This window comes from Streptomyces cinnamoneus, assembly GCF_014650495.1.
GTDB lineage: Bacteria > Actinomycetota > Actinomycetes > Streptomycetales > Streptomycetaceae > Streptomyces > Streptomyces cinnamoneus.
Genome location: NZ_BMVB01000008.1, coordinates 1 through 353222, shown reverse-complemented (window position 1 = coordinate 353222; position 353222 = coordinate 1). Strand labels below are relative to the sequence as shown.

At 72.3% G+C, this 353222-nt stretch carries 328 protein-coding genes, 9 tRNA genes and 5 pseudogenes; 166 read left to right on the top strand and 176 right to left on the bottom strand.

Going from position 1 to position 353222, the window contains the following annotated elements; translation table 11 throughout:
• Positions 1-273: 273 nt before the first annotated feature.
• Together IE182_RS15340 and IE182_RS15335 are read right to left on the bottom strand one after the other, a co-directional pair.
• Positions 274-936: a response regulator gene (locus IE182_RS15340; protein ID WP_190110343.1), complete on the bottom strand. Its 663-nt coding sequence runs from the start codon at positions 934-936 to the stop codon at positions 274-276.
• Entirely contained in the window at positions 933-2087 is a 1155-nt protein-coding gene (locus tag IE182_RS15335; RefSeq protein ID WP_190110342.1) for a sensor histidine kinase, read from the bottom strand. The genes IE182_RS15340 and IE182_RS15335 overlap by 4 nt, the downstream gene beginning before the upstream one ends.
• Before the next feature lie 258 nt (positions 2088-2345).
• On the opposite strand from IE182_RS15335, the gene IE182_RS15330 reads away from it, so the two are divergent.
• On the top strand, positions 2346-3848 hold the full coding sequence (locus tag IE182_RS15330) for an alpha/beta hydrolase family protein (RefSeq protein WP_190110341.1): 1503 nt from the start codon (positions 2346-2348) through the stop codon (positions 3846-3848).
• A 212-nt stretch (positions 3849-4060) separates the two neighbouring features.
• Positions 4061-4207 (top strand): annotated as a pseudogene (locus tag IE182_RS15325) (IS5/IS1182 family transposase); the annotation flags it as partial.
• A 13-nt stretch (positions 4208-4220) separates the two neighbouring features.
• On the opposite strand, the gene IE182_RS15320 reads toward IE182_RS15325, so the two are convergent.
• Positions 4221-6368, bottom strand: a complete 2148-nt coding sequence (locus tag IE182_RS15320) for an MFS transporter (protein ID WP_190110340.1) — start codon at positions 6366-6368, stop codon at positions 4221-4223.
• 258 nt (positions 6369-6626) lie between these two features.
• Here IE182_RS15320 and IE182_RS15315 point away from each other — a divergent pair, with 258 nt between their 5' ends.
• Positions 6627-7292, top strand: coding sequence for an HAD-IA family hydrolase (locus IE182_RS15315; protein ID WP_190110339.1), 666 nt, complete (start codon positions 6627-6629; stop codon positions 7290-7292).
• Between the two features lie 540 nt (positions 7293-7832).
• Here the strand turns inward: IE182_RS15315 and IE182_RS15310 are convergent.
• The gene (locus IE182_RS15310; RefSeq protein WP_190110338.1) at positions 7833-8198 is read right to left on the bottom strand and encodes a cupin domain-containing protein; all 366 of its coding nucleotides are present in this window, start codon (positions 8196-8198) and stop codon (positions 7833-7835) included.
• A 132-nt stretch (positions 8199-8330) separates the two neighbouring features.
• Between IE182_RS15310 and IE182_RS15305 the strand changes: the two genes are divergently transcribed.
• Positions 8331-8963, top strand: coding sequence for an AAA family ATPase (locus IE182_RS15305; protein ID WP_190110337.1), 633 nt, complete (start codon positions 8331-8333; stop codon positions 8961-8963).
• Positions 8964-8976: 13 nt separating this feature from the next.
• On the opposite strand, the gene IE182_RS15300 is transcribed toward IE182_RS15305, so the two are convergent.
• The 3 genes from IE182_RS15300 to IE182_RS15290 all read right to left on the bottom strand — a co-directional run bounded on the left by IE182_RS15300 (position 8977) and on the right by IE182_RS15290 (position 11337).
• On the bottom strand, positions 8977-9948 hold the full coding sequence (locus tag IE182_RS15300; RefSeq protein ID WP_190110336.1) for an RNA polymerase sigma-70 factor: 972 nt from the start codon (positions 9946-9948) through the stop codon (positions 8977-8979).
• Between the two features lie 52 nt (positions 9949-10000).
• On the bottom strand, positions 10001-10474 hold the full coding sequence (locus IE182_RS15295; protein ID WP_190110335.1) for a carboxymuconolactone decarboxylase family protein: 474 nt from the start codon (positions 10472-10474) through the stop codon (positions 10001-10003).
• A gap of 104 nt (positions 10475-10578) precedes the next feature.
• Positions 10579-11337, bottom strand: coding sequence for a GntR family transcriptional regulator (locus IE182_RS15290; protein WP_190110334.1), 759 nt, complete (start codon positions 11335-11337; stop codon positions 10579-10581).
• A gap of 368 nt (positions 11338-11705) precedes the next feature.
• Between IE182_RS15290 and IE182_RS32775 the strand changes: the two genes are divergently transcribed.
• From IE182_RS32775 to IE182_RS15280, 4 genes are all read left to right on the top strand, one after another.
• Complete coding sequence (locus tag IE182_RS32775) at positions 11706-11969, top strand: DUF6255 family natural product biosynthesis protein (RefSeq protein WP_373303560.1); 264 nt, start codon at positions 11706-11708, stop codon at positions 11967-11969.
• A 79-nt stretch (positions 11970-12048) separates the two neighbouring features.
• Entirely contained in the window at positions 12049-12183 is a 135-nt protein-coding gene (locus IE182_RS32445) for a hypothetical protein (RefSeq protein ID WP_268249616.1), read from the top strand.
• Between the two features lie 4 nt (positions 12184-12187).
• Positions 12188-12376, top strand: a complete 189-nt coding sequence (locus IE182_RS15285; RefSeq protein ID WP_190110333.1) for a hypothetical protein — start codon at positions 12188-12190, stop codon at positions 12374-12376.
• 222 nt (positions 12377-12598) lie between these two features.
• Positions 12599-13276 carry a hypothetical protein gene (locus tag IE182_RS15280; protein ID WP_190110332.1) on the top strand — a complete coding sequence of 226 codons (678 nt, stop codon included), beginning with the start codon at positions 12599-12601 and terminating at the stop codon, positions 13274-13276.
• Here IE182_RS15280 and IE182_RS15275 read toward each other — a convergent pair.
• On the bottom strand, positions 13248-13829 hold the full coding sequence (locus tag IE182_RS15275; RefSeq protein ID WP_190110331.1) for a TMEM165/GDT1 family protein: 582 nt from the start codon (positions 13827-13829) through the stop codon (positions 13248-13250). The genes IE182_RS15280 and IE182_RS15275 overlap by 29 nt on opposite strands.
• A 686-nt stretch (positions 13830-14515) precedes the next feature.
• On the opposite strand from IE182_RS15275, the gene IE182_RS15270 reads away from it, so the two are divergent.
• The 3 genes from IE182_RS15270 to IE182_RS15260 all read left to right on the top strand — a co-directional run bounded on the left by IE182_RS15270 (position 14516) and on the right by IE182_RS15260 (position 16828).
• Positions 14516-15157, top strand: coding sequence for an HNH endonuclease family protein (locus IE182_RS15270; RefSeq protein WP_373303562.1), 642 nt, complete (start codon positions 14516-14518; stop codon positions 15155-15157).
• Positions 15158-15375: 218 nt separating this feature from the next.
• A complete protein-coding gene (locus tag IE182_RS15265) occupies positions 15376-15864 on the top strand; it encodes a DoxX family protein (protein WP_190110329.1) in 489 nt (162 codons plus the stop codon).
• Positions 15865-16189: 325 nt separating this feature from the next.
• Complete coding sequence (locus tag IE182_RS15260) at positions 16190-16828, top strand: DedA family protein (RefSeq protein ID WP_190110328.1); 639 nt, start codon at positions 16190-16192, stop codon at positions 16826-16828.
• Here IE182_RS15260 and IE182_RS15255 read toward each other — a convergent pair.
• Both IE182_RS15255 and snpA read right to left on the bottom strand, forming a co-directional pair.
• The gene (locus tag IE182_RS15255; RefSeq protein WP_190110327.1) at positions 16825-17367 is read right to left on the bottom strand and encodes a DUF1990 domain-containing protein; all 543 of its coding nucleotides are present in this window, start codon (positions 17365-17367) and stop codon (positions 16825-16827) included. The genes IE182_RS15260 and IE182_RS15255 overlap by 4 nt on opposite strands.
• 77 nt (positions 17368-17444) lie before the next feature.
• A complete protein-coding gene (gene snpA, locus IE182_RS15250; protein WP_190110326.1) occupies positions 17445-18125 on the bottom strand; it encodes a snapalysin in 681 nt (226 codons plus the stop codon).
• Positions 18126-18315: 190 nt separating this feature from the next.
• Here snpA and IE182_RS15245 point away from each other — a divergent pair, with 190 nt between their 5' ends.
• Entirely contained in the window at positions 18316-19329 is a 1014-nt protein-coding gene (locus tag IE182_RS15245) for a LysR family transcriptional regulator (RefSeq protein ID WP_190110325.1), read from the top strand.
• Positions 19330-20072: 743 nt separating this feature from the next.
• On the opposite strand, the gene IE182_RS15240 is transcribed toward IE182_RS15245, so the two are convergent.
• A complete protein-coding gene (locus tag IE182_RS15240; RefSeq protein ID WP_190110324.1) occupies positions 20073-20408 on the bottom strand; it encodes a hypothetical protein in 336 nt (111 codons plus the stop codon).
• Between the two features lie 475 nt (positions 20409-20883).
• Between IE182_RS15240 and IE182_RS15235 the strand changes: the two genes are divergently transcribed.
• A complete protein-coding gene (locus tag IE182_RS15235) occupies positions 20884-21732 on the top strand; it encodes a nuclease-related domain-containing protein (RefSeq protein ID WP_229844819.1) in 849 nt (282 codons plus the stop codon).
• A gap of 11 nt (positions 21733-21743) precedes the next feature.
• Here the strand turns inward: IE182_RS15235 and IE182_RS15230 are convergent, their stop codons facing one another.
• Positions 21744-22202, bottom strand: a complete 459-nt coding sequence (locus tag IE182_RS15230; RefSeq protein WP_190110323.1) for an NUDIX hydrolase — start codon at positions 22200-22202, stop codon at positions 21744-21746.
• A gap of 18 nt (positions 22203-22220) precedes the next feature.
• Here IE182_RS15230 and IE182_RS15225 point away from each other — a divergent pair, with 18 nt between their 5' ends.
• The 18 genes from IE182_RS15225 to IE182_RS15140 all read left to right on the top strand — a co-directional run bounded on the left by IE182_RS15225 (position 22221) and on the right by IE182_RS15140 (position 32332).
• Positions 22221-23000 (top strand): GntR family transcriptional regulator, encoded by a 780-nt coding sequence (locus IE182_RS15225; RefSeq protein WP_190110322.1) that lies wholly within the window; start codon positions 22221-22223, stop codon positions 22998-23000.
• Positions 23001-23137: 137 nt separating this feature from the next.
• On the top strand, positions 23138-23482 hold the full coding sequence (locus tag IE182_RS15220) for an SCO3933 family regulatory protein (protein WP_190110321.1): 345 nt from the start codon (positions 23138-23140) through the stop codon (positions 23480-23482).
• A gap of 20 nt (positions 23483-23502) precedes the next feature.
• Entirely contained in the window at positions 23503-24843 is a 1341-nt protein-coding gene (locus tag IE182_RS15215) for an FtsK/SpoIIIE domain-containing protein (RefSeq protein ID WP_373303559.1), read from the top strand.
• 87 nt (positions 24844-24930) lie between these two features.
• Positions 24931-25122 (top strand): hypothetical protein, encoded by a 192-nt coding sequence (locus IE182_RS15210; protein WP_190110320.1) that lies wholly within the window; start codon positions 24931-24933, stop codon positions 25120-25122.
• A complete protein-coding gene (locus tag IE182_RS15205; RefSeq protein ID WP_190110319.1) occupies positions 25119-25331 on the top strand; it encodes a hypothetical protein in 213 nt (70 codons plus the stop codon). Before IE182_RS15210 ends, IE182_RS15205 begins: the two co-directional genes overlap by 4 nt.
• 5 nt (positions 25332-25336) lie before the next feature.
• Positions 25337-25516 carry a hypothetical protein gene (locus tag IE182_RS15200; protein WP_190110318.1) on the top strand — a complete coding sequence of 60 codons (180 nt, stop codon included), beginning with the start codon at positions 25337-25339 and terminating at the stop codon, positions 25514-25516.
• Positions 25517-25596: 80 nt separating this feature from the next.
• Positions 25597-26286 carry a DUF2637 domain-containing protein gene (locus IE182_RS15195; protein ID WP_190110317.1) on the top strand — a complete coding sequence of 230 codons (690 nt, stop codon included), beginning with the start codon at positions 25597-25599 and terminating at the stop codon, positions 26284-26286.
• A gap of 20 nt (positions 26287-26306) precedes the next feature.
• Positions 26307-26495 carry a mobile element transfer protein gene (locus IE182_RS15190; protein ID WP_190110316.1) on the top strand — a complete coding sequence of 63 codons (189 nt, stop codon included), beginning with the start codon at positions 26307-26309 and terminating at the stop codon, positions 26493-26495.
• A gap of 22 nt (positions 26496-26517) precedes the next feature.
• Positions 26518-26703, top strand: a complete 186-nt coding sequence (locus IE182_RS15185) for a hypothetical protein (RefSeq protein WP_190110315.1) — start codon at positions 26518-26520, stop codon at positions 26701-26703.
• Positions 26704-26841: 138 nt separating this feature from the next.
• The gene (locus IE182_RS32605; RefSeq protein ID WP_308432109.1) at positions 26842-27036 is read left to right on the top strand and encodes a hypothetical protein; all 195 of its coding nucleotides are present in this window, start codon (positions 26842-26844) and stop codon (positions 27034-27036) included.
• Positions 27037-27133: 97 nt separating this feature from the next.
• On the top strand, positions 27134-27322 hold the full coding sequence (locus IE182_RS15175) for a hypothetical protein (protein WP_190110313.1): 189 nt from the start codon (positions 27134-27136) through the stop codon (positions 27320-27322).
• Complete coding sequence (locus tag IE182_RS15170) at positions 27316-28803, top strand: DNA cytosine methyltransferase (protein ID WP_190110312.1); 1488 nt, start codon at positions 27316-27318, stop codon at positions 28801-28803. The genes IE182_RS15175 and IE182_RS15170 overlap by 7 nt, the downstream gene beginning before the upstream one ends.
• The gene (locus IE182_RS15165) at positions 28800-29021 is read left to right on the top strand and encodes a hypothetical protein (protein WP_190110311.1); all 222 of its coding nucleotides are present in this window, start codon (positions 28800-28802) and stop codon (positions 29019-29021) included. Before IE182_RS15170 ends, IE182_RS15165 begins: the two co-directional genes overlap by 4 nt.
• 4 nt (positions 29022-29025) lie before the next feature.
• Positions 29026-29202, top strand: coding sequence for a hypothetical protein (locus IE182_RS15160; RefSeq protein WP_190110310.1), 177 nt, complete (start codon positions 29026-29028; stop codon positions 29200-29202).
• A complete protein-coding gene (locus tag IE182_RS15155; protein ID WP_190110309.1) occupies positions 29199-29621 on the top strand; it encodes an ASCH domain-containing protein in 423 nt (140 codons plus the stop codon). The genes IE182_RS15160 and IE182_RS15155 overlap by 4 nt, the downstream gene beginning before the upstream one ends.
• Positions 29614-31002, top strand: a complete 1389-nt coding sequence (repSA, locus tag IE182_RS15150) for a replication initiator protein RepSA (protein ID WP_190110308.1) — start codon at positions 29614-29616, stop codon at positions 31000-31002. The genes IE182_RS15155 and repSA overlap by 8 nt, the downstream gene beginning before the upstream one ends.
• Positions 30999-31187 (top strand): helix-turn-helix domain-containing protein, encoded by a 189-nt coding sequence (locus IE182_RS15145; protein WP_190110307.1) that lies wholly within the window; start codon positions 30999-31001, stop codon positions 31185-31187. Before repSA ends, IE182_RS15145 begins: the two co-directional genes overlap by 4 nt.
• Entirely contained in the window at positions 31187-32332 is a 1146-nt protein-coding gene (locus tag IE182_RS15140) for a site-specific integrase (protein ID WP_190110306.1), read from the top strand. Before IE182_RS15145 ends, IE182_RS15140 begins: the two co-directional genes overlap by 1 nt.
• Positions 32333-32387: 55 nt before the next feature.
• Here IE182_RS15140 and IE182_RS15135 read toward each other — a convergent pair.
• A tRNA-Val gene (locus IE182_RS15135) sits at positions 32388-32462 on the bottom strand.
• Positions 32463-32706: 244 nt separating this feature from the next.
• Here IE182_RS15135 and IE182_RS15130 point away from each other — a divergent pair.
• From IE182_RS15130 to IE182_RS15120, 3 genes are all read left to right on the top strand, one after another.
• Entirely contained in the window at positions 32707-33486 is a 780-nt protein-coding gene (locus IE182_RS15130) for a DUF4097 family beta strand repeat-containing protein (RefSeq protein WP_190110305.1), read from the top strand.
• A 74-nt stretch (positions 33487-33560) separates the two neighbouring features.
• The gene (locus IE182_RS15125; RefSeq protein WP_190110304.1) at positions 33561-34925 is read left to right on the top strand and encodes a hypothetical protein; all 1365 of its coding nucleotides are present in this window, start codon (positions 33561-33563) and stop codon (positions 34923-34925) included.
• Positions 34926-34973: 48 nt separating this feature from the next.
• Positions 34974-35186 (top strand): FmdB family zinc ribbon protein, encoded by a 213-nt coding sequence (locus IE182_RS15120; protein WP_190110303.1) that lies wholly within the window; start codon positions 34974-34976, stop codon positions 35184-35186.
• 26 nt (positions 35187-35212) lie between these two features.
• Here the strand turns inward: IE182_RS15120 and IE182_RS15115 are convergent, their stop codons facing one another.
• The 4 genes from IE182_RS15115 to IE182_RS15100 all read right to left on the bottom strand — a co-directional run bounded on the left by IE182_RS15115 (position 35213) and on the right by IE182_RS15100 (position 40574).
• On the bottom strand, positions 35213-35878 hold the full coding sequence (locus tag IE182_RS15115; protein WP_190110367.1) for an O-methyltransferase: 666 nt from the start codon (positions 35876-35878) through the stop codon (positions 35213-35215).
• 78 nt (positions 35879-35956) lie between these two features.
• Entirely contained in the window at positions 35957-36763 is an 807-nt protein-coding gene (locus IE182_RS15110; protein ID WP_190110302.1) for an HAD family hydrolase, read from the bottom strand.
• Positions 36760-39342, bottom strand: a complete 2583-nt coding sequence (locus IE182_RS15105) for a phosphoribosyltransferase (RefSeq protein WP_190110301.1) — start codon at positions 39340-39342, stop codon at positions 36760-36762. Before IE182_RS15105 ends, IE182_RS15110 begins: the two co-directional genes overlap by 4 nt.
• A gap of 44 nt (positions 39343-39386) precedes the next feature.
• Positions 39387-40574 (bottom strand): HpcH/HpaI aldolase/citrate lyase family protein, encoded by a 1188-nt coding sequence (locus IE182_RS15100; protein ID WP_190110300.1) that lies wholly within the window; start codon positions 40572-40574, stop codon positions 39387-39389.
• 222 nt (positions 40575-40796) lie between these two features.
• Between IE182_RS15100 and IE182_RS15095 the strand changes: the two genes are divergently transcribed.
• Positions 40797-41804 carry a TerD family protein gene (locus tag IE182_RS15095; RefSeq protein WP_190110299.1) on the top strand — a complete coding sequence of 336 codons (1008 nt, stop codon included), beginning with the start codon at positions 40797-40799 and terminating at the stop codon, positions 41802-41804.
• A 35-nt stretch (positions 41805-41839) separates the two neighbouring features.
• Here IE182_RS15095 and IE182_RS15090 read toward each other — a convergent pair whose 3' ends face one another.
• From IE182_RS15090 to IE182_RS15065, 6 genes are all read right to left on the bottom strand, one after another.
• Complete coding sequence (locus IE182_RS15090; protein WP_190110298.1) at positions 41840-42583, bottom strand: TerD family protein; 744 nt, start codon at positions 42581-42583, stop codon at positions 41840-41842.
• Positions 42584-42683: 100 nt separating this feature from the next.
• Positions 42684-43829, bottom strand: a complete 1146-nt coding sequence (locus tag IE182_RS15085) for a DUF475 domain-containing protein (RefSeq protein ID WP_190110297.1) — start codon at positions 43827-43829, stop codon at positions 42684-42686.
• Positions 43830-43876: 47 nt separating this feature from the next.
• On the bottom strand, positions 43877-44452 hold the full coding sequence (locus tag IE182_RS15080; RefSeq protein WP_190110296.1) for a TerD family protein: 576 nt from the start codon (positions 44450-44452) through the stop codon (positions 43877-43879).
• Positions 44453-44559: 107 nt separating this feature from the next.
• Positions 44560-45135: a TerD family protein gene (locus IE182_RS15075; RefSeq protein ID WP_190110295.1), complete on the bottom strand. Its 576-nt coding sequence runs from the start codon at positions 45133-45135 to the stop codon at positions 44560-44562.
• Positions 45136-45303: 168 nt separating this feature from the next.
• On the bottom strand, positions 45304-45762 hold the full coding sequence (locus IE182_RS15070) for a peroxiredoxin (protein WP_190110294.1): 459 nt from the start codon (positions 45760-45762) through the stop codon (positions 45304-45306).
• A 190-nt stretch (positions 45763-45952) separates the two neighbouring features.
• Positions 45953-46375: a DUF3052 domain-containing protein gene (locus tag IE182_RS15065; protein ID WP_116211480.1), complete on the bottom strand. Its 423-nt coding sequence runs from the start codon at positions 46373-46375 to the stop codon at positions 45953-45955.
• Between the two features lie 460 nt (positions 46376-46835).
• On the opposite strand from IE182_RS15065, the gene aceE reads away from it, so the two are divergent.
• A complete protein-coding gene (aceE, locus tag IE182_RS15060) occupies positions 46836-49568 on the top strand; it encodes a pyruvate dehydrogenase (acetyl-transferring), homodimeric type (protein WP_190110293.1) in 2733 nt (910 codons plus the stop codon).
• Between the two features lie 140 nt (positions 49569-49708).
• Here the strand turns inward: aceE and IE182_RS15055 are convergent, their stop codons facing one another.
• Entirely contained in the window at positions 49709-50095 is a 387-nt protein-coding gene (locus IE182_RS15055) for a peptidase inhibitor family I36 protein (protein WP_190110292.1), read from the bottom strand.
• Positions 50096-50244: 149 nt separating this feature from the next.
• Entirely contained in the window at positions 50245-51834 is a 1590-nt protein-coding gene (locus tag IE182_RS15050; RefSeq protein ID WP_190110291.1) for an MFS transporter, read from the bottom strand.
• 113 nt (positions 51835-51947) lie between these two features.
• Here IE182_RS15050 and IE182_RS15045 point away from each other — a divergent pair, with 113 nt between their 5' ends.
• From IE182_RS15045 to IE182_RS15025, 5 genes are all read left to right on the top strand, one after another.
• Entirely contained in the window at positions 51948-52586 is a 639-nt protein-coding gene (locus IE182_RS15045) for a TetR/AcrR family transcriptional regulator (protein WP_190110290.1), read from the top strand.
• A gap of 99 nt (positions 52587-52685) precedes the next feature.
• Positions 52686-53930 carry an alpha/beta hydrolase gene (locus IE182_RS15040; protein WP_229844818.1) on the top strand — a complete coding sequence of 415 codons (1245 nt, stop codon included), beginning with the start codon at positions 52686-52688 and terminating at the stop codon, positions 53928-53930.
• 56 nt (positions 53931-53986) lie between these two features.
• A complete protein-coding gene (locus IE182_RS15035) occupies positions 53987-54859 on the top strand; it encodes a DUF4429 domain-containing protein (RefSeq protein ID WP_190110289.1) in 873 nt (290 codons plus the stop codon).
• A 91-nt stretch (positions 54860-54950) separates the two neighbouring features.
• A complete protein-coding gene (locus IE182_RS15030; RefSeq protein ID WP_190110288.1) occupies positions 54951-56237 on the top strand; it encodes a sensor histidine kinase in 1287 nt (428 codons plus the stop codon).
• On the top strand, positions 56234-56905 hold the full coding sequence (locus IE182_RS15025) for a response regulator (protein WP_190110287.1): 672 nt from the start codon (positions 56234-56236) through the stop codon (positions 56903-56905). The genes IE182_RS15030 and IE182_RS15025 overlap by 4 nt, the downstream gene beginning before the upstream one ends.
• Before the next feature lie 25 nt (positions 56906-56930).
• Here IE182_RS15025 and IE182_RS15020 read toward each other — a convergent pair whose 3' ends face one another.
• Both IE182_RS15020 and IE182_RS15015 read right to left on the bottom strand, forming a co-directional pair.
• Positions 56931-57947, bottom strand: a complete 1017-nt coding sequence (locus IE182_RS15020) for an aldo/keto reductase (protein ID WP_190110286.1) — start codon at positions 57945-57947, stop codon at positions 56931-56933.
• Positions 57948-57952: 5 nt separating this feature from the next.
• Positions 57953-58411: a MerR family transcriptional regulator gene (locus IE182_RS15015; RefSeq protein WP_190110285.1), complete on the bottom strand. Its 459-nt coding sequence runs from the start codon at positions 58409-58411 to the stop codon at positions 57953-57955.
• Positions 58412-58521: 110 nt separating this feature from the next.
• Between IE182_RS15015 and IE182_RS15010 the strand changes: the two genes are divergently transcribed.
• Positions 58522-59334: a serine hydrolase domain-containing protein gene (locus tag IE182_RS15010; RefSeq protein WP_190110284.1), complete on the top strand. Its 813-nt coding sequence runs from the start codon at positions 58522-58524 to the stop codon at positions 59332-59334.
• A gap of 50 nt (positions 59335-59384) precedes the next feature.
• Here the strand turns inward: IE182_RS15010 and IE182_RS15005 are convergent, their stop codons facing one another.
• The gene (locus IE182_RS15005) at positions 59385-60056 is read right to left on the bottom strand and encodes a pirin family protein (protein ID WP_190110283.1); all 672 of its coding nucleotides are present in this window, start codon (positions 60054-60056) and stop codon (positions 59385-59387) included.
• An 80-nt stretch (positions 60057-60136) separates the two neighbouring features.
• Between IE182_RS15005 and IE182_RS15000 the strand changes: the two genes are divergently transcribed.
• From IE182_RS15000 to fabF, 5 genes are all read left to right on the top strand, one after another.
• A complete protein-coding gene (locus tag IE182_RS15000) occupies positions 60137-61312 on the top strand; it encodes a PucR family transcriptional regulator (RefSeq protein ID WP_190110282.1) in 1176 nt (391 codons plus the stop codon).
• A gap of 98 nt (positions 61313-61410) precedes the next feature.
• A complete protein-coding gene (locus IE182_RS14995; protein ID WP_190110281.1) occupies positions 61411-62364 on the top strand; it encodes an ACP S-malonyltransferase in 954 nt (317 codons plus the stop codon).
• Positions 62365-62377: 13 nt separating this feature from the next.
• Positions 62378-63382, top strand: coding sequence for a ketoacyl-ACP synthase III (locus IE182_RS14990; protein ID WP_190110280.1), 1005 nt, complete (start codon positions 62378-62380; stop codon positions 63380-63382).
• A gap of 104 nt (positions 63383-63486) precedes the next feature.
• The gene (locus IE182_RS14985; RefSeq protein ID WP_190110279.1) at positions 63487-63735 is read left to right on the top strand and encodes an acyl carrier protein; all 249 of its coding nucleotides are present in this window, start codon (positions 63487-63489) and stop codon (positions 63733-63735) included.
• Between the two features lie 68 nt (positions 63736-63803).
• Positions 63804-65066 carry a beta-ketoacyl-ACP synthase II gene (fabF, locus tag IE182_RS14980; RefSeq protein WP_190110278.1) on the top strand — a complete coding sequence of 421 codons (1263 nt, stop codon included), beginning with the start codon at positions 63804-63806 and terminating at the stop codon, positions 65064-65066.
• Positions 65067-65181: 115 nt separating this feature from the next.
• Here fabF and IE182_RS14975 read toward each other — a convergent pair whose 3' ends face one another.
• Together IE182_RS14975 and IE182_RS14970 are read right to left on the bottom strand one after the other, a co-directional pair.
• On the bottom strand, positions 65182-66069 hold the full coding sequence (locus tag IE182_RS14975; protein ID WP_190110277.1) for an NAD(P)-dependent oxidoreductase: 888 nt from the start codon (positions 66067-66069) through the stop codon (positions 65182-65184).
• Between the two features lie 103 nt (positions 66070-66172).
• Positions 66173-66667: a DUF3145 domain-containing protein gene (locus IE182_RS14970; RefSeq protein WP_190110276.1), complete on the bottom strand. Its 495-nt coding sequence runs from the start codon at positions 66665-66667 to the stop codon at positions 66173-66175.
• Between the two features lie 316 nt (positions 66668-66983).
• Between IE182_RS14970 and IE182_RS14965 the strand changes: the two genes are divergently transcribed.
• Complete coding sequence (locus IE182_RS14965) at positions 66984-67865, top strand: SGNH/GDSL hydrolase family protein (RefSeq protein WP_190110275.1); 882 nt, start codon at positions 66984-66986, stop codon at positions 67863-67865.
• Between the two features lie 331 nt (positions 67866-68196).
• On the opposite strand, the gene IE182_RS14960 is transcribed toward IE182_RS14965, so the two are convergent.
• Positions 68197-69003, bottom strand: a complete 807-nt coding sequence (locus IE182_RS14960; protein WP_190110274.1) for an MgtC/SapB family protein — start codon at positions 69001-69003, stop codon at positions 68197-68199.
• Between the two features lie 89 nt (positions 69004-69092).
• Here IE182_RS14960 and IE182_RS14955 point away from each other — a divergent pair, with 89 nt between their 5' ends.
• Together IE182_RS14955 and IE182_RS14950 are read left to right on the top strand one after the other, a co-directional pair.
• Positions 69093-70421, top strand: coding sequence for a PA0049 family protein (locus tag IE182_RS14955; protein ID WP_229844816.1), 1329 nt, complete (start codon positions 69093-69095; stop codon positions 70419-70421).
• A gap of 7 nt (positions 70422-70428) precedes the next feature.
• Complete coding sequence (locus IE182_RS14950; RefSeq protein ID WP_190110273.1) at positions 70429-71163, top strand: carbon-nitrogen hydrolase family protein; 735 nt, start codon at positions 70429-70431, stop codon at positions 71161-71163.
• A gap of 49 nt (positions 71164-71212) precedes the next feature.
• On the opposite strand, the gene IE182_RS14945 is transcribed toward IE182_RS14950, so the two are convergent.
• From IE182_RS14945 to IE182_RS14935, 3 genes are all read right to left on the bottom strand, one after another.
• Positions 71213-72016: an EI24 domain-containing protein gene (locus tag IE182_RS14945; protein WP_190110272.1), complete on the bottom strand. Its 804-nt coding sequence runs from the start codon at positions 72014-72016 to the stop codon at positions 71213-71215.
• Between the two features lie 75 nt (positions 72017-72091).
• Positions 72092-72520: an organic hydroperoxide resistance protein gene (locus IE182_RS14940; RefSeq protein ID WP_190110271.1), complete on the bottom strand. Its 429-nt coding sequence runs from the start codon at positions 72518-72520 to the stop codon at positions 72092-72094.
• A 62-nt stretch (positions 72521-72582) separates the two neighbouring features.
• Positions 72583-73602: an NADP-dependent oxidoreductase gene (locus IE182_RS14935; protein WP_190110270.1), complete on the bottom strand. Its 1020-nt coding sequence runs from the start codon at positions 73600-73602 to the stop codon at positions 72583-72585.
• Between the two features lie 90 nt (positions 73603-73692).
• Here IE182_RS14935 and IE182_RS14930 point away from each other — a divergent pair, with 90 nt between their 5' ends.
• Positions 73693-74130 (top strand): MarR family winged helix-turn-helix transcriptional regulator, encoded by a 438-nt coding sequence (locus IE182_RS14930; RefSeq protein WP_190110269.1) that lies wholly within the window; start codon positions 73693-73695, stop codon positions 74128-74130.
• 37 nt (positions 74131-74167) lie between these two features.
• Here the strand turns inward: IE182_RS14930 and IE182_RS14925 are convergent, their stop codons facing one another.
• Positions 74168-74683 (bottom strand): isochorismatase family protein, encoded by a 516-nt coding sequence (locus IE182_RS14925; RefSeq protein ID WP_190110268.1) that lies wholly within the window; start codon positions 74681-74683, stop codon positions 74168-74170.
• Positions 74684-74794: 111 nt separating this feature from the next.
• Here IE182_RS14925 and IE182_RS14920 point away from each other — a divergent pair, with 111 nt between their 5' ends.
• Positions 74795-75400, top strand: coding sequence for a hypothetical protein (locus IE182_RS14920; RefSeq protein ID WP_190110267.1), 606 nt, complete (start codon positions 74795-74797; stop codon positions 75398-75400).
• A gap of 95 nt (positions 75401-75495) precedes the next feature.
• Positions 75496-76065 (top strand): class F sortase, encoded by a 570-nt coding sequence (locus IE182_RS14915; protein ID WP_190110266.1) that lies wholly within the window; start codon positions 75496-75498, stop codon positions 76063-76065.
• A 54-nt stretch (positions 76066-76119) separates the two neighbouring features.
• Here the strand turns inward: IE182_RS14915 and IE182_RS14910 are convergent, their stop codons facing one another.
• From IE182_RS14910 to IE182_RS14870, 9 genes are all read right to left on the bottom strand, one after another.
• Complete coding sequence (locus IE182_RS14910; protein ID WP_190110265.1) at positions 76120-76545, bottom strand: OsmC family protein; 426 nt, start codon at positions 76543-76545, stop codon at positions 76120-76122.
• Between the two features lie 55 nt (positions 76546-76600).
• Complete coding sequence (locus IE182_RS14905; RefSeq protein WP_190110264.1) at positions 76601-77227, bottom strand: histidine phosphatase family protein; 627 nt, start codon at positions 77225-77227, stop codon at positions 76601-76603.
• Positions 77220-77621 (bottom strand): thioredoxin, encoded by a 402-nt coding sequence (gene trxA / locus IE182_RS14900; protein WP_190110263.1) that lies wholly within the window; start codon positions 77619-77621, stop codon positions 77220-77222. The genes IE182_RS14905 and trxA overlap by 8 nt, the downstream gene beginning before the upstream one ends.
• 122 nt (positions 77622-77743) lie before the next feature.
• A complete protein-coding gene (locus IE182_RS14895; RefSeq protein WP_190110262.1) occupies positions 77744-78196 on the bottom strand; it encodes a hypothetical protein in 453 nt (150 codons plus the stop codon).
• A 96-nt stretch (positions 78197-78292) separates the two neighbouring features.
• Positions 78293-78637: a hypothetical protein gene (locus IE182_RS14890; protein WP_190110261.1), complete on the bottom strand. Its 345-nt coding sequence runs from the start codon at positions 78635-78637 to the stop codon at positions 78293-78295.
• Between the two features lie 44 nt (positions 78638-78681).
• Positions 78682-80565, bottom strand: a complete 1884-nt coding sequence (locus IE182_RS14885) for an FHA domain-containing protein (RefSeq protein WP_190110260.1) — start codon at positions 80563-80565, stop codon at positions 78682-78684.
• A gap of 345 nt (positions 80566-80910) precedes the next feature.
• A tRNA-Ile gene (locus tag IE182_RS14880) sits at positions 80911-80984 on the bottom strand.
• 178 nt (positions 80985-81162) lie between these two features.
• A tRNA-Asn gene (locus IE182_RS14875) sits at positions 81163-81235 on the bottom strand.
• 5 nt (positions 81236-81240) lie between these two features.
• Positions 81241-81313, bottom strand: a tRNA-Asn gene (locus IE182_RS14870).
• Between the two features lie 184 nt (positions 81314-81497).
• Between IE182_RS14870 and IE182_RS14865 the strand changes: the two genes are divergently transcribed.
• A complete protein-coding gene (locus IE182_RS14865; RefSeq protein ID WP_190110259.1) occupies positions 81498-81785 on the top strand; it encodes a YtxH domain-containing protein in 288 nt (95 codons plus the stop codon).
• Positions 81786-81827: 42 nt separating this feature from the next.
• Positions 81828-83270 carry an FGGY family carbohydrate kinase gene (locus tag IE182_RS14860; RefSeq protein ID WP_190110258.1) on the top strand — a complete coding sequence of 481 codons (1443 nt, stop codon included), beginning with the start codon at positions 81828-81830 and terminating at the stop codon, positions 83268-83270.
• Between the two features lie 13 nt (positions 83271-83283).
• Here IE182_RS14860 and IE182_RS14855 read toward each other — a convergent pair whose 3' ends face one another.
• The 5 genes from IE182_RS14855 to IE182_RS14835 form a co-directional block, all read right to left on the bottom strand.
• The gene (locus IE182_RS14855; RefSeq protein WP_372458247.1) at positions 83284-84459 is read right to left on the bottom strand and encodes an RNA polymerase sigma factor; all 1176 of its coding nucleotides are present in this window, start codon (positions 84457-84459) and stop codon (positions 83284-83286) included.
• A 280-nt stretch (positions 84460-84739) separates the two neighbouring features.
• Positions 84740-86641, bottom strand: coding sequence for a DNA primase (gene dnaG, locus IE182_RS14850; RefSeq protein WP_190110257.1), 1902 nt, complete (start codon positions 86639-86641; stop codon positions 84740-84742).
• Between the two features lie 9 nt (positions 86642-86650).
• A complete protein-coding gene (locus IE182_RS14845; protein WP_190110256.1) occupies positions 86651-87145 on the bottom strand; it encodes a GNAT family N-acetyltransferase in 495 nt (164 codons plus the stop codon).
• Between the two features lie 11 nt (positions 87146-87156).
• Positions 87157-88422, bottom strand: coding sequence for an NAD(P)/FAD-dependent oxidoreductase (locus tag IE182_RS14840; protein WP_190110255.1), 1266 nt, complete (start codon positions 88420-88422; stop codon positions 87157-87159).
• Positions 88423-88579: 157 nt separating this feature from the next.
• Complete coding sequence (locus tag IE182_RS14835; RefSeq protein ID WP_190110254.1) at positions 88580-89932, bottom strand: deoxyguanosinetriphosphate triphosphohydrolase; 1353 nt, start codon at positions 89930-89932, stop codon at positions 88580-88582.
• A gap of 157 nt (positions 89933-90089) precedes the next feature.
• Between IE182_RS14835 and IE182_RS14830 the strand changes: the two genes are divergently transcribed.
• Positions 90090-90803 (top strand): SanA/YdcF family protein, encoded by a 714-nt coding sequence (locus tag IE182_RS14830; protein ID WP_229844815.1) that lies wholly within the window; start codon positions 90090-90092, stop codon positions 90801-90803.
• Between the two features lie 19 nt (positions 90804-90822).
• Here the strand turns inward: IE182_RS14830 and IE182_RS14825 are convergent, their stop codons facing one another.
• From IE182_RS14825 to IE182_RS14815, 3 genes are all read right to left on the bottom strand, one after another.
• Positions 90823-91923, bottom strand: a complete 1101-nt coding sequence (locus IE182_RS14825; RefSeq protein ID WP_190110253.1) for a hypothetical protein — start codon at positions 91921-91923, stop codon at positions 90823-90825.
• A 101-nt stretch (positions 91924-92024) separates the two neighbouring features.
• Positions 92025-92960, bottom strand: coding sequence for a trypsin-like serine peptidase (locus IE182_RS14820; protein ID WP_229844814.1), 936 nt, complete (start codon positions 92958-92960; stop codon positions 92025-92027).
• Between the two features lie 184 nt (positions 92961-93144).
• Positions 93145-93930 carry a TSUP family transporter gene (locus IE182_RS14815; RefSeq protein ID WP_190110252.1) on the bottom strand — a complete coding sequence of 262 codons (786 nt, stop codon included), beginning with the start codon at positions 93928-93930 and terminating at the stop codon, positions 93145-93147.
• A 201-nt stretch (positions 93931-94131) separates the two neighbouring features.
• Here IE182_RS14815 and IE182_RS14810 point away from each other — a divergent pair, with 201 nt between their 5' ends.
• Together IE182_RS14810 and IE182_RS14805 are read left to right on the top strand one after the other, a co-directional pair.
• Positions 94132-94461 (top strand): cytochrome P450 family protein, encoded by a 330-nt coding sequence (locus tag IE182_RS14810; protein ID WP_190110251.1) that lies wholly within the window; start codon positions 94132-94134, stop codon positions 94459-94461.
• Positions 94462-94519: 58 nt separating this feature from the next.
• Complete coding sequence (locus IE182_RS14805; RefSeq protein WP_190110250.1) at positions 94520-95437, top strand: oxidoreductase; 918 nt, start codon at positions 94520-94522, stop codon at positions 95435-95437.
• A gap of 131 nt (positions 95438-95568) precedes the next feature.
• Here IE182_RS14805 and IE182_RS14800 read toward each other — a convergent pair whose 3' ends face one another.
• A complete protein-coding gene (locus IE182_RS14800; protein ID WP_229844812.1) occupies positions 95569-96132 on the bottom strand; it encodes a hypothetical protein in 564 nt (187 codons plus the stop codon).
• 259 nt (positions 96133-96391) lie between these two features.
• On the opposite strand from IE182_RS14800, the gene IE182_RS14795 reads away from it, so the two are divergent.
• The 4 genes from IE182_RS14795 to IE182_RS14780 all read left to right on the top strand — a co-directional run bounded on the left by IE182_RS14795 (position 96392) and on the right by IE182_RS14780 (position 101426).
• The gene (locus tag IE182_RS14795; RefSeq protein ID WP_190110249.1) at positions 96392-98323 is read left to right on the top strand and encodes an APC family permease; all 1932 of its coding nucleotides are present in this window, start codon (positions 96392-96394) and stop codon (positions 98321-98323) included.
• 73 nt (positions 98324-98396) lie between these two features.
• Positions 98397-99662, top strand: a complete 1266-nt coding sequence (locus tag IE182_RS14790; RefSeq protein WP_190110248.1) for an ABC transporter substrate-binding protein — start codon at positions 98397-98399, stop codon at positions 99660-99662.
• Positions 99659-100585 carry a carbohydrate ABC transporter permease gene (locus tag IE182_RS14785; RefSeq protein WP_190110247.1) on the top strand — a complete coding sequence of 309 codons (927 nt, stop codon included), beginning with the start codon at positions 99659-99661 and terminating at the stop codon, positions 100583-100585. Before IE182_RS14790 ends, IE182_RS14785 begins: the two co-directional genes overlap by 4 nt.
• 4 nt (positions 100586-100589) lie before the next feature.
• Positions 100590-101426: a carbohydrate ABC transporter permease gene (locus IE182_RS14780; RefSeq protein ID WP_190110246.1), complete on the top strand. Its 837-nt coding sequence runs from the start codon at positions 100590-100592 to the stop codon at positions 101424-101426.
• Positions 101427-101442: 16 nt separating this feature from the next.
• Here the strand turns inward: IE182_RS14780 and IE182_RS14775 are convergent, their stop codons facing one another.
• The 4 genes from IE182_RS14775 to IE182_RS14760 all read right to left on the bottom strand — a co-directional run bounded on the left by IE182_RS14775 (position 101443) and on the right by IE182_RS14760 (position 108275).
• Complete coding sequence (locus tag IE182_RS14775; RefSeq protein WP_190110360.1) at positions 101443-102492, bottom strand: ArsR/SmtB family transcription factor; 1050 nt, start codon at positions 102490-102492, stop codon at positions 101443-101445.
• A gap of 562 nt (positions 102493-103054) precedes the next feature.
• Complete coding sequence (gene ppdK, locus IE182_RS14770; RefSeq protein ID WP_190110245.1) at positions 103055-105778, bottom strand: pyruvate, phosphate dikinase; 2724 nt, start codon at positions 105776-105778, stop codon at positions 103055-103057.
• Positions 105779-106151: 373 nt separating this feature from the next.
• Positions 106152-107282, bottom strand: coding sequence for a tRNA dihydrouridine synthase DusB (dusB, locus tag IE182_RS14765; protein WP_190110244.1), 1131 nt, complete (start codon positions 107280-107282; stop codon positions 106152-106154).
• Positions 107283-107369: 87 nt separating this feature from the next.
• Positions 107370-108275, bottom strand: coding sequence for a helix-turn-helix transcriptional regulator (locus tag IE182_RS14760; protein WP_190110243.1), 906 nt, complete (start codon positions 108273-108275; stop codon positions 107370-107372).
• A 101-nt stretch (positions 108276-108376) separates the two neighbouring features.
• Here IE182_RS14760 and IE182_RS14755 point away from each other — a divergent pair, with 101 nt between their 5' ends.
• From IE182_RS14755 to IE182_RS14745, 3 genes are all read left to right on the top strand, one after another.
• Complete coding sequence (locus IE182_RS14755) at positions 108377-109864, top strand: MFS transporter (RefSeq protein WP_229844811.1); 1488 nt, start codon at positions 108377-108379, stop codon at positions 109862-109864.
• 99 nt (positions 109865-109963) lie between these two features.
• Positions 109964-110968, top strand: a complete 1005-nt coding sequence (locus IE182_RS14750) for an aldo/keto reductase (RefSeq protein ID WP_190110242.1) — start codon at positions 109964-109966, stop codon at positions 110966-110968.
• 103 nt (positions 110969-111071) lie between these two features.
• Entirely contained in the window at positions 111072-111653 is a 582-nt protein-coding gene (locus tag IE182_RS14745) for a TetR/AcrR family transcriptional regulator (protein WP_190110241.1), read from the top strand.
• A 40-nt stretch (positions 111654-111693) separates the two neighbouring features.
• On the opposite strand, the gene IE182_RS14740 is transcribed toward IE182_RS14745, so the two are convergent.
• The 3 genes from IE182_RS14740 to IE182_RS14730 all read right to left on the bottom strand — a co-directional run bounded on the left by IE182_RS14740 (position 111694) and on the right by IE182_RS14730 (position 115169).
• The gene (locus tag IE182_RS14740) at positions 111694-112338 is read right to left on the bottom strand and encodes a response regulator (RefSeq protein ID WP_190110240.1); all 645 of its coding nucleotides are present in this window, start codon (positions 112336-112338) and stop codon (positions 111694-111696) included.
• Positions 112326-113534: a sensor histidine kinase gene (locus IE182_RS14735; protein WP_190110239.1), complete on the bottom strand. Its 1209-nt coding sequence runs from the start codon at positions 113532-113534 to the stop codon at positions 112326-112328. Before IE182_RS14735 ends, IE182_RS14740 begins: the two co-directional genes overlap by 13 nt.
• A 252-nt stretch (positions 113535-113786) precedes the next feature.
• Positions 113787-115169, bottom strand: a complete 1383-nt coding sequence (locus tag IE182_RS14730; protein ID WP_190110238.1) for a glycine--tRNA ligase — start codon at positions 115167-115169, stop codon at positions 113787-113789.
• Between the two features lie 153 nt (positions 115170-115322).
• Here IE182_RS14730 and IE182_RS14725 point away from each other — a divergent pair, with 153 nt between their 5' ends.
• The 4 genes from IE182_RS14725 (at position 115323) to IE182_RS14710 (ending at position 118508) form a co-directional block, all read left to right on the top strand.
• The gene (locus tag IE182_RS14725; protein WP_373303557.1) at positions 115323-116327 is read left to right on the top strand and encodes a metal ABC transporter substrate-binding protein; all 1005 of its coding nucleotides are present in this window, start codon (positions 115323-115325) and stop codon (positions 116325-116327) included.
• 20 nt (positions 116328-116347) lie between these two features.
• Positions 116348-117115: a metal ABC transporter ATP-binding protein gene (locus tag IE182_RS14720; protein WP_190110236.1), complete on the top strand. Its 768-nt coding sequence runs from the start codon at positions 116348-116350 to the stop codon at positions 117113-117115.
• Positions 117115-118005 carry a metal ABC transporter permease gene (locus tag IE182_RS14715; protein WP_190110235.1) on the top strand — a complete coding sequence of 297 codons (891 nt, stop codon included), beginning with the start codon at positions 117115-117117 and terminating at the stop codon, positions 118003-118005. The genes IE182_RS14720 and IE182_RS14715 overlap by 1 nt, the downstream gene beginning before the upstream one ends.
• Before the next feature lie 92 nt (positions 118006-118097).
• On the top strand, positions 118098-118508 hold the full coding sequence (locus IE182_RS14710; protein ID WP_190110234.1) for a Fur family transcriptional regulator: 411 nt from the start codon (positions 118098-118100) through the stop codon (positions 118506-118508).
• A gap of 75 nt (positions 118509-118583) precedes the next feature.
• On the opposite strand, the gene IE182_RS14705 is transcribed toward IE182_RS14710, so the two are convergent.
• From IE182_RS14705 to recO, 3 genes are read right to left on the bottom strand one after another with little or no spacing between them, the layout of a single operon-like run.
• On the bottom strand, positions 118584-119135 hold the full coding sequence (locus IE182_RS14705; protein WP_190110233.1) for a YcxB family protein: 552 nt from the start codon (positions 119133-119135) through the stop codon (positions 118584-118586).
• Positions 119132-119962 (bottom strand): isoprenyl transferase, encoded by an 831-nt coding sequence (locus IE182_RS14700; RefSeq protein ID WP_190110232.1) that lies wholly within the window; start codon positions 119960-119962, stop codon positions 119132-119134. Before IE182_RS14700 ends, IE182_RS14705 begins: the two co-directional genes overlap by 4 nt.
• 30 nt (positions 119963-119992) lie before the next feature.
• Entirely contained in the window at positions 119993-120739 is a 747-nt protein-coding gene (recO, locus tag IE182_RS14695; RefSeq protein ID WP_190110231.1) for a DNA repair protein RecO, read from the bottom strand.
• Between the two features lie 131 nt (positions 120740-120870).
• Here recO and IE182_RS14690 point away from each other — a divergent pair, with 131 nt between their 5' ends.
• A complete protein-coding gene (locus IE182_RS14690) occupies positions 120871-122040 on the top strand; it encodes a hypothetical protein (RefSeq protein WP_190110230.1) in 1170 nt (389 codons plus the stop codon).
• Positions 122041-122152: 112 nt separating this feature from the next.
• On the opposite strand, the gene IE182_RS14685 is transcribed toward IE182_RS14690, so the two are convergent.
• Positions 122153-122881 carry a TerB family tellurite resistance protein gene (locus IE182_RS14685; protein WP_229844810.1) on the bottom strand — a complete coding sequence of 243 codons (729 nt, stop codon included), beginning with the start codon at positions 122879-122881 and terminating at the stop codon, positions 122153-122155.
• Positions 122882-123078: 197 nt separating this feature from the next.
• Positions 123079-124848, bottom strand: a complete 1770-nt coding sequence (leuA, locus tag IE182_RS14680) for a 2-isopropylmalate synthase (RefSeq protein WP_190110229.1) — start codon at positions 124846-124848, stop codon at positions 123079-123081.
• A 334-nt stretch (positions 124849-125182) separates the two neighbouring features.
• Between leuA and IE182_RS14675 the strand changes: the two genes are divergently transcribed.
• A complete protein-coding gene (locus IE182_RS14675) occupies positions 125183-126259 on the top strand; it encodes a M4 family metallopeptidase (RefSeq protein ID WP_190110228.1) in 1077 nt (358 codons plus the stop codon).
• A gap of 39 nt (positions 126260-126298) precedes the next feature.
• Positions 126299-126565, top strand: a complete 267-nt coding sequence (locus IE182_RS14670; protein ID WP_190110227.1) for a protealysin inhibitor emfourin — start codon at positions 126299-126301, stop codon at positions 126563-126565.
• Positions 126566-126765: 200 nt separating this feature from the next.
• Here IE182_RS14670 and IE182_RS14665 read toward each other — a convergent pair.
• The 5 genes and pseudogenes from IE182_RS14665 to IE182_RS14645 all read right to left on the bottom strand — a co-directional run.
• A pseudogene (locus IE182_RS14665) lies at positions 126766-126972 on the bottom strand (KH domain-containing protein); the annotation flags it as partial.
• A 166-nt stretch (positions 126973-127138) separates the two neighbouring features.
• Positions 127139-128080: a GTPase Era gene (gene era / locus IE182_RS14660; RefSeq protein ID WP_071966590.1), complete on the bottom strand. Its 942-nt coding sequence runs from the start codon at positions 128078-128080 to the stop codon at positions 127139-127141.
• A 70-nt stretch (positions 128081-128150) separates the two neighbouring features.
• The gene (locus tag IE182_RS14655) at positions 128151-128540 is read right to left on the bottom strand and encodes a hypothetical protein (protein WP_190110226.1); all 390 of its coding nucleotides are present in this window, start codon (positions 128538-128540) and stop codon (positions 128151-128153) included.
• Between the two features lie 13 nt (positions 128541-128553).
• Positions 128554-128901: a cytidine deaminase-like protein gene (locus tag IE182_RS14650; RefSeq protein ID WP_190110225.1), complete on the bottom strand. Its 348-nt coding sequence runs from the start codon at positions 128899-128901 to the stop codon at positions 128554-128556.
• A gap of 160 nt (positions 128902-129061) precedes the next feature.
• Positions 129062-129901 (bottom strand): helix-turn-helix transcriptional regulator, encoded by an 840-nt coding sequence (locus tag IE182_RS14645; RefSeq protein ID WP_190110357.1) that lies wholly within the window; start codon positions 129899-129901, stop codon positions 129062-129064.
• A gap of 149 nt (positions 129902-130050) precedes the next feature.
• Here IE182_RS14645 and IE182_RS14640 point away from each other — a divergent pair, with 149 nt between their 5' ends.
• Entirely contained in the window at positions 130051-131523 is a 1473-nt protein-coding gene (locus tag IE182_RS14640; protein ID WP_190110224.1) for an MFS transporter, read from the top strand.
• Between the two features lie 297 nt (positions 131524-131820).
• On the opposite strand, the gene IE182_RS14635 is transcribed toward IE182_RS14640, so the two are convergent.
• Positions 131821-133143 (bottom strand): family 4 glycosyl hydrolase, encoded by a 1323-nt coding sequence (locus IE182_RS14635; RefSeq protein ID WP_190110223.1) that lies wholly within the window; start codon positions 133141-133143, stop codon positions 131821-131823.
• Positions 133144-133221: 78 nt separating this feature from the next.
• Between IE182_RS14635 and IE182_RS14630 the strand changes: the two genes are divergently transcribed.
• The 10 genes from IE182_RS14630 to IE182_RS14585 all read left to right on the top strand — a co-directional run bounded on the left by IE182_RS14630 (position 133222) and on the right by IE182_RS14585 (position 141968).
• Positions 133222-134394, top strand: a complete 1173-nt coding sequence (locus IE182_RS14630) for a carbohydrate kinase family protein (RefSeq protein ID WP_190110222.1) — start codon at positions 133222-133224, stop codon at positions 134392-134394.
• 103 nt (positions 134395-134497) lie between these two features.
• Entirely contained in the window at positions 134498-136570 is a 2073-nt protein-coding gene (locus tag IE182_RS14625; RefSeq protein WP_190110221.1) for a PhoH family protein, read from the top strand.
• A gap of 12 nt (positions 136571-136582) precedes the next feature.
• Positions 136583-137080 carry an rRNA maturation RNase YbeY gene (gene ybeY / locus IE182_RS14620; RefSeq protein ID WP_190110220.1) on the top strand — a complete coding sequence of 166 codons (498 nt, stop codon included), beginning with the start codon at positions 136583-136585 and terminating at the stop codon, positions 137078-137080.
• Positions 137077-138396, top strand: coding sequence for a hemolysin family protein (locus IE182_RS14615; protein WP_190110219.1), 1320 nt, complete (start codon positions 137077-137079; stop codon positions 138394-138396). The genes ybeY and IE182_RS14615 overlap by 4 nt, the downstream gene beginning before the upstream one ends.
• A gap of 51 nt (positions 138397-138447) precedes the next feature.
• A complete protein-coding gene (locus tag IE182_RS14610) occupies positions 138448-138888 on the top strand; it encodes a DoxX family membrane protein (RefSeq protein WP_229844809.1) in 441 nt (146 codons plus the stop codon).
• A 152-nt stretch (positions 138889-139040) separates the two neighbouring features.
• Positions 139041-139283: a hypothetical protein gene (locus IE182_RS14605; RefSeq protein WP_190110217.1), complete on the top strand. Its 243-nt coding sequence runs from the start codon at positions 139041-139043 to the stop codon at positions 139281-139283.
• Positions 139255-139776 carry a DUF6879 family protein gene (locus tag IE182_RS14600; protein ID WP_190110216.1) on the top strand — a complete coding sequence of 174 codons (522 nt, stop codon included), beginning with the start codon at positions 139255-139257 and terminating at the stop codon, positions 139774-139776. The genes IE182_RS14605 and IE182_RS14600 overlap by 29 nt, the downstream gene beginning before the upstream one ends.
• A 15-nt stretch (positions 139777-139791) precedes the next feature.
• The gene (locus IE182_RS14595) at positions 139792-140640 is read left to right on the top strand and encodes a helix-turn-helix domain-containing protein (RefSeq protein WP_190110215.1); all 849 of its coding nucleotides are present in this window, start codon (positions 139792-139794) and stop codon (positions 140638-140640) included.
• 102 nt (positions 140641-140742) lie between these two features.
• Positions 140743-141219 carry a glycine-rich domain-containing protein gene (locus IE182_RS14590; RefSeq protein ID WP_190110214.1) on the top strand — a complete coding sequence of 159 codons (477 nt, stop codon included), beginning with the start codon at positions 140743-140745 and terminating at the stop codon, positions 141217-141219.
• A 74-nt stretch (positions 141220-141293) separates the two neighbouring features.
• Complete coding sequence (locus IE182_RS14585) at positions 141294-141968, top strand: class I SAM-dependent methyltransferase (protein WP_190110213.1); 675 nt, start codon at positions 141294-141296, stop codon at positions 141966-141968.
• A 90-nt stretch (positions 141969-142058) separates the two neighbouring features.
• Here the strand turns inward: IE182_RS14585 and IE182_RS14580 are convergent, their stop codons facing one another.
• The gene (locus tag IE182_RS14580) at positions 142059-143144 is read right to left on the bottom strand and encodes an S-(hydroxymethyl)mycothiol dehydrogenase (protein WP_190110212.1); all 1086 of its coding nucleotides are present in this window, start codon (positions 143142-143144) and stop codon (positions 142059-142061) included.
• A gap of 168 nt (positions 143145-143312) precedes the next feature.
• Between IE182_RS14580 and IE182_RS14575 the strand changes: the two genes are divergently transcribed.
• Positions 143313-144116: an HAD family acid phosphatase gene (locus tag IE182_RS14575; protein ID WP_229844808.1), complete on the top strand. Its 804-nt coding sequence runs from the start codon at positions 143313-143315 to the stop codon at positions 144114-144116.
• 1 nt (position 144117) lies between these two features.
• Here the strand turns inward: IE182_RS14575 and IE182_RS14570 are convergent, their stop codons facing one another.
• The 3 genes from IE182_RS14570 to IE182_RS14560 form a co-directional block, all read right to left on the bottom strand.
• Positions 144118-145026, bottom strand: a complete 909-nt coding sequence (locus tag IE182_RS14570) for a ribonuclease Z (protein ID WP_190110211.1) — start codon at positions 145024-145026, stop codon at positions 144118-144120.
• A 45-nt stretch (positions 145027-145071) separates the two neighbouring features.
• Positions 145072-145428: a histidine triad nucleotide-binding protein gene (locus IE182_RS14565; RefSeq protein WP_190110210.1), complete on the bottom strand. Its 357-nt coding sequence runs from the start codon at positions 145426-145428 to the stop codon at positions 145072-145074.
• A gap of 89 nt (positions 145429-145517) precedes the next feature.
• Positions 145518-146072: a hypothetical protein gene (locus IE182_RS14560; RefSeq protein WP_190110209.1), complete on the bottom strand. Its 555-nt coding sequence runs from the start codon at positions 146070-146072 to the stop codon at positions 145518-145520.
• Between the two features lie 337 nt (positions 146073-146409).
• Here IE182_RS14560 and IE182_RS14555 point away from each other — a divergent pair, with 337 nt between their 5' ends.
• Genes IE182_RS14555 through IE182_RS14535 form a run of 4 tightly spaced genes read left to right on the top strand, consistent with a single transcriptional unit; the run spans position 146410 to position 153167 of the window.
• Entirely contained in the window at positions 146410-147666 is a 1257-nt protein-coding gene (locus IE182_RS14555; RefSeq protein WP_229844807.1) for a glycosyltransferase, read from the top strand.
• Positions 147663-149282 carry an ArnT family glycosyltransferase gene (locus IE182_RS14550; RefSeq protein ID WP_190110208.1) on the top strand — a complete coding sequence of 540 codons (1620 nt, stop codon included), beginning with the start codon at positions 147663-147665 and terminating at the stop codon, positions 149280-149282. The genes IE182_RS14555 and IE182_RS14550 overlap by 4 nt, the downstream gene beginning before the upstream one ends.
• The gene (locus IE182_RS32055) at positions 149279-150727 is read left to right on the top strand and encodes a glycosyltransferase (protein ID WP_229844806.1); all 1449 of its coding nucleotides are present in this window, start codon (positions 149279-149281) and stop codon (positions 150725-150727) included. Before IE182_RS14550 ends, IE182_RS32055 begins: the two co-directional genes overlap by 4 nt.
• A 4-nt stretch (positions 150728-150731) precedes the next feature.
• Positions 150732-153167, top strand: a complete 2436-nt coding sequence (locus IE182_RS14535; RefSeq protein WP_190110207.1) for a galactose oxidase early set domain-containing protein — start codon at positions 150732-150734, stop codon at positions 153165-153167.
• An 87-nt stretch (positions 153168-153254) separates the two neighbouring features.
• On the opposite strand, the gene IE182_RS14530 is transcribed toward IE182_RS14535, so the two are convergent.
• Positions 153255-153806, bottom strand: coding sequence for an EF-hand domain-containing protein (locus tag IE182_RS14530; protein ID WP_229844805.1), 552 nt, complete (start codon positions 153804-153806; stop codon positions 153255-153257).
• A 251-nt stretch (positions 153807-154057) separates the two neighbouring features.
• On the opposite strand from IE182_RS14530, the gene IE182_RS14525 reads away from it, so the two are divergent.
• Entirely contained in the window at positions 154058-154567 is a 510-nt protein-coding gene (locus tag IE182_RS14525; protein ID WP_190110206.1) for a hypothetical protein, read from the top strand.
• Positions 154568-154625: 58 nt separating this feature from the next.
• Here IE182_RS14525 and IE182_RS14520 read toward each other — a convergent pair whose 3' ends face one another.
• Positions 154626-155246, bottom strand: a complete 621-nt coding sequence (locus IE182_RS14520) for a hypothetical protein (RefSeq protein WP_190110205.1) — start codon at positions 155244-155246, stop codon at positions 154626-154628.
• A gap of 55 nt (positions 155247-155301) precedes the next feature.
• Positions 155302-155682, bottom strand: a complete 381-nt coding sequence (locus IE182_RS14515; RefSeq protein ID WP_190110204.1) for a deoxyxylulose-5-phosphate synthase — start codon at positions 155680-155682, stop codon at positions 155302-155304.
• Positions 155683-155817: 135 nt separating this feature from the next.
• On the opposite strand from IE182_RS14515, the gene IE182_RS14510 reads away from it, so the two are divergent.
• Positions 155818-156378 (top strand): hypothetical protein, encoded by a 561-nt coding sequence (locus tag IE182_RS14510; protein WP_190110203.1) that lies wholly within the window; start codon positions 155818-155820, stop codon positions 156376-156378.
• On the opposite strand, the gene IE182_RS32770 is transcribed toward IE182_RS14510, so the two are convergent.
• Entirely contained in the window at positions 156315-156629 is a 315-nt protein-coding gene (locus IE182_RS32770; RefSeq protein WP_373303556.1) for a DUF6255 family natural product biosynthesis protein, read from the bottom strand. The two genes, IE182_RS14510 and IE182_RS32770, sit on opposite strands and share 64 nt — an antisense overlap.
• Positions 156626-157237 carry an ATP-binding protein gene (locus IE182_RS14505; protein ID WP_190110202.1) on the bottom strand — a complete coding sequence of 204 codons (612 nt, stop codon included), beginning with the start codon at positions 157235-157237 and terminating at the stop codon, positions 156626-156628. Before IE182_RS14505 ends, IE182_RS32770 begins: the two co-directional genes overlap by 4 nt.
• A gap of 151 nt (positions 157238-157388) precedes the next feature.
• On the opposite strand from IE182_RS14505, the gene IE182_RS14500 reads away from it, so the two are divergent.
• The 3 genes from IE182_RS14500 to IE182_RS14490 are packed head-to-tail and all read left to right on the top strand — an operon-like array spanning position 157389 to position 158830.
• Positions 157389-158243, top strand: coding sequence for a helix-turn-helix domain-containing protein (locus tag IE182_RS14500; protein ID WP_190110201.1), 855 nt, complete (start codon positions 157389-157391; stop codon positions 158241-158243).
• The gene (locus tag IE182_RS14495) at positions 158209-158451 is read left to right on the top strand and encodes a DUF397 domain-containing protein (RefSeq protein ID WP_308432108.1); all 243 of its coding nucleotides are present in this window, start codon (positions 158209-158211) and stop codon (positions 158449-158451) included. The genes IE182_RS14500 and IE182_RS14495 overlap by 35 nt, the downstream gene beginning before the upstream one ends.
• Positions 158444-158830, top strand: a complete 387-nt coding sequence (locus IE182_RS14490; RefSeq protein ID WP_190110199.1) for a hypothetical protein — start codon at positions 158444-158446, stop codon at positions 158828-158830. The genes IE182_RS14495 and IE182_RS14490 overlap by 8 nt, the downstream gene beginning before the upstream one ends.
• Here IE182_RS14490 and IE182_RS14485 read toward each other — a convergent pair.
• On the bottom strand, positions 158799-159257 hold the full coding sequence (locus IE182_RS14485) for a MarR family winged helix-turn-helix transcriptional regulator (protein ID WP_190110198.1): 459 nt from the start codon (positions 159255-159257) through the stop codon (positions 158799-158801). The genes IE182_RS14490 and IE182_RS14485 overlap by 32 nt on opposite strands.
• A 14-nt stretch (positions 159258-159271) precedes the next feature.
• On the bottom strand, positions 159272-160135 hold the full coding sequence (locus IE182_RS14480) for an NmrA/HSCARG family protein (protein ID WP_190110197.1): 864 nt from the start codon (positions 160133-160135) through the stop codon (positions 159272-159274).
• Between the two features lie 99 nt (positions 160136-160234).
• Here IE182_RS14480 and IE182_RS14475 point away from each other — a divergent pair, with 99 nt between their 5' ends.
• On the top strand, positions 160235-160723 hold the full coding sequence (locus tag IE182_RS14475; protein WP_190110196.1) for a MarR family winged helix-turn-helix transcriptional regulator: 489 nt from the start codon (positions 160235-160237) through the stop codon (positions 160721-160723).
• A 25-nt stretch (positions 160724-160748) separates the two neighbouring features.
• Here the strand turns inward: IE182_RS14475 and IE182_RS14470 are convergent, their stop codons facing one another.
• A complete protein-coding gene (locus IE182_RS14470) occupies positions 160749-161705 on the bottom strand; it encodes a GlxA family transcriptional regulator (RefSeq protein ID WP_190110195.1) in 957 nt (318 codons plus the stop codon).
• Between the two features lie 80 nt (positions 161706-161785).
• On the opposite strand from IE182_RS14470, the gene IE182_RS14465 reads away from it, so the two are divergent.
• Positions 161786-162718 (top strand): NADP-dependent oxidoreductase, encoded by a 933-nt coding sequence (locus IE182_RS14465; RefSeq protein WP_190110353.1) that lies wholly within the window; start codon positions 161786-161788, stop codon positions 162716-162718.
• A 70-nt stretch (positions 162719-162788) separates the two neighbouring features.
• Here the strand turns inward: IE182_RS14465 and IE182_RS14460 are convergent, their stop codons facing one another.
• Complete coding sequence (locus tag IE182_RS14460) at positions 162789-162998, bottom strand: hypothetical protein (protein WP_190110194.1); 210 nt, start codon at positions 162996-162998, stop codon at positions 162789-162791.
• Positions 162999-163274: 276 nt separating this feature from the next.
• Between IE182_RS14460 and IE182_RS14455 the strand changes: the two genes are divergently transcribed.
• A complete protein-coding gene (locus IE182_RS14455) occupies positions 163275-163769 on the top strand; it encodes a cupin domain-containing protein (RefSeq protein WP_190110193.1) in 495 nt (164 codons plus the stop codon).
• A 146-nt stretch (positions 163770-163915) separates the two neighbouring features.
• The gene (locus tag IE182_RS14450) at positions 163916-164776 is read left to right on the top strand and encodes a hypothetical protein (RefSeq protein ID WP_190110192.1); all 861 of its coding nucleotides are present in this window, start codon (positions 163916-163918) and stop codon (positions 164774-164776) included.
• A 21-nt stretch (positions 164777-164797) separates the two neighbouring features.
• Here IE182_RS14450 and IE182_RS14445 read toward each other — a convergent pair whose 3' ends face one another.
• The 6 genes from IE182_RS14445 to IE182_RS14420 all read right to left on the bottom strand — a co-directional run bounded on the left by IE182_RS14445 (position 164798) and on the right by IE182_RS14420 (position 168692).
• Entirely contained in the window at positions 164798-165232 is a 435-nt protein-coding gene (locus tag IE182_RS14445) for a hypothetical protein (protein ID WP_190110191.1), read from the bottom strand.
• Positions 165233-165272: 40 nt separating this feature from the next.
• Positions 165273-165854 (bottom strand): nucleoside deaminase, encoded by a 582-nt coding sequence (locus IE182_RS14440; protein WP_190110190.1) that lies wholly within the window; start codon positions 165852-165854, stop codon positions 165273-165275.
• A 9-nt stretch (positions 165855-165863) separates the two neighbouring features.
• Entirely contained in the window at positions 165864-166340 is a 477-nt protein-coding gene (locus IE182_RS14435) for a GNAT family N-acetyltransferase (RefSeq protein WP_190110189.1), read from the bottom strand.
• Positions 166341-166419: 79 nt separating this feature from the next.
• Positions 166420-166974, bottom strand: coding sequence for a DinB family protein (locus IE182_RS14430; protein ID WP_190110188.1), 555 nt, complete (start codon positions 166972-166974; stop codon positions 166420-166422).
• Between the two features lie 113 nt (positions 166975-167087).
• Positions 167088-167771: a response regulator transcription factor gene (locus IE182_RS14425; protein ID WP_229844803.1), complete on the bottom strand. Its 684-nt coding sequence runs from the start codon at positions 167769-167771 to the stop codon at positions 167088-167090.
• A gap of 111 nt (positions 167772-167882) precedes the next feature.
• Positions 167883-168692 carry a response regulator transcription factor gene (locus IE182_RS14420; RefSeq protein WP_190110187.1) on the bottom strand — a complete coding sequence of 270 codons (810 nt, stop codon included), beginning with the start codon at positions 168690-168692 and terminating at the stop codon, positions 167883-167885.
• A gap of 222 nt (positions 168693-168914) precedes the next feature.
• On the opposite strand from IE182_RS14420, the gene IE182_RS14415 reads away from it, so the two are divergent.
• The 19 genes from IE182_RS14415 to rfbC all read left to right on the top strand — a co-directional run bounded on the left by IE182_RS14415 (position 168915) and on the right by rfbC (position 186115).
• Positions 168915-169874, top strand: a complete 960-nt coding sequence (locus tag IE182_RS14415) for an LLM class flavin-dependent oxidoreductase (protein ID WP_190110186.1) — start codon at positions 168915-168917, stop codon at positions 169872-169874.
• A 122-nt stretch (positions 169875-169996) separates the two neighbouring features.
• The gene (gene mpaB, locus IE182_RS14410; protein WP_190110185.1) at positions 169997-171073 is read left to right on the top strand and encodes a daptide biosynthesis RiPP recognition protein; all 1077 of its coding nucleotides are present in this window, start codon (positions 169997-169999) and stop codon (positions 171071-171073) included.
• A gap of 7 nt (positions 171074-171080) precedes the next feature.
• The gene (mpaM, locus tag IE182_RS14405; protein ID WP_190110184.1) at positions 171081-171893 is read left to right on the top strand and encodes a daptide-type RiPP biosynthesis methyltransferase; all 813 of its coding nucleotides are present in this window, start codon (positions 171081-171083) and stop codon (positions 171891-171893) included.
• Positions 171890-173218 carry a daptide-type RiPP biosynthesis aminotransferase gene (gene mpaD, locus IE182_RS14400; RefSeq protein WP_229844801.1) on the top strand — a complete coding sequence of 443 codons (1329 nt, stop codon included), beginning with the start codon at positions 171890-171892 and terminating at the stop codon, positions 173216-173218. The genes mpaM and mpaD overlap by 4 nt, the downstream gene beginning before the upstream one ends.
• Positions 173218-174459, top strand: a complete 1242-nt coding sequence (gene mpaC / locus IE182_RS14395) for a daptide-type RiPP biosynthesis dehydogenase (protein ID WP_190110183.1) — start codon at positions 173218-173220, stop codon at positions 174457-174459. The genes mpaD and mpaC overlap by 1 nt, the downstream gene beginning before the upstream one ends.
• Positions 174460-174506: 47 nt before the next feature.
• Entirely contained in the window at positions 174507-174686 is a 180-nt protein-coding gene (locus IE182_RS14390; protein WP_190110182.1) for a daptide-type RiPP, read from the top strand.
• A gap of 89 nt (positions 174687-174775) precedes the next feature.
• On the top strand, positions 174776-174937 hold the full coding sequence (locus IE182_RS14385; RefSeq protein WP_190110181.1) for a daptide-type RiPP: 162 nt from the start codon (positions 174776-174778) through the stop codon (positions 174935-174937).
• A 46-nt stretch (positions 174938-174983) separates the two neighbouring features.
• On the top strand, positions 174984-175142 hold the full coding sequence (locus tag IE182_RS14380; RefSeq protein WP_190110180.1) for a daptide-type RiPP: 159 nt from the start codon (positions 174984-174986) through the stop codon (positions 175140-175142).
• Between the two features lie 59 nt (positions 175143-175201).
• Positions 175202-175357 (top strand): daptide-type RiPP, encoded by a 156-nt coding sequence (locus tag IE182_RS14375; protein ID WP_190110179.1) that lies wholly within the window; start codon positions 175202-175204, stop codon positions 175355-175357.
• A gap of 140 nt (positions 175358-175497) precedes the next feature.
• The gene (locus tag IE182_RS14370) at positions 175498-175692 is read left to right on the top strand and encodes a hypothetical protein (RefSeq protein ID WP_190110178.1); all 195 of its coding nucleotides are present in this window, start codon (positions 175498-175500) and stop codon (positions 175690-175692) included.
• Positions 175689-176444 (top strand): ABC transporter ATP-binding protein, encoded by a 756-nt coding sequence (locus IE182_RS14365; protein WP_190110177.1) that lies wholly within the window; start codon positions 175689-175691, stop codon positions 176442-176444. The genes IE182_RS14370 and IE182_RS14365 overlap by 4 nt, the downstream gene beginning before the upstream one ends.
• Entirely contained in the window at positions 176437-177180 is a 744-nt protein-coding gene (locus IE182_RS14360; protein WP_190110176.1) for an ABC transporter permease, read from the top strand. Before IE182_RS14365 ends, IE182_RS14360 begins: the two co-directional genes overlap by 8 nt.
• A gap of 15 nt (positions 177181-177195) precedes the next feature.
• Positions 177196-178857 carry a daptide biosynthesis intramembrane metalloprotease gene (mpaP, locus tag IE182_RS14355; protein WP_190110175.1) on the top strand — a complete coding sequence of 554 codons (1662 nt, stop codon included), beginning with the start codon at positions 177196-177198 and terminating at the stop codon, positions 178855-178857.
• Between the two features lie 56 nt (positions 178858-178913).
• On the top strand, positions 178914-181481 hold the full coding sequence (gene lanKC, locus IE182_RS14350; RefSeq protein WP_190110174.1) for a class III lanthionine synthetase LanKC: 2568 nt from the start codon (positions 178914-178916) through the stop codon (positions 181479-181481).
• A gap of 1 nt (position 181482) precedes the next feature.
• Positions 181483-182568 (top strand): glycosyltransferase family 2 protein, encoded by a 1086-nt coding sequence (locus tag IE182_RS14345; RefSeq protein WP_190110173.1) that lies wholly within the window; start codon positions 181483-181485, stop codon positions 182566-182568.
• A complete protein-coding gene (locus tag IE182_RS14340; RefSeq protein WP_190110172.1) occupies positions 182565-183632 on the top strand; it encodes a glucose-1-phosphate thymidylyltransferase in 1068 nt (355 codons plus the stop codon). The genes IE182_RS14345 and IE182_RS14340 overlap by 4 nt, the downstream gene beginning before the upstream one ends.
• A gap of 49 nt (positions 183633-183681) precedes the next feature.
• On the top strand, positions 183682-184647 hold the full coding sequence (gene rfbB / locus IE182_RS14335; RefSeq protein ID WP_190110171.1) for a dTDP-glucose 4,6-dehydratase: 966 nt from the start codon (positions 183682-183684) through the stop codon (positions 184645-184647).
• Positions 184644-185534 (top strand): dTDP-4-dehydrorhamnose reductase, encoded by an 891-nt coding sequence (gene rfbD, locus IE182_RS14330; protein ID WP_190110170.1) that lies wholly within the window; start codon positions 184644-184646, stop codon positions 185532-185534. Before rfbB ends, rfbD begins: the two co-directional genes overlap by 4 nt.
• Entirely contained in the window at positions 185522-186115 is a 594-nt protein-coding gene (gene rfbC / locus IE182_RS14325; protein ID WP_190110169.1) for a dTDP-4-dehydrorhamnose 3,5-epimerase, read from the top strand. The genes rfbD and rfbC overlap by 13 nt, the downstream gene beginning before the upstream one ends.
• Positions 186116-186180: 65 nt before the next feature.
• On the opposite strand, the gene IE182_RS14320 is transcribed toward rfbC, so the two are convergent.
• The 4 genes from IE182_RS14320 to hrcA all read right to left on the bottom strand — a co-directional run bounded on the left by IE182_RS14320 (position 186181) and on the right by hrcA (position 190288).
• Positions 186181-186930, bottom strand: a complete 750-nt coding sequence (locus tag IE182_RS14320; RefSeq protein WP_190110168.1) for a 16S rRNA (uracil(1498)-N(3))-methyltransferase — start codon at positions 186928-186930, stop codon at positions 186181-186183.
• 67 nt (positions 186931-186997) lie between these two features.
• On the bottom strand, positions 186998-188062 hold the full coding sequence (locus IE182_RS14315) for a nitronate monooxygenase (protein ID WP_190110167.1): 1065 nt from the start codon (positions 188060-188062) through the stop codon (positions 186998-187000).
• A gap of 69 nt (positions 188063-188131) precedes the next feature.
• The gene (gene dnaJ, locus IE182_RS14310) at positions 188132-189271 is read right to left on the bottom strand and encodes a molecular chaperone DnaJ (RefSeq protein ID WP_190110166.1); all 1140 of its coding nucleotides are present in this window, start codon (positions 189269-189271) and stop codon (positions 188132-188134) included.
• Positions 189272-190288, bottom strand: a complete 1017-nt coding sequence (hrcA, locus tag IE182_RS14305; protein ID WP_190110165.1) for a heat-inducible transcriptional repressor HrcA — start codon at positions 190286-190288, stop codon at positions 189272-189274. It lies immediately after the preceding gene.
• A gap of 222 nt (positions 190289-190510) precedes the next feature.
• Here hrcA and IE182_RS14300 point away from each other — a divergent pair, with 222 nt between their 5' ends.
• The gene (locus tag IE182_RS14300; RefSeq protein ID WP_190110164.1) at positions 190511-191254 is read left to right on the top strand and encodes an MBL fold metallo-hydrolase; all 744 of its coding nucleotides are present in this window, start codon (positions 190511-190513) and stop codon (positions 191252-191254) included.
• A gap of 28 nt (positions 191255-191282) precedes the next feature.
• Positions 191283-192122, top strand: coding sequence for a DUF3097 domain-containing protein (locus tag IE182_RS14295; RefSeq protein ID WP_190110163.1), 840 nt, complete (start codon positions 191283-191285; stop codon positions 192120-192122).
• Positions 192123-192178: 56 nt separating this feature from the next.
• Here the strand turns inward: IE182_RS14295 and hemW are convergent, their stop codons facing one another.
• From hemW to lepA, 4 genes are all read right to left on the bottom strand, one after another.
• On the bottom strand, positions 192179-193411 hold the full coding sequence (gene hemW, locus IE182_RS14290) for a radical SAM family heme chaperone HemW (RefSeq protein ID WP_190110162.1): 1233 nt from the start codon (positions 193409-193411) through the stop codon (positions 192179-192181).
• Positions 193412-193442: 31 nt separating this feature from the next.
• Complete coding sequence (locus IE182_RS14285) at positions 193443-195311, bottom strand: SpoIIE family protein phosphatase (RefSeq protein ID WP_190110161.1); 1869 nt, start codon at positions 195309-195311, stop codon at positions 193443-193445.
• A 135-nt stretch (positions 195312-195446) separates the two neighbouring features.
• Positions 195447-197336 carry an AMP-dependent synthetase/ligase gene (locus IE182_RS14280; protein ID WP_190110160.1) on the bottom strand — a complete coding sequence of 630 codons (1890 nt, stop codon included), beginning with the start codon at positions 197334-197336 and terminating at the stop codon, positions 195447-195449.
• 221 nt (positions 197337-197557) lie between these two features.
• Positions 197558-199420 carry a translation elongation factor 4 gene (lepA, locus tag IE182_RS14275; RefSeq protein ID WP_190110159.1) on the bottom strand — a complete coding sequence of 621 codons (1863 nt, stop codon included), beginning with the start codon at positions 199418-199420 and terminating at the stop codon, positions 197558-197560.
• Positions 199421-199630: 210 nt separating this feature from the next.
• On the opposite strand from lepA, the gene rpsT reads away from it, so the two are divergent.
• Positions 199631-199897, top strand: coding sequence for a 30S ribosomal protein S20 (gene rpsT / locus IE182_RS14270; RefSeq protein WP_190065185.1), 267 nt, complete (start codon positions 199631-199633; stop codon positions 199895-199897).
• Positions 199898-200205: 308 nt separating this feature from the next.
• Here rpsT and holA read toward each other — a convergent pair whose 3' ends face one another.
• Positions 200206-201192: a DNA polymerase III subunit delta gene (gene holA, locus IE182_RS14265; RefSeq protein ID WP_190110158.1), complete on the bottom strand. Its 987-nt coding sequence runs from the start codon at positions 201190-201192 to the stop codon at positions 200206-200208.
• A 54-nt stretch (positions 201193-201246) separates the two neighbouring features.
• On the opposite strand from holA, the gene IE182_RS32050 reads away from it, so the two are divergent.
• Entirely contained in the window at positions 201247-201540 is a 294-nt protein-coding gene (locus IE182_RS32050; RefSeq protein ID WP_229844825.1) for a hypothetical protein, read from the top strand.
• A 257-nt stretch (positions 201541-201797) separates the two neighbouring features.
• Here the strand turns inward: IE182_RS32050 and IE182_RS14260 are convergent.
• The 5 genes and pseudogenes from IE182_RS14260 to leuS form a co-directional block, all read right to left on the bottom strand.
• A pseudogene (locus IE182_RS14260) lies at positions 201798-204221 on the bottom strand (ComEC/Rec2 family competence protein); the annotation flags it as partial.
• Positions 204218-205177 (bottom strand): ComEA family DNA-binding protein, encoded by a 960-nt coding sequence (locus tag IE182_RS14255; protein WP_190110157.1) that lies wholly within the window; start codon positions 205175-205177, stop codon positions 204218-204220. The pseudogene IE182_RS14260 and the gene IE182_RS14255, both read right to left, overlap by 4 nt.
• Positions 205178-205303: 126 nt before the next feature.
• Positions 205304-206149: a DegV family protein gene (locus IE182_RS14250; RefSeq protein WP_190110156.1), complete on the bottom strand. Its 846-nt coding sequence runs from the start codon at positions 206147-206149 to the stop codon at positions 205304-205306.
• A gap of 69 nt (positions 206150-206218) precedes the next feature.
• Positions 206219-206989 (bottom strand): hypothetical protein, encoded by a 771-nt coding sequence (locus tag IE182_RS14245; protein WP_190110155.1) that lies wholly within the window; start codon positions 206987-206989, stop codon positions 206219-206221.
• 175 nt (positions 206990-207164) lie between these two features.
• Positions 207165-210014, bottom strand: a complete 2850-nt coding sequence (gene leuS, locus IE182_RS14240; protein ID WP_190110154.1) for a leucine--tRNA ligase — start codon at positions 210012-210014, stop codon at positions 207165-207167.
• A gap of 290 nt (positions 210015-210304) precedes the next feature.
• Between leuS and IE182_RS14235 the strand changes: the two genes are divergently transcribed.
• Complete coding sequence (locus IE182_RS14235) at positions 210305-211048, top strand: ferric reductase-like transmembrane domain-containing protein (protein ID WP_190110153.1); 744 nt, start codon at positions 210305-210307, stop codon at positions 211046-211048.
• Complete coding sequence (locus IE182_RS14230; protein WP_190110152.1) at positions 211045-212574, top strand: NADH-quinone oxidoreductase subunit NuoF family protein; 1530 nt, start codon at positions 211045-211047, stop codon at positions 212572-212574. The genes IE182_RS14235 and IE182_RS14230 overlap by 4 nt, the downstream gene beginning before the upstream one ends.
• Before the next feature lie 84 nt (positions 212575-212658).
• Here IE182_RS14230 and IE182_RS14225 read toward each other — a convergent pair.
• From IE182_RS14225 to IE182_RS14185, 9 genes are all read right to left on the bottom strand, one after another.
• Positions 212659-212731, bottom strand: a tRNA-Ala gene (locus IE182_RS14225).
• A 151-nt stretch (positions 212732-212882) separates the two neighbouring features.
• Positions 212883-213116, bottom strand: coding sequence for a hypothetical protein (locus IE182_RS14220; protein ID WP_071963321.1), 234 nt, complete (start codon positions 213114-213116; stop codon positions 212883-212885).
• A 125-nt stretch (positions 213117-213241) separates the two neighbouring features.
• A tRNA-Ala gene (locus IE182_RS14215) sits at positions 213242-213314 on the bottom strand.
• 124 nt (positions 213315-213438) lie between these two features.
• Entirely contained in the window at positions 213439-214092 is a 654-nt protein-coding gene (locus tag IE182_RS14210; protein WP_190110351.1) for a histidine phosphatase family protein, read from the bottom strand.
• On the bottom strand, positions 214089-214529 hold the full coding sequence (gene rsfS / locus IE182_RS14205; protein ID WP_190110151.1) for a ribosome silencing factor: 441 nt from the start codon (positions 214527-214529) through the stop codon (positions 214089-214091). The genes IE182_RS14210 and rsfS overlap by 4 nt, the downstream gene beginning before the upstream one ends.
• Positions 214530-214636: 107 nt before the next feature.
• The gene (locus IE182_RS14200) at positions 214637-216289 is read right to left on the bottom strand and encodes an LCP family protein (RefSeq protein WP_190110150.1); all 1653 of its coding nucleotides are present in this window, start codon (positions 216287-216289) and stop codon (positions 214637-214639) included.
• A gap of 50 nt (positions 216290-216339) precedes the next feature.
• The gene (gene nadD / locus IE182_RS14195) at positions 216340-216951 is read right to left on the bottom strand and encodes a nicotinate-nucleotide adenylyltransferase (RefSeq protein ID WP_190110149.1); all 612 of its coding nucleotides are present in this window, start codon (positions 216949-216951) and stop codon (positions 216340-216342) included.
• A gap of 53 nt (positions 216952-217004) precedes the next feature.
• A complete protein-coding gene (locus IE182_RS14190) occupies positions 217005-217169 on the bottom strand; it encodes a hypothetical protein (RefSeq protein ID WP_190110148.1) in 165 nt (54 codons plus the stop codon).
• A gap of 133 nt (positions 217170-217302) precedes the next feature.
• Positions 217303-217473: a hypothetical protein gene (locus tag IE182_RS14185; protein WP_190110147.1), complete on the bottom strand. Its 171-nt coding sequence runs from the start codon at positions 217471-217473 to the stop codon at positions 217303-217305.
• A 96-nt stretch (positions 217474-217569) separates the two neighbouring features.
• Between IE182_RS14185 and IE182_RS14180 the strand changes: the two genes are divergently transcribed.
• Positions 217570-218625 (top strand): M48 family metallopeptidase, encoded by a 1056-nt coding sequence (locus IE182_RS14180; RefSeq protein WP_190110146.1) that lies wholly within the window; start codon positions 217570-217572, stop codon positions 218623-218625.
• A 6-nt stretch (positions 218626-218631) separates the two neighbouring features.
• Here IE182_RS14180 and IE182_RS14175 read toward each other — a convergent pair whose 3' ends face one another.
• The 5 genes from IE182_RS14175 to proB form a co-directional block, all read right to left on the bottom strand.
• The gene (locus IE182_RS14175; protein WP_190110145.1) at positions 218632-219708 is read right to left on the bottom strand and encodes an SCO2583 family membrane protein; all 1077 of its coding nucleotides are present in this window, start codon (positions 219706-219708) and stop codon (positions 218632-218634) included.
• Positions 219709-219869: 161 nt separating this feature from the next.
• Positions 219870-220499, bottom strand: coding sequence for an SCO2584 family spore wall biosynthesis protein (locus IE182_RS14170; RefSeq protein ID WP_190110144.1), 630 nt, complete (start codon positions 220497-220499; stop codon positions 219870-219872).
• Between the two features lie 55 nt (positions 220500-220554).
• Complete coding sequence (locus IE182_RS14165; RefSeq protein WP_190110143.1) at positions 220555-221865, bottom strand: glutamate-5-semialdehyde dehydrogenase; 1311 nt, start codon at positions 221863-221865, stop codon at positions 220555-220557.
• A gap of 88 nt (positions 221866-221953) precedes the next feature.
• Positions 221954-222406 (bottom strand): DUF8830 family protein, encoded by a 453-nt coding sequence (locus IE182_RS14160; RefSeq protein ID WP_190110142.1) that lies wholly within the window; start codon positions 222404-222406, stop codon positions 221954-221956.
• A gap of 210 nt (positions 222407-222616) precedes the next feature.
• Positions 222617-223756, bottom strand: coding sequence for a glutamate 5-kinase (gene proB / locus IE182_RS14155; RefSeq protein ID WP_190110350.1), 1140 nt, complete (start codon positions 223754-223756; stop codon positions 222617-222619).
• A gap of 259 nt (positions 223757-224015) precedes the next feature.
• On the opposite strand from proB, the gene IE182_RS14150 reads away from it, so the two are divergent.
• Positions 224016-226139: a CDP-glycerol glycerophosphotransferase family protein gene (locus IE182_RS14150; protein ID WP_229844799.1), complete on the top strand. Its 2124-nt coding sequence runs from the start codon at positions 224016-224018 to the stop codon at positions 226137-226139.
• A gap of 263 nt (positions 226140-226402) precedes the next feature.
• Here the strand turns inward: IE182_RS14150 and obgE are convergent, their stop codons facing one another.
• The 15 genes from obgE to folC form a co-directional block, all read right to left on the bottom strand.
• Entirely contained in the window at positions 226403-227842 is a 1440-nt protein-coding gene (gene obgE, locus IE182_RS14145) for a GTPase ObgE (protein WP_190110141.1), read from the bottom strand.
• Between the two features lie 148 nt (positions 227843-227990).
• Positions 227991-228245 (bottom strand): 50S ribosomal protein L27, encoded by a 255-nt coding sequence (rpmA, locus tag IE182_RS14140; protein WP_071963337.1) that lies wholly within the window; start codon positions 228243-228245, stop codon positions 227991-227993.
• Positions 228246-228259: 14 nt separating this feature from the next.
• Positions 228260-228580, bottom strand: coding sequence for a 50S ribosomal protein L21 (gene rplU / locus IE182_RS14135; RefSeq protein ID WP_099200555.1), 321 nt, complete (start codon positions 228578-228580; stop codon positions 228260-228262).
• A 248-nt stretch (positions 228581-228828) separates the two neighbouring features.
• Positions 228829-233067 carry an Rne/Rng family ribonuclease gene (locus IE182_RS14130; RefSeq protein ID WP_190110140.1) on the bottom strand — a complete coding sequence of 1413 codons (4239 nt, stop codon included), beginning with the start codon at positions 233065-233067 and terminating at the stop codon, positions 228829-228831.
• 223 nt (positions 233068-233290) lie between these two features.
• Entirely contained in the window at positions 233291-234067 is a 777-nt protein-coding gene (locus IE182_RS14125; RefSeq protein ID WP_190110139.1) for a TIGR03936 family radical SAM-associated protein, read from the bottom strand.
• Positions 234068-234223: 156 nt separating this feature from the next.
• Positions 234224-236158 carry a TIGR03960 family B12-binding radical SAM protein gene (locus IE182_RS14120; RefSeq protein ID WP_190110138.1) on the bottom strand — a complete coding sequence of 645 codons (1935 nt, stop codon included), beginning with the start codon at positions 236156-236158 and terminating at the stop codon, positions 234224-234226.
• 71 nt (positions 236159-236229) lie between these two features.
• A complete protein-coding gene (locus tag IE182_RS14115; protein ID WP_190110137.1) occupies positions 236230-237768 on the bottom strand; it encodes a CYTH and CHAD domain-containing protein in 1539 nt (512 codons plus the stop codon).
• A gap of 51 nt (positions 237769-237819) precedes the next feature.
• Entirely contained in the window at positions 237820-239019 is a 1200-nt protein-coding gene (gene rodA, locus IE182_RS14110) for a rod shape-determining protein RodA (RefSeq protein WP_190110136.1), read from the bottom strand.
• The gene (gene mrdA / locus IE182_RS14105) at positions 239016-241244 is read right to left on the bottom strand and encodes a penicillin-binding protein 2 (RefSeq protein ID WP_190110135.1); all 2229 of its coding nucleotides are present in this window, start codon (positions 241242-241244) and stop codon (positions 239016-239018) included. Before mrdA ends, rodA begins: the two co-directional genes overlap by 4 nt.
• A 61-nt stretch (positions 241245-241305) precedes the next feature.
• Positions 241306-242007, bottom strand: coding sequence for a rod shape-determining protein MreD (mreD, locus tag IE182_RS14100; protein ID WP_190110134.1), 702 nt, complete (start codon positions 242005-242007; stop codon positions 241306-241308).
• Positions 242008-242010: 3 nt separating this feature from the next.
• A complete protein-coding gene (gene mreC, locus IE182_RS14095) occupies positions 242011-242943 on the bottom strand; it encodes a rod shape-determining protein MreC (protein ID WP_190110133.1) in 933 nt (310 codons plus the stop codon).
• 144 nt (positions 242944-243087) lie between these two features.
• Entirely contained in the window at positions 243088-244107 is a 1020-nt protein-coding gene (locus tag IE182_RS14090) for a rod shape-determining protein (protein ID WP_004950903.1), read from the bottom strand.
• 284 nt (positions 244108-244391) lie between these two features.
• A complete protein-coding gene (gene ndk / locus IE182_RS14085) occupies positions 244392-244805 on the bottom strand; it encodes a nucleoside-diphosphate kinase (RefSeq protein WP_190110132.1) in 414 nt (137 codons plus the stop codon).
• Positions 244806-244900: 95 nt separating this feature from the next.
• The gene (locus tag IE182_RS14080; RefSeq protein WP_190110131.1) at positions 244901-245251 is read right to left on the bottom strand and encodes a DUF4233 domain-containing protein; all 351 of its coding nucleotides are present in this window, start codon (positions 245249-245251) and stop codon (positions 244901-244903) included.
• 1 nt (position 245252) lies between these two features.
• Positions 245253-246791 carry a bifunctional tetrahydrofolate synthase/dihydrofolate synthase gene (gene folC, locus IE182_RS14075; protein WP_373303555.1) on the bottom strand — a complete coding sequence of 513 codons (1539 nt, stop codon included), beginning with the start codon at positions 246789-246791 and terminating at the stop codon, positions 245253-245255.
• A gap of 154 nt (positions 246792-246945) precedes the next feature.
• On the opposite strand from folC, the gene IE182_RS14070 reads away from it, so the two are divergent.
• From IE182_RS14070 to IE182_RS14050, 5 genes are all read left to right on the top strand, one after another.
• A complete protein-coding gene (locus IE182_RS14070; protein ID WP_190110129.1) occupies positions 246946-248160 on the top strand; it encodes a sensor histidine kinase in 1215 nt (404 codons plus the stop codon).
• Entirely contained in the window at positions 248157-248984 is an 828-nt protein-coding gene (locus IE182_RS14065) for a response regulator transcription factor (protein ID WP_190110128.1), read from the top strand. Before IE182_RS14070 ends, IE182_RS14065 begins: the two co-directional genes overlap by 4 nt.
• 127 nt (positions 248985-249111) lie before the next feature.
• Positions 249112-250242 (top strand): non-hydrolyzing UDP-N-acetylglucosamine 2-epimerase, encoded by a 1131-nt coding sequence (gene wecB, locus IE182_RS14060; protein ID WP_190110127.1) that lies wholly within the window; start codon positions 249112-249114, stop codon positions 250240-250242.
• Positions 250243-250520: 278 nt separating this feature from the next.
• Positions 250521-251888, top strand: coding sequence for an XrtP-associated glycosyltransferase (locus IE182_RS14055; RefSeq protein WP_190110126.1), 1368 nt, complete (start codon positions 250521-250523; stop codon positions 251886-251888).
• A gap of 158 nt (positions 251889-252046) precedes the next feature.
• Complete coding sequence (locus tag IE182_RS14050) at positions 252047-253267, top strand: hypothetical protein (protein WP_373303554.1); 1221 nt, start codon at positions 252047-252049, stop codon at positions 253265-253267.
• Here the strand turns inward: IE182_RS14050 and IE182_RS14045 are convergent.
• Complete coding sequence (locus tag IE182_RS14045; RefSeq protein ID WP_190110125.1) at positions 253240-255873, bottom strand: valine--tRNA ligase; 2634 nt, start codon at positions 255871-255873, stop codon at positions 253240-253242. The genes IE182_RS14050 and IE182_RS14045 overlap by 28 nt on opposite strands.
• A 198-nt stretch (positions 255874-256071) precedes the next feature.
• Here IE182_RS14045 and IE182_RS14040 point away from each other — a divergent pair, with 198 nt between their 5' ends.
• From IE182_RS14040 to IE182_RS14025, 4 genes are all read left to right on the top strand, one after another.
• The gene (locus IE182_RS14040) at positions 256072-257028 is read left to right on the top strand and encodes a hypothetical protein (RefSeq protein ID WP_190110124.1); all 957 of its coding nucleotides are present in this window, start codon (positions 256072-256074) and stop codon (positions 257026-257028) included.
• 2 nt (positions 257029-257030) lie between these two features.
• On the top strand, positions 257031-257906 hold the full coding sequence (locus IE182_RS14035) for a hypothetical protein (RefSeq protein ID WP_190110123.1): 876 nt from the start codon (positions 257031-257033) through the stop codon (positions 257904-257906).
• A 92-nt stretch (positions 257907-257998) separates the two neighbouring features.
• The gene (locus IE182_RS14030; RefSeq protein WP_190110122.1) at positions 257999-258913 is read left to right on the top strand and encodes a hypothetical protein; all 915 of its coding nucleotides are present in this window, start codon (positions 257999-258001) and stop codon (positions 258911-258913) included.
• 204 nt (positions 258914-259117) lie between these two features.
• On the top strand, positions 259118-260008 hold the full coding sequence (locus tag IE182_RS14025; RefSeq protein ID WP_190110121.1) for a hypothetical protein: 891 nt from the start codon (positions 259118-259120) through the stop codon (positions 260006-260008).
• Between the two features lie 75 nt (positions 260009-260083).
• Here the strand turns inward: IE182_RS14025 and clpX are convergent, their stop codons facing one another.
• The 5 genes from clpX to IE182_RS14000 form a co-directional block, all read right to left on the bottom strand.
• A complete protein-coding gene (clpX, locus tag IE182_RS14020; protein ID WP_086566545.1) occupies positions 260084-261370 on the bottom strand; it encodes an ATP-dependent Clp protease ATP-binding subunit ClpX in 1287 nt (428 codons plus the stop codon).
• Between the two features lie 219 nt (positions 261371-261589).
• Positions 261590-262258 (bottom strand): ATP-dependent Clp protease proteolytic subunit, encoded by a 669-nt coding sequence (locus IE182_RS14015; RefSeq protein WP_177337882.1) that lies wholly within the window; start codon positions 262256-262258, stop codon positions 261590-261592.
• Between the two features lie 53 nt (positions 262259-262311).
• A complete protein-coding gene (locus tag IE182_RS14010) occupies positions 262312-262917 on the bottom strand; it encodes an ATP-dependent Clp protease proteolytic subunit (RefSeq protein WP_190110348.1) in 606 nt (201 codons plus the stop codon).
• Positions 262918-263250: 333 nt separating this feature from the next.
• Complete coding sequence (gene tig, locus IE182_RS14005) at positions 263251-264609, bottom strand: trigger factor (protein ID WP_190110120.1); 1359 nt, start codon at positions 264607-264609, stop codon at positions 263251-263253.
• Positions 264610-264753: 144 nt separating this feature from the next.
• Positions 264754-264830: transfer RNA gene (locus IE182_RS14000), tRNA-Pro, on the bottom strand.
• A 177-nt stretch (positions 264831-265007) separates the two neighbouring features.
• Between IE182_RS14000 and IE182_RS13995 the strand changes: the two genes are divergently transcribed.
• Positions 265008-265078: transfer RNA gene (locus IE182_RS13995), tRNA-Gly, on the top strand.
• A 95-nt stretch (positions 265079-265173) separates the two neighbouring features.
• Here IE182_RS13995 and IE182_RS13990 read toward each other — a convergent pair.
• The gene (locus IE182_RS13990; RefSeq protein WP_190110119.1) at positions 265174-265368 is read right to left on the bottom strand and encodes a hypothetical protein; all 195 of its coding nucleotides are present in this window, start codon (positions 265366-265368) and stop codon (positions 265174-265176) included.
• A 257-nt stretch (positions 265369-265625) separates the two neighbouring features.
• On the opposite strand from IE182_RS13990, the gene IE182_RS13985 reads away from it, so the two are divergent.
• Positions 265626-266711: an acyltransferase family protein gene (locus IE182_RS13985; RefSeq protein ID WP_190110118.1), complete on the top strand. Its 1086-nt coding sequence runs from the start codon at positions 265626-265628 to the stop codon at positions 266709-266711.
• A gap of 75 nt (positions 266712-266786) precedes the next feature.
• Here IE182_RS13985 and IE182_RS13980 read toward each other — a convergent pair whose 3' ends face one another.
• The 13 genes and pseudogenes from IE182_RS13980 to IE182_RS13920 form a co-directional block, all read right to left on the bottom strand.
• A complete protein-coding gene (locus IE182_RS13980) occupies positions 266787-268226 on the bottom strand; it encodes a DUF6177 family protein (RefSeq protein WP_190110117.1) in 1440 nt (479 codons plus the stop codon).
• Positions 268223-272215: a type VII secretion protein EccCa gene (gene eccCa, locus IE182_RS13975; RefSeq protein ID WP_190110116.1), complete on the bottom strand. Its 3993-nt coding sequence runs from the start codon at positions 272213-272215 to the stop codon at positions 268223-268225. Before eccCa ends, IE182_RS13980 begins: the two co-directional genes overlap by 4 nt.
• Positions 272212-273381, bottom strand: a complete 1170-nt coding sequence (locus IE182_RS13970; protein WP_190110115.1) for a MinD/ParA family ATP-binding protein — start codon at positions 273379-273381, stop codon at positions 272212-272214. Before IE182_RS13970 ends, eccCa begins: the two co-directional genes overlap by 4 nt.
• Positions 273382-273407: 26 nt before the next feature.
• Entirely contained in the window at positions 273408-274829 is a 1422-nt protein-coding gene (gene eccD / locus IE182_RS13965; protein WP_190110114.1) for a type VII secretion integral membrane protein EccD, read from the bottom strand.
• 198 nt (positions 274830-275027) lie between these two features.
• Positions 275028-275262 (bottom strand): annotated as a pseudogene (locus tag IE182_RS13960) (hypothetical protein); the annotation flags it as partial.
• A 39-nt stretch (positions 275263-275301) separates the two neighbouring features.
• Positions 275302-275862 carry a hypothetical protein gene (locus IE182_RS13955; RefSeq protein WP_190110113.1) on the bottom strand — a complete coding sequence of 187 codons (561 nt, stop codon included), beginning with the start codon at positions 275860-275862 and terminating at the stop codon, positions 275302-275304.
• Positions 275863-275932: 70 nt separating this feature from the next.
• Positions 275933-277081 carry a hypothetical protein gene (locus IE182_RS13950; protein WP_190110112.1) on the bottom strand — a complete coding sequence of 383 codons (1149 nt, stop codon included), beginning with the start codon at positions 277079-277081 and terminating at the stop codon, positions 275933-275935.
• A complete protein-coding gene (locus IE182_RS13945; protein ID WP_190110111.1) occupies positions 277078-277497 on the bottom strand; it encodes a hypothetical protein in 420 nt (139 codons plus the stop codon). The genes IE182_RS13950 and IE182_RS13945 overlap by 4 nt, the downstream gene beginning before the upstream one ends.
• Before the next feature lie 14 nt (positions 277498-277511).
• Positions 277512-279902, bottom strand: a complete 2391-nt coding sequence (locus IE182_RS13940; RefSeq protein ID WP_190110110.1) for an EndoU domain-containing protein — start codon at positions 279900-279902, stop codon at positions 277512-277514.
• Positions 279899-280282, bottom strand: coding sequence for a DUF6507 family protein (locus tag IE182_RS13935; RefSeq protein WP_190110109.1), 384 nt, complete (start codon positions 280280-280282; stop codon positions 279899-279901). Before IE182_RS13935 ends, IE182_RS13940 begins: the two co-directional genes overlap by 4 nt.
• Before the next feature lie 47 nt (positions 280283-280329).
• A complete protein-coding gene (locus IE182_RS13930; RefSeq protein ID WP_190110108.1) occupies positions 280330-280644 on the bottom strand; it encodes a pore-forming ESAT-6 family protein in 315 nt (104 codons plus the stop codon).
• Positions 280645-280664: 20 nt separating this feature from the next.
• Positions 280665-280997 carry a hypothetical protein gene (locus IE182_RS13925; RefSeq protein WP_190110347.1) on the bottom strand — a complete coding sequence of 111 codons (333 nt, stop codon included), beginning with the start codon at positions 280995-280997 and terminating at the stop codon, positions 280665-280667.
• A gap of 191 nt (positions 280998-281188) precedes the next feature.
• Positions 281189-282328: a PP2C family protein-serine/threonine phosphatase gene (locus IE182_RS13920; RefSeq protein ID WP_190110107.1), complete on the bottom strand. Its 1140-nt coding sequence runs from the start codon at positions 282326-282328 to the stop codon at positions 281189-281191.
• Positions 282329-282476: 148 nt separating this feature from the next.
• Here IE182_RS13920 and IE182_RS13915 point away from each other — a divergent pair, with 148 nt between their 5' ends.
• Positions 282477-283733 (top strand): GNAT family N-acetyltransferase, encoded by a 1257-nt coding sequence (locus IE182_RS13915; protein WP_190110106.1) that lies wholly within the window; start codon positions 282477-282479, stop codon positions 283731-283733.
• Positions 283734-283803: 70 nt separating this feature from the next.
• Here IE182_RS13915 and IE182_RS13910 read toward each other — a convergent pair whose 3' ends face one another.
• The gene (locus IE182_RS13910; protein WP_190110105.1) at positions 283804-284616 is read right to left on the bottom strand and encodes an Fpg/Nei family DNA glycosylase; all 813 of its coding nucleotides are present in this window, start codon (positions 284614-284616) and stop codon (positions 283804-283806) included.
• A 125-nt stretch (positions 284617-284741) separates the two neighbouring features.
• Positions 284742-285230, bottom strand: a complete 489-nt coding sequence (locus IE182_RS13905; protein ID WP_190110104.1) for a ribose-5-phosphate isomerase — start codon at positions 285228-285230, stop codon at positions 284742-284744.
• Positions 285231-285418: 188 nt separating this feature from the next.
• Here IE182_RS13905 and IE182_RS13900 point away from each other — a divergent pair, with 188 nt between their 5' ends.
• Positions 285419-286846: an amino acid permease gene (locus tag IE182_RS13900; RefSeq protein ID WP_229844823.1), complete on the top strand. Its 1428-nt coding sequence runs from the start codon at positions 285419-285421 to the stop codon at positions 286844-286846.
• A 97-nt stretch (positions 286847-286943) separates the two neighbouring features.
• Here IE182_RS13900 and IE182_RS13895 read toward each other — a convergent pair whose 3' ends face one another.
• A complete protein-coding gene (locus tag IE182_RS13895) occupies positions 286944-287546 on the bottom strand; it encodes a biotin transporter BioY (RefSeq protein WP_190110102.1) in 603 nt (200 codons plus the stop codon).
• Between the two features lie 282 nt (positions 287547-287828).
• On the opposite strand from IE182_RS13895, the gene IE182_RS13890 reads away from it, so the two are divergent.
• On the top strand, positions 287829-289226 hold the full coding sequence (locus IE182_RS13890; protein ID WP_190110101.1) for an amino acid permease: 1398 nt from the start codon (positions 287829-287831) through the stop codon (positions 289224-289226).
• Positions 289227-289401: 175 nt separating this feature from the next.
• Positions 289402-290835, top strand: coding sequence for an amino acid permease (locus IE182_RS13885; protein ID WP_190110100.1), 1434 nt, complete (start codon positions 289402-289404; stop codon positions 290833-290835).
• 81 nt (positions 290836-290916) lie between these two features.
• Here IE182_RS13885 and IE182_RS13880 read toward each other — a convergent pair whose 3' ends face one another.
• Positions 290917-291945: an aspartate-semialdehyde dehydrogenase gene (locus tag IE182_RS13880; RefSeq protein ID WP_190110099.1), complete on the bottom strand. Its 1029-nt coding sequence runs from the start codon at positions 291943-291945 to the stop codon at positions 290917-290919.
• A 202-nt stretch (positions 291946-292147) separates the two neighbouring features.
• The gene (locus IE182_RS13875) at positions 292148-295462 is read right to left on the bottom strand and encodes a S8 family serine peptidase (RefSeq protein WP_190110098.1); all 3315 of its coding nucleotides are present in this window, start codon (positions 295460-295462) and stop codon (positions 292148-292150) included.
• A gap of 500 nt (positions 295463-295962) precedes the next feature.
• Between IE182_RS13875 and IE182_RS13870 the strand changes: the two genes are divergently transcribed.
• Positions 295963-297705: a TIGR03767 family metallophosphoesterase gene (locus tag IE182_RS13870; RefSeq protein ID WP_190110097.1), complete on the top strand. Its 1743-nt coding sequence runs from the start codon at positions 295963-295965 to the stop codon at positions 297703-297705.
• A gap of 40 nt (positions 297706-297745) precedes the next feature.
• Here the strand turns inward: IE182_RS13870 and IE182_RS13865 are convergent, their stop codons facing one another.
• On the bottom strand, positions 297746-298792 hold the full coding sequence (locus tag IE182_RS13865; RefSeq protein ID WP_190110096.1) for a hypothetical protein: 1047 nt from the start codon (positions 298790-298792) through the stop codon (positions 297746-297748).
• Positions 298793-298919: 127 nt separating this feature from the next.
• On the bottom strand, positions 298920-301532 hold the full coding sequence (gene pepN, locus IE182_RS13860; protein WP_190110095.1) for an aminopeptidase N: 2613 nt from the start codon (positions 301530-301532) through the stop codon (positions 298920-298922).
• 146 nt (positions 301533-301678) lie between these two features.
• Here pepN (IE182_RS13860) and IE182_RS13855 point away from each other — a divergent pair, with 146 nt between their 5' ends.
• Together IE182_RS13855 and IE182_RS13850 are read left to right on the top strand one after the other, a co-directional pair.
• The gene (locus tag IE182_RS13855) at positions 301679-302314 is read left to right on the top strand and encodes a DsbA family protein (RefSeq protein ID WP_190110094.1); all 636 of its coding nucleotides are present in this window, start codon (positions 301679-301681) and stop codon (positions 302312-302314) included.
• A 67-nt stretch (positions 302315-302381) separates the two neighbouring features.
• Positions 302382-303017, top strand: a complete 636-nt coding sequence (locus IE182_RS13850) for a hypothetical protein (RefSeq protein WP_190110093.1) — start codon at positions 302382-302384, stop codon at positions 303015-303017.
• Positions 303018-303126: 109 nt separating this feature from the next.
• Here IE182_RS13850 and IE182_RS13845 read toward each other — a convergent pair whose 3' ends face one another.
• On the bottom strand, positions 303127-303768 hold the full coding sequence (locus IE182_RS13845) for a superoxide dismutase (protein WP_190110092.1): 642 nt from the start codon (positions 303766-303768) through the stop codon (positions 303127-303129).
• Between the two features lie 245 nt (positions 303769-304013).
• On the opposite strand from IE182_RS13845, the gene pepN (IE182_RS13840) reads away from it, so the two are divergent.
• Complete coding sequence (gene pepN, locus IE182_RS13840; protein WP_190110091.1) at positions 304014-306584, top strand: aminopeptidase N; 2571 nt, start codon at positions 304014-304016, stop codon at positions 306582-306584.
• A gap of 51 nt (positions 306585-306635) precedes the next feature.
• On the opposite strand, the gene IE182_RS13835 is transcribed toward pepN (IE182_RS13840), so the two are convergent.
• From IE182_RS13835 to malQ, 3 genes are all read right to left on the bottom strand, one after another.
• A complete protein-coding gene (locus IE182_RS13835; RefSeq protein ID WP_190110090.1) occupies positions 306636-307607 on the bottom strand; it encodes an acyl-ACP desaturase in 972 nt (323 codons plus the stop codon).
• A 193-nt stretch (positions 307608-307800) separates the two neighbouring features.
• A complete protein-coding gene (locus tag IE182_RS13830) occupies positions 307801-308073 on the bottom strand; it encodes a hypothetical protein (protein ID WP_190110089.1) in 273 nt (90 codons plus the stop codon).
• 56 nt (positions 308074-308129) lie between these two features.
• Positions 308130-310301 (bottom strand): 4-alpha-glucanotransferase, encoded by a 2172-nt coding sequence (gene malQ / locus IE182_RS13825; protein ID WP_190110088.1) that lies wholly within the window; start codon positions 310299-310301, stop codon positions 308130-308132.
• Between the two features lie 235 nt (positions 310302-310536).
• Between malQ and IE182_RS13820 the strand changes: the two genes are divergently transcribed.
• A complete protein-coding gene (locus IE182_RS13820; RefSeq protein ID WP_229844797.1) occupies positions 310537-313566 on the top strand; it encodes a beta-N-acetylglucosaminidase domain-containing protein in 3030 nt (1009 codons plus the stop codon).
• Between the two features lie 71 nt (positions 313567-313637).
• Here IE182_RS13820 and IE182_RS13815 read toward each other — a convergent pair whose 3' ends face one another.
• Positions 313638-314174 carry an HNH endonuclease gene (locus tag IE182_RS13815; protein ID WP_190110087.1) on the bottom strand — a complete coding sequence of 179 codons (537 nt, stop codon included), beginning with the start codon at positions 314172-314174 and terminating at the stop codon, positions 313638-313640.
• A 281-nt stretch (positions 314175-314455) separates the two neighbouring features.
• Between IE182_RS13815 and IE182_RS13810 the strand changes: the two genes are divergently transcribed.
• Positions 314456-315556, top strand: coding sequence for a mechanosensitive ion channel family protein (locus IE182_RS13810; protein WP_190110086.1), 1101 nt, complete (start codon positions 314456-314458; stop codon positions 315554-315556).
• A 75-nt stretch (positions 315557-315631) separates the two neighbouring features.
• On the opposite strand, the gene IE182_RS13805 is transcribed toward IE182_RS13810, so the two are convergent.
• On the bottom strand, positions 315632-316135 hold the full coding sequence (locus IE182_RS13805; RefSeq protein ID WP_190110085.1) for an FBP domain-containing protein: 504 nt from the start codon (positions 316133-316135) through the stop codon (positions 315632-315634).
• Between the two features lie 187 nt (positions 316136-316322).
• Between IE182_RS13805 and IE182_RS13800 the strand changes: the two genes are divergently transcribed.
• From IE182_RS13800 to IE182_RS13735, 14 genes are all read left to right on the top strand, one after another.
• Positions 316323-317522: an ROK family transcriptional regulator gene (locus IE182_RS13800; RefSeq protein ID WP_229844796.1), complete on the top strand. Its 1200-nt coding sequence runs from the start codon at positions 316323-316325 to the stop codon at positions 317520-317522.
• A gap of 75 nt (positions 317523-317597) precedes the next feature.
• Positions 317598-318947, top strand: a complete 1350-nt coding sequence (locus tag IE182_RS13795; RefSeq protein WP_190110084.1) for an ABC transporter substrate-binding protein — start codon at positions 317598-317600, stop codon at positions 318945-318947.
• Positions 318948-318959: 12 nt separating this feature from the next.
• Positions 318960-319913 (top strand): carbohydrate ABC transporter permease, encoded by a 954-nt coding sequence (locus IE182_RS13790; protein ID WP_190110083.1) that lies wholly within the window; start codon positions 318960-318962, stop codon positions 319911-319913.
• A 6-nt stretch (positions 319914-319919) separates the two neighbouring features.
• Positions 319920-320750 carry a carbohydrate ABC transporter permease gene (locus tag IE182_RS13785; protein WP_190110082.1) on the top strand — a complete coding sequence of 277 codons (831 nt, stop codon included), beginning with the start codon at positions 319920-319922 and terminating at the stop codon, positions 320748-320750.
• A gap of 19 nt (positions 320751-320769) precedes the next feature.
• A complete protein-coding gene (locus IE182_RS13780; RefSeq protein WP_190110081.1) occupies positions 320770-322023 on the top strand; it encodes a 6-phospho-beta-glucosidase in 1254 nt (417 codons plus the stop codon).
• The gene (locus IE182_RS13775; protein WP_190110080.1) at positions 322014-323015 is read left to right on the top strand and encodes an N-acetylglucosamine kinase; all 1002 of its coding nucleotides are present in this window, start codon (positions 322014-322016) and stop codon (positions 323013-323015) included. The genes IE182_RS13780 and IE182_RS13775 overlap by 10 nt, the downstream gene beginning before the upstream one ends.
• Positions 323016-323206: 191 nt before the next feature.
• Positions 323207-324586, top strand: a complete 1380-nt coding sequence (locus IE182_RS13770; protein ID WP_190110079.1) for a GlnX family signal transduction membrane protein — start codon at positions 323207-323209, stop codon at positions 324584-324586.
• 14 nt (positions 324587-324600) lie between these two features.
• A complete protein-coding gene (locus IE182_RS13765) occupies positions 324601-325581 on the top strand; it encodes a glutamate ABC transporter substrate-binding protein (RefSeq protein WP_190110078.1) in 981 nt (326 codons plus the stop codon).
• Positions 325582-325701: 120 nt separating this feature from the next.
• Positions 325702-327018 (top strand): coiled-coil domain-containing protein, encoded by a 1317-nt coding sequence (locus IE182_RS13760; protein ID WP_190110077.1) that lies wholly within the window; start codon positions 325702-325704, stop codon positions 327016-327018.
• Positions 327015-329660: a serine/threonine-protein kinase gene (locus IE182_RS13755; protein WP_190110076.1), complete on the top strand. Its 2646-nt coding sequence runs from the start codon at positions 327015-327017 to the stop codon at positions 329658-329660. Before IE182_RS13760 ends, IE182_RS13755 begins: the two co-directional genes overlap by 4 nt.
• A gap of 3 nt (positions 329661-329663) precedes the next feature.
• Positions 329664-330827, top strand: coding sequence for a protein phosphatase 2C domain-containing protein (locus IE182_RS13750; RefSeq protein ID WP_190110075.1), 1164 nt, complete (start codon positions 329664-329666; stop codon positions 330825-330827).
• Between the two features lie 117 nt (positions 330828-330944).
• A complete protein-coding gene (locus IE182_RS13745) occupies positions 330945-332306 on the top strand; it encodes a vWA domain-containing protein (protein WP_190110074.1) in 1362 nt (453 codons plus the stop codon).
• 22 nt (positions 332307-332328) lie between these two features.
• Positions 332329-333360 (top strand): FHA domain-containing protein, encoded by a 1032-nt coding sequence (locus IE182_RS13740; protein WP_190110073.1) that lies wholly within the window; start codon positions 332329-332331, stop codon positions 333358-333360.
• Between the two features lie 64 nt (positions 333361-333424).
• Entirely contained in the window at positions 333425-333829 is a 405-nt protein-coding gene (locus tag IE182_RS13735) for a globin (protein ID WP_190110072.1), read from the top strand.
• Positions 333830-333854: 25 nt separating this feature from the next.
• On the opposite strand, the gene IE182_RS13730 is transcribed toward IE182_RS13735, so the two are convergent.
• The 7 genes from IE182_RS13730 to IE182_RS13700 all read right to left on the bottom strand — a co-directional run bounded on the left by IE182_RS13730 (position 333855) and on the right by IE182_RS13700 (position 342675).
• Entirely contained in the window at positions 333855-334553 is a 699-nt protein-coding gene (locus IE182_RS13730; RefSeq protein WP_190110071.1) for a DUF8010 domain-containing protein, read from the bottom strand.
• The gene (locus IE182_RS13725) at positions 334550-334996 is read right to left on the bottom strand and encodes an acyl-CoA thioesterase (protein ID WP_190110070.1); all 447 of its coding nucleotides are present in this window, start codon (positions 334994-334996) and stop codon (positions 334550-334552) included. The genes IE182_RS13730 and IE182_RS13725 overlap by 4 nt, the downstream gene beginning before the upstream one ends.
• 2 nt (positions 334997-334998) lie before the next feature.
• On the bottom strand, positions 334999-336663 hold the full coding sequence (gene ettA / locus IE182_RS13720) for an energy-dependent translational throttle protein EttA (protein WP_190110069.1): 1665 nt from the start codon (positions 336661-336663) through the stop codon (positions 334999-335001).
• Between the two features lie 171 nt (positions 336664-336834).
• Positions 336835-338259: a Cys-Gln thioester bond-forming surface protein gene (locus tag IE182_RS13715; RefSeq protein ID WP_190110068.1), complete on the bottom strand. Its 1425-nt coding sequence runs from the start codon at positions 338257-338259 to the stop codon at positions 336835-336837.
• Between the two features lie 236 nt (positions 338260-338495).
• On the bottom strand, positions 338496-338948 hold the full coding sequence (locus tag IE182_RS13710) for a single-stranded DNA-binding protein (protein WP_190110067.1): 453 nt from the start codon (positions 338946-338948) through the stop codon (positions 338496-338498).
• A 170-nt stretch (positions 338949-339118) separates the two neighbouring features.
• The gene (locus IE182_RS13705; RefSeq protein ID WP_190110066.1) at positions 339119-341047 is read right to left on the bottom strand and encodes a GTPase; all 1929 of its coding nucleotides are present in this window, start codon (positions 341045-341047) and stop codon (positions 339119-339121) included.
• On the bottom strand, positions 341044-342675 hold the full coding sequence (locus tag IE182_RS13700) for a dynamin family protein (protein WP_190110344.1): 1632 nt from the start codon (positions 342673-342675) through the stop codon (positions 341044-341046). The genes IE182_RS13705 and IE182_RS13700 overlap by 4 nt, the downstream gene beginning before the upstream one ends.
• Positions 342676-342980: 305 nt before the next feature.
• Between IE182_RS13700 and IE182_RS13695 the strand changes: the two genes are divergently transcribed.
• Together IE182_RS13695 and IE182_RS13690 are read left to right on the top strand one after the other, a co-directional pair.
• Positions 342981-343053, top strand: a tRNA-Arg gene (locus IE182_RS13695).
• 13 nt (positions 343054-343066) lie between these two features.
• A complete protein-coding gene (locus IE182_RS13690; protein ID WP_373303561.1) occupies positions 343067-343507 on the top strand; it encodes a YjbQ family protein in 441 nt (146 codons plus the stop codon).
• A 24-nt stretch (positions 343508-343531) separates the two neighbouring features.
• Here the strand turns inward: IE182_RS13690 and IE182_RS13685 are convergent.
• Positions 343532-343997 (bottom strand): annotated as a pseudogene (locus IE182_RS13685) (DUF5994 family protein).
• Between the two features lie 265 nt (positions 343998-344262).
• Here IE182_RS13685 and IE182_RS13680 point away from each other — a divergent pair.
• Genes IE182_RS13680 through IE182_RS13665 form a run of 4 tightly spaced genes read left to right on the top strand, consistent with a single transcriptional unit; the run spans position 344263 to position 345690 of the window.
• Positions 344263-344835 carry a DUF5994 family protein gene (locus IE182_RS13680; protein WP_190110064.1) on the top strand — a complete coding sequence of 191 codons (573 nt, stop codon included), beginning with the start codon at positions 344263-344265 and terminating at the stop codon, positions 344833-344835.
• Positions 344832-345101, top strand: coding sequence for a hypothetical protein (locus tag IE182_RS13675; RefSeq protein ID WP_190110063.1), 270 nt, complete (start codon positions 344832-344834; stop codon positions 345099-345101). Before IE182_RS13680 ends, IE182_RS13675 begins: the two co-directional genes overlap by 4 nt.
• A 47-nt stretch (positions 345102-345148) precedes the next feature.
• Positions 345149-345445, top strand: a complete 297-nt coding sequence (locus IE182_RS13670) for a hypothetical protein (RefSeq protein ID WP_373303553.1) — start codon at positions 345149-345151, stop codon at positions 345443-345445.
• The gene (locus IE182_RS13665; RefSeq protein ID WP_190110061.1) at positions 345442-345690 is read left to right on the top strand and encodes a hypothetical protein; all 249 of its coding nucleotides are present in this window, start codon (positions 345442-345444) and stop codon (positions 345688-345690) included. The genes IE182_RS13670 and IE182_RS13665 overlap by 4 nt, the downstream gene beginning before the upstream one ends.
• Before the next feature lie 192 nt (positions 345691-345882).
• Here the strand turns inward: IE182_RS13665 and IE182_RS13660 are convergent, their stop codons facing one another.
• Both IE182_RS13660 and IE182_RS13655 read right to left on the bottom strand, forming a co-directional pair.
• Positions 345883-346344 (bottom strand): hypothetical protein, encoded by a 462-nt coding sequence (locus tag IE182_RS13660; RefSeq protein WP_229844794.1) that lies wholly within the window; start codon positions 346342-346344, stop codon positions 345883-345885.
• A 107-nt stretch (positions 346345-346451) separates the two neighbouring features.
• Positions 346452-347285, bottom strand: a complete 834-nt coding sequence (locus IE182_RS13655) for an alpha/beta fold hydrolase (RefSeq protein WP_190110059.1) — start codon at positions 347283-347285, stop codon at positions 346452-346454.
• Positions 347286-347616: 331 nt separating this feature from the next.
• Between IE182_RS13655 and IE182_RS13650 the strand changes: the two genes are divergently transcribed.
• Positions 347617-353222: non-ribosomal peptide synthetase (locus IE182_RS13650; protein WP_190110058.1), on the top strand; the 5606-nt coding region annotated here is incomplete at its 3' end.

Here is a 353222-nt window from a genome sequence, read left to right as displayed (position 1 = left end):
TGGACCGGAACCTGCCCCACCTGCCGACAGACCGTCCCATGGCAGCCCTACGACACCACCTAACAAAGCACTACTAGGAGCTGTCCGGCCGATCATGTAACCGTCGTCTGATCTGCTCGTTCTTCCCGGTCGAGGGCGACCACCGCGGCGACTCCGCGGACTCCCGCCACCACCGCAACAGCCCCACCGGCGGCGCCGTCCCCGTCGGCGACGTGGTCGGCCCGGACCGGGCCGTGGTCCGGCCGCTGTTCTGAGCCCAGCCCTCGGCCGGCGTCAGGCCGGGGGGACCAGGCGGTTCTCGTGGGCGAAGACCACGGCCTGGATCCGGTCGCGGAGCTCCAGCTTGAGCAGGATCCGCCCCAGATGGGACTTCACGGTCGCCTCCGCGAGGTACAGGGCGGCCGCGATCTCGGCGTTGGACAGGCCGCGACCGACCTCGACGAGCACCTCGCGCTCCCGGGCGCTGAGCCGGTCCAGCCGCTCGTCGCGGACGGCGGTGCCCCCGTCGGCCAGGTGCGGACGGAAGTCCTCCAGCAGGCGCCGGGTGATCCGCGGGGAGAGCACCGCGTCGCCCGACGCGACGTTGCGGATCGCGGTGAGCAGCTCCTCGGGCCGGGTGTTCTTCAGCAGGAAGCCCGAGGCCCCGGCGCCGAGCGCGGCGAAGGCGTACGCGTCCAGGTCGAAGGTGGTCAGGATCAGCACCCTGCTCCCCGGGGAGACCTCGACGACCTGCCGGGTCGCCTCGATCCCGTCCGTCCCGGGCATCCGGACGTCCATCAGGACGACCTCGGGCCGCAGCTCCCGGGCGAGGCGGACGGCCTGGGCGCCGTCCGCGGCCTCGCCGACCGGCACCATGTCGGGCTGGGCCTCCAGGACCGTGCCGAAGGCCATCCGGAGCAGCGCCTCGTCGTCGGCGATCACGATGCGGATCGTCATGCGGCGCCCGTCCCGCCGCTGCCCAGCAGGAGCCGGGTCCGCACACCCCAGCCGCCGCCCGGAAGCGGTCCGGCCCGCAGCGTCCCCCCGTAGGCGGCCGCGCGCTCGCGCATGCCGGGGATGCCGTGGCCGGACGGTGCGGCGGCGGGAAGCGCCGGCCGGGAGCCGCTGTCGGTGACCTCCACGCCGACGCTCCCGGCCGAGCACTCGACCAGGACCGTCGCGCGGGTGCCGGCGGGGGTGTGCTTGAGGGTGTTGGTCAACGCTTCCTGCACCAGGCGGTAGACGGTGAGTTGTGCGGTGGCCGGCACATGGGCGTGGCCGCCGCGGACCTGAAGGCCGGTCGGCAGCCCGGCGGCGGCCATCTGGCCGGCGAGCGCCTCCAGCTGGGCGATGCCGGGCAGCGGGTGGCGCTCGGCGTCCGGCTCGTCGGCCCGCAGGACGCCCAACGAGCGCCGCATGTCGGTGAGGGCCTGCCGGCCCGTCTCGGAGATCTGCAGCATCGCGGCGGTGGCCCGCTCTGGGGACCTGTGCTGCGCGTAGACGGCGGCGTCGGTGAGCGCGACCATGACGGACAGGTTGTGGGTGACGATGTCGTGCATCTCGCGGGTGATCCGGGCCCGCTCCTCGGCGACGGCCAGCAGCGCCTGCTGCTCCTGGTGCAGCGCCAGCCGTTCGGCCCGCTCCTGCACGGCGGCGAGGTAGGCCCGGCCGGTCCGCACGTTCACCCCGAGGACGGCGGCGGCGACCACCATTGCGGAGAGCGCGACGAACGGGGTCAGGAACGCGCCGTCCGGTGCCCAGCGCAGGCAGGCCAGCACGGCCCCGCCCTCCACGACGGCGGCGGCGAGCAGCGTGCCGCGCCGGCCCGTGTGCGCGGCCGCCGTGTACAGGGCCACCAGCAGGGCGATGTCCGCGGGCAGTTGGACGTCCGCCAGCCACTGGACGAACGCCGCGGCCACCACGGCGGCGAACACCGCGAGCGGGACCCGGCGCCGCCACACCAGGGGCAGCACCAGGGCGGCGGTGAGCGCCGCCGCCACCGGCAGCTCCCGTGCCGGGTACGTGGTCACGACGTTGAGCAGGAGCAGCGCCGGCAACACCGAGTCCCACACCAGGGGCGGTACCCGGTCCCGGTGGCGCACCGTCACACCTCTCCGCCGATCGGTCGTCGTGGCGGCCCGGCCGGGGCCGCCACCGTGTACAGCCGCAGCCTAGGCCGCGGGTCCGCGCCGCACATGAGCCCGGCGTCGGAGCGCACCAGGCAGGGGTACGACCACAGGAGGAGACGTGCCACCTCCTGCGGTCGCAGGCCGGCCGCCGGTCCGGGGTGCCCGGTTGCCACTCCGGTCGCACCGCGGCCCGCCCCGGTTGCCACCCCGGTCGCCGTCGGCGGCGACCCGGGGCCGATGCGGCGGCGCGGGCCCGGCGCCGAGCATGGCCGGGTGACCGAAACCATCCCGGGGCTGTTCCTGTCCCTTCCGGAAGTCCTCGTCCTGCTGGGCGCCGTCGCGCTGCTGGTGGCGCGCTGGCTCCCCCCGGCCGCCCGCCGGCCCGGCACCGTCGCGGCCGGGGCGGTCCTCGTACCGTCGGCGATCGTGCTGGGCATGGCGGGGATCCGCTGGCAGATGCTGCCGGTCCTGGCCGGCGCCGCCGTCGCCTCGGCGTTCGCCCTCCCGCCCCTGCTGCGGCGCCGTACCGGCCGACCGGCGCGGCGGGCCCGCTGGTGGCTGGCCCTGCCGGGATCGCTGGCCTGCGCCGGCCTGATCGCCACCGGCCCGGTGGCCGCCTGGGCCTCCCCCGTGCCCGTCTTCCCCGAGCCGACGGGCGACTTCGCGGTCGGCACCCGGGTGGCGCAGTGGACCGACCCGCTCCGCCCCGAGAGCTTCACCGCCGACCCGGACGACCGGCGCACGGTCGTGGTCCAGCTCTGGTACCCGGCGCAGAAGATCCCAGCGGGCGCCCCTCGGGCCCAGTACCTGGGACGCACGGAGGGCGAGGCGCGGACCGTCTCCGAGGCCCTCGCCGGCGGGGTCGGCCTGCCCGGTTTCCTGGTCGACGGCGTCCCGAGGGCCCGCAGCCGCGCGGTCGCCGATGCCCCGGTGGCCGGCGGGGGAGAGCGGTTCCCCGTCGTCCTGTTCTCTCCGGGGTCGGGCGGGGTGCGGTCCCAGAACACTGCCTGGGCGGAGGAGCTGGCCAGCCACGGCTACCTGGTCGCCGCTCTCGACCACCCGTACGACTCCGCCGTCGTCGTCCTCGCCGACGGCCGCACGATCCGCGCAACCACCGCCTCCTCCGGGGACCGCGACAGGGACGAGGAGCTGGCCTCCGGCTGGACCGCCGTCCGGGCCGCCGACCTCGGCTTCGTCCTCACCCGGCTGGAGCGACTGGACCGCGGTGAGACCGCCGACCCGCTGACCGGACGCCTGGACACCGGCCGCGCCGCGGTGGCCGGCCACTCCCTGGGCGGAGCCGCCGCCCTGCAGGCGGCCCGGCAGGACCGCCGGTTCGACGCCGTCGTCGACCTGGACGGCTACCCCCACGGCCCCACCGCGCCCGCCCTCCAGCAGCCGGCGCTCGCGCTCACCCAGGAGATCACCGCCGGCACCGACCCGCGCTACCTGCCCCGGCTCACCGAGGCCCTCGGGCACAGCACCGCGACGAGCTACCGGCTCACCATCCCCGGCGCCGGGCACCTCACCTTCATGGACGGCCCGCTCTACCTGCCGCCGGTGCCCTCGATCGTCGGCACCCTGGGCCGCACCGAGAGCCCGCGCGTCGTCGCCGCGGCCACCCTCGCCTTTCTGGACGCCACCCTGCGAGGCCGCCCCGGCGACCCGGCCGAAACCCTCCGGGCCTACGGCACGGTCTCATCATCAGGGGATCGGGGAACTGCGACGCCGACCCCGTGATCGGCCTTGCGCGCGTGTTCGGCCGTCCACGGGGTCGGCCTCGCAGTTCCCCGATCCCCGGAGCCGTCCGGCCGATCATGCAACCGTCGTTTGATCTGCAGCTGTCCCTGATCGTCACGCCGGGGCAGCGGGCCGACTGCACCCAGTTCGCGCCGGTGCCGAGAAGATCCGGGTCCCCAGACTTGGGCTGGGCAGGCCCCGCAAGAAGCCTGACAGTGTCGCTGAAACGCAACACCGTCGAGAGGGCCATCAACAAGCTGAAGAACCCCCGCGCCGTCGCGACCCGTTACGACAAGCGCGGATATGTCTTCCTCGGCACTGTGACCGCGGCTGCCCTGGTCATCTGGCTACGGGCTTGAGGCCCTCTCCTGGTCAGTGGCCGGGGCCCCGGCCCTGGCCGTGGTCCAGGTGGCGGTCCAGGCGGTGGTCGTCGTGGGGGTGGCCGGTGCGGGCCTCGCCGTCGTGGGGCTGCTCGGCGTCCGAGCCGCACAGCTCGGCGTTCAGGTGGCGGACGAGCTGCTTCAGGTCGTGGGGGCGGTCCTCGGCCGTCCACCAGTCGCCCAGCATTTCGGCGAGCATCTGCTCGCGCACGTCGAACAGCCGGTCCGCGTCCCGCCGGCCCTCGTCCGTGAGCACCAGTTGCAGGCCCTCGCGGGTCGCCAGCCCGCGTGACTCCAGTTGCCGGACCGCCTCGGTGACCACCCGCAGCGGTACGTCCACGCGCTCGGCGAGCAGGGACGGTTCGGTGTGTCCGTCGCGTTTGATGCGCAGCAGCATCCAGCTGGCCGCGGGGTGGAGGTCGAGCCCGGCCCGGGCGGTGATCTTCTCGTAGACGCGGCGGCGGCCCTCGCGGCTGCCGAGCAGGGACAGGGCGCGGGCGACCTCCTCGTGGGAGGAGCGCTCGACGGGGTTGCTGGAGATGACCTCGCTGTTGTCGGGGGCGGTGACGCTGGCGCGCAGCGGTTCCTCCCGGAGCAGCCAGGCGAGGGCGAAGGCCACGAGCGCGGGCGGCACGGCGTAGAGGAACACGTCGGTGATCGACTGCGAGTAGGCGGCGAGCACGCCGGTGCGCTGGGCCGGCGGGAGCCGGTCCACGGCCCGCGGGTCCGCCTGGAGGGAGCCGGGGGTGACGCCGGGCGGCAGGGGGGCGCCGGCGAGGGCGTCGGCGATGCGCGGGCCGAGCTTGTTGGCGAAGATCGTGCCGAAGATGGACACGCCGAACGAGGCGCCGATGGAGCGGAAGAAGGTGGCGCCGGAGGTGGCGACGCCGAGGTTCTCGTAGCCGACCGAGTTCTGCACGATGAGCACGAGCACCTGCATGACGAGGCCGAGCCCGAAGCCGAAGACGAAGAAGTACGCGCTCATCTCGGTGGTGCTGATCGACGGGCTGAGCTGGTGGAGCAGCAGCAGGCCGATGGCCATGACACCCGTGCCGGCGATGGGGAAGACCTTGTAGCGGCCGGTGCGGCTGACGATCTGTCCGGAGGCCGTCGAGGCGATGAGGATGCCGGCCACCATCGGCAGCATGTGCACGCCGGACATGGTGGGCGAGACGCCCTGGACGACCTGCAGGAAGGTCGGCAGGTACGTCATGGACCCGAACATCGCGAAGCCGACGACGAAGCCGATCACCGAGCAGAGCGTGAAGGTGTGGACGTGGAAGAGCCCCAGCGGCAGGACGGGTTCGGCGGCGCGCCGCTCGACGAGCACGAAGGGGGCGAGCAGCAGCACGCCGAGCACGCCCAGGCCGATGATCTGCCAGGACGTCCACGGGTAGGTGGTGCCGCCGAGCGAGGTCATCAGCACCAGGCAGGTGGCGACGGCGGCGATGAGGAAGGTGCCCAGGTAGTCGATGCGGTGCGGGGTGCGGTCGGCGGGGATGTGCAGCACGGCGGCGATCACCAGCAGGGCGACGATGCCGATGGGCAGGTTGACGTAGAACACCCAGCGCCAGCTGAGGTGGTCGACGAACAGCCCGCCGAGCAGCGGCCCCAGCACGCTCGTACCGCCGAAGACGGCGCCGAACAGGCCCTGGTAGCGGCCGCGGTCGCGGGGCGGCACGATGTCGCCGACGATCGCCATCGACAGCACCATCAGCCCGCCGCCGCCCAGGCCCTGCAGGGCCCGGAAGCCGATCAGCTCGGGCATGTTGGCGGCCAGGCCGCACAGCGCGGAGCCGACGAGGAAGATGACGATCGCGGTCTGGAACAGCTTCTTCCGTCCGTACTGGTCGCCCAGCTTGCCCCACAGGGGGGTGGCGGCGGTGGAGGCGAGCATGTACGCGGTGACCACCCAGGACAGGTGCTCCAGCCCGCCGAGGTCGCTGACGATCGTCGGCAGGGCGGTCGAGACGATGGTCTGGTCGAGGGCGGCCAGCAGCATGCCGAGCAGCAGCGCGCCGATCGCCACGCGCACTCCGCCGCGGGCCTGCCCCGCTCCGGGCACGGGCGCGGACGCGGACGCCGACGCGGGGCCTGCGGGCGCCGCGCGGCCCGGGGTGCCCGGGGTGTCCTGGGCCATGGGGAGCTCCTCGGGGGCGGGGGTGTCGGTTCCGCTGCCTCCATCGTGGGCCGCACGGGCGTTCCCGGCCTGCTGGGGTAGGCCATTGGCTGGCGGATGCGGGGCCGGGGCGGGGGCTCGGAAACGGCTTCGACCAGGGCCGTTGGCGTTCAAGGGGGTCCGTTTTGTATCTTTGAGAAACAAAGTGGCTCCGCCCGCACTCCCTGACCGGCGGGCGGAGCCGCTTGTCTTCTTCCGCGCGCGCTCTGGAGCCCACCGATGACCACCCTCACGGCACGTGCCCTGCTCCTGGACATGGACGGGACGATCGTCAACTCCGACGCGGTCGTCGAGCGCTGCTGGCGCCGCTGGGCCGAGGAGCACGGCCTGGACGCCGACGAGGCCATGAAGATCGTCCACGGCCGCCAGGGCTACGCCACGATGGCGGCCCTGCTGCCGGACCGCCCCATGGAACTCAACCACGAGGACAACCGCCGCATGCTGGCCGCGGAGACGGCCGACATGGACGGCGTCGTACCGGTCCCCGGCGCCCCCGCCTTCATGGCGGCCCTGGCCTCCCTCCCCCACGCCCTGGTCACCTCGGCGGACGGCCCCCTCTCCCGGGCCCGCATGACCGCGGCCGGCCTGCCGATGCCTGCGGTGCGCATCACGGCGGAGTGCGTCAGCGCCAGCAAGCCGGACCCGGAGGGCTTCCTCAAGGGCGCGGCGGAGCTGGGCTTCGCCCCGGAGGAGTGCATCGTCTTCGAGGACTCGGAAGCCGGCATCGCGGCCGGCCGCGCGGCGGGCATGCGCGTCGTGGGCGTGGGCCCCCGGGCGGCGGCGCACGGCCCGGACGTGGCGGTGACGGACCTGACGCAGGTGACGGTCGAGGCGGGCGAGGACGGCGGGATCGTCCTGCGGATCGCAACGACGACGGCGGCCTGAGGCTGCGCGGGCGCGGCGGGCAGCGGGCGCGGCGGGCAGCGGGCGCGGCGGGCAGCGGGCGCGGCGGGCAGCGGGCGCGGCGGAGTGCTTCTGCGCCGCTGCGCGGCTTGGGGCACTGCTGCTGCCGCGTAGGAGCGGCGGAGTGCTTCTGCGCCGCTGCTCTGCGGCTTGGGGCGAGAAGGGGAGGCAAGGGGCTGCGCCCCATGAGCCACCACCCGCTGCGCGGCCGAGAGCGAGCCGCCCTCGTCCAGGCCACCGCCTCAGGGGCGGCGCCGCCGCCACTCACCGGTCGGCACACCCGGCCACGCAGCGGACGGACCCGCCGGGGCACAGCCCCAGGCGCCCTCTCTCTCCCCCCCGCCACAGAAACGGCGCCGTCCTTTCCCGGCCGACTCACCCGGCCGCGTCAGCGGACCGGCTCTCCGGGACGCAGCCCAGGCCCCTCCGCGCCCAAGCCGCGCAGCGGCGCAGAAACGCTGCGGCAGCGCGCGCAGCGAAACGGAGCGCCCCGGTCAGGGGGCCGCCCCGCGTGCCGCCGCCTCACCCCATCTGCGTCTTGACGTGTCCCATCACCTTGTCCAGCTCCCCCGTCGGCGAGAAGTCCACGAACTCCGTGTCCTCCACCATCTCGGGAGCGTGCCCAGGGGCCCAGTAGAAGGCTTGCCCGGCCTCGTACATCTTCTCGCCGTCCTTCGTCCTGATCCTGACCCGTCCCTTGGTCAGCAACCCCCAGTGCGGGCACTGGCACAGGTCGTCGGGCAGGCCCTTGAGCAACGGCCCCAGGTCCGTCCCTTTGCCGGCGCGCATGAACATCACGGCCATGCCGCCGCCGATGTCCTGCGTACGCACCTCGACTCCTTCGCCCTGGACGGTGACGGGCGTCTCCTCCCGGCTCATCGACGTCATGGCTCCTCCTCTGCGTCGACTCCTGCTCATCGAGGACGCCACTACCCCCACTTCTCACGATAGGCAGCGCGCAAACGGACCGCGACCGCACCGTTTACGCAGGCCAGAGGCCGTCGTCCCTAGACTCCGCACATGCTTGTGTGGATCAACGGCCCCTTCGGCGGCGGCAAGACCCAGACCGCCCACGAACTCCACCGCCGCCTGCCCGGCAGCGTCATCTGCGACCCCGAGCACGCCGGCTTCGGCCTGCACCGGATGCTGCCGCCGGCCCTGCGCGGCGACTTCCAGGACCTCCCGGCCTGGCGCCAGGGCGTCTACGAGGTGCTGGACCTCGCCCTCACCCGGCACCACGGTCCGGTCATCGTCCCCATGACGGTCGTCGAACCGAAGTACTTCGACGAGACCGTCGGCCGGCTGCGGGAACGCGGTCACGACGTCCGCCACTTCTCGTTGCTGGCCCGCCGGGAGACGGTGCTGCGTCGCCTGCGCGAGCGCGGCTTCGGCCACGTCGTCCAGCTGGTGGCGGGCAAGGACGCGCCTTTGCGGCGCGAGAGCTTCGCCGTCACGAAGCTCGACGTGTGCCTGGAGCGGTTGCGCGGAGCCGAATTCGGCGAGCACGTATGGACGGACGACGTCACCGTCGCGCAGGTGGCCGACCACGTGGCCGCCTCGGCGGGACTCACCCTGACCCCGAACACGGACAGCCCCCTCCGGGGCCGCCTGCGACGGGCCTGGACGGGGGCGAGGCACATCCGCTTCGACTGAGACAGCGGGGGGGCTACTGTCGACGGGCCTGCTTCACCTCGCGGTCGACGGCCCAGGCGTCGGCGACCGGCCCGAGGTGGCCGAGCTTGTCGGGGTTGATCACCGAGCGGATGGCCTGGATCTTCCCGTCGAGCATCTCCAGGGCCAGGGTGTGCAGGACCTTGCCGTCCCGGTCGCGGAAGACCGCGCCGGGCTGGCCGTTGATCTCGCGCGGCTCGAACGTGACGTCGATCCGGGCCATCCAGGGGAAGACTGAGGCGAGCAGCCGGGCCACGTTCTCGGCCCCGACGATGGCCCTGGCCAGCTGCGGGGCCTTGCCGCCGCCGTCCCCGGCCATGTGGACGTCGGCGGCCAGCAGCTTCTGCAGCGCGCCCATGTCGCCGTCCTTCAGCGCGTCGAAGAACCGCGCCGCCAGCTCCTGCCGCTCCCGACGGTCCGCTGCGAACCGTGGCCGCCCGGCCTGCATGTGGCGCCGCGCCCGTACCAGCAGCTGCCGGCACGCCCACTCCGAACGCTCCACCGCCGCGGCGACCTCGTCGAACCCGAAGCCGAACACCTCCCGCAGCACGAACACCGACCGCTCCAGCGGGCTCAGCCGCTCCAGCAGCAGAAGCGCCGCCATCGACACGGAGTCGGCCAGCTCCGCCGCACGCGCCGGATCCTGATACGGATCGCTCAGCAACGGTTCCGGGAACCAGGGGCCCACGTACTCCTCCCGTCGCACGCGCGCGGAGCGCAGCACGTCGATCGAGACGCGCGTCACCGCGGTGGACAGAAAAGCCTTGGCCGACGTGGGGAGGGTCGTCGTGCCGTCGAAGCGCAGCCACGTCTCCTGCACCGCATCCTCGGCCTCGCTCACGCTGCCCAGAATCCGGTAGGCGATCGAGAACAGCAGCGGACGCAGCTCCTCGAACTCCTCGGCCTTGTCGACCTTGTCGACCTTGTCGACCTTGTCGACCTTGTCGACCTTGTCGACCTTGTTCACGCCGGATCCCCTCCCCTTGACGCCACGTCAGGTTAACGTCCTCCCGCCACGCTCAGTGGAACTGCCCGGGCTCGTAGTCGCCGGCCGGCTGCTGGGTGATGATGTTCAGCCGGTTCGCAGCGTTCATGAAGGAGACCAGGAAGACCAGGGCCATGAGCTGTTCCTCGTCGTAGTGCTTGGCAGCGGAGGCCCACACCTCGTCGCTCACGCCCGTGGCCGCGTCCGCGACCCGGGTCCCCTCCTCGGCCAGCTCCAGCGCGGCACGCTCGGCCTCGGTGAAGACCGTGGCCTCACGCCACGCCGCGACCAGGTTCAGCCGCACCGGGTTCTCGCCGGCAGCGGCGGCCTCCTTGGTGTGCATGTCGATGCAGGCGGCGCACCCGTTGATCTGGCTCACGCGCAGCGCCACCAGCTCCTGCGTCGCAGCCGGCAGCGGCGAGTCCTTGAGCGCCTTGCCCGCGGCCATGAAGTGCTTGAGGGCCTTGCCGGCGGTGGGGCTGGCGAAGTAGTTCAGTCGCGCGTTCACGGTGTGCTCCTCAGCGGTGGTCGGTGCCTGCACCCCTGAGACGAGACAGCCCGCCGCCCTGTGACATGGACGAATGTGACCTGCGCCTCGCCGCTTGCGGGGCATCAGGCGTCGAACTCGTACTCCAGCACGTACGACGCGGAATCCAACGTCATCTCGCTGACCGCGACGGCGTTGCCGCCCTCGGCGAATGCCGTGCGGCAGATGTGCACGACGGGCGTACCCGGCGAGAGGGCGAGTTGCTCGGCTTCGTCCGCGGAGGGCATCCGGGTGCGGATCTCCTCGCGGAAGCGCACCGGTTTGTGACCCAGTTCCGCGAGACGCGCGTACGTGCCTCCCGGCCCGGTGTCCTCCCGCGTGATCGCGGATCCGGCCACGAGGCCGGCGGGCAGATACGAGGCGGACAGCTGAACCGGCTTCCCGTCGAGAACGAAGCGCCGACTCCTGACGCACACTGTCGCGCCGGACTCCAGGCCCAGCACTTCGGCCACTCGCTGCGGCGCGGCACGCTCGACGACGTCGACCCGGTCGACGATCAGCGCCCGATCCCCGACGTCCGCCGACCAGATGGACAGCCCGGCACCCCATGTCGACTCGGCCAGACGCCGGATCCCCCGCCGTCGCAAGGGGCGGAAGGAGCGCACGAACACCCCGGCACCCTTGCGGGCCTCGGCAATGCCTTCGTTCTGCAGGACACCCAGTGCCTGGCGGGCTGTCATGCGTGCCACGTTGTGCGCAGCCATCAGCTCGTTCTCGCCGGGTAGCCGGTCACCCGGGCCGTACTCACCTGCCTGAATCGCATCGCGCAGCTCGGCAGCGATCCGCTGGTACTTGGGCCGGCGGCCGGTGCCCTGGCTGGCCATCGGGTGATCACCTCTCTTCCCTTGACAGCGTACGGGGCGGTGAACCGCCGTCAGAGACTCGGGGCACCAACAGCCCTCCGGCCTTGCCACTCAAGGGCGTTGACATCTCTAGAGATGTCGCCTCGGCGTCAGACATCCCTTCGTGCAATGCCCCGTCCCTTCACCGGATGAGGGGTCCAGGTGTACGACGAACACCGCACGACCGCCCCTACGACGGGCTCTTTCCAGCCCGCTGAGTCGCCATCAGCACCCTGCCTCGGCTGCAGAGAGATCAAAGAGCGCCGCTACGAAGCCGTTCGCCGGGGCGATAAGACCGTGGCCGCAGCCATGGCCGATGTCATGGGTCTCCATCTGCGGGCGGTGCACCGATGAGGAGCGGCGGGGCGGCGCAAGCAACCGGCCGGTTCGCCGGTGGGACGGGGAGCGGCCGGACCTGTCCGCACCCCGCCGCCGCATGGACCACCGCCGGCGGTCTCCGGACCTGCGCCCGCTGCGGCACCCGGCGCGTCACCGACTACCGGGCTCTGGGCCTGGCCCTACAGCTGCCGGACAGGGGTGAACTCGACGGGCCCACCGTCGCCGTCAGAGGCACCGGCACCCTCACCGGCCCCGGCAGCAGACGTTCACCCTGACGGGCGGGGCACCACCGCACGACAGCACAGGGAACGCCCTCGTACCGACGCAGCACCGGTCAGGAAGGAGCCCGTGACGATGGGTAAGAAGAACGAGGACGAGTGGGACCCCCAGGACAACCAGGGCACTGCTACCGACCCCGACACCCGGGTGTCGCAGAACGGCGACGTCTGGTCCTCCACTGCGGACGACGAGGACCGCGAAGGGAAGTGACCCCGTGATCCACGGCGAACACCTGGCGAAGGACCTGCGGCGTGATCACGGGTTCGTCCACGTCGGACGCACCAAGGACGGCCAGGCCGTGATCATGCGCAAGGGGGACCGCTGGACCGTCGTCCCCCTGCGGTTGCTCACCCAGGAAGCCGTGGACACGATCAAGGCTCAGGCGGGGATCGGCCCCGTCTGAGCCGGCCCACCACCCCTGTCCCTACGTTCCCGCCGGGCACCGGCCCCGGGAAGCGAACCGTCGCAGCGCCAGGGCGAAGCCGTACGCCCCAGTACGCCCCCGCGCGCGCCCGCGCGTGCGACCCGGTGCTTCCGCCGCGCGCGCCCCAGCCATTGGCAAGCGCACCGCCCCGCAGTGGAATCGCTCGCGGAAGCGCTCCGCCCCGCGAGAGGAGTCAGAGACGTGATCCACATGACCGAGACCCTCGCCCTCCACACCGTCGAGGGGTTCCTCGAACCCGACGAGACGGCCCACGTCGTCAAGGTGCTGGACGACCACCTCGAAGCCACCCGCTGGGCCCCCGCGCGGCCCAGTGACGGGCTGGTCGCGCCCGCCGCCGTCCAGGAGATCCTCGCTGCCGCCGTCCGGCGCGCGCTGCCCTCGATCCGGCGGGTGTTCCCGTCCGTCGCCGCCGCCACGCCGTGGGACTACCACGACCTCCGGCCCGGCGACCGCATCGAGCCGCACGTGCACGGCATCAGCGACCCGGAACACCGGCCGCAGCGAGTGGCCCGGGTGGCGTTCCATCTGCAGGAGGCGGAGCAGGGCGGGGAGTTCTACGTCGACACGTGTGCGTCCGACGCGCTGTGGACGGACCGGACCGCCGGGCCCGGCAGCGCCTTCGTTCCCGGTACCCGGTTCGTGCAGGAGATCTCCCACCACGCCGGGCCGCAGACCGTCGCCGCGCTCGCCGGGATACCCCGCACCCGGTGGACCAGCGCGCCGCCCGCCGGGACCGCCGTCGTCTACGGCGCACAGCTCGTGCACGGCGTGGCGACGGTCCGCGAGGGGCGGCTGCGGAAGCTGATCACCAACCTCCTCGACGAGGACCTCAGCCCACGGCCGCCTCGTACAGGCTGAACCCCGCCAGCGCCAGCATCACCAGCGCCGCCACCTTGGTGATCAGCTTCAGCGGCACGTAGCGCATCAGCGTCCTGCCGCCCAGGATGCCGAGGCCGGCCACCGCCCACAGGCCGAGGACCGCGCCCACGCCGACCGAGAGCGGGTCGTCGTAGCGGGCGGCGAGGTTGGCGGTCATGATCTGGGTGAGGTCGCCGAACTCCGCGACCAGGATGAGCATGAAGCCCGCCCCGGACACCTTCCAGAAGGACTGGTCGGCGGGCTTCGCGATCTCCTCGTCCCCGTCGTCCTTCTTCAGCAGCAGCATCGCCGCGCCGGCCAGGAACAGGACGCCGACCACCGCCTGCACCAGGCGGTGCGGGAGCAGCGTCAGGACGCTGCCCGCCGCGATGGCCAGGGCGACGTGGACGAGGAAGGCCGCCGCGACCCCGGCGAAGACGTACGAGGCGCGGTAGCGGGCGCCGAGCATCAGGCCGGCGAGGGCGGTCTTGTCCGGCAGCTCGGCCAGGAAGATCACGCCGAAGACGAGGGCGGCGACGGTGAAGCTGAACACAGGGGTGGTTTCCTCTGTCGGTGGGCGGTGACGCCGCCGCGCCGAAACAGTGACCTGCAGGAGAATCAGGGGTCGCTTCGGCACGGCAGCGTCGTGGACACTGCGGCCGAAGGTCTCGCTGGCCCTCCTGACGGACGGGCCTCCGGGCGCCGGCCGGGCGCGAGGCCCAGCAGTATGTCGACGGTCCGGCGAAGAGCTACTCCCCTTCTGCTCCCCCCAGGGTACGGGATCGGTTCAGCAGCCCGCTCGCCACGCGTTCCTGGACGCCGGCAGTGTGACGGGGCCCACCGTGCGGGTCCGGTCCAGGCCCGCCAGCAGAGCAGCAGAGCGGCGGGGCAGCGGGGGGGCACCGAGGCGGCGGCCGGCAGGACCGCGAGGAGCCCGCCGAGGGCACCCCCCTGCCACCCTCCGGGCCGCGATCCGGCCGCGAACCAACGGCGACCCGCAGTCGCCCCTGGCGGCACGTCAGCCCCAGCGGCGGAGGCCCAAATTCCGGTAACTCCCCACGAAACAACCGCACATCTCACGCCCACAAACACTTGTTTTGGCATGACCGCGTCGCCATCCTGTCATCTGGCGACCACCCCCCTGACATCCGGCGCCGCGATCCTGGCCGCGCTTCGGCGGCCCGTACCCCCTCCACCCTCAAGGGAGTTCCCATGCCCGGACTGCGTGTCCCCTCCACCCTGCGCAGCGTCTACGCGCGTCGTACGGCGGTGTCCCTCGGGCTCACCGCCCTGGTCGGCACGCTCGTGCTCAACGGGCCCGCGGCCCAGGCCGCGCCGCCCACGCCGCCGGACGCCGCCACGGTCCGCACGCAGCTCAGCCAGCTGACGGTCAAGCCCGAGGGGTCGATGGACGGCTACAGCCGGTCCAAGTTCCCGCACTGGGCCACCCAGTACGGCCAGTGCAACACCCGCGAGGTCGTGCTGAAGCGGGACGGCCAGGACGTGGAGCAGGACGCCAAGTGCGCGGCCGTCTCGGGCACCTGGTTCTCCCCCTACGACGGGGCCACCTGGCACGACGCCCAGGACATCGACATCGACCACATCGTGCCGCTGGCGCAGGCGTGGCGCTCGGGCGCCAGCACCTGGACGACCGAGCAGCGCAAGGCGTTCGCCAACGACCTCACCCGCTCCCAGCTGATCGCGGTCACCGACCGCGTCAACCAGGAGAAGGGCGACAAGGACCCGGCGCAGTGGATGCCGCCCCTGAAGTCGTACGCGTGTACGTACGCACGGATGTGGGTCTCGGTGAAGTACGACTACAAGCTGACCGTGGACTCCGCCGAGAAGACCGCCCTGACCGGCATCCTCAACGGCTGCTGACCGGGTCGCCGGACGGCGCGAAGGGCCTCCCCCGCCTCGGCGGGAGGCCCGTCGTGCCCACTCCGCGCCACTTCGCGCCCACCGGAGGGGCGCGAGGGGCCTTGTTAAAAGGATGTTGCCGGGCAGAAATCAAGAAACTTGAACTTGCAAGTACCTCTTAGGCGCGCCTAACCTTTAGCCCTCGTCGTTCTCCGTCCCCGATACGAGGAGCCCCACCCATGCCCAGCACGCCCACGGCGGCCACGTCCCCGGCTTCCGGGCAGTCCGCCCCCACGTCGCCCGTCGCCGCCCTCACCGAGCGCGTCGACGCGGCCCGGCCGTACGTGCTGTCCCTGTTCCGCATCGTCATCGGCCTGTTCTTCGCCTGCCACGGCGCCGCCTCCCTCTTCGGCGTGCTCGGCGGAGCCGCGGGCAGCAACGGCGGCACCATCGCGGCGGGCACCTGGCCCGGCTGGTACGCGGCCGTCATCCAGCTCGTGGGCGGCATCCTCGTGATGGTGGGCCTCGGCTCGCGCTCCGCGGCCTTCATCTCCTCCGGCTCCATGGCGTACGCGTACTTCGACGTGCACCAGAGCGAGGCGCTGTGGCCGATACAGAACCACGGCGAGGCGTCCGCGATGTTCTGCTGGGCCTTCCTGCTGCTGGTCTTCACCGGCCCCGGCCCGCTGTCGCTGGACCGCCTCTTCGGCCGCGCCAAGCAGGGCTGACCGCCCAGCAGGGCTGACCGCACGTCACCCCGCGCCACGTACAGCAGGGGCCCGGCCGACGCCGGGCCCCTGTCCGCTCTCCCCTCTCCCCTCTCCCCTCTCCCCTCTCCCCTCTCCCCTCTCCCCTGTGCGCATACGGTCCACCAGGCCACCCCGCGGCGTGACCTGACTCACTCCCGGGCCCGTCCGGCACGTGATGCGAACAACATCACGCGCCCCACGCCCATCCCCCAGCCACTCCAGGCGTACGCTGTACGGTTGTGAAGGCCGCCCCTGCCGCTCCCCTGCGACGTCGCGGCGGGGGACCGTACCGGGAGATCAGGACGTGCTGGAGCAGTTGGGGGCGTTGGCCGACACCCCATGGATATACGTGATCGTCGGCCTGTCCGTACTCCTGGACGTTTTCCTGCCGGTGCTGCCGAGCGGGGTCCTGGTGATCACCGCGGCCACCGCGGCCGCGGGCTCCGCCGCCGGTGCGGTGGGTGAGGCCGCCCCGGGTCACGCCGGCTTCGCCGACATGTTCGCACTCGTGATGTGCGCCGCCACCGCCTCCGTCCTCGGCGACATGGTCGCCTACCGCCTCGCCTGGCGCGGCGGTGACCGCTTCGACCGCGCCATCGCCCGCTCCCGCCGCCTGACCGCCGCACAGGCCAAGCTCGGCACGGCCCTGCTGCGCGGCGGCGGTCCGCTCGTCGTCCTCGCGCGCTTCGCGCCCGCCGGCCGCTCCGTGGTCAGCCTCGGCGCGGGCGCGATGCACCGCCGGGTGGCCGAATTCCTCCCCTGGTCCGCGCTGGCCGGCCTGACCTGGGCGGCCTACAGCGTCAGCCTGGGCTACTTCGGCGGCCAGTGGCTGGGCGCCAGTTGGCTCAGCACGGCCGTCTCGGTGCTGGCGCTCTTCCTGGCCGGATCGGGCGCGGTCTTCCTCATGCGCCGCCCGGAGGAGCCGGAGACCCCGGCCCCTTAGCGGTCCACCGGCCGGCCGCGGCCCCGTCCCGCCCGTACCAGCGTGCGCAGGGCGCGCCCGCAGCTGCGCGCGTAGTACCGCTGGAAGAGCGGTACGGCAGGCCCGGCGAGGCGTGTGAACCACCGGGCGGGCCTGCTGAAGGCGAGCACGGTCAGCCGTACGCCGCCCGCCGCGTCCATCGTCACGACGAACGCCTCCTCCCCGCACTCCGGATGCCCGGGCAGCGTCCCGTACCCGAAGCCGGCCCGCCGCTCCTCCCGGACCGCCCACACCACCGCGCACGGGCCCGACACGCTCAGCGGGCCGAAGCCGATGGCGGGCGTGACGCGGACGCCGGGCGCAGGGTCCGCCGTGCCGCCGGGAATGCGCACGCCCGTCATGGCGCGGTGCATCCGCCAGGACAGGACGGCGTCGGCGGCGGCCCGGAAGTCGGCGCCGCCGTGGCCGACGCGGGTGGTCACGCGCAGGTGGTGGTAGCCGCCGGGCAGCCGGCCGACGGCGGTGGCACCGGCCTCGGGATAGGTGAGCCTGTCCGTCACCGCGCCAGTATGCGCGACGGCCCGGTCCCTCAGGGGGACCGGGCCTGCCTCATGCCCCGCGGAGCGGGACCGAACGGTCAGTGCGCCGTGGTGACGGGTGCCTTGTCGAACGCCTTCAGGCCGTTCGCCCAGAGCTGGTTGACCCGGCTCTTCTCGGCGGAGTTCGGGTAGGGGTTGGTGCAGGACGGGCCGGGGCCGCCACCGGACATCAGCTCGCTGCAGGGGCCGGAGTAGTGGTCCGGGAGACCGAGGACGTGACCGGTCTCGTGCGCGGTGACGCGGGTGGAGTCGTACTGCTCGTTCTGCCGATAGTCGAGGAGAATGTAGCCCCGGCCGTGGCCGTCGGTGCTGGCGTACGAGCCGCGGGAGTCGTTGCCCTCGTAGTAGCGGAAGTCGGCGTTGGAGCCGGAGCGCAGCTGGATGTTGCGCACCGAGCTGTTCCAGATCTGCGCGCTGCGGGCTATCTCGTTCGCGAAGCTCGGCGCCCGGCTGGCGTCGTAGGTGACGGTGACGGTCGCGGCGGCGAGGCCCGGCTTGGCGGCGGCCTGCTTGGCTCTGGCCGACTTCATGACGGCCTCGAAGAACGCCTTGTTGTTGGCCTCCTCGGCCGCCGAGCCGACGTACGAGGAGGTCGCCACGGTCCCGGCCTGGGCCGGAGCGCTGTGGTCGAGGGCCACTGCCGATGCGGGGACCGCGGTCATCGTGGCCGCGAGGCCCAGGCCGAGGGCGGCCGAGAGCATCATCGTGGAGCGTTTCATGTGGGGGACTCCATTCGTTCCGGAGCCACTTCGGCCGCCGCGCGGTGGGTCGCGGCGGCCGGGGCTCACGGGTGAACTCCAGTTCCCCTTGAGTCTCTGACGAGTTATCAATGGTGCGGATGATGCCAGTTGGCCATAGCGCCATTCAATCGCCTATCCTGCGCCACCTCCTCGTTCCCATGCGTCCGGCATGTGCCTGGTGTGGCGTACGAGGCGCGGTTATGCTCCCTCCGTGGAGCTTGAGGTCAGGCACCTCCGCGCACTTTGCGCCATCGCGGACACCGGCAGCGTGCGGAAGGCGGCAGTGCAACTGGGCATGACTCAGCCCTCCTTGACCACCCAGCTCCGTCGCATCGAGGCCACCGTCGGCGGCCTGCTGTTCACCCGCGGGCAGACCGGAAGCCACCCCACACCGCTGGGGCACTCCGTCCTCTCCCGCGCGCGCCCGATCATCGCCGAGATGGCCGCCCTCGTAACGGCCGCCCGCGACGCGGCAGTCGGCGCCGGCGGCCTGCGCCTGCGCATCGGCAGCATCGGCAGCCGCGCGGTGACGGGCTGGCTGCGCCGGATCCACCAGCGGCTGCCCGACACGGACACCACGATCCACATAGAGGTGTCCTCCAACACGCTCCTGCAACTGCTGGCGACCAATCAGCTGGACGTGGCCTTCGTCCACGAGACCGCCGGCTTCCCCCTGCACGTCCCCGAGGGTGTGGAGCGGCGCGTCCTCATCGCCTGCGAGCCCCGCTTCGTCGCGCTCTCCGCCGGCCACCCCGCGGCCGCCCGTCCGGTGCTCCGGCTCGCCGAACTGGCGGGCGACGCCTGGATCGTGGACCCCACCGCCGACGACGAGGCCACCGCCCTGCGCCGGGTCTTCACGGCCGCGGGCCTCGACCCCCGCCTCGTCCACGTGCGCGACAACACCACCGCCGCCGAGCTCGTCGCCTCCGGCGAGGCCGTACGCACCGCCCAGCCCACCGCCGAGGCCCCGCCGGGCACCGTCATCCGCCCCCTGGCCGGCGACCCCCTCTCGGCCCAGCTGTCCCTGGCCTCCCGGCACGGCTCCCTGCCGCTGCGGGAACTGGATGCCCTCTATACGGACCTGATGGCCGCCTACGTGGACGTAGCGGGGCGAAACCCCACATACCGCACCTGGCTGGACCACAACGGCAGCCCGCTGCTGCCGTCGGTGGGCAGCCATTGAGACGACACAAGCCGAAGGCCCCTCGGCGCTGCTGCGCCAAGGGGCCTTCGGCCTGCTGCTTCGTGTGGGCACAGACGGATTTGAACCGCCGACATCCGCTTTGTAAGTTCGACACACGGTCCGTCCGACGCCTGCCCATCGGCTACTGCCTGCAGTTGCCGTGGCCGTGCCTAGTCGCCGTTGTTTGCCGAGATCCATTCTTGTTGATGTCAGGTGTGGATGTCAGCCCGAGCCTGCCTGCGCTGGGTCTGACTTCCTTTGGCGAGCGGATTTCCTCAGCGTCGCGACCACCGGTGCCACTGGCCTGTGAGTAGACGGTTACACCCCATAAGTAGAGCGAAGCACGCTGACAACAGAGCCAAGCATTCGAAGAGATCAACACTCACGCCACGATGAGCTACGGCGAGCAATCCACAGGCCAGGCCAAGGACACAGACAGCTAGCACAAGAACGTAGGCGAAGAAGAGGACGAGTGGACGCAGTGCTCGCATGTTGACCTCTCTGCTCGGCTCAACGGGCGATCATAACAGCCGACTTGCTCTCCTCCTCAGCCCACCACTCTCCCGAAGCAACTCGGGCGGGCGGTCGACCTGGGGCTGGTGTGTCTCTCATCTGCTGCGATGGTCCGCAGGCGCCCTTGCTTGTCCGCCGCTGTGCGTCGGCGTTGTCACGCAGTTAGACACTCGCCTGCCCTGCCCTTCGTCGCTGTGTGCCCAGGCTTCATCTATCAGTCGCTACGGACGTTAGGTGCGAACGCTCCAGCCCTCGGGAACCTGGCTCGGCTCATGCTCGGGCGGCAGGATCTCATGGACGTGATGACGTCCCTTGTCGCTCCCTGAACCCCAGTCGTCGAGGGTCTGGCTGAGAAGGCTGACGAACGGGTCATTGAGGTTGTTCCACAGGACCAAGGGGTCCAGGTCGCCATCTCCCATGTGCGCATAGGGGGCATCGCTGGTGAGACAGGCCCAACCCACGATGGGAGCGATGATCAGCTCCTTGTCCCTGGTGTCTGCTATGGCTACACGCCAGCCGTTCGGGGCGCTTGAGAAGCTTGCGATGTTCCTCTGCGTCTCTGGCATGGAGTGAGACTGCCAGTGCGCGCTGGTTAGCGACAGAGGGCGGCTCCGGGGCTTTGGCCGGTGTCCTGCCCGGGTTGGGGTCGAGCATGGTCAGGGGGCCGTACGCTGGTTGGCAACTCGGGCAGGCTTCACCCCTGCCCGCAATGTGCACGAGTGGCCCCCTGGCCTTGCTCGACGCGGGACCCGAGCCGGGGAGGTGGGTAAAGCCCCGGAGCCGCCCGGCCCCCCACCGGCCGGCGCTTCTCTCTTCCGGTCCTGGCTGTGTCGTCCAAGGGCGCGCAGAGGCGCAGGCGCGCGGAGCGGGCCGGAGGCAGGAGCGGCAGCGCGACCGGAGCCGCAGCGCGCCCGGCGGAGCGGTAGCGGAGCCGGGGGCCTTGATGGAGTAGAGAAACTTTGACCGCGCGGGCCGTCTTGTGGTCATGCGCCGAGGCTGCTGCCATATGAGTGGGGATGACGCAGATGCCGGGGGGCTGGCTTGAGCGATCTCAAGGTCGTGGAGCGGGACGGTTCCGGGCGAGATCGGTTGTACGTGGAGACCTTCGACGGCATGGTCGTGGCCTGGCTGGACCGCTCGACCGGTGAACTGAGGGTCCTGCGTGAGGAGTACCGGCCAGCTGTGCTGGAGATCCTTGCTCCCTATCTGGGATCACCGAACGGGCAAGCTGCAGCGCAACCGCGTCCAAAGGTTCGAGTGCTGGCGCCCCTTACGCCAGCTGATGACCTCGCTCGAAATCGTCCGGGTAAGGCGTTGAAGGACAAGTTGGACGCCGAGGGTCCCGGCCCCGTCGAGCGTCTCATTACATGGATGTTGCGCCGTGACTCCGAATGGACCTCTTGGCGACTGGGGCTCATCGGCGAACGCCGGGTGGGAGCTGAGCTTGATCGCTTATCCGGTCATGGATGGCACGTGCTGCACTCAATCTTGTTGTCGAACTCGGTCGACATAGATCACCTGCTGATAGGCCCGGGTGGCATCTTCAACATCAACACCAAGCATTGCCCCAACAAGGATGTCTGGGTGGGCAACGACTCGGTGAAGGTCAACCACGGTCCGCCCCACCCCTATACGCGGAAGGTCCGGGCGGAAGCGCGACGCGTCCGGCGGGTTCTGGAGCGGTACAGCGGAAAGACTGTCCAGGTTCAGCCAGCCCTGGTGTTCGTCGGAGTGTCTAGGCTGGAGCGCGCCTCCACGCTCAGCGACGTGCGCGTCTGGAAGCAACAGGAGGTCGCACAACTCGGCACGACGGCCGGCGGACTCACGCCCGGAGAGATCGAGACCTTGTACGCGATTGCCCGCCACCGGCTTGCGTGGACCGAAGCCTGATAGCTCGCCCCTCAGGCCAGCTTGCGCCCGTCGTGGCTCCGAACGTGCGGCCCCATGCCGTCCAGGGCATCCAACAGGCGGACGGCGAACACGGGGGACATCCGCTCCGCGATCTCATCGGGCGTGAGCCACTCCACCGCGGTCGACTCATCCGAGGTGCGCTCGGAGCCGCCCGACGGCTTGCAGCGGAAGACGAGTGCGACTATCCCCCGGCTGGTGTTCTTGTAGACCCCGGTGAGCTCGTCCACCTCGACGTGCACGCCGGTCTCTTCGTAGACCTCCCGAGTGACACCTTCTTCCGGCGACTCCGCCAGTTCCAGCACTCCGCCGGGAAGCTCCCAGGTCCCGTTGTCGGCCCTGCGGATGGCGAGCAGCCGACCGTCCTCGCGCACGACGGCTCCGGCCACTGACACAGAGTGCAACGGCGTTGACTGGGCTTCTCGGACGCTGTTACTCATGTGCAGGAGCATAGGAGGATGGAAAGGACTATGGGAACTGCTGTAGGGGATGGCAGGGCCGTGCCGCGGTACGTCCAGATCGCTGATGAGATCGTGCAGCAGATCCGTGCGGGGGTCCTCAAGGCCGGCGACATGGTGCCGAGCGAATCAGAGCTGGTCAAGCGCTACGGCGTCTCCGGCGGGACCATCCGTAAGGCGATGGTGGAGGTCAGAGCAAGCGGCCTGGTGGAGACTCGTCACGGCAAGGGCTCGCTTGTGAAAGCAAGGCCGCCCGTACGTCACCGCTCGTCCGATCGCTTCCGGCGCTCGCTTCGAAGGGGTGGGAAGGCCGCCTACCTCGCGGAGTCGGAACAAGCGGGAGCCACGGCAGCTGTGAGCGTTCTCTACATCGGTCCGATGGGCGCCCCGGAGGAAATCGCCGAGCGACTCGACGTGGCGCCTGGCGCCCAGGTGCTCGCCCGTCGCCGCCTCTACTTCCGCAACGGCGTCCCGGTGGAGACGGCCACCTCGTACCTCCCGTGGGACGTGGTCAAGGACATACCGGAGCTCTTCGCCGAGAACCCTGGTGGCGGCGGTATCTACGCGCGCCTTGAGGATCACGGGCATGTCTTCGCTGAGTTCATTGAGACCCTCCAGGCGCGGCCGGCTGCCAAGGCGGAAGCCTCGGAACTGAAGCTGAGCGCGGGCGCTCCTGTGGTTCATCTGGTCCGGAATGCCGTGACCGAAGAAGGTCGCGTGGTGGAGGTCTGCGACACCCTGATGGCGGCTGACCAGTTCGTATTCAGCTACCGCATCCCCGCAGCCGACTGACACACCCTCAACTCCCCACAACCCGCTGCGATTTCCTGACGCAGCGGGTTGACTCATATGTAGGAGTGAGGCACTCTTCTAAGAGTCACTCATATACATGAGTGAAGGAGTCAAGCCTCTATAGAGGAGTGATCGCCATGCGACAGATCCCCGTGGACACGACCCAGATGATCGTGATGTTGATCCAGGCTCCGGAACCGAAGGTCAAGAACCGGGAGACCGGTGAGCTCGCTCACGACCGAACGACGGGCAAGACGCTCTACAACGTGAACGTCGCAGTCATCGTGGAGGGCAAGCCCGACGCAGTGACGATCGTGGTCGCAGAAGACGGGATCTCGCCGGACCTGGTGCCGGGGATGCCGGTCACGTTCCCTGGGCTCGTCGCCCGCCCGTGGGAGACCAGCAACGGCCACGGCATCAGCTACCGGGCTACCGCTGTCATGGCAGCCCTGCCGGTGGCGGCGTCCAACGGTAAGGGTTGATCCCAGTGACCGTCGGAGATGTGGCCTTACTGGTGGGCTTAGCCTCGGCCGTGACTGGATTGCTGGTTCTGCGGCGGGTTCGCCCGACGTGGTACTGGCTGAGTGTCGGCGCCGTTGTGGCCCTGGGGCGGGTGCTGATCACCTACCGGTCCGTGATGGAGGCGTGCGGACTGACGGAACGGCCGACCCGGTTGCGACTCTGGGTGGCCAAGGTGGCCCGTCGTGAGCCGAGCAGGATGGTTCCGCGGCTGCGGCGGGTGCGGATCACCCGGACTGGTTTGATCCTTCGGATCAGGATGCAGCCGGGGCAGGAAGTGCATGACTTCGCGGTCGCCACGGAACGGCTCAGGCACGCGTGGTTTGCGCACGGGGTGCATGTCAGGGCCCATAAGCCCGGGTGGCTTGAGGTCCGGCTGATCGCCTACGACGTGCTGCATCACGTGGCCATGCCCCGAGAGGCTACGGGCAGTCTCCTGCGGGTGCCGGTAGCGCTGCGCTCGGACGGAAGGCCACACATGCGGGACTTCCGTAAGACCCCGCATGAGCTGGTGGTCGGTGCGACGGAATCAGGTAAATCCGTCTACCTCCGTGGTCTGATCAAAGAGCTGGCACCTCAGCCGGTCGCCCTGGTCGGCATCGACTGCAAGTGGGGGGTGGAACTGTCTCCGTTCGCTCCACGCATGTCAGCCCTGGCGTGCACCCCTGAGGAAGCGGCTCTCCTCCTAGACGCGCTGGTAGAGGAGATGACCGACCGGTACGAGCTGATCCGCGCCGCTCAGCGCCTCGGGTCCGACACGCCTCTCGAAGAGATCACCTCGGACATCTGGGGCCTGCCCGAAGCGCTACGTCCGATCCCGCTGGTGCTGATCGTCGACGAAGTGGCCGAACTATTCCTCGTCGCAACAGCAGCCGACGAGAAGCGCCGGGATCACATGGTCACCCAAGTGATCCGCCTCGCTCAGCTCTGCCGCGCGGTAGGGATGTACCTCGAAATCTGCGGACAGCGCTTCGGTTCCGAACTAGGCAAGGGCGCGACGACGCTACGAGCTCAGCTCTCCGGCCGTGTCTCGCACCGCGTCAACGACGAAGGCTCCGCCAAGATGGCCCTCGCCGACGTCAGTGCTGCCGCTGTCCTCGCTGCCACCTCGATCCCAGAGGATCGCCCCGGTGAAGCAGTGGCCGGCGACTCCTCCGGCGGGTGGGCATTGATCCGCAGCCCGTTCACCACCTTGCACGAAGCCGCGGCCACCTGCGCCGAGTACGCCGACATGACGCCGGACATCCCCGCCCTGGCCCCCTTCCGCCCGGGCAAGGCCAAGGTGCCCCTCGAAACTCCGGCCCCGGCCCTCGAAACGGCCTGACCCTCCGGCTCCATCGGTCGGCGCGACCGCATCGCGCCAGGTCCCTACCCGATCCATGCCCGAAACCGGACGCAAAGGAGATCAGCAATGTCCCGCCGTACAGACGACTACGACCGCAGTGCCCGTATCACCCGGGACGTCTGCGACTACGCCGAGCAAGACGGGGCGGATGTCGAGTTCGCCAGTGTGATCGTCAATTCGATGCTTGAGCAGGGCCGTCGGGAGCGGCAGGGCGATTACCCGCCCCAGGGGCACGACTACCCGAGCCGGGACCGGTGATCGCCGTGATCCCTGACCCTGACGCCCTGATGGCCGATGACCGTCGTCAGCATCACCTCGCCTGCCAGGTCGATAACTACCTCTGCAACCCCGAGCACGACCCTTCCTTCGCCGCGGTTCTCTACTCCGCCACGGTCGCCGAATTCGAAGCCAAGGAGTGGACCGAGTATCCGCCCGAGGGGCATGGCTACCCCCGAGAAGATCAGTGATCGCCGTGGCGACGCGGAAAACCACCCGCCGGAAGCCCTCGACGAAGCCCTGCCCGGACTGCACCGCGGGCCAGGTCTCCGAATCCTTCAAGGTCGGCGGCCGCAAGAAACAGGAGAGCCCCGACCGGCAGGAGGCCCTGTGCCTGACCTGTCTCGGTAGCGGCGAAGTCGCCGACACCCGCTGAACCCGCTCGGGACCGGGCGGCAGAAACCACCCCGCCCGGTCTCCGGCTCCCTCTCTGACGCCCGGAAGGAGGAACCCGCGATGAAGCGACTCTCCCACCGTGATCCGGTGCTGGTGCAAGCAGTGATCGCCGGTGCCCTGTCCTTCGCCCACCTCCACGACATCGCTCAGGCCGCCGGGCAAGACGGCTGGAAGGGCTGGGCCTACCCCATCTCCGTCGATCTGCTGCTGGTCGCAGCCTGGCGCCGCCTCCGGTCCGGTCACGGGGCCCGCCTGGGCTGGGTCTGGTTCCTCATCGCCCTGGTCGCCTCGCTCGGTGCGAACGTCGCGACCGCCGGGTTCCTGGACCTGGCCCACCCTCCGGCCTGGCTGCGGATGCTCGTGGCCGGCTGGCCCGCGGCCGCGTTCCTCGGCGGCACCCTCCTTGCCCACACCCCTGGCCCCTCGGCAACCGAACCCGCCCCGGAACCCGCCCCGGCCTTGCTCGAACCGCTTGCTCCGGAGCCTGAGCCAGCCCCGGTCGACCCGGAGCCCCAGCAGGCAATCGATCCACCCGAGTCAGGCCAACGGGACCGCCAGGAGTCGGACAGTGCTCCGCAGCCCGTTCAGGCAGCGCCTGCGGCCGCCCCAGCCGCTCTGATCGCGCACGCCCGGAAGGTCGCCGACGTCTACAAGGCCACCACCGGACAGCCCATCGACACCGACACCCTTCGCGCCCGCCTCGGTGTCCCCGCCCCCATGGCCGAAGCCATCGCCACCCAACTGACCTGACCACCTGGAAAGGACCACTCATGCGACGCAAACGCTTCTGGAACCGCGACCGCGTCGGACAAGTCGAGATCGCCACCCACACCGACCAGCTCGGCCGGCTGGCCCACACCGCCGCCTGCACCGCCCCCGGTTGCGACTGGTCCGCCGACTACCTCAACCGCGCCGCCGCCGAACTCGCTGCGCAGATCCACCGCTGCGACCCCCGCTGACAACGGACAAGGAGACACGGCTGTGAACGTCCCGCTCTGGTTCGCCATTGCAGTCATCGGCTACCTCGGCATCAAGCTCACCCGCGTACCCGCCTGGATGGTAGCCGTCCTCCTGATCGCGGGCTTCCTCCTCGCCGGGAGCTTCTTCGGCGGTGCGATCGAAGCCGGAATCAACGGCGGAGCCTCCGTCATCGGCGGCTCCAAGTAACCAGTCCAGAAAGGACCGATCATGCTCCGTCCTCAAGTCCCGACGAACCCGCTCCCTACCATCACGACACCCGCCACGACCGCGGAACTCCAGCCGCAACCGGCTCAAGCCCTCTGTCAGCACCACACACCCGCTCCCGTGACTCCGGCTCGTGGGGCAGTGCACCTGACCGCGGGGGCCACGGTCGCTGCCATCGGCGCGGGCACGGTCGCCGTGCTCGTCATCGGCGCGGTCCTGGTCGGCATGTTCTTGGCCATCTCCATCACGGCCGGCTCGCTCGCCGTCGTCGCCGTGGTCGCGCGCTCGATGCTCAACAGCCAGAACAAGCGCTGAACGGCCCCCGGGGCGGCCTCTACCGCCAAGTATCCGCCGCCCCGAGGACCTGAACCCCTTCACGGATCACCAAGACCAGCAAAGGGAGACCTCCATCATGCCCGAGCACAACCATGCCCTGGCGCGCCGCTGCCCGCACTGCGACGGCTTTCCCGCCGTAGCCGTCACCACGGGCCAGCGCACCCCCGCCGGGTACCGCGAGACCATCACCGCCACCTGCCCGGCCTGCCACGGCACCGGCAGCCTGCCACTGGCCAAGCGGGTCAAGGCAGGTGCGACGTGCTGACCTACATCGACTTCTTCTGCGGCGCGGGCGGCTCCTCCTCCGGCGCGGCCGCCGTCCCCGGGGTCCGGCCGGTACTCGCCGCGAACCACTGGGACCGCGCGATCACCTCGCACGCCGCGAACTTCCCCGACGCCGAGCACTTCACCGGCGACCTCCACGACGCAGACGTCGCCCGCTTCCCGGCCGCCGACTTGTTCTGGGCCTCACCCGAGTGCCCCCAGTGGTCCAACGCCCGAGGGAAGCGCCGCGACTTCGACAAGCAGCCCGACCTTTTCGGCGAGACCTTGCCCGACGCGGCCGCCGACCGCTCCCGTGCCCTGATGTGGGACGTTCCCCGCTACCTCGACAGCACCCACCGACGCGGCCGCCCGGTCCTGGCCGGGGTGATCGAGAACGTCATCGACGTACGGGCCTGGGACCTGTGGCAGACCTGGCGCAACGACATCCGCGCCCTCGGCTACGACACCCGCCTGATCGCCCTGAACTCCATGCACGCCCGCCCGGTCGCCACTACGTGGGCGCCGCAATCTCGGGACCGCCTCTACCTCGCCTACTGGCACCGCTCCCCGGGCCGGGCCCCGGACTGGGACAAGTGGTTACGGCCCCGCGCCTGGTGCTCGGTGTGCGAAGAGACCGTGACCGCGGTGCAGGCGTTCAAGAACCCGCGCCGGGACATGGGTCGCTACCGGCAGCAGTACGTCTACCGCTGCCCCCGCGTCTCCTGCCGCAGCAACGTCCTGGAACCCGAGGCCCGGCCGGCCGCGACCGCCATCGACTGGACCCTGCCTGCAGAGCGCATCGGGGACCGCACCAAGCCTCTGGCCGCTGCCACGTTGAACCGCATCCGCGCAGGGCTGGCCAAGTACGGGTCAGCACTCGCCGCCTCGAACCGCGGCACCCGACGAACGGAGGCCGCACCGGCGCTCCTGGTCCCCGTCGAAGGCCGGGACGGCAAACACGCGGCCCCCGCCACCTCGCCGCTGCGCACCCAGACTGCCCGCAACGAAACCGGTCTCGCTTGGCTGCCCTACCTCATCCCCCTCCGGGGCGGCGGCGACAAGGAACGCGCTCGCCCAGTCACCGACGCCCTCACCACCGTCACTGCGTCCGGCAACCATCACGGACTCGTCACCGCCCCCGGCTTTGCGCCCGAGGACGCTGCCCTGCTCGTCCCGTACTACGGCAAGGGCGTGGCCCGCCCGGCCGACGCGCCCATTGGAGCGCTCACCACCCGCGACCGCTACGCCCTGGCTACCGGTACCACGATCGCACTGGACGACGTGCGCTTCCGGATGCTGGAGCCCGGCGAGATCGGCCGCGCCATGGCCTTCGCCGACAACTATCGCGTGCTCGGCAACAAGCGCGAAAAGGTCCGCCAGTACGGCAACGCCGTCACCCCGCCCGTTGCCGAGATTCTTGTCTCCGCCCTCGTCGAAGCCGTCACAGGTGCCCCTCTCGACCGCCAGGTGGTGACCCGGTGAAGGACCCGACTCCGGACCAGCCCGGCATCCGCATCTCGGCACCTCCCGCCTACCGGGACCACGACGACCCGGCCCGTTGGTCCACCCGCACGGCTGAGGCTCCGATGGCCTCCTACGCCTGCTCCTGCGGACAGACCGGCCACGCCACCGGTACCAGCAAGGTTCAGGCCCTGGTCAGTGAATACGGCGAGCACACCGCCACCTGCGAAGGGCGGTGACCTGGTGTCTCTCCTCGACTGGCACGACCCCAAGCACTTCGACCACAGCGGCGACAAGCCGTGCGTGTGCTGCGGCAAGCCGACCCCCTTGCGCTCCGACCGCAACAAGCCCGTCCACAAGATCTGCGCCGAGGCATGGCATGACGCCCACCCCCGCGACGAGAAAGGCAGTCAGCAGTGAACACGTCAGTTGTCCGTGCACTCACGGTCTCGCAGCCTTGGGCCAGCGCCATCGCCTACGGCACCCAGCGCGTCATCAACCACCCCGAGCCGACCGACTACCGCGGCCCGCTCCTGGTGCACGCCGGACACCGCACCGACTTCCACGCCTGGCGCACACCCCTGACCCGTCCCTTCCTGCGCCGCCCCCAGCCCACCGGCGCCGTCCTGGCCGTCGCCTGGCTTGAGGACTGCCACCCTGGCGACGGCTACTGCACGCTGTGGTCCCTCCGCGACATGTGGCACTGGCGCCTGAGCACCGTGACCTGCCTCGCCAGCCCCGTGCCCTGGCACAACGACTCGCCCGGCCCGTGGGCTCCGCCGGCGCTCCTGAGGGCCAACCCCCGCATCGTAGAAGCGCTGGAGGCGGCCCGTGCCTGACCTGCTCGATCCGACCACCCTGGGCGACCTGCTCAGGGTGGCCTCGGCCCCCGACTTCGACCGCTGGAAAGAACAGATCCGCCGTACCGGAGGCTGCACGGACCCCATCCACCTGCGCGGCTGGACGGTCACCCAAGACCGCAGTACCGGCAAGGTCCTCCACGCCTACACCACGACCAACGAACCCGGAGGACGGTTACGCATCGCCTGCGGCAACCGCCGGGCCTCCCGCTGCCCCTCCTGCGCCTGGCTCTACGCCGGGGATACCTACCACCTCATCCGCGCCGGACTCGTCGGCGACGACGCCAAGGACATCCCGGCCACCGTCCGCGACCACCCCCGCGTTTTCGTCACCCTCACCGCCCCGTCCTTCGGCCCCGTCCACAATCAGCCCGCCGCCGGCCGCTGCCGCTGCGGCACCCGCCACCGCGACGACGACCCGACCCTCGGCACCCCGCTCGACCCGGACACCTACGACTACGCGGCAGCCGTGATGTTCAACAACCACGCCGGGGAACTGTGGGCCCGCTTCACCCGCCGCCTCCGCCGCGAGATCGCCCTGCGCCTCGGGTTGACCCAGCGCGAGTTCCCCGCTTTCCTGCGGCTCTCCTTCGGCAAGGTCGCCGAGTTCCAGAAGCGCGGCGCCGTCCACTTCCACGCCGTCATCCGCCTCGACGGCCCCCTCGGACCCCTCACCAGCCCGCCCCGCTGGGCAACCCTCGGCCTGCTCACCGACGCGGTCCGCGCCGCCGTCGCTCACCCGTACACCACCGTCAAGGTCCCCCCGGCCGATGATTCCGGCTGCCCCGATGGCTGGGCACTGCGCTGGGGCACCCAGCTCGACATCCGGCCCATCCAAGCCTTCGACACCGGCCACGACATCACCGAACAGGCCGTAGCCTCCTACGTCGCCAAGTACGCGACCAAAGCTGCCGAGACCACCGGCATCCTCGACCGCCGCATCGGCGAGCTCGCCGAACTCGACCACCACCCCGCCCTGCCCGATCACACCCGCCGATTGATCCGTGCCTGTTGGGACCTCGACGAGGCATACCCGGACCGCCGACTAAGGGCCTGGGCTCACATGCTCGGCTTCCGGGGCCACTTCTCCACCAAATCCCGGCAGTACTCCACCACCCTCGGCGCGCTCCGCCAGATCCGCGCCGACTACCGCGCCGCCCAGCAACGTCACGCCCTCGGCCTGCCCGACGACGACCCGGACACGACCCTCGTCCTCGCCGACTGGCAATACGCCGGACACGGCCACACCCCCGGCGAATCCGCCCTCGCTGCCGGAATCGCCGAAGCCATCCGCCTCAATCGAGAAACCGCCCGCGAAGCCTCGTACGACCCACGCACGCCGGAAGGAGCCGCCACATGACCACCGTCCTCCCCGAGCTGCTGACCGTGCCCGAAGTCATGGCCCTACTCCGGCTCGGACGCTCGAAGGTCTACGACCTGATCCGATCCCGCCGCCTGGCCTCGATCAAGGTCGACGGCGCTCGTCGTATCCCCACCGACGCGGTACGGGCCTTCATCCTCAACCAGATTGAGGAAGGAGCCTGATGGCCTCTCAGCGCAAGCGGAACCCAAACGGTGCGGGAACGATCACCAAACGCAAAGACGGCAGATATCAAGCGGCCGTCTACGTGCTCCAGCCGGACGGAACCCGTGCTCGAAAGTTCGCCTACGGCAAGACCTGGGCAGACTGCGATGCCAAGCGTCGTGAGCTGCTCGACAAGGTGGACAACGGCGTGCCGGTGCCCACGCGGTCGGCGAAGTTGTGCGAGTGGCTGCCGTACTGGCTGGACAACATCATCAAGCCCCGCCGGAAGCCGACGACCTACGCGAAGTACGAGATGCATGTGCGCCTGTACCTGGTCCCTCGGCTGGGAAAGAAGACCCTGGAGAAGCTCAGCGCGCGAGATGTCAGAAGGGCTCTCAAAGAGATCACCGGAGCCGCGACCGCTGCGACCGCGCGAGAGTCGCACCGCGTGCTTCGCTCGGCTCTATCGTCAGCGTGCCGCGAGGAACTGATCACACGGAATGTGGTCAAGCTGGTCGAAGCGCCGACGGTAAGTCCCTACGAAGGACGGGTCTGGACGCTGGAGCAGACGGCGGATTTCATCCTGACCGCCCGCCGGGATCCGCTCTACGCAGCGTTCATGCTGGCCATCGGCCTGGGGCTACGGCGCGGGGAGCTTGTCGGCCTTCGGTGGCAGGACGTCGACTTCGAGAACCGGACGCTGCAAGTGGTGAAGCAACGTCAGCGAGTCATGGGCGAGAACTACGAGGACGACACCAAGAACCGGCGCAAACGCACACTCCCGCTCCCAGTGCTGTGCGTCGCTCCTCTGCGGTGGCAGCGCCTACGGCAAGAGGCCATGCGGGCCAAAGCTGGGGCAGCCTGGCATGAGACGGATCTAGTGTTCACCACTCGCACCGGTCGACCGATTGAGGGCAGCAACGTCCTGCGATCGTTCTACCGGCTCACCGACGAGGCCGGCCTTCCCCGCATCCGCGTTCATGACGCCCGACACGGCGCCGCCACCCTGCTCGCCATCGGCAACGTGCACCCGCGAGTAGCGATGGAGATCCTCGGACACAGCAAGATCAGCGTGACTATGGACATCTACACCCACGTGCCGGATGAGCTGAAGCGCGACGCCATCGCACACATGGACCGGATGCTCGGGCGTCGCCCTCGTTGATGTCATCTGTAGATGTCAAAAGCCCCCAGCAGTAATCGGCTGGGGGCCTTCGCGCTGGTGGGCACAGACGGATTTGAACCGCCGACATCCGCTTTGTAAGAGCGGCGCTCTACCGCTGAGCTATGCGCCCTGGAAGGAAAGGACAGCGTACCTTGCCCCACCCTGGTCCTCGCAAACCCGGGGCGGGAGGCCGGGCGGAGGCCGGGGCGGGAGGCCGGGCGCGGACCGGGGGACGTCCGGGGGTGGGGTTAACCCCACCCCCGAACCGGTAGCAGGTGGGATACCGCCGTGATCACGGCGACCCTAGGCTCGGGGAGCGGCTTCCCGCACCGCGCTCGTCGGGCGCGCTTCCACCCCCCGAAACGGAGATCCCCATGGTCGCCCGCGCCTCCCGCGTCGTCCGCATCCCGGCCCTCGTCGCCGGGACCCTGATCGCCGGGGCCACGCTGACCGGGTGCGGCACGGCCGACGTGGACGACGCGACGCCCGAGAGCAAGTCGTTCACGATCGGCGGGCGCGAGCTCGTCGTGGACTCGGACAACTCCCGCATCGAGCTCGTGCCCGCGGCCGGCGAGGGCAAGGAGATCAAGGTCACCCGGTGGTTCGACGGGTGGACGATCGGCGGCTCGGCGGGGACGACCTGGGAGATGAAGGAGGACGGGAAGACGCTCAGGCTGCGGATGAAGTGCGACGGCATCAGCGCCGACTGCGAGGCCAAGCACCGCATCGAGGTGCCGCGCGGCGTCACCGTCACCGTCGACGACACCAACGGCTCCGTCTCGGCACGCGGCTTCGAGACGGGCATGAAGGTCACCTCGACCAACGGGGCGATCGACGTCCGGGGCTCCAAGGGACCGCTGGAGCTGCGCTCGACGAACGGCGGGATCGACGTGCGGGACGTCGCCTCGCGCTCGGTCTCCGCCACCAGCACGAACGGTGCCGTGCGCCTCGGCCTGACCTCCGTGCCCGAGACCGTCACCACCCGCACCACCAACGGCGCCATCCGCATCGACCTGCCCCGCGCCCCCTACAAGGTCGACGCCGACTCCCAGAACGGCAAGGTCAGCGTGGACGTCCCCCGCGACAGCGCCGCCCGTCCCGCCGTGGCCGCGCGCAGCAACAACGGCGCCATCGACGTGCGGAGCACCGGCTGACCGCCCTGTGTGTTCGCCCGCGCCGGGTGGGAGAATGACACCCGGGCCTGGGGCGATCCATCGGGAGAGGGCAAGTGACGGGGACCTTCGCACGTACGGTGACGGCTGCGGCCCGCGAGACCCTCGCGCTCGTCCTGCTGCCCCTTCCCCTCCTCGCCGCCGCCGCGGCCGCCGCGCCCGCCGCCTTCACCGGGGGTGGCACCCGCCGCTGGGGCTGGGGGCGCGGGGAGAGCCAGCGGGCCGGGGCCCAGGCCGCGAAGGACGCCGCCGCCGCGGCCTTCTACGAGCTGGACACCGCCCAGCGCGAGCTGCGGATCTCCATCGAGACGATCACCGCCGTCGACTCCTCCCCCGCCGCCCGCAAGGCGGCCGCCGACTTCGAGACCTTCGGGCGCCGCATAGACGAGGTCTCCGCCGCCTACATCACGGCCGTCGACGCCCACGACCTCGACCGCGACGACCTGGAGTCCTCCGCCGCCCAGCGGGCCCGCACCGACCTGGCGAAGGCCAAGGACGAGCTCGTCCGCGCCAAGGCCGACCTCGACCGCTTCGGGCAGGGCCTCGCCCCCCTGCTGACCCGGGCCGAGAACCAGCTGACCCAGGTCGCCCCGGCCGTCGAGCGGGCCCGCCAGGGCCTGCTCGCCGCCAGCGACGCCCTGGACGCCGCCCGGGCGACCGGGCTCGGGGCCGACGACCTGGCCGCGCGGCTCGCCGCGCTCGCCCCCGAGCTGACCAAGCTCAACCAGGGCGCGGGGCAGCACGGCGTCCAGGAGACCGTGCTGCGCGCCGAGCGGGTACAGCGGGAGGCCGAGGCGATCCGGCACGACGCCGAGCAGCTGCCCCAGCGGGCGGCGGAGATCGACAAGCGGCTCGTCTCGCTGCGCACCCGCGCCCAGGCGCTGACCACCCGCGCGGCGGGCGTCGCCCCCGTCCTCAGCGAGCTGCGCCGCCGCTACAGCGCCGCCTGCTGGCAGGACCTCCAGCAGATCCCGGAGGAGACCGGGCACGCGGTCGCCCAGGCCGAGCAGCGGCTGGCCGAGGCCCGGGCGGCGCGGGACGCACAGCGCTGGGCCGACGCCACGTCGCTGCTGAGCACCGTGCGGGCGCTGCTGAACACCGCCGACGAGGGCGTCACCGCCGCCGGGGACCGGCTGCGGCGGCTGGACGAGGTGGCCTTCGACCACCAGAAGGAGGTCGAGCGGACCCGCTTCGCCCTCCGCGACGCCCAGCGGCTGGCGATGGCCGGGCGCAGCACGCCCGACCCGCGGCACGCCGGGCCGCTCGACGAGGCGGTGGCCCGTCTGGAGCGGGCGGTCGGGGGGCTGGAGGGACGCCACCCCGACTGGTGGCACTTCCTGACCGAGACCGAGGCCGTGCGGCAGTCGGCGGCCCGGGTGGTGCAGGAGATCCGTACGGAGCGCGGTGCGGGCCAGGGCTGACGCGTGCAGCCCGGGGCCGGCGCGCGGGCGGATTTGTATGCTGCGCGTATGCCTCGTTACGAATACCGCTGCAAGACCTGCGGCGACACCTTCGAGCTGAACCGGCCCATGGCCGAGTCCTCGGCCCCGGCCGTCTGCCCCGAGGGCCACGGCGACACCGTGAAGCTGCTGTCGACCGTCGCCGTGACCGGTGCCGCCGCCGCGGCCCCGCGGCCGGCCGCCGGCGGCGGCGGATGCTGCGGGGGCGGCTGCTGCGGCTGAGGCCGCGGCCGCACCTGCACCGGGGGTCAGTCCACCCGGCGCGCCAGGGTGATGCCGTCCGCGACCGTCAGCATGACCGACTCCATGCGCCGGTCCGCGGCCACGTGCTCGTTGAACGCCCGGATGTGCACGGCCAGGCCCTCGGTGACGGCCGGGTCGGAGACCTGGCCGCCGAACAGGACGTTGTCGGCCACCAGCAGCCCGCCCGGGCGCAGCCGGGGCACGATCTCCTCCCAGTAGTCGATGTAGCCGTCCTTGTTGGCGTCGACGAAGGCCAGGTCGATGTGCGGCTCGGCGGGCAGGGCGCGCAGCGTCTCGATCGCCGGGGCGATCCGCAGGTCGATCCTGTCGGCGACGCCCGCCTTGGCCCACGCCTCGCGGGCGTGGGCCGTCCACTCCTCGGAGACGTCCAGCGTGAGCAGCCTGCCGCCGTCGGCCAGCGCCTGGGCCATGGCCAGGGCGGACAGCCCCGTGAACGTCCCGACCTCCACCACCTGCCGCGCGCCGGTGAGCCGGACGAGGAAGGCCAGCAGCGAAGCCTGCTCCCGGGCCACCTGCTTGATCGCGTCGTCGGGGAAACGGGCGTGGGTGGACTCGACGAGCGCCTGCTGCACGGGGTCGAGCGCGGGGTTGTGGGCCAGTACGTACGCGTACAGCTCGGGCGTGAGCGGGAGGTTCTTCGTCTCGGGCACGGTCTGGGGCACGGTCTCGGGCACGTGATCTCCTCGTTGAGGGCAACGGAGTTGAACCGGTGACGCAGCCCTTCGAGACTAGCCCTCCGAGAACGCCCGCACGATCTCCTCGCCGGCCGCCACGCCCCGCACCGCCAGCGCGGTCACGTGCGGTGCCGTCCAGCCGGCGTCGGCCAGCTCCCCGTGGCCCGGCCGCCAGGCGCGGTCGGCGGCCAGCAGCAGGTCGGCGTCGAGCAGCGAGTCGCCGGCGGCGAGCACCCGGGGCGCACCCGTGCGGCGCGCGACCTCCGCCACGGCCGCGCTCTTGGTGAGCGGCCGCGGCACGGCGTAGACCTTGCGGCCCTGCAGCGACACCGTCCAGCCGCGGTCCCCGGCCCAGACCGCCAGCTCCTTGACCCACTCGGCGGGCAGCAGGTCCCGGTCGACGACGAGGTAGGCGAAGAGGTCCGCCGCCGTACGGGCCTTGAGCAGCCAGGCCGGGTCGGCGGTGCGCAGCAGGCGCTCGTGGACCTCCTCCAGCGTGGCGCACTCGGCGGCCAGCGTGCGGTGCACCTGCGCCCGCCAGCCGGGGTCGGGTTCGCCGCGCACGAGCAGCTCCCCGCCGTTGGCGCAGATCGCGAACTCGGGGGCGGGGCCGGGCAGATGGATGCGTTCGTACTGCTCGCGGGTGCGGGTCGTCGTGGGGACGAACGTGACGGTGCGGGCCAGCTCGCCGAGGAGCGCGGCGGCGGTCTCCGTCATGTACGAGAGCGGCTTCTGCTCGTACGTCTCCACGCAGAGCAGGCGCGGCGCCCGCTCGTCCGGCATGGACAGGGACAGCGCGGCCGTGGAGTAGATGAGGGTGCGGTCGAGGTCGCTGGCGACGAGGGTGCGTGCGGTGGTCACTGTGCGGCCACCGCCGTGCCGTCGGCGCCGGTGGCGCCGCGGGTGTAGCGGGGGTGGATCAGGCCCACACAGCTGTACGGCAGGCCCTCCACCTCCTCCACCGGAACGCCGCGCTGTGCGGCCAGCAGCCGCACGTGGTCGAGGTCGGCCCCGGCGCCCCGCTTGGCGAGGATCTTCCAGGGGACGCGGCGCAGCAGGACGCGCGTGGTCTCGCCGACGCCCGGCTTGACGAGGTTGACGTCGTGGATGCCGTACTCCTCGCTGATGCGCTCGACCGCGGCCCAGCCGGCCCAGGTGGGGGTGCGGTCCGAGGCGGCCATCTCCTTGGCGTCGAGGGCCGCGTCCTCCCGGACCTCGGCGAAGCGGGCCGTGACGGCGTCGAGGAAGGAGCGCGAGACGTCGGCACCGGCCAGCTCGCGGTAGAACTTCGCGCCGTGGAAGTCGTGCGGACCGACGAGGTCGGCCCGCAGGACCGTGCGGGAGACGAGGCCGGAGACGGTGGAGTTGAGGCAGGCGGACGGGATGAGGAAGTCGTCGCGGGTGCCGTAGGTCTCCACGCAGTGGCCGGGGTCGGCGAGCACCGCGAGGCGCGGGTCGAAGCCGGGGCCCCCGTGCTCGTCCTCGTGGGCCCGCAGGGCGTCGGCGAGTTCGCGGGTGATGGCGCCCTTGCCCGTCCAGCCGTCGACGAAGACGACGTCGGCGGGGTCGTGGTGGGCGGCCAGCCAGCGCAGGGCGTTGGGGTCGATGCCACGGCCGCGCACGATGGAGACGGCGTAGTGCGGCAGGTCCAGGCCGTGGACGTGGCGCGCCCAGCGGCGCATCAGCACGCCGACCGGGGTGCCGGCGCGGGCCAGCGACACCAGGACCGGGCGGGGCGTCCGTTCGGCCAGCACGGCCTCGGTGACGGCGCCGACGGCCCGGGCGACGCGGGCCGCGGAGGCGTCGAGGGCGGAGTGGAAGAGCGCCTGGTAGTCGTCGCTGGGCTGGTACTCGACCGGCAGCGACTCCGCGTAGTGCGCACCGCCGCTCTGGATGGCCTCCTCGCGCTCCTCGGTGGGGGCTTCGAGCTCCACTCCGGAGAGGTCCTGCAGCAGCCAGCCGACCTCCTCCGGCTCGTACGAGGAGAACGCGGGGCCGCGGAGCGGTTCGGGCATGGAGACTGCCGCCTGTCGGTCGGGGGTGCGGTGGCCGGGGACGTAGGAGGGGATGACGGCGAGCAGCACGTGCCCGGTGTGCTCGGCCAGCCGGTCGAGCAGGCCGCCGGGGGCGTGCAGGGCGGGGGTGTCGCCGGCGGAGTCGACGACGGCGACGATCGCGTCGAAGCCGGGGCCGCCGTCGGCGGCGGCGACGTTGTAGGCGTAGCGCTCGCCGGGGCCGTCGGAGGGGGCGTCGTGCGCCGGGAAGGCGATCCGGGAGCGGATCGCGTAGCCGGGGTCGTCGACGGGCAGGACGGGGGAACGGGTGGTGGTGGAGAACCGGACGTCGACGCCCGCGCCCAGCCGGTCCTCCAGCGCCTGTGCGAGGCGCAGGGGCGCGTACATCAGCTCTTCGTTGCCGAGGACGAGGATGCGCGAGGCGCCCTGGGGGAGGGCTTCGCGGACGCGGGCCGCCATGGCGGGCAGGGCCGCCTCCAGGCGGGCCCGGTGAGCGGGCGTGAAGCCGTGCCGGCCGCCGTCGGGAAGGCGGCCGGGCCAGCGGAGGTTCACACGGTCCGGCACCGCCGGGCCGCACGCGTGTGGCGGAACGCCGTCGCGGCGGGAGACAGGCCCCTGACCCGCCCCTTCCCGCAACCGGGGCTCCCCCCCGCCGCAGCGGCAACCAGCCCCTGCCGGGGCGACCGGCGGTGCCGAGACGGCCTCCGCCTCGTACTGCGCGACCAGCTCGCGCCCCCGCTCCAGCACGCCCTCCGGCAGCGCCACCGTCCCCGTGGCCAGCGCCACGAGGTCCACGCGCGCGCCGAGCTCCGCCGCGAACTCGTCCAGCCGCGCGCGGTCCCGCGCGCTGCGCATGTCGACCAGCGCCACGACCACGTACCGCTCGCGCGGGAAACGGGCGTGGAGGGCGGCGACGGTGTTCAGGACCGTACGGCCCGTGGAGAACTCGTCGTCGACGAGGACGAGCGGGCCGTCGCCGGCCAGGAGGTCCGGGTCCTCCGGCAGCAGCAGGTGCGACGTGGCGTGGCTGTGCTCCTCCTCGAAGCCGCCCACCGGCGCGACGCCCGGCACCTCGCGGCGCGTGGAGTGCAGGTACGGCGCGAGGCCGAGGCCGTCCGCCACCGCGTGGCCCAGGCCCGTGGCCGTTTCGGCGTAGCCGAGGACCACCGCACGCGCGGCGGCCGCGTCCCCGAGCAGGGCCCGCACGCGGCGGCCGAGGCCCGCGCCGGCCTCGTACACGACCGAGGGCCGCTGCGGCACGTGCTTGCCCAGCACGTTGGACACCAGCAGATGGGCCCGCTTCGGATTGCGCCGCAGCGCCAGGCCCAGCAGCTCCGGCAGCCGGGGGTCGCCCTCCAGCCCGGCGCCGAGCCGTTCCGCGACCCACTGCCCCGACCACACCACGTCAGTTGTTCCCTTGCTCATACATCCGCTCGTACGTCCGCTCATGCGCCCGCTCCTGCGCCCGCTCACACGTCCTGCAGTCCCGCGGACAGCAGCTCCACGAAGCTCACGTCCTCGCGCGCGACGCCGAACACCTCGGCGCGCAGCATGGTCCGCTCGGCCCAGGCACGGTGCGGCTTCACTTCGTTCATCTTGTTCGTATAGGCGGAGCGCAACACTCCACCACCGTCGCGTTCCGGCCGCAGGATGTCCTCGGCGTCGCTGAACTCCTCGTGGCTGACCACGGACAGCGCGTGCACGGGCGCGACGTGCGAGGGGTGGATGCAGGTCTTGCCCTGCAGGCCGTTGGCCCGGTCGAGCTGGATCTCGCGCAGGAGGCCGTCCATGTCGTGCTCGATGAGCGCGGTGCGCAGGGCCTCGGCGGGACCGGCGAAGGGGCTGCGGCGCAGCTGGGGCTTGAACATCCGCTCGGGCTGCGGGAAGTACTCCCAGACCGGCCCGGTGACGGTGAAGCCGCTGCCGTCGGCACGGCCGAGGACGTTGACGACGTCGGCGATGACGGAGGCGACGATCTTGACGTCGTAGGCGGTCATGTCGGGTGCCCGGCGCAGCCCGTAGGCGGAGCAGAAATCGGTCACTCCGAGTCGTAGGGCCAGCACGCGGTCGCGGTACTTGTCGACGGCCCGGGCGATGCCGGCGAGGGTCTCGGTGCGGGTCTCCAGGTGGAGCAATTGGGGTGATTCAAGGACAGGCATGGCGAACAGCCGCCGTCCGCAGGCGATTTCCGCCTCGGCGAGGGCTTCGAGGAACGGCAGCCCGCGCTCCTCCGTGAACTTCGGCAGGACGAACCCGGACAGCAGCCGCCCGGCGGGGCCGAGCCGCCGCACGAGGTCGGTGATCTGCGCGGGCTCGCGGACCCGGATGAACAGCAGGGGCAGCCCGCCACCGCCTTCCGCGGCCGCGGCCGCCTCGCCGGCGGCCAGCTCGGCGAACTGCCGCACCAGGTTCTCCTCGGCGGCCACGACGTCGGCGTCGCCGATGGAGTCCTCCAGGCACAGCACCATGGAGACCACGCCGCGCCGGGCCTGCTTGCGGACGTCCTGGGCGAGGGTGGCCCGGGTGCCGGGGCTGTAGAGGGTGGCGCCGAGGGCGACGGCGAGCGTGCGGGCCGGGGAGCCGGCGTCGAACTCGCCCGGCTCCTTGTGGAACAGCCCACTCCGCACCGCAGGCGCAAGGTGTCCGAAATGCCTCATTGCTCTCCCCGAATGCCACGGCCTGGGCGCCTCGCCTCCGGCCGGGCCGGCACGGAAGTGTGGCCGATTATCGTACGTCCGGGGGTGGGTCAAGAGTTCCCCAAGTCCGTTAAAAGCCCATGACCTGCATGGATCCATCCGGTAAGCGCCGGCGTACCGCCCGGGTACCTCCCCACCCCCCTGCGTTGTCCGCGGGCGGCACGGGAAGGCAGGATTGCGGGCATGACGCACGCGATGCTGAAGGGGTCGAACATCCCGCTGGACACCCCGACCGTGCGGGCCGTACTGCGCTGGACTCCCGGCCCGGGCGTCCCGGACGTGGACGCCTCCGCCCTCCTGCTGGGCGAGGACGGCCGCGTGCGCTCGGACGAGGACTTCGTCTTCTACAACCAGCCCCGGCACCCCTCCGGCCTGGTCCGGCACCTGCCTAAGAAGCGCCTGGTCGAGGGGGCGACGGACTCGGTCGAGGCCGACCTGTCGGCGCTGGACGCCTCCGTGTCCCGCGTCGTGCTCGCCGCCTCCGCCGACGGCGGCCCCTTCGGGCTCGTCCGGGACCTGTGCGTGCTGCTGTACGACACGGCGCACGGCGGTGCCGGGACGACGACCGACGTCGCCCCCGTCGCGCGCTTCGACGTGCGGGCGGAGACGGGCGACGAGACGGCCATGCTCTGCGGCGAGCTCTACCGGCGTGGGGACGGCTGGAAGTTCCGCGCGCTCGGGCAGGGCTACGCCTCCGGCCTGCTGGGGCTGGCCACGGAGTTCGGCATCTCGGTCGACGAGTCCGAGGAGGCGGCCGGTGCCGCCGGACCGCAGGCGGCCGACGCCGCCGAGCCGACGACCGCCCCGGAGGCGGCGCCCGAGGCCGTGACGACGGCGACGCCCGCACCGGCTCCGGGCCGCTCGCCCGCACCGGCTCCCGCGCCGCAGCCCGCGTCCGGCTACGGCTACCCGCCGCCGCCCACCACGCCGCCCGTCGTCCCGCCGCCCTCGCAGTCCGTTCCCCTGCCCGGCCCCACGCCGCAGACGCCCCCGCCGTCCTACGGCTATCCGCCGCAGTACCCGCCGGCACCGGCCGCCCAGCCGTCCTACGGCTACCCGCAGCAGCACCAGACGCCGCAGTCGCCGCAGCCCTCCTACGGCTACCCGCCGCAGCAGCCCGTGCCCGACCCGGCCTTCCGGCTGCCGCCCCAGGGCCCGCAGTTCCAGCCGCAGTTCCAGCCGGGCCGCTGACGCCGGGGCCGCCCCCGCACCGGGCGGCCCCGCGCTCACACCTTGCTCTTGTACCCCCGCCCCCACTGCAACCCCCAGCCGTAGAGCCGGTCCAGCTCGGACTGGAAGCCGTAGACGTACTTCATCTCGCGGCGCACGATGATCTCGCCCTTGACGTTCTCGATGAGCACCACCGCACACGAGCGGGCCTCCGGCGCCCGCTCGTGGAGCGCGACCTCCAGGCGCGGCCCGTTGCCCGGGTAGAGGGTCACCAGCGCGTGCGTACGGTCGAACGCGGGGGTGCCGTCGTAGATGTAGACGAAGACCAGCAGCCGCTTGAACTCGTCCCGGTGGTCCATGTTGATGTAGATCGTCTCGCCCGACCCCGACCCGAAGCGGTCGTCGCCGCTGAGCTGAACATACGGCGGGGCGTTGACGCTGCCCAGTATGTTCCCGAGCGGCTGCACTACGCCCTTGGAACCGTCCTGCAGCTCGTACATACAGGCGAGGTCGAGGTCGACGTTGACCATGGCGGGTCCCTGCGCCTGCACGACCTGCGGGGTGAACTTGCGCAGCGGATGGCGCAGCCCGGCGCCGAACGAGGGGCGCTCGTTGAAGTCCGAGGTCCGCATGCGCCAGGACAGGTTGACGCGCAGGTTGCCGGTGACCGCACCCTGTTTGGTCAGCGAAAACGTGGGACGGCGCTTGGTCAGTTCGACCGCGCCGTTGGTGCCGCTGCCGTCGAATTGGCGCGCGGCGGCGCTCCCCCAATTCCCGAAGAGCTTCTCCCATATCGCCATTGCCGTAACCCCCACCCGTGCGAGCACACATGCCACGGGGCGGCCGCGAGGATGATCCTCGTGACCGCCCCGGTGAGAGCGTTCCTCAAATGTGCGGGGGTCACACCCCGGAGGAGACCTCGGCCTTCGCGTCGGGGCCGTCGCCGGAGGCGGCCGCCCTGCGGTTGCGGACGACGGAGGACCAGAACGACAGACCGATCAGCACGACGCCGATCAGGCCGGTGACGACCTCGCTGATCTCGTGCTTGATGGTGATCAGCAGGATGACGGCCAGCGCGCCGATGGCGTAGTGCGCGCCGTGCTCCAGGTACACGTAGTCGTCCAGGGTGCCCTTGCGGACGAGGAAGACCGTCAGCGAACGGATGTACATCGCGCCGATGCCGAGACCCAGCGCCATGACGAAGATGTCGTTGGTGATGGCGAAGGCACCGATGACACCGTCGAAGGAGAACGAGGCGTCGATGACTTCGAGGTAGAGGAACAGGAAGAACGCGGCCTTGCCGGCCAGTCCGACGACCGTGCCGTTGCCGCCCTTGGCGGGCGCCTTCTGGGCGGCCTCCTCCTCGGCCTCTTCCTCCTCCTGCTCCAGGCGGTCCTCGAAGAAGCCGGAGATGCCGCCGACGATCAGGTAGGTCACCAGACCGCCGATGCCGGCCAGCAGCACCGTGGTGGCCTTGTCGACCGTGCCGACGCCGTCGTGGACCGGGACGGCCGTGGCGAGGGTGGTGGCGGTGACGAGCAGGACGACCAGGGCGACGACCGTGGAGAGCGTCTCCAGCTTGCCCAGCCGGGCCAGCGGCTTCTCCAGCCACGCCAGCCACTTGATGTCCCGGTCCTCGAAGATGAAGTCCAGGAAGATCATCAGCAGGAACATGCCACCGAAGGCCGCGATGGCCGGGTGGGCGGCGGTGACCAGTTCCTCGTAGCGGTCCTTGTCGTTGATCGCGAGATCGACGGCCTCGATCGGGCCGAGCTTCGCGGTGATCGCGACGATCACGATGGGGAAGACCAGCCGCATGCCGAAGACGGCGATGAGGATGCCGACCGTCAGGAAGATCTTCTGCCAGAAGGCGTTCATCTTCCGGAGGACTCCGGCGTTGATCACCGCATTGTCGAACGAGAGCGAGATCTCCAGGACGGAGAGGATCGCGACGATCGCCAGCCCCTGCCACCCCCAGAGAACGCCGGCCAAGGCCAGGCCGGCCGCCGTGATGGCGAACGACCAACCAAAGGTTTTCAGGAGCACTGGCTACCCAATCCTTCGCTGTTCGGGATGACCGCGCGGACGCGGCTTTACGAAACGTTGACCCCGAAGTCTAGGGCGATGCCGCGCAGACCCGACGCGTACCCCTGTCCGACCGCACGGAACTTCCATTCGCCGCCGTAGCGATAGACCTCTCCGAAGATCATCGCGGTTTCGCTGGAAGCGTCCTCGCTGAGGTCGTAGCGGGCGAGTTCGGTGCCGTCGGCCTGGTTGACCACCCGGATGTAGGCATTGCTGACCTGGCCGAAGCTCTGACCGCGCACATCGGCCTCATGAATGGAGACCGGAAAGACGATCTTGTCGCAGGCCGCCGGGACCTTGGTGAGGTCCACCAGGATGGACTCGTCGTCGCCGTCACCCTCACCGGTGAGGTTGTCGCCCGTGTGTTCCACGGAGCCCTCGGGGCTGGTGAGGTTGTTGTAGAAGACGAAGTACTCGTCGCCCAGCACACGGCCCGCTGCACAGAGCAGGGCGCTGGCGTCGAGGTCGAAGGGGGCTCCCGTGGTGGAGCGCGCGTCCCAGCCGAGGCCGACGGTGACGTTGGTGAGGTTCGGCGCGGCCTTGGAGAGGGAGACATTGCCCCCCTTGGCGAGCGTGACACCCATGATCTTGCATCCTCCCCGAGTCGATGTGGATCGCCGTGCGCGTCCGGCGCCGCACCCCGGGAAGGGGTGCGGCGCCGGACGCGGTGGTCGGCAGCCTGTGCCGGCCGTCAGACGTTGACGCCGAAGTCCTGCGCGATGCCGCGCAGGCCGGAGGCGTAGCCCTGGCCGATGGCCCGGAACTTCCACTCGGCGCCGTTGCGGTAGAGCTCGCCGAAGACCATGGCGGTCTCGGTCGAGGCGTCCTCGCTGAGGTCGTAGCGGGCGAGCTCGGCGCCGTCGGCCTGGTTCAGCACGCGGATGTAGGCGTTGCGGACCTGACCGAAGCTCTGCTGGCGGGTCTCGGCCTCGTAGATGGAGACCGGGAAGACGATCTTGTGGACGTCCGCCGGGACACCGGCCAGGTTGACCTTGATGACCTCGTCGTCGCCCTCGCCCTCACCGGTGAGGTTGTCGCCCTGGTGCTCGACGGAGCCGTCGGGGCTCTTGAGGTTGTTGAAGAAGACGAAGTTCTGGTCGTTGGCGACCTTCCCCTGGTCGTTCGTCAGCAGGGCGCTGGCGTCCAGGTCGAAGTCCGTACCGGTGGTGGTACGGGCGTCCCAGCCGAGACCGACGACGACCGCGGTCAGGTTCGGGGCCGCCTTGGTCAGCGAGACGTTGCCGCCCTTGCTGAGACTGACTCCCACGAGTCCTCCATTGGTTCGAGGGGCCAGGCGTATCCCGCGCCCCCGGTTGTGCGATGGCATCCGATCAACGTTTTGATCCTAGTGACCGGTTCCCACCGATTACAGGCTCTTGCGCCAAGGACGCACAGGTCGCTCGCCAGGGTTGCCCCGGGCGCCCCGGCAGTGCACTCAGAGCGCGGCGAGCGCCTTGGTGTACTCGTTCAGGTCACGCGCGTCGGGCAGACCGTTGACGACCGTCCAGCGGACGATGCCCTCCTTGTCGATGATGAACGTGCCGCGCACCGCGCAGCCCTTCTCCTCGTCGAAGACACCGTACGCGCGGCTGACCTCGCCGTGCGGCCAGAAGTCGGAGAGCAGCGGGTACTCCAGGCCCTCCTGCTCGGCGAAGACGCGCAGGGAGAAGGGCGCGTCGTTGGAGACGGCCAGCAGCTGCACGTCGTCGTTGGCGAACTGCGGCAGCTCGTCGCGCAGGGCGCACAGCTCGCCGGTGCACACACCGGTGAAGGCGAAGGGGTAGAAGAGCAGGACGACGTTCTTCTCGCCCCGGAAGTCGGAGAGCCGGACGGTCTCGCCGTGCTGGGTCTTCAGCGCGAAGTCAGGGGCCTTGGTGCCGACGTCGATCGTCATGTTCGCATCCCTCTCTCGACGGCGCCGGCGCGAGGGGGTGCGCCGTGCGCCCCCCGACACCGGCGCGGGTAGGCGGCCAGTGTGTCACTGCGCGCCGGGCGCGACGCACCGCGCCCCCCGGCAGCAGTGCTGCAGGGGGGCACGATGACGGCGGGTCGTCCGGCCGCGGCCGGACGACACCACGAGGGTTTCAGCGCTTCGGAGCGACCATGCGGGTGCCGGTCCAGTCCTTGGCCACGCTGATGCTCTTGGTCTGGCTCAGCCCCGCGGTCTGCGACGCCTCGTTGATGTCGCTCGGCTCGATGTAGCCGTCACGGCCGGTCTTCGGGGTCATCAGCCAGATGTCCCCGCCGTCCTCCAGCATGCCGATGGCGTCCACGAGCGCGTCCGTCAGGTCGCCGTCCTCGTCACGGAACCACAGGACGACGGCGTCGGCCACGTCGTCGTAGTCCTCGTCGACGAGGTCCTGGCCGGTGATCTCCTCAATGGCCTCGCGGAGCTCCTGATCGACATCGTCGTCGTAGCCGATCTCCTGGACCACCTGTCCGGGCTGGAAACCCAGCCTCGCGGCAGGGTTGGTCCGCTCCTCCGCGTGGTCCGCGGTCGCGCTCACGGATTGCCTCCTGTCATCTTTCGAGAAATGCTCTTGTGCTCCTCGCGTACGCGAGGCATTGGGCGTAGTCCACACGTGCCGGACGGATCGCGCAAGTACCCGGCCATCCGGACCGCCGAAACGTTGACGGACGCGGACGTCTCATGGCAACTCCAACCATGAGGCAACAGGCCCGAGTGATTCACACCACAGCATTCTGCCGGGTTTGTGAAGTTACTCCGTGCGATTACGGGATTCGAGCCCGAACGGCCGTACGCGGAGGACCCTCAATGGGGGCGTAAGGTTGCGATTTGGCCGCCCCGGGCGACCAACCTTCGACGCTTCGTCTCATGAGTGGTGGTTACTGCTCAGTAGAGATGACGTTTCCGCCGCCGCGGTCCACGATGGGAGCCGGCGCGACATAAAGCAAGAGCAGTATTTGACCGCGTGCTGAGCACGTCCCGAACAGCGAAGGAACAGCGTGGCTTCCGGATCCGATCGCAACCCGATCATCATTGGCGGCCTTCCCAGCCAGGTCCCGGACTTCGATCCCGAAGAGACCCAGGAATGGCTCGACTCGCTCGACGCAGCCGTCGATGAGCGAGGCCGGGAACGTGCCCGCTACCTCATGCTTCGCCTGATCGAGCGGGCGCGCGAGAAGCGCGTCGCCGTGCCCGAGATGCGCAGCACGGACTACGTCAACACCATCGCGACCAAGGACGAGCCGTTCTTCCCCGGCAACGAGGAGATCGAGCGCAAGGTCCTGAACGCGACCCGCTGGAACGCCGCGGTGATGGTCTCGCGCGCCCAGCGCCCGGGCATCGGCGTCGGCGGCCACATCGCCACCTTCGCCTCCTCGGCCTCGCTGTACGACGTGGGCTTCAACCACTTCTTCCGTGGCAAGGACGAGGGCGACGGCGGCGACCAGATCTTCTTCCAGGGCCACGCCTCGCCCGGTGTGTACGCCCGTGCGTTCCTGCTGGACCGACTGTCCGAGCAGCAGCTGGACGCCTTCCGCCAGGAGAAGTCGAAGGCCCCCTACGGCCTGTCGTCGTACCCGCACCCGCGCCTGATGCCGGACTTCTGGGAGTTCCCGACCGTCTCGATGGGCCTCGGCCCCCTCGGCGCGATCTACCAGGCCCGCATGAACCGCTACATGGAGGCGCGCGGCATCGCCGACACCTCCAAGTCCCACGTTTGGGCGTTCCTGGGCGACGGCGAGATGGACGAGCCCGAGTCGCTCGGCCAGCTGTCCCTGGCCGCTCGCGAGGGCCTGGACAACCTGACCTTCGTCGTCAACTGCAACCTGCAGCGCCTCGACGGCCCGGTCCGCGGCAACGGCAAGATCATGCAGGAGCTGGAGTCGCAGTTCCGCGGCGCCGGCTGGAACGTGATCAAGCTGGTGTGGGACCGCTCCTGGGACCCGCTGCTGGCCCAGGACCGCGACGGCATCCTGGTCAACAAGCTCAACAGCACCCCCGACGGCCAGTTCCAGACGTACGCCACCGAGACCGGTGCGTACATCCGTGAGCACTTCTTCGGCGACGACCACCGTCTCCGCAAGATGGTCGAGGGCATGACCGACGACCAGATCCTGCACCTGGGCCGTGGCGGTCACGACCACAAGAAGATCTTCGCGGCCTACGCGGCGGCCAAGGCCCACAAGGGCCAGCCGACCGTGATCCTGGCCCAGACGGTCAAGGGCTGGACGCTCGGCCCGAACTTCGAGGGCCGCAACGCGACCCACCAGATGAAGAAGCTCACGGTCGAGGACCTCAAGCGCTTCCGTGACCGTCTCCACATCCCGATCGCCGACAAGGAGCTGGAGTCCGGCCTGCCGCCGTACTACCACCCGGGTCGCGACTCGGAGGAGATCCAGTACATGCACGACCGGCGCAAGTCGCTGGGCGGCTACGTACCCTCCCGTGTGGACCGCTCCAAGCCGCTCGTCCTGCCGGGCGACAAGGCGTACGCGCCCACCAAGAAGGGCTCCGGCCAGCAGTCGATCGCCACCACCATGGCCTTCGTCCGCCTGCTGAAGGACCTCATGCGGGACAAGGAGATCGGCAAGCGCTTCGTGCCGATCGCCCCCGACGAGTACCGCACCTTCGGCATGGACTCGCTGTTCCCGTCGGCGAAGATCTACAACCCGCTGGGCCAGCAGTACGAGGCCGTGGACCGCGAGCTGCTGCTGGCGTACAAGGAGTCCCCGACCGGTCAGATGCTGCACGACGGCATCTCCGAGGCGGGTTGCACCGCCTCGCTGATCGCCGCCGGTTCCGCCTACGCCACGCACGGCGAGCCGCTGATCCCGATCTACGTCTTCTACTCGATGTTCGGGTTCCAGCGCACGGGTGACCAGTTCTGGCAGATGGCCGACCAGCTGGCCCGCGGCTTCGTCCTCGGTGCCACCGCCGGTCGCACCACGCTGACCGGTGAGGGCCTGCAGCACGCCGACGGCCACTCGCACCTGCTGGCCTCGACCAACCCGGGCGTCGTCGCGTACGACCCGGCGTTCGGCTTCGAGATCGCGCACATCGTCCAGGACGGTCTGCGCCGCATGTACGGCGAGAACGCGGAAGACATCTTCTACTACCTCACCGTCTACAACGAGCCGATCCAGCACCCGGCCGAGCCGGAGAACGTGGACGCCGAGGGCATCCTCAAGGGTCTGTACCGCTTCAAGCAGGGCGAGGCGGGCGCCGTCCCGGCGCAGATCCTGGCCTCCGGTGTGGCCGTGCCGTGGGCGATCGAGGCGCAGAAGATCCTCGCCGAGGAGTGGAACGTCAAGGCGGACGTCTGGTCGGCGACCTCCTGGAACGAGCTGCGCCGCGACGCCATCGAGGTGGAGGAGCACAACCTCCTGCACCCGGAGGAGGAGCAGCGCGTCCCGTACGTGACGAGCAAGCTCGCCGGTGCCGAGGGCCCGAAGGTGGCCGTGTCCGACTGGATGCGTGCCGTTCCGGACCAGATCTCGCGCTGGGTGCCCGGCACGTACACCTCGCTGGGTGCGGACGGCTTCGGCTTCGCGGACACGCGTGGCGCGGCCCGTCGCTTCTTCCACATCGACGTGCAGTCGATCGTCCTGGGCGTGCTCACCGAGCTCGCCAAGGAGGGCAAGATCGACCGCTCGGCCCTGAAGCAGGCCATCGACCGCTACCAGCTCCTGGACGTGGCCGCGGCCGACCCGGGCGCCGCGGGCGGCGACGCGTAAGCGCTCGCGCTGACGGTCAGCAGTAGCAACACCTGAGCCCCCGGCCGCTTGAAGCGGCCGGGGGCTCGGCCGTTGCCGGGGTGCGGGGCCCCGGCCCGCGGACGTCAACGGCGAGCTGGCCCGCGGACGTCAACGGCGAGCTACCGTTCCCACACCTTGTACGCCCGTACGACGTACGGGGACTCCGGCACCCACGAGCCCGACGGATACGTATCGAACTCACCGGTCTCACCACACGTCGCGCTCTGGTACGTGGTGACGGGCCGGCCCGTCCGGTTGGCCAGCGACGCCGCCGTCACCCCCGCCGGCAGCGCCATGCAGCTCTCGATGTCGATCCCCGCCAGCTCGGCCACCTGCTGCTGCCCACGGAATCCGGTCTTGGGCCACAGGCACAGCTGCCCGGCCGCGCAGGGCCCCGGCCGCCGCACGGCGTCCTGTGCGCTCGCCGCCGGCGCCCCCGCGCCCTCGGCCAGGGCCAGGGCGAAGGCCACGGCACCGGCGAGGGCGACGGCGCGATTCGTACGCATATGGGTTCCTCCCCCACTCGAATGGAGGGCCGAGTCTGGTGGCCGGTGATCACCGCTGCCAAGAGGGCCCGCTCAGCCATGCCCTGATAGGGGAAGACGGACGGCGGCGGGCAAGGTACCGAGGTACCCCTCCCGCCGCCGTCCGTGCTTCAGATGTGGGCCGCACCCGCTCCGGCCTGGGCGTTCGCCCCGCGTTTGGTGAAGACGGCCACACCCGCCGCCACCAGCGCGACGCAGCCGGCGACGGTGAATCCGGTGGTGACCGCGGACACGAACGTGTCATGCGCCACGCCGGAGATCTTCGCCGCGAGCTCCGGCGGGGTGTTCGGCGCGACGGGCGCGACGCCGACCTCGACGGCGTCGGCGACCTGGTCCGCCTGGTCGGGTGCGAGGAGGGGCAGCCCTTCGGCGGCCCACTTGTCCGGCAGCAGGTCGCTCACCCGGGCGGCGACGACCGCGCCGAGCACGGCGGTGCCGAGCGAGCCGCCGACCTGCATGGCCGCCTGCTGGAGGCCGCCGGCGACACCGGCGTGCTCCAGCGGGGCGTTGCCGACGATGACCTCGGTGGCGCCGACCATGACGGGCGCGAACCCCAGGCCGAGCAGCGCGAACCACAGCGACAGCAGGCCCGTACCGGTGCCGGGTTCGAGGTAGGCGAGACCGAAGCAGCCCGCCGCGGCGAAGAGCATCCCGGCGACGAGGGGGACGCGTGGCCCGATCCGGCTGATGAGGGCGCCGGCCAGGGGCGAGGAGACGATCATCATGCCGGTGAGCGGCAGCAGGTGCAGGCCGCTGTTGACGGGTGACATCCCGTGCACGTTCTGCAGGTAGAAGGTGACGAAGAACAGGCCGCCCATGAAGGCGAAGGCCATCAGCACCATCAGGACCGTGCCCGCCGTCAGGGGCAGGGACCGGAAGAGGCCCAGGGGCAGCAGCGGCTCGCGGCAGCGGTTCTGCCAGAGGGTGAAGAGGACGAAGCAGAGCAGCGAGGCGCCGAGGAAGAGCAGGGTCCGGGCGTCGCCCCAGCTCCAGTCGGTGGCCTTGATCAGGGCCCAGATGAGGCAGAACATCGCGGCGGACAGCAGCGCGATGCCCAGGACGTCGAAGGACTTGGGGGCCTCGGAGGGACGGTGGTCCCTGAGGATGAGCACGCCGAGGACCACCGCCGCCGCGCCCACGGGCACGTTGATGAAGAACACGGACTGCCAGTTGACGTGCTCGACGAGCAGACCGCCGACGATGGGGCCGCCGGCCGTGGACGCGCCGATGACCATGCCCCACATGCCGATCGCCATGTTGAGCTTCTCGGCCGGGAACGTGGCGCGCAGCAGGCCGAGCGCGGCCGGCATCAGCAGGGCGCCGCACAGGCCCTGCAGCACCCGGAGCCCGACGACCGCCGACACGCTGCCCGACAGGGCGATGAGTCCGGAGGAGAGGGCGAAGCCGGTGGTACCGATGAGGAAGATCAGGCGGTGGCCGAAGCGGTCGCCGAGCTTGCCCGCGGTGATCAGCGCGACGGCGAGGGCGAGGAGGTAGGCGTTGGTGGTCCATTGCACATCGGCGAGCGAGGCGCCGAGGTCCTTCTGGATGGCGGGGTTGGCTATGGCGACGATCGTGCCGTCGAGCGCGACCATCATCACGCCTATCGCGACGGTGATCAGCGTCGGCCAGGGGCGGCCCCGCAGTCCTTTCCCGGGTCCGAGGTCCGGCGTCGCGTCGGCGACGGTGGTCTGAGTCATGGTTCCGAGATTATGGCAGCGTCTGCCAATTGACAACGCGATTCAACCGTCGTTGGCTGACACTTCGGTCATGACTATTCTGAGCAGCGCAAAACAGCGAAAGAGGCGGGGCGATGCAGGCGAGCGAAGGTGCCACGGGGCTGCGGGAGCGCAAGAAGCGCCGGACCCGGGACGCCCTGATCAGGTCCGCCCTGGAGCTGTTCGCCGACCACGGGTACGAGGGCACGACCGTCGACGAGATCGCCGCCGCGGCGGACGTCTCGCAGCGCACGTTCTTCCGCTACTTCGCCAACAAGGAGGAGGTCGCGCTCTCCGTCCAGGAGATGGTGGAGTCGCACTTCTTCGCCGCCGTGTGCGAGCGGCCGGCCGCCGAGTCGCCGCTCACCGCCCTGCGCGCCGCGGTGCTGTCCTCGTGGGACACCATCGAGGAGGCCATCCAGTCGGTCGTCCCGCTGGAGCTGCACGTGCGCACCTTCCGGATGATCCAGTCGACACCGCAGCTGCTGGCCGCCCACCTGCGCCGCAGCATGGAGCTGGAGGACCGGCTGACCCGGGAGATCACCCGCCGGGAGGGGCTGGCGGAGCAGGATCCGCGGCCGCGGATCCTGGTGGCGGCGTTCAGCGGCGTGATGCGGGCGAACGGCAAGCTGTGGGCCGAGGTCGCGGACGGCGACATGAGCCGGCTCAAGCAGGCGACGGCCGGCTATCTGGACCAGATCGGACCGGCGCTGGCGGAAAACTGGCGATCTTGAACGGAAGTCACGCAAGTACGCCCCATTACCGTTGACCCAAACGTGAGTTAGCTCACCGACTTCCCGGATGCAAGCGAGTTTCTCCTAGGGTGGTCGGCGGTGACTTCCTTCCCGGAGCTCGGCTCCCCCTCCATCCCCTGGACGAACGCGGCCACGGTCTGGCGCGCGCTGCTCGCGCTGGCCGTGGTGTTCGTCATGCTGGCCACGACCGGATGGACGGCCGTGAGAGGCAACCAGGCGGCGACCGATCCCCGCGCCGCCGCCCTGAAGGCGTGGCTGCACGGGTCGATAGGCGGCGTGCCGCTGCCCTCCCCGCGCGAGGACGCCTCCGGGGTGGCGCGCTTCTTCGCCTCGCTCCCGGGTGCCCAGCGCGACCGGCTGGCCGATCGCTACCCGCTCGTCGTCGGCAACCTCGGCGGCGCCCCGGCCGAGCTGCGCTACCGCGCCAACCGCGCCGCCCTCGCCCAGGCCCGTACGGCCGAGGAGCGCCGCACCCACGACAGCGCGCTCACCCCCGCCGGCCGCTACGAGGCGACCCGGCGCATGCACCGCTTCGAATCGCTGCTCGGCGAGGGCCGGCAGATCCTCGCCTTCGACCCCACCGGACCCGGCCGGGTGGCCGAGGTCTTCGGCGACCTCGACCGCGCCTCCCGGGTCTCCGTCGTGGTTCCGGGCGTCGACACCAACGTGCTGACCTTCGAGAAGAGCCAGCGCGCCTACAGCGCCCCCGTGGGCATGGCCCGTTCCCTCTACGCCGCCGAGCGGAAGGCGAGCCCCGCCACCGGGACGGCCGTCATCGCCTGGGCCGACTACACCTCGCCCGTCGGGGTCGGCATGGACGCCGCCACCGGCAAGCTCGCCGCCGAGGGAGCCCTGCGGCTGCGCAAGACGGTGCGGGATCTGCCCGGTGCGTCCAAGGTCTCGCTGTTCTGCCACAGCTACGGCTCGGTGGTGTGCGGCGTCGCCGCCCGCGACCTCTCCCCGCGCGTGACGGACGTGGCCGTGGCCGGCAGCCCGGGCATGCGCGCCGAACACGCCTCCGACCTGCACACCAGTGCCCGGATATGGGCCATGCGCGATGCGGACGACTGGATTCAGGGCGTGCCGCACATGGAGGTCGGCGGCCTCGGCCACGGTGCCGACCCCGTCTCCCCGGCCTTCGGGGCGCGGCTGCTGTCGGCGGCCGACGCCCGCGGCCACGCCGGCTACTTCGCCCCCGGCACCACCAGCCTCGCCAACTTCGCGGGAATCGGAGTCGGCGCCCCCGCCTCCGTTCGTTGCGCCAGGGACGGCAGTGACTGCACGGAGGATCTGGGTCCGGCGGACGGGGCCGCCGCGGCTTGACGCGCGTAGCGTCACGAGGGGGGACGGGCGGACGGCCGCCGCATACGATGAGCGGCATGGGTGATGTGCTGGCCGGTTTCCACGCCGTCTGGGAGTTCGACACCGACTCCGTGCTCATCCGCTTCGAACGGGGGATCCGCACACCGAAGCTGCTTCAGGCGCTCGGCGAGCGGCGCATCCCCTACGAGGCGCTCGCGGCAGTCGAACAGGCTCCGGGGAAGCACGGGACGGTGGTGCTGCGTGCCGTGCCCAGACCGGGCGCCGATCCACTGACCGATGCCGCCGACGGCCAGCTCAAGGAGGGCTGCGACCCGTACCGGCTGGTGCTGCCGGCCGAGCGCGAGCTGCTCGCCGAGTACTACGCCGAGCGGATACGCGCCGAGCTCGGCCCCGCCGCGGGCGAACCGGCCGAGCGTCACCTGGTGGCGGCGCCGGTGCCGCCGCTGTCCTTCAAGGCGTACGACGGCAAGGCGTCCTTCGACGGCCGGTCCGTCTCCTTCCGCTGGTTCTGGACCGGCGCCTCCTCCGCCAAGTGGAAGGCCGGCGACCAGCGCTTCGGCGTCGACGAGCTGACGGGCGTGGACTGGCGCTCCCCCGACGCCCTCGGCGGCCACCTGCGGCTCGTGCGCCGCGGCGCGCCGGCCCGGCCGGGCGCCGCCGACCAGGACCCGGCGGCCGTGGTCTTCGGGATGGGCTACGGCCTCGTCCACGAGTCGCTGCCCTTCGCCGCGGCGGTGCTGGCGGCCGTGCGGGCGAAGGCTCCCGCCCTGGCCCTGGACCCGGCCCGCGCCCACGCCGTGCCCGCCGCCCGCCCCGACCCCGGTGCCGTCGCCGACCGCATCCGTCACCTGGGGGAGCTGCACGACGCGGGGCTGCTGACGGACGAGGAGTTCACCGCGAAGAAGGCCCAGCTGCTGGCCGAGCTGTGAAGGCCGCCGGGGTGATACCGGGGTATGACCCCCGGACCGGCACCTGGGGGTGACGCCGTGCCCCCACCGGCCCGCCTACGCTGACGGGGCCATGTCCCAGCACCCGCCCGGCGCCCTCGCGGCGCTCCGTGAACTCTGCACGCCCGCCGGACCGCCGACGCCGCTGTTCGCGCACGCCCGCCGCCCGTTCCTCCGGCGGCTTCCGTACCTCCTCGCCTGGCTGTTCCTGATCATCCTGTTGCCGACCAGCACAATGGTGCTCGGCAAGGACTACGGCATGCACCCGGACGTCGCCCTCGTGGTCGCGCTCGGGCAGACCGTGCCGCTGCTGGTGGCCGTCCGCCGGCCGTTGCTGGCGTGGGCCGTGGCCTTCGTCGCCGACGTCGTGGGCGCGGTGGTGCTGCTGGCCGGGCCGCTGCCGATGGACCGGCCCTGGCCCTGGCCGCCGATGGAGATCATCGGCATGCTGGTGCTGCTGCTCGCCCTCGCGCTGCGCGAGCGCCGCCGCACGCTGGTGGCGGCCTGGCTGCTGACGGCGGTGGCCGGCGCGGTGTTCCAGAGCATCGCCCCGGAGCGTGCCCGCGGCACGTGGATCGTGCTGGTGGTGATCGGCGGGCTGTTCCTGCTCGTCGGCGCCGCCCTGCGCGAACGCGGCGACGCCCGGCGGGCGCTGGCCGAGCAGGAGACCATCAGCGAGGCCGAACGGGCGCACCGCACGCTGCTGGAGGAGCGCGCCCGCATCGCCCGCGAGCTCCACGACGTCGTCGCCCACCACATGTCCGTCATCACCGTGCAGGCCGACAGCGCCCCCTACCGCATCGACGGGCTGCCGGACGCGGCGCGCGAGGAGTTCGGCGCGATCGCCGCGGCGGCCCGGGAGTCGCTCACCGAGATGCGGCGGCTGCTGGGGGTGCTGCGCAGTGCGGAGACCGACGGCGAACGCGCCCCCCAGCCGGAACTCGGGCGGCTGCCGCAGCTGGTGGAGGCCACCGTGCGGGCCGGGGTGCCGGTCGAGCTGACGATGACGATGCCCGCCACGGATGCGGCGCTGCCGCCGGCGGTGGACCTCTCGGCCTACCGCATCGTGCAGGAGGCGCTGGCCAACGTCGTGCGGCACGCGCCGGGCGCGGCCACCCGGGTCTCGGTGTCCGCCGATCCGGACGGCGCGGGCCTGATGGTGCTGGTGGTCAACGCCGCCCCCCTGCAGGCGGACGTCCCGCCCCTGGAGACCGGCGGCACGGGCCACGGCCTGGTCGGCATGCGGGAGCGGGTCCGCCTGCTGGGCGGCACACTCGACACCGGCCCGCTGCCCGACGGCGGCTTCCGCGTCGCGGCCCGGCTCCCGTTCACCACAGAAGAGGAACCCTCCAGCGCATGACCATCCGCGTGATCATCGTCGACGACCAGGCCATGGTGCGGGCCGGCTTCGCCGCGCTCCTGGCCGCCCAGCCCGACATCGACGTCGTCGGCGACGCCGCGGACGGGCGGCAGGGCGTGGAGCTGAGCCGGCGCGCCCACCCGGACGTGGTGCTGATGGACGTCCGCATGCCGGAGATGGACGGTCTGGAGGCCGCGCGGCGGCTCCTGGACCCTCCGCCGGGGGTGGTGCACCGCCCGAAGGTGCTGATGCTGACGACGTTCGACGTCGACGACTACGTCTACGAGGCGCTGCGCGCGGGCGCGTCCGGCTTCCTGCTCAAGGACGCCCCGCCCGCCGACCTGATCGCGGCGGTACGAGTGGTGGCCGCCGGAGAGGCGCTGCTCGCCCCGTCGGTGACACGCCGTCTGATCGCCGACTTCGCCGCCCGGCCGGCGCCCCGGCGGAACCGTTCGGTGCGACTGAACGGCCTGACGCCGCGTGAGACGGAGGTGCTGGAGCTGATCGCGCGGGGCCTGTCGAACCAGGAGATCGCGGCACGGCTCGTCCTCGCCGAGCAGACGGTGAAGACGCACATCGGCCGCGTCCTGGCCAAGCTGAGCCTGCGCGACCGCGCACAGGCGGTCATCTTCGCCTACGAGTCGGGGCTGGTGACCCCGGGCGAGTGACCGCCGGTGCGGCGGGCGTGTCGTCCTAGTCGCGGTCCGCCGACGTGAAGGACATGTCCGGGTAGCGGGGCCCGGCCACCTTGGAGGCGACCGGCTCCAGCGCCGCCAGCTCGTCCGCCGTCAGCTCGATGCGGGTGGCGCCCACGTTCTCCTCCAGGCGGCTGCGCTTGCGGGTGCCCGGGATCGGAACGACCGTCAGGCCGTGCACCTGGGCCCGCTGCTGGACCCAGGCCAGCGCGATCTGGGCGAGCGTGGCGCCGCGGGCGGTGGCGATGGCCCGCACCGGCTCCAGCAGGGCCGCGTTCGCCTCGGCGTTCTCGCCCGTCATGCGCGGCAGGGTGCGGCGCCAGTCGTCGCCGGTCAGCTCCTTGTCGGCGTCGGTGAAGGCCCCCGTGAGGAAGCCGCGCCCGAGCGGCGAGTAGGGCACGAGGGCGACGCCGAGTTCCCGGACCGCGGGCACGACGTTGTCCTCGATGTCCCGGCTGAAGAGCGACCACTCCGACTGCACGGCGGCGATCGGGTGGACGGCGTGTGCCTGGCGCAGTTCGCTGCCGGTCACCTCGCTCAGCCCCAGGTGCTTGACCTTGCCCTGGGCCACCAGCTCCGCCATCGCGCCGACGGACTCCTCCAGCGGGACGTCGGGGTTGCGGCGGTGCATGTAGTAGAGGTCGATCTGCTCGACGCCCAGCCGCCGCAGGCTGGCCTCGACGGCCTTGCGGATGTAGGGCGGGTCGTTGCGGACGACCCGGTCCGCGGGGTTCTCGGGGTTGGCGTCGATCGCGAACTTGGTGGCCAGGACGACCTCGTCGCGGTGGGCCCGGATGAAGGGCGCGATGAACTTCTCGTTCTCCCCGTTGCCGTACATGTCGGCGGTGTCGTAGAGCGTGACGCCCAGTTCCAGCGCCCGCTCCAGCGTCGCCCGGGCCTCGGTCTGGTCCGTGGGCCCGTAGGCGAAGCTCATGCCCATGCAGCCGAGTCCCTGGACTCCGGCCTCGGGGCCGCCGTCGCCGAGGGTGACGCGTGCGATCGTCTCGTTGCTCATGTCCCTCATGCCCTTTCGGACGCCCGGCGGGCGTCGGAGTAGATCTCGATCTTGTAGTCCAGTACGTCCAGGGTGCTGCGCAACTCGGCGATGCGCCTGCGGACGTCGTCACGGTGCGCGCTCAGCAGCCGCTCGCGTTCGGCGAAGGTCTCCTCGCCCTGGCGGACCAGCTCGGCGTAGCGCACCATGTCGGCCACCGGCATACCGGTCAGCCGCAACCGGCCCACGAGGTCCAGCCAGTCCAGGTCGCGGGAGGTGTAACGGCGCTGACCGGTGTGCGAGCGGTCGACGTGCGGCATCAGTCCGATGCGCTCGTACCAGCGCAGGGTGTGCGCGGAGAGCCCGGTGTACGCCGCGACCTCGCTGATGGTGAAGCGGTCCCTGCCCTCGGGCCGGCGGCCGCGCTGCCGGCCGGGCTCCAGGCACACCGATGGCTCCGTCGGCGGGCTGTCCATCACTGTCATCTGCCGTTCCCCCTCGCGAACTCCTGCGGTGGCCCCCACGCTAGAGAGTTGGAGTGCACTCCAAGCAAGCGGAATCCGGCTCGGGCGCCGGGCGCGTTAGGCTCCTGGCCATGGAGAGCCTGCGGATGATCGAGAACTGGCCCGTGGAGACCGCTGCGGCGGCCGTCGTGCGGGCGGACGGCACGCGTGCGGGATCGCACGGGCCGGCCGGGCACCGATTCCCCCTCGCCTCCGTGACCAAACCGCTGACCGCCTACGCCGCGCTCATCGCCGTCGAGGAGGGCGCAATCGAGCTGGACGAGCCCGCCGGCCCCGCGGGCGCCACGATCCGGCACCTGCTCGCCCACACCTCCGGCCTGGCCTTCGACGAGCACCGCACGATGGCCGAACCCGGCACGCGGCGGCTCTACTCCAACGCCGGCTTCGAGGTCCTCGGCGACCACATCGCCAAGGCGACGGACATCCCCTTCGCCGAGTACCTGCGGCAGGCGGTGCTGGAGCCGCTGGGCATGGCCTCGACGGACCTTCCCGGCTCGCCGGCCAAGGACGGCGTCTCGACGGTGGACGACCTGGCCCGCTTCGCGGCGGAGCTGCAGGCGCCGCGCCTGCTGTCGGCGCAGACCCTGGCCGAGGCCACCACGGTGGCCTACCCCGGCGTGACCGGCGTGCTGCCCGGCTACGGACACCAGCGCCCCAACGACTGGGGCCTCGGCTTCGAGATCCGCGACGCGAAGTCCCCGCACTGGACGGGGGCGTCGTCCTCGCCGCGGACGTACGGCCACTTCGGGCAGGCGGGAACGTTCCTGTGGGTGGACCCGGAGGCGGGCGCGGCCTGCGTGGCGCTGGCGGACCGGGCGTTCGGCCCGTGGGCCGTCGAGGCGTGGCCCCTGCTGACGGACGCCGTACTGGCCGAGCTGGCCTGAGGTCTCCCCGCCCCGCCTCTTTCCCGTAGGGCCTTTTTCAGGCCCCGACGTCAGCCGAAGTGCGGCTCGGCGTGCATCTCCCACGCCAGCAGCTCGGCGGAGCCGATCGCCTCGGCCTCCAGTCCGGCCGCGTCCAGCACCCGCGCCGCGTCGCCCCCGTGCAGCACCTCGCCGCCCAGGCGCACCGTCCCGCGCACGACGTGCACGTACAGCCACGGTGCGTCCGGCAGGGCCGTGCGCTCGGCGCCCCGCAGCCGGCGCACGTGGAGCACGGCCTCCGCCCGCGCCAGGGCGTAGGGGGTGCCGTCCGCGATGCCCCGCACCACCTCGTACGACGGCTCGCCGCCGAATTCGGACGGCGTCAGCCACATCTGGACGAAGCGCAAGGGGGCGGTCCCCGCGTTGCGCTCGGCGTGGCGGACGCCGGAGCCGGCGCTCAGGCGCTGGACGTCGCCGGGGCGGACGGTGGCGACGTGACCGGTGGAGTCCTCGTGGGTGAGCTCGCCCTCCACCACCCAGGTGACGATTTCCACATCCCGGTGCGGATGCTCGGCGAAGCCGGCGCCGCCCGCCAGCCGCTCCTCGTTGCAGGCCGCGAGCGGACCGAACCGCACGTTGTCGGGGTCGTAGAAGCCGGAGAAGGAGAAGGCGTGCCAGGTCTCGATCCCGGCCGCCGCGTCGCCGCCCCGGTGGCGTTCGGCGGCCCGTTGCACGTGCATCATCGGCCCACCGTAGCCCCGTAAAGCGCCCCACAGGGGCCCGGCGGCCCCGGAGCGCACCCGAATAAGGCAGGCTTGTCCCCGTGCCTGAACCAGCCGCAACACCCTCCCACCCGCACAGCGCCACCCTGCGCAACCTGGAACAGTCCTCCGGGACGCTGGCCGCCGCGGCCATCGCCCGGATGGACGCCCAGCTGCCGTGGTACCGGGCGATGCCCCCGGAGAACCGGTCCTGGATCGGCCTGGTCGCCCAGGCCGGCATCGCGGCCTTCACCGAGTGGTTCCGGCATCCGGAGACCCCGCAGGCCATCAGCACGGACGTCTTCGGCACGGCTCCCCGGGAGCTGACGCGGGCGATCACGCTGCGCCAGACCGTGGAGATGGTGCGGACGACCATCGAGGTGATGGAGTCGGCCATCGACGAGGTGGCCGCGCCGGGCGACGAGTCGGCGCTGCGCGAGGCGCTGCTGGTGTACGCCCGGGAGATCGCCTTCGCCACGGCGCAGGTGTACGCGCAGGCCGCCGAGGCGCGCGGTGCGTGGGACGCCCGGCTGGAGTCGCTGGTGGTCAACGCGGTGCTGTCGGGCGAGGCCGACGAGGGCGCGCTGTCCCGGGCGGCGGCGCTGGGCTGGAACTCGCCGGCGCACGTCGCCGTGGTGCTGGGCACGGCGCCGAACGGGGACAGCGAGCTGACGGTGGAGGCGATCCGGCGGGCCGCCCGCCACGCGAAGCTGCAGGTCCTGACGGGGGTGCTGGGCGAGCGGCTGGTGGTGATCGCGGGCGGGTCGGACGATCCGCTGCAGGCGGCCAAGGCGCTGATCGGGCCGTTCGCGGCCGGCCCGGTGGTGGCCGGTCCCGTGGTGGGCGACCTGCTGGCGGCGACCCGGTCCGCGCAGGCCGCTGCGGCGGGCCTGAAGGCGTGCACGGCCTGGCCCGACGCCCCCCGGCCCGTCCTGGCCGACGACCTGCTGCCCGAGCGGGCCATGGCGGGCGACCCGGCGGCGCGGGAACAGCTGGTGGAGGAGATCTACAGACCGCTCGAAGAGGCGGGCTCGGCACTGCTGGAGACGCTGAGCGTCTACCTGGAACAGGCCAGCAGCCTGGAGGGCGCGGCGCGGATGCTGTTCGTCCACCCCAACACCGTGCGATACCGCCTCCGACGTGTGACGGACGTCACCGGGTGGTCACCGTCCGACGTCCGCTCCGCGTTCACCCTGCGAATTGCCCTGATCCTCGGGCGTCTCGCCGACAACGAGTGACACACTTAGTCTTTTGTCGAACGTCCACAATTCCCCTGACGGTTCTTCGTCCCTGTCCTCACGGGTGGGCGACGCCGTCCACGAGAGAGAGTGTGAGGGTGCTCGTACTCGTCGCTCCCGGCCAGGGCGCTCAGACGCCCGGCTTCCTGACCCCCTGGCTCGACCTCCCCGGTGTTTCCGGCCGTCTGGCCGAGTGGTCCGCCGCCATCGACCTGGACCTCGTTCACTACGGCACGAACGCCGACGCCGACGAGATCCGTGACACCGCCGTGGCCCAGCCGCTGCTGGTGGCGTCCGCGCTGATCTCGGCGGGACAGCTGTTCCCCACCGGCGAGGACTTCGCACGGCAGGTCGGCGCCGCCGCCGGCCACAGCGTGGGCGAGCTCGCCGCCGCCGCGCTGACCGGCGTGCTCTCCGAGCGCACCGCGCTGGAGCTCGTCCGCAAGCGCGGCCTGGCCATGGCCGAGGCCGCGGCCGTCACCGAGACCGGCATGGCCGCGCTGCTCGGCGGCGAGCCGGACGTCATCCTGCCGCACCTGGAGAAGCTCGGCCTGACCCCGGCGAACGTCAACGGCGCCGGCCAGATCGTGGCCGCCGGCACCGCCGAGCAGCTCGCGGCGCTGGAGGCGGACAAGCCCGAGGGCACCCGCCGCGTCGTCGCCCTGAAGGTGGCCGGCGCCTTCCACACCCACCACATGGCACCGGCCGTCTCGGCCCTGGAGGCCGCGGTGGCGCAGGTGGAAGCCCGGGCCCCGCACACGCGTTATGTCTCCAACAAGGACGGCCAGGTCGTCACGGACGGCCGCGAGGTCGTGCAGCGACTGGTGGGCCAGGTCGCCAACCCGGTCCGCTGGGACCTGTGCATGGAGACCTTCAAGGAGCTGGGCGTCACGGCGCTGATCGAGGCGGCCCCCGGCGGCACCCTCGTGGGCCTGGCCAAGCGCGCCCTGCCGGGCGTGAAGACGCTCGCGCTCAAGACCCCGGACGACCTCGACGCCGCGCGCGAGCTGATCGCCGAGCACGCTGCCGACGCCGCCGGCCCGGCCGAATAAGGAGTCCGAGAGCATGACCTCGAAGATCAGGCCCGCGAAGGGCGCCCCGTACGCCCGCATCATGGGCGTGGGCGGCTACCGCCCGGTCCGGGTGGTGCCGAACGAGGAGATCCTCAAGCACATCGACTCCTCCGACGAGTGGATCCGCTCCCGGTCGGGCATCGCCACCCGGCACTGGGCCGGCCCGGAGGAGACCGTGGCCGCCATGTCCGTCGAGGCGGCCGGCAAGGCCATCGCCGACGCGGGCATCACGCCCGAGCAGGTCGGCGCGGTGCTCGTCGCGACGGTCTCGCACTTCAAGCAGACCCCTGCCATCGCCACCGAGATCGCCCACAAGGTGGGGGCCGGCAAGCCCCCGGCCTTCGACATCTCGGCCGGCTGCGCGGGCTTCGGCTACGGCCTCACCCTCGCCAAGAGCATGGTCACCGACGGCTCGGCCGAGTACGTCCTGGTCGTCGGCGTCGAGCGGCTGTCCGACCTGACCGACCTGGAGGACCGCGCCACGGCCTTCCTCTTCGGTGACGGCGCGGGCGCCGTGGTCATCGGCCCCTCGACCGAGCCGGCCATGGGCCCGACCGTGTGGGGCTCGGAGGGCGACAAGGCCGAGACGATCAAGCAGACCGTCGCGTGGGACGTCTACCGCGAGGAGACGGACGTCCGCTTCCCGGCGATCACCCAGGAGGGTCAGGCGGTCTTCCGCTGGGCCGTCTTCGAAATGGCGAAGATCGCCCAGCAGGCGCTGGACGAGGCCGGGGTGAGCGCGGAGGACCTGGACGTCTTCATCCCGCACCAGGCCAACATGCGGATCATCGATTCGATGGTCAAGACCCTCAAGCTGCCGGAGAGCGTCACGGTCGCCCGTGACGTGGAGACCACGGGCAACACCTCCGCGGCCTCCATCCCGCTGGCCATGGAGCGCCTCCTGGCGACCGGAGCGGCGAAGAGCGGCGACACCGCGCTCGTCATCGGCTTCGGGGCGGGTCTCGTGTACGCCGCCACGGTCGTTACCCTCCCCTAGGCGAGATCCGCGGGACCGGGCCCCCCGTCCGGTCGCGGCAGTCTCACCGCCTCAGCAGTTTCCTTACCGCAGTTCCACAGCACTATTGATAGAAGGAGCGCCACATGGCCGCCACCGAGCAGGAAATCATCACGGGCCTCGCCGAGATCGTCAACGAGATCGCCGGCATCCCCGTCGAGGACGTCGCCCGTGAGAAGTCCTTCACCGACGACCTGGACGTCGACTCGCTGTCCATGGTCGAGGTCGTCGTCGCCGCCGAGGAGCGCTTCGACGTGAAGATCCCCGACGAGGACGTCAAGGGTCTGAAGACCGTCGGCGACGCTGCCGACTACATCCTCAAGCACCAGGCCTGACCCGAAGCGTTCGTCGCCACCCCTGCGGTGGCGGTTCCAGCACCTCTACACGTGGAGACAGAATCCCTGTGAATCCGACCAATCGCACCGTGGTCGTCACCGGTATCGGCGCAACCACACCGCTGGGTGGCGACAGCGCATCGACCTGGGAAGGGCTGCTCGCCGGGCGTTCCGGCGTCAAGCCCCTGGAGGGTGAGCGCTTCGCCGACCTCCCGGTCCGCATCGCCGCCCCCGCCGCCGTGGACCCGGAGGACGTGCTGCCGCGTCCGCTCGCCCGCAAGCTGGACCGGTCGGCGCAGTTCGCGCTGATCGCCGCGCGCGAGGCGTGGGCCGACGCGGGCTTCACCGCCAAGGCCGGCGAGGACTCCTCCATCGTCCCCGAGCGCCTGGGTACGGTCATCGCCTCCGGCATCGGTGGCGTGACGACCCTGCTCGACCAGTACGACGTGCTCAAGGAGAAGGGCGTCCGCCGCGTCTCCCCGCACACCGTGCCCATGCTGATGCCCAACGGCCCGTCCGCCAACGTCGGCCTGGAGGTGAACGCCCAGGCGGGCGTGCACACCCCGGTCAGCGCCTGCGCGTCCGGCGCCGAGGCCATCGGCTACGCCGTCGAGATGATCCGCACCGGCCGCGCCGACGTCGTGGTCGCGGGCGGCACCGAGGCGGCCATCCACCCGCTTCCCATCGCGGCCTTCGCCAACATGATGGCGATGTCCAAGAACAACGACGAGCCGACCACGGCCTCCCGTCCGTACGACAAGGCCCGTGACGGCTTCGTCCTCGGCGAGGGCGCCGGTGTCGTCGTCCTGGAGTCGGCCGAGCACGCCGCCCGGCGTGGCGCCCGCGTCTACTGCGAGGTGCTGGGCCAGGGCCTGTCCGCGGACAGCCACCACATCGCCCAGCCCGAGCCCTCCGGTCGTGGCATCGCCGCGGCCCTGCAGAACCTGCTCGACACCACGGACCTGAAGCCCTCGGAGGTCGTGCACCTCAACGCGCACGCCACCTCCACGCCGCAGGGCGACGCGGCCGAGATCAAGGCGCTGCGCAAGGTCCTCGGCGACGAGCTCGACCACGTCGCGGTGTCGGCGACCAAGTCGATGACGGGTCACCTGCTCGGCGGCGCCGGCGGCATCGAGACGGTCATGACCGTCCTCGCGCTGCACCACCGCACCGCTCCTCCGACGATCAACATCACGGACCTGGACGAGGACATCGAGGCGGACATCGTCCGCGACGAGCCCCGTTCGCTCCCGGAGGGCACCATCGCGGCCATCAACAACTCGTTCGGCTTCGGCGGCCACAACGTGGTCCTCGCCCTGCGGACGATCTGACGGTCGCACCCCCTGCACGGGTGAAGGGCCCGCTTCTGCCACCGGTGGCAGGAGCGGGCCCTTCGCGTTGCGCGGCACGGCGGGGGCGCGGGTGCGGGTGCGGGTGCGGGGCGGGCTACTTCTCGAAGCTGGCGTAGTACGAGGCGGCCATGTCCTCGTCCCCGTGGCCCTGTTCGGCGGCCCGGCGGAAGCGCTCGGCGCCCGCGGCCGCCACGTCCAGGCGGACGCCGGCCGCCCGGCCGGCCTCGACGATCAGCCGGGCGTCCTTCTCGGCCGTGGTGGTCGCGAAGCTCGGCGGGATGAGGCCGCCGTCCAGCAGGAGGCCGGCCTTGGCCCGCAGGTAGCCCATGTCCAGCGGCCCGCCGGCCACGGCGTCCAGGAAGAGCCGGGCGTCGACGCCGAGGCCCTCGGCCAGGGCCAGGGCCTCCGCGGTGCCGTGGGTGACGGTCAGCACCCAGCTGTTGATCACGAGCTTGAGCCGGGTGGCGGCGGCGCCCGCCGCGTCGTCGGCGACCCAGACCGTCCGGCTGCCGATGGCGTCGAGGACGGGGTCCAGGGCCGGGCGCGCCTCGTCGGGCCCGGCGGCGAGGACGGTGAGCTTGCCCTCCTCGGCGGGCTGCCTGGTGCCCAGGACGGGGCAGTCGACGAGGACGAGGCCCCCTTCGCGGGCGTGGGCGGCGAGGTGGGCGAAGCCGTCGAGCCCGGCGGTGGTGGACTGGGCCCAGACGGTGCCGGGGCGCAGCCCGGGCGCGGCGGCCCGCATGGTGTCGAGGGCGGCCGGGCCGTCGTACAGCATGGTGATGACGACGTCCGCGCCGCGCACGGCCTCCGCGGGGGTGCCGCAGACGGTGATGCCGTGGGCGGCGAGGGGCTCGGCCTTGGCGCGGGTGCGGTTCCAGGCGCGTACGGACAGGCCGGCGCGGGCCAGGCTGCGGGCCATGGCGGCGCCCATGATGCCGGTGCCGAGGACGCTGACGGTGGGGGCGGGGACGGTGTCGGTCATGCCCTGGACGCTAGGCGCTGGAGTGGGCTCCAGCGCAAGGGCGCGGCCGGGGCGGGGGGCGCTCACCCGCCCCGTCGCGTACCGGGTCGGGCCGCCCGGGGCGTCACACCACTTGGTGCAGCCACCGTACGGGGGCGCCCTCGCCGGCGTAGCGGAAGGGTTCCAGCTCGTCGTCCCAGGGCTTGCCGAGCAGCTTGGCGACCTCGGCCTGCAGGTCGCTCTCGCCGTCGGCGGCGCGGGTGAGCGCGGCGCGCAGCCGGTCCTCGGGGACGAGGATGTCGCCGTGGATGCCGGTGACGGCGTGGAAGATGCCCAGGTCGGGGGTGGAGCTGTAGCGCTCGCCCTCGGCGGTGGCGTTGGGCTCGGCGGTCACCTCGAAGCGGAGCAGGTGCCAGCCGCGCAGCGCGGAGGCGAGCTTGGAGGCGGTGCCGGCCTGGCCCTGCCAGGAGAACTCGGAGCGCCAGGTGCCGGGGGCGGCGGGCTGCCGGATCCAGTCGAGGGTGACGCGCACGCCGAGGACGCCCGCCACGGCCCATTCGACGTGCGGGCACAGCGCGCGGGGCGCGGAGTGGACGTACAGAACTCCACGTGTCGTCACCGGGACCTCCAGTGCGGTTCGAGGTTCGCCTTCCCCAGCGGCCTCGCGTCCGTACCGGTCCCGCTGGGGGCAGCGATGGGCATTACGCCCCAAAGGCCACACCCGCACCAGCTCGCGAGGTTACCAACAGTAAACACCATTGGGAGCGATTCTCCTGAAAAGGGACAGGAAGTGACGTGTTGTGATTTCGTGGCGCCGTGATTGCAAAGATCCCGGACCGACTTGATCATCAAGGAAAAACTACCGTGCGGGAAGACCTCCGGCGTGACGTACCGTCGGTCCCGGACAGATATCACCCGGCCGGAGGGGGAACGAGATGGGCACGACGAGGGGGCCACGGCGCTCCGCGGGCGCACGGGCGGCCGCGGTGGCGCTCGGCACGGTCCTGCTGGCCACCGGCTGCGAGGGCGACGCCGAGAACAAGACCGCGCCCGCCACGCCGAGCCCCGCCCGCCCGGCCTGGAAGACCCGCCCCGAGTCGCTCGCCTCCCTCGGCGACTCCATCACCCGCGGCTTCGACGCCTGCTCGGTGCTGGAGGACTGCCCCGAGGTCTCCTGGGCCACCGGCACCGAGGTCGACAGCCTCGCCCGCCGACTGCTGCTCTCGCCGCAGACCAGCAGCTGGAACTACGCCAGGACGGGTGCCCGGATGGCCGACCTGCCGGGCCAGATGCGCGCGGCCGTCGCCCACAAGCCGCAGCTGGTGACGGTCCTGCTGGGCGCCAACGACGCCTGCCGCGCCGATGTGGCGCAGATGACACCGGTGGACAGCTTCCGCGCGGACCTGCAAAGCGCCCTCGGCACCCTGCGCAGCAGCCTGCCCACGTCCCAGGTGTACGTCGCCGGCATTCCGGACCTCAAGCGGCTGTGGTCGGAGGGCCGCAAGAACGTGCTCGGCAAGCAGATCTGGAAGATGGCGTCGATCTGCCCCTCGATGCTGCGCGACGCCGACGCGGTGGACGAGGCGGCCGAGGAGCGGCGGGCACAGGTCGACAAGAGGGTCGGCGAGTACAACGCCGTACTGAAGGACGTCTGCTCCAAGGACGCACTGTGCCGCTACGACGGCGCCGTGAACGGCTACAACTTCACCCAGCAGGAACTGAGCAAGTGGGACTGGTTCCATCCCAGCAAGAAGGGCCAGGGCGAGCTGGCCGGACTGGCCTACCGCGCGATCACCGCCGACAGGCCCGTCGCCTAGGAAGGGCCGTACCGGGGGGGCTCGTGGGCCGGGAGGGAAGGGGCAGGGCCTGTCAGGTGGCCCCGCCCCCGCCCCTGGGGTGGCCGGAGAGCCGGCCCGTCGCACGGCCTGGTCCGCCACCGGTGACGCGGGCGCGGTCCGTGGCTCCGGCGCCCGTACCCTCGCCCCGGGCAGCCGGCGCCCCGCGCACCCGCCCGGCGGAGGCCAGGCCGTGGCCGAGGGTCCGGACGCGGTGTGCGCGCCCGCCCTCGCCCCGCACGCTATCGGATGAAGGCCCCGATCTCCCAAGCGAGTTCACCCTCGGCGGGGAACGGCGCCGGACGCCCGCGGATCACTCCGTGCTCTCGCGGTGCGCGCGGAGTCCGACGCCGAGGATGCCGTCCCAGTCCGTCAGCTCCTCGACCAGCGGATGCGCGGAGCCCTTGCCCTCCAGGCTGAGGACGACACCCGCCTCCTTGCCCTTGCTCTTGCCCTTGTCGGACCCTTCGCCGCCGCCCGGGTCGGTGGCGTCGACCTGAACGTCCGTCACCTGGAAGCCGCTCTTGGTGCACAGCTCCAGGACCCGCCCCAGCAGGCCCCGGCGCGTCCGGTAGGACAGCCGCAGCTCGACCCGCTCGGTGACCGGCGCCACCGTCAGCCGGCGGGTGACCATGGGGAAGCCGCGCACCACCAGGAAGTGCACCAGGGTCGCGGCGGCGCCGAGCAGCGGCAGCCCGCCGCCGCAGGCCATGCCGATCGCGCAGGTCAGCCAGATGGTGGCGGCCGTGGTCAGGCCGCGCACCGCGTCACGGCGGACGAAGATGAGACCGCCGCCGATGAAGCCGATGCCGGAGACGATCTGCGCGGCGACCCGCGAGCCGTCCAGGCGGGCGCCGTCCAGCGCGGGCAGCGCGGAGAAGCCGTGGATCGAGATTTCCATGAACAGTGCGCTGCCCACCCCGACCAGGGTGTGGGTGCGCAGCCCCGCGCTCTTCTGCTGCAGCTCGCGCTCCAGGCCGATGAGCGAGGAGAGGAGCAGGGCGAGGGCCAACTCGGTGAACTGGCGGGTGCCTTGACCGGCACCCGGGTCGAACAGTGCGTCAGCGAAGAGTCTTCCGGCGGATATGAGCGGATCGGCGAGAAGCGGCACTGCGTTCATCCCGCCATTGTGTCCGGAACTCATCGGGCTCCACAGGGTGTTGGTTGCCCTCTACCGTCAAAGCGGCCACGGTGGTTTCCTTCCGCCTCATGAGACCTCATGAGAATGCTTCCCGGAACGCACTCGCCTCCCAAACCGGCGTCTCCCGCCGGTGCCGGCTCGGTGCCCTCGGCGCCGCCCTGCTCGTCTGCGCCCCGCTCGCCCTGTCCGTCCCCGCCGCGGCCGCCGGCCCCTCCCCCGCGCCGCTCACCGTCGAGGAGCAGCGGCTGACCGGCCCCGTACCGCAGGAGATCCTGCGCCGCAGCGGATTCGACGGCCTCACGGCCGGCTTCACCCGCGGCCTGGGCCGGACCCGTTCCTGCGCGGAGGCCGAAAAGCTGGTGACGGCCGAAGGGCGGAACCTGTGGCGGCGGGCCGTGGACCGGGCCCAGGGCCGCGGTCCGGACGGCGGCGACCTGAGCCGGGACGACGACCGGCCGCTGTACTGGGCGCGGCTGGCCCTGACGCGGGCGCTGCGCGAGTGGCGGCCGGCGTTCGCCCTGGACGAGCGGCGGCGTGCGGACCTGGTGGCCGCGGTGGAGCGCACCTCGCGCGGGCAGGACTCGATCGAGCTGCCGCCGGGCGACGGGGTGAAGCGCGTGGTGATCACCGGCTTCGACCCGTTCCAGCTCGACTCCGACGTCCGGCGCTCCAACCCCTCGGGGGCGGCGGCGCTCGCCCTCGACGGCACCACCGTCGAGACGCCCGCGGGCCCGGCGCGCATCGAGGCGGCCGTCTTCCCCGTGCGCTGGGCGGATTTCGCGGACGGCACCGTCGAGCGGACGCTGCTGCCGCACCTGCGGCCGGGGCCGGGCCGGGTGGACCTGTTCACCACCATCAGCCAGGGCCGCGTCGGCCGCTTCGACGTCGAGCGCACCAACGGGGCCTGGCGCGGCGGCTACCCGGACAACCTGAACGTCTCCCGCACCGGGACCGTGCCCGTGCCGTCCGGCATCCCGACCGTCACCCCGCAGCCGCAGTGGACGACCACCACCCTGCCGTACGCCGCGATCACGGCCGCGCGGACGGGCCCGTTCCCGGTGTACGACAACACCGCCGTCACCGAGATACCGGCGGGCGGCACCGAGGAGGAGCACCGGGCGGACGGCCCGACGCCGGGCTCGACGGCCCGCGCGGGCGGCGGTGGCGACTACCTCTCCAACGAGATCGCCTACCGCGCCACGCTGCTGCGCGACGCCGTACGGGCACGGGTGCCCGGCGGGCATCTGCACACGCCGGTGCTGCAGTTCGGCCAGGGCAACACCGATCCCGCGCACGGGCAGGTCACCGACCCCGCGTTCGTGAACAACCGGCTCGCGATCACCGCTCAGATCCGGTCGGTGCTGGCGGTGGCCGTGGGGAGCGCCGGGCGGTCATGATGGGGTCATGATCATTGCAACAGCGCAGTTCACGGCCCGTCCGCTCGACGTCGGGGCGAACGTGGCCCGCATGGCCGGCTTCGTCGCCGAGGCCGGCGGGCGCGGCGCTGCGCTCGTCGTCTTCGGGGAACTGGCGGTCACCGGCTACGAGCTCGACGCCGTTGCCGCCGACCCCGGCCGGCTGGCCCTGGCCCCCGGCGACCCGCGGCTCGCCCCGGTCCGCGACGCCTGCCGGGCGGCAGGCGTCGCGGCGGTGGTCAACTGCGCAGGGCGGACGGCGCAGGGGCCGACGATCAGCTCGTTCGTGTACGGGCCGGACGGCGCGCTGCTCACCCGCTACGACAAGGTGCACGTGACGGACGGCGAGCGCGCCGCCGGGTTCGTGGCCGGCACGCAGGACGGCCGCTTCACGCTGGACGGCACGGCGTTCGGCCTCGCCATCTGCTTCGACGCCCACTTCCCCGACCTCGCGGAGCGCGCCGTGGCGGACGGCTGCCGGGTGCTGGTGGCGAGTTCGCTGTACGGCCGGGGGCCGGGGCAGGCCGAGCGGCGGGAGATCTTCCCCGCCCTGGCGAAGGACAACGGCCTGCACGTCCTGCTGGCCAACCACGTCGGGGCGGCGGGGCCGTACGACGCGTGCGGCCTGAGCGCGGTGTGGGGGCCGGACGGGGCGGAACTGGCGGTGGCCGGGGAGACGGAGGCCGGGCTGGTGGTGGCCGCGGTGGCGGACGTTCTCGTGTGAGACGTCCGGCGGCCCCGGGGCCCGGCGCCGGTCCGGGCCGGCCCGCGGCCTACAGGGCGGGGAGGCTCTCGGACGGGCTCCCGGCCTCGGTCACCCTCTCGCCGTCCTGCTCCGCCTGTTCCCCCGTCAGGTCCCTCACCAGCAGCGTCGCCCCCGCCACGGCGCCCGGCATCACGAACACCGCCACGAGCGGGATCAGGAACAGCAGCGCCAGCGGCACCCCGAAGCCCAGCGTCAGCAGCTTGCGCGAGCGCAGCATCGCCAGCCGTTCCTTCAGTGGCACGCCCCGCCGCTGGAGGGCGACCGCCGTGAGCTCTTCCGCGAGGAAGAAGCCCGAGACGCAGAAGCCGATCGCAGGGATGACGGTCTGTCCGATGACGGGCACGAAGCCCAGCGCGAAGAGCAGCACTCCCCACAGGGCCACCCGCACCAGCACGGCGAGGCTCTCACGGGCCGAGATCCACAGCTCCCGCCACAGCGGCAGTCCGGACTCGGGGACGGCGCCGCCCTCGGCCCGGTCGACCCGCTCGGAGAGCGCCTCGTAGAAGGGCTGGCCGACGAGCAGCGTCACGGCGGTGAAGGAGATCAGCGCGAGCAGCAGGCAGCCGCCGAAGAACAGCGCGGTCATGGCCCCGCGGAAGAGGCCGAGCCAGGGCGAGCCCCAGTCGTCGGCGAAGGGCGTGGCCCAGACGACCGCGTCGTCCGCACCGGCGACGAGCGCGACGATCGCCGCCGCGTATCCGACCAGCGTGATCAGCCCGGGCAGCAGCCCGAACCCCCACTGCCGGCGGTTGCGCCCCACCCAGCGCTGGCCCCTGGCCAGGTACGTCATGCCCGCTACAAGGTCTCGCATGGCGGGAAAGCGTAGCCGCTCGGTGGGACGCGGCCGTCGCGCTCGCGTCCCGGTACCGTCCCGGAGACGTCCCGGTCAGGCGACGTCGAGGGTGACCTCGATGTTGCCGCGCGTGGCGTTGGAGTACGGGCACACCTGGTGCGCCTTCTCCACGAGCTCACGGGCGGTGGCCTCGTCGACGTTCGGGATGCGGGCGGAGAGCGCGACCTTGATGCCGAAGCCGCCGTCCGGGGTCTTGCCTATGCCGACCTCGGCGGTGACGGTCGAGCCGGAGATGTCGGCCTTCGCCTGGCGGGCGACGACGCCCAGCGCACCCTGGAAGCAGGCGCTGTAGCCGGCGGCGAAGAGCTGCTCGGGGTTGGTGCCGGCGCCGCTGCCGCCGAGCTCCTTCGGGGGGTTGACGACGACGTCGAGCTGGCCGTCGTCACTGGCGACGCGGCCGTCACGGCCGTTCTCGGCGGTGGCGACGGCGGTGTAGACGACGTCGACGGGCTGGATCGGCATAACGATTTTCCTTAAAGAGAGAAGAGAGGAAGAGAGGGAGGGGAGAAGAGCGTCCGGGGCCGTCAGTCGCCGAGGGTGACGATCATCTTGCCGGTGTTCTCACCACGCAGCAGGCCGAGGAAGGCGTCCCCGACGTGCTCGATGCCGTGCACGACCGTCTCGCGGTAGGTGAGCTCGCCGGAGCGGATCCAGCCGCCGACCTCCTGGACGAACTGCGGGCGCAGCGCCTCGTGGTCGGAGACGATCATGCCCTGGACGCGCAGGCGCTTGGCCAGGATGTTGACCATGTTGCGCGGGCCGGGCGTCGGCTCGGTCGCGTTGTACTGGGCGATCATGCCGCAGATGGTGACGCGGCCCTTGAGGTTGAGGGAGCCGAGCGCCGCTTCGAGGTGCTCGCCGCCGACGTTGTCGAAGTAGACGTCGATGCCGTCGGGGGCGGCCTCCTTCAGCTGCTCGGCGACCGGGCCCTTCTTGTAGTTGAAGGCGGCGTCGAAGCCGTACTCGTCGAGGAGGACCTTGACCTTCTCGTCCGAGCCCGCGCTGCCGATGACGCGCGCGGCGCCCTTGAGCCCCGCGATCTGGCCGACCAGGCTGCCGACGGCACCGGCGGCGCCGGAGACGAAGACGACGTCGCCCTCCTTGAAGGAGGCGACCTCCAGCAGGCCCGCGTAGGCGGTCATGCCCGGCATGCCGAGCACGCCGAGGTAGGCGGAGAGCGGGGCGACGCCGGGATCGACCTTGGCGGCGCGCGCGGCGTCGACCACCGCGTACTCCCGCCAGCCGAGGCCGTGCAGGACGTGGTCACCGGGGGCGAAGCCCTCGGCGCGGGAGGCGATGACCTCGCCGACCGCCCCGCCGTCCATCGGCTGGTCGAGCTGGAAGGGCGGGATGTAGGACTTCACGTCGTTCATCCGGCCCCGCATGTACGGGTCCACGGACAGGTGGATGTTGCGGACCAGGATCTGCCCCTCGGCGGGTTCGGCGACCGGGGCCTCGCGCAGGGCGAAGTCCTCGGGCTTCGGCCAGCCCTGGGGACGGGCGACGAGGTGCCATTCGCGACTGGTGGCAGGCGTGGCGGACATGGGGACCAACCCTTCTGAATACTTCAGGAGCTGAAACAATCATGTGCCTCGATATTTCATGTTGTCAAGTAACCGGGTAACCTGTGTCCCATGACTTCTCCGACACCGCCGGCCGACGCCCTCACCTACGAGGTGTGCGAGCTCATCGGGACCGTCGTCGCGCGCTACCACGAGGAGTACGAGGAGGCGGCGGCCCAGTACTCCCTCACCGGCGCACAGGCCCGCGTCCTGGCGCTGCTCGCCCGCGAGCCCATGCCGATGCGGCGGATCGCCCTGAAGCTGAAGTGCGAGCCGTCGAACGTGACGGGGATCGTGGACCGCCTGGCGACCCGCGGCCTGGTCGAGCGCCGCACGGACCCGGAGGACCGCCGCGTGAAGCTGGCCGCCGCGACCGAGGAGGGCACGGCGACGGCGGCCCGCCTGCGCGAGTCACTGAACTTCGCCCGCGAGCCCCTGGCCGGCCTGTCGACGGAGGAGCGCACGGCACTGCGCGACCTGCTGAGGCGGATGCTGGGGGAAGCCCACTGACCGCGACGGGGCAGGCGGGGCGCCGTCCGGCGTGTCGCTAGCCGGCCAGCGTCAGGGCCGTGGACGTGACGACCGTGCCCAGGCGGGGCATGTCCAACGTCACCGACGCCCGGTGCTCCTCGGCGGTCAGGGCGCTCATCGCGTCCTCGACGAAGACCAGGTCGTAGCCGTGGTCCGCGGCCGCGCGGGCGGTCGACTCCACACCCAGGTTCGTGGCGATGCCGGCCAGGACGAGCGTCCGCACGCCGCGCTCGCGCAGCCGGGCGTCGAGCTCGGTGCCGTGGAACGCCCCCACCGTCCGCTTGACGATCTCGATGTCGCCGGGCTCGGCGATCCCGGCCAGCAGCCCGCTGCCGGGCGGCTGTTCCGCGACGCCGGGCCGCTCCACCCGTACGACCACCACCGGGGCCCCCGCCTTGCGGAAGGCGCCGGCCAACTCCGCCGCCGTCCCGGCCACTTCGTCGCCGGGCCGCGGGGCGAGGGGCAGCGCGACGACGCGCTCCATGAGGTCGACGAGAACGAGTGCGCTGCGCTGGGGGTCGATTTCCGTCATGCCCCAAGACCGTACCGGCCACGACCACGGCGTGGGCGGCCTCCGGAACAGCACACGGCGGCCGGTGGGTAAAGCTTGCGCGAAAGTCGGGCCTTCCCGACCATGGCCCCCATGACACCGGCTCCCGACCCCGCCCACGATCCCGCACCCGCCACCGGCCCGGGACCGGGACCGCTGGACTTCCAGCTCGTCCTGCTCCGCCGGATGGCCGACCACCAGTCCGGCCCGGTCGAGGACGCGCTGCGCGAACTGGGCGTGAGCCGTGCCGACATGCGCGAGGCCAACCGCCGCTGGCAGGCCATGACGCACTCCCGTCGCCGCGGCGCCGGCCCCCGCTACCGGTCCGTGCTGGGCCCGCCCGCCACCACCGGCGAGCGCCGCGTCGGCGACCTGGTCTTCGAGGCCCAGTCCTGGCCGGTGCCGCTCTGGCCCGACCTGCACTTCGAGGTGCTGTCCGCGCCCGGCGGGGCGGTCTGGAACGCATGGCTGGTCCGCGCCCCCGGCGCCCGGGGCCCCGCGCTGCGCACGATCGAGGACCTGCGCCCCTGGTCGTGCACGGTGGACGAGGTGGCCCGGGCCTTCGCCCCCGCCCGCCCGATGGAGGGCACGGCCCCCACGCGCTGGCAGCTGGCCTTCACCGCCCCGGATGCGGAGGGGAAGCGCAGCGCGTACGTGGCGGAGTTCACCTGGGGCCTGTTCCAGCGGCTGGTGCCCTGACGGCCGCACCCGAGCGGGCGTCGCCCCGCGGGAGGACGGCGAACTGGCCGATCGGCCGAGGCAGGGGCACCGGTGCGCCTCATACGGTGGACGCCATGTCCCGTCGTCGAAGCCTCGTCGTCCTCGCCCTGCTGCTGGCCCTGCCCGCGCTGGGGGCGGCCGCCGCCTGTGCACCGGGCGGCGGGACCGACAAGGTCATCGGCGGGCCGGCCCATGCCGAGGAGCCGACGCGCGTCGTCATCCCCTCCATCGGCGTGGCCAGCCCGCTGTTCCGCCTGGAACGGACCGGGGACGACCCCGTTCCGGCCCCGCCGCCGGACAAGGGCATGACCGCCGGCTGGTACACGGACAGCGCCGCGCCCGGCGCACGGGGTGCCGCCGTGATCATCGGCCACGACGACACCCACGGCGGCAAGGCCGTCTTCCGCGACCTGGACAAGGTCACCGAGGGCACCGCGATCGTCGTCGAACGCGGCGACGGCACGGTGCTGCACTTCTCCGTGACCGGCACCGAGAGGGCCGCCACGAGCGACTTCCCCGTCCACCGGGTCTTCGGGGAGACGCCGGAGAAGGCGCTGCGCCTGGTGACGTGCACGGGCGGACACCGCACGCACGACGGCCGTCCGGCGGAGAACCTCATCGTCTACGCGATACTGCGCGGCTGACCGGCCGGGCGGGGCCGTGGCCCCGACGCACTCGGACCCGTCCCGGCGGTCCGGTCAGGCGATCTCGGCGGAGAGCGTGATCGTCGTCCCGGTGAGCGCCTGGCTGACCGGGCAGTTCTTCTTGGCGTCCTCGGCCGCCGAGACGAATCCCTCCTCGTCCAGGCCGGGCACCTCGCCCCGCACGGTCAGGTGGATGCCCGTGATGCCCTCACCCGGCTGGAACGTCACCTCGGCCCTGGTCTCCAGGCGCGTGGGCGGCGTACCGGCACCGGTCAGGGCGTGCGAGAGGGCCATGGAGAAGCAGCTGGAGTGAGCGGCCGCGATGAGCTCCTCCGGGCTGGTCTTGCCGTTGGCCTCCTCCGCGCGGGAGGCCCAGGTGACGGGGTACGTCCCGATGCCGGACGACTCGAGGGCGACTTCGCCGCTGCCCTTGATCAGCTCGCCGTTCCAGACAGTGGTCGCGATGCGGTTGGTGGCCACGGTGGTGTTCCTCCCGGGAAGAAGAGCGACAGGCGCCGTACGTACGGTCCGATCATCATGCCCCCGCCCGTTCGGCCCCCGCTCCGACACGCCCGTTCCAGGCGACCAGCGCCGGGCGTCCGTGCTCGGTGCCGATCCGGCTGACGGTGCCGGTGTCCAGGCGGAACAGGGCTCCGGCTGACGGCGGCAGTCCGAGCCTACGAGCCGTCAGCACGCGCAGGAAGTGCGCATGGGCGACGAGGACGACGTCGCCGTCGCCCCCGCCCTCCTCCAGCCGGGGTGCGATGCGTGCCAGGACGCGGTCGGCGCGCACGCCCACCTGCCCGGGGGTCTCCCCCGGGTGTCCCTCGGGGCCGGGCACGACCCCGTCGTCGAAGAGGAACCAGCCGGGCCGGGTGCGCCGGATCTCGGCGGTGGTGCTGCCCTCGTAGCCGCCGTAGTCCCATTCCCGCAGGTCGGGATCGGTGTGCGCGCCCTTGAGGCCGGCCAGCTCGGCGGTGCGCGCGGCCCGTGCCATGGGGCTCACCAGCACCAGGCCGATGGTCCGCCCCTCCAGCAACGGCCGCAGCCGCTCGGCCTCGCGCTCACCGCGTTCGGTCAGCGGCTTGTCCGTCCAGCTCGTGTGCCGTCCGTCGCGGCTCCAGGCGGTCTCCCCGTGCCGGATCAGCAGCAGCTCACTCATCGCCGGCCTGCGGTCCTCCCTGGGCCTTCGCCTGCTGCTCGGCCACGGAGGCCCGCACCTCGTCCATGTCCAGCGACCGCGCCTGCCGGATGACGTCCTCCAGGGCGGGCTCCGGCAGGGCCCCGGGCTGCGCGAACACCGCGATGTTGTCCCGCACGATCATCAGCGTCGGGATCGACCGGATCTCGAAGGCGGCCGCGAGCTCGGGCTGCGCCTCGGTGTCGACCTTGGCGAAGACCAGGTCGTCATGGCGCTGGGCCGCCCGCTCGAACACCGGCGCGAAGCTCCGGCAGGGCCCGCACCACTCGGCCCAGAAGTCGATGAGGACGAACCCCGCACCGGACACGATCTCGTCGAAGTTGTCCTTGGTGAGCTCAACGGTGCTGCTGCTCATGCCCGCCTACCCGCTTCCGCTTCCGGTGATGACGTCCGTGGGGCCGGTCGGTCCCACGGGCGCCAACCGGCCCGGCCGACGAGGTATTCCGCACGCCGCCGGCGGGACTTTGCGGCCACGGCCTAGCCCCGGACCTGCACACAGGCCCGCCCGCGGGGCTGGAGCCTGTCCGGTCCGCGCTTCTTCCCCAGGGGCTGGAGCTTGTCGTCCACGATGTGCTCCCAGCCCTCGGCACAGAAGACGGTGCGGTCGGGCACGGTGCGGCCCAGCGCCACGGTGTAGGGCTGGCCGTAGCGCCAGTGCCGGAGCGCGCTCTCGCCCTTCAGTCCTCCTCCGTACATCCGGAAGTGCCCGAAGAACTCGCCGCCGGGCGTCGCCGAAGCCGACACCCGGTACACCAGCCGTCCCTCGCCCGCCACGGAAATGCAGGTCTGCACGGCACACGAGGCCGTCCCCACCCCCGCTCCCGCCCCGGCCTCCGCCGAGGGGGCCGTGACCGCGACCAGGGCCACGATTCCCACCGCACTCGCACCGCTCCGCAGCCGCCGGCGCAGCTTCGCCACAACACGTCTCATGCCCCCACCCTGGCCCGCCACCGCCACCACCCCCGGCAGCCGCGCACCGCACTCCCCCGAAGGAGGCACGTTCCGGGGACGCCGGTCAACCGGGGTTCACGAGAAGAGCGCGGCAGCCGCCTGCCCGAGCCGTGCGACGACATCGCCGACGACCGCGACGTGGCCCACGCGGGAGGCGATGGTGTGGAGCAGACTGCCCGAGACCACCGGATCCGGCTGCGGTGCCGCCACCTCCTGCCGCAGCCGCCGGGCCACCTCCTGGACCTGCGCGGCGTCCGGGACCGCGGAGGCGTGCGTCCCGAGGAGGCGTACGAGCTCGTCGATGCGGTCGATGACCTCCCGGGTGCGGGGGTTGTCGCCGGCGTCGCTGCCGAAGGTGTGGCCGACGTGGTTGCCGTTGCCGCTGATGTTCCTGAACCTGATGCTGTTGTCCGCTTCCATGACAGGTCTCCTCGTGTTCCGGCTCGTCTTCCGGCTCGTCGACGTCATCCCGGGGGCTGTCTGGAGGGCAGGGCGCCGCCGGCCCCTCCCCGCACCTCGTGTCCGACGCGGTTTCCGCTCCCGCTGATGTTCCCGAAGCGGATCCGGTTGTCGTTGTTGTGGTTGACCGTGCTGTTGTTGATGGTCGTCTGGTGCGACGCGAACTCGGCCAGATCGACGTCGTGCGCGGCGAGGAAGTCCGCGACGCTCTTGAGAACCCGCTCCTGCACCACCTTGACGACCATGACTTCGTCGAGCTCCAGGAAGTAACGGACCCGGTCCTCGCCGGCCGCCTCTTCGCGAATGCTGGGCAGGGCGCCGTAGTCGAAGAGGTGGTCGTGCCGGATGTAGCGCTCCTGGCCCCGGCGGCGGCGGTACGCCCGGTACCTGCGGCGTACGTGCCGGGCCGTCGCCACCGGCGAGGACAGCAGGTCGGGCAGGGCCCTCGCGGACGCCGTGACGACGGCGTCGGCGAGGGCGCCCGCCCCCGACCGCAGCCGCAGGGTGTCCACCGCCTGGTACCGGCCGAGCAGGGGCGGGAGCGTGAAGGCGATCGACTCCAGGAAGAGCGATCCGTGCGTGCGGACGGCGCGGACGAAGAGGGTGACGACCAGCTGGCCGCCCCAGGCCGGCACTTCGACGCACACATAGGCCCTGCTCGGCGCTCCGGGCCCGGTCGGCCGGCTGCGGATCACCTCGGGTCCGATGCTGGTGACCGGCGGTGCGAGCCGGTCCGGCAGCAGCCGCGCGTCGCCCCGGACGTCGTAGCCGCTGACGAAGAGGCGTTCGTCGACGCGCAGGTCCGGCACGCCGAGCTCCCGCAGCGCCTGGATGAGGGCGGTGTGGAGGTCGGCCGCCTCGAAGGGCTTCGGCTTCTTGCGGACGCCGTCGCCGCCCGTCGCGCCCTGCTGGATGTCGATCGCGAAGGACCACTCGTCCACCAGCAGGCCGCTGCCCGCGAAGGGATAGTAGGTGGCGAAGACCATCAGGTTGCCGTGCGGGCGGGCGGCCACGGCGGCCAGCCGGCGGCGGACGCGGCGGGTGTGGGGCTCGGGGGCGTCCGCCGCCTTGAAGCGGCCGCGGGTCATGCGGCGTTCCAGGACGAAGTAGTCGGTGACCCAGCGGTCGGTGGCACACGCGAGCAGGGCCGCCACGAGTGCCGTGCAGAGCACCGGCCACCGGCCGGCCACCTGCTCCAGGATTCCCCGGGCGTCCCCCGCCTCGGCCAGCGACGTCAGGTCCTGCCCGTGCAGTCCGATCAGCAGGGCCGCCACGCTCCACAGCAGCACGACGAGCAGCACCGCGTCGCGGGCGGCCCTGCGCCGGAGCATGGCGACGGCCCAGCGCGTGACCGCGGCGAGGTCCACCCCGTAGGCGGGACTCAGGGCCCGGAAGGGCTGGTCGACGATCCGGTCGACGACCAGCGCGGCGAAGCGCGCGTCGAGCTGGGTGGCCGCGGAGAGGTAACGGGTCGTCTGGCTCCGGGAGTCGCTCTCCCGCACCGGGCCGCCGGCTCCCGGGCCGGCCCCCGGGTCCAGGTACGTCAGGCGCACCGAGCCGAGGGCGAGGGTGTCGCCGTGGCCGAGCCGCGTCCGGGCCCCCGGCGTCAGCGGCGCACCGTTCAGCAGCACGCCGTTGGTGGAGTCCAGGTCGCTGATCCACACCCCGTCGGTGCACCGCTCCACCGCGGCATGACGGCCACTCACATCGCGGACGGGCAGGGCGATGTCCCCGGCCCGGCCGATGACGAGGGACCGCCCGTCGAGCTCCCACCGCATCCCGGAGAGCGCGGCAGGGGCGGTCGCGACGAGGAGCGGCGGTGCGTGGGGGCGGGGCGCGCCCGCCGGCATGGGCGGCGCCCCGGGCGGGGGTACGAAGTGATCCACCATCGATGGCCGCCTCTCCCCCGTGCCACCCGCGCCGTCGGTACGGCCTCGTCCGCCTTCGCCGCGGCCCGAGAGGGGGTGTGCGCGGGCGGCTTCGCCATAGTGGGGACCGGCCGTGCCGATGGCAATACGCCACGGGTGGCCGAAAAGAATTTCGTACGCCCGGCTCCCGGCACCGGGCGCACTCCCGCGCCGGACCGGCTCACGAGACGTACGTCACAGCGTGCGACCGCCCCTCGCCGGAGGGAGGCGCCTGCCGGGCCCGGACAGCACGACGCCCCGCCCGGAAGAAACCGGTCGGGGCATCGAAAGCCCAGGTGGCATCGTTTCTGCACCTGTGCCGCGCAGTGGGGCGGGTGGGACTCGAACCCACGGCCGACGGATTATGAGTCCGCTGCTCTAACCGGCTGAGCTACCGCCCCGTTCACGGCGCGTCGCGCACATCTGTGCGCGCCGTCTGCCGCAGCATAGCCGTTCATACGATCTGCTGCCCCGGAGGGGCCGTATCGTGTGATCGGTCTGACCATGAGGACTTCGATCACGGCCGGTACGGTTCCCACCGGAATGAAAAAAGGACCCCGGAGGGGTCCTCTCTCACTGCTCCCCCGACTGGACTCGAACCAGTAACCTGCCGATTAACAGTCGGCTGCTCTGCCAATTGAGCTACAGGGGACCGCGCTCCCCCGACTGGACTCGAACCAGTAACCTGCCGATTAACAGTCGGCTGCTCTGCCAATTGAGCTACAGGGGATTGTCGCGTTTGCCTCGAATGCACCCTTGACCGGTCTCCCGGGCGGCGTGCGCTCGCTGCGAGACATAGATTAGCGCAAGCAGGGGGGTGCTCCGCCAATCGGTATCCCCACGGCCCCGGGAGTGACCTTCGGTCCGGCCGGGTAGGCGGCTGCACAGCGGATCCAACGGAAGGATGGGGCGCGATGCGCTACCGGCTGACGTTCATCACCGGCGCGGCTGTCGGGTACGTGCTCGGGGCTCGCGCCGGGCGCGAGCGGTACGAGGAGCTGCGCAAAGGAGCGCAGCGGGTTGCGCAGAACCCGGCGGTGCGCAACACCGCCGAGACCGCCGCGGTGAACGGCCGGGCGATGGCCGGCAGGGCGCTCGGCAAGGTGGGCGACCGGCTGCCGGGGTCCGTGACGAGCCGGATCCGTTCCCTGCGCGAACAGCGGGCGGGCGACGAGGACGACTGGGGCACCAGCAACACCTGACCGGATGCGGGGCGGACGCCCAGGGTTTGGCATCATCTCGGCATGGGCATAGTCGCCGGGTTGGACAGTTCCTCAGAGAGCACGCGCATCGTTGTCTGCGACGCGGACACGGGTGCCGTGCTCCGGCAGGGGTACGCACCCCATCCACCGTCATCGCCCGAGGGCGATCCGCAGGCATGGCTGATCTCGCTGGGCGAGGCGGCCACCGGGGGCCTGCTGGAGGGCGTGCAGGCCATCGGCGTCTCCGCGCAGCAGCACGGGCTCCTCACGCTGGACGCGGGCGGCGTGCTCGTCCGTCCGGCCCTGCTGGGCAACGACAAGCGGGTGCAGGCCGCGGCGGCCGACCTCACCGACGCGCTGGGCGGCCGGGCCGCCTGGGCCGAGGCCGTCGGGGCGGTGCCGCAGGCGGCGCAGCCGCTGGCGAAGCTGCGCTGGATGGCCCGCAACGAGCCCGAGTCCGCCGCCCGGGTGGCCGCGGTGCTGCAGCCGCACGACTGGCTGGTCTGGCAGTTGCTGGGCCGCCCCGCACGCTGCACGACCGACCGCGGCGACGCCTCCGGCACGGGCTTCTGGTCCGCGGCCACCGGCAGCTGGCGGCCGGACCTGATGGAGCTGGCGCTGGGCCGCCAGGCGGCGCTGCCCGAGGTGCTCGGCCCCGCCGATCCGGCCGGGCACACCCCCGAGGGCCTGCTGATCTCCGCCGGCACGGGCGAGACCATGGCCGCGGCCTTCGGGCTGGGCGTGGGCCTCGGGGACGCGGTGATCTCGATGGGCGCCTCCGGCTCCGTCTTCGCCGTGCACCACTCGGCGCTCGCCGACTCCACCGGCACCATCACCTCCTTCGCCGACGCGACGGGCATGCACCTGCCGGTCGTGCACACCCTCAACGCCGTGCGCGTCCTGCGCGGCACCGCCGAAATGCTCGGCACGGACCTGGCGGGCCTCTCCGAGCTGGCCCTGCAGTCCTCGCCGGGCTCCTACGGCCTGGTGCTGCTGCCGTACCTGGAGGGCGAGCGCACCCCGCACCTGCCCCACGCGGCGGGCACGCTGGCCGGTCTGCGGCGCGAGAGCATGAAGCCCGAGCACCTGGCCCGGGCGGCCTTCGAGGGCATGCTGTGCGGCCTCACGGACGCCCTGGACGTGCTGCGCGGGCGCGGCGTCGAGGTCCACCGGGTCTTCCTGCTGGGCGCGGCGGCGGAGCTGCCGGCCGTACAGGCGATCGCCCCGTCGCTGTTCGGCGCCCAGGTCGTCGTGCCGCAGCCCGCGGACTACGCGGCCATCGGAGCGGCCCGGCAGGCCGCGTGGTCGCTGGGCGTGCAGCAGGGCGTACTGTCCCCCCAGCAGCCCCCGCTGTGGCCCGCAGCGGCCAGCCAGACGTTCGAGCCGGGCGCCGAGGACCTGGGGGTCGGGCAGGCGGTGCGCCAGCAGTACGCGACCGTGCGGGAGCAGACCCACCCCGGAGCGTTCGCCCCTCCCTCCGCCTGAGCCGCCGCCCGGCTCAGTCCAGGTAGCCGCGCAGCTGGTCGGCGAAGGCGTGGTCGCGCAGTTTGTTGAGGGTCTTGGACTCGATCTGGCGGATCCGCTCCCGCGTGACGCCGAAGATCCGGCCGATCTCCTCCAGCGTGCGCGGCCGGCCGTCGACCAGCCCGTACCGCAGCTGCACGACCTTGCGCTCGCGCTCGCCCAGCGTGGAGAGCACGGCCTCCAGGTGCTCGCGCAGCAGCAGGAACGCCGCCGATTCCACGGGGGAGGTGGCGTCGCCGTCCTCGATGAGGTCGCCGAGCGCGACGTCGTCCTCCTCGCCGACGGGCGCGTGCAGGGACACCGGCTCCTGGGCGAGGCGCAGCACCTCGCTGACCCGCTCCTCGGAGAGTTCGAGGTGGGTGGCGACCTCCTCGGCCGTGGGTTCGTAGCCGCGCTCCTGCAGCATGCGGCGCTGCACCCGCACCACACGGTTGATCAACTCCACGACGTGGACCGGAACCCTTATCGTCCGGGCCTGGTCGGCGAGCGCCCGCGACATGGCCTGCCGGATCCACCAGGTCGCGTACGTCGAGAACTTGTAGCCGCGGGCGTAGTCGAACTTCTCGACCGCCCTGATCAGACCGAGGTTTCCCTCCTGGACGAGGTCGAGCATCGTCAGTCCGCGCCCGATGTAGCGCTTGGCCACGGAGACGACCAGGCGCAGGTTGGCCTCGATGAGGCGGCGCTTGGCCATGCGGCCGAGGACGACCAGGCGGTCGAGGTCGAGGGCGAGCTGGGTGTCGAGGTCGGGGGTGTTGCCCAGCTTCTCCTCGGCGAACAGGCCCGCCTCGACCCGGCGGGCCAGCTCCACCTCCTCCGCCGCCGACAGCAGCGGGATGCGGCCGATCTCCCGCAAGTACTGGCGGAAGAGATCGGAGGAGGGGCCGCTGGTGTCGGCCCGGACGGCCGGTTCGGGAGCCGCCTCCTCGGGGAGGGTCAGGGTCTCGGACGCGGGCGGCTCGGCCTGCTGCGGCACGGTCGGTGCCGGATCGGTCAGGGCCTGAGGCAGGGTCGGGGTCCGGGTCTGCACGGGGGCGACCTCCAGGGTGATCGCTGCTGAGGCGGCAGAGCATGCGGCAGAGCATTCGTGGCGCGGCGGCGGCCGGGCCGCCGCCCGTGCCGGGGAGCTGGAGCGGCTTCGCGGGGGGATCCGGGTCCGGCAGGCCGGGCCTGCCGCGCTCCGAGGACCTCAGGCACCGCCCACCAGTGTGGGGCACGACGCGGGCCCGCCACGAGGGGCGTGCGCTCACTTTCTGAGCCCGGACCGTGACCGGGCGCTTACGGCGCTCCTCACGGCGGGGGACGGCCGGGAGGCGGCCTGCGGGGCGGGTTCGCCGGGGCGCGGGACGTCTCGTGGGGCCGTCCGCCGGGGTCGTCCGGCCGCGGCCGCGGCCCGGGCCGGGAGCCGGTCCGGGCCCGTCGACGGGCCGCTACAGGGCGGCGGCGCCGCGGTCCTTCAGGGAGCGGCCGTACTGCTCCAGGACCCACAGTTCGTTCTGCACGGCGGTCAGGTGGGCCGGGTCGGCCTGGTTGCCCAGGCGGACCAGGCCGGCCTGGACGTCCTGGATGCGGCGCTCCACGGCCCGCAGGCGGACCTGGACGAGCTGCATGCCGGCGTAGGTCTCGTCGACGTTCTTGCTGCGGATGGCCTCGACGGCGAGCTCGGTGACCAGGGCGCGCACGGTGTCGTCCGGGGCGGCGGCCCGGACCGCGGTGAGGTAGTCGCCGGGGGCGTCGGTGACGCCGCCGGCCTGCTCGATGGCGCGGCGGACCGCGACGTAGGGCTGTGCGGTGAACTCGTCCTCGCCGTAGGCGTCGAAGGCGGGGGCGACCAGCTCGGGCCGCTGGAGGGCGAGCTTGAGCAGCTCGCGCTCGGTGAGGGCCGCGGGGCTGCGGAGGTTGAGCGCGGGGCCGCGGGGGGCCGTCGCCTGCGGCTGCGGGGCGGCGGCCGGGGGTGCGGCGCGGTGCGGCGTGCGGGCGTCGGGGCGCTGGCCGCGCTCGCGGGCCCAGCGGGCCAGCTGGCCCACGCGGCGGACGACGAACTGGGTGTCCAGGATGCCGAGCATGCCGGCGAGCTGGACGGCGTACTCGTGCTGGATGGCGCCGTTCTTGATGTTCGCCACGATCGGTGCGGCGGCCTCCAGGGCGGCGGCGCGGCCCTCGGCGGTGTCCAGGTTGTGCCGGGCGACGACCTGGCGGATGGCGAAGGCGAACAGCGGGGTGCGGGAGTCCACGAGGCCCGCCACCGCCGCGTCGCCCTGGGCCAGACGCAGCTCGCAGGGGTCCATGCCGCCGGGAGTGATGGCGATGGAGGTCTCGGCGGCGAACTTCTGGTCGTCCTCGAAGGCGCGCAGGGCGGCCTTCTGGCCGGCGGCGTCGCCGTCGAAGGTGAAGACGACCTCGGAGGCGGAGTTGTCCATCAGCAGCCGCCGAAGGATCTTGATGTGGTCGCCCGCGAAGGCGGTGCCGCAGGTGGCGATGGCGGTGGTGACGCCGGCCAGGTGGCAGGCCATGACGTCGGTGTAGCCCTCGACGACGACGGCGCGGTTGGTCTTGGCGATGTCCTTCTTGGCGAGGTCGATGCCGTACAGGACGTGCGACTTCTTGTAGATCGCCGTTTCGGGGGTGTTGAGGTACTTGGGGCCGTTGTCGTCGTCGCGCAGCTTGCGGGCGCCGAAGCCGATGACCTCGCCGGTGATGTCGCGGATGGGCCACATCAGGCGGCCGCGGAAGCGGTCGATGGGCTTGCCGCTGCGGCTGTCCTGGGCGAGGCCGGAGAGCAGCAGCTCCTTGTCGCTGAAGCCCTTGCCGCGCAGGAAGCGGGTGAGGTGGTCCCAGCCCGCCGGGCTGTAGCCGACGCCGAAGTGCTCTGCCGCGGCCTGGTCGAAGCCGCGGCCGGCCAGGAACTTCCGGCCGATCTCCGCCTCGGCGCTGCCGAGCTGCTCGGCGTAGAACTGGGCGGCGATCTTGTGGGCCTCGACGAGGCGGATGCGCTCGCCCTGCTGACGGCCGGGGGTGTAGCCGCCCTCCTCGTAGCGCAACGTGATGCCGGCCTGGGAGGCGAGGCGCTCGATGGTCTCGGAGAAGGAGAGGTGGTCGATCTTCATGATGAAGTCGACCGTGTCCCCGCCCTCCTGGCAGCCGAAGCAGTAGAAGAGCCCCTTGGCGGGGCTGACCTGGAAGGACGGGGACTTCTCGTCGTGGAAGGGGCACAGACCCTTGAGGTTGCCGCCGCCCGCGTTGCGCAGCTGGAGGTACTCGGACACGACGGCGTCGATCGGGACCGCGTCCCGGACCGCCCTCACGTCGTCATCGTTGATCCTGCCTGCCACGCGTGAATTCTACGGTGGCCCGCCGACACCGCCGTCCGCCCCGCTCCCCGCGGCGCTCCCGGCGAGCTTGATCGTGAAGACGAAGTGCGGTCCGACGCCCTCGACCGTGAACTCCTCGCCGCGCACCTCGAAGCCGTGGTGCTCGTAGAAGCCGCGGGCCGAGGTGCGGCCGTTGCACCACACCAGGGCGGCGCCGCGGGCCGCGGCCTCGGCGAGGCCCGCCCGCAGGACGGCGATGCCGTGGCCGTGGCCGCGCACGGCCGGGTCGCTGGCCATGCCGCGGAAGCGGTACGCGTCCTCGTCCGTGCCGGGCAGCGGCTCGGGGAGGAACGTGACGCAGGCCCGTACCGTCCCCGCCTCGTCGTAGGCGGCGACGTGGAAGGTGCCGGGCGCGGCGTCCTCGGGGAAGACGGCCTCCGCGGCGGGCAGGCCGGGCCGCAGCACGGCGTGGCGCAGGGCGAAGATCTCCGCGACGGGGACGAGCGCGGTGCGTGCGGGACGCATGACCGGCGCCGTCACGACGCACCCAGCGAGTCGAGGGCGACGCCCGGGTCGGCCAGGGCGTCGGCGTCGAGACGGGCGCCGGAGCGGATGAGGCGCTGGATGCTCTCGGTGACGTCCCACACGTTGACGTTCATCCCGGCGAGCAGCCGGCCCTCGCGCAGCCAGAAGGCGATGAACTCGCGCTTCCCGACGTCGCCGCGGCAGACCACCTGGTCGTAGGAGCCGGGGGGCGCGTAGCCGGAGTACTCCATGCCCACGTCGTACTGGTCGGAGAAGAAGTAGGGCACCCGGTCGTAGGAGACCTCCTGGCCGAGCATGGCGCGGGCGGCGGCCGGGCCTTCGTGGAGGGCGTTGGCCCAGTGCTCGATGCGCAGCCGGGTGCCGAGCCAGGGGTGCTCGGCGGCGGCGACGTCCCCGGCGGCGTAGACGTCGGGGTCGGAGGTGCGCAGCGAGGCGTCGACGGCGACGCCTCCGCCGTCGGCCCGGTCGACGAGGGCCAGGCCGGCGGCCTCGGCGAGGGCGGTGCGCGGGGCGGCGCCGATGGCGGCCAGGACGTCGTGGGCGGGGTGCTCCTCGCCGTCGTCGGTGCGGGCGGCCAGGACCATGCCGTCGTGGCCGGCGATCTCGGTGAGGCGGGCGCCGAAGTGGAAGCGGACGCCGTGCTCGCTGTGCAGGTCGGTGAAGAGCTGGCCCAGCTCGGGGCCGAGGACGGTGTGCAGCGGCGTCGGCTCGGGCTCGACGACGGTCACCTCGGCACCGTAGCCCCGGGCGGCGGCGGCCACCTCCAGGCCGATCCAGCCGGCGCCGGCGATGACGAGGTGGCCGTTGTCGCGGCCGAGGGAGGACAGCACGCCGCGCAGCCGCTCGGCGTGGGCGAGGCGGCGCAGGTGGTGGACGCCGGCCAGGCCCGTGCCGGGGATGTCCAGGCGGCGGGGCTCGGCGCCGGTGGCCAGCAGCAGCTTGTCGTAGTGGACGAGGGTGCCGTCGCCCAGGCGCACCGACTTGGCCGCGCGGTCGAGGTGGACGGCGGGCTGGCCGAGGTGGAGCTCGACGTCGGCCTTGGCATACCAGTCGGGTTTGTGGACGAAGACGCTGTCGCGCGCGTCGCGGCCCGTGAGGTAGCCCTTGGAGAGCGGCGGGCGCTCGTAGGGGTGCTCGCGCTCGTCGCAGATGAGGATCACCCGGCCGGTGAAGCCCTCGTTGCGGAGGGTCTCGGCCGCCTTGGCGCCGGCCAGGCCCCCTCCGACGATGACGAACGTCTGGTGTGCGTCCACCACTTGCTGCCTCCTCGCTGCCACGCAGTACGTCCCGGTCGGGACGTCCGCGGTTGTCGCCCCCGGACGAAAAGCGCCACTGCCGAGCGTCCCGCACCCGGACTGCCGCCGGTAGAGGGAGTACCCCGGACCGGCCGCCACCCGCAAGGGCCTGCCGGGGTCATCCCCGGGGACCGTCCGGCGGTGCGGGCCGCCCGCGGCGGCCGGGCCCGGCGAGCCGGGCGTGCAGGGAACGCGCGGTGGCGTCGGTGAGGGCCGCGATCTGGTCGACGACCGCCCGCAGCCGCCCGGCGTCGTCGGCGGCCTCGGCGTACAGGGTGCGGAACTGCGGGTCGAGGCCGTCGGGGGCGCGGGCGACGAGCGCCTCGCCGAGCTCGGCGATGACCACGCGCTGCTCGGCGCGGAGCTTCTCCTGGTCCTCGCGCTGCATGACGTACCGGTCGGCGACGGCCTTGAGCACCGCGCACTCCAGCCGCGTCCCGCGCGGTACGACCAGCTCGGCGCGGTAGCGGGTGAGCCGGCCGGGCCCCCACGCGGCCCGGGTGGCCCCTTCGGCGGCGAGGCAGAAGCGGCCGATGAGCTGGCTGGTGGCGTCCTTCAGACGGGCCTGGGAGACGGCGGAGCCGTCGTAGCCGTGCGGCCACCACTCCTGCTCCAGGAGGCGGTCGAGGGCTTCGGCGAGCTCCTCGTGGGACGCGCCGGGCGCGTAACGGCCGGCGGCGACGGCGAAGACGTCGCGGCGCTCGGCCTCGGCGAGCAGGACGTTCGGGTCGAGGTGGCCGGCGTGCAGGCCGTCCTCGACGTCGTGCACGGAGTAGGCGACGTCGTCGGCCCAGTCCATGACCTGGGCCTCGAAGCTCTGGCGGTGGGCGGGGGCGCCCTGGCGCAGCCAGGTGTAGACGGGGACGTCGTCGGCGTAGACGCCGAACTTGCGTGACGCCGGGTCGGTGGGGTGGCCGCCGCGCGGCCAGGGGTACTTGGTGGCGGCGTCGAGGGCGGCGCGGGTCAGGTTGAGGCCGACGCTGACGAGCTCGCCGGTGGCCGGGTCGGGCACGAAGCGCTTGGGCTCCAGCCGCGTCAGCAGGCGCAGCGACTGGGCGTTGCCCTCGAAGCCGCCGCAGGGGGCGGCGACTTCGTCGAGCGCCTGCTCGCCGTTGTGCCCGAAGGGCGGGTGGCCGAGGTCGTGCGCCAGGCAGGCGACCTCGACGAGGTCCGGGTCGCAGCCGAGGGCCGCGCCCAGCTCGCGGCCGACCTGGGCGCACTCCAGGGAGTGGGTGAGGCGGGTGCGGGGGCTGGCGTCCCAGCCCCGGTCGCTGGCGCCCGGCGTGACGACCTGCGTCTTGCCGGCGAGGCGGCGCAGCGCCGCGGAGTGCAGCACCCGGGCCCGGTCGCGCTGGAACGCCGTGCGGCCGGGGCGCTTGTCGGGCTCGGGGGCCCAGCGCTCCACGTCGGACGGCTCGTATCCGGCGATGCCGGGCTTTTCTGTCGCGGTCCCTGCTGTGCTGCCGTTCATACTCCCGACGGTAGCCGCAGGGTGTGACAGCAGCGATGCACGTGCGGCGGGGGGAGGGCGCCGGGGCGCCCGGACACCCTGCGGTGGACGTCCGGCCGGAGGTCCGGGAACCACGGGGAGCGCTGCGGCGTTGATCTCTCCCGAACGGGGAGGTCTCATGAATGCGGCGGGTCCGGTGCGCATGGCGTGCCGTCGTCTACGGCTGCTGCTGCGGTTGCGGCTGCCGGCGACCAGGGGCGGCAGGCGGCGCGCGCTGTGGGTGGTGATGGCGTCCAGCGTGCTGGCGCTGCTGCCCGCCACCTGGGTGTACGCGGCCGGTACGCCCAGGATCCGGGCCATCGACGAGGTGCCGCAGGCACCGGTGGCGATGGTCTTCGGCGCGGGCCTGTGGCAGGGCAAGCCGTCCCCGTACCTCGCCCACCGGCTGGACGCCGCGGTGGAGCTCTACCGCAAGGGCACGATCCGCGTGGTGCTCGTGACGGGGGACAACAGCCGCGTGGACTACGACGAACCGGACGCCATGCGCGCGTATCTGACGAAGCGCGGGGTGCCCAACGACCGCATCGTCAGCGACTACGCCGGCTTCGACACCTGGGACTCGTGCACCCGTGCCCAGCGCGTCTTCGGCGTGCAGCGGGCGGTGCTGATCACCCAGGACTTCCACATACGCCGCGCGCTGGCGCTGTGCAAGGCGGCCGGCATCGACTCCTACGGCGTCGGGGTGACCGCGAAGCACGACATCACCTGGTACGCGGGCGGGGCGCGCGAGGTCTTCGCGGCGGGCAAGGCCGCGCTGGACGCGTTCGTGCGGCCCCGGCCCGCGTTCCTCGGCCCGCACGAGCCCGGGGTGGAACGGGCGCTGGCGGGCTGACGGGGGCCCGCCGGTCCCTTCAGTCGAGCTGGACGACCAGGGTCTGCCAGCGCGGACCGGATGCCTCACGGACCAGCACCAGCATCTGGTTGCGGTCGTTGACCGCCTCGATGCCGTCCAGCACGGTGCCCTGAGGCAGGCTCAGCATCCCGTCCAGCCGGTGCACGTTGCCGCGCGGGTCCCACACCGCCGGAACGCTGTCGAGCACTTCGGTGCCGGTCCGGACGCTGCCGGTGATCCAGCCGCGGTCGTTGATCAGCCGGGCCTCGCCGCCGAATCCCAGGTCGGCCAGCTCCTGCGGGGTGTCGGGGGCGGTCCAGCGCGTCGCCGTGAACCTGCGGCCCGGCCGCTCCTGTCCGCCGACCGCCACCTCGCTGTTGTTGACCGCGTTGAGCCAGGTCCGGGAGACCTCGGCGGACGATCCGGTGTACGTGTCGGTCCCGCCGTCGGGGCGCCAGGCGGTGCCGTGGGTGGGTCCCAGGCCGACGATCAGTCCTTCGTCGTTCAGGGCGCGGGGGTATCCGTCGTCGGGTCCGGCGATGCGCTGGAAGCCCGTTCGGGCCTGCCAGCGGTAGCGGGCGGTCAGGGGGCGCGGGTGCCCGCCCATCGGCGGCAGGACCATGTGGGACGCCGACAGCAGGACCGTGCCGTCCTCCCCCAGCGACGCCACGCCGACCCGCTCCTCGCCCGGGGGGATGCCGAGGGAGGTCATGGCCCCGTCGGGGGCCCACATCGCCAGCTCCGTCCCCGACACCCCCACGACCCGGCCGTCGTCGGTGATGTCCATGGGCACACCCTGCCCCTGGAGGGCCCGGCGGTGTCCCGTCACCGGGTTCCAGACGCCGGCCCCGCCCGACGCCTCGCGCAGGACGACGTCGCCGTGCCGGTTGAGGGCGCGGGCGGCATCGGTGCCCTCCAGCGTGGCGAGCACCCGGGCGCGCAGCCGGTGCCGGGCCGGGTCGTCGTCGCCGCGGGTGGCGCCCGCCCGGCCGGCCGGCGCCGGCCCGGTGTTCCCCGCGGCGGCCGTTCCGGCCGGAACCAGCAGGGCCAGGGCCAACGCCGCGGTGACGACGGCTCCCTTACGCTTCCACGCTCTGCGCTGCTTTCCCGCTCCCTGCACGGCCGGCCCCCTCCTGTGGGTGAGAAGGACACCGTGCCGGGCACCACCGCGCCGCGCCCCCGGAACGCCGCCACTGGCGGGTTCCCGTCACGGGTGCGCGGTCAGGCCCGCCGGGGCTCGCGGTCGTTGATGGCGTCCAGGTACAACTTGAAGATCTCGTCGCCGTTCAGGGGGCTGTACGAGATCCGGTCGCTGTCCTCGCCGTCGGGGCCGCCGCCGTTGAGGCCGCCGAGGACGCCGATCAGGTCGCCCGTTCTCGTCCGCTCGTCGAAGTGGGTCAGCCAGGGGCTGCCCGAGGTGCCGGAGAAGAAGCCCTCGCAGCGCATGGTGAGCTGCTGGTGGCCCGGGAGCCGGCTCGTCATGGTCGTGCAGCGGACGGCCTGGTCGGCGGGGTCGCTGTCGGCGCTGGGATAGCCGATCACGGTGACGCGGTTGACGTCGCCGGGGGTGCGGACCAGACGGTTGGCGCCCGTGACGCGCTCGATCGTGCGGCCGCGGCCGTCGGGTCTGACGGTGGCGAAGGCGAAGTCCAGGTCGGAGCCGTCGCCGTAGTCGTCCCGGCGCGGGTCCACGAAGGCGCGGTCGACGGCCCACACCCCGTAGGGCTGCTTGCGCTCGCCCCGGCGGTAGTCCGGGACGAAGGCCGCGTCCTCGCCGAGGCCGCAGTGGCCGGCGGTGATGATGAGGTTGCCCTTGGGGCTGTGGACCACGCTGGCGGTGCAGTGGTGGTCCCGCATGTCCTCGCCGACGTAGAACAGCACCCCGACGGTGGGCACGCCGTCGAAGTGGCGGGCGCTGCCGGTGATGCGCTGGGCCGGCTCGTCGGCGTCCCGGCCGTCGTCGCCGTCCGCGGCGGACATCCTCGTCGGGCCCCAGAACCGCCGGGCCTCCTCGCTCGACCAGCTGCCGTCGCGCCCGTGTCCGCCGGCGCCCCGGGGGACGGCGGCCGCAAGGGCGACCACGTACAGCCCCGCGAGGACGGCCCGGACCCATCGGGCCCGGCTCCACCGGGAGAAAGGCACAGTCACCCCCAGCACGTCGGGAAGGTAGTCGACAGGCTAACCGCACGGCACCGGATCGCCGTGCACCGGACTGCTTTCCGCACTGTCGGTCGTACGAATGCACGACAAATCCGTCAACCCTGCCCCGGCCGCCCCTGCCCGTCCCGCCGGAACCGCCCCTCCCGCCGGAATCGTCCGGCTCGTCCGCCCTCAGGCACCCTCAGCCGCCCCACTGGTCGTACGCCAGCTTGCACACCAGCGACACGACCACCACGACCAGCACGCCCCGCACGAAGCCGCTCCCCCGCTTCAGCGCCATGCGCGCGCCCACCGCGCCGCCCGCGAGGTTGAAGACGGCCATCGGCGCCGCCACCTGCCACAGGACGGCGCCCTGGGCCGTGAAGGTCACCAGTGCGCCCACGTTGGTGCAGACGTTCACGACCTTGGCGGTGCCGGAGGCGGCGACGAGGTCCATGTGCAGGATCCCGGCCAGCGCGAGCACGAGGAAGGTGCCGGTTCCGGGGCCGATGAGCCCGTCGTAGAAGCCGATGCCGAGCCCGGCCACCAGGACGGCCGCCAGCACGCGGCGCCGTGTCACCGGGGCGGCCGGCGCCACGGCCGTGCCGAAGGCGGGCCGCAGCAGGACGAAGGCGAGGACCGCCAGCAGCACGGCCATGATCAGGGGGCGCAGGACGGCGCTGTTGATGCCGGAGGCGAAGAACGCCCCGGCCAGCGAGCCGCCGAGCGCGGCGAGGCCGATGCGCACGGCGGTGCGCAGGTCCAGGGGGGCTTTGCGGGCGTAGGCGACGGCGGCGGCGGTCGTGCCGCAGATGGCGACGGCCTTGTTGGTGCCGAGGATGTGCGCGGGCGCCGTGTGCGGCAGTCCCACGAGCAGCGCGGGGAGTTGGAGCAGGCCGCCCCCGCCCACCACGGCGTCGATCCATCCGGCCGCGGCCGCGGCCAGACAGAGCACGATCAGCGTTGTCAGGGATATGTCCGGGGTCACCGGCGGATCGTACGGGCACCGCGTGGAGGGCCGTGCCCCCGGGCGCCGGGACCGGACGCGCGGAGGCGCGCCCGCATCGCTCCGGTGACCGAATGTCGAGTCGTCTTGCCAAACTCCCGGCGTTTTGGGGGAGTCGGACGGCTTTGGCGGGGCAGCATGGCCTGCATGACCTCACCCGCCGCCTCAGCCCCGGGAGTCAGCATGCTGCAGAGCACCGTCACGTCCCACCGCACCGATGCCCAAGGGGCAGTCGCCGCCTGCGACCTCCTGGGCGTCGACCCGGGTTTACGGGAGAACCTGCACCGGATGACCGGCATGCTGGCCGGTGCGGCGTCGACGGCCGAAACGACGGCCATCGAGCGCGACATGGCCCACGTCCTCGGCCGCGTCGTCGCCCGCCGCCGCGCCGAGCCCGGTGACGACCTCACCAGCGCGCTGCTGGCGGGACGCCAGGGGTACTGGGCGGGGGTCGACGACCGTGAACTGGTCGGCATGCTGGTGCGCCTGGCCATCGCCGGGCACCGGTCGTAGCACGGTCCCCCCGTGGTGCCGGGCCGGCGCCCCTCGTGAGACAGGAGTACAGCGGACGATGAACGGCTGGAGCACGAGCGACATCCCCGACCAGAGCGGCCGCACCGCCGTGGTGACCGGCGCCAACAGCGGCATCGGCTACGTCACCGCCCGGGAGCTCGCCCGGCGCGGTGCGCGGGTGGTGCTGGCCTGCCGGGACGCGACGCGCGGCAAGGCGGCCGAGGAGCTGATGCGGGCCCAGGCGCCCGGCGCCGACGTGCGGCTCGCACAGCTGGACCTCGCCGACCTGGGCTCCGTACGGGCCTTCGCGGAGGACCTCGCGGAGGACCGGGTGGACCTGCTGGTCAACAACGCCGGGGTGATGGCGCTGCCGCACCGCCGGACGGTGGACGGCTTCGAGATGCAGTTCGGGACCAACCACCTCGGCCACTTCGCCCTGACCGGGCTGCTCCTCCCCCGGCTGCGCGCGGCCGCTCCGGGGGCGCGGGTGGTCACCGTCTCCAGCGGGCTGCACTTCCTGGGCACGGTCGATCCGCGGGACCTGCAGATGGAGCACCGCTACCGGCGCTGGATCGCCTACGGCCGTTCCAAGAGCGCGAACCTGCTCTTCGTGCACGAGCTGGCCCGGCGGCTGACGGCGGAGGGCTCGGACGTGGTGGCGGCCGCGGCGCACCCCGGCTACGCGGCGACCAACCTGCAGACGGCCGGGGCCCGGATGGAGGAGCGCGCCTGGCGGGAGAAGGGCGCCGAGCTGCTCAACCGCGCCGTCGCGCAGAGCCCGGAGGAGGGCGCGCTGCCGTCGCTGTACGCCGCCACCGCACCGGACGTGCGGCAGGACGACTTCTTCGGGCCGCGCGTGCAGCTGTGGCGCGGCGCGCCCGTGCGCTCGGTGCGGGCGCGGTGGACGCTGGACGACCGGGCGAGCGCGGGGCTCTGGGCGGCGTCGGAGCGGCTGACGGGGGTCGTCTACGGGTGACGGGGCACCGTCCGCCCCGCCGGACGGACCAGGCCCGTCGGCTCAAGGCCGTACGAGCCGGGGCCTGTCCCGCTCCAGGCGTGCGGGCCGGAGCCCGTCCCGCTCCAGGCCGGGCGGCCCAGGACCTGCCTCTACTCCAGCCCCGCGGACTTCAGCAGCCTCCGCGCGCCCTCCCCGTCGATGCGGGCCGCCAGCGCGGCCAGCGGCACCGCGCCCTCGCGCAGCAGGCCGCGCTCGCGGGAGCGACGGGCGCCGGCGTCGAGGCGGTGCCACAGCAGCGGGTTGGCGGCGAGCACCGCCGGGTCCAGCTCGACGCGGTTGCCGCCGACGTCGCGCAGGACCAGCCGGGGTGCGACGCCGTCGGCGCGCCGCACCTGGGTGAGCAGGTCGGTGCGCACGCGGTGCTCGCGCAGCAGGCCGCGCGCCGCCAGCCAGTCCTCTCCGGCGGTGATCCGCGGCGGCCGCAGCACGGCGACGAGCGCCGCGCCGATGGCCGTCCAGGAACAGCCGCGCTGCCAGTCGAGGCCGCCGCGGGCGAGGTCGGCGAGGAGCAGCACCCCGCCGAGCGACAGCCCGCACCACCAGGCGGTGCGCGCCTCGCGCCGCCAGTTGCGGTCCCAGGCCCGGACGCTGCCGGGCGCGTCGCCCGCGGACGGGCGTGCCTTGGGGTGGTGCCGGCCGTAAGCCTCGCGCACGCGCGCACGCGCCCGTAATGTCTGTCGCCGTCCCATGGTGGTGACGCTAGAGGCGCCGGGCGGGCACCCCGGCGAATGTTGACGCCGCGCTGACGCGGTCTTGGCCAATCCTTGCGGCATGCTGACGCCCTGACCTCGCACGGCGTCAAGAACGCGTACGGATCGCGCCGAATTGCGCCAAGAGGCCGCCAAGGCCGGGAGCGGCCCCGGCAGCACCGGCGCAGTCTGAGCCTCCGACACATCGGAGGTACGACAAAAGATGTCCATACTGGCCCACTCGGAGCACACCTCGGGTACGGGTGAGGAACCGCCGGATACCGGCGCCGCGCGGACCGCCGCGGAGGACCGGTACCGGCTGACCGCCACCCAGGGCCTCGCGGCCCTGTCGCTGGATGCGATGGCGTCGGTGGCGTACGGGCCGGAGGCGATCGTTCTCGTGCTGGCGGCGGCCGGGGCGCACGGCCTCGGGTTCACACTGCCGGTCACGCTCGCCATCGCGGCCCTGCTGGCCGTGCTCGTCGCCTCCTACCGGCAGGTCATCGCGGCGTTCCCCGACGGCGGCGGGTCGTACGCCGTCGCCAAGCGGCACCTGGGCCGGCGGACGAGCCTGTTCACCGCGGCGTCCCTCGTCCTGGACTACGTGCTGAACGTGGCCGTCTCGGTGACCGCCGGCGTCGCCGCCCTCACCTCCGCCTTCCCTTCCCTGTACGGCGACCGGCTGGGGATCTGCCTGGGCGTGCTGGCCCTGGTGACGGGCGTGAACCTGCGCGGCATCGTGGACTCGGCGAGGGCGTTCATCGTGCCGACCGCCGTCTTCGTGGGCTCGATCCTGGTCCTGATCGTCGTGGGCCTCTTCCGTGACGCGCCCGTGAGCACCGAGGCCGCCGCCGGCCATGCGTCCGCCCTGGCCGGCGACGCCACGACCGTCGGCGCCCTGCTCCTGCTGAAGGCGTTCGCCGCCGGCTGCTCCGCGCTCACCGGCGTGGAGGCGGTCGCCAACGCCGTGCCGTCCTTCCGGGCCCCGGCCACCCGCCGCGCCCAGCGCACGGAGGTCGCGCTGGGTGCGCTGCTGGGCGTCATGCTGATCGGGCTGTCCGTCCTCATCGGCCGCTTCCACCTCCAGCCGGTGGAGGGCGTCACCGTCCTCGCGCAGCTCGCGGACGCCTCGCTGGGGCACAACGGGGCCTTCTACGTGGTGCAGTTCGCGACCGTGGTGCTGCTGGCACTGGCCGCGAACACCTCCTTCGGCGGGCTGCCGGTGCTCATGGGCCTGCTGGCCCGCGACAATTACTTGCCGCACGTCTTCGGGCTGAAGGCCGACCGCCAGGTCCACCGGCACGGCGTGCTGGCTCTGGCGGCCGTCTCGGCGCTGCTGCTGGTCTTCTCCGGCGGGGACGTCAACACGCTGGTGCCGCTGTTCGCGATCGGGGTGTTCGTCGGCTTCACCCTCTGCCAGGTGGGCATGGTCCGCCACTGGCGGCAGGAACGTTCCGCCGGGTGGCGCGGCAAGGCGCTGGTCAATGGCTTCGGGGCCGTGCTGACCGGTGTGTCGGCCGTGGTGGTCACGGCCACGAAGTTCGCCGAGGGCGCCTGGCTGATCGTCGTGGCGCTCCCCGTGCTGGTGCTGGCCTTCGAGGCGGTCCACCGGGCGTACGCGCGCATCGGCGAGCGCCTGGAGCTGGGCCGGGTGCCGGAGGCCCCGCGGCGCTGCCACTCGGTGGTCGTCGTGCCCGTCTCCTCGCTGTCCCGGCTGACCAGCAAGGCTCTGACCGCCGCGGTGTCGCTCGGGGACGAGGTGGTGGCCGTGACCGTCACCCAGCCCGACGCGGAGGGGCGGCGGGCGGCGGAGTCGCTGCGCCGCGACTGGGAGCTGTGGAGCCCCGGCGTCGACCTCGTGGAACTGCCCGCCCCCGGCCGCGCCCTGGGCCGCCCGATCGTCGCGTACGTCCACGAGCTGGCCGGGCGGCACCCCGACAACCGGGTCACGGTGCTCATCCCCGAGGTGGAGCCCGCGCACCTGTGGCAGCGGCTGCTGCAGAACCAGCGCGGTGCCGTCGTCGCCCACGCGGTCCGCCGGGACACCGATGCGGTGATCTGCCGGCTGCGTTTCCGGATCGACACCCGGCGGATCGACACCCGGCAGCCGGGCCCGGGGCGGGCCGCGCCCGGGAAGGCCGGCACGCGGCGGTAACGGCCCTGTCGCCATCGCCCTCCATCGTTGATCGTTGATCCGTACGGTCCCGCACGCCGAGGGAGAGCCGACCATGCCGATCAACCGCAGAACGCTCATGGCCGGTGCCGCCGGCCTCGCACTGACGGGCGGCCTCGCCACCGCCTGCGGCACGAACACCGGTCGTGGCGGCGGTGGTTCGGGCCGGCCTCGTCTGTCGCAGTGGTACCACCAGTACGGGGAGGCGGGCACCCGGCAGGCCGTCGGCCGGTACGCCGCCGCGTACAAGGATGCCGACGTCCGGGTGGAGTGGCGGCCGGGCAACTACGAACAGCAGTCCTCGGCCGCCCTGTTGACCGACTCGGGCCCCGACGTCCTGGAGGTGAGCGGCCCGACGCTCGACCAGATCCACAGCGGGCAGATCGTCGATCTGACCGACGTGATCGCCGATGTCAAGGGCGACTTCGGCCAGGCCGTCCTCGCGCCCAAGACCTACGACGGCCGCGTCTGGGGCGTTCCGCAGCTCGTCGACACGCAGGTGCTCTACTACCGCAAGAGCCTGCTGCAGGCCGCCGGGGTGCGGCCGCCGCGCACCCTGGACGAGCTGGTCGACGCGGCGGGAAGGCTCACGACCGCCAAGGTCAAGGGTCTCTTCCTCGGCAACGACGGGGGCGCCGGCGTCCTCGGCGGCACTCCCCTGCACGCCGCCGGGCTCTCGCTCGTGACCGACGAGGGCGCGGTGGGCTTCGACGACCCCGCCGCCGCCCGCACCCTCGGCACGTTGCACCGGCTCTACGCCGACAAGTCGCTGCTGCTGGGCGCGCCCACCGACTGGGCCGACCCGTCGGCCTTCGTGCAGGGACTCACAGCGATGCAGTGGTCCGGGCTGTGGGCCCTGCCGCAGATCAAGAGGGCCCACGGCGAGGACTTCGGGGTGCTGCCCTTCCCACCGGACGGGCCGGCCGGGCGGCCCGCCGTGCCGGTGGGGGCGTGGTCGGCGGCCGTGAGCGCCCGCAGCGGGCACCGGGACGCGGCCAGGGCCTTCGTGAAGTGGCTGTGGGTCGAGCGCACCGACCTCCAGGAGGACTTCGCCCTCTCCTACGGCTTCCACATCCCCGCCCGCACCTCCCTGGCCGCGCGGGCGGACCGGCTCAGGAACGGGCCGGCGGCCGAGATCGTCCGTTTCACCACGGACCACGGCTTCCCGGCGCAGCCCCTTTTATGGACGCCGCCGAGCCAAACCACCTATCAGGACGCCCTCAACCGCATCATCAAGGGCGGTGCCGACCCCGCCACCGAGCTCAAGTCGGCCGTCCGCAAGGCCGAGGCCGAGCTGCGCCGCATGCGGAAGGGGTCATGAGCGCGCCGGGCGGCGAGCGCCGACGGCAGCGGAACCGTACCTTCTGGTTCTGGACGTTCGTCGGCCCGTTCGTAGCGGGGCTCGCCCTCTTCACGTACGTACCGCTCGCCTGGAGCGTGTACCTCAGCTTCTTCGACGCCCACAACACCGTCTCCCCCACGGACTTCGTGGGCTTCGGCAACTACACGGCGATGCTGGGCGACCCGGCCTTCCGCTCCTCGCTGCTGACCTTCACGGTGTTCACCGCCTTCATCGTGCCGGCCACCTACGCGCTCTCCCTCGGCCTGGCCCTGGCGGTGAACCGGCTGCGGTTCGCCCAGGCGTTCTTCCGGTCCGTCTTCTTCCTGCCGGCCGCCTGCTCGTACGTCGTGGCCGCGATGGTGTGGAAGATGTCGGTCTTCAACGGCGTGCGCTTCGGACTGGCCAACACCGTCCTCGGCTGGTTCGGCGCGGAGCCGGTCGCCTGGCTGGCGGCCACCGACCCGCCCTGGTACTGGCTCGTGATCATCACCGTGCGGCTCTGGCTGCAGGCCGGCTTCTACATGCTGCTGTTCCTGGCGGGGCTGCAGCGCATCCCGGTGCGGCTGTACGAGGCCGCGGCGCTGGACGGCGCCCGGCCGGGGTGGCAGACGTTCCGGCACATCACCTTCCCGGCCCTGCGCACCACCTCGGTGGCCGTGGTGCTGCTGCTGGTCGTGGGCGCCTTCCAGGCGTTCGACGAGTTCTACAACCTGCTCTCCGGCGCCCGCGGTTACCCGCCCTACGCCCGCCCGCCGCTCGTCCACCTGTACTACACCGCGCTCGGCCAGGGTCAGGACCTGGGCCTGGGCAGCGCGGGCGCGGTGATCCTGGCCCTGATCATCCTGGTGGTGACCGTCGTGCAGGCCCGCTGGTCGGGGCTCGGTCGCAGAGAGGAGTACTGACACCGTGGACGACGCCCTCGTGCGCGCCGGGCGCGCGCTGCGGCTGGCGCTGCTGATCGCGCTGGCCGCGCTCTTCCTGATCCCCTTCTACCTGCTCGTCCGCAACGGGCTGGCCTCCGAGGCGGAGATCACCGCACCGGACTGGACGCTCTTCCCGCGCGACCCGCACTGGTCGAACGTCCGCGAGCTGTTCGCCGACCCGGACGTGCCCATGGCGCACGCCCTGCTGAACTCCTCGCTGATCGCCGTGGCGACCACCGCCGGCACGCTGCTGCTCGCCTCCCTCGCCGGCTACGGCCTGGCCCGCATCCCCTACCGGCACGCGAACGCCGTCTTCTACGCGATCGTGGGCACCCTGATGGTCCCGGCGGCGGTCACGTTCGTGCCGTCGTTCGTGCTGGTCTCCTCGCTCGGCTGGGTCTCCTCGCTGCGCGGGCTGATCGTGCCGACGCTCTTCAGCGCGTTCGCCTGCTTCGTCTTCCGCCAGTACTTCCTGGGCTTCCCCCGCGAGCTGGAGGACGCCGCCCAGGTGGACGGGCTCGGCTACTGGCGCACCTTCTGGCGGGTGGTCGTGCCCAACTCGCGGCCGGTCTTCGCGGCGGTCGGCACGATCGTCTTCATCGGCGCCTGGAACGCCTTCCTGTGGCCGCTGGTCATCGGGCAGGGCCGCGATTCCTGGACGGTGCAGGTGGCGCTGTCGACGTTCACCACCGCCCAGACCGTCAACCTCCACGAGCTGTTCCTGGCCGCCGCCGTGTCGATCCTGCCGCTGCTCGTGGTCTTCCTGTTCCTGCAGCGGTACATCGTGGCGGGGGTGGAACGCTCGGGCATCGACGACTGAGGGACGTCCCCGGGGGTCACCCCCCGGGGAACTGCAGCATCGTGGCGGAGGTGGAACGTTCCGGCATCGACGACTGAACCCTGGCGCGGCCCTGTGGCCCGCGGTGCCCACCGCGCAGCAGGGCCGCCCCCAGCGGGGTGAGGGTGTGCATGACCGCGCTGCCGTTGCGCAGCGTCAGCACCAGCCCGGCCTCGCGCAGCACGCCCGCGTGCTGGCTGGCCGAGGCCGCCGACACGCCCACCCGGCGGGCCAGTTCGCTGGTCGTGCAGCCGCCGCCTATCGAGCCCAGCACGGCCGAGCGCGTGTGCCCGACGAGCTTGCCGAGCGAGCGCGGGGCGGCCGGGACGACGGGCGCGGTCTCCGACGTGGCCCGGGCGGGGTAGACCAGCACGGGCGTCAGCTCCGCGTTCTGCAGCGTCACCGGGGTGCGCCGGCAGAAGAACGACGGCAGGAGCAGCAGCCCGCGGCCCTCCAGGTGCACGTCGCGGTCGACGGGGTAGTCGACCTCCAGCACCGGTGCCTGCCAGCGCATGGTGGGCGGCAGCGAGGACAGCAGGGCGTCCGCGCCGCCGTCCAGCAGGGCCCGGCCGCGCACGGCGCGGTCGGCCTCGATCTGCGCCTGGATGTGGGCCCAGTAGGGCGCGATGGCCGCCTGATGGTAGGAATGCAGGGCGCTGATGAGCTTGCCGAAGGCGCGGGCGTCGCCCTCGGCCAGCGATCGTATCCAAGCCGGCAGCGTGCGGACGGTGGACAGGCGGCCCAGTTCGTCGTGCACCCGCTCGGCGGGCGTGGCCCGCAGCGCCTGTATGCCGGACTCGAGTCCGAGTAACCCTTCGGGCGGCGTCAGGAAGTCCGGGAAATATCCGCGAGGCGGAACCAGTGGCGCCAGAAGACGCGTTTCACCATTCAACCGAGGACGGGTTTCCGACCGCCAATCACCGAAGATCGACTCGCCTTGTTTGTCCCGGAGCCGGTGCAGGCTCAATACGGTTTCCCAGAGCACGTCCGGGTCGCCGGCCAGGCGCAACCGGGCCAGATCGAGTCCAGTGAAATGGACACGCAGCACCAAACCCCCACATGAGACATCCGCAACCACCCCCCGCCCACTGAGTATGCACACCGATACGCGGTGTTACCACGCCCTTTTGGCCACAGTTGAAAGGACTCGCGGCGAACATCGCAGAAGCGAAATGCTATTCACGCACTCAGGGCCGCACCCGCTCGTTCCCGTGGGGGGTGGCGAGCGAAAAAGCGGCCGCTGAGTACGTGAGTTGCCGCCCGAGCCGATGCGGGCGGCAACAACTCCCGGTGGGGGAGTTAAAGAGGGGCGGCGCTCCCGCACGGGCGCCGCCCCTCCACCGCCCGGCCCGGCCGCCGGGCCGGGCCCGGACCCGGCCGCCGCCCCGGCAGATGATCTTCGCGTATACGTCGCGTTACGAACGGGTTAACCGCCCCCGTGCGCCCCACGACACCTCTCCCGGGCCGCCGTCAAGGTCCGGACCAGCGCCGTTGCCCGTGAATGGCCGGAAGGGGCGGCCCCCGCGCGGGGCCGCCCCTCCTTCTACCGGAGCCGCCACGGTCCGAGGGTCGAGGTCATCCCATCGGCGGCTCCGGAGCTCATCCGGCGCTCAGCGGCTGTCGCTGCCGCCGCCCGTGCCGTTCAGCGCCGCCGCGCGCCCGGCCTCCAGGCGGGCGACCGGGATGCGGAACGGGGAGCAGGAGACGTAGTCCAGGCCCACCTCGTGGAAGAAGTGCACCGACTCCGGGTCGCCGCCGTGCTCGCCGCAGACGCCGAGCTTGAGGTCGGGCCGGGTGGCCCGGCCGGCCTTGGCGGCCGCGCGGACGAGCGAGCCCACGCCGTCCTTGTCGATGGTCTCGAAGGGGCTGACGCCGAAGATGCCCTTCTCCAGGTAGGCGGTGAAGAAGCTCGCCTCGACGTCGTCGCGGGAGAAGCCCCACACGGTCTGGGTGAGGTCGTTGGTGCCGAAGGAGAAGAACTCGGCGGCCTCGGCGATCTGGTCGGCCGTCAGCGCGGCGCGCGGCAGCTCGATCATGGTGCCGAGCGGCAGCTTGAGGTTCACGCCGCTCGCGGCCTCGACGTCGGCGATGACGCGCTCGGCCTCCTCGCGGACGATCTCCAGCTCCTGGACGGTGCCCACGAGCGGGATCATGATCTCCGCGCGGGGGTCGCCCTTGGCGTTGATCCGCTCGGCCGCGGCCTCGGCGATCGCCCGCACCTGCATGGCGAACAGGCCGGGGATGACCAGGCCCAGGCGGACGCCGCGCAGACCCAGCATCGGGTTCTGCTCGTGCAGCTTGTGCACGGCCTGCAGCAGGCGCAGGTCGTTCTCGTTGGCGTCCTCACGGGCCTCGGCGAGCGCGACGCGCACCGACAGCTCGGTGATGTCGGGCAGGAACTCGTGCAGCGGCGGGTCCAGCAGGCGGACCGTGACCGGCAGGCCGTCCATGGCCTCGAAGAGCTCGACGAAGTCGGCCTTCTGCAGCGGCAGCAGGGCGCCCAGCGCCTCCTCCCGCTCGGTGTCGGTGTCGGCCAGGATGAGCCGCTCGACCATCTCGCGCCGCTCGCCGAGGAACATGTGCTCGGTGCGGCACAGGCCGATGCCCTGGGCGCCGAAGCGGCGGGCCCGGGAGGCGTCCTCGGCGTTGTCGGCGTTGGCCCGCACGCGCAGCCGGCGCATGCGGTCGGCGTAGGCCATCATCCGGTGCACGGCCTGGACCAGCTCGTCGGCGTCGTCGGCGCCGGCGTGCATGCGGCCCTCGAAGTACTCGACGACCGGGGACGGCACGACCGGGACCTCGCCCAGGTACACCTTGCCGGTGGAGCCGTCGATGGAGACGACGTCGCCCTCCTGGACGACCACGCCGCCGGGGGCGGTCATCCGGCGCTGCTTGGTGTCGACCTCCAGCTCCTCGGCGCCGCAGACACAGGTCTTGCCCATGCCGCGGGCGACGACGGCGGCGTGCGAGGTCTTGCCGCCGCGCGAGGTCAGGATGCCCTCGGAGGCGATCATGCCGTCGAGGTCGTCGGGGTTGGTCTCGCGGCGGATCAGGATGACCTTCTCGCCCGAACGCGACCACTTCACGGCGGTGTACGAGTCGAAGACGGCCCGGCCGACCGCGGCGCCCGGCGAGGCGGCGATGCCCCGGCCCAGCAGGTCGGCGGTGGCCTTCTCGTCGAAGCGGGGGAACATCAGCTGCGCCAGCTGGGCGCCGGTGACGCGCTGCAGCGCCTCGGCCTCGTCGATCAGGCCCTGGTCCACCAGCTGCGTGGCGATGCGGAAGGCGGCACCGGCGGTGCGCTTGCCGACGCGGGTCTGCAGCATCCACAGCTTGCCGCGCTCGATGGTGAACTCGATGTCGCACAGGTCGCGGTAGTGCGTCTCCAGCGTCTCCATGATCTGCATCAGCTGGTCGTAGGACGCCTTGTCGAGCTGCTCCAGCTCGGCGAGCTGCATGGTGTTGCGGATGCCGGCGACGACGTCCTCGCCCTGGGCGTTCTGCAGGTAGTCGCCGTAGACGCCCTGGTGGCCGCTGGCGGGGTCGCGGGTGAAGGCGACACCGGTGCCGGAGTCGGGGCCGAGGTTGCCGAAGACCATCGAGCAGATGTTGACGGCCGTGCCGAGGTCGCCGGGGATGCGCTCCTGGCGGCGGTAGAGCTTGGCCCGGTCGCCGTTCCAGGAGTCGAAGACCGCCCTTATGGCGAGGTCCATCTGCTCGCGCGGGTCCTGCGGGAAGTCGCGGCCGGTCTCCTTGGAGACGATGGCCTTGAACTCCTCGACGAGGCGCTTGAGGTCCTCCGCCGCCAGCTCGACGTCCGTGGTGGCGCCCTTGGCCCGCTTGGTCTCCTCCAGCGCCTCCTCGAAGAGGTCGCCGTCCACCCCGAGCACGGTCTTGCCGAACATCTGGATGAGGCGGCGGTAGGAGTCCCACGCGAACCGCTCGTCGCCGGCCTGGGACGCGAGGCCGGTCACGGACTCGTCGGAGAGGCCGATGTTCAGGACGGTGTCCATCATGCCGGGCATGGAGAACTTGGCGCCGGAGCGGACCGAGACCAGCAGCGGGTCGTCGGCCTGGCCGAGCTTCTTGCCCATCCGTGCCTCAAGGGCTTCGAGGTGGGCGGTGACCTCGTCGCGCATCTGCGGCGGCTCCTGGCCGCCGTCCAGGTAGACCTTGCACGCCTCGGTGGTGATGGTGAAGCCGGGAGGGACGGGCAGACCGAGGTTGGTCATCTCGGCGAGGTTGGCGCCCTTCCCGCCGAGCAGGTCCTTGAGGTCCTTGTTGCCCTCGGTGAAGTCGTAGACGAACTTCTGGCGATCTTCGGTTACCGGCACGGGAATCGACTCCTCACTGGGGCCTCCCGGGACGCAGAGGGGGGAGGGCTGACCTGACGGCGGGGAGCGTACCCAGATCGAAGGCATCTGAGGAGGTCTACTCCGCCAACTTGGGGGCGCAACTACCCCTCCGCCAGCAGATCGAAAGTTGACCGCTCATTTGAGGCGCCATCCCACCTCCTTCAACTTCTGAACACAATATGACCGAACGTATGCGCTCGAACGCGGAACGTCGAGAAATCCCGCAGCTTGCCGTCGGGAAGTGAAGCCAAAAGGGGTGGCACGCAGTGCCACCCCTTGGAAAGATGCACCCCTGATTTTTGCGCTCATCTGAGCGCAGGCCCTATCAGAGGTGGCGAGAATCACGCCTTGTTCACCCGCCAGAAGTATCCAGTTCGGCGTCCGCACCCACGACTGCGCAGTCGTACGGGTCGTCCAGCCATCCGTCCGGAAGGACCACCTTGTTGCGCCCCGAGGTCCGCCCGCGCGGTCCGTCCGCACCGGCCGGCCAGGGCTGGTCCAGGTCGAGCTCGCTCAAAAGAGCGCCCAGTTCGTCCAGAGATGAGGCGATTGCCAGTTTCTTTCGGGCCTCCGAGCCGATCGAGAAGCCCTTCGTGTACCAGGCGACGTGCTTGCGGAAGTCGATGACTCCGCGCTCCTCGTTCTCCAGCCACTCGCCCAGCAGCTGCGCGTGGCGCAGCATGACCCGGGCCACCTCGCGCAGGGAGGGCTGGGCGTACGTGGCGTCGCCGCCGTCCTCGAAGGCGGCCACCAGGTCGCCGAAGAGCCAGGGGCGGCCCAGGCAGCCGCGTCCGACCACGACGCCGTCGCAGCCGGTCTCGCGCATCATGCGCACGGCGTCGTCGGCGCTCCAGATGTCGCCGTTGCCGAGCACGGGGATCTCCGGCACGGCCTCCTTCAGGCGTGCGATGGCCTCCCAGTCGGCGGTGCCGCCGTAGTGCTGGGCGGCGGTGCGGCCGTGCAGGGCGATGGCGGTGACGCCCTCCTCGACGGCGATGCGGCCGGCGTCGAGGAAGGTGATGTGCTCGTCGTCGATGCCCTTGCGCATCTTCATGGTCACCGGGAGGGAGCCGGCGTTGCCGACCGCCTCGCGCAGGATGGAGCGCAGCAGGTTGCGCTTGTACGGCAGGGCCGAGCCGCCGCCCTTGCGGGTGACCTTGGGGACGGGGCAGCCGAAGTTCAGGTCGATGTGGTCGGCCAGGTCCTCGTCCACGATCATGCGGACGGCCTTGCCGACGGTCACCGGGTCGACGCCGTAGAGCTGGATGGAGCGGGGCTTCTCGGTGCCGTCGAAGTGGATCAGCCGCATGGTCTTGGCGTCCCGCTCGACCAGCGCCCGGGTGGTGATCATCTCGCTGACGAAGAGCCCCTTGCCGCCGGAGAACTCACGGCACAGCGTGCGGAAGGGCGCGTTGGTGATCCCCGCCATGGGGGCCAGGACCACCGGCGGCTGCACCGAGTGCGGACCGATCTGGAGCGTCATGGAGCGGGCTTCCTCGAAGTCGTGCGGGAACGGGCGGACCGTCCATTGTCCCTCATTCGGGCGAGCCGGCGGGCGGGACCGAGGTCCTCAGCCCGCGGTGCGCGCGAGCGACTCCTCGGCCCGGACGAGGGCGAGCAGCCGCTGCAGCCGGTCGTGGGACTCCTCGTCGGCCGGGGTGAAGGTCAGCAGCCGGGCGCCGGGCTGGGGGCCGGTGAACAGGCTGGTGTAGTCCAGGCGCAGCATGCCCACGCGCGGCTGGAGCAGGTGCCGGGTCCGCTGGACGGAGGGGTGGATCACCTCGTGCCTCGCCCACAGCTGCCGGAACTCCGGCGAGGCGTCCTGCAACCGCTTGAGCAGGCACTTCCAGGCGGGTTCGGTGAGGTGCTCGGCCATGGCGGCCCGGAATTTGGCGGTGATGGCGCGGGTGGCCTCGTCCCGGTCGGCGGTCCCGGCGCGCCAGTCGGGGTGGGTGAAGTAGAGCCACAGGCAATTGCGGTCCTGCGGCGGTACGGCGTCGAGGTCGCACAGCAGGTGCCGGTAGGTGCGGTTGTAGGCGAGGATGTCGTACCGCGCGTTCTGGATGCAGGCCGGGAACGGCTCCAGCTGCTCCAGCAGGGCGCGCAGTGCGGGGGTGATGCCCGGGCAGTCGGTCTCGGGGAGCGGGTCGGCGGAGTTGGCCAGGGCGAAGAGGTGGCCGCGCTCGCCCCGGTCGAGCATCAGGGCGCGGGCGATGGAGTCCAGCACCTGTGCCGACACCTGGATGTCCCGTGCCTGTTCGAGCCACGTGTACCAGGTGACGCCCACGGCGGCGAGCTGGGCGACCTCCTCGCGGCGCAGGCCGGGGGTGCGGCGGCGGGGGCCGCGCGGCAGGCCCGCCTGCTCGGGGCTGATGCGCTCGCGGCGGGACCGCAGGAAGGCGGCGAGCTCACTGCGCCGTACGTCGTCGACCGTACCGGCGGCTACGGCAAGCGGATCGAGCGTCATCGTCGTCATGGCTCCAGGGTGCGGGAGCTCCCAGCCACTTGCCAGGTACTCCTTGTACCAGGATAAGGACACTCTGGTACCCGGCTGGGCGCGCCGCCATCGTCGTATCCGTGAGCGAACCGCGAATAGTCAGTCCTGCCTCTGCCCCGACGACTCCGGCATCCGTCCCGACCCCGTCCCCGTCCTCCCCGTCCCCCTCCCCCGACCCTGCCGCCACCCCCGGCCTGGGCCGCCTCGGCCTGGCGACCGTGCTGCTCGGGGCGGCGCTGCCGTTCCTGGACTTCTTCATCGTCAACGTGGCCCTGCCGACGATCGACCACGACCTCGACGCCGGTCCGGCGGTGCTGGAGATGGTGGTCGGCGGCTACGGCGTCGCCTACGCGGTGCTGCTCGTGCTCGGCGGCCGGCTGGGCGACATGGTGGGCCGCCGCCGGCTGTTCCTGTGGGGCACGGCCGCCTTCGGGGTGACGTCCGTGGCCTGCGGCCTGGCGCCGGACGCATGGACGCTCGTGGTGGCGCGGATCGCGCAGGGCGCCTCGGCGGCGCTGATGCTCCCGCAGGTGCTGGCGACGATCCAGGCCACGACCCACGGCGCCGCGCGGACCCGGGCGCTGAGCCTGTACAGCGGCACGGCCGGGGTGGTGAGCGCGGTCGGGCAGGTGCTCGGTGGCGTGCTGGTCTCGGTCGACGCCCTGGGCTGGCGGTCGATCTTCCTGATCAACGCGCCGATCGTGGCGGTGGCGCTGCTGCTCGCGGTCCGTTCGGTGCCGGAGACCCGGTCCGACCGTCCGACCGGGGTGGACGGGTGGGGCACGGTCCTGCTGTCGCTGTCGCTGGTGTCGCTCCTGGTGCCGCTGACGGAGGGCCGCGCGACCGGCTGGCCGCTGTGGTCCTGGCTGCTGCTGGCGGTGTTCCCGTGCGCGGCGGTGGCGTTCGTCCTGGTGGAGCGGCGCGAGGAGCGGGCGGGGCGGACGCCTCTGGTGCCGCCGTCGCTGCTGCGGGTGCAGGCGGTGCGCAGCGGGCTGATGCTGGTCGTGCCGTTCTGCATCGGCTGGGGCGGCTTCATGTTCGTCCTCGCCGTGGCGCTGCAGGAAGGGCTGCGGCTCGGCCCGCTGGCGGCCGGGCTGGCGCTGGTGCCGATGTGCGTGACGTTCCTCATCGGTTCGCTGGGCGGCGTCCGGCTGGCGGCGCGCTTCGGGGCGCGACGGCTGGTGACGGCGGGGGCGCTGGTGCAGGCGGCCGGGCTGATCACGGTGGCCGCGACCTTCTGGCTCGACTGGGACGGGCTGGGTGCGCTGGGCCTGGCCCCGGGGCTGGCCGTGCAGGGGCTGGGGCAGGGGCTGTTGATGCCGCTGACGATGCGGCTGGTGCTGGGTGAGGTGCCGGTGGCGCAGGCGGGCGTGGGCAGCGGGGTGCTGGTGACCACGCAGCAGGCGTGCATGGCGCTGGGCGTGGCGACGCTCGGCTCGCTGTTCCTGTCGCTGGCGCCGGGCTCGGGGATGCGGGACGCCCTGGCGATCACGTTCGGGGTGCAGCTGGTGACCGTGGTGGCGACGGTGTTGCTGAGCCTGCGGCTGCCGCGGGGGTCGGCGGCCTGACCCCCGGTGCCGACACACATGGACTGACAGATATTGAAATCTGTCAGTCCATGTGTCACTGTTGCTGTGTACCCACCGCTCCCCACCCCAGGAGTCCCCGTGCTGCACCGCACCCTCGGCACCACCGGTCCCCAGGTCTCCGCCCTCGGCCTCGGCTGCATGGGCATGTCCGCCCTCTACGGCGACGCCGACCGCACCGAATCGATCGCCACGATCCACGCCGCCCTCGACGCGGGCGTCACCCTGCTGGACACCGGCGACTTCTACGCCATGGGCCACAACGAAATGCTCATCGGCGAGGCTCTGCGCTCCGCTCCCGCCGGAGCCCGCGAGCAGGCGCTGACCAGCGTGAAGTTCGGCGCCCTGCGCGACCCCGACGGCGGTTGGTCCGGCTACGACGGCCGCCCCGCGGCCGTGAAGAACTTCGCCGCGTACTCCCTGCAGCGCCTGGGCCTCGACCACATCGACGTCTACCGCATCGCCCGCGTCGACCCCGACGTCCCGATCGAGGAGACCGTCGGCGCCATCGCCGAGCTGGTCGAGGCCGGCCACGTCCGCCACATCGGCCTGTCCGAGGCGGGCGCCGACACCATCCGCCGGGCCGCCGCCGTCGCCCCCATCGCCGACCTGCAGATCGAGTACTCCCTGATCTCGCGCGGCATCGAGGAGCAGATCCTGCCCGCCTGCCGCGAGCTGGGCATCGGCATCACGGCCTACGGCGTGCTCTCGCGCGGCCTGATCAGCGGCCACTTCACCCGCGACCGGCAGCTGGCGGCCAACGACTTCCGCGGCATGAGCCCGCGCTTCCAGGGCGAGAACCTCCAGCGCAACCTCGACCTCGTCGACGCGCTGCGCAAGGTCGCCGAGGACCGCGGCGCCAGCGTCGCCCAGACCGCCATCGCCTGGGTGCTCTCCCGGGGCGAGGACATCGTGCCGCTGGTCGGCGCCCGTCGCCGCGACCGCCTCACCGAGGCCCTCGGCGCCCTGGACGTCCGCCTCGGCGCCGACGACCTGGCCGCCATCGAGGAAGCGGTCCCCGCCGGCGCCGCAGCCGGCGACCGCTACCCGGCCGAGCAGATGGCCCACCTGGACAGCGAGCACTGAGGGAGGTTGTGGGCGGGCTCGGCCGTTGCCCCCCAAGCCGCGCCGGGTACGGTCGTACGAGCGCCCGCACTGCACCGCTCCCCGAAGGGACCCGCACCGACCCATGCCCCCCGAACCGCTGACACAAGACCGCATCCTCGAAGCCACCGAGGACGTACTGCGCCGCTTCGGTCCCGCCAAGGCCACCGTGGTCGACGTGGCGCGCGCGCTCGGCGTCAGCCATGGCAGCGTCTACCGCCACTTCGGCAGCAAGGCCGCCCTGCGGGAGGCCGTCACCGAGCGGTGGCTCGACCAGTCGCACGCCGAGCTGTCGGCGCTGGCCGACGCCGGGGGCCCGGCCGAGGGGCGGCTGCGGGACTGGCTGGCGGCGCTCTTCGCCGCCAAGCGCCGCAAGGCGGGCGACGACCCGGAGCTGTTCGCCACCTACATGGTGCTGGTCGGCGAGAACAGCACCACCGTCGAGCGGCACATAGAAACGATGATCGAGCAGCTCGCCCGGATCATCGAGAGCGGCGTCGGCGAAGGCGAGTTCCGGCCCGTCGAGCCCCCGATGGCCGCCCGGGCCGTCTGGGACGCGAGCAACCGCTTCCACGACCCGGCCTACGCGGCCGAGTGGTCGCAGCCCGGCATCGAGACGGCCTTCGAAGCGGTGTGCGACCTGGTCCTGCGCGGCCTGCACGCCTGACGCGGGGCGTCCGGGGCGGCGGGGCGTCCGGGGCGGGGCGTCAGCCCACGCCGAGGAAGCGCAGGACGGCCAGCACGCGACGGTGGTCGGCGTCCGCCTTGGGCAGGTCCAGCTTGGCCAGGATGTTGTTGATGTGCTTGGCGACGGCGCTCTCGCTGACCACCAGCTGCGCGGCGATGCCGGCGTTGGAGCGGCCGGAGGCCATCAGCTCCAGCACGTCCCGCTCCCGCGGGGTGAGCCGGTCCAGCGGGTCGCTGTGGCGGCGCAGCAGCAGCTGCGAGACGACCTGCGGGTCGAGGGCCGTGCCCCCGCCCGCGACCCGGCGCAGGGCGTCGATGAACTCCTCGACGTCGGCGACGCGTTCCTTGAGCAGGTAGCCGACGCCGCGGGTGTCGCCGGTGAGCAGGTCGGCGGCGTAGCGCTCCTCCACGTACTGGGAGAGCAGCAGCACCGCCGTCGTGGGCCACTGGCTGCGGATGACGAGGGCGGCGCGCACGCCCTCGTCGCTGAAGCCGGGGGGCATGCGCACGTCGCAGACGACGAGGTCCGGCCGGTGGAGCTCGGCCGCCGCCAGCAGGGCCTCGGCGTCACCCACCTCCGCGACCACCTCGAATCCGGCCGTCTCCAGGACCTTCACCAGGCCCACCCGGAGCAGGACGGAATCCTCGGCGATCACAGCACGCACGGCAGCTCCACGGTCACGACGGTCGGGCCCCCGCGGGGGCTGCTGAAGGAGAACGTGCCGTCCACCGACGCGACGCGGCGGGCGAGCCCCGCCAGCCCGGTGCCGCCCGAGGGGTCGGCACCGCCCACGCCGTCGTCGCGGACGACGACACGCAGTATGCCCCCACGGCCTTCGACCTCGACGTCCGCCCTCGACGCACGGGCGTGCTTGACCACGTTGGCGAGCGTCTCGGAGACGACGAAGTAGGCGACGGCCTCGACCCGGGCCGCCGGGCGCGCGGGGAGGTCCACCGTCACCCCCACCGGCAGCGGCGCCCGGTCGGCCAGGCCCGAGAGCGCGGCGTCCAGCCCCCGGTCCTCCAGCACGGCCGGGTGCAGGCCCCGCACGAGGTCGTTGAGTTCGGCGATGGCCTCCTTGGCCTCGCGGTGCGCCTCGTCGATGACCTTCCGTGCGTCCTCGGGCAGCCCGGGCATCGTGACCTTGGCCAGCCCCAGGTTGACGGCGAGCGACACCAGCCGCTGCTGGGCCCCGTCGTGCAGGTCCCGCTCGATGCGCCGGCGCTCGGCGTCGGCCGCGTCCACGACGCCGGCGCGGCTCTCGGTGACCTCCTCCACCCGGCGCTCCAGCCGTTCGGCGCGGCTGGGACCGAGCCGCTCCAGCGCGGCGCGGGTGTCGAGCCGGACGAGGGCCCCGGAGAGCCAGGCCGCCGCGTACAGCCCGGCGAGCCCGGCGGCGGTGAGGTAGCCGGCCTGCACCGTGTAGCCGGCCTGCGCCAGCCGGGTCTCCGGCGGCAGGGCCCAGATCCACACGTAGACGGTGGCCGCCACCGCGGAGGCCGCCCACAGGGTCAGCACGCAGGCGCCGCCCGATGCGATCAGCGGTCCCGCGACCAGGTGGTACCGCACCTGCCGCCAGGACCAGCGCCGGCCGGCCGCCGGTATCTCCGTCCCGAGCCGGGAGCGGAACCGTGCCACCTGCATCCGGGTCAGCACCGGCGACGCCGCCCCGAGCACGGCGAGAGCCGCGAGCACCGCCACCAGGCAGCTCAGCGCCTTGGTCGGGCCGCCGTTCAACCACGGCACGGCGAGCACGACGAGCGCGGCGGTCTGGATCAGCACGCCGGTGGCGAGGAAGGCGGTGGCGCGGCCCGCGCCCTCGAAGGGGCGCAGGAGCGGGACGGGGTGGGGCTTTCGCATGCGTCACACGGTAGGCGCGCAGGTCAGGGGGGTCGATGGCGGTGATGACCGGAACGGGGGTGAAGCCAGTGCCACCCCCGCTCCCCCGTGCCGTCTCCCGGACCCGGCGCCGAAGACCCGGCGCCGAAGGCCCAGAGCCGAGGACCCGGAGCCGAGGACCCAGGCCCGAAGGCCCGGAGCGAACGCCGGAGGCCCGGCGCCCCCGAAGGGGTGCCGGGCCTCCGTGGAGTGCCGGGGCGGCAGCCTGCCGCGTCAGCAGCCGAGCAGACGCGCGGCCAGGTAGCCCTCGATCTGGTCGAGGGAGACGCGCTCCTGCTTCATGGTGTCGCGCTCGCGCACGGTCACCGCGTTGTCCTCAAGGGTGTCGAAGTCGACGGTGACGCAGAACGGCGTGCCGATCTCGTCCTGGCGACGGTAGCGGCGGCCGATGGCGCCGGCGTCGTCGAAGTCGATGTTCCAGTTCTTGCGCAGGTCCGCCGCGAGGCCCTTGGCCTTCGGGGACAGCTCCGGGTTGCGCGAGAGCGGGAGGACGGCGACCTTCACCGGGGCCAGGCGCGGGTCGAGGCGCAGCACCGTGCGCTTCTCCAGCTTGCCCTTGGCGTTGGGGGCCTCGTCCTCGACGTAGGCGTCGAGGAGGAAGGCGAGCATGGCGCGGCCGACACCGGCGGCGGGCTCGATGACGTAGGGGGTCCAGCGCTCGCCGGCCTCCTGGTCGAAGAACGACAGGTCCTGGCCGGACGCCTTGGCGTGGGCGCCGAGGTCGTAGTCGGTGCGGTTGGCGACACCCTCAAGCTCGCCCCACTCGTTGCCGCCGAACTGGAAGCGGTACTCGATGTCGGCGGTGCGCTTGGAGTAGTGGGAGAGCTTCTCCTTCGGGTGCTCGTACCACCGCATGTTCTCCTCGCGCAGGCCGAGACCGGTGTACCAGTTCCAGCGCTGCTCCATCCAGTACTCCTGCCACTTCTCATCCTCGCCCGGCTTGACGAAGAACTCCATCTCCATCTGCTCGAACTCACGGGTGCGGAAGATGAAGTTGCCGGGGGTGATCTCGTTGCGGAAGGACTTGCCCATCTGGGCGATGCCGAACGGGGGCTTCTTCCGGGAGGTCTGCTGGACCTGGGCGAAGTTGGTGAAGATGCCCTGGGCCGTCTCGGGGCGCAGGTAGGCGACCGAGCCGGAGTCCTGGGTGGGGCCGAGGTGCGTGGAGAGCAGGCCGGAGAACTGCTTGGGCTCGGTGAACTGACCCTTGTTGCCGCAGTTGGGGCAGTTGATGTCGGCCAGGCCGTTCTCGGGGAGGCGGCCGTGCTTGGCCTCGTACGCCTCCTCCAGGTGGTCCGCGCGGTAACGCTTGTGGCAGGAGGTGCACTCGGTCAGCGGGTCGCTGAAGGTCGCGACGTGGCCGGAGGCCACCCACACCTCGGAGGCCAGGATCACCGACGAGTCGATGCCGACGACATCCTCACGCGAGGTGACCATGTAGCGCCACCACTGACGCTTGAGGTTCTCCTTGAGCTCCACGCCGAGCGGACCGTAGTCCCAGGCGGCACGCTGGCCGCCATAGATCTCACTGCACGGAAAAACAAAGCCACGGCGCTTGCTCAGGCTGACGATGGTGTCGATCTTGTCGGCGGCCACGGTGCTCTCTTCATTGCGACGACGAACAGCGAATGACTCAGGTTACCGGCGCCGTACCCCCTCTCATCAAATCGGCTCTGGCCTTGGCTTGACCCGACCCCGCCCCGGCTCTCCAGTTGACAATCGTTTCCACTTTTGTTGAAAATGAGTGTCATGAACGTACGCTCGATCCGCCCGGTCCGGCCCGGCCGCCGAATACCCGTCGCCGCCGTCGCCATGGCCGCCGCGCTCGGCCTCCTGACCCTCTCCGCCTGCTCCGCGGTCGGGGGCGACGGGCGGACGAAGGATGGAAAGCTGCAGGTCGTCGCGTCGTTCTACCCGCTGGAGTATCTGGCGCAGCAGGTCGGCGGCGAGCACGTCAAGGTCACCGGCCTCACCAAGCCGGGCGTCGAGCCGCACGATCTGGAGCTCACGCCCCGGCAGACCGGCTCCCTCGCGGACGCCGGCGCGATCGTCTACCTCAAGGGCCTGCAGCCCGCCGTGGACGCGGCGGTCAAGCAGTCCGGAAACAAGCACATCGCCGACGCGGCCTCCCTCACCGCCCTGGAGAAGCACGGCACCGAGGTCGAGGGCCACGAGCACGAGGGCCACGACGAGAGCGGCGAGGGCCACGAGGGCCACCACCACGACGAGGGCGGCACGGACCCCCACGTCTGGCTGGACCCGGTGAAGTACGCCGAGGTCGCCAAGGGCGTCGCCAAGACCCTCGCGGACGCCGACCCCGAGCACCGGGCCGACTTCTACGACAACGCCAAGGCACTGGCCCGCAAGCTCGACGCACTGGACACGACGTTCCGGGACGGGCTGAAGAACCGCGCCTCGGACACCTTCGTCACCACCCACGCGGCCTTCGGCTACCTCGCCGAGCGCTACGGGCTGGTCGAGGAGTCCATCGGCGGCCTCGACCCCGAGTCCGAGCCCAGCGCCGCCCGCATGAAGGCGCTGCACGACCTCGTCGGCGACCACCACGTCGGCACGGTCTTCTTCGAGACCCTGGCCAGCCCCGACACGGCGAAGACGCTGGCCAAGGACCTCCACCTGAAGACGGACGTGCTCGACCCGCTGGAAGGCATCACGGACGAGTCCCGCGGCCGCGACTACTTCGAGGTCATGGCCGCCAACCTCACCGCCCTGCAGAAGGCCCTCGGTACCAAGTGAGCGCGCCTGAGGAGGCAGTCATGGAACAGCCCGTCATAGCCCTGCGCGGCGCCACCGCCTCGCTGGGCTCCCGCCCGGTGCTGCGCGGCGTCGACCTGACCGTGCGGCGCGGCGAGGTCGTCGCCCTGCTCGGCGCCAACGGCTCCGGCAAGTCCACCGCCGTCCGCTCCATCGTCGGCCAGGTCCCGCTGACCGGGGGCGAGCTGGAGCTGTTCGGCACCCCGCGCCGCCGCTTCCGCGACTGGGCGCGGGTGGGCTACGTCCCGCAGCGCACCACCGCCGCCAGCGGCGTGCCCGCGACCGTCCGCGAGGTCGTCTCGGCCGGGCGGCTGGCCCGCACGAAGCTGGGGCCCGCCCGCAGGGCCGACAAGGAGGCCGTGGTCAAGGCCCTGGAGCTGGTGGGCATGGCCGACCGGCTGAAGGACCCGGTCGACGCGCTCTCCGGCGGCCAGCACCAGCGGGTCCTCATCGCCCGCGCCCTGGCCGGCGAACCCGAACTTCTGATCATGGACGAGCCGATGGCCGGCGTGGACCTCGCCAGCCAGGAGGTGCTCGCCAGCGCCCTGCGCGAGGAGGTCGCCCGCGGTGCCACGGTCCTGCTCGTCCTGCACGAGCTGGGCCCGCTGGAGCCGCTCATCGACCGCGCCGTGGTGCTGCGCGACGGCTGCGTCGTCCACGACGGACCCCCGCCCGAGGCCGTGGGCCAGCACGCGCTCCCCGGCCACGACCACGTACACCCGCATGCCGACCCGGCCGCGGAACCCCTCCGGACAGGGCTGCTGAGCTGATGGACATCCTCGAACTCGCCTTCATGCAGCGGGCGCTGCTCGCCGCGCTCCTGGTCGGCGTCACCGCCCCCGCCATCGGCATCTACCTCGTCCAGCGGCGCCAGGCCCTGATGGGCGACGGCATCGGCCACGTCGCCCTCACCGGCGTCGGCCTCGGCTTCCTGCTCAACACCAGCCCGGTGTGGGTGGCCACGGCCGTCTGCGTCGTGGGCGCGGTGGTGATGGAGCTGATCCGCTCCTACGGCAGGGCGCGCGGCGACATCGCGCTCGCCATGCTCTTCTACGGCGGCATGGCCGGCGGCGTGATGCTGATGAGCCTCTCCCCCGGCGGCTCCAACGCCAACCTCACCACCTACCTGTTCGGCTCGATCGCCACGGTCTCGCAGGAGGACATCGTCGCGATCTGCCTGCTCGCCGCGTTCGTGATCGTGACCACGATCGGGCTGCGCAAGCAGCTGTTCGCGATCTGCCAGGACGAGGAGTTCGCCCGCGTCACCGGCCTGCCGGTGCGGCTGCTGAACCTGCTGGTGGCCGTCACCGCCGCCGTGACCGTCACGGTCGCCATGCGCGTGGTGGGCCTGTTGCTCGTCAGCGCCCTGATGGTGATCCCGGTGGCCGCCTCGCAGCAGATCGCCCGCTCGTTCGCGACGACGTTCGCCATGGCGGTGGCCGTGGGCGTGCTGGTGACCCTTTCGGGCACCGTCACCTCGTACTACGTCGACGTGCCCTCCGGCGCGACGATCGTGCTGATGGCGATCGGCGTCTTCGTCGTACTGACCTTGCTGGCCACGCCCCTGGCGAGGAAACGCGCCGACCGGACGGCGGCGGAGGAACGCTGCACGCTCGACGGCGCGGAGGCGGGCGCGCCCGCCGACGACGTCAGGGTCTGAGCGGCGGCCGGGCGGGGCCCGGCCGCCGGGCCTGGCACAATTGGCGTGGCAACACGTGCGATGGGTGTACAGGCGAGCTTGAGGAGGCAACTGTGGCGACCGCCGGTCCCCCGGTACGCGGCCGGGCCACCAAGCAGCGGGCCGCAGTGGCGGCAGCGCTCGACGAGGTGGACGAGTTCCGCAGCGCGCAGGAGCTCCACGACATGCTCAGGCACCGCGGTGCCTCGGTCGGCCTGACCACCGTCTACCGCACCCTGCAGTCCCTCGCCGACGCCGGCGAGGTCGACGTCCTGCGCACCAGCGAGGGCGAGGCGGTCTACCGCCGCTGCTCCAGCGGTCACCACCACCACCTCGTCTGCCGCCTGTGCGGCAAGGCCGTGGAGGTCGAGGGCCCGGCCGTCGAGAAGTGGGCCGACTCCATCGCCGAGGACCACGGCTTCGTGGACGTCGCCCACACCATCGAGATCTTCGGCACCTGCGGCGAGTGCGCCGCCAAGCGCTGACCCGCTCGTCCCTTCACGCCAGTGCCCCCGGCAGCGATGCTGCCGGGGGCACTGGCGTGAACGGGGGCCGCGCGGCTACGCCCGCGGCAGCCGGGAGTCCAGGAGGGCGCGCAGGCGGTCCGTGTCGCCGGGCCTGGTGAAGGCGCGCTTGGGCAGGACGGCCAGCGAGCCGCCGGCCCTGTCGGCGCTCATCAGGACGAAGACGTCCCTGGTCTCGGCGTAGCGGCCGAAGAGCGCCCACTCCATCGTCTGCGTCGACTGCGCCGACGCACTCGACATGCCCACCTCGTCCAGCCGCGTGCGCGTCCGCCCGTGCAACTGCACGACCTGGTGCAGGGCGCGCGCCTGCAGGGACGGGGTGCCCCACACGACGAACACGCCCCAGCCGCAGAGGGCGGCCAGGACGAGCCACATCGGCGCGTCCACGGCGCCCGGGCCGCGCAGGCCGGCCGTGAGCGCCGTCGCCAGGACGAAGGCCGCGACGGCGACCGCCATCGCGATCCTCAGCCGTCGCGCACGGGGAACCGCGCGGACCCGCGCACCGACCCCGGACCGCAGGTCGGCGAGGGTCAGTTCGTACTCGACGGTCACGCTGCCGAGGGCCCCCGGTATGGCGGTGTCTCTCACGCGGTGCCCTGCTCCCCGTCCGCCACCGCGTTGGGGATCGCACCGCCGAAGCGGCGGTCGCGCCGGGCGTACTCCAGGCAGGCCCGCCACAGGTCGCGGCGGTCGAAGTCCGGCCACAGGACGTCCTGGAAGACCATCTCGGCGTAGGCGCTCTGCCAGATCAGGTAGTTGGACGTGCGCTGCTCGCCGGAGGGCCGCAGGAACAGGTCCACGTCCGGCATGTCCGGGTAGTACATGTACTTGGCGAAGGTCTTCTCCGAGACCTTCGACGGGTCGAGCCGGCCCGCCTTCACGTCGGCGGCCATCGCCTGCGCCGCGTCCGCGATCTCCGCCCGGCCGCCGTAGTTCATGCAGAAGTACAGCGTGAGCTTGTCGTTGCCCTTGGTCTGCTCCTGGGCGATCTGGAGCTCCTTGGCCACCGACTTCCACAGCTTGGGCATCCGGCCGACCCAGCGCACCCGGATGCCGAGCGCGTCGAGCTGGTCGCGGGTCTTGCGGATGAAGTCGCGGTTGAAGTTCATCAGGAAGCGCACCTCGTCGGGCGAGCGCCTCCAGTTCTCGGTGGAGAAGGCGTACAGGGAGATGCTGCCGACGCCCATCTCGATCGCGCCCTGGAGGACGTCCAGCACGCGCTCGGCACCGACCTTGTGGCCCTCGGTGCGCGGCAGGCCGCGCTCCTTGGCCCAGCGGCCGTTGCCGTCCATGACGATCGCCACGTGCTCGGGCACCAGCTCGCCGGGGATCTTCGGGGGGCGGGCACCCGACGGGTGCGGGTCGGGGGTGCGGTACTCGCGTCGGGAACGGCCCAGAATCCCGCGTACAGCCATGGGTGCCACTACTCCTTGATCCCTGTGTGCTTACTTCTCGACGTACCGGAGCGAGCGAAGCCCCCGCTCCAGATGCCAGTGCAGATACGCCGCGACGAGCGCGCTGCCCTCCCGGACGTACCGCGCCTCGCAGGCGTCCGCGGTCGCCCAGTCCCCGGTCAGCAGGGCGCTGAGGAGCTCGATCGACTCCGAGGAGGGTACGACGCTTCCGGGCACCCGGCACTCACCGCACACCACACCGCCCGCCGCGGTGGAGAAGAACCGGTTCGGGCCGGGCATTCCGCACTTCGCACAGGCGTCGAAGCTGGGCGCGTAGCCGTTGACGGCGAGCGAGCGCAGCAGGAACGCGTCCAGGATGAGGTGCGGGGCGTGCTCGCCCGCGGCGAGCGTGCGCAGCCCCCCGACCAGCAGCAAGTACTGCTGCACGGCCGGCTCGCCCTCGTGGTCGGTGAACCGCTCGGCGGTCTCCAGCATGGCGGTGCCGGCGGTGTAGCGGGCGTAGTCGGTGACGATGCCGCCACCGTACGGAGCGATGGTCTCGCTCTGGGTGCACAGCGGCAGCCCGCGCCCGACCAGTTCGCCGCCGCGCGCGAAGAACTGCACGTCCACGTGCGAGAACGGCTCCAGCCGCGCACCGAACTTCGACTTGGTGCGCCGGACCCCCCGCGCCACGGCCCGCACCCGCCCGTGGCCCCGGGTGAGGAGGGTGATGATGCGGTCCGCTTCGCCCAGCTTCTGGGTCCTCAGGACGATGCCGTCGTCGCGGAACAGACTCATGCATGCATTGTCCCGTACGCGCCGGGTGCCCCGGACCGCGCGGGGCGGCCGGGAGCGGGTGAGGAGGAGCTGCTTCCGGACGCGTGCAGAATGGCCCCCATGTCGATCACGTTTTCGCCCGGGGGTGCCCGGTGACCATCCGCCGCCGCCGTCCGCGCCGGAGACTGTGGCCGGTCCTCGCCACCGCGGCGACCGGCCTCATCCTGGTCCTCGCCGCGGCCTTCCTGATGTTCGTCACCGTGCCCGCCAAGCGCGCCGACGCGCGCGCCTTCGCGACGGCCTCCGCCTGCCTGGCGGACGAGCCCGCCCGGGAGTGCCGCAAGGCGATGGACGCCACGGTCGTGAAGACCGAGGTCCGCCGCGAGGGCAAGACGACGCACCACTGGCTCGTGCTCACCGTCAAGGAGCAGGGCGGGGACCGGCGCCGCGTGGACATGAACGGGCCCTCACCGGTCTTCGGCGCCCTGTCGCCCGGCTACGAGGTGTCGGTCACGTACTGGCGGAACGCGATCCGCTTCGTCGACTTCCGGGGTGCGCGCCAGTTCACGGCCGACGAGCCGAAGGAGGGCTACCGCACGCCGCTCGCCCTGGCGCTGGCGATGCTCCCGCTGGGCGCCGCGTGCGTCTGGGCCGCCTACTGGGGGGCCTTCCGCACCAACCGCAACCCCGCGCGCCTGCCGTGGCAGGTCACCGTCGTGCTGGCCGCCGGGGTGTGGCTGTCGCTCATCGGCGCCGGGGCCCCGTTCCTGACGGAGACGGTCGCCACGGCCCTGCTGGTGTTCGCCGCGGGTGCGACGGCCGTCCTGCTGGGCGCCCTGTGGCGGGCCCGGGTGCGCCGGCAGCAGCCGACGGACACCGTCGAGGTCGTACCGGTGGTGCCCGCCGGCGAGGAGGTCTTCCCCGCGACGATCAAGGGCGACGTGCCGTACGCGGACGGCGGCGGCTACCTGGTGGCCGGGCCGGGCCGGCTCACGTCCACCTCCGACCCGGACGGCTGCGCCGACCGCACGGCGCTCCCGGACACGCTCGTCGCGGTGCGTGCCCGCGTGCCGTACTGGGACGACCCGAAGTGGGAGACCGCGGAGGCCGCGCCGAAGAGCCCGCTGGGAACGGTCGTGGTGGAGTGCCGCGACAGCGGGCGGCAGGTGCTCATCGCCGTGGACGGCCGGCACGCCGCCTGGGTGCTGGGCGCCCTCGCCGTCAGCCGTCCGTCCGGCACGGCCACGCCCGCCGCCTCCCCGGGGAACAGGGCCAGAGCCGGGGCCGGTCCTGAGCGGCAACAGGGCCTGAGCCGGGGCTGAGCCGGGGCCGGGGCTGAGCGGGAACGGAGCCCGGGCCGGGAACGGAGCCCAGGCCGGGAACGGAGCCCGGGGCGGGAACGGAGCCCGGGGCGGGCCGCACCGCCCCGGCCCGTCAGGACGGCATCCGCGCCGCGGCCAGCAGCCGGTCGGTGTCCTCGGGGCGCAGCAGCAGCGCCCGCCCCACCGTGGCCAGCACCTCGCGCTCGGCGGGGCGGTACGGCCCGTCCGCCAGTGCGATGCGGGCGCCCTGCAGCAGGATCGACTCGCGGCCGGCGGGGGCCAGGTGCGGGGCCAGCGGTTCGAGGGCCTCGTGCAGCTCGATGGCGAGGGCCGTGCCGCACGGGTCGAAGCCGTCGCGGGCCAGGCCGCCGGCCGGGGTCGCGTACCGCCCGGGCAGCCGGCCCGTGTCGGCCGCGAGGGCCTCGATGAGGGTGACCAGCTGCTCCTCGCTGCAGTCGGCGAAGCCCGCCGCGCGGACCGCGCCCACGGCGGCCCGGCGCACCGTCCGGGCCTCGGTGCCGCCCGCGGCCAGCACCGCCAGGGCGACGGTGTGCACGGCGTCGCGGAGCATCGCCGAGAAGCGGGTGGTGGTGGGGTGGTCGAGGACGTCCATGGCGAAACGGCCGCGGCAGGCCGTGCATTCGACGATCGGTCCGACCGGCCCGCGCGGCAGCAGTGGCACCCCGAAGGCGACAAGGCGACGGCGTCCCGTGCGGCGGTGGTAGTTGCGGTCGCCGCCGCAACCGGGGCAGAAGAACTCGCCGTCTCCGACCGTGCGCCATACGGTGCGTACGCCCACCACGCACCGGTCCGGGCTGTGTCGGCCTTGCGCGTGCTTCACGGCGCACCTCCATAACGCCACGGCCGGGTCGCCGCGTTGACGTGATGTTAGCCACATCGGTGATGCGGCGTCAGTACCTCGCCGCGTACATCGCGGCAGCTCTTGGCCGAAAGCGCCACCGAGCCCACCGGATGCGGTGTTTTCGGTGGCGCCGGATTGACGGTACGGCCGTGGGGCGGCCGCCGGGACGCCGTCAGTCAGCTTCGGTACGCGCGGTTCACCGCCGACACGACCGCCTTGATCGAGGCGCGCGTGGTGTTGGCGTCGATGCCGATGCCCCACAGCACCGTGCCGTCGATCACGCACTCGATGTACGAGGCCGCCTGTGCGCTCGCGCCCTCGCTCATCGTGTGCTCGGTGTAGTCCAGCAGACGGGCGTCGACCCCGGCGCCGGCGAGCGCGTCGAAGAAGGCCGAGATCGGACCGTTGCCGGTACCGGTCAGGACCGTCTCCGCGCCGTCCACGACGGCTTCGACCGTCAGGGCGTCGGTGCCCTCGCTGGTGGTGGAGGTCTGGGTGGAGCGCAGCGTGATGCGGCCCCAGGGGTTGTCGGGGGTGGGCAGGTACTCGTCCCGGAAGACGGACCAGATCTCCTGCGGGGTGACCTCGCCGCCCTCGGCGTCGGTCTTCGCCTGGATGATCTTCGAGAACTCGATCTGCATCCGGCGCGGCAGGTCCAGCTTGTGGTCGTTCTTCAGGACGTAGGCGATGCCGCCCTTGCCGGACTGCGAGTTGACGCGGATGACGGCCTCGTAGGAGCGGCCGACGTCCTTGGGGTCGATGGGCAGGTAGGGAACGGCCCACTCGATGTCGTCCACGCCCTTCCCGGCGGCGGCCGCGTCGGCCTCCATCGCCTCGAAGCCCTTCTTGATGGCGTCCTGGTGGGAGCCGGAGAAGGCGGTGTAGACCAGGTCGCCCGCGTAGGGGTGGCGCGGGTGGACCTCCATCTGGCTGCAGTACTCGGCGGTCCGGCGGACCTCGTCGATCTGCGAGAAGTCGATCTGCGGGTCGACGCCCTGGGAGAAGAGGTTCATGCCCAGGGTGACCAGGTCGACGTTGCCGGTGCGCTCGCCCTGGCCGAACAGGCAGCCCTCGATGCGGTCGGCGCCCGCCATGATCGCCAGCTCGGCGGCGGCGACGGCGGTGCCGCGGTCGTTGTGCGGGTGGACCGACAGGCAGATGTGCTCGCGGCGCGAGAGGTGGCGCGACATCCACTCGAAGCGGTCCGCGTGGGTGGAGGGCGTGGACCGCTCGACGGTGGCCGGCAGGTTCAGGATGATCTCGCGGCCGGCCTCGGGCTGCCAGACGTCCATGACGCCCTCGCAGACCTCCAGCGCGAAGTCCAGCTCGGTGTCGGTGAAGATCTCGGGGCTGTACTGGTAGCCGAAGACCGTCTCGTCACCGAGGATCTTGTCGGCGTACTCCATCACCAGCCGGGTGCCGTCCACCGCGATCTGCTTGACCTGCTCCCGCGAGCCGCGGAAGACCACGCGGCGGAAGACGGGGGCGGTGGCGTTGTAGAGGTGGACCGTGGCGCGGTGGGCGCCGCGCAGCGACTCGACCGTGCGCTCGATCAGCTCCTCGCGCGCCTGCGTCAGGACGGAGATCGTCACGTCCTCGGGGATCGCGCCCTCCTCGATGATCGAGCGCACGAAGTCGAAGTCGGTGGCGCCCGAGGAGGGGAAGCCGACCTCGATCTCCTTGTAGCCCATGCGCACCAGCAGGTCGAACATCTCGCGCTTGCGGGCGGGCGACATGGGGTCGATCAGTGCCTGGTTGCCGTCGCGCAGGTCGGTGGACAGCCAGCGGGGAGCGGTGGTGATGCGCCGGTCGGGCCAGGTGCGGTCGGGGATGTCCACGGCGTCGTAGGGACGGTAGCGGTGGACGGGCATCCCGGAGGGCCGCTGGGTGACCGTCGCCGCGGTCAGGGGCGTGGGGCGGCCTACGGAAGGGAAGATCTCGGGCATCTGCGGAGGGCTCCTCGGTTTGTCCGCGATGGGGGTCCGCCCTGCTCGTTCAGAGCCAGGGGGAGGCCGACGGGGCGGATCACCAGGGGGTAACCGGCAGCACCGAACTCCGCGGGGAGGGGGTCGGCCTGCGCTACAGACCCTCGCCGCGGCAGCTAAGAAGAAGCAGCACGTCACGCATGGTGCACAGCACACTAGCCGAGGCCCGAGAGGCACGGCAGGGGCGTTCCAGCATGCGGGACACCCGGGGCGGCGCGCGGAACCGGCCCACTCTTTTGTGTTAATCGCTGCATCGGGCCCTGACAAGGGCGGGGGCCGGTGTCAGATTGCCGCCATGGACGACGCAAAGAAGTCAGAGAAGACGGTTTTCTGCACGATCGTGCCGCCGCACGTCCTGGACCGGCTCGCCCAGTCCGAGGACGCCCGTTTCCACGAGCCCGCCCGCCGCACGCTCGAACACGACGGCGCCCTGCGCACCCGCCGCCGCATCACCGCGATCCGTTCGGTCTACGCCGACTCCTCGGCGGCCGGCACGCCCTCGGACGGCCCGCAGCGCACCATCTACGACGCCGGGCACCGCGAGGTCCTGCCGGGCAAGAAGGTGCACGCGGAGGGCGACGCGCCGGCCGAGGACGCGACGGTCAACCGCGCGCACGCCGGACTGGGGGCCACCTTCGACCTGTACTCCAAGGTCTACGGCCGGCACTCCATCGACGACGCGGGGCTGCCGCTGGACGCCACCGTCCACTACGGGCGGGACTACTGCAACGCCTTCTGGGACGGCGAGCGGATGGTCTTCGGCGACGGCGACAACGACACCTTCGTCGACTTCACCGTCTCCGTGGACGTCATCGGCCACGAGCTGACCCACGGCGTCGTCCAGCACACCGCGAACCTGGAGTACTACGGCCAGTCGGGCGCGCTGAACGAGTCCTGCGCGGACGTCTTCGGCTCGCTGATCAAGCAGTACGCCCTCGGGCAGAGCGCCGACCAGGCCGACTGGCTGATCGGGGCGGGCCTGCTGGGCCCGGGCGTGGACAAGGGCACGGCCCTGCGCTCCATGAAGGCCCCGGGCACCGCCTACGACGACGACGTCCTCGGCAAGGACCCGCAGCCCGCCACCATGGAGGACTACGTCCGCACCAACCGCGACAACGGCGGGGTGCACATCAACTCCGGCATCCCCAACCACGCCTTCTACCGCCTGGCCACGGCCCTGGGCGGCAATGCCTGGGAGCGCGCCGGGAAGATCTGGTACGCCACGCTGACCGGCGGCGAGCTGTCCTCCGACGCCGACTTCGCGGAGTTCGCACGGCTGACGGTCGCCTCGGCCCGGTCGCTGTACGGCGACGGGGACGCGGTGCAGGCGGTCCTCAAGGCATGGGGCCAGGTGGGCGTCGCCACGACGTGAGGACCCGTAGACCCGAGCCGACAGGGTAGGGATGACGTCATGCGTATCGTCATCACCCGAACGGGCGGTTTCGCCGGCATCGAGCGCCGGGCCGAGCTGGACACCTGCGGCCGGCCCGACGCCACGCACCTGGAGGCCCTGGCCCACCGCGCCCTGGCGCCGGGCCGGGAGGGCCCCCCGAGGGGGGTGCCGGACGCCTTCCACTACGAGATCAACGTGGACGGCCGCTCGGTCCACCTGGCAGACCCGCACCTCACCGACGAACAGCGCGAACTGATCCGCACGGTGCTGAAGGAAGGCGCCTAGGCGGGGGCGGGGGGGCGGGGCGGGGTACGGCCGTCGGCTTCGGCTCGGCTCAGCTCGGCTCGGCTCGGCTCGGCTAGAAGCCCAGCTTCCGCAGCTGCTTCGGGACCTCTCCCCACTGCCGCCCTCGCACCGCTCGGCCCCCGGGGGCCTCACAGGCTTCGGACGGCTGCGCCGGCCTCCGGCCGTCGGCTTCGGCCCGGCTAGAAGCCCAGCTTCCGCAGCTGCTTCGGGTCGCGCTGCCAATCCTTGGCGACCTTGACGTGCAGGTCCAGGTAGACCGGCGTGCCCAGCAACGCCTCGATGTGCTTGCGCGACTTCATGCCGACCTCCTTCAGGCGAGCGCCCTTGGGGCCGATACCCCTCTTTCCCGGCCGCCCTCGCGGGCGCTTCGCTGGCTTCGGGCGGCGCCGCCGACCTCCCGCCGACGCCGACGCACCCCGAACGTTCTAGAAGCCCAGCTTCCGCAGCTGCTTCGGGACCTCTCCCCACTGCCGCCCTCGCACCGCTCGGCCCCCGGGGGCCTCACAGGCTTCGGACGGCTGCGCCGGCCTCCGGCCGTCGGCTTCGGCCCGGCTAGAAGCCCAGCTTCCGCAGCTGCTTCGGGTCGCGCTGCCAATCCTTGGCGACCTTGACGTGCAGGTCCAGGTAGACCGGCGTGCCCAGCAACGCCTCGATGTGCTTGCGCGACTTCATGCCGACCTCCTTCAGGCGAGCGCCCTTGGGGCCGATGATGATGCCCTTCTGGCTGGGGCGCTCGATGTAGACGTTGGCGTGGATGTCCAGCAGCGGCTTGTCCTTGGGACGATCCTCGCGCGGCAGCATCTCCTCGACCACCACCGCGATCGAGTGCGGCAGCTCGTCGCGGACGCCCTCCAGCGCCGCCTCGCGGATGAGCTCGGCGACCATGACCTGCTCGGGCTCGTCGGTGAGGTCGCCCTCGGGGTAGAGCGGCGGGCTCTCCGGCAGCAGCGGGGCGATCAGGTCGGCCAGCAGGGAGACCTGCTTGTCGCCGACGGCCGAGACCGGCACGATCTGCGCCCACTGGATGCCGAGCTCCTCGCCCAGCTGCTGGATGGCGATCAGCTGCTCGGCGAGCTGCTTGGAGTCGACCAGGTCCGTCTTGGTGACGATCGCGATCTTCGGGGTCTTCTTGATCCCCGCGAGTTCCTTGGCGATGAACTTGTCGCCCGGGCCGAGCTTCTGGTCGGCCGGCAGGCAGAAGCCGATCACGTCGACCTCGGCCCACGTGGTGCGCACGACGTCGTTGAGCCGCTCGCCGAGCAGCGTGCGCGGCTTGTGCAGACCGGGGGTGTCGACCAGGACGAGCTGGGCGTCCGGGCGGTGCACGATGCCGCGCACGGTGTGGCGGGTGGTCTGCGGACGGTTGGAGGTGATCGCGACCTTCGTCCCCACCAGTGCGTTGGTCAGGGTCGACTTGCCCGCGTTGGGGCGGCCGACGAAGCACGCGAAGCCCGCGCGGTGGGGGGCCTGGGAGGGGGAGGAGGCGTTGTCCATGCCTCACATTCTCCCCGATCGTCCGGCCGCCGCCGACCAGCGCGGTCCGGCCCGCGGGGGCGGCGCCCGCTCAGGCCCGCCGGGCGCGGCGCCCGGCCAGTGAGGCGGCGAGCTTCAGGATCCCGGCGGCGGGCAGCAGCATGGCACCCGCGAAGAGCCACCAGTTCGTGCCCTCGCCACGCGACCAGCCGAGGACGAGGCCGGTCCACAGGACGGCGGTCGCCGCGAACGGGATCCACTGCCCGGCGGCGTCGATGCGGGCGGCGGCGCGCCGGCGCCCACGCTGACGCAACAGGCCGGTCAGCGCCTCCGGCCACAGGATGCACAGCAGGGCGGCCGTCCCCCACTCGAAGTCCTCGCCGAAGACCCAGTGGTCGACGACGAGAGTGCCCGTGAGGCCGGCCGCGATGACCAGCATGAACCGGGTGAAGCCGGGCCCGGTCCCGTTCCGTGGTGCCAAGGAAGGGCCCCGCTCAGCCCGCGGCGACCGTGCCGCGCACGGTCCCGTCCGGCCCGGCGAGCAGCACCGGGGTGTCCGGGCCGCCCAGGTCCCGTACGGCCGCGCGGTCCTCGGCCTGGGCGGCGGCCGCCTCCGAGACCAGCGCCGCCGCCTCCAGGGACTTCGCGCCACTGGCCACGGCCATCGCCACGGCCGTCTGCAGCGCGCTCAGCCGCAGCGAGTCGAGTGCGACGGTCCCGGCGACGTACGTACGGCCCGTCTCGTCCCGGACGGCGGCGCCCTCCGGGACGGCGTTGCGGGCACGGGCGGCACGGGCAAGCGTGATGAGCTTGCGGTCCTCGGGGTCCAGGGTCTCCGTCATACCCCGGAGCTTAGGCGCCGCCCTCCGCCGCACGGCAGGCACCCGGGTGGCCTTCATGCGGCCGTCACGCAGCCGTCATGCTCCCCTGCCCAGCAGGCCCCTGCGCCTGGCGGGCCCCTCCCCCGCGGCCCCTGCCCCGGCGGCCGGCCCCCCGCGGCGCTCAGCCCGAGGCTCGCTCCAGCAGGCCGCCGAGGGAGTACATGCTGCCCCGACGCCCCTCGGGCGAGCCGAGCCACCGCACCTTCGCGGCCGTGCCCGTGTCCGCCACGGGGTTGTGCAGCACGATCGTCAGGTCCGGGCGGGCCGGCACGCGCAGCTGGGTGCTCTCCAGGTAGAGGGTGCCGACGAGCGGGTGCTGGAACTCCTTGACCATCAGGCCGCCGGGCTCGACGTCCCCGCGCGCCCACAGCTCCACGAACTCCGGGCTCACCGCGGAGACCTCCGCCACGACCTCCTTGAAGCCCTCGTCGTCCGGGCGCTCCGAGCAGGCGGCGCGGTAGGTGGCGACCACGTGCCGGGCGTTCTGCTCCCAGTTCGCCGCGCGCGAGCGGTAGACGGGATCGGCGAAGAAGTCGATGAGGCAGTTCTGCCGGGTCTCCGGGCGGAAGCCCAGGACGTGGCCGGCCGCCTCGTTGTAGGCGACCAGGTTCCAGTACGGGTCCATGATGTGCGCCGGGGAGGGCAGCCAGCCGTCGATGAGCCGCTGCATCGCGTCGCACAGGTACGCGGGGTCGTGCGAGGACTCCGGCAGCGGGGGGTTGAGGCCGGCCAGGACGTAGAGGTGGCGGCGCTCGGGGCCCTCCAGCCGCAGGACCCGGGCGACGGCGTCGAGGACCTGCCCCGAGACGGTGATGTCACGCCCCTGCTCCAGCCACTGGTACCAGCTCGCGCCCACCCCGGCGAGGACCGCGACCTCCTCGCGGCGCAGCCCCGGCGTGCGCCGACGGCCGCCGTCCGGCAGGCCGGCCTCGGCCGGGGACACCCGCGCCCGACGGCTCATCAGGAACTCGCGCAGCTCCTCGCGGCGGCGCGGCTTGGCGCCGCCTTCCCGCTGTGCGACCGTCAACTCTCCCCCTCGTGGCTGGTGGTGCGACCACCACCATAAACACGTTCTCCCCACGGGTGTTCCGGGCGGCCGAAGGTGTTCGCATGGCGATCGAATCCCCTTCCCGCACCTCCGCGGCGCAGACCGCACCCCCGGCGGCGGCGTCCGCGCCGGCCGGATCCCGCATGTCCACCCGCTCGAAGCTGATCCTGATGGTGCTGTGCGCGGCGCAGTTCATCGTCGCGCTCGACTTCTCCATCCTCAACGTCGCCCTGCCCGCCCTCGGTGACGACCTCGGCATGGGCCAGGCCGATCTGCAGTGGGCGGTCACGGCCTTCGCCCTGCCGTCGGGCGGCTTCCTGCTGTTCTTCGGACGGCTCGCCGACCTCTACGGGCGGCGCAGGCTCTTCCTGTCCGGGCTGGCGCTGTTCACGGCGGCCTCCGTGCTGGCCACGCTGGCCTGGGACCCGGCGTCCCTCCTCGCCGGGCGTGCGCTGCAGGGCCTGGGCGCGGCCATGATCGTGCCGACCGGCATGTCGCTGCTCACCACGACCTTCACCGAGGGCCCGCAGCGCGAGCGGGCGCTGGGCATCAGCGGCACGCTGATGTCCCTGGGCTTCACCATCGGCATGGTGCTGGGCGGCGTCATGACGGACTCGCTGGGCTGGCGCTCCACCATGGGGCTGCTCGCGGTGGCGGGCGGCGGCATCCTGCTGGCGGCGCCCGGCCTGCTGATGGAATCCCGGCGTGCGGACCGGCCGCGGCTGGACGTGCCGGGTGCGGTGACCGTGACCGGTGGCCTGCTGGCGCTGATCTACGCCCTGTCGACGGCGGCCCAGCAGGGGTTCGGCCGCACGGACGTCGTCGTGACGCTGGTGGCGGGCGTGGTCCTGCTGGTCGCGTTCGCCGTCGTCGAGTCCCGGGCGGCCGAGCCGCTGGTGTCCCTGCCAATGCTGCGGCGGCGGACGGTGGCCTGGGGGAACCTGGCCGGGATGATGACGTTCGGGATGATGAGCACGGTCATCTTCCTGCTGACGCTGTACCTGCAGGAGGTGCTGGAGCTGTCCGCCGGCCTCACCGGACTGATCTTCGGCGTGCAGGGCGTGTTCGCGGCGCTCGCGGGGATGACGGCCCCCAAGGTCATCGCCCGCTTCGGTGCGCGCCGCACGCTGATCGGGGGCCTGCTCGTACAGGCCGTCTTCACGGCGGCGCTGCTGGGCGTGGGCGCGGACTCGGGTGCCTGGCTGGCCCTGGTGGCGGCCTCGCTGGGATGCGTGGGGCACCTGTGGGCGGTCGTGGCGTACGGGGTGACGGCGACGTCGGGTCTGCCGGACGGGGAGCAGGGCCTGGCCACCGGGCTGGTGACCAGCTCGCAGCAGGTGGGCATGACGGTGGGCATTCCGCTGCTGAGTGCGGTGGTGTCGGCGCGGGTGGCTGCGCTGGAGGACGGGGGGTCGTCGTTCGCCGAGGCCACGCTGGGTGGCATCAGGCTGGGCCTCGGGGTGGACGCCGCGGTCGTGGCGGTGGTGGCCGGACTGGTGACGGTGGGCCTGCGACGCCCGGCTGCGGGGCGGTGACGTTTCCCCTACCCGCCCCTTCCCGAAACCGGGGGCTCCGCCCCCGGGCCCCGGTTCGCGCTGCGCGCGGTGGCCTCAAGCACCGGACAGGCTGGATTCGGCCGGGCGGTCGCGCCCCCCGGCCCCCGGTCTGCGCTGCGCGCGTCGTCCTCAAGCGCCGACCGGGCTGGAATCCGTCCTCCAGCGCGCCAGACGGCTGGAACCGGGCCTCAAGCGGCCCCGGACGCGCTGGAGTTGGGCCTCAAGCGCGTCCGGACGGGCCGGAATTCGTGTTCCCGGCCCGCCCGGCAGGGAGGCTCAGCCCCGGGCCCTCGCCAGGATGCGGGCGGCCACCGCCGGGGAGTCGACCAGGGGGTGCAGGGCCAGGGCGCGCAGCGCCGCCGCGTGGTCCTCGTGGACCGCGGCCTGGATCGTTGCCCGTTCCACCGCCTTGAGCTGCAGCATCAGGCCCAGCTGGTCCTCCCGCAGGGGAGCGCACGGCAGTGGGCGTGCGCCGTCGGCGTCCACCACGCACACCGTTTCGATGATCGCGTCCGGGGCGAGCGCCGGCACGGTGGTGCCGTTGCGGACGTCGAGGATCAGCCGCGCGCCCTCGTTCTCGGCCACGCCGCGCATGAAGGCCAGCGCCACCCGCTCGTAGCCCCCGCCGTCCAGGTCGCAGGAGTCGCGCTGCCAGCCGCCACTGGCCGCCCGGCTCGCGGCCCCGTAGGTCTCCTCGCGCTGGAGCCGGGTGCGCTCCCACAGCTCGTACGAGCGGTGCGGGGCGGCCGCCGCCTCGGCGAAGAAGTCGCTCTGCTGCTGGTCGAGGAACTCCCCGCGGGTCTCCGCCGCCTCCTGCACCGAACGCAGCGTCTCGCGGCGGAAGTAGTAGTAGTGCAGGTACTCGTTGGGCAGGGCGCCCAGCGCCCGCAGCCAGTCCCCGCCGAAGAGCTTGCCCTCCTCCAGTTTCATCAGCGCGTCGTCGTCCGCCAGCAGGCGCGGCAGCAGCTCCTCGCCGTCGAGCGTCAGGGAGCGCAGCCACCCGAGGTGATTGAGCCCCACGTAGTCGTAGGTCACCCGTTCCGGGTCGAGGTGCAGCGCCTGCGCGGCGCGCCGCACCATTCCCACCGGCGAGTCGCAGATGCCGACCACCCGCTCGCCGAGCACGGCGGACATCGCCTCCGTCACCATCCCCGCGGGGTTGGTGAAGTTGATGACCCACGCGCCGGGGGCGAGCGCCGCGACCCGCTGGGCGATCTCCCTCGCCACCAGGACCGTGCGCAGCCCGTACAGCACCCCGCCGGCGCCGACGGTCTCCTGGCCCAACACCCCCTCGCTGAGGGGGATGCGCTCGTCCAGCACCCGGCCCGCGGTGCCGCCCACCCGGATCGCGGAGAAGACGAAGTCGGTGCCCCGCAACGCGTCGTCCAGGCCGTCGGCGATCCGCACGGCCGGGGCGCCCGGCACGCCGGCCGCCTGGGCAGCCAGCACGGACGCGATCACTCTCATGCGCTTGGAATCGGTGTCGTACAGCACGAGTTCCGTGCAGCGGCCCGGCGCGTCGCGCCGGGCGTCGTCCAACAGGGCCCGGTGCACCAGAGGCACACGGAAGCCGCCACCGCCGAGAATCGTCAGCCTCATGGTCCGGAACGTACCGCAGGATCGGGCAGACTGGCCGGACCCGCACCCGTGCATCCCTGAGAGGAGCTACGAGCGAGCATGTCGGTCCCTTCGTCACGCACGACAGCGCAGGCAGACGGCCAGGGCGAGCAGGTCCGGGGCGCGTGCGTCCGCGACGACCGGTTCGAGGGCGCGGCACCCGTCCTCGACCCCCTCGCCGAGGTGCGGTCCGAGAACGACCCGGCGACCGACGTCTACCTCACCGGACCGGTCTTCCTCGACATCATCTTCACCGGCCTGGACTCGGCCCCCGTGCGCGGCACCGAGTCCTGGGCCCGCGGCATGGGCTCCAGCCCGGGCGGCATCGCCAACATGGCCACCGCCCTGGCCCGGCTGGGCCTGCGCACCTCGCTGGCCGCCGCCTTCGGCGACGACATGTACGGCGAATACTGCTGGGAGTCCCTCTCGCGCGGCGAGGGCATCGACCTGAGCCTGTCGCGGACCGTGCCCGGCTGGCACTCCCCGGTCACCGTCTCCATGGCCTACGAGGGCGAGCGGACCATGGTCTCCCACGGGCACGAGGCGCCGCCGCCCGAGGAGCCCGCCCCCGAGTGCCCGCCCCCGGCCCGGGCCTGCGTGGCGCTGCTCGTGCCGGGCCGGCAGGAGGAGTGGATCGGCCGCGCCGCCGCCCGCGGCAGCCGGGTCTTCGCCGACGTCGGCTGGGACGAGACCGGCCGCTGGGACCCCGCCGACCTGGCCGACCTGGAGCACTGCGAGGCGTTCCTGCCGAACGCCGAGGAAGCCATGCGCTACACCCGCACCGACTGCCCCCGCGCCGCCGCCCGCGCCCTGGCCGACAAGGTGCCGCTGGCCGTGGTGACGATGGGGGAGCGCGGCGCCTACGCCGTGGACGGCCGCACGGGCGAGAGCGCCGAGGTCCCCGCGATCGTCGTCGAGGCCCTGGACCCCACCGGCGCCGGGGACGTCTTCGTCGCCGGCTTCGTCACCGGCACCCTCGCCGAGTGGCCGCTGGCCGACCGGCTCGCCTTCGCGGGCCTGACCTCGGCGCTGTCCGTACAGGAATTCGGCGGCTCGCTCTCGGCGCCCGGCTGGGTGGAGATCGCAGCCTGGTGGCAGCACGTGCGCTCCTTCAACGACCAGTCCGCGGCCACCGTGCGCCGCTACGCCTTCCTCGACGGCCTGCTGCCCGCCGCCACCCGGCCCTGGCCCCTGCGCCGCGCCCTGCCCACCCTGGGGTTCCGCCGGCCGTAAATGCCTTCGGGCTCGTCGGTGCACCGTCGTACCCTTGGTATTCCAAGGTTGTCCGCCCGAGGATGCAGGAAAAGAGGGGATGAGCAGGCCCTAGTGCCGGCCCATGACGCAGACACCCACACGACCGCAGGCGACCGCCCGTTTCACCGTCCCGGCCAAGCACCCGATGGTCACGGTCCTGGGCTCCGGGGACGCCCTCCTGCGCGTGATCGAGAACGCCTTCCCGTCGACGGACATCCACGTACGGGGCAACGAAGTCACCGCGACGGGCGACGAGCGGGAAGTCCGCCTCGTCCAGCGGCTTTTCGACGAGATGATGCTGGTGCTCCGTACGGGTGCGCCGATGACGGAGGACGCGGTGGAACGCTCGATCGCCATGCTGAGGGACGAGGAGAAGGGCGCCGAGACGCCCGCCGAGGTCCTCACCCAGAACATTCTCTCCAGCCGCGGCCGCACCATCCGCCCCAAGACGCTCAACCAGAAGCGGTACGTCGACGCGATCGACAAGCACACCGTCGTCTTCGGCATCGGCCCCGCCGGCACCGGCAAGACCTACCTGGCCATGGCCAAGGCCGTGCAGGCCCTGCAGTCCAAGCAGGTCAACCGCATCATCCTGACCCGGCCGGCCGTCGAGGCGGGCGAGCGGCTCGGCTTCCTGCCCGGCACGCTCTACGAGAAGATCGACCCGTACCTGCGCCCCCTCTACGACGCCCTGCACGACATGCTCGACCCCGACTCCATCCCGCGCCTGATGGCCGCCGGGACGATCGAGGTCGCGCCGCTGGCCTACATGCGCGGCCGCGCCCAGCCCGTCTTCACCAAGGTCCTTACCCCGGATGGCTGGCGTCCCATCGGGGACCTCCAGGTCGGTGACCTCGTCATCGGGTCGAATGGCGAGCCGACCCCGGTCCTCGGCGTGTACCCGCAGGGCGAGAAGGACATCTACCGCGTCACTGCCCAGGACGGCTCTTGGACCCTGTGCTGTGGTGAGCATTTGTGGACGGTTCGCACGGCCGCCGACCGCCGTCGTGACAAGCCGTGGCGCGTCCTGGAAACCAAGGACATGATCGGCAATCTGCGGGCCGCCCACGCCCGCCGTTACGAGCTGCCGCTGCTCACCGCGCCCGTGTGCTTCCCGGAGCGCGCGGTCCCCATGGATCCCTACGCCCTGGGCCTGCTTCTCGGTGACGGATGCCTCACGGGCGGTACAACGCCTTCGTTCGCCACGGAGGACCCGGAGCTCGCCTCCGCCCTAGAGGAGGCCCTGCCGGGCGTCAAGGTGCGCTGGAGGAGCAGGGCTGACTACACACTGAACCGGGAGAAGGCGCCCGGCGACGTGGTCACCTTGGAGAACCCCGTCACCGGGATGCTCCGGGCGATGGACCTTGTCGGCACCCGGTCGCACTCGAAGTTCATCCCCGACGACTACCTCCACAACTGCGCCGAGGTCCGCCTGGCTGTTCTCCAGGGACTGCTGGACGCCGACGGCGGGCCGGTCGTGCAGGACGGCCGTACGTGCCGCATCCAGTACACGACCACCTCGATCCTGCTGAGGGACGACGTGGTCTCGCTCGTGCGGTCGCTGGGCGGTGTCGCCTACACCCGCCGCCGGGCGGCCGAAGGCCGCAGGCCGGGCAGGGCACACGGCCGGGAGGTCCACCACCGCCACGACGCGCACGTCGTCGACATCCGCCTCCCCGAGGGCATCGAGCCCTTCCGGCTGTCCCGCAAGCTGGACACGTACCGGGCCGCCGGAGGCGGCGGGCGGCCGATGCGCTTCATCGATTCCATCGAGCCCGCGGGGCGCGAAGAGGCCGTCTGCATCCAGGTCGCGGCCGAGGACTCGCTGTACGTCACGCAGGACTACCTGCTGACGCACAACACGCTCAACGACGCGTTCATCATCCTCGACGAGGCCCAGAACACCAGCCCCGAGCAGATGAAGATGTTCCTGACGCGGCTCGGCTTCGACTCCAAGATCGTGATCACGGGTGACATCACCCAGATCGACCTGCCGGGCGGCACCAAGAGCGGTCTGCGCCAGGTGCGGGAGATCCTCGACGGCGTCGAGGACGTCCACTTCTCCCTGCTCACCAGCAACGACGTGGTCCGGCACAAGCTCGTGGGACGTATTGTCGACGCGTACGAGCAGTACGACAGCCGCAACGGAAAGTAAAGCGCAACCACGATGGCAATCGACGTCAACAACGAATCCGGCACGGAGGTCGACGAGCAGGCGATCCTCGACGTCGCCCGCTACGCCCTCACCCGGATGCGCATCCACCCGCTCTCCGAACTCTCGGTCATCGTCGTCGACGCCGAAGCCATGGAGCAGCTGCACATCCAGTGGATGGACCTCCCCGGCCCCACCGACGTGATGTCCTTCCCCATGGACGAGCTGCGCCCGCCGGCCAAGGACGACGACGAGCCCCCGCAGGGCCTCCTCGGTGACATCGTCCTGTGCCCGGAGGTCGCCAAGAAGCAGGGCGAGGAGGCGCCGACCGGGCACTCCATGGACGAGGAGCTGCAGCTCCTGACCGTCCACGGTGTCCTGCACCTCCTCGGCTACGACCACGAGGAGCCCGACGAGAAGGCCGAGATGTTCGGCCTCCAGGCGGCGATCATCGACGGCTGGCGCGCCGAGCGCGGCATCGAGGGGCCCTCCCCGGCCCCGACGTTCACGTGACCGGCCAGCTGATCGCCGCCGCGGTCCTGCTGCTCGTCGTCGCCTGGCTCGCCGCCTGCGCCGAGGCCGGCCTCGCCCGGACCAGCAGGTTCCGGGCCGAGGAGGCCGCCCGGGCGGGGCGGCGCGGCAGCGCCCGGCTGACGGCCGTCGCCTCCGACCCCACCCGCTACCTCAATCTGGCGCTGCTCGTCCGCGTCGCCTGCGAGATGGCGGCGGGCGTCTTCGTCACCTACGTGTGCCTGGAGTCCTTCGACGCCACCTGGCAGGCGCTGACCGTCGCCATCGGGGTGATGGTCCTCGTCTCCTACGTGGCCGTCGGCGTCTCGCCGCGCACCATCGGCCGCCAGCACCCGATCGGCACCGCCACCGCGGCCGCGTACGTTCTCCTGCCGCTGGCCCGCGTCCTGGGCCCGGTCCCCCGGCTGCTGATCCTCCTGGGCAACGCCCTCACCCCGGGCAAGGGCTTCCGCATGGGGCCCTTCGCCTCCGAGGCGGAGCTGCGGGCCATGGTCGACCTGGCGGAGAAGGAGTCGCTCATCGAGGACGAGGAGCGCCGCATGGTGCACTCCGTCTTCGAGCTGGGCGACACCCTCGTCCGTGAGGTGATGGTGCCGCGCACCGACCTGATCGTCATAGAACGCGGCAAGACCATCCGGCAGGCGCTCACCCTCGCCCTGCGCTCCGGCTTCTCCCGCATCCCGGTGACCGGCGAGAACGAGGACGACGTGGTCGGCATCGTCTACCTCAAGGACCTCGTCCGCAAGACGCACATCAGCCGCGACGCCGAGTCGGAGCTCGTCTCCACCGCCATGCGGCCCGCCGTCTTCGTCCCCGACACCAAGAACGCGGGCGACCTGCTGCGCGAGATGCAGCAGCAGCGCAACCACTGCGCGGTCGTCATCGACGAGTACGGCGGCACGGCCGGCATCGTCACCATCGAGGACATCCTCGAAGAGATCGTCGGCGAGATCACCGACGAGTACGACCGCGAGCTGCCGCCCGTCGAGGAGCTCGGCGAGGGCCGCTTCCGCGTCACCGCCCGCCTCGACCTCGGCGACCTGGGCCGGCTCTACGACCTGGAGGAGTTCGACGACGAGGACGTGGAGACCGTGGGCGGCCTGCTGGCCAAGTCCCTGGGCCGTGTCCCGATCGCCGGCGCCACCGCGGACGTCGAGCTCGCCGCGCTGACCGAGCACGCCAAGGGCTCCGACGTCACCGCCCTGCGGCTGACGGCCGAGGCCGCCGCCGGACGGCGCAACCGCATCGTCACGGTGCTGGTCGAGCCGGTCCGCACGGGGGACGACCCCACGGAGTGAATGTCCCCCGCACGGGGATTCCTCCCCGTGCGGGCCGGGAACGCATCCGGGGTGCCCGTCGTCAGAGTCGTCCGAAGTGTCGCCCGCCCGCTGCTCGCCTCGGCGTTCGTCAGCAGCGGCCTGCGCACGGTCGCGCACCCGGAGGCGGTCGCCGCCATGGCGGCCCCCGTGGCGCTCGCCCTCGCGGAACGGATCCCGGGGCTGCCGCGGGACGCCCGGGCGCTGGTGCGCATCAACGGCGCCGTGCACGTGGGCGCCGGCTCGCTGCTGGCCCTCGGGGTCTTCCCCCGCACCTGCGCCCTGGCCCTGGCGGCCAGCCTCGTCCCGACGACGGTGGCGGGCCACGCGTACTGGGCGGAGCAGGACCCGGGCAAACGGATGCAGCACCGGGTGGCGTTCTTCAGCAACGTGTCGATTCTGGGCGGCCTTCTGCTGGCCGTCGCAGACAGGGGCGGCCGGCACCCGCGTAAACGGTGCGGGCGCCGGGGCTGAGGGGTCTCTCCCCTGCCCGCCCTGGGCGGCAACGGGCTCCGCCCGACCGCCGGTGCTTCAACGCCCTTGGCACGTTGCCCCCTTGACGGCACGGGTGTGGTGCGGCAAGCCTCGTAGACGTCCGTAGAACCGGCAGGCCGACGGAGGCTGTCATGGCGCTACTGTTCATCGCGAAGGACCCGAACACCAACGGCACCCAGTGCCCCACGGCCTGGGTGGACGACGCGGCGCAGGAGATCGTCATCCAGGGCTGGAAGGCCGGGGACGCCTTGTTGGCTCAGTGCCGGGAGTCGGGCCCCGTTCCGGAAACCGAAGCGGTGGTGAGGCTGCCGATCCGCATGGTGCCCGCCATCCGGGAGGCATGCGATGTCGCAGACCGACTTGGCGTTCACTGATCTGCTGGCCGACACGAGGCATTCGGCCGTCCACCTCGAAATGCGGGACTCGTACGGCATTGGCGAAGAGGTGGCCGAGTTCGAGGCGTGGCGGAATGGGTGGCGCCCGTCCAGCGAGCCGGAGACCTGGTGGAACGACTTTCACACGATGGTGCGCGATGCGGTGGCACGCGGCGTCGCGTTCCGCCGGGCGCGGGTCGTATCGGAGCCGGTGAGCGACTACATCCGGTACGAACACGGCTGCACTTACCAGAACGTTGCGGCAGGCGAGTCGGTGCGCTGGTTGCCTCGGCGCAAAGCGTCGGATCTCGCTCTCCCCGGCAATGATTTCTGGCTGTTCGACGATCGAGTCATCATGTGGAACCACTTCACAGGGGATGGCGGATCCGCCGGGCCGGAGCTGGACGAGCGCCCGGAGGCCGCGAAGCTGTGCTCTACCGCTTTCGAGGCCGTGTGGGATCGGGCGACACCCCATGAGGAGTACCGGATCTGATCGGCCCCTTCAGAGATGTCCACACCTCCCTCATCCAGCGTTCGGGCAGCCCGGAAGGTCGTTGCCGACCGCCTCCGGGAGATCCGTCAGGACGCCGGGCTCACGGCCAAGGAGGTGGCTCGGCGTGCAGGCTGGTACCCCTCCAAGGCGTCGCGCCTGGAGAACGCCGTAACGCCGCCCTCCGACGCCGACATTCGTGCCTGGTGCGCCGCGTGCGGGGCGGATGACGTTGCCGTGGACCTGATCGCCGCCTCCCGTTCCGCTGACAACATGTACGTGGAATGGAGGCGGGTTCAGCGCACCGGGTTGCGCAGGCTCCAGGAGTCGTACGTCCCTCTCTTCGAGCGCACCCGGGTGTTCCGCATCTACTGCTCGAACGTCATTCCGGGCGTGCTCCAGACCCACGCCTATGCCACGGCGCTCATGAGTGCGATCACGGATTTCCACGGCACTCCCGACGATGTCGCCGAAGCCGTCGAGGCGCGCCTGGCCCGGTCGCATGTGGTCCGCGAGGGCAACCACCGTTTCGCGCTGCTGGTGGAGGAATCAGTCCTGCGCCACCGTGTCGGGGACGCCGAAACGATGGCGGGGCAGCTTGGCCATCTACTGTCAGTGATGGCCTACCCATCGGTCTCGCTCGGGGTCATCCCCTTCTCCGCCTCCCGGCGCATGTGGATGATCGAGACATTCAGCGTGTACGACGAAGACATGGCACAAGTCGAACTGCTGACTGCGCAGGTGAACGTGACCGCGCCCACCGAGATAGCCCATTACCTGAAGGCGTTCGGGGAATTCGCCGACATCGCCGTGTACGGCGCGAAGGCGCGCGCCCTCATCACCTCCGCTGTGGACGCTCTGGGCTAACCGGTGTGGAACTTCGTAGAACCTTGTTGGGGTCCGCGTGTCCGCGTCCCTAGCGTGTCGATATGGCAAACAGCGAACAGAGCCCGACAAGGAGGTAAGGCCGTGACCCTCGTTGAGGAACGCCCCGTAGTCGACGCGGGAACCCTGGTCAGCGCGGAGCTGCGGGAGACCATCGCCGCCGACGTACGGGCCAAGTACGAGCACATTCCGGCGGACACGGCCCGCCGGGGTGTGGGCCAGATGCTGGCGTTCGTGGCCGCCAGCGCCGCCAGCGAGAAGCCGCTGAGCCCGTCCCCGCTGGTGGACGACTTCTGGCACGCGTTCGTGCTGCGCACCAAGGCATACGCCGACTTCTGCCAGGGGACGTTCGGCAAGTTCGTCCACCACCAGCCCGGCTTCCTCGACCGGGACGAACACGGTGGTGGCAAGGGGTTGCGAGCCCGGACGGTGGAAGCCATCCAGGAGGCGGGATACGCGGTCGACCTGGAGTTCTGGCCGGAGCTGGACATCGCCACCTGCTCTCAGTGCCACGCCAACTGCCACAACAGTCCGAAGCACAACACCGCCCCCGCCGATTGAGTCCCGTCACACCCCTGGCCGGCCGTACCGTACGGTGCGGCCGGCCACCCCTCTTGGCGCACGAGGAGAAGCGCGTGAGCGACACCGTCGCATGGGACGCCTACGCCCGCAGGAAGCCCGGCGGCCGGCGGGAGAAGAACGCCAACGGCGAGAGCACCTGGTTCAACTGGACCCAGTACCCCGACCACGGCCCCGGCGTCGAAGTCCTGGGTGGGGCCGAGAAGGCATCGGTCCTTGAGCTCGGGTGCGGCGCCGGTGGCAACCTCGCCCACGTCGCCACCCTCGGACACCGGGCCGTCGGCGTCGATGTCTCGCCCGTCCAGCTGGACGCCGCCCGCGAGCGCTGGGGCGACCTGCCGGGCCTGGAACTGCACCAGCGCGGCGCGGTCGACTTCATGAGCGAGACCGCCGAGCGCTTCGATGCCGTGTACTCCGTCTTCGGCGCCGTCTGGTTCACCGACCCGGACCAGATACTCGCCGCCGTCCGTCAGGTTCTGAAGCCCGGCGGGGTGCTGGCCTTCTCCCAGCGGCCTGCGGTCGAAGGCTGCTACGGCTGCCAGGCGTCCTACATCAATCAGGCCGACGACCCGAACCCGCTCGTCGTCAAGCGCTGGGACTACACCCCGCAGATGTGGGCCGGCCGACTGAAGCAGCACGGGTTCCGCCACCCCCTGGCGAACGAGATCGCCCCGCCCGACGGCTGGAAGACCGGCACGCTCCTTGTACGCGCCCTGGCACCCGGGGCCTGATCCGGCCCGTGCCCCGCCTGGTCGTGCGCCGGGCGGGGCCTCGTCCGCAGAACACCCGTTTCGAGCTCGGGAAAAGGACCGGGGCGAGGGCTAGAACACCACCACCGACCGCAGCACGTCCCCGGCGTGCATCCGCTCGAACGCCTTCTCCACGTCGCCCAGCCCGATCGTCTCGGTCACGAACGCCCCGAGGTCCAACCGCCCCTGCTGGTGCAGGTCGATCAGCATCGGGAAGTCGCGCGAGGGCAGACAGTCGCCGTACCAGGAGGACTTGAGGGCGCCGCCCCGTCCGAACACGTCCAGCAGCGGCAGCTCGATCTTCATGTCCGGCGTCGGCACGCCGACCAGGACGACCGTCCCCGCCAGGTCGCGCGCGTAGAACGCCTGCTCGTACGTCTCGGGCCGGCCGACCGCCTCGATGACGACGTCCGCACCGAAGCCGCCGGTCAGCTCGCGGATCGCCTCGACCGGGTCGGTCGTCCGCGAGTTGACGGTGTGGGTGGCGCCCATGCCGCGTGCCATCTCCAGCTTGCGGTCGTCGACGTCGACGGCGATGATCCGCGCCGCGCCCGCGAGGCGGGAGCCGGCGATCGCGGCGTCGCCGACGCCGCCGCAGCCGATGACGGCGACGGAGTCACCGCGGCCGACGCCGCCGGTGTTGATCGCGGCGCCGATGCCGGCCATGACGCCGCAGCCGAGCAGCCCGGCCACCGCCGGGGAGACGGCGGGGTCGACCTTGGTGCACTGCCCGGCCGCGACGAGCGTCTTCTCGGCGAACGCGCCGATGCCGAGCGCGGGCGAGAGCTCCGTGCCGTCCTTGAGCGTCATCTTCTGCTTCGCGTTGTGCGTGTTGAAGCAGTACTGGGGCCGACCGCGCAGGCAGGCCCGGCACTGGCCGCAGACGGCCCGCCAGTTCAGGACGACGAAGTCGCCGGGGGCCACCTCGCTGACGCCCTCGCCGACGGCCTCGACGACGCCCGCCGCCTCGTGGCCGAGGAGGAAGGGGAAGTCGTCGTTGATGCCGCCCTGCTTGTAGTGCAGGTCGGTGTGGCAGACACCGCACGCCTGGATCTTCACCACGGCCTCGCCGGGCCCCGGATCCGGCACGAGGATCGTCTCGATGCGGACCGGCTCGTTCTTGCCCGGTGCGATGACTCCGCGTACTTCCTGCGCCATCTGTGAGGCCCCACCCTTCGTGTCTTCGGTCTGCCCCCACGGTACGCCCCGGGACCCCGCGTCGCGATCTTCTCCGCGCGTAGAGCCGCCCCTGAGCCGGGCCTTGACCAGCTCAGGTCAAGCGCTTAGCTTCACGGAGCACCGTCGTTGTTACTCAGGAGTCATCACGTGCCGTCGTCCCTGTCGCTGAAGTCCAAGCGCGTCCGCATCGCCGCCGTCACCGCCGCCCTCGCCGCCGGCGCTGGCCTCTACACCGCGGGCGCGGCCAGCGCCGACCGTGCGGTGCCCCGCACGGACAAGGAGATCCCGAACCTCACCCAGGTGCAGGACAAGATCAAGGCGTTCTACGGCGACACCGTCGACGCGTCCGGCCAGCACTACGCCTCGGCGGACAGCAACTACGCCAAGCAGGTCGCCGACATCGAGAAGAAGGCCAAGGCGCACCTGGAGAAGGTCGTCAAGAACCAGGTCAAGGGCAAGAAGGGCGCCAAGCCCGCCATCGTGGTCGACCTGGACGACACGACCCTGCTGACCTACAACTACGAGCTCCAGCAGGGCTTCCACTTCACGCCGGAGTCGCAGGACGCGTACCTGAAGTCGACCGACATGGCCGCCGTCTTCGGCATGCCGCAGCTGGTCAACTGGGCGCAGTCCAAGGGCATCGAGGTCTTCTACGTCACCGGCCGCGGCGAGCACCAGCGCGAGTGGAGCGCCCGCAACCTCAAGAACGTCGGCTACAAGCCCGTCGCCGACACCGCGCACTTCTTCCTGAAGAACAAGCAGACCCCGCCCGCCTACCTCGCGTGCGGCGCGAAGTGCACGACGGTCGAGTACAAGTCGGGCACCCGCAAGTACATCGAGTCCAAGGGCTTCGACATCGTCGCCAACTTCGGCGACCAGTACAGCGACCTGCAGGGCGGCTACGCCGACCGCACCTACAAGATGCCGAACCCGATGTACTACCTGCCGTAGGTCACCGGCGCTTCGGCACCGGCACGCGCATCAGGTCCCGGGCGACGGTGAGCTCCCCGTCGAATCCCGCCGCCCGGGCCTGCCGCTCGAAGACGGACGGGTCGTCGTAGCGCTGCGAGAAGTGCGTGAGGACCAGGTGCCGCACCCCCGCGCGTGCCGCCACGCGCGCCGCCTGGCCGGCCGTCAGGTGGCCGTGCTCGGTGGCGAGGGACTCGTCCTCGTCGGTGAAGGTCGACTCGATGACGAGCATGTCGCATCCCTCGGCCAGGGCGTGGACGCCGTCGCACAGCCGGGTGTCCATGACGAACGCGAAGCGCTGCCCGCGCCGGACCTCGCTGACCTCGTCCAGGGTGACGCCGCGGACCTCGCCCTCGCGCTGCAGCCGGCCGACGTCCGGCCCGCCGATGCCGTGCTCCGCCAGCAGCTCCGGCAGCATCCGGCGGCCGTCGGGCTCGACCAGGCGGTAGCCGTAGGACTCGACGGGATGCGAGAGCCTGCGCGCCTCCAGCCGGAACGCCCGGCTGTCGGCCATCACCGCGCCGGTGCCGGCCACCGGCTCCTCCACCAGCTTGACCGTCTCGCGGTAGGCGGTGGCGTAGCGCAGCCGCTCGAAGAAGCGGCGGCCGCTGGCGGGGAAGTGCGCCGTGACCGGGTGGGGCACCCGGTCGAGGTTGATGCGCTGGACGACGCCGGCCAGGCCCAGGGAGTGGTCACCGTGGAAGTGGGTGATGCAGATCCGGTTGAGGTCGTGGGCGGCCACGCCGGCGCGCAGCATCTGACGCTGCGTGCCCTCGCCGGGATCGAAGAGGATGCCCTCGCCGTCCCAGCGCAGGACGTAGCCGTTGTGGTTGCGGTGCCGGGTGGGCACCTGGCTGGCGGTGCCGAGGACGACGAGCTCGCGTACGGACAAGGTGGTACTCGCTGTTCCTGACCGGGCCTGCTGGCCGGGGGTCTGCTAGCCGGGAGGCCAGTTGAAGCCGCGGCCGCCGAGGACGTGGGCGTGGGCGTGGAAGACCGTCTGGCCGGCCCCGGTGCCGGTGTTGAAGACGATGCGGAAGCCCTTGTCGCCGTTCTCCTGCAGGGCGACCTCGCCGGCCACGCGCAGTACGTCGGCGGCGATGGCGGGCTCGGCGGCCGCGAGGGAGGCGGCGTCCGGGTAGTGCACCTTGGGGATGACCAGGCAGTGCACCGGCGCCTGGGGGTTGATGTCCCGGAAGGCGATGGTCGTCTCGGTCTCCTTGACGACGGTCGCGGGCACCTCCCCTGCGAGGATCTTGCAGAACAGGCAGTCGGCCTGCGGTTCTCCCGCCACCGGTGGCTCCTCCCGGGTCGTCGGCTTCTACGATCCGGATGTTACCGGTACGTCCGTACGACCGCGGCCATCGCACCTGCGCCCCGCCGTCACTTCCCCTGCTGGTGGTGGCCCTGATCGCCGGGCGGTGGCTTGTCGGTGCAGCTGGCGGAGGGGGCCGGGCCGCCCGACTGGCCGGGGTGGTGGGACGGGACGGGGGGCGGGCCGCCGGCCGTCTTGCTGCAGTCGCCGAGCACGCTCACCGAGAACACCGTCCTGCCGTCGACCTTGGCGGTCAGCAGGCCGTGCACACACGCCTGGCCGGTGATGCCGGTGACCCGGCCGAAGACGATGATCTTCTTGCCGGAGTCGGTGCGTCCCTCGCAGTCGACGCCGATGGCGGTGACCGGCTGGGTGTTGCCGGCGGAGTCCTTGCCGCCGCCCTCCGTCGTGCCCGTGCAGTTGAGCCAGGCGACGCGCACGCCCTCGCGGTCGAGGGCGTAGCCGGCCTGGCGCTGCGTGGTGACGGCGACGGTGACCGCGTCGAGCCCGGCGGCCGGCTGGCAGCCGGTGAGCGTCATGACGGCCGCGGCCGCGAGGGCCGCGGCTCCCGCGGCGTACCGCAGCCGGGAAACAGCCTTGTGTATGCGCCTCAACGCACCCATGACGGGGAGTCTCCCACCGGCCCGGAGCGTGGGGAAGTGCGCCTTGAGGCCATGGCATGACCGCGTCGGGGGGCGCCGTGAGCGCGTCGGGGGGGGCGCCATGACCGCGTCGGGGGCGTGCCGTGCGCTTCCCCGCTCCGGAATGGTCTATGCCAACTTTGCGGGATGCGTACGGAGTTCGTTGGGAAACACAGGATTTATCGTTTCAGCACCTGAGTTTCACCTTCCCCCCTTACTCTCTCCCGAAGGGGAGAAACACGCGCACTGGGGAGTCGCGTGAGGAGGGAGAGCCGCGCGTTGCCGCGGTGCTTCCGGGCGTTTTCGAGGGGGGACCTCTTTGCTCACTTCCGTGTTCGTCTGTGTGGTGTCGCTCGCCCTCTTCTGGATGGCGGCCTTCACGCTCTGGTGGCAGATGCACGCCTGGCGCACGCCGGAGACGCTCGCGGGCACCCGCTTCGAGCCCCCGAACGGCGAGGGCACCCTGTCCTTCTCGCTGCTGGTGCCCGCCCGGCACGAACAGGCCGTCCTGGAGCACACCGTCACCCGGCTGCTGGAGTCCACGCACGGCCGCTTCGAGATCCTCGTCATCGTCGGCCACGACGACCCGGAGACCGCCGAGGTCGCCGGGAAGGTGGCGGCCGCGGCCCCCGGCCGGGTGCGCGTGATCGTGGACACCCACGGGAAGAAGAACAAGCCCAAGGCCCTCAACACCGCGCTCCCCCACTGCACGGGCGAGGTCGTCGGCGTCTTCGACGCCGAGGACCAGGTCCACCCCGAGCTGCTCACCCACGTCGACCACGCCTTCCGCGCGACCGGCGCGGACGTGGTGCAGGGCGGCGTCCAGCTGATCAACTTCCACTCCAGCTGGTACAGCCTGCGCAACTGCCTGGAGTACTTCTTCTGGTTCCGCAGCCGCCTCCACCTGCATGCGGAGAAAGGTTTCATCCCGCTGGGCGGCAACACCGTCTTCGTCCGCACCGAAGTGCTGCGCGAGGCCGGCGGCTGGGACCCGGAGTGCCTGGCGGAGGACTGCGACCTGGGCGTGCGCCTGTCCAGCAGGGGCAAGCGGGTCGTCGTCGCGTACGACTCCGAGATGGTCACCCGCGAGGAGACGCCGGGCACGCTCATGAGCCTGCTCAAGCAGCGCACCCGCTGGAACCAGGGCTTCCTGCAGGTCTACCGCAAGAAGGACTGGCGGCAACTGCCCACCGTCGCCCAGCGCCTGCTCGCCCGCTACACCCTGATGACGCCGTTCTTCCAGGCGTTCACCGGCCTGATCATCCCGCTGAACATCGCCATAGCGCTCTTCCTCGACGTCCCCGCCGGCGTCGCCGTGGTGACCTTCCTGCCCGCGGTCACCATGCTGGTCACGTTCATGTTCGAGATCGTCGGACTGCACGACTTCGGCACGCAGTACGGCCTGCGCGTGCGCTTCGTCCACTACCTCAAGCTCATCCTCGGCGGCCCCTTCTACCAGCTCATGCTCGCCGGGGCGGCGGTGCGCGCGGTCTGGCGGGAGCAGCGGGGCCGCAGCGACTGGGAGCTCACCCGACACGTCGGCGCGCATCTCGCCCGAGAGGACGTCACTTCGTGACCGCGACACTCCCCACCGCGCCGGCGGTCCCCGCCGCGCCGCTGCCCGCGCCCACCCGGCTCAGACCCGTCCTGCGCCTGCGCCGCTCCCGGCCCGACCTGCTGGTGTGCGGGGGGCTGCTCGCCGCGATCCTGCTGGTGCAGGGGTGGAACATCACCGGCTTCCCCGCCCTCAGCGACGACGAGGGCACCTACCTCGCGCAGGCGTGGGCGGTCCAGGAGGGCAAGGGGCTCGCCCACTACACCTACTGGTACGACCACCCGCCGCTCGGCTGGATCCAGATCGCGCTGGTCACCTGGATACCGGCGGCCCTCTCCCCCGACGCGATGTCGGTGGCCCCGATGCGCTGCGCGATGCTGCTGGTGTCGGCGGTCAGCGCGGTGCTGGTGTACGTCCTGGGGCGGCGGCTGGGGCTGCAGAAGTGGGCGGCGGCGCTGGCGACGGCCCTGTTCGGGCTGTCCCCGCTGGCGGTGGTCCTGCAGCGGGAGATCTTCCTCGACAACCTCGCCGTGATGTGGATCCTGCTGGCCTTCTGCCTGGCCGCCTCGCCCCGGCGGCACCTGTGGCACCACTTCGGGGCCGGGCTGGCGGCGGCCGTCGCGGTGCTGTCGAAGGAGACGATGCTCGTCATCCTGCCCGCGCTGATGCTGACCATGTGGCGGCACAGCCACCGCGACACCCGCAAGTTCGCCGTGACGGGCGCGGTGACGGCGTGCGGGCTGATCGGCCTGGCCTATCCGCTGTTCGCGTTCCTCAATCACGAGCTGTTCCCCGGGCCCGGCCACGTCTCCCTGATCGACGGCATCACGTACCAGATGAGCCGCCCGGGTTCGGGCTTCGTCCTGGACGAGGGCTCGGGCGCGCACGGCGTGCTGCACTCGTGGCTCTACTACGACCGCGTCCTGCCGCTGTGCGGGCTGGCCGCCGCGGTGGTGCTGGTGGCCGCCGCCCGCTGGTCGCGCACGGGCCGGGCGCTCGCCGGGCCGGCCGCGGCCGCGGTGATCCTCGCGCTGGTCGCCCTGCGCCCCTCGGGCTACCTGCCGGCCATGTACGTCATCCAGGTGCTGCCGTTCCTGGCCCTGGCCCTGGCGGGCGTGGCGGCCTCCGTCGTCGGCGTCCTGCTGCGTTCGCGCCCCGGCCGGGGCGCCCGCTGGACGGTAGTGCGCCGGTCGGCGGTCGGCATGCTGGCCGTGACGGCCGCCGTGCTGGTCGTACCGCGCTGGTACGAGGGCAACCGTCCGGCCCTGACCGTCGACGCCAACGCCCCCTACCGGGCTGCCGCGTCCTGGCTGGGCGACAGGACCAACGTCGCCGACCCGGGCGGCACCCGCGTCCTGGCCGACGACGCGATCTGGCTCGACCTCGTGCACGCCGGCTACCGGCCCGGGACCGGGGCCGTCTGGTTCTACAAGGCCGACCTCGACCCGGCGGTCACCCGGACGATGCCGCGCGGCTGGCGGGACGTGCACTACGTCGTGTCCTCACCGACGGTCCGGCGGGACGCGGTGACGCTGCCGCTGGTCAAGGCCGCGCTGGAGCACTCGCGGCCGGTGGCCTCGTTCGGCGAGGGCGAGGACCGGATCGAGATCCGCCGGGTCGCGGAGACCGCGCGGTGAGCGGCGGCACCGACGCCTTACGCGCCCCCGGCGCGCTCGGCGTCGCGGGCCCGGAGTCGGTCACCGTCGTCGTCCCCACCTTCAACGAGTCCGGCAACGTGCGCGAGCTGCTGCGCCGTCTCGGCGCGGCGCTGCCCGTCCGCCACCCCTGCCGGGCCGTGTTCGTCGACGACAGCACGGACGACACGGCCGCCGTCATCGAGGAGGCGGCACCCGGGTGCCCGTACCCGGTGACCGTGGTGCGCCGCGCGGTGCCGGAGGGCGGGCTGGGCGGGGCGGTGGTGGAGGGCATGCGGGCGGCGGACTCCGACTGGATCGTCGTGATGGACGCCGACCTGCAGCACCCGCCGGACCTGGTCCCCGAGCTCGTCGACGCGGGCGTCCGCGAGGGCGCCGACCTCGTCGTCGCCAGCCGCTACTGCCCCGGCGGCAGCCGGGCGGGACTGGCGGGCGGCTACCGCGTGGCCGTCTCGCGCGGGGCGACGTGGCTGGCCAAGGCCCTCTTCCCCCGGGCACTGCGGGGCGTCAGCGACCCGATGAGCGGCTTCTTCGCCGTCCGCCGGGAGACGGTGGCGGGGGCGATCACGGCCGGAGGCGCAGCGGGCGCCGGAGGCGCCGGGGGCGCGACGGATGGTGTGCGCGGCGCGACGGGTGCCGTCGGCGATATGCGCGGCGCGACGGGTACTGCCGGCTGGGCAAGCACCCCGGGTGCGGGAGACAGCACGGGCGGCGTGCACGGCGCAGCCGGCGCCATCGGCACGGCAAGCGCCCCGGGCGCCGGAGGTGGCACGGGCGGCGTGCACGGCGCAGCGGGCGCCGGCGCCGCGGACGGGGCCGGGTTGCAGCCGCTCGGGTACAAGATCCTTCTCGAACTGGTCGTCCGGTGCCGGCCCGCGGCCGTCACCGAAGTGCCGTTCGCCTTCCAGGAACGCTTCGCCGGAGAGTCCAAGTCCACCGCACGCGAAGGCTTCCGCTTCCTGCGGCACCTCGCCGCGCTGCGCACCGCCTCCCCCTTCGCCCGGATGCTCGCCTTCGGGCTCATCGGGCTCACGGGCTTCCTGCCGAACCTCCTCGGGCTGACGCTGCTGACCGGCACCGGGCTGCACTACCTGCCGGCCGAGATCGTGGCCAACCAGTTCGGCGTCGTATGGAACTTCGCCCTCATCGAGCTGCTGCTCTTCCAGCACCGCCGCGCCCACCGCCACTGGGCGGACCGGCTCGCGCGCGTCGCCCTGCTGGCCAACGCCGACCTGGTGCTGCGCATCCCGCTCATCGCCGTGTTCGTCGGCGGCCTCGGCCTGGGCGTGCTGCCCGCCACTGCGCTGGCCCTGCTGGTCACCTTCGTCCTGCGCTACGCCGCCACCGAGGCGCTGGTGTACGTGCCGCGCACCCGCCTCGCCCGGAGCCGCGGCGGCAGGCACCGCCGTCCAAGAAGGGACACGTGATGGCATGCACCTGAGAGTCACCCCCGGCAGACGCACCCGCCCGGCCGGACGCAGAAGACGCACCCGGGCGGCGGCGCTGCTCCTGGCCTCCAGCGCGTCCTTCGGGCTGCTGCTGGCCGCGCCCGGCCCGGCGGAGGCCGGGTCGAACCTCGTCGTCAACCCCGGCTTCGAAGCCGCGCGCTCCTCCGACGGCCTGCCGACGTGCTGGGAGAAGTCCGGCTGGGGCAACAACGACTTCACCATCGGCACGACCGACCAGTCGCACAGCGGCGGCAAGGCCCTCTCCGTCACGCTCACGCGCCGCGTCGACGGCGACCGCAAGGCGCTGATGGTCGAGGACACCTCGTGCGCGCCGAGCGTGACGCCGGCGCACCAGTACGACCTCTCGCTCTGGTACAAGAGCACCACCCCGGACGCGTCCGTCACCGTCTTCCGCCACGACGTGAAGACGGGCTGGCAGTACTGGACGGACCTCAAGACGCTGCCGGTCGCCGCCGCGTACACGCGCGCGTCCGTCCGTACGCCCGTGGTGCCGCCGGGCACCGACCAGATCAGCTGGGGCGTGTCCGTCTACGGCACGGGCACGGTCGTCTCCGACGACTACGACATGGAGGACGCGACCCAGCCCGCGGTGGGCGACGTCTGCACCGCCGGTGACGCCTGCACCAAGGGCACGTGGGCGGTCATGCCGTTCAAGAACCCGGTGCGCAGCATGCACTCCGTCGTCCTGCACAACGGCAAGGTGCTGCTCGTGGCCGGCTCGGGCAACGACCCGGACATGTTCAAGGCCGGCACGTTCACGTCCGCCGTCTACGACCCGAAGACCGGCACGACGAGGACGATCCCGACGCCGGTCGACATGTTCTGTGCCGGGCACGTGCAGTTGTCGGACGGCCGGGTCCTCATCATGAGCGGCAACAAGGCGTACCCGGCGGCCGACGGCAGCCACGGCTACGAGGGCTTCAAGGACAGCTACATCTTCGACCCGGCGGCCGAGAAGTACGTCAAGACCAACGACATGAACGAGGGCCACTGGTACCCCTCGGCGACCCTCCTCGGCAACGGCGACGTCATCAGCTTCGGCGGCCTGAAGGAGGACTCGACGGGCAGCGTGACCGCCGAGAAGTTCTCCCAGTCGCAGCAGAAGTGGCTGCCGCGCAACGAGGTGAACCAGACCTGGTCGTACTGGGGCCTGTACCCGTCCATGATCCTCATGCAGGACGGGCGGCTCTTCTACTCCGGCAGCCACGTCTTCGGCGACGGCACCCCGGGAACGGGCGCGTCGATCTACGACTACGACGCCAACAAGATCACCGACGTGCCGGGGCTGCAGGACAAGGACCGCCGCGACCAGTCGATGAGCGTGCTGCTCCCGCCCGCGCAGGACCAGCGCGTCCTGACCATGGGCGGCGGCAACGTCAACACCAACCCCGAGGCGAGCCGGCTCACGGACCTCATCGACCTCAAGCAGCCCAACCCCGTGTACAAGCCCGCGCCGCTGCTGCCGCAGGGCACGGTCGACCAGGGCCAGGGCCAGAAGCCGCAGACCGGCGCGCAGGGCAAGATGTACGTCTCGGCGGTCCTGATGCCCGACGGCAAGGTCCTGGAGACCGGCGGCGGTCTGCACGACCGGGCGGACCCGGTGTTCGAGGCGAGCTTCTTCAACCCGCAGACCAACACCTTCCAGCCGGGCCTGGCCACGGACCCGATCCCGCGCACGTACCACTCGTCGGCGTTCCTGCTGCCGGACGGCCGGGTGATGGCGGTCGGCGACAACCCCGGCAACGGCACGTTCGACGACCACGTCTCGATCTACACGCCGCCGTACCTCTACAAGGGCGCACGGCCGCAGATCACGTCGGTGGCGAAGGACAAGTGGCAGTACGCGAGCACGCAGCGGATCACGGTGGACCGGCCGGTGGTCAGGGCCGAGCTGATCCGCCCGGCGGCCGTCACGCACTCCTCCGACCCCAACCAGCGCTTCGTGGACCTGCCGATGACGGTCGGCGCCGACGGCACCACCATCGACCTGAACGTGACGAGCAACCCCAACCTGGCGCCGCCGGGCTGGTACATGCTCTTCGCCGTGGACGCGGCCGGCGTCCCGTCGGTGGCCTCCTGGGTGCACCTGGGCGGCCCGGAGGCCCTGGCGGCGCCGATGGTGCACCACTTCGCGGGCGCCATGCAGCACGAGGCGAAGGCGTCCGTCCCGGAGCCGGACAGGAAGTCGCACCCCGTGTCGGCCCAGATCGCGGGCTGCGACCGCCACTACGGGGCGGAGAACGTGTGCGTCCCGACGGTCTTCCCGAAGACGGTCGCGGCGACGACGGCCGCCCGCTGCGAGTGGCTCACGGCGCACGACTACAAGGCGCTGCGGCTGAACGGCAAGGACGACCCGCTGAAGCTGGACCCGGACCGCAACGGCCGGGCCTGCGACTAGGACGCGCCCCGGGTCCGCCCCGTCCGCGCCGACGCCGTGCGAGGTGCGGCGCGGACGGCCCGTCCCGGGCGGGGGCACACGGCCCGCCTAGTACAGGACCTCGCCCATAGGGGAGCCGTCGCCGACGATGTAGGCGCGGATCGTCGCCAGGTACGCGTCGCGGCCGACCCGGCCGTCGCCGTCGGCGTCCAGCGCGTCGAACGCGGCGGCGGCGTTCCCGGGCGGGTTGTTCAGTGCGGTGCGCAGCATGGTGAACTCGGCCTTGTCCAGGGCGCCGTCCCCATCCGCGTCGGCGAGGTCGAAGAGCGCACCGAGCGCGAACCGGCAGATGTTGTCGAACTTGTCGGCGCCCACCCACGCGTTGTACTCGTCGAAGGTCAGCTTCCCGTCGTCGTTCGCGTCCATCGCGCCCCAGGCTTTGACGCCTTCCGCACGGGCGGTGACGACGAGCGGGTCGTCCTCCGTGCGCCCGGTGGCCAGGACGGTCCGGTCGATGCGGGAAAGGTAGTCGTGCCGCGTGACGACCTGGTCCCCGTCGCTGTCCATCATGGCGAACACGCGCTCTCTCGCCGCGGTGGCGGCGTCGGCAGCGGTGGCTGCGTCGGCGGATGCGGCGGCTGAGGCAGTCGTACGGCTCACTCGGGTCTCCTCCTGCTCGGTTCGCGTTCCCGCTCGACGGGACGCGTCCGGCGCTTCCTACCCGGCACGTTCCGCATGCCACGCGAGTCACCGGGGGTGCAGGCGTGTGCAGGGAGCGCGCCGGGGCGGGTGTGCCCGGGTGATGCACTGCGAGGCGCCCGGTCAGCCGAGTGCTCCCCCGGGTAGCCACGTGCCCGTAGAGGTGGGCGACATTCCTGGAGGGGCTTGTGTTGATCAGGCGCGGTACGACGGTGACGCTGGGAGCTCTGGCGCTCATGGTCACGTCGATGGTCGGGGCGCCGGCCGGCCAGGCTCATACGGGCGGGCACGAGGCCGTCTTCTGCACCGGCACCGCTCACGGCCGCTACGATCCGCCGCTCACGCTTCCGTCCCGCGCGACCCGCGTCCACGCGGACGTGCGCTACACCTGCACCACCGGCGGCCGCATCACCCCCGCGACGAGCTCCTTCGACAGCGTCGCGACATCTGCCGCCTGCGTCTCGCTGTCCGGCGCGGGCGGTACGGAGACCGTCCGCTACGCCGACGGCCGGCGGTCGGTGATCGCGATCGACGGCGGCACCGTCACGCGCGCCGCGGGCGTCCTGACCATCCTGCAGTCGGGCCACGTCACCGACGGGCGCGGCAAGGGCCGCTCCGTACGCCGGACCGTGACCTCGCTGCCCCAGCAGCTGCCCACGGACTGCCTCGCCTCCGGCCTCCAGGACACCCGGAGCCACGTTCAGCTGGAGATCCTGCCGTAAGACAGGCCGGGATGGTGCCCCCGTGTCCGTCTCCGGGCGCGGGGGCACCACCCGTTGCTCACCAGTGCGGGATGACGAAGTTGAACCCGGCGGCGTTGTGCTCGTTGCCGGCGGGGCAGCGGCCCTTGGCCGGGTAGCCCCAGAAGAAGAGGACGAAGCACTTGGTGCAGAAACGCCAGTACGCCTGGGCGTTCGGGGTCTCGACGACGTCGTGCGGCAGCACGAAGTTGAAGCCCGCGGCGCTGTGCGAACCACCGGTCGGGCACCAGCCACCGCTCGGGTAGCCGAAGAAGAACATGCCGAAGCAGCGGTCGCAGAAGCGCCAGTTCGCCTGGGCGTTGGGCGTCTCGCCCACGTTGTAGGGGATGTCGAAGTCGTAGCCGGCCATGTAGTGCGCGCCGCCGGCCGGGCAGACGCCGTTCGTCGGGTAGCCGTAATAGAACATGCCGAAGCACTTGTTGCAGAAGCGCCAGTTGCGCTGCCCCTCCTGCCGCGCCGGTCCCATGGCGGAGCCGGGCGCGGCGTGCGCCGACGTCACGCCGCCGGTGATCGCACCGGCCGCGGTGACGGCGACGAGCCCGGCGGTGGTGCCGAGCGCCCTGGAGAGGAAGAGACGGCGGCCCGGGGGCTCGCCGTCGGACTGCTGCGAGGGTTCGTCGGAACGTTCCGGAAGGCCCATATCCCACCACTCTCCGCGCCGGTGACTGCCGAGCATGCATGAGGCGGGCATGACACTAGGGGTGGATGGGCGGTGCGGGTAGGCGCTTTCCGGCCGGGGCCTGGACCTCGGGCCGCACCAGGGCCCGGTCGAACGGCTCGCCCGTGGCCCGGGCGTACGCCATCCGCTCGCGCACTTCGCGCACGGTACGGGGGCGGTAGCCGGGCCCGTCGCCGCAGCAGCCCTCGTGGAACCGCACCCCGGCGTGCAGCAGCACCGAGAGCGTCCGCCAGGCGGCCGCATCGCGCCGCCGGGGCGGCGCGAAGGCGGAACCGACGTGGACCAGCGGCGCGGTGCAGCGCGGACAGAGCCGCTCGCGGTCGTAGCGGCCGGGATAGGGCTGCTTGTACGAGGCCCGGCAGGGCAGGCAGACGTACGAAGTCTTCGCGTGGGCCATGGGGTCACGGTAAGCGTGCCCACATGCCGGGCGGCCCCCCGGCACGGTGATTGGATCTTGAGCTGCCCCGTGGTGTAGAAATCCTCGTCGATCGAACATGATCACGACAATTTTCTAGTACGGGGGAACGCTGGCATGAAGGCCACCAGACATCTCATCAGCACCATCGCACTCGTCGCCGCGCTCGGCGGCGGCCTCACCGCGTGCGGCCCGGAGGACGACTCCGCCGCCGGCAGCGGCGGCAGCAGCTCCGGCGCCTCCGCCAAGCCGTCCGCCAAGCCCGCCGACGGCGGCTCCGCGGACAAGTCCGGCGGCGAGGGCAGTTTCGGCGACTGCGGGCAGCCGCCGAAACTGCCCGCCGGCCACAAGATGATCGAGATCGCCGTCCCGCCGTCGAAGGGCTCGATGTCCGCCAAGGACGCCAAGCCGACCTGCACGCCCAACGACTGGATCTACCACGGTGAGGGCGCGGCCAAGTACTACCTGTTCACCGCCGGAGAGGTGAAGGCGGAGCTCTCCACGGGGTCCGGCTCGTACAAGACGGTCCCCGTCGGCGAGCTGTGGTCGCACGCGGGTGACTGCATGACGAACCAGAGCGCCGTGAAGCAGCCGTACACCTGCTCCGGGAACATCTACGACATCACGCTGGACTCCGAGGGCAAGGTGAAGACCATCAAGGAGGTCTGGCACCCGTGACCCCGGCCGGGCGGGGTGACGGGCGCCGCCCGGCGGCGTCCCCGGCCCCGCCCCATGGCCTGCGCCACGCGGTGGGCCGCGGCCCAGTCCGCCGCGCGCCGGGCGGCCCAGGTGGGGGTCACCACGGGTGCCGGCCCGGGCGGTCGCAGCGCCCCGTATGCGTCGAAGCGACGGGTGCCGCACCGGTCGCAACGGGCCTCACCCCTGCCCGTGTGCGTCCACGCCGGGTGGGGGCAGCGCGTGGGCCTCATCGGGCGGTCCTCCGCCTCGGCAGGAGGTGCGCATCGCGGAAGTGACTGCGCACGGCGATGGTGGCGTCGACGCCCTTGGCCGTGTCGCCGCCGCGGACGGCTGCGCGCCGGGCGGCTTCAAGGCTGGCGCACTCGGCGCAGCCGACCGGGGACGCGTACGTGGCCTTGGCCACCTGCGGGCGGCGCGGGTGCGCCAGCTCGAACCAGAGCGTCTTGCCGAAGCGGCGCTTGTCGTACGTACGACTCCCCCAACTGTCGGCACACATCCGCACGAGCAGCAGCCCCCGCCCGGCTTCACCGGTGCCGTTGCGTTCGGGGTTGCCGCCGCCACCGAAGGGCGGGGGAACGACGGGGCTCGTGTCCCATACCGCTACACGCAGCTGATCGCCGTCACGGCCGTGGAGGCGCAGCGAGCAGGGGCCTTCGGTGTGCAGGTAGGCGTTGGTGACGAGCTCACACGTCAAGAGGGTGGCGGTCTCGGCGAGTTCACTCATGCGGTGGCTTGCGAGCACGGCTTGGACGGTGGTGCGGGCGATGCCGGGTGCGCGGGGGTCGCGCGGCAGTTCGAGCGTGTAGGACCAGGGCTGCGACGCGGATACGGTGGCCATGGAAGTCTCCTGGCGGGGTTGCCGGTTGAGTGGCTTGGCTCACACCGTAGCGACGTTCATGGACTACATTCCTGGGTTCCATGGACCGTAGCCCGCGAGGGGCCCGAACGAGTGACGCCAGCGCACTTGAGTGCGAGCAACGAGGAGCACGATGCCGCCGAGCACACCTCTACCGACCGTACGGAGACGGCGCCTTGGGACCGAGCTGCGGCGACTGCGTGAGCGCGCAGACCTGTCGGCCACAGAGGCCGGAACCCGCTTCGGTATCACCCAGTCGCGCATCAGCAACATCGAAGCCGGGCGCTACGGAGTCAGCGCGGAGAGGGTGTGCGCCCTGGCCCGCGTCTACGACTGCTCGGACGAGCCTCTGATCAACGCACTCGCCGCAATGACGGGCGAGCGCAAGCGAGGCTGGTGGGAGGAATACCGGGAGATCCTGCCCGGCAGCCTGCTCGACCTCGCGGAGGCAGAGCACCACGCGACGGCGCTACGTGTTGCCCAGGTGATCACCGTGCCTGGGTTGCTCCAGACTCCTGAGCATGCTCGCGCAGTCTTTCGCGAATTCGTCCCACAGCTGGCACCGCACGCGGTCGAGCACCGAGTGTCGCATCGCATCAAGCGGCAAGAGATCCTGTTCCGCGAGGCGCCTCCGCCCTACAAGGCGATCATCCACGAAGCGGCTCTGCGAATGCAGTTCGGTGGCGCCGAGACCTCCCGGGCCCAGCTCACTCACCTCATCAGCATGAGCGAGCGGGACAACGTCAGCCTGGTCGTCATCCCCTTCAACGGCACATCGTTCCCGGTTTCCGGGCATGGGGTCGACTACTTTCACGGACCGGTACCCCAACTGGACACAGTCGCCATCGACACCACACACGGCCAGGAGCTCATCGACGCCACGTCGCGGCTGGAACGCTACCGCCTGACCCTGGACCGCATGGAAGAGGTTGCACTCAAGCCAACCGAATCGCGTGAGCTCATCCACCGCATCGCGAAAGCCGTCTGAGAGGAACAAGGAAAATACCGTGAGCTGGCAAAAGTCGTCGTTCAGCGAGGCCGGATCGTCGTGCGTCTACCTAGCAGCCGACCCCACCGGAACAATCCACCTCCGCGAAAGCGACGCCCCCGACGTCGTACTCACCACCACACGCAACAGACTCCGCCATCTCATATCCAGGATCAGGGCGAACGCTTACGATCACGGCCATGGCTGACATACCCGCATGCACCGCCACCGCTGCCGATGAGGCGTTGGTCCAGGAGACGGCCGAGCTCGCCGTCGCGCTGGTGACCCGCGAGGGCGCGCTGACGCGCAAACAGAACTCGGAATTGGCCGAGGTGGAGGAGCACGGCGGCTCCCACAGCTGGATGGGCGCCGCGATGTGGGTCAGCGACTGGGCCAAGGCCCTTCAGGCCGCACTCGCCGGTGACGACGGCAGTGAGGAGAGCCGGCAGCGCGTCGCCGAAGCGAAGGACCTGGCGCTCCAGGAGATGAAGGGACGCCTGCGCTTCGCCGTCACGGGCTGGAGCGACGCCCACGCCCGTGACGCCATGCACCGGTTCATCGCCGACCACGGGCCCCGGGCCCGGTAGCAGGCCCGGGCAGGGGGACCGTCGCCGCTTCGAGGTTGCGGGTCATCCGCTCCAGCACAAGCACAGCCGTCCGGTACTCCTCCGGTGAGATGCCGTCCGTGCACAGCGCGCGGAACGCGTCCACGCGCGCGGCGGCCTCGGTCAGGCGCCGACGCCCGTCGGGGGTGAGGGCCAGCCGGCCCGGTGCAGGGCGGGCCGCCCAGCCGTCGGCCAGGAGCCTCTCGACGGCGACGGCCAGCGTCGAACGGTCCGCATGGGCGGCCAGGACCGACAGGACGTCGGCGTCGGTCGCCTCAGCAGCGGCATCCTGGACGGCGTTCAGGACCTGCCACGCGAGCCGGGTGAGGCCGAACTCCCCCAGCATGTCGTCCATGTACCGCGTAAGGGCCTTGTCGGTGCGGTTGAGCCAGTAACCGATGGGCTTCATCGAAGGGTGCTCCTTCAGGAGACGAGGGCGGGCCAGTCCTGGGCGGCGGCCCAGTCGGCGAAGGTGTGCCAGCCGACCTCGGGGTAGTCGCGGCGCAGACCGGCGACATCCACGTCGAGGCCGGCCGTGGCGAAGTAGTCGAACATGGCGGCCAGGTCCGCCGACCGGCTCCGGACGTAGTCCAGCGGCACCTCGTGGTGGGCGACCGGGCGACCGAGGGCAGCCGCCAGGGCATCGGCGATGCCGGCCGGGGTGAGCTCGTCCGAGGCGATGTCGAGGCGACGGCCGGCGAATTCGTCGCGGCGCTGCAGAACGAGCGCCGCGAAGGCGCCGATGTCGGCGGCGGGGATCAGAGTGAGCGGCTGGTCCGTCGGCATGGGCCAGGCGAAGGTGCCGTCGCGCAGCCCGTCGAGGGTCCAGCCGCCGGCGTAGTTGTCCATGAAGGCCGCGGGGGCGATCACCGTCCAGGGCACGCCGGCCGCACGCAGGTGCTGCTCGATCGCGTGCTTGCTCTCGTAGTGCGGGACGCCGGTGCCGCGGTCGGCGTGGGCGGCGGAGGTGAAGACCACGTGGCCGAGACGGGCGGCCGCCGCGGCGTCGACGAGGGCCTTGCCCTGGCGGGTTTCGGTGGCGGTGTCGGTGCCGAAGGGGGTGGTGACCGCGAAGAGGGAGTCCGCTCCGGCGAGGGCGGCGTCGAGGGAGGCGGGGGCGTCGAAGTCGGCGTGCCGGACGTCGGCGCCGAGGCCGCGCAGGACGTCGGCGACAGGCGAGTCGGGGTGGCGGGTGAGCGCGCGGACGTGGTGGCCGGCGGTCAGTAGGGCACGGGCGGTGGCCCCGCCCTGGGCTCCGGTGGCTCCGGTGACGGCGACGGTGAGCATGGAAGTGTCCCCCTGGACGTTAGAATCACTGTGCGACGCATTAGCTGCGCCACGCAGAAGATTAGACGGGATTGCTGCGCCGCGCAGCGATTGGGGAGTGTGATCCAGGTGACAGACCCGCGCCGGGCCCGGCTGTACGAGGAGTTGTCGAGGGAGTCCCGCCGCCATCTGGCGGCGTACGTGCTGTTCAACCAGGCCGTCGCCGATCACCTGGGGCTCCACCCGACCGATGTGCAGTGCCTGAGCCTGCTGACGGCGGAGCCCGGCCCGTTCACCGTGCGGCAGATCGCCGACATGACGGGCCTGACCACGGGCTCGGCCACCCGGCTGGTGGACCGGCTGGAGCGCGGGGGCTACGTCATGCGCGCACCCGACCAGGAGGACCGCCGCCGGGTGCTGGTCAGCCCGGTGCCGGCGCGCATCGCCCGGGTCACCGCGGTGTGGGACGACCTCGGCCAGGCGTGGGAGGAACTGCTCGGCGAGCACACCGACGACGAACTTGAGGTGATCACCCGCCACATGCGGCGGGCGCACGACCTCAGCCACGCACAGATGGAGCGCCTGCGGTCGCGGCCGAAGCCGGACTGAGCCCCGTGGGCCGGGGGCGGCGCCGTCAGGCCCGGAACGTGCGGCGGTAGGTGGCCGGGGACACCCCGATCGCGGCGTGCAGCCGCTGCCGCAGCGTGGCGTCCGTGCCGAAGCCGACGCGTTCGGCGATGCGGGACACGGGCAGGTCGCTGCTCTCCAGCAGGTGGCGGGCCAGGTCGACGCGCTGCTGGGTCAGCCACTGGCCCGGGCTGAGCCCGACCTCGGCCCGGAAGTGCCGGGTGAACGTGCGGCGGCTCATGCCCGCGTGCCGGGCGAGGTCGGCCAGCTGGAGCGGTTCGTTCAGACGGTCCAGGGCCCAGGCGCGGGTCGCGGACGTTCCGGCGTCGAAGCTGTGCGGCACGGGCCGCTCCACGTACTGGGCCTGGCCGCCCTCCCGCTGCGGGGGGATGACGCAGCGCCGAGCCACCTGGTTGGCGATGCCGCTGCCGTGGTCGCGGCGGATCAGGTGCAGGATCAGGTCGATGCCGGCCGCGGCGCCCGCCGAGGTGAGGATGCGGCCGGCGTCCACGAACAGGACGTCGGGCGCGAGCTCGACCTCGGGGTAGAGCCGCTGGAAGCGGTCGGCCTGGTACCAGTGGGTGGCCGCGCCCTTGCCGTCCAGGAGTCCGGCGGCCGCCATCAGGAACGTGGCGATGCAGATGCCGACGATGCGGGCGTCGGGCCGGATGAGGGCGAGCGCCTCGGCCGTGCGGCGCGGCAGGGCGTCGCGGTCGACGATGTCCCCGAAGTTCTCGGAGGCGGGGATGACGACGGTGTCCGCCGTGGCCAGCACCGACGCGTCGTGCTCCACGGCGATCGAGTAGTCGGCGTCCGTCCGGACCGGCCTGCCGTCCAGGGAGCACGTGACCACTTCGTAGAGCGGCTGCAGGTCGGGGTCGGTGGCGACCCCGAACAGCCGCGAGGAGAGGCTCAGCTCGAACGGGATGACGCCGTCCAGCGCCAGGACCACTACACGATGCATGGCCCAATGCTTGCACATCGTGGCCCCCGGGCCACTGTTTTCCCAGGTCGGGGTAGACGGACCATGAGCACATGCACAAGATGAAGGCAATCAGCCAGAACACGTACGGCGGTCCCGAGGTCCTGCAGGAGGTCGAGACCGACCGCCCGCAGCCCGGGCCCTCCCAGGTGCTCGTCCGCGTCCGCGCGGCGGGCATGAACCCGACCGACTGGAAGCACCGCCAGTTCGCAGGCTTCCTCGACCGGCTTCCCCTGGTGCTCGGCTGGGACGTGTCCGGCGTCGTCGAGGCCGTCGGCATCGGCGTGACGATCCACAAGCCCGGCGACGAGGTCTTCGGCATGCTGCCCTACCCCTACGGGGTCGGCTCGTTCGCCGAGTACGTGGTCGCCCCGGCACGGGCCCTGGTCCGCAAGCCGGAGGGAATCGACCACGTGCAGGCGGGTGCGGTCCCGCTGGCCGCGCTGACGGCGTGGCAGGCCCTCGTGGACACGGCGAACGTCCGGCCCGGCCAGCGGGTGCTGATCCACGCGGCCGCGGGCGGCGTGGGCCACCTCGCCGTGCAGATCGCCAAGGAGCAGGGCGCGTACGTGATCGGTACGGCCAGCGCCCCCAAGCACGCGCTGCTGCGGGAGCTGGGCGTCGACGAGGCGGTCGACTACCGGAACCAGGACTTCACGGAGATCGAGCCGGTCGACCTGGTCCTGGACGCGATCGGCGGCGACACGGCCGCCCGTTCCCTCGACGTCCTGAAGCCCGGCGGGCAGCTGCTCACCATCGCCATCACGTCGATGCCCGCGGACCTCCCCGCGCGGGCCGCCGAGCGTGACATCCAGGTGACCCCCGTCCTCGTCGAGGCCGACCAGGCAGGCATGCGCGCCATCGCGGACCTGATGGCCGCGGGGAAGCTCAAGGCCGTCGTCGAGGCGACGTTCCCGCTGGCGCAGGCCGCCGAGGGCCACGCGCTGGGCGACACGAACCGGGTCGCCGGGAAGGTCGTCCTGACCCTCCCCTAGCCGGACCCCCTAGGTGCGAAGAGGGGCAGGTGCGTGTGCGCACCTGCCCCTCGGCGTCGTCGGGTACGGCTCAGAGGACCGGCGCCAGCGAGACGGGCAGGCTCACGAGCTGGGCGCCCAGGGCTCCCACCGCGACAAGGGAGTTGGCGTGTCCCGTGACGAGATCGCCCAAGAGGTTCACGTCGGCGTCCGCCTGGGCCGGGGTCGCCAGTACGGCGCTCCCCACCGCCAGCAGGAGGGTGGTGGCGGCAATCGTTGCGATACGGCGGACACGCTTCATTCCCGGACTCCTCGTCTGCAGGGGCACGATCCGCGAGCGCTCTACCCCCGGCGGACCGGTGCCCACGCCCCGCGTGCGCGTGTGCGCCGGCCCGTGCGCCGTGGCGCCGGACGGGACACCGGCCCGGGCCCGCACGAGGGGCCGTAACGGGCCGCAACGCCCGGGAATTGACCTTCGATTTCCGGTGGGAATTGCACCCTTCACGGGGTCTCCCGGCCGCCTAGAGTTGTGATCACAACGAGGGCGGACGCCCCGTCAGAAACCAGGAGAACCCTCATGACCAGCAAGAACAGCGACTTCGCCCCCGTCCTCACCCGCGCCGCGGAGGCCGAGACCGCCAGCGACCCCAGCAGTGTCATGACCCTGCTCGCCGACTCCGACACCACGGGCGGTCTGCTGACGAGCTACCGCTCCACCTTCGCCAAGGGCGCCGTCGGCGCACCGGCCCACTTCCACACCCGCGCCGCCGAGATGTTCTACGTCATCGACGGCTCGCTGCAGGTGCTGGTGGACCAGGAGATCAAGGTGCTGAGCGCCGGGGACTTCCTCCTCGTCCCGCCGCACACCCCGCACGCCTTCGCCGCCGCCCCGGGCTGCGAGGCCGACGTCCTCTTCACCTTCACGCCCGGCATGGCCCGCTTCGACTACATGCGCCTGCTGAACCGGGTCATGCGCGGCGAGGCGAGCTTCCAGGAGATCAAGGACTCCTCCGAGCGCTTCGACAACCACTACGTCGACAGCCCCGTGTGGAACGCCGCCCTCAACGCCTGAGCGGGGCGGGACCGTCACCGGCCCCTTACCGGGCTCCGCCCTCTTCGCGACCGCCCCGCGCATGCCCCGAAGTTGGCGGGTTCTGGCTTGGCGACCGCTGCCCGGCTCCCCGAGGATGGGGGCCTTCCGACACCCGGGGGTGGCCCATGGCACAGCAGCCCATGTCCCGTCGCACCGCGCTCAGGAGAGCCGCCGGCACCGCGCTCGCCGCCGGGGCGGCGCTGGCGGTGGGCGGGACGACCACGCCCGCCGCTGCCGCGGGCACGCTCCAGGACGTACGGGCCTTCCACGGCACGTGGCAGGGGGCGTACGACGGCCGACAGGCCAGGCTGGAGATCGTGGCCCAGCAGCAGCCGCCCAGCAGCTACTACACGCTCTTCCTCACGTTCACCGAGCTGGAACGGAACGAGACCTACTCCGGATACGTCCAGTACGTACCCCGGGACGCGCACGAGATCCGCGGCATCACCCTGACCGGGCCCAGCACCCTCAGCTGGCCCGTCCTCCTCCTGCACACCTGGAACACCGACTACCTCTCGGGTACGAGCAGCTGGAACGGCACCGGCTTCCCGATGTCCTTCTACCGTTCCTCCGTCGCACCGCCCTTCGCCGCGGGCCGCCCGTTCCGCGGCTACGGCGACTGGTACTCACCTCCCCACGACCACGCCACCTACGCGGGCACCATCGACGGCCGACGAGCGACACTGGAGGTCCTCAAGTACGGCGTCAGCGGCAAACCGCAGACCCAGTTCACCTTGACCGACCTGGACCGCGGCACGGCTTACGCCGCCACCTTCCTGGACGTCGACTTCGGCAGCTGGAGCGCGGACCGTCAGCGCAACCCGCTCGCCGGCGTCACGATGAGCCCCATCCGCCCGGGCCCGGAGCCCAAGTACATCGAGTCCCTGTACTGGCACTCCTGGAACGCCATGTACGTGAGCGGTGCGGACATCTGGCAGGGCGGCCGGTACGGCATGTCCTTCATCCGCCAGACGCCACTGCCGTGACCTTCGGCCCCTCCTCCGCCGCTACCGGCAATAGGCGTGCGCGGTCGCGACGATGGGCGTCGCCTGCTTGGGCGTGAGGTCGAGTTCCCGCATCGTCTTCTTGGCCTGGTCGCCGAGGGCCTGACCGTGGGCGGCGCAGAACGCGTTGCCGTGCTCGACGAGGAGGTCGTCGCTGATGCGGTCCAGGTCCGGGTAGTTCTTCCGCAGGGTCCGGAGGTAGACCTCGCGCATCAGCCCCGTCAGTCGGCGCGCCTCGGCCGGGCTGCCCGACGGGTCCGCGGAGGGAGCGGCGGCGGGCGCCGAGGCGGGTGCCGACGCGGTGGCCGATGCCGTGGCCGATGCCGTGGCCGATGCCGTCGGGGCGCTGGAGCGGCTGTCGCCGGATGCGTCGCACGCCGAGGTGCCGAGAGCGGCGGCCGTCAGGCAGAGGGCGAGCAAGGGCATGCGCTTGTACATGAATCTCCTGGTACATAGGGAAAGCGGAGAACATTCTCCCCTATGTCCGGTAGAGGGGATCGGTGAGCCCGGCCCGCACGTCGCGGGCCAGCGCCGGGTGCGGCAGCCCGCGCGTCCTGCGCACGAGTTCGTCGACGGATACGTCGATCTGCGGCATCCCCCAGGCGATGAGCTTGGCGACCGACGTGCCGTACGCGATGCCGCGGGCTCCGCCCCACAGCAGGGCGCCGGCACACATCGCGCAGGGCTCGGCGGTGGTGACCACCACGTGCCCGGCCAGGGCGATGCCGTCCGCTGCGGCCAGGCGCACGAGGTTCGTCTCCGCGTGACCCGTGGGGTCACCGCTCTCGGTGGTGTTGCCGGCCCCGGGCCCCACGGCACCGGTGGCCGCGTCGACGAGCACGGCGCCGAAGGGCCACTTCACCGACGACCGGGCGTACTCGACGGCGACGGGCATCGCCCGCCGGACCGCCGCCCGCAGCTGCGGCGGCCAGTCCTCGGACCAGCCGGTGCCGGCGCTCGCGGCGGGCGCGGCGGGCGCGAACGGCAGCGGAGCGGCGGCCCCGGCCGCGGCCGCCGTGACGGTCAGGAAGCGTCGCCGCGACGGCGGGAGGGAGGTCACCGCGCCACCCTAGGCCGCGTCGGGGCCGTCCGGGCAGGGCGCCGCTACGGGCGTACGGTCAAGCGACTTGAACAGGTACACGTCCGCATGACCGCCCGGTACGCCCGGGACGCGGCCGACCTCGGCGTAGCCGTGGCGCCGGTAGAAGCCCGGGGCCTGGAAGGTGTACGAGGAGACCATCACCCGGTCGCAGCCGCGGCGCGCGGCCTCCGCTTCGGCCGCCCGCAGCAGCTTGGCGCCCCAGCCGTCGGTGCGGCTGGACTCGCGCACCCAGAGCAGCTCGATGCCGCACAGGCCGCCCCAGGTCCAGGCGGTGAGGCCGCCGATCAGCTCACCGTCCTCGTCGGTGGCCCGCACGGACAGCTCGCCGTGTGCGGCGTGGCCGGTGGCGGCTTCGTTGAAGGCGTCGAGTTCGTTCTCCAGGCGCGCGGTGAGGTCGGCGTCGCCGTCACCGACGGCCAGGACCGGCTTCTGCACAGCAGTCATGGTCCGCAGTAAGGCACACGGCACGCGGCGGACGCCACCCCGTTCCCACGTCCGGGCCGGGGTGCGCGCCGCCGCGCACCTACATCCCCACGCGTCCGTCGATCCGTTCGCGCAGCAGGTCGGCGTGGCCGTTGTGACGGGCGTACTCCTCGACCATGTGCACCAGCACCTCGCGCAGGGAGACCTGCCCGTGCCAGGGGTCCTGACAGGTGACGTCGAGGGTGGGCGCCGCGGCGACGAACCGGTCGCTGAAGGCGACTTCGTCCCGCCACGCCTGCCACGCCTCGGCGACGACCTGGGGGTCGGGCACCGCGCCGTCGAAGTCGCCGTCGGGGTCGTTGTCGGAACGGAACAGCGGCGGCACGTCCTGCCGGGACAGCCGCCGCCGGAACCAGATCCGCTCCACCTCGGCCATGTGCCGCACCAGCCCCAGCAGCGACATCGTCGACGGCTCGACGGACCGCCGTGCGAGCTCGTCGGTGCCGAGGCCGGCACACTTCAACTCCAGCGTCAGGCGCTGACACCGCAGGAACCCGACGAGCGTGGCCCGCTCCCCCTCCGGGGGCGCCCCGCCCTCCCGCGGATCGTCCTCGGCCTCGACGAACCTCTGCGCTCGCTGCCTGGGGCTCCCCATGCCGTCCATCGTGACCGACACATCACCCGCCCGGCCAGACCGCGTTGCCGGGAACGAGCGGGGGCCGAGCGGAAACGATCGGTCGGTATGGGGTCACGCTGCGAACGGCGGGATCACGCCATCGCCGCCGCCAGCCCCGCTGCGCTGGCCATCACCGCCGCCTGGACGCGGTTGTTGACGCCCAGCTTGGCGTAGGACGCCTTGACGTGGTCCTTCACCGTGTTCGTGCTGAGCATCAGCATGCGGCTGATCTCCGTGTTCGACATGCCGGCCGCCAGCAGGGCGAGGACCTCCTGTTCGCGGCCCGTCAGGCGCGGGGCCACCGGGCGGGTGGCCCGGGCGGGGGCGGGGACAGGGGGTGCCGCCGGGGTCGTCCACGGGCTGTCGTCGTGCATCACCGCCGCCGCCGTGCGGGAGAGGATGAAGCCTCCCGACGCCAGCAGGCATACGGCGTGCACGAGTTCGGACGTCGTGATGTCCTTGACGAGGTACGCGGCCGCGCCCGCGCCGAGCACGGCGTTGATCTGGTGGCGTTCGGCGCCCGCGGTCAGGGTCGCGACGGCCGGCGGGTGGTCGAGGGAGCGGATGGCCCCCAGGACGGCCGGGCCGTCGGGGCCGTCGGGGGCGAAGAGTTGGAGGTCCAGCAGGACGACGTCCGGCCGGTGGCGCTCCACCGCCTCGACCGCGCCCAGGCCGTCGCAGACCACCGGGACCTCCATGCCGGGTTCCCCCTGAAGGATCTCCCGAAGCCCCGAACGCACCAAAGCCTCATCACTGATGACAATTACCCGTATCACAGGCTCCCCCGAGCGTGCCTTTGATTGGTCGAAGTCAATCGAACTTTACCATCACTTTGCATGACTCCTCGGCCAAGGAGCCTGCGAATGCCAGGTCTTCATGCCCTGACGCTAGGCGGCCGCAAGGGCCGGCGCGGGCGTCGCGCCCGCCCCGGTGAGGCCCGCCTGCCAGGCGATCGCGGCCGCGCGCACGCGGTTGTCGGCGCCCAGCTTGGTGAGGACTCCACCCACGTGGTTCTTCACCGTCTCCGCGCTGATCACCAGGTGGTCGGCGATCTCCCGGTTGGACATCCCGTCCGCCAGCAGCACCAGAACTTCCCGCTCCCGTGGTGTGAGAGAGGCAAGTCGTGGGCATACGGCCTCGCACGGCACCTGAGCCCCGCCCGTCACCTCGGTCATGGAGGAGGACGAGGAGGACCCGGTCCGTACGACACCTGCCGCCGCGACACCCGATGCCTGTGCGAGACCTGATGCCTGTGCGAGACCTGATGCCCCCGCAAGACCCGATGCCTGCGCAAGACCTGACGCCGCCGTGCACGCTTCCGGTTCCACCCCGGCGCACGCCAATGCGCGCACCGCGTGCAGCAGTTCCTGCGGACCACTCCCCCTGCCCAGGCAACCGGCCGCCCCTGCTGCCAGTACGCGCGCCCTGTGGTCGGCAGAGACGGGCACGGGCGTGAGGAGGAGCACCTTGGGCGCGGGCGCCAGGTCCCGCAGGCGTTGGATCAGGGCCAGGCCGTCGGTCTCCCCCGACGGTCCGGCGCTCAGGAGAACCACGGCGGGACGTGCCGCCGCCATGCGGGCGAGCGCCTGGCCGCTCCCGCCCTCCGCCACGACGCTCAGTGTCTCGTCCGTCTCCAGCACGGCCCGCAGGCAGGCGCGGAAGAGCACCTCGTCATCGATTATCGCGGTCCTTATCACGCTGCGATCCCCCTCGCTTGTGATCACGCACATCTCCCACGTCGGCGTGGTGGGAGCGAGAGTAGCGGACGCTCATCCTCCTCTACCTCCCCCCGGAGGGTGGGGCTCCATGTAACCGACCCCCCGATCGAGGGGGAACAAACCCCCAGGTCAGGGGGTAGTGGCAGGACTTGCCCGGGCAGCAGGATGGAGTCATCGCCACACCAGAACGGATTTCAACCGATGACCGCCTACTCAGTCCTTATGCCCTTTCTGCCCCGTCGGCCGGAGCAGGTCCTGCCGTACGCGGCGATGGTGCACTGGACCCACGCCGAGCGGCTGTGGCAGGGTCAGGCGCTCATGGTCGAGCCGCACCAGGGCTTCGCCTACGCCGCCGGCGCCGGCTTCCGGGTGCCGGTCGGACTGGGCGTCACGCTCATGCCGCTGCGGCACCCCTACGAGGCGGCCCTCCAGGCCCGCTCGGTGGCCCTCACCACCGGACACCCGGTGGTCGCGGGCTTCGGTCCGGGGGCACGGCCCTTCCAGCAGAGCCTGCTGGGCACGCCGTACCGCAGCCCCCTGACGCTGGCCCGGGAGTACCTCACGGCGGTGCGCGGACTGCTCGACGGGAAGACGGTCGAGTCCCAAGGTGAGTACTTCTCCGGCCACATGACCCTGCCGCCGTTCCCGGCGCCCAAGGTCGAGGTGGGACTCGGGGTGCTGCGGCCGGGCATGGCCCGGCTCGCCGGTGAGGTGGCCGACCGGGCCATCACCTGGCTGACGCCGGCCGCCTACCTGCGGGACACCGTCGTCCCGGCGATGACGGAGGGCGCCGAGGCGGCGGGCCGCACACGGCCCCGACTGACGGCCATGGTGCCGCTGGCCCTCGCCCGCCCCGGCCGCAACGCCGCCGAACTGGCCCTGGCCAGCAACGGCGCGCACATGAAGGGCCCGCACTACATCGACATGCTCCGCAGGTCCGGGATCGACGTCACCGGGACGGACGAGAAGGCCAACGCCGAGGCGCTCGTCGCCGGCGGGTCGTTCCTCTTCGGGGACCGGGACGAGCTGGCTGGACAGCTCACGGCGTACGAGGAGGCCGGCGTGGACGAGATCGTCCTGAACGTCACCGGCGTCTGCAACGCCCACGGCCCGCAGGCCGCGATGGACGAACTCAAGACTCTGCTGGCCGCGTTGGCCTGAACCACCCGCTCCTGCACGGCACCACCGGCACCGAGCACGTACGTCGACCCGGCGCATCCCGCGAGCAGTGCGACTTCCGCACGCTCCGCGAGGCGATGTGCTGCACCACGAAGGGGGAATCAATGTCCGAGATCAAAGAACGCCTGATGTCCTGGGCCACGGGCCGGACCGTCCCGGGAACGGCCACCGCCGCCCCGGCGGACGGCAGTTGCCGCACCGTCGTCCTGGAGAGCGCCGAGCACCTGGAGCAGGTCCTCGCCTCGGACGTCGTCGGTCCGGGCACCACGGTCCTCGCCCCCGAAGGAGCCACGGCGGACGACGGCACCACCGCCACGGTCGTCGCGTACGGCGGCTCGGCCGCCGAGTCCGGCGTCGAGTTCTCCCTCGGCACCGACTTCTACCTGCAGGTGCAGAGCTACGGCATCAGCGGCTACATGTCGGTGATCGGTCCCACCCTGGTCCGCATCGCCGACCCGGCGGACTTCGAGGCGTACGTGGCGGACGCCGAACTGGCCCGCCAGGACGGCACGTTCCCCGACTTCCTCACCTCCCCGGTCATCCAGCTCGCCGACCTGCCGGCCCTCGGCGCCGCTCACGCCGGCTCCGGTCCGGCGCTGCGGCTGTACGTCGCGGCGACGGGCGCCGTCTCCACCTCCCCCGGCGGCCTCGCCCTGGGCACGGCGGGCGACGACCTGGCCGCACTGGCCGCGCAGTGGCAGCAGCTCAACGACGACGCCGGACACCCCTGCGCGGTCAGCCTCGGCACGGCCGTACCGGAGGAGATCCGCACCGCCGCACTGGCGCAGCGCCCGTGGCTCGGCCGCTACCTCGCCGCGCTCGACGCCCTGCGGAACCTGGCCGGCCGCCAGGTGACCGGCGTGCGCGTCTCCGGCTTCGGCGGCCGGTCCGTACCGGCGCTGGCCGACGTCACGGACCCGGCGGACGCCACCGGCACCGACGTGCCGCTGCTGCTGTGGACGGACGAGGCGGCCTACGTCTACGCGCCGGAAACAGACCGGATGCTCGGTCTGCGCCGGGAGGCCGTCGCGCTCGTCGAGCCGCTGCTGGTCTGCGGTTCCGTCGAGGCCGCGGCCGCGTACGCGGACCGGGAGAAGCTGGAGCAGGTGGAGCGGGCCTTCGCCGACGCCGGCGCGCCCCTCACCGCCCGCACCCCCGAACTCGCCACGGCCGGACGGTGACCCGGCCATGACCACGATCACCACGACCATCCCCGGGCGCGCCGGCGAGCTGCTGGCCGCACTCGGCGACCGTGCGGTGCTGCACGACATGTACGACGCGTACGGCTCGCAGGTCTACCACGGGCTGTCCCAGCACGGCGATCACGAGATCCGCGAGCTGCTGGGCATCATCCGGCAGCTGCCCGGGCCGGTCCTGGACCTGGCGGCCGGCTCCGGCCGGCTGACCATGCCCTTCCTGGCCATGGGCCGCGAGGTGACGGCGCTGGAGCTGTCACCGAGCATGCTGGAGCTGCTCTCGGCACGCCTGGACGCCGGACCCGCGGCGCTGCGCGAGCGGTGCACGGTGGTCCCGGGCGACATGAGCGACTTCTCCCTCGGCCGGCGCTTCGGCGCGGTCGTCCTGGGCACCACCACCGTCTCGCTGCTGGACGAGGCCGGCCGGCCCGGCCTGTACCGCTCGGTGCGCGAGCACCTGGCGGAGGGCGGCCGGTTCCTGCTGTCGACCGTGGAGATGGACGCGGCACGGTCCGGGGAGAACGAGGCCGAGATGATCGTCCCCGCGGGCGAGTCCACCCTCCGCATGTACGAGTACTGGGCGCCCGGCGACGCCGCGCGCACCGTCACGGTCTTCCCCGGCGAGCTCGACGAGTCCGGCGAGGGCGAGGTGCACGTGTGCACCACCACCATCGGAGTCCTGCCCGCCGACCGGCTGGAGGCCGAACTCGCGGAGGCCGGCTTCGCCGTGCGCGCCCGGCATCCGCTGCCCATGGCGGGCGTGCGCCACCCGAGCGTGCTGCTGGAAGCGGAGGTCATCGCATGACGGACGACGGCATGACGGAGCACGGCACGACGGACACCCCTGCGTCCCCCCGGGCGATGCATCCGCTGTGGCCCTCCCTCCTCGCACCGGAACTGCAGGGCAGCGACGAGCTGTGCGCGGTGTCGGCGGAAGGCGTCCGCGTCCGCTTCACCGACGGGCGGGAACTGCTCGACGGCTCCAGCGGCCTGTGGAACACCAACATCGGCTACGGCAACACGGCCATCGCCGACGCGGCCGCCCGCGCCCTGCGCGACGCCTCGTACCTCAGCGTCTTCCGCTACGAGAACGTCTACGCCCGCCGGGCCGCGGCCGCCCTGCTCGACGTGTGCGGCGCCGACCACTACGGACGGGTGCTGTTCTCGACGTCCGGCGGCGCGGCCAACGACCTGGCGATGAAGGTCGCCCGGCATTACCACGCCCTGCGCGGCGAGGAGCGCCGCAAGGTCGTCGTCGGCCTGCGCGGCAGCTACCACGGCCTGACCTACGGCAGCTTCGGGCTGACCGGGGAGAACCTGGGCCAGCAGCTGTACGGCGTGGACCAGCGTCTGATCCGCCACGTGACGCCCAACGAGCCCGGCGACATCGCCGAGCTGATGAAGCGTCAGGGCGCGCAGGTCGCGGCTGTCGTGGTCGAGCCCGTGCTCGGCAGCGGCGCGGTGCCGCTGACGGAGGAGTACGTCGCCGAGCTGCTGCGGCTGCGCGAGGAGTACGGCTTCCTGCTGGTGGCCGACGAGGTGGCGACCGGCTTCGGCCGGACCGGTTCCTTCTTCGCCTCGCAGGAGTGGGCCGGGCAGCCGGACCTGCTGATCGCGTCCAAGGGGCTGACCAACGGCACCAGCGCGGCGGCCGTCGTGGTCGCCGCCCGCTCGGTGGCAGCCGCCTTCGAGGACGGCGGGGCGGTCCTGACGCACGGCGAGACGCAGGCGGGCACGCCCGTCACCTGTGCGACGATCCTCGCCACCATCTCCGAGATGCGGCGCCTGGACGCGGTGGCGAAGGGCAAGCTGCTGGCCGCGCACCTGGACACCCTGCTGTCCACACTGGTCGCCTCGCACCCGCTGGTGGCGGACACGACGGGCCTCGGCCTCTTCCGCTCGCTGCGGCTCCTGGGCGCCGACGGCTCACCGCTGCCGCAGGCGGAGGTCCCGGCGCTGGTCGCGGCGATCCGGCGGGCGGGCGCGATCGTGCACCCGGGCGTCAACGGCGTCCAGCTCTTCCCGGCCCTGACCTTCACCGAGGCGGACCTGGCGGAGCTGGTGGAGTGCATCCTGGCCGGGCTGGCCGCGCACGTCGCGGGCACCGGGACGCGGGCCGGAGCGCGCTAGTGAGCGACGACACCGGCGGGGCCACCTCGCTGCTGTACGGCTGTGCGACGTTCGGCCGCTGGCTCGCGGGGCGGGAGGAGCAGCGGATCACCCTGCTCGTCGACTCCGCCCTCGTGGACACGGACATCGTCGCGACGGTCCGCACGCTCGTGGCGTCGCCGGGCCGGCACACCGAGCTCGTCCCGCTGAGCGGGCCGGGCGACGTGGACAGCGTCCTGGCGCTGGCCGGCCGGCTGGACGGCAGCGAACTGGTCGTCGGCATCGGCGGCGGCTCGCTGCTGGACCAGGCGAAGCTGGCGACGGTGGCCCGGGACGACCGCGACGTGCGCACCCGCCTCTCGCTGCCGCAGCGCAGCGGGCTGGTCGTCCTGCCGGAGTTCACCGGCCGGGGGCTGCCGCTGGTGGCGGTCCCCACCACGGTGGGCACCGGCACGGAGGTCAGCGGGGTGGCGTGCCTGGCGCATCCCGGCGGCAAGCGGCTGGTGCTGGGCATGTCCCTGCAGCCCGAGGTCGCGGTGCTGGACGCGGCGGCGACCGCCACCCTGTCCGGCGAGCTGCTGGCCGAAGGGGTGCTGGAGGCGCTGTTCCGGGTGACGAGCCCGTACATCGGCGACCACCGGGCCACGCCGACGGAGGACGCGCTGGTCGAGACCGTCGCCGAACGCCTGGTGACGCTGGGCCACGCCCTGGCGGCCGCCCGGGCGGGGGCCGCACCGCAGGCCCCCGTGGCCGACCCGGCGCTGCGGCTGGAGATCGCCAAGGTCAGCGGCCTGAGCCACAACGCGTGGCTGCACCACGGCCGCGACCCGTACGCGGTCAAGGGCTGGCTCCTCGCCAACGAGCTGTCGTGGGCGCTGGGCGTACGCAAGATGACGGCGGTGGCCGCCCTCCTGCCGCCCCTGTGGCGGGCCATCTCGGACGACGAGACCCGGCTCGGATCGGCCGCACGACTGGAGCGGTTGTGGTCCCGGCTGCGTACGGCCGGACCCGAGCCGCTGCCGGCCGAACCGGCCGCGGGCGTCCGGGCCCTGATCGACGCCTGGCGCGTCGACGGCCGCCTGACGGCCGACGCCGCCGCGCTGGACGCCGTCGCACAGCGGACGGTGCGGGCGTGGGGCGCCGGACTGCCGATGCTCGGCGGGCTCACGGCGGGCGACGTGCGCGGGCTGCTGGCGGCCGCCGTACACGCCGGCCCCGCCGCCGGCGAAGAGAGCTTCCGTTCCCCGACGGGGCGCGGATGAATACGGGACCCGACGGGTCCCGACTGAAAAGGGAAAGGGGAAGAACTATGCAGAACGAGCGCGTCGCCACGGCGACCGAGCAGCTGACTGCGGTCAACCTGGAGCTGGGCCTCCAGGAGCTTGAGGCCATGGAGGCCCCGGGCTTCTGGTCCACCGCCGGTGGCGTCGCCACGGGTATCGGCGTCGTGTCGATCGTCGGCTACGCCGCGGTTTCCCTCGCCACCTGATTCCCCCCGGCCGGCCGGTCACCATCCGGTGAATGCCGCTGTGGGCCGGCCGGCCCGGATATCCGAAACGTCAGGAAAGGAGGTGTGACATGCAGGAGAACTCCCCCATGGAGGCCGCCGGTTTCGAGCCGGTGCTGGAACTCGGTCTTCAGGAGCTGGAGGCCATGGAGGCCCCGGGCTGGTGGACCGTCGGTGCCGTGGCCAGTGCGGTCGGCAGTGCCGCTCTGAGCATCGCGTCCGTCATCACCTGATGGATTCCGGCGCATGAACCCACGGAAAACACAAGGGAGGTGTGACATGCAGGAAATTTCCCTTCAGGAGACGGCCGCCTTCGAGCCGGCTCTGGAGCTGGGCCTCCAGGAGCTGGAGGCCATGGAGGCCCCGGGCTGGTGGACGGTCGGCGCGGCCACGGTGACGAGTGCCGCCGTCGGTATCTCGATCAGCATCGCCACCTGAGCCGTCTGATCCATCTGTTGTTTTCCGTTTTCGACTGAAACTTAGAAAAGGAGCGTGACATGCAGGAGAACAAGTTCGAGCAGGAGCTGGAGCTCGGTCTGCAGGAGCTGGAGGCCATGGAGGCCCCTGACTTCTGGTCCGGTTTCAAGCAGGGCGCGACGATCAGCCTCGGCTCCCTCGTGCTCTACAGCACGGTTGCCTCGATCGCCACCTGAGCCGTCCCCACGCGGTTCGTCACCCGGTCCTCCCAAGGACCTGTGTGTGATTAATGTTTGACACCGGGGTTCCGCGGCGACGATGTGCCGTTGCCGCGGAACCCCGCAAGCACTGAACGCGAGAAGCAGAAGGATTCGATATGAGCGACAACCAGCAGAACCGGCAAATGAACGTAAAACTCTGTATCGCGTCCATGATTCTCGTGTTGGTGCTTCTGGTCGGGAATGCCGTGTTCACCGGCCTCGCCCAGTGGGTTTTCCTCGCCGTGGTGGGCGTCGCCATCATCGGCTGCGTCGGCCGTGTCGTCGCGAACCTCCAGGCGGACCGCCGATGACCGGCGACGCCGTCGTCGAACTCCGCGGCCTGACCAAGCGGTTCGGCACCATGACGGCGGTGGAGGACGTCTCCTTCGAGGTGCGCTCCGGCCGCATCGTGGGGCTGCTCGGCCGCAACGGCGCGGGCAAGACGACCTCGCTGCGCATGCTGCTCGGCCTGATGCTCCCCACCTCGGGCACGGCCACCGTCTTCGGCCACCGCTACCAGGACCTGCCGCGCGCCGCCCACCGGGTCGGCGTCAGCATGGACGGCATCAATCCGCTGCCGGGCACCACCGCCCGCCGCGAACTGCGCATCTGGGCCCGTGCGCTGGGGCTGCCGGCCGCGCGCGCGGACGAGGTGCTGGGCCAGGTCGGGCTGGACGACCGCGCCGACCGGAAGGTCAAGGGCTACTCGACGGGCATGAAGCAGCGTCTGGCCCTGGCCACCGCCCTGCTGTCCGACCCCGAGCTGCTGGTGCTCGACGAGCCCGCCAACGGCCTCGACCCCGACGGCATCCGCTGGCTGCGCACCATGCTGCGCTCGCTGGCCGACGAGGGCCGCACCGTGCTGGTCTCCAGCCACCTGCTGGCCGAGATCGAGCAGACCGTCGACGACGTGGTCATCGTGCAGCGCACCCTGCGCTACGCGGGCCCGCTGAGCGACCTCACCTCCGAGGGCACCGAAAGCCTGGAGGATCGTTTCTTCTCGCTGGTCGGCTCCCAGACGGGCGCCACCGGCACGACGGCCAAGGAGCGCGTCGATGCGTGACCTGCTTCCCGCCGAGTGGATGAAGGCGTGGGCCGGCCGGACCTGGCTGATCTGCGCGGCATCCGGCTCCTTCATGTCGCTGCTGGCGTCCCTCGGCTACGCCAGCGACACCGACAAGAAGATCACCGAACAGCACATGGACCTCGCCACCATCACCAATGACTCGGTGCGTGCGTGGATGATGACCTTCCTGTTCGCCTCGCTCTTCGGTGCGATCTTCGTCGTCCGCGAGTACACCGCGGGCACCATCGGCCGCTCGGTCCTGCTGAGCGGCACCCGTACCCGCCTCTTCGCCGCCAAGGCGCTGGTGGGCACGGCGATGGGCGCCCTGTCCGGACTGCTCGCCGTCGCCCTGGCGTTCGCCGCCACCTACGGCGCGCTCGCCTCGAACGGCCACAACCCGGAGATCACCCGGGAGACCTGGCTGATCGCCGCGGGCATCTTCGTCTGCAACGTGCTCGCCGGCCCCTGGGGCGTCCTGTTCGGCTGGATCATCCGGCACCAGGTCGGCGCCGTGACGACGCTGCTCGCCCTCACGCTGATCGTCGACCCGGCCCTGCAGCGACTGGTCCCCGACGTCGGCAAGTTCCTGATGACGATCGCCATGAGCTCGGTGTACCGGGACGGCAAGCCCGAACTCCTCTCGGAGCCCATCGCGTTCCTGGTCATCGCCGGCTGGCTGGCCGCCGCCTGGTTCGGCGCCCGCAAGCTGTTCCTCACCCGCGACATCACCTAAGGCGGGACCGTAGCCATGTCCTCCAGAACCGCAACCGCGACCCGTGAGCCCTCCCCCGCCGCGCTGGCCCGGCCACGCATCGCCGATGACGTGACCGTCCACGCACCGGACCGGGACGGCGCCCCCTGGGTCATCCAGCGCGGTCGCCACCAGTACTTCCGGGTGCAGGCCGACCTGGCGCGGCTGGCCCGCGCCGTGGACGGCACGCGCGACCACTCGGGCCTCGCCGAGGTCCTGGGGCCGCCGTGGACGCCCGAGGTCGTGGGCGTCGCGGTGCGCAAACTGGCGGACTCCCGGCTGCTGGACGACGGGGAGGCGGGACGCAAGCGGAAGAACCGGGGTACCTGGATCCGCTTCGTCCCGCCCCTGACCGTGCAGTTCACGCTCCTCAAGCCGGAGCGCGTGCTGCGCCGCCTGACCCCTCTGCTCAACGCCCTGGCCGGCCGGGCCGCGGCGGTCGTGGCGGCGGTGGCCGTCCTGGGCGGCCTGCTCGCCCTCGCGGCCCAGGGCGCCGAACTGCGCACCGCCCTCGGCCAGCCGCTGCCGATCCCGGTCTACCTCGCGGTGGCCCTCGGGATGCTCGCCACCACCTGTGTGCACGAGATGGGGCACGGCGCGGTCCTCACCTACTACGGTGGCCGGCCGAGCCGCATGGGCGTGATGCTCTTCTACCTCTCCCCGGCCTTCTTCTGCGACGTCTCCGACGGCTGGCGGCTGTCGGAGAAGGCGCACCGCGTGCGCGTCGCCCTGGCCGGCATCGCCACCCAGACGGTGATCGCGGGCACCACGGGCATCGCCACGCTGTTCGTGGACGACGCCTCGGTCCGCGCCGGCATGCTCGTCTTCACCGTGTCCACGTACGTGACCGGTCTGCTGAACCTGCTGCCCTTCATCAAGCTCGACGGCTACATCGCGCTGATGAGCCACCTGGACCTGCCGCACCTGCGGGACCGTGCCATGACCGACGGCCGCCGCTTCATCGCCAAGGTCCTCTTCGGCGGCGGCCGCTACGAGCGCGAACTGCCCCAGCTGTCCTGGTCGGTCGCCTACGGCCTGGCGTGCATGGCCTTCCCGTTCTACATCGTCACCAGCGCCATGAGCCTGTGGTCCGACACCGCCCAGCGCCTCGGCCCGGTCGGCGCCTCGCTCGTGCTGTGCGGCATGGCCTACTTCCTCTACCACCTCGGCCGCGGCTTCAAGCGGCTCCTGGGCGAGGCGCGCAGGGCGGGCGCCCGCACCTGGCGCATCGGCGTCGCCACGGCGCTGACCGTCGCGGGCGTCGGCGCGCTCCTGCTGTGCGTCAAGCTTCCCTACGCCGTCTCCGGCGGCTACGTCCGCGACGCCCGGGGCGACGTCCGGCTGGTCCTGCCTCCCTCGGCCGACCGCTCCGTGATCGGCAAGGGTACGACCGTCCAGCTGTTCCGCTCGGGCGTGACCACAAAGGAGCGCACGGGCACGGCCGTCGTGACCGACGCCCGCGGCAAGGACACCACCGCACCGCTGTCGGCCTTCCTGCCCGTCCGGACCGACGGCCTGCCGCAGATCGTCGTCGGCTACCGGCTCCACGTGACCCAGGCACCCGCCGACCGGACCGGCACGGCCGAGGTGAAGGCCGGGAAGCTGCCGCTGTGGAACTGGCTCTACAGCAAGTACGTGGCGCCGGCCTGGCGCTGGTGACGCCGGCCCGCACCGCCGGCCCGTCGGGGCCACCGCACTTCTAGGGGGAAACCATCATGATGCTCCAGTACCTGAACTACTGCCGGCCGGGCGACGTCTTCTACGACAAGCCCGTCGTGGACGAGGACTCCGCGACCGCCTACGGCGCCGGCCTCGCCGACCTGCCCGGGCAGTGGCGGCGCGAGACCAACGCCGACTGGGCCATGGTGATACCCCCCGGCATCGACCTCCCCCGCCAGGGCTGGAAGATCCACGTCTCCGCCACCCTGGAGAACGCCGAGCAGGTCCTCAAGGCCGTCTGGGACCACTGCGTGCCGCGCGGGGTGACCTTCAAGTACATCCGCAACGCCCAGGTGCTGTTCCGGCGCAACAGCAAGTACGGCGACCGCAGCGCCAGCGGCAAGTTCATCACCGTCTACCCCCTCGACGAGGAGCACCTGGCCACCCTGCTGGGCGAGCTGGGCGAGCTCCTCGACGGCAGCGACGGCCCGTACATCCTCAGCGACCTGCGCTGGCGCGCCGGCTGCCCGCTCTACGTGCGCTACGGCGCCTTCGTCGAGCAGACCGTCCGCAACGCGGCCGGCGAGACGGTGCACTGCGTCACCGACCCCGACGGCAACCTGGTGCCCGACCACCGCGGCCCCGGCTTCCGCCCGCCGGCCTGGGCGCCCCTGCCCGCGTGCCTGACCGACGCCCTCGCCGCCCGCAGCGCGGGCACGCTGCGCGACTTCCCCTTCCGCGCCACCAAGGCACTGCACTTCTCCAACGGCGGCGGCGTCTACGAGGCCACCGACATCCGTGACGGCGCCACCGTGCTGCTCAAGGAGGCCCGCCCGCTGGCCGGCCTGGACGACACCGGTGCCGACGCGGTGGCCCGCCTGGAGCGCGAGCACTGGGCGCTGGAGCAGCTCGCGGGCCTGACCCGCACGCCCCGGCTCATCGACTACCGCATCGGCAGCGAGCACTACTTCCTGGCGCGCGAGTACGTCGCGGGAACGCCCCTGTTCAAGGCGATGGAGAAACGCAACCCGCTGCTCAACCGCGACCTGCCCGCCGAGGAGGCCGCGCCGTACGCGCAGTGGGCCCTGCACGTCCTCGACGAGATCGAGACGGGCGTGCGGGAGATGCACGAGCGGGGCGTCGTCTTCGGCGACCTGCACCCGAGCAACGTGCTGGTCCGCGAGGACGGCGGCGACGACGGCGCTCCCACCATCGCCTTCATCGACTACGAGGCCAGCAGCGAGACCAGCGCCGAAGCCGGCCAGCCCATCGGCGCCCCCGGCTTCCGGGCGCCCGCCGGCTACACCGGCACGGCCGTCGACCGCTACGCCCTGGGCTGCCTGCGGCTGGCGCTGTTCGTGCCGCTGACCATCATGTTCTCCTGGTCCCCGCGCAAGGTCGACCAGCTCATCGACGTCGCCCGCCGCCACTTCCCCCTGCCCGCCGACTTCGCCGACCGCGTCCGCGCCGACCTCGGCACCGGCGCCCGCCCCGACGCCCCCGCCGCCGCGGCCGAGCAGCCGGAGCCGTCCTGGGAGCCGTCCGGCCTGCCCGCCCTGCGACGGGCGATCGCCGACGCCATCACGGCCTGCGCCACCCCCGGCCGCGACGACCGCCTGCACCCCGGTGACATCCAGCAGTTCCTCGCCCCCGACGGCGGCGTGACCTTCGCCCACGGCGCGGCGGGCGTGCTGTGGGCGCTCGCCGTGGCGGGCGCGCCGGCCCCCGCCGGGCACACCGACTGGCTGCTGCGCGCCGCCGACCGCCTCACCGATCCGCGGCCGGGCTTCCACGACGGCCTCGCCGGCATCGCGTACGCCCTGGACCACCTGGGCCGGACGGACGAGGCGCTCGGCCTGCTCGGCCGGGTGACGGGCGCGGCCCTCGACGCGGCCGACACCACCTTCCACAGCGGCCTGCCGGGCATCGGCCTGACGTGGCTGCACTTCGCCGGCCGCACGGGGGACGGGGCCCTGCTGGACGCGGCCGCGGGCATCGCCGACCGTCTCGTCGACGGCGCCGGCGGCAGTGCCGCGGGCCGGCCCCGCCCCGGTCTGCTGCACGGTCACGCGGGCACCGCCCTGTTCCTGCTGCGGCTGTACGAGCGGACGCAGGACGCCAAGCTGCTGCACCACGCCGTGGAGGCGCTGCGGCAGGACCTCGCGGACATCGGCCACCCGGGGCAGGCGTCCGGCGGCGACGCGCCCTGGCGCTCCCCGCTGCTGGGCGCGGGCAGCGCGGGCCTGGGCATGGTCCTGCACGACGCGCTCGCCCATCACGACGAGCCGGGGTTCGCCGCGGCCCGCGACGCCATCCGGGACGTGACGAAGCCGCACTTCGTGCAGCACGCCGGCCTCTTCCACGGCCGGGCCGGCATGGCCCTCGCCCTCGCCCACATGCAGGACGGCGACCCGGAGGCCGAGGCCGCGCTGCAGCGGCACGTCGCCGCCTTCGCCTGGCACTCCCATCTCCTCGACGGCCGCCCCGCGTTCCTCGGCGACCAGCTGCTGCGGCTGTCCGCCGACCTCGCCACGGGCGCCGCCGGCGTCCTGCTCGCCACCCACGCCGTGCACGCGGACGCCGCCGTGGGCCTGCCCTTCTTCCGCCCGAGCCAGGAGCGCTGACGTGACCGGTTCCCGCCCCCTGGTGTCGGTGATCTGCCCCACCTACAACCGCTCCGAGGCCATCGTGCGCACGCTCGACTCGGTGCGGAACCAGTCGGTGACCGACTGGGAGCTGCTGGTCATGTCGGACGGCAGCACCGACGACACCGAGGACTGGGTGCGCGCCGCCGCCCACCAGGACCGGCGCATCCGCCTCGTCCGCACCGCACGGCACGGGCACCCCAGCGGCCCCCGCAACGAGGGCCTGGCCCTGGCCCGCGGCGCGTACATCGCCTACATCGACCACGACGACGTGTGGCGCGAGAACCACCTCGCCGTGGTGCTCTCCCTCTTCGAGGAGGGCGGCGAGCTCGTCGCCACCGGCTTCGAGTGCCGCAACCGGAACGACGAGGTGACCTCCGTCTCCGACGCGTTCGGGCTGTGCTGGCACCCCGAACTGCAGGTGCTCGGCCCCGTCTTCGAGCCCTCGCGCGTGGCGCACCGCGCCGGGCTGGCCGAACGGGTCGGCGGCTGGCGGGCCGGCTACGGCCTGGAGGACTGGGACCTGTGGCTCCGCCTGGCCGACGCGGGCTCGGTGTTCACCACCGCGCAGGACCGCACCACCGAGCTCTTCGACGACCCCGGGACGCGCCGCTTCGCCACCCCGCTGCGCCACCGGCTGCCCGTGGCGTCCTTCGACGACCCCCGCCACGCCCAGGCGGTGCTGCGGGAGCTGCAGGACGGCCGGCACGAGGCCGCCTTCCGGGCCGCGGCCGCCGCGGACACCCGCGCCTGGTTCGCGCGGCTGCGCACCACCGCGGAGTTCAGCACGCCCCGGGGCTGGGACACGGACCTGGACGCGAAGCTGGACGCGGCGATCACCAAGGCCGCGGCCGACGCCCCGTCGCCCTGGCCCGACCTGGTCCTCGTCCCCGAGAAGGGCCGCTTCGTCGTGGCCCAGCGCCTGTGGTGCTCCACCGCCGAGCACGCCGCCCGCGTCGTCGAGCTGACCCACCGCACCCAGCGTGCACAGTTCGCCCTGGTGGAGGAGATCGTGCGGGAGACGACCGGTTCCCCGGCCGTGCCCGCGGGAAGCGGTGCACGGTGAAGGCCCTCGTCCTGGCCGGCGGCACCGGCAGCCGGCTGCGGCCCATCACCCACACGGCCGCCAAGCAGCTCGTGCCGGTCGCCAACAAGCCGGTGCTGTTCTACGGCATCGAGTCGATCGTCGAGGCCGGCATCACCGACATCGGCGTGGTCGTCGGCGACACCGCCGCCGAGATCCGTGCCGCGCTCGGCGACGGCTCGCGCTTCGGCGCCCGCGTCACCTACCTGCCGCAGGAACGCCCGCTGGGGCTCGCGCACGCCGTCTCGGTGGCCCGCGACTGGCTGGGCGAGGACGACTTCGTGATGTACCTCGGCGACAACTTCATCGTCGGCGGGATCACCGCCTTCGTCGAGGGCTTCCGCGCGCAGCGCCCGGACGCCGGGCTGCTGCTCACCAAGGTCGACGACCCGCGGGCGTTCGGGGTCGCCGAGCTCGGCCCGGACGGCGACGTGGTGCGGCTGGAGGAGAAGCCGAGCGCGCCGCGCAGCGACCTGGCCCTGGTCGGCGTGTACTTCTTCACCAGCGCCGTGCACGCCGCCGTGGCCGCCCTGACGCCCTCGGCGCGCGGCGAGCTGGAGATCACCGACGCCATCCAGGGGCTGATCGACGCGGGACGCACCATCCGCGCCACGACGATCACGGGGTACTGGAAGGACACCGGCAACGCCCACGACATGCTGGAGGTCAACCGCTCGGTGCTGGAGGGCCTGGAGCGGTGCGTCGAGGGCGAGGTCGACGACACCAGCAAGATCATCGGCCGGGTCCGCATCGAACGCGGCGCACGGATCGAGCGCTCCCGCATCGTGGGCCCCGCGGTCATCGGCGCCGGCACGGTCGTGCGCGACTCCCGCATCGGCCCCTCCACCTCCGTCGCCGAGGACTGCACGATCACCGGCAGCGAGGTGGAGTCGTCCATCATTCTCCGGGGCGCCGGCATCGACCGGGCGGGCCGCATCGAGGACTCCCTCATCGGCCGGTCCGTGCAGGTGACGGGCGTCGCCGAGGCACCGCGGGGACACCGCCTGGTGCTCGGCGACCACAGCCGCATCCACATCGCCGCCTGAGCGCCGCCCCACAGCCGGCACGATTCGCGAAAGACCCCGAAAGACCTCGATGAGACTGCTCGTTACCGGTGGTGCCGGATTCATCGGCTCCCACTTCGTCCACGGCCTGCTGGCGGACCCCGCCGGCCCCTCGGCCGTCACCGTCCTGGACGCCCTCACCTACGCCGGCCACCGCGCCAACCTGCCCACCGCGCAGCAGGCCCCGCGCCTTGAGTTCGTGCACGGCGACATCCGCGACGCCGCGCTCGTCGGGGAGCTGACGGCCCGGCACGACGCGGTGGTGCACTTCGCCGCCGAGTCGCACGTCGACCGGTCCATAGCCGACGGCACGGAGTTCACCTCCACCAACGTCCTGGGCACCCAGACGCTGCTGGAGGCCGCGGTGCGCGCCGGCATCGGCACCTTCGTGCAGGTGTCCACGGACGAGGTGTACGGCTCGATCACCACGGGCTCCTGGACCGAGGAACAGCCGCTCGCCCCCAACTCCCCCTACGCGGCGTCCAAGGCCGCGGCCGACCTCATGGCCCTCGCCTACCACCGCACCCACGGCCTGGACGTCCGCATCACCCGCTGCTCCAACAACTACGGCCCCCGCCAGTTCCCGGAGAAGCTGATCCCCCTGTTCACCGGCCGCCTGCTGGACGGGCACACCGTGCCGCTCTACGGCGACGGCGGCAACGTGCGCGACTGGCTGCACGTCGAGGACCACTGCCGTGCGATCCGGCTGGTGCTCGACGGCGGACGCCCGGGCGAGGTCTACAACATCGGCGGCGGCACCGAACTCACCAACAAGGAGCTCACCGGCCGGCTCCTGGCCGCCTGCGGCGCCGGCTGGGACCGCGTGGAACACGTGGAGGACCGCAAGGGACACGACGCCCGCTACTCCGTCGACTGGTCGAAGATCCACCGCGAGCTCGGCTACGCACCCGTGCACTCCTTCGACGAGGGACTCGCCGCGACCGTGGCCTGGTACCGCGACCACCGCTCCTGGTGGCCGACGGCGGCGGCCGCATGAGCGGCTGGCTGATCACCGGCGCCGGCGGCCTGCTGGGCGGCGAACTGCGCGCCCTGCTGCCGGCGCACACCACCACCGCCCTCACCCGCCACGAACTGGACGTCACCGACCCGGACGCGGTCACCGACGCCGTCGCCGGGCTGCGCCCCTCCGTGGTCGTCAACTGCGCCGCCTGGACGGACGTCGACGGCGCCGAGGCCCACGAGGCCGGGGCCCTGGCCGTCAACGCCACCGCCGTGCGCGCCCTCGCCCGCGCCTGCAGGCACACCGGCGCCCGGCTGCTGCACGTCTCCACCGACTACGTCTTCGACGGCACCGGCCGCACCCCCTACGCCGAGAATGTCCGCCCGGCACCGCGCACCGCCTACGGCCGCACCAAGCTCGCCGGCGAGCGCGCCGCCCTGACCGGACACCCGGCCGGGGCGACGGTGGTCCGGACGGCGTGGCTCTACGGCGCCGCCGGCCGCACCTTCGTCGGCACCATGACCGAACGGGCCCGCGCCGGCGAGCAGGTGCGGGTCGTCGACGACCAGCACGGCCAGCCCACCTGGGCCCGGGACGTCGCCGCACGCCTGCTGGCCCTCGGCACCGGCCCCGCCCGCCCCGGCATCCTCCACGCGACCGCGGGCGGCCGCACCACCTGGTACGAACTGGCCCGCGAGGTGTACCGGCTGGCGGGCGCCGACCCGGCGCTGGTCACGCCCATCGGCAGCGCCGACCTGAACCGGCCGGCCCCCCGCCCCGCCTGGAGCGTCCTCGGCCACGAGGGCTGGCACGCCACCGGGCTGTCTCCGCTGCGCCACTGGCGGACCGCCCTGCACGACGCCTTCCCCGCCTTCACCACCCCCGTGAGCGACCACCCGAGGAGCCCGGCATGCGCCCGCTGACCATCGACGGGGCCTGGATCCACGAACCGGTCGTCCACCACGACGACCGCGGCGCCTTCCACGAGTGGTTCCGCGCGCCGGACTTCCTCACCGCCACCGGAGCGCCCCTGGAGCTCGCCCAGGCCAACTGCTCCGTCTCCCGCCGCGGCGCACTGCGCGGCATCCACTTCGCGGACGTCCCGCCGGGCCAGGCCAAATACGTCACGTGCCTGCGCGGCGCCGTCCTCGACGTCGTCGTCGACGTGCGCACCGGCTCCCCCACCTACGGGCAGTACGAGACCGTGCGCCTGGACGACACCTCGCGCCACGCCGTGTACCTCTCGGCCGGGCTCGGCCACGCCTTCCTGGCCCTGACCGAAGACGCGACCGTCATCTATCTCTGCTCGACGGGCTACCACCCCGAGCGCGAGCACGGCGTGCACCCGCTCGACCCGGCCCTCGGCATCGACTGGCCCGACGAGGCGGGCGTCCCCCTGCTGTCCGCCAAGGACGCCGCGGCCCCCACGCTGGAGGAGGCGCGCCGGGCCGGCATCCTGCCCGCCTACGCCGCCTGCCGGTCGGCGTACGCGCCCACCCCCTGAAACGGGGCGCGCCCGGCACCGGTCTCCCCCGTGGCCGGCACCGGGCGCGCCTGCCCGGCCGGGCTTCAGCCCCAGCGGCCCGTGCGGCCCAGCAGCAGCGCGGCCGCGGCCGTGCCCGCCGTGGACGTGCGCAGGACGCTCGGGCCCAGGCGGTAGGGGTGGGCACCCGCCTCCGCGAACGCGGCGAGCTCCTCGGGCGAGACGCCGCCCTCCGGGCCCACCACCAGCACGATGTCCCCCTCCGTCGGCAGCTCGGCCGTGGCCAGCGGCGTGCTGCCCTCCTCGTGCAGGACCGCGGCGAAGGCGGCACCGGCCAGCAGCCCGGCCACCTGCCGGGTCGTCATGAGGTCGCCGACGTCGGGGAAGCGGAGCCTGCGGGACTGCTTGCCCGCCTCGCGGGCGGTCGCCCGCCACTTGCCGAGCGACTTCAGACCGCGGTCGCCCTTCCACTGCGTCACGCAACGGGAGGCCGCCCACGGCACGACCGCGTCGACGCCGGTCTCGGTCATCGTCTCGACGGCGAGCTCGCCCCGGTCGCCCTTCGGCAGCGCCTGCACGACCGTGATGCGCGGCCGCGGCTCGGGCTCGGAACGGACCGAGGTCACCGAGACGTCGAGGTGGTCCTTGCCCTCGACGGCAGCCACCGTGCCGTGGACGCCCGTGCCGTGGCCGTCCGTCAGGACGATCTCCTCGCCCACCCGCAGCCGCCGCACCGAGACCGCGTGCCGGCCCTCGGGGCCGTCCAGCGGGAAGACGGTGCCGGGGAAGACGCCCGTGAGGGAGTCTTCTTCGACGAGGAAGACCGGCGCTGTCATGACGTACTCGCTCTCTCGGTGCTGCGGTGGGGGGCTTCGGTGGGGCGGGCTTGCGCGCCCCGGGGTCTCAGTGGTTCAAGGAGTCGCGGGCCGCGTCCAGTTCGGCGACCAGCAGGGCCATCAGCCCGGTCGCCGGGAGCGTCCGCGCCAGCCGGTGGCCCTGGCCGGCCCACAGGGCCATCGCCTGCGGGTCACCCGCCGCGGCGGCCGCTCTGCGCAGGCCGGACGTCATGTGGTGGACCTGGGGGTAGGCGGCCGGGGCGTACGGGCCGTGCTCCCGGATGAAACGGTTCACCAGCCCTCGGGCCGGGCGGCCCGAGAAGGCCCGGGTCAGCTCGGTCCCCACGTAACGGGGGTCGGTCAGGGCCCGCTTGTGCAGGTCGTGCGCGCCCGACTCCGGACACGGCAGGAAGGCCGTGCCCAGCTGCGCGGCCCAGGCGCCGGCCGCGAGGACCGCCGCTATCTGCTCGCCGCGCATCAGCCCGCCCGCCGCGACGACCGGCAGCTCCACCGCCGCACGGACCTCGGCGAGCAGGGGCAGCAGGCCGGCCCCCGCGCCCGCGCCGTCCGCGTGCGGATCGTCGCGGTGGGTGCCCTGGTGGCCGCCGGCCTCCACGCCCTGCACGCAGACCGCGTCCGCGCCCGCCTCCTGCGCGGCACGGGCCTCGGCGGCCGAGGTCACGGTCACGACCGTCACCGAACCGGCCGCGGCCAGGGCGTCCACCGTCGTACGGGAGGGGTACCCGAAAGTGAAGGAGACGACCGGCACCGGGTCGTCGAGGAGGATGGCGAGCTTGGCGTCGTACGCGTCGTCGCACGCCTGGTCCGTCTCCCCCAGCGGGGTGCGGTACCAGGTGGCTTCGCCCGCGAGCTGCTCGGCGTACAGCTCGACGGCCGCCGGGTCGGCGGCGGGCGGCTGCGGCATGAAGAGGTTCACGCCGAAGGGCCGGGCGGTACGGGCGCGGAGCTGCTTGATCTCCTCGTACATGGCCGCCGGGGTCTTGTAGCCCGCGGCGAGGAATCCGAGGCCGCCGGCCTCGCAGACGGCCGCGGCCAGGGCCGGGGTGGAGCCGCCGCCGACCATGGGCGCCTGCACGATCGGGTGCTCGAAGAGTCCGGTCAACGGAGCCATGACCACATCGTGTCACAAACGCACCGGCCGCCCCCGTGCCCGGGGACGGCCGTCAAGCGTGGAGGGCGCCTACCGCCCGTTGAACGCATCCTTCAGCCGCGAGAACAGCCCCTGCTGCCCCGGCTTGAACTCGCCCATCGGGCGCTCCTCGCCGCGGATCTTCGCCAGCTGGCGCAGCAGGTCCTCCTGCTGCGGGTCCAGCTTGGTGGGCGTGGTGACCTCGACGTGCACGATGAGGTCGCCGCGGCCGCCGCCACGCAGGTGGGTGACGCCTCGCTGGTGCAGCGGGATCGACTGGCCGGACTGCGTGCCCGGGCGGATGTCGATCTCCTCGACGCCGTCCAGCGTCTCCAGCGGCACCTTCGTGCCGAGCGCGGCCGCCGTCATCGGGATGGTGACCGTGCAGTGCAGGTCGTCGCCACGACGCTGGAAGACCGGGTGCGGGGTCTCGTGGATCTCCACGTAGAGATCGCCGGCGGGGCCGCCGCCGGGGCCGACCTCGCCCTCGCCCGCGAGCTGGATGCGGGTGCCGTTGTCGACACCTGCCGGGATCTTCACCGTCAGGGTCCGCCGCGACCGCACGCGGCCGTCGCCGGCGCACTCCGGGCACGGGGTCGGCACGACCGTGCCGAAGCCCTGGCACTGCGGGCAGGGACGGGAGGTCATGACCTGGCCCAGGAAGGACCGCGTGACCTGCGAGACCTCGCCCCGTCCGCGGCACATGTCACAGGTCTGCGCGGACGTGCCGGGGGCCGCACCCTCGCCGCTGCACGTGGTGCAGACGACGGCCGTGTCGACCTGGATCTCCTTGGTCGTGCCGAAGGCCGCCTCGGTCATGGAGACTTCGAGCCGGATCATGGCGTCCTGGCCGCGGCGCGTGCGCGAGCGCGGACCGCGCTGCGACGCCTGGCCGAAGAAGGCGTCCATGATGTCGGAGAAGTTGCCGAAGCCGGCACCGAAGCCGCCGGCACCGGCGCCCGCGCCGCCCGAGGAGGACAGCGGGTCGCCGCCGAGGTCGTAGACCTGCTTCTTCTGCGGGTCGGAGAGCACCTCGTAAGCGGCGTTGATCTCCTTGAACCGCTCCTGCGTCTTCAGGTCCGGATTGACGTCCGGGTGCAGCTCGCGCGCGAGACGACGGAATGCCTTCTTGATCTCGTCCTGCGAGGCGTCGCGCCGTACGCCCAGGACCGCGTAGTAGTCCGTGGCCACTTACGACTCCGCCAGGATCTGTCCGACGTAACGTGCCACTGCGCGTACCGCTCCCATCGTTCCGGGGTAGTCCATGCGGGTCGGTCCGACCACGCCGAGTTTGGCGACGGCCTCGTCGCCCGAACCGTAGCCGACGGCGACGACGGATGTGGAGTTCAGTCCCTCGTGGGCGTTCTCGTGACCGATGCGCACGGTCATCTCCGAGTCCTTCGCCTCGCCGAGCAGCTTGAGCAGCACGACCTGCTCCTCCAACGCCTCCAGCACGGGCCGGATCGTCAGGGGGAAGTCATGACCGAAACGAGTGAGATTGGCGGTACCGCCGATCATCAGCCGTTCCTCGGTCTCCTCGACCAGTGTCTCCAGCAGGGTGGCGAGGACCGTAGAAACGGTTCCGCGGTCGTCCTGCTCGAAGGATTCGGGGAGGTCCTGCACCAGCTGCGGCACGTCCGTGAAGCGCCGCCCCACGACACGGCTGTTCAGCCGGGCCCGCAGGTCGGCCAGCGCGGTCTCGCCGAACGGAGCCGGGCAGTCGACCATGCGCTGCTCGACCCGGCCGGTGTCCGTGATCAGCACCAGCATCACCCGGGCCGGGGCCAGCGCGAGCAGCTCCACGTGACGCACGGTCGAACGCGTCAGCGAGGGGTACTGCACCACCGCGACCTGCCGCGTCAGCTGCGCAAGCAGCCGCACCGTGCGGGCGACCACGTCGTCCAGGTCGACGGCACCGTCCAGGAAATTCTGGATGGCGCGCCGCTCCGGGGTCGACAGGGGCTTGACGCCCGCCAGCTTGTCGACGAAGAGACGGTAGCCCTTGTCGGTGGGGATGCGACCGGCGCTCGTGTGGGGCTGGGCGATGAAGCCCTCGTCCTCCAGCGCGGCCATGTCGTTGCGCACCGTGGCCGGGGAGACCCCGAGGCGGTGCCGCTCGGTGAGGGCTTTGGAGCCGACGGGCTCCTCGGTGCCCACGTAGTCCTGAACGATGGCGCGCAACACCTCAAGCCTGCGTTCGCTCAGCATTGCGCGCACCTCCAGTCCAGTTGGTCAAAACCGTCTTGCGGGGTCCGGCGGGCTGTGCGGCTCACAGCGTCCGCGCCCTTGGCACTCAAAGGTCACGAGTGCCAGAACCCTTCAGCCAGTGTACGGCCGGGCCCCACGGCCAGGGCAAGGGCCGCCCTCACCGCGAGCCACCGGCAGCGACCCGGGCAGGCAACGGTACCGCTCTGCGGCTAGCGTCGCGGTATGGAGAATCACGGGGATTCCGGCGCTGCGGGGGCGCGCTGGGAGCAGCTCGCGCCGGGTGTCGCGCGCCGCCGGCTGCCGGGCTGGGACGCGACGGTGGGCGCCGTCGCGGGGGCGGACGGGGTCCTGGTCGTCGACACGGGCTCCTCCTTGCGCGAGGGGGTGGAGATCCGGCGCGAGGTGCAGGACCTCTTCGGGCTGCCCGTGACGCATATCGCACTCACGCATCCGCACTTCGACCACGTCCTGGGCACGGCGGCGTTCGCGGGCGTGCAGGTCCACGGTGCCGTGGGCGTGGCCGAGCTGATGCAGCGCGAGCGCGCCGGGCTGCGGCGGGACGCGGTGCGGCACGGCCTGGACCCGGAGGTCGCGGCCGAGTCCGTCGAGCTGCTGGTGATCCCCCACCACCCGGTCACCGGGGAGCTGACGGTCGACCTGGGCGGCGGACGGCGCGCGCTGCTGGCCAACGTGGGGCCCGGGCACACGGCCCATGACCTGGCCGTGCTGGTGGCGGGCGCGGGCGGTGCGCCCGAGGTCGTCTTCTGCGGCGACCTGGTCGAGGAGTCCGGCGCGCCCCAGGCCGGCCCGGACGCCCTGCCGCACGCCTGGCCCGCGGCGCTGGACCGGCTGCTCGCCCTGGGCGGCGAGGACGCGGTGTACGTGCCGGGGCACGGGGCGGTGGTCGACGCCGCCTTCGTACGGGCGCAGCGGGACGCGCTGGCGGACCTGTTCGGCCCGTCGTGATCCACCGTCGTGATCCACAATGGCGCGCATGCGCAGCAGAGACTACGGACCCGATCTGACCCCGCCGTGGAAGCGGAGCGCTCCCGCGCCCGAGGTGCCGGCGGAGGTGGACCTCGTGGTGGAGGAGGTCACGACGGGCTTCTGCGGTGCCGTGATCCGCTGCGAGAAGACGGCGCAGGGGCCGGTGGTGACGCTGGAGGACCGCTTCGGCAAGCACCGCGTCTTCCCCATGGAGCCCCGCGGCTTCCTGCTGGAAGGGCGCGTCGTCACCCTCGTCCGCCCGGCCCCCTCCACGGCCGCCCCGCAGGGCCCCGCACGGACGGCTTCCGGATCCATCGCCGTCCCCGGCGCGCGGGCGCGTGTGGCACGCGCCGGGCGCATCTACGTGGAAGGCCGCCACGACGCGGAGCTCGTGGAACGGGTGTGGGGTGACGACCTGCGCATCGAGGGCGTGGTGGTGGAGTACCTGGAGGGCATCGACGACCTGCCGGCCATCGTCCGCTCGTTCGCGCCGGGCCCGGACGCACGGCTGGGGGTGCTCGTGGACCACCTCGTCCCCGGCACGAAGGAGTCGCGGATCGCGGCCTCCGTCACGGGCGACGACGTGCTGGTCGTCGGCCACCCGTACGTGGACGTGTGGGAGGCGGTGAAGCCGTCGTCGGTGGGCATCGCCCAGTGGCCGCGGGTGCCGCGGGGGCAGGACTGGAAGACGGGCGTCTGCCGGGCCCTGGGCTGGCCGCCGAACACCGGTGCCGCCTGGCAGCGGATCCTTTCGGGCGTGCGCTCGTACAGGGACCTGGAGCCGGCGCTGCTGGGGCGGGTGGAGGAGCTGATCGATTTCGTGACGGTGCCGGTGGGCTCAAGGTGAGCCCGTCCGGCGTTTGAGGACGGGGGGTCCGGGGGCGGAGCCCCCGGTTTCGGGCCTCAGTCCACCAGGTCCCGCACCACCGCATCGGCCAGCAGCCGCCCCCGCAGCGTGAGGACCGCACGTCCGGCCTCGTACGGGCCGGGCTGCAGCAGCCCGTCCGCCAGAGCGCGCGCCGCCGCCGCGGCCCCCGCCGGCTTCAGCAACGACAGCGGGCACCCCTCCTCCAGGCGCAGCTCCAGCAGGATGCGCTCGACGCGGCGGTCCTCCTCGGAGAGGACCTCGCGCCCCGCCCCCGGCGACCGCCCCTCCGCGAGGGCCTGCGCGTACGCGCCCGGGTGCTTGACGTTCCACCACCGCACGCCCCCGACGTGGGAGTGTGCGCCGGGCCCGGCGCCCCACCAGTCGGCGCCGCGCCAGTAGAGCTCGTTGTGGCGGCAGCGCCCGGCGGCACTCGTGGCCCAGTTGGAGACCTCGTACCAGGCGAAGCCGGCGGCCGAGAGGGCCTCCTCGGCGATCAGGTAGCGGTCGGCGTGCACGTCGTCGTCCGTCATCGGCACCTCGCCGCGCCGGATGCGCCGGGCGAGCTGCGTGCCCTCCTCGACGATCAGGGCGTAGGCCGACACGTGGTCGGGGCCGGCCCCGACGACGGCGTCCAGGGAGGCGCGCCAGTCGTCGTCGCTCTCTCCCGGCGTGCCGTAGATCAGGTCCAGGTTGACGTGCTCGAAGCCGGCGGCGCGGGCCTCGGCCACACACGCCTCGGGGCGGCCGGGGGTGTGTGTGCGGTCGAGGATCTTCAGGACGTGCTGGCGTGCGCTCTGCATGCCGAAGGAGACCCGGTTGAAGCCCGCGGCCCGCAGTTCTTCCAGGTAGCGGGGGTCGACCGACTCGGGGTTGGCCTCGGTGGTGACCTCGGCCCCCTCCGCGAGGCCGAATTCGTCGCGGATCGCGGCGAGCATCCGGCCCAGGTCCGCGGCGGGCAGGAGCGTGGGCGTGCCGCCGCCGACGAAGACCGTCTCGACGGGCCGCGGGTCGTCGCCGAGCACCTTGCGGGCCAGCCGGATCTCCTCGGCGACGGTGTCGGCGTAGTTGTCGCGGGAGGCGAGGGCGCCGCCGGAGCCGCGCAGCTCGCTCGCGGTGTAGGTGTTGAAGTCGCAGTACCCGCAGCGGGTGGCGCAGTAGGGGACGTGCAGGTAGAAGCCGAGGGGCCGCTGCCCGGAGCCGTCGAGGGCGTGGCGGGGCAGTGCCCCGTCCTCGGGCATGGGCTCGCCGTCAGGCAGTACGGAAGGCATGGGGTCCATTGTCCGGCATCGCCGGAGATGCTCAGGTGGCGCGGAGGACCAGCAGCGCCAGGTCGTCGTCCAGGGGCGTGCGGGAGAAGCCGTGGACGGCACGCCGGATGCGCCCGGCGACGTCCTCGGCCGTCAGGCCCGTGCAGCCGGCGAGGGCGGTGGCGAGGCCGTCGCCGTCGTCGAAGAGGCGGTTGCCGGACTTGCGCTCGGTGACGCCGTCGGTGACGCACAGCAGTGTGTCCCCGGGGGTCAGGTCGAAGGTCTCGCTGCCGTAGCCGACGTCCTCGACGACGCCGAGCAGGGTCTGCGGCGCGGCGGCGGGCCGCACGGTGCCGTCGGGGCGCAGGAGCAGCGGCAGCGGATGGCCGGCGCTGGCGAGGGTGCAGCGGATGCCCTGGGCGTGGGGGACGAGCTCGCCGTGGAGCAGGGACAGGAAGCGGGGGGACGTGCCGCTCTCGGCGGCCTCCGCGGCCTCCTCGCACAGGAGCCGGTTGAGCCGGTTCAGGACGTCGGCGACGCCGTAGCCCTCCTTGGCCAGCAACCGCAGCCAGGGGCGGACGAAGCCGGTGGTCACCGCGGCCTCGGGGCCGCTGCCGCAGACGTCGCCGAGGGCGAAGCACCAGCGTCCGTGGCCGGCGCCGAAGACGTCGTAGAAGTCGCCGCCGGCGGAGGCGCCGCCCCGGGGTTCGTAGACGACGGCCTTCTCGACGCCGGGGATCTCGGCGACGCCACGCGGCAGCAGGCCGCGCTGGAGGATGCGGCTGATGGTGGCCTGGCGGGTGTACTGGCGGGCCGAGGCGAGGGCCAGGGCGACGCGGCGGGCGAAGTCCTCGACGAGGCAGGCGACGTCGTCGGCCATGGTGGCGGGGGCGCTGCGGCCGAGGAGGAGGGTGCCGATGCCGCGGCCGCCGGCGACGAGGCGGCAGGCCAGCGCGGTGCCGTCGGGTGCGTCGGGGCGGTGCGTGCCGTCCTGGCCGCACCGCCCGGACGGGCCGTGCGGCCAGGGGACGGCGTGGCCTGCGGCGGGCAGGACCGGCGGGGTGCGCTGGAGGGCGAGGCGGAGGGGCTCGATGCGGCTCTCGCGGGCGTGCCAGACGCGGGCGAGGCGGGGGACGGGCCGGATCGGGCCGGGCGCGCCGTCGGCGTCGAGCCAGACGGCGCACCAGTCGGCGAGGCGGGGGACGGCGAGCTGGGTGGCGAGGGAGGCCACCATGTCCTCGTCGAACTGGCCGGCGAGCAGTTCGGACGCCTCGGCGAGGAAGGACAGGGCGCGGTGGCTGCTGCCGCGCTCGCCGGTGCGGCGGGCGGCCGGCTCGCCGGCGCCGGGGGCGAGGATCTCGGCGACGCGCAGGTCGCGCAGGAGGGCCTGTTCGGAGAGGGTGCCGGTGCTGTGGGCGGCGGGGCTGGTCGGCAGGTGGAACCAGACGGTCTTGTCGGTGCGGCGGTAGGCGGTGCCCCAGGTCTCGGCCAGCTCGGCGACGAGGCGCAGGCCCTGGCCGCCGTGGGCCGGGCCGTCGCGGTCGCCGCAGCCCTGGCGGGGGCGGGCCCGCAGCTCGCGGGCGGGGTGGTGGTCGGTGACCTCGACGACGAGGCTGCCGCCGGGCGCCGGGTCGAGCCGGCACTCCAGGTCGACGGAGGTGCCGGCGTGCACGACGGCATTGGTGACCAGCTCGCTGACCAGCAGCGTCGCATCGTCGGTGACCACGGCGTGGGCGTTCCAGCCGGCGAGGACCGTACGGACGAACCGGCGGGCGGCCGAGGGCGCGCGGGCGTCGCCGGGCAGGCTGGTGCGGGCTGTGGGCGGGCCGTCGGCGCCACCGGGGCCGGTCGTCGCATGGGGCGTACGGGCCGGTGTGCGCGCTACCGGCCCGTCCTTGCCCGCGGCTGCTGATGTCCTCACGGTGACGCTCCTGACCGCTCACGGCATGGTGCGGGGATTCACCACGGACAGAGTGACAGACCGTCTGCGTTCAGGGGGGAGGAGTCGGGTAAGTGAGCCTTACGAGTGGTCGGTACGCGTGGTCGGGTACGCGCGTCAGTCCTCCCGCGCGCCCTCGTACATCTCCTCGATCAGGGCCTTGTACTCGCGCTCGACGACCGGCCGCTTGAGCTTGAGGCTGGGCGTGAGCTCGCCGTGCTCGACGTCGAGATCGCGCGGCAGCAGCCGGAACTTCTTGATCGTCTGCCAGCGCTGGAGCCCCTCGTTGAGCCGCTGGACGTAGCCCGCGATGAGCTCCTCGGTCTCCTTGGCGGCCACCACCTCCGCGTACGACCGGCCCTCCATGCCGTGCTCCTTCGCCCAGCCCTCGATGGCGGGGCCGTCGAGCGCGATGAGGGCGGTGCAGAAGTTCCGGTCCGCGCCGTGCACCAGGATGTTGGAGACGAACGGGCACACGGCCTTGAACCGGCCCTCGATCTCGGCGGGGGCGACGTACTTGCCGGCCGAGGTCTTGATCAGGTCCTTCTTCCGGTCGGTGATGCGCAGGTAGCCGTCCGGGGAGAGCTCGCCGATGTCGCCGGTGTGGAACCAGCCGTCGGGTTCGAGGACTTCGGCCGTCTTCTCGGGCTGCCCGTGGTAGCACTCCATCACGCCGGGGCTGCGCAGCAGGATCTCGCCGTCGTCGGCGATGCGGACCTCGGTGCCGGGCAGCGGCTTGCCGACCGTGCCCGTCCGGTACGCCTCGCCGGGGTTGACGAGGCTGGCGGCGCTGGTCTCGGTGAGGCCGTAGCCCTCCAGGATGTGGATGCCGGCGCCGGCGAAGAAGTAACCGATGTCGGGGGCGAGGGCGGAGGCGCCGGAGACGCAGGCCCGCAGCCGGCCGCCGAACGCCTCGCGGATCTTGCCGTAGACGAGGGCGTCGGCGGCGCGGTGCTTGGCGGCCAGGGCGAAGGGCACGGACGCGCTGCCGGTACGGCGGAAGTTGTCCTGGGAGACCTTGGCGTACTCGCGGGCGACCTCGACCGCCCAGCGGAAGATCTTGTACTTGGCGCCGCCGGCCTCGCGGGCCTTGGCGGCGACCCCGTTGTAGACCTTCTCGAAGATGCGCGGCACGGAGGCCATGTAGGTCGGCCGGACGACCGGCAGGTTCTCGATTATCTTGTCGACCCGTCCGTCGACGGCGGTGACGTGCCCGACCGTGATGTGCCCGGCGGTGAGCACCTTGCCGAAGACGTGCGCGAGCGGCAGCCACAGGTACTGGATGTCGTCGGGCCGGGCCAGCTCCGTGGCCTGGATCGCGCGGGCCATGTACGACCAGGCGTCGTGCCGCAGCCGGACGCCCTTCGGGCGGCCGGTGGTGCCGGAGGTGTAGATGAGCGTCGCGAGCTGCTCGGAGCGCAGGCCGTCGATGCGCTCGCGCACCGCACCGGGCTGCTGTTCGAGACGGGCGGCGCCGCGCTTCTCCAGGTCGGCGAGGGAGAGCACCCAGCCCTCCGGGTCGCCCTCGGCGGGCACCGCGTCCGCGGCGTCGAGGACGACGACGTGGGCGAGGTCCGGCAGGTCGGCCCGGCGCAGGCGCGCCTTGGCGAGCTGCGCGGCGTCCTCGGCGACGAGGATGCGGCACTCGGCGTCGGAGAGCATGAACGCGGTCTCGTCGGCGTTGGTGCTCGGATACACGGGCGTGGTGGCCGCTCCGGCGCACATGATGCCGAGGTCGGCCAGGATCCACTCCAGGCGGGTGGCGGAGGACAGGGCGATCCGCTGCTCCGGAAGGATGCCGAGGTCGATGAAGCCGGCGGCGATGGCGAAGACGCGGTCGGCCGCCTCACGCCAGGTGAGCGAGGCCCAGTCGTCGGGTCCGGTGCCGGAGGCCGGGGGCACGGGGTACCGGTACGCCTCGGCGTCGGGTGTGGTCTCGACCCGTTCGACGAACAGGGTCGCCACGGACGGCGGCCGGTTCTCGATCAAAGCCTGTGTGTCCGTCACGGCATCCTCCGGGGCCCGCTTCATTGCTGGTGACTCGCGAGTAACCTTCCGAGCAGTGATCAGGGTAGAGCCGAAGGGCCCATCGCGTAAGAGGCCATCGCGGGAATAGGGGGAACACAAGGGGGAGGCAGCGCAAAAGCGCCCGCCCCCTGACGGGAACGGGCACCTTGCGGACCGGGCTGCTCCGGCCCTCACGGGGAGGTCCGGAGCCGGGGCTGCCGCTACTTCTTGCCCTTCTCGCCACCCTCGTCGCTGGACAGCACCGCGATGAAGGCCTCCTGCGGGACCTCCACGCTGCCGACCATCTTCATCCGCTTCTTGCCTTCCTTCTGCTTCTCCAGCAGCTTCCGCTTACGGGAGATGTCACCGCCGTAGCACTTGGCGAGGACGTCCTTGCGGATGGCGCGGACGGTCTCGCGGGCGATGACCCGGGAGCCGATGGCGGCCTGGATCGGCACCTCGAAGTTCTGCCGCGGGATCAGCTCGCGCAGCTTGGCGACGAGGCGGACGCCGTACGCGTACGCCTTGTCCTTGTGCGTGATCGCGGAGAAGGCGTCGACCTTGTCGCCGTGCAGCAGGATGTCGACCTTGACCAGGTCGGCGGTCTGCTCGCCGGTGGGCTCGTAGTCGAGGGAGGCGTAGCCGCGGGTCTTGGACTTCAGCTGGTCGAAGAAGTCGAAGACGATCTCTGCCAGGGGCAGGGTGTAGCGCAGCTCGACCCGGTCCTCGGAGAGGTAGTCCATGCCCAGCATCGTGCCGCGGCGGGACTGGCAGAGCTCCATGATCGCGCCGACGAACTCGGTGGGCGCGAGGACGGTCGCCTTGACGACCGGCTCGTGCACCTCGGCGATCTTGCCCTCGGGGAACTCGCTCGGGTTGGTGACGACGTGCTCGGCGCCGTCCTCCATCCGCACGTTGTAGACCACGTTGGGCGCGGTGGCGATGAGGTCGAGGCCGAACTCGCGCTCCAGCCGCTCGCGGACCACGTCCAGGTGGAGCAGGCCGAGGAAGCCGACGCGGAAGCCGAAGCCGAGGGCGGCGGAGGTCTCCGGCTCGTAGACGAGCGCGGCGTCGTTGAGCTGGAGCTTGTCGAGGGCCTCGCGCAGCTCCGGGTAGTCCGAGCCGTCCAGCGGGTACAGGCCCGAGAACACCATCGGCTTGGGGTCCTTGTAGCCGCCCAGCGCCTCGGTGGCGCCGTTCTGCTGGGAGGTGATCGTGTCACCGACCTTGGACTGCCGCACGTCCTTCACGCCGGTGATGATGTAGCCCACCTCGCCGACGCCGAGGCCGTCGGCGGGCGTCATCTCGGGCGAGGAGACACCGATCTCCAGCAGCTCGTGGGTGGCGCCGGTCGACATCATCTTGATGCGCTCGCGCTTCTTGAGCTCACCGTCGACGACACGGACGTAGGTGACCACGCCGCGGTAGGAGTCATAGACCGAGTCGAAGATCATCGCGCGGGCCGGGGCGTCCTTGACGCCGACCGGGGCCGGGACCTGGGCGACGACCTTGTCGAGCAGCTCGTCGACGCCGACGCCGGTCTTCGCGGAGACCCGGAGCACGTCCTCGGGCTCGCAGCCGACGAGGTTCGCCAGCTCGGCGGCGAACTTCTCCGGCTGGGCGGCCGGGAGGTCGATCTTGTTGAGGACCGGGATGATCGTGAGGTCGTTCTCCATCGCCAGGTAGAGGTTGGCGAGGGTCTGGGCCTCGATGCCCTGGGCGGCGTCCACGAGGAGGATGCAGCCCTCGCACGCGGCCAGGGAGCGCGAGACCTCGTAGGTGAAGTCGACGTGGCCCGGCGTGTCGATCATGTTGAGGATGTGGGTGTTGCCCTTGTCCTCGGTGGGCGCCCAGGGGAGACGGACGGCCTGGGACTTGATCGTGATGCCGCGCTCGCGCTCGATGTCCATCCGGTCGAGGTACTGCGCGCGCATCTGCCGCTGGTCGACCACGCCGGTCAGCTGGAGCATCCGGTCGGCGAGCGTCGACTTGCCATGGTCGATGTGCGCGATGATGCAGAAGTTACGGATCAGAGCCGGGTCGGTACGGCTCGGCTCCGGCACGTTGGTAGGGGTCGCGGGCACGCAGGATCCATTCGGTGACTTCGGCGTTTGAACGCTGGTCTCGGCGGGAGTCGGGTATGACGACTCCACCATGGTCCCATGAGCGGCGGGCACCGTCCGGTTTGGGACGCCGTCGGGCCTCCTGGTAGCCTGGTCCACTGTGCCTGTCGTGCCCTCTCTCACGACTCCCGGCACTCATCGAAATCCAACGAACCTGAAAAGGCTCTTTTCGTGGCGAACATCAAGTCCCAGATGAAGCGGATCAAGACCAACGAGAAGGCGCGCCTGCGTAACAAGGCCGTCAAGTCCTCGGTCAAGACCGCCGTCCGTGCGGCCCGCGAGGCCATCGTCGCCGGTGACGCCGAGAAGGCCACCGCCGCCGTCGCCTTCGCCGGCAAGAAGCTCGACAAGGCCGCCAGCAAGGGTGTCCTGCACAAGAACGCCGCCGCCAACAAGAAGTCGGCGCTGGCCAAGCAGGTTGCCGCCCTCAAGGGCTGAAGCCTTTCCGGGGCGTGAGCCCCGGCCCCCTCGCCGGTAACGGATCCAGCGGCCCCTCTACCGCTCCGGACCGGCACCCCGCCGCCCCCGGTCGTTCGCCACGCGGGTGCGGCACGAGCCCCTCCGGGGCTCACCAGAACGCTCCAGAGGCCCCGTGCCCGCCCTTCCCCAGGGCAGACACGGGGCCTCTGGCGTTTTTCCTTTGCCTGAAGGCAAGAGGTGGGCCCGTAGGGGCGTTCTCCTTCTCCTACGAGAAGGAGAACGCCCCTACGGGCCGTCGGCTACGGAAAACGCCTGGGGAACGCGGCTCAGCCGCGGCTGCGGGCGGCGCGGGCCACGGCGACGACGGCCTTCTCCAAGGCGTACTCGGGGTCGTCGCCCCCGCCCTTGACGCCGGCGTCGGCCTCGGCGATGGCCGTGAGCGCCACGGCCACCCCGTCGGCCGACCAGCCGCGCATCTGCTGCCGCACCCGGTCGATCTTCCACGGCGGCATGCCGAGCTCCCGGGCGAGATCGCCCGGCCGGGCGCCGCGCGGGGCCGAGGCGAGCTTGCCGATGGAGCGCACGCCCTGGGCCAGGGCGCTGGTGATCAGCACGGGGGCCACTCCGGTGGACATGGCCCAGCGCAGCGCCTCCAGGGCCTCTGCCGCCCGGCCCTCCACGGCACGGTCGGCGACCGTGAAGCTGGACGCCTCGGCGCGGCCCGTGTAGTAGCGGGCCACGACGGATTCGTCGATGGTGCCCTCGACGTCGGCGACGAGCTGTGTGCAGGCGCTCGCCAGCTCGCGCAGGTCGCTGCCGATGGCGTCGACCAGGGCCTGGCACGCCTCGGGGGTCGCCGAGCGCCCGGTCGCCCGGAACTCCGACCGCACGAACGCCAGCCGGTCGGCCGGCTTGGTCATCTTGGGGCAGGCGACCTCGCGGGCCCCCGCCTTGCGGGCCGCGTCCAGCAGTCCCTTGCCCTTGGCGCCGCCGGCGTGCAGCAGGACGAGTGTGATCTCCTCGGCGGGGGCTCCGAGGTAGCCCTTGACGTCCTTGATCGTGTCCGCGGACAGGTCCTGGGCGTTCCGGACGATCACGACCTTGCGTTCGGCGAACAGCGACGGGCTCGTCAGCTCGGCGAGCGTGCCGGGCTGGAGCGCGTCGGAGGTGAGGTCACGGACGTCGGTGTCGGCGTCGGCCGCACGGGCCGCCGCCACCACCTCCTGCACGGCGCGGTCGAGGAGGAGATCCTCCTGACCCACGGCGAGCGTGACGGGGGCGAGCAGGTCGTCGGTTGCAGTCTTCCTGGCCATCGCCCCCAGCATCCCATGCGCCCATGACACTCCCCTCGCAACGACCGTCGGGGCATGCCGCACAATGAGCGGGTGAGCAGCGCTTTCTCCTTCTCCGGTACTTCCGAACCCGTACGGCACCTGCTGGTGCTCCCCGACCGCGACGCCGCCGGCGAGGCCGCCGACGAGGCCGGCGAGCGCTTCGGCCTCGACGAGGAGCCCCAGATCGTCCGCGAGGCCCTCGCCGGCGAGGACGACGCCGAGGACGCCCAGTGGCTGGTGGTCCTGGAGGACCCGAACGGCGACCTGGACGTCGCCGCCCTGCGCGAACTGGCCGAGGAGTACGACGGCTGGGTCGAAACCACCTGACCCTTCCCGGGGGCCACGCCCTCCGGGCGGCCGCGGGGCCGCCACCTTGCCCACCACCGGCCGGCCACGGCACTCCCGGCGGCCGGTGGCGGCCGCGGGCCCGAGCTCCGGCCACGACCTCCGACCCGGCCTCCCCGGGGCCGCGGGGCCGAGACCCCGTCCCGCCCTGCACGGCCCGGGCGCACCGGCCCGCCTGGGCGTCTCCCCGGTCCTGCGCGACCGGCCCGTCCTCCGCGGCGACGGTGCGCGGGAGTCGGGCTGCGGCCCGGTGTGACGGCCGTTGCCGTGGCGGTCACCGCGATCGGCCCGTCCGTGTCGGTACGCAGCACGACGGCGCCCTCGGCCCTCAGTGCCGTGAGCGTGCGGGCGGCCGGGTGGCCGTAGGGGTTGCCGGCGCCGGCCGAGACGACGGCCAGGCGGGGGCGCAGGACGTGCAGCAGCCGCGGGTCCTGGTGGGCGGAGCCGTGGTGGGCGACCTTGAGGACGTCCACCGGGGGAAGGTCCTGGTGGGTCTCCCACAGCTCCTGCTGGGCCGGCGGTTCGAGGTCGCCGAGCAGGGCGAGCGTGAGGCCGGCGGTGCGGACGAGGAGGGCGACGCTGGCGTCGTTGGGCCCGTCCTCGGCCACGGCCGACTCTCCCGCGGGCGGCGGCCACAGCACCTCCCAGGACAACTCCCCGATCCGCCGCCGCTCCCCCGGCACAGCCTCGACGACCGGCACGCGTGCCCGTCCCGCCTCGTGCCGCACGAACGCGGCCCGGCCCGCCGGCTCGGCGAACCCCGTCGTCTCGATCACCCCGACCGCCCGCCCGCGCAGCACGCCGGGCAGGCCGTCGACGTGGTCGGCGTGGAAGTGACTCAGCAGCAGGAGCGGTACGCGCTCGACGCCCAGATCCCGCAGGCAGCGGTCGACCGCGCGCGGCTCGGGGCCGGCGTCCACGACCACGGCGGTCCGCGGACCGGCGGCCAGGACCAGGGCGTCCCCTTGGCCGACGTCGCACGCCACCAGCCGCCACCCGGGCGGCGGCCAGCCCGTGACGAACCGCGTCAGCGGTGCGGGGCGCACGAGCGCCAGCAGCAGGAGCACCGCGCATCCGGCACAGGCCCAGGGGCGGCGCACCAAGGGCCGGGCGGCGAGGACGGCGGCGCCCATGACCGCGGCCAGCAGCAGCCCGCCCCGCCAGCTCCCCGGCCAGTCGAAGCCCGCCCCGGGCAGCCCCGCACCCGAACGGGCCACCGTCGCCGTCCACGCGGCGGGCCAGCCGGCCAGCCAGGCGAGGCCCTTGGCCAGCGGCAGCGCCACGGGGGCGACGGCCAGGGCGGCGAAGCCCAGGACGGTGGCGGGTGCCACGGCCGGCTCCGCAAGGAGGTTGCACGGCACCGCCACCAGGCTCACCCGGGCCGCCAGCACGACGATCACCGGCGCACACACCGCCTGCGCCGCGCCCGCCGCCGCCAGGGCCTCCGCCACGCGCGGCGGCACTCCCCGCCGTCGCAGCGCCGCGCTCCAGCGCGGCGCCAGGGTCAGCAGGGCCCCGGTGGCGAGGACCGAGAGCAGGAAGCCGTAACTCCGCGCCAGCCACGGGTCGTAGAGCACCAGCAGCAGGACGGCCGCCGCGAGGGCGGGCAGCAGACTGCGGCGGCGGCCCGTCCCGATGGCCAGCAGTGTGATCAGGCCGCACGCGGCGGCCCGCAGCACGCTCGGCTCGGGCCGGCACACCAGCACGAACCCCAGCGCCAGCCCGCCGCCGAGCACCGCCGTCAGCCGCAGCGGGATGCCCAGCCGGGCGGCCGGCCCGCGCCGCTCGGCACGTGCGGCGAGGTGCGGCGGCCCGAGGAGGAGGACGAGCAGCACGGCGAGGTTTCCCCCCGACACCGCCAGAAGGTGCGTCATGTCGGTGCCCCGGAACGCCTCGTCCAGATCCGGGGGCACCCGGGAGGTGTCGCCCACGACGAGCCCCGGCAGCAGCGCCCGGGCGTCCGGTGCCAGCCCGTCCGTGGCGGCCCGCAGGCCCTCCCGCAGGCGGCCCGCCGCGCGCTGGAGGGACGAGGGCCCGCCGAGGACCTCGGGCGGGCCCTGTCCGCTGACGCGCAGCACGGCCGCCAAGCGCTCCCCGGCCCGCACCGGCGGCGCGAGCTTGCCCTCCACCCTCAGCCGGGTGGACGGCAGCAGCTCCCGCCAGGACTGATGGGCCACCAGCAGCACGGGCGTGCGCACCCCGACCGCCCCGCCCGGGGCGACGAGCCGGGTGGCCTCCGCCTCCACGACCACCGCGGGCGCGGCGCGGGCCGGCCCGTGCACCCGGGGCCGCGTGGCCCGCGGATCGCCGGTGACCGTCACCTCGACGCTCACCTGCTCGTGGCGGCGCGCCAGCTCGGCCAGCGGCCCCCGGCGCACCTCCGCTCCCGCCAGGGCGCCGGCCGCCCCGCCGGCGGCGGCGCAGAGCAACACCGTCGCCACCGCGCCCACCGCCCCGCGCCGCACGACGGCCGACAGGAGGCAGGCCGTCGCCACGGCCGCCGTGCACGCGAGCGCCACGCAGGCACCGTCCGCCGTCAGTGCCGTCGCCGCCGCTGCCCAGGCGGCGAGCGCGGGTGCGGCCAGCCGGAGGTCGGCCCCGCCCGGCCGGCGCCCCTCCGTCACCGCCCCGGCCGCGGCTGCGGACGGGCCGCCCGGCCTCATGGCTGGACCAGGGGCTTGAGGTCGGTGAAGCGCCGGGCGCCGATGCCGTTGACCTTGCGGAGGTCGGCGACGGAACGGAAGCCGCCGTGCCGGGTGCGGTAGTCGAGGATGTGCTGGGCGAGGACCGGGCCGACGCCCGGCAGGCCGTCCAGCTGCTCCAGCGTGGCGGAATTGAGGCTGACGGGCCCGCCCGGCGCCTTCCCCGCGTTCGGCGCGCCCAGGACGCCGGGGCCGCCCAACCCGCCGGAACCACCAGGGCCACCAGAGCCACCAGAGCCACCAGAGCCACCAGAGCCACCGGAACCAGCGTTCCCGCCCGGCACCCCCGGGCCGCCGGCGGCCCCGCCCGTGCCACCGCCCGCCACTCCCACCAGGATCTGTTCGCCGTCGCTGAGCACCCTCGCCCGGTTCAGGCCGGCCGTATCGACGCCCGGACGGACTCCCCCGGCCGCCGCCAGCGCGTCGGCGACCCGTGACCCCGGTGGCAGCTGCTGGATGCCGGGGTGCAGCACCTTGCCCGCCACGTCCACCACCACCCCCCGCGCGCCCGCCCCGGCCAAGGCCGTCGCGTCAGGAGCCGGGGCCGGTCCCTGACCGGTACCCGGAGGCGGCGCCGCTCTCGCGGCCGCCGGCCGGTCCGCCGCCGGGGCCATCGCCGCCGGTCCTTCGCGCACCGGGGCCCGCACCGTCTGCGGCCGCCCGGCCCAGAAGTGGTACCCGGCCAGAACGACCGCCGCCACCAGCACCACGGCGAGCGCGGCCAACGTCTTCGGCTCGATGCCGCACCGCAGTTGGACCCAGACCGGCAGCCGCTCCCGCACCGCACTCCACCAACGGCCGTAGACGGGCACGGCGTTGAGCTCCGGGGACGACGACGCCCTGGCCCGCAGCGAGCCGAAGTCCTCGGCGAGCGACCGGGCACCGGCGGCATGCACAGCGTGTGATCGAGAAGTCATGAGCGCGACCGTAGCCGCGTTCGCCGCCCCGTGGGATGGGGGCTCAATTCCGGTGGATATCCCGGCAGTTGTGGATAAGACCGTCACCCTCAGGAGCAACAGATGGTCACCGCTGACCCTGCCCCCCTACCGCGCGGAGACCACCGCGCCCAGCAATCCCGGCCCCGTGTGCGCCCCGATGACCGCCCCGACCTCGCTCACGTACAGCCCCACCAGCCCCGGCACCCGTTCGCGAAGCCGGTCGGCGAGCAGACCGGCCCGGTCGGGGGCGGCCAGGTGGTGGACCGCGATGTCGACGGGCGCCGCGCCCGCCCGCTCCACGGCGAGCTCCTCCAGGCGCGCGATCGCCTTGGACGACGTGCGGACCTTCTCCCGCAGCTCGATGCGGCCCTCCTCCAGCTGCAGGAGGGGTTTGACGGCGAGCGCCGAGCCCAGCAGCGCCTGTGCCGTGCCGATGCGGCCGCCCCGCCGCAGGTAGTCGAGGGTGTCGACGTAGAAGTAGGCCGCCGTGCCCTGGGCGCGCTTCTCGGCGGCGGCCACCACCTCGTCCAGCGTGCCGCCGGTCGCCGCCGTCTCCGCGGCGGCCAGCGCGCAGAAGCCCAGGGCCATGGCGACCATGCCCGTGTCCACGACCCGCACCGGCACGGGTGCCTCCCGGGCGGCGAGCACGGCGGCGTCGTAGGTGCCGGAGAGCTCGGCGGACAGGTGCAGGGAGACGATGCCCCGGGCTCCGGCCGCGGCGGCGGCGCGGTAGGCCGCGGCGAAGACCTCGGGGCCGGGCCGGGAGGTGGTCACCGGCTTGCGCTTCTGCAGGGCCTGGGCGACCGACCGGGCCGAAATCCCGGTGCCTTCCTCCAGCGCCTCGTCACCCAGGACGACCGTCAGCGGTACGGCCGTGATCCGGTGCCGCTCCATCTCCTGCGGCGGCAGGTAGGCCGTTGAATCGGTGAGGATCGCGACATGACGGGACATGCACCGGAGGGTACCCGCCCGGCCGTGCCCACGGCAGGCCGAGCTGCACCTACCCGTCCGACCCGGCCCTCACGCGGTGCTTTCCGGCCGCTCGGCCTTCTGCCAGGAGTACCCTGCCTGCCACCGCTTGTCCCGGCCGCTGAGCGCGGGCCGCTCCCGCTCCCCGGCAGCCGCCGCACCGGCCCCCGCCGTGGCCGCCCCCGCGGAGGAAGCGGCTGCAGAGGAAGCGGCCGTGGAAGAGGCGGCAGCGGAGGGCGTGGCCGCGGGGCCCGCCGGCTTGGACGTCACCTCCGGCTCGTCCTCCCAGTGCCGCAGGGCCCCGGACTCCATGCGGATCTGCTCGCTGAGGACCGCCAGGTCGTCGTCCGCGAACTGCCGCGCCCGGTCCTGCGCGGCCCATCGCAGCGAATCCGCCGAGTGCGTCACGCGCTCCACGCGCTCCCGCAGCTCCGGCAGGCGCGCGGCCACCCGGCCCTTGTCGGGCTCGGTCTCCAGCTTGCGCAGGTCGTCGTCGAGCTCGTGGCCGTGCGCGCTGAGCCGCTCGAAGAGGGCCAGGGACTCCGACAGGGACGGGTCGTCCGCGAGGCCGGCCTGCAGCACGTCCTGGGTGGCGCGCATCGACGTGCGCAGGGAGAGCCGCAGCTGCGCGACCTCGCCCGCCGCACCCGGCTGGACGTACTGCCGGGCCTTGAGCCGCGTGTCCTCGACCGTGCGCCGCGCCTGGGTGACCGTACGGTCCACACCGCGCTTGACCGCCCGCACCGCCCTGACCGCGGCGATGACCGCGAACGCGACGAGGATCGCAAAGATCACGGCGAAGATCGCGGCGGCGGCTTCCATATGCGCTCCTCCACAGGGCTCGACCGGCCCGGCACGTCGACGGCAGGGTCCGTCCCCACCCCTCCACCGTAAACGCAACGGGCAGGTTGGGGGTTCCGGAAGAACCCCCAACCTGCCCGTAGGGACAAACCCCTAGACCCTGCGCACGAGCGTGCGCAGGGCGTCACGCACGGCGTTACGCGGGGACGATGTTCACCAGCTTCGGCGCCCGCACGATCACCTTGCGGATGCCGGCGCCGCCCAGCGCCGCGACGACCGCCGGGTCGCCCAGGGCGACCTTCTCCAGCTCCTCGTCGGAGATCGACGGGGCGACCTCCAGACGGGCCTTGACCTTGCCCTTGATCTGGACGACGCAGGTCACGGTCTCGTCGACCAGGTACGCCGGGTCGGCGACGGGGAAGTCGCGGTGGACGACCGAGTCGGTGTGGCCCAGCTTGCGCCACAGTTCCTCGGCGATGTGCGGGGCCAGCGGGGCGACCAGCAGCACCAGCTGCTCGGCCACGGTCCGCGGGACCTCGCTGAGCTTGGTGACGAAGTTGTTCAGCTCCGTCACCTTGGCGATGGCGGTGTTGAAGCGCAGGTTCGCCATGTCCTGGCCGATGCCGTCGATGGCCTTGTGCAGGGCGCGCAGCGTCGCCTCGTCGGGCCCGGCGTCGACGACCGTGACCTCGCCGGTGTTCTCGTCGACCACGTTGCGCCACAGACGCTGCAGCAGGCGGTACTGGCCGACGACCGCGCGCGTGTCCCAGGGGCGGGAGACGTCCAGCGGGCCCATCGCCATCTCGTACAGGCGCAGCGTGTCGGCACCGTACTCGGCGCAGATCTCGTCCGGCGTGACGGCGTTCTTCAGGGACTTGCCCATCTTGCCGAGCAGCCGGCTGACCTTCTCGCCCTGGTAGTAGTACGCGCCGTCGCGCTCCTCCACCTCGGCGGCCGGGACGGCGATGCCGCGGCTGTCGCGGTAGACGTACGCCTGGATCATGCCCTGGTTGTAGAGCTTGTGGAACGGCTCGGCCGAGGAGATGTGACCCAGGTCGAAGAGGATCTTGGACCAGAAGCGGGCGTACAGCAGGTGCAGCACGGCGTGCTCGGCACCGCCGACGTACAGGTCGACGCCGCCGTGCGGCTGGCCCTCGCGCGGGCCCATCCAGTACTGCTCCGCGTCGGCCGAGACCAGGCGCTCGCCGTTGTGCGGGTCCAGGTAACGCAGCTCGTACCAGCAGGAACCGGCCCAGTTGGGCATGGTGTTGGTCTCGCGGCGGTACGTCTTCGGGCCGTCGCCGAGGTCCAGCTCCACGTTGACCCAGTCCTCGTTGCGGGACAGCGGGGTCTCCGGGGAGGTGTCCGCGTCGTCCGGCTCGAAGGTGCGCGGCGAGTAGTCCTCGACCTCGGGCAGCTCCAGCGGGAGCATCGACTCCGGCAGCGGGTGGGCGACGCCGTCCTCGTCGTAGACGATCGGGAAGGGCTCGCCCCAGTAGCGCTGGCGGCTGAACAGCCAGTCGCGCAGGCGGAAGTTGACGGTGCCCTCGCCGATGCCGCGCTCGCTCAGGTGGGCGATGACGGTGCGCTTGGCCTCGTCGACCTGCATGCCGTTGAGGTCGATCTCGTCGTTGGCGGAGTTGATCGCCGGGCCCTGGCCGCCGTACGCCTCGCCCTCCCAGCCCTCGGGCGGCTGGACGGTGCGGACGATGGGCAGGTCGAAGGCGGTGGCGAACTCCCAGTCGCGCTCGTCCTGGCCCGGGACGGCCATGATCGCGCCGGTGCCGTAGCCCATCAGCACGTAGTCGGCGACGAAGACGGGGACGCGCTCGCCGGTCAGCGGGTTGAGGGCGTACGCGCCGGTGAAGACGCCGGTCTTGTCCTTGCCCTCGGTCTGGCGCTCGACGTCGGTCTTGGACTGCGCCTGCTTGCGGTAGGCGGCGATCGCCTCGGCCGGGGTGGACGCGCCGCCGGTCCAGATGTCCTTGGTGCCCTCGGGCCACTCGGCGGGGACGATGGAGTCGATCAGGTCGTGCTCGGGGGCCAGCACCATGTAGGTGGCGCCGAACAGGGTGTCGGGACGCGTGGTGAAGACCGTGACCTTCGCCTCGGCGCCGTCCGCCACCGCGAAGTCGACGCGGGCGCCCTCGCTGCGGCCGATCCAGTTGCGCTGCTGCAGCTTGATGGCCTCGGGCCAGTCCAGCGCGTCCAGGTCGTCGATCAGGCGGTCCGCGTAGGCGGTGATCCGCATGTTCCACTGGCGCAGCTTGGACTTGAAGACGGGGAAGTTGCCGCGCTCGGAGCGGCCGTCGGAGGTGACCTCCTCGTTGGCCAGCACCGTGCCCAGGCCGGGGCACCAGTTGACGGGCGCGTCGGAGGCGTACGCCAGGCGGTAGGTGCCCAGGACGTCGGAGCGCTCGGCGGCGCTCAGCTCGCTCCACGCGCGCGTGCCGGGAACCTCGCGCCGTCCGCTCTCGAACTCCTCGACCAGCTCACTGATCGGCCGGGCCTTCTGGGCGTCCGCGTCGTACCAGGAGTTGAAGATCTGCAGGAAGATCCACTGCGTCCACTTGTAGTACTCCGGGTCGATCGTCGCGAACGACCGGCGCTTGTCGTGGCCCAGACCCAGGCGGCGCAGCTGGGCCTTCATGTTGTCCATGTTGGCCTCGGTGGACACCCGGGGGTGGGTGCCGGTCTGCACCGCGTACTGCTCGGCGGGCAGGCCGAAGGCGTCGAAGCCGAGGGTGTGCAGGACGTTGTGGCCCGTCATGCGGTGGTAGCGCGCGTAGACGTCGGTGGCGATGTAGCCGAGCGGGTGGCCGACGTGCAGGCCCGCACCCGAGGGGTACGGGAACATGTCCATGATGAACTTCTTGGGCCGGGCGACGACGTCCGGGTCGCCCGCCAGGTCGCCGCTGGGGTTGGGCGCGTCGTACGTGCCGTCCGCGTCCCAGAAGTCCTGCCAGCGCGCCTCGATGTCAGCGGCCAGCGCGGCCGTGTAGCGGTGCGGGGCAGCCACCTCGGCGGCGGTGGGGGTCTCGCTCATCGTCCTCAAAGCTCCATCGATCGTCGTCTCTGCCTGCGCTGCAAATGAAAAAGCCCCTCGCACAGGAGGGGACGCCGCGCCGATGCCGACCGGAAGTCACCGGTCGGTGCTGATCAGCGCGGCTCGCTAAGCAGGAGGCGTACGGCACGCATGGGGTCAGGTTACCGCAGCGGCGTAAGGGCCCGCACCGGGACAAGGGCCCTGCAGACGTTAGCAGCGGCGCGCCGCCGCCCACCGGGGTTGCGCGAAGCGGGTCTGCGGCCGCGGCCGGCTGCCTAGCGTGCCGGGGCATGGACCTCCACCGTTTCCTCGACGGGACCGGGGGCGTGCTCGCCCTGGTCTCGCTCACCGCGACCGTCGCCTGGGGACTCGCCGCCACCGACCGGCACGTCCTCGGCCCGCGCTCCCGGCTGGTCGCCCAGGCCGTGCACCGGGCGACCGCCGTGTGTGCGCTCGGCTTCCTGCTGGTACACGTGCTCGTCAAGGTCGCCGAGGCGCACGCAACGGTCCCGGCTGCGCTGCTGCCGTTCGGCTCCGGCGTGCTGATGGGACTGGGCGCGCTGGCCGGGTACCTGCTGGTGCTGTCGGCGGCGACCGGAGTGCTGCGCAGCGCTTTCGCAGGCCGGGGGCGGGCGCGCTGGTGGCGGGTGCTGCACGGGTGCGCGTACGGATCCTGGTGCGCGGCGCTGGTGCACGGGCTCAGGGCGGGGCGGGCCCCGGCCGGTTGGGTGACCGCCTCCTACGGGCTCTGCCTCGCCGCGGTCGCCGGGGCACTGCTCGTGCGGTTGCGGATGCGCCGCGGACCCGCGCCGGTGCCCTTACGGACCCGGCCCCGGTCCGCGCACACCCGACGGGCCGACACCAAGCGTGCCGCCCAACGGGCCGACAAGGGTGCCGCCCAGTGGGCCGACGCCGACCTCGCCGCCCGGCACGCCGGCACCGACCGCGCCGCCACCCTGCCGTCCGGCGCCGGCCACGCCGCCACCCTGCCGTCCGGCACCGGCCGCGCTCCCCGACGGGCCGACGTCCTGTGAGCGCCCCCTCCTCCCCGCTCCCCCGCGTCCTCGCCCTCGGGCCGCCCCGCCTCACCGCCGGCTTCGACGAGGCCGCCCGGCTGGACCGGCGCGCGCACCTGGCCGTGCACGGCTCCGTGCCGCGGTGGAGCGAGGACGAACTGGTCCGGCTCGCGGAGGCCGTCGCCCTCCGGGGGCGCGGCGGGGCCGGGTTCCCGTTCGCGCGGAAGCTGCGGGCCGTGGGCCGGGCGGCGCACCGGCGCGGGGTGCGCCCGGTGGTCGTGGTCAACGGATGCGAGGGCGAGCCCGCCTGCCGCAAGGACGAAGTGCTGATCGAGCGCGCACCGCACCTGGTGCTCGACGGCGCCCTGCTGGCCGCCGAGGCGCTCGGGGCGCGCACGCTGGTGGTCGGGGTGACGCGCCCGGGGACGGAGGCGTCGGCCCGGGAGGCGCTGGCGGAGCGCGGCCTGTCCGAGCGGCGCGGCCGGGCGGTGCGCGCCCGCGTCGTGCGCCTGCCCGAGCGGATGGTCTCCGGCGAGTCGTCCGCCCTGCTGAGGGCGATCGCCGGCGGGCCCGCGCTGCCGCCGGGCCGGCGGGAGCGCTCCGCCGAGCAGGGGCTGGGCGGGCTGCCGACGCTGCTCTCCAACACCGAGACGTTCGCCCAACTCGCCCTGGCGGCCCGCCTGGGCCCGGACCGGTACGCCACGGCGGGGACGCCGGACGAGCCGGGCACCGTCCTGCTCACGGTCTCCGGAGCGGTGCCCCAGACGTGCGTGGTGGAGGCGCCGGGCGGGGTGGCGCTGCCGTACGTCCTCGACCTGTGCCGGGCGGTGCCGGCACCGCAGGGGGTGCTGGTCGGCGGCTACCACGGCGGCTGGCTGGACGCGCCGACGGCGGCCGCGGCGCACCTGTCGCGGGCGTCCCTGGTGGCCTGCGGCGCGAGCCTGGGGGCGGGGGCGGTGCTGCCGCTGCCCGGGGACACCTGCCCGCTGGGCGAGACGGTCCGGGTGGCGCACTGGCTGGCGGCCGAGTCGGCGGGGCAGTGCGGGCCCTGCCGGCTGGGGCTGCCGTCCCTGGCGGGCGCGCTGGCCGCCGTGGTGGCCGGGGGCGGCCGCGGCGCTCTGGAGGTCGTGCGGGAGGCCGCGGGCGCCGTACGCGGGCGCGGGGCGTGCGGGCATCCGGACGGGGCGGCGCGCTTCGTGCTGAGCGCCCTGGCGGCCTTCACGGACGATCTGGCCGCCCATGTGCTGGGCAGCGGCTGCGGGCGCCCCACGACCGGGCTGCTGCCCCTGCCCGGCGCGGCCGGACGGGCGCCCGACGGCGGGCGCGCGGAGCGCCTGGCGGTGGACTGGACGCTGTGCGAGGGGCACGGCCTGTGCGAGGGGCTGCTGCCCGAGCTCGTACGCATCGGCGGGGACGGCTACCCGGTACTCGCGGACGCGGGCGTGCCCGGGCATCTGCGGGAGCGCGCGCGGCGCGCCGTGCGCCGCTGCCCCGCGCTGGCCCTGCGACTGGACCGGGACCGGGACCGGGACCAGGACCGGTAGAGGACGGCGGGGCGAAGGAAGAAGGACAGGAAGGCGGAGAAACGACGAGAGGGCCGTCCTCGCGGACGACCCTCTCATTTCCTGTGGAGCTAAGGAGAATTGAACTCCTGACCTCCTGCATGCCATGCAGGCGCTCTACCAACTGAGCTATAGCCCCTTGTTTTGTTTTCCCGCCCGGTTTTCCTTGCGGTCTCCCTGGCGACACGGAATACATTACACGGACCTCCCCCCGGTTTGCCAAATCGGTTCGACCCCGAGCCCCACCTGTCCCGGTTTGACCGATTTTCACCCGGAGGTGACGGCCAACGTCAGGCGGTGGCGAAGGAGTAGAACCGCTTCAGCGCGCAGTGCTCGTCGAGCAGCCGTCCATAGATCGGCTCGCCTTCGAGTTCACGGTAGGTCTCGATCGGGTCGCCTTTTATGATCAGCGCCCGCGCGCACTCCACACACCAGTACTGGTATTCGGAGTTGAGCGGCTCCATGTCGCGGACGATCGGCGTCCCGCTGCCGCACCAGTCGCACTTCCGGCTGTGAGCACCCATGGGTCAGCTCCAACCCCCTCCCCTTCGGCCCCGTCCGCTCCCGGCCGTCCGATTCTGCCACGGGACCATGCCAGAACAGCAACAATCCCGCCTCCCTGTGGGTGGGAGACGGGATCGTCCTACTGTGGAGCTAAGGAGAATTGAACTCCTGACCTCCTGCATGCCATGCAGGCGCTCTACCAACTGAGCTATAGCCCCGCTGTTCTCGGTTCCCCCGGGGGTTTTCCCCCGCGTTCCCCGCGAACAAGAAGAACTTTAGCCTGCGACCTGCCCGGATGTGAAATCGAGCCCCAGCAGCCTCTCGGTGCGCATCGCGGGGCCGTCAGTCGTCGTCGCCGAGCACCGGCTCGGGCAGCGTTCCGGCGTTGTGCTCCTGCAGGCGCCAGCCGCGGGCGCCCTCGCCCAGCACGGACCAGCAGCAGTTGGTGAGGCCGCCGAGCGCCTCCCAGGAGCGGGCCTCCAGGCCGAGCAGCCGGCCGATGGTGGTGCGGATCGTGCCGCCGTGGCTGACGACGACGAGGGTGCCGCCGTCCGGCAGCTTCTCGGCGTGGGACAGCACGACGGGGGCGGCCCGGTCGGCGACCTCGGTCTCCAGCTCCCCGCCGCCGCGCCGCACGGGCTCGCCGCGCTTCCAGGCCGCGTACTGCTCGCCGAAGCGGTCGGCGATCTCGTCGTGGGTCAGGCCCTGCCACTCACCGGCGTACGTCTCGCGCAGCTCGGCGTGGTGGGAGACCTCAAGGCCCGTGACGGACGCCAGCTCGGCGGCGGTGGCCACGGCGCGCTGCAGGTCGGAGGCGACGATCGCGTCCGGGCGCAGCGCGGCCAGCAGCCGGGCGGCCCGACGCGCCTGCGCGACGCCGGTACCGGTCAGCTCGATGTCCGTGGTGCCCTGGAAGCGGCGCTCCACGTTCCATGCGGTCTGGCCGTGCCGCCACAGCACGATCCGGCGGCCCCTGCCGCCCGGGCGGCCGTTCAGCTCAGGTCTCCGTCCAGGTCGCCCTCGGCGGCCTGCGCCCGGGCGTGCTCCTCGGCCTTGCCGCGGGTGGCGACGGCGTCCTCGGGCAGCGCGATCTCGGGGCAGTCCTTCCACAGACGCTCCAGGGCGTAGAAGACCCGCTCCTCGCTGTGCTGGACGTGCACGACGATGTCGACGTAGTCCAGCAGGACCCAGCGGGCGTCACGGTCGCCCTCGCGGCGCACCGGCTTGGCACCGAGCTCCTTGAGCAGCCGCTCCTCGATCTCGTCGACGATCGACTTGACCTGGCGGTCGTTGGGGGCCGAGGCCAGCAGGAAGGCGTCGGTGATCGACAGTACGTCGCTGACGTCGTAGGCGATGACGTCGTGCGCGAGCTTGTCGGCGGCGGCCTGGGCGGCGGCCTGGATGAGCTCGATGGAGCGGTCGGTGGCGGTCACAAGCCATGCTTTCGTAAAAGGGTCAGTACCCCTCAAGGGTCTCACGACCCGCCGACAGCCCTCCTGGCCTTTTCCGTCCCGCGGGCGGCCGCGGGACGGGCCCGGGCTCAGCCCTTGTAGTCCTTGCCCAGGACCACGGTGACGTCGGCGTTGCCCATGCCCTTGCCCTGCTTCACGCACCGCTCCGGGAGCCCCAGTGTCTTGGCGACCTCCTTGGCCTCGGCCGCCCGGGCCTCGTCGGGGTAGATCACCGAGGAGGCCGCCTCGGCCGTGCCCACCGTGCCGCCGTCGACGTAGGTGTAGCCGCCGTTGACGAGCGTGACCTGCGCGGAGCCCGCTGCGGCCGCACCGCCTGTGGCGTTCTTCACGCCGATGCGGGGCGGGGCGTTCTTGTCGGTGTTCTTCACCGTCCCGCCGAGGACGTTCTTGACCACGGTGTCGGCCGCCCGCTCGCCGAGCGTCCCGTCGGCCTGCACGGGCAGCGCCGTGGTCGCGTACGAGCCCTCCTTCGCCTTCTCCGCGAGGTGCGCGAGCGAGGCTCCCAGCTGCTGGACGGAGAGCGAGGGGTCGGGGATCTGGGCCAGCGACTCCACCGTGGTGGTGGCCGCCCGGGCGTCGCTGGACATCTTGCGCAGCACCGCCTGCATGACCTGTCCGAAGCGCGCCAGCGGCTTGCCCTGGTCCTCGCCGGGTCCGCGGTAGGTGGCGTACGCGACGGCCGTGCGGCCGCCCAGCGAACGGCCCTTGCCCTGCTCCACCAGGGGGCCGTCGCCGGGCTTGGCGCCGGGCACGGCGGTGTCGGTGTCGAGGGTGATGCCGCCGACCAGCTCGACCAGGTTCTCCAGGTAGGGGGTGTCCAGCCGCCAGCTGCCCTTGATGTCGGAGCCGAGCAGCGTGTTCAGGGCGTCCCGGGTGCCTCCGGTGCCGGCTTCCTGGACGGACTTGCCGAGGGTGGTGGCGGAGCCGCCGTCCTTGGCGACGGCCAGCGCGTTCGGCACGAGGATCGCGGTGGCCTTCTTGGTGGTCGCGTTGTCGACGAGCAGGACGGTGGCGCTGTCCCCGCCGCGCGTCTGGCGCAGGTGCACGACGATGACGTCCCGCTTCTGGGCGCCGCCGACCGCCGACGGGGCCTTCTTCTCCTCGCCGCCGGAGAGCAGGAACCAGCCGATGCCGCCGCCGACGGCCAGCACGAGCACCACGGCGAGGGCGACGAAGCGGTTGCGGCCCTTGCGCTTGCGCTCGTCGCGCCGCTCGGTGCGGCTCTCGCTGAACTTGAGCCAGTCGATGACGTCTTCGGAGTCCTCGTCCGGCTCCTCGATGAACGAGAACTGCTCGGTGCGGTAGTCCGGGGCCGGCCGGGGCTCGGGGATCTGCGCCTCCGCCGGGGCCGCGGCGCCGGGCTCCGCGGGCGGCGCGTCCGCCTGGCGCGGGATCCACTCCTGCTGGACGGACGCCTGGACGGACGCCTGGACGGACGTCTGGAGGGGGGCCTGGGCCGCCGCCTGGGGCTGGCCCGGCGCCGCGTGCTGCTGCTGGGCGTACGGGTCGTACTGCTGCTGCGGCTGCTGCCGGTACTGCTGCTGTCCGTAGCCGTCATAACCGTGCGGCTGCCCGTACGACGGCCCGTACGACTGCTGCGGGAGGGGCTGCCCGTACTGGTCGTAGGCGCGCTCCGGGGCGTCCGGCCGGTACACCGGCTGCCCGTAGGCGTCGTAGCCGTACACCTGCTGCTGCGCGTACGGGTCCTGTCGGTCGTTCACCAGTGCCCCTCGGTGCCCATCGAGCCGGAGTCGGCCGTCGCCGATCGGTCTCAGCCGTCGTGACGGTACAGCTTGCGCTTGTCGATGTAGCGCACCACACCGTCGGGCACCAGGTACCAGACGGGCTCGCCCTGGGCGACGCGGGCGCGGCAGTCGGAGGAGGAGATGGCGAGCGCGGGGACCTCGACGAAGGAGACGCGGTCCTCCGGCAGCCCGGGGTTGGCCAGTATGTGGCCCGGCCGGGTGACGCCGATGAAGTGGGCGAGCGAGAAGAGCTCCTCGGTGTCCCGCCAGGTGAGGATCTGCGCCAGCGCGTCGGCGCCGGTGATGAAGAACAGATCGGCGTTCTCGTTGAGCGCGCGCAGGTCGCGGAGGGTGTCCGTGGTGTAGGTCGGGCCCCCGCGGTCGATGTCGATGCGGCTGACCGAGAACTGCGGGTTGGAGGCAGTGGCGATCACCGTCATCAGGTAGCGGTCCTCGGCCGGGGACACCTGCTTGTGGCTCTTCTGCCACGGCTGCCCGGTCGGTACGAAGACCACCTCGTCCAGGTGGAACTGCGCGGCCACCTCGCTCGCGGCGACCAGGTGTCCGTGATGGACCGGGTCGAACGTCCCGCCCATCACTCCGAGCCGCCGCTTCACGGGCCCTGTCTGCTCTCCCATGCGTGCAGACCCTACTGGGCTCGTCGACACGCCGAAGCCCCAGGGACCGCCGGTCAGCGGTCGCGGTTGAAGCGGGTGGTGATCCAGAGCAGGAGCAGCAGGATGACCAGGGCGGCGCCGCCGGTCATGTACGGGCTGATGCTCTCGTGGGTGTCCACGTGGTGCTCGCCCTCGGAGGCGAGAGTGACGAGGGCGCTGTGAGCGGTGGTGAGTGTCACGTCGGCAGGACCTATCCGGGATGGGATCGGGTGGAGACTTCTGCCACATCGTATGCGGGCCCTTACGGCAAGCTCACGCCGACTCCACGCGTCGGCCCCGCCGCGGGCCCCGTGGCGGGCTCCGCCGGCCGGGTCAGTCCTTCTTGCCGTACCCGCGCAGCAGGAACCAGGCCAGCAGGACGATGCCGACCACGCCGACGATCAGGACCGTGCGCAGCACCACGCCCGGGCCCTGGTCGCCCTTGGAGACGGCGAGGACCTCGGTGAAGCCGGGGTGGGTGGTGAAACCGTTGATGAGGGGCATGCCTCCCACGGTAACCATGCCGCGGCCACCGCCTAGGCTGGGGTCCGCAAGCCGGGGGACGGGCCAGGGACGAGCCCACTGAGGGGGTCTTTCGACATGAGCGAGCGCCACAGCGACAGCGGGGAGCAGGTGCCGGGCCGTGAACGCCGGCGGTTCCCCGGCATCTCCTCGCGCGCGTACGAGCACCCGGCGGATCGTTCCGCCCTGGTGGCGCTGCGCAAGCTGAGCGGCTTCGACACGGCCTTCAAGGCGCTGAGCGGGCTGCTGCCCGAGCGCAGCCTGCGGCTGCTGTACCTCTCCGACTCGGTGCGGGTGGGCGAGCAGCAGTTCCCGCACCTGCACACGATGCTGCTGGACGCCTGCTACGTCCTGGACATGCCGAAGGTCCCGGCAATGTACGTCACTCAGGACCCGCAGCCCGGCGCCATGTGCATCGGCCTGGACGAGCCGATCGTCGTGGTCACCACCGGTCTGGTGGAGCTGCTGGACGAGGAGGAGATGCGCGCGGTCATCGGCCACGAGGTGGGCCACGCGCTGTCGGGCCACGCCGTCTACCGCACGGTGCTGCTGTTCCTGACGAACGTGGCGATGAAGGTCGCGTGGATCCCGCTGGGCGGCATCGCGGTGATGACGGTCGTCACGGCGCTGCGCGAGTGGTTCCGCAAGTCCGAGCTGTCGGCGGACCGGGCGGGGCTGCTGGTGGGCCAGGACCTGCAGGCGTCCATGCGCGGCCTGATGAAGCTCGCGGGCGGCAACCACCTGCACGAGATGAACGTGGACGCCTTCCTCGCCCAGGCGGAGGAGTACGAGAAGGGCGGCGACCTGCGCGACTCCGTGCTGAAGATCATGAACATGCTGCCGCGCAGCCACCCGTTCGCGGCGGTGCGCGCCGCCGAGCTGAAGAAGTGGGCGGAGAGCCGCGACCACCAGCGGATCATGGACGGTCACTACCCGCGGCGGACGGAGGACAAGGACGCCTCGGTGTCCGGCTCCTTCCGCGAGACGGCGAACCACTACGCCGAGTCGGTGCGCTCCAGCAAGGACCCGCTGATGGGGCTCGTACGGGACCTGGCGGGCGGGGCGAGCGACCTGGGCGGGAAGCTGCGGGACTCCTTCGGCGGCCGGCAGGGCCAGCAGGGTCCGCAGAACTAGGCCGGCCTAGCGCCTTGGCGGGCTCGGCTGGGCCGACGGGGCGAGGGCGCCGCAGACGCGGGCGGTGTTCTCGCCGCCGGCGTACGGGTCGGTGCCGGCGGGGGCGGCCGGGTCGGCCTTCTGGCCGGCCAGCAGGGGCCGCAGGTAGGCGGCGTCGTTCGCCGCGCAGGACTCCGGGCCGGCCTGCAGCCGGCTCTGCAGCACCTGCACGTGGTGTTCCTGCAGGTCGTCCCGGTCGAAGCGGAAGTGCATGGTGCGCCGCACGGTGAACAGCGACGCCTCCTGGGGGCCCTTCGCCGGGCGGACGGCGTAGACGAAGGTGTGGTCGGAGGAGACCTCAAGGGCGGCCGGCGACGCCTCGGTGATGGTGAAGGTGCCCTGGGTGCGCACGGTCCGGTCGGCGAGGGCGACCTCGGCGGGGTCGAAGCGGATCAGCCAGCCGGTGGCGGCGTAGCGCCCGTCGTCGGCGGGGTGGGCCAGGCTGCGGTCGAACTGGGCGAGCTGCGAGGGGGCGAGCAGCAGGCGCACGGTGCGCTGGGTGCCGCCGGTGAGCACGGCCGGGTCGAGGGCGGACTTGACCGTGTACTCCTTGGCGGTGGCCAGGGCGGCCATCACCAGGCTCTCGGAGAAATTCTGGGTGCGCCGTGCGGCCGGAAGGGTGACGCCCTCGGCTCCGTCGCGGAACTGGGCGGCCGGGCTGTTGTCGAAGAGGTCCTTCACGGAGGCGGCGCCCGGCACCGGATCGCGGGGGGCCAGCGGCACCAGCGCGATGTGCAGCGGCTCGGCGGCGGGCGGCCTGGGCTCCTTGTAGGGGTGGCGCAGGCCCATGTAGACGGCGGTGCCGAAGGCCAGGGCGATGAGCATCACCAGCAGCAGGACCTGGCGCGAGGCGCTCACGCGCGCCCAGGCGTGCCGGGTGCGTACGGCGGGGGCGTGGTCGTCCATGCGCTCGCGGGCGGAGAACTCCTGGAGCCGGGCAGCACGGACGAACGATTCGTCGAACACGACGGATCGGTACTCTTCCTCGCCGCCTCCCTGGGGGCCTTCGGGCGTGCCCTCAGGGGGGTCTCCAGGCCCGTTCATATCTCAAGAGTAGGTCTGTGGAGCCGCTGGTAAACGCGCTGGTACGCGACAAGTTCTGACGAAAATTCAAGCTGCCGTGCATACCGCCCCGGCCGTGGCCAAGGCGATGGCTTTCCGTTACGGGGCGACGGTCGGTCACCGGCGGTGACCGACCGTGACCCTCAGGGCCGGGGCGGTACGGCCGAGGCCACCGGGGGCTCCGAATCGGCGGAGACCGACGGCAGCGGCGCCTGCCGCTCCCCCGCCGGGGCGTCCACGCCGGTGGTCGCGGGCGGCGGGGCCGGGCTCTGACGGCTGCCGGAGGAGGCGCCGCGGTAGACGGCGGTGAAGGCGAGGGCGATCACGCCGATGCCCATCACCACCGCCAGCACCCAGGCCACCGGGCGGTGCCAGCGGGCGTGGCCGCGGTAGGGGCCGCGGGCGGTGCCGTAGCGGCCGTACGGGCCGTAGGCGTCGTCCGGGTCGAGGTCCCTGGTCAGGCCGTGCAGCTCGCCCGGCCGGCCGGTGTGACGGCCGCCCGGGGCCAGGCCCGGGGGGCCGTCGGGGGCGTCGTCGTACGGGTCGTCGTCGGCGGGGCCGCCACCGGGCCGGGTCAGCGCGGCGTCGGCCTCGGCGCGCGCCCGGTCGGCGGCGAGCATCCGCTCGACCGCGGAGGGTTCGTGGACCGCGGCGGACCGCACGAACTCCTCGTCGAAGACCACGGAGGCGAACACGTCGTCCGCGCCTCCGTGGCGGTGGCTCTCGGGCTCCTCGCCGTCCGGGAACGGCCTGCCCCCCACGTCGTCCGGCACCCGTCCAGCGTAGACCCGAACCGGTCAATCCGCGCGGCCGGTACGGGAATTCGGCCTACCGGCCCCGGACGTGACCGTCGCCGGTGACGATGTACTTGGTCGAGGTCAGCTCCGGCAGACCCATCGGGCCGCGCGCGTGCAGCTTCTGCGTGGAGATGCCGATCTCGGCGCCGAAACCGAACTGACCGCCGTCGGTGAACCGGGTCGAGGCGTTGACCGCGACCGTCGTGGAGTCCACCAGCTGGGTGAAGCGTCGGGCGGCGGCCTGCGAGGTGGTGACGATCGCCTCGGTGTGCCCGGAGGTCCACAGCCGGATGTGGCGCACGGCCGCGTCCAGGTCCTCCACGACCGCCGCGGCGATGTCGTACGAGAGGTACTCCGTCTCCCAGTCCTCGGCCGTCGCGGCCACGACCGTGGCGCCCGTGTCCGCGGCCCCGGCCAGCTCGACGACCCGCTCGTCGCCGTGCACGGTCACGCCCGCCTCCGCGAGCGCCGCCAGTGCGCGCGGCAGGAAGCGCTCGGCGATGTCCTGGTGCACCAGCAGGGTCTCGGCGGCGTTGCAGACGCTGACGCGGCTGGCCTTGGAGTTGATCAGGATCTCCACGGCCATGTCGAGGTCGGCCTCGGCGTCGACGTACACGTGGCAGTTGCCCGTGCCCGTCTCGATCACCGGAACGACGGACTCCTGGACGACCGTCCGGATCAGCGAGGCGCCGCCGCGCGGGATCAGCACGTCGACCATGCCGCGGGCGCGCATCAGCTCGCGCACCGACTCGCGGCTCTCGCCCGGCACCAGCTGCACCGCGTCCGCCGGCAGCCCGGCCCCGCCCACCGCGTCGCGCACCACGCGCACCAGGGCGGTGTTGGAGGCGTACGCGGAGGACGAACCGCGCAGCAGGACGGCGTTGCCCGACTTCAGGCACAGGGCGGCGGCGTCCACCGTCACGTTCGGGCGGGCCTCGTAGATGATGCCGACGACGCCGAGCGGCACCCGCACCTGACGCAGGTCGATGCCGTTGGGCAGCGTCGAGCCGCGCACGACCTCGCCCACCGGGTCGGGCAGGGCGGCCACGTCGCGGACGTCCTGGGCGATGGCCCGCACCCGCTCGGGGGTGAGGGTCAGCCGGTCGACGACACTCTCGCTCGTGCCGGCCGCACGGGCCTTCTCGACGTCCTCGGCGTTGGCCTCGATGATCTCGCGGCTGCGGACCTCCAGCGCGTCGGCGATGGCCAGCAGCGCCTCGTCCTTCACCGACCGCGGCAGTGGCGCGAGCTCGGCGGCCGCGGCGCGGGCGCGGTAGGCGGCGCGCAGCACCGGGGACTGCGGCATCGGGTCGGCGAGGGGAGAGGGGAAGACACTGCTCATGGCCGCAGCCTAACCGTGGGGCAGGCCGCGGCCGAGCGGCATTCCACTCTGCGGGACGCGCGGGTCCACCCAGCAGGCGGCCGCGGGCTCAGAACGGGTGCACCCCGACCGGCGTGGCCGGCAGCGGGCCCCAGCCCTCGGCGATCCGCTGGTGGTAGGTCTCGCGGTCGATGACCTCCAGGCCCACGATCTCCCACGGCGGCAGCCGGGCCGTCGAGCGGTGCTCGCCCCACAGCCGCAGCGCCACGGCCGCCGCGTCGTGCAGGTCGCGCGCCTCCTCCCAGTAGCGGATCTCGGCGTGGTCGTTCGCGTAGCGGCTGGTCAGCAGGAACGGATGGTCGTGGGCGAGCTGCTCCAGGGCCCGGCGCACCTCCCCCAGCGGCGCCTCGCCGCCCGCGACGCTGAGGGTGATGTGCCACAGCCGCGCGGCGTCGTCCTCGGCGGCATCCTGTGCCGGCTCCCCCGTGTCCTGTGACCCGACACTGGTCAGTGTCCGCCCAGCCGTCCCTCGGGGCAGCGCCCCCGGGCGCCCTCGTCTCACCGGCGGCCTCCTGTTGTTCGCCGCTCCGCGCGCGGCGGAGCCGTGGTGCGGTGGGGCCGTGCGTCCTCACGACCCGGCGGGGCCGCGCGTGGTGCACGGCTCCCCGCATCAAAGTTGACCAGTCGGCGGGCGGCCGCGTGGCGGTTTTACGGAAAGGCCCCATGGAAAGGCTGTCCTTACCGGGCCTTTCTCGTCCTCGGCTAACGCTCGTCAGCGATGCAGCACGACGAGGTCGTCGCGGTGCACGACCTCGCGCTCGTAGCCCGGCCCCAGCTCCCGGGCCAGGTCACGGGTGGAGCGGCCGAGCAGCTGCGGGACCTCGCCCGCGTCGTAGGTGACGAGACCGCGCGCGACGGCCCGGCCGGCCGGATCGCGCAGCTCCACGGGGTCGCCCGCGCTGAATTCGCCCTCGACCGCCGCGATGCCCGCCGGCAGCAGCGAGCCGGTCCCCTCGATGACGGCCCGCACCGCTCCCTCGTCCAGCGTCAGGGCGCCGCGCGGGGTGGAGGCGTGGGCGAGCCACAGCAGCCGGTCGGCGGAGCGGCGGCCCGTGGGGTGGAAGTACGTGCCGGTCGCCCGGCCGCGCAGGGCGTCCGCGGCCTGGCTGGCCGAGGTGAGGACGACCGGGATGCCCGCCGCGGCCGCGATCCGGGCCGCCTCCACCTTGGTGACCATGCCGCCGGTGCCCACCCCGGCCTTGCCCGCGCTGCCGATGGAGACGCCCTCCAGGTCCGCCGGCCCGGACACCTCGGCGATCCGCGAGGTGCCCGGCGTGCTGGGGTCGCCGTCGTACAGGCCGTCGACGTCCGAGAGCAGGACCAGCAGGTCGGCGCGGACCAGGTGGGCCACGAGCGCGGCCAGCCGGTCGTTGTCGCCGAAGCGGATCTCGTCCGTGGCCACCGTGTCGTTCTCGTTGACGACCGGCACCGCGCCCATCGCCAGCAGCTGGTCGAGCGTCCGGCGGGCGTTGCGGTAGTGCGCCCGGCGGCTGGTGTCGTCCGTCGTCAGCAGCACCTGCCCGACGCGGCGGCCGTAGCGGGCGAAGGAAGCGGTGTAGCGGGCCACCAGCAGCCCCTGGCCGACGCTGGCGGCCGCCTGCTGGCGGGCCAGGTCGCGCGGGCGCCGGTCGAGCCCCAGCGGCGCCAGGCCGGCGGCGATGGCGCCGGAGGAGACCAGGACGATCTCCTTCTCCGGGCCGCCGTTCCCCCCGCTGCTCCCCAGGCTCTTCGCCAGGGCGTCGACGAGGGCGTCAACCCGGTCGGCGTCCAGTCCCCCGCCCGCAGTGGTGAGTGAGGAGGATCCCACCTTGACCACGATCCTGCGGGCCGCCACGACCTCTTGCCGGGCCACCCGGTCCGCCCCTGCCCCTGTCAACGTACCCACACCTCTGTATCCACCGATGCCGCGCCTGTGGCCTTGTCTGTTCCGGCCCGCAAATCTACCCTCTGTCGATTGCGGTCGTTCGACCCTGTTTTGTGGCGGTTGGTGTCGTGGAAGATTGCTCCTTGCCCGGCCACCGTCATACGGTCGGTGGTCGACCGTTGTCCTCCACAGTGTCTTGCGACGGTCTCCCCCCTTGCCCCAAGCCCTCCTGCCAGGAGCCCCTCCAGTGCCTTCTGCCGGAACAGCCTCCCGCCGAGCAGTGCAGCTCGCGGTGCTGCTCTCGATGCTGGTGTTCTTCGTACTCCAGCTCGTCGGCGCGCTGCTGCCCCATGCGCCCCTGCTGATCGCCGCCTCGGCGGCGGGCCTCGCGCTCGATCTCTACCTGCAGCACAGAGACCCCGGCCTGGTCGCCGTGCTCGGCAGGATCCGCTTCGACGTCATGGTCCGCCAGCTGCTGCGCGACATGCTGGTCCTCATCGGGCTGCTGCGGCAGCACGGCGACGGCTCGCTGCGCGGCTACGCGCCCATCGTCGGCGGTCTCGCACTGTTCTACGGCGCGCATCTCGCCTGCCAGGTCACCGCGATCCTCGTCCGGCGCAGCCGCACCCTGCCGTTCGTCACCCGCAACATCGACGCCTCCGGCCTGCACCTGACCGAAGCCCCGCCGCGCCTGCTGGCCCGCCAGCACGGCCGCCGGCTGCTGCGCTTCGCGGTCCCGGCCACGGCGGGTCTGCTGGTGACGGCGGCCACGGAGGAGACGCTGTGGGGGGAGACCGGCATCGGCATCGCCCTCGCGCTCGCCGTGGCCGGCACGGTGCACCTGGCGAGCTGGCTGCGGCCCGCCAAGCGCATCGCGGGCGAGCAGCAGGCGCTGGAGTGGCTGGACCGCTGGCTGGCCGCCTACAAGCCCACCGTCGGCATGTACTTCTCCGGCGGCACCAGCTCGGCCTACCAGGCCAACATGTGGCTCTCCACGCTCGCCGCGCTGGACGGCAAGCCGGTCATCGTGCTGCGCGAGCGCTTCATGGTGCAGAAGATCGACGCCACGGACGTGCCCATCGTGTGCATCCCCAAGGTCGTGCACCTGATGGCGCTGGAGAAGTCCTCGCTGAAGATGATGTTGCACCCGGCGAACTCCGGTAAGACCTCGCAGGTCCTGCGGATGCCGTCGATCAAGCACGCCTTCACCAACCACGGCGAGAGCGACAAGCTCTCCAGCTGCAACCCCTACGCCAAGGCGTACGACGAGGTCTGGGTCGCCGGTCCGGCGGCCCGCGAGCGCTACCAGCTCGCCGACATCGGCGTCGAGGACAAGGACGTCGTCGAGGTCGGCCGCCCGCAGCTCGCGCCGATCCGGCCGTACGCGGGGCCTCCGGCCGGCGCGTACACCACCGTGCTGTACGCCCCCACGTGGGAGGGCTGGGACGGCAATCCGGGCAACACCTCGGTGATGCTGGCCGGCGAGAACATCGTCCGCGCGCTGCTCGCCGACCCCGGGGTCCGGCTCCTGTACAAGCCGCACCCCATGACCGGCTCCGTCGACCCGCGCGCCGGGCAGGCCAACGAGCGCATCCAGGCGATGATCCGGGAGGCCAACGCCGCCCGCTCCGGGGACCGTCCCGGGCCCGAGGCGGCCGCCGAGCTGGCGCGCCGCACGGTCGAGCTGGAGCGGCTGACCACCAGCTCCTTCCGCAACAGCGCGGACGAGATCGAGCGGATGCTGCTGCAGTCCACCCCGGAGCAGGGGCGGGCCGCGACCGTGGAGGCCGCCATGAGCGACTGGGAGGCCGCGTACTGGGCCTCCCTGCCCGAGTGGGAGCACCAGATCATCACGACCGCCCGTCCGGCGCTCTACAGCTGCTTCAACACCTCGCACCTGCTGATCAGCGACGTCTCCAGCGTCGTCTCGGACTATCTGATCAGTGAGAAGCCGTACGCGGTCGCCAACACCAGCGGCATGAGCGAGGAGGAGTTCCGGGCGGGCTTCCCGACGGTGAGCGCCGCCACGATCCTCACGCCGGAGGCCGAGGGCGTGGCCGGGCTTCTCGCGGCCGTACGCGACCCCGGCCTGGACCAGCTCGCCGCGGCCCGTGCCGAGCTCAAGGTGCAGCTCCTGGGCCCCTCCGACCCGCCGTCGCTGGTCCGCTTCGACGCCGCGGCGCGGGCGCTGGCGGCGAAGGCCGACGAGCGACGGGCCCGGATGGAGGCACGGGCAGCCGAATCTGACATCCCGGCACCGCGGGACGGGGTGGCGGCGACGGAGACCACCGAGGCCCCCGACGCCGCCCCCGAGGCCGTCACCGAGCCCGCGGAGGAGCCCGTGGGCTCCGTCAGCTCCGGCGTCGGCTGAGCCGGCTGAGCACGGCGCCGTCCGCCCGGACGGCGCCCCCCGACACACAGCGAAGGCCCCCGGGAGTTCCCTCCCGGGGGCCTTCGGCGTGTACGTGTGGACGGCGGAGCCGCCGCGCCCCGGTAACAAGCCCGCCCCGGCGCCGTACGGGCCGCAGTGCGGCCGTACGGCGCCGGGGCGGCAATACGGGCTTCCGCTCGGCCCCAACGGGCCTCACGGGCAGCGGACGGCTGCCCGGACTCCGCCCGGGCCCGTCAGGACCCCTACCCGAACGGGTTGAAACCCTCGTACTCCTGCGCCGCCTCGTCCCGCTCCGCGTCACGCTCACGGCGCCGCTGCGCAGCCGGACGCGGGGCCTCGAAACGGTGGTCCTCGCCACGGCGGCCGAGCATTTCGGCGCCGGCGGCCATGGACGGCTCCCAGTCGAAGACGACCGCGTCCTCTTCCGAGCCGATGGCGACGCCGTCGCCCGCCCGGGCACCGGCCTTCATCAACTCCTCCTCGACACCGAGGCGGTTGAGGCGGTCGGCCAGGTAGCCGACGGCCTCGTCGTTGCTGAAGTCGGTCTGGCGCACCCAGCGTTCCGGCTTCTCGCCGCGCACGCGGTAGAGGCCGTCCTCCTCCAGGGTGACGGTGAAGCCCGCGTCGTCGACGGCCTTCGGGCGGATGACGATGCGGGTCGCCTCCTCCTTGGGCTTGGCGGCGCGCGCCTCGGCGACGATGCCGGCCAGCGCGTAGGAGAGCTCCTTCAGACCGTGCCGGGAGACGGCCGAGACCTCGAAGATCTGGTAGCCGCGGGCCTCCAGCTCGGGGCGGATGATGTCGGCGAGGTCCTTGCCGTCCGGAATGTCGACCTTGTTGAGGACGACGATGCGGGGCCGGTTCTCCAGGCCGCCGTACTCCTTGAGCTCGGCCTCGATGACGTCGAGGTCGGTCAGCGGGTCGCGCTCGGACTCCAGCGTCGCGGTGTCGAGCACGTGCACCAGCACCGAGCAGCGCTCGACGTGGCGCAGGAACTCCAGGCCCAGGCCCTTGCCCTGGCTGGCGCCCGGGATCAGACCGGGGACGTCGGCGATGGTGTAGACGGTCGCACCGGCCGTCACGACGCCCAGGTTCGGGACGAGCGTGGTGAAGGGGTAGTCCGCGATCTTCGGCTTGGCGGCGGAGAGCACCGAGATCAGCGAGGACTTGCCCGCGCTCGGGTAGCCGACCAGCGCCACGTCGGCGACGGTCTTCAGCTCCAGGACGATGTCCTGCGACTCGCCCGGCACGCCCAGCAGCGCGAAGCCCGGCGCCTTGCGGCGGGCCGAGGCCAGCGCGGCGTTGCCGAGGCCGCCGCGGCCGCCCTGGGCGGCGACGTAGGTGGTGCCCTCGCCGACGAGGTCCGCGAGGACGTTGCCGCGCTTGTCGAGGACGACCGTGCCGTCCGGCACCGGCAGGACCAGGTCCGTGCCGTCCTTGCCGGAGCGGTTGCCGCCCTCGCCGGGCTTGCCGTTGGTGGCCTTGCGGTGCGGGCTGTGGTGGTACTCGAGGAGCGTGGTGACGGACTGGTCCACGACCAGCGTCACGTCGCCGCCACGGCCGCCGTTGCCGCCGTCGGGGCCGCCGAGCGGCTTGAACTTCTCACGGTGTACGGAGGCGCAGCCGTGGCCTCCGTTACCCGCGGCGACGTGCAGCTCGACGCGGTCCACGAAGGTGGTCATAGCGGTGTGCCTCCTAGGGGCCTCCCCCGCCGGAGGCCGGGGACGTACGGGATTGTCTCTGTTGTAACGCGCCGAGGGCGGACCCGCTTCCCCGTAGGGAAGTGAGGTCCGCCCTCGTTATCGCTCTACGGCGTCAGGATCCGATGGATCAGACGGCCGGAACGATGTTGACGACCTTGCGGCCACGGTGGGTGCCGAACTGCACCGCACCGGCCTGCAGCGCGAACAGGGTGTCGTCGCCGCCGCGACCGACACCGGCGCCCGGGTGGAAGTGGGTGCCGCGCTGGCGGACCAGGATCTCACCGGCGTTGACGACCTGACCGCCGAAGCGCTTCACGCCGAGCCGCTGAGCGTTGGAGTCGCGACCGTTCCGGGTGGACGATGCGCCCTTCTTGTGTGCCATGTCTCCTCAGTCCCTTACTTCGCAGCCGTCGGGATAGCGACGATCTTGACCGCGGTGTACTGCTGGCGGTGACCGATGCGCTTGCGGTAGCCGGTCTTGTTCTTGTACTTCAGGATGTCGATCTTGGCACCCTTGTGGTGGTCCACGATCTCGGCCTGGACCTTGATGCCCGCCAGGACCCACGGGTCGCTGGTGACGGACTCGCCGTCGACCACGAGCAGCGTGGAGAGCTCGACCGAGTCGCCCACCTTGCCGTCGGAAATCTTGTCAACCTCGACGATGTCGCCGACAGCAACCTTGTGCTGGCGACCACCGCTACGCACGACTGCGTACACGCGGATCTCACTCTCGCTAGTAAACGGGACCGCTGATGCCAGCCGCTCGCACGGGCGAAAGCCCGTGACTGTCCGAATGGACGAGCGGCCTCTCCCGGCGGACCGGGAGGTGTTTGCTCAGTGGTGTGGCGCCACACAGACGCCGACGGTCAAGGTTACGGGGCCTTGACCAGGGGGTCAAACCGGGCCCCGCCGGACGAGCTGGGTGTCCAGCCCGCCCGGCGTCCGGGACCCGGGCGAAGCGCCGGTCAGTCCTCCGTGGAGGACGCCGCGGCCTTCTTCGCCGTCTTCTTCGCCGGCGCCTTCTTGGCGGCCGTCTTGGTGGCCGCCTTCTTCGTCGCCGTCGTCTTCTTGGCGGTGGTGGTCTTCTTCGCCGCCGCCTTCTTGGCCGTCGCCTTCTTCGCCGGCGCCTTCTTGGCCGCCGTCTTCCGGGCCGTCTTCTTCGCCGGAGCGGCCTCGACGGCCTCCTCCGTCATGACCTCGACGTCGGCCTCGGCCATCACCACGGGCTCCTCGACGGGCGCCGGCGGTGCGCTGACGACCACCACGGCCTCCTCGGCCGCCGTCGGCGAGCCCGCCGGGGCGGACACCCTGCGGGTGGCCCGGCGCCGGGGACGCGCCGGAGCGGCGGTCTCGGGCGTCTGGACGGCCTCGGCCACCGGCTCGGCGACCTCCGGCTGGGCGACCAGGTCGGGAGCCGGGGCCGGCTCGACCGGGGCCACCTCCACCACGGCCGTCGGCTCCACCGGCTCCGCCGCCTTCGGCGCACCCGCCGGAGCGGACGCCCTGCGGGTCGCCCGGCGACGCGTACGGCCACCACGGCGGGCGGCCGCGGCCTCGGCCTCGGCGGCGCTGCCGTACCAGTCGTCGGCCGTGTCGAGGGCCGGCTGCAGCTCCGCCTCGGTCACCGCGACGGGCTCCAGCTCCGGCGCCTCGGCCTCGGCCTCGGCGGCCTCCTCCACGGGGACCTCGGCGGTCACCGCGGCGGGCTCGGGGGCCTCGGCACCCTTGCCCTTCTTCTTGCCGCGCTTGCCGCCGCCACCGCCGCCGCCACCGACGGTCGCCGGCTGGTCCATGTGGACGATCACGCCGCGGCCGTTGCAGTGGACGCAGGACTCGGAGAACGACTCCAGCAGGCCCTGGCCGACGCGCTTGCGGGTCATCTGGACCAGACCCAGCGACGTCACCTCGGCGACCTGGTGCTTGGTGCGGTCGCGGCCCAGGCACTCCAGCAGGCGCCGCAGCACCAGGTCCCGGTTGGACTCCAGCACCATGTCGATGAAGTCGATCACGATGATGCCGCCGAGGTCGCGCAGCCGCAGCTGACGCACGATCTCCTCGGCCGCCTCCAGGTTGTTCCTGGTGACCGTCTCCTCCAGGTTGCCGCCCTGGCCGGTGAACTTGCCGGTGTTGACGTCGACGACGACCATCGCCTCGGTCCGGTCGATGACGAGCGAACCGCCGCTCGGCAGCCAGACCTTGCGGTCCAGCGCCTTCATCAGCTGCTCGTCGATCCGGTACGTGGCGAAGACGTCGACGTCCGACGTCCACTTCTGCAGGCGGTCGGCCAGGTCGGGCGCGACGTGCGAGACGTAGCCGTGGATGGTCTCCCAGGCACCGTCACCGCTGACGATGACCTTCGAGAAGTCCTCGTTGAAGATGTCGCGCACGACGCGGACGGTCATGTCCGGCTCGCCGTACAGCAGGCTCGGCGAGCTCGTCGAGATCTGCTTCGACTTCTTCTGGATCTCTTCCCACTGCGCCTGCAGGCGCTCCACGTCACGGCGCAGCTCGTCCTCGCTCGCCCCCTCGGCGGCGGTGCGCACGATGACGCCCGCGTCCTCGGGGACGATCTTCTTGAGGATCTGCTTCAGGCGCGCGCGCTCGGTGTCGGGCAGCTTGCGGCTGATGCCGGTCATCGAGCCCTCGGGCACGTAGACCAGGTAGCGGCCGGGCAGCGAGACCTGGCTGGTCAGGCGGGCGCCCTTGTGACCGATCGGGTCCTTGGTGACCTGCACGAGCACGGACTGGCCGGACTTCAGCGCGGTCTCGATGCGACGCGGGCCGTTGCCCATGCCGAGCGCCTCGAAGTTGACCTCGCCGGCGTACAGCACGGCGTTGCGGCCCTTGCCGATGTCGACGAACGCGGCCTCCATCGACGGCAGGACGTTCTGGACCTTGCCCAGGTAGACGTTGCCGACGTAGCTGGTGGCCTGCTCCTTGTTGACGAAGTGCTCGACGAGGACGTTGTCCTCCAGCACGCCGATCTGGGTGCGGTCGCCGTTCTGGCGGACGACCATCACGCGCTCGACGGCCTCGCGGCGCGCCAGGAACTCGGCCTCGGTGATGATCGGCACCCGGCGGCGGCCCTGCTCGCGGCCCTCGCGGCGGCGCTGCTTCTTGGCCTCCATGCGGGTCGAGCCCTTGATGGACTGGACCTCGTCGAAGCCCGTGCCGCCCTCGGTGCGCGCGGCACGCTCACGCGGCTCGCGGACCTTGACGACCGTGCGCTCCGGCTCGTCCGCACCCGGCTCGGTCTCCAGCGCCTCGCCGCTGCGGCGACGGCGACGGCGACGGCGGCGGCTGCCGGCGGACGTGAAGGCACCGGCCTCCTCGTCCTCCTCGGCCTCCTCCTCGGCGGGCGCGGTCTCGGCGGCGGCCTCCTCGGCCTCCTCCTCGACGCCCTCGGCCTCGGCGGCCTCGCCCCGACGGCGACGGCGGCCACCGCGGCGGCGACGGCGCGAGGGACGCTCGCCCTGCTCGTCCTCCTCCTCGCCGGCCTCGTAGGCGCCGGTCTCCTCGGCGGCCTCCGGCTCCTCCTCGGCCTCCTCCGCCACGGGGGCGGTCTCGACGGCCTCGGCGGCCTCGCCCCGGCGACGGCGGCGACGACGGCCACCGGCGGCGGGCTGCGCGACCTCGGCGACGGGCTCCTGCTCCGGCTCCGGCTCCGGCTCCTCCTCGCGCACCTCCTCGGCGGCGGCAGCGGCGGCGGCAGCGGCCGTCTCCGGCGTCTGGAACATCGGCTCGGTGAACACGGGCGCCTGGAACACGGCGGTCGGCGGACGCACGGCCCGGCGACGGCCCCGGGCGGGAGCCTCCGCCTCGGCTGCGGGGGCCTGCTCCACCTCGGCGACGGGCTCCGCGGCGCGGCGGCGCGTACGGCGGGCACGCACCGGCTCGGCGGCGGGCTCGGCAGGCTCGGCGGCGGGCTCGACGGCCTCGGCGGCCTGCGGAGCACCAGCCGGAGCCGAAGCACGACGGGTGGCACGACGACGCGGACGGGCGGGAGCAGCCTCGGCGACCGGAGCCTCCTCGACGGCGGGCTCCTCGACAACGGGCTCCACGACGGCCGGAGCGGCCTCGGGGGCCTCGGCAGCCTGCGGAGCACCGGCGGGAGCGGACGCGCGGCGGGTGGCGCGGCGACGCGTACGGGCGGGAGCGGCCTCGGCGACCGGGGCCTCCTCGACGGCCGGCTCCTCGGCAACGGCCTCCACGACGGCCGGCGCGGCCTCGACGACCGGCTCGACCGTCTCCGCGGCCTGCGGCGCGCCAGCAGGGGCGGACGCACGGCGGGTGGCGCGGCGACGGGTACGGGCGGGGGCGGCCTCGGCGACCGGGGCCTCCTCCGCGAGCACCTCGGGGGCCTCGACGGCGGCCGCGGTCTCCACGACCTCGGGAGCGCTCTCGGCGGCCTGCGGCGCACCGGCCGGAGCCGACGCACGACGCGTGGCACGACGACGCGGACGGGCGGGAGCGGCCTCGGCGACCGGAGCCTCCTCCGCGAGCACCTCGGGGGCCTCGACGGCGGCCGCGGTCTCCACGACCTCGGGAGCGCTCTCGGCGGCCTGCGGCGCACCGGCCGGAGCCGACGCACGACGCGTGGCACGACGACGCGGACGGGCGGGAGCGGCCTCGGCGACCGGAGCCTCCTCGACGGCGGGCTCCTCGGCAACGGGCTCCACGACGGCCGGAGCGGCCTCGGGGGCCTCGGCAGCCTGCGGAGCACCGGCGGGGGCCGACGCCTTACGGGTGGCGCGGCGGCGCGGACGGGCCGCGGGGGCCTCCTCGGCAGCCGGCTCCTCGGCGACGGCCTCCACGACGGCCGGGGCGGCCTCGGGCTCGGGGGCCGCAGTCTTGCGCGTGGCGCGGCGACGGGTACGGGCGGGCTTCTCGGCCTCGGCCGTCTCGCCGGCGGGCTCGGCCACCGCTTCGGTGGTCTCGGCGGCGACCGGCGCGGCCGCCGTCTTGCGGGTGGCCCGGCGGCGCGGACGGGCCGGGGTCTCCGGCGCGGCCGGAGCCTCGGCGGCGCCCTCGGAGGACGCCTCGGCGGCCGTCACGGCCGCTTCCCCGGCGGGCGGGCCCGCCGGACGGGACGCGGCCCGGCGACGGCGCCGCGGGGGCAGCGTGTCGCTGGGCGAAGCGTCGGTGTTGTTGCCGGCTGCGCTCTGCGCAGACCCGGCCTCGGTGGGCTCAATGGATTCGAGCATGCGGGCGGTTCTCCCGTCACGCTCCCGGGCGCCGCGTCGTGGTCCGACCCGCCGGTCCGCGTGATGAGCGCGGTACCGCCGTCCGGGGCGCGGTCGCCGCACGGGAGCTGTCGTCTCGCTCGCCGGCTCCGAAGCTCATCGGCACCGGCGAAAGTCTCCTGGTCAGTGCGCCTGCCGCACCGGGTGGCTCCCTGGTGGACCGGCGGCGCTTCGACGGCCGTCCTTACGCGGAACCTTCCGGCACCTGCTGCGCGGCGCTCGGCCCGGCGGCCGTTGGGGGGGCCGGGGCGGCGTCGCGGTCGGGCGCGAGCGGGTCGGTCACCGTGCCGGACTCCTCATCGAGCAGCCCCTGCGCCAGCCTGGTCACCGCAGCGGGGACCGGCGGCGCCAGGTCGGCCGTAGCGCGGAGACCGGACAGGACGTCGTCGGGTCGCACGGCAGGTGTCAAATGCCGAACAACCAGCCGCAGTATCGCACAGGCACCGTCGCCGGGCCTATCGGCCGGAGCCGGGAGCGCCTCCAGTCGGGTCACCGCTCCCCGGGCGTCGAAGGTTCGCATCCCGTTCTTGGTGCGGCGCTGGACCTCGACCTCCTCGGCCGCCATGAAGGCCGCGACGGCCTTCTCGGCGTCCGCGAGCTCGACGCCCTCCAGTCGCAGCTCCCACACGGAAGCCTGCAGCCGGTCGGCGAACGACGAGGTGTGCGCCTCGACGGCGTCGGTGATGTCGAGCCCGTCCGGCAGCGACTCGTCGAGCAGCGCCCGCAGCACGGCGGGGTCGCGGGTCTCGGCGAGCTGGATCTCCAGGTACTCGGCCTCACTGCCCGTGCCAGTGGGGGCGGCATTGGCGTAGGAGACCTTGGGGTGCGGGGTGAAGCCCGCCGAGTACGCCATGGGCACCTCGGCGCGGCGCAGCGCCCGCTCGAAGGCGCGCTGGAAATCGCGGTGGCTGGTGAACCGGAGGCGGCCGCGCTTGGTGTAGCGCAGGCGAATGCGCTGCACCGCGGGTGCGGGCGGCGGGCCTTCGGGCTGTCGCTTGCCCAGTTTGTCTCAGTCCCTCGTGAGTGCGGTCGTTCTGCTACCTAGAGTACGTGCAACGAGGGCCCCACCGATCCGGCAGGGCCCTCGTTCGCATGCGCGTACTACTTCATGCGTGTGTTACTTGACGACCGACAGGGGCAGCAGCTTCTTGCCCGTCGGGCCGATCTGGATGGAGGTGTCCATCTGAGGACACACGCCACAATCGAAGCACGGCGTCCAGCGGCAGTCCTCGACCTCGGTCTCGTCGAGGGCGTCCTGCCAGTCCTCCCAGAGCCAGTCCTTGTCCAGACCGGAGTCCAGGTGGTCCCAGGGCAGGACCTCCTCGTACGTGCGCTCGCGCGTCGTGTACCAGGGGACGTCCACGCCCTGCTCCGGCAGCGTCTGCTCGGCGCACTTCATCCAGCGGTCGTAGCTGAAGTGCTCGCGCCAGCCGTCGAAGCGGCCGCCGTCCTCGTAGACCGCGCGGATGACCGCGCCCACGCGGCGGTCACCGCGCGAGAGCAGGCCCTCGATGATGCCGGGCTTGCCGTCGTGGTAGCGGAAGCCGATCGAACGCCCGTACTTCTTGTCGCCGCGGATCTTGTCGCGCAGCTTCTCCAGGCGGGCGTCGGTCTCCTCGGCGGAGAGCTGCGGCGCCCACTGGAAGGGGGTGTGCGGCTTGGGCACGAAGCCGCCGATGGAGACGGTGCAGCGGATGTCGTTGGACTTCGACACCTCGCGGCCCTTGGCGATCACGTTGACCGCCATGTCGCCGATCTGCAGCACGTCCTCGTCGGTCTCGGTGGGCAGGCCGCACATGAAGTACAGCTTCACCTGGCGCCAGCCGTTGCCGTAGGCGGTGGAGACGGTCCGGATGAGGTCCTCTTCCGAGACCATCTTGTTGATGACCTTGCGCATGCGCTCGGAGCCGCCCTCGGGGGCGAAGGTCAGACCGGAACGGCGGCCGTTGCGAGTCAGCTCGTTCGCCAGGTCGACGTTGAACGCGTCCACGCGGGTCGACGGCAGGGAGAGGCCGATCTTGTCCTCTTCGTACCGGTCGGCCAGGCCCTTGGCGATGTCACCGATCTCGGTGTGGTCGGCGGAGGACAGCGACAGCAGGCCGACCTCCTCGAAGCCGGTGGCCTTCAGACCCTTGTCCACCATCTCGCCGATGCCGGTGATGCTTCGCTCCCGCACGGGGCGCGTGATCATGCCGGCCTGGCAGAAACGGCAGCCGCGGGTGCAGCCGCGGAAGATCTCCACCGACATCCGCTCGTGCACGGTCTCCGCGAGCGGGACCAGCGGCTGCTTCGGGTACGGCCACTCGTCGAGGTCCATGACGGTGTGCTTGGACACGCGCCACGGCACGCCGGAGCGGTTGGGGACGACGCGGGCGATGCGGCCGTCGGGCAGGTACTCGACGTCGTAGAAGCGCGGGACGTACACGCCGCCGGTCTTCGCCAGGCGCAGCAGCAGCTCGTCACGGCCGCCGGGGCGGCCCTCGGCCTTCCAGGCCCGGATGATGTCGGTGATCTCCAGGACCGCCTGCTCGCCGTCGCCGATCACCGCGCAGTCGATGAAGTCCGCGATGGGCTCGGGGTTGAACGCGGCGTGGCCGCCGGCCAGGACGACCGGGTCGTCGATGCCGCGGTCCTTGGACTCCATCGGGATGCCGGCGAGGTCCAGCGCCGTGAGCATGTTGGTGTAGCCCAGCTCGGTGGAGAAGCTCAGGCCGAAGACGTCGAACGCGCCGACCGGCCGATGGCTGTCCACGGTGAACTGCGGCACCTTGTGCTCGCGCATGAGCTCTTCGAGGTCCGGCCACACGCTGTAGGTGCGCTCGGCGAGGACGCCCTCGCGCTCGTTGAGGACCTCGTAGAGGATCATGACGCCCTGGTTGGGCAGACCGACCTCGTAGGCGTCCGGGTACATGAGGGCCCAGCGGACGTCGCACTCATCCCAGGGCTTGACGGTGGAGTTCAGCTCTCCGCCGACGTACTGGATGGGCTTCTGTACATGCGGGAGGAGGGCTTCGAGACGCGGAAAGACCGACTCGACCGACTCGACAGGCATTCGGAATGTCTCTCGTGAGCGGGCAGGGGTGACCCTCAAGAGTAACGTGCCCGCCGGGGAACCCCGACGGCTCAGCCGGACAGCCCCTCCCGCCAGCGCTCCTGCGACGCCCGTTCCCACACCTGCGGCAGCTCCCGCTCGTCCCGTTCCGCCTGCCGTTCCTCCCGGCCGTAGAGCAGACCGAAGGTGAAGGCGGACTCCCCCGCCAGCGCCGCCTGGGCGGCGATCGCGGCGAGGGCGGTGCGGGCCATGATGCTGTCCTGGTGGTCGCCGAGCAGGCTCTGGACGGCCTTCATCTCCCGGGCGAACTTCTTCGCCGGCTTGCCCAGGGCCGGCACCGCCGCCTCCGCGGCGTAGCGGACGCGCTTGGCGGCCTTGCGGGCGTCGTGCAGGGCGGTGTCCCGCCCGGTGCCGGGGTCGGTGGCGAGGGCGTGCTCGACGCGGGCGGCCAGGCGGGCGTAGTCGCCGAGGACGGCCTTGGCGAGGACGGGGGCCGCCGGGCGCGCGGCGGCGGGGCGCAGGGGCGGGTCGGCGAGGAGGGCGTCGAGGCCGTCGAGGAGCGCGAGGTAGCGCTCGCCGTCGAGGACGGCGGTCAGCCGGCGGCGCGTCTCGATGCGGCGGCGGCCGGACCAGATGCGCAGGCGGGCGCGGACGGGGCCGCGGACCAGGGGGCGGGGCAGTTCGTCGAGGCGGTCGCGCAGGCGCTCGACGAGGACCTCGCGGTCGCGGTCGACGCCGAGCTCGCCGGCCAGCCATTTCAGTTCCTCGCCGAGCGGGTCGGTGACGCGGCGGTCGAGGACCTTGCCGAAGGTGCGGAAGGCGCTGCGCAGCCGGCGGGTGGCGACGCGCATCTGGTGGACGGCGTCCTCGGTGCCGCGGCGGGCGCCGGGGTCGAGGGCCGCGATGGCTTCGACCTGGTCGCGCACGTAGGCCAGGACGTGCCGGCCGGCGTCGTCCTTGGACGAGGGCCGCCGCCCGCTGCCGGGCTCGGGGAGGTGCGTGCCGGTCTCGGCCAGGGCGCGCGCCAGCTTGCTCGGTGCCTTCGACGGGCGCAGCCCGGCCGCGCGCAGGTGTGGTTCGAGGGCGTCCAGCAGGGCCGGGTCGCCGCCCTGGGCGAGTTCGACCTCGACCTCGGTCCAGGCGGTGCTCCCCTCGCCGCCGGTGAGCCGGGTGGCCGTGACCTCGTCCGTGCTGGCCTCGGCCAGCAGCGTGCCCTGCTCGTCGAACAGGTGCCGCACGTCGCGGCGGGAGACGAGGCGGATCAGCGGCACCAGAGGGGCGCGGCGGGTCCGGGAGCGGACGAGGGACGCCAGCGAGCGGGGTACGCCGGCGCTCAGCGGGGCGCGGAACTCGTCCCGTACCCCCGGGGCGACGGGCAGCTTGACGTGCCAGCCGGCGTCGCTGCCGCCGGTGCGGCGGCGGAGGGTGATGCCGGCTGCGGCGAGGCGGTGGTCGGCGGTGTCGTAGTAGACGGCGTCCAGTTCGACCGTGCCCCGGTCGGCGACGCGGGCGACGGGCGGGGCTCCGCTCAGGTCGGGGAGCCCGGCCGCGCCGCCGGTATCGCCGCCGGCTTCGTACTTCCGCTCGATCTCCCGCACGGTGTCCGCCATGACGCCGAATCTAGTGCGCGGTCGCCGGGCCGACCAGGGCGATTTCGCGTCCTAGGCGGACATCGGGCGCTGTGCCTTGATCGACTGGAGGAGTCCGACCGCTATCCACGCCGCGAACATCGACGAGCCTCCGTAGGAGACGAACGGCAGCGGGAGCCCGGTGACGGGCATGATGCCGAGCGTCATGCCGATGTTCTCGAAGCTCTGGAACGCGAACCAGGAGATGATGCCGGCCGCCACGATCGTTCCGTAGAGCTCGGTGGTCTCGCGGGCGATGCGGCAGGCGCGCCAGAGGACGACGCCGAGCAGGAAGATGATGGCGCCGGCGCCGACGAAGCCGAGTTCCTCGCCGGCCACGGTGAAGATGAAGTCGGTCTGCTGTTCGGGGACGAACTGGCCGGTGGTCTGGGAGCCGTGGAAGAGGCCGGAGCCCGTGAGGCCGCCCGAGCCGATGGCGATGCGGGCCTGGTTGGTGTTGTAGCCGACGCCGGCGGGATCGAGGGCGGGGTTGGCGAACGCGGCGAAGCGGTTGATCTGGTACTCGTCGAGGACGCCGAGCTGCCAGACGAGGACGCAGCCGATGACGCCCGTTCCGACGAGGCCGACGATCCAGCGGTTGGAGGCGCCGGAGGCCAGCAGCGCGGCGAGCACGATGATCACCAGGACCATGACCGAGCCGAGGTCGGGCATCAGCAGGATGATCACGATGGGCAGGGCGGCGAGGCCGAGGGCCTCCATGACGGTGCGGTGGTCGGGCTGGCGCCGGTCTCCGGCGTCGACCTTGCCGGCCAGCAGCATGGCCATGCCCAGGATGATGGTGATCTTCGTGAACTCGGACGGCTGGATGGAGAAGCCGCCGCCGAGCTGGATCCAGGAGCGGGCGCCGTTGATGGTGGCGCCGAGCGGGGTGAGCACGGCCAGGACGAAGAGCACGGAGATGCCGTAGAGGATCGGCACGGCGCCGCGCAGCGCCCGGTGGCCGACCCAGACCGCGCCGAGCGCGAGGGCGAGGCCGATGCCGGTGTTGAGGATGTTGCGGAGCAGGAAGTAGTAGGGATCGCCCTGGTTGAGCTCGGTGCGGTTGCGGGTGGCGGAGTAGACGAGCAGGGTGCCGATGGCGGACAGGGCCAGGGCCGCGAGCAGCATGACCCAGTCGAGGCGGCGCAGCACGGAGTCGCGGGCGGTGAGCCGGGACCAGGTGCCGCGCTCGGGGGTGAATCGGCGGACGCGGTAGCCGCCGGCGGTACTCACCGGTCCTCGTCCTCCTTCCGGGACGGGGACTGCTCCGGCGAGGGCGGTCCGTCCGAGGGCGGGGCCGAGGAGCCGTCCGAGGCGGACGCCGAGGGGCTGTCGGACGCGGAGCCGGAGGGGCTGGGCGGGGGCGAGGCGATGGGCTGGGCCTCGATGGTGCCGTCCTTCTCGATCTTCGGCAGCCCGGTCTGGGGGTGCGGCAGGAGGGCCTTCTTCTCGTCGATCTTGCCCTTGTCGTCGACGCCGTAGAGGCCGTTGTAGATCTTGCGCACGGCGGGGCCGGAGGCGCCGGAGCCGGTGCCGCCCTGGGAGATCGTCATGACGATCGTGTAGTCGGCGGTGTAGGTGGCGAACCAGGACGTGGTCTGCTTGCCGTAGACCTCGGCGGTGCCGGTCTTGGCGTGCATGGGGATCTCGTTCTGCGGCCACCCCTGGAACCGCCAGGCGGCGGTGCCGCGGGTGGCGACGCCGGCGAGGGCCGCGTCGATCTGGTCGCGGGTCCTGCCCTTGAAGGGCAGCCTGCCGTGGGAGGTCGGCTTGATCTCGCGGATCTCCTTGCCGTCGCTGCTGATGACGGCCTTACCGACGGTGGGGTTGTAGAGGGTGCCGCCGTTGCTGATGGCGGCGTAGATGGTGGCCATCTGGATGGGGGTCACGAGGGTGTCGCCCTGGCCGATGGAGTAGTTGACGGAGTCACCGGCGCGCATGCGCATGCCGGACTCGCAGTTCTCCTTGGCGATCTTCCCGGCGTAGCTGTCGTCCTTGTCCCCCTGCTTGCACCAGGTGTCCTTGTTGGCCTCCCAGTACTTCTTCTTCCACTCGCGGTCGGGGACGCGGCCGCGGACCTCGTTGGGGAGGTCGATGCCGGTCTCCTTGGCGAGGCCGAACTGGTGGGCGGTCTTGTAGAACCAGTCGGCGGGGTTCTTGGGCTTGTTGCCGCCGTCCTTCTGCCACTGCCGGTAGGCCAGGTCGTAGAAAACGGTGTCGCAGGAGACCTCCAGCGCCCGGCCGAGGTTGATGGAGCCGTGGCTCTGGGACTCGAAGTTCTTGAAGACCTGGCCGCCGATGTTGTACGAGCTCGAACAGTTGTAGCCGTCGTCGAAGGCGTACCCGGCGTTGACGGCGGCCGTGGTGGTGATGACCTTGAAGATGGAGCCGGGGGCGGCCTGCCCCTGGATGGCGCGGTTGAGCAGCGGGTAGTTGGAGTCCTTGCCCGTGAGTTCCTTGTAGTCCTTGCCGGAGATGCCGCCGACCCAGGCGTTGGGGTCGTAGGTGGGGTTGGAGGCCATGGCGACCACCCGGCCGGTCTTGGACTCCATCACCACGACGGCGCCGGCGTCGGCCTTGTAGGGGACGCCGGTGTTGCGGTCGATCTCCTTGCGGGCGTCCTTCATCGCCTGGTCCAGTTCCCGTTCCGCTATGGCCTGCACGCGGGCGTCGATGCTGGTGACGACGGCCGCGCCGGGCACGGCCTTGTCGCTCTTGGCCTTGCCGATGACGCGGCCGAGGTTGTCGACCTCGTAGCGGGTCACGCCGGCCTTGCCGCGCAGCTCGGTGTCGTACTGCCGCTCTATGCCGGAGCGGCCGACCTGGTCGGAGCGCAGCAGGGGGGAGCGGCCGTTCTTGGCCTTGGCGATCTCCTCGTCGCTGACGGGCGAGAGGTAGCCGAGGACCTGGGCGGTGTTCGAGCCGCCGGGCCCGGCGTAGCGGCGTACGGCGGTGGGCTCGGCGGTGATGCCGGGGAAGTCCTCCTGCCGCTCGCGGATCTGCAGGGCCTGCTGGGTGGTGGCCTCGTCGGTGATGGGGATGGGCTGATAGGGCGAACCGGCCCAGCAGGGCTTGGGAGTCTTGGCGTCGCACAGCCGGACCTTGGCGGCGACGTCCTCCGGCTTGAGGCCCAGGACACCGGCGAGACGGGCCAGGACGGTCTTGCCCCTGTCCTTTATCTTCATCAGGTCCGTGCGGCTGGCGGAGACGACGAGCCGGGTCTCGTTGTCCGCGAGCGGCACGCCGCGGGCGTCGAGGATCGAGCCGCGGGTGGCGGGGGCGACGACCTGCTGGATGTGGTTGTCGGCGGCCTCGGCGGTGTACTGGTCGCCGTTGCGGATCTGCAGGTACCACAGGCGGCCGCCCAGGGTGAGCAGCAGCGAGAAGACCAGGATCTGGATGACGACCAGCCGGATCGTGATGCGCGAGGTGCGTCCGGTCTCGGGGAGGTTGCTCACGCGGTGCTCCCTGCGCGTCCGGGTGCGGGGGCGGTGGCCGCCCCTCGGAAGAGTGCAGTCCTCAAAGCCGCTTGACCCCCTTGAGCCGCTGCTTCCTCCCGGGCCTGGCGAGCAGGCTGGTGCTCTGGACGCCGATGCGGCTCTTGCGTCCGCCGAGCCGGCCCTTGCGGTTCATCCGGCCGGTCCGGAAGCTGCCGGCGGTCGTCCGCCGGTAGGCGCCCTCGCCGCCGGCGGTGGCGGTGCCGTCCCCGGTGAGCGGGTCGCCCGTGGTGCGCCGGGCCGCGGCCATGATCAGCGGCACGGTGAAGGGGGCGAGCAGCAGGTCGTAGAGGGCGGCGGTGAAGACCAGGCCGCTGAGGCCGACGTGCCGGGCGGCGGTGTCGCCGACGAGGGCGCCGACGCCCGCGTAGAGCAGGGTGGAGGCGATGGCCGCGCCGACGACGGCGACCATGGGCACGGTGGCCGAGCGGAGTTGGCCCTTGTCGGGCCGGGCGAGGCCGACGAGATAGCCGATCACGCACAGGACGAGGGCGTAGCGGCCGGTGGCGTGGTCGGCGGGGGGCGCGATGTCGGCGAGCAGGCCGGCGCCGAAGCCGATGAGGGCGCCGGCGGTGTGCCCGTGGACGAGGGCGAGGCCGACGACGACGAGCAGGAGGAGGTCGGGGACGGCGCCGGGGAGGTGGAGCCGGGCGAAGACGCTCACCTGTACGACGAGGGCCACCACCACGAACGCGGTCGAGAGCAGGATCCGGTTGAGGCGCATCGGTCAGTCCTGGGGCTTGGCGCTCGGGGAGGGGGTGACGGTCACGGTCACGGTGGGGGCGGGCTTGGGGGCCTCGGGCTTGGGCGGCAGGACGCTGTCGCGGGGGTCCTCGCGGGGCGCTTCGACGACGACGCCGACGAGGTCGAGCTTGCTGAAGCCGACGAAGGGGCGGACCTGCAGGGTGCGGGTCAGGCCGCCACCGGCGGGCTCGACGCGGGAGACCTCGCCGACGGGGACGCCGGGGACGAAGGGCTTGTCCTTGCTGGAGCCGAAGGTGACGAGGCGGTCGCCCTCGTGGACGACGGCCTTGCCGTTGAGCAGCTCCACGCGCAGCGAGCGGTCGCCCTGGCCGCCGGCGAAGCCGATCTCGCCGGTCTTCTCCATCCGGGTGCCCACGGTGAACTTGGGGTCGCTGGCGAGCAGGACGGTGGCGGTCGTGGGGCCGACGGTGGTGACGCGGCCGACGAGGCCGTCGCCGTTGAGCACGGTCATGTCGCGCTTGATGCCGTCGTTGCTGCCGATGTCGAGGGTGACGGTCCAGGAGAAGCCCTGCGCGGCTCCTATGGCGATGACCTGGGCGCCCTTGATGCCGTACTGGCCGCGGCCGGCGGTCTTGAGCATCGCGTCGAGCTCGCGGAGCCGGCCGCGGTTGCGGACGTCGCTGCCGAGCTTCTGCTTGAGGGCGGTGTTCTCGCGCTCCAGCTTGCTGATGCGGTCGCTGCGGTCGCCGGAGTCGCGGACGGCGGCGATGGCGTCGCCGACGGGGTCGACGGCCGCGGCCACCCCCTCCTCCACCGGTCCGAAGGCCGAGGCGGCGGCGTGCCGCACGCCGTCGAGCGGGGACTGCTCACCGCCGCGGATGTCGACCGTGATCAACGCGAACGCGATCGCGATCAACAGCACCAGCAGCAGCCGGCTCTCTCGTGTGTCCCTCACGTGCGGCGGCGTGCCCTTCTCGTCGGACCGCCGGGCTGCGGGTCCGGACGGTCATCGGGAGCGTTCTGCCTGTATATCAGGTTGTTTCGGCGGCTTCGGCCCGCCGGGGGGCCGGGGCGCCACGGGGTGCGCGGCGCCGTGCCGTCACCGGCGCGGCTGGGCGTCGAGGACCTGCTGGAGGGCCTCGAACTCCTCGACGCACTTGCCGGAGCCGAGGGCGACGGAGTCCAGCGGGTCCTCGGCGATGTGGATGGGCATGCCCGTCTCGCGGCGCAGCCGCTCGTCGAGGCCGCGCAGCAGGGCGCCGCCTCCGGTGAGAACGATGCCGCGGTCCATGACGTCACCCGACAGCTCGGGCGGGCACTTGTCCAGGGTCGTCTTGACGGCGTCGACGATGGAGTTGACGGGCTCCTCGATGGCCTTGCGGACCTCGGCGGCGGAGATGACCACGGTCTTGGGCAGGCCGCTCACGAGGTCCCGGCCACGGATCTCGGTGTGCTCGTCCTGTTCCAGGTCGTACGCCGAACCGATGGTGATCTTGATCTGCTCGGCGGTGCGCTCACCGAGGAGGAGGCTGTACTCCTTCTTGATGTGCTGGATGATCGCGTTGTCCAGCTCGTCACCGGCGACCCGGATGGACTGCGCGGTGACGATGCCGCCGAGGGAGATCACGGCGACCTCGGTGGTGCCGCCGCCGATGTCGACGACCATGTTGCCGGTGGCCTCGTGGACGGGCAGGCCCGAGCCGATGGCGGCGGCCATGGGCTCCTCGATGATGTGCACCTGGCGGGCGCCGGCCTGGGTGGACGCCTCGATGACGGCTCGGCGCTCGACGCCGGTGATGCCGGAGGGCACGCAGACCACGACGCGCGGGCGGGCCATCCAGCGGCGCTTGTGGATTTTGAGGATGAAGTAACGGAGCATGCGCTCCGTGATCTCGAAGTCGGCGATCACGCCGTCCTTGAGCGGACGGACCGCAACGATGTTGCCCGGGGTTCGGCCGATCATCTTCTTGGCCTCGGCACCGACCGCGAGGATCCCACCGGTGTTGGTATTGATCGCGACGACTGACGGCTCGTTGAGAACGATCCCGCGGCCTCTGACGTAAACCAGCGTGTTGGCGGTCCCGAGGTCGACTGCCATGTCACGGCCGATGAACGACATGTTGTTCCCCATGAGGATACGTCTGGCCTTCCCAGGTTGAGCGATCGCTTACTTGAGGTCGGCAGGTGTGGTGCGCTGCGGGGCGCCGAGGCTTCATCGTAGTCTCGCCCACTCGAACGCGGCGCGAGGGTTCCTCCGCCATTGTCGGCGGAACACGAGCTGGCCCCAGTAATGGTGACGTCGTGTCGGAGTGAGAGGTTCCCTCGTTCGGCACGCATATGCCAAGGGCGACCGAAAAGAAATCGGTCGCCCTTGATCAGAATGGGCGTTCGCCTGATGAGGTATCAGGCGAGGCCGGGAAAGAAAATCTTGATTTCCCGCTCTGCGGACTCCGGGGAGTCCGAAGCGTGGATGAGGTTCTCGCGCGTGATGGTGCCGAAGTCCCCGCGGATGGAGCCGGGAGCGGCCGCGATCGGGTCGGTCGGGCCGGCCAGCGCACGGATGCCCTCGATGACGCGCTCGCCCTCGACGACCATGGCGACGACCGGGCCCGAGGACATGAAGCCCATGAGCGGCTCGTAGAAGTCGCGGCCGACGTGCTCGGCGTAGTGCTGCTCCAGCGTGGCGCGGTCCAGGGTGCGCAGCTCCAGCGCGCTGATCGTCCAGCCGGCCTTCCGCTCGATGCGGGCGATGATCTCGCCGGTCAGCTGACGGCGGACCGCGTCCGGCTTGAGAAGGACGAGGGTGCGCTGGCTCATACTGCGGCTCCTTGCAGGCAGGCGAACGATTGCGGTGGGGCGAAGGGTACAGGGACGCCCCCGCCCACCGGCAACCGGACCACGGGGCTACGGGACTACGGGGCCTCCGCCGCGGCGGCCGCGGCGGCGAAGCGGGCCTTGGCCTCGTCGACCTTGCGGCCGAAGTGGACCGAGGCCCACCACAGGCCGGCGAACACCACGCCCAGGATGAACATCATCGGCACGACCAGGCCGCTGGCGATCAGGCCGAGCTGCAGCAGCCAGCCCAGCTGGACGCCGCCGGGCCGGGTGAGCATGCCGCACAGCAGCACGCTCAGCACCATGGCGCTGCCGCTGACGGCCCAGACCGTGCCCGTGGACAGGTCGGAGGTCTGCATGGCGACCAGGCCCGCGAAGCCGATGACGAAGAATTCACCGATCAGGGTGCTTGCACAGAGCGTCCGCATGTCAGCCCCTCCCCAGCAGCAGCCGGGCCTCGCCGACCGTGATCACCGAACCGGTCACGAGGACGCCCGCGCCGGCGTACTCGCTCTCCTCCTCCGCGAGCGTGATCGCGGCCTCGATGGCGTCGTCCAGGCGCGGCTCGACCTGCACCCGCTCGCTGCCGAAGACCTCGACGGCCAGGGCGGCGAGCTCGTCGACGTCCATGGCGCGCGGGGTGGAGTTCCGGGTGACGACGATCTCGGCGAAGATCGGCTCGAACGCCTCCAGCAGGCCGCGCACGTCCTTGTCGGCGCTGGTGCCCACGACACCGATGAGGCGGCTGAAGCCGAACGCCTCGGTGATGCCGTCGGCGGTGACGCGGGCGCCGGCCGGGTTGTGGGCGGCGTCGAGCACCACGGTGGGGCTGCGGCGCACGACCTCCAGGCGGCCCGGCGAGGTGACCGAGGCGAAGGCGCGGCGGACGGTGTCGAGGTCGAGGATGCGGGCGTGCTGGGAGCCGATGCCGAAGAACGCCTCGACCGCGGCCAGGGCGACGGCGGCGTTGTGCGCCTGGTGGGCGCCGTACAGCGGGAGGAAGACCTCCTCGTACTCGCCGCCCAGGCCGCGCAGCGTCAGCAGCTGGCCGCCGACGGCGACCTCGCGGGAGACGACGCCGAACTCCATGCCCTCGCGGGCGACCGTGGCGTCCACCCCGACGGAGTGCTTGAGCAGCACCTGCGCCGCGTCGACCGGCTGCTGGGCCAGCACGACGGTGGCGTCGGACTTGATGATCCCGGCCTTCTCGGTGGCGATGTCGCCGGGCGTGGAGCCGAGCCGGTCGGTGTGGTCGAGCGCGATGGGGGTGACCACGGCGACCGTGCCGTCGACGACGTTCGTCGCGTCCCACGTGCCGCCCATGCCGACCTCGACGACGGCCACGTCCACGGGGGCGTCCGCGAAGGCGGCGAAGGCCATGCCGGTGAGGACCTCGAAGAAGGACATCCGGTGGTCCTCGCGCTCGTCGACCATCTCGACGTAGGGCTTGATGTCCCGGTACGTCTCGATGAAGCGCTCGGCGGAGATCGGGGCGCCGTCCAGGCTGATCCGCTCGGTCACGGACTGCACGTGCGGGCTGGTGTAGCGGCCGGTGCGCAGGTCGAAGGCGGCCAGCAGGGCCTCGATCATGCGGGCGGTGCTGGTCTTGCCGTTGGTGCCGGTGATGTGGATGGCGGGGTAGGCGCGCTGCGGCTGGCCCAGGATGTCCATCAGGGCTTCCATGCGGACCAGCGACGGGTCCAGCTTGGTCTCGCCCCAGCGGCCCGCGAGCTCCGTCTCCACCTCGCGCAGCGCCCGGTCCACCTCGGGGTCCTCCGGACGGGCGGGCACGCCGTCGCCCTGTGGGGGGCCGGCCTGGGCCCGCAGGGTACGGCTGCCGGCCTCGATCACGGCCAGGTCGGGGTCGCGGTCGGTCTCGGCTTCGACGATCTCCTCGAACCGGTCGTTATCGCCGGGTTCGCCGGATTCGTTGTCACCGTGCTCGTCGTTCAGGGGGCGCTCGCTCACGCCGCCCAGTCTACGGACCGGGGGCACCGGCGGGGCCGGGGCACCTCCGGCGACACGGAGAGCGGGCCCGGCCGCTTTGGCATACGGTTTTTCCGGAAGATCCATTGAAGGTCCGTTGCGCGAGGTTTCGGCGGGTGAGAGCCGGGTGAGAGCCATGGGGTCCGAGGACCGGGACCGGCTCCGGGCGGTCCTGGAGGCGCTGCCCGCGGGCGCCCTCCTGCAGAGCCCGGCCGACGAGGTACTGGCCGTCAACCGGAAGTTCGTCCGCATGTTCGACCTGGAGGGCCGGGTCGACCTCTCCCCCGGCGCCCCCATGGAGCCCGTCGCCCCGCTCGTACGGGCCTTCTTCGCCCCCGGCCACTTCGGCCCCGGCACCCCCGGCGGGATCCTCTCCGGCCGCCACGTCCACCGGGTGGCCGAGATCCCGCTCACCGATGGGCGCGTGATCCGCCGCCAGGTCGAGCCGCTCCGCGACGGCGGCGCCTACCTGGGCTCCCTGTGGGTCTTCGCCGACATCAGCGACGCCAAGCGGCGCGAGCGCGACCTGGAGCGCGACAACCGCACCCTCACCGAGCTGGCCCGGCAGCGCAACGCCTTCACCGCCGCCGCCTCCCACGAGCTGCGCACCCCCCTCACCTCGATCAGCAGCTTCGGCGAGCTCCTGGCCGACCCGGCCTTCGGCAGCCTCACCACGGAGCAGGCGTCCTTCCTCGACGCCATCCGGCGCAACGCCGAACGGATGCAGCGGGTGATCTCCGACCTGCTGCTCACCACCCGGATGCGGGCCGCCGGCCCGGAGCTGGAGTTCGCCCCCGTGGACGTTCCGCGGACGCTGGAGGCCGCCGTCATGGACCAGATCGACGCCATCGGACGGGCGGGGCTGTTCACCGTCCTCGACTGCGCGCCCGGACCCGCCCTGCGCGGCGACCGCCACCGGCTCCAGCACGTCCTCGGCAACCTGCTGGAGAACGCCGCGAAGTTCACCCCGCCCGGCGGGCGGATCACCGTGACGGCCGCGCCCAGGGGCGTCCACTGGGACATCGAGGTCGCCGACACCGGCATCGGCGTCCCCGAGCACTCCCGCCACGAGATCTTCACCGGCTTCGTCCGCGCACCCAACGCCCGCACCGGCGGCTACCCCGGCACGGGCCTGGGCCTGGCCATCGCCCGGACCGTCGTCGAACAGCACGGCGGCACGATCACCGTGGGCGGCCGGGAGGGCGAGGGCGCGGTCTTCCGCATCCGCCTCCCGCTCGCGGGGCCGCCACCGGCGCCGTCGGGTGGGCAGCTGGTCGTGGGGGGTGGGGGCGGGGTGGCCGACGAGCCCGGAGCCGCGGCGGGGCCGGGCGGGGAGGGGGCGGCGCCGTGACGCGCATCCTCCTCGTCGAGGACGACCCCGACCTCGCCCTCGCCCTGCGCGTCCTGCTCACCCGTGCCGGCTACCAGGCCGTGCACGCCGACAACGGCCGCGACGCCCTGCGACTGCTGTTCGCCGAACGGCCCGGCCTGATGCTCCTCGACATCGGCCTGCCCGGCCTCGACGGCTGGGAGGTCCTCGAACGCACCCGCGACATGAGCGACCTGCCCGTGCTGCTGCTCACCGCCCGCGGCGCCGAGACCGACCGGGTGCGCGGCCTGCGCGCCGGCGCCGACGACTACCTGCCCAAACCCTTCGGCAACGACGAGCTGCTCGCCCGTGTCGAAGCACTGCTGCGCCGCAGCGCGCCCACCCGCTGGGCCGGCGACTCCTACGGCGGGGACGGACTGCGGCTGGTGCCCGAGCGGCGCTCGGCCGTCTGGCAGGGGCACGAGGCGCGGCTCAGCGACATCGAGTACCGGCTCCTGCAGGTGCTGGTCCGCAACCGCGGCCGGGTGATCACCACCGACCAGCTGCTCGACCGCGTCTGGGACGACCCCGAGGGCACCGGCCGCGAACGGGTGAAGTTCGCGGTGCTGCGGCTGCGGCGCAAGCTGCGCCAGGCCGCCGGGGACGAGGCCGCCGACCCCCTGGAGGCCGTACGGGGGCTGGGCTACCGCTACCGGGCCGAGGGCGCCGCCGCGGACGACGGCGCCGCCGCGCACCACGGCTTCGAGGGCGGCGGCGTCTTCGGCGGCGGGCCGGAGGGCGACGGCCCCGGAGGCGGCGGGCCCCGGGGCGGTGGCCCCGGAGGCGGGGAGGGCGAAGGTCCCTGACCCCGCCGGGACCAAGGTCCCGGATCGCATCTTCGCAACCGTCCGGCAACCGAAGGCCCTCCTGACGCGCAACCGAGGCACCCCAGGCTCGTGAGCTGTCCCCGCCACCAGCCTCAGGAGTCCCCTCGTGCTCTCCCTGCCCCCGCGTAGCGTCGCCATCGTTCTCGGTACCCGCCCCGAGCTGGTCAAGCTCACGGACCTCGTGCGTCTCCTGGGCCCCGCTGCCCACCTGGTGCACACCGGGCAGCACTACGACGAGGAGCTCTCCGGCCGCTTCCTGGCCGAGCTGGGCCTGCCCGAGCCGACCTTCCTGACCGGCGTGGGCGGGCAGCCGCGCGCCGTGCAGATCTCCGCCGCGCTCGCCCAGCTCGACGAGCTGTTCACCGCCGAGCCGCCGCTGGCGGTCGTCGTCCAGGGCGACACCAACGCCGCCCTCGCGGGTGCGCTCGCCGCCAACGCCCGGGGCATCCCCCTGCTCCACGTCGAGGCCGGCCTGCGCAGCCACGACCGCAACATGCCCGAGGAGCACAACCGCGTCCTCATCGACCGCATCGCCGACGTGCTGTGCGCCGCCACCGAGGACAACCGCGCCAACCTGCTCACCGAGGGCGTCGAGGACTCCCGGATCGTCGTCACCGGCAACACCGTCGTCGAGGCCGTCCGCAACCAGCTCCCCGCCGCCGGGGACCGCGCGGCGCTGCTGGCCGGCCACGGGCTGGCCACCGACGGCTACGTCCTGGCCACCGTGCACCGGCCCGAGAACACCGACTCGGCGGACGCCCTGCGGGCGATCCTCACCGAGCTGGCCGCCCTGGCCACCGCCGACCGCCCGGTCGTGCTGCCGCTCCACCCGCGCACGCGGGCACGGATCGGGGCCGCGGGCCTCACGGGCCTGCTCGCCCCGCTGACGGTGACCGCCCCGCTCGGCTACTCCGAGTTCCTGGCCCTGGCCCGCCACGCGGCCCTGCTGGTCTCCGACTCGGGCGGCATCCAGGAGGAGTGCACGGTCCTCGGCCGCCCGCTGGTGGTCGTACGCCGCTCCACGGAGCGGCCGGAGGCCATGGCGGACTTCGCGGACCTGGTGGAGCCGGGGGCGGAGATCGGGCGGGCCGCCACCCGTCGCCTGACGGAGGGCGCGGACGGTCTGCGGCGGCTGGCCGCCCTGCCGAGTCCCTTCGGGGACGGCCTGGCGTCGGACCGCATCGTGGCGCTGCTGACGGCGATCGCGGCCCCCGCGGAGCTGGCCACCGCGGCGTAGGCGGTTCCTTCCCCCACCCCGCCCCTTCCCGCTGCATCCGATATGCGGCTCCGCCGCGTGGCGGGGCTCCGCCCCCGGGCCCCCGGTCCTCAATCGCCGGACGGGCTGGATCTTCCAGCCCGTCCGGCGCCGAATCCAGCCCGTCCGGCGATTGAGGACACGAAACGGTGAATGGGGGCACCTCCCAGCGGTAGCTGGGGGAGGGACCGGGGCCCCCTTCCGCGCCGCCACGCGCAACGAACCGCACCCGTAAACGCACCCCCGGAGCCCCCACCCGCATGTTCTCCAGCCCCTTCCTCCTCGCCTTCCCCTTCTTCCTCCTCCTGTGCTTCCTCCTCTACTGGGCCGGCGCCCGCCACGCGTACACCCGCCGCCCCGCCGTCGAGAACGGCAACCCCGACGCCTTCGACTGGCACTTCTTCGTCCCGTGCCGTGACGAGGAGGCCGTCGTCGGCACGACCGTGACGCGGCTGCGGGCCGACCACCCGGGCGCGCACGTATGGGTCATCGACGACGACAGCGACGACCGCACCGGCGCCATCGTCGCCGCCCTCGCCGACGAGGACCGGCGCGTCCACCTCGTCAGCCGTGTGCGCCCCCACGCCCGCCAGGGCAAGGGCGCCGCGCTCAACGCCGCGTACGACGAGCTGAACCAGTTCCTGTCCAAGGACACCGACCGCGAGCGCGTCGTGGTGTGCGTCATCGACGCCGACGGCCAGCTCGCCCCGGACGCCCTGGCCCGCGTCAGCGGCCCGCAGGGCTTCGGCGACCCCGGGACCGGCGGCGTCCAGGTCAGCGTCCGGATGCGCAACACCGACGACCCCCGTCCGCTCGGCGAGGACCGCGGCCGCGTCCGCAACGCCGTCGCCCGCCTCCTCGTACGCATGCAGGACATGGAGTTCTCCGTCTCCAACGCCGGCATGCAGCTGCTGCGCGGCCGCACCGGCTCCGTCGGCCTGGGCGGCAACGGCCAGTTCACCCGGCTCGCCTCCCTGGACCGCATCGCCGCCGCCGAGCGCCGGCCCTGGCAGCGCGGGGCGCTGCTGGAGGACTACGAGCTGGGCCTGCACATGATCCTCAGCGGTGACCGGATAGCCCACATAGCCGACACCTGGGTCTCCCAGGAGGGCCTGCCGCACGGCCGCCGCTTCCTCACCCAGCGCACCCGCTGGGCCCAGGGCAACCTGCAGTGCGTGCGCTACGCGCCGCGCATCGTCTCCTCCCGCCACTACGGCGGCAAGGGCGTCCTGGAGACGCTCTACACCTTCCTGCAGCCCGTCGCCCACCTGGTCACGCTCGCGCTGTGCGCGGTGATGTTCGCCCTCCTCGGCCTGACGGCCGCTCAGGACGGCGTGGACGAGGCGTTCGGCGGCATGCTGGCCCTGTGGCCGCTGGTGCTGGCGCTGGCCGTCGTCTCCGTCCTGCCGTTCGTGCTCTGGGGGCCGGTCTACCGCCGGGACCGGGCGTCCGACCGTTCTATGCTGACCGCCCTGCTGTGGGGCCTGGCCCTGTGGCTGTACGCGTACCACCTGTTCCCCGCCTCGGCTCGGGGGTTCGTCCGGATGCTGCGCGGCCGCAACGGCTGGGCGAAGACGCGACGCAACGCCGAGCGCGTCGAGTCCGGCCCGGTGGCCATCGAGGTCTGACCGCGGGACTGCCCCGGCCCGGCCGCGGGGCCCGGCCGCCCCGCCCGATGAGTTCGGTCACAGAAGTGACCGGCGGAGCAACTTTCCGTTCCCTTCCGCCATCTGACCGCCGGTGATATCTATGCCCGGAACGGTTCCGGGTGGCGGAACGGAGCGTTGTGCGAATACCACAACTGAGCAATCGGACGCATTTGCTGCTGCTCACCGGGTGGGCCGCGCTCTGGTTCGCGATCGTCGCGCCCAGTGGCGGCTTCTCGTGGCACTACCTGCGCACCGGCGGTGAGCTCATCTACGGCTCCTCGGGCGACGGCGGGCTGAACCTCTACGCCCACCACCCCGAGCTGCAGATGGGCCCCGTCAGCTTCCTCGTGGCGGGCCTGTTCAACCCCTTCCCCGCCGAGGTGGGCCAGGTGCTGGCCGAGGCGCTCATGTCCGCCCTCGGCCTGGTGATCATGGTTCTCGCCGGTCGCAGCGCCGCCCGGCACTTCCTGGGCACGGGCACCAACCACCAGCGGCTGCGGCAGCGCGTCCTCGTGGCGGGTCTGGCCTTCATCCCCATGTGGATCGAGGTCTCGGTCCGCTTCGCGCACCTGGACGACGTCCTCGCGCTCTTCTTCACCGCCCTGGCGGTCTATTACCTGACGCGCTGCAACGCGGCGGCGACCGGCATCTGCATGGCTCTCGCCCTGGACTCCAAGCCCACCGCGCTGGCCTTCCTGCCGCTGCTGCTGGCCCTGCCCAAGGAGCGGTGGCTGCGCGCGGGCCTGTGGTGCGCGGCCCTGGTGGCGGTGGCCTGGCTGCCGTTCTTCGTCGTCGCCCCGGACTCCTTCGCCGCGGCGAAGTTCACCATCCCCAACAACCCGGCCTCCGCACTGCGCTGGCTGGGCGGCAACACCCCCGTGACCCCCGACTGGGCCCGGCCCACACAGGCCGCGCTCGGCCTCGTGCTCGGCGCGATCGCGGTCTGGCGGGGGCGGTGGGCGGCGGTCGTGCTGCTGGGCGCCAACGCCCGGATCGTCCTCGACCCCAGCGTCTACACGTACTACACGGCCTCGGTACTGCTGGGCACTCTGCTGTGGGACGTGTGCGGCCAGCGGCGCCTCGTGCCGTGGTGGAGCTGGATCGCGCTGATCGTCCTGTACGGCAGCGTCTTCGCCGTCCCCGACGAATCGGCCAAGGGCCTGATCAGGCTCGGCTTCGTGGCCGTCTCGACCGTGTACGTGCTCTTCGCGCCCGTACGCGACCGCCGGGACCGGAACCAGCACAGGCCCCTCGACCGGGTGGAAGAGGAGCCTGTGGAGGGTCCGTGGGGTCCCATGTGGGACCCGGGCAGGACTAGACCTTGGGCCTCCTACTTCTCGGGCAGGGCGGCCAGCTGAGCGCTGATCCGCTCGATGTCGGCCTCGGCCGTGGCGAGCCGCTTGCGGATCTTCTCCACGGCCGCCTCGGCGGCCTTGGCGAGGAACGCCTCGTTGCCCAGCTTGGCCGTGGACTGCGTCTTGTCCTTCTCGGCCGCGGCCAGCGCCTTGGTCAGCCGCTTGCGCTCGGCCTCGACGTCGATCGTGCCGGACAGGTCGAGCGCCACGGTCGCGCCGGCGACCGGGAGCGACGCGGTGGCGGCGAAGCCGTCACCGGCCGGCTGGAGGCGCAGCAGCAGACGCATCGCGTCCTCGTGCGCCGCCAGCGCCGTGCCGGCCAGCTCCAGCCGGGCCGGGACCCGCTGGCCCGGCTGCAGGCCCTGGTCGGAGCGGAAGCGGCGGACCTCGGTGACGACCTGCTGGACCGTCGCGATCTCCTGCTCGGCGGCGGCGTCGCGGAAGCCGCTGTCGGCCGGCCAGTCCGCGACGACCACGGACTCGCGGCCGGTCAGGGCGGTCCACAGCGTCTCGGTGACGAACGGGACGACCGGGTGCAGCAGGCGCAGCGTGACGTCCAGGACCTCGCCCAGGACGCGGCGCGACGCCTCGGCCTCGGGGCCGCCCTTGGCGAAGGTGGACTTGGACAGCTCGACGTACCAGTCGAAGACCTCGTCCCACGCGAAGTGGAAGAGCGAGTCGGAGAGCTTCGCGAACTGGTAGTCGTCGTAGAGCGCGTCCACCTCGGCGACGACCGAGTTGAGGCGGGAGAGGATCCACCGGTCGGTGGCGGACAGCTGCTCGGCGGGCGGCAGCTCGCCCTCGACCGTCGCGCCGTTCATCAGCGCGAAGCGGGTGGCGTTCCAGATCTTGTTGGCGAAGTTGCGCGAGCCCTGGACCCAGTCCTCGCCGATCGGCACGTCCACGCCGGGGTTGGCGCCGCGGGCGAGGGTGAAGCGGACGGCGTCGGAGCCGTACTTGTCCATCCAGTCCAGCGGGTTGACGGCGTTGCCGAAGGACTTCGACATCTTCTTGCCGAACTGGTCGCGGACCATGCCGTGCAGGGCGATGGTGTGGAACGGCGGGGTGCCGTCCATCGCGTACAGGCCGAACATCATCATCCGGACGACCCAGAAGAAGAGGATGTCGTAGCCGGTGACGAGGACGGAGTTCGGGTAGAACTTCGCGACGCTGTCGGTCTTCTCGGGCCAGCCGAGGGTGGAGAAGGGCCACAGGCCGGAGGAGAACCAGGTGTCCAGGACGTCGGTCTCCTGGTGCCAGCCCTCGCCCGTGGGCGCTTCGTCGTCCGGGCCGACGCAGACCATCTCGCCGTCGGGGCCGTACCAGACCGGGATGCGGTGGCCCCACCACAGCTGGCGGGAGATGCACCAGTCGTGGAGGTTGTCGACCCAGCCGAAGTAGCGGGACTCCATCTCCTTGGGGTGGATGGCGACGTCGCCGTCGCGGACGGCCTTGCTGGCGGCCTCGGCCAGCGGGCCGACCTTGACCCACCACTGCATGGACTGACGCGGCTCCAGCGTCGTCTTGCAGCGCGAGCAGTGGCCGACGGAGTGGGTGTACGGGCGCTTCTCGGCGACGATCCGGCCCTCGGCGCGCAGGGCGCCGACGATCGTGGAACGGGCCTCGAAGCGGTCCAGGCCGAGGAAGGGGCCGTGGACGGTGATGACGCCGTGCTCGTCGAGCACGGTGAGCGACGGCAGGTCGTGCCGTCGGCCGATCTCGAAGTCGTTCGGGTCGTGGGCCGGGGTGACCTTGACGGCACCCGTGCCGAACTCGGGGTCGACGTGCTCGTCGGCGACGACCGGGATGCGGCGGCCGGTCAGCGGCAGCTCGATCTCGGTGCCGACGAGGTGCTGGTAGCGCTCGTCCTCGGGGTGGACGGCCACGGCGGTGTCGCCGAGCATCGTCTCGGCGCGGGTCGTGGCGACGACGATGGAGGCGTCACCCTCGCCGTAGCGGATGGAGACGAGCTCGCCGTCGTCGTCCTGGTACTCCACCTCGATGTCGGAGATGGCGGTCAGGCAGCGCGGGCACCAGTTGATGATGCGCTCGGCGCGGTAGATCAGCTCGTCGTCGTAGAGCTTCTTGAAGATCGTCTGGACGGCCTTGGAGAGGCCCTCGTCCATGGTGAACCGCTCGCGCGACCACGCCACGCCGTCACCCAGACGACGCATCTGCCCGGAGATCTGGCCGCCGGACTCGCCCTTCCACTGCCACACGCGCTCGACGAACGCCTCGCGGCCGAGGTCGTGGCGGGACTTGCCCTCCTTGGCCAGCTCGCGCTCGACGACGTTCTGCGTGGCGATGCCGGCGTGGTCCATGCCGGGCTGCCACAGCACCTCGAAGCCCTGCATGCGCTTGCGGCGGGTGAGGGCGTCGATCAGCGTGTGCTCGAAGGCGTGGCCCAGGTGGAGCGAGCCGGTGACGTTCGGCGGGGGGATGACGATGGTGTACGGCTCTTTGTCGCTCTTCGCGTCGGCCTCGAAGTAGCCTCGCTCTACCCAGCGCTCGTACAGCGGCCCCTCTACCTCGGCCGGCGCGTACTGGGTCGGCAGTTCGGGAGCGTTGTCGTTCGGCCCGCTGTCGGGGCGCTGAGTGTTCTCGGTCACGGGCGGAATTCTACGGGGCGGTGCTGACAGCTCACGAATCCGTTTCCGCCCGGTTGCACCCCGATGCGCACGGCGGGTGCCGGCGACCCCACTACCACTGTTCCGAAACCGTTGCGTACCCGAGGTAAAGCAGGTGTAAGCCATCGGGAAGGATGGCGCGAACCATTGCGAGACGTCCCAGCGAAGAGGAACCCCCCGATGAGCTTCAACCAGCCGGGCCCCTACGGCCAGCCGCCTCAGCCCCCGCAGGGTCCCAACCCCTACGGCCAGCCCGGCTACGGCTACCCCCAGCAGCCCCCGGCTCCGGCTCCCGCCTACGGCCAGCAGCCCCAGGCGCCGTACGGCGCCCCGCAGCAGCCGGCCCCGGGCGGCTGGGGCCAGCCCCAGCCGGCCCCCGGAGGCTGGGGCCAGCAGCCGGGCGTGCCGGGCCAGTACCCCCCGCCGGTGCCGCCCCAGGGCGGCGGCAAGGGCAAGGCCGTCGGGATCACGATCGGCGCTCTGGTGGTCGTCGGCGCGCTGGTGGGCGGGGCGATGTTCTTCCTGGGGGGTGGGAGCGACGGGGATGTGAAGCCTTACACGATGGTGATGCCGGAGACGCTGCTGGAGGGGAAGTTCGCGAAGACCCCGACGCCCGCCGGTACCCAGAACAAGCCGCAAAGCCTTGCCGACAACGAAAAGGCCAAGGCTGCGGGCATCGAGAACGGCACGTCGGTGAACCAGAGCTACACCAATGCCGAGAAGCAGATCCTGTCGGTCGGCGGCACGTACGGCACGATCGCCGACCCGGAGAAGTCCCTCGCCACTGTGATCTCCCTGGGCGACGAGCAGCAGAAGAAGCTTCTCGGATCGATGAACGCGAAGGTCGAGACCATCGCTCCCTGGGCCGAGTTCTCACCGAGCGGCTTTGACGGCGCGGTGATGAAGTGCAGGACTCAGAAGATCATCAGTTCCTTCGGCACCATCTCTTCCGAGACGGAGAGCACGACCTGTGCCTGGTCCGACACCAGCGCGATCGGTTCCGTCTCGCACCAGATCTCGAAGAGCAACAGCCCGTACGGCGCCGCCGCCGGCGCGGCCACCGGCACCGTCATGTCGGCCAAGGACCTCTCAGAAGCCACCGTCAAGGTCCGCAACGAGGTCCGCAAGGAGAAGTAGGGATGAGCCACCCCCAGCCGGGCCCGTACGGACCGCCGCCGATACCGCCCCAGCAGCCGAACCCCTACGCCCAGGGCTACCCCCAGCAGCCGGCTGCCGGCGGCTGGGGCCCGCCCCAGGCCCCCGGGCCGTACGGCCCCTACCCGCCCCAGGGCGGGGGCGGCAAGGGAAAGGCCGTCGCGATCACGATCGGCGCCCTGCTGGTCGTGGGCGCCATCGTGGGCGGGGTCCTCTTCTTCACCGGTGACGGTGACAGCGGCGGCAACGGCGGCGGCGGGGACAACGGTGGCGGCGTCCCCGCCAAGATGGCGGCCTACACGATCGAGATGCCGCAGACGCTGCTGGACGGGAAGTACACCAAGAACACCAGCCTGTCGTCGAGCAAGGACACGGAAGACCTCAGCAACGACCCGAAGGCCAAGGAATTCGGCATCCTCAACGGGACCGGCAAGAAGGCTTCCTACGAGAACGCCGAGAAGCAGCGGCTGAAGGTGACGGCGATCTACGGAGAGCTCGCCGACCCGGCGAAGACCGTGGACGCGCTGTTCGCCGACATGGAGCGGGCCCAGGCGAAGTACAAGGACCGCATCGAGACGGTCACGGAGACCACGGCGTACCGTCCGGCCGGCTTCGACGGCGTCTCCCTCAAGTGCAAGACGCAGCGGGTCAAGAGCACGCTCAGCAGCTTGTCCGTCAGTGACATCAGCACCTGCATCTGGGGCGACGGCAGCGCGGCGGGCGTCGTCGAGCACCGGGTGGTGAAGTCCTCGGGCGGCATCGCCGGCGCCACGACCTCCGCCACCGGCGACGTCATGTCCGCCAAGGAGCTCTCCGAGGCCACGGCCAAGGTCCGCAACGAGGTCCGCAAGGAGAAGTAGCCGGTACGAGGGCCCCTGAGGCCGCGTGGCAGGATTCGCGGGTTGACCTGCACCGGTCAGCCCGTCGTCTCTAAGCCTCAGGGGAAACGAGAATGAGCCACCACCAGCCGGGCCCGTACGGCCAGCCGCCGATGCCGCCCCAGCAGCCGAACCCCTGGGGACAGCCGCCGGCGCAGCAGGGCCAGCCCGGCTACGGGTACCCGCAGCAGCCCGGTCCGTACGGGCAGCCGCAGCCGCAGCCGTACGGGTGGGGGCAGCAGCCGGGGATGCCCGGGCCGTACCCGCCGCCGGTGCCGCCGCAGGGCGGCGGTCCGGGCAAGGCGATAGCCGTCGCGATCGGCGTCCTGGTGCTGGTGGGTGCGATCGCGGGCGGCGGCTTCCTGCTGCTCGCGGGCCGGGACGGGGGGCACAGCAGCAGGAGCAGCAGTAGCCCTGAGAGCCCCGCTCCGGACGGCGGCAAGCGGTACAAGCTGACGACGCCCGACACCGTGGCCGGCGAGTTCAAGAAGGACCTCAAGGACCCCGGCGGCGGCTTCGACTCCGGCGACATGCGCGAGCTGCGGGCGCTCGGCGTCGCCGACGCGGAGACCACCGGCGCGGACTACCAGGCCGGTGACGGCGAGAGCGGCCGGTACCTGCAGTTCAGCGGCGCGTGGGGCAAGGTCTCGAACCCCGGGCGCGTGGTGGACGGGTTCTTTGCGGCGAGCAAGAAGAAGCAGGCCGCCGCCGGCGGCGGCAGCGTCGAGCTCGTGGGGAGCCCGGAGAAGGTCTCCCCGGCAGGGCTGGACGGCGCGGTGATGAAGTGCCAGCAGGCCAAGTACACGAACAGCAAGTTCCCGACCGGCGTCACCATGCCGATCTGCTTCTGGGCCGACAGCAGCACCGTCGGCGTCATCATCCTCACCGACATCTCGGCGGCCGTCGCCGGCAAGGACGTCCCGCTGAACATCGCCGCCGACCTCACGGCCAAGGTCCGCACGGAGACGCGCGTCGAGATCCCGAAGTAGGCCCCGGGTGCCCGCCCTGCTCCTCGGGCAACAGCTTGGGCGGGTACAGCCTGAACTCCGAGGTGCCCAGCGCGAAGGAGAACGGCGCGCGCTCAACTCCGCCACCACCACCGCCATGGAACTGGTGAACGATTCGAGCACTCGAACGAGTGATCGGTCACCGATCAACGGACGCACCTTTGCCCGCGCTCCTAATTTCGGACCATGGTCACTTCACATCATGAGGCGGCACACCGGATCTTTCAGGACCGTCCGGAGCTGCTGGATCCGGTGTTCCGGATCCTGGGCGTGCCGTTACCGGCGAAGGCGTCCGTCGAGGTACTCACGGCGGACGTCACCGAGATCAGGCCGCTGGAGCGGCGCGTGGACAGCGTGCTGCGCATCCAGCCGCCCGACGGCGGCACCGGTCTCGTCCTCGCCATCGAGGCACAAGGGCGCCGGGATCCGGCCAAGGCCGTCAGCTGGGCGTACTACCTGTCCTATCTGAAGGCCAAGTACGCCTGCCCGGCACTGCTGCTCGTCATCTGCCAGGACAGGGCGACCGCCAACTGGGCCACCGGCCCCTTCCGGCTCGGCCCCGAGGGCTGGACCGCGCTGTCCGTGCACCCGCTGGTTCTCGGACCCGAAAACGTCCCCGTCATCACCAGCCCGGACCGGGCCGCCCGGAACCTGGCGCTCGCGGCGTTCTCGGCCATGACGCATGGCTGCGAACAGGAGGCTCCGGCCATACTGGAGGCACTGGCCCGCGCCCTGGCAACGGCCGACCCGGAGTCCGTCGCTTACTACTCGGAACTATTGGAGATCGGCCTGGGGAACTCCCCGGCGCGAGACACCTGGAGGCAACTCATGCCGCGTACCTACTTCCCCGGCCGTGGCACCCTCATCGAGCAGACGTGGCAAGAGGGCGAGGCCGCGGGCCGGGTACAGGAACGCGCCGAGTCGGTGCTGCGCGTGCTGGAGCACCGGAAGATCCCGGTGCCTCCCGAGATCCGTGAGCGCATCCTGAGCTGCACCTACCTGGACACGTTGGGGCAGTGGCTGGACCGCTCCTTCACCGCCTCCACAGCTGAGGAAATCTTCACCAACGGGTACTGACCCCTGTACGCGCGAGGGGGCGCCCCGCCATCCCGGCCGGGCGCCCCCTCGCGTACGTGCGGAAGACGGCGAGCGCTACGCGCTCTTCTCGTGCCGCTCCCCCGGCTCGTTGCCGCGCGTGCGCGGAACGAGCGTCGGGTTGACGTTCGACTGGACGACGTCCGCCGTGATGACGACGCGGGCCACGTCCTTGCGGGACGGGACCTCGTACATCACCGACATCAGGACCTCTTCCATGATGGCGCGCAGGCCGCGCGCGCCCGTGCCGCGCAGGATGGCCTGGTCGGCGATGGCCTCCAGGGCCGGGCGGTCGAAGTCCAGCTCCACGCCGTCGAGTTCGAAAAGGCGTTGGTACTGCTTCACCAGGGCGTTGCGCGGCTCGACGAGGATCTGGAGCAGGGCCTCGCGGTCGAGGTTGTGGACGCTCGTGATCACCGGGAGGCGGCCGATGAACTCGGGGATCATGCCGAACTTCACCAGGTCCTCGGGCATGACCTCCTGGAACTGGTCGCTCGCCTCGATCTCACGCTTGGAGCGGATCGTGGCGCCGAAGCCGATGCCCTTCGCGCCCGCCCGCGACTCGATGATCTTCTCCAGGCCGGAGAAGGCGCCGCCCACGATGAACAGGACGTTCGTCGTGTCGATCTGGATGAATTCCTGGTGCGGGTGCTTGCGGCCGCCCTGGGGCGGGACGGAGGCCGTGGTGCCCTCAAGGATCTTGAGCAGGGCCTGCTGGACGCCCTCGCCCGACACGTCCCGTGTGATCGACGGATTTTCGCTCTTTCGGGCGACCTTGTCGATCTCATCGATGTAGATGATGCCGGTCTCGGCCTTCTTGACGTCGTAGTCAGCGGCCTGGATCAGCTTCAGGAGGATGTTCTCGACGTCCTCGCCGACGTAGCCGGCCTCCGTCAGCGCCGTGGCGTCGGCGATGGCGAAGGGGACGTTCAGCATGCGGGCCAGGGTCTGGGCGAGCAGCGTCTTGCCGGAGCCCGTGGGGCCGAGCAGCAGGATGTTGGACTTGGCCAGCTCGATACCGTCGTCGCGGTTGTGGCCGCCGTTCTCGCCGGCCTGAACACGCTTGTAGTGGTTGTAGACGGCGACGGAGAGGGCCTTCTTCGCGGCCTCCTGGCCGACGACGTAGCCCTCCAGGAACTCGTAGATCTCCCGGGGCTTGGGAAGCTCTTCCCAGCGCACCTCGGAGGTCTCGGCGAGCTCCTCCTCGATGATCTCGTTGCAGAGGTCGATGCACTCGTCGCAGATGTACACACCAGGACCCGCGATGAGCTTCTTCACCTGCTTCTGGCTCTTGCCGCAGAACGAGCACTTGAGCAGGTCGCCGCCGTCACCGATGCGTGCCACGAGGTGCTTCCCCTTCGCCTGGGATCCGCCTTGCTCTGCGGACCCGGGTGCTTGCCTATCGACGGTACCTTGCCGGGCCCCCCGTGCGGGTCCCCCTTGGCCCTACTCGGCCAAGGGAGGACCCGTCGTCGGCGGCACGGTGGCCGGGACCGGACCGGCCGGACGGGCCGGCCGGCGCGGTGGGCCGGACGGAGCCGGCCGACCGGTGGATGGGACCGGTCAGACCGTCACGGACGACTTGCGCGTCGAGACGATCTGGTCGACCAGACCGTAAGCGAGCGCGTCCTCGGCAGTGAGGATCTTGTCGCGCTCGATGTCGTCGCGGATCTTCTCGATCGGCTGGGTGGAGTGCTTGGCCAGCATCTCCTCCAGCTGGGTGCGCATCCGCATGATCTCCTTGGCGGCGATCTCCAGGTCGGAGAGCTGCTCGCGGCCCGTCTGGCTGGAGGGCTGGTGGATCAGCACGCGGGCGTTGGGCAGCGCCATGCGCTTGCCGGGGGTGCCGGCGGCGAGGAGGATCGCGGCGGCGGAGGCGGCCTGGCCCATGCAGACCGTCTGGATGTCCGGCTTCACGAACTGCATCGTGTCGTAGATGGCCGTGAGGGCCGTGAAGGAGCCGCCGGGGCTGTTGATGTAGATCGAGATGTCGCGGTCGGGGTCCATCGACTCCAGGCACAGCAGCTGCGCCATGACGTCGTTGGCCGAGGCGTCGTCGATCTGCACGCCGAGGAAGATCACGCGCTCTTCGAAGAGCTTCGCGTACGGGTCGTACTCGCGGACGCCCTGCGACGTGCGCTCGACGAAGCGCGGGACCACGTAACGGGCCTCGGCCTGCGGGCCGGTGTAGAGGCCGCTGGGGGACGAGATGTTCATGCGGGTGTTCACCATCCTGATGGCGGTCGGTGGGCTGGGATACGGCTGCTGGCGGGTGCTGCCGGGGCTCAGGCCCCGGTGCCGCCGCCGCCCGGAACGCCGGAGGCGTGCGTGATGATCTCGTCGATGATCCCGTACTCCTTGGCCTCCTCCGCGGTGAACCAGCGGTCGCGGTCGCCGTCGCGGATGATCGTCTCGACGGTCTGGCCGGTGTGCAGGGCGGTGATCTTCGCCATGCGGTCCTTGGTGCGGAGCAGCTGCTCGGCCTGGATCTTGATGTCCGAGGCGGTACCGCCCAGGCCCGCGGAGCCCTGGTGCATGAGGATGTCGGTGTTGGGCAGCGCGAAGCGCTTGCCGGGGGTGCCACCGGTCAGCAGGAACTGACCCATGGAGGCGGCGAGGCCCATGCCGATGGTGACCACGTCGTTCGGGATGTACTGCATGGTGTCGTAGACGGCCATGCCGGCCGTGACCGAGCCACCGGGGCTGTTGATGTAGAGGTAGATGTCCTTGGTCGGGTCCGCGGCCAGGAGGAGCATCTGCGCGGTGATCTTGTTGGCGATGTCGTCGTCGACCTGCTGACCCAGGAAGATGATCCGCTCCCCGAGCAGCCGGTTGTAGACCTGGTCGCCGAGGCCACCACCGATGGCGATCTCACCGGCGGCGGAAGGCATCAGATTCGTCACGTATCCACCTGCTCGTCTCTGACGGCAACGGGCCGTCTCCGCGTCTTCTCTGGGGACCGGGGGGTGGCGCGCCGGCACTGCTCCGGCGTGCTGCCATGTCTCCCCTGCCCTCGTATCTACGGACCCTAACGCGCTGGTCGGCAGCCGCCATCCCGCATCCGTAACTGTTCGCTCTGAGCGCAGGTTCGACCCCGCCGCGCAGCGGTCCCGCGTGCGCGGACGGGCCCGGACCCCGGCCCCTCCGCCGGGTGGCGGGGGGCTCGGCGTCCGGGCCCGTCCGTGGAACCTCAGGTGAGGCGTGCCTCAGGAGAGGGGCGAGGCTCAGGCCTCGGTCTGCTCCTCGGCGGCGGCCTCGGTGGCCTCGTCCTCGTCGTCCTCCAGGTCGACGACCTGGCCCTCGGAGTCCTTGACCGTGGCGGCCTCGACGACGGTCGCGAGGGCCTTGCCGCGGGCGACCTCACCGACGAGCATCGGGACCTGGCCCTGCTCGACGACGGCCTGCGCGAACTGGTCGGGGCTCATGCCCGAGGACTGCGCACGGCGCATGAGGTGCTCGGTGAGCTCCTCCTGGCCGACGGAGACCTTCTCCTTGTTGACGATCTCGTCGAGGATGAACTGGGTCTTGATGCCCTTCTCGGCCTGCTCCTTGAGCTCGGCGTCGAACTCCTCGGCCGACTTGCCCTGCATCTCCAGGTACTTGTCGAGCGTCATGCCGATCTGGCCGAGCTGGTGGTGCTCCAGGTTGTGCTTGCGGGTGTTGACCTCGTCCGCGAGCAGCTTCTCCGGCATCGGGACCTCGACCAGCTTGATGAGCTCGTCGAGGACCTTCTCCTGGGCCTGGGTGGCCTGGTCGAACTTCTTCATCCGCTCAAGGCGCTTGCGGCTGTCGGCCTTGAGCTCCTCCAGCGTGTCGAACTCGCTGGCCATCTGGGCGAAGTCGTCGTCCAGCTCCGGCAGTTCGCGGGCCTTGACGGCCTTGACGTCGACCTTGATCTCGGCGTCCTTGCCCTCGGCGCTGCCGCCCTTGAGCTGGGAGGTGAAGGTGGCGGAGGCACCGGCCTCCAGGCCCTTCACGGCGTCGTCGATGCCGTCCAGCAGCTGGCCGGAGCCGATGGTGTAGTCGACGTCGGAGGCGACGCCGTCCTCCAGCACCTCGCCGTCGACCTTGGCCTCCAGGTCGACGGTGACGGTGTCACCCTCGGCGGCGGCGCGCTCGACCGGGGAGGTGGTGGCGAAGCGCTCGCGGAGCTGCTCGACCGACTTCTCGACGTCCTCGTCGCTCACGGCGACGGCGTCGACGGTGACCTCGATGCCGGAGTAGTCCGGGATCTCCAGGGTCGGACGGACGTCGACCTCGGCGGTGAAGGCCAGCAGCTCGCCGTCCTTCAGCTCCGTGATGTCGACCTCGGGCTGGCCCAGCGGGTTCAGGTCGGCCTCGTTGACCGCCTCGGTGTAGAACTTCGGAAGCGCGTCGTTGACGGCCTCCTCCAGCACGGCACCACGGCCGAAGCGCTGGTCGATGACGCGCGCGGGGATCTTGCCCGAGCGGAAGCCCTTCACCGTGACCTGCTGGTTGATCTTCTTGTACGCCGCGTCGAGGCTGGCCTTGAGCTCCTCGAAGGGCACCTCGACAGTGAGCCGAACCCGAGTCGGGTTCAGGGTCTCCACGGCGCTCTTCACGGTTCGGTCTCCTTGGGGCTGACTTCTGGGTTTCTGCTGTTCAGCGGATGCTGATCTCAGCGGACCGCGCCCGGTAGAGAGACACACAGACGCGCAGCTTGCATAGTAACCGCAAGCAGGATGGGCCCCACAATGTGATCTTGCTGGTCGGGGTGGCCGGATTCGAACCGACGACCTTCCGCTCCCAAAGCGGACGCGCTACCAAGCTGCGCCACACCCCGTCGGTGCGAGACGTAGGGTACATGGCCGCGAGGGTCCCGGAGGCCGCTGTCGAAGGGGAAGCCCGTCCCCGGATCACTGTGGGCCGGCCCGTGCGCCGGGGTGATGTGCGGCGCACCGCTTCGACCCGCTACGATGCACACCGTGCCACGCCGCCCGAGGGGCGGCCTGTGGCGCGCGCGGGCGTAGCTCAATGGTAGAGCCCCAGTCTTCCAAACTGGCTACGCGGGTTCGATTCCCGTCGCCCGCTCCGTCCGACGCCTCCGGCCTCCGCCGGGGGCGTCGCTGCGTTCCCGGGGCCTTGCGGTGCCGCGGGTCACGGGGCTCCGGGCCGGCCGGGGCCGGCTAGATCTTGATGTTGCTTATCGTCTCGGCCAGCGAGTTCAGGAACCTCGTGATCGAGGGCGCCATGCCCGTGGACGCCAGGAAGAAGCCGAAGAGGGCGGCAACGATCGCGGGCCCCGTCTTGATGTTGTTACTGCGGATCATCACCACCAGAACGATGGCCAGAAGCAGCACCACGGACAGAGAAACGACCACGACTGATCACACCTTCGCTCGACGGACGCCTGGCCGGGCCCCGGGAGCCGTGCCCTTCCGCACACCCCCCATGTGCATCCATCGTGCCATCAACTCGGCGCCGTGGAAGGTGCCGTGACGATTCATCGGGGTACTACCAGGGGTTCTACCCGTAGGGTTCCGGACGGATTCCATGCGGACGGAGCAGTAATCGGACTGCGGAAGCAGCCTTTGGGGAGGGGTTTCACGCCCCGCCGTCCGCCGCTAGGGTGCCTCGAATGTCCCCCACCGCCACCCCTGCCACGGTGGTCACCGCGCCCGGCCCCGCAGCACCCGCCGGCGCTCCCGCCCCCACGGGGCGCGACCCCTTCTTCGACAACGCCAAGTACCTGGCGATCGTCCTGGTCGCCCTCGGTCACGCGTGGCAGCCGCTCACCTACACCAGCCGCGCGGCGACGGCGCTCTACCTCACCGTGTACGCCTTCCACATGCCGGCCTTCATCCTCATATCGGGCTACTTCTCGCGCGGCTTCGACATGAGTCCGGCCAAGGTCAAACGGCTCGTGACGGGCGTCGCCGTGCCGTACGTGGTCTTCGAGGTCGCCTACACCTACTTCCAGCACTGGGCGGAGGACGAACCTCCGGAGCCGATCTCGCTGACCAACCCCTGGTACCTGAACTGGTTCCTGGCCGCGCTGTTCGTCTGGCGGCTGACCACTCCGCTCTGGAAGTCCCTGCGCTGGCCCGTGCCCGTCGCCTTCGCGATCGCGGTCCTGGCCGCCCTCTCCCCGGACATCGGCAGCGACTTCGACCTCCAGCGCGTCCTGCAGTTCCTGCCCTACTTCGTCATCGGGCTGCACATGAAGCGCTCGCACTTCGAGCTGGTGCGGCGGCGCTGGGTGCGGATCGCGGCCGTTCCGGTGTTCGCGGCCACCGTCGCGGGCGTCTACTGGCTGGCGCCGCGGCTGGAGAACGGGGACGAGTGGGTCTTCCACAACGACAGCGTCCAGAACCTGCACGAGCCCGTCTGGGCCGCACCCGTGATGACCTTCGCCCTCTTCGCCCTCGCGGCGGTGCTCACCGCCTGCTTCTTCGCCTGGGTGCCGGGCCGGACGGTGTGGTTCACCGCGCTGGGCGGCGGAACCCTCTACGGGTTCCTGCTGCACGGTTTCCTGATCAAGCTCTCGCGGTGGTGGGAGTGGTACGACGTGGCCGCGTGGATCCGCCGGCCGGTGGGCGAGGTCCTGGTGACGGTGCTGGCCATCGCGGTGATGACCGCGCTGTGCACGCCGCCGGTGCGGCGGGTGTTCCGGTGCGTCGTGGAGCCGCGGATGGACTGGGCGTTCCGCTCCCCCGCCAAGTGAGGCCCCGCGGCGACGGGGCCCGGGAAGGGCGGGGCCGCGGCCGGTGATCCGGTCGCGGCCCCGCCCCGTGCGTCCTCAGCCGGCCGCGCCGGCGGGGGCCTCCCCGCCGGACCGCAGGTAGTGGGTGAGCGTCTGCAGAGCCTCCCAGCCCTGCACGTCCTGCCCGTCGCCGAGCGCGTAGTAGTAGCCGGGACGGGCCGCCGGACCGAGCCGTACGGGGGCCTGGGGCAGCGGCGTACGGGCCGCGTGGGCCCGGCCCACCTCCCGCACCTCCTCGGCGCCCAGGGCGAAGCCGACGGGCACCGGCAGCTTCTCCAGCCGGGGCGGGACGCCGAGGTCCCGGCCGGCCTCGCGCAGCCGGCACACGAGCGTGCTCAGGCCGTACCGGGTGACGAGCTCGTCCGCCAGCGCGGGCAGCACCTCAAGGGGCGGCTCCTCGCCGGGGCCGTAGCCCAGGGTGAGGGTGACGTCCTCCTCGACGCCGCGGGGCGTGCGGAGGACGCGCAGCGTGGCCAGGGCCGGGCGGTCGGGGGTGCCGACGACCACCGTCCAGGTGGGCCGGGGCGCGCGCTCGTAGGCCAGGTCGGTCAGCTGCCGCCGCGACCACGGCACGTTCGCGGGCTCCGCCGTGCTCCAGCCGGCGGGCGGGGTGCCGGTCAGCTTCTGCCAGGCGGTCTCCAGCGCCCCGCCGAGGACGAGGTCGGCCTCGGGCGCGTGGACGGTGCGGAAGGAGACGATGAGCTGGCGGTCGTCGGTGGGCCGCAGGTCGGCGAACGCCTCGGCGACCGGGGTCTCGCCGCTCTCGTCGCGGTCCGGTACGAACGCGCCGTCCTCCCAGCGCAGCACCGCGCCGGACGTCCCGTCGTAGTAGCCGCACCGTTCGTCCTGGACGACCCAGCGCGTGGGCGCGTCGAGCACCGATCGCAGGGCCGGGGAGATGCGGCAGTGGCCGGGGGTGACGATCTGCAGGCCGCGGTCGCTCTCCAGGCTGGCGCGCAGCGCCTCGGACAGCCAGCTGGTCAGCGGGATGAGCGGGCGGTCCTGGAGGACGATCGCGGCGCGCTCGGTGAGCATGTCGACGGCGGGCTGGGCGGCCGCGGGGGCCGGGACGGCCGTGATGCCGGAGGTGTCGAGCGGGTGGGCGGGGTCCTCGGTGCCCGGGGCGTCGGGCGGCCAGACGCTCCCGCCCAGCATCATGGCCATGCGGGCCGCGAAGAGGCCGGCGAGCGCCTCGGCGGCGGGTACGGACGTGGCGGCGCGGGCCTCGATCCACCAGGCCGTGCCGGAGGGCGGCTCGGCCTCCGGCCCGAGAAGGCGGGCGGCCTCGCCGGGCACCTGGAGCAGCAGCGGCGCCTCGATCGAGACGAGCGGCCGTCCCTCGGCGTCGCACAGCTGGACCACGGCCCCCTCGCCGACGGTCTGCACGTGCAGGTCGGGTCCGCCCGCCAGGAGGCCGGCCAGCATGCTCGCGGTGTCGGGCATGCGCTCGGTGAGCGCGATCACGTCTTTGGTCATCGGGTGTCCTTGTCCCCCTCGTCCTCGGCCAGCGCCGTCTGGATCAGCCGTGTCGCCTCGCCCCGGCGGACGAGCGTGCCGCGGCCCGGCGGCTGGGCGGCCGCGTAGACGCCCGGGAAGAGCTGGCCCTCCTGCCGGTCGCCGGTCATGACGACCGCGGTGGTGCCGCTCTCCCGCAGCGTCATCAGGAACGGCTCGTACAGCGCCCGCGAGGCGCCGGCGACCCGGCGGGTGACCACGAAGTGGAGGCCGATGTCCTGGGCGGAGGGGATGTAGGGCAGGAAGGGCGCGAGCGGCTGCTGGCCGGCGGTGGTGAGGATGTCGTAGTCGTCGATCAGGATGACGATGCGCGGCCCGGAGTACCAGGTGCCCGACGCGAGGGCGTCCTGGGCGGCGAGGTCGTCCGGCATGCGCTTCTCCAGCTCGGTGGAGATTCCGGCGGCCAGGGCGCCGCAGAGCTTGGAGTTGTGCGCGTAGCCGCCGCGGTACTCCTCGGGCACCAGCTTGCGCAGGCCGCGGCGCGGGTCCATGACCGCGAAGACGATCTCCTCGTCCGAGTAGCGGTCCATGAGCCCCTGGGTGACCAGGCGCAGCAGGTTCGTCTTCCCGCACTCGCTGTCGCCCAGGATGATCAGGTGCTGGTCGCGCTTGAACAGGTCGAGCAGGACGGGCGCGAGGGCGGTCTGGTCCAGGCCGATGGGCACCCGGTTGGGTTCGGCGGTCGGCGAGGCCAGGGAGGCGGCCGGGATGCGGGCGGGCAGGACGCGGACGCGCTGGGCGCCGTCGCCCGACCAGCAGGAGCGGATGACGGCGATCGCCTGTTCGACGGCCGGGCCCAGCTCGGAGGTGGCGGCCAGCGAGTCGATGCGCGGCAGCGCGGTCTGGGCGAACAGCTTGCCGTCGGTCAGGGCGCGGCCCGGCTCGTCGGGGGCGAGGGTCTCGGCCAGCTTGCGGTCGATGCTGCTGTCGCCGGGGTCGTTCAGGCGCAGCTCGACGCGCGTGCCGAAGGTGGCCTGGGTGGCGATGCGGACGTCGTTCCAGCGCAGCATCGACGCCACGACGTGGATGCCGTAGCCGCCGCCGCGCTTGAGGAGGTCGGTGACGGCGTCCTCGATGTCCTCGAAGTCGTCGCGCAGGGCGCCGAAGCCGTCGATGACGAGCACGATCTCGGTGGAGGACAGCTCGGGCAGCCGGCCCTCGGCGCGCAGTTCGCGCAGCCGCTCGACGGAGTCGATGCCGTGTTCGCGGAAGAGCTCCTCGCGTTCGGCGAGCATGCCGCGCACTTCCTCGACGGTGCGGGCGGCGCGTTCGCGGTCGGCGCGGCCGGCGATGCCGCCGACGTGCGGGAGGCCGGAGAGGGCGGCGAGGCCGCCGCCGACCAGGTCGAGGCCGTAGATGCCGACCTCGCGCGGCGTGTGGGTCATGGCCAGCGACAGGGCGAGGGTGCGCAGCAGGGTCGTCTTGCCGGACTGGGGGCCGCCGATGACGGCGGCGTGGCCGCCGGCGACGGTGAGGTCGAGGACCCACTGGCCCTGCCACTGCTTGGCGGGGTCGTCGAGGATGCCGAGCGGGACCTTCAGCAGGCCGGGCCGCACGGCCAGCTGCATGCCGCGGGCGCCCGCCTGCACGGGGCCGGCGGAGGTGTCCAGGGCGATGGCCCTGGGCAGCGGCGGCAGCCAGATGGCGCGGGTGGGCCGCGCCGCGCCGCGCAGCTGGTCGACGATGACGGACATGGTGGTGGGGCCGGGGTTGCGGTGGCGCATGGACGGTTCCGCGTCGCCGGCGGCCGTCTCGGGCTCGCCGAGGGTGTTGAAGTCCGGGTAGGGCAGGACGACGGGGCCGGCGTCGTCCTCGGTGGGCAGCGCGGGGCCGCGGTAGGGGCCGGAGACGAAGCTGGCCTTGAACCGCTCGTAGGCGCTGGTGTCGACCTTGAGGTAGCCGAAGCCGGGGATGGGCGGCAGGTGGAAGGCGTCGGGGGTGTCGAGGACGGTGCGGGACTCGTCGGCGGAGAAGGTGCGCAGGCCGAGCCGGTAGGAGAGGTAGGTGTCCAGGCCCTTGAGCTTGCCGCCCTCGATGCGCTGGCTGGAGAGCAGCAGGTGCACGCCGATGGAGCGGCCGATGCGGCCGATGGACAGGAACAGGTCGATGAAGTCGGGCTTGGCGGTGAGCAGCTCGCCGAACTCGTCGATGACGACGAAGAGGTGCGGCAGCGGGTCGAGGTCGGGGCGGCTCTCGCGCAGGGCGGCGTAGTGGCCGATGTCGGCGATGTTCCCGGCGTCCTTGAGGACCTGCTGGCGGCGCTGGACCTCGCCGGCGAGGGAGGAGTGGACGCGCTCGACGAGGCCGGCCTGGTTCTCCAGGTTGGTGATGACGCCGGCGACGTGCGGGAGGTCGGCGAAGGGCGCGAAGGTGGCGCCGCCCTTGTAGTCGACGAGGACCATGGCGAGGTCCTCCGGCGGGTGCGAGGCGACGAGCGCGAGCACCAGGGTGCGCAGGAGTTCGCTCTTGCCGGAGCCGGTGGCGCCGACGCACAGGCCGTGCGGGCCCATGCCGAGCTCGGAGGACTCCTTGAGGTCGAGCAGGACGGGTTCGCGGCTGTCGCTGACGCCGATGGGGACGCGCAGGAAGGCGCGTTCGCCGCGCGGCTGCCACAGGGAGGCGACGTCGAGGGCGGCCGGGTCGTCGATGCCGAGGAGTTCGGCGAAGTCGACGGGGCCGGACAGGGGTGCGTCGACGAGGGACTCGGCGGACAGGCGCAGCGGGGCCAGGAGCCGGGCGAGTCCCTCGGCGCCGGCGGCGGTGGCCTGGTCGGCGGTGCCCTCGGAGGTGAGGGGCTCGGCGGGGCGCAGGTCCTCGATGTGGACCCGGTCGCCGTCGACGGTGATGCGCAGCGAGACGTGCCCGGGCTCCTGGACGCGCTCGGCGACCAGGTGCAGCACGGTGACGCCCATGTCCTGCAGGCCCACGGCCTCGTCGGGGCGGGGCAGTTCGGGGGCGTCCTCGCCGTACTCGTCGCTGACGACGAGGAGCCGGCCGGCCATCTCCAGGGCGTCCTTGCCGGACAGGCCGCGGCGGACCTCGGCGGCGTAGGAGGCGCGGGCGCGCAGGTCGCGGCTCATGAGCCGGGCGAGCGGGGCGAGGCGGGGGGCGATGCGGCGGGCGCTGACGGGCCCGTCGTGCTCGTCGGGGTCGAGGGTGTGGGGCAGCCACTTGAACCAGCCCCAGTCCGCCATCCGTTCGCCGGGGCAGGCGAGGGCGAAGGCGACGTCGTCGGGGGCGTGGGTGACGGCGGCCTGGGTGAGCAGGGCGCGGGCGACGCGCAGGACGCCCTCGCGGTCGCCGACGACGCTGACGTTGCCGGCGCGGTCGAGGGGGACGGTCAGGGGCAGGTCCGCAGCCGTGGAGAAGCGATTCTTCAGGGCGCCGGCCTCGTTGAGCATGAAGCGGTCGGGCGGGGTGAGGACGCTGCCGGTCTGCTGGCCGACCGTCAGGGGGTGGGCGGGCATCCGGCCGGTGCCCACGCGCACGCGCAGGAAGTCGCCGTCCAGGCGGCGTCGCTCCCAGAGGCGGGCCGGGTCGCGCACGAGGTCGTAGAGCGCCTCGGGCGGCGGGTCGAGCAGCCGGGCGCGCTCGCGGCGCTCGCGCTCCTCGGCGCCGAGCTCCTCGCGGAGCTCCTCCAGGTACTCCAGGTAGCGCTCGCGCTGCTGGCGGCGGGTGCGCTGGGCCTTGCCGCGCTGGGACAGCAGCATGCCGACCGAGCCGATGACGGTGACGACCAGCACGATCGCGCCGAGTCCGGCGAACTGGCTGTTGCGCACGACCGTCATCATCACGACGGAGCTCATGACGCCCGCGATGGGCATGAGAGTGTGCAGGGCGCCGCCCGTCTTGCCCTCGGGCAGGTTGGGCGGCGGCTCTATGGTGCGTGCCTCGGGGGCCGCCAGGGGCCGGGTGGTCCGGGCGGGGCGGTGGACTATGCGGATGCTCATCGGGGGCTTCGCCTGCTCATGGCTCGGGTGAGGACGTCGGCGGCGAGCTCGGTGACGGCCTCGCGGGTGACCTGGCCGAGCAGGTCGGTGCGGATCCGGCCGCCGGTGGCGAGGTGCCGGTCGTAAGGAAGCATCAGGACCTTCACGCCGTCGAGCTGCAGGTGCTCCCGGGCGGCGGTCACGTCCAGCGTCATGTGGGGGGACGACGCGGCGACGACCACCACGGTTCCCTCCAGCATCCGCGGCCTCGACAGGGACGCCATCCAGTCCAGGACCGCGCGGGTGCTGGTGATGCCCTCGGCGGTGGCGGGGGTGACCAGCACCCGGGCCTGCGCCGCCGACAGGGCGGTGCGGGACAGCTCGCTGGGAAGGGTGTCGCAGTCGACGACGGTGATGCCGAAGTAACGACGCAGGGCGACCATCGCGGAGCGGTACTCGTCCAGCTCCAGCCGGTTGCCGACCCGGCCCTGGCTGCCGGGCAGCAGCCAGCCGCGGTCGGGCAGCTGGACGAGGTAGCCCACGACGTCGTTGAGCTGCATCGACGGGTCGAGGAGCCGGGCGAGGTCACTGGTCGTCCAGCGCACCTTGGTGACGCCGAGCCGGGCCGGGAGCGTGCCGAGCGCGGCGTCGGCCTCCAGCATCAGCACGGGGTCCTGGCGGTAGTGCGCGTAGGTGCGGCCGAGCAGCGCGGTGACGGTGGTCTTGCCCGCGCCGCCGCGGATGCTGGTGACGACGATCTGACGGCCCGTGGTGAGCGGCTGCTGCAGCGCCTGCGCGACCCGCGTCGCCTCCTCCACCTCCCGGGTGGCCGAGGAGCCGACGAGGCGGCGCAGCGAGCGGGAGGTCCGCTTGGCGGCGGTGTCGCCGCTCAGCGGCTTGCCCTTGACCAGCTCGTCGGGGAGCGGGAGCTCCATGGTGACGGGCGTGGGCAGCGGCCGCGGCGGCGGTGCGGGCCGGGTGGCGGCGACGGGCTGCGGGGGCGCGTCGGCGACGGGTTGCGCGGGCACCGCGCCGGGGCCGCCGGCGGGCGCGGCCGCGCGCACGGCGTCCGGGGCCGGCGACGCACCGGCCTCCGGCGCCTCGCCCGCCTCGTCCACCGCCTTCACAGCGTCCGTCGCCTTGCGCAGGTTGCGCAGTACGTCGCCCTGCCAGTCGTCCTGGGCCATCTCGTCTCTCCTGGAACTGCTGTGACTCAGAACTGGTGGAGCAGGCGCACGTAGACGCCGAACACCCCGACCGCGAGCGGGAACAGCGCGATCACGCCGATGGTCTCGACGAGGTCCACGGCGCGGCGCAGCCGCACCCCGACGTGTTCGGGCAGCCGGATCGCCAGCACGGCGAGCGGCGCGACCGCCACGGCGCACAGCGCGGTCAGCGGCCCGTACGGCGTGCCGGGGATGTGGTCGATCCACAGCACCGCGAGGCGTACCAGCACCACCAGGGCGGCGGCCAGCAGCGCCACGACCTCGGCGACGAGCGGGAAGGCGCGCGAGCGGGAGAGCAGGACGACGGCGAGCACGGCCGTGAGCACGACCGTCCACCACGTGGGCGCGGTGACGGCCAGCAGGCCGCCGGCGGCGGCGGACGCGGCGACGACGGCCGTGGCCAGGGCCAGCCCGCGGTGGGTGGCGGCCAGGGCGGTCTCGACCTCGTGCCGGCTGACGGAGGCGCCGCCGGAGCGGCGGTCGTCGAGCCCGGTGAGTCCGGCCGCCATCAGCGCGAGGCGCGGCAGGAGGCCGAGGACGACGACGGAGACGACGGCCATGACGGTGCCGACGCGGGCCGGTTCGTGCTGGAAGGCCGCGACGGCCTCCCACGCCCCGGCGGTCGCCACGACGGCACCGGCGCCGGTCAGGCCGCCCTTGCCGAGCGGCGAGAACAGCCCGAGGAGCGCGAGCGTCACGGCGAGCGCCCCGGCGACGGCGGCGAGCCGCGCGGGCCCGGACCAGTCGTGCGCGTCGGCCGCACTCCACGCGGCGAGCACGCCGAGCGCACCGCCCGCCAGCATGAGGGTGGTGCCGATGGCGCGGCTGCCCTGGAGGGCACCCTCGTCCTTGGCGCCCCCGTGCACGCCGGCGCCGCGAACGTCGCGGTCGCGGCGGTTGCCGAGGGCGGCGGCAACGGCGCCGACGACGGCGACGAGTGCGGCGATCCCGGCGAGGGAGCCGGCCACGGCGGCCGGGCCCAGGCTGTCGCGCCCGAGCATCCCGGCGGTCACGGCCAGCGCGATCGTCGCCAGGCTCGCGGACCACTGCCGGGACTCGGGACGCCAGCGCCAGGCGCGCACGTCCAGGTCCTCGGCGAGCTCGTCGGTGACGTCGTGCACGACGGGCGCGGAGGGCGCGTCGTGGACGCGGACGAGCCGGAGCAGCGCGCCGTCGGGCACGCCGGCCTCGGCGAGCGTGCCGTCCTGCGGCAGAACCGTTCCGTCAGCGGTGATCAGATGCCGGGCGGCCGGGCGTTCGCCGACCTTGTCGTCCAGCAGCCGCAGGACGTCGGGCAGGAGCCGGCCGATGGGCTCGTCCGCGGGCAGGACCAGGTCCACCCGCCGCCGGTCGCCGATGAGGGTGACCCTGCTCAATTCCGTACGCTGCTTTGCCCCCGCGCTCACCACGCCGGAGAACCTATCACTGGGCCGGCTCCGTCACTTTGTGCGTTCCTTTCGGCTTTGCGGGAGTTGTCTTCGGGTGCGGCGACATTGTCGGGGTCGCCTTCGCGGACGCCGTCTTCGCGGGAGTCGTCTTTTTGTGAGCCGACTTCGTGGAAGTCGCCGAGGGAGTGGGCGACGGCGAAGGCGTCACCGGCGCATAGCGCTGCTCCTGCTGCCGCTGCTGCTCTTTTTGCTTGGCGAGGGTGTGCTGGATGAACGACCATCCCACGCACCCCGCGCACAGAACCGCCGCGACCGCGATCCCCGCGAATATCTTGCCGAGCCTTTCGTCCGCCGTGCGGCGGGCCCGCTGGGCACCGAAGAGCAGGGCATCACGCATGCGCCGGCGCCGTACGGACACCGACTCCAGCAGCTGACTGTCGTAATCCTTCGCCATCATTCCCCGCTCTGCCGGGCTCTACGGACCGGTACGAACCTACGAACCCCGGGCAATCTGAAAGGCCATGAAGAGCACCCAGGCCACCGGGATCAGAGCACCCCAGACGGCGGGTCGCTTGCGCAGCGGCAGCCCGGGGTCCAGTTGCATACCGGGCTGACCGGGGACCGGAGGCGGCAGCTTGTTGAGCTTGGCCCGGGTGAAAACGTTCCAAAGGAGCGTCAACGGGGTCAGAATGACCAGCGAGAGAGGACTCCACCAGCCCTGCAGCAACGTTTTACCGGTCATGTCGCGCCACACGGACGTTCCGCAATTGCGACAGAACGGCCCCTTCAGGCTCAGGAACCGCATCATGATCAGAATGCCCTGATGCCCGCGGACGGTCGCCTCGACGGCGGGGAAGCCACCGCAGAGACGGCAGAACGTCTGCGCCTGATGCCCCTGAAAGCCCTGCGGGAGCTGGTGCTGCCCCTGGGGCGGAAAGCCGGGCTGCGGCTGGAACGGCTGCTGACCCGGAACGGGCTGCTGCGCGGCCGGAAACGACTGCTGTGCCGAATACGGCTGTTGCGCCGGAAACGGCTGCTGCGGCGGAGTCGCCACGAATGTCCCCCGAATCATTCACTTCACGTCGGAACGGTGCGGGCATGACACGCACCGGCCGTCATGCCTATCAACTTTCGGCGGGGAAACGCAAAGCGTCGCCCACATTCCGCAGATGACCGGCGAAACGCTCTCCTTCCGACCCCTCGGCACGGAGCGCGATGACCCGGGCATGCTCCAGCGCACGGTCGCCGGGAGCCACGGCCAGCACCTCCGATGCGAGGGCGATCGCCCGGCGCACGTCGGCGGTCGACACGGCACAGGCCAGATCGACGAGCTGGGTGGCGAGGTCGAAGCGGAGCCGGGCGTCGCCGGCGAGCAAGCGGACGCCGCGCCGCACGACGTCCTCGACGTCCTCGATGACGCCCGGCTCCGCCACGCAGCTTTCGAGGACGCCCTCCAGCTGCTCGTCGAAGTACTCGCCGTCCGCGATCCGCACGAGCGCGCGGACCGCTTCCGTCCGGGCGGCCTGCGTGCCCTTCTCCCCGGGGAGTCCGCTGTCGAAGGCCATGGCCCGGGCGAGCTGCCCGAAGGTGTTGTCGACGGAGAACTTCCGGTCGATGGAGCACTCGTACCAGACCACGTTCCCGGGATCCGCGGCAGCACCGACGACCGCCTCGTAGCCGGCGGCCTCCCCCCACTCCAGCAGGGCGATGCAGGCCGTGAGCCGCTCGTGGTCCGCCGCGGCGGGATCGCCCACGAGCGCGACGAGCCCGGGCACCCGCTCCCGGTGCCGGGGGTCGTCGAGGCCGTCCCCGATGACGTCGTAGGGGTCCTCGACGGGGTTGCCGTCGAAGTCGGTGCCGAGCAGGCGGGCCATGCGCGACCAGGGCAGGACGGGCGGCTTCCGCCGCCACCACCAGCCGCGTGCGGCCCGGCCCTCCAAGGAGAGGCGGAAGGCGTTCTGGACCACGAACCAGTCGTCGTGGACGGTGAGCTTCCGGAACTCGTCGTCCAACCGGTCCAACGCCTCCTGCAGGAGCCCGCCGGCCGGCTGCGGCAGCCCGGCCACCAGCCGCGCGAGCTCGTCGCGCGCCCGGAGGCCGACGCCGTACGCCTCGAGTGCGTGGCACCCGTCCGGCTGCCGGTCCGACGCCAAGCGCCGAACCATCCGCTCCCAGACCGCGAGGGCCGCGCGGATGTCGTCCTCGACGAACCGGTTCTCCACCGTCACCCCTTGCGGAGTGACGGTGGCCGACCGGTCGGCGAAGCCGGTCATCCGCCGAGGAAGTCGCGGATCCCGGCCAGCGGGTCTCGCCCGTTCTCCTCCGCGTACGCACGCCGGTGCTGATCGACCTGCGTCGGCATGGCCAGACAGCAGTAGTCCCAGAAGTCGACCAACACACGCAGCGCGTCGTCCAGGGTGAATTCGCCCTGCACGTGCTCGACGAAGTGGTTCTCCACCGCCACCCCTTGCGGGCTGACGGTGGCCGTGTGGGCGTTACCGTCCAGGTCCTCCGGGGCAAAGCCCTTGTCGGCCTGGGCAGCGGTCACGAGGTCGATGGCCTCAAGGACGGACGGCGGAACGAGCTGGATGTCGGACGTCACCCAGTTACCCAGAACCTTCAGCCCGGCGGGCCCCGTGAAACGAGGCAGGTCCTTGACGTCCTCGGTGTAGTACTGGGTGCGGATCACTGCAGGGATCTCCTTCATTCCTTGGGCTTGGGCATGAGCGGGTAGACGGTCTTCGCGTCACCCGTGACGGGGTCGTAATAGCCCTCGAAATCTATCCCCTTGTAGGAGCCCTGCCACTTGAAGTCGTCGGCGTCCACGACCTTGCCGTTCTCGAACGCCTTGGTCATGGCGCGCCTGACGTCCCTCTCCGTCCACGACGGAGGGAAGAAGGTCGTCTTGGCCCGCTTCATGACCCACTCGCCCGTGCGCGGGTCACGCATCCACACGTTGCCCACGGTCAGCCCCGTCTTGTTGTCCCTCATCAGGATCTTCGGGACCTTCACGTTGTAGGGATCGAGGTCACGGCCATTGGGACGGAAATGATATCCGACGACCTTGGGGTTGCCATTCCGGTCATATTTGAGCTCGCCCTTCAGCACGTGATCGAAGGTGTGTTCAGTGATGCGTCCGCCCTTGGGGAGCGGCTGATCGTCCGCGCCGGGGCGCTCCTCCTGATGGGGCGTGGAGGTGTCCTCGCCGTGACCCGGCCCCGAACCCGAGCCGGAGCCCGTGTCCGGCTGAGTACTTCCGGGGTCGCTCGGGTCGTGCGAGCCCGCAGGGTCGTGGGGGCCGGAGCCGTGACCACTGCCGTTGCCGTCCGTCGAACCGTGGGTGCCGGAACCGGAGGCATTGTCACCGGCGTTGTCCGCAGCGCCGCCGCCACCCGAGTGCCCGGCGTTGTCCGCTGCGCCACCGCCACCGTGCCCGGCACCGCCGGTGGACGGGGTGTGCGAGCCCCCGCCGGACGGCGTGTGGGAACCGCCACCGGACGGGGTGTGCGAACCCCCACCGGACGGCGTGTGGGAACCGCCACCGGACGGGGTGTGCGAACCGCCACCCGACGGCGTGTGCGACGCGCTGCCCGAGGGTGTGTGCGAGGCGCCACCGCCCGGCGTGTGCGACGCACTACCGCCCGGCGCGTGCGAACCCGTGCCGCCACCCGGCGCGTGCGAACCCGAGCCGCTCGCCGGAGCCTCCGTATGGCCGCCGCCCACGCTCGCGCCGACCTTCTGCTCCTCGGGCACCTTCACCTGGGGCTGGTCCAGCTCGGACTTGTGCGGCTCGCGGTGCGGGGTCTTGACGGGGTCACCGTTCTGGTCAACGACCTTGCCGTCGGGCGTGACCGTCTCGATCTTGCCGTCCGGGCGGACGTGCTGGAGGTTGCCGTTCGGGTCGAACGCGATGTCGCCCGGCTTCGTGGGGATGTTGTGGGCCATGTCGTCCAGGCCGGCCCGGCTCTCCTTGAGGCCGGTGAAGAAGTCGCCGACCTTCAGCTTGGTGACGCCTGCCGCCTTGCCGAGGTAGCTCATCGGGTCGGCGAGCACGCCCGCCTTGCCCAGCACGGTCAGCGCCTCCGCGCCCGCGCCGAACTTGCCGGCCTGACCGGCCTTGCCGAGCTTGAGGAACGTACCCGAACCCAGGGTGACGACGTTGAAGGCCAGCGTGCCGAACGCGCGCGAGGGGTTCTTCCCCCACTCGTCCCAGGCCACCAGCGACTTGCCGAACTCGCGCAGGGCGGCCTTCTGCTTGTCGGTGTCACTGTGGTCGGTCGGACCGAACATCTTGTCCAGGGCCCACTCGTACGGCGTCGCAATGTACGCGCTGACGCCGCCGAAGACGTTGCCGATGTTCGTCCAGGTCTTCTTGAAGTTGTCCCAGTCGAAGAAGTTGACCATGCTGCCGAGGCCCTTGAGGGTGCCCAGCACGCCGTCGACGAAGAAGCCCTTCAGCGCGCCGCCGACGTTGTCCTTCGTCCACTCCCACGCGGCCCGCAGGCCCTCGTACTCGCGCTTGTCGACCGTCCCCCAGGGGGTCTCCTTCGCGTCCTTGACGTCGCTCTCTTTGAAGCCGTACATGCCGGCCTTGTGCGAGCCGTCGTCGACCACGAACTTCGTGCCGCCCACGAGCGCCGTGATCTTGTTCGCCGCGTCGCGCTCGACGCCCTGGAAGGCCACCCACGTCGTGCCGACCTCGCGGACCAGACGCGCGTTCTCGTCGACCTTCTTCTGGTCCTTCTGCCAGTCGTCGTCGTCCTTGTTCTCCTTGACGAACCTATCGGCGTCCGCCCGCAGCCGGTCCATCTTCTGCACCAGCGGCCGCGCGGCCGTGGCGAAGCCCTGGAGAGCGCCGCTGACGGACTCCAGCTTCTTCGCGAAGGCGTCGGCCTTGTCGCGCACCGGGATCGTCGTGTCGAGGAGGTGTTCCCTCTCGGGAGTGTCGTAGACATCCGAGAGCTTCTGGAAGGCGTCGTGCACGGCCTTGCCCGTGCCCCGGATGCTGCCGGCGGTCGTCTTCAGCGTCGTCGCATCCGTCTCCAGCTGCTCCAGCTTGCCCGTGAAGGTCGGTATCTTGCCCAGATCGATCACTTCTTGGGCCCCTTCATCTCCTCGGGAGTCGGAGCCTTGGAGTACTCCTCCTGCTTGTTCTTCGCCATCTCCAGGTCGCCGTGGACGTACGCCTCCGTCGCCAGGCGCGCACCGGTGATGGACTTGCCCGTCCGGACGGGGAGGAACTTCAGGTCGTCAGAGGTGTGCTCCTGGAACTCCTGAAGCGCCTGGGCCACGGGACCGAAGGCACCGCCCTCGGGCTGTGCGGTCCCGCCCAGGATCATCGTGCCCGCATGTGTGGCCGAGTGGACGAGCCCCTCGCTGTAAGCCTTGAACTCTTCCTCGAACTTGCTCGCGGCCTCAGCGGTGTTGTTGAGCACCCCTTGCACGCCACCCGGCCGAATATCCCACTTGGACACGACGTCTCCCCCGTTTTAAGAAACGTTTCTTCCTTTTCGCCCCGGCGTCAGCCGATGGCGTCGACGGCGGCCTTCGCCTTGGCCAGCGTGGACTTCGCCGTGCCGTCGTTCTTCTCCATCGTCGAGCGCAGCAGCGTGATGATCTGGCGGACCTCGGTGGCCGCCTTGTTCCAGCGCATTTCCACGCCGTGGTACTGATCGTCGACGCCGTCGGCCTTGAAGTCGGCCATCGCCGCCTTCACCGCCCCGTCACGCTCGGTCAGCAGCGTCTCCAGCCGCCCGATGATGCCCTGCAGCGATCCCTGGACCTCGGTCGAAGCACCCGTGTCGTAACTACGACGGTCCGCACCCGCACCAGCCATGAGCAAATACCCCCTGTGTCCTAGCGGCCCGAGAAGCGTGCCGCGTCGAAGTTCGCCGCCGACATCGTCTGACGGGCGTTGTCCGCCGATTCCTGGTCACCCTGGCCGAAGGAGGAGTCCATGCCGGACTGACCGCCCAGGATCGAGCGCAGCGAGCCGTTGAGCGCCGCGCCCACGTCGTCCGAGTGTGCCTTGAACTCGTCGAACGCCACCTTGCCGGCGCCGTTGAACTTGCCCTCCAGCGGCTGCGCCGCGTGGACCAGCTGGCGGACCAGACCGGCCAGGTCGTTGCTGGATCCGTGGGTCTTCTTGACCAGTCCGGACAGCGTCGTTTGTCCCATGTCGAACTTCACGAGCTCACCCCCGTCATGTCTCATGCGCCACTTGGCTACTCGAACATGTCTATCAACATCATCAACGTGATCACAAAGTGCTTCCGAGGCTGACGGTCACTCTGTTACGAGACCGTGCAGCTCGTTTCCCGTCCGTCGCAGGCGTCACACCATGGTGACCGGCGCACAGCGGATATCCCCGGCGAAAGAGCTCAGTCCCGGCAGATCAGCAGCAGTGCCCGGTCGTCGTTGACGTCCTTCGCCACCGCCTCGATGAGGTGCCACGCCGCGCCGTGGAAGCCCGACGTGACGTAGCGGTCGGCCTCCCCCGTGAGGCGGTCCATGCCCTCCGTCAGATCGCGCTCGTTCGTCTCGACGAGGCCGTCCGTGAAGAGCATCAGGACGTCGCCGCGCCTCAGCCGCCCCTTCACCGGTTCGAACTCCGCCCCGTCGTAGACGCCCAGCAGCGGGCCGTCCGCCGACTTCTCCTCCCAGCGGCCCGTGCCGGCGCTGAGGTGGAGGCCGGGGACGTGGCCCGCGGAGAGGAGCTCGTAGTCGCCGCTGTCGAGGTCCAGGACGAGGTGGACCGAGGTCGCGAAGCCCTCGTCCCAGTCCTGGCGGAGGAGGTAGCCGTTGGCGGCGGGGAGGAAGGCGTGGGGCGGGAGGGAGCCGAGGAGGCCGCCGAAGGCGCCGGAGAGGAGCAGGGCGCGGGACGCCGCGTCCATGCCCTTGCCGGAGACGTCGGTCAGGACGACCTCCAGGGTGCGGCCGCCGTTGGTGCGGGCGGCGACGACGAAGTCGCCGGAGAAGGACTGACCGCCGGCCGGGCGCAGCGCCATCTCGCGGTGCCAGCCGGCCGGCAGTTTGGGCAGCTTGCTCTGCACTCTGATGCGTTCGCGCAGGTCGAAGAGCATCGTTCCGCCGCGCCGCCAGGGCACCCCGACGCGGCTGCGGAACTGCGCGATCAGCAGCCCGAGGAAGCCGACGGCCGCGACGACGAGGATCGTGCCGGGGCTGACCCGGTCGGTGCCGTGGTGGGTGGGGTCGTCGAGGACCGCCGATTCCATGATGAGGCCGGCGGCCGCGGCCGCGTACAGCCCCAGCAGGCTCGCGGGCCGCAGCAGCAGCCCGCCGGCCACGATGGGCAGGACGAGCGCGGCGGGCGCGCACCACTCCGGCTGGGCGACCGTGCCCCACGCCAGGGCGGGCACGGACAGCAACAGCGCGGTGAGGGCGACCCAGTCGGAGCCGTCGCCCCGGAAATAGTCGACACCGGCCTTGCGCATGCTCGTGCGTGCCCGGTGCAGTGCTTTGCGCATCCGGGCCGTCGGGGTCTCCGCACCGCCAGTCATTGCATCGGGACCTTATCCACCCATTCGGCGGTGCGTCGATTCACGCCGCGCCGACGCGGGCACGACGGGGGCGACGGGCGGCCACCCGGAGAGCAACCCTATGCGAAATTCGTTCGCTTGACCGGGTATGCGCTGCTAGGCATGGGTTATGACGATGGAGTTACGCGTACTGCGCCCGGCGGACTGGGACCACTGGTACGGCATGCTCGAACTCGCCTTCGGCGGCGTACCGGAGAGCCCCGAGGAGCGGTCGCTCTGGCGGGAGATGACCTGCTACGACCGCTCGATCGGCGTCTGGGACGACGGCGAAGTGGTGGGCACGACCGGCGCGTTCGCCTTCCGGATCACGGTGCCGGGCGGGGCGTCGGTGCCCGCGGCGGGCGTGACCATGGTGGGCGTGCGGCCCACGCACCGGCGGCGCGGCGTGCTGCGCTCGATGATGCGGCGCCAGCTGGACGACGTCCGGTCCTGGGGCGAGCCGCTGGCCGTGCTGACCGCCTCGGAGCCCGAGATCTACGGACGCTTCGGCTACGGCGCGGCGACGTACAAGATGACCGCGCTCATCGATACGACTCACGCGCGCTTGTCCGTACCGCAGGTCACTGAAAACTCATACGCAACATACGCAACAGATGGCGTGCGATTGCGCTTGTCGGAGCCCGGGACCGCGCGCGCCGCGTGCGAGGCGGTGTACGCGCACGCGGTCACCACCCGCCCGGGCATGCTCGCGCGCCTGCCCGGCTGGGACGCCCTGCCGGTGATCGACCCCGAGAGCACGCGCGAGGGCGCCTCGCCGCTGCAGTGCGTGCTGGCGGAGGCGGACGGCAGGACGGTGGGGTACGCGCGGTACGCGGTGCGGCCCGCGTGGGACCTGAGCGGGCCCCGCGGCACGGTGGTCCTGCGCGATCTGGAGGCGCTGACCCCGGACGCGCGCGCCGCGCTGTGGCAGTACCTCTTCGGGATCGACCTCACCTCCGCCGTCGAGGCCGGCAACCTCCCCGTCGACGACCCGCTGCTGCAGATGGTCAACGACGTACGGCGCTGCCAGGTCAGGGTGACCGACCAGTTGCACGTGCGCCTGGTCGACGTCGGCGAGGCGCTCGCGGCGCGGACGTACCAGGTGCCGGTCGACGTCGTCCTCGACGTCACCGACGACTTCTGCCCATGGAACACCGGACGGTGGCGGCTGACCGGGGACGCCAAGGGGGCGTCCTGCGCGCGCACGCAGGACGCCGCCGACCTGGCGCTGTCGGTGCGGGAGTTGGGCGCGGCCTATCTCGGCGGTACGTCCCTCACCGCGCTGGCGGCCGCGGGGCGGGTCGCGGAACTGCGCGAGGGCACGCTGGCGGAGGCCGCGCTGGCGTTCGGCGGCACGGTCGCGCCGTGGCTGCCGCACGGCTTCTGAAGGCGCTTGCGACCGGCTCCCGACCGGCCGCGGACAGATCCGCGGCCGGTCCGCCGAAGGGGCGGGCTCCCTAGGCCGGCTGGCACTCCGGGCACCAGAAGAGGTTGCGGGCCGCCAGGCCGGCCGTGCGGATCTCGCCGTCGCAGACGTGGCACGGCTGCCCGGTGCGGCGGTAGACGTAGACCTCGCCGCCGTGGTCGTCCACGCGGGGCGGACGGCCCATGGCTTCGGGGGTGTGCTCGGGGCGCACGGTGTCGATGCGGTTGTTGCGGACACCCTCGCGCATCAGCTCGACCAGGTCCGACCAGATGGCGTCCCATTCCCGTCGGGTGAGGTCGCGGCCCTGACGATAGGGGTCGATTCCGTGCCGGAAGAGGACCTCGGCGCGGTAGACGTTGCCGACGCCGGCGACCACCTTCTGGTCCATGAGGAGGGCGGCGACGCTCGTCCGGCTGCGGGACATCCGGACGAAGGCGGCCTCGCCGTCGTGCTCCGGGCGCAGCGGGTCCGGGCCGAGGCGGTCGTGTATCGCCTGCTTCTCGGCGTCGGTGATGAGGGTGCAGGTGGTGGGGCCGCGGAGGTCGGCGTACGCGTCGGGGCCCACCAGGCGCAGGCGGACGGTGTCGGTGGGCGGCGGGACCGCCCGGCCGGGTCCCCATGTGTACTTGCCGAAGAGGCCGAGGTGGATGTGGACCCAGCCGAGCCCGTCGAAGCCGAGGAAGAGGTGCTTGCCGTGGGCCTCGGCGGTGGCCAGGACCCGGCCGTCCATGAGCGCCGCGCTGTCGGCGAACTTGCCCTGGGGGCTGGTCGCCCGGACGGGGCCGCCCTCGAACGCCTCACGGTGGTCCGCCGCCAGGCGGTGGATCGTATGCCCTTCGGGCATGGGGTCTTCGTCCTCCGGACGGTCTCGTGGTCGTGGCCCACGACGGGCGTGCGGCCCGGCGCCTTCGGTCCCGGGCGGCGGCCCCTCCTCATGAGGAGGGGCCGCCATGAGGAGAGGCCGCGGCCTCAGTCCTGCTGCGGGTGGTGCGCCGGGATGGCGGGCAGCTCGCCCGTCGTCTCGTAGCGGCTCAGCATCTCGATGCGGCGCGTGTGACGCTCGTCGCCCGAGTACGGGGTGGCCAGGAAGATCTCGACGAACTTCGTCGCCTCCTCCTGCGTGTGCATGCGGCCGCCGATGCTGATGACGTTGGCGTTGTTGTGCTCGCGGCCCAGCGCGGCCGTCTGCTCGCTCCAGGCGAGTGCGGCGCGGACGCCCTTGACCTTGTTCGCGGCGATCTGCTCGCCGTTGCCCGAGCCGCCGATGACGATGCCGAGGCTGTCCTCGTCCGCGGCGGTCCGCTCCGCGGCGCGGAGGCAGAACGGCGGGTAGTCGTCCTGGGCGTCGTAGATGTGGGGACCACAGTCGACGGGGTCATGGCCCTGGGCCGTGAGCCACTCGACGAGGTGGTTCTTGAGTTCGTAGCCGGCATGGTCGGAGCCGAGGTACACGCGCATGCGTCCGAGTGTGGCATGCCGCGGGGCCCCGATCGGTCAGCAGGGGCCGGTGACTCTCTGTGAACACAACGAAATGGATTCAGGTCTTCCTAAAGACACCTTTAAAAAGTTCTAATGCGGTGGCTCGTAACCCGAGAACCAAAGGAACAACCCGAAGGAACGTGCACATGAGCGCGACACCGCCGACCATGACGAAGGCGTCGACGTCCGGCGACCCCGGCAACGCCCCGATCGCGGGCGGGGACGGTCTGAAGGCCGGACTCAAGAACCGCCACCTGTCCATGATCGCGATTGGTGGTGTGATCGGCGCCGGCCTCTTCGTGGGTTCCGGTTCCGGCATCGCCGCCGCCGGCCCCGGCATTCTCCTCTCTTACGCACTCGTCGGCGCGATGGTCGTCTTCGTGATGCGGATGCTGGGCGAGATGGCCGCCGCCAACCCGACCTCCGGGTCGTTCTCCGCCTACGCCGACCGGGCGCTCGGCCGCTGGGCCGGCTTCACCATCGGCTGGCTGTACTGGTTCTTCTGGGTCGTGGTGCTGGCGGTCGAGGCGACCGCGGGTGCGGCGATCCTCGAAGGCTGGATACCGGCCGTTCCCCAGTGGGCCTGGGCGCTGATCGTGATGGTCGTGCTGACCGCCACCAACCTGGCCTCGGTCAGCTCCTACGGTGAGTTCGAGTTCTGGTTCGCCGGCATCAAGGTCGTCGCGATCGCCGCGTTCATCGTCATCGGCGCCCTGGCCGTGTTCGGCGTGCTGCCCGGCTCGGACAACCCGGGCGCCGGCTTCGACTACCTCACCTCGCACGGCGGCTTCCTGCCCAACGGTCCCGGCGCGATCCTCACCGGTGTGCTGATGGTCGTCTTCTCCTTCATGGGCAGCGAGATCGTCACGCTGGCCGCCGGTGAGTCCGAGGACCCGCAGCGCGCGGTCCGTCAGGCCACCAACAGCGTCATCTGGCGCATCGCCGTCTTCTACCTCGGCTCGATCCTCGTCGTGGTCTCGCTCCTGCCGTGGGACTCGAAGACGATCACCGAGAAGGGCAGCTACGTCGCCGCCCTGGACTCGATCGGCATCCCGCACGCCGGCCAGGTCATGAACGTCATCGTCCTGACCGCGGTGCTCTCCTGCCTGAACTCCGGCCTCTACACCGCCTCCCGCATGGCCTTCTCCCTCGGCCAGCGCGGCGACGCGCCCAAGGCGTTCGCCGTCGTCAACAAGCGGGGCGTGCCGCAGGCCGCGATCCTCGGCTCGGTCGTCTTCGGCTTCGTCTCGGTCATCTTCAACTACGTCTGGCCGGACACCGTCTTCAAGTTCCTGCTGAACTCCTCGGGTGCCATCGCCCTCTTCGTGTGGCTGGTCATCTGCATCACGCAGCTGAAGTTCCGCGGGATCATCAAGCGCGAGATGCCCGAGCGGCACTTCGTGAAGATGTGGCTCTTCCCGTACCTGACCTGGGCGACCATCGGCATGATCACCTTCGTGCTCGGCTTCATGGTCTACGACGGCGGCGACAACCGTGAGCAGGTACTGCTCTCGACCCTGCTCGGCATCATCGTGCTGGCCATCGGCCTGGTCCTGGACAAGCGCCGCAAGGCCGCCAAGGCCGTCTCCGAGTAACGCCCGCAGCGGCGGACACGCAGACGGGCCGGGCCCGCACCCCCTTCGCTCGTGGGGTGCGGGCCCGGCCCGTTCCGTACGGTCCTGCGGTGCGGTCTCAGCCGCGGCGGCCGAGCAGCTTCCAGGCCGCCGGCAGGGCGCCCATGGCCAGCGCGGCCTTGAGGGCGTCGCCGATCAGGAAGGGCGTCAGGCCCACGGCGACCGCCTCGCTCAGCGGCATGTGCGCGGCCAGCGCCAGGTAGGGCACGCCCACCGCGTAGACGATCGCGGAGCCCAGGGCCATGGTGCCCGCGGTGCGCAGCACGGAGCGGTCGGCGCCGCGGCGCGCCAGCGCGCCGACGACGGTCGCGGCGAGCAGCATGCCCAGCACGTAGCCGAAGGAGGGGAACGCGGCGCCGGAGCGGCCCTCGGCGAACCAGGGCATGCCCGCCATGCCGGCGGCGGCGTAGAGGGCGAGCGAGAGGAAGCCGCGGCGGGCGCCCAGGGCGGTGCCGACGAGCAGCACGGCGAAGGTCTGGCCGCTGACGGGCACGGGCGAGCCCGGCACGGGGACGGCTATCTGCGCGGTGATGCCGGTCAGCGCGGCGCCGCCGAGGACCAGGGCCGCGTCGCGGACGCGGGCGCGGCCCGCGGTGGAGGCGGGGAGCAGATCGGCGAGGACCGTTCCGGTCCGGGTGGCGGGGGCAGCTGCGGTGGCCATCGGTACTCCGCGGGAGAGAAAGGTGGGTGGGACACGCTGACGTTAGCCGAGCGTCACCCTTCGGGCACCGGACGGCAGCGACAAACGCGACGGGCCGGTCCTGTGGGGTTCCGAGCGCGGAAGGACCCTGTTCGCCATCGTTGCTCGTGGAAACGTGATGCTCATCACGAGAATCCCGGTCCGCTTGGCTCCGGCCACCCGGGCGGGAGAATCTGGACCCCACCCCACCCCGCTCCTGCGTGTCCTCGCGTCAGGCGCACTGACCCGAGAGATTCGACTCCCATGCACGATGCACAGCCTGCCGACGCGCCCCTGGCCGCCGGCGAGAAGGAACCGCTGGCCGCGGGGCTCAAGCAGCGGCATCTGACGATGCTGGGCCTCGGCGGCGTGATCGGCGCCGGACTCTTCGTCGGCTCCGGCGCCGGAATCGCGGTGGCCGGCCCCGGCATCATCGTCTCGTACCTGATCGCGGGCGCGCTCGCCATGCTGGTGATGCGGATGCTCGGCGAGCTGTCGTCGGCCATGCCGGCGTCGGGCGCCTTCTCGGTGCACGCCGAGCGTGCGCTGGGCCGGTGGGCCGGCTTCACGGTGGGCTGGCTGTACTGGTTCCTGCTGGTGGTCGTGCTCGCCGTGGAGGCGACGGGCGCCGCGCAGATCGCGCACGGCTGGGCACCGTCGGTGCCGCAGTGGGGCTGGGTGCTGATCTTCATGCTGGTCTTCACGACCGCGAATCTCGCGGCGGTGAAGAACTTCGGTGAGTTCGAGTTCTGGTTCGCCGCCCTGAAGGTCGGCGCGATCGTGCTCTTCCTCGGGCTGAGCCTGCTGGCGATCTTCGGGCTGCTGCCGGACACCGATGCGGTGGGGATGAGCAACCTGACCGGCCAGGGCGGCTTCCTGCCGCACGGCTGGAGCGGTGTGATCTCGGGCGTGCTCGCCGTCGTCTTCGCCTTCGGCGGCCTGGAGGTCGTCACCATCGCGGCCGCCGAGTCCGACGACCCGGCGCGGGCGGTGGGCCGTGCGGTGCGCAGCGCCGTGTGGCGCATCCTCTTCTTCTACGTGGGCTCGATGCTCGTCATCGTCACCCTGCTCCCCTGGTCCTCGATCCAGCCCGGACAGAGCCCGTACGTGGCCGTGCTGGACCACGTCGGGGTGCCGGCGGCCGGCCAGATCATGAACATCGTGGTCTTCGTGGCGCTGCTGTCCGCGCTGAACGCGAACCTCTACGGCTCGTCGCGGATGGTGTTCTCGCTGGCCGAGCGCGGTGAGGCGCCGCGTGCGCTGCTGAAGGTCTCGGGCGGCGGGGTGCCCCGCCGGGCCGTCCTCGCATCGGTCGCCTTCGGATTCGCCTCGGTCATACTCAATCTCAAGTGGCCGGATTCGATCTTCCACTACCTGCTCAACGCCGTGGGCGCGGTACTGCTCTTCGTCTGGGGCCTGATCGCCGCCTCGCAGCTGCGGCTGCGTCCGCGCATCGAGCGGGAGATGCCCGAGAAGCTGACCCTGCGCATGTGGTGCTTCCCCTACCTGACCTGGGCCGCCCTGGCCGGCATGGCCGGTGTGATCGTGCTGATGCTCACCGACGCCGAGGCCCGTCCGCAGCTGCTGTGGTCGGCGGCGGCGACGGCCGCGGTGCTCGTCGTGGCGGGGCTGCGCGAACTCCGGCTGCGCCGCACGAAATAGTTCACCCGGAAAAAGCCTTGGTTCTGGCGATATATCAGATACCCACGGTAATCACGAGGTCTGAATATCGGACAGCTGTGTCACAGGTGTTGTCCTGAGCGAACATGACCCCCACACTGAGGCAACTTTCTGCGGCACTTTTTTCCCAAGCTCTCACCCACGGGGAAGTACGACCATGACTGGGACACCTGCGACCTCCGCGCCCGAGCGCGACGAGGTCACCGGCGCGGCACCGGACGGCACACCGGGCGGCCACGGCAATCTGTCGCACGGCCTCAAGCAGCGCCATCTTTCGATGATCGCGCTGGGCGGCGTCATCGGCGCCGGACTCTTCGTCGGCTCCGGCGCCGGAATCGCCGCCGCCGGACCGGCGATCGTGCTCGCCTATGCGATATCCGGGCTGCTCGTGATGCTCGTGATGCGCATGCTCGGCGAAATGTCCGCGGCCAATCCGGCCTCGGGAACCTTCTCCGTCCACGCCGAGAAGGCGATAGGCCCCTGGGCGGGCTTCACCGCGGGCTGGATGTTCTGGGTGGAGCTGTGCGTCGGCATCGCCGTGGAGGCGATCGGCGCGGCGTCCATCATGGTCTCGTGGTTCCCCTCCACCGCATCGTGGATGTGGGTCCTGATCTTCATGGCCGTCTTCTGCGGCACCAACCTCGCGGCCGTCAGCAACTTCGGCGAGTTCGAGTTCTGGTTCGCCGCCCTGAAGGTCGCCGCGATCGGCATCTTCCTGGTGCTGGGCGTGCTGGCGATCCTCGGCCTGCTGCCCGGCACGTCCTCCCCCGGCGGTGACAACCTCACCGGCCACGGCGGCTTCCTGCCCAACGGTGCCAACGGCCTGGTCGTCGGCCTGCTGGCCTCCGTCTTCGCCTACGGCGGCCTGGAGACGGTCACCATCGCCGCCGCCGAGTCCGAGCAGCCCGTCAAGGGCGTCGCCCAGGCGGTCCGCACGGCGATGTGGCGCATCGCGCTCTTCTACGTCGGCTCGATGCTCGTCGTCGTCACCGTCATCCCGTGGAACGACAAGTCGCTCACCACCGACGGCCCCTACGTCGCGGTGCTGAAGTACCTCGACATCCCGGCCGCCGGGCAGATCATGAACGTCATCGTGCTGATCGCCCTGCTCTCCGCGATGAACGCCAACATCTACGGCGCCTCCCGGATGTCGCACTCCCTGGTGATGCGCGGCGAGGGCCCGAAGTTCCTGGCCAAGGTCACCGGCGGCGTGCCCCGGCTGACCGTCCTGGCCTCCTCCGCCTTCGGCTTCTTCGCCGTCCTGCTCAGCTACTGGTGGCCGGACACCGTCTTCAAGTGGCTCCTCTACATGACGGGCGCCGCCGTCCTCGTGGTCTGGGGCTTCATCGCGGTCACCCAGCTGCGCATGCGCCGGCAGCTGGAGCGCGAGGCGCCGGAGCGGCTCGTGGTGCGGATGTGGCTCTTCCCGGCGCTGACGTGGGTCGCGCTGGCCGGCATCGTGGGCGTGCTGTCCCTGATGCTGCGCGAGGAGGACACCCGCGTCCAGCTGTACTTCACGGCCGGCCTGACCGCCGCCCTGGCGCTGACCGGCTACGTCCGCCAGCGGATGCTGGCGGCGAAGGCCGGCTGACCGGCGAGCGCACGACGAAGGGGCCGGACACCTGCACGGTGTCCGGCCCCTTCGCATGCGGCCGCTACGGGCCCGCCGGCGTCAGCCGCGCAGCTCCGCCGCGACGAGCTCCGCGATCTGCACGGCGTTGAGCGCCGCGCCCTTGCGGAGGTTGTCGTTGGACAGGAAGAGCGCCAGGCCGTGCTCGACGGTCTCGTCGGCGCGGATGCGGCCGACGTAGGAGGCGTCCTTGCCCGCCGCCTGCAGGGGCGTCGGGATCTCGGAGAGCTCGACGCCGGGGGCGTCCTTCAGCAGCTCGTAGGCGCGCTCCACGCTGACCGGGCGCTCGAAGCGGGCGTTGACCTGCAGGGAGTGGCCGGAGAAGACGGGGACGCGGACGCAGGTGCCGGAGACCTTGAGCTCCGGGATCTCCAGGATCTTGCGGGACTCGTGGCGGAGCTTCTGCTCCTCGTCGGTCTCGAAGCTGCCGTCCTCGACGATGGCGCCGGCCAGCGGCAGCACGTTGAAGGCGATGGGGCGCTTGTAGACGCCCGGCTCCGGGAAGTCCACGGCCTCGCCGTCGTGGGTCAGCTCGGTGGCCCGGTCGGCGACCGCGCGCAGCTGGCCGTCCAGCTCGGCCACGCCGGCCAGGCCGGAGCCGGAGACGGCCTGGTAGGTGGTGGCGATCAGCGCGGTCAGCCCAGCCTCGGCGTGCAGCGGCTTCAGCACCGGCATGGCGGCCATGGTGGTGCAGTTCGGGTTGGCGATGATGCCCTTGGGGCGGTTCGCGATCGCGTGCGGGTTGACCTCGGAGACGACCAGCGGCACCTCGGGGTCGCGGCGCCAGGCCGAGGAGTTGTCGATCACGACGGCACCCTGGGCGGCGACCTTCTCGGCCAGCGCCCTGGAGGTGGCGCCACCGGCGGAGAAGAGCACGATGTCCAGGCCCGAGTAGTCGGCGGTGGCCGCGTCCTCGACGGTGATCTCCGTGTCCGCCCAGGGCAGGGTCGTACCGGCGGAGCGGGCCGAGGCGAAGAGCCGCAGCGTGTCGACCGGGAATGTGCGCTCGGCGAGGATGTTGCGCATGACTCCGCCGACCTGGCCGGTGGCTCCGACGATTCCGATCCTCACGAGGGCTCCCTAATCACATACGTCACTACCGCCAGGGACGGTTCACCTGGGCGCGTGGTTCCCATCATGAGGTGCGACCCGCCCCCTAAGTCCAATCCATTGTCCGAAGGACGGGACGGGCGGGGAGACGGCGGAGCGGGGTGGGGGCACGCCTCGTGCCCCCACCCCGCTCCCGGTGCCGTCGCTCAACCGTCGGTGACGGTTACGGCAGCACCTTCTCGATCTTCACGCTGCCGCTGCCCGCGACCGTGCCGGCCGCGTTGACCAGCTGGACGTCGCCGAAGAAGGAGCGGCCCTCGGGGGCCGCGCCCGCGACCACGACCTGCGCCGTGACGGGGGCGGACTCGCCGGCGCCGAGCTTGACGCCCTTGGCCGCGTCCACCTTGATCTCGCCCAGCGAGGGGGCGACGTACACGTCGCGGTAGTCGTAGGCGGTCGAACCGGCCGGCACGGAGTAGCCGGTGACCTCGACGGTGTACTCGCCGGCGGCCGGCTTGGTCAGGGTGACCAGCTCGTCCGAGCCGCCGCTGGTGGAGGAGCCGACGGACTTGCCGTCCTTGTAGACGGTGAGGTCCAGGTCGGCCTTGGGGTCGGCGGCACCGCTGATGGCGGCGTCGAAGCGGGTGACGCCCTCGCCGAGGGTGACCTTGGTGACCTGCTTCTCACCCTGCTTGAGGGTGGGCCGGTCGGTCTTCGCGGAGCCGAGCTGGCCGCCCTTGAGCTTGCCGTCGAGCGCCGCGAAGGCGTTGGTGGCCTTCCAGGTCACGTCGGTGGCCTGGCCCACCTTGGCCTCGGGCACGCTCTGCACGGCCGGGTCGAAGGAGGCGCCCAGCACCGAGGCCGTCAGGGTGTAGGGGTTCTCCAGCAGCGGGGAGGTGCGGCGGGACTCGACCTCGATCTCCCAGACGCCCGGCAGGGGCTTGGCGTACGAGCGCAGGTCCGGGCGGCAGGCGTTGTCCGGGTTCGGGTAGTTCGGGTAGCAGTTGACCGTGGAGGTGGGGTCAACGGGCACGCCGTAGGGGTTGATCGCTATGAACCGGGTCTGGCTGCCGCCGGCCAGGCCGCCGAGGGACACCTCAAGGGTGCGGGCGCCCTTGGGCACGGTCACGAAGTAGGACGTGTGGGCGTTCCGCGTGGCCTTGGCGGTCTTCTTCACCACGTACGACGGCGCGGCCAGCGGCTCCGCGGCGACGACGGTCGTCATGATCTGCTTGTCGACGCCCTCGGTGCGGTCGTCGTCCACGGCCAGGATCGCGCTGTGGATGCCGGCCGTCCTCGCCTTGGCGGCGACCTTGACGGTCACGGGCTTGTTCAGCGGCAGCTTGACCTCGTTGTCGCCGACGAGCTTGAAGGTGCCGTCGTTGTTCTGCCACTCCAGCTCGTGCCACACGGGCTTGTCCGGGCCGGAGGTGCGGGTGACGGTGACGTCGTAGGTCCGGCTCTCGCCGGTCTTCAGGCCGCCCTCGCGGTCGTAGACGCCGGTGCCGAAGCCGGGGGTCTTCAGGGCGCCGGAGAGCGCGGTGTTCACCGGGGCCTTGACCGTGTAGTCGTGGGCGGTGGCGCCGTCGCGCAGGGCCTCCCACGCGTCGACGATGTTGATCAGGCCGGCGCCCTGCTCGTACGCCTGGAAGCCCTTGATCTTCTTCGCGGTGCTGTGGAGCGCCGTGCGCAGATCGGCCGGGGCGAGCTTCATCTTCTTCTGCTTGGCGGCCGAGATCAGCAGCGCCGAGGCACCGGCGGCCTGCGGGGAGGCCATCGAGGTGCCCTGCAGCATGCCGTAGCCGGGCGGGAGGTCGTAGCCGGCCTCCTTGACGGGGGCGCCGGGCTCCCACGTCGGGGTGGTGTTGATCGACGCGCCCGGGGCGGTGATCGTCGGGGTGAAGCCGCCGTCCTCACGCGGGCCGCGCGAGGAGAAGGGCATCATGGCGTACTTGGTCGTGACCTCGGAGCCGTAGTTGGCGGCCCAGGTCTCCTTGGAGACGGAGGCGCCGACGCTGATGACCTTGTCGGCCAGGCCCGGGTCGCCGATGGTGTTGGCGCCGGGGCCGCTGTTGCCCGCCGAGATGACGAGCTGGACGCCGTAGGTGTCGATGAGGCGCGTGTAGAGCTCGGAGCGGGCGTTGTTGCCGTCGTTGAGCGCGGGCAGGCCGCCGATCGACATGTTGACGATGTCGACGCCGCGGTTGACCACGAGGTCGATCATGCCCTCGGTGAGCGCGACGTTGGTGCAGCCGCCGCTCCAGGTGCAGGCCCGGGAGGAGACGAGCTTGGCGCCGGGGGCGGCACCGTTCATCTTCCCGCCGAACAGGCCGTTGGCGGCGGTGATGCCGGCGACGTGCGTGCCGTGCTCGGACTCGATCACGCCGATGCTGACGAAGTCGGCCTTCTTGCCGACCCACTCGCCGCCCTTGGGGTCCATCGGCACGTCCTTGCGGATCTGCACGACGAAGGGGATGCGCTCGGCGATGGGCGTGTCGGGGTTGTCCTTGCCGAAGTAGCCGACCTGGTAGCCGTCCTTGTACGGCTTGAGCTCCTCGTCGTTGCCGAAGTTGCCGTCGTCGTCGAGGTCGACGCGGACGGTGCCCTTGGCCTTGTCGTAGAGGACGGCCCAGGAGTCCTTGGTGTCGCCGTCGCGGTTGAGGTCGCCCTTCATGTCGCCGCCCGCGGTGACGGACTCGCGGAAGAGGGAGACCTGCCAGGAGCCGCCGGCGGCGGGGGCGGTGTAGGTGCGGCCGTTGAAGGAGAAGCTCGGACCGGAGACGTCGGAGGTCATCGGCAGCCAGGTGCCGTCCGCGTCGGCCAGCGGGTCGGTCGCGGTGACCCAGTCGACGATCTTGCGCTCGCCGGTGCTGGTCTTCTGCAGCGCCGGGTGGCCGAGGTCGATGCCGGAGTCCAGGATGCCGATGGTCACGCCGCGGCCGTCGGCCTTGGGGTGGTCCTCGACGAACTCGACGGCGCCGGTCTCGAAGGCCGGCTGGTAGGGGTTCTTGGCCGGCGTCTGCTTGCCGGGGGCCGGGTACTTCCGGTCCTTCGCGAGCGCCGGGGCGCCCGCGGCGGCGTCGGCGCGCGGCGTCGGGTCCGGGAGCTTGATCTCCTGCTTGAGGTCGATGCCGTGCACCGAGGCGAGCTTCTTCGCCTCGTCGATCGCGGCGTCCGCCTTGCCGGTGGGCACGGTGGCCCGGACGTAGCCCAGCTTGTCGTACGCCTGGCCCACCGAGGCGCCCTTGATCGCGTCGAGCTTCTCGGCGACCTGGCCGGTCCTGCCGGGCTGAGTGGCGATCATCATCGTGACGGTCCGGTCGCCCTCGGCCTTGGCCTTGGCGAGCAGGTCCGCGTCGTGCGAACCGAGCTTGTCCGACGTGGACTTCACCGGGCCCGGGGCGGGCGCGGGGTCGTCCGCGAAGGCGGGGGCCGCGCCGGCCGCGGTGAGCGCGGCGACGAGCGAGGCGGCGACGGCTATTCGCGCCGTGCGTCTCGCGCCGCCCGGCGCGCTGGGGGCATCGGGGGTGGGGGTCATGGGCATCCCTGGCTGGAAGTGGTGAACGGACAACAAATGGCCTGTGAAAGGGCACGACGACACGGCGTCCGAAAAGCGGAGCCGGATGACCGATCACTTTTATGGAAGTGGCGGGGGTTTGGGGAGAGTTGCCCGGGCAGGAACATAAGGATGGCGTAAACCCGCCACGCGCCACGCGGGATGAAGCGGGACGGAGGCCGTGAAGCGGTCAGGCCGTTCCCGCAGCTCAGCGACTGTAGGACAAACGGACTAAAGCACTGCCCCATGAGCGGCGAGAGAGTTCCCCTCCAGGGTGAACGCTGAGTGAGCGTCAGCTCTCCAGGGGACGAGTGGTGTATGCCAGTTCGCAGGAGCCAAGATCCATGTGAGGTGATCGGCGGCAACCGTTGCGGCCCGGTTCACGCCCAGGTCACTCGCGCTGCCAACGATCCTCACTGACCGGGGCCCGCAGCCCGCCCGCTCGACCGCCAGCCTTCGCGTTCGCACTCGGGGAGACCGCCATGCACCGCAGATCCCGCAGAACCGCAGACTCGCCCCTCGACCGCCGTACGTTCCTGGCCGCCGCGGGCGCCGCCACCACGGCCGCCGGGCTGGGCCTCGCCGTGGGCGCGGGCGGCAGGCCGGCGTCGGCCGCGCCGGGCGACCCCGCTCCCCCGGCCACCGCGGCGGCCACGCCCGCGGCCGGGGCCCCGGCGGCCACGCCGACGGGCGAGGGCACCACGCTCGTCTCCGTGGCCGCCCCGCGCGGCAGCAGCGGCTACCGCCGGCTCGGCGACGGCCCCGGCTGGTCCCGGGTCGTACGCGCCGACCTGGCCGCCGCGCAGAACGGCCGCGAGGACCGGCGGACGACGCTCGCGTCCTTCGTGCAGTTCACCGACCTGCATCTGACGGACGTACAGCACCCGCTGCGCTACGAGTTCTTCCGCGCGGGCGACGTGGGCGGCTGGCGGCCGCACGAGGCGCTGACCCTGCCCGGGGTCGTCTCCCTGGTCGAGCGCGTCAACAAGGTGCGCCGGGGGCCGGCGACCGGGACGCCGTTCGGCTTCGCCATCACCACCGGCGACAACGGCGACGAGAACGCCAAGATCGAGGTCGAGTGGTTCCTCACCGCCCTCAGCGGCGGCCGGCTGACCCCCAACACCGGCGACCCGCACCACTACGAGGGCGTGCAGAACAGCGGCCTCAAGCAGTACTGGCACCCCGAGAGCGCCCTGCGCGACCAGGACAAGGCGGCCGGCTACCCGAGGATCGACGGCTACCTGGAGGCCGCCTGCCGCCGCGTCACCAGCCCCGGCCTGAACATCCCCTGGTACTCCACCTTCGGCAACCACGACCTGCTCTCCGGCGGCTGCTACCCGGCCGCGGGCTCCTTCATCGCCGACATCTGCGTGGGCAACCGCAAGCTGCAGTACATCCCGCCCGCCGAGGCCAAATGGCTGATGGAGGGCGAGGTCGGGGGCGCCGACCCCAAGGGCAAGCGCATAGAGTCCATGCTCAAGTCGCACAAGAAGGACATGCGCACGATCACCCCCGACCCGCGCCGGGTGCCGCTGACGCCACGTCAGTACGTGGCCGCCCACCTCGATCCGCAGCACACCGGGCACGGCCCCGTCGGTCACGGCTACACCCGCGCCAACCTCGACTCGGGCACCCTCTACTACACCTTCCCGGTGTCCGACAAGGTCATCGGCATCAGCATGGACACGACGGACCCCGGCGGCCACTACCAGGGCTCCCTGGGCACCTCCCAGCTCACCTGGCTGGACCGGACGCTCAGCGAGCACAAGGACCAGTACGCCCTGATCTTCAGCCACCACCCGAGCTGGAGCATGAACAACATGACGCCCGATCCCGCCCACCCGGGCGAGAAGCGGCACGGCGGCGACGAGGTGATCGCCCTCCTCCAGCGCCACTCCAACGTCCTGGCCTGGGTCAACGGCCACAGCCACCGCAACCGCATCCGCCCGCGCGGCAGCTTCTGGGAGATCGCCACCGCCTCACACGTCGACTACCCGCAGCTCGCCCGCATCATCGAGATCACCGACAACCACGACGGGACGGTCTCGCTCTTCACCACCCTCATCGAATCGGCCGCCCCGTACCGCACCGACGTCCACGACCTCTCCCAGACCGGCCTCGCCTCCCTCTACCGGGAGCTGGCCTTCAACGCCCCCGGCTCGGACACCTCCCTGGCCGGCTCGCCGCCCGACCGCAACACCGAACTGCTGCTGTCCCGGCGCTGACCGCGCCGGGCCGGCGGCCGGGAGCGACGAAGGAACGGATTCACCTCGGCAGGACGACGAGAGGGGCGCAGGGGTCGCGGTCGGCCGACGCCACCAGGGCGGTCCGGACGACCGCGGCCGTCTGCTCCAGCGCCTCCGCGTCCTTGAGCTTCTTCGGCGTGACCCGGACGAGCACCACGCCCAGTCGCTCCAAGTGCTCGCGCCGGCGGGTGGGTTCGGACCAGACGGCCTCCTCCTGCTCGCGCGGCGCCCGCGTGTCGAGCTCCAGGGCCACCGCGTGGTCGGGCCAGAACGCGTCCACGCTTGCGAGGCAGGGCCCGCCGGGCAGCCGCAGCTCGACGTTCCACAGCGGCGCCGGCAGCGCGTGCTCGCGCACCATGGCGTACAGCCGGCCCTCGGCGACCGCCCGGCCCTCCGCCAGCAGCGCCTCCACCGCGTGCACCACGTGCGGCCGCGCCAGCAGCCGGGCCCGGGTCAGCTCCCGCACGACGGCCGTCGCCTCGGCGTGCCCCCCGCGCACGGCCTCGCCCAGCAGGGCGCGCACCGCCGACGCGTCGGTCAGCTGCGCCACGGTGTCGGCGACCGCCCGGGCGACCGGGGCGACCGGCACGCCCGTCACCAGCCGGGCGTGCGGCACGGTGTGCGCCCGTACGAGCCGCACGAACCCGTTCGGCCGCAGACGGCGGGTGCGCGGCAGCAGGACGTCGATGTGCTCCAGGGACAGCAGCGAGGGCACACAGGTGAAGCGGTACAGGGCCAGCGCGGCCGGGCCGGTGACCATGGCCTGTCCGTAGCCGGCCGACTCGGCCTCGCGCGCGGCGGCCGGGCCCGGCTGCCGGGGCACCTGGGCGCGCGGCAGCGTGTACATCAGGGCGGCGTGCAGCCGCTCCTCGCTGGTGGCCGGGCCGGTGTGCAGCAGGAAGACCCCCGGCAGCAGCTGCTGCCAGGGGCCGCCGGACCGGCAGCGCGCGGCGACCTCGGATCCGGTGAGCCCGTGCTCGCGCAGCCGGCGCGCGGTCATGACCCGGTGGCGGACGTCGGAGAGGTGGTGGAGGGGGCGCGGGGACAGGGGGGTGTTGGGGTTCATGCCCCGGCCATTCCCGCCCCGCGCCCACCCCCTAACCGCTGTTACGGGCCCGTCGACAATTCAGGACAACGCCGTTCGATGTCAACGGCGTTCGGGAACCGTCGCCGGGCCCGCCGGCGGCCGGCGGTCAGCCCGCCGTGGCGTCGCACTCCTGCGCGCGCAGGGCCCGCGCCAGGTCGTCGCGGGCCTCCAGCACCAGCCGGCGCAGGGCAGGGGGCGCGTCCTCGTGCGCCCGCAGCCAGGCGTCCGTGGCCTCCAGCGTCTCCCGGTCGTCCTGCAGCGCCGGGTAGAGGCCGCGGACGACCGCCATGGCGATCTCGATGGACCGCTCGCTCCAGATGCGCTCGATCACCTCGAAGTAGCGCGGCGCGAACGGCGCCAGCAGCTCCCGCTGGGAGGGCTGGGCGAAGCCGGCGATGGTGGCCTCGGCGAGGGCGTTGGAGAGCGTGTCGGAGTCGACGACCGACGCCCACGCCTCGGCCTTGACCTCGGCCGACGGGCGGGAGGCGAGGCAGCGGACGTGGTGGCGCCGGCCGGAGGCCGTGTCGTCCCGGGCCAGCTCGGCGGCGAGCGTCGCCTCGTCGGCGGCGCCGCGGGCGGCGAGTGCGCACAGCAACGTCCAGCGCAGCTCCTGGTCCACGTCCAGGCCGTCGACCTTCCCGCTGCCGTCCAGCAGGCCGTGCAGCAGCTGCAGGTCCGGCTCGGTCTCCGCGAGCTCGGCGAAGAAGCGGGCCCAGGTCAGCTGGTGGCCGCTGCCGGGCTCGGCGAGGCGCAGCTCGCGCAGCGCGCTCTGGGCGAGCTCGCGGCCGGCCTGCTCGCGCCGGGCGGGGGCCGCGTAGTGGACGAGGGCGCCACTGGCCCACGCCTGGACCATCTGCAGGACGCCGATGTCGGTCTCGGCGCCCGCGAAGCGCTGGACCAGCTCCAGGTAGTCGCGGGTGGGCATCAGCCCGTCGCGGGTGAGGTTCCACAGCGCGGACCAGCACAGCGCGCGGGCCAGCGGGTCGGTGAGGTCGCCCAGGTGCGCGCGCAGGGTGGCCAGCGAGCCCTCGTCGAAGCGGATCTTGCAGTAGGTGAGGTCGTCGTCGTTGACCAGGATGAGCTCGGGCCGCTCGGCCCCGGCCAGCTCCGTGACGACCGTGCGCGGGCCGGCGACGTCGACCTCGGCCCGGGCGTAGCGCTCCAGCGCACCGCCCGCCTCGCGGCGGCGGTAGAGGCCGACGGCCACGCGGTGCGGGCGCAGCTCGGGGTGGCCGGCGGGGGCCTCCTGCAGGATGGCGAGCTCGGTGATGCGGTCGGCGGCGTCGTAGGTGGCCAGCGGGGTCAGGGAGTTGACGCCGGCGGTCTGCAGCCAGGAGCGCGACCAGGCGGCCATGTCGCGGCCGGAGGTCTCCTGGAGCACCTCCAGCAGGTCGGTCAGGCGGGTGTTGCCGTAGGCGTGGCGCTTGAAGTAGCGGCGGGCGCCCTCCAGGAAGGCGTCGCGGCCGGCGTAGGCGACGAGCTGCTTGAGGACGGAGGCGCCCTTGGCGTAGGTGATGCCGTCGAAGTTGAGCTTGGCGTCCTCCAGGTCGTGGATGTCGGCCGTGACCGGGTGGGTGGAGGGCAGCTGGTCGGCGCGGTAGGCCCATGCCTTGCGGTTGTTGGCGAAGGTCACCCAGCCGTTGGTGAAGCGGGTCGCCTCGACGAGGGAGAAGGAGCCCATGAAGTCCGCGAAGGACTCCTTGAGCCACAGGTCGTCCCACCACTCCATGGTCACCAGGTCGCCGAACCACATGTGCGCCATCTCGTGCAGGATGACGTTGGCCCGGCGCTCGTAGGCCGCCTGCGTCACCTTGCCGCGGAAGACGAACTCCTCGCGGAAGGTCACGCAGCCGGGGTTCTCCATGGCGCCGATGTTGTACTCCGGCACGAACGCCTGGTCGTACTTGCCGAAGGGGTACGGGTAGTCGAAGTGGTCGTGGAAGAAGTCCAGGCCCTGCTTGGTGACGGCGAAGACGTCGTCGGCGTCGAAGTGGCGGGCCAGGCCCTTGCGGCACAGGGCGCCGAGCGGGATCTCCAGGACGGTGCCGTCGGCGGACGTGCGGGTGTAGTGGTCGCGCACGACGTGGTACGGGCCGGCGACGACGGCCGTGATGTAGGTGGAGATGGGCCGGGTGGGCACGAAGCGCCAGGTGGCCGAGGCGGCGTCCCCGGCGACGGGCTCGGCCTCGCCGTCCTGCTCGCCGTTGCTCAGCACCGTCCAGGCGGCGGGGGCGGTGACGGAGAAGGTGAAGGGGGCCTTGAGGTCGGGCTGCTCGAAGGTGGCGAAGACGCGGCGGGCGTCGGCGGGCTCGTATTGGGTGTAGAGGTAGACCTCGCCGTCCTCCGGGTCGGCGAAGCGGTGCATGCCCTCGCCGGTGCGGCTGTAGGCGCACTGGGCGTCGACGACCAGGACGTTCTCGGCGGCCAGGTCCTCCAGGGCGATGCGGGCGCCGTCGAAGACCGCCTTCGGGTCCAGCTCCCGGCCGTTGAGGGTGACCGACGTCACGGAGGGGGCCACGAGGTCGGCGAAGGTCGCCGTGCCCGGCTCGGCGCAGCGGAAGCGGATCGTGGTCACCGAGCGGAACGTGCGCGGGCCGGCACCCGCCGCCGGACCCGCACCCACCGCGGAGCGCAGGTCGAGCGCCACCTCGTAGGCGTCCACGCCCAGCAGCCGGGCGCGGAGGCGGGCTTCCTCACGGGTCAGGTTCTCTCCGGGCACGACGCGGCTCCCTCGTCTTCATCGGATTGATCACTCAGATCATGCGAAACATCAGGAATCATGGCACGGGGGGTGCTTGTTGAATCACTGACTGTCCAGCTCGTTGCCCTCGTCAGAGACGCATCGACCCCTCGGAGGAGATTCGCGTGACCGCGCAGAGAGTGACCGCCCGCTTCTGGTTCGACCCCGCCTGCCCCTGGGCCTGGATGACCTCGCGCTGGATGCTGGAGGTCGAGAAGGTGCGGCCCGTCGACGTGCGCTGGCACGTCATGAGCCTGGCCGTGCTCAACGAGGACAAGATCGACCAGGTGCCCGAGGAGTACCGGGAGTACCTGCGCACCGACGCCTGGGGCCCGGTGCGGGTGTGCATAGCGGCCGCGAAGGAGTTCGGCGAGGAGGTGCTGGGCCGCCTCTACACCGAGATCGGCATCCGCTTCCACGTCCAGGATCAGCCGCGCACCCGGGAGACCGTCGAGGCGGCGCTGGCGGCGGCCGGGCTGCCGGCGCGGCTGGTCGAGGCGTACGGCTCCGACGCCCACGACGAGGACCTGCGCCTCTCCCACAAGGAGGGCATCGAGAAGGTCGGCCAGGACGTCGGCACCCCGATCATCGCCGTGCCCGGTGCGGACGGCGCCGAGATCGCCTTCTTCGGCCCGGTCGTCACCCCGGCCCCCAAGGGGGAGGCTGCGGCACGGCTGTGGGACGGCACCCTGCTGGTCGCCGGCACGCCGGGCTTCTACGAGATCAAGCGGACCCGGACGGTGGGCCCGGTCTTCGACTGAGGCGCTCCCCGGCGGTCGGCCGCGGCGTCGACCTGCGGACACGGGGGCGGTCCTTTAATGTCCCGGTATGGGCCAGACCGACCTCTCGCGGCCGCTCGGCCGCGACGGCGGCTGGGCCGAGGCGGTGCCGCCGTGCCCCAACGCCGCCTACGCGGAGCTGCCCCCGCGTCCGTACGACCTGATCACGCTGCTGGCGTGCCATGCGCTGGCCGCGCTGTGGGCGCTGCTCGGGCTGCGGCAGGCGGCGGGCATGCTGCGGCACTACCTGCGCGGCACGGGCACCGCCCGCCGGGTGGACGCCGAGGCGCTGCTGGCGCTGGAGGCCGTCCGCTCGGCCGCCGCCGAGCAGCTGCGGCGGTGGCGGGAGGAGGCGCTGGAGCGGTGGCGGGCCGGGCCGGGCGGCCCTGCCGCGTACCCCGCCGACAGCGGCTGGCGCGATGTGCTCATCACCCGCCGGGCGAGTCGTGACTGGTGGCTGGCGCTGCGCTGCGCGGAGTTCCGGCTGACCGGCACGGTCCGGGTGGACGCCGCCGGGGGCACGGTCGTGGACTACCGCTTCGCGGTGCAGAAGGCGTGGAACTTCGACCGCGGCAAGTCGGAGATGGGGGTGCCGTTCACTCCCTTCGCCCGCTTGCACGAGACCGGGCTGGCGAGGGAGTTCACGGTGTCCGGCGAGGCGTTCGGCCACGCCCGCCCGGAATGATGGAATGCAGGGGAGGCCCCCGCGCGATCCGACCGCGCGGGGGCCTCCTTGTGCGCCCGCCGCGTGAAGGGTGAGAAGACGATCACGAGCAGGCGGCCTGGGGGGTGGGTCAGGGCGCCAGGATGATGGAGCTGCCCTTTTCCTTCGCCGCGAGGTAGCGCGCGTTGACGTCCTGCCAGTTGACGACGGCCCACATGGCGTCGATGAAGTCCACCTTCTGGTTCTTGTACTGCAGGTAGAAGGCGTGCTCCCAGGCGTCGAAGACCAGGATCGGCACGGAGCCCTGGCCCACGTTGCCCTGGTGGTCGTAGACCTGCTCGACGATCAGGCGGCCGCTGATCGGCTCGTAGGCGAGCACGCCCCAGCCGGAGCCCTGGGTGGTGGCGGACGCCTTGGTCAGCTGCGCCTTGAACTTGGCGAAGGAGCCGAAGGACTCGGCGATGGCGTCCGCGAGCTCGCCCACGCCGTCCTTGTCGAGGGGCTCGCCGCCGCCGTCGCCGGTCATGTTCTGCCAGTAGATGCTGTGCAGGATGTGGCCGGAGAGGTGGAAGGCCAGGCTCTTCTCCAGGCCGTTGATCGCACCCCACTGGTCCTTGTCACGAGCCTCGGCGAGCTGCTCCAGCGTGTCGTTGGCGCCCTTGACGTACGCGGCGTGGTGCTTGTCGTGGTGCAGCTCGATGATCTTCGCGTCGATGACGGGCTGCAGAGCCGCGTAATCGTACGGAAGTTCGGGAAGTGTGTAGATGGCCATGCCGAGCCCTCCGACTGCTTATTGCAATGAACTTGCAGGTGAACGCTACCAGCAAGAGCATCTGAAATGCGGTCACGGGGGCACGCCTCGGTCCAAAGTCGGAGGCGGCCTAGGTCCCGGGGATCGGGCTCGCCGGCCGGGGCGCGCGACCCCTCCGCCGTGAGCGTACGAACCGCCACGCACAGCGACGGCGTGGAAGGATGGCCGGACGTCGCGATAGTGCAGAACGCTAAGGAGATGCCCCGGTGCCCGGAACGAACCTGACCCGCGAAGAGGCGCAGCAGCGGGCGCGGCTGCTCGCCGTGGATGCGTACGAGATCGACCTCGACCTCTCCGGCGCACAGGAGGGCGGCACCTACCGGTCCGTCACGACGGTGCGCTTCGACGCCACGGAGCCGGGCGACTCCTTCATCGACCTCGTCGCGCCGGCGGTCCACGAGGTCGTGCTGAACGGCACCGCCCTCGATGCGGCCGAGGTCTTCGCCGACAGCCGCATCGCGCTGCCGGGCCTGGTGGCCGGCCGCAACGAGCTGAAGGTCGTCGCCGACTGCGCGTACACCAACACGGGCGAGGGCCTGCACCGCTTCGTCGACCCCGTGGACCAGCAGGCGTACCTCTACACCCAGTTCGAGGTGCCGGACGCCCGCCGCGTCTTCGCCTCCTTCGAGCAGCCCGACCTGAAGGCGACGTTCCAGTTCACCGTGAAGGCCCCCGAGGGCTGGACGGTCATCTCCAACTCGCCCACCCCCGAGCGCCCTGCCGACAACATCTGGCGCTTCGAGCCGACCCCGCGCATCTCCACGTACATCACCGCGCTGATCGCCGGCCCGTACCACGCGGTGCACAGCACGTACGAGAAGGACGGGCAGACCGTCCCGCTGGGCATCTACTGCCGCCCCTCGCTGGCCGAGTTCCTGGACGCCGACGCGATCTTCGAGGTCACGCGGCAGGGCTTCGACTGGTTCCAGGAGAAGTTCGACTACGCCTACCCCTTCGCCAAGTACGACCAGCTCTTCGTGCCGGAGTTCAACGCGGGCGCGATGGAGAACGCGGGCGCGGTCACCATCCGCGACCAGTACGTCTTCCGCTCGAAGGTCACGGACGCCGCGTACGAGGTGCGTGCGGAGACGATCCTGCACGAGCTGGCGCACATGTGGTTCGGCGACCTGGTCACCATGGAGTGGTGGAACGACCTGTGGCTGAACGAGTCGTTCGCCACCTACACCTCCATCGCCTGCCAGGCGTACGCGCCCGGCAGCAAGTGGCCCCACTCGTGGACGACGTTCGCCAACTCCATGAAGACCTGGGCCTACCGGCAGGACCAGCTGCCCTCCACCCACCCGATCATGGCGGACATCCGCGACCTCGACGACGTGCTCGTCAACTTCGACGGCATCACCTACGCCAAGGGCGCGTCCGTCCTCAAGCAGCTCGTCGCCTACGTCGGCATGGACGCGTTCTTCACCGGCGTCCAGGCGTACTTCAAGGAGCACGCCTTCGGCAACACCCGCCTGTCCGACCTGCTCGGCGCGCTGGAGAAGACCTCCGGCCGCGACCTGAGCACCTGGTCGAAGAAGTGGCTGGAGACGGCCGGCATCAACATCCTGCGCCCGGAGGTCAGCACGGACGCGGCCGGCATCATCACCTCCTTCGCCGTCAAGCAGGAGGCCCCCGCGCTGCCCGCCGGCGCCAAGGGCGAGCCGGTGCTGCGCCCGCACCGCATCGCGATCGGCCTGTACGAGCACGAGAACGGCAAGCTGGTCCGCAAGGACCGCATCGAGCTGGACGTCGACGGCGAGCTGACCGACGTCCCGCAGCTGGCCGGCAGGGCCCGCCCGGCGGTCGTGCTGCTCAACGACGACGACCTGTCGTACGCCAAGGTGCGCCTGGACTCCGAGTCGCTGGCGACCGTCACCCAGCACCTGGGCGACTTCTCCGAGTCCCTCCCCCGGGCGCTGTGCTGGGCCTCCGCCTGGGACATGACCCGCGACGGCGAGCTGGCCACCCGCGACTACCTGGACCTGGTGCTCTCGGGCATCGCCAAGGAGTCCGACATCGGCGTGGTGCAGTCGCTGCAGCGCCAGGTGAAGACGGCCGTCGACCTGTACGCCGCGCCCACCTGGCGCGAGACGGGCCTGGCGAAGTGGACCGAGGCCACGCTGGAGCACCTGCGCGCGGCGAAGCCGGGCAGCGACCACCAGCTGGCGTGGGCCCGCGCCTTCGCCGCCACCGCCCGCACCGACGAGCAGCTCGACCTCCTGGCCGCGCTGCTGGACGGCAGCGAGTCCATCGAGGGCCTGACCGTCGACACCGAGCTGCGCTGGGACCTGCTCGGCCGGCTGGCCGCGACGGGCCGCGCGGACGAGAAGGCCATCGACGCCGAGCTGGAGCGCGACAAGACCTCCGCGGGCGAGGAGCACGCGGCCTGGGCGCGGGCCGCACGGCCGACGGCCGAGGCGAAGGCCGCGGCGTGGGCCTCGGTGATCGAGTCCGACAAGCTGCCCAACGCGGTGCAGGAGTCGGTCATCGGCGGCTTCCAGCAGGCCGACCAGCGCGAGCTGCTCGCCCCCTACGCCGAGAAGTACTTCGCGGTGGTCAAGGACGTCTGGGCGAAGCGCAGCCACGAGATGGCCCAGCAGATCGCCGTCGGGCTCTTCCCCGCCCTGCAGGTCTCCCAGGCCACCCTGGACGCGACCGACGCCTGGCTGGCCTCGGCCGAGCCCAACGCGGCGCTGCGCCGCCTGGTCACCGAGTCCCGCGCGGGCGTCGAGCGGGCGCTGAAGGCCCAGGCCGCTGACGCGGCCGCCGCCGTCTGAGACCGCGCACGGGGCGCCCCGGACCGTCCGGTCCGGGGCGCCCCCGTCGTTTCAGCCCTTCTCGGCCCGGGCCCGCCGGCGGGCCAGCAGCGCCTCGCGCTTCTCGTCGAACTTCCGCGCCTGGTCGTCGAGACCACCCATGAACAGCCCGAGCTCCTCCTGGGCGCGCAGACCCTCCGGGCCCAGGCCCGTGATCTCCAGGACCTTCAGGAAGCGCAGCACCGGCTGCAGCACGTCGTCGTGGTGGATGCGCAGGTTGTAGATGCCCCCGATGGCCATCTGGGCGGCCGCACGCTCGAAGCCGGGCATGCCGTGGCCGGGCATCCGGAAGCCGACCACCACGTCGCGCACGGCGGACATCGTCTGGTCGGGCGCCAGCTCGAAGGACTTCCCCAGCAGGTTGCGGTAGAAGACCATGTGCAGGTTCTCGTCGGTGGCGATGCGCGCGAGCATGCGGTCGCAGACCGGGTCACCGGAGTGGTGGCCGGTGTTGCGGTGCGAGATGCGGGTCGCCAGCTCCTGGAAGGCGACGTAGGCCACCGAGTGCAGCATGCTGTGGCGGTTGTCGGACTCGAACCCCTCCGACATGTGCTGCATGCGGAAGCGCTCCAGCGCGATCGGGTCGACGGCCCGCGAGGTGAGCAGGTAGTCCCGCATCACGATGCCGTGCCGGCCCTCCTCCGCCGTCCAGCGGTGCACCCAGCTGCCCCAGGCGCCGTCACGGCCGAAGAGCGAGGCGATCTCGTGGTGGTAGCTGGGGAGGTTGTCCTCGGTCAGCAGGTTGACCACGAGGGCGGTGCGGGCGATGTCCGAGACCTTCGACTGCTCCGGGAGCCAGGCGTCACCGCCCAGCGGACCGTCGAAGTTGCGCCCGTCGCTCCACGGCACGTACTCGTGGGGCATCCATTCCTTGGCCACCTTCAGGTGCCGGTTGAGCTCGGTCTCGACGACCTCTTCGAGCGCGTACAGCAGGCGGGCGTCGCTCCACACGGCCTGGCCGTCATGGGAGGGGGCGAGGGTCACGGGCAGCTCCTGGCGATCTTTACCTACGGCTCCGTAGGTTACGACACCGTAGGTTAATGGTGGGGACAAACGCCAAAGCCGTTGGGCAATACACCGACCGGGGGAAGGCTCCGGGAGCGGAGAAGGGCAGCAAAAAGGCCGGCACCCCTTCAGGGGTGCCGGCCTTCGAGAAGCGGCGGTCAGACGAGCAGCGTCACCGCGCGGTGCGCGGGTAGTGCGTGTCGTGCGTGCGGGTGTTGTCGGAGTTCTTGGCGAGGACCATCGTCAGGCCCGTGATCACCAGGAAGAGGACGATCGGCGCAACCACGTAGAGGCCGATCGTGTTGATCGCGCTCAGGCTGGGGCCCGGGTCGTCGCCGTCGTCGCGGGTGAGCGCGAACGCGGGGGACGACATCAGCAGCATCAGCAGCGTGCCCGCGGAGATGGCACCGGCGCGCACGGCGTTCTTGTTGACCTTATTGCTCACGGCCTCAACGTATCGGACACCCGCGAGGCCCGCGCGCCCGGGGTGGCCTATCGGCGTCACCGGCCCCCGGCGGCCGCCCTGACCTCCTCCATCAGCGCGTGCAGCCGGGGGGAGGCGGCCAGCTCCTCCAGCGGCACCGGCCGGCCCGTGGCGTCGGCCACCGGCAGCCGCCAGTTCGGGTACTGGTCCCAGGTGCCCGGCAGGTTCTGCGGGCGCCGGTCCCCCACCGCGTCCGGCAGCCATATGCCGACCATCCGGGCGGGGGTGCGCAGCAGGAAGCGGTGCACGGCCCTGACCGCCGCTTCCTCGTCGCCCGGCCCCTCCGGCAGCAGCCCCAGCCGCCCGAAGAGCGCCAGCCACTCCGCGACCGCCGTCGCGTCCTCGCGCTGCTCGGTCTCCAGCGGCCGGGTGAGCAGCCCCAGCCGGTGCCGCAGCTCGACGTGGTCGCCGGTCAGCCGGGCGGCGGTGCTCGGCAGGTCGTGCGTGGTGGCCGTCGCCAGGCATCCGGCGCGCCAGCGCCCGGGCTCCAGCGGCTCCGCGTGCGCGGCGCCGTCCCCGCCGTCCCCGGGGCCGCCCCCGGCGCCCTGCCCGCTCTCCGCGCCCCTCCCCACGCCCTCCGTACCCTCCGCGCGCTGTGCGCTCTGCGCGCCGTCGTAGTCGCGCTCGAACCACAGCACCGACGTGCCCAGCACCCCGCGCTCCGCGAGCGCCTCCCGCACCCCGGGCTCGACCGTGCCCAGGTCCTCGCCGATGACGACGGCCCCCGCGCGGTGCGCCTCCAGGGCGAGCACGGCGAGCATGGCCTCGGCGTCGTACCGCACGTAGGCCCCGCGCCGGGGCTCGTAGCCCTGCGGCACCCACCACAGCCGGAACAGCCCCATCACGTGGTCGATGCGCAGCGCCCCCGCGTGCCGCAGCAGCCCGCGCAGCAGGTCGCGGTAGGGGGCATAGCCGGTGGCGGCGAGGGCGTCGGGGCGCCAGGGCGGCAGGCCCCAGTCCTGACCGCGGGAGGTGAAGGCGTCGGGGGGAGCGCCGATGGACATGCCGGCGGCGAAGGCGTCCTGCTGGGCCCAGGCGTCGGCACCCGAGGGGTGGACGCCGACGGCCAGGTCGTGGACGAGGCCGACGCGCATGCCGCCGTCCAGGGCGGCCCGCTGGGCGGCGGCCAGCTGCCCGTCGGTCAGCCAGGCCAGCCAGCAGTGGAAGTCGACGCGCTCCAGCAGCTCGCCGCGGGCGCGGGCGGTCCGGGCCGAGCGCGGGTCGCGCAGGCCGGCGGGCCACGAGCGCCAGTCGGGGCCGTGCACCTCGGCGAGGGCGCACCAGGTGGAGTGGTCGTCGAGGGCCTGGCCCTGCTCGGCGAGGAAGTCGCCGTAGGCGGCGCGCCGGCCGGGGCCGAGCGGCACGGTGCGCACCAGCTCCAGGGCGCGGCGCTTGAGGTCCCAGACCGCGTCGCGGTCGATCAGCGCACCGTCCTCCAGCACGGCCCGGCGCAGCGCGGCGGCGTGGGCCGTCAGCTCGTCCGCCTGCGCCCGGGCGGGGCCGGTGAGGTAGGCGTACTCGGGGATCTCCTCGATGCGCAGGTGGACGGGGTCGGGGAAGCGGCGGGAGGAGGGGCGGTAGGGCGAGGGGTCGGTGGGCGGGCCGGGCACGGCCGCGTGCAGGGGGTTGACCTGCACGAAGTCGGAGCCGAACGCGCGGGCGGACCAGGTGGCGAGCTCGGCCAGGTCGCCGAGGTCGCCCATGCCCCAGGAGCGGGCGGACAGCAGGGAGTACAGCTGGACGAGGAAGCCGTGGCTGCGCCCGGGCGGTGCGGGGACCCGGCCGGGGGCGACGATCAGCGGCGCGGTCGCGGACCGGCCGTCGGGGGCCTGGGCGCGCAGGAGGTGGCCGCCCGGCGGGAGGGGCTCGGCGCCGGGGCCCGCCGCGGGGTCCCAGGGCAGGGTCCGGCCGTCCTCGGTGTCGACGCGCAGCAGGGTGCCGTCGGGGAGCTCCGGGAGGTTCCGTGTGCCGCCGTCCCGGAGCACGACCGCCGGGGGCAGCAGCCGGCCCCGGTGGGCCGTGCGACGGGCCTCCAGGGCGTCCTGGACGGCCCGGGGCGTGGAGGCGTCGACGCCCAGCGCGGCGAGCACCGCGACGACGGTGTCCTCACCGACGCGGACGGTGCGGCCGGGCTCCGGCTCGTAGGTGGTGGCGACGCCGTACAGCTCGGCGAGGCGCGCTCTGCCCATTCAGACCTCCGTGGTCGCCCCCGTGCCGCGTGCCCGGAGCCCTACCCACCTGTCGCGGCCGCCGACACCTTGCGTTCCCCGATGTCGATTTGGCGTCTCTTCGGGGGACATCGCGATCGATTCCGCTTCGCCCGTCGTCCGCACCTCGGCGGGCATTACCGGCAGTTCGGTCAGCCGCGTTGACACGCTCCACGCCTGGTGATGGGCTCGTCGACCACGGGAGCGACACCCGGGCGTGACATCCGGGGGCGAGGAGAAGGCCGTGCGGTTCCTGGGCGACGACGACCCCTCGGGCGGAGGCCGTGATTCGGGCGGAGGCCGCGACGCCGGCGGCGCGGGGCCGGCCGGCCGGGCCCTGGGCACCGGCCGCCTCGGCCGGCCGGGCACCCCGGCCGGGCGCGGCTCGCGGCGGGCCCGGGTCACGGTGCTGGCCGCCGCCCTCCTCGGCGGGCTGCTCGGCAGCGCCGGCGACGCCCTCGCCGACCCGCGGCCCGGCGACGCTGCCGCCGCCACCGGCACGCCGGGCACCCCGGACCGGGAAGGCGCCGGCGACCTGCCGCCCGTGTGGCCGCGCCCCCAGTCGGTGCGCGACCGGGGCGGGTTCGCCCGGGTGGGTGACGAGGTCACCCTCATGGCCGAGCAGGGCACCGACCCCTACGCGATCGAGGCGCTCCGCACGATCCTGCACGGCGCGGGGGCCCGTACCGTCGTCGACGCCCAGCCCGGCGGCACCCCGCCGCCCAGCGGGCTGATCGTCCACGCGGGCGGGCGGGCGGCCGAGGAGGCCCTGCGGGCGCTGGGCGCCCCGCCGGCGGGCGACCTGCCGCCGGGCGGCTACCGCCTGGCCACCGGAGCGCTCGACGGCCGGCCGGTGGTGGCCCTGGCGGGCGCGGACGCGGACGGCCTCTTCCACGCCGCGCAGACGCTGCGGCAGCTGGCCGTGGAGCGGGACGGCGGGCACGCCTTCGCCGGGGCGGTGATCCGCGACTGGCCGGGGACGGCGGTGCGCGGGCTGACCGAGGGCTTCTACGGGCAGCCGTGGTCGCACCGGCAGCGGCTGGCGCAGCTGGACTTCATGGGCCGCACGAAGCAGAACCGCTACCTGTACGCACCCGGCGACGACCCGTACCGCCAGGCCCGCTGGCGCGACCCCTACCCGGCGGCGCGCCGCGCGGAGTTCCGGGAGCTGGCCGAGCGGGCCCGCCGCAACCACGTGACGCTCGGCTGGGCCGTCTCCCCCGGGCAGGCGATGTGCTTCTCCTCCGGCGAGGACCTGCGGGCGCTCAAGCGCAAGGCCGATGCGATGTGGGCGCTGGGGGTGCGCGCCTTCCAGCTGCAGTTCGAGGACGTCAGCTACAGCGAGTGGCACTGCGACGAGGACGCCGACGCGTTCGGCTCCGGGCCGAAGGCGGCGGCCCGGGCGCAGGCGAAGGTGGCCGGCGAGCTGGCGCGGCACCTGGCCGGCAAGGGCGCGGAGGCGGCGCCGCTGTCGCTGCTGCCCACCGAGTACTTCCAGGACGGGCGCACGGCCTTCCGGCGGGCACTGGCCGACGCGCTCGACCCGCGCGTGGAGGTGGCGTGGACGGGCGTGGGCGTGGTGCCCCGGACCATCACCGGCGGTGAACTGGCCGCGGCCCGGGCGGCCTTCGGGCACCCGTTGATGACCATGGACAACTACCCGGTCAACGACTACGCGCAGGACCGTATCTTCCTCGGGCCCTACACCGGCCGGGAACCGGCGGTGGCCACCGGCTCGACCGCACTGCTCGCCAACGCCGCGGCCCAGCCCACCGCCTCCCGCATCCCGCTGTTCACCGCCGCCGACTTCGCCTGGAACCCGGGCGGCTACCGCCCCGACGAGTCCTGGCGGGCGGCCGTCGACGACCTGGCGGGCGGCGACGGCCCGACCCGCGCGGCGTTGCGGGCGCTCGCCGGCAACGACGTCTCCTCGGTGCTGGGCGGCGAGGAGTCGGCGTACCTGCGCCCGCTGCTGGACGGCTTCCGGTCCGCCCTGTCCGGCACCGACGCCGCCGCGCTCGCCGGGGCGGCGGACCGGCTGGAGGACGCCTTCCGCACGATGGCCGGGGTCCGGGAGCGGCTCGGCCCGGTCCTCGGCGACGAGGTGGGGCCGTGGCTGGAGCAGCTGGCCCGGCACGGCGAGGCGGGCCTGCGGGCGGTGGACATGCTCACCGCGCAGGCGCGCGGCGACGGCGGCGCGGCCTGGCACGCCCAGCTCGACGTCCAGCGGCTGCGGGCCCGCATCCGGGCGGGCCGGGCCACCGTCGGCAAGGGCGTCCTGGACGCCTTCCTCGACCAGGCGCTGGCCCGGGCCAACGGGTGGACGGGCGTCGACCGGCCGCTGGGCACCGCGGGCGCCGCCACCGACGGTGACCCGGCGACCTCGGTGGCCGGGCCGGCGGGCGCGCCGCTGGCCGTGCGGCTGCCGGCGCCGCGCCCGCTGACGCAGGTCACCCTGCTGACCGCGCCGGTGGCCGGGGCGGGCGGCACCGTGGAGGCGCACGACGTGGAGAAGGGCTGGCAGCCGCTGGGGCCGGTGGCGGAGGGCGGCTGGACGCAGGTGCCGGGCCGGGGGCTGCGGGCCGACGCGCTGCGCGTGGTCTTCGCCGGCGGCGCGGGCGCCCCGCCGGCGGTGCACGAGTTCGCCCCGTGGTTCGCCGACACCGCCCCGGCGGAGTGGGAGCTCACGCGGGACCGGGTGGACGCGGAGGCCGGTGGACGCCCCGCGGTCGTCGAGGCCCGCGTGATCGACCAGCGGCCGGGGACGGTCCGTGAGCCGCTGGCCGTCCGGGCGCCGAAGGGGGTGACGGTCACGGCCCCCGCGGAGGTCACGGCCGTGCGGGGCGGCGTGACCACGGTCCGGATCGAGCTGTCGGTCCCGGCGGGGACGCCCGCGGGCGTCTTCACGGTGCCGGTGCGGCTGGCGGGACGGGAGCGGACGGTGACGGTCCGGGCGTATCCGCAGACCGGGGGGCCGGATCTGGCGCGCGGGGCGGCCCTGCGCCCGGAGGGGAGCGCCCGACTGCTGGAGCTGGCGCAGCCGGTACGGCTGGGACGCGTGGTGCTGCACTGGGCGGGACGGCCTCCGCGCTACCGCGTGCAGGTCTCACCGGACGGCCGGGCGTGGCGTGACGCGGCGTTCGTCACCGATGCCACGGGCGCGCTGCGGCTGGACGCCCCGGAGGTGCGTTTCGTGCGCGTGGAGGGGGCGGGGTTGCGACAGGTCGAGGCGTACGCGGCCCACTAGGGCAGGCACCGGGCGGAGCCGCGAGGGCACCGCCCGGCGCTCGGGGGCCGAAAACAACGGTGGCCCGGACCTCAGGCGGAGATGCCGTCGATCCGGGCCATCGCGTCCTCCGCGCCGTATGCCTGCAGGTAAGGCAGCCAGCGCGGGTCCCTATGGCCCGTGCCGATGATCCGCCAGGCCAGGCCCGAGGGCGGTGCCGGCTGGTGGCGCAGCCGCCAGCCGAGCTCCGAGACGTGCCGGTCGGCCTTGACGTGATTGCAGCGGCGGCATGCAGCCACCACGTTCTCCCAGGCGTGCTGGCCGCCCCGGCTGCGCGGGACCACGTGGTCGACGCTGGTTGCGACGCCACCGCAGTACGCACAGCGCCCGCCGTCGCGGGCGAACAGGGCACGGCGGGTGAGCGGTACGGGGCCCCGAAAGGGCACCCTCACGAAGCGCTTCAGGCGGACGACGCTGGGGGCGGGGATGGTGCAGGTCGCGCTGTGCAGATAGGCGCCGGAGTCCTCAAGGCTGACGGCCTTCTCATTGAGGACGAGTATGAGCGCGCGGCGGAGCGGTACGACGCCGAGCGGCTCGTACGACGCGTTGAGGACCAGGACGTGCGGCACGGGTGCCTCCTTGTACGCCGGCGGCGCGTGGCTCGCGCCGGGACGATCTCCTGCAAGTGTCCCCTGGCCCCTGGCCGATGCGCCACCATCCACGGGTAACGGGTCTCAGGTGTTTTGGCGCACACCTGGGAGCTCACCTCAACCAGCCACCGCCATTCCCGCACAAGAACTGTCGCTTATCGAACACAACAACGGGGCATGCGGTCTGCCCCGTTAGTGTGGTGGGTCTGCCCCGTGCCGCTCCTCGTCGCGGGTCTGTCCCACACCGGAGGGTTCCTGCTGTGTTCTGGTCCGCTGCCCCGGCCCCAGACTCGACGCCCCGTCCCTCGTCCCTGGACGAGGCGCAACGGACGGCGAACGACGCCGCGGGCTGGGTCGAAGAGAACTGGTCCACCTGGCTCAGCAACGGCCTGCGCATCGTTCTGATCGTCCTGATCGCGGTGGCCATGCGCCACCTCGTCCGCCGCGCCATCACCAAGCTCATCGCGCGCATGAACCGCACGGCGCAGGCCGTCGACGGCACGGCCCTGGGCAGCCTGCTCGTCAACGCCGAGCGGCGCCGGCAGCGCTCGGAGGCCATCGGCTCCGTGCTGCGCAGCGTGGCCTCGTTCCTGATCATGGGCACGGCGGCACTGACCGTGCTCTCGGTACTCAAGATCAACCTGGCTCCGCTGCTGGCCAGTGCCGGTGTGGCGGGTGTCGCCATCGGTTTCGGCGCGCGGAACCTGGTCACCGACTTCCTCTCCGGCGTCTTCATGATCCTGGAGGACCAGTACGGCGTCGGCGACACCATCGACGCGGGGGTGGCCTCCGGCGAGGTCATCGAGGTCGGCCTGCGGGTCACCAAGCTGCGGGGCACGGACGGTGAGATCTGGTACGTGCGCAACGGCGAGGTCAAGCGGATCGGCAACCTCAGCCAGGGCTGGGCGACGGCGGGCGTCGACGTCCAGGTCCGCTCGGACGAGGACCTGGACCGGGTGCGCGAGGTCATCGTGCGCACCGGTGAGGACATGCAGAAGGCCGAGCCGTGGAGCGAACGGCTGTGGGAGCCGGTCGAGGTGCTGGGCCTGAACGCGATCTACCTCGACTCGGTGGTCATCCGCGTGTCGGCCAAGACCATGCCCGGCAAGGCCCTCGGCGTGGAGCGCGAGCTGCGCTGGCGCATCAAGCGCGCGCTGGACGCGGAGGGCATCCGCCTCATGGGCCGCCCGGTCGAGCCGGACCTGGAGACCGCGCTCCCCGCGGACCCGGCGGCGGCCGTCGCCGCGCCGTCCGTCCTGGCCAACCCCACCTCCCCGCAGTCGCAGGCCACGGCACCGATACCGGCGCCGGCCCCGGTGCCGCCGGGCGCCACGCTCGGCAAGGGCATCAGCATCGGCTGACGGCCGGGCCGGACAGGGACGGGAACGGGCCGAGGGCTCCCTCACCGCCGATGTGGCGAGGGAGCCCTCCGGCTTTCAGCGTTCCTGGAAGACCTTGTCCAGGAACTGGTCCACATGGGTGCGCATCCGCTCCAGCCGCTCCTCCAGGGACAGCGACTCCTTGTAGCGCATCGACATCAGCGGCACCTTCTTGCCCCGCACGTACAGCGGGCAGGCCAGGTCCGCGCACATGTAGGCGCCGACCGTGTTGCCCTCGCGGCCGGAGGCGCCGACCTTGCGGGCCGCCAGCAGGGAGACGCCCGAGCCACCGTGCCCCGTCAGGCACAGCGAGCACATGGTGGTCTTGGTGAGGGCCCGGGGCCCGCCCTGCGGCACGCGCAGGGTGACGCCGGTCAGCTCTCCCCCGCGCTCGGCGACGAGGTAGCCGCGGTCCGGCGCGCCCGGATCCCGCCACCCCAGGAAGTCCAGGTCGGCCCAGGGGAGATCGGCCAGCCCGCGGGGCAGACTGATCCTGCGCGCTTCACCCTTCGAGCAGTTGACGAAGGAGGCGCGTATGTCGTTCTCGCCGAGTGGTTCCATGGGGCGGGAAGCTAACACCGGGGCGTATCCGACGTCGCGCCATTTTTCCGCCCGGGGGCCCGCGGAAGCTGGTCCAGACCTCTTGACGGCGTCTTTGACGTGCGCATACCGTCCTCACACCACCAGCGATTGGAAAGTTTCCTTACAGAGCGGCTGTCCAGCAGGCCGCCGAAGGGCGGGCGACACCATGGCAGGAACGGGCACCCCCGGCACCCCCAGCGTCCTGCGGGCCATGAACGACCGGGCCGCGCTCGACCTGCTCGTCGCCCACGGCCCCCTCACCCGCACCCGCCTCGGCGAGCTCACCGGCCTGTCCAAGCCCACCGCCTCCCAGCTGCTCACCCGGCTCGCCGCCGCCGGACTGGTCCGCACCGTCGGCAACGTCACGGGGCGCCCCGGGCCCAATGCCCAGCTGTACGAGGTGAATCCGGACATCGCGCACGTCGCCGGCCTCGCCGTCGACAAGCTGGGCATCACGGCCGCCGTCGCCGACATCACCGGCACCGTCGTCGGAGAGCACCGCGTCGCGGCGGTGGCCCTCGACGAGTCGGTCCGCGGCCGCACGACCGAGCTGGTGACCGAGGCCGTGAACGGCGCCCTGGCCGCCGCCGGGCTCCCCCGCGACGCCCTGCACCGCACCGTCATCGGCACCCCCGGAGCGCTCGACCCGGGCACCGGCACCCTGCGCTACGCCCCGCACATGCCCGGCTGGCACGCGACGACCCTGCGCGACGACCTCGCCGAGGCCCTCGGCACGCCCGTCGCCATCGAGAACGACGTCAACCTCGCCGCCGTCGCCGAGCGGCACGCCGGGGCCGCGCAGGACGCCGAGGACTACGTGCTCGTCTGGATCGACGAGGGCGTCGGCGCCGCCGTCGTCCTGGGCGGACGGCTGCTGCGCGGCGCCACGGGCGGCGCCGGCGAGATCGGCTACATGCCGCTGCCGGGAGCGCCGCTCGCCCGCGGCGGCCCCGACGCCACGATCGGGGACGGCGGGGGCGGCTTCCAGCAGCTCGTGGACTACTCCACCGTGCTCCGGCTGGCCCGGGAGCTGGGCATCGAGGCGCCGACGGCGCCCGAGGCGGTGACGGTCGCGCTGCGGACCGAGGGCGCCGGCGACGTGCTCCTGGCGGAGCTCGCGACCCACATCGCCTGCGCCCTCGCGGCGGTCGTCGCCGTCGTCGACCCCGCGCTCGTGGTGCTCTCCGGCAAGCTCTGCCAGGCCGGGGGCGAGCGGCTGCGCGCCCTCGTCGAGGCGGACATGACCGGGCTCGCCCTGCCCCGGCCGCACCTGCGGCTGAGCTCGGTGGAGGGCTCCCCCATCCTCATCGGCGCCCTGCGGACCGCCCTCGCGGACACCCGCGACATCGTCTTCGACACGGCCTGACCACCGGACGCCCCTCGCCCCTGTCCTCCGGAGCGAAACCTCCCCGCCCTCCCCCGTCGGAAAGGACGTTCCGTCATGCCCCGAAGCGGACCCCACGGCTTACCGGCCCCGCTCCTGGCCCTGCTCGTGACGGCGGGCCTGCTGCTCACCGGCTGCGCGAACCCGGGTACCGGCAGCGACCGGGACGACCCGACCCGGCCGGTCACCCTCCGCTTCTGGCACGGCTGGTCGGAGAAGAACGAGGTCAAGGCCGTCGACGAGGCGATCGCCCGGTTCGAGAAGCGCTACCCCCACATCCGGGTGGAGGCGACGGGCAGCGTCACCGACGAGACCGTCAACCAGGCGCTGCGGGCCGGCGGCGGGAAGGCACCCGACGTCGTCTCCTCCTTCACCACCAACAACGTGGGGCAGTACTGCTCCTCGGGCATGTGGGTCGACCTCGACCCCTTCCTGCGCAGGTCCGGCCTCGACAAGAAGGCGATCTTCCCCGGGACGCTCCTGGACTACACGCGCTACCGGGGAACGCAGTGCGCCCTGCCCCTGCTCGCCGACGCCTACGGGATGTACTACAACCGGGACGCCTTCGAGGAGGCGGGCATCTCCCGGCCGCCGCGCACCATGTCCGAGTTCAAGGCCGCGGCCGTGAAGCTCACCCGGCGGACGGAGGACGGCTCGTACCGGCGGGTGGGGTTCATGCCCAACTTCCGCCTCTACGAGAACAGCCCGGACCGGCTCTTCGCCCAGTGGGCCCCGCGCTACTTCGACGAGGAGGGCAGGTCCCGCCTCTCCCGGGAGCCCGCGGCACGGCAGTTCTTCGGCGTGCAACGGGACCTGATCACCGCGCTCGGCGGCTACGGCCCGCTGGAGAGGTTCCGCACCACCTTCGGCGACGAGATGTCCTCGCAGAACGCCTTCCTGACCGGGAAGCTCGCCATGCACCTGGACGGTTCCTGGCGCAGCCTGATGCTGGCGGACGCCCGGCCGTCCTTCCGGTGGGCGACCGCGCCCATGCCCGTACCCGACGACCGGCCGGACACGTACGGGCGCGGCTACCTGACCGGCACCGTCGCGGGCATCGCGCACAGCAGCAAGCACCGGAACGCCGCCTGGGAGCTGGTGAAGTTCCTGACGACCGACACCGATCAGGTGGTCGCCTTCGCGAACGCCATCCACAACGTCCCCTCCACCAAGGCCGCCCTCGCCTCGCCGGCCCTCGACGCCGACCCCGCCTTCCGCACCTTCCTGTCCATCGCCCAGAACCGGCACAGCGTCTCCATGCCGCCCTCCGTCAACGGCGGGATGTACATCACCGCCCTGCAGGACTTCGCGTACGCCGTCGAGGCGGGCAGGGTCCGCGACCTGGACAAGGGGCTGCGCGCGCTCGACCGGCAGATAGACGCCGACACCCTCCAGTCCGCCAACTGACGGAGCCCGCCCATGGCCCCCCTCCCCGCCGCTCCCGAGCTGCGCCGAAGACACCTCCGCGAGCGGCTGCGCACGCTCGGCTTCCTCTCCCCCTGGCTGGTCGGCTTCACCGTCTTCTTCGGCTATCCGCTTCTCGCCACCGTCTACTTCTCCTTCATGCACTACAACCAGATCCAGGCCCCGACCTTCGTGGGCCTGCGCAACTGGACCTACGTGCTGCGCCAGATGCCGCTGTTCGGGCCGGCCCTGTGGAACACCCTGTGGCTCGTGGTGGTGACGGTGACGCTGCGGGTCGCCTTCGGGCTCGGCATCGGGCTGCTGGTCACCAAGGTGAAGACGGGCGCCGGCTTCTTCCGCACCGCCTTCTACCTGCCCTATCTCGCGCCGCCCGTGGCCGCGACCGTGGCCTTCGTCTTCCTCCTCAACCCGGGGACGGGGCCGGTCAACGAGATCCTCTCCGCGGTCGGGGTCCCCGCGCCGAACTGGTGGGGCGACCCCGCCTGGGCCAAGCCCTCGCTGGTCCTGCTGTCGCTGTGGGGCGTCGGCGACCTCATGGTGATCTTCATGGCGGCCCTGCTGGACGTGCCCAAGGAGCAGTACGAGGCCGCCGAGCTCGACGGCGCCGGCCGCCTGGCCACGTTCCGCTACGTCACCTGGCCGGCGATCACCCCGATCGTGATGTTCGCGGTGGTGACGGGAGTGGTGCAGACGATGCAGTACTACACCCAGGCCCTCGTCGCCGGGAAGCTCGCCTCCGGCGTGAGCATCGGCCCGGGCTCGGTCGTCCAGCCCGGCTACCCCGACCACTCCACCCTCACCGTGCCCCAGCTCGTCTACTCCCTGGGCTTCCAGAACTTCAACACCGGTGCGGCGTGCGCCCTCTCGCTCGTGCTCTTCGCCCTGGCCATGACCGTGACCTCGCTGCTGATGCGCCGGCGCGCCGGCCTCCTGACGGCGGAGGACTGAACGCCGATGACCCGCAAGCGCGCCCTGCACTGGATAGCCGTCCACACCACGGCCGTGGCCGCCGCCCTCTTCTTCACCCTGCCCTTCGTCTTCGTCCTCCTGACCTCCGTCATGAGCGACGAACAGGCGATGAGCGGTGAACTGTGGCCCCAAGAGTGGCACTGGTCCAATTACGCCGAGGTCTTCCGCACGCCCGGCTTCCTCGACTGGTGGCGCAACTCGCTGCTGTACGCCGGGCTGGGCACGCTCTTCACGGTGTGCTCGTCCCTCCCGGTCGCCTATGCGCTCGCGAAGTTCCGCTTCCGCGGGCGGCGCCCGGTGATGCTGCTCGTGGTCTCCACGATGATGCTGCCGCCCCAGGTCGTGATCGTCCCCATGTACCTCGTGTGGGCCCAGCAACTGCACCTGTCGGGGACGTTGTGGCCGCTGATCGTTCCGCTGGCGTTCGGCGACGCGTACTCCATCTTCCTGCTGCGGCAGTTCCTCCTCACCCTTCCCTCCTCCTGCCTGGAGGCGGCGCGCCTCGACGGCTGCGGGGAGCTGCGCACGCTGCTGCACATCGTCGTGCCGATGGCCCGGCCCGGCATCGCCGCGGTCGCACTGTTTCAGTTCTTCTTCTGCTGGAACGATTACTTCGGGCCCCAGATCTACGCGGCCCAGAACCCGGGCGCGTGGACCCTCTCGTACGGCCTGGAGTCGTTCAAGAGCGCCCACGGCGTCAACTGGAACCTGACCATGGCCGCCACCCTGCTCGTCATGGCACCCGTCGTCCTCGTTTTCTTCTTCGCCCAGAAAGCCTTCGTCGAAGGCGTCACCCTCACCGGAGTCAAGGGATGAGTGTTCCCATGAAGCGCGTATGAAGCTCGCCGTGGTCGGCGGAGGCTCGACCTACACCCCCGAACTCGTCGACGGCTTCGCCCGGCTGCGCGAGGTGCTGCCGGTGACGGAGCTGGTCCTGATCGACCCGGCCGCCGACCGGCTGGAGCTGGTCGGCGGCCTCGCCCGGCGGATCCTCGCCCGGCAGGGCCACCCGGGCCGCGTCACCTGGACCGCCGACCTCGACGCGGGCGTGGACGGCGCCGACGCGGTGCTGCTGCAGCTGCGCGTGGGCGGGCAGGCGGCCCGCGAGCAGGACGAGACGTGGCCGCTGGAGTGCGGCTGCGTGGGGCAGGAGACCACCGGCGCGGGCGGCCTCGCCAAGGCGCTGCGCACCGTGCCGGTGGTGCTCGACATCGCCGAGCGCGTGCGCCGCCGCAACCCCGAAGCCTGGATCGTCGACTTCACCAACCCGGTCGGCATCGTCACCCGCGCCCTGCTGACGGCCGGGCACCGGGCGGTGGGCCTGTGCAACGTGGCCATCGGCTTCCAGCGGAAGTTCGCGAAGCTCCTCGGGGTCGCGCCCCAGGAGGTCGAGCTGGAGCACGTGGGCCTGAACCACCTCACCTGGGAGCGGGCGGTGCGGGTAGGCGGGCAGGACGTGCTGCCCCGGCTGCTCGCCGAGCACGGTCAGGCGATCGCCGCGGACCTGCGCATGCCGCGCGCCCTGCTGGACCGGCTGGGCGTCGTGCCCTCGTACTACCTGCGCTACTTCTACGAGCACGACGCGGTCGTCGAGGAACTGCGCAACAAGCCCTCGCGCGCGGCCGAGGTGGCCGACATGGAACGGCGGCTGCTGGCCCTGTACGCCGACCCGGCCCTGGACGAGAAGCCGGAGCTGCTGGCCCGGCGCGGCGGCGCCTTCTACTCCGAGGCGGCCGTGGCGCTCACCTCCTCCCTGCTGGCGGACACGGGCGACGTGCAGGTGGTCAACACCCTCAACCACGGCACCCTGCCGTTCCTGCCGGACGACGCGGTCGTCGAAGTGCCGGCGACGGTCGGCGCCCACGGCGCCCGGCCACTGCCCGTACGCCCCCTGGAGCCGCTGTACTCCGGGCTGGTCGCGGGCGTGACGGCGTACGAGCACCTGGCCCTGGAGGCGGCCCTCAAGGGCGGCCGCGACCGCGTCTTCGCGGCGCTGCTGGCGCATCCGCTGATCGGGCAGAGCGCCTACGCGGACCGACTGACCGACGAGCTCCTCGCGCACAACCGGGAGCACCTCGCGTGGGCGTGAGCGGCGCGCTGCTCGCCATCGACGCGGGCAACAGCAAGACGGACGTGGCACTGGTGGGCGCCTGCGGCACGGTGCTCGGCACGGCGCGCGGCGGAGGCTTCCAGCCACCGCGCGTGGGGGCCGCGCGGGCGGTGCGGGAGCTGGCGGCCCTCGTCGCGCGGGCGGCGGAACGGGCGGGCATGACCGCTCCGCCGCGGGTGGACCACGTACAGGCGTGCCTGGCCAACGCCGACCTGCCGGTGGAGGAGGAGCAGCTGGCGCAGGAGATCTCCGGGCACGGGTGGGGCCGTACGGTCACCGTCGCCAACGACACCTTCGCGCTGCTGCGCGCGGGGCTGGCCGACGAGGGCGAGCCGGCGGGCGTCGCGGTGGTGTGCGGCGCGGGTATCAACTGCTCGGGCACGGCCCCCGGCGGGCGCACGGCCCGCTTCCCCGCCATCGGCCGGATCTCCGGCGACTGGGGCGGCGGCGGGGGCCTGGCGGAGGAGGCCCTGTGGTGGGCCGCGCGTGCCGCGGACGGCCGGGGCGAGGCCACGGCGCTGGCCCGGGCGCTGCCCGCCCACTTCAAGCTGGCCGGCATGCCGGAGCTCATCGAGGCCCTGCACCTGGGCCGGATCCCGGAGGGGCGCCGGCACGAACTGACGCCGGTGCTCTTCGCGGTGGCCGCGGACGGGGACCGGGTCGCCGGGGCGCTGGTGGCCCGGCAGGCCGACGAGGTCGTCGCGATGGTGACGACCGTCCTGACCCGGCTGGACCTGCTGGACGCGAAGGTTCCGGTGATCCTGGGCGGCGGCGTGCTCGCGGCCCGCCACCCGCTGCTGCACGAGCGGATCGTGAGCCTGCTGGCCGCCCGCGCCCCGCTGGCCGTGCCCCGGCTCGTCACGGCCCCACCGGTCCTGGGCGCCGCCCTGCTGGCCCTGGACCACGCGGCGGCCCCCGCGGCGGCCTATGCGCGGCTGCGCAGCCGTTACGCGGAGCCGGCCGGCCCCTGAGGCGGCGTCCGGCCCCACCCTCGTACGGGAACCGAACTGGCAGGGCACGCGTGAAATGAGGTGAAAGGACCGTACGCACGCGCCCGTGAAGATCCCGGTCCGCACAAGATCGGTGCACAACCGGTGTGTTTGTCAGTCCCTGCGGCCATACTGGCTGGCCGGGCACAGCCGGCGACCGAGGGGGAGGTCACGTGTCGTCATCACCGCAGCCGGATCCGGGCGCGGGGCACAGCGCGTGGCGCGAGGGGCTGGACCGTCTGAGATCCACGGCCACCACCGAGCCCGGCAGACTGCGCATCATCGGGGCCGCCCTGGCCGGGCTGCTCGTCCTCTTCGGCTCGGTCACCGCCTGGCAGGTCTCCGGCCGGGCCGCGGCCGCGGACGCCGTCATCGGCCACAGCCAGCCGCTGAGCGCCGACGCCGCGGACATCTACCGCTCCCTCGCCGACGCCGACACCGCCGCCGCCGGGGGCTTCCTGGCCGGCGGGCAGGAGCCGCGGGCGGTGCGCCAGCGGTACGAGAAGGACATCGCCCGCGCCTCCGAGCTGCTGGTCAAGGCCGCCGCCAACACCGACGCCGGCGACCCGGCCGGCCCCCGGATAGCCAAGCTCAACGAGCAACTCCCCCTCTACACCGGACTGGTGGAGTCCGCCCGTGCCAACAACCGGCAGGGCCTGCCGCTGGGCGGCGCCTACCTGCGCTACGCCAGCGACCGGATGCGCGAGGAGCTGCTGCCCGCGGCCCGCGCGCTGTACGAGACGGAGACCGGCCGGCTGGGCTCCGACTACGGCGACGCCAAGGACCTGCCCTGGGCGGCGTTCGCCACCGGAGTGCTGGCCCTGGGCGCCCTGGGCTGGGCGCAGCGCCGCACCTACCTGCGCACCAACCGCGTGCTCAACCACGGCCTGCTGGCCTCCACCGCCGCCGCGACGGTGCTGCTGCTGTGGCTGGCCGTCGGGCACGGCGTGGCCCGGGCGGGGCTGACCCAGTCCTACGAGCACGGCGCGAAGTCGCTGCAGGTGCTCAACGAGGCCCGGATCGCGGCGCTCCAGGCCCGGGGCGACGAGAGCCTGACCCTGGTGGCGCGCGGTGCGGTGCTCACCCCGCGCGGCGACGACGCCTACGAGAGCAGCTACCGGGCGGGCATGCAGAAGCTCATCGGCGGGGACGGCGTCCCGGTGGGCGGCGCGCCCGAGGAGGGCAGCCTGCTGGACCGGGCACAGGCGCTGGCCGACGGCGCGGCCGGCCGCGACCCGGTGGCCGGTGCGATCAGGGACGTACGGCAGTGGCAGCAGCGCCACCGCGACGCGCGCGCCTCCGACGACAGCGGGTACTACGAACGGGCGCTGCCGAAGGTGATCGGCGAGAAGGACAGTACGGGCGAGTCGTTCGACCGGGTGGACACCGGGCTGAGCCGGGCCCTGACGCACGAGCAGGGCGAGTTCCGGCGGGCGGCGGACGACGGGCGCGGCGCGCTCGCCGGGCTGGCCGTCGGCGCCGTCGTCCTGGCCGTGCTGGGCGCGGCGGGTGCGGTGCTCGGCATCGGGCGCAGGCTGGCGGAGTACCGGTGACGGGGGGAGGACGCATGCGCGCAGGGACGGGCCGGCGGCGCGGGCCGGCGGCGGCCGTCGGGTGTGCGGTGGCCGCGGTGGCCGCCACGGCGCTGCTGCCGTCGTCCGCGGCCGGACACCCGGAGCGGTCCGTGGACCCCGTGCGGCCCGGGCCGCACGGGGCGTCCGTGGCCGCCGCCCGGGCGCCGGCGGCCTGCACGGCGCCGGAGGCGAGCCTGCGGCCGTCGACGGCCGACGGCCCGGCGGTGCAGCGCATCAAGAACCGCGGCCGGCTCATCGCCGGCGTCGACCAGAACAGCTACCGCTGGGGCTACCGCGACCCGGCCACGGGCGAGCTGAGCGGCTTCGACATCGACCTGGTGCGGGCCGTCGCCAAGGCCGTCCTCGGCGACCCCGGCAAGGTCACCTTTCTGGCGATCCCCACGAACCAGCGCATACCCGCCCTGGAAAAGGGCAAGGTGGACATCATCGCGCGCACGATGACCATCAACTGTGACCGGATCAAGCAAGTCGCCTTCTCCACGGCCTACTTCGAGGCCGGGCAGCAGGTGCTGGCCCCCAAGGGTTCACCGGTCACGGCGTTCGACGACACCTTGAAGGGGAAGAAAGTCTGTACGGCCAAAGGATCCACGGGCGAGAGCGAGCTCAGACACGAGTCGCACGGCGCCTTCGTGCTCACCGTGCCCAACCAGCTCGACTGCCTCGTCCGGCTCCAGCTGGGACAGGTCGACGCGGTGATCACCGACAGCGCCCTGGCCGCCGGTCAGGCGGCCCAGGACCCGTCCGTGCGACTCGTCGGCAAACCGTTCACCACCGAGTCCTACGGCGTGGCGATGAACCTCAAGGACGCGGACCTGGTACGCCGGGTCAACGCAGTGCTGGAGGACTACCGGCAGGGCGGCGCCGCGAGCCCCTGGATGCTGGCCTACCGCAAGTGGCTGGAGCACGACCTCAAGGGGATCACCGCCCCGCCGGAGCCGAAGTACAAGGACTGAGGGGACACGGAGCAACGACAGCGCGACGGGGACCGACGGAGCGGCCGGCACGGCGACCGGCGAGGACTACCGTTCACAGCGTTCGTGCGCGGCGCGGGCCGCGGACAGGAGAGGGGATCGATGGCGGTCGCGGGGCCCACCGGGCCGGCCTTGAGCCGCGAGGAGGTGGACCGTGCGCTGGCGCGGCTCGGCGCGGAGCACGAGGCCGTCGAGTCCTCGCTCCTCGCCCTGCAGGACCACGCCGGGCGCCGTCTGCTGGAGGGGGCGGAGCTGACCGGCACCACCAGAGCGCGGTGGGCGGTCACCGAGCAGCTCATCACCCAGCTGTGGGTGTACTTCGACGCCTACACCGACGCGCTGGAGGCGGCCCGTGAGCTGCGCGGGCGCCGGCGCTGGCCCACCCACGGCGAGCTGTCCGAGCTGACCGACCTGCTGCGCGGCAGCGGCCTGACCCTGCCCGGCGGCCCGCCGACGGCCGGCCTGGCCGTCCTCGGCGGCCCGGCCCGGCTCAGCGAGCGGCTGAGCCTGACCGACCTCGTCGACCGGATGAACGGCTGGTACGCGCAGGCGCTGGACGTGGTGGTCGTCGCCGACTCCGTCTGGTCCGCGCTGCCCGCCCGCATCGACCTGCTCGCCGCCGAGCTGCAGCGCGTGCGGGCCCTGGCCCACTCGGTGGGCGTGCGTCCGGGCGAGCACCCGGCCGGCGACGACCTCGAACGGATCGACCGCGAACTGTCCGCGCTGCGGTGCGAAGTGATATCGGATCCGCTCGCGTTCTGGAGCGGCGCCTCCCCCAGCTCCGCGCCGGGCGGCGGCCGCCCGGACACCGGCCGCTACGACCGGGCCGCCCTCGCCCTGGAGGACGTGCGGCGGGAGGTCGAGGCCGTCCTGGACGTGCGCCAGGACGCCGAGCAGCGGCTGATGCGGGTGCGCGACGTGCTCTCGCGCGCCGACCGCACGCTGGGCGAGGCCCGGCAGGCCCGCGTCGAGGTCCTGTCGAAGATCGCCGCGTCCGAGGTGCCCGCCGTCTCCGGCCCGCCGACCGCGCTCTACGAGCAGCTGTCGGCCGCCTCCGAGCAGCGCAGACGGGCGCAGTGGCACCTGCTCTCCCCGCTCCTGGAGGGCCTGGAGCAGCGCGCCGAGGAGGAGTTACTGCGGGCCCGCGAGTCGCTGACGGCGGTGACCGCGCCGCTGGCCGTGCGGGCCGAGCTGCGCGGGCGGCTGGACGCGTACAAGGCGAAGGCGTCCCGGCTGGGGCTGGCGGAGGACCCCTTCGTCCTGGAGCGGTACGACGCGGCGCGGCGCATGCTGTGGAGCGCGCCCTGCGACCTGTTCGCCGCGGAGCAGGCCGTCCTGCGCTTCCAGCAGGCCGTGACCGCGGCCCCGCCGGTGCGGTCCACCGCCTTGGGGTCCGGCGACGACAGGGGGGAATCATGACCGGCACCAGCTGCCAGCGGCCGGGCTGCGCCGGCGCCTACGAGGACGTCGGCGGCGGCGAGCTGTACTGCGACACGTGCGGGCTGGCCCCGGTCGTCACGGCGGGCGGGCTGGTGGGCTCGCCGGCCACCGGCGTCACCCGGGCGGGCGGCGGGGGCGGCGCCCCGGAGGGCGCGGGCAGCGGCTCCTCGGGGTCCTCGTCCGGCTCCTCGGGGCGGTCCTCGCGCTCGTCGGGGTCCTCGGGCTCCCGCCGGTCGGTGTCCGGGCGGCTGTCCCGGTCGCCGACCGCGGGCTCCGGGGCCGACGGGGCGCCCTCGGTGTCGGTGCGCAGCGGGCCCTCGACGGCCGCCGCCTCCGGGCGCAACAAGCTGGGTGCGGGGCTGGTCAGCATGCCGGGCGTGCCCCGGCCGGAGCCCCGCTCGGCGGTCCTGGAGAACCCGGAGGTGCCCGAGCGCAAGCGGTTCTGCAGCAGGAGCGACTGCGGGGCGCCCGTGGGGCGTTCGCGCGCCGACCGGCCCGGCCGCACGGAGGGCTTCTGCACCAAGTGCGGCCACCCGTACTCGTTCGTGCCCAAGCTGCACCCGGGCGACGTGGTCCACGGGCAGTACGAGGTGGCGGGCTGTCTGGCGCACGGCGGGCTCGGCTGGATCTACCTGGCGATCGACCGGGCGGTCTCCGACCGCTGGGTGGTGCTCAAGGGCCTGCTCGACACGGGCGACGAGGACGCGCTGGCGGCCGCCGTCTCCGAGCGGCGCTTCCTCGCCGAGATCGAGCACTCCAACATCGTGCGCATCTACAACTTCGTCGAGCACCTCGACCAGCGCACCGGCAGCCTCGACGGCTACATCGTCATGGAGTACGTGGGCGGGAAGTCCCTCAAGGAGATCGCCAACGAGCGGCGCACCCCCGACGGCCGACGCGACCCGCTGCCGGTCGAGCAGGCGTGCGCGTACGGCATCGAGGCGCTGGAGGCGCTCGCCCACCTGCACAGCCGCAACCTGCTGTACTGCGACTTCAAGGTCGACAACGCCATTCAGCAGCAGGACCGGCTCAAGCTGATCGACATGGGTGCGGTGCGCCGCATGGACGACCACGACGGCCCCATCTACGGCACGGTCGGCTACCAGGCCCCCGAGGTCGCCGAGGTGGGCCCGTCCGTGGCCTCCGACCTCTACACGGTGGCGCGCACGCTCGCCGTGCTGACCTTCGACTTCCAGGGCTACACCAACGTCTTCGCGGACCGCCTGCCCGACCCCGAGAACATCGCCGTCTTCACCCGCTACGAGTCCTTCTACCGGCTGCTCGTGCGGGCCACCGACCCCGACCCGGCCCGCCGGTTCGGCTCCGCCGACGAGATGGCGGAGCAGCTGACCGGGGTGCTGCGGGAAGTGGTGGCGCTGCAGACGGGCGCGCCCCGGCCTGCGGTGTCCACGCTGTTCGGGCCCGAGCCGCGGGTGGTGGACACCCTGCTGTTCGAGGAGCCGGCCGGCGAGGTCTCCGCGCTGGGCGTGCGCGTGCCGCCGCGCCGGCCCCGCCTCCTGGGCAGCCGCGGCGGAGCACCGCTGACGGGCGCCACGCCGCCCGTGCCCCTGCCCGCCGGATCCGGGCCCGGCGCCCCCGCCCTCCCGGCGTCCCCTGTGGCCCCGGGACTTCCCGCGGCCCGGGCGTCCCGGGCGGTCCCACCGGCGCCCGCACCGGCCGTCGCCGGGCTCGCCCGGCTCGACGCCCGGGCCGCCGCCCTGGCCCTGCCGCTGCCCCGCGTCGACGCGGCCGACCCGAACGCCGGGTTCCTCGCGGGCCTGCTCGCCTCGCAGCCCGCCGAGTTGTACGCCGCCCTGCAGGCGGCGCCGACGGACTCGGCGGAGCTGCGGCTGCGCCGGGTGCGGGCCCAGCTGGAGCTCGGCGAGGACGGCCCGGCCGGGCAGGCGATCGGCGCGCTGGAGGCGGCGCGGCCCGACGACTGGCGCACCATCTGGCACCGCGGCGTCCACGCCCTGGCCGTCGGCGACCACGAGCGGGCCGCGCTGTCCTTCGACGCCGTCTACGACGCGTTCCCCGGCGAGCCCGCGCCCAAGCTGGCGCTCGGGGTGTGCGCGGAGGTGCTCGGACAGCTGGACAACGCCGCCGAGTACTACCGTCTGGTGTGGGCGACCGACCCGGGCTTCGTCAGCGCCGCGTTCGCGCTGGCCCGGGTGCGGCTGGCCACGGGGGACCGGGCGGGCGCGGTACGGGCCCTGGAGTCCGTGCCGGAGGCGTCCATCCACTACACCGCGGCCCGCGTGGCGGCGGTGCGGGCCCGGCTGCGGCAGCGCTCGGCGCGCGAGCCGCTGCTGACGGACCTGCGGGCCGCCGCCGGGCAGGTGGAGCGGCTCGCGGACTTCGGGCTGGACGCCGTGCGGCGCGAACGGCTGTCGACGGAGGTGCTCGGCACGGCGCTGGACTGGGTGCTCTCCGGCGGCCAGGGCGGCCCCGCCGCGCCCCCGCATCCGGGCGTGCTGCTCGGCAGCCCGCTGGACGAGCGGGGGCTGCGGTTCGGGCTGGAGCGCTCGTACCGGGTGCTCGCGCGGCTGGCCCAGCGCGGTGAGGAACGGATCGAACTGGTGGAGCGGGCCAACCGTTACCGCCCCAGGACATGGGTGTGATCGATGTCGCAACTGCCCCCACAGCTGACGGCGTGCCCCGTCTGTCACGAGCCGCTGGAGCCGGCCGACAACTTCTGCGGAGGCTGCGGAGCGGACCTCTCGGCGGTGCCGCCCGCGCCCGGCGGGTCGCGGGCCGACGACGGGTGGCGGCAGCCGGACACGCCCGTGGCGCGGGGGGCGGACGACTACCGCCTCGCCCCGCCGGCCACGGCCGTTCCGGCGCAGTCACCGCCCTGTCCGGGCGCGGGCAGGACGTGCGCGGCCTGCCGGTCGGGCATGATCGACAACGACGGGTACTGCGAGCACTGCGGACATGCACAGCCGCGCGAACGGGATCACATGGAGCACGAGTCGGCAGGCGTCGCGGCGGTCACCGACCGCGGCCTGCGCCACCACCGCAACGAGGACGCGTACGCCGTGTCCACCACCGACCTGCCCGGGGGCCCTCCGGCCGTCGTCGCGGTCGTCAGCGACGGCGTGTCGTCCGCGGCGCGCCCCGACGAGGCGTCAGCGGCCGCCGTCGCCGCCGCGCACGACGTCCTGACGGAGGCCCTGGCGCAGGGCGCGGCCCCCCGGGAGGCCACCCACCGGGCGATCGTGCGGGCCGCCGAGGCCGTCGTCGACCTGGTCACGCCGGGCCACGAGGCGCGCGAGCACGACCGCTACCGCCAGGAGAACGCCCCGGCCTGCACGATCGTCAGCGCCGTCGTCACCGGCGACCTGCTGACCGTCGGCTGGGTCGGCGACAGCCGCGCCTACTGGGTGCCCGACGACCGCGGCACCCAGCCCGCCCGGCTGACCGAGGACGACTCCTGGGCCGCCCAGATGGTCGCCGCCGGGCTGATGTCGGAGGCCGAGGCGTACGCGGACGAGCGCGCCCACGCGATCACCGGCTGGCTCGGCGCCGACGCCTACGAGGTCGAGCCGCACACCGCCTCGTACCACCCGGACCGGCCGGGCGTGGTGATCGTCTGCACCGACGGCCTGTGGAACTACGCCGAATCGGCCGAGCAGATGGCGGCCGTGGTGCCGCCCGACGCCCGCGCGCGGCCGCTGGAGTGCGCACGCCGTCTGCTGTCGCACGCCCTGGACGGAGGGGGCCACGACAACGTAACAGTGGCCGTACTGCCGTTCCCCGCGCGGCCGGAGGGGGCAGGATCGGCCTGACGGCCCGAGCACGTCCAACGGGGGGAACGTACGCGGCGCCATTCCGTCCGGCGTCGCGCGCCTGTCCGCCCCACCGCACGCCCATGTGACCACGTGGAGTACGAAGGAGCGGATCAGATGGCCAACTTCGCCAAGGCGAGCGTGCCGCAGTTCGCGGTGGAGGTGTACCAGAACGTCCACCTGCCCGAGGGCGGCCGCGAGGTCAACGCGGTGGTCACCGTCACCGCCACCGGCGGCGCCGGGGAGCCGGCGCCGTCCGTGCAGCCCTCCCGCTCCCCCGGCTCCGTTGCACCGGGCGGCCGTTCCCCGGACGCGGCCGTGGTCATCATGGTCGACTGCTCCGGCTCCATGGACTACCCGCCCGCCAAGATGCGCAGCGCCCGGGAGGCCACGGCAGCCGCCATCGACGCGCTGCGCGAGGGCGTCGCCTTCGCCGTCGTCGCCGGCACCCACCAGGCGCGCGAGGTCTATCCGGGCGGCGGGCGGCTGGCGGTGGCCGACGCCGTGACCCGGGGGCAGGCCAAGGAGGCGCTGCGCAAGCTCAGCCCGGGCGGCGGCACGGCGATCGGCACCTGGCTGCGCCTGGCCGACCGGCTGCTGGCCTCCTCCGACGCCTCGATACGCCACGGCATCCTGCTCACCGACGGCCGCAACGAGCACGAGGAGGCGGACGCGCTGCGGGCGTCGCTGGACGTCTGTGCGGGCCGGTTCACCTGCGACGCGCGCGGGGTGGGCACGGACTACGAGGTCAAGGAGGTCATGCGGATAGCCTCCGCGCTGCTGGGGACCGCCGAGATCGTCGCCGATCCGGCCGGGCTGGCCGCGGACTTCACGCAGATGATGGAGACCGTGATGGGCAAGGAGGTGGGGGACGTCTGCCTGCGGCTGTGGACGCCGCTGGGCGCCGAGGTGCTGTTCGTCAAACAGTGCGCCCCCACCGTGGAGGAGCTGTCCGGCCAGCGGCAGGAGGCCGGGCCGCGGGCGGGCGACTACCCCACGGGCTCCTGGGGCGACGAGTCGCGCGACTACCACGTGTGCGTTCGGGTGCCGAGCGCCGCCGTGGGCCGGGAGATGCTGGCCGCCCGGGTCTCGCTGGTGCTGCCGGCACCGGACGGCTCGCCGGCGCAGGTGCTCGCGCAGGGGCTCGTCCGCGCGGTGTGGACGGACGACGTGGTGGCCTCGACCTCCATCAATCCGCAGGTCGCGCACTACACCGGCCAGGCCGAGCTGGCCCAGGCCATCCAGCAGGGCCTGGATCTGCGCAAGGCCGGCGACATCGACGGGGCCACCGCCAAGCTCGGCCGCGCCGTGCAGCTGGCCAGCCGTTCCGGCCACGAGGCCACCGCGAAACTGCTCGCCAAGGTGGTGGACGTCGTGGACGCGGCGAACGGTACTGTGCGGCTGAAGGCGAACGTCTCCAAAGAGGCGGAGATGACCCTGGAGACTCGCTCCACCAAGACCGTTCGCGTCAAGAAGTAACGCAGAGGGGGAATCGACCGACATGCCGACCTGCCCGAACGGCCACCAGTCGGAGGCCGACGACTGGTGCGAGGTGTGCGGCCACCGGATGGCCGGGGCCGCCGTGCCACCCGGGGCCGTCCCCCCGCCGCCCTCCGTACCGCCCACGGCCGGCACCGGAGGCTACGGCTACCCGGGCCCCGGCGGCGACGCCACGGTCCAGGCGGAGCTCTGCCCGCAGTGCCGCACCCCGCGCGAGGCGCAGGCGCCGTTCTGCGAGGAGTGCCGCTACAACTTCCTGACCCGGTCGGCGAACCCCTACGCACCGCCGCCCCCGCCGGCCCAGGGCCTGCAGTCCGCCCCGCCGCCCCCGCCGCAGCACACCCAGCCGCCGCAGAGCTTCGACTACCACGGCTCGCGCCCGTCCCGGATCAACCGCCCGGCCGAGCCGCTGGCCCCCCAGGGCCCACCGCAGACCTTCGGCGGCGAGGACGACTGGGTGCTCTCCCCGCCCGCCCCGGCCGCCCAGCCCGCCGCGCCGAACCCGTACGCCTACGAGCCCTACGAGGCGCCCGAGCCGTACGGGTCGTACGAGCACCAGGGTGCGCAGCCGGCCGCCGAGGGCGGGCCGCGGCCCGTGCCGCCGCAGCCCTCCTCGCCCGCGCCGGGCGCCGGCTGGACGGCGTACGTCGCGCCCGACCGCGAGTACTTCCTGTCGATGATGAACCGCAGCGGGCCGGAGGCCGCGGGCCTGAACCTGCCCGCCTACTCGCCGGAGCTGCAGTTCCCGCTGAACGGCCGGCAGGTCACCATCGGCCGCCGCCGGCACAGCACGGGCGAGTCGCCCGACATCGACCTCTCGCGTCCGCCGGAGGACCCGGGCGTCTCGCACCAGCACGCGATGCTGGTGCAGCAGCCGGACGGCGGCTGGGCGGTGGTCGACCAGGACTCGACCAACGGCACCACCGTCAACGGTTCCGAGGACCCGATCCAGCCCTACGTGCCGGTGGCCCTGCAGGACGGCGACCGGGTGCACGTCGGCGCCTGGACGACGATCACGGTCCGGCGGGGCTGACACCGGGCCGGGCGGGGGTCCTAAGCCGCCGGTCCTCGGCCGGGAGGTCTGAGACCATGGAAGCGTGATTGAGATTCCGCGCGGCACGCTTCAGGAACAGACCTTCTACGAGCAGGTCGGCGGCGAGAAGACCTTCCGGCGCCTGGTCCACCGCTTCTACGAAGGGGTGGCCGGCGACCCGCTGCTGCGGCCCATGTACCCGGAGGAGGACCTCGGCCCGGCCGAGGAGCGCCTGGTGCTGTTCCTGATGCAGTACTGGGGCGGCCCGCGCACGTACAGCGACAACCGCGGCCACCCCCGGCTGCGGATGCGGCACGCGCCCTTCACCGTGGACCGCGCCGCGCACGACGCCTGGCTGCGGCACATGCGGGACGCGGTGGAGGAGCTGGGGCTCGCCCCCGAGCTGGAGACGCAGCTGTGGAACTATCTGACCTACGCCGCCGCCTCGATGATCAACACCGAGGGCTGACGGCGGCGCCGGCACTGCGCGGGGCTCAGGCCGGGGTGACGGTGAGGTCCCGCAGGCCGCCGCCCGTGCTGACGGCGATCGAGCCGTAGGGCGTGCGCAGGCGCAGCCAGCCGCGGGCCGTGAAGAGGACCGGCGGCTCGGCGGCGCCGTTGTCCGGGCGGGGGCCCCGCAGGAAGCCCAGCGACTGGGCGGCGTGCACCGCGCGCAGCGGCAGCCCGGTGTCGCCGAGGGTGCGGGACCAGATCTCCCGGCCGATGCGGTCGCGCTCGGCGCGGGTGCGGCGCTGCTCGGGCAGCGCCTCGTCACGGGCGCGGAACTCCGCGACGGCCGCGGCGACCGCGCCGCGCACGGCCTCCGGGCCCGGGAAGCCCTCGACCCGCTGCCAGCCGCCGCGCGGCGGCAGGACGCCGGCCCACGGCGGGCCGGTGACGGTCTCGGGGACGCCGATCTCCACGCCGTTGCCCGGCACCGGCCGTCCGGCGTCCAGCTCGTCGGTGAGCCGGCCGGCGGAGACGGTGACGTCGAGCGGACCCGTCTTCTCGGCCAGACGGGCCGTGCGGACCGCGAGGACCTCGAAGGACGGCGGCCGGCCGAAGACGGCGAGGACCCCGCCGCCGGCCTGGAGCCGGACCGCGGCGGCCCGGTCGTAGTGGATCAGCCGGGCCAGGAAGGCGGCCAGGTCGGCCGCCTCCCCGGCGTCGGCGAAGCACAGCCGCTGCGTCATGCGGCGACGGCCTCCTCGGAGCCCGTGGGCTCGGCGGGCTCATCGGCAAACGTCTTCAGCAGTTCCTTCTCCTCGGCGGTGACCCGCCGGGGCCGCCCGGAGGCGAGGTCGAAGGGGACCACGACGGTGCTGGCCCGCACGTAGACCTGCTCCGCGTCCTTGACCTCGTAGGAGACGGTCATGGAGGCGGCGCCGACCTTGGTCACCCACGTCTCGACGGTCACCGGCTCGGCGCGGTGGACCAGCGGACGCAGGTAGTCGATCTCGTGCCGGGCCACGACGGAGCCGTCGACGAAGGAGCCTTCGCCGGCCTTGAGCCGCAGTTGGTGGATGAGGTCGATCCGCGCCTCTTCGAGGTAGCGCAGGAAGACCGCGTTGTTGACATGGCCGTAGGCGTCCATGTCGGACCAGCGCAGGGGGCAGGAGTACTGGTGGCGTGCCACGGTCAGCCCCGGGTGAGCTTCTTGTAGGTGGCGCGGTGCGGACGGGCCGCGTCCGGGCCGAGGCGCTCGATCTTGTTCTTCTCGTAGGACTCGAAGTTGCCCTCGAACCAGAACCACTTCGAGTTGCCCTCGTAGGCCAGGATGTGCGTGGCCACTCGGTCCAGGAACCAGCGGTCGTGGGAGACGACCACAGCGGCGCCCGGGAAGTCGAGCAGGGCGTTCTCCAGGGAGGAGAGGGTCTCGACGTCGAGGTCGTTGGTGGGCTCGTCGAGGAGGAGCAGGTTGCCGCCCTGCTTGAGGGTGAGCGCCAGGTTGAGGCGGTTGCGCTCACCGCCGGACAGGACGCCGGCCGGCTTCTGCTGGTCCGGGCCCTTGAAGCCGAACGCGGAGACGTAGGCGCGCGAGGGCATCTCGACCTGGCCGACGTTGATGTAGTCCAGCTCGTCGGAGACGACGGCCCACAGCGTCTTCTTGGGGTCGATGTTGGCGCGGCTCTGGTCGACGTAGGAGATCTTGACGGTCTCGCCCACCCGGATGGAGCCGGAGTCCGGCTTCTCCAGGCCCTGGATCATCTTGAACAGGGTCGTCTTGCCGGCGCCGTTCGGGCCGATGACGCCGACGATGCCGTTGCGCGGCAGGGTGAAGGACAGGTCGTCGATGAGGACCTTGTCGCCGAACGCCTTGGAGAGGTTGTTGACCTCGACGACGACGGAGCCCAGGCGCGGGCCCGGCGGGATCTGGATCTCCTCGAAGTCCAGCTTCCGCATCTTGTCGGCCTCGGCGGCCATCTCCTCGTAACGGGCGAGGCGGGCCTTGGACTTGGCCTGGCGGCCCTTGGCGTTGGAGCGGACCCACTCCAGCTCTTCCTTGAGCCGCTTCTGGCGCTTGGCGTCCTTCTGGCCCTCGACCTTCAGACGGGCGGCCTTGTTCTCCAGGTAGGTGGAGTAGTTGCCCTCGTAGGGGATCGCGCGGCCGCGGTCGAGCTCCAGGATCCACTCGGCGACGTTGTCGAGGAAGTACCGGTCGTGGGTGATCGCCACGACGGTGCCCGCGTACTTGGCCAGGTGCTGCTCCAGCCAGTTCACCGACTCGGCGTCGAGGTGGTTGGTGGGCTCGTCGAGGAGCAGCAGGTCGGGGGCCTCCAGCAGCAGCTTGCAGAGCGCGACGCGGCGCTTCTCGCCACCGGAGAGGTTGACGACGGGCCAGTCGGCGGGCGGGCAGCCCAGCGCGTCCATGGCCTGCTCCAGCTGGGCGTCGAGGTCCCAGGCGTTGGCGTGGTCGAGCACCTCCTGGAGCTTGCCCATCTCGTCGAGCAGCGCGTCGGAGTAGTCCGTCGCCATGAGCTCGGCGATCTCGTTGAAGCGGTTGAGCTTGCCCTTGATCTCCGCGACGCCGTCCTCGACGTTCTCCAGGACCGTCTTGGACTCGTCCAGCTTCGGCTCCTGCATGAGGATGCCGACGCTGTAGCCGGGCGAGAGGAACGCGTCACCGTTGGAGGGCTGCTCCAGGCCGGCCATGATCTTGAGGACGGTGGACTTACCGGCGCCGTTGGGGCCGACCACACCGATCTTCGCACCGGGCAGGAAGCTCAGCGTCACATCATCGAGGATGACCTTGTCGCCGTGCGCCTTGCGCGTCTTGCGCATGGTGTAGATGTACTCAGCCAAGAGAAACCGTCCGGCAATCGAGAAGGGCCAATGTGCGGCTCCGCCGCGTGAGGGCAGATACACCCCATCTTGCCGTACGGGAAGCCCTGGGCGGAAACGCGTTGTATCCCGGCGGGCCGGTGACCGGAGCGACGCCCCGGTCACCGGTCGTGCACCGGGCGTGACGCGCCCCTACTGCCCTGCGGTGTTCTTCCGGCGGAGGAGGAAGACGGCGCCGCCGCCGACCACCATGAGCGCGATGGCCACACCCGCAATGACGGGCGTGGCGCTGCTGCTGCCGGTGTTGGCGAGGTCACCGCCCGTGGTGGAGCCGGTGGAGCCGCCGGTGGTGCCGGCCGGGGCGCTCGGCGAGGCCGAGGGGCCGCCGGAGCCGCCCGTGGCACCCGAGCCGCCGGTGGTGCCGGTCTCGGCGGTCCTGCAGTCGAGGATGCCGGAGAACGTCTTGGAGAAGCCGTTCGGACCCGTGACCGTGATCTTGTACGCCTGGTCCTCGCCGACCTTCACCAGGGTGGTCTCGGAGCCGCCGGGCCTGAGGGTGTGCTTCTTGCCGTCGAGCTCGAAGGTGAAGGGCTGGTCACCCTTGTTGTCGGCGGTGATCTCCACGCCGCCCTTCTCGCAGCTCTTCCTGGCGGTGAGGGCCGGTATCGCGCCCTTGGTGGCCCAGGTGGCGGTGGCGGTGGCGGAGACGGTGCTCTCGCTGGAGCCGGCCAGGATCATCGTCTGGGTCCGGGTGTGGTCGCCGATGAAGGCACGGCCGACGGGGACCTTGGTGGCGGCGGTCGCCTTGAGCGAGGCGGAGCCGTCGGGGGTGCCGGCCGGCACGTCGAAGTAGAGCTCCCCGCCGTTGGCCGTGGAGGTCAGCGGCTTGCCGGCCTTGTCGACGACCTGCACCTTCCTGGCGGCGGCGTCCCCGGTGGGGGCGACGGCGACGCTGCCCGCGTTGGTGTGCACGGTGACCGGGCCGATGCGCTGGCCGGACTTGCCGGAGACGGCCGGCGGAGTGAGCGACAGGGACGCCTTGGGCTCCTCGACGTTCTCCGCGCTCTTGGTGAGGTAGTCCGCGAGCTTCTCGGCGGCGGGGCTCTTGGCGTCGACCTTGACGTTGTCCGAGTAGCGCCAGATGGCGACCTGGGTGCCGGTGGCCGCGGTGTTGGCGTCCAGCTTGTCGGCGCCCGCCGCCTTCGCCAGCGCGGTGAGGTCGTTGACCTGCGGGTAGGAGTGCTGCAGGATCCAGCGGATCTTCCCCGCGTTGGCGTTGTTGTGCAGGGACGACTCGCTCCAGCCCGTCTCCTTGTACTTCGCGCCGCCGACGGTGTTGGTGAGGATGTCGATGCAGTACGTCTGAAGCGTGCCGCCGCCGTCGACCTTCATCTCGAACAGCCCGGCCATGACGTCCCCGGTCTTGCGCCGGTCCTGCACGACGGCCCCGCCGCCGGCCGTGATACGGCCGAGCATGGCGGTCACGCCGCCCTGGTTCTGCGACGCCTCGTCCGCGGCCGCCGGACCAGCCAGGGCGACCGTGCCGCCGATTGCCAGGCCGGACGCGAGGATCGCCGATGCAAGGCGCGCGGCGCCCCGCCCCTTTACAGAGTTCATGGATTTCCTTTCGAGCGGGCACGGCCATCACAAGATCAGGTGCAGACCACTGCGGACGCGCCCCGCCGGGCAACTCAAAACTCAGAAGCCCCCGTTGCTATGCACGGGATCCTAAGGAGCGGGCGCAACGTGATCCCCGAAGATGCGTTCGCACTACCGATCCGAATCGGAATCGTTATCGCATAGGCGCATGAGCCCTGGAATTATCGATAAATCCCCGGGACAAATGCCTCATTTCAGAGGGATGGTGCCGCCTCCGCCACGTCTCGCTCCGCGGAAGCCCTCGTCGGAGCGGGGGTCGTGAGGGGCTTCGGCGCCTGCGCCACGGCCGGGGAGACCCGGCGGAATGCCGAGGTGCCGCGCGCCAGGTCATGGCCGATCGACAGGGCGTCAATGTCCGCCGAGAGCCAGCGCTTTCCTTCGCGCTCCTGCTCCTGAATTCTCAACTTTCCTTGGACGATCAGAGGTTCACCGACCGTCACCGACCCGACCACATTCGCTGCCAGGGCCCGCCATGCCCACACTGTGTAAAAGCTCGTGTACGCATCCGTCCATTCCGCGCGTTCCCGGTCCCAGCGGCGCACGGTCGCCGCGAGCCGGAAGCGGGAGACCGCCGCGCCGTTCGCCGCCTCGCGGAAATCCGGCGGCGTGGCCACGTTGCCCACGACCGTCACCAGCGTCTCGTTCATCGAAAACCCTCCCCCGTCGGCTGATGACGTCATGGTGCCCCCGATCGCCGGAGCCTGCCGGGCCCTGTGGACGGACGCCCGGTTGTGGACAACTCCGTCACCCGCAGGGGTTGCATCCGCCCGCAGGGGTGCCTCCGCCCTCAGGGGTGCGGCGCCGTGGCAGGTGGCGGCTACGCCTCGCCCGCCGCGATCACGAACTGCGCCCGGACCTCCCGGTACCGCAGGAGCTCGGCCGCCACCGGCTCCAGGACCCGCGCCCGCCCGCAGCCGGCGGCCGCCCCGCGCAGGCGGCGTTCGGTCTCCAGCCCGTGGCCCCGCGCCGGGCCGCGCGCCGCCAGGCGGCCGCACCACGCCAGCACCGGCCCCCCGAGCGTGCCGCCCGCCATCAGGGCGCCCGGCACCCACCACGGACCGGCGAACTCCCCCGCGAGCAGGCCGCCCAGCCAGACCAGACCCAGCAACTGGAGCGCCGACAGCGCCCCCTGCCCCGCCGCGATCGCCGCCCACCAGCGGGGACGACCCGGCCTCGGCGCCGCGCCCCCGCGAGCCCGCCCGGCGCCCGAGCGCCCCGGGGCCGCCCGCCCGATGCCCGTGGGCCACACGCCCGTACGGCCGCCGTCGGCGCGGCCCTCGCCCGTGCGCGGGCCGCCCGGCAGGCCCAGGCCCGCGCGCCGCGTGCCCGTCGCCGCCGCCGTGGTGGCCGCCGCGGCCACCTCGTCCAGCGCCTCCGCCAGTCCCTCCGCCCCGCGCCCCGCCGCCTCGCGGACGGCCTGCGCCCAGGGGCCGGGCAGACCGGCGGACGCCTCGTAGGCCAGGGCCCGCACGGCCTGCTCGACCAGCGGCCGGGACGCCGTGCGGCGCCGCGACGGCGTGAGGGGGCCGGAGTCGACCACTGCGGAATCCGTGCTTCCGGTGGCCGGTCCCCTGGCGCCCAGCACCCTGAAGACCTGCCCGCGGCCCCGCTCCGTCCAGCACCGCAGCCGCGTCCACGACGTCCCGCAGGCCCGCTCGGCGTCCCGCCGCCAGGCGCGTTCCGCCGCCAGGCCCGCGGCCTGCGCGCCCACCGCCTCCGCCAGCCGGTCCTCGAACTCCTGGCGGGCCCGTTCCGTCAGCCCGGGCCGCCCGTCCGCCACGTACGCCGAACGCAGCCGCGCCGAGACGCCGTCCACGTCGGCCGTCAGGCGCAGCTCCGCGGCGTTGCGGCGGGCCACGAACAGCCCGAGCGCCTCGCGCAGTTCACCGACGCCCGCGCCCGTCAGCCCGGACAGCGCCAGCACCGCGGCCCCCGGCTCGCCGTGCTCGCCGAGCGCGATCCCGTCCTCGTCCAGCAGCCGCCGCAGGTCGTCCAGGACCTGGTCCGCCGCGTCCTCCGAGAGCCGGTCGACCTGGTTGAGCACGACGAAGGTGACCTCCGCGTAGCCGGCCAGCGGCCGCAGGTAGCGCTCGTGCAGCACCGCGTCGGCGTACTTCTCCGGGTCCACCACCCAGATCACCGCGTCCACCAGCCCCAGCAGCCGGTCGACCTGTTCCCGGTGGCCGGCCGCCGCCGAGTCGTGGTCGGGCAGGTCGAGCAGGACGAGCCCGCTCAGCGCGGGGTCGTACGGGCGCACCGGCTGCCGCCGCGCCCGGGCGGGGATGCCGAGCCGGTCCAGCAGGCCGTCCGCGCGGTCGGTCCAGGCGCAGGAGATGGGCATCGCGGTGGTCGGCCGGCGCACCCCCGCCTCCGAGAGCTGGGCCCGGGCGAGGGCGTTGAACAGCGTGGACTTGCCGCTTCCGGTCGCGCCCGCGAGGGCCACGACCGTCAGGTCCAGCGCGTACCGGTGCCGGGCGGCCGCCTCCTCCAGCACCCGGCCCGCCTCGGCGAGGGTGCGGCGGTCCAGGCGCGCCCGGGAGAGCCCGACCAGCTCGCGCAGGGCGTCGAGCCGGGGCCGCAGCACCAGTCCCGCGGGGGAGGGCGAGGCCGCGACGCGGGGGACGGGGGGCGGCGGGGGCGGCGGCGGTGCCGTGCGCTGGGGGGCGCGTTCGGGCCGGTTGCGGCGCGCGATCAGCCCGTCGTTCCAGAAGCGGTTGACTTCGTCTGCTGTCGGCACGGCGGTCATGTCTCCTTCTGCAGTACGGACAGCGCCGCGATGAGCTCGACCTGGTGGTCGGGGGTCATGTTCAGGGCCTCCAGGGGGGCCGCCCTGCGGTCCCGCTCGGCGTCCAGGACCTGTTCGAGGCAGTCGGCCAGCAACTGCCCGCCCCGGTCCCGCAGCCGCAGCGCGCCCTGCGCGCCGAAGGTCTGCGCCAGCTGGTCCCCCGCCTTGGCCGCGCGGCGGCCGCCCAGCAGCGCCGCGGCCAGCAGTGCGGCGGTGCGTTCGCTCTCGGGCCCGCGGTCGCGCTCGGCGGCCCGCACCTCCTCCTCCGCGATCTCCTCCAGGCAGCGCCGCCAGCGGCGTACGGCCACGCCGATGCGGGCCCGGGCCCCGTCGGGGTCGGCGGGGGCGAGGGCCGTCGCGGCCGCCGGGTCGCTGCCGCAGGCCGCGGCGATCTCCTCGTCGGCGGCGTCGGCGGCGCAGCTCAGCAGGGCGATGACGGAACCGGTGAGGGCGGTGAGCAGCTCGTCGGGGGCGCTGTCGCGGGGGTAGCCGCGCCAGTGCGTGAGGGCGTCGCCGGCCAGTGCCTCGCCCGCCCCGATCTCGCGCCGCACGCGCTCGACGGCTCGCCCGTACGCGTCCTCGACGCGCTGCAGCAGCCGGACGGCCGCCGCGTGCTGTACGGCCGAGGCGCCGGCGAGGCCGGGCAGCCGTGATCCCAGCGAGGAGAGCACCCCGCGCGCGGTCCGGGCGGTGGCGACGGTGCGGGCGGCGGGGTCCTCGGCCTGCTGGGCGAGCCAGGCGCGCAGCCCGGCGACGGCGGTGGAGGGCAGCAGTCCGCCGCAGCCCGCGGACTCGGGGAGCTCGGGGATGGTGAAGCGGGGCACGTCGCCGAGGCCCGCGTTCTCCAGCAGCGCGTCGTACTGCCGGGACACCTCGACGGCCACCTGGTGCGGCACCCGGTCCAGGACGGTGACGAGCGTGACGTCGTACTCCTTGGCCGTGCGCAGCAGGTGCCAGGGCACCGCATCGGCGTAACGGGTGGCGGTGGTGACGAGCACCCAGATGTCGGCCGCGCAGACGAGGGCGGCGGCGAGTTCGCGGTTGCGGGCGACGAGGGAGTCGATGTCGGGCGCGTCGAGGAGGGCGAGGCCGCGGGGCATGGCGCGGTCGGTCTCGATGCGCAGGGAGAGCGGCCCGTCGTCGGCCGGCTCCTCCAGGGCGTCGGCGCCGGCGTCGTCCATCGCCTCCGCCTCGAACGCGGCTGCGGCGGCCTCCTGGTTCGGCACCCAGACCCGCTGCAGCTTCGGCAGGACGCGGTCGCCGGCGAACCAGTGGTGGTCATCCGGATGACACACCAGAACTGGCGTGCGGGTTGTCGGCCGCAGCACCCCGGCTTCAGTGACCCGGCGCCCCACCAGCGAGTTGACCAGAGTGGACTTCCCGGCCCCCGTGGACCCCCCGACGACCGCCAGCAACGGCGCTTCGGGGGCGCACAGCCGGGGCACCAAGTAGTCGTCGAGCTGCGCCAGGAGCTCGGCCCGGTTGCGACGGGCGCGGGCGGCGCCCGGGAGGGGGAGCGGGAAGCGTGCGGCGTCCACGCGGTCACGCAGTGCGGACAGCGCGTCAAGCAGTCGGGGCCGTACGTCCAAGGTCGCCACACGTGCAGAATGCCCAATTCTGGTGTGTTTTTGAAGCGTATAGCCCCTGGCGCGCGAGGCGTGGCGCAAGAGGCCCAGGCATAACGAGTAGACAACACCCCGCACCTGAGACGTCAAAAACGATGCGAAAATCGCACCTGCCTGCGATTATCAGGACCGCTTCACCGAACCTCCACATCGTGTCACGGAGGTGAAGCAACCGGGACGAGGTACGCGGAGCCCTATCCTTGTCCCCGGCAAGGTCACGGCACCACCGAGCCCGGGGCTTCAGCCGTCCGCGACCGCCGCACACACCGGCCCCCGTAGCTCAGTGGATAGAGCAGGCGCCTTCTAAGCGCTTGGCCGCAGGTTCGAGTCCTGCCGGGGGCGCTCGCTCCACATTCTGCGCCTCTCCCCGCCAGGAGGGGCGTTTTCGGTACGCCGCCCGGAGGGCGGTGACGGTGACCGGAGTCCCGGCGGAACACCCCGTCCAGCCGTCAGCACTGCTCCTGTACAGCGAGTACCGGTGAACCAGGACGGGCTGCTGAACGTCCTCACCTCGCACGCGACGTCCGGCCTGGCCGTCATCGAGACCGGGGCCGGCAGTGACGACGACCTGCTGGCGGCCTTCCGTGAGGTTCTTCGCGCGGACGACCGCTGGCAGGACCGCCACGGCGGTGCGGGTCCCGGCCGCGACCACATGCTCCCGGCCCTCGTCCCGCCCCACGCCACGCTGCCCGTGGTCGGCGGTGAGCTGGAGCTGGGGGCCTCGCAGTCCGTCGTTCTGGTGACCACCGGCCGGGACGCCCCCGGCCGAACGGTCCGGCTGTCCTTCCTGGGCTGACCGTACGCCGCGCTGCCCGGACGTTCAGGTCTGCGGGGTGCTGCCGGTGTCGATGAGGATCTGTTCGGCCTGGGTGATGTTGTCGGCCCGTACGGCCCTGGCCATCGCGGCCCGTGCCGCGTCGGGCGGGACCACCAGCAGGGCGAAGTGATCGCTGTCGCCCCGGGTGATGAGGACCGTGGCGTCACCGACGGGGGAAGGAATCGAGGTGGACGACCCGGTCGTCGACGGTCAGCCGTGTGGGGAGCTCCTCCCAGGCGCTCGCGTCCAGGCCGACGCGCGTGATGGGGCCGAGGTGCTCGGTCAGGGCGGTGATCAGGGCGGGAAGCTCGGAGCCGATGTCGCGGGAGCGCGGCCACCACGCGCCGTCCAGGATTCCTCCGCGCTCCTGCGTCGTCTCCAGCCGCAGGAGCGCCGTTCCGGGTTTCACGGCGTGGTGGATCGCGTCCGGCAGAAGTCCGGGGAGGCGCGGGGCGTCGGAATCGGCCATGGTCGCTCGCCTGTCTCCGAGAACTCGCCTGTCTCCGAGAATTCGACGTGCTCGCAGTACCCTCACCGCACTCCGCGGGTCCGGCGGCAGGCTCGTTCGGCGGGGCCGAACGCACACCTGCGCTCCCCGGGGAATCGCCGGGCCGCGGACGGCCCCGGAACCGACGGCAGGAGTAGGGTGAGAAGACCGGGAGCACTTCGTACATCGTTCTCGGCGAGTCACCATGCCGGGCAGTCGACGACGAGCCCGGGGACAGGTCCGCATCATGACCGTGACCATCGACCGTACGACCCCTGACGACCGCGCTCCTGCGCCGCCCGCCCGCCTGTCCCTGACACCGGGAACGACGCCGGGAACGGCGCCGGGCCTGCTGGACGGCGCCTGGTGGACCCGCTCACGCGACCTCTCCCGCGAGCTCCCCGCGCTGGCGGAGAGGCTGGACCGCTCCTGGGGGCGGATCACCCGCGTCACGGTGAATCCGGCCTTCTGGCCCGTGATCCCGCGCAAGGTCCCCGTCACCGGACACACGGTGCACGTGGGCTGGTGCACCGACGAGCAGGACCCGCACAAGCTCCTCCTGTTCTCCCGCACCGCGGACCGCCTGGACCTGCTGATCATCCCGCCGGAGACCGGCCCGGCCGCGGCCGCCCGGCTGATGTCCGCCGCCACCACGCCCGGAAGCCTTCTCACCGCGAGCATGCTGATGGACGACGAACGGGCGGCGGACGACGCGGCCGAGTCTCGGGGCAGCGAAGAGGGATGGGAGACGGACGGCGGGACCGCGCCGTCACCGGCCGGGGAGCCGGCCGGGGATTCCCTCGCCGTTCGAGGGATGTGAGCACTGTGGAGACCGTCGTCACCCTGGTCGTGATCCTTGCCATGGTCGCCGCGGGAGCCCTCCTGATCCACCGGCTCAACGCTCAGCACGACGAACGGATCGCGGGCTTCCACTACAGCGGCGTCCTGCCGTGGCGTGACGGCAGGAGCCAGAACCGCCCGCGATCGGCGATCGACCCCGCCGGGCCTCTCCTCGCCCGTATGCGCCGCGAGCAACCGCACGGGGACCGCAGGCGACTTCGGCTCTTCTCCGGCCGGGGGCGGTGACCGTGACGTCCGCACGCGCATCGCACGTCCGCACACCGGCGGAGCCCGTGCCCCCGACAGGGCGCGCCGACATCCGCATCGTCGCCGCGTCCCCCGAGACCGCCCGCCGCGTCGCGGAAGTCCTCCGGCGCTGCTTCGATTCCACCGAGCAACGCAGCTACCCGGCCGGCCAGGAGGGCGGTACCCGGCTCCACCTCACGGTGGACACCACGCATCCCGCCGAGCCCGCGCGATCCTGGCTGGTGACCAGCCGGCCTCCGGCGGCCGACCGCCCGCAGGACGACGCGGCCTCCCCTCGTCCCGAAGGGCGGAGCGCACCCGAGGACCGTACGGTTGGCCCATGAGCGTCTTCATCAAGCTGGTGGAGAACCGCCCGCCGAAGGAATACGCGAACGACCGTACGGCGGACATCTCCTACGACGACACCGTCGAGGGCGGGAGCGAGATCACTTACCAGTACGACGTGCTTCCCGGCGGCACCCTGAGGATCCTGCGGGTCACCAGGGGAGAGGAAGCGGTCATCCATGCGGTCTACGCCCCGGGCCTGTGGTTCCGCGTCGAGGGCCTCTGCCGCGGTAGCACGGAATAGCGGCCCGAACGGAATTCGGACAAGGGATCGACGGTATGGACGAGGAGTCCGCCCCGGCAGGAAGGTGTCAGCTTCACCGCCGCGCGCACCTCTCCCGGAAGCAGCACTGTGTCACCCGGAAGCAGCACTGTGTCATGAGCAGGTGCTCCCTCCACCGGCCGCGTCCGTGCCGTCCCCGCACGACAGCGGCCGTCAGCCGGCCGGACGACAGCGGCGCCGGTAGTAGGCGTAGGTGAGGGCCAGCGTCATGGGGCCCCAGAGAGCGCACAGCCCGGTGACCACGTCCGCCAGCACCTTCCACCCTGTGCTGGTGTAGGCGACGCCCTCAAAGCCTCCGATGCGGAAGGCGCTGAGCACCCAGTCGACCAGCACGGCACTGAAGAGCAGCCCTCCGAACGCGGCGGGCACGATGGCCACGACCGGCGGGATGCGTCTGCCACCGGCAACCGGCACCCACTCGGGCACCACTTCGCCCCACCAGCTCACCAAACCGGAGCAGAGCAGCGCGAACGCTTCGGACAGCAGACTCAGCGCGAGGACATAGGGCACGGTCAGCCACCGCTCCCCCGATGCGGGCGGGACGTCCATTCCCATCATGCAGCCGAAACCGATGGGCAGCCGCCACAGGCACACTGGCAGGCCGATCAGAGGCATGAGGCGTGCGACGCGCTCCGCCCAGCGTGGGACAGGCCGCTCCGTTCGCCTGGCGTTCGCCGGCGGACGCCCACCGTACGGCCGGGGCCGTTCGTCGCCGGTCAACGTCACCGCTCCCGTGGTCCGGTCACCCTGCGCAGGACTTCCTCGGCGACGCGCTGCGGCGCCTGCTCCGGCTGCCAGTGCGAGACGCCCTCCAGGAGCACGAACCGATACGGGCCCGTGACGTGCTCGGCGGTCCGGTCCACGGCGACGCGGCTGGCCGCCATGTCACCGTCGCTCCAGATGTAGGTGGTCGGCACCGGGACCTGGCCGAGCCCCTCGTGCTCGGCCAGAAGGCTTCCGGAGCGGTACCAGTTCAAGGTCGCGTCCAGCACGCCGGGCCGGGTGTGCAGGTCCAGGTAGTGCTTCACGTGGTCGGGGTCGACAGCGTCGAACAACGACCGGAGAGGCTCGGCGTCGTCCGCCAGCAGCCCGGCCGTGCTCTCCGGCGAGGCGAAGTAGGCGAGGTATCCCGAACGCCGCCGCTGCTCGGGGTCGTTGCGGAGCGCGTACCAGAACGCCTCCAGGTGGGGGAAGGAGACCGCGGTCAGCGTGCGGACGCGGTCCGAGTGGCGGGCCGCCAGGTACCAGGCGACCACGGATCCCCAGTCGTGTCCGACCACATGGGCGGACTCCAGCCCGAGGGCGTCCAGGATGCCGAGGGCGTCACCGGCCAGCTGCGGCAGCGCGTACGCGTCCACGTCCGTGGGCCGGGCTCCGTCGCAGTAGCCGCGCTGGTCCGGCGCGATCGTCCGCAGCCCCGCGGCATGGAGCGCGGGCACGATCCGGTCCCAGGCGTGCCGGTTCTGCGGAAAGCCGTGCAGGAGCAGAACGGGCTCCCCGTCGGCCGGGCCGGACACCTCCACGTCAAATACCAGACCACCAACCGGTATCCGCATACGTATCCCTCTTTGCCTATTCGATCCGGAAGCCGGGGCCGCTGGCAACGGGTTATCGGGATGGCCCCGCCTTCGTGGTGGAAGACACCCGGCGCCCCGCACCGAGTGTCGGTGTCCGGCCGACCTTATCGGGCAGCGTGTCCGCGGAGCGATACACCTGACATCCAACTGCGCACCTCAGAAGGGGATGCACCGCCGCCCGCGCGGAAGTGGCAGCTTGCTGCAGCCGTGGTTGCAGCCCTACTGAGCCAACTGTTGAGTGACCACTGAGATGCGCTGAGATCCATCTGGGCGCAGGCACCTGCGCGATTATGGAGTGGGAGTAATTCACGTGAATAGCCGTGGCATCGAGGACGTTCTTCCACTGTCGCCGCTGCAGCAGGGTCTGCTGTTCCACGCGGTTTACGACGAAGAGACGGCCGACCTCTACGCGGTTCAGCTCGTCCTGGACATCGAGGGACCGCTGAATTCCGAATCGATGCGTTTGGCAGCAACGGCCCTGCTGCGACGGCACAGTAATCTGCGGGCGGCTTTCCTTCACGAGAAGTTCGAAACGCCGGTCCAGCTGATTCCCCGTGAGGTCGAACTCCCCTGGGCCGAGCTGGATCTCAGCGGGCTGTCCGAGGACGAACGCGGAGCCGAGTGGGACCGCTGGCTCGCCGCGGACCGCGCACGGCGCTTCGACCTCACCAAGCCGCCGCTGATCCGGTTCACCCTGGTCACCTTGACGCCCGGAACATACCGGCTGGTCATCTCCAACCACCACATCCTCCTCGACGGCTGGTCGATGCCCGTCCTGCTGCGCGAGATGCTGGAGCTGTACGGCACCGGGGGCGACGCCTCGGCACTGCCCCGTGTCACCCCCTACCGCGACTACCTGGCCTGGCTCACGAAGCAGGACGCGGAAGCAGCGCGGTCCGCCTGGTCCCGGGCGCTCGGCAGCCTCGAAGAACCGAGCCTGATCGCACCCGGCAACCGGGGCCGCAGCCACGACTTCCCGGAGCTGGTGACCACGGATCTGTCCCCGGCCCTGACCGGGGCCCTCGCCGCCCAGGCACGTTCGGGCGGACGCACCCTCAACACCCTGCTCCAGGCGGCCTGGGCCATCGTGCTGGCACAGCTGACCGGCCGTGACGACGTGGTGCTCGGTGCGGTCGTCTCCGGCCGGCCGCCGCATCTTCCCGGCATCGAGTCGATGGTCGGCCTCTTCATCAACACCGTGCCCGTCCGGGTCACCCTCGACCCGGCCGAGACGATCGGCGCCCTCGTCGACCGTCTCCAGACCGAGCAGGCCGCCCTCACCTCGTACCACCACGTCGGACTGATCGAGCTGCAGCAGCTGGCGGGGGTCGGCGACCTGTTCGACACCTGCGTCGTGGTGGAGAACTACCCCGTCGACACCGCCGACCTCAAGCTGCCCGACGACGGCATGCGCATCACCGGCTTCGACGGACACGACGCCACCCACTACGCGGCTTCGCTCACCGCCGTGCCCGGTGAGCGCCTGCACCTGCGACTGGAGTACCGGACAGACTGCTTCGACCAGTCCACCGCGGAGTCCCTCCTGGGCCGCGTCCTGCTGCTGTTGGAGCAGATCGCCGAAGGGGACACCACCCCGGTCGGCCGCCTTGAGCTGCTGTCGGCGACGGAGCGCGAGCGCCTGCTCGGCGAGTGGAACCCCGTGGCCCCCCGACTGCCCGAGACGACCCTCGTGGCGGAGTTCGAGGCCCAGGCGGCGCGAACGCCGGATGCCATCGCGGTGAAGGCGGGGGGCGCCGGCGTCTCGTACGCGGAGCTGGACGCCCGGTCGAACCGGCTGGCCCGGCATCTGATCCAGCAAGGCGTCGGCCCGGAGGACCTCGTGGCGCTGCTCCTGCCGCGCACCGAGGAGATGGTCGTCGCACTGCTGGCGGTGATCAAGTCCGGTGCCGGCTACCTTCCGGTGGACCCGGAGTACCCGGCGGACCGGATCTCCTACCTGCTGCAGGACGCCCGGCCGGTCATCGTCCTGTCGACCGCCGAGACGTCCCGGGCGCTCGATGCCGTGGCGCCCCAGGACAGGTCCCACCTGGTGCTCGGTTCGCCGGAGATGGTGGCCGCCCTGTCCCGGCAGTCCGACGAGGCCGTCACCGACGCGGACCGCATCACCGCGCTCTCGCCCTCGCACCCGGCCTACGTCATCTACACCTCCGGGTCCTCGGGACGCCCCAAGGGCGTCGTGATCCAGCACCGCAACGCCGTTCAGCTCCTCGACAGTCACCGCGCCGGCCTCATCGGCGCGGAGGAACTGGCCACGGGAGGCCGGCGGCTGAGCGTCGGACTGGTCAGTTCGTTCAGCTTCGACTCGTCAGTCGACAGCCTGATGTGGATGCTGGCGGGCCACGAACTCCACGTGACCAGCGACGAGGTGCGCCGTGACGTCGAGCTGCTGAACCGCTACGTGGCGGAGGAACGCCTCGATGTCCTCGACATCACCCCCACCCATCTCCAGCACCAGCTGGCAGCCGGCCTGATGCGCAACGCACAGCACCGGCCCCGCGTGCTGCAGATCGGCGGCGAGGGGAGCAGTGACGCGCTGTGGCAGGAACTGCGTGCCCTGCCCGACACCACCACGTACAGCATGTACGGGCCGACCGAGACCTCCGTGGACGCGCTCCAGACCCGGGTCGAGGACAGCCCCCGACCCTCGCTCGGGCGTCCGCTGCGGAACAGCCGCGTCTACCTCCTGGACGCACAGCTCCGGCTGGTGCCGCCGGGTGTGAAGGGTGAGCTCTACATCGCGGGCCCGAGCCTGGCCCGCGGCTACCTGAACCGTCCCGACCTCACCGCCGAACGGTTCGTGGCCAGTCCCTACGGAGAGCCGGGGGAGCGGATCTACCGCTCGGGCGACATGGCCCGCTGGTCGGCGGACGGATGTCTGGAGTTCCTGGGGCGTGCGGACGACCAGGTGAAGATCCGCGGTTTCCGGATCGAGCTCGGCGAGATCGAGGACGCCCTCTCCGCCCACGGCTCTATCGCTCAGGCAGTCGTCGTCGTTCATGAGGACCAGGCGGGCGACAAGCGACTCATCGCCTACACCGTGCCCGCCGAAGGCGGGACCGTCGACCCCGAAACGGCCAGGGGGCACCTTGCGGGCAGGCTGCCCGAGTACATGGTCCCCGCCGCGTTCGTCACCCTGGACGAACTCCCCCTGACCTCCCACGGCAAGCTCGACCGCAAGGCCCTGCCCGCGCCCGATTTCAGCCGCGACGCCGGCGGCCGTGCCCCTCGCAACGAGAACGAAGAGATCCTCTGCGGGCTCTTCGCCGACGTTCTCGGCCTCGACAGCATCGGCATCGACGACAGCTTCTTCAACCTCGGCGGCCACTCGCTGTCCGCCACCCGTCTCGTCAGCCGCATCCGCGCCGAACTCAAGGTCGAGCTGTCGGTGCGCAGCCTCTTCCAGTCGCCCACCGTGGCCGGGATCGCGGCGTTGATCACTTCCGCCGACCGGGCGCGCAAGCCCCTGTCCGCCATGGAACGTCCCGCCGAGATCCCCCTGTCCCCCGCCCAGATGCGACTGTGGTTCCTCAACCGGCTGGAGAGCGCCGGCGGCAACTACAACCTGCCCACGGCACTCCGGCTCGACGGCACGCTGAACGTGGCGGCCCTGGAGCTCGCCCTGGCCGACGTCGTCGCACGCCACGAGAGCCTGCGCACCGTGTTCCCGGACACGGACGGCCTCCCGCGCCAGGAGATCCTGCCCGTCACCGACGGACTGCTCACCCTGCACACCTCCACCGTCACGGAGGAGCAGCTGGCCCAGGACCTCGCCCTGGCCACGGCCACCCGGTTCGACCTGGCCACCGAGATTCCGATCCGTGCCCACCTCTTCCGGCTCGGCGAGGACGCCCACGTCCTGCTGGTGACGCTCCATCACATCGCCGGAGACGGCTGGTCCATGGGACCGCTCGCTCGGGATCTTTCGCGTTCCTACGCCGCACGGTGCGCGGGTGCGGCCCCCCAGTGGGAAGCCCTGCCGGTGCAGTACGCCGACTACACCCTCTGGCAGCGGGAGGTGCTGGGGGACGAGTCCGACCCCGACAGTGTGCTGACGCGACAGATCGCCTACTGGCGCACCGCCCTCGCCGGTTCCCCCGAAGAGCTGCCCCTGCCGACCGACCGGCCCCGGCCCGCCCAGCCGACCCGTCGTGCCGCCGACGTACCCGTGCGGCTGGACGCCGCCACGCACCGACGGCTGCTCGGCCTGTCCCAGGACAGCGGCAGCAGCCTCTTCATGGTGCTCCAGGCCGGAGTGGCCGCGCTCCTCACCCGCCACGGCGCGGGCACGGACATCCCGATCGGCTCGCCGATCGCAGGTCGTACGGACGCGGCGCTGGACGATCTCGTCGGGTTCTTCGTCAACACGCTGGTGCTGCGCACGGACACCTCGGGCGACCCGACGTTCCGGGAGCTCGTGGAGCGCGTACGGGAGACCGACCTGGCGGCCTACGCCCACCAGGACCTGGCCTTCGAACGCCTCGTGGAGCTCCTCAACCCGTCCCGTTCCCTGGCGCGGCACCCCCTCTTCCAGGTCTTCCTTTCCCTGCACAACAACCCCGTCACCGCCCTGGACCTCAACGGGGTGCGCGCCACCGACCAGCCCGTATCGCTCCACGACGCCCGGTTCGATCTGACCTTCGAGCTCGTCGAGACCCTGGACGAGAACGGAGACCCGGCCGGCATCCACGGGCGCATGGAGTTCGCGCGGGACCTGTTCGACGAGGGGACGGCGGAGCGGCTGGCCGGTGCTCTGGTCCGGCTGCTGAAGGCTGTGGCGGCCGATCCGGGTGTGCAGATCGGTGCGGTGGAGGTGCTGTCCGCACCCGAGCGCGCCCGGGTGCTGGACGAGTGGAACGCGACGGATCACGAGGTGCCGGCGGGAACACTGCCGGCCGCCTTCGAGGCCCAGGTGGCCCGGACCCCGGATGCCACCGCGGTGGTGTTCGAGGGCGATTCCCTGTCCTACGCCGAGTTGAACGCGCGGGCCAACCGGCTCGCCCATGAGCTCATCGAACGAGGCGTGCGGACCGGAGACTTCGTGGCGGTGGCCGCGCCGCGTTCGCTGGAGCTGGTGACCGCCCTGTACGCGGTCCTCAAGGCCGGCGCCGCCTACGTGCCGGCCGATCCGGACTACCCGGCCGAGCGCATCGGCTGGATCCTCGAGGACGCCGAGCCCGCCCTGCTGCTGACCACCACCTCCGTCGCGGACCGCCTCCCGGAAACAGGCGTTCCCCGGCTCCTGCTGGATGCCGAGGAGGGCAGGGCCGCAGGCCGGCCGGAGAGCGACCCGGTGCGAGAGCTGCCGGTCAACGCTCCCGCGTACGTGATCTTCACGTCCGGTTCGACGGGCCGTCCCAAGGGCGTCGTCGTCGGGCACGAGGGCATCCACAACCGGCTCGCCTGGGGACAGGACGCCTATCCCCTCGACACCACCGACCGGGTGCTGCAGAAGACGCCGTCCGGGTTCGACATCTCCGTGTGGGAGTTCTTCTGGCCCCTGCGCACCGGTGCCACCCTCGTCCTGGCCCGCCCCGAGGGCCACAAGGACCCCGCCTACCTGGCCTCTCTGATCCAGAACGAGCGCATCACCACCGCGCACTTCGTGCCCTCGATGCTCCAGGCGTTCCTCACCGAACCCGCCGCCGCGCGGTGCACGGGCCTGCGCCGGGTGATCTGCTCGGGCGAGGCCCTGCCCGCCGAGGCCGTCCACCGCTTCCACGCCCTGCTCCCCGGTGTCGAACTGCACAACCTCTACGGCCCCACCGAGGCATCCGTCGAGGTCACTTCACACCCCTGCACGCCCCGGACGGTCACCAGCACCGTGCCGATCGGGCAGCCGGTGTGGAACACCCGCACCTACGTCCTCGACGCAGCCCTGCGTCCCGCGCCCGTCGG

Excerpts from the sequence above, each read along its gene's own strand:
- IE182_RS15340 (WP_190110343.1), bottom strand. The coding sequence starts at position 936 with ATGACGATCCGCATCGTGATCGCCGACGACGAGGCGCTGCTCCGGATG.
- IE182_RS15330 (WP_190110341.1), top strand. The coding sequence starts at position 2,346 with ATGCGGCGGCGCGGGCCCGGCGCCGAGCATGGCCGGGTGACCGAAACC.
- IE182_RS15320 (WP_190110340.1), bottom strand. The coding sequence starts at position 6,368 with ATGGCCCAGGACACCCCGGGCACCCCGGGCCGCGCGGCGCCCGCAGGC.
- IE182_RS15315 (WP_190110339.1), top strand. The coding sequence starts at position 6,627 with ATGACCACCCTCACGGCACGTGCCCTGCTCCTGGACATGGACGGGACG.
- IE182_RS15310 (WP_190110338.1), bottom strand. The coding sequence starts at position 8,198 with ATGACGTCGATGAGCCGGGAGGAGACGCCCGTCACCGTCCAGGGCGAA.
- IE182_RS15305 (WP_190110337.1), top strand. The coding sequence starts at position 8,331 with ATGCTTGTGTGGATCAACGGCCCCTTCGGCGGCGGCAAGACCCAGACC.
- IE182_RS15290 (WP_190110334.1), bottom strand. The coding sequence starts at position 11,337 with ATGGCCAGCCAGGGCACCGGCCGCCGGCCCAAGTACCAGCGGATCGCT.
- IE182_RS32775 (WP_373303560.1), top strand. The coding sequence starts at position 11,706 with ATGAGGAGCGGCGGGGCGGCGCAAGCAACCGGCCGGTTCGCCGGTGGG.
- IE182_RS32445 (WP_268249616.1), top strand. The coding sequence starts at position 12,049 with ATGGGTAAGAAGAACGAGGACGAGTGGGACCCCCAGGACAACCAGGGC.
- IE182_RS15265 (WP_190110329.1), top strand. The coding sequence starts at position 15,376 with ATGCCCAGCACGCCCACGGCGGCCACGTCCCCGGCTTCCGGGCAGTCC.
- snpA (WP_190110326.1), bottom strand. The coding sequence starts at position 18,125 with ATGAAACGCTCCACGATGATGCTCTCGGCCGCCCTCGGCCTGGGCCTC.
- IE182_RS15245 (WP_190110325.1), top strand. The coding sequence starts at position 18,316 with ATGTGCCTGGTGTGGCGTACGAGGCGCGGTTATGCTCCCTCCGTGGAG.
- IE182_RS15240 (WP_190110324.1), bottom strand. The coding sequence starts at position 20,408 with ATGCCAGAGACGCAGAGGAACATCGCAAGCTTCTCAAGCGCCCCGAAC.
- IE182_RS15230 (WP_190110323.1), bottom strand. The coding sequence starts at position 22,202 with ATGCTCCTGCACATGAGTAACAGCGTCCGAGAAGCCCAGTCAACGCCG.
- IE182_RS15225 (WP_190110322.1), top strand. The coding sequence starts at position 22,221 with ATGGGAACTGCTGTAGGGGATGGCAGGGCCGTGCCGCGGTACGTCCAG.
- IE182_RS15220 (WP_190110321.1), top strand. The coding sequence starts at position 23,138 with ATGCGACAGATCCCCGTGGACACGACCCAGATGATCGTGATGTTGATC.
- IE182_RS15210 (WP_190110320.1), top strand. The coding sequence starts at position 24,931 with ATGTCCCGCCGTACAGACGACTACGACCGCAGTGCCCGTATCACCCGG.
- IE182_RS15195 (WP_190110317.1), top strand. The coding sequence starts at position 25,597 with ATGAAGCGACTCTCCCACCGTGATCCGGTGCTGGTGCAAGCAGTGATC.
- IE182_RS15190 (WP_190110316.1), top strand. The coding sequence starts at position 26,307 with ATGCGACGCAAACGCTTCTGGAACCGCGACCGCGTCGGACAAGTCGAG.
- IE182_RS15175 (WP_190110313.1), top strand. The coding sequence starts at position 27,134 with ATGCCCGAGCACAACCATGCCCTGGCGCGCCGCTGCCCGCACTGCGAC.
- IE182_RS15145 (WP_190110307.1), top strand. The coding sequence starts at position 30,999 with ATGACCACCGTCCTCCCCGAGCTGCTGACCGTGCCCGAAGTCATGGCC.
- IE182_RS15140 (WP_190110306.1), top strand. The coding sequence starts at position 31,187 with ATGGCCTCTCAGCGCAAGCGGAACCCAAACGGTGCGGGAACGATCACC.
- IE182_RS15130 (WP_190110305.1), top strand. The coding sequence starts at position 32,707 with ATGGTCGCCCGCGCCTCCCGCGTCGTCCGCATCCCGGCCCTCGTCGCC.
- IE182_RS15120 (WP_190110303.1), top strand. The coding sequence starts at position 34,974 with ATGCCTCGTTACGAATACCGCTGCAAGACCTGCGGCGACACCTTCGAG.
- IE182_RS15105 (WP_190110301.1), bottom strand. The coding sequence starts at position 39,342 with ATGAGCAAGGGAACAACTGACGTGGTGTGGTCGGGGCAGTGGGTCGCG.
- IE182_RS15100 (WP_190110300.1), bottom strand. The coding sequence starts at position 40,574 with ATGAGGCATTTCGGACACCTTGCGCCTGCGGTGCGGAGTGGGCTGTTC.
- IE182_RS15095 (WP_190110299.1), top strand. The coding sequence starts at position 40,797 with ATGACGCACGCGATGCTGAAGGGGTCGAACATCCCGCTGGACACCCCG.
- IE182_RS15090 (WP_190110298.1), bottom strand. The coding sequence starts at position 42,583 with ATGGCGATATGGGAGAAGCTCTTCGGGAATTGGGGGAGCGCCGCCGCG.
- IE182_RS15080 (WP_190110296.1), bottom strand. The coding sequence starts at position 44,452 with ATGGGTGTCACGCTCGCCAAGGGGGGCAATGTCTCCCTCTCCAAGGCC.
- IE182_RS15070 (WP_190110294.1), bottom strand. The coding sequence starts at position 45,762 with ATGACGATCGACGTCGGCACCAAGGCCCCTGACTTCGCGCTGAAGACC.
- IE182_RS15055 (WP_190110292.1), bottom strand. The coding sequence starts at position 50,095 with ATGCGTACGAATCGCGCCGTCGCCCTCGCCGGTGCCGTGGCCTTCGCC.
- IE182_RS15050 (WP_190110291.1), bottom strand. The coding sequence starts at position 51,834 with ATGACTCAGACCACCGTCGCCGACGCGACGCCGGACCTCGGACCCGGG.
- IE182_RS15045 (WP_190110290.1), top strand. The coding sequence starts at position 51,948 with ATGCAGGCGAGCGAAGGTGCCACGGGGCTGCGGGAGCGCAAGAAGCGC.
- IE182_RS15035 (WP_190110289.1), top strand. The coding sequence starts at position 53,987 with ATGGGTGATGTGCTGGCCGGTTTCCACGCCGTCTGGGAGTTCGACACC.
- IE182_RS15030 (WP_190110288.1), top strand. The coding sequence starts at position 54,951 with ATGTCCCAGCACCCGCCCGGCGCCCTCGCGGCGCTCCGTGAACTCTGC.
- IE182_RS15025 (WP_190110287.1), top strand. The coding sequence starts at position 56,234 with ATGACCATCCGCGTGATCATCGTCGACGACCAGGCCATGGTGCGGGCC.
- IE182_RS15020 (WP_190110286.1), bottom strand. The coding sequence starts at position 57,947 with ATGAGCAACGAGACGATCGCACGCGTCACCCTCGGCGACGGCGGCCCC.
- IE182_RS15015 (WP_190110285.1), bottom strand. The coding sequence starts at position 58,411 with ATGACAGTGATGGACAGCCCGCCGACGGAGCCATCGGTGTGCCTGGAG.
- IE182_RS15010 (WP_190110284.1), top strand. The coding sequence starts at position 58,522 with ATGGAGAGCCTGCGGATGATCGAGAACTGGCCCGTGGAGACCGCTGCG.
- IE182_RS15005 (WP_190110283.1), bottom strand. The coding sequence starts at position 60,056 with ATGATGCACGTGCAACGGGCCGCCGAACGCCACCGGGGCGGCGACGCG.
- IE182_RS14990 (WP_190110280.1), top strand. The coding sequence starts at position 62,378 with ATGACCTCGAAGATCAGGCCCGCGAAGGGCGCCCCGTACGCCCGCATC.
- IE182_RS14985 (WP_190110279.1), top strand. The coding sequence starts at position 63,487 with ATGGCCGCCACCGAGCAGGAAATCATCACGGGCCTCGCCGAGATCGTC.
- IE182_RS14975 (WP_190110277.1), bottom strand. The coding sequence starts at position 66,069 with ATGACCGACACCGTCCCCGCCCCCACCGTCAGCGTCCTCGGCACCGGC.
- IE182_RS14965 (WP_190110275.1), top strand. The coding sequence starts at position 66,984 with ATGGGCACGACGAGGGGGCCACGGCGCTCCGCGGGCGCACGGGCGGCC.
- IE182_RS14960 (WP_190110274.1), bottom strand. The coding sequence starts at position 69,003 with ATGAACGCAGTGCCGCTTCTCGCCGATCCGCTCATATCCGCCGGAAGA.
- IE182_RS14955 (WP_229844816.1), top strand. The coding sequence starts at position 69,093 with ATGAGACCTCATGAGAATGCTTCCCGGAACGCACTCGCCTCCCAAACC.
- IE182_RS14950 (WP_190110273.1), top strand. The coding sequence starts at position 70,429 with ATGATCATTGCAACAGCGCAGTTCACGGCCCGTCCGCTCGACGTCGGG.
- IE182_RS14945 (WP_190110272.1), bottom strand. The coding sequence starts at position 72,016 with ATGCGAGACCTTGTAGCGGGCATGACGTACCTGGCCAGGGGCCAGCGC.
- IE182_RS14940 (WP_190110271.1), bottom strand. The coding sequence starts at position 72,520 with ATGCCGATCCAGCCCGTCGACGTCGTCTACACCGCCGTCGCCACCGCC.
- IE182_RS14935 (WP_190110270.1), bottom strand. The coding sequence starts at position 73,602 with ATGTCCGCCACGCCTGCCACCAGTCGCGAATGGCACCTCGTCGCCCGT.
- IE182_RS14930 (WP_190110269.1), top strand. The coding sequence starts at position 73,693 with ATGACTTCTCCGACACCGCCGGCCGACGCCCTCACCTACGAGGTGTGC.
- IE182_RS14925 (WP_190110268.1), bottom strand. The coding sequence starts at position 74,683 with ATGACGGAAATCGACCCCCAGCGCAGCGCACTCGTTCTCGTCGACCTC.
- IE182_RS14920 (WP_190110267.1), top strand. The coding sequence starts at position 74,795 with ATGACACCGGCTCCCGACCCCGCCCACGATCCCGCACCCGCCACCGGC.
- IE182_RS14915 (WP_190110266.1), top strand. The coding sequence starts at position 75,496 with ATGTCCCGTCGTCGAAGCCTCGTCGTCCTCGCCCTGCTGCTGGCCCTG.
- IE182_RS14905 (WP_190110264.1), bottom strand. The coding sequence starts at position 77,227 with ATGAGTGAGCTGCTGCTGATCCGGCACGGGGAGACCGCCTGGAGCCGC.
- trxA (WP_190110263.1), bottom strand. The coding sequence starts at position 77,621 with ATGAGCAGCAGCACCGTTGAGCTCACCAAGGACAACTTCGACGAGATC.
- IE182_RS14895 (WP_190110262.1), bottom strand. The coding sequence starts at position 78,196 with ATGAGACGTGTTGTGGCGAAGCTGCGCCGGCGGCTGCGGAGCGGTGCG.
- IE182_RS14890 (WP_190110261.1), bottom strand. The coding sequence starts at position 78,637 with ATGGAAGCGGACAACAGCATCAGGTTCAGGAACATCAGCGGCAACGGC.
- IE182_RS14885 (WP_190110260.1), bottom strand. The coding sequence starts at position 80,565 with ATGGTGGATCACTTCGTACCCCCGCCCGGGGCGCCGCCCATGCCGGCG.
- IE182_RS14865 (WP_190110259.1), top strand. The coding sequence starts at position 81,498 with ATGCGCTACCGGCTGACGTTCATCACCGGCGCGGCTGTCGGGTACGTG.
- IE182_RS14860 (WP_190110258.1), top strand. The coding sequence starts at position 81,828 with ATGGGCATAGTCGCCGGGTTGGACAGTTCCTCAGAGAGCACGCGCATC.
- IE182_RS14845 (WP_190110256.1), bottom strand. The coding sequence starts at position 87,145 with ATGCGTCCCGCACGCACCGCGCTCGTCCCCGTCGCGGAGATCTTCGCC.
- IE182_RS14835 (WP_190110254.1), bottom strand. The coding sequence starts at position 89,932 with ATGAACGGCAGCACAGCAGGGACCGCGACAGAAAAGCCCGGCATCGCC.
- IE182_RS14830 (WP_229844815.1), top strand. The coding sequence starts at position 90,090 with ATGAATGCGGCGGGTCCGGTGCGCATGGCGTGCCGTCGTCTACGGCTG.
- IE182_RS14810 (WP_190110251.1), top strand. The coding sequence starts at position 94,132 with ATGCTGCAGAGCACCGTCACGTCCCACCGCACCGATGCCCAAGGGGCA.
- IE182_RS14805 (WP_190110250.1), top strand. The coding sequence starts at position 94,520 with ATGAACGGCTGGAGCACGAGCGACATCCCCGACCAGAGCGGCCGCACC.
- IE182_RS14795 (WP_190110249.1), top strand. The coding sequence starts at position 96,392 with ATGTCCATACTGGCCCACTCGGAGCACACCTCGGGTACGGGTGAGGAA.
- IE182_RS14790 (WP_190110248.1), top strand. The coding sequence starts at position 98,397 with ATGCCGATCAACCGCAGAACGCTCATGGCCGGTGCCGCCGGCCTCGCA.
- IE182_RS14785 (WP_190110247.1), top strand. The coding sequence starts at position 99,659 with ATGAGCGCGCCGGGCGGCGAGCGCCGACGGCAGCGGAACCGTACCTTC.
- dusB (WP_190110244.1), bottom strand. The coding sequence starts at position 107,282 with ATGACGCTCCAGATCGGTCCGCACTCGGTGCAGCCGCCGGTGGTCCTG.
- IE182_RS14760 (WP_190110243.1), bottom strand. The coding sequence starts at position 108,275 with ATGACGACGATGACGCTCGATCCGCTTGCCGTAGCCGCCGGTACGGTC.
- IE182_RS14745 (WP_190110241.1), top strand. The coding sequence starts at position 111,072 with ATGCCCCCCGAACCGCTGACACAAGACCGCATCCTCGAAGCCACCGAG.
- IE182_RS14735 (WP_190110239.1), bottom strand. The coding sequence starts at position 113,534 with ATGCGAAAGCCCCACCCCGTCCCGCTCCTGCGCCCCTTCGAGGGCGCG.
- IE182_RS14725 (WP_373303557.1), top strand. The coding sequence starts at position 115,323 with ATGAACGTACGCTCGATCCGCCCGGTCCGGCCCGGCCGCCGAATACCC.
- IE182_RS14720 (WP_190110236.1), top strand. The coding sequence starts at position 116,348 with ATGGAACAGCCCGTCATAGCCCTGCGCGGCGCCACCGCCTCGCTGGGC.
- IE182_RS14715 (WP_190110235.1), top strand. The coding sequence starts at position 117,115 with ATGGACATCCTCGAACTCGCCTTCATGCAGCGGGCGCTGCTCGCCGCG.
- IE182_RS14700 (WP_190110232.1), bottom strand. The coding sequence starts at position 119,962 with ATGGCTGTACGCGGGATTCTGGGCCGTTCCCGACGCGAGTACCGCACC.
- recO (WP_190110231.1), bottom strand. The coding sequence starts at position 120,739 with ATGAGTCTGTTCCGCGACGACGGCATCGTCCTGAGGACCCAGAAGCTG.
- leuA (WP_190110229.1), bottom strand. The coding sequence starts at position 124,848 with ATGCCCGAGATCTTCCCTTCCGTAGGCCGCCCCACGCCCCTGACCGCG.
- IE182_RS14675 (WP_190110228.1), top strand. The coding sequence starts at position 125,183 with ATGGACGACGCAAAGAAGTCAGAGAAGACGGTTTTCTGCACGATCGTG.
- IE182_RS14670 (WP_190110227.1), top strand. The coding sequence starts at position 126,299 with ATGCGTATCGTCATCACCCGAACGGGCGGTTTCGCCGGCATCGAGCGC.
- era (WP_071966590.1), bottom strand. The coding sequence starts at position 128,080 with ATGGACAACGCCTCCTCCCCCTCCCAGGCCCCCCACCGCGCGGGCTTC.
- IE182_RS14650 (WP_190110225.1), bottom strand. The coding sequence starts at position 128,901 with ATGACGGAGACCCTGGACCCCGAGGACCGCAAGCTCATCACGCTTGCC.
- IE182_RS14645 (WP_190110357.1), bottom strand. The coding sequence starts at position 129,901 with ATGAGCCGTCGGGCGCGGGTGTCCCCGGCCGAGGCCGGCCTGCCGGAC.
- IE182_RS14640 (WP_190110224.1), top strand. The coding sequence starts at position 130,051 with ATGGCGATCGAATCCCCTTCCCGCACCTCCGCGGCGCAGACCGCACCC.
- IE182_RS14635 (WP_190110223.1), bottom strand. The coding sequence starts at position 133,143 with ATGAGGCTGACGATTCTCGGCGGTGGCGGCTTCCGTGTGCCTCTGGTG.
- IE182_RS14630 (WP_190110222.1), top strand. The coding sequence starts at position 133,222 with ATGTCGGTCCCTTCGTCACGCACGACAGCGCAGGCAGACGGCCAGGGC.
- IE182_RS14625 (WP_190110221.1), top strand. The coding sequence starts at position 134,498 with ATGACGCAGACACCCACACGACCGCAGGCGACCGCCCGTTTCACCGTC.
- ybeY (WP_190110220.1), top strand. The coding sequence starts at position 136,583 with ATGGCAATCGACGTCAACAACGAATCCGGCACGGAGGTCGACGAGCAG.
- IE182_RS14605 (WP_190110217.1), top strand. The coding sequence starts at position 139,041 with ATGGCGCTACTGTTCATCGCGAAGGACCCGAACACCAACGGCACCCAG.
- IE182_RS14600 (WP_190110216.1), top strand. The coding sequence starts at position 139,255 with ATGTCGCAGACCGACTTGGCGTTCACTGATCTGCTGGCCGACACGAGG.
- IE182_RS14595 (WP_190110215.1), top strand. The coding sequence starts at position 139,792 with ATGTCCACACCTCCCTCATCCAGCGTTCGGGCAGCCCGGAAGGTCGTT.
- IE182_RS14580 (WP_190110212.1), bottom strand. The coding sequence starts at position 143,144 with ATGGCGCAGGAAGTACGCGGAGTCATCGCACCGGGCAAGAACGAGCCG.
- IE182_RS14560 (WP_190110209.1), bottom strand. The coding sequence starts at position 146,072 with ATGGGTGCGTTGAGGCGCATACACAAGGCTGTTTCCCGGCTGCGGTAC.
- IE182_RS14535 (WP_190110207.1), top strand. The coding sequence starts at position 150,732 with ATGCACCTGAGAGTCACCCCCGGCAGACGCACCCGCCCGGCCGGACGC.
- IE182_RS14520 (WP_190110205.1), bottom strand. The coding sequence starts at position 155,246 with ATGGGCCTTCCGGAACGTTCCGACGAACCCTCGCAGCAGTCCGACGGC.
- IE182_RS14515 (WP_190110204.1), bottom strand. The coding sequence starts at position 155,682 with ATGGCCCACGCGAAGACTTCGTACGTCTGCCTGCCCTGCCGGGCCTCG.
- IE182_RS14510 (WP_190110203.1), top strand. The coding sequence starts at position 155,818 with ATGAAGGCCACCAGACATCTCATCAGCACCATCGCACTCGTCGCCGCG.
- IE182_RS32770 (WP_373303556.1), bottom strand. The coding sequence starts at position 156,629 with ATGAGGCCCACGCGCTGCCCCCACCCGGCGTGGACGCACACGGGCAGG.
- IE182_RS14505 (WP_190110202.1), bottom strand. The coding sequence starts at position 157,237 with ATGGCCACCGTATCCGCGTCGCAGCCCTGGTCCTACACGCTCGAACTG.
- IE182_RS14500 (WP_190110201.1), top strand. The coding sequence starts at position 157,389 with ATGCCGCCGAGCACACCTCTACCGACCGTACGGAGACGGCGCCTTGGG.
- IE182_RS14490 (WP_190110199.1), top strand. The coding sequence starts at position 158,444 with ATGGCTGACATACCCGCATGCACCGCCACCGCTGCCGATGAGGCGTTG.
- IE182_RS14485 (WP_190110198.1), bottom strand. The coding sequence starts at position 159,257 with ATGAAGCCCATCGGTTACTGGCTCAACCGCACCGACAAGGCCCTTACG.
- IE182_RS14480 (WP_190110197.1), bottom strand. The coding sequence starts at position 160,135 with ATGCTCACCGTCGCCGTCACCGGAGCCACCGGAGCCCAGGGCGGGGCC.
- IE182_RS14470 (WP_190110195.1), bottom strand. The coding sequence starts at position 161,705 with ATGCATCGTGTAGTGGTCCTGGCGCTGGACGGCGTCATCCCGTTCGAG.
- IE182_RS14465 (WP_190110353.1), top strand. The coding sequence starts at position 161,786 with ATGAAGGCAATCAGCCAGAACACGTACGGCGGTCCCGAGGTCCTGCAG.
- IE182_RS14460 (WP_190110194.1), bottom strand. The coding sequence starts at position 162,998 with ATGAAGCGTGTCCGCCGTATCGCAACGATTGCCGCCACCACCCTCCTG.
- IE182_RS14455 (WP_190110193.1), top strand. The coding sequence starts at position 163,275 with ATGACCAGCAAGAACAGCGACTTCGCCCCCGTCCTCACCCGCGCCGCG.
- IE182_RS14450 (WP_190110192.1), top strand. The coding sequence starts at position 163,916 with ATGGCACAGCAGCCCATGTCCCGTCGCACCGCGCTCAGGAGAGCCGCC.
- IE182_RS14445 (WP_190110191.1), bottom strand. The coding sequence starts at position 165,232 with ATGTACAAGCGCATGCCCTTGCTCGCCCTCTGCCTGACGGCCGCCGCT.
- IE182_RS14435 (WP_190110189.1), bottom strand. The coding sequence starts at position 166,340 with ATGACTGCTGTGCAGAAGCCGGTCCTGGCCGTCGGTGACGGCGACGCC.
- IE182_RS14430 (WP_190110188.1), bottom strand. The coding sequence starts at position 166,974 with ATGGGGAGCCCCAGGCAGCGAGCGCAGAGGTTCGTCGAGGCCGAGGAC.
- IE182_RS14415 (WP_190110186.1), top strand. The coding sequence starts at position 168,915 with ATGACCGCCTACTCAGTCCTTATGCCCTTTCTGCCCCGTCGGCCGGAG.
- mpaB (WP_190110185.1), top strand. The coding sequence starts at position 169,997 with ATGTCCGAGATCAAAGAACGCCTGATGTCCTGGGCCACGGGCCGGACC.
- mpaM (WP_190110184.1), top strand. The coding sequence starts at position 171,081 with ATGACCACGATCACCACGACCATCCCCGGGCGCGCCGGCGAGCTGCTG.
- mpaD (WP_229844801.1), top strand. The coding sequence starts at position 171,890 with ATGACGGACGACGGCATGACGGAGCACGGCACGACGGACACCCCTGCG.
- IE182_RS14390 (WP_190110182.1), top strand. The coding sequence starts at position 174,507 with ATGCAGAACGAGCGCGTCGCCACGGCGACCGAGCAGCTGACTGCGGTC.
- IE182_RS14385 (WP_190110181.1), top strand. The coding sequence starts at position 174,776 with ATGCAGGAGAACTCCCCCATGGAGGCCGCCGGTTTCGAGCCGGTGCTG.
- IE182_RS14380 (WP_190110180.1), top strand. The coding sequence starts at position 174,984 with ATGCAGGAAATTTCCCTTCAGGAGACGGCCGCCTTCGAGCCGGCTCTG.
- IE182_RS14375 (WP_190110179.1), top strand. The coding sequence starts at position 175,202 with ATGCAGGAGAACAAGTTCGAGCAGGAGCTGGAGCTCGGTCTGCAGGAG.
- IE182_RS14370 (WP_190110178.1), top strand. The coding sequence starts at position 175,498 with ATGAGCGACAACCAGCAGAACCGGCAAATGAACGTAAAACTCTGTATC.
- IE182_RS14365 (WP_190110177.1), top strand. The coding sequence starts at position 175,689 with ATGACCGGCGACGCCGTCGTCGAACTCCGCGGCCTGACCAAGCGGTTC.
- IE182_RS14360 (WP_190110176.1), top strand. The coding sequence starts at position 176,437 with ATGCGTGACCTGCTTCCCGCCGAGTGGATGAAGGCGTGGGCCGGCCGG.
- mpaP (WP_190110175.1), top strand. The coding sequence starts at position 177,196 with ATGTCCTCCAGAACCGCAACCGCGACCCGTGAGCCCTCCCCCGCCGCG.
- lanKC (WP_190110174.1), top strand. The coding sequence starts at position 178,914 with ATGATGCTCCAGTACCTGAACTACTGCCGGCCGGGCGACGTCTTCTAC.
- rfbB (WP_190110171.1), top strand. The coding sequence starts at position 183,682 with ATGAGACTGCTCGTTACCGGTGGTGCCGGATTCATCGGCTCCCACTTC.
- rfbD (WP_190110170.1), top strand. The coding sequence starts at position 184,644 with ATGAGCGGCTGGCTGATCACCGGCGCCGGCGGCCTGCTGGGCGGCGAA.
- rfbC (WP_190110169.1), top strand. The coding sequence starts at position 185,522 with ATGCGCCCGCTGACCATCGACGGGGCCTGGATCCACGAACCGGTCGTC.
- IE182_RS14320 (WP_190110168.1), bottom strand. The coding sequence starts at position 186,930 with ATGACAGCGCCGGTCTTCCTCGTCGAAGAAGACTCCCTCACGGGCGTC.
- IE182_RS14315 (WP_190110167.1), bottom strand. The coding sequence starts at position 188,062 with ATGGCTCCGTTGACCGGACTCTTCGAGCACCCGATCGTGCAGGCGCCC.
- hrcA (WP_190110165.1), bottom strand. The coding sequence starts at position 190,288 with ATGCTGAGCGAACGCAGGCTTGAGGTGTTGCGCGCCATCGTTCAGGAC.
- IE182_RS14300 (WP_190110164.1), top strand. The coding sequence starts at position 190,511 with ATGGAGAATCACGGGGATTCCGGCGCTGCGGGGGCGCGCTGGGAGCAG.
- IE182_RS14295 (WP_190110163.1), top strand. The coding sequence starts at position 191,283 with ATGCGCAGCAGAGACTACGGACCCGATCTGACCCCGCCGTGGAAGCGG.
- hemW (WP_190110162.1), bottom strand. The coding sequence starts at position 193,411 with ATGCCTTCCGTACTGCCTGACGGCGAGCCCATGCCCGAGGACGGGGCA.
- holA (WP_190110158.1), bottom strand. The coding sequence starts at position 201,192 with ATGGCCAGGAAGACTGCAACCGACGACCTGCTCGCCCCCGTCACGCTC.
- IE182_RS32050 (WP_229844825.1), top strand. The coding sequence starts at position 201,247 with ATGCCGCACAATGAGCGGGTGAGCAGCGCTTTCTCCTTCTCCGGTACT.
- IE182_RS14255 (WP_190110157.1), bottom strand. The coding sequence starts at position 205,177 with ATGACTTCTCGATCACACGCTGTGCATGCCGCCGGTGCCCGGTCGCTC.
- IE182_RS14250 (WP_190110156.1), bottom strand. The coding sequence starts at position 206,149 with ATGTCCCGTCATGTCGCGATCCTCACCGATTCAACGGCCTACCTGCCG.
- IE182_RS14245 (WP_190110155.1), bottom strand. The coding sequence starts at position 206,989 with ATGGAAGCCGCCGCCGCGATCTTCGCCGTGATCTTTGCGATCCTCGTC.
- leuS (WP_190110154.1), bottom strand. The coding sequence starts at position 210,014 with ATGAGCGAGACCCCCACCGCCGCCGAGGTGGCTGCCCCGCACCGCTAC.
- IE182_RS14235 (WP_190110153.1), top strand. The coding sequence starts at position 210,305 with ATGGACCTCCACCGTTTCCTCGACGGGACCGGGGGCGTGCTCGCCCTG.
- IE182_RS14220 (WP_071963321.1), bottom strand. The coding sequence starts at position 213,116 with ATGGGTGCTCACAGCCGGAAGTGCGACTGGTGCGGCAGCGGGACGCCG.
- nadD (WP_190110149.1), bottom strand. The coding sequence starts at position 216,951 with ATGGGAGAGCAGACAGGGCCCGTGAAGCGGCGGCTCGGAGTGATGGGC.
- IE182_RS14185 (WP_190110147.1), bottom strand. The coding sequence starts at position 217,473 with ATGCCCCTCATCAACGGTTTCACCACCCACCCCGGCTTCACCGAGGTC.
- IE182_RS14180 (WP_190110146.1), top strand. The coding sequence starts at position 217,570 with ATGAGCGAGCGCCACAGCGACAGCGGGGAGCAGGTGCCGGGCCGTGAA.
- IE182_RS14175 (WP_190110145.1), bottom strand. The coding sequence starts at position 219,708 with ATGAACGGGCCTGGAGACCCCCCTGAGGGCACGCCCGAAGGCCCCCAG.
- IE182_RS14165 (WP_190110143.1), bottom strand. The coding sequence starts at position 221,865 with ATGAGCAGTGTCTTCCCCTCTCCCCTCGCCGACCCGATGCCGCAGTCC.
- obgE (WP_190110141.1), bottom strand. The coding sequence starts at position 227,842 with ATGACCACCTTCGTGGACCGCGTCGAGCTGCACGTCGCCGCGGGTAAC.
- rpmA (WP_071963337.1), bottom strand. The coding sequence starts at position 228,245 with ATGGCACACAAGAAGGGCGCATCGTCCACCCGGAACGGTCGCGACTCC.
- IE182_RS14130 (WP_190110140.1), bottom strand. The coding sequence starts at position 233,067 with ATGCTCGAATCCATTGAGCCCACCGAGGCCGGGTCTGCGCAGAGCGCA.
- IE182_RS14120 (WP_190110138.1), bottom strand. The coding sequence starts at position 236,158 with ATGCCTGTCGAGTCGGTCGAGTCGGTCTTTCCGCGTCTCGAAGCCCTC.
- IE182_RS14115 (WP_190110137.1), bottom strand. The coding sequence starts at position 237,768 with ATGGCGGACACCGTGCGGGAGATCGAGCGGAAGTACGAAGCCGGCGGC.
- mreD (WP_190110134.1), bottom strand. The coding sequence starts at position 242,007 with ATGCGCCTCAACCGGATCCTGCTCTCGACCGCGTTCGTGGTGGTGGCC.
- IE182_RS14090 (WP_004950903.1), bottom strand. The coding sequence starts at position 244,107 with ATGTCGTTCATCGGCCGTGACATGGCAGTCGACCTCGGGACCGCCAAC.
- ndk (WP_190110132.1), bottom strand. The coding sequence starts at position 244,805 with ATGAGCCAGCGCACCCTCGTCCTTCTCAAGCCGGACGCGGTCCGCCGT.
- IE182_RS14080 (WP_190110131.1), bottom strand. The coding sequence starts at position 245,251 with ATGCGGACGCTCTGTGCAAGCACCCTGATCGGTGAATTCTTCGTCATC.
- IE182_RS14070 (WP_190110129.1), top strand. The coding sequence starts at position 246,946 with ATGGGGTCCGAGGACCGGGACCGGCTCCGGGCGGTCCTGGAGGCGCTG.
- IE182_RS14055 (WP_190110126.1), top strand. The coding sequence starts at position 250,521 with ATGTTCTCCAGCCCCTTCCTCCTCGCCTTCCCCTTCTTCCTCCTCCTG.
- IE182_RS14040 (WP_190110124.1), top strand. The coding sequence starts at position 256,072 with ATGAGCTTCAACCAGCCGGGCCCCTACGGCCAGCCGCCTCAGCCCCCG.
- IE182_RS14035 (WP_190110123.1), top strand. The coding sequence starts at position 257,031 with ATGAGCCACCCCCAGCCGGGCCCGTACGGACCGCCGCCGATACCGCCC.
- IE182_RS14030 (WP_190110122.1), top strand. The coding sequence starts at position 257,999 with ATGAGCCACCACCAGCCGGGCCCGTACGGCCAGCCGCCGATGCCGCCC.
- IE182_RS14025 (WP_190110121.1), top strand. The coding sequence starts at position 259,118 with ATGGTCACTTCACATCATGAGGCGGCACACCGGATCTTTCAGGACCGT.
- IE182_RS14015 (WP_177337882.1), bottom strand. The coding sequence starts at position 262,258 with ATGGTGAACACCCGCATGAACATCTCGTCCCCCAGCGGCCTCTACACC.
- IE182_RS14010 (WP_190110348.1), bottom strand. The coding sequence starts at position 262,917 with ATGCCTTCCGCCGCCGGTGAGATCGCCATCGGTGGTGGCCTCGGCGAC.
- IE182_RS13985 (WP_190110118.1), top strand. The coding sequence starts at position 265,626 with ATGTCCCCCACCGCCACCCCTGCCACGGTGGTCACCGCGCCCGGCCCC.
- IE182_RS13980 (WP_190110117.1), bottom strand. The coding sequence starts at position 268,226 with ATGACCAAAGACGTGATCGCGCTCACCGAGCGCATGCCCGACACCGCG.
- eccCa (WP_190110116.1), bottom strand. The coding sequence starts at position 272,215 with ATGAGCATCCGCATAGTCCACCGCCCCGCCCGGACCACCCGGCCCCTG.
- IE182_RS13970 (WP_190110115.1), bottom strand. The coding sequence starts at position 273,381 with ATGGCCCAGGACGACTGGCAGGGCGACGTACTGCGCAACCTGCGCAAG.
- IE182_RS13950 (WP_190110112.1), bottom strand. The coding sequence starts at position 277,081 with ATGACCGGCTTCGCCGACCGGTCGGCCACCGTCACTCCGCAAGGGGTG.
- IE182_RS13930 (WP_190110108.1), bottom strand. The coding sequence starts at position 280,644 with ATGGCTGGTGCGGGTGCGGACCGTCGTAGTTACGACACGGGTGCTTCG.
- IE182_RS13920 (WP_190110107.1), bottom strand. The coding sequence starts at position 282,328 with ATGACTGGCGGTGCGGAGACCCCGACGGCCCGGATGCGCAAAGCACTG.
- IE182_RS13915 (WP_190110106.1), top strand. The coding sequence starts at position 282,477 with ATGACGATGGAGTTACGCGTACTGCGCCCGGCGGACTGGGACCACTGG.
- IE182_RS13910 (WP_190110105.1), bottom strand. The coding sequence starts at position 284,616 with ATGCCCGAAGGGCATACGATCCACCGCCTGGCGGCGGACCACCGTGAG.
- IE182_RS13905 (WP_190110104.1), bottom strand. The coding sequence starts at position 285,230 with ATGCGCGTGTACCTCGGCTCCGACCATGCCGGCTACGAACTCAAGAAC.
- IE182_RS13900 (WP_229844823.1), top strand. The coding sequence starts at position 285,419 with ATGACGAAGGCGTCGACGTCCGGCGACCCCGGCAACGCCCCGATCGCG.
- IE182_RS13895 (WP_190110102.1), bottom strand. The coding sequence starts at position 287,546 with ATGGCCACCGCAGCTGCCCCCGCCACCCGGACCGGAACGGTCCTCGCC.
- IE182_RS13890 (WP_190110101.1), top strand. The coding sequence starts at position 287,829 with ATGCACGATGCACAGCCTGCCGACGCGCCCCTGGCCGCCGGCGAGAAG.
- IE182_RS13885 (WP_190110100.1), top strand. The coding sequence starts at position 289,402 with ATGACTGGGACACCTGCGACCTCCGCGCCCGAGCGCGACGAGGTCACC.
- IE182_RS13875 (WP_190110098.1), bottom strand. The coding sequence starts at position 295,462 with ATGACCCCCACCCCCGATGCCCCCAGCGCGCCGGGCGGCGCGAGACGC.
- IE182_RS13870 (WP_190110097.1), top strand. The coding sequence starts at position 295,963 with ATGCACCGCAGATCCCGCAGAACCGCAGACTCGCCCCTCGACCGCCGT.
- IE182_RS13865 (WP_190110096.1), bottom strand. The coding sequence starts at position 298,792 with ATGAACCCCAACACCCCCCTGTCCCCGCGCCCCCTCCACCACCTCTCC.
- IE182_RS13850 (WP_190110093.1), top strand. The coding sequence starts at position 302,382 with ATGGGCCAGACCGACCTCTCGCGGCCGCTCGGCCGCGACGGCGGCTGG.
- IE182_RS13845 (WP_190110092.1), bottom strand. The coding sequence starts at position 303,768 with ATGGCCATCTACACACTTCCCGAACTTCCGTACGATTACGCGGCTCTG.
- malQ (WP_190110088.1), bottom strand. The coding sequence starts at position 310,301 with ATGGGCAGAGCGCGCCTCGCCGAGCTGTACGGCGTCGCCACCACCTAC.
- IE182_RS13805 (WP_190110085.1), bottom strand. The coding sequence starts at position 316,135 with ATGGAACCACTCGGCGAGAACGACATACGCGCCTCCTTCGTCAACTGC.
- IE182_RS13800 (WP_229844796.1), top strand. The coding sequence starts at position 316,323 with ATGGCAGGAACGGGCACCCCCGGCACCCCCAGCGTCCTGCGGGCCATG.
- IE182_RS13795 (WP_190110084.1), top strand. The coding sequence starts at position 317,598 with ATGCCCCGAAGCGGACCCCACGGCTTACCGGCCCCGCTCCTGGCCCTG.
- IE182_RS13790 (WP_190110083.1), top strand. The coding sequence starts at position 318,960 with ATGGCCCCCCTCCCCGCCGCTCCCGAGCTGCGCCGAAGACACCTCCGC.
- IE182_RS13785 (WP_190110082.1), top strand. The coding sequence starts at position 319,920 with ATGACCCGCAAGCGCGCCCTGCACTGGATAGCCGTCCACACCACGGCC.
- IE182_RS13780 (WP_190110081.1), top strand. The coding sequence starts at position 320,770 with ATGAAGCTCGCCGTGGTCGGCGGAGGCTCGACCTACACCCCCGAACTC.
- IE182_RS13765 (WP_190110078.1), top strand. The coding sequence starts at position 324,601 with ATGCGCGCAGGGACGGGCCGGCGGCGCGGGCCGGCGGCGGCCGTCGGG.
- IE182_RS13760 (WP_190110077.1), top strand. The coding sequence starts at position 325,702 with ATGGCGGTCGCGGGGCCCACCGGGCCGGCCTTGAGCCGCGAGGAGGTG.
- IE182_RS13755 (WP_190110076.1), top strand. The coding sequence starts at position 327,015 with ATGACCGGCACCAGCTGCCAGCGGCCGGGCTGCGCCGGCGCCTACGAG.
- IE182_RS13750 (WP_190110075.1), top strand. The coding sequence starts at position 329,664 with ATGTCGCAACTGCCCCCACAGCTGACGGCGTGCCCCGTCTGTCACGAG.
- IE182_RS13745 (WP_190110074.1), top strand. The coding sequence starts at position 330,945 with ATGGCCAACTTCGCCAAGGCGAGCGTGCCGCAGTTCGCGGTGGAGGTG.
- IE182_RS13740 (WP_190110073.1), top strand. The coding sequence starts at position 332,329 with ATGCCGACCTGCCCGAACGGCCACCAGTCGGAGGCCGACGACTGGTGC.
- IE182_RS13730 (WP_190110071.1), bottom strand. The coding sequence starts at position 334,553 with ATGACGCAGCGGCTGTGCTTCGCCGACGCCGGGGAGGCGGCCGACCTG.
- IE182_RS13715 (WP_190110068.1), bottom strand. The coding sequence starts at position 338,259 with ATGAACTCTGTAAAGGGGCGGGGCGCCGCGCGCCTTGCATCGGCGATC.
- IE182_RS13710 (WP_190110067.1), bottom strand. The coding sequence starts at position 338,948 with ATGAACGAGACGCTGGTGACGGTCGTGGGCAACGTGGCCACGCCGCCG.
- IE182_RS13705 (WP_190110066.1), bottom strand. The coding sequence starts at position 341,047 with ATGACCGCCGTGCCGACAGCAGACGAAGTCAACCGCTTCTGGAACGAC.
- IE182_RS13680 (WP_190110064.1), top strand. The coding sequence starts at position 344,263 with ATGACCGTGACCATCGACCGTACGACCCCTGACGACCGCGCTCCTGCG.
- IE182_RS13665 (WP_190110061.1), top strand. The coding sequence starts at position 345,442 with ATGAGCGTCTTCATCAAGCTGGTGGAGAACCGCCCGCCGAAGGAATAC.
- IE182_RS13660 (WP_229844794.1), bottom strand. The coding sequence starts at position 346,344 with ATGCCTCTGATCGGCCTGCCAGTGTGCCTGTGGCGGCTGCCCATCGGT.
- IE182_RS13655 (WP_190110059.1), bottom strand. The coding sequence starts at position 347,285 with ATGCGGATACCGGTTGGTGGTCTGGTATTTGACGTGGAGGTGTCCGGC.